The sequence below is a fragment of the Pseudomonas trivialis genome, from assembly GCF_036864995.1.
GTDB classification, from domain to species: domain Bacteria; phylum Pseudomonadota; class Gammaproteobacteria; order Pseudomonadales; family Pseudomonadaceae; genus Aquipseudomonas; species Aquipseudomonas trivialis.
Map to the genome: position 1 here is coordinate 112,663 of NZ_CP142151.1, position 461,373 is coordinate 574,035.

Annotated in this window: 353 protein-coding genes, 7 tRNA genes, 4 rRNA genes, 14 pseudogenes and 1 riboswitch (2 of these 379 cut by a window edge); of the genes and pseudogenes, 210 read left to right on the forward strand and 168 right to left on the reverse strand. The window is 61.2% G+C overall.

Annotation, left to right across the window (positions count from 1 at the left end):
- The 5 genes from VRB54_RS00550 to VRB54_RS00570 all read right to left on the reverse strand — a co-directional run.
- On the reverse strand, nt 1-549 hold the beginning of the coding sequence (locus tag VRB54_RS00550) for an acetyl-CoA hydrolase/transferase family protein (RefSeq protein ID WP_338479121.1). It extends 945 nt beyond the left edge of the window; 549 of the gene's 1,494 nt are visible here — the first part of the coding sequence; the start codon lies at nt 547-549; its stop codon lies beyond the left edge, outside the window.
- A 178-nt stretch (nt 550-727) separates the two neighbouring features.
- Entirely contained in the window at nt 728-2,164 is a 1,437-nt protein-coding gene (locus VRB54_RS00555) for an NAD(P)(+) transhydrogenase (Re/Si-specific) subunit beta (protein ID WP_338479122.1), read from the reverse strand.
- A complete protein-coding gene (locus tag VRB54_RS00560) occupies nt 2,164-2,484 on the reverse strand; it encodes an NAD(P) transhydrogenase subunit alpha (RefSeq protein ID WP_025854291.1) in 321 nt (106 codons plus the stop codon). Before VRB54_RS00560 ends, VRB54_RS00555 begins: the two co-directional genes overlap by 1 nt.
- Before the next feature lie 15 nt (nt 2,485-2,499).
- Nucleotides 2,500-3,621 (reverse strand): Re/Si-specific NAD(P)(+) transhydrogenase subunit alpha, encoded by a 1,122-nt coding sequence (locus VRB54_RS00565; protein ID WP_338479123.1) that lies wholly within the window; start codon nt 3,619-3,621, stop codon nt 2,500-2,502.
- A gap of 450 nt (nt 3,622-4,071) precedes the next feature.
- Nucleotides 4,072-4,971: a LysR family transcriptional regulator gene (locus tag VRB54_RS00570; RefSeq protein WP_338479124.1), complete on the reverse strand. Its 900-nt coding sequence runs from the start codon at nt 4,969-4,971 to the stop codon at nt 4,072-4,074.
- A 157-nt stretch (nt 4,972-5,128) separates the two neighbouring features.
- Between VRB54_RS00570 and VRB54_RS00575 the strand changes: the two genes are divergently transcribed.
- From VRB54_RS00575 to VRB54_RS00615, 9 genes are all read left to right on the forward strand, one after another.
- Nucleotides 5,129-6,310 (forward strand): acyl-CoA dehydrogenase, encoded by a 1,182-nt coding sequence (locus VRB54_RS00575; protein ID WP_003233792.1) that lies wholly within the window; start codon nt 5,129-5,131, stop codon nt 6,308-6,310.
- A gap of 13 nt (nt 6,311-6,323) precedes the next feature.
- Nucleotides 6,324-7,544, forward strand: coding sequence for a CaiB/BaiF CoA-transferase family protein (locus VRB54_RS00580; protein WP_338479125.1), 1,221 nt, complete (start codon nt 6,324-6,326; stop codon nt 7,542-7,544).
- 621 nt (nt 7,545-8,165) lie between these two features.
- Nucleotides 8,166-9,702: ribosomal RNA gene (locus VRB54_RS00585) — 16S ribosomal RNA — on the forward strand.
- Nucleotides 9,703-9,784: 82 nt separating this feature from the next.
- Nucleotides 9,785-9,861: transfer RNA gene (locus tag VRB54_RS00590), tRNA-Ile, on the forward strand.
- A gap of 30 nt (nt 9,862-9,891) precedes the next feature.
- Nucleotides 9,892-9,967: transfer RNA gene (locus VRB54_RS00595), tRNA-Ala, on the forward strand.
- A gap of 247 nt (nt 9,968-10,214) precedes the next feature.
- Nucleotides 10,215-13,106 (forward strand): 23S ribosomal RNA (locus tag VRB54_RS00600).
- Between the two features lie 172 nt (nt 13,107-13,278).
- A 5S ribosomal RNA gene (gene rrf, locus VRB54_RS00605) occupies nt 13,279-13,394 on the forward strand.
- A 108-nt stretch (nt 13,395-13,502) separates the two neighbouring features.
- Nucleotides 13,503-13,618: ribosomal RNA gene (rrf, locus tag VRB54_RS00610) — 5S ribosomal RNA — on the forward strand.
- Together the 16S, 23S and 5S rRNA genes with 2 tRNA genes alongside form the textbook arrangement of a ribosomal RNA operon.
- Before the next feature lie 296 nt (nt 13,619-13,914).
- Nucleotides 13,915-15,795, forward strand: coding sequence for a methyl-accepting chemotaxis protein (locus VRB54_RS00615; protein WP_338479126.1), 1,881 nt, complete (start codon nt 13,915-13,917; stop codon nt 15,793-15,795).
- A 42-nt stretch (nt 15,796-15,837) separates the two neighbouring features.
- Here VRB54_RS00615 and VRB54_RS00620 read toward each other — a convergent pair whose 3' ends face one another.
- The 5 genes and pseudogenes from VRB54_RS00620 to VRB54_RS00640 form a co-directional block, all read right to left on the reverse strand.
- Complete coding sequence (locus tag VRB54_RS00620; RefSeq protein WP_338479128.1) at nt 15,838-16,296, reverse strand: SRPBCC family protein; 459 nt, start codon at nt 16,294-16,296, stop codon at nt 15,838-15,840.
- A 22-nt stretch (nt 16,297-16,318) separates the two neighbouring features.
- Nucleotides 16,319-19,690 carry an amino acid adenylation domain-containing protein gene (locus VRB54_RS00625; RefSeq protein ID WP_338479129.1) on the reverse strand — a complete coding sequence of 1,124 codons (3,372 nt, stop codon included), beginning with the start codon at nt 19,688-19,690 and terminating at the stop codon, nt 16,319-16,321.
- Complete coding sequence (locus VRB54_RS00630) at nt 19,687-20,634, reverse strand: diiron oxygenase (protein WP_338479130.1); 948 nt, start codon at nt 20,632-20,634, stop codon at nt 19,687-19,689. Before VRB54_RS00630 ends, VRB54_RS00625 begins: the two co-directional genes overlap by 4 nt.
- Nucleotides 20,631-21,388, reverse strand: a pseudogene (locus VRB54_RS00635) (DUF3050 domain-containing protein). Before VRB54_RS00635 ends, VRB54_RS00630 begins: the two are co-directional and overlap by 4 nt.
- A 339-nt stretch (nt 21,389-21,727) precedes the next feature.
- Nucleotides 21,728-22,426: a GntR family transcriptional regulator gene (locus tag VRB54_RS00640; protein WP_338479131.1), complete on the reverse strand. Its 699-nt coding sequence runs from the start codon at nt 22,424-22,426 to the stop codon at nt 21,728-21,730.
- A 323-nt stretch (nt 22,427-22,749) separates the two neighbouring features.
- Between VRB54_RS00640 and VRB54_RS00645 the strand changes: the two genes are divergently transcribed.
- The 7 genes from VRB54_RS00645 to VRB54_RS00675 all read left to right on the forward strand — a co-directional run bounded on the left by VRB54_RS00645 (nt 22,750) and on the right by VRB54_RS00675 (nt 30,568).
- Nucleotides 22,750-23,643 (forward strand): TauD/TfdA family dioxygenase, encoded by an 894-nt coding sequence (locus VRB54_RS00645; RefSeq protein ID WP_338479132.1) that lies wholly within the window; start codon nt 22,750-22,752, stop codon nt 23,641-23,643.
- A gap of 22 nt (nt 23,644-23,665) precedes the next feature.
- A complete protein-coding gene (locus VRB54_RS00650; protein ID WP_338479134.1) occupies nt 23,666-24,517 on the forward strand; it encodes an ABC transporter ATP-binding protein in 852 nt (283 codons plus the stop codon).
- 11 nt (nt 24,518-24,528) lie between these two features.
- Nucleotides 24,529-25,377, forward strand: a complete 849-nt coding sequence (locus tag VRB54_RS00655) for an ABC transporter permease (protein ID WP_231423642.1) — start codon at nt 24,529-24,531, stop codon at nt 25,375-25,377.
- Nucleotides 25,378-25,437: 60 nt separating this feature from the next.
- Nucleotides 25,438-26,358: a LysR family transcriptional regulator gene (locus tag VRB54_RS00660; RefSeq protein ID WP_057009934.1), complete on the forward strand. Its 921-nt coding sequence runs from the start codon at nt 25,438-25,440 to the stop codon at nt 26,356-26,358.
- A gap of 158 nt (nt 26,359-26,516) precedes the next feature.
- Nucleotides 26,517-28,052, forward strand: a complete 1,536-nt coding sequence (locus VRB54_RS00665; protein ID WP_338479136.1) for an MFS transporter — start codon at nt 26,517-26,519, stop codon at nt 28,050-28,052.
- Between the two features lie 15 nt (nt 28,053-28,067).
- Nucleotides 28,068-29,126, forward strand: coding sequence for an HlyD family secretion protein (locus VRB54_RS00670; protein WP_338479137.1), 1,059 nt, complete (start codon nt 28,068-28,070; stop codon nt 29,124-29,126).
- Nucleotides 29,123-30,568 carry an efflux transporter outer membrane subunit gene (locus VRB54_RS00675; RefSeq protein ID WP_338479139.1) on the forward strand — a complete coding sequence of 482 codons (1,446 nt, stop codon included), beginning with the start codon at nt 29,123-29,125 and terminating at the stop codon, nt 30,566-30,568. The genes VRB54_RS00670 and VRB54_RS00675 overlap by 4 nt, the downstream gene beginning before the upstream one ends.
- Nucleotides 30,569-30,870: 302 nt before the next feature.
- On the opposite strand, the gene VRB54_RS00680 is transcribed toward VRB54_RS00675, so the two are convergent.
- Together VRB54_RS00680 and VRB54_RS00685 are read right to left on the reverse strand one after the other, a co-directional pair.
- Nucleotides 30,871-31,569 carry a DUF3142 domain-containing protein gene (locus VRB54_RS00680; RefSeq protein WP_338479140.1) on the reverse strand — a complete coding sequence of 233 codons (699 nt, stop codon included), beginning with the start codon at nt 31,567-31,569 and terminating at the stop codon, nt 30,871-30,873.
- Entirely contained in the window at nt 31,566-33,731 is a 2,166-nt protein-coding gene (locus VRB54_RS00685; RefSeq protein ID WP_338479141.1) for an outer membrane assembly lipoprotein YfiO, read from the reverse strand. The genes VRB54_RS00680 and VRB54_RS00685 overlap by 4 nt, the downstream gene beginning before the upstream one ends.
- Before the next feature lie 180 nt (nt 33,732-33,911).
- Here VRB54_RS00685 and VRB54_RS00690 point away from each other — a divergent pair, with 180 nt between their 5' ends.
- The 14 genes from VRB54_RS00690 to VRB54_RS00755 all read left to right on the forward strand — a co-directional run bounded on the left by VRB54_RS00690 (nt 33,912) and on the right by VRB54_RS00755 (nt 60,344).
- Nucleotides 33,912-35,495 (forward strand): glycosyltransferase family 39 protein, encoded by a 1,584-nt coding sequence (locus VRB54_RS00690; RefSeq protein ID WP_338479143.1) that lies wholly within the window; start codon nt 33,912-33,914, stop codon nt 35,493-35,495.
- 291 nt (nt 35,496-35,786) lie between these two features.
- The gene (locus VRB54_RS00695) at nt 35,787-36,188 is read left to right on the forward strand and encodes a MarR family winged helix-turn-helix transcriptional regulator (protein ID WP_338481029.1); all 402 of its coding nucleotides are present in this window, start codon (nt 35,787-35,789) and stop codon (nt 36,186-36,188) included.
- Nucleotides 36,185-38,263, forward strand: a complete 2,079-nt coding sequence (locus VRB54_RS00700; RefSeq protein ID WP_338479144.1) for an FUSC family protein — start codon at nt 36,185-36,187, stop codon at nt 38,261-38,263. Before VRB54_RS00695 ends, VRB54_RS00700 begins: the two co-directional genes overlap by 4 nt.
- Nucleotides 38,260-38,469: a DUF1656 domain-containing protein gene (locus VRB54_RS00705; RefSeq protein WP_003231009.1), complete on the forward strand. Its 210-nt coding sequence runs from the start codon at nt 38,260-38,262 to the stop codon at nt 38,467-38,469. Before VRB54_RS00700 ends, VRB54_RS00705 begins: the two co-directional genes overlap by 4 nt.
- On the forward strand, nt 38,466-39,356 hold the full coding sequence (locus VRB54_RS00710) for an efflux RND transporter periplasmic adaptor subunit (protein ID WP_209987014.1): 891 nt from the start codon (nt 38,466-38,468) through the stop codon (nt 39,354-39,356). The genes VRB54_RS00705 and VRB54_RS00710 overlap by 4 nt, the downstream gene beginning before the upstream one ends.
- A complete protein-coding gene (locus VRB54_RS00715) occupies nt 39,353-40,798 on the forward strand; it encodes an efflux transporter outer membrane subunit (RefSeq protein ID WP_338479146.1) in 1,446 nt (481 codons plus the stop codon). The genes VRB54_RS00710 and VRB54_RS00715 overlap by 4 nt, the downstream gene beginning before the upstream one ends.
- 229 nt (nt 40,799-41,027) lie before the next feature.
- Nucleotides 41,028-42,524 (forward strand): YdgA family protein, encoded by a 1,497-nt coding sequence (locus tag VRB54_RS00720; protein ID WP_338479147.1) that lies wholly within the window; start codon nt 41,028-41,030, stop codon nt 42,522-42,524.
- Nucleotides 42,525-42,948: 424 nt separating this feature from the next.
- Nucleotides 42,949-45,429, forward strand: coding sequence for a poly-beta-1,6 N-acetyl-D-glucosamine export porin PgaA (gene pgaA, locus VRB54_RS00725; RefSeq protein WP_338479148.1), 2,481 nt, complete (start codon nt 42,949-42,951; stop codon nt 45,427-45,429).
- Between the two features lie 12 nt (nt 45,430-45,441).
- Nucleotides 45,442-47,439, forward strand: coding sequence for a poly-beta-1,6-N-acetyl-D-glucosamine N-deacetylase PgaB (gene pgaB, locus VRB54_RS00730; protein ID WP_338479149.1), 1,998 nt, complete (start codon nt 45,442-45,444; stop codon nt 47,437-47,439).
- Between the two features lie 2 nt (nt 47,440-47,441).
- Entirely contained in the window at nt 47,442-48,782 is a 1,341-nt protein-coding gene (pgaC, locus tag VRB54_RS00735) for a poly-beta-1,6-N-acetyl-D-glucosamine synthase (protein ID WP_338479150.1), read from the forward strand.
- Nucleotide 48,783: 1 nt separating this feature from the next.
- Nucleotides 48,784-49,260: a poly-beta-1,6-N-acetyl-D-glucosamine biosynthesis protein PgaD gene (pgaD, locus tag VRB54_RS00740; RefSeq protein ID WP_338479151.1), complete on the forward strand. Its 477-nt coding sequence runs from the start codon at nt 48,784-48,786 to the stop codon at nt 49,258-49,260.
- A gap of 608 nt (nt 49,261-49,868) precedes the next feature.
- Entirely contained in the window at nt 49,869-51,587 is a 1,719-nt protein-coding gene (locus tag VRB54_RS00745) for a ShlB/FhaC/HecB family hemolysin secretion/activation protein (RefSeq protein WP_338479152.1), read from the forward strand.
- A gap of 31 nt (nt 51,588-51,618) precedes the next feature.
- Entirely contained in the window at nt 51,619-59,802 is an 8,184-nt protein-coding gene (locus tag VRB54_RS00750; RefSeq protein ID WP_338479153.1) for a DUF637 domain-containing protein, read from the forward strand.
- 83 nt (nt 59,803-59,885) lie between these two features.
- Nucleotides 59,886-60,344 (forward strand): hypothetical protein, encoded by a 459-nt coding sequence (locus tag VRB54_RS00755; RefSeq protein WP_338479154.1) that lies wholly within the window; start codon nt 59,886-59,888, stop codon nt 60,342-60,344.
- 151 nt (nt 60,345-60,495) lie between these two features.
- On the opposite strand, the gene VRB54_RS00760 is transcribed toward VRB54_RS00755, so the two are convergent.
- Nucleotides 60,496-60,753, reverse strand: coding sequence for a hypothetical protein (locus tag VRB54_RS00760; RefSeq protein WP_338481030.1), 258 nt, complete (start codon nt 60,751-60,753; stop codon nt 60,496-60,498).
- A gap of 642 nt (nt 60,754-61,395) precedes the next feature.
- Between VRB54_RS00760 and VRB54_RS00765 the strand changes: the two genes are divergently transcribed.
- The 14 genes and pseudogenes from VRB54_RS00765 to VRB54_RS00825 all read left to right on the forward strand — a co-directional run bounded on the left by VRB54_RS00765 (nt 61,396) and on the right by VRB54_RS00825 (nt 80,190).
- Nucleotides 61,396-68,589 (forward strand): hemagglutinin repeat-containing protein, encoded by a 7,194-nt coding sequence (locus VRB54_RS00765; RefSeq protein ID WP_422396069.1) that lies wholly within the window; start codon nt 61,396-61,398, stop codon nt 68,587-68,589.
- Nucleotides 68,586-69,416, forward strand: coding sequence for a VENN motif pre-toxin domain-containing protein (locus VRB54_RS24420; protein ID WP_422396070.1), 831 nt, complete (start codon nt 68,586-68,588; stop codon nt 69,414-69,416). Before VRB54_RS00765 ends, VRB54_RS24420 begins: the two co-directional genes overlap by 4 nt.
- Entirely contained in the window at nt 69,413-69,850 is a 438-nt protein-coding gene (locus VRB54_RS00770; protein WP_338479155.1) for a hypothetical protein, read from the forward strand. Before VRB54_RS24420 ends, VRB54_RS00770 begins: the two co-directional genes overlap by 4 nt.
- Nucleotides 69,851-70,124: 274 nt before the next feature.
- Nucleotides 70,125-72,512 carry a VENN motif pre-toxin domain-containing protein gene (locus VRB54_RS00775; RefSeq protein ID WP_338479156.1) on the forward strand — a complete coding sequence of 796 codons (2,388 nt, stop codon included), beginning with the start codon at nt 70,125-70,127 and terminating at the stop codon, nt 72,510-72,512.
- A complete protein-coding gene (locus tag VRB54_RS00780; protein WP_338479157.1) occupies nt 72,502-72,969 on the forward strand; it encodes an Imm6 family immunity protein in 468 nt (155 codons plus the stop codon). The genes VRB54_RS00775 and VRB54_RS00780 overlap by 11 nt, the downstream gene beginning before the upstream one ends.
- 319 nt (nt 72,970-73,288) lie before the next feature.
- Nucleotides 73,289-73,843, forward strand: a complete 555-nt coding sequence (locus VRB54_RS00785) for a hypothetical protein (protein ID WP_338479158.1) — start codon at nt 73,289-73,291, stop codon at nt 73,841-73,843.
- A 271-nt stretch (nt 73,844-74,114) separates the two neighbouring features.
- Complete coding sequence (locus VRB54_RS00790; RefSeq protein ID WP_024673397.1) at nt 74,115-74,639, forward strand: hypothetical protein; 525 nt, start codon at nt 74,115-74,117, stop codon at nt 74,637-74,639.
- Nucleotides 74,640-74,863: 224 nt separating this feature from the next.
- Nucleotides 74,864-75,253 (forward strand): hypothetical protein, encoded by a 390-nt coding sequence (locus VRB54_RS00795; protein WP_338479159.1) that lies wholly within the window; start codon nt 74,864-74,866, stop codon nt 75,251-75,253.
- A gap of 308 nt (nt 75,254-75,561) precedes the next feature.
- A pseudogene (locus VRB54_RS00800) lies at nt 75,562-76,234 on the forward strand (hypothetical protein).
- Between the two features lie 29 nt (nt 76,235-76,263).
- Nucleotides 76,264-76,956 carry a hypothetical protein gene (locus tag VRB54_RS00805; RefSeq protein ID WP_060549824.1) on the forward strand — a complete coding sequence of 231 codons (693 nt, stop codon included), beginning with the start codon at nt 76,264-76,266 and terminating at the stop codon, nt 76,954-76,956.
- A gap of 200 nt (nt 76,957-77,156) precedes the next feature.
- Nucleotides 77,157-77,837, forward strand: a complete 681-nt coding sequence (locus tag VRB54_RS00810) for a CsgG/HfaB family protein (protein WP_057009902.1) — start codon at nt 77,157-77,159, stop codon at nt 77,835-77,837.
- A gap of 29 nt (nt 77,838-77,866) precedes the next feature.
- Nucleotides 77,867-78,229: a DUF4810 domain-containing protein gene (locus tag VRB54_RS00815; protein ID WP_338479160.1), complete on the forward strand. Its 363-nt coding sequence runs from the start codon at nt 77,867-77,869 to the stop codon at nt 78,227-78,229.
- Nucleotides 78,226-78,876 carry a DUF799 domain-containing protein gene (locus VRB54_RS00820; RefSeq protein ID WP_003238713.1) on the forward strand — a complete coding sequence of 217 codons (651 nt, stop codon included), beginning with the start codon at nt 78,226-78,228 and terminating at the stop codon, nt 78,874-78,876. Before VRB54_RS00815 ends, VRB54_RS00820 begins: the two co-directional genes overlap by 4 nt.
- Before the next feature lie 108 nt (nt 78,877-78,984).
- Nucleotides 78,985-80,190 (forward strand): ISL3 family transposase, encoded by a 1,206-nt coding sequence (locus VRB54_RS00825; protein ID WP_338479161.1) that lies wholly within the window; start codon nt 78,985-78,987, stop codon nt 80,188-80,190.
- Nucleotides 80,191-80,243: 53 nt separating this feature from the next.
- Here the strand turns inward: VRB54_RS00825 and VRB54_RS00830 are convergent, their stop codons facing one another.
- Nucleotides 80,244-81,686, reverse strand: coding sequence for a M10 family metallopeptidase C-terminal domain-containing protein (locus VRB54_RS00830; RefSeq protein WP_338479162.1), 1,443 nt, complete (start codon nt 81,684-81,686; stop codon nt 80,244-80,246).
- Between the two features lie 427 nt (nt 81,687-82,113).
- Here VRB54_RS00830 and VRB54_RS00835 point away from each other — a divergent pair.
- Nucleotides 82,114-82,685, forward strand: a pseudogene (locus VRB54_RS00835) (RNA polymerase sigma factor).
- Entirely contained in the window at nt 82,682-83,221 is a 540-nt protein-coding gene (locus VRB54_RS00840) for a hypothetical protein (protein ID WP_338479163.1), read from the forward strand. Before VRB54_RS00835 ends, VRB54_RS00840 begins: the two are co-directional and overlap by 4 nt.
- Nucleotides 83,222-83,269: 48 nt before the next feature.
- On the opposite strand, the gene VRB54_RS00845 is transcribed toward VRB54_RS00840, so the two are convergent.
- Nucleotides 83,270-83,346: transfer RNA gene (locus tag VRB54_RS00845), tRNA-Arg, on the reverse strand.
- Between the two features lie 370 nt (nt 83,347-83,716).
- On the opposite strand from VRB54_RS00845, the gene gabD reads away from it, so the two are divergent.
- Nucleotides 83,717-85,159: an NADP-dependent succinate-semialdehyde dehydrogenase gene (gene gabD / locus VRB54_RS00850; protein ID WP_057009892.1), complete on the forward strand. Its 1,443-nt coding sequence runs from the start codon at nt 83,717-83,719 to the stop codon at nt 85,157-85,159.
- 183 nt (nt 85,160-85,342) lie between these two features.
- Nucleotides 85,343-86,620: a 4-aminobutyrate--2-oxoglutarate transaminase gene (gene gabT / locus VRB54_RS00855; RefSeq protein WP_057009891.1), complete on the forward strand. Its 1,278-nt coding sequence runs from the start codon at nt 85,343-85,345 to the stop codon at nt 86,618-86,620.
- 135 nt (nt 86,621-86,755) lie between these two features.
- Here gabT and VRB54_RS00860 read toward each other — a convergent pair whose 3' ends face one another.
- Complete coding sequence (locus VRB54_RS00860) at nt 86,756-87,757, reverse strand: sensor domain-containing diguanylate cyclase (RefSeq protein ID WP_338479164.1); 1,002 nt, start codon at nt 87,755-87,757, stop codon at nt 86,756-86,758.
- A gap of 188 nt (nt 87,758-87,945) precedes the next feature.
- Nucleotides 87,946-89,130: a delta-9 fatty acid desaturase DesA gene (gene desA, locus VRB54_RS00865; RefSeq protein WP_003238729.1), complete on the reverse strand. Its 1,185-nt coding sequence runs from the start codon at nt 89,128-89,130 to the stop codon at nt 87,946-87,948.
- A gap of 166 nt (nt 89,131-89,296) precedes the next feature.
- On the opposite strand from desA, the gene dibA reads away from it, so the two are divergent.
- The 6 genes from dibA (at nt 89,297) to VRB54_RS00895 (ending at nt 95,520) form a co-directional block, all read left to right on the forward strand.
- A complete protein-coding gene (gene dibA, locus VRB54_RS00870; RefSeq protein WP_338479165.1) occupies nt 89,297-91,210 on the forward strand; it encodes a phosphodiesterase DibA in 1,914 nt (637 codons plus the stop codon).
- Between the two features lie 247 nt (nt 91,211-91,457).
- A complete protein-coding gene (gene oscA, locus VRB54_RS00875) occupies nt 91,458-91,640 on the forward strand; it encodes a sulfur starvation response protein OscA (RefSeq protein ID WP_003170956.1) in 183 nt (60 codons plus the stop codon).
- Between the two features lie 69 nt (nt 91,641-91,709).
- Nucleotides 91,710-92,720, forward strand: a complete 1,011-nt coding sequence (locus VRB54_RS00880) for a sulfate ABC transporter substrate-binding protein (protein WP_338479166.1) — start codon at nt 91,710-91,712, stop codon at nt 92,718-92,720.
- Nucleotides 92,721-92,831: 111 nt separating this feature from the next.
- The gene (cysT, locus tag VRB54_RS00885) at nt 92,832-93,650 is read left to right on the forward strand and encodes a sulfate ABC transporter permease subunit CysT (RefSeq protein WP_159953615.1); all 819 of its coding nucleotides are present in this window, start codon (nt 92,832-92,834) and stop codon (nt 93,648-93,650) included.
- A 13-nt stretch (nt 93,651-93,663) separates the two neighbouring features.
- Entirely contained in the window at nt 93,664-94,536 is an 873-nt protein-coding gene (gene cysW, locus VRB54_RS00890) for a sulfate ABC transporter permease subunit CysW (RefSeq protein ID WP_338479167.1), read from the forward strand.
- A 3-nt stretch (nt 94,537-94,539) separates the two neighbouring features.
- Nucleotides 94,540-95,520: a sulfate ABC transporter ATP-binding protein gene (locus VRB54_RS00895; protein ID WP_338479168.1), complete on the forward strand. Its 981-nt coding sequence runs from the start codon at nt 94,540-94,542 to the stop codon at nt 95,518-95,520.
- A gap of 124 nt (nt 95,521-95,644) precedes the next feature.
- Here VRB54_RS00895 and VRB54_RS00900 read toward each other — a convergent pair whose 3' ends face one another.
- On the reverse strand, nt 95,645-96,172 hold the full coding sequence (locus VRB54_RS00900; RefSeq protein WP_338479169.1) for a DUF962 domain-containing protein: 528 nt from the start codon (nt 96,170-96,172) through the stop codon (nt 95,645-95,647).
- Between the two features lie 83 nt (nt 96,173-96,255).
- Here VRB54_RS00900 and VRB54_RS00905 point away from each other — a divergent pair, with 83 nt between their 5' ends.
- Nucleotides 96,256-96,942: a Crp/Fnr family transcriptional regulator gene (locus tag VRB54_RS00905; RefSeq protein WP_338479170.1), complete on the forward strand. Its 687-nt coding sequence runs from the start codon at nt 96,256-96,258 to the stop codon at nt 96,940-96,942.
- Between the two features lies 1 nt (nt 96,943).
- On the opposite strand, the gene uraH is transcribed toward VRB54_RS00905, so the two are convergent.
- Together uraH and VRB54_RS00915 are read right to left on the reverse strand one after the other, a co-directional pair.
- On the reverse strand, nt 96,944-97,354 hold the full coding sequence (gene uraH / locus VRB54_RS00910) for a hydroxyisourate hydrolase (protein WP_338479171.1): 411 nt from the start codon (nt 97,352-97,354) through the stop codon (nt 96,944-96,946).
- Between the two features lie 27 nt (nt 97,355-97,381).
- Entirely contained in the window at nt 97,382-97,855 is a 474-nt protein-coding gene (locus VRB54_RS00915; protein WP_209987186.1) for a GlcG/HbpS family heme-binding protein, read from the reverse strand.
- Between the two features lie 100 nt (nt 97,856-97,955).
- Between VRB54_RS00915 and VRB54_RS00920 the strand changes: the two genes are divergently transcribed.
- Nucleotides 97,956-98,321: a response regulator gene (locus VRB54_RS00920; RefSeq protein WP_209987189.1), complete on the forward strand. Its 366-nt coding sequence runs from the start codon at nt 97,956-97,958 to the stop codon at nt 98,319-98,321.
- 178 nt (nt 98,322-98,499) lie between these two features.
- Here VRB54_RS00920 and VRB54_RS00925 read toward each other — a convergent pair whose 3' ends face one another.
- Entirely contained in the window at nt 98,500-99,504 is a 1,005-nt protein-coding gene (locus VRB54_RS00925; protein ID WP_338479174.1) for an AraC family transcriptional regulator, read from the reverse strand.
- A gap of 100 nt (nt 99,505-99,604) precedes the next feature.
- On the opposite strand from VRB54_RS00925, the gene VRB54_RS00930 reads away from it, so the two are divergent.
- Nucleotides 99,605-100,648, forward strand: a complete 1,044-nt coding sequence (locus tag VRB54_RS00930; RefSeq protein ID WP_338479175.1) for a fatty acid desaturase — start codon at nt 99,605-99,607, stop codon at nt 100,646-100,648.
- Nucleotides 100,649-100,908: 260 nt separating this feature from the next.
- Here the strand turns inward: VRB54_RS00930 and VRB54_RS00935 are convergent, their stop codons facing one another.
- Nucleotides 100,909-102,111, reverse strand: a complete 1,203-nt coding sequence (locus VRB54_RS00935) for a CynX/NimT family MFS transporter (protein WP_338479176.1) — start codon at nt 102,109-102,111, stop codon at nt 100,909-100,911.
- 183 nt (nt 102,112-102,294) lie between these two features.
- On the opposite strand from VRB54_RS00935, the gene VRB54_RS00940 reads away from it, so the two are divergent.
- The 7 genes from VRB54_RS00940 (at nt 102,295) to VRB54_RS00970 (ending at nt 107,935) form a co-directional block, all read left to right on the forward strand.
- Nucleotides 102,295-102,876: an alpha/beta hydrolase gene (locus tag VRB54_RS00940; RefSeq protein ID WP_338479177.1), complete on the forward strand. Its 582-nt coding sequence runs from the start codon at nt 102,295-102,297 to the stop codon at nt 102,874-102,876.
- A 44-nt stretch (nt 102,877-102,920) separates the two neighbouring features.
- Complete coding sequence (locus tag VRB54_RS00945) at nt 102,921-103,847, forward strand: sigma 54-interacting transcriptional regulator (RefSeq protein ID WP_209987203.1); 927 nt, start codon at nt 102,921-102,923, stop codon at nt 103,845-103,847.
- Nucleotides 103,848-103,974: 127 nt separating this feature from the next.
- Entirely contained in the window at nt 103,975-104,757 is a 783-nt protein-coding gene (locus VRB54_RS00950) for a MetQ/NlpA family ABC transporter substrate-binding protein (protein WP_338479178.1), read from the forward strand.
- A gap of 251 nt (nt 104,758-105,008) precedes the next feature.
- The gene (locus VRB54_RS00955; RefSeq protein ID WP_338479179.1) at nt 105,009-105,674 is read left to right on the forward strand and encodes an amino acid ABC transporter permease; all 666 of its coding nucleotides are present in this window, start codon (nt 105,009-105,011) and stop codon (nt 105,672-105,674) included.
- On the forward strand, nt 105,655-106,314 hold the full coding sequence (locus VRB54_RS00960) for an amino acid ABC transporter permease (RefSeq protein WP_338479180.1): 660 nt from the start codon (nt 105,655-105,657) through the stop codon (nt 106,312-106,314). Before VRB54_RS00955 ends, VRB54_RS00960 begins: the two co-directional genes overlap by 20 nt.
- Nucleotides 106,311-107,087 carry an amino acid ABC transporter ATP-binding protein gene (locus VRB54_RS00965; RefSeq protein ID WP_338479181.1) on the forward strand — a complete coding sequence of 259 codons (777 nt, stop codon included), beginning with the start codon at nt 106,311-106,313 and terminating at the stop codon, nt 107,085-107,087. The genes VRB54_RS00960 and VRB54_RS00965 overlap by 4 nt, the downstream gene beginning before the upstream one ends.
- Nucleotides 107,084-107,935, forward strand: a complete 852-nt coding sequence (locus tag VRB54_RS00970; RefSeq protein ID WP_338479182.1) for a transporter substrate-binding domain-containing protein — start codon at nt 107,084-107,086, stop codon at nt 107,933-107,935. The genes VRB54_RS00965 and VRB54_RS00970 overlap by 4 nt, the downstream gene beginning before the upstream one ends.
- A 117-nt stretch (nt 107,936-108,052) precedes the next feature.
- Here VRB54_RS00970 and VRB54_RS00975 read toward each other — a convergent pair whose 3' ends face one another.
- A complete protein-coding gene (locus VRB54_RS00975) occupies nt 108,053-109,213 on the reverse strand; it encodes an AAA family ATPase (RefSeq protein WP_338479183.1) in 1,161 nt (386 codons plus the stop codon).
- A gap of 121 nt (nt 109,214-109,334) precedes the next feature.
- On the opposite strand from VRB54_RS00975, the gene VRB54_RS00980 reads away from it, so the two are divergent.
- From VRB54_RS00980 to VRB54_RS00990, 3 genes are read left to right on the forward strand one after another with little or no spacing between them, the layout of a single operon-like run.
- Complete coding sequence (locus VRB54_RS00980) at nt 109,335-110,417, forward strand: efflux RND transporter periplasmic adaptor subunit (protein WP_338479184.1); 1,083 nt, start codon at nt 109,335-109,337, stop codon at nt 110,415-110,417.
- Nucleotides 110,414-111,484, forward strand: coding sequence for an efflux RND transporter periplasmic adaptor subunit (locus VRB54_RS00985; RefSeq protein WP_338479185.1), 1,071 nt, complete (start codon nt 110,414-110,416; stop codon nt 111,482-111,484). The genes VRB54_RS00980 and VRB54_RS00985 overlap by 4 nt, the downstream gene beginning before the upstream one ends.
- Entirely contained in the window at nt 111,481-114,546 is a 3,066-nt protein-coding gene (locus VRB54_RS00990) for an efflux RND transporter permease subunit (protein WP_338479186.1), read from the forward strand. Before VRB54_RS00985 ends, VRB54_RS00990 begins: the two co-directional genes overlap by 4 nt.
- Nucleotides 114,547-114,745: 199 nt before the next feature.
- Here the strand turns inward: VRB54_RS00990 and VRB54_RS00995 are convergent, their stop codons facing one another.
- From VRB54_RS00995 to VRB54_RS01060, 14 genes are all read right to left on the reverse strand, one after another.
- The gene (locus VRB54_RS00995; RefSeq protein ID WP_338479187.1) at nt 114,746-115,372 is read right to left on the reverse strand and encodes a class I SAM-dependent methyltransferase; all 627 of its coding nucleotides are present in this window, start codon (nt 115,370-115,372) and stop codon (nt 114,746-114,748) included.
- A gap of 124 nt (nt 115,373-115,496) precedes the next feature.
- Nucleotides 115,497-116,483, reverse strand: a complete 987-nt coding sequence (locus VRB54_RS01000) for a hypothetical protein (RefSeq protein WP_338479188.1) — start codon at nt 116,481-116,483, stop codon at nt 115,497-115,499.
- Between the two features lie 5 nt (nt 116,484-116,488).
- Entirely contained in the window at nt 116,489-117,394 is a 906-nt protein-coding gene (locus tag VRB54_RS01005) for a hypothetical protein (protein WP_338479189.1), read from the reverse strand.
- A 150-nt stretch (nt 117,395-117,544) separates the two neighbouring features.
- A complete protein-coding gene (locus VRB54_RS01010; protein ID WP_209987223.1) occupies nt 117,545-118,189 on the reverse strand; it encodes a methionine ABC transporter permease in 645 nt (214 codons plus the stop codon).
- Nucleotides 118,179-119,294, reverse strand: coding sequence for a methionine ABC transporter ATP-binding protein (locus VRB54_RS01015; protein WP_338479190.1), 1,116 nt, complete (start codon nt 119,292-119,294; stop codon nt 118,179-118,181). The genes VRB54_RS01010 and VRB54_RS01015 overlap by 11 nt, the downstream gene beginning before the upstream one ends.
- A complete protein-coding gene (locus tag VRB54_RS01020) occupies nt 119,291-120,106 on the reverse strand; it encodes a MetQ/NlpA family ABC transporter substrate-binding protein (RefSeq protein ID WP_338479191.1) in 816 nt (271 codons plus the stop codon). The genes VRB54_RS01015 and VRB54_RS01020 overlap by 4 nt, the downstream gene beginning before the upstream one ends.
- A gap of 143 nt (nt 120,107-120,249) precedes the next feature.
- Complete coding sequence (locus VRB54_RS01025; protein ID WP_338479192.1) at nt 120,250-121,599, reverse strand: LLM class flavin-dependent oxidoreductase; 1,350 nt, start codon at nt 121,597-121,599, stop codon at nt 120,250-120,252.
- Nucleotides 121,599-122,792 (reverse strand): SfnB family sulfur acquisition oxidoreductase, encoded by a 1,194-nt coding sequence (locus VRB54_RS01030; protein ID WP_338479193.1) that lies wholly within the window; start codon nt 122,790-122,792, stop codon nt 121,599-121,601. Before VRB54_RS01030 ends, VRB54_RS01025 begins: the two co-directional genes overlap by 1 nt.
- Nucleotides 122,793-122,794: 2 nt before the next feature.
- On the reverse strand, nt 122,795-124,000 hold the full coding sequence (locus tag VRB54_RS01035) for an SfnB family sulfur acquisition oxidoreductase (RefSeq protein WP_338481031.1): 1,206 nt from the start codon (nt 123,998-124,000) through the stop codon (nt 122,795-122,797).
- 240 nt (nt 124,001-124,240) lie between these two features.
- Entirely contained in the window at nt 124,241-124,999 is a 759-nt protein-coding gene (locus tag VRB54_RS01040; RefSeq protein WP_338479194.1) for a hypothetical protein, read from the reverse strand.
- A gap of 563 nt (nt 125,000-125,562) precedes the next feature.
- Nucleotides 125,563-126,309, reverse strand: coding sequence for an L-cystine ABC transporter ATP-binding protein TcyN (tcyN, locus tag VRB54_RS01045; RefSeq protein WP_338479195.1), 747 nt, complete (start codon nt 126,307-126,309; stop codon nt 125,563-125,565).
- A 3-nt stretch (nt 126,310-126,312) separates the two neighbouring features.
- Complete coding sequence (gene tcyL / locus VRB54_RS01050) at nt 126,313-126,978, reverse strand: cystine ABC transporter permease (RefSeq protein WP_003236050.1); 666 nt, start codon at nt 126,976-126,978, stop codon at nt 126,313-126,315.
- Complete coding sequence (gene tcyJ / locus VRB54_RS01055) at nt 126,978-127,772, reverse strand: cystine ABC transporter substrate-binding protein (RefSeq protein ID WP_338479196.1); 795 nt, start codon at nt 127,770-127,772, stop codon at nt 126,978-126,980. Before tcyJ ends, tcyL begins: the two co-directional genes overlap by 1 nt.
- Nucleotides 127,773-127,965: 193 nt before the next feature.
- Nucleotides 127,966-128,961 carry a D-cysteine desulfhydrase gene (locus VRB54_RS01060; protein WP_338479197.1) on the reverse strand — a complete coding sequence of 332 codons (996 nt, stop codon included), beginning with the start codon at nt 128,959-128,961 and terminating at the stop codon, nt 127,966-127,968.
- A 166-nt stretch (nt 128,962-129,127) separates the two neighbouring features.
- Here VRB54_RS01060 and epsC point away from each other — a divergent pair, with 166 nt between their 5' ends.
- The 3 genes from epsC to mgrA all read left to right on the forward strand — a co-directional run bounded on the left by epsC (nt 129,128) and on the right by mgrA (nt 133,482).
- Nucleotides 129,128-130,054: a serine O-acetyltransferase EpsC gene (gene epsC, locus VRB54_RS01065; protein WP_338479198.1), complete on the forward strand. Its 927-nt coding sequence runs from the start codon at nt 129,128-129,130 to the stop codon at nt 130,052-130,054.
- Between the two features lie 347 nt (nt 130,055-130,401).
- Nucleotides 130,402-132,363 (forward strand): choline transporter BetT, encoded by a 1,962-nt coding sequence (betT, locus tag VRB54_RS01070; protein WP_338481032.1) that lies wholly within the window; start codon nt 130,402-130,404, stop codon nt 132,361-132,363.
- An 81-nt stretch (nt 132,364-132,444) separates the two neighbouring features.
- A complete protein-coding gene (mgrA, locus tag VRB54_RS01075; RefSeq protein ID WP_231422665.1) occupies nt 132,445-133,482 on the forward strand; it encodes an L-glyceraldehyde 3-phosphate reductase in 1,038 nt (345 codons plus the stop codon).
- Nucleotides 133,483-133,684: 202 nt separating this feature from the next.
- Here the strand turns inward: mgrA and tauC are convergent, their stop codons facing one another.
- The 5 genes from tauC to VRB54_RS01100 form a co-directional block, all read right to left on the reverse strand.
- Nucleotides 133,685-134,521, reverse strand: a complete 837-nt coding sequence (gene tauC, locus VRB54_RS01080) for a taurine ABC transporter permease TauC (protein WP_338479199.1) — start codon at nt 134,519-134,521, stop codon at nt 133,685-133,687.
- Nucleotides 134,518-135,297: a taurine ABC transporter ATP-binding subunit gene (gene tauB, locus VRB54_RS01085; protein WP_338479200.1), complete on the reverse strand. Its 780-nt coding sequence runs from the start codon at nt 135,295-135,297 to the stop codon at nt 134,518-134,520. The genes tauC and tauB overlap by 4 nt, the downstream gene beginning before the upstream one ends.
- 13 nt (nt 135,298-135,310) lie before the next feature.
- On the reverse strand, nt 135,311-136,288 hold the full coding sequence (gene tauA, locus VRB54_RS01090; RefSeq protein WP_338479201.1) for a taurine ABC transporter substrate-binding protein: 978 nt from the start codon (nt 136,286-136,288) through the stop codon (nt 135,311-135,313).
- 182 nt (nt 136,289-136,470) lie between these two features.
- Nucleotides 136,471-138,054: a glutamate--cysteine ligase gene (gene gshA / locus VRB54_RS01095; RefSeq protein WP_338479202.1), complete on the reverse strand. Its 1,584-nt coding sequence runs from the start codon at nt 138,052-138,054 to the stop codon at nt 136,471-136,473.
- A 291-nt stretch (nt 138,055-138,345) separates the two neighbouring features.
- Nucleotides 138,346-140,682: a Tex family protein gene (locus VRB54_RS01100; protein WP_338479203.1), complete on the reverse strand. Its 2,337-nt coding sequence runs from the start codon at nt 140,680-140,682 to the stop codon at nt 138,346-138,348.
- 355 nt (nt 140,683-141,037) lie between these two features.
- Here VRB54_RS01100 and ompR point away from each other — a divergent pair, with 355 nt between their 5' ends.
- Complete coding sequence (gene ompR, locus VRB54_RS01105) at nt 141,038-141,778, forward strand: two-component system response regulator OmpR (protein ID WP_015373500.1); 741 nt, start codon at nt 141,038-141,040, stop codon at nt 141,776-141,778.
- A 117-nt stretch (nt 141,779-141,895) separates the two neighbouring features.
- Nucleotides 141,896-143,209, forward strand: coding sequence for an ATP-binding protein (locus tag VRB54_RS01110; protein WP_338479204.1), 1,314 nt, complete (start codon nt 141,896-141,898; stop codon nt 143,207-143,209).
- 141 nt (nt 143,210-143,350) lie between these two features.
- On the opposite strand, the gene rimK is transcribed toward VRB54_RS01110, so the two are convergent.
- The 3 genes from rimK to VRB54_RS01125 are packed head-to-tail and all read right to left on the reverse strand — an operon-like array spanning nt 143,351 to nt 145,528.
- Entirely contained in the window at nt 143,351-144,256 is a 906-nt protein-coding gene (gene rimK, locus VRB54_RS01115) for a 30S ribosomal protein S6--L-glutamate ligase (RefSeq protein WP_338479205.1), read from the reverse strand.
- A complete protein-coding gene (locus VRB54_RS01120) occupies nt 144,253-144,702 on the reverse strand; it encodes an ATP-dependent zinc protease (RefSeq protein ID WP_373460634.1) in 450 nt (149 codons plus the stop codon). The genes rimK and VRB54_RS01120 overlap by 4 nt, the downstream gene beginning before the upstream one ends.
- Before the next feature lie 46 nt (nt 144,703-144,748).
- A complete protein-coding gene (locus VRB54_RS01125) occupies nt 144,749-145,528 on the reverse strand; it encodes an EAL domain-containing protein (RefSeq protein WP_338479206.1) in 780 nt (259 codons plus the stop codon).
- Between the two features lie 116 nt (nt 145,529-145,644).
- On the opposite strand from VRB54_RS01125, the gene VRB54_RS01130 reads away from it, so the two are divergent.
- Nucleotides 145,645-146,052 (forward strand): RNA-binding S4 domain-containing protein, encoded by a 408-nt coding sequence (locus VRB54_RS01130; protein WP_003236026.1) that lies wholly within the window; start codon nt 145,645-145,647, stop codon nt 146,050-146,052.
- A gap of 125 nt (nt 146,053-146,177) precedes the next feature.
- Here the strand turns inward: VRB54_RS01130 and VRB54_RS01135 are convergent, their stop codons facing one another.
- Nucleotides 146,178-146,981: a phosphatase PAP2 family protein gene (locus VRB54_RS01135; protein WP_338479207.1), complete on the reverse strand. Its 804-nt coding sequence runs from the start codon at nt 146,979-146,981 to the stop codon at nt 146,178-146,180.
- A 125-nt stretch (nt 146,982-147,106) separates the two neighbouring features.
- Here VRB54_RS01135 and hslO point away from each other — a divergent pair, with 125 nt between their 5' ends.
- Both hslO and VRB54_RS01145 read left to right on the forward strand, forming a co-directional pair.
- Complete coding sequence (gene hslO / locus VRB54_RS01140; protein WP_338479208.1) at nt 147,107-148,009, forward strand: Hsp33 family molecular chaperone HslO; 903 nt, start codon at nt 147,107-147,109, stop codon at nt 148,007-148,009.
- A 179-nt stretch (nt 148,010-148,188) separates the two neighbouring features.
- On the forward strand, nt 148,189-149,730 hold the full coding sequence (locus VRB54_RS01145) for a phosphoenolpyruvate carboxykinase (protein ID WP_338479209.1): 1,542 nt from the start codon (nt 148,189-148,191) through the stop codon (nt 149,728-149,730).
- Nucleotides 149,731-149,829: 99 nt separating this feature from the next.
- Here the strand turns inward: VRB54_RS01145 and VRB54_RS01150 are convergent, their stop codons facing one another.
- The 3 genes from VRB54_RS01150 to VRB54_RS01160 form a co-directional block, all read right to left on the reverse strand.
- Nucleotides 149,830-150,186, reverse strand: coding sequence for a DUF1493 family protein (locus tag VRB54_RS01150; protein WP_338481033.1), 357 nt, complete (start codon nt 150,184-150,186; stop codon nt 149,830-149,832).
- A gap of 406 nt (nt 150,187-150,592) precedes the next feature.
- Nucleotides 150,593-151,192, reverse strand: coding sequence for a putative adenosine monophosphate-protein transferase Fic (locus tag VRB54_RS01155; RefSeq protein ID WP_338479210.1), 600 nt, complete (start codon nt 151,190-151,192; stop codon nt 150,593-150,595).
- The gene (locus VRB54_RS01160) at nt 151,192-151,362 is read right to left on the reverse strand and encodes a YhfG family protein (RefSeq protein WP_003236014.1); all 171 of its coding nucleotides are present in this window, start codon (nt 151,360-151,362) and stop codon (nt 151,192-151,194) included. The genes VRB54_RS01155 and VRB54_RS01160 overlap by 1 nt, the downstream gene beginning before the upstream one ends.
- A gap of 234 nt (nt 151,363-151,596) precedes the next feature.
- Between VRB54_RS01160 and VRB54_RS01165 the strand changes: the two genes are divergently transcribed.
- Together VRB54_RS01165 and VRB54_RS01170 are read left to right on the forward strand one after the other, a co-directional pair.
- Entirely contained in the window at nt 151,597-153,534 is a 1,938-nt protein-coding gene (locus VRB54_RS01165) for an ATP-dependent DNA helicase RecQ (protein WP_338479211.1), read from the forward strand.
- 25 nt (nt 153,535-153,559) lie between these two features.
- Nucleotides 153,560-153,991, forward strand: coding sequence for an acyl-CoA thioesterase (locus tag VRB54_RS01170; RefSeq protein ID WP_209987298.1), 432 nt, complete (start codon nt 153,560-153,562; stop codon nt 153,989-153,991).
- A gap of 73 nt (nt 153,992-154,064) precedes the next feature.
- Here VRB54_RS01170 and VRB54_RS01175 read toward each other — a convergent pair whose 3' ends face one another.
- The 4 genes from VRB54_RS01175 to VRB54_RS01190 all read right to left on the reverse strand — a co-directional run bounded on the left by VRB54_RS01175 (nt 154,065) and on the right by VRB54_RS01190 (nt 158,907).
- Entirely contained in the window at nt 154,065-154,538 is a 474-nt protein-coding gene (locus VRB54_RS01175) for a glycine zipper domain-containing protein (protein ID WP_209987301.1), read from the reverse strand.
- A 199-nt stretch (nt 154,539-154,737) separates the two neighbouring features.
- Complete coding sequence (locus VRB54_RS01180) at nt 154,738-157,086, reverse strand: FdhF/YdeP family oxidoreductase (protein WP_338479212.1); 2,349 nt, start codon at nt 157,084-157,086, stop codon at nt 154,738-154,740.
- Nucleotides 157,083-157,922: a formate dehydrogenase accessory sulfurtransferase FdhD gene (gene fdhD / locus VRB54_RS01185; protein ID WP_209987306.1), complete on the reverse strand. Its 840-nt coding sequence runs from the start codon at nt 157,920-157,922 to the stop codon at nt 157,083-157,085. Before fdhD ends, VRB54_RS01180 begins: the two co-directional genes overlap by 4 nt.
- A 97-nt stretch (nt 157,923-158,019) precedes the next feature.
- A complete protein-coding gene (locus VRB54_RS01190) occupies nt 158,020-158,907 on the reverse strand; it encodes a LysR family transcriptional regulator (protein WP_338479213.1) in 888 nt (295 codons plus the stop codon).
- A 138-nt stretch (nt 158,908-159,045) separates the two neighbouring features.
- Between VRB54_RS01190 and lysM the strand changes: the two genes are divergently transcribed.
- Entirely contained in the window at nt 159,046-159,486 is a 441-nt protein-coding gene (lysM, locus tag VRB54_RS01195; protein WP_057008609.1) for a peptidoglycan-binding protein LysM, read from the forward strand.
- A 106-nt stretch (nt 159,487-159,592) separates the two neighbouring features.
- On the opposite strand, the gene yrfG is transcribed toward lysM, so the two are convergent.
- Nucleotides 159,593-160,255, reverse strand: coding sequence for a GMP/IMP nucleotidase (yrfG, locus tag VRB54_RS01200; RefSeq protein ID WP_338479214.1), 663 nt, complete (start codon nt 160,253-160,255; stop codon nt 159,593-159,595).
- Nucleotides 160,256-160,342: 87 nt separating this feature from the next.
- Here yrfG and nudE point away from each other — a divergent pair, with 87 nt between their 5' ends.
- Both nudE and cysQ read left to right on the forward strand, forming a co-directional pair.
- On the forward strand, nt 160,343-160,909 hold the full coding sequence (nudE, locus tag VRB54_RS01205) for an ADP compounds hydrolase NudE (protein WP_057008607.1): 567 nt from the start codon (nt 160,343-160,345) through the stop codon (nt 160,907-160,909).
- Nucleotides 160,906-161,742 (forward strand): 3'(2'),5'-bisphosphate nucleotidase CysQ, encoded by an 837-nt coding sequence (cysQ, locus tag VRB54_RS01210; RefSeq protein ID WP_338479215.1) that lies wholly within the window; start codon nt 160,906-160,908, stop codon nt 161,740-161,742. The genes nudE and cysQ overlap by 4 nt, the downstream gene beginning before the upstream one ends.
- Nucleotides 161,743-161,809: 67 nt before the next feature.
- Here the strand turns inward: cysQ and VRB54_RS01215 are convergent, their stop codons facing one another.
- The 7 genes from VRB54_RS01215 to rfbB are packed head-to-tail and all read right to left on the reverse strand — an operon-like array spanning nt 161,810 to nt 168,893.
- Nucleotides 161,810-162,265 carry a thioesterase domain-containing protein gene (locus VRB54_RS01215; protein WP_338479216.1) on the reverse strand — a complete coding sequence of 152 codons (456 nt, stop codon included), beginning with the start codon at nt 162,263-162,265 and terminating at the stop codon, nt 161,810-161,812.
- Nucleotides 162,266-162,291: 26 nt separating this feature from the next.
- Nucleotides 162,292-163,677, reverse strand: coding sequence for a sigma-54 dependent transcriptional regulator (locus tag VRB54_RS01220; protein WP_338479217.1), 1,386 nt, complete (start codon nt 163,675-163,677; stop codon nt 162,292-162,294).
- The gene (locus VRB54_RS01225) at nt 163,674-165,482 is read right to left on the reverse strand and encodes a sensor histidine kinase (protein WP_338479218.1); all 1,809 of its coding nucleotides are present in this window, start codon (nt 165,480-165,482) and stop codon (nt 163,674-163,676) included. Before VRB54_RS01225 ends, VRB54_RS01220 begins: the two co-directional genes overlap by 4 nt.
- A gap of 36 nt (nt 165,483-165,518) precedes the next feature.
- Nucleotides 165,519-166,400, reverse strand: coding sequence for a dTDP-4-dehydrorhamnose reductase (gene rfbD, locus VRB54_RS01230; protein ID WP_338479219.1), 882 nt, complete (start codon nt 166,398-166,400; stop codon nt 165,519-165,521).
- Nucleotides 166,397-166,942 (reverse strand): dTDP-4-dehydrorhamnose 3,5-epimerase, encoded by a 546-nt coding sequence (gene rfbC, locus VRB54_RS01235; RefSeq protein ID WP_338479220.1) that lies wholly within the window; start codon nt 166,940-166,942, stop codon nt 166,397-166,399. Before rfbC ends, rfbD begins: the two co-directional genes overlap by 4 nt.
- Nucleotides 166,939-167,814 carry a glucose-1-phosphate thymidylyltransferase RfbA gene (gene rfbA / locus VRB54_RS01240; RefSeq protein WP_338479221.1) on the reverse strand — a complete coding sequence of 292 codons (876 nt, stop codon included), beginning with the start codon at nt 167,812-167,814 and terminating at the stop codon, nt 166,939-166,941. Before rfbA ends, rfbC begins: the two co-directional genes overlap by 4 nt.
- On the reverse strand, nt 167,811-168,893 hold the full coding sequence (gene rfbB / locus VRB54_RS01245) for a dTDP-glucose 4,6-dehydratase (protein ID WP_338479222.1): 1,083 nt from the start codon (nt 168,891-168,893) through the stop codon (nt 167,811-167,813). The genes rfbA and rfbB overlap by 4 nt, the downstream gene beginning before the upstream one ends.
- A 334-nt stretch (nt 168,894-169,227) precedes the next feature.
- On the opposite strand from rfbB, the gene aguA reads away from it, so the two are divergent.
- From aguA to VRB54_RS01260, 3 genes are all read left to right on the forward strand, one after another.
- Nucleotides 169,228-170,334: an agmatine deiminase gene (gene aguA / locus VRB54_RS01250; RefSeq protein WP_338479223.1), complete on the forward strand. Its 1,107-nt coding sequence runs from the start codon at nt 169,228-169,230 to the stop codon at nt 170,332-170,334.
- 234 nt (nt 170,335-170,568) lie between these two features.
- A complete protein-coding gene (locus VRB54_RS01255) occupies nt 170,569-170,772 on the forward strand; it encodes a hypothetical protein (RefSeq protein WP_209987349.1) in 204 nt (67 codons plus the stop codon).
- 384 nt (nt 170,773-171,156) lie between these two features.
- The gene (locus VRB54_RS01260) at nt 171,157-172,458 is read left to right on the forward strand and encodes an OprD family porin (RefSeq protein WP_338479224.1); all 1,302 of its coding nucleotides are present in this window, start codon (nt 171,157-171,159) and stop codon (nt 172,456-172,458) included.
- Between the two features lie 81 nt (nt 172,459-172,539).
- Here VRB54_RS01260 and VRB54_RS01265 read toward each other — a convergent pair whose 3' ends face one another.
- The 3 genes from VRB54_RS01265 to VRB54_RS01275 are packed head-to-tail and all read right to left on the reverse strand — an operon-like array spanning nt 172,540 to nt 175,878.
- Nucleotides 172,540-174,117, reverse strand: coding sequence for a M48 family metallopeptidase (locus tag VRB54_RS01265; protein ID WP_338479225.1), 1,578 nt, complete (start codon nt 174,115-174,117; stop codon nt 172,540-172,542).
- Between the two features lie 15 nt (nt 174,118-174,132).
- Nucleotides 174,133-174,498, reverse strand: a complete 366-nt coding sequence (locus VRB54_RS01270) for a hypothetical protein (protein WP_338479226.1) — start codon at nt 174,496-174,498, stop codon at nt 174,133-174,135.
- Nucleotides 174,499-174,519: 21 nt separating this feature from the next.
- Nucleotides 174,520-175,878 (reverse strand): CHASE2 domain-containing protein, encoded by a 1,359-nt coding sequence (locus tag VRB54_RS01275; protein ID WP_338479227.1) that lies wholly within the window; start codon nt 175,876-175,878, stop codon nt 174,520-174,522.
- 953 nt (nt 175,879-176,831) lie between these two features.
- Between VRB54_RS01275 and VRB54_RS01280 the strand changes: the two genes are divergently transcribed.
- The 4 genes from VRB54_RS01280 to VRB54_RS01295 are packed head-to-tail and all read left to right on the forward strand — an operon-like array spanning nt 176,832 to nt 179,425.
- On the forward strand, nt 176,832-177,353 hold the full coding sequence (locus VRB54_RS01280) for an ATP-binding protein (RefSeq protein ID WP_065892671.1): 522 nt from the start codon (nt 176,832-176,834) through the stop codon (nt 177,351-177,353).
- Between the two features lie 5 nt (nt 177,354-177,358).
- Complete coding sequence (locus VRB54_RS01285) at nt 177,359-178,429, forward strand: acetyltransferase (RefSeq protein WP_065892672.1); 1,071 nt, start codon at nt 177,359-177,361, stop codon at nt 178,427-178,429.
- On the forward strand, nt 178,407-178,814 hold the full coding sequence (locus VRB54_RS01290; protein ID WP_083205618.1) for an ASCH domain-containing protein: 408 nt from the start codon (nt 178,407-178,409) through the stop codon (nt 178,812-178,814). Before VRB54_RS01285 ends, VRB54_RS01290 begins: the two co-directional genes overlap by 23 nt.
- Nucleotides 178,811-179,425, forward strand: coding sequence for a GNAT family N-acetyltransferase (locus tag VRB54_RS01295; protein WP_242522246.1), 615 nt, complete (start codon nt 178,811-178,813; stop codon nt 179,423-179,425). The genes VRB54_RS01290 and VRB54_RS01295 overlap by 4 nt, the downstream gene beginning before the upstream one ends.
- Here the strand turns inward: VRB54_RS01295 and VRB54_RS01300 are convergent.
- From VRB54_RS01300 to VRB54_RS01310, 3 genes are read right to left on the reverse strand one after another with little or no spacing between them, the layout of a single operon-like run.
- Nucleotides 179,422-180,771 carry a hypothetical protein gene (locus VRB54_RS01300; protein WP_338479229.1) on the reverse strand — a complete coding sequence of 450 codons (1,350 nt, stop codon included), beginning with the start codon at nt 180,769-180,771 and terminating at the stop codon, nt 179,422-179,424. The two genes, VRB54_RS01295 and VRB54_RS01300, sit on opposite strands and share 4 nt — an antisense overlap.
- A gap of 53 nt (nt 180,772-180,824) precedes the next feature.
- On the reverse strand, nt 180,825-181,136 hold the full coding sequence (locus tag VRB54_RS01305) for a hypothetical protein (protein ID WP_083205619.1): 312 nt from the start codon (nt 181,134-181,136) through the stop codon (nt 180,825-180,827).
- Complete coding sequence (locus tag VRB54_RS01310) at nt 181,133-182,113, reverse strand: integrase domain-containing protein (protein WP_065892673.1); 981 nt, start codon at nt 182,111-182,113, stop codon at nt 181,133-181,135. Before VRB54_RS01310 ends, VRB54_RS01305 begins: the two co-directional genes overlap by 4 nt.
- 1,109 nt (nt 182,114-183,222) lie before the next feature.
- On the opposite strand from VRB54_RS01310, the gene VRB54_RS01315 reads away from it, so the two are divergent.
- Nucleotides 183,223-183,570, forward strand: coding sequence for a hypothetical protein (locus tag VRB54_RS01315; protein ID WP_041475665.1), 348 nt, complete (start codon nt 183,223-183,225; stop codon nt 183,568-183,570).
- Nucleotides 183,571-183,590: 20 nt separating this feature from the next.
- On the opposite strand, the gene VRB54_RS01320 is transcribed toward VRB54_RS01315, so the two are convergent.
- From VRB54_RS01320 to VRB54_RS01340, 5 genes are all read right to left on the reverse strand, one after another.
- Nucleotides 183,591-184,910, reverse strand: a complete 1,320-nt coding sequence (locus VRB54_RS01320) for a tyrosine-type recombinase/integrase (RefSeq protein ID WP_338479230.1) — start codon at nt 184,908-184,910, stop codon at nt 183,591-183,593.
- A gap of 172 nt (nt 184,911-185,082) precedes the next feature.
- Nucleotides 185,083-185,158: transfer RNA gene (locus VRB54_RS01325), tRNA-Thr, on the reverse strand.
- 119 nt (nt 185,159-185,277) lie between these two features.
- Complete coding sequence (locus VRB54_RS01330) at nt 185,278-186,654, reverse strand: HlyD family type I secretion periplasmic adaptor subunit (RefSeq protein ID WP_231422687.1); 1,377 nt, start codon at nt 186,652-186,654, stop codon at nt 185,278-185,280.
- Nucleotides 186,644-188,797 (reverse strand): type I secretion system permease/ATPase, encoded by a 2,154-nt coding sequence (locus VRB54_RS01335; protein WP_338479231.1) that lies wholly within the window; start codon nt 188,795-188,797, stop codon nt 186,644-186,646. The genes VRB54_RS01330 and VRB54_RS01335 overlap by 11 nt, the downstream gene beginning before the upstream one ends.
- A gap of 45 nt (nt 188,798-188,842) precedes the next feature.
- Complete coding sequence (locus VRB54_RS01340) at nt 188,843-190,195, reverse strand: TolC family outer membrane protein (RefSeq protein WP_338479232.1); 1,353 nt, start codon at nt 190,193-190,195, stop codon at nt 188,843-188,845.
- A gap of 346 nt (nt 190,196-190,541) precedes the next feature.
- Between VRB54_RS01340 and VRB54_RS01345 the strand changes: the two genes are divergently transcribed.
- Together VRB54_RS01345 and VRB54_RS01350 are read left to right on the forward strand one after the other, a co-directional pair.
- Nucleotides 190,542-206,594: an Ig-like domain-containing protein gene (locus VRB54_RS01345; RefSeq protein WP_338479233.1), complete on the forward strand. Its 16,053-nt coding sequence runs from the start codon at nt 190,542-190,544 to the stop codon at nt 206,592-206,594.
- Nucleotides 206,595-206,717: 123 nt separating this feature from the next.
- Nucleotides 206,718-207,056 (forward strand): tryptophan synthase subunit beta, encoded by a 339-nt coding sequence (locus tag VRB54_RS01350; RefSeq protein ID WP_338479234.1) that lies wholly within the window; start codon nt 206,718-206,720, stop codon nt 207,054-207,056.
- Nucleotides 207,057-207,111: 55 nt separating this feature from the next.
- On the opposite strand, the gene lapD is transcribed toward VRB54_RS01350, so the two are convergent.
- Together lapD and lapG are read right to left on the reverse strand one after the other, a co-directional pair.
- Nucleotides 207,112-209,058 (reverse strand): cyclic di-GMP receptor LapD, encoded by a 1,947-nt coding sequence (gene lapD, locus VRB54_RS01355; RefSeq protein WP_338479235.1) that lies wholly within the window; start codon nt 209,056-209,058, stop codon nt 207,112-207,114.
- Between the two features lie 11 nt (nt 209,059-209,069).
- On the reverse strand, nt 209,070-209,762 hold the full coding sequence (gene lapG, locus VRB54_RS01360) for a cysteine protease LapG (protein ID WP_422396087.1): 693 nt from the start codon (nt 209,760-209,762) through the stop codon (nt 209,070-209,072).
- A 290-nt stretch (nt 209,763-210,052) separates the two neighbouring features.
- On the opposite strand from lapG, the gene bcsQ reads away from it, so the two are divergent.
- A complete protein-coding gene (bcsQ, locus tag VRB54_RS01365; protein WP_338479236.1) occupies nt 210,053-210,997 on the forward strand; it encodes a cellulose biosynthesis protein BcsQ in 945 nt (314 codons plus the stop codon).
- Nucleotides 210,998-211,237: 240 nt separating this feature from the next.
- Here bcsQ and VRB54_RS01370 read toward each other — a convergent pair whose 3' ends face one another.
- The 5 genes and pseudogenes from VRB54_RS01370 to VRB54_RS01390 all read right to left on the reverse strand — a co-directional run bounded on the left by VRB54_RS01370 (nt 211,238) and on the right by VRB54_RS01390 (nt 215,443).
- Nucleotides 211,238-212,425: a methyltransferase gene (locus VRB54_RS01370; protein WP_338479237.1), complete on the reverse strand. Its 1,188-nt coding sequence runs from the start codon at nt 212,423-212,425 to the stop codon at nt 211,238-211,240.
- Nucleotides 212,406-213,096, reverse strand: a pseudogene (locus VRB54_RS01375) (ABC transporter permease). The gene VRB54_RS01370 and the pseudogene VRB54_RS01375 overlap by 20 nt, the downstream one beginning before the upstream one ends.
- Nucleotides 213,097-213,134: 38 nt before the next feature.
- A complete protein-coding gene (locus VRB54_RS01380; RefSeq protein WP_338479238.1) occupies nt 213,135-213,830 on the reverse strand; it encodes an ABC transporter permease in 696 nt (231 codons plus the stop codon).
- A gap of 73 nt (nt 213,831-213,903) precedes the next feature.
- On the reverse strand, nt 213,904-214,656 hold the full coding sequence (locus VRB54_RS01385) for an ABC transporter substrate-binding protein (protein ID WP_338479239.1): 753 nt from the start codon (nt 214,654-214,656) through the stop codon (nt 213,904-213,906).
- Between the two features lie 13 nt (nt 214,657-214,669).
- Nucleotides 214,670-215,443 (reverse strand): ABC transporter ATP-binding protein, encoded by a 774-nt coding sequence (locus tag VRB54_RS01390; RefSeq protein ID WP_209987413.1) that lies wholly within the window; start codon nt 215,441-215,443, stop codon nt 214,670-214,672.
- 556 nt (nt 215,444-215,999) lie between these two features.
- On the opposite strand from VRB54_RS01390, the gene gabP reads away from it, so the two are divergent.
- Nucleotides 216,000-217,391 carry a GABA permease gene (gene gabP, locus VRB54_RS01395; protein ID WP_338479240.1) on the forward strand — a complete coding sequence of 464 codons (1,392 nt, stop codon included), beginning with the start codon at nt 216,000-216,002 and terminating at the stop codon, nt 217,389-217,391.
- A gap of 122 nt (nt 217,392-217,513) precedes the next feature.
- Here gabP and VRB54_RS01400 read toward each other — a convergent pair whose 3' ends face one another.
- Nucleotides 217,514-217,927, reverse strand: coding sequence for a hypothetical protein (locus VRB54_RS01400; RefSeq protein ID WP_338479241.1), 414 nt, complete (start codon nt 217,925-217,927; stop codon nt 217,514-217,516).
- A gap of 153 nt (nt 217,928-218,080) precedes the next feature.
- On the opposite strand from VRB54_RS01400, the gene VRB54_RS01405 reads away from it, so the two are divergent.
- Both VRB54_RS01405 and VRB54_RS01410 read left to right on the forward strand, forming a co-directional pair.
- Nucleotides 218,081-219,046: an arsenic resistance protein gene (locus tag VRB54_RS01405; RefSeq protein WP_338479242.1), complete on the forward strand. Its 966-nt coding sequence runs from the start codon at nt 218,081-218,083 to the stop codon at nt 219,044-219,046.
- Nucleotides 219,047-219,132: 86 nt separating this feature from the next.
- Complete coding sequence (locus VRB54_RS01410) at nt 219,133-220,740, forward strand: hypothetical protein (RefSeq protein ID WP_338479243.1); 1,608 nt, start codon at nt 219,133-219,135, stop codon at nt 220,738-220,740.
- 24 nt (nt 220,741-220,764) lie between these two features.
- On the opposite strand, the gene VRB54_RS01415 is transcribed toward VRB54_RS01410, so the two are convergent.
- The 5 genes from VRB54_RS01415 to VRB54_RS01435 all read right to left on the reverse strand — a co-directional run bounded on the left by VRB54_RS01415 (nt 220,765) and on the right by VRB54_RS01435 (nt 225,944).
- Complete coding sequence (locus VRB54_RS01415) at nt 220,765-221,925, reverse strand: Fic family protein (RefSeq protein ID WP_338479244.1); 1,161 nt, start codon at nt 221,923-221,925, stop codon at nt 220,765-220,767.
- A gap of 290 nt (nt 221,926-222,215) precedes the next feature.
- Nucleotides 222,216-222,291: transfer RNA gene (locus VRB54_RS01420), tRNA-Phe, on the reverse strand.
- A gap of 103 nt (nt 222,292-222,394) precedes the next feature.
- Nucleotides 222,395-222,667: an oxidative damage protection protein gene (locus VRB54_RS01425; protein ID WP_057008576.1), complete on the reverse strand. Its 273-nt coding sequence runs from the start codon at nt 222,665-222,667 to the stop codon at nt 222,395-222,397.
- A complete protein-coding gene (gene mutY / locus VRB54_RS01430; protein WP_338479245.1) occupies nt 222,664-223,731 on the reverse strand; it encodes an A/G-specific adenine glycosylase in 1,068 nt (355 codons plus the stop codon). The genes VRB54_RS01425 and mutY overlap by 4 nt, the downstream gene beginning before the upstream one ends.
- Nucleotides 223,728-225,944: an AsmA family protein gene (locus VRB54_RS01435; protein ID WP_338479246.1), complete on the reverse strand. Its 2,217-nt coding sequence runs from the start codon at nt 225,942-225,944 to the stop codon at nt 223,728-223,730. The genes mutY and VRB54_RS01435 overlap by 4 nt, the downstream gene beginning before the upstream one ends.
- 324 nt (nt 225,945-226,268) lie before the next feature.
- Between VRB54_RS01435 and VRB54_RS01440 the strand changes: the two genes are divergently transcribed.
- The 7 genes from VRB54_RS01440 (at nt 226,269) to VRB54_RS01470 (ending at nt 232,044) form a co-directional block, all read left to right on the forward strand.
- On the forward strand, nt 226,269-227,903 hold the full coding sequence (locus VRB54_RS01440; RefSeq protein WP_209987433.1) for an OFA family MFS transporter: 1,635 nt from the start codon (nt 226,269-226,271) through the stop codon (nt 227,901-227,903).
- Nucleotides 227,904-228,099: 196 nt separating this feature from the next.
- Complete coding sequence (gene hisB / locus VRB54_RS01445) at nt 228,100-228,693, forward strand: imidazoleglycerol-phosphate dehydratase HisB (protein ID WP_003237513.1); 594 nt, start codon at nt 228,100-228,102, stop codon at nt 228,691-228,693.
- A complete protein-coding gene (hisH, locus tag VRB54_RS01450; RefSeq protein ID WP_338479247.1) occupies nt 228,693-229,331 on the forward strand; it encodes an imidazole glycerol phosphate synthase subunit HisH in 639 nt (212 codons plus the stop codon). Before hisB ends, hisH begins: the two co-directional genes overlap by 1 nt.
- Nucleotides 229,331-229,588, forward strand: coding sequence for a DUF2164 domain-containing protein (locus tag VRB54_RS01455; RefSeq protein WP_231422697.1), 258 nt, complete (start codon nt 229,331-229,333; stop codon nt 229,586-229,588). Before hisH ends, VRB54_RS01455 begins: the two co-directional genes overlap by 1 nt.
- A 39-nt stretch (nt 229,589-229,627) precedes the next feature.
- A complete protein-coding gene (gene hisA, locus VRB54_RS01460; RefSeq protein WP_338479248.1) occupies nt 229,628-230,377 on the forward strand; it encodes a 1-(5-phosphoribosyl)-5-[(5-phosphoribosylamino)methylideneamino]imidazole-4-carboxamide isomerase in 750 nt (249 codons plus the stop codon).
- Nucleotides 230,378-230,460: 83 nt separating this feature from the next.
- A complete protein-coding gene (gene hisF / locus VRB54_RS01465; protein ID WP_338479249.1) occupies nt 230,461-231,231 on the forward strand; it encodes an imidazole glycerol phosphate synthase subunit HisF in 771 nt (256 codons plus the stop codon).
- A 66-nt stretch (nt 231,232-231,297) separates the two neighbouring features.
- Entirely contained in the window at nt 231,298-232,044 is a 747-nt protein-coding gene (locus VRB54_RS01470; RefSeq protein ID WP_338479250.1) for an ABC transporter substrate-binding protein, read from the forward strand.
- Nucleotides 232,045-232,567: 523 nt separating this feature from the next.
- Here the strand turns inward: VRB54_RS01470 and VRB54_RS01475 are convergent.
- The 4 genes and pseudogenes from VRB54_RS01475 to gpmI all read right to left on the reverse strand — a co-directional run bounded on the left by VRB54_RS01475 (nt 232,568) and on the right by gpmI (nt 237,716).
- On the reverse strand, nt 232,568-233,341 hold the full coding sequence (locus tag VRB54_RS01475) for a divergent polysaccharide deacetylase family protein (protein WP_338479251.1): 774 nt from the start codon (nt 233,339-233,341) through the stop codon (nt 232,568-232,570).
- Between the two features lies 1 nt (nt 233,342).
- Nucleotides 233,343-234,671 (reverse strand): S41 family peptidase, encoded by a 1,329-nt coding sequence (locus tag VRB54_RS01480; RefSeq protein WP_338479252.1) that lies wholly within the window; start codon nt 234,669-234,671, stop codon nt 233,343-233,345.
- Between the two features lie 30 nt (nt 234,672-234,701).
- Nucleotides 234,702-235,993, reverse strand: a pseudogene (locus tag VRB54_RS01485) (murein hydrolase activator EnvC family protein).
- Nucleotides 235,994-236,189: 196 nt separating this feature from the next.
- Nucleotides 236,190-237,716 (reverse strand): 2,3-bisphosphoglycerate-independent phosphoglycerate mutase, encoded by a 1,527-nt coding sequence (gene gpmI / locus VRB54_RS01490; RefSeq protein WP_338479253.1) that lies wholly within the window; start codon nt 237,714-237,716, stop codon nt 236,190-236,192.
- A 150-nt stretch (nt 237,717-237,866) separates the two neighbouring features.
- On the opposite strand from gpmI, the gene VRB54_RS01495 reads away from it, so the two are divergent.
- The 3 genes from VRB54_RS01495 to secB are packed head-to-tail and all read left to right on the forward strand — an operon-like array spanning nt 237,867 to nt 239,052.
- The gene (locus VRB54_RS01495; protein ID WP_003237494.1) at nt 237,867-238,280 is read left to right on the forward strand and encodes a rhodanese-like domain-containing protein; all 414 of its coding nucleotides are present in this window, start codon (nt 237,867-237,869) and stop codon (nt 238,278-238,280) included.
- 1 nt (nt 238,281) lies between these two features.
- A complete protein-coding gene (gene grxC, locus VRB54_RS01500; RefSeq protein ID WP_338479254.1) occupies nt 238,282-238,533 on the forward strand; it encodes a glutaredoxin 3 in 252 nt (83 codons plus the stop codon).
- A gap of 39 nt (nt 238,534-238,572) precedes the next feature.
- Nucleotides 238,573-239,052, forward strand: a complete 480-nt coding sequence (gene secB / locus VRB54_RS01505) for a protein-export chaperone SecB (RefSeq protein ID WP_057008561.1) — start codon at nt 238,573-238,575, stop codon at nt 239,050-239,052.
- 117 nt (nt 239,053-239,169) lie between these two features.
- On the opposite strand, the gene VRB54_RS01510 is transcribed toward secB, so the two are convergent.
- Entirely contained in the window at nt 239,170-239,625 is a 456-nt protein-coding gene (locus tag VRB54_RS01510; protein ID WP_209987451.1) for a tRNA (cytidine(34)-2'-O)-methyltransferase, read from the reverse strand.
- Here VRB54_RS01510 and VRB54_RS01515 point away from each other — a divergent pair.
- The gene (locus VRB54_RS01515) at nt 239,624-240,064 is read left to right on the forward strand and encodes a hypothetical protein (RefSeq protein WP_322212416.1); all 441 of its coding nucleotides are present in this window, start codon (nt 239,624-239,626) and stop codon (nt 240,062-240,064) included. The two genes, VRB54_RS01510 and VRB54_RS01515, sit on opposite strands and share 2 nt — an antisense overlap.
- 383 nt (nt 240,065-240,447) lie before the next feature.
- On the opposite strand, the gene ntrC is transcribed toward VRB54_RS01515, so the two are convergent.
- From ntrC to glnA, 4 genes are all read right to left on the reverse strand, one after another.
- Nucleotides 240,448-241,884 (reverse strand): nitrogen regulation protein NR(I), encoded by a 1,437-nt coding sequence (ntrC, locus tag VRB54_RS01520; RefSeq protein WP_057008558.1) that lies wholly within the window; start codon nt 241,882-241,884, stop codon nt 240,448-240,450.
- Entirely contained in the window at nt 241,881-242,966 is a 1,086-nt protein-coding gene (glnL, locus tag VRB54_RS01525; RefSeq protein ID WP_338479255.1) for a nitrogen regulation protein NR(II), read from the reverse strand. Before glnL ends, ntrC begins: the two co-directional genes overlap by 4 nt.
- Nucleotides 242,967-243,344: 378 nt before the next feature.
- Nucleotides 243,345-243,881 (reverse strand): chorismate mutase, encoded by a 537-nt coding sequence (locus VRB54_RS01530; RefSeq protein ID WP_338479256.1) that lies wholly within the window; start codon nt 243,879-243,881, stop codon nt 243,345-243,347.
- Between the two features lie 179 nt (nt 243,882-244,060).
- Entirely contained in the window at nt 244,061-245,467 is a 1,407-nt protein-coding gene (gene glnA, locus VRB54_RS01535; RefSeq protein ID WP_338479257.1) for a type I glutamate--ammonia ligase, read from the reverse strand.
- Between the two features lie 333 nt (nt 245,468-245,800).
- Between glnA and thiI the strand changes: the two genes are divergently transcribed.
- Together thiI and typA are read left to right on the forward strand one after the other, a co-directional pair.
- Nucleotides 245,801-247,255, forward strand: coding sequence for a tRNA uracil 4-sulfurtransferase ThiI (thiI, locus tag VRB54_RS01540; protein ID WP_338479258.1), 1,455 nt, complete (start codon nt 245,801-245,803; stop codon nt 247,253-247,255).
- A 139-nt stretch (nt 247,256-247,394) separates the two neighbouring features.
- Nucleotides 247,395-249,215, forward strand: coding sequence for a translational GTPase TypA (gene typA / locus VRB54_RS01545; RefSeq protein WP_057008554.1), 1,821 nt, complete (start codon nt 247,395-247,397; stop codon nt 249,213-249,215).
- A 207-nt stretch (nt 249,216-249,422) separates the two neighbouring features.
- On the opposite strand, the gene VRB54_RS01550 is transcribed toward typA, so the two are convergent.
- A complete protein-coding gene (locus VRB54_RS01550; protein WP_024072902.1) occupies nt 249,423-249,857 on the reverse strand; it encodes a YkgJ family cysteine cluster protein in 435 nt (144 codons plus the stop codon).
- 238 nt (nt 249,858-250,095) lie between these two features.
- Here VRB54_RS01550 and VRB54_RS01555 point away from each other — a divergent pair, with 238 nt between their 5' ends.
- From VRB54_RS01555 to VRB54_RS01570, 4 genes are all read left to right on the forward strand, one after another.
- Nucleotides 250,096-252,546: a glycogen/starch/alpha-glucan phosphorylase gene (locus VRB54_RS01555; protein WP_338479259.1), complete on the forward strand. Its 2,451-nt coding sequence runs from the start codon at nt 250,096-250,098 to the stop codon at nt 252,544-252,546.
- 162 nt (nt 252,547-252,708) lie between these two features.
- Nucleotides 252,709-253,719 carry a class 1 fructose-bisphosphatase gene (locus VRB54_RS01560; RefSeq protein WP_003237460.1) on the forward strand — a complete coding sequence of 337 codons (1,011 nt, stop codon included), beginning with the start codon at nt 252,709-252,711 and terminating at the stop codon, nt 253,717-253,719.
- Nucleotides 253,720-253,895: 176 nt separating this feature from the next.
- The gene (locus VRB54_RS01565) at nt 253,896-254,150 is read left to right on the forward strand and encodes a hypothetical protein (protein WP_209987470.1); all 255 of its coding nucleotides are present in this window, start codon (nt 253,896-253,898) and stop codon (nt 254,148-254,150) included.
- A gap of 30 nt (nt 254,151-254,180) precedes the next feature.
- Nucleotides 254,181-254,750, forward strand: coding sequence for a lipocalin family protein (locus VRB54_RS01570; RefSeq protein WP_338479260.1), 570 nt, complete (start codon nt 254,181-254,183; stop codon nt 254,748-254,750).
- Between the two features lie 116 nt (nt 254,751-254,866).
- Here the strand turns inward: VRB54_RS01570 and VRB54_RS01575 are convergent, their stop codons facing one another.
- The gene (locus tag VRB54_RS01575; RefSeq protein ID WP_338479261.1) at nt 254,867-256,231 is read right to left on the reverse strand and encodes a formimidoylglutamate deiminase; all 1,365 of its coding nucleotides are present in this window, start codon (nt 256,229-256,231) and stop codon (nt 254,867-254,869) included.
- A 147-nt stretch (nt 256,232-256,378) separates the two neighbouring features.
- Here VRB54_RS01575 and hutC point away from each other — a divergent pair, with 147 nt between their 5' ends.
- From hutC to VRB54_RS01670, 19 genes and pseudogenes are all read left to right on the forward strand, one after another.
- Nucleotides 256,379-257,089 carry a histidine utilization repressor gene (gene hutC / locus VRB54_RS01580; protein ID WP_422396088.1) on the forward strand — a complete coding sequence of 237 codons (711 nt, stop codon included), beginning with the start codon at nt 256,379-256,381 and terminating at the stop codon, nt 257,087-257,089.
- A complete protein-coding gene (locus VRB54_RS01585) occupies nt 257,086-257,646 on the forward strand; it encodes a HutD family protein (protein WP_338479263.1) in 561 nt (186 codons plus the stop codon). The genes hutC and VRB54_RS01585 overlap by 4 nt, the downstream gene beginning before the upstream one ends.
- A 322-nt stretch (nt 257,647-257,968) precedes the next feature.
- Nucleotides 257,969-259,639 carry a urocanate hydratase gene (hutU, locus tag VRB54_RS01590; RefSeq protein ID WP_338479264.1) on the forward strand — a complete coding sequence of 557 codons (1,671 nt, stop codon included), beginning with the start codon at nt 257,969-257,971 and terminating at the stop codon, nt 259,637-259,639.
- A 167-nt stretch (nt 259,640-259,806) separates the two neighbouring features.
- Nucleotides 259,807-261,252: a cytosine permease gene (locus VRB54_RS01595; protein ID WP_338479265.1), complete on the forward strand. Its 1,446-nt coding sequence runs from the start codon at nt 259,807-259,809 to the stop codon at nt 261,250-261,252.
- Nucleotides 261,253-261,321: 69 nt separating this feature from the next.
- The gene (locus tag VRB54_RS01600) at nt 261,322-262,275 is read left to right on the forward strand and encodes an ABC transporter substrate-binding protein (RefSeq protein ID WP_209987498.1); all 954 of its coding nucleotides are present in this window, start codon (nt 261,322-261,324) and stop codon (nt 262,273-262,275) included.
- 72 nt (nt 262,276-262,347) lie between these two features.
- Nucleotides 262,348-263,199: a proline/glycine betaine ABC transporter permease gene (locus tag VRB54_RS01605; RefSeq protein WP_338479266.1), complete on the forward strand. Its 852-nt coding sequence runs from the start codon at nt 262,348-262,350 to the stop codon at nt 263,197-263,199.
- Nucleotides 263,196-264,020 (forward strand): glycine betaine/L-proline ABC transporter ATP-binding protein, encoded by an 825-nt coding sequence (locus tag VRB54_RS01610; RefSeq protein WP_338479267.1) that lies wholly within the window; start codon nt 263,196-263,198, stop codon nt 264,018-264,020. Before VRB54_RS01605 ends, VRB54_RS01610 begins: the two co-directional genes overlap by 4 nt.
- A 136-nt stretch (nt 264,021-264,156) precedes the next feature.
- Complete coding sequence (locus tag VRB54_RS01615; protein ID WP_338479268.1) at nt 264,157-265,665, forward strand: histidine ammonia-lyase; 1,509 nt, start codon at nt 264,157-264,159, stop codon at nt 265,663-265,665.
- Between the two features lie 25 nt (nt 265,666-265,690).
- The gene (gene hutH, locus VRB54_RS01620) at nt 265,691-267,229 is read left to right on the forward strand and encodes a histidine ammonia-lyase (protein ID WP_338479269.1); all 1,539 of its coding nucleotides are present in this window, start codon (nt 265,691-265,693) and stop codon (nt 267,227-267,229) included.
- Between the two features lie 12 nt (nt 267,230-267,241).
- Nucleotides 267,242-268,447 carry an imidazolonepropionase gene (hutI, locus tag VRB54_RS01625; protein ID WP_338479270.1) on the forward strand — a complete coding sequence of 402 codons (1,206 nt, stop codon included), beginning with the start codon at nt 267,242-267,244 and terminating at the stop codon, nt 268,445-268,447.
- An 11-nt stretch (nt 268,448-268,458) separates the two neighbouring features.
- A complete protein-coding gene (gene hutG, locus VRB54_RS01630; protein ID WP_338479271.1) occupies nt 268,459-269,259 on the forward strand; it encodes an N-formylglutamate deformylase in 801 nt (266 codons plus the stop codon).
- 473 nt (nt 269,260-269,732) lie between these two features.
- Nucleotides 269,733-270,705, forward strand: a pseudogene (pip, locus tag VRB54_RS01635) (prolyl aminopeptidase).
- Complete coding sequence (gene dtd, locus VRB54_RS01640; RefSeq protein ID WP_338479272.1) at nt 270,702-271,139, forward strand: D-aminoacyl-tRNA deacylase; 438 nt, start codon at nt 270,702-270,704, stop codon at nt 271,137-271,139. The pseudogene pip and the gene dtd overlap by 4 nt, the downstream one beginning before the upstream one ends.
- Before the next feature lie 267 nt (nt 271,140-271,406).
- Nucleotides 271,407-273,152 (forward strand): glucan biosynthesis protein G, encoded by a 1,746-nt coding sequence (locus tag VRB54_RS01645; protein WP_338479273.1) that lies wholly within the window; start codon nt 271,407-271,409, stop codon nt 273,150-273,152.
- Complete coding sequence (gene mdoH / locus VRB54_RS01650; protein ID WP_338479274.1) at nt 273,145-275,715, forward strand: glucans biosynthesis glucosyltransferase MdoH; 2,571 nt, start codon at nt 273,145-273,147, stop codon at nt 275,713-275,715. Before VRB54_RS01645 ends, mdoH begins: the two co-directional genes overlap by 8 nt.
- A 185-nt stretch (nt 275,716-275,900) precedes the next feature.
- Nucleotides 275,901-276,701, forward strand: coding sequence for a transporter substrate-binding domain-containing protein (locus VRB54_RS01655; RefSeq protein ID WP_338479275.1), 801 nt, complete (start codon nt 275,901-275,903; stop codon nt 276,699-276,701).
- Between the two features lie 131 nt (nt 276,702-276,832).
- A complete protein-coding gene (locus VRB54_RS01660) occupies nt 276,833-277,630 on the forward strand; it encodes a transporter substrate-binding domain-containing protein (RefSeq protein ID WP_209990623.1) in 798 nt (265 codons plus the stop codon).
- Nucleotides 277,631-277,699: 69 nt separating this feature from the next.
- On the forward strand, nt 277,700-278,659 hold the full coding sequence (locus VRB54_RS01665) for an amino acid ABC transporter permease (RefSeq protein WP_338479276.1): 960 nt from the start codon (nt 277,700-277,702) through the stop codon (nt 278,657-278,659).
- A complete protein-coding gene (locus VRB54_RS01670; RefSeq protein WP_338479277.1) occupies nt 278,652-279,386 on the forward strand; it encodes an amino acid ABC transporter ATP-binding protein in 735 nt (244 codons plus the stop codon). Before VRB54_RS01665 ends, VRB54_RS01670 begins: the two co-directional genes overlap by 8 nt.
- Nucleotides 279,387-279,389: 3 nt before the next feature.
- Here the strand turns inward: VRB54_RS01670 and VRB54_RS01675 are convergent, their stop codons facing one another.
- The 12 genes and pseudogenes from VRB54_RS01675 to ubiE form a co-directional block, all read right to left on the reverse strand.
- Nucleotides 279,390-281,297 (reverse strand): methyl-accepting chemotaxis protein, encoded by a 1,908-nt coding sequence (locus tag VRB54_RS01675; RefSeq protein WP_338479278.1) that lies wholly within the window; start codon nt 281,295-281,297, stop codon nt 279,390-279,392.
- Between the two features lie 138 nt (nt 281,298-281,435).
- On the reverse strand, nt 281,436-282,308 hold the full coding sequence (locus VRB54_RS24425; protein WP_422396089.1) for a methyl-accepting chemotaxis protein: 873 nt from the start codon (nt 282,306-282,308) through the stop codon (nt 281,436-281,438).
- Nucleotides 282,294-283,352 (reverse strand): annotated as a pseudogene (locus VRB54_RS24430) (methyl-accepting chemotaxis protein); the annotation flags it as partial. The gene VRB54_RS24425 and the pseudogene VRB54_RS24430, both read right to left, overlap by 15 nt.
- Nucleotides 283,353-283,451: 99 nt before the next feature.
- On the reverse strand, nt 283,452-284,159 hold the full coding sequence (locus VRB54_RS01685; RefSeq protein ID WP_338479280.1) for a 16S rRNA (uracil(1498)-N(3))-methyltransferase: 708 nt from the start codon (nt 284,157-284,159) through the stop codon (nt 283,452-283,454).
- On the reverse strand, nt 284,156-284,944 hold the full coding sequence (tatC, locus tag VRB54_RS01690) for a twin-arginine translocase subunit TatC (RefSeq protein WP_338479281.1): 789 nt from the start codon (nt 284,942-284,944) through the stop codon (nt 284,156-284,158). Before tatC ends, VRB54_RS01685 begins: the two co-directional genes overlap by 4 nt.
- Complete coding sequence (gene tatB / locus VRB54_RS01695) at nt 284,941-285,342, reverse strand: Sec-independent protein translocase protein TatB (RefSeq protein WP_057008529.1); 402 nt, start codon at nt 285,340-285,342, stop codon at nt 284,941-284,943. Before tatB ends, tatC begins: the two co-directional genes overlap by 4 nt.
- A gap of 10 nt (nt 285,343-285,352) precedes the next feature.
- Nucleotides 285,353-285,631 (reverse strand): twin-arginine translocase TatA/TatE family subunit, encoded by a 279-nt coding sequence (locus tag VRB54_RS01700; RefSeq protein ID WP_003237389.1) that lies wholly within the window; start codon nt 285,629-285,631, stop codon nt 285,353-285,355.
- A gap of 26 nt (nt 285,632-285,657) precedes the next feature.
- Nucleotides 285,658-285,990, reverse strand: coding sequence for a phosphoribosyl-ATP diphosphatase (locus VRB54_RS01705; protein ID WP_209987548.1), 333 nt, complete (start codon nt 285,988-285,990; stop codon nt 285,658-285,660).
- 2 nt (nt 285,991-285,992) lie between these two features.
- Nucleotides 285,993-286,385: a phosphoribosyl-AMP cyclohydrolase gene (gene hisI, locus VRB54_RS01710; RefSeq protein ID WP_057008528.1), complete on the reverse strand. Its 393-nt coding sequence runs from the start codon at nt 286,383-286,385 to the stop codon at nt 285,993-285,995.
- A gap of 41 nt (nt 286,386-286,426) precedes the next feature.
- Nucleotides 286,427-288,031 carry a ubiquinone biosynthesis regulatory protein kinase UbiB gene (gene ubiB / locus VRB54_RS01715; protein WP_338479282.1) on the reverse strand — a complete coding sequence of 535 codons (1,605 nt, stop codon included), beginning with the start codon at nt 288,029-288,031 and terminating at the stop codon, nt 286,427-286,429.
- Nucleotides 288,028-288,651 (reverse strand): ubiquinone biosynthesis accessory factor UbiJ, encoded by a 624-nt coding sequence (locus tag VRB54_RS01720; RefSeq protein ID WP_338479283.1) that lies wholly within the window; start codon nt 288,649-288,651, stop codon nt 288,028-288,030. The genes ubiB and VRB54_RS01720 overlap by 4 nt, the downstream gene beginning before the upstream one ends.
- A complete protein-coding gene (ubiE, locus tag VRB54_RS01725) occupies nt 288,651-289,421 on the reverse strand; it encodes a bifunctional demethylmenaquinone methyltransferase/2-methoxy-6-polyprenyl-1,4-benzoquinol methylase UbiE (protein WP_209987558.1) in 771 nt (256 codons plus the stop codon). The genes VRB54_RS01720 and ubiE overlap by 1 nt, the downstream gene beginning before the upstream one ends.
- A gap of 144 nt (nt 289,422-289,565) precedes the next feature.
- Here ubiE and VRB54_RS01730 point away from each other — a divergent pair, with 144 nt between their 5' ends.
- From VRB54_RS01730 to VRB54_RS01740, 3 genes are all read left to right on the forward strand, one after another.
- Nucleotides 289,566-289,841, forward strand: a complete 276-nt coding sequence (locus tag VRB54_RS01730; RefSeq protein ID WP_338479284.1) for a polyhydroxyalkanoic acid system family protein — start codon at nt 289,566-289,568, stop codon at nt 289,839-289,841.
- A gap of 103 nt (nt 289,842-289,944) precedes the next feature.
- Nucleotides 289,945-290,367: a phasin family protein gene (locus VRB54_RS01735; protein WP_338479285.1), complete on the forward strand. Its 423-nt coding sequence runs from the start codon at nt 289,945-289,947 to the stop codon at nt 290,365-290,367.
- Between the two features lie 12 nt (nt 290,368-290,379).
- The gene (locus VRB54_RS01740) at nt 290,380-291,237 is read left to right on the forward strand and encodes a phasin family protein (protein ID WP_338479286.1); all 858 of its coding nucleotides are present in this window, start codon (nt 290,380-290,382) and stop codon (nt 291,235-291,237) included.
- A gap of 88 nt (nt 291,238-291,325) precedes the next feature.
- Here the strand turns inward: VRB54_RS01740 and VRB54_RS01745 are convergent, their stop codons facing one another.
- The 9 genes from VRB54_RS01745 to VRB54_RS01785 form a co-directional block, all read right to left on the reverse strand.
- Nucleotides 291,326-291,946: a TetR/AcrR family transcriptional regulator gene (locus tag VRB54_RS01745; protein WP_338479287.1), complete on the reverse strand. Its 621-nt coding sequence runs from the start codon at nt 291,944-291,946 to the stop codon at nt 291,326-291,328.
- Nucleotides 291,947-292,010: 64 nt separating this feature from the next.
- A complete protein-coding gene (gene phaZ / locus VRB54_RS01750) occupies nt 292,011-292,856 on the reverse strand; it encodes a poly(3-hydroxyalkanoate) depolymerase (RefSeq protein WP_338479288.1) in 846 nt (281 codons plus the stop codon).
- 161 nt (nt 292,857-293,017) lie between these two features.
- Entirely contained in the window at nt 293,018-294,697 is a 1,680-nt protein-coding gene (gene phaC, locus VRB54_RS01755; RefSeq protein ID WP_338479289.1) for a class II poly(R)-hydroxyalkanoic acid synthase, read from the reverse strand.
- Between the two features lie 249 nt (nt 294,698-294,946).
- On the reverse strand, nt 294,947-295,324 hold the full coding sequence (locus VRB54_RS01760) for a DUF971 domain-containing protein (protein ID WP_338479290.1): 378 nt from the start codon (nt 295,322-295,324) through the stop codon (nt 294,947-294,949).
- Between the two features lie 120 nt (nt 295,325-295,444).
- Entirely contained in the window at nt 295,445-296,782 is a 1,338-nt protein-coding gene (gene hslU / locus VRB54_RS01765) for an ATP-dependent protease ATPase subunit HslU (protein WP_003237340.1), read from the reverse strand.
- 37 nt (nt 296,783-296,819) lie between these two features.
- The gene (gene hslV, locus VRB54_RS01770) at nt 296,820-297,350 is read right to left on the reverse strand and encodes an ATP-dependent protease subunit HslV (RefSeq protein ID WP_003237338.1); all 531 of its coding nucleotides are present in this window, start codon (nt 297,348-297,350) and stop codon (nt 296,820-296,822) included.
- A 255-nt stretch (nt 297,351-297,605) separates the two neighbouring features.
- The gene (locus tag VRB54_RS01775; RefSeq protein ID WP_209987582.1) at nt 297,606-298,307 is read right to left on the reverse strand and encodes an SPOR domain-containing protein; all 702 of its coding nucleotides are present in this window, start codon (nt 298,305-298,307) and stop codon (nt 297,606-297,608) included.
- 1 nt (nt 298,308) lies between these two features.
- Nucleotides 298,309-300,045: an arginine--tRNA ligase gene (gene argS, locus VRB54_RS01780; RefSeq protein ID WP_338479291.1), complete on the reverse strand. Its 1,737-nt coding sequence runs from the start codon at nt 300,043-300,045 to the stop codon at nt 298,309-298,311.
- Between the two features lie 203 nt (nt 300,046-300,248).
- Nucleotides 300,249-302,468 (reverse strand): primosomal protein N', encoded by a 2,220-nt coding sequence (locus VRB54_RS01785; protein WP_338479292.1) that lies wholly within the window; start codon nt 302,466-302,468, stop codon nt 300,249-300,251.
- A gap of 219 nt (nt 302,469-302,687) precedes the next feature.
- Between VRB54_RS01785 and rpmE the strand changes: the two genes are divergently transcribed.
- The 3 genes from rpmE (at nt 302,688) to VRB54_RS01800 (ending at nt 305,195) form a co-directional block, all read left to right on the forward strand.
- Nucleotides 302,688-302,924, forward strand: coding sequence for a 50S ribosomal protein L31 (gene rpmE, locus VRB54_RS01790; RefSeq protein WP_003237330.1), 237 nt, complete (start codon nt 302,688-302,690; stop codon nt 302,922-302,924).
- Between the two features lie 14 nt (nt 302,925-302,938).
- Nucleotides 302,939-303,748: a thermonuclease family protein gene (locus VRB54_RS01795; RefSeq protein ID WP_338479294.1), complete on the forward strand. Its 810-nt coding sequence runs from the start codon at nt 302,939-302,941 to the stop codon at nt 303,746-303,748.
- Nucleotides 303,749-303,926: 178 nt separating this feature from the next.
- On the forward strand, nt 303,927-305,195 hold the full coding sequence (locus tag VRB54_RS01800; RefSeq protein WP_338479295.1) for a malic enzyme-like NAD(P)-binding protein: 1,269 nt from the start codon (nt 303,927-303,929) through the stop codon (nt 305,193-305,195).
- Between the two features lie 1,550 nt (nt 305,196-306,745).
- Here VRB54_RS01800 and VRB54_RS01805 read toward each other — a convergent pair.
- Nucleotides 306,746-309,208, reverse strand: coding sequence for a penicillin-binding protein 1A (locus VRB54_RS01805; protein WP_422396090.1), 2,463 nt, complete (start codon nt 309,206-309,208; stop codon nt 306,746-306,748).
- A gap of 220 nt (nt 309,209-309,428) precedes the next feature.
- Between VRB54_RS01805 and pilM the strand changes: the two genes are divergently transcribed.
- From pilM to hemE, 10 genes and pseudogenes are all read left to right on the forward strand, one after another.
- Entirely contained in the window at nt 309,429-310,085 is a 657-nt protein-coding gene (gene pilM / locus VRB54_RS01810) for a type IV pilus assembly protein PilM (protein WP_338479297.1), read from the forward strand.
- Complete coding sequence (locus VRB54_RS01815) at nt 310,082-310,633, forward strand: PilN domain-containing protein (protein WP_338479298.1); 552 nt, start codon at nt 310,082-310,084, stop codon at nt 310,631-310,633. The genes pilM and VRB54_RS01815 overlap by 4 nt, the downstream gene beginning before the upstream one ends.
- Entirely contained in the window at nt 310,630-311,601 is a 972-nt protein-coding gene (locus VRB54_RS01820) for a pilus assembly protein PilP (protein ID WP_338479299.1), read from the forward strand. The genes VRB54_RS01815 and VRB54_RS01820 overlap by 4 nt, the downstream gene beginning before the upstream one ends.
- 138 nt (nt 311,602-311,739) lie before the next feature.
- Nucleotides 311,740-312,996 (forward strand): annotated as a pseudogene (locus VRB54_RS01825) (type IV pilus secretin PilQ); the annotation flags it as partial.
- A 4-nt stretch (nt 312,997-313,000) separates the two neighbouring features.
- Complete coding sequence (gene aroK / locus VRB54_RS01830) at nt 313,001-313,519, forward strand: shikimate kinase AroK (protein ID WP_338479300.1); 519 nt, start codon at nt 313,001-313,003, stop codon at nt 313,517-313,519.
- Between the two features lie 114 nt (nt 313,520-313,633).
- Nucleotides 313,634-314,734, forward strand: a complete 1,101-nt coding sequence (gene aroB, locus VRB54_RS01835; protein ID WP_338479301.1) for a 3-dehydroquinate synthase — start codon at nt 313,634-313,636, stop codon at nt 314,732-314,734.
- 10 nt (nt 314,735-314,744) lie between these two features.
- Entirely contained in the window at nt 314,745-316,313 is a 1,569-nt protein-coding gene (locus VRB54_RS01840; protein ID WP_057008501.1) for an SPOR domain-containing protein, read from the forward strand.
- Nucleotides 316,314-316,660: 347 nt separating this feature from the next.
- Complete coding sequence (gene gltB / locus VRB54_RS01845) at nt 316,661-321,106, forward strand: glutamate synthase large subunit (RefSeq protein WP_338479302.1); 4,446 nt, start codon at nt 316,661-316,663, stop codon at nt 321,104-321,106.
- A gap of 32 nt (nt 321,107-321,138) precedes the next feature.
- Complete coding sequence (locus tag VRB54_RS01850) at nt 321,139-322,557, forward strand: FAD-dependent oxidoreductase (protein WP_338479303.1); 1,419 nt, start codon at nt 321,139-321,141, stop codon at nt 322,555-322,557.
- Between the two features lie 243 nt (nt 322,558-322,800).
- On the forward strand, nt 322,801-323,868 hold the full coding sequence (gene hemE, locus VRB54_RS01855) for a uroporphyrinogen decarboxylase (protein WP_338479304.1): 1,068 nt from the start codon (nt 322,801-322,803) through the stop codon (nt 323,866-323,868).
- A gap of 60 nt (nt 323,869-323,928) precedes the next feature.
- On the opposite strand, the gene VRB54_RS01860 is transcribed toward hemE, so the two are convergent.
- The gene (locus VRB54_RS01860; RefSeq protein WP_338479305.1) at nt 323,929-325,197 is read right to left on the reverse strand and encodes an MFS transporter; all 1,269 of its coding nucleotides are present in this window, start codon (nt 325,195-325,197) and stop codon (nt 323,929-323,931) included.
- 122 nt (nt 325,198-325,319) lie between these two features.
- On the opposite strand from VRB54_RS01860, the gene VRB54_RS01865 reads away from it, so the two are divergent.
- Nucleotides 325,320-326,228 carry a LysR family transcriptional regulator gene (locus tag VRB54_RS01865; RefSeq protein WP_338479306.1) on the forward strand — a complete coding sequence of 303 codons (909 nt, stop codon included), beginning with the start codon at nt 325,320-325,322 and terminating at the stop codon, nt 326,226-326,228.
- 227 nt (nt 326,229-326,455) lie between these two features.
- On the opposite strand, the gene VRB54_RS01870 is transcribed toward VRB54_RS01865, so the two are convergent.
- The 19 genes from VRB54_RS01870 to VRB54_RS01960 form a co-directional block, all read right to left on the reverse strand.
- On the reverse strand, nt 326,456-327,682 hold the full coding sequence (locus tag VRB54_RS01870) for a beta-ketoacyl-ACP synthase (RefSeq protein ID WP_338479307.1): 1,227 nt from the start codon (nt 327,680-327,682) through the stop codon (nt 326,456-326,458).
- Nucleotides 327,682-328,410: a 3-ketoacyl-ACP reductase FabG2 gene (locus VRB54_RS01875; protein ID WP_338479308.1), complete on the reverse strand. Its 729-nt coding sequence runs from the start codon at nt 328,408-328,410 to the stop codon at nt 327,682-327,684. The genes VRB54_RS01870 and VRB54_RS01875 overlap by 1 nt, the downstream gene beginning before the upstream one ends.
- A complete protein-coding gene (locus VRB54_RS01880; RefSeq protein ID WP_338479309.1) occupies nt 328,407-328,868 on the reverse strand; it encodes a hotdog family protein in 462 nt (153 codons plus the stop codon). The genes VRB54_RS01875 and VRB54_RS01880 overlap by 4 nt, the downstream gene beginning before the upstream one ends.
- Nucleotides 328,865-330,031 carry a beta-ketoacyl-[acyl-carrier-protein] synthase family protein gene (locus VRB54_RS01885; protein WP_338479310.1) on the reverse strand — a complete coding sequence of 389 codons (1,167 nt, stop codon included), beginning with the start codon at nt 330,029-330,031 and terminating at the stop codon, nt 328,865-328,867. Before VRB54_RS01885 ends, VRB54_RS01880 begins: the two co-directional genes overlap by 4 nt.
- On the reverse strand, nt 330,028-330,510 hold the full coding sequence (locus tag VRB54_RS01890) for a DUF3261 domain-containing protein (RefSeq protein ID WP_338479311.1): 483 nt from the start codon (nt 330,508-330,510) through the stop codon (nt 330,028-330,030). The genes VRB54_RS01885 and VRB54_RS01890 overlap by 4 nt, the downstream gene beginning before the upstream one ends.
- The gene (locus VRB54_RS01895) at nt 330,507-331,241 is read right to left on the reverse strand and encodes a class I SAM-dependent methyltransferase (protein WP_338479312.1); all 735 of its coding nucleotides are present in this window, start codon (nt 331,239-331,241) and stop codon (nt 330,507-330,509) included. The genes VRB54_RS01890 and VRB54_RS01895 overlap by 4 nt, the downstream gene beginning before the upstream one ends.
- Nucleotides 331,238-332,485: an NAD(P)/FAD-dependent oxidoreductase gene (locus VRB54_RS01900; protein ID WP_338479313.1), complete on the reverse strand. Its 1,248-nt coding sequence runs from the start codon at nt 332,483-332,485 to the stop codon at nt 331,238-331,240. The genes VRB54_RS01895 and VRB54_RS01900 overlap by 4 nt, the downstream gene beginning before the upstream one ends.
- Nucleotides 332,486-332,518: 33 nt before the next feature.
- Nucleotides 332,519-334,837, reverse strand: coding sequence for an MMPL family transporter (locus VRB54_RS01905; protein WP_338479314.1), 2,319 nt, complete (start codon nt 334,835-334,837; stop codon nt 332,519-332,521).
- Nucleotides 334,821-335,504, reverse strand: coding sequence for an outer membrane lipoprotein carrier protein LolA (locus tag VRB54_RS01910; RefSeq protein WP_338479315.1), 684 nt, complete (start codon nt 335,502-335,504; stop codon nt 334,821-334,823). Before VRB54_RS01910 ends, VRB54_RS01905 begins: the two co-directional genes overlap by 17 nt.
- Nucleotides 335,501-335,926 (reverse strand): acyl-CoA thioesterase, encoded by a 426-nt coding sequence (locus tag VRB54_RS01915; protein WP_338479316.1) that lies wholly within the window; start codon nt 335,924-335,926, stop codon nt 335,501-335,503. The genes VRB54_RS01910 and VRB54_RS01915 overlap by 4 nt, the downstream gene beginning before the upstream one ends.
- On the reverse strand, nt 335,919-337,460 hold the full coding sequence (locus VRB54_RS01920) for an aromatic amino acid ammonia-lyase (protein WP_338479317.1): 1,542 nt from the start codon (nt 337,458-337,460) through the stop codon (nt 335,919-335,921). Before VRB54_RS01920 ends, VRB54_RS01915 begins: the two co-directional genes overlap by 8 nt.
- A complete protein-coding gene (locus tag VRB54_RS01925) occupies nt 337,444-338,379 on the reverse strand; it encodes a glycosyl transferase (RefSeq protein ID WP_209987666.1) in 936 nt (311 codons plus the stop codon). Before VRB54_RS01925 ends, VRB54_RS01920 begins: the two co-directional genes overlap by 17 nt.
- A complete protein-coding gene (locus VRB54_RS01930; RefSeq protein ID WP_338479318.1) occupies nt 338,376-339,110 on the reverse strand; it encodes a glycosyltransferase family 2 protein in 735 nt (244 codons plus the stop codon). Before VRB54_RS01930 ends, VRB54_RS01925 begins: the two co-directional genes overlap by 4 nt.
- Nucleotides 339,111-339,322: 212 nt before the next feature.
- Nucleotides 339,323-340,993: an AMP-binding protein gene (locus VRB54_RS01935; RefSeq protein ID WP_338479320.1), complete on the reverse strand. Its 1,671-nt coding sequence runs from the start codon at nt 340,991-340,993 to the stop codon at nt 339,323-339,325.
- Nucleotides 340,990-341,535, reverse strand: coding sequence for a hypothetical protein (locus tag VRB54_RS01940; protein ID WP_338479321.1), 546 nt, complete (start codon nt 341,533-341,535; stop codon nt 340,990-340,992). The genes VRB54_RS01935 and VRB54_RS01940 overlap by 4 nt, the downstream gene beginning before the upstream one ends.
- Nucleotides 341,532-341,786: an acyl carrier protein gene (locus tag VRB54_RS01945; RefSeq protein WP_003187949.1), complete on the reverse strand. Its 255-nt coding sequence runs from the start codon at nt 341,784-341,786 to the stop codon at nt 341,532-341,534. Before VRB54_RS01945 ends, VRB54_RS01940 begins: the two co-directional genes overlap by 4 nt.
- Before the next feature lie 9 nt (nt 341,787-341,795).
- Entirely contained in the window at nt 341,796-342,065 is a 270-nt protein-coding gene (locus VRB54_RS01950) for a phosphopantetheine-binding protein (protein ID WP_057008480.1), read from the reverse strand.
- The gene (locus VRB54_RS01955; protein ID WP_338479322.1) at nt 342,043-342,855 is read right to left on the reverse strand and encodes a lysophospholipid acyltransferase family protein; all 813 of its coding nucleotides are present in this window, start codon (nt 342,853-342,855) and stop codon (nt 342,043-342,045) included. Before VRB54_RS01955 ends, VRB54_RS01950 begins: the two co-directional genes overlap by 23 nt.
- On the reverse strand, nt 342,831-343,553 hold the full coding sequence (locus tag VRB54_RS01960; RefSeq protein WP_338479323.1) for a beta-ketoacyl synthase chain length factor: 723 nt from the start codon (nt 343,551-343,553) through the stop codon (nt 342,831-342,833). The genes VRB54_RS01955 and VRB54_RS01960 overlap by 25 nt, the downstream gene beginning before the upstream one ends.
- A 317-nt stretch (nt 343,554-343,870) precedes the next feature.
- Between VRB54_RS01960 and VRB54_RS01965 the strand changes: the two genes are divergently transcribed.
- Complete coding sequence (locus tag VRB54_RS01965) at nt 343,871-344,641, forward strand: ParA family protein (RefSeq protein ID WP_338479324.1); 771 nt, start codon at nt 343,871-343,873, stop codon at nt 344,639-344,641.
- 144 nt (nt 344,642-344,785) lie between these two features.
- Here the strand turns inward: VRB54_RS01965 and trxC are convergent, their stop codons facing one another.
- Complete coding sequence (gene trxC / locus VRB54_RS01970; protein WP_338479325.1) at nt 344,786-345,220, reverse strand: thioredoxin TrxC; 435 nt, start codon at nt 345,218-345,220, stop codon at nt 344,786-344,788.
- Nucleotides 345,221-345,454: 234 nt separating this feature from the next.
- Between trxC and VRB54_RS01975 the strand changes: the two genes are divergently transcribed.
- Both VRB54_RS01975 and VRB54_RS01980 read left to right on the forward strand, forming a co-directional pair.
- Nucleotides 345,455-345,751: a type II toxin-antitoxin system HigB family toxin gene (locus tag VRB54_RS01975; protein ID WP_338479326.1), complete on the forward strand. Its 297-nt coding sequence runs from the start codon at nt 345,455-345,457 to the stop codon at nt 345,749-345,751.
- Nucleotides 345,748-346,149, forward strand: a complete 402-nt coding sequence (locus tag VRB54_RS01980; RefSeq protein WP_209987689.1) for a helix-turn-helix domain-containing protein — start codon at nt 345,748-345,750, stop codon at nt 346,147-346,149. The genes VRB54_RS01975 and VRB54_RS01980 overlap by 4 nt, the downstream gene beginning before the upstream one ends.
- Here the strand turns inward: VRB54_RS01980 and VRB54_RS01985 are convergent.
- From VRB54_RS01985 to VRB54_RS24440, 6 genes and pseudogenes are all read right to left on the reverse strand, one after another.
- The gene (locus tag VRB54_RS01985) at nt 346,142-346,624 is read right to left on the reverse strand and encodes a GNAT family N-acetyltransferase (RefSeq protein ID WP_338479327.1); all 483 of its coding nucleotides are present in this window, start codon (nt 346,622-346,624) and stop codon (nt 346,142-346,144) included. The two genes, VRB54_RS01980 and VRB54_RS01985, sit on opposite strands and share 8 nt — an antisense overlap.
- Nucleotides 346,625-346,719: 95 nt before the next feature.
- Nucleotides 346,720-348,183 (reverse strand): protein adenylyltransferase SelO, encoded by a 1,464-nt coding sequence (selO, locus tag VRB54_RS01990; RefSeq protein WP_338479328.1) that lies wholly within the window; start codon nt 348,181-348,183, stop codon nt 346,720-346,722.
- A 48-nt stretch (nt 348,184-348,231) separates the two neighbouring features.
- Nucleotides 348,232-351,615 (reverse strand): mechanosensitive channel MscK, encoded by a 3,384-nt coding sequence (gene mscK, locus VRB54_RS01995; RefSeq protein WP_338479329.1) that lies wholly within the window; start codon nt 351,613-351,615, stop codon nt 348,232-348,234.
- A gap of 51 nt (nt 351,616-351,666) precedes the next feature.
- Nucleotides 351,667-353,409, reverse strand: coding sequence for a potassium/proton antiporter (locus tag VRB54_RS02000; RefSeq protein ID WP_209987700.1), 1,743 nt, complete (start codon nt 353,407-353,409; stop codon nt 351,667-351,669).
- A gap of 383 nt (nt 353,410-353,792) precedes the next feature.
- A complete protein-coding gene (locus tag VRB54_RS24435) occupies nt 353,793-354,665 on the reverse strand; it encodes a methyl-accepting chemotaxis protein (protein WP_422396091.1) in 873 nt (290 codons plus the stop codon).
- Nucleotides 354,648-355,472 (reverse strand): annotated as a pseudogene (locus VRB54_RS24440) (MCP four helix bundle domain-containing protein); the annotation flags it as partial. The gene VRB54_RS24435 and the pseudogene VRB54_RS24440, both read right to left, overlap by 18 nt.
- A 223-nt stretch (nt 355,473-355,695) precedes the next feature.
- On the opposite strand from VRB54_RS24440, the gene VRB54_RS02010 reads away from it, so the two are divergent.
- Together VRB54_RS02010 and VRB54_RS02015 are read left to right on the forward strand one after the other, a co-directional pair.
- Nucleotides 355,696-355,926, forward strand: a complete 231-nt coding sequence (locus tag VRB54_RS02010; RefSeq protein ID WP_338479331.1) for a hypothetical protein — start codon at nt 355,696-355,698, stop codon at nt 355,924-355,926.
- Nucleotides 355,923-356,213 (forward strand): cell division protein ZapA, encoded by a 291-nt coding sequence (locus VRB54_RS02015; RefSeq protein ID WP_057008469.1) that lies wholly within the window; start codon nt 355,923-355,925, stop codon nt 356,211-356,213. Before VRB54_RS02010 ends, VRB54_RS02015 begins: the two co-directional genes overlap by 4 nt.
- Here VRB54_RS02015 and VRB54_RS02020 read toward each other — a convergent pair.
- Together VRB54_RS02020 and putA are read right to left on the reverse strand one after the other, a co-directional pair.
- Nucleotides 356,210-358,012: an acyl-CoA dehydrogenase gene (locus VRB54_RS02020; protein ID WP_338479333.1), complete on the reverse strand. Its 1,803-nt coding sequence runs from the start codon at nt 358,010-358,012 to the stop codon at nt 356,210-356,212. The genes VRB54_RS02015 and VRB54_RS02020 overlap by 4 nt on opposite strands.
- 1,206 nt (nt 358,013-359,218) lie before the next feature.
- The gene (gene putA, locus VRB54_RS02025) at nt 359,219-363,172 is read right to left on the reverse strand and encodes a trifunctional transcriptional regulator/proline dehydrogenase/L-glutamate gamma-semialdehyde dehydrogenase (RefSeq protein WP_338479334.1); all 3,954 of its coding nucleotides are present in this window, start codon (nt 363,170-363,172) and stop codon (nt 359,219-359,221) included.
- 460 nt (nt 363,173-363,632) lie between these two features.
- On the opposite strand from putA, the gene putP reads away from it, so the two are divergent.
- From putP to VRB54_RS02045, 4 genes are all read left to right on the forward strand, one after another.
- A complete protein-coding gene (gene putP, locus VRB54_RS02030) occupies nt 363,633-365,117 on the forward strand; it encodes a sodium/proline symporter PutP (protein WP_338479336.1) in 1,485 nt (494 codons plus the stop codon).
- A 203-nt stretch (nt 365,118-365,320) separates the two neighbouring features.
- On the forward strand, nt 365,321-367,348 hold the full coding sequence (locus VRB54_RS02035) for a type VI secretion system tip protein VgrG (RefSeq protein WP_338479337.1): 2,028 nt from the start codon (nt 365,321-365,323) through the stop codon (nt 367,346-367,348).
- The gene (locus tag VRB54_RS02040; RefSeq protein WP_338479338.1) at nt 367,348-368,076 is read left to right on the forward strand and encodes a DUF4123 domain-containing protein; all 729 of its coding nucleotides are present in this window, start codon (nt 367,348-367,350) and stop codon (nt 368,074-368,076) included. Before VRB54_RS02035 ends, VRB54_RS02040 begins: the two co-directional genes overlap by 1 nt.
- A gap of 73 nt (nt 368,077-368,149) precedes the next feature.
- A complete protein-coding gene (locus VRB54_RS02045) occupies nt 368,150-368,986 on the forward strand; it encodes a 23S rRNA (adenine(2030)-N(6))-methyltransferase RlmJ (protein WP_338479339.1) in 837 nt (278 codons plus the stop codon).
- Nucleotides 368,987-369,367: 381 nt separating this feature from the next.
- Here VRB54_RS02045 and msrA read toward each other — a convergent pair whose 3' ends face one another.
- Nucleotides 369,368-370,015 carry a peptide-methionine (S)-S-oxide reductase MsrA gene (gene msrA / locus VRB54_RS02050; protein ID WP_338479340.1) on the reverse strand — a complete coding sequence of 216 codons (648 nt, stop codon included), beginning with the start codon at nt 370,013-370,015 and terminating at the stop codon, nt 369,368-369,370.
- 72 nt (nt 370,016-370,087) lie between these two features.
- Complete coding sequence (locus VRB54_RS02055) at nt 370,088-372,781, reverse strand: putative bifunctional diguanylate cyclase/phosphodiesterase (RefSeq protein ID WP_338479341.1); 2,694 nt, start codon at nt 372,779-372,781, stop codon at nt 370,088-370,090.
- A gap of 319 nt (nt 372,782-373,100) precedes the next feature.
- Here VRB54_RS02055 and VRB54_RS02060 point away from each other — a divergent pair, with 319 nt between their 5' ends.
- Nucleotides 373,101-374,306 (forward strand): ISL3 family transposase, encoded by a 1,206-nt coding sequence (locus VRB54_RS02060; RefSeq protein ID WP_338479005.1) that lies wholly within the window; start codon nt 373,101-373,103, stop codon nt 374,304-374,306.
- A gap of 105 nt (nt 374,307-374,411) precedes the next feature.
- Here VRB54_RS02060 and aceF read toward each other — a convergent pair whose 3' ends face one another.
- Both aceF and aceE read right to left on the reverse strand, forming a co-directional pair.
- Complete coding sequence (gene aceF / locus VRB54_RS02065) at nt 374,412-376,058, reverse strand: dihydrolipoyllysine-residue acetyltransferase (protein WP_338479342.1); 1,647 nt, start codon at nt 376,056-376,058, stop codon at nt 374,412-374,414.
- A gap of 10 nt (nt 376,059-376,068) precedes the next feature.
- A complete protein-coding gene (aceE, locus tag VRB54_RS02070; protein ID WP_338479343.1) occupies nt 376,069-378,714 on the reverse strand; it encodes a pyruvate dehydrogenase (acetyl-transferring), homodimeric type in 2,646 nt (881 codons plus the stop codon).
- Between the two features lie 383 nt (nt 378,715-379,097).
- Here aceE and glnE point away from each other — a divergent pair, with 383 nt between their 5' ends.
- From glnE to VRB54_RS02160, 18 genes and pseudogenes are all read left to right on the forward strand, one after another.
- Nucleotides 379,098-382,037, forward strand: coding sequence for a bifunctional [glutamate--ammonia ligase]-adenylyl-L-tyrosine phosphorylase/[glutamate--ammonia-ligase] adenylyltransferase (gene glnE, locus VRB54_RS02075; RefSeq protein WP_338479345.1), 2,940 nt, complete (start codon nt 379,098-379,100; stop codon nt 382,035-382,037).
- A gap of 198 nt (nt 382,038-382,235) precedes the next feature.
- Nucleotides 382,236-383,270 (forward strand): lipopolysaccharide heptosyltransferase II, encoded by a 1,035-nt coding sequence (waaF, locus tag VRB54_RS02080; RefSeq protein WP_338479346.1) that lies wholly within the window; start codon nt 382,236-382,238, stop codon nt 383,268-383,270.
- Between the two features lies 1 nt (nt 383,271).
- Complete coding sequence (waaC, locus tag VRB54_RS02085; protein WP_338479347.1) at nt 383,272-384,333, forward strand: lipopolysaccharide heptosyltransferase I; 1,062 nt, start codon at nt 383,272-383,274, stop codon at nt 384,331-384,333.
- Nucleotides 384,333-385,457: a glycosyltransferase family 4 protein gene (locus VRB54_RS02090; RefSeq protein WP_338479348.1), complete on the forward strand. Its 1,125-nt coding sequence runs from the start codon at nt 384,333-384,335 to the stop codon at nt 385,455-385,457. The genes waaC and VRB54_RS02090 overlap by 1 nt, the downstream gene beginning before the upstream one ends.
- Nucleotides 385,454-386,260 carry a lipopolysaccharide core heptose(I) kinase RfaP gene (rfaP, locus tag VRB54_RS02095; RefSeq protein ID WP_057008454.1) on the forward strand — a complete coding sequence of 269 codons (807 nt, stop codon included), beginning with the start codon at nt 385,454-385,456 and terminating at the stop codon, nt 386,258-386,260. Before VRB54_RS02090 ends, rfaP begins: the two co-directional genes overlap by 4 nt.
- The gene (locus VRB54_RS02100) at nt 386,260-386,994 is read left to right on the forward strand and encodes a lipopolysaccharide kinase InaA family protein (protein WP_057008453.1); all 735 of its coding nucleotides are present in this window, start codon (nt 386,260-386,262) and stop codon (nt 386,992-386,994) included. Before rfaP ends, VRB54_RS02100 begins: the two co-directional genes overlap by 1 nt.
- Nucleotides 386,991-387,743, forward strand: a complete 753-nt coding sequence (locus VRB54_RS02105) for a lipopolysaccharide kinase InaA family protein (RefSeq protein WP_338479349.1) — start codon at nt 386,991-386,993, stop codon at nt 387,741-387,743. Before VRB54_RS02100 ends, VRB54_RS02105 begins: the two co-directional genes overlap by 4 nt.
- Entirely contained in the window at nt 387,743-389,188 is a 1,446-nt protein-coding gene (locus tag VRB54_RS02110) for a lipopolysaccharide kinase InaA family protein (protein ID WP_338479350.1), read from the forward strand. The genes VRB54_RS02105 and VRB54_RS02110 overlap by 1 nt, the downstream gene beginning before the upstream one ends.
- A 540-nt stretch (nt 389,189-389,728) precedes the next feature.
- Complete coding sequence (locus tag VRB54_RS02115; protein ID WP_338479351.1) at nt 389,729-390,706, forward strand: sugar ABC transporter substrate-binding protein; 978 nt, start codon at nt 389,729-389,731, stop codon at nt 390,704-390,706.
- A complete protein-coding gene (locus VRB54_RS02120; RefSeq protein WP_338479352.1) occupies nt 390,706-392,229 on the forward strand; it encodes a sugar ABC transporter ATP-binding protein in 1,524 nt (507 codons plus the stop codon). Before VRB54_RS02115 ends, VRB54_RS02120 begins: the two co-directional genes overlap by 1 nt.
- A complete protein-coding gene (locus tag VRB54_RS02125) occupies nt 392,222-393,172 on the forward strand; it encodes an ABC transporter permease (protein ID WP_338479353.1) in 951 nt (316 codons plus the stop codon). Before VRB54_RS02120 ends, VRB54_RS02125 begins: the two co-directional genes overlap by 8 nt.
- Nucleotides 393,169-394,095, forward strand: coding sequence for an ABC transporter permease (locus tag VRB54_RS02130; protein ID WP_338479354.1), 927 nt, complete (start codon nt 393,169-393,171; stop codon nt 394,093-394,095). Before VRB54_RS02125 ends, VRB54_RS02130 begins: the two co-directional genes overlap by 4 nt.
- A 355-nt stretch (nt 394,096-394,450) precedes the next feature.
- Nucleotides 394,451-394,779, forward strand: a pseudogene (locus VRB54_RS02135) (YceK/YidQ family lipoprotein).
- Between the two features lie 133 nt (nt 394,780-394,912).
- On the forward strand, nt 394,913-396,670 hold the full coding sequence (locus VRB54_RS02140) for a carbamoyltransferase family protein (protein ID WP_209987796.1): 1,758 nt from the start codon (nt 394,913-394,915) through the stop codon (nt 396,668-396,670).
- A pseudogene (locus tag VRB54_RS02145) lies at nt 396,671-397,568 on the forward strand (antimicrobial resistance protein Mig-14).
- Nucleotides 397,565-398,965, forward strand: a complete 1,401-nt coding sequence (locus VRB54_RS02150) for a PIG-L deacetylase family protein (protein WP_338479355.1) — start codon at nt 397,565-397,567, stop codon at nt 398,963-398,965. The pseudogene VRB54_RS02145 and the gene VRB54_RS02150 overlap by 4 nt, the downstream one beginning before the upstream one ends.
- A 54-nt stretch (nt 398,966-399,019) precedes the next feature.
- Nucleotides 399,020-400,168 carry a glycosyltransferase gene (locus tag VRB54_RS02155; protein ID WP_338479356.1) on the forward strand — a complete coding sequence of 383 codons (1,149 nt, stop codon included), beginning with the start codon at nt 399,020-399,022 and terminating at the stop codon, nt 400,166-400,168.
- A complete protein-coding gene (locus VRB54_RS02160; RefSeq protein ID WP_338479357.1) occupies nt 400,165-401,046 on the forward strand; it encodes a glycosyltransferase in 882 nt (293 codons plus the stop codon). Before VRB54_RS02155 ends, VRB54_RS02160 begins: the two co-directional genes overlap by 4 nt.
- Here VRB54_RS02160 and VRB54_RS02165 read toward each other — a convergent pair.
- A complete protein-coding gene (locus VRB54_RS02165; RefSeq protein ID WP_338481036.1) occupies nt 401,043-402,893 on the reverse strand; it encodes an O-antigen ligase family protein in 1,851 nt (616 codons plus the stop codon). The two genes, VRB54_RS02160 and VRB54_RS02165, sit on opposite strands and share 4 nt — an antisense overlap.
- Before the next feature lie 157 nt (nt 402,894-403,050).
- Here VRB54_RS02165 and msbA point away from each other — a divergent pair, with 157 nt between their 5' ends.
- The 3 genes and pseudogenes from msbA to VRB54_RS02180 all read left to right on the forward strand — a co-directional run bounded on the left by msbA (nt 403,051) and on the right by VRB54_RS02180 (nt 407,409).
- Nucleotides 403,051-404,856 carry a lipid A export permease/ATP-binding protein MsbA gene (gene msbA, locus VRB54_RS02170; protein WP_209987811.1) on the forward strand — a complete coding sequence of 602 codons (1,806 nt, stop codon included), beginning with the start codon at nt 403,051-403,053 and terminating at the stop codon, nt 404,854-404,856.
- Nucleotides 404,857-405,063: 207 nt separating this feature from the next.
- Nucleotides 405,064-406,488 carry a bifunctional D-glycero-beta-D-manno-heptose-7-phosphate kinase/D-glycero-beta-D-manno-heptose 1-phosphate adenylyltransferase HldE gene (gene hldE / locus VRB54_RS02175; RefSeq protein ID WP_338479358.1) on the forward strand — a complete coding sequence of 475 codons (1,425 nt, stop codon included), beginning with the start codon at nt 405,064-405,066 and terminating at the stop codon, nt 406,486-406,488.
- Nucleotides 406,481-407,409, forward strand: a pseudogene (locus VRB54_RS02180) (NAD-dependent epimerase/dehydratase family protein). Before hldE ends, VRB54_RS02180 begins: the two are co-directional and overlap by 8 nt.
- A gap of 270 nt (nt 407,410-407,679) precedes the next feature.
- Here VRB54_RS02180 and VRB54_RS02185 read toward each other — a convergent pair.
- Genes VRB54_RS02185 through VRB54_RS02200 form a run of 4 tightly spaced genes read right to left on the reverse strand, consistent with a single transcriptional unit; the run spans nt 407,680 to nt 411,047 of the window.
- Nucleotides 407,680-408,630 carry a metal ABC transporter ATPase gene (locus VRB54_RS02185; protein WP_338479359.1) on the reverse strand — a complete coding sequence of 317 codons (951 nt, stop codon included), beginning with the start codon at nt 408,628-408,630 and terminating at the stop codon, nt 407,680-407,682.
- A gap of 41 nt (nt 408,631-408,671) precedes the next feature.
- Complete coding sequence (locus VRB54_RS02190; protein WP_338479360.1) at nt 408,672-409,484, reverse strand: aldo/keto reductase; 813 nt, start codon at nt 409,482-409,484, stop codon at nt 408,672-408,674.
- Complete coding sequence (locus tag VRB54_RS02195) at nt 409,481-410,656, reverse strand: NAD(P)/FAD-dependent oxidoreductase (protein WP_338479361.1); 1,176 nt, start codon at nt 410,654-410,656, stop codon at nt 409,481-409,483. The genes VRB54_RS02190 and VRB54_RS02195 overlap by 4 nt, the downstream gene beginning before the upstream one ends.
- A 55-nt stretch (nt 410,657-410,711) precedes the next feature.
- Nucleotides 410,712-411,047 (reverse strand): DMT family transporter, encoded by a 336-nt coding sequence (locus tag VRB54_RS02200; protein ID WP_003188013.1) that lies wholly within the window; start codon nt 411,045-411,047, stop codon nt 410,712-410,714.
- A gap of 81 nt (nt 411,048-411,128) precedes the next feature.
- Here VRB54_RS02200 and waaA point away from each other — a divergent pair, with 81 nt between their 5' ends.
- Nucleotides 411,129-412,403, forward strand: a complete 1,275-nt coding sequence (gene waaA, locus VRB54_RS02205) for a lipid IV(A) 3-deoxy-D-manno-octulosonic acid transferase (protein WP_338479362.1) — start codon at nt 411,129-411,131, stop codon at nt 412,401-412,403.
- A 124-nt stretch (nt 412,404-412,527) separates the two neighbouring features.
- Here the strand turns inward: waaA and VRB54_RS02210 are convergent, their stop codons facing one another.
- Nucleotides 412,528-413,967, reverse strand: a complete 1,440-nt coding sequence (locus VRB54_RS02210; RefSeq protein WP_338479363.1) for a TolC family outer membrane protein — start codon at nt 413,965-413,967, stop codon at nt 412,528-412,530.
- A gap of 195 nt (nt 413,968-414,162) precedes the next feature.
- A riboswitch (TPP riboswitch) is annotated at nt 414,163-414,268 on the forward strand.
- Between the two features lie 148 nt (nt 414,269-414,416).
- Here VRB54_RS02210 and thiC point away from each other — a divergent pair.
- Together thiC and cytX are read left to right on the forward strand one after the other, a co-directional pair.
- Nucleotides 414,417-416,321, forward strand: a complete 1,905-nt coding sequence (thiC, locus tag VRB54_RS02215; protein WP_338479364.1) for a phosphomethylpyrimidine synthase ThiC — start codon at nt 414,417-414,419, stop codon at nt 416,319-416,321.
- A gap of 139 nt (nt 416,322-416,460) precedes the next feature.
- Complete coding sequence (gene cytX / locus VRB54_RS02220; protein WP_338479365.1) at nt 416,461-417,750, forward strand: putative hydroxymethylpyrimidine transporter CytX; 1,290 nt, start codon at nt 416,461-416,463, stop codon at nt 417,748-417,750.
- Here cytX and VRB54_RS02225 read toward each other — a convergent pair.
- Nucleotides 417,719-418,465 carry an RsiV family protein gene (locus tag VRB54_RS02225; protein ID WP_338479366.1) on the reverse strand — a complete coding sequence of 249 codons (747 nt, stop codon included), beginning with the start codon at nt 418,463-418,465 and terminating at the stop codon, nt 417,719-417,721. The two genes, cytX and VRB54_RS02225, sit on opposite strands and share 32 nt — an antisense overlap.
- Before the next feature lie 193 nt (nt 418,466-418,658).
- On the opposite strand from VRB54_RS02225, the gene VRB54_RS02230 reads away from it, so the two are divergent.
- The 8 genes from VRB54_RS02230 to VRB54_RS02265 all read left to right on the forward strand — a co-directional run bounded on the left by VRB54_RS02230 (nt 418,659) and on the right by VRB54_RS02265 (nt 427,531).
- On the forward strand, nt 418,659-419,276 hold the full coding sequence (locus tag VRB54_RS02230; protein ID WP_003236285.1) for an NUDIX domain-containing protein: 618 nt from the start codon (nt 418,659-418,661) through the stop codon (nt 419,274-419,276).
- Nucleotides 419,267-419,716 (forward strand): DUF1249 domain-containing protein, encoded by a 450-nt coding sequence (locus tag VRB54_RS02235; protein WP_003171323.1) that lies wholly within the window; start codon nt 419,267-419,269, stop codon nt 419,714-419,716. Before VRB54_RS02230 ends, VRB54_RS02235 begins: the two co-directional genes overlap by 10 nt.
- A gap of 60 nt (nt 419,717-419,776) precedes the next feature.
- On the forward strand, nt 419,777-420,589 hold the full coding sequence (cpdA, locus tag VRB54_RS02240) for a 3',5'-cyclic-AMP phosphodiesterase (protein ID WP_338479367.1): 813 nt from the start codon (nt 419,777-419,779) through the stop codon (nt 420,587-420,589).
- A 167-nt stretch (nt 420,590-420,756) separates the two neighbouring features.
- A complete protein-coding gene (locus VRB54_RS02245; RefSeq protein WP_338479368.1) occupies nt 420,757-421,365 on the forward strand; it encodes a YqiA/YcfP family alpha/beta fold hydrolase in 609 nt (202 codons plus the stop codon).
- 44 nt (nt 421,366-421,409) lie between these two features.
- Entirely contained in the window at nt 421,410-423,314 is a 1,905-nt protein-coding gene (parE, locus tag VRB54_RS02250) for a DNA topoisomerase IV subunit B (RefSeq protein WP_338479369.1), read from the forward strand.
- On the forward strand, nt 423,314-424,309 hold the full coding sequence (locus VRB54_RS02255; RefSeq protein ID WP_338479370.1) for an esterase-like activity of phytase family protein: 996 nt from the start codon (nt 423,314-423,316) through the stop codon (nt 424,307-424,309). Before parE ends, VRB54_RS02255 begins: the two co-directional genes overlap by 1 nt.
- A 73-nt stretch (nt 424,310-424,382) precedes the next feature.
- Entirely contained in the window at nt 424,383-426,647 is a 2,265-nt protein-coding gene (gene parC, locus VRB54_RS02260) for a DNA topoisomerase IV subunit A (RefSeq protein WP_338479371.1), read from the forward strand.
- A 173-nt stretch (nt 426,648-426,820) separates the two neighbouring features.
- The gene (locus VRB54_RS02265) at nt 426,821-427,531 is read left to right on the forward strand and encodes a PqiC family protein (RefSeq protein ID WP_057010234.1); all 711 of its coding nucleotides are present in this window, start codon (nt 426,821-426,823) and stop codon (nt 427,529-427,531) included.
- A 192-nt stretch (nt 427,532-427,723) separates the two neighbouring features.
- Here VRB54_RS02265 and VRB54_RS02270 read toward each other — a convergent pair whose 3' ends face one another.
- The gene (locus tag VRB54_RS02270; RefSeq protein ID WP_338479372.1) at nt 427,724-429,256 is read right to left on the reverse strand and encodes an AhpA/YtjB family protein; all 1,533 of its coding nucleotides are present in this window, start codon (nt 429,254-429,256) and stop codon (nt 427,724-427,726) included.
- A gap of 132 nt (nt 429,257-429,388) precedes the next feature.
- Between VRB54_RS02270 and serB the strand changes: the two genes are divergently transcribed.
- Entirely contained in the window at nt 429,389-430,603 is a 1,215-nt protein-coding gene (serB, locus tag VRB54_RS02275; protein ID WP_338479373.1) for a phosphoserine phosphatase SerB, read from the forward strand.
- Nucleotides 430,604-430,734: 131 nt separating this feature from the next.
- On the opposite strand, the gene asd is transcribed toward serB, so the two are convergent.
- The 3 genes from asd to VRB54_RS02290 are packed head-to-tail and all read right to left on the reverse strand — an operon-like array spanning nt 430,735 to nt 434,020.
- Nucleotides 430,735-431,595 carry an archaetidylserine decarboxylase gene (gene asd, locus VRB54_RS02280; protein ID WP_338479374.1) on the reverse strand — a complete coding sequence of 287 codons (861 nt, stop codon included), beginning with the start codon at nt 431,593-431,595 and terminating at the stop codon, nt 430,735-430,737.
- A gap of 16 nt (nt 431,596-431,611) precedes the next feature.
- Nucleotides 431,612-432,427 (reverse strand): rhodanese-like domain-containing protein, encoded by an 816-nt coding sequence (locus VRB54_RS02285; protein ID WP_338479375.1) that lies wholly within the window; start codon nt 432,425-432,427, stop codon nt 431,612-431,614.
- A 57-nt stretch (nt 432,428-432,484) separates the two neighbouring features.
- Nucleotides 432,485-434,020 (reverse strand): HDOD domain-containing protein, encoded by a 1,536-nt coding sequence (locus VRB54_RS02290; protein WP_338481037.1) that lies wholly within the window; start codon nt 434,018-434,020, stop codon nt 432,485-432,487.
- Nucleotides 434,021-434,186: 166 nt separating this feature from the next.
- Here VRB54_RS02290 and motA point away from each other — a divergent pair, with 166 nt between their 5' ends.
- Nucleotides 434,187-435,038, forward strand: coding sequence for a flagellar motor stator protein MotA (gene motA, locus VRB54_RS02295; protein ID WP_003236261.1), 852 nt, complete (start codon nt 434,187-434,189; stop codon nt 435,036-435,038).
- A 3-nt stretch (nt 435,039-435,041) separates the two neighbouring features.
- Nucleotides 435,042-436,058 carry a flagellar motor protein MotB gene (gene motB / locus VRB54_RS02300; RefSeq protein ID WP_338479376.1) on the forward strand — a complete coding sequence of 339 codons (1,017 nt, stop codon included), beginning with the start codon at nt 435,042-435,044 and terminating at the stop codon, nt 436,056-436,058.
- A 156-nt stretch (nt 436,059-436,214) separates the two neighbouring features.
- Here the strand turns inward: motB and rsgA are convergent, their stop codons facing one another.
- The gene (gene rsgA, locus VRB54_RS02305) at nt 436,215-437,246 is read right to left on the reverse strand and encodes a small ribosomal subunit biogenesis GTPase RsgA (protein WP_003236258.1); all 1,032 of its coding nucleotides are present in this window, start codon (nt 437,244-437,246) and stop codon (nt 436,215-436,217) included.
- A 109-nt stretch (nt 437,247-437,355) separates the two neighbouring features.
- Here rsgA and orn point away from each other — a divergent pair, with 109 nt between their 5' ends.
- The gene (gene orn / locus VRB54_RS02310) at nt 437,356-437,898 is read left to right on the forward strand and encodes an oligoribonuclease (protein WP_338479377.1); all 543 of its coding nucleotides are present in this window, start codon (nt 437,356-437,358) and stop codon (nt 437,896-437,898) included.
- A gap of 139 nt (nt 437,899-438,037) precedes the next feature.
- The gene (locus VRB54_RS02315) at nt 438,038-438,652 is read left to right on the forward strand and encodes a trimeric intracellular cation channel family protein (RefSeq protein ID WP_057010242.1); all 615 of its coding nucleotides are present in this window, start codon (nt 438,038-438,040) and stop codon (nt 438,650-438,652) included.
- Here the strand turns inward: VRB54_RS02315 and queG are convergent.
- Nucleotides 438,646-439,713: a tRNA epoxyqueuosine(34) reductase QueG gene (queG, locus tag VRB54_RS02320; RefSeq protein WP_338479378.1), complete on the reverse strand. Its 1,068-nt coding sequence runs from the start codon at nt 439,711-439,713 to the stop codon at nt 438,646-438,648. The two genes, VRB54_RS02315 and queG, sit on opposite strands and share 7 nt — an antisense overlap.
- 63 nt (nt 439,714-439,776) lie before the next feature.
- Here queG and VRB54_RS02325 point away from each other — a divergent pair, with 63 nt between their 5' ends.
- From VRB54_RS02325 to VRB54_RS24450, 13 genes and pseudogenes are all read left to right on the forward strand, one after another.
- On the forward strand, nt 439,777-440,637 hold the full coding sequence (locus tag VRB54_RS02325) for an NAD(P)H-hydrate dehydratase (RefSeq protein WP_338479379.1): 861 nt from the start codon (nt 439,777-439,779) through the stop codon (nt 440,635-440,637).
- Nucleotides 440,625-441,095: a tRNA (adenosine(37)-N6)-threonylcarbamoyltransferase complex ATPase subunit type 1 TsaE gene (gene tsaE, locus VRB54_RS02330; protein WP_338479380.1), complete on the forward strand. Its 471-nt coding sequence runs from the start codon at nt 440,625-440,627 to the stop codon at nt 441,093-441,095. Before VRB54_RS02325 ends, tsaE begins: the two co-directional genes overlap by 13 nt.
- A 15-nt stretch (nt 441,096-441,110) precedes the next feature.
- Entirely contained in the window at nt 441,111-442,532 is a 1,422-nt protein-coding gene (locus tag VRB54_RS02335) for an N-acetylmuramoyl-L-alanine amidase (protein WP_338479381.1), read from the forward strand.
- On the forward strand, nt 442,532-444,448 hold the full coding sequence (mutL, locus tag VRB54_RS02340; RefSeq protein WP_422396071.1) for a DNA mismatch repair endonuclease MutL: 1,917 nt from the start codon (nt 442,532-442,534) through the stop codon (nt 444,446-444,448). The genes VRB54_RS02335 and mutL overlap by 1 nt, the downstream gene beginning before the upstream one ends.
- Nucleotides 444,448-445,419 carry a tRNA (adenosine(37)-N6)-dimethylallyltransferase MiaA gene (gene miaA / locus VRB54_RS02345; protein WP_338479382.1) on the forward strand — a complete coding sequence of 324 codons (972 nt, stop codon included), beginning with the start codon at nt 444,448-444,450 and terminating at the stop codon, nt 445,417-445,419. Before mutL ends, miaA begins: the two co-directional genes overlap by 1 nt.
- 95 nt (nt 445,420-445,514) lie before the next feature.
- Entirely contained in the window at nt 445,515-445,775 is a 261-nt protein-coding gene (gene hfq / locus VRB54_RS02350; RefSeq protein ID WP_003171355.1) for an RNA chaperone Hfq, read from the forward strand.
- Nucleotides 445,776-445,787: 12 nt separating this feature from the next.
- Nucleotides 445,788-447,089: a ribosome rescue GTPase HflX gene (hflX, locus tag VRB54_RS02355; RefSeq protein ID WP_338479383.1), complete on the forward strand. Its 1,302-nt coding sequence runs from the start codon at nt 445,788-445,790 to the stop codon at nt 447,087-447,089.
- Nucleotides 447,090-447,185: 96 nt separating this feature from the next.
- Nucleotides 447,186-448,361, forward strand: a complete 1,176-nt coding sequence (gene hflK, locus VRB54_RS02360) for an FtsH protease activity modulator HflK (protein WP_003236241.1) — start codon at nt 447,186-447,188, stop codon at nt 448,359-448,361.
- Entirely contained in the window at nt 448,361-449,227 is an 867-nt protein-coding gene (hflC, locus tag VRB54_RS02365) for a protease modulator HflC (protein ID WP_209987893.1), read from the forward strand. The genes hflK and hflC overlap by 1 nt, the downstream gene beginning before the upstream one ends.
- A gap of 303 nt (nt 449,228-449,530) precedes the next feature.
- The gene (locus VRB54_RS02370; protein WP_338479384.1) at nt 449,531-450,718 is read left to right on the forward strand and encodes an ATP phosphoribosyltransferase regulatory subunit; all 1,188 of its coding nucleotides are present in this window, start codon (nt 449,531-449,533) and stop codon (nt 450,716-450,718) included.
- 54 nt (nt 450,719-450,772) lie between these two features.
- Nucleotides 450,773-452,062 carry an adenylosuccinate synthase gene (locus tag VRB54_RS02375; protein WP_338479385.1) on the forward strand — a complete coding sequence of 430 codons (1,290 nt, stop codon included), beginning with the start codon at nt 450,773-450,775 and terminating at the stop codon, nt 452,060-452,062.
- Between the two features lie 1,114 nt (nt 452,063-453,176).
- Nucleotides 453,177-453,230 (forward strand): annotated as a pseudogene (locus VRB54_RS24445) (hypothetical protein); the annotation flags it as partial.
- A gap of 201 nt (nt 453,231-453,431) precedes the next feature.
- Nucleotides 453,432-454,136, forward strand: a complete 705-nt coding sequence (locus VRB54_RS24450) for a methyl-accepting chemotaxis protein (RefSeq protein ID WP_416195188.1) — start codon at nt 453,432-453,434, stop codon at nt 454,134-454,136.
- 88 nt (nt 454,137-454,224) lie between these two features.
- Here VRB54_RS24450 and VRB54_RS02385 read toward each other — a convergent pair whose 3' ends face one another.
- The 4 genes and pseudogenes from VRB54_RS02385 to VRB54_RS02400 form a co-directional block, all read right to left on the reverse strand.
- Entirely contained in the window at nt 454,225-455,778 is a 1,554-nt protein-coding gene (locus tag VRB54_RS02385; protein WP_338479387.1) for an iron ABC transporter permease, read from the reverse strand.
- Nucleotides 455,778-456,801, reverse strand: a pseudogene (locus VRB54_RS02390) (extracellular solute-binding protein). The gene VRB54_RS02385 and the pseudogene VRB54_RS02390 overlap by 1 nt, the downstream one beginning before the upstream one ends.
- 143 nt (nt 456,802-456,944) lie before the next feature.
- Nucleotides 456,945-457,031, reverse strand: a tRNA-Leu gene (locus tag VRB54_RS02395).
- 155 nt (nt 457,032-457,186) lie between these two features.
- A tRNA-Leu gene (locus tag VRB54_RS02400) sits at nt 457,187-457,273 on the reverse strand.
- Nucleotides 457,274-457,498: 225 nt separating this feature from the next.
- Here VRB54_RS02400 and rnr point away from each other — a divergent pair.
- The 3 genes from rnr to rpsF form a co-directional block, all read left to right on the forward strand.
- Nucleotides 457,499-460,129, forward strand: a complete 2,631-nt coding sequence (gene rnr, locus VRB54_RS02405; protein WP_338479388.1) for a ribonuclease R — start codon at nt 457,499-457,501, stop codon at nt 460,127-460,129.
- Nucleotides 460,126-460,881, forward strand: coding sequence for a 23S rRNA (guanosine(2251)-2'-O)-methyltransferase RlmB (rlmB, locus tag VRB54_RS02410; protein WP_012721924.1), 756 nt, complete (start codon nt 460,126-460,128; stop codon nt 460,879-460,881). The genes rnr and rlmB overlap by 4 nt, the downstream gene beginning before the upstream one ends.
- A gap of 310 nt (nt 460,882-461,191) precedes the next feature.
- Nucleotides 461,192-461,373, forward strand: the beginning of a protein-coding gene (rpsF, locus tag VRB54_RS02415; RefSeq protein WP_003236224.1) for a 30S ribosomal protein S6. The gene runs 241 nt beyond the window's last position; only the first 182 of its 423 coding nucleotides appear in the window; it begins with the start codon at nt 461,192-461,194; the stop codon falls past the right edge of the window.

The following is a 461,373-nucleotide window of genomic DNA, read 5'->3' on the forward strand; positions in this document are numbered from 1 at the left end:
GTAAGTCGGGATATAAATGTCGTGCAACCCTTCCAGATTCGGGTTGTGCGCCAGGTTGATCTCGACGATCACCTGTTTGGCGAAAATCGCAAAGCTGGCCGAGTTGCCGACCGACGTGGTGGGCACGATATGCCCCTGCTCGGTGATGGCGATCGCTTCGATCACGGCAATGTCCGGCAACTTGAGCTGGTTGTTGCGCAGTTGCTCGACGGTTTCCGACAGGTGCTGATCGATGAACATCACTTGGCCGGCGTTAATCGCCTTGCGCAGGGTGCTGTCGACCTGGAACGGCATGCGGCGGGACAGCACACCGGCTTCGGTCAATTGCTTGTCCAGGTCGTTGCCCAGGCTGGCGCCGGTCATCAGGGTGATTTTCAGCGGTGAAATTCTGGCGCGTTCGGCCAGGGCGTGGGGCACGGCCTTTGCTTCGCCGGCGCGGGTGAAGCCGCTCATGCCGACGGTCATGCCGTCCTCGATCAGTGCGGCGGCGTCGGCCGCGCTCATGACCTTGTTCATCAATGAAGGCAAGCGGATACGATCACGGTACATGGATAGTTATCTCGGGCTACGGAGGCAAGGTGCGCAGTTTAGTCATTTCAAAAAGTTTCGGCGCGCTACCATGGTCGCATGCCAAGCCTTGATTTAGAGCCTTTGGTCGGTTTTATCCGCGCATTAAAAAACCCCAGCCTACGACAGGCCGGGGTTTGGTGTGTTGCGCTGGAGCAGGTTATTCGACGGCCTTCACCATATCTTCAATGACTTTTTTAGCATCACCAAAGACCATCATGGTCTTGTCGAGGTAAAACAGTTCGTTGTCCAGGCCGGCATAGCCGCTGGCCATCGAGCGCTTGTTGACGATGATGGTCTTGGCCTTGAACGCCTCGAGGATTGGCATGCCGGCAATCGGCGAGTTTGGGTCGTTCTTGGCGGCCGGGTTGACCACGTCGTTTGCGCCTAGCACCAGCACCACGTCGGCCTGGCCGAACTCGGAGTTGATGTCCTCCATCTCGAACACCTGGTCGTAAGGCACTTCCGCCTCGGCCAGCAGTACGTTCATGTGCCCTGGCATACGGCCGGCCACGGGGTGGATCGCGTATTTCACGGTGACGCCGCGGTGGGTGAGCTTCTCAGTCAGTTCCTTGAGAGCATGCTGCGCGCGTGCCACGGCCAGGCCGTAGCCTGGGACGATGATCACGGTGTCGGCATTGGTCAGCAGGAAGGTCGCGTCGTCGGCCGAGCCGGATTTCACCGGGCGCGCTTCTTTCGACCCTGCCGCCGCACCGGCATCCGGCGCATTGCCGAAACCTCCGAGCAGCACATTAAAGAAGGAACGGTTCATGGCCTTGCACATGATGTACGACAGGATCGCGCCACTGGAGCCGACCAGCGAGCCGGCGATGATCAGCATCGAGTTGTTCAGCGAAAAGCCGATGCCCGCCGCAGCCCAGCCGGAATAGCTGTTGAGCATCGACACCACCACCGGCATGTCGGCACCGCCGATGGGGATGATGATCAGCACGCCCAGTACAAACGCCAGGGCCAGCATCAGCGCAAAGGCCGTGAGGTTGCCAGTGAACATGAACAGCAGGCCCAAGCCTAGTGTTGTCAGACCGAGCACGAGGTTCAGCTTATGCTGACCCGCGAACTGTACTGGTGCGCCCTGAAACAGGCGGAACTTGTACTTGCCCGACAGCTTGCCGAAAGCGATCACCGAACCGGAAAAGGTGATGGCGCCGATGGCTGCGCCGAGGAACAGTTCCAGGCGGTTACCGGCAGGGATCGCGTCACCCAGCTGTTTGACGATACCCAGCGATTGCGGCTCGACCACGGCGGCAATCGCGATAAATACCGCAGCCAGGCCGATCATGCTGTGCATGAACGCCACCAGCTCCGGCATCTTGGTCATTTCCACGCGCTTGGCCATGATCGAGCCGGCGGTGCCGCCGATCAGCAGGCCGACGATCACGTAGCCGATGCCGGCCGTCGCGAGTTCAGCGCCGAGCTTATAGATGAGGCCCACGGTGGTCAGCACCGCCAGCGCCATGCCCAGCATGCCGAACAGGTTGCCACGTCGCGACGTGGTGGGGTGCGACAGGCCTTTGAGGGCCTGGATGAAACAGATCGACGCGATCAGGTAGAGCGTCGTCACCAGATTCATGCTCATTATTTCTGCACCTCTTCTTTAACCTTGGGCGCTTTCTTCTTGAACATCTCAAGCATCCTGCGGGTGACCAGGAAACCGCCGAACACATTCACCGCTGCGAGGGCAACGGCCAGGGTGCCCATGGTCTTGCCCAGCGGGGTAACCGTAAGTGCGGCGGCAAGCATGGCGCCGACAATCACGATCGCCGAGATCGCGTTGGTCACGGCCATCAACGGCGTGTGCAGCGCGGGGGTGACGTTCCAAACCACGTGATAGCCGACATAAATCGCCAGCACAAAGATGATCAGGTTGTAGATACCCGGGGAGATAAGCTCTTCCATTGTCTGAATCCCTGCTTAGGCGTTTTTGCGGATGACTTGGCCGTCGCGGCACATCAGGCACGCGGCGACGATGTCGTCTTCGAGGTTGATTTCAAACTGCCCTTCCCTGGTGAACACCAGCTTCAGGAAGTCCAGCAGGTTGCGCGCGTACAGGGCCGAGGCGTCGGCGGCCACGGCGCCGGCGAGGTTGGTCGGACCGCAGATGATCACGCCGTTTTCCACGACGACCTGATCAGCGACGGTCAGTGGGCAGTTGCCACCCTGGGCGGCGGCGAGATCGATGACCACCGAGCCAGGCTTCATCTGCGCAACGGTCTCGGCGCTGAGCAGGGTCGGCGCCTTGCGGCCAGGGATCAAAGCGGTGGTGATGACAATATCGGCCTGTTTGGCACGTTCATGCACGGCCAGTGCCTGGCGTTGCATCCAACTGGCTGGCATAGGGCGTGCGTAACCGCCGACACCGACCGCGCATTCGCGTTCTTCATCAGTTTCGTAGGGCACGTCAACAAACTTGGCACCGAGGGACTCGATCTGTTCTTTTACTGCCGGGCGCACGTCGGACGCTTCGATCACCGCACCCAGGCGTTTCGCTGTGGCGATGGCCTGCAGGCCTGCGACGCCGGCGCCAAGAATCAACACGCGCGCCGCTTTCACGGTGCCTGCGGCAGTCATCAGCATCGGCATGAAGCGCGGATAGTGGTGCGCGGCCAGCAACACGGCCTTGTAACCGGCAATGTTGGCCTGGGAGGACAGCACATCGAGGCTTTGGGCGCGTGACGTACGCGGCGCCGCTTCGAGGGCGAAGGCAGTGATGCCATGCCCGGCGAGCCTGGCGATGGTTTCGTTGCTGAACGGGTTGAGCATGCCCACCAGGACGGTGCCACTTTTGATCAGCGCCAGTTCGCTGTCGCTGGGTGCCACGACCTTGAGAATCAACTCAGCGCCAAAGGCATCGTTGGCACTGCCAATGGTTGCGCCGGCCGTTTCATAGGCGCTGTCGACGATGCTGGCCTTGGTGCCTGCTCCGCTTTGTACCGTGACCTTGTGGCCCTGGCCGATCAGCTTCTTGATGGTTTCCGGGGTGGCAGCCACCCGCGTTTCACCGGTCTGGGTTTCGAGAGGAACACCAATGTGCACGTCAAATCTCCTGCATGATCTTTTTGCTTTTGATCTTTTTGTAAAAAGGCCAGTGCACCGCGAGTGGCGCAACTGGGGCGGCCGATCAGCACGACCCCGCAGAAATGACAGCGGGGCGCGGCATTTTGCAGGCGAACTTTACGGCCTTCAAGGGATTATGACGGGTGACGAATAATTAACTACAAGTCACCGTGTGACTGATTGTCGCAACGTTATGAATTAACCTGTTTAACATCAGTTAGTTAGACTGATAACAGTGTTTATAGCGTGTTTTTTCATCGATGCCATGAAACGTCGTGCATTGAACAGTGAGAGTCGCTGAAGCTCTTGGAAACAGTGGCGTTCAGTCTTCTTTGGACAGGCAGATGCAGTCGGTTTAATTGCGACATATAAATATATATGTAGGGCTATAAATTATCTGACTACAGGGTCAACAAATTGCTTTTTCCTTTAAACGCCTGGGCTGTAGCGCCGTGACTGCTCAATCAGCCAGTCTCTGAAAGCGTGTAATGAGGCGGATCCCACCTTTCTCTCGGGAATCATGAGGAAATAAGCTTTAGTGCTGCTCAGCGCTTCAGGATTGGCGATCACCAATCGCTGTTCTTCAAGCTCTCGCTGGATAAGGAAAGGCGGAATCAGGGCGATGCCCATGTCATGCATGGCTGCCTGGGACAGCATCGAGAACAGTTCGTAACGGGGGCCAGTCATGTCGCGAGGTACATTCAGCTGTTGGGCGTTGAACCACTGGCGCCAGGCATAAGGGCGCGTGGTCTGTTGCAGCAGCGGCAGTTCCGCTATTTCCTGCGGACTGAAATGCCTGCGCGTGCCGAGCAGTCCTGGACTACACACAGGCACGGGGTTTTCGCCCATCAACCTGTGGGATTCGGTACCGGACCAGTCGGCGTCGCCAAAGTAGATGGCCGCGTCGAATTCCGTGTCGGCAAAAAGGAAGGGGCGCGTGCGGTTGGTCAGGTTGACGGTGACTTCCGGGTGCCAGTGCTGGAAGTCCTTGAGGCGGGGAATCAGCCATTGCGTACCAAAAGTCGGCACAACGGCCAGCTCGATGACATTGGTGCCCTGCTGGCCCATCACCGACAGGGTATCGCGTTCCACGGCATCCAATTGCGTGGCCACTCGGCGGCTATAGGACAGCCCGGCTTCCGTTAACTTGACGCCGCGTCGCGAGCGACGAAACAGCTCGACACTCAAAAACTCCTCAAGGCTGGCAATCTGTCGACAAATGGCGCCCTGGGTAATGGAAAGCTCAAGGGCCGCCTTGGTAAAGCTCTCGTGACGGGCCGCGGCTTCGAAACTGACGAGGGCGGTGGTGCTGGGGATTTTTCTGCGCATGTACCGTGCTCTCACATCAAAGGCGCGTCTGCGGCGATATCGAGTATTACGAAGTGACAAATTATCACAAGGCTATGCGGAAACCTCGTTTGCCGTCTCCTCTTGGCCGACCTACGCTGCATGCACGACTTCTGAATCTCTCACCGAGGACTTATTCATGGCTGGCAAGGCAAGCTTCAACTGGATCGATCCGCTGCTGCTGGATCAGCAGCTCACCGAAGAGGAGCGCATGGTGCGCGACACTGCCGAGCAATTCGCGCAGGACAAGCTGGCGCCGCGCGTTCTTGAAGCCTTCCGCCATGAAAAGACCGACCCTGCCATCTTCCGTGAAATGGGCGAAACCGGATTGCTCGGTGCAATGATTCCTGAGCAATACGGTGGCAGCGGTTTGAATTACGTCAGCTACGGGTTGATTGCTCGCGAAGTGGAGCGTGTCGATTCGGGTTATCGCTCGATGATGAGTGTGCAATCGTCACTGGTCATGGTGCCGATCAATGAGTTCGGCACGGAGGCGCAGAAACAGAAGTACCTGCCGAAGCTGGCGTCCGGCGAGTGGATCGGCTGTTTTGGCCTGACGGAACCTGACCATGGTTCCGACCCTGGCGCGATGATTACCCGTGCACGCAAAGTGGACGGCGGCTATAGCCTGACCGGCGCCAAGATGTGGATCACCAATAGCCCGATCGCGGATGTGTTCGTAGTGTGGGGCAAGGACGATGCCGGTGATATCCGTGGATTTGTATTGGAGAAAGGCTGGAAGGGCCTGAGTGCTCCGGCGATTCATGGCAAGGTGGGGCTTCGTGCGTCCATCACCGGTGAGATCGTGATGGAAAACGTATTTGTGCCGGAAGAGAACATTTTCCCCGACGTGCGCGGTTTGAAAGGGCCTTTCACGTGCCTCAACTCGGCGCGCTACGGAATTTCGTGGGGCGCGTTGGGTGCTGCGGAATTCTGTTGGCACACCGCTCGCCAATACACCCTTGATCGCCAGCAGTTCGGGCGACCGTTGGCCGCCACCCAGTTGATTCAGAAGAAGCTGGCCGACATGCAGACCGAAATCACCCTGGCCTTGCAAGGCTGCCTGCGTCTGGGGCGGATGAAAGACGAGGGCACGGCTGCGGTCGAGATCACATCGATCATGAAGCGCAACTCGTGCGGCAAGTCCCTGGATATCGCGCGTATGGCGCGGGACATGTTGGGCGGCAACGGGATCTCTGATGAGTTCGGGGTGGCGCGTCACCTGGTCAACCTTGAGGTGGTCAACACCTATGAAGGCACCCACGATGTGCACGCTCTGATTCTTGGGCGTGCGCAAACCGGTCTCCAGGCTTTCTATTAATAGGAGCATGGGCATGGGCGCGCTTTCGCATTTACGGGTACTGGATTTATCGCGAGTGCTTGCAGGCCCTTGGGCTGGGCAGATTCTTGCGGACCTTGGGGCTGAGGTGATCAAGGTTGAGCGGCCGGGTAAGGGTGATGACACCCGCGCATGGGGGCCTCCGTTCCTTAAGGACGCATACGGCGAGAATACGAGTGAGGCGGCGTATTACCTGTCAGCTAACCGCAATAAGGAGTCGGTGACCATCGACTTCACCCGACCGGAGGGGCAGAAGCTGGTGCGTGAGCTGGCGGCCAAGTCCGACATTCTGATCGAGAATTTCAAGGTGGGTGGCCTTGCCGCGTATGGACTGGATTATGAGTCGCTCAGGACGATCAACCCGGAGCTGATCTATTGCTCGATTACGGGGTTTGGTCAGACGGGGCCGTATGCGTCGCGTGCGGGCTATGACTTCATGATCCAGGGGTTGGGTGGACTCATGAGCCTGACCGGCCGGCCCGAGTGTGATGAGGGGGCGGGACCGGTGAAGGTTGGTGTGGCGTTGACGGACATTCTGACGGGGCTTTACTCAAGCGTGGCGATCCTGGCGGCGCTGGCGCACCGCGACCATGACGGTGGCGGGCAGCATATCGATATGGCGTTACTGGATGTGCAGGTGGCTTGCCTGGCCAACCAGGCGATGAATTACCTGACCACAGGTGTTTCGCCCAAACGCTTGGGTAATGCTCATCCGAACATCGTGCCGTATCAGGATTTTCCCACGGCCGACGGCGATTTTATCCTGACGGTGGGTAATGACGGGCAGTTTCGAAAGTTTGCTGAAGCTGCCGGGCAGTCGCAGTGGGCGGATGATGCGCGTTTCGCCACTAACCAGATGCGGGTGGCCAACCGAGCGCAGTTGATCCCGCTGATTCGCCAGGTCACCGTTTTCAAGACGACAGCCGAGTGGGTGTCATTGTTGGAGCGTGTCGGTGTTCCTTGCGGGCCGATCAATGATCTTGCGCAGGTGTTTGCCGATCCGCAGGTCAAGTCGCGTGGTCTGGCGATGGAGTTGCCTCACGTGCTGGCGGGAAGAGTGCCTCAGGTTGCCAGCCCGATGCGGCTGTCCAAGACGCCTGTTGAATATCGTAGCCCCCCACCTCTATTAGGGGAGCATACGGTCCAGGTGCTGCAGGCTCTGTTGGGGCTGAGTCCTGAGAAAGTCGCTGTGCTGAGAGGGGCTGGAGTTATCTGACCTTTATCTTCTATATAGAAGAGTGGGGGGTTGATGATTTTTTAATCAATCTCAACTAATTGATAGGGAATGCAAACTTAGGGGTTGACGGCAGATTCTGGAAGTCTATAATTCGCCCCACTTCCGGCGCAGTCGAAACGGAAAACTCCTTGGTAAACAAGTAGTTATGCAAGTTTCGACAGCGAGTTGCTTCAGTTCATCGAAGTCCAGAAGGAGTTGATAGTGCGGTGTTGTTTGGCGCTATTAACGTTTCGATCTTCTCGGTCGAAAGCGCAGAAAAAGAGGTGTTGACAGCAGCGTGTAACGCTGTAGAATTCGCCTCCCGCTGACGAGAGATCGGAAGCGCAAGTGGTTGAAGTTGTTGAAGAATTCTTCGAAAGCTTCTGAAAATAATCACTTGACAGCAAATGAGGCTGCTGTAGAATGCGCGCCTCGGTTGAGACGAAAGATCTTAACCAACCGCTCTTTAACAACTGAATCAAGCAATTCGTGTGGGTGCTTGTGGAGTCAGACTGATAGTCAACAAGATTATCAGCATCACAAGTTACTCCGCGAGAAATCAAAGAATAACCAACGATTGCTGAGCCAAGTTTAGGGTTTCTTAAAAACCCAAAGATGTTTGAACTGAAGAGTTTGATCATGGCTCAGATTGAACGCTGGCGGCAGGCCTAACACATGCAAGTCGAGCGGTAGAGAGAAGCTTGCTTCTCTTGAGAGCGGCGGACGGGTGAGTAATGCCTAGGAATCTGCCTGGTAGTGGGGGATAACGTTCGGAAACGGACGCTAATACCGCATACGTCCTACGGGAGAAAGCAGGGGACCTTCGGGCCTTGCGCTATCAGATGAGCCTAGGTCGGATTAGCTAGTTGGTGGGGTAATGGCTCACCAAGGCGACGATCCGTAACTGGTCTGAGAGGATGATCAGTCACACTGGAACTGAGACACGGTCCAGACTCCTACGGGAGGCAGCAGTGGGGAATATTGGACAATGGGCGAAAGCCTGATCCAGCCATGCCGCGTGTGTGAAGAAGGTCTTCGGATTGTAAAGCACTTTAAGTTGGGAGGAAGGGCAGTTACCTAATACGTGATTGTTTTGACGTTACCGACAGAATAAGCACCGGCTAACTCTGTGCCAGCAGCCGCGGTAATACAGAGGGTGCAAGCGTTAATCGGAATTACTGGGCGTAAAGCGCGCGTAGGTGGTTTGTTAAGTTGGATGTGAAATCCCCGGGCTCAACCTGGGAACTGCATTCAAAACTGACTGACTAGAGTATGGTAGAGGGTGGTGGAATTTCCTGTGTAGCGGTGAAATGCGTAGATATAGGAAGGAACACCAGTGGCGAAGGCGACCACCTGGACTAATACTGACACTGAGGTGCGAAAGCGTGGGGAGCAAACAGGATTAGATACCCTGGTAGTCCACGCCGTAAACGATGTCAACTAGCCGTTGGAAGCCTTGAGCTTTTAGTGGCGCAGCTAACGCATTAAGTTGACCGCCTGGGGAGTACGGCCGCAAGGTTAAAACTCAAATGAATTGACGGGGGCCCGCACAAGCGGTGGAGCATGTGGTTTAATTCGAAGCAACGCGAAGAACCTTACCAGGCCTTGACATCCAATGAACTTTCTAGAGATAGATTGGTGCCTTCGGGAACATTGAGACAGGTGCTGCATGGCTGTCGTCAGCTCGTGTCGTGAGATGTTGGGTTAAGTCCCGTAACGAGCGCAACCCTTGTCCTTAGTTACCAGCACGTAATGGTGGGCACTCTAAGGAGACTGCCGGTGACAAACCGGAGGAAGGTGGGGATGACGTCAAGTCATCATGGCCCTTACGGCCTGGGCTACACACGTGCTACAATGGTCGGTACAGAGGGTTGCCAAGCCGCGAGGTGGAGCTAATCCCACAAAACCGATCGTAGTCCGGATCGCAGTCTGCAACTCGACTGCGTGAAGTCGGAATCGCTAGTAATCGCGAATCAGAATGTCGCGGTGAATACGTTCCCGGGCCTTGTACACACCGCCCGTCACACCATGGGAGTGGGTTGCACCAGAAGTAGCTAGTCTAACCTTCGGGAGGACGGTTACCACGGTGTGATTCATGACTGGGGTGAAGTCGTAACAAGGTAGCCGTAGGGGAACCTGCGGCTGGATCACCTCCTTAATCGACGACATCAGCTGCTCCATAAGTTCCCACACGAATTGCTTGATTCATTGAAGAAGACGATAAGAAGCAGCCCGAAATTGGGTCTGTAGCTCAGTTGGTTAGAGCGCACCCCTGATAAGGGTGAGGTCGGCAGTTCGAATCTGCCCAGACCCACCAATTTTGTGTGGGAAACGCCTGTAGAAATACGGGGCCATAGCTCAGCTGGGAGAGCGCCTGCCTTGCACGCAGGAGGTCAACGGTTCGATCCCGTTTGGCTCCACCACTACTGCTTCTGTTGTATGAAAGCTTAGAAATGAGCATTCCATTGTGATGATGGTGAATGTTGATTTCTAGTCTTTGATTAGATCGTTCTTTAAAAATTTGGGTATGTGATAGAAAGATAGACTGAACGTTACTTTCACTGGTAACGGATCAGGCTAAGGTAAAATTTGTGAGTTCTCTTAACTGAGAAATTCGAATTTTCGGCGAATGTTGTCTTCACAGTATAACCAGATTGCTTGGGGTTATATGGTCAAGTGAAGAAGCGCATACGGTGGATGCCTTGGCAGTCAGAGGCGATGAAAGACGTGGTAGCCTGCGAAAAGCTTCGGGGAGTCGGCAAACAGACTTTGATCCGGAGATGTCTGAATGGGGGAACCCAGCCATCATAAGATGGTTATCTTACGCTGAATACATAGGCGTAAGAGGCGAACCAGGGGAACTGAAACATCTAAGTACCCTGAGGAAAAGAAATCAACCGAGATTCCCTTAGTAGTGGCGAGCGAACGGGGACTAGCCCTTAAGTGGCTTTGAGATTAGCGGAACGCTCTGGAAAGTGCGGCCATAGTGGGTGATAGCCCTGTACGCGAAAATCTCTTAGTCATGAAATCGAGTAGGACGGAGCACGAGAAACTTTGTCTGAATATGGGGGGACCATCCTCCAAGGCTAAATACTACTGACTGACCGATAGTGAACTAGTACCGTGAGGGAAAGGCGAAAAGAACCCCGGAGAGGGGAGTGAAATAGATCCTGAAACCGTATGCGTACAAGCAGTGGGAGCCCACTTTGTTGGGTGACTGCGTACCTTTTGTATAATGGGTCAGCGACTTATTTTCAGTGGCGAGCTTAACCGAATAGGGGAGGCGTAGCGAAAGCGAGTCTTAATAGGGCGTCTAGTCGCTGGGAATAGACCCGAAACCGGGCGATCTATCCATGGGCAGGTTGAAGGTTGGGTAACACTAACTGGAGGACCGAACCGACTACCGTTGAAAAGTTAGCGGATGACCTGTGGATCGGAGTGAAAGGCTAATCAAGCTCGGAGATAGCTGGTTCTCCTCGAAAGCTATTTAGGTAGCGCCTCATGTATCACTGTAGGGGGTAGAGCACTGTTTCGGCTAGGGGGTCATCCCGACTTACCAAACCGATGCAAACTCCGAATACCTACAAGTGCCGAGCATGGGAGACACACGGCGGGTGCTAACGTCCGTCGTGAAAAGGGAAACAACCCAGACCGTCAGCTAAGGTCCCAAAGTTATGGTTAAGTGGGAAACGATGTGGGAAGGCTTAGACAGCTAGGAGGTTGGCTTAGAAGCAGCCACCCTTTAAAGAAAGCGTAATAGCTCACTAGTCGAGTCGGCCTGCGCGGAAGATGTAACGGGGCTCAAACCATACACCGAAGCTACGGGTATCACGTAAGTGATGCGGTAGAGGAGCGTTCTGTAAGCCTGTGAAGGTGAGTTGAGAAGCTTGCTGGAGGTATCAGAAGTGCGAATGCTGACATGAGTAACGACAATGGGTGTGAAAAACACCCACGCCGAAAGACCAAGGTTTCCTGCGCAACGTTAATCGACGCAGGGTTAGTCGGTCCCTAAGGCGAGGCTGAAAAGCGTAGTCGATGGAAAACAGGTTAATATTCCTGTACTTCTGGTTATTGCGATGGAGGGACGGAGAAGGCTAGGCCAGCTTGGCGTTGGTTGTCCAAGTTTAAGGTGGTAGGCTGAGATCTTAGGTAAATCCGGGATCTTAAGGCCGAGAGCTGATGACGAGTGTTCTTTTAGAACACGAAGTGGTTGATGCCATGCTTCCAAGAAAAGCTTCTAAGCTTCAGGTAACCAGGAACCGTACCCCAAACCGACACAGGTGGTTGGGTAGAGAATACCAAGGCGCTTGAGAGAACTCGGGTGAAGGAACTAGGCAAAATGGCACCGTAACTTCGGGAGAAGGTGCGCCGGTGAGGGTGAAGGACTTGCTCCGTAAGCTCATGCCGGTCGAAGATACCAGGCCGCTGCGACTGTTTATTAAAAACACAGCACTCTGCAAACACGAAAGTGGACGTATAGGGTGTGACGCCTGCCCGGTGCCGGAAGGTTAATTGATGGGGTTAGCTAACGCGAAGCTCTTGATCGAAGCCCCGGTAAACGGCGGCCGTAACTATAACGGTCCTAAGGTAGCGAAATTCCTTGTCGGGTAAGTTCCGACCTGCACGAATGGCGTAACGATGGCGGCGCTGTCTCCACCCGAGACTCAGTGAAATTGAAATCGCTGTGAAGATGCAGTGTATCCGCGGCTAGACGGAAAGACCCCGTGAACCTTTACTATAGCTTTGCACTGGACTTTGAATTTGCTTGTGTAGGATAGGTGGGAGGCTTTGAAGCGTGGACGCCAGTCTGCGTGGAGCCAACCTTGAAATACCACCCTGGCAACTTTGAGGTTCTAACTCAGGTCCGTTATCCGGATCGAGGACAGTGTATGGTGGGTAGTTTGACTGGGGCGGTCTCCTCCTAAAGAGTAACGGAGGAGTACGAAGGTGCGCTCAGACCGGTCGGAAATCGGTCGTAGAGTATAAAGGCAAAAGCGCGCTTGACTGCGAGACAGACACGTCGAGCAGGTACGAAAGTAGGTCTTAGTGATCCGGTGGTTCTGTATGGAAGGGCCATCGCTCAACGGATAAAAGGTACTCCGGGGATAACAGGCTGATACCGCCCAAGAGTTCATATCGACGGCGGTGTTTGGCACCTCGATGTCGGCTCATCACATCCTGGGGCTGAAGCCGGTCCCAAGGGTATGGCTGTTCGCCATTTAAAGTGGTACGCGAGCTGGGTTTAGAACGTCGTGAGACAGTTCGGTCCCTATCTGCCGTGGACGTTTGAGATTTGAGAGGGGCTGCTCCTAGTACGAGAGGACCGGAGTGGACGAACCTCTGGTGTTCCGGTTGTCACGCCAGTGGCATTGCCGGGTAGCTATGTTCGGAATAGATAACCGCTGAAAGCATCTAAGCGGGAAACTAGCCTCAAGATGAGATCTCACTGGAACCTTGAGTTCCCTGAAGGGCCGTCGAAGACTACGACGTTGATAGGTTGGGTGTGTAAGCGCTGTGAGGCGTTGAGCTAACCAATACTAATTGCCCGTGAGGCTTGACCATATAACACCCAAGCAATTTGACTACTCCTGACTTGGAAACAAGTAGAAGCATCAGATTGCGGTGTGTGAAGACGAGATGAACCGAAAGTTCGACGCTCACAAAACACCGAGATCTGTCACATACCCAATTTGCTGAAGCGAGGCCATCTGGTCGCGACTCAGTACCCGAATTTCTTGACGACCATAGAGCATTGGAACCACCTGATCCCATCCCGAACTCAGTAGTGAAACGATGCATCGCCGATGGTAGTGTGGGGTTTCCCCATGTGAGAGTAGGTCATCGTCAAGATTAAATTCCGAAACCCCATTTGCGAAAGCAGATGGGGTTTTGTTTTTGTAGAAGTCCATGAATTTTCACCGGCGTGTTGTTTGTACAACACTCTGGTACACAGAATTTCTTGACGACCATAGAGCATTGGAACCACCTGATCCCATCCCGAACTCAGCAGTGAAACGATGCATCGCCGATGGTAGTGTGGGGTTTCCCCATGTGAGAGTAGGTCATCGTCAAGATTGAATTCCAGAACCCCTGTCTGCTAGCGCAGACAGGGGTTTTGTCGTTTAGAGACTGGACAGCGTGCTCGCCTTACCTGGTCCCATATCACGCTTACATACCAGCACTTGTACGATAACCATTGGTCGGCTGCCCTGTAGGGGATGAGAATACATCTCAAGATTTCCGCACTCTCTGCCGAAAGCCTGACGAGCCACGCGTGCCCCGAGATAGAGCGGCCGGATAGCCTGCCTATAGCGCTACATGGAATGTTCCAGGCGGCACGCTCACCCCCTTTGGCAAAGAAGTCGACGAAATGAATCTGAAGTTCAGTCATAAAATCCTGTTGGCCGCGTCAGGCGTCGTTGTCCTGGCTTTCGCGTTATTTACGCTCTACAACGACTACCTGCAGCGCAGCACGATCAAGCAAAATCTGGAGTCGTCCATCCAGCAGTCTGGCGAACTCACCGCCAGCAGTGTGCAGAACTGGCTAAGTGGCCGCGTACTGGTCCTCGAGAACCTGGCACAGAACATCGCACACCAAGGCGCAACTGCCGACCTTCCGGGTCTGGTTGATCAGCCTGCGCTCACCTCAAATTTTCAATTCACCTACGTTGGCCAAACCAACGGCGTGTTCACGCAGCGCCCCGACGCCAAGATGCCCGACGGCTACGATCCGCGTCAGCGTCCTTGGTACAAACAAGCCGTCGCTGCCGATAAGCCCATGCTTACACCGCCCTACATGGCCGCAGTGGGTGGGCAGATCGTCACCATCGCCATGCCGGTCAAGAAGAACGGTGAGCTCTTGGGGGTCGTCGGTGGAGACCTGAGCCTGCAGACCCTGGTGAAGATCATCAATGCCGTGGACTTCGGCGGCATTGGTCATGGGTTTCTGGTCAGCGGCGATGGCCAGGTCATCGTTAGTCCAGACGAAGACCAGGTGATGAAGAACCTCAAGGATATCTATCCAGGCACCAGCCTGCGTATCGACAAGGTCAACCAGGATGTCGTCCTCAACGGTCAGGAGCGCATCCTGTCGTTCACGCCTATCAGCGGCTTGCCAGGCGCGGATTGGTATATCGGTCTGTCGATCGACAAGGACAAAGCCTACGCACCACTGGGTAAATTCCGCACTTCAGCACTGATAGCCATGCTGATCGCTGTGGTAGCGATTGCCGTGCTCTTGAGCCTGCTGATTCAAGTATTGCTGCGGCCCTTGACCACCATGGGCGCGGCGATGAAGGACATCGCCCAAGGCGAAGGCGACCTTACCCGTCGCCTGAATGTGACCAGCAAGGACGAATTTGGCGAAGTGGGCAGTGCCTTCAACCAATTCGTCGAGCGAATCCACGCGTCCATTTCTGAAGTGTCCTCGGCGACACGCCAGGTACACGACCTGTCCCAGCGGGTGATGGCCTCGTCCAATGCTTCCATCATTGGCTCCGACGAGCAGAGCGCGCGCACCAACAGCGTAGCCGCCGCGATCAACGAGCTGGGCGCCGCTACCCAGGAAATTGCGCGTAACGCGGCCGACGCCTCGCAGCATGCCAGCGGCGCCAGCGAGCAAGCGGATGGCGGGCGCAAAGTGGTTGAGCAAACCATCCTGGCGATGTCGGAGCTGTCGCAAAAAATCAGCTTGTCCTGTACCCAGATCGAAACGCTGAATGCCAGTACCGACAACATCGGCCACATTCTCGATGTGATCAAAGGTATCTCTCAGCAAACCAACCTGCTCGCGCTCAATGCCGCGATCGAAGCGGCACGGGCCGGCGAGGCGGGTCGTGGCTTTGCAGTGGTCGCTGATGAGGTGCGCAACCTCGCTCACCGCACTCAGGAGTCGGCTGAAGAGATCCATAAGATGATCACCTCGCTGCAAGTGGGCTCGCGTGAAGCGGTAACCACCATGAACGCCAGCCAGGCCTCCAGCGAAGAGAGCGTCGAAGTGGCCAACCAGGCTGGCGAGCGCCTGATCAGCGTGACGCAGCGGATTGTCGAGATCGACGGCATGAACCAATCGGTGGCCGCCGCTACCGAGGAGCAGACTGCCGTGGTTGAGAGCCTCAACGTTGATATCAATCAGATCAACCTGCTGAACCAGCAAGGCGTGGTCAACCTCAATGACACGCTGAGAGACTGCGATGCGCTCTCCCAGCAGGCCAGTCGATTGAAGCAACTGGTTGACAGCTTCAAGCTCTGACTTTTGAGTGCAAAGCAGGAGCGAGCAAATTCGCTCCTGCGTTCAGCCAAGCATCCGACGCACATTCTCCAGTGCGCTCTCGGCAAACGCTCGTGCAAACGCATCGAACTCTGCCTGGGTGGCTCCAACCGGTTCGCCGATGATCGTCCAGGTCGCCCTGGCACGGCTGGCGTCAACCGCCTCAACGCTCATCGCCGCCCACAGGCGCGCCACGCCCAAGGTGTTGTAGACCGTAGTCCAGGTCATGCACATGGCGTCTTCATCCCGGCTGTTGAGTTGTTCCACCACGCAGTGACCATCGTGGAAGAACTTGGTACGCAAGGCTCCGACACCCGTGCCGGTCATTTCGATATGTGAAAGGGCCGGAATGAACGCATCAAAGCCTGCAAAGTGGCCGACCACGGCCCATAGGCGAGCTGCTTCGCACTCGACAACGACACAGGCCTGCACTGGTGTGGTACGGGGGTTGCGAATCAGCGTATCGGGTTGCAGTGGTTTCATGAGAAAAGTCCTTAAAAGCAGTTCAAAGAAAGCCCACAGCCTTGAGGTAGTCACAGCCCCGACGCAGCAGCGCTGGACTTTTCTCGGGGTAGTGCGCGCCCATTTGTTTCACGCCACGACGTGCGTTGTCGTGCCGGATCATCGAGGTGTCGCCGATGTCCTCGCCTGGCCCATCCAGGTAAAACCCCAGCACCCCGAATAACGCGTTGTCGCGATCGACTGTGCGCAACGCCTGTTGCCAGCGCACGACACTGACGCGGTCGAAGGCGTGTCCCGCCTGACTGAATGCATTAAGGTAGTCGTCCCAACTCAGCGACTGCGGGTTGTGCAGGTTGAAGACGCTGCGCTCGCAGTCGAACTGGCCACAGTGAAAAGCGAGAAAGCGTGCAAAAAAGTCCACCGGCATCAGGTCGAAGTTCACCTCCTGACGGGGCATCAGACCCAATTGCAGCGATCCCTTGAGCATCAGCATCAGGCGATTTTTCCGGGGTTGGCAAACACCGTTGCGGCTGTTGAAACTGATGTTGCCCGGACGCAGGATATTGACCCACGCGCCTTGCGCCACCGCACGTCCCAACAGCCGCTCGGCCACCCACTTGGAGAGGTTGTAGCCATTCTTGATGTAGATCGGCAGTGTCGCCGCCGCGGGTGACTCCAGAACGTAGCCCCCGGCATCAATGCTGCTGCATGCGGACAGCGTCGAGATGAAGTTCAGAACCTTCTTGCAGTGGGTCTCGCACAGGCGCAAACATTCCCGCACGGGGTCGACGTTGTCCGGTACCAGCGACCCATAGTCCATCACATGATTGACCTGTGCAGCGTTGTGCACCAGCACGCCAAAGTCCCTCGCGAGCGCGTCATACACCTCGCACGCCAGCCCCAGGCGTGGCTGGCTGACATCAGCCGGATACACACGCACCCGACTCAGGTCCAGATGTTCCAGGCGATACTCCTTCAGTGCCTGACTGAATCTGCTGGCTGCCGGTTGACCCGGCAACTCACGCACCAGACACGCTACTGCTGTTGCGCCGCCTGCCAGTAATGCCTCGACGGCATGTACGCCGATAAAACTGTTGGCCCCTGTCACAATCACCTTGCGTCTATCACCAGCCCGAGTCTCGGGCAGCACCGTCAGTGCCTGTTTACGCTGAGCATCGCGCACGGCCTGGCCGTACGCTGCGTCTGGCAGCGCACTGTCCTGCATCAGCAAGGCGAGCGTACTGATCGTCGGCACTTCGAAGAAGCGATTCAACGGCACACTGCGGCCGAATTGCTCACGAATTCTCAGCAACAAAGTCGACAGCAAAATGGAGTGCCCACCGAGGTTGAAGAAGCTGTCATCCAGCCCCAGATCATCCACAGGCACCCGTAGCAATTCACTCCACAGCCGCGCCAGTTTCCGTTGAAGGGACGTATGCGCAGTGCGGCCATCGCCAGCCAATGACCCTTGAACCGGCAACGCCAGCAAGGCCTGACGGTCGATCTTCCCGCTGCCGGAGCAGGGCAAGGCAGGCAGCTCGGCCCACACCTTTGGTTGCAGGTAATCAGGCAACCATTGCCGCGCGTGCTGCTTGAGATCGACCAGCGTAGCACCGGCCTCTGGATGGGCGACCACCCCACGAATCCTGCCGTCACGCTCGATCACCACCGCAACCTGACGAAACAGCCGACTCTCGCGCAGGCAGTGCTCGATCTCCTGCGGCTCGATCCGCATGCCGCGAATCTTCACCTGATCATCACGGCGCCCACCGAGTTCTATACCGTCGTCCGTCCATTTCGCGAGATCGCCACTGCGGTAGGTCCTGACAACCTGACCGTCCGGCAGTGTCAGCTCAACAAAGGGGCTGTCGAGTACCGGCGTGGAGCTCAAGTACCCAAGGCTCACCCCGGGCCCGATGATATACAGCTCGCCCATCACCTGCTCATCCACCGGCTGCATGTCCTCGTCGAGGATCAGCACCTGACTGTTGGCGATTGGCCGGCCCACACTGGTGTTGCCATCTGCGCGCTGCAGCAGGCGATGCGTCACCAGGACCGTGGCTTCGGTGGGGCCATAGAGGTTGTGCAGGTGGCATTGGCCGGCCAGACGTTCGATGACATGGGGTTCGCACGCTTCGCCCCCGGTTAGCAGGTGAGTCAGACCCAGCGGCTCATCCAGCGGCAGGATACCGAGCAGCGCCGGTGGCAGGAACGCGTGGGTGATGTGCTGTTGGCGAATCAACTCCACCAATTGTTGCGGGTCACGCCGCTGCGCCTCGCTGGGAATGATCAACTGCGCGCTGGCAATCAGGCTCGGGAAAATATCCATCAGCGAGGCATCAAAGTTCAACGCGGCGAACTGCAGCACGCGGCTCTGTTCACTCAACGCCATGCAGCGACCGAACCAGGCAGTAAAGTGCGCCAGGTTGCCCTGGCTGAGCCGCACGCCTTTTGGTCTGCCACTGGTGCCGGACGTGAAGAACACGGCGCACGGTGCGCTTGGGTCTGGCCGAGGGTGCGGCAGCGGTTGCGTGGCGTCTTGCCGATCGGCACAGCGCACATCCAGCGCCATGAAGCGTTCACGCAGCGGGTGGCTGCCCTCATCCAGCAACACACGGGCGCCTGCGCTTTCCAGCATGAGCTGCTGGCGCCGAATAGGAAGCTGCGCAGCCAGTGGCAGGTAGACTGCGCCGCAGCCGAGAATCGCAAGGATGCTCGCGTACAACGCGGCAGACTTTTCCAGGCAGACCCCGACGATCGCTGAACCTTCCACACCCTCCAGCAGTGCCGCCAGTCGTTGCTGGATCGCCCAGGCCTGCGTCTGCAGTTGCCGGTAAGTGACAACCTCGCCCGCTACATTCAGCGCCGGCCGCTCAGCGAAGGTGATGAGGCTGGCCTGCAGTCGCTCGATAATCGGCACTTGCGCCGCCCGCAGCAGTTCCGGATCTGCCGTGCAATTGAACCGATGCAGGTAGGCCAGCGCATCCAGGCTCTGCAAGTCCTGGTCAGGCCAGTCGCTGGCGGAGGTGGGCGATGCACGCAGCTGCGGGTCGCGTGCAAAGCGACTCACCTGCAGAGCCATCCACTCCACCAGCACGCGTGTCGCTCGGCGACACAAGTGCTGGCCGTTCCCGCTGGGTTCTTCGGCAATGTCCAGCACGGCCACCAGGCAATGGTCATGGTTATAGCTGCGCAACTGCAGCACAGGCAGTTCGGACACGGTCGGTGAGCCGATCCCCAGTCGCAGACTCAGGCGCGGTGTGCACGCCCAACGTATCGGCAGTGGCTGGCTGCCGTCATCGATCACCAGATCAACGCCCTCGTCTGCGCACCGATGACCATATGCTTCGAGCTCTGCACGCACGGCGCTCAGCGCCTTGCTCGTGCCGACCCATCCCATTGTCAGGCACCTCATGCCGCTCTCCCTGCCGGCGACAGATAGTCATTCATGGCCGCTGCCACGCTTGGCGTTTGAAGCAGACCGCTGTGCTGCAAAAATTTCATGATATTGCCAAGCAGTGGGTGCTGGCGGGTGATGGGAAACGCCAGCGCCTCTACCTCGTCTCTCAAGGCCTCACGGACGCGCGCGCTGACACCCAGGTGTTCGATCAATTGCAGGTCGAAGGTTTTTTGCAGATCGTTGGTCAGGTAGTGCATCAGAAACGTCGGCAGCGCATGAGCAATGCTGTCGCGATCAGCCGGGCTGGCCGCCTGCCAATACAGATGCACCAGATTTGTCCAGAAACGGGCATGGCGGCCTTCGTCAACCAGGTGATCGGCCATCATGCCGCGGATGGACGACTTGACACTGTCGTCCCTGGAAAACGCCGCCACCTCATGGGTCACGGTGTTTTCGGCAATCGCCACGCCAATTAGCTCCACGGCATCGCGCAGATGAGTGGGCGCCTGTGCCTGCGCTGCCGGCAGCGCGCGGCTGAGTTCGATCTGCCCGGGCAGGCCGAGGGGCTGGATGCCAGTCATGCTCACGGTCTGCTGCAGGAAGCCCAACGCCACCAGTGCGTGGTAATCCTCGTCCACCACGACGGACATTGCGTCGTAGCGACAGGCAAGGGGGAAGGGCGGTGTGAAGTGGTTCTTGGCAATGCTGCGGGCGGTCCTGTCGACAATTTCAGTCTCGAAAATCACCACGTCATTGATGTATTTGTAAAAGCTTTGTACCAGCACAAAGTCCCGCCATTGTGCGCAGTGTTCGATGAACGTCGCACTCAATACCAGCGGCTGGCGGCACAGCGGGAAGATCAATTTGTCATCGTCTTCCAGCAGACGGCGCGGGCGGGTGCGGATGGTTGCGCGGCGTTCCCAGTCGTCAGCGATGGAGCAGTAATCCGTGATGCTCATGGGTGCACCTCCTGCAGCGAGGCTCGCAGGTCGTCCCAGAAATGGATACGCTGTTCAACCGCGCTCAAGGCGAACGCGTCAGCCTGTTGCTGGCGATGCAAGTCCCCACCGACCAGGCGCTCAAGCATCGCCCGCGCGCCGGGTTCATGGTCCTCAGCGTCCAATTGAATGTGGCGGTTGAAGTAATGGCGCAGCATCGGCGCCTGGCCGATCCACGCTGCGCTGCCTTGCAACAGGCGTTTAAACATGGCCGGTATGACGCTCTCGCGGCCGTGCAGGAAGGCCGCCGCAACACAGTGGGTAGGTGCGTCGAGTACGGTGTGCAGCGTGCTGCCGACAAACCGTGCCGTGCCGGGCAGACTCTCTAATGTTTGCAACGCCACCTGAGCGTCTACTCCCTGGCGTTGCAGCATGACGAAACGATCGATAGCTACAGTACTGGCACCTGTTTCAAGCATGCCCTCACGGTACAGCTCGAAATGGCTGCAATGGCCACCCCCGGATGTTCATCCGATTCCTCACACAGCACGATCTCATTGATCAGCCGAGCGGCCTGAGGGTCGGTCGGGGGGAGCCAGGGCAACTGTGTGCCAGCCAGGTCCCGTTGCAGGCGTTTGGTGAGACTCATAAAGTCCCACACAGCGAATACATGGCTCTGCATAAAAAGTTGTAACTTGCTGAGTGAAGTTATTTCATTAAATAAAGGATGACTGCACAGCTGCAGCTTTTTCTGCTCAAGTAAAGTTGGATGCATGGTTGATGCCTATAAGTTTGTTGCGACTGCGCTGAAGACAGAAGGACTGTTATTAAACTTGAAATGGACAGTCGGGATTTTTGCCGGCCCGAGCTTTTGGCAGCACCTGGGCAGGGGCTTGCGCGGCCGGTTTAAGTGTCTGGTTTAGTGGTGCAGGATAATAAGCGGATTAAACGTTTGGATGAGCTTGCAAATATATTAAAAGTTTTTCGAGAAAATACGTGTTGTGAGTGAGTTGGTTACTTAAGTGTGAGAAGTTTCTTAAACCTGCGCAGGCTCAATCAAGTTGTGTCGGCGTGGGGCTTCCCCTGATGCAAGGGGGCCCCAAACTGCATGAGGTTACTTGTCGGCTGTTTCAAGGCTATTGAGATAGGCGGATATGACTTCCATTCCTCGCGTCAGGTGATTGCGCAGGGTGAGGATGCTCTCATCGGTCTTCTTCTGTGCCACCAGGCTCAGCAGTGTGCGGTGATCTTCCTGGGACGTCTCGCCAAGCCCCATCGCTTCCAGGTTGAAGCGCAGGAAGCGCTCTTCTTCATTCAGGCCATGTTCGACCAGATTGAGCAGCCGCTGATTGGGCGCCTTGCCATACAGTGCCATGTGGAACAGGCGGTTCAGGCGTCCGATCTCGGTATAGTCTTTTTCCCGCTCTAGGGCATTGATCAATGTCTCGGCCTCGGCGATGTCGGCCTCGGTGAGCAAAGGGATCGACAGACGCAGGGCTTCGGACTCAAGCAATATGCGCAAGGCGTAGGTTTCAGCCGAGTTGTCTTCGATCAGGGGAGCCACCACGGCGCCCTTGTGCGTCACCACATGCAGCAATGACTGCGCTTCCAGCTGGCGCAAGGCCTCACGCACCGGCATCCGGCTGACGCCGAACAGGCTGGCCAGTTCCTGCTGGCGCATGGCGGTGCCGCAGGGCAATCGGCCATCGAGAATGGCGTTGCGCAAGGTTTCTTCAATTACGGAACGAGCAAGATGAGCGGGGATAGGTCCGCTGATCTTAATGCTGTTCAACAGGTTCGACTTCTGCGTCACGGCTACGCTCTCCTCCCTTTTTAAAATAAGTATGGCTAATTGGATCCAAAGCACACTAGAGACAGCTCAAAAGCTTGTCAAACGACCAAGGTTTTCGGCTTGTAAGTGCTTAAACACGGGGCTCTCGAGGCCCACACCATGGTTTTGCGACGTCTTACACGCCAGCAACAACTGAATGATTCGCCACCTTTCCTTACTCCCTCAGCGTAGCCGGCCCAGCCTCTTGATGAACACATTAACGTCTATAGTTATTCACTAATGGTATTTAAACTGACCTTCTTATGTCTATAAAGTCACTCTCCTGTCCGACCGGGAGTCACTTCATGTCCGCCGCCTCTACTGTTCCAACAGCGAACCATACCCCCCAATCGTTCGAGATTAGTCCACTGTCCGGCAGCGTCGGTGCCGAGGTCATTGGCCTGGACTTGTCCCGCCCGGTCAGCGACGAAGAGTTTGCGCGCATTCACCGCGCGCACCTGGACCATCACGTCGTGGTATTCCGCGACCAGCGCATCACCCCCGCACAGCAGATCGCCTTCAGCCGCCGTTTCGGCGTGTTGCAGATTCACGTGCTCAAACAGTTTCTGCTAGCCAATCACCCGGAAATCCTGATCGTCTCCAACATCCTGGAAAACGGCCAATCCATCGGCCTGGGAGATGCGGGTAAATTCTGGCACTCGGACCTCTCCTACAAGGAGCTGCCGAGCCTGGGTTCGATGCTGCACGCCCAGGAGCTGCCCTCCGAAGGCGGCGACACCCTGTTTGCCGACATGCACAAAGCCTGGGACCAGTTGCCCGAGCACCTGCGCAACGCCGTGCAAGGCCGCAGCGCTGCGCACTCCTATACGGCGCGCTACAGCGAAACCAAATTCGAAGGTAACTGGCGCCCAACGCTCACCCCGGAGCAGTTGGCCCAAGTGGCGGAAGTGGTGCACCCCATCGTGCGCACCCACCCGGAAAACGGCCGCAAGGCGCTGTTCGTCAGTGAAGGGTTCACCACCCGCATCGTCGGCCTGCCCGATGACGAAAGCCGCGACCTGCTGGCCCAGCTCTACGCCCACAGTGTGCTGCCGGAAAACATCTACCGCCACCAATGGCAACCCCACGACATGGTGTTCTGGGACAACCGCTCGCTGATTCACCTCGCCGCCGGTTGCCCCAGCCATCTGCGGCGCAAATTGTTCCGCACCACCATCCAGGGCGATGCGCCTTTCTGAACCCTATCGCACGAGAGTTGAAATGAACGCGCCTTTGCCAGGCCACGCGGCCAGCAACCTGAGCACCGCCCAACCGTTGCTGGCGGTGGACAACGTCAGTCTCGAATACCGCACCCCCGAGCGGGTAGTGCGCGCCACGCACCAGGTCAGTTTCGAGATCGACCCGGCTGACCGCTACGTGTTGCTCGGCCCGTCGGGCTGCGGCAAATCCACATTGCTCAAGTCCATCGCCGGGTTTATCAAGCCCAGTGAAGGCGAGATTCGCCTGCTGGGGCAAAAGGTCGAACAACCCGGACCGGATCGCATCGTGGTGTTCCAGGAGTTCGACCAGTTGCCGCCCTGGAAAACCGTCAAGCAGAACGTCATGTTCCCGCTGCTGGCGTCCAAAACCCTCAAGCGCCGCGAAGCCGAAGAACGCGCGCTGCACTACCTCGACAAAGTCGGCCTCAGTGCCTTTGCCGATGCCTACCCGCACACCTTGTCCGGCGGCATGAAAGCTCGCGTGGCCATTGCCCGCGCCCTGGCCATGCAGCCCAAAATTCTGCTGATGGACGAACCCTTCGCCGCCCTGGACGCACTCACCCGCCGCAAGATGCAGGAAGAACTGCTGCTGCTCTGGGCAGAAGTGCGCTTCACCCTGCTGTTCGTCACCCATTCCATCGAAGAGGCGCTGGTGGTCGGCAACCGCATCCTCCTGTTGTCGCCCCACCCGGGGCGCGTGCGCGCAGAAATCCACAGCCACCAATACGACCTGCACAGCCTCGGCAGTGTGGACTTCCAGGCCTCGGCGCGGCGCATTCATCGCCTGCTGTTCGATGAAGCCCCCGAGGCCGAACGTGAGTTGGGATTCGCCGATATCCGCATCGCTTATTAAAGGGTCGCCCCATGCGCCAAGAATACGAAATAACCCTCGAACCGCTGCTCAGCGTGCCGGTGGAACGCGAACTGCCGCTGCGTCAGCGCCTGTGGCAACAAGGTTGGCTGCGCAAGGGCCTGATCCTGATCGTGCTCGCAGTCATTTGGGAGTCGGTGGCGCGCTATCAGAACAACGACCTGCTGCTGCCGAGCTTTTTGCAGACCTTCCACGCGCTCTACGACGGCCTGCTCAGCGGCGAACTGCTGAGCAAGGTCAGCATCTCCCTGGCAGTGCTGATCAAGGGCTACCTGATCGGCATCGTGCTGGCCTTTGCCCTGACCACGCTTGCCGTCTCGACCCAACTGGGCCGCGACTTGTTGAGCACGCTGACCTCGATGTTCAACCCGCTGCCGGCGATTGCGTTGCTGCCGCTGGCGCTGTTGTGGTTCGGTCTGGGCCAGAACAGCCTGATCTTTGTGCTAGTGCATTCGGTGCTGTGGGCGCTGGCGCTCAATACCTATTCGGGGTTCCTTGGCGTGTCCGAAACCCTGCGCATGGCCGGTCGCAACTATGGCCTCAAGGGCATGCGCTTCGTGCTGTTCATTCTGATCCCGGCTGCGCTGCCGTCGATTCTCGCCGGCCTCAAAATCGGCTGGGCCTTTGCCTGGCGCACCTTGATCGCCGCCGAGCTGGTCTTTGGCGCCACCAGCGGCAAGGGCGGGCTGGGTTGGTACATCTTCCAGAATCGCAACGAGCTGTACACCGACAAGGTATTCGCCGGCCTGGCCGTGGTGATTCTGATTGGCCTGCTGGTGGAAAACCTGGTGTTCGACACCTTCGAGCGGCTCACGGTGAAACGCTGGGGCATGCAGCGCTAGGCCGGCCATCCCTGTTAGGATTGCGGCCAATTCACGCTTTTACGACCGCGAGTGCCTGGCATGCAATTACCGGACATGAACCTGCTGGTCGCCCTCGACGCCTTGCTCGATGAAGGCAGCGTGGTCGGCGCCGCACGGCGGATGAACCTCAGCCCGGCGGCCATGAGCCGCACCCTCACGCGTATCCGCGAGGCGGTGGGCGACCCGATTCTGGTGCGCGCCGGACGCGGCCTGGTGCCCACGCCCAAGGCGCTGCAACTGCAAGGCCAGGTGCGTAATGTCGTGGAGCAGGCCGCGCTGCTGTTTCGCTCGGCCGACCAGGTGGACTTGAGCACCTTGCGGCGCCGCTTCAGCGTGCGCGCCAACGACTTCTTCATCGGCGTGTATGGCGGCAGGCTGTTTGACACCATGGAGCGCATGGCGCCACTGTGCGAACTGTACTTCGTGCCCGAAGGCGACACCGACGATGAAGCCCTGCGCGAAGGGCGCCTGGACCTGAGGGTGAGCAACACGCTGCCCGTCACCCCTGAGGTGAAGGTGCAGAACCTGTTCTCCACCACCTTTGTCGGGCTGGCGCGCGAAGGCCACCCGTTGTTCGACGGGGAAATCACCGCTGAACGGTTCGCCGGTTATTCCCATATCAGCATCTCGCGCCGTGGCATCGCGCGCGGGCCCATCGACACCGCTTTGAACGCCCAGGGCCTGGAGCGCCGCGTGGCGATGATCGCCCCGGGGTTTCACGGCGCGATGTTCATGCTGCCCGACTCCGACCTGCTGTTACCGGTACCCAAGGAAGCCCTCCTGAGTGTCAAGCGCCTGAAACTGCCGCTGCGCGCCTTCGCCCTGCCGATCTCGCTGCCGACCCTGATGCTGACCCAATCCTGGCACCCGCGTTTCGACAAGGACCCGGCGCACAAATGGCTGCGCGAAACCTTTCGCGAAAGCTGCCAGGCCACCTGGCTCGAAGCTCAGCCCACCTGACCATTTCAAAGCCGAACACAATCAACTGTGGGAGGGAGCAAGCCCCCTCCCACAGTTGATTGTGTTGCGTGCACTTATACCCTGCCAATAAGTAACTTTTTGTCATGTGTATAGCTGCTTAAACTGCTCGGGTATCTATCATTCCGAGTTACCCGTACATGACCTCCCTCGCTGCTCCCGCCCTGCAGGCCGCAGCCAGACCTGTCGCGCTCAATCCGCCGGTGTTCGGCCTGCGCATCATCATCGGCCTGGTCGGTGTGCTGCTGGCGGTGCTGGTGTCCGGCCTTAACGACATGGTCACCAAGATCGCCCTCGCCGATATCCGCGGCGCGCTGTTCATCGGCTATGACGAAGGCACCTGGCTGGTCGCGGCCTACACCGCCACCTCCGTGGCGGCCATGGCCTTCGCGCCCTGGTGTGCGGTGACTTTCTCCCTGCGCCGTTTCACCCTGTGCGCCATCGGCCTGTTCACCCTGCTGGGCATCCTCTGCCCGTTTGCGCCCAATTATCAAAGCCTGCTGCTGCTGCGAACCGCGCAAGGCCTGGCCGGCGGCGCATTGCCGCCGATGCTGATGTCGGTGGCGCTGCGCTTTCTGCCGGCCAACATCAAGCTGTATGGCCTGGCCGGCTACGCGCTCACCGCCACCTTCGGCCCGAGCCTCGGTACGCCGCTGGCGGCGCTGTGGACCGAGTATGTGGGCTGGCAGTGGGCGTTCTGGCAGATCGTCGCGCCGTGCCTGCTGGCGATGGCGGCGGTGGCCTACGGTTTGCCGCAGGACCCGCTGCGCCTGGAGCGCTTCAGGCAGTTCAACTGGCGCGGCCTGCTGCTGGGCTTTCCGGCGATCTGCATGCTGGTGATCGGCCTGCTGCAAGGCAACCGCCTGGACTGGTTCGAGTCCGGCCTCATCACTTTCCTGCTCAGCGGCGGCACCCTGTTGCTGGTGCTGTTCCTGCTCAATGAGTGGTCGCAGCCGCTGCCGTTTTTCAATGTGCAGATGCTCGGCCTGCGCAACCTGGCGTTTGCCCTGATCGTACTGGCCGGCGTGCTGATGGTGCTGACCTCGGTGATCATCATCCCGTCGAGCTTCCTCGCCCAGGTGCAGGGCTACAGGCCGCTGCAGACCGCGCCGGTGATGTTGCTGATGGCCCTGCCGCAATTGATCGCGCTGCCGCTGGTGGCGGCGCTGTGCAACCTGCGTCGGGTCGATTGCCGTTGGGTGCTGGGGCTCGGCTTGAGCCTGCTGGTGCTCAGTTGCCTGGGCAGTTCGCAGCTGACCTCGGCGTGGATTCGCGACGATTTCTATGGCTGGTACCTGCTGCAAATCATCGGGCAACCGATGGCGGTTCTGCCATTGCTGATGCTGTCCACCGGCAGCATCCAGCCCGTTGACGGGCCGTTCGCTTCGGCCTGGTTCAACACCGTCAAAGGCCTGTCTGCGGTGATCGCCGCCGCAGTGCTCGAAACCCTGACCACCCGCCGCGAACACTTCCACTCCACCACGCTGGTGGATCGCCTGGGCAACTCGCCCCTGGCCGACGGCGATGCGCCGGGCCTGGCTCACCGCCTGCACGAACAGGCCGTGGTGCTCACCTCTTCGGATCTGTATGTCGTCATGGCCGGTGTCGCGGTGGCGTTGATCCTGCTGATTTTCTGGATGCCCACGCGGATCTATCCGCCTCGCGCACCGACATAGCCTCAAGGACTCCCCATGAAACGCAAAGACAAAATTGCCGTCTCCGTTATCGCTGTATTTGCCGTCGGCGTGCTGGTGTATCTGCTCACGCCGGGCCTGTTGGGCAACGCGCGTCAGACCACCAACGATGCCTTCGTCGCCGCCGACTTCACCCTGATCGCCCCACGTGTGGCCGGCTTTATCAAAGAGGTGCTGGTGGAAGACAACCAGCAGGTCAAGGCCGGCCAACTGCTGGCGCTGATCGACGACCGCGATTTTCGCGCCGCCGCCCAGGCCGCCGATGCCGATGCACTGGTTGCCCAAGCCCAGCTTAAAAACGCCGGCGCCACCCTGGAGCGCCAAAGCTCGGTGATCGCCCAGGCCCAGGCCACCGTGGCGGCAGACCGCGCCGAAGTAGCGTTCGCCGAGCACGAGCTGAACCGCTACAACCACCTCGCCGGCGTGGGCGCGGGCACCGTGCAGAACGCCCAGCAAGCCAAAACCCGCATCGACCAGGCCACCGCGCGCCTGGCCAAATCCACCGCGGTGCTGGCGGCCGAACGCAAGCAGGTGGAAATCCTCAGTGCCCAGCGCGATGCGGCGGAAGGCGGGCTCAAGCGCGCCCAGGCAGCGTTGGAAATGGCCAGCTATCAGTTGTCCTACACGCGCATCGTCGCGCCGGTGGACGGCATGGTCGGTGAGCGCGCGGTGCGGGTCGGCGCCTACGTGACGCCGGGCAGCAAGCTGCTCGCCGTGGTGCCGCTGAGCGAGGCCTATGTGGTGGCCAATTTCCAGGAAACCCAGCTGTCGCACATGCACGCCGGCCAACCGGTGCAGGTGCGCGTCGACAGCCTCGACGGCGAGTTGCTCAACGGTCATCTGGAGAGCCTGGCGCCGGCCACCGGTGTGACGTTCGCCTCGATCAAGCCAGACAACGCCACCGGCAACTTCACCAAGGTGGTGCAGCGCATCCCGGTGAAGATCATCCTCGAACCCGGCCAGCCCCTCACCGAGCGTCTGCGGGTGGGCATGTCGGTGGAGGCCAGCGTCGACACCCAACCCGTCGCGCAGCCGCGTCAGGTGGCCCAGCAATGACACGTTTTGCCTGGCTCGCCTTGAGCGTCATCAGCCTGAGTGCCTGCACCGTCGGCCCGGACTTTCACACGCCCCAGGGGCCGCACGTCGAGCGTTGGCGCGAACCTCAGGGCCGTCAGGCCGACAGCCGCGCCGTGGCCGATCCGCTGCAGGAGCGCTGGTGGGACGTGTTCCATGACGCGCAACTGTCTGCCCTCACACGCCGCGCCCTCACCGACAACCTCGACCTGAAACTGGCCGGCAGCCGCTTGCAGCAAAGCCGCGCCGTGCGCCAGGTGACCACGGCCGGGCGTTACCCCAACCTCGCGGCAGGCGGTGGCTACCAGCGCAAGCGCAACAGTGGTGAAGGCTTGAACGACCCTTCCGGAGAAAACGGCCGCTCGGCGTTCAACCAATGGGACACGGGCGTCTCCGCCGCCTGGGAGCTGGACTTCTGGGGCCGCGTCAAGCGCGAGACCGAGGCCGCCGACGCCACCCTGCAAGTCGCCGAAGACGACCGCCGCGCCGTGCTGCTGTCGGTGCTGGCCGAGACCGCCCAGGACTACATCCAACTGCGCGGCGTGCAGAACACCCGTGCCGTCACCGAGCAGAACCTCGACGTCGCCCGGCACAGCTTGAAGCTCTCGCAACTGCGCCTGGCCGATGGCGTCGCCACCGACCTGGACGTGGCCGAAGCCGCCGCCCAGGTCGCCACCATCGAAGCGCGCCTGCCGGAGCTGCAACAACGCCAGGATCAGTTGATTAACGCCCTCAGCCTGATCATGGGCGAGCCGCCCCAGGCCCTGCACGCTCAACTGTCCAAAGATGCCGCCGTGCCGCAAACCCCGCGTCAGGTCGCCATAGGCCTGCCGTCACAGTTGGCCGAACGCCGCCCGGATATCCGCCAGGCCGAGGCGCGCCTGCATGCGGCCACCGCCAACATCGGTGTGGCCAAGGGTGATTTCTACCCGCGTATCACCCTGTCCGGCAGCCTCGGCTCCCAGGCCCTGCAACTGGCGGATTTCGGCTCCTGGGGCTCGCGCGCATTTGCCTTCGGCCCGCAGTTCAGCCTGCCGCTGTTCAACGGCGGACGCCTGCAAGGCATGTTGACGCTGCGCGAAGCCCAGCAGCAGGAGGCAGCGCTGGCCTATCAGCACACCGTGCTGCGTGCCTGGCACGAGATCGACGACCAGTTGACCCGCTACAACGCCAGCCAGCTGCGCCGCGACAGCCTCGCCGAAGCCGTGCGCCAGAACCAGATCGCCCTGAGCACCGCGCAACACCAGTACGTCGAAGGCGTGGCGGATTTCGTCAACGTCCTCACCGTGCAGAGCGCGTTGCTGGCGACCCAGGAGCAATGGGTGCAAAGCTCCACTGACGTGTCGCTGGCCATGGTCGGTTTGTACAAGGCGCTGGGCGGCGGGTGGGAGTCGGTGTATCCGGTGCAAACAGCCGAGCGCTGAGCCTTGGCGCGCTTTGTGACTATTGCGGTGAGCAGGCTTTTTTGTGGTGATCAGACTTGTTGTGGTCACCAGGCTTTCTGTGGTCACCAGGCTTGTTGTGGCGAGCGGGCTTGCCCCGCGTTGGGGTGCGAAGCGCCCCCAAAACCAGGCTCCGCGCTGGTTCAGGTATACCGTGTTTTGCTGGATTGGGGGCGCTTCGCACCCCAACGCGGGGCAAGCCCGCTCGCCACAATAAGCCCGCTCGCCACAACACACTCGCTTGCCACAGGAATGGGGTTGCCTGAAATAGCCCATTTGCTGGGCTAAGGATTGCGCAAAAACACCACATACCCGCCAAACCACTCGCTCTCGCGCAAGTACGCCGGCGCCTGCCACTCGCCACCCTGAATCAAGCCTACCTTGAACGGTACCCCCATCCGACTCAACCTCGGCAGATACGCCGCGTAATCCGGGATGCTGTGCCGTCCCTGGTACGTCTGCACCACCACTTCATCCACCACGCCTTTGAGCTGGGCGATGGCAGCGGGATCGGCGTTGCTGCCCCAGTCCAGCAGGCCGGTGATGCTCAACCGCAGGTCGGCCGGCAGGCGCTGGCGCAGGTCGCGCAGAAACTCCGCGTATTCGTGCAGGTATTGGGTGCGAGCGTCGAAGTCGATCTGTATGCCGACCACCGGATTGCCCGCGTCGCGCCAGCGTTTCACCTGGCCGAGCAATTGGGCGTAGACCCGCTCCGGCCAGTGCAGGGTGTGGGCGCGGTAGACGATCCAGACCTCGCCTTGGGTGATACGCGGCACGCTCATGCCCTGGGCGATCAAACGCACGGCAGGCGTGCGGCGGGTGGAGTTGATCTGGCCCTGAAGGATGTACAGCGTCTTCGCCTGTTTGAGCACCGGCTGCGGCGTGACGCCGCTCCACAGCCAGAAGGCGTCATAGTCGCGGGCGTCGACGGCGCCGAAGGCCGTGCTTGCCAGCAACAGCAGGCCCAGCCACAGGTGTTTCACCAGTAGTACTGCAAGGCGTTGCCCCACTGGGTGTCGCCGAAGCCTGTCTTGAGCTGGCGGAACCAGGCCTTGCGCACGGCCGGCGCGACGTCTTCGCCGCCGCAGCTGTTGTAGCCGGCGGGCGCGTAGCAGTTGATGGCGCGAAACAGCGCGTAGGCCTTGTCGGTTTTCGGCGCCTTGGGGTTGGCGATCACCTGTTTGTAGCCGTCCAGGCGCGAGAAGGTTTCACCGCTGAAGTTCGACGCGCTGCTGCCCAGGCTGCCGGCGGCACGGGCTTGCTCGAGTGGCATGCCGTCCAGGCTGTTGCGCAGGATGAACTCACCGAAGCAATTGAGCGCCTGCGGGTTTTTCGCGTCGTTCTGCAAGGTCGCGGCGGTTTGCGCGATGCTCGGGCAGGTGTAGCCGGACTCGGCTTTGTCGCCGTTCCACTGGAACAGTTTCAAGGTTTGCCCGCCGCCATAGGTGTAGCCGAGGCTGGTGCCAAGTTTGTCTTCAGGCGGCGTGGCCGGTAGTTGCTTGAGGTCGTCGGCGAAGGTGGTGAACTGGCTGCGCAGCAGGTCCTTGTAGAGCAGCACGAATTGCGCGGTGTGGCGTTCCACCGGGTCGCTGGCCTTGGCGATCTGCTGGCGCAGCAGGTCGGGGCCGGCGACGCTGCGCAGCAGCAGGTAGCGCACGTTGTTGGCGCTGATCGGCGAGTCGGCCGCGAACACCTTGGCCAACTCGCCGCTGCGTTCGTAGTTCATCGCCAGGGCCAGCTCCAACTGGTCGCGTTGCAGGGGCTGTTTGGCCAGCGGCAATAGTTGCAGCCAGAGGGCTTGCGCCGCTTTCCAATTCTGCCCGGCTTCAAGGGCCAAGCCGCGCAGGGTCTGCTGGCTGAAGGCGAAGTAATCCAGGCTCGACGGCACATCCTTGGGCAGCAGTTTCAGGGCGGCCTCGGGCTGATGCTCGACGTACAATGCAAACGCCGCTTGCAGGTAGGCGTACAGCGCCGGCTCGTCGGCAAACGTGGCCTTCTGTTTGTCGAGGTCGGCGCGGGTCAGTTTGGGCGGCGTCTCGGCGCGCATCAGCATCAGGTCGTTGACCGCCTGCAGCATCGGGTTCTCAAGGCTGCCGTTGCTGTCGATCAACAGCTTGAGGTCGGCCTCTTGCACCAGTTCATCAAGGGACACATTGCGCTGCTCGGCGGTGGCTTCGGTCATTTGCCAGGCGAAGTCCTCGGCGAGCTTGCCATCGTCATTGGCCAGCCAATGCACACGGCGCAACAGGCCCCGAGCGGAAGTCGCGTACTGGCCCTGTGGATAAGTGTGCAGATAGCCGAGCAAGCCCTTTTCGGCATTGCCCAGCGCGGACTTATCCACATGCTCGCGCTGCGGCATGCCGTATTCGTCGAACGCTTCGGCCTGGGCCTGATTCAGCGCGGTGCGCGCAGTCATGTACAGCGCGGTTTCCTGCAGCCACGGCAGGGTTGAGCCGCTGGCGGCGGCAAAACCGCGTTCGGCCTCACTGAAGCGTCCGCTGTAGAAGTCGGCGGCGGCTTGCAGGTAGGTGCGCAGCAGGCGGCCGTTCGGGGACTCGATTTCGCCGGTGACCACCGCGCCATCCCAACTGCAGGCAGTGAGCAATTGCAGGCGCGCCCTGGCCAGCAGCACGCGTTCGGTATCCGGCATATCGGCCTTGATCACCTGGCTGACAAACGCCGTGGCGCTGTCATCGTCGTTGCTGCGGCAGCGGCTGCCTTCGCCGCTCAAAAACGCTTCGCCGGCGGTTTTGTAGTCCTCGCGCTTGATGCCCAGGGTCTTGAGCAGCGTGTCCAGTTCAGCGGTGCGCGAGTCGTCGGGCTTGTCGTCCGGTTCGTCGTCGCCGGCAGGCACAGGGCTCAGGCGATACACCGCAAACGGCACCTGGCCGAATCCCTCGGCCCGGTCGGTGTCGTCCAGGGCGTTGGGGGCCAGCGGGGCGACCTTTTTGTCGGACAGCAGCAGGCGCAGGTTGACCCGGCTGTCGTTGCCCGGGCTCAGGAAGGGCAGGTTGTTGCACGGGTCCAGGCTGTCACGCGACACCCGCCAGTCCGGGTAGCACGAGTCGTCCGAGCTGGCCAACGCCTGCTGGGAAATACCGGCGAGCAGTGCCAGTGCCAGGGGTGACAGAAAACCGATGCGCATGAGGTGTCCTTGAGCCTGAGTCCTTGGAGGAGGGCAATCATAGCGTGATCCGACCAGCGCTTCGGTGAAGTCCTGCGCAATTGGTCGATTTGTCCGATTGCACAAGCGAATCGGGGGCATTTGTCCTAAAGTGGCGTTGGTTTGCGTGTCGGCAATCAGAGCAGTGGCAGGGGAATCAAGGTGCGTCGGTCTGTGGTAGAGCAAAACGAAAAAATCGCGGCATTGCCCGCGCTCAACCGACTGGGCTTGGAACGTGCCGGCTGGATCAGCCAGCTTTGGTGGGTACCGCTCCTGGCGCTGGCGATGGCCCTGCGGTTCTACAACCTGACGGCGTCGGCCATCTGGGGCGATGAGGGCTCAAGCCTGTTGCTCAGCGAATACGCCGTGGACGACCTGTGGTTTCACGCGGCCCACGATGTACACCCGCCGCTGTACTTCTTCCTGCTGCGCGGCTGGATCGAACTGTTCGGCGACAGCATCGGCTCGATCAGGGCCATGAGCGCCCTCCCGGGCGCGCTCGCCGTGGGCCTGGGCATCTGGCTAACGCGGCAGTTGTCCACTCGGCGCGCGGCGGTACTGGCCGGCATACTGCTGGCGCTGCTGCCGACGGCGGTGCGGTACAGCCAGGAAGTGCGCATGTATTCGCTGTTGGGCGTCTGGCTGCTGGGCGCCACGCTGGCGCTGGTGTACTGGGTGCGCCAACCCGAACGCACGCGCTACCTGGTGGCCTATGGGCTGCTGATGACCGCAGGTTTCTACACCCATTACTTCACCGCACTGTGCGTGCTGGTGCATTGGGCGTATCTGGGGGTGCTGGGCACCTGCGGTCAGCGCCTGATCACGCGCCGGGCATGGTGGGCGACCAACGTCGCGATTGTGCTGGCGTACCTGCCCTGGTTGCCAGGCCTGTTGGACCTGGTGCAGCACGTCGACCAGCTCAAGGTGGGCGGTGACATTGGCTGGGAAGATCCGGTCAATGCGCTGTCTGTGCCATCGATGGTCTGGCAATTCATGTTGCAGGATGAAGGCCTGGCGCTATGGCGACCGCTGTTCTGGGGTTTCCCCCTGCTATTGATTGCGCTGATTGGCGTCAGCGTCTGGCGTGACCGCCAACCTTATCGACCTGCCAGCCTGCTGGCGCTGTTTTTCCTGCTGCCGCTGCTGCTGGTCTACGCCGTGTCGTTTATCTCGCCGGTATTCATTGAGCGCTATCTCACGGTGTATGCCCTGGGCTTGCCGATCCTGCTGGCGCTGCTCATCGACCGCGGGTCGTGGTGGGGCGCAGCGTTGTTCGTGTTGCTGGTGGGGGTGGAACTGGTTGGGCTGAAAAACAACTTCACGGTGGACGAGCAGGACCAGTTCAACGTGCCGGTGGAGTTCGTCAATCGCAACTACCAGGAAGACGATCGCATCGTGCTCAGCGACATGATGTGGTACCTCAGCTACGTCTATTACGACCAGACCGACGCCCAACTGCAGCTCTACACCCCGCCCAAACCCGACGGCACGCCAACGCGACCGAACGCCTACGGCTTCGGCACCCTTGTGGATCAAGACGGCGGGCGCATCTACCTCGACCACCTCTCGTCACTGCCTGCCGGCACCCGGCGAGTATGGCTGATCAGCAGCAACGAAGCGCCGGATGAATTCGCGCCGCTGCCCAAGGGCTGGCACGAACTCAGTCGCCAGGACGGCGGGGGCGCCAGGGCACGCTTGTTTGTGTTGTGCAATGTGCCGTCGATGTTGCCCGAGGGCTGTCCCTAGACTGGGCTTGGGCTTGGGCTTCGACGCGACAGCCCCGGAGCCAAGACTGATCCAAATGTGGGAGGGGCTTGCTCCCGATGGCAGTGTGTCAGTCAGCTCATCCAGCACTGACCCGCCACCATCGGGAGCAAGCCCCCTCCCACATTTTTTGCCACCACCCATCCGCCAAACTGTTTCAAAACTTGACGCTCAAGCCAGCTTCCACCATATTGATAGTTAGCAAACTAACTGTATGCGAACATTCCCGTGTCCCAATCCCTTGAACAACTTCAGACCAACCTCAGCAGCAGCATGGTGGTGGGCGCCCGCAACTGGCGCAAAATCTGCCAGGCCACGTTGGTGAGTTATGGCATCTCCGAAGCCTGCGCCGTGCCGCTGTTGATGATCGGCCGCCTGGGCGACGGTGTGCATCAGGTCAAGGTGGCCCAGGCCTCCGGCATGGAAAGCCCGTCGCTGGTGCGCCTGCTCGACCAGCTGTGCAGCGGCGGCTATGTGTGCCGCACCGAAGACGCCAACGACCGCCGCGCCAAGGCCTTGAGCCTCACCGAGCGCGGCCGTGAGCTGGTGCAGGCGGTGGAGGCGCAACTGGTGCGTCTGCGCCGCGAAGTGCTGGCCGACATTCCCCGCAACGACCTCGAAGCCGCGTTGCGTGTACTGCGCGCCTTCGAAGCGGCGGGGGCGGTGGCGCCTTGAACGGATTTTTTACCGGCATGCCGCCGGCTCGCGACTGGTTCTACGGCGTACGTACCTTTGCGGCGTCGATGATCGCGCTGTATATCGCCATGCTCATGCAAATGCCGCGTCCGTATTGGGCGATGGCCACCGTGTACATCGTCTCCAGCCCGTTTGTCGGACCTACCAGTTCCAAGGCGCTGTACCGCGCCATCGGCACCCTGATGGGCGCGGCGGCGGCGGTGTTGTTCGTGCCGATGTTCGTGCAGTCGCCCTACATCCTGGTGGTGGTGATTGCGCTGTGGACCGGCACCTTGCTGTTCCTCTCCATGCACCTGCGCACCGCCAACAACTATGCCCTGATGCTCGCCGGCTACACCCTGCCGCTGATCGCGCTGCCCGTGGTGGATAACCCCCTGGCAGTGTGGGATGTGGCCGAAGCGCGCACCGAAGAAATTTTCCTCGGCATCGTCGTGGCCGCCGTGGTCGGCGCGATGTTCTGGCCGCGTCGGCTGATGCCGGTGTTCGACGGTTCGGTGGCCAAGTGGTTTGCCGACGCGCAGGTCTACAGCCAGCGCTTCCTCACGCGTAGCGTCGACACCGAGGAGGTCAGCAACCTGCGTGGCGGCATGGTCGCCACCTTCAACACCCTCGAACTGATGATCGGCCAGCTGCCCCATGAAGGCGCGCGGCCGCAGACGGTGCGCAACACCAAGGAATTGCGCGGGCGCATGATTCACCTGCTGCCGGTGATCGACGCGCTGGACGACGCGGTGTACGCCATCGAACATCGCGCCCCCGAGTTTCTCGAGCGCCTCATGCCCTTGCTGCAAGCGGCCGACGCCTGGCTGCAAGTCACCACCGACACCGCGCCCCTTGAACGCTGGCGCTTGATGCGCGACCAGATCGACGCCGCGCAACCCCAGGGCGACGCACTCAACGACCGCCACACGTTGCTGTTCTCCAACGCGCTCTATCGCCTGGCCGAGTGGGTCGACTTGTGGCAGGACTGCCGCAGCCTGCAAGCCGCCATCCAGTGCGAAAGCCAGGACACCTGGCGCGCCGTGTACCGCCACTGGCGCCTGGGCCGACTCACGCCGTTCCTCGACCGTGGCCTGATGTTCTACTCGGCGTTTTCCACCGTCAGCGCAATCATCGTCGCTTCGGTGCTGTGGATCCTGCTGGGCTGGACCGACGGCGGCAGCGCGGTGATCCTCGCCGCCGTCGCATGCAGCTTCTTCGCCACGATGGACGACCCGGCGCCGCAGATTTACCGGTTCTTTTTCTGGACCGCCATGTCGGTGCTGTTCGCCAGCCTGTACCTGTTTCTGGTGCTGCCCAACCTGCATGACTTCCCGATGCTGGTGCTGGCCTTCGCCGTGCCGTTCATCTGCATCGGCACCCTCACGGTCCAGCCGCGCTTCTATCTGGGCATGCTGCTGACGCTGGTCAACACCTCGTCGTTCATCAGCATCCAGGGCGCCTACGACGCCGATTTTCTCAACTTCGCCAACGTCAATCTGGCCGGGCCCGTGGGCCTGCTGTTTGCCTTTGTGTGGACACTGATCGCGCGGCCCTTCGGCGCCGAGCTGGCAGCCAAGCGTCTGACCCGGTTCAGCTGGCGTGACATTGTCAGCCTCACCGAACCCGCCACCCTCGCCGAGCACCGGCACATGGCCGCGCAGATGCTCGACCGCCTGATGCAACACCTGCCGCGCCTGGCCCTCACCGGGCAGGACACCGGCATCGCCCTGCGCGACTTGCGCGTGGCGCTGAACCTGCTCGACCTGCTGGCCTACTCGCCACGCATCCTCGGCGTGCCCCGGGTGCTGCTCAACCAGGTGGTGGAAGGCGTGGGCGGCTACTTCAAGGCCTGCCTCAAGGCGGGTGAACGCTTGCCCGCGCCCAGCGGTCTGCTGATGACACTCGACCGCACCCGTCGCGCCCTCAACGGCCAGGGCCTGCAGGATGCCGACGACACCCGCCTGCACCTGCTGCACGCCCTGGCCGGCCTGCGCCTGGCGCTGCTGCCGGGGGTTGAATTCATTGGTGGCACGGAGCTGGAAGCGCCGCTGCCGGATGGAGCGCCTTTATGATCGGTGATCTGGATATCAGCGGGGTGTTCCTGCCCACGCTGCTGGTGCTGATGGGCATTACGTACCTGTTGTTTCTGGTGGTGCACGGGCTGTTGACGCGCATGCACTTCTATCGCCTGGTCTGGCACCGGGCATTGTTCAATGTGGGGCTCTACGCGCTGATGCTGGGCGCGGTGGACTCACTCAGTCGATACCTGATGACATGAAAAAACCTTTTTTGACCATCGGCCGTGTGGTCCTCACGCTGTTGATCGTGACGTTTGCGGTCGTCGTCGTGTGGCGCATGGTCATGTACTACATGTTTGCCCCCTGGACCCGCGACGGGCACATCCGTGCCGACATCGTGCAGATTGCGCCGGACGTGTCCGGGCTGATCCAGCGCGTGGACGTGCACGACAACCAGCCAGTGACCAAGGGCCAGGTGTTGTTCGCCGTCGACCAGGACCGTTTCAAACTCGCCCTGCGTCAGGCCCGTGCCGCCGTGGCCGACCGCCAGGAAACCCTGGCCCAGGCCCAGCGCGAGTACAAGCGTAACCGTGGCCTGGGAAACCTCGTGCCCAGCGAGCAACTCGAAGAAAGCCAGTCCCGCGTGGCCCGCGCTCAGTCGGCCCTGGCCGAAGCGCAAGTGACGGTGGACGCAGCTCAGTTGAACCTGGATCGCTCGGTGATCCGCAGCCCGGTGGATGGCTACGTCAACGACCGCGCGCCGCGCAGCCAGGAATTCGTCACCGCCGGGCGGCCGGTGCTGTCGGTGGTGGACAGCAACTCTTTCCACATCGACGGTTATTTCGAAGAGACCAAGCTCGACGGCATCCATGTCGGCATGGCCGTGGATATCCGTGTGATCGGCGATAACGCCCGCCTGCGCGGCCATGTGCAGAGCATCGTCGCCGGCATCGAAGACCGCGACCGCAGCAGCGGCTCCAACCTGCTGCCCAACGTCAATCCGGCGTTCAGCTGGGTGCGCCTGGCCCAGCGGATTCCGGTACGCATCGCCTTCGACGACGTGCCGGCCGACTTTCGCATGATCGCCGGGCGCACGGCCACGGTGTCGATCATTGGCGACAAGGTTAAAGACGGAGAGCAACCATGAAACGGCTTCTGGCCACGTCCGCGCTGGGGTTGCTGCTGTCGGCCTGCCAGGTGGTGGGCCCGGATTACTCGCTGCCGGACACGGCCGCCGTCAACCGCAAAGACCTGCAAGGGCCGATGGCGGGCGAGGGCGACAACGTGGTGTCGGCGCCGGTGCCGGCCGACTGGTGGAAGCTGTATAAGGACCCGCGCCTGGATGAACTGGTGCGCCAGGCCATGGCCTCCAACACCGACCTGCGCGTGGCCGCCGCCAACCTGCAGCGCGCGCGTTTCCAGAGCCAGCAGGCCGAGTCCGCCGGCGGCTGGAGTGCCGGCGCCAAGGCCGAAGCCCAGCGCTTGCAGGAGTCTGGCGAGGCGTTCCTGCAGCCCGAGAAGGTCCCGGTGGACAACATCGGCAGCGTGGGCATTACCACCTCCTACCAGTTCGACCTGTTCGGCACCTTGCAACGCGGCATCGAGAGCGCCCAGGCCAATGCCGACGCAGCCCAGGCTGCGGCCGATATCGCCCGCATCACCCTGGTGGCCGATGTGGTGCGCTCATACACGCGGGTATGTGCGGCCAACGAGGAACTGGCGATTGCCCACGAGTCCCTTGACCTGCAAGGCCAAAGCACCCGGCTCACTCAGCGCCTGCGCGATGCCGGTCGCGGTGATGAAACCCAGGTAACCCGCTCGCAGACCCAATACAAATCCTTGCGTGCCGACATGCCGCGCTATGAAGCCGCACGTCAGGCCGGGTTGTTCCGCCTGTCGATGCTGCTGGCCAGGCCGCTGGATCAATTGCCGGCCGGCACTGCCAGTTGCGCCGAGCTGCCACACATCGCCCAGTTGCTGCCGGTGGGTGACGGCGCCGCCTTGCTCAAACGCCGGCCCGACGTACGCCAGGCCGAACGCCAACTGGCCGCCGCCACCGCGCGCATCGGCGTGGCCACCGGCGCGTTGTACCCGGACATCGCCATCGGCGCCTCTGTCGGCACCGTGGGCCTGCTCGATGACCTCGGTACGCCAGCGACCAACCGCTGGGGTTTCGGCCCGATGATCAGTTGGACCGTCCCCACCAACGGCGCCCGCGCGCGCATCCATGAAGCCGAGGCCGCCACCCAGGGCGCCCTGGCCCATTTCGACGGGGTGGTGCTCAATGCCATCCGCGAAACCCAGACCGGCCTTGCGCAATACACCGCCATGTTGCAGCGCCGCGACGCGCTGGCCGAAGCCGGCGAGTCCGCCAGGGAAGCGGCGGGGCAGACCCATCGCTTCTTCCAGGCCGGTCGCGCATCGTTCCTGGCCGACCTGCAAGCCACGCGCACCTACACCGATGTACGCGCGCAACTGGCGGCCGCCAACACCCAGGTTGCCATGAGCCAGATCGACCTGTTCCTGGCGCTGGGCGGCGGCTGGGAAAATGCACGAACCCAAGCATCCCAGGCCCCGGCAACGCCTTGACACACCTTGAGTCCGAGGCGCTGGCGTGCACCTGGACGGCACGTCTGTCGCCCACCGTATGAGATTGATAGGGCGTCCCGTGAACTCCCGCTGGCCAAGCCCCTCTGAAAGGCTGGGCCGTTCGTGGCCGCCAGTGCTAATCTTCCCCCGTTTTCGGCGGGCTTGAGCCAACCCCTACAGGGTTCAAGGAAGACAGCCCACTTCTCACAGGATTTGATCAGGTCACTTCATGAATAAGCCAGCAGTCGTTCTTTTGGGTTTTGTGGTCGCCGTTGGCGTCGTCAGTGCAGGCGGCGCCTGGTACACCGGTAAGCAACTGGAGCCGGTGCTGCAAACCGCAATCCAGAACGCCAACAAGGAACTGCAGACCTCCATGGCCGGCGTCGATGGCAAGGTCTCCCTGGAGCTGGTCTCCCTCGACCGCGGCGTGTTCAGCAGCACCGCCCACTACCGCCTCAAGGCGCAGGGCGCGGTCTTCGGTGAAGACAACCCCAACCCCGAGTTGCTGTTCGTCGACCATATCGAACACGGCCCGTTGCCGTTCTCGCGCCTGGTCACGCTCAAATGGCTGCCGGTGATGGCCACCAGTCACTTTGAGCTGGAAAAGAACCCCACCAGCGAAAAATGGTTCGCCGCCGCCAAGGACGTGTCGCCGCTCAAAGGCGTGACCAATATCGGCTACACCCGCTCGGTCAACGGCAACGTCGAACTGCTGCCCCTGGAGTTCAAGGACGACAAGTCGTCGGCGAGCTTCTCCGGCCTCAACCTCAACTTCGACAGCACCGCCGAAGGCAAGAAGGTCAAGCTCGACGGCTACATGAACAGCCTCAAGGTGGCGGCAGTGGACGCCAACGGCACGCCGCTCGCAGCGGACCTGGCCGGCCTCACTGTGGCCAGCAACCTGGAGAAGTCCACCTTCGACTTCTACACCGGGCAAAACACCGTGGAGCTGACCGACGCCAAGTTCACCTTTGGCCCGCAGCAAAGCGTGCTGACCCTCAAGGGCTTTGAGCAAAAAGACTCCAGCAACATCAAGGACAACAACCTGGCCGGCCGTGTCGACTACAAGATCGACGAGATCGGTTACCAGGGCAAGCCCGTGGGTTCGGCCGCCATGGCCGTGAGCATGAAGGATGTCGACATCCCGTCGATGGTGGTGCTCACCAAGCTCTATCAGGAAAAAATGCAACCCGTGCAAGCTGCCGCCGCTGCGGGCGAGCCGGCGCCGGAACTGCAACTGACTGAAGCCGAACAGACCCTGGCCGAGGCCAACGTCAACCAACTGCTGGCCGCCAAGCCGCAAGTGGCGGTAGAGAACCTGTCGCTGAAAACCACCCACGGCGAAAGCAAGTTCAACCTCGTGCTGGACCTGGCCAAACCCGCCAGCATGGAACTGCCGCCGGTTGAACTGGGCAAGCAGATGGTGTCGCTGCTGGACCTCAATCTCACCCTGTCCAAGCCGATGATCGGTGATGTCGGCGTCGTGATGTCGCAACTCGATGGCGTGACCGATCCTAAAGTCATCGAGCAGCAATCGCAGGATATGGTCCGTACGGTCAGCGGTGTCGCGGTGGGCACTCAACTGGCGACGCTGGTGGGGACTGACGTGGTGACCAAGCTGCATTACGCCAACAACGAGGTGATGTTCAACGGCCAGAAGATGACCGTCGAGCAATTCATCGGCTTCGTGATGGGCAAAGTCGGCGCAGTCAGCCGCGCCCACTAAGGGTCAACGCAGCTAGACATGTGGGAGGGGGCAAGCCCCTCTTAAAGTCTTGGCTGCGCGTGAGCTGTTTCAGGCAATCACATTCCTGTGGCGAGCGGGCTTGCCCCGCGTTGGGCTGCGCAGCAGCCCCAAAACCATCCTCTGCGCAGTATCAGGTAGAACGCGTTTTTCTTGATTGGGGGCGCTTCGCACCCCAACGCGGGGCAAGCCCGCTCGCCACAATAAGCCCGCTCGCCACAGAGGCTCCAGTTTGCGGCCCGACGGAGCCCAATTCTGAACAATTGTTCTGATTTGGCCTCCACCTCGCTTCCCTGAGCGATAGTTCGCCCAGGAAAGCTAGGCCGCGTCAGTGGACGCCGCACCCTGAAGCGCTTCGCTCAGGACACCTATCGTTACGCTTTCCGTGTGTAAGGAAGCTCACGATATGTTGCGAAACCTACCACTCAGTGCCTCAGGCCGGTTGCGTCTGCTGATCGGGGTCGCCTTGTGCAGCCAATTACTGATGCCCGCCTTTGCCTCGGCCGACCCGGCCTATGACGCGCTGATCATCCAGGCGCGCAATGGCAACTTTATCCCCGCCCTGACCCAACTGCGCCAGTTGTCCGCCGAACGCCAGACGCCCGGGCAGGTCAGCGATCACCTGATCATCGCCGGGTGGGCCGGCCAGGATGCCGAAGTGCTCAAGGTGTACGAAGCCCAGGGCAAAAATCGCAACCTCAGTACCCAGGCACTTGCCACGGTGGCGCGTACCTACCGCAACCAGAAGCAGTGGGCCCAGGCCGAGGCGGTGTATCGCCAAGCCTTGCTGCGCGAGCCGAACAACATCGACCTGCAACTGGGCCTGGCCCTCACCCAGGCCGACGGCGGCAAAGCCACCGAAGCCGTGCAACGCACCCGCGCGCTGGTGGCGGCCAAGCCTGAAGATCCGAACCGGCGCATGGCCCTGGGCTACGCGCTGGCCCGCGCCGGTCTGAACTACGACGCCCTGTTCGAATTCGACCAGGCCTTCACCCGCGCCGGCGACAAACCTGAAGTCGCCCGCGAATACCTCATCGCCCTGCAACAGGCGCGCCTGCCAGAGGCTGCGTTGCGCCTGTCGGCCCAGCGTCCTGGCCTGGTTGACGCGGTCACCCAGCGCCGCCTCGAAGGCGACCTCGCCGCCGAGCGCGTGCGCCTGGCCGAGTACGCCACGCGCTCCGAGAAAGAGCGCTACGTGGTGGCCGACCGCGCGCTGCAGGACTACGACCGATTGATCACCCGCTGGGCCCCGGACGCCAGCGCCCACGAAGACGTGGTGCGCTGGCGCATCGACCGCCTGGGTGCGCTCAAGGCCCGCGCACGCACCGCCGAAGTGGTGCGCGAGTACGAAACGCTTACCGCTGAAGGCGTGCAATTGCCCACCTATGCCCTGCGCTGGGTGGCCGGTGCCTATCTCGAACAACGCCAGCCGGAACGCGCCCAGACCCTGTATCGCCAGGTACTGAGTGCGCCGGATGCCGACGCCAGTTACCGCGTCGACGACAGCACCGCGCTGTTCTATGCCTTGCTGGAAAGTGACCAGGTGCAGCAGGCGCGCGACGTCGCCGCGCAATTGGCCAACGAACAGCAACCACGGGTCGAACTCAAGGGCCTGCCCATCGGCAACCCCAACGACAACTGGATGGACGCGCAGCAACTCTCCGCCCAGGCCGGCACGTACGGCGGCGACCTGCCGGGCAGCGAAAGCGGCCTGGAGGCCCTGGTGGCCAAGGCCCCCGGCAACGTCGGCCTGCGCCTTGCCCAGGCCGACATGTACCGTGCCCGTGATTTGCCTCGGCGCGCCGAAAGCGTGCTCAAGGAAACCGAGGCCCAGGCCCCGCGCGACATCGGCCTGGAAGTGTCCCAGGCCTACACCGCGATGGACCTGCAGGAGTGGCGCCAGCTCGATGTGCTCACCGACGATGTGCTCGCGCGCAACCCGGACAACCGTCAGGTGCAGCGCCTCAGTCGCCTGCGGGACGTGCACGACATGGCCGAACTGCGCGTGGAGGCCTACACCGGCAAAAGCTTCGGCGGTGGTCCCAATGAAGAAGCCGGCGCCGCCACCGGCAGCCGCGACTGGGGCATCGAAAGCGTGATCTACACGCCGCCCATCGACGAAGACTGGCGCCTGTTCGCCGGCGCCGGTTATGCCACCGCAGACTTCACCGAAGGCACCGGCCAGCACCGCTGGCAGCGCGTGGGCGTGGAGCGGCGCACCCGCGACATGACCATCGAGGCCGAGGTGTCCAACCATTCCTATGGCGATGGCGCCAAGCAAGGCGCCGCCGTGTCGATTGCGCGCGATATCAACGACAACTGGCAATACGGCGGCAGCCTCGGCTACCTGCTCAGCACCACGCCGCTGCGCGCACTCAACGACGGGGTCACGGCCAACGGCGGCAGTGGTTTTATCCGCTGGCGCGCCAATGAAAGCCGCGAGTGGAAACTGACCCTCAGCCCGTCCCATTTCAGCGATGGCAACGACCGTTTCGAAGCCTTGCTCAGCGGCCGTCAGGGCCTCTACAGCGCGCCGCATGTGCAAGTGGACCTGGGCCTGGAAGTCGGCGCCAGCCGCAACAGCAAGCAGGATGTGGTGTATTTCAACCCCCGGTCCGACCTCACGGTGCTGCCCGTGCTCAACATCAACCATGTGCTCTATCACCGCTACGAGACGCAGTGGAGCCAGCAGTTCCAGATCGGTGCAGGCACCTACAGCCAGCGCGATTACTCCACCGGCGGGGTGGGGCTGGTCGGCTACGGCCAACGCTTTCGCTGGAACGACGTGCTGGACGTCGGCGCCAACCTGAGCCTGATCAGCCGCCCCTACGACGGTGATCGCGAACGCGATCTGCGCCTGCTCGTCGACCTTACCTACCGTTTCTAAAAGAGCCCGACCATGACCGTCCTCAGCCGTTGCTTGTTGGTCCTGGGTGTAGTGCTGGCCAGTGCCTGCGCCCAGCAACCCGCGCCATTCACTCCACCCGCCGAGCGGCCGACACCGGCCAACGAAGCGCCGTGGCCGAAAAACCATTTCCTGGGCATCGCCTACCACGACATCAGTGACCGCGATCCCGACCAGACCGTGGTGGCGGTGCGCACCGAGCGCCTGATCGAGCAACTGGCCTGGCTGCGCGAGAATGGCTACCAGGCCGTCAGCGTCGACCAGATTCTGGCCGCGCGCCGTGGCGGGCCGGCCTTGCCGCCCAAAGCCATCATGCTCAGCTTCGACGATGGTTACGCCAGCTTCTACACCCGGGTGATGCCGATTCTGCGCGCTTACCATTGGCCGGCGTTGCTGGCGCCGGTGGGCTACTGGATCGATACGCCACTCGACAAGCCGGTGGACTTTGCCGGCGCGCCACGACCGCGGGGCGAATTCCTCACCTGGCGGCAGATCCGCGAAGTGTCCCAGTCGGGCCTGGTGGAAATCGCCGCGCACACCGACAACAACCACAAAGGCATCCTGGCCAACCCCCAGGGCAACCTGGAACCGGCGGCGACGTCGATGCGCTACGACCCGGCGACCGGCCGCTACGAAACCGATGCCCAGTTTCAGGCACGGATGCGGGCTGACGTCGCGGCCATTAGCCAGAAAATCCGCAGCGTGACGGGCAAGGCACCACGGGTGTGGGTATGGCCTTATGGCGCGGCCAAGGGCACGTCCCTGGCGGTGGTCGGCGAGCAGGGCTACCAGATGGCCCTGACCCTGGAAGACGGCCTCGACAGCCTGGGCAACCTGATGGACAGCCCGCGTTTTCTGGTGGCCTCCGACCCGGACGGCGAGCACTTCGCCAACAGCATTGTCGCCGTGCAGGCCAAGGCGCCGATGCGCGTGCTGCATGTGGACCTGGACAACGTCTACGACCCGGACCCGGCCCAGCAGGCGCGTAACCTCGACCAGTTGGTGCAGCGCGTGGTGGACATGGGCGCAGGCACCGTGTTCCTGCAAGCCTTCGCCGACCCCAAGGGCGACGGCCTGGTGCACTCGCTGTACTTTCCCAACCGCCACCTGCCGGTGCGCGCCGACCTGTTCAACCGCGTCGCCTGGCAACTGCGCACCCGCGCCCATGCCGCTGTGTATGCGTGGATGCCGGTGCTGAGTTTCGCCCTCGACCCCAAACTGCCGCGCGTTACGCGGTGGGACCCGCACACCGGCCAGGTGGCCACGGACGCCGATCAATACAAACGCCTGTCGCCGTTCGACCCGCAGGTGCGCAGGCTCATCGGTGAAATCTACGAGGACCTGGCGCGCAACAGTGCCATCGACGGCGTGCTCTACCACGACGACGCGGTGCTGACGGATTTCGAAGACGCCAGTCCCGCCGCGCTCAAGGTCTACGCCGCCAACGGCTTGCCCGGCAACATCGCCGCGTTGCGTGCCGACCCGGCCGTGATGCAGCGCTGGACCCGCTTCAAGAGCCGCTACCTGATCGACTTCACCAATGAATTGACCGCCAGGGTGCGCGCCATCGGCGGCCCGCAGGTGCAGACCGCGCGCAATATCTTCGCCGAGCCGATGCTCAACCCCGACAGCGAAGCGTGGTTCGCGCAGAACCTTGACGACTTCCTTCAGGCCTACGACTGGACCGCACCCATGGCCATGCCGTTGATGGAAGGCCAGACGCTGAAGCAATCCAATGCCTGGCTGGAGAAACTGGTGGCCACCGTCAAGGCCCGTCCGGGTGCGCTTGAACGCACCGTGTTCGAGCTGCAGGCCAAAGACTGGCGCACCCAGGTCGCGCCGGATATCGACGGCGCACAGATGGCGCAATGGATGGGCGTGCTCAAGCGCCAGGGCGTCACCAGCTTCGGCTACTACCCGGACAACTTTCTGGAAAATTCCCCGGACCTGAAGACGGTACGTCCGGCCCTTTCCAACCAATGGAACCCTTGACCATGTTCGACAGAATCCTGGCTTTATTCGTGCTGGCGCTGGTGCTGGGCGTGCCCCTGGGCCTGATCTTCCTGGTCACCGGGCAGTTCCTGATGGACTTCGTGTTCTTTTACCCGCTGTTCATGTCGGCGCTGTGGATCGCCGGCGGCCTGTACTTCTGGCTGCACTGGGAGCGCCACTGGCCATGGGAAGAAGACACCCCCGCACCGACCCTGGCCGGTAACCCGCTGATCTCGATCATCATCCCTTGCTACAACGAGGGCGATAACGTCACCGAGACCATTCATGCCGCGCTGGACCAGTTGTACCCGAACGTCGAAGTGATCGCGGTCAACGACGGTTCCAAGGACAACACCGCCGCCTTGCTCGACGCGCTGGCCCTGCAACACCCCCGCTTGCGCGTGCTGCACCTGGCGCAGAACCAGGGCAAAGCTGTGGCCCTGCGCATGGGCGCGGTGGCTGCGCGCAGCGAATACCTGGTGTGCATCGACGGTGATGCGCTGCTTGACAAAAACGCGGCGGCCTACCTGGTCGCGCCGATGCTCGACAACCCGCGCCTGGGCGCCGTCACCGGCAACCCGCGCATCCGCACCCGCTCGACCCTGATCGGCCGCGTGCAGGTGGGCGAGTTCTCGTCGATCATCGGCTTGATCAAGCGCACCCAGCGGGTGTTCGGCCGGATCTTCACGGTGTCGGGGGTGGTGGTAGCGTTTCGCAAGAAGGCGCTGGACCGCATCGATTACTGGAGCACCGACATGATCACCGAGGACATCGACGTCAGCTGGAAGCTGCAACTCGATCACTGGGCGATCTTCTACGAGCCACGCGCACTGTGCTGGATTCTGATGCCCGAGACCGTCGGCGGCCTGTGGAAGCAGCGCCTGCGCTGGGCCCAGGGCGGCGCCGAAGTGCTGTTCAAGAACATTCGTGGCATCTGGCAATGGCGCCATCGCTACCTGTGGCCGCTGCTGTTCGAATACTGCCTGTCCACCGGTTGGGCCTTCACCTTCATGCTCTCGGTGATCTTCTGGGGTGTGGGCAAATTCATCCCGCTGCCCCAGGCCATCGCGGTCGACTCCCTGATGCCGCCGGCGTTTACCGGGCTGGTGCTGGCGATGGTGTGCCTGATGCAGTTCGCCGTGAGCATCCTGATCGACCGGCGTTACGAGAAGGACCTGTGGAAAACCCTGTTCTGGACCGTGTGGTACCCGATGGTGTTCTGGCTGGTCAGCCTGTTTACCACGCTGGTCAGCTTTCCCAAGGTGCTGTTCAACCAGCACCAGAAACGCGCGCGCTGGGTGAGCCCGGACCGTGGCATCAAACCAATCGAAAAGGAGGCGTGACATGAAACTTGTCAGAACTCGCCAACATGCCGTGATGTGGCTCATCGATGTGGCACTGACCCTGCTTGCGTGGGGCGGCCTGGTCTGGCTGCTGGCGCGCGGCATCGGCGCCATGCTGGAAACCCATGGCGGGCCGCGCATCGAAGCGCCGATCTTCGCCGCGCTCAATACCCTGCAGATCTACCTGTGGATCGCCGTGCTCAACGCGTTGATCCTGGTCAGTTGGGCGCGTTACCAGCAACGCAAGGGCCGCAAGTTCGCCCAGCGCCGCGCCCAGGCCAATGCGCTGAGCGACCAGCATTTGAGTGAAAGCTTCAATCTGGCCGAGGGCGACCTCGAGCAACTGCGCAGGCCGGGCGTGCTGGTGATTCACAACGACGAAGAGGGCGGTGTGGGCGAAGTGAAATCCCACGTCTCCCGTGACGTGGAGCGCGCGCCGCTGACGCTGGTGCCGGGGCAGGAAAAATTCCGAACGTAGACGGCGCCCATCCGGCCACGAAGATCCAAATATGGAAGGGACTTGCTCCACAGCCATAGCCGAGCGGGCTGTTGTGGCAAGCCCTAATGCCGTTCAGTTAAGCGCAGATTCCCTGTGGCGAGCAGGCTTGTCCTGCGTTGGGCTGCGCCGCAGCCCCAAAACCAGGCGCCGAGCCGTATCAGGTACACCGCGTTTTGCTGGATTGGCGGCGCTTCGCACCCCAATGCGGGGCAAGCCCGTTCGCCACAAAAAGCCCTCCCACAGTAATCTGCACAGCTGAATTACCTCTGCAATTGCCATTTATGCGATCCAATTCACACTCCCCTCGCGAACTTATCGGCATCCTTCGGTACTAAGCCCTAGCTCGGCAATTTCCTAATGGCTATTTAATAGCATTGATTGGTTATCAGCCGATTCATAATCAAAAGCGTATCCGTCTGTCGGAATAATCGTTTCAGTCACGGCACGATTACGCTTTTTATTGTTTTTTATTTTTATTTATCAAGATGTTGCAACTCTGCCGGTGCCGCGTGCCGTCAAATCCCATTCATTGGATTGACGCGGCTTCGATGGTAGTTTGCCGACCCTTGATTTTCGATGGATCGAACATGTCCTTATCGCCACGGATTCGGTTGTTGCTGTGCACCCTCCTGCTCACTTGTGTGAGCCAGAACAGCGCGTTCGCCGCCCCCACGCCTGGGGATCAGGACCTGATCCGCGATCGTCAGAACCGCCTGCTCGAAGAACAGCAGCGGCGCCTGCAGGAACTCAAGGACCTGCCCGGCAAAGAGGCCAAGCCTGATGCCCCGGCCGCGCCCGCCGACAGCCGCTGCTTTCCAATCCAGGACATCGAACTCAAAGGCGCCGACAGCCTGCCCGCTGGCGATCGCGCCATGCTGCTCAAGCCCTACCTGGGCCAATGCCTGGGCGTGTCGCAGCTTAATGAACTGCTCAAGGTCATCACCGACTACTACATCGCCAAAGGCCGTGTCACCAGCCGCGCCTACCTGCCGCAACAGGATCTCTCCAGCGGCCACCTGCAGGTGCTGGTGGTCGAAGGCAAACTCGAAGCCCTCAAAAGTGCCGAAGGCAGCACGGTGACCGACCGCGAGCTGGCCATGGCCTTTCCCGGCAAAGTCGGCGAGCCGCTGAACCTGCGCGAAGTCGAGCAACTGGTGGACCAGCTCAACCGCCTGCCGTCCAAACAGGCGCAAATGGAACTGACCCCCGGCCAGCAGATCGGCGGCAGCGACGTGGTGGTCAAGAACACCCCGCAAAAGCCCTGGCGCGCCAGCCTGTCGCGTAACAACGACGGCCAGAAGAGCACCGGCGAGCAGCAATGGGGCGCCGGCCTTGAGTGGGACAGCCCGCTGGGCCTGGCCGACCAACTGATTCTGCGCGGCGGCCACGACGCGGTGAGCGACCACCAGAAAACCTCGAAGAACACCATGCTCTACTACAACGTGCCGTGGGGCTGGTGGAATTTCAGCTACACCTACAGCGAGAGCGACTACCGCACCTTCGGCGTCACCAACAACTTCAAGTTCAAGCAGGACGGCGACAACCAGAACCACCAACTGCGCGCCGAGCGAGTGATCCACCGCGATGACGTGAGCAAGACCTCGGTCAACGTCGGCCTGGCGCACCTGCGCACCAACAACTACATCCTCGACGTGCGCACCGCGCCCAGCAGCAACCGCCTCAGCGAACTGCAACTGGGCATCAACCATGGGCGGCGCATCGGCACCGCGTTCGTCAACCTGGACCTGGGCATGCAAAACGGCATCGGCCTGTTCGACGCCCAGTCCCAGGACGAACGCGACCCGCTTGGCCGGCGCCAGCCCAATTCGCGCTACCGCAAATACACCGCCACCGTCAGCTACCTGCAACCGTTCAGCCTGTGGGGCGAGTCGTTCAGCTTCAGCAGCCTGGCCACCGGCCAACGCAGCGAAGACATCCTGTTCTCGCCGCAACGCATGAGCCTCGGCGGCTCGGCCTCGGTGCGCGGCTTCAAGGACCAACTGCTGACCGGCGACAGCGGCGGCTACTGGCGCAACGAAGTGCGCTGGGCGCGCCCCGTGACCCTCGACTGGATGCGCCCGGCTTTTGCCGAATACGGCGCCAGCGTCGGCTACGACCAGGGCGTGATCACCAACGACCGCTACAACGGCGACGTCCACGGCCGGGTGTCCAGCAACTCCCTGGAGCTGTTCGCCCGAGGCAAAAACGTCAGCACCAGCGTGACCTTTGCCCACTCGCTGGAAAGACCCGGAGTAGTCACCGAGCGCGAAGCGCCGATCTACTTCCGCCTGGATTTCTTCCTGTAATTCAACGCCCCGCAGCAACGAGAATTTTGAAATGGATGTTCGCCAATTTGCCTTCCTGACCCGCCAACCTTCTGCTGCCCTGAAGCCGCGAAACGCGTTCTTCGGCCTGCCCAAGCGCGGGCTGGCACTGATCCTGGCCAACGCGCTGTTCTGGCAGCCGCTGCTGGCCCAGGCCGAAGGCATCGTGGTGAGCGCACCCGGCACCACGGTCGGCCAGGCGGGCAATGGCGTGCCCGTGGTGAACATCGCCACGCCCAATGGCGCAGGCTTGTCCCATAACCAGTACAGCGACTACAACGTCGGTCCCAACGGCGTAATCCTCAACAACGCCAATGGCGCGGTGACCAACACCCAATTGGGCGGCTTTATCGTCGGCAACCCGAACCTCAAGAGCGGCGCGGCCAGCGTCATCCTCAACGAAGTCAACGGCGGCAGCCCCAGCCAGTTGCGCGGGTACACCGAAGTGGCGGGGCAATCGGCCAAGGTCATCGTGGCCAACCCTTACGGCGTTACCTGCAGCGGCTGCGGCTTTATCAACACGCCCAACGTGACCCTCACCACCGGCAAGCCGGTGCTCGACGCAAACGGTCAACTGCAGCGCTATCAGGTCGACGGCGGCGCCGTGACCATCGACGGTGAAGGCCTCAACGCGAGCAACGTCGACCGCTTCGAAATCATCACCCGTACGGCAAAAATCAACGCGCAGATCAACGCGCGTGAGCTGAACGTGATTGCCGGGCGCAACGACGTCGACGCCAACACCCTGAACGCCACCCCGCGCGCCGACGACGGCAGCGCCAAGCCCGAGTTGGCCATCGACTCATCGGCCCTGGGCGGCATGTACGCCGGTGCAATCAAACTGGTGGGCACCGAAGCCGGCGTGGGCGTGAAGCTCGACGGCACCCTGGCCGCCAGCGGCGGCGACATCCAATTGGACGCCAACGGCCGACTGAGCATGGCGCAGGCGACCGCCACCGGTAACGTCAAGGTCACCGCGCAGTCGGTCGACCTCACCGACAAGGTCTACGCCACCGGCAACGTGCAGGTGAGCAGCGCCCAGGCCCTGGTCAACCGCAAGAGCATCGCCGCCGGCCAGCGCATCGACCTCACGGCGGCCAACCTCACCAACGCCGGCATCATCGAAGCCGGCGTCGCCCCCGACAACAGCCGCAACAGCAGCGGCGATCTGACGATCAATGCGCAGACCGTCAACACCAGCGGCAACCTCCTGGCCAGCCGTGCACTGGCGATCACCGCCGCGCAGGCGCTGACCAACCAGGGCGCAATCATCCAGGCCAAAACGGTCAACGTCAGCAGCGCCAGCGTCAGCAACCAGGGCGCCACCGCGCGTCTGTTCGGCGAGCAGGCGCTGGTGGTCGACACGCCGGCCATCGTCAACCTTGGCGGTTTGATCCGCTTTGGTGACGGCCAGGCCGCCACGCTCACCAGCGCAAACCTGGACAACCGCCAGGGCCGCATCGAAATGTCCGGCGGCAGCCTGGCGCTCAACAGCACCGAGCTGAACAACAGCGGCGGGCAAATCGTCGCCAGCCAGGTGACGGTGAACGCAGGCAATCTGAACAACCAGAACGGCGTGCTGCTGGGCAACGCGCTGACGGTAAACGCCGGCAACATCGACAACAGCCTCAAGGGCCTGCTGCAAGCCGACAGCGGCGTGCTCAACCTCAACGCCACCAACGCCTTCAACAACAGCCAGGGTTTTGCCCAGGCCGCCACCGACCTCAACCTCACCGCCGGCACGCTCAGCAGCAACGCCGATGGCGTGTTGAGCGCCAACACCGGCACGCTCACCCTCGCCGTCGCGCAACAGCTCAACAACGCCCAGGGCCGCTTGCAGGCCGGGCAGGGCAACGTGCAACTGGGCGCCGCGAACCTGGACAACCAGAGCGGCGTGATCACCGGCAAGCAACTGCTGCTGAATGTGAGTGGCGGGCAGATCGACAACCGTGCCGGCCGCGTGCTGGGTGACCAACTCGACGTGCGCGCCTCGGGCCTCGACAACCGCGCGGCCGGCCTCCTTGCTGGTGGCGCCCAGGGCGTGAGCCTGCTGCTCAAGGGCCCGGGCCAGTTGCTCAACGCCCAGGGCCGCATCCAGAGCGAAGGCCTGCTGCAGCTGCAAGGCGAGCGTCTGGACAACAGCGCCGGCATCCTGCTCGGCAACAGCGTCGAGGTGACCTCTCAAACCTTCAACAACAGCAGCAAGGGCGCGTTGGTCAGCAATGGCGGCGATATCACCTTCAATGTCAGCGACCTGTTGACCAACGTCGACGGCGTCATCGATGCCGGCGAGCGCAGCGTGCTGGTCAAGCAACTCACCACCCTCAACAACAACGCCGGCACCCTGCGCGGCAAGCGCCTGGACATCGCCGCCCAGCACCTGAACAACGACGCCGGCCAACTGCTGGCCGGCAACCAGGGCCTGAGCTACAACGGCCAGGACGTGAGCAACCGCAAAGGCCTGATCCTCAGCGGCGGCGCCCTGACGGAACTGAACACCGCAACCCTCGACAACCAGGGCGGCACGGTGCAAGGCGACACGCTCAACGTGACCGCCGCCAAGGTCGATAACAGCGGCGACGGCCTGATGGCGAGTCTGGTGGGCGACCTGCAATTGACGGTCCAGGCGCTGGTCAACACCGGCGGCAAACTGTTTGGCAAAGAGCAACTGACCGTCAGTGGCGCCACCCTCGACAACAGTGGCAACGGCCAGATCAGCGGCAACCGGATCGCCCTGACCTCACGCGACACCCTGACCAACCGTGGCGGCCTGATCGAAGCCAACCAGGGCCTGACCCTCAGCGGCGGCAACCTCGACAACAGCGCCGGCGGCCAACTGCGCGCACTGGGCGGGGCGAGCAGCAGCCTCAACCTAAGCGGCGCGGTCAACAACCAGAACGGCGTCCTCGAATTCGGCAGCACCGCCTTCAGCCTCGACGCCGCCAGCCTGAACAACCAGTCCGGCCAGGTGCAGCATGCGGGCCTGGGCCTGTTCCACCTCAACACCGCCAGCCTCAGCGGCAGCCTGGGCCGCATCAACGGCATGGGCACCGCCGGTTGGGCCTTCGGCAAGGTCGACGGCCTGGGCAGCGTGCAGCTCAACGAAGCGCTTACCTACAAAAGCGCTCAGGGCCTGGCCCTCAAGGCAGGCGACCGCTTGGCCAGCGGCAAGGGCCTGGTGCTTGACGTAGCCAGCCTGGACAACGGCGGCGAACTGCTCAGCGACGGTGACCTGAGCATCACCACCGGCGGCGACATCACCAACAGCGGCCGCGTCTCGGCCCTGCAAAACCTGACGGTGACGGCCAATAACCTCAGCCAGAACGGCGGGCGTCTGGCGGCCGTCAATACGCGGCTCAACCTGAGCGGCACCCTGGACAACCTCGGCTTCCTCACCGCCCGCCAGCAGCTGGATATCGCCGCTGCACAGATCAACAACCGTGGCTCCCTCGGTGCCCAGGGTGCGCTGAACCTCACTGCCGTCAACGGCATCACCAACGCTGCAGATTCGCTGTTGTTCAGCGGCGGCGACATGACCCTGCGCAGCAATGGTTTCAGCAACCTCTATGGCGATGTCTACAGCAAGGGCAACTTGAGCTTCGCCGCACAGGATGGCGGGCGTGCCGTGCTGTTCAGCAACCGCTCCGGCACCGTGGAAAGCGAAGGCTCGATCGGCATCAATGCAGGCTTTATCGAAAACGCCAAAGATGAGTTCGAACTCGGGCAGACGCTGACCACAGGCAGCTTGAGTTGGGTCTGTGGCCAGCACTGCGGTGAGAAAGACAGCTGGGAAAAAGGCCTGATCACCATCTACGAGACGTACCTTGAGGCGGCGACCAAAGATTCGGTGGCGGCGCGCCTGGTGGCTGGCAAAAACATGCTGCTGCAAGGCGACAATGTGCAGAACCGCTACAGCCTGATGGCTGCCAATGGCGACCTGAGTATCACCGCCGGTGATTTGCTCAACCAGGGCGCCGCCACGCGCACAGGGCAGCGCAAGATCGTCGTCATCACGCCAGGTCGCATTTCCGACGATTTGTTTGAAAGCATGCAACATATCGACGTTCCCGCTTTCAATGCGGCCACGGCGGCTGGGCATTTCGATAAGGCGCGCTTCGAAGAGCTGAAAAACCGCTCACCCAATAGCTATCCTTTCGAGCACATAAGCGACGTCACCACCTGGACCGACAACGGCGGCCCCGGCTACGACGCCACCCTGCAAGCTGGCGGCACCGTCAACCTCAATGTCACCCGCACCCTACAAAACGGCACGCTGCACGACAACACCCTGGCCCAACTCACCGGACGCCTGGGCGATGACCAGACCGGCATCCCGGTCGGTGGCATCAACATCAACCTGAGCAAACACGCCAACGACCCAAGTGCCCAGGCAGCCGGCAGCGTATTGCCAGTGGCTGCCGTCGCCCCCGGCGGCGGCTTCGTGCCCGTGGACTACACCGGCACCGCCTTCGCCCCGGTCGACCCCACCACCGCGCCGAACTTCCAGCTGCCCAAGGGCGAATACGGCCTGTTCGTCAAAAATCCCGACCCGACCAGCCGTTATCTGATCGAGACCAACCCCGAGTTCACCTCGCTGTCGGGCTTCTTCAGCTCCGACTACATGCTCGGCAAACTCGGCTTCACCGGCGACAACGCCTGGCGCCGCCTCGGTGACGGCCAGTACGAAACCCGCCTGATCCGCGACGCCGTGCTCGCGCAAACCGGCCAACGCTTCCTCGCCGGCGGCCTCTACAGCGACGCCGACCAGTTCCGCTACCTGATGGACAACGCGCTGGCCAGCAAGGACGCCCTGCGCCTGAGCCTGGGCGTCACCCTCACCAGCCAGCAAGTCGGTGCCCTGACCCACGACATCGTGTGGATGGAAAACCGCGTGATCGACGGCCAGACCGTCCTCGTGCCCGTGCTTTACCTGGCCCAGGCCGAATCGCGCAATGTGCGCGGCAACAGCCTGATCCAGGGCCGCGACCTCAACCTGGTCACCGGCGGCGACCTCATCAACGTCGGCACCCTGCGCGCCAGCAACAACCTCACCGCCGCCAGCCGTGGCGGCAGCCTTTACACCGGCGGCCTCGTGGAAGCCGGCAACAACCTGAGCCTGCTGGCCGACGACAGCATCCGCAACGCCATGGCCGGCGAAATTCGAGGCAAACAAGTCAGCCTCGCCGCCCTCAAAGGCGACATCACCAACGACACCACCGCCATCCAGGTGCGTGACGGCGCCGGCATGCGCACCCTCACCGACACCAGCGCCGGCACCATCGTCGCCCGCGAAAATCTCGCCATGGACGCCGGCCGCGACCTCACCAACCGAGGCGCACTGGTCGCCGGCAACGACGCCACCCTGCGCGCCGGCCGCGACCTCAACCTGATCGCCGCCAGCGACACCAGCGTCAAACACGAGATTCGTGACGGCGGCGAAAAATCCAGCATCACCACCGACGTCAAAAACCTCGCCGCCAGCGTTACGGCGGGCGGCAATCTGACGATGAAGGCGGGGCAGGACGTCAACGTCATCGGCAGCAGCGCCACCGCCGGCAAAGACCTCACGGTCGAAGCCGGACGCGACTTCAACGTCGCGTCGGTCAGCGACATGCACAACGTCGAAGGCAAGGAGAAACACGGCAAGAAACGCATCAAGACCTCGGACGACCAGACCACCCAAGTGGCAAGCGTACTGACGGCGGGTGGGGATTTTGTCAGCCAGGCCGGGCGTGACACGACGATTGTTGCGAGCAAGATCAGTGCGGGGAATGAGGCTTATCTGTATAGCGGGGATAAGTTGAGTTTGTTGGCGGCGCAGGACAGCACGCATACGTTGTATGACATGAAGGAGAAAGGAAGCTGGGGCGCTAAAAAGGCGCAGATGGATGAAGTTACTCGTACCACTCAGGTAGGTACCGAGATCAAGACGGGTGGCAACCTAGTTCTGAAAAGTGGCGGCGATCAGTTGTACCAAGTCGCCAAGCTCAACAGTGGTAAGGACATCATCCTCGATAGCGGCGGTGCAGTCGTCTTTGAAGGGGTTAAGGACCTGCACGATGAGAGCCACACCAAAAGCAAAAGCGACCTCTCCTGGTTCAGTGCCAAAGGTAAAGGAAACACCGATGAAACCTTGCGTCAGAGCGAGTTGGTTGCCCAAGGACAGCTTGTCATTAAGGCCGCCGAAGGCATTCGTATCGATGTTAAACAGGTCGATCAGCAGACCGTAAGCCAGACCGTTGATGCGATGGTCAAGGCTGATCCTAATTTGGCCTGGCTCAAGCAAGCTGAGGCACGTGGCGACATTGATTGGCGCCAGGTAAAAGAGATTCACGAGAGCTTCAAGTACGACAACTCGGGGCTGGGCGCCGGTGCCAAGATTGCGATTGCGATCATGATGGCGGCGATTATGGGGCCTGTAGGTTTTGGCTTGCAGGGTGCGACGCTTGCTGTGAGCACGAGCCTGAGTACCACGGCCGTCACTAGCACCATTAACAACAAGGGCAACCTGGGCAAAGCCTTGAAGGAAACGGTCAGTTCCAACAGCCTTAAAAGTGCGGCAGTAGCCGGTTTTACTGCTGGCGCACTTTCTTATGCTGACACCAATTGGTTTGCCGGTGCAGATGGTGCAGGTACCGGCGCTGTCAGCGGTGTTAGCCCGAGTGCTGGCTCGACGTTGGCGGTTACTAACTCCCCGAGTGATATTTTTACTTGGACATCGGCTGGGGATATTGCACTGCGCACCGGTGGCCGCGCTGTCATTTCCAGTGGGATATCGACGGCTATCCAAGGGGGAAGCTTTGGCGACAATTTCAATGCTGCGTTGTTGGGAGAAGCTGGCAACGTTGCGATGGCTACTGGCTTTAACTGGGTTGGCGACACCATCAAGTTCCCGGATGGCAGTGTTCAGAAAATCGTTGCGCATGCCTTGATGGGTGGATTGCTAGCTGAGGCGACCGGTAGTGACTTTAAAACAGGCGCGGCGGCGGCGGGGTTGAATGAAGCACTGATTAACCAGCTGGCTTGGGCTGCACAGGGCAACGACGATGTAATGTTGATGCTCTCACAGCTGACAGGTTTGGTAGCCGCCGCCGCAGTCGACGGTGACCTTGAAAAAGGTGCACAGGTCGCACAGAAAGCGACTACCTATAACTGGCTCCTGCACAGTGAAATTGATGAGGCTGATAAAAAACGCGCGGGCTGCAAGTCGCTCGGTGCGGGAGCTGGTGCGTGCGAGAAGAAAATCATCAAGGAAATGGATGATCTCGATAAGTCCAGAAATCTCGAGATGTTTGAATATGATCGCTCTTTGCAGATGGCCGCTTACCGTGAAGGAATGACGCAGGACGAATACCGTGCAGCGTTGCTTGGCCACTTTAATGGCCTTGATCCAAGAGACTTGGTGTTCACGGGTTACGCGCCTGCCAATGAACTAGGTTACCGAGCTGAGGCCTTTGGTAGCAGCGTTGTGGATTACGCATCTAGCTTCCCTGAGCGATTCACGGCGGGACTTGACGGTCTCATACATAATTACGACAAAATTCCTGCAGGTATCGCACAGTCGGCAAGGGATGGCGTCGATTGGTTTACGGGCCCGATTCCGGCGCAGGCCGTTGCCCGGGCGGAGGATAAACTGGTCTTCTCCACACCCGAGCAGTTGGGTGAGATGGCGTTTGATACAACGTTGGGCGCTGTCACAGGTGCTGTTGGCGGGGCGGTTAGTGGGAAGGCGATTGAGTGGTTTGCGGGACGGTGGATCCCCCAAGTTGGAGCCCAAGCTAGTAACTTGAAAGGTACGGGCGCATTTCTTGATGGTGTAGAAGGTGGCGCCGGATTTGGAAAATTGACAGACCGGCAGGTTAAAGTTTCGGGTAAAGGGTTGGAAATTGTCGAAACTCATCTGCAGCAGTTCGGAGATGTACCGGAAAATGATCTTATGATTACAAGACTCCGGAGTGCTCTGGCTGAAGGCAAGCCAATAAGCGGGGCGGACGCAAGCTTTTATATTCACGAGGTTTCTGAGTCTACAATGATGAAAACGGGGCTGGACTACAGTGCGGCCCATCAAGGAGCGCTTTCGAAATATCAAGTGTCCCCGTTTAGTGTTTATCATCCAGATGTAATAAGAGCCGTTAACTCTACTGAGCCCGGATCCTTTAATGCAAGTTGGCTGAAGTTTTGGAGTCAGCAAAAATGATAACTGGCAATATAGGTAAGCACGGTAAGTTTCGCCTCTGGTGTAACCTGGGTGTGACATGTTTTTGCGAAGAGCCTAACAATATGGACGTTTCTGGCTCAGGCGTATTCAGGTCCGCTTCGTCGGATATTGATAACTTGACAATTGAAATTATGATTCCAAGAGGTGCACGTGTTTTGTATGGGGTGCTCGGTATACGGTATCTGATGTCAGAAAGGGGAGACATTCAAGACGCTCGGTTTAAACTTGACCCCGACTTACTTCCGGGATATGAGGGTGGGTTGATTAAAAATTTTGACTCTGTATGTTACGGCTTGCCCGAAAATTATGAAAGCGCTGCAAGGTATGGTTTTAAACGAGCTTCACTTGATAGTGTTAAAATCGATCTTAATCGTATAAATATTTTTTTTGCAGCCTATGGTGAAGTTTCTTCGAGTGAGCGGATTTTTGAAAAAATAGGCTTCGTACTTGCGAATTTGATTGTTGGCAAATATGACGATAGGTTTAAGAGAAAAATAGCGCCACTGTTTGAGATTGATTAGCTAAGGGTATCGAAAGGAGATAGAGCGATCATTTTCACCGGGGAATCGGGGTAACGAGGATAGGGGGCAGACCACGTTTTTCGTTATGGGTTGGGTACCGTTTTACCCTCCACGCATAAAACGGGCGACACGACGGCCGCCCGACTTTCACTCAGGCCGGATCCGCATTAAGCCTGCGACTGATCACATCCAATACATCACACCCATCGCGCAGCGGAATTGTCAGCAACTGCGCAAAATCTTGCAGCACCACCGCATCGCTGCTCAATTGATCGCGAAACGCCAGGTTTTCCAGCAATTGGGTAACAGCGCGGATGCGGTATACGGCGGCGTCGTGGAGTACATCCAGCGGTGCCTGGGTGTCGATAATCAGGGCTGGGATGGTGCAGTCGTGGCCGGTAAGAGGCATGTATCTATTCATGTGAAGTCTCGTTTTGATGGTATGAAGCCATCACCCCATCGTCGCCAAACGAGTCAGGTGGCAGCTGTGCGCAGGTTGGCGAACCGGAAACGAGTAACCGGCAGACCCGAAGGTCTCCCGCGCACAGCCGCCATAACACGACTTTGCGGGTGCAAAAATGCCTGCAAAAAAAACGCAGACCGTTTTTGCACTCGTTTACGGATCGCCAAATCCCATCGCTCTGTTGAGCGACGGCAGGACTATAAGCCGCCCGATCAAACCCGCGCAAGGCATCAAAGGCCGCGTCACGGGACTTCCACTATTTGCGACCCGTTTCACAATCCCCCCAAGAACTTTTCCAACCTTCCCGGTACTAATCTATCTCGACGGCAGTTTGCTGGCTAAATAATGGCAACTAATTATCAGCCCGCAAACAAACTGCCCTCAATACAGCTGCCGCTTGTCGGAATAACGCGTCCAACAACCGGAATTTCACCTTTACGGTGATGTGAAGTTGTTATTAATCAAAAAATTGCGTGCCCAGCCGCTCGACCCTGCACTTAACCCGGCAAGTTCGATGCCTGTGTGCCACCCAATAAGTTTCGACGGATCGAACAGTCTCTATCGCTCCGTCGCCTTGAGATTTTGAATATGGACGCTCGCCCCGCTTTTGCCCTGAAACGCCTGTGCCAACGTGGCTTGGCTTTGATCCTGGCCAACGTGCTGTTCTGGCAGCCGTTGCTGGCCCAGGCCGAGGGGATTGTGGTGAACGGCCCCGGCACTACGGTCGGCCAGGCGGGCAATGGCGTGCCGGTGGTGAATATCGCCACGCCCAATGGCAGCGGCCTGTCCCATAACCAGTTCAGCGACTACAACGTCGGCCCCAATGGGGTGATCCTCAACAATGCCAGCGCGCCGCTGCAGAACACGCAGTTGGGCGGGATCATTGTCGGCAACCCTAACCTCAAGGCCGGCGCGGCCAATGTGATTCTCAACGAGGTCAACGGCGGCAGCCCCAGCCAGTTGCGCGGTTACACCGAGGTGGCGGGGCAGTCGGCCAAGGTGATCGTGGCCAACCCGTATGGCGTTACCTGCAGCGGCTGCGGCTTCATCAACACGCCGAACGTGACGCTGACCACCGGCAAGCCGGTGCTCGATGCCAGCGGCCAGTTGCAGCGCTATCAGGTCGACGGCGGCGCGGTGACCATCGACGGTCAGGGCCTGAACGCGAGCAATGTCGACCGTTTCGAGATCATCACCCGTACCGCCAAAATCAACGCGCAGATCAGTGCACGCGAGCTGAACGTCATTGCCGGGCGCAATGACGTCGACGCCAAAACCTTAAACGCCACCCCGCGCGCCGATGACGGCAGCGCCAAGCCGGAGCTGGCCATCGACTCGTCGGCCCTGGGTGGCATGTATGCCGGCGCGATCAAGCTGGTGGGCACCGAAGCCGGCGTGGGCGTGAAGCTCGACGGCACGCTGGCCGCCAGCGGCGGCGACATCCAGCTGGATGCCAACGGCCACTTGAGCATGGCCCAGGCGGCGGCCAGCGGCGCGGTGAACATCAACGCAGCCAGCCTTGAGACCAAAGGCGCGGTCTACGCCGGTAGCACGCTCAAGGCGCAAACCCGCGGCGAGCTGAAAAACAGCAAAACCCTCGCCGCCCGCGACAGCATCAGCCTGGCCAGCAACGGCCAGTTGACCAACAACGGCATCGTCGAAGCCGGGGTCAACGCCGACAACACCCGCAATGCCAACGGCGACGTCACCCTTAACGCCCAGCGCATCAACAACACCGGCACGCTGATCGCCAACCGCGCGCTCACCGCCGCGGCCGCGCAAACCCTGAATAACCAGGGCGGCACCCTCAGCGCCAAACAGGCGCTGACCGTGAACGCGGCGGCTGTGGATAACCAGAACCAGGGCCGTCTGCTCAGCGATAACGCGCTGGTGGTCAACACGGCCCAGCTCGACAATCGCCACGCCGGCATGATCTCCAGCGACGGCGCGCAAGCCCTCAACGTCAGCGGCTTGCTCGACAACAGCGCCGGCGGCTCGATCGACAGCAGCGGCGCCATCGCGCTGCACGGCCAGGCCCTGGACAACAGCGCCGGCAGCTTCACCAGTGGCGCGGCCATTACCCTCGACCTGCTCGGTGACCTGATCAACCGCAACGGCAAACTGGCCAGCGCCGGGCCGCTGCTGATCCAGCGCGCCGGCCATGTTGACAACCAGGGCGGCAAGCTCGCGAGCCAGGGCCTGCTGAGCCTGTTCGCCAATAGTCTCGACAATCAGAACAACGGCACCCTGGCCGCCAACGACGGCGTGACGGTCACCACCAGCGGCCTGCTGCAGAACGGCAGTAACGGTTTGATCCACAGCGAAAACGCCGGCCTCACCCTCAGCGCCGGCAGCCTGGACAACAACGCTGGTCGACTGTCGTCCAGAGCCGGGGATGTGCTGATCGACGCCGGCCAGTTCAGCAACGGCATCGGCGCGGTGTTCGCCGGCAATCGTGTGTCGTTGCGTGGCGGCGATGTTGACAACGCTGGGCAGATCGCCGGGCAGGCCATCGACGTCAGCCTGCGCGGCGCACTCAACAACCGCAGCCTGATCGAGAGCGCCACCACGCTGGATGTGAGCGCCGCCAGCCTGAGCAACAGCGGCCAGATGCGGGCACTGGGCAGCGCCGGTCGAACGCGTTACGTCATCGGCGGCCTGTTGAGCAACAGCGGCGCTCTGGAAGCGGCCAACAACGAGTTGAGCCTCGCTGCCGGCTCGTTCCAGAACACCGGCGGCAGCGTGCTGCATGTGGGCAGCGGCGTGTTCGACCTCAGCGGCATCAACCTCGATGAGGTCGGCGGCAGCCTGGTCAGCCACGGCGACCTGACCCTCGACAAAGCCCGTTGGACCAACAGCAGCACGATCCAGGCCGAGCGCCTGACCGTCAACGTCGGCACCCTCAACCAGACCGCCAGCGGCAAACTGCTGGCCGGCACCCGGCTGGTGGGCAGCGGCCAGGACTGGACCACCGCCGGCGCCGTGGCCAGTAACGGCACCCTCGACCTCACCCTGGGCGGCACGCTCAACAACAGCGGCCGCATGACCGCCGCCACCGACCTCAGCCTGCGCGCCGCAGCCGTCAACAACCTCGGCACCCTCGGCAGCGGCGGGGCCACGACCGTCACCGCCGCCAGCCTGCTCAATGACAATGGCCTGATCTTCAGCGGCGGTGACATGAGCCTGCGCGTCGAGCGCCTGAAAAACCTTGCCGCCAACATTTACGCCCTGGGCAACCTGCGCATCGACCGCGACGGCCAGGGCGGCCTGGCCGACAGCATCGTCAACAGTTCCTCGACGATCCAGACCGACGCCAACCTGACCCTCGCCGCCAGCACCCTTCAGAACATCCGCACGCTGCTCACCAGTGAATCGGGCATCTACAGCGCTTCCATCACGCCCACCGCGTGCATCTTCAATGTCACGGGCGGCGACTGTGACGGCGGCAAGGAAAACCGCCCGTACCTGATTGCCCAGCGTGAGCACTTGATCGTGACGCAAGCCAGCGCGGCGTCCAGCATCACCTCGGGCGGCAACATGCTGCTGACCGGTGGCGAGCTGCTCAACAGCAGCAGTAGCATCGCCGCCGGCGGCAACCTGACCGCTGTCGTCAACCAGTTGAACAACGTGGGCCTGGTGACCCACGACACCCTCAGCGAACGTATTTTTGCCTCCGAGCGCAGCCGTCACCCGGAAATATGGGCCGAGCCTGCGGCCGCGTTCAACCAGCGTTATTCCATCGGCGGGGCGAATTACGACCCCAACAACATGAGCGGCGTCGAGGCCGCCATGGCTGCCTTTATCGGCACCATGGAGCGCGAGTGGGTGCCCCTCAAAACCACCGAGCTGGCGCCTTCCGACCAGCGTTACGCAGCGGTGATCCAGGCCGGCGGCACCGTCAATGTGAAAGCCCAGGCCGGCATCGACAACAGCGTGGTGCGCGGCGGCTACACCTACGTGGGCAGCGGCGTCAAAACCGACACTCGCGCGCCGGGCTACTCGACCCTGGTCAGCCTCAACCCGCAACTGCCGCCGGACGTCGCCCAGCAACAGGTCAACCCCCTCGGCCTGCCGGGCTTTGGCTTGCCCACCGGGCAGAACGGCCTGTTCCACCTCAACGACGGCACCGGCGCCAGCGGCCTGCCCAGCAGCCAGTTCGCGGCCAACCCGCAAAAGTACTTGATCGAAACCAACCCGGCGCTGACCGACATGCGTCAGTTCCTGGGTTCGGATTACCTGCTGGCCAAGCTGGGCTTCAACCCGGACTTGGCACAAAAGCGCCTGGGTGACGGTTTCTACGAACAACGCTTGATCCAGCAAGCCGTGCTTGCCCGTACCGGCCAGCGGTTCATCGATGGCCTGACCAGCGACGCCGCCCTGTACCAGCGCCTGATGGACAACGCCGTCGCCAGCAAAACCGCGCTCAACCTGGCCGTGGGCGTCAGCCTCACCGCCGAGCAGGTCGCGGCGCTGACCCATGACATCGTCTGGCTGGAAAACGCCACCGTTGCCGGCCAACAAGTGCTGGTGCCCGTGCTGTACCTGGCCCAGGCCAGCAATCGCCTGGCGCCCAACGGCGCACTGATCTCCGGCAACGATCTGAGCCTGATGGCCGGCGCCGACCTCAACAACGTCGGTACCCTGCGCGCCACCAGCAGCCTGCTCGCCAGCGCCGGCGGCAACCTCACCAACAGCGGCCTGATGCAAGCCGGCGGGCGCCTCGACCTGCTCAGCGGCAATACCCTCAGCAACCGTGCCGGCGGTATTCTTGCCGGCCGCGACGTCAACCTCGCCGCCGGCGCCGACCTGCTCAACCAGCGCACCGTCACCACTCACCAAAGCGCCAGCGGCTACCGCACCGAGCGCAGCGACTTCGTCGACAACGCCGCGCGCATTGAGTCGGCCAACGCGCTCACCCTGCAAGCGGGCGGCAACATCAACAACGTCGGCGGCGCACTCAAGAGCGGCGCCGACACCATCGTCCAGGCCAAGGGCGACGTCAACGTCACCGCTTCGCACACCCTGAACAGCGGCAACATCGGTAGCCGCTCGAGCTTCAGCACCCTGGCCCAGCAGGGCTCGGTGGTCGAGGCGGGCCGGGATCTGCATGTGGTGGCGGGGCGCGATATCAGCGCGGTGGGCAGTCAGCTCAATGCCACGCGTGATTTGGCGATGGCGGCGACGGGCAATGTGAACCTTGGCGCGGTCACCAACGAGCAGCATTCGGCATCCAATTCGAAGAAGGTCACCAGCAAAGAGGACCACGTTCAACAGGTGGGCACCTCGCTGGTGGCCGGTGGCGACCTGTCCCTGAGCGCCGGCAACGACCTGACCGCCACGGCCAGCCGCGCGAGTGCCGGCCAGCAAGCGTACCTGTACGCGGGCAATGACTTGGCGTTGAACGCCGCGCAGAACAGCGACTACAGCTATTACCGCAAAACCAAGACCAGCAGCGGGTTGCTCTCCAGCAGCCAGAAGACACGCATCGACAGCAGCAATCAAATCGCCCAGCAAGGCTCTTCCATCAGCGGCGACACGGTGGTGGTGCGTGCCGGTCGAGACATCGGCACCACGGCCAGCGATGTGGTGTCCACCCACGCCACAAGCGTGCAGGCCGGGCGCAACGTATTGATCGACGGCGCCACCGAAAGCTTCGAGCAGAGCCATTCGTCCTCGGTCAAAAAATCGGGCTTGCTGAGCACCGGCGGTATCGGCGTCACGCTAGGCTCCAGCAGCAACAAAAACACCACCACCAGCAGCACCGAAACCACCCGCGCCAGCAATGTTGGCAGCGTGCTGGGCAGCGTGAACATCCAGGCCGGCAAGGACCTGACCGTACGTGGCTCCGACGTGGTGGCCGGCAAGGACATCAGCCTGGCCGGGCAGAATGTCAGCATCCTGGCATCCGAGAACAACAACCGCAGTGAGCAGACCGCCAAGAGCAAATCCAGCGGCTTGACCCTGGCGTTGTCCGGCACCGTGGGCAGCGCGGTGGACAGCGCCTACCAGACCGCCAAACAGGCCAGGAACGAGGACGACACCCGCCTGTCGGCGCTGCAAGGCGTGAAGGCCGGCTTGACCGGTGTGCAGGCGTGGCAGGCGGCGCAGAAGGACGGGGGCATCAACGGCGGAAACGTCGCGCAGTTCGTGGGCATCAGCCTCTCCCTGGGCTCACAAAAGTCCGAGTCCAAACAGACTCAGGAACAAACCCTCAGCCAGGGCAGTAGCCTCACCGCCGGCAACAACCTCACCATCGTGGCCGACGGCAACGGCACGCCCGGGGACGCGGGTGATATTCGTGTGCAAGGCAGCAAGCTGCAGGCCGGCAACCGGATGCAACTGGCCGCCGAGCGCGACATTCGCCTGGAAGCGGCAGCCAACGACCAGAAGCTCGAGGGCAACAACAAGAGCAGCGGTGGGGCGGTGGGCATCAGCCTGGGCGTAGGCTCCGACGGCGGCGGGCTGAGTATCTTCGCCAATGCCAACAAAGGCACAGGCAACGAAAAAGGCAACGGCACCACCTGGACCGAGACCACACTGGACGCCGGCAACCAGATCAACCTGGCCAGCGGGCGCGACACGACCCTCAAAGGCGCGCAAGTCAGCGCAGACAAAATCGCCGCCACCGTCGGCCGCGACCTCACGCTGCAAAGTCTGCAAGACAGCGACAACTACAAGTCCAGGCAGACCGATGCGAGCGCCGGCGTCAGCTACGCCATCATCGGTTCAGGCGGCAGCGCCAACCTCAGCGTCAGCAAAAGCAAGCTCGACTCCAAATACCAAAGCGTGCAGGAGCAAACCGGCCTGTTCGCCGGCAAGGGCGGTTACCAGGTCGACGTGGGCAACCACACCCAACTCGACGGCAGCGTGATCGCCAGCACCGCCACGCCGGACAAAAACCGTTTGAGCACCGGCACCCTCGGCTGGAGCGTGTTGAAGAACAAGGCCGAGTACAGCAGCAAACTGCAAAGCGCCAGCGTCAGCACGGGCAGTGATGGCTCCGGCGCCTTCATCAGCAACATGCCCACCGGCACCCTGATCGCCTTCAACCACGGCGACAGCGATAGCGGCACTACCTCTTCGGCCATCTCCAACGGCACCCTCGACATCCGCGACCCTGCCAAACAACAGCAGGACGTCGCTACGCTCAGCCACGACGTCGAACACGCCAACGGCAGCATCAGCCCGATTTTCGATAAGGAGAAAGAGCAGAAACGCCTGCGGCAGGTGCAGTTAATTGCGGATATTGGTGCTCAAACCGTTGACATTGTGCACACACAAGGCGAACTCAACGCCAAAGAGGCGGGTCGCAAAGAACTGGCCGGGAAAGGCAATGATCAGCCGACGCCGGAACAAATCGCTGCCAGCGATGCGTACAAAAAAGTCATGGCTGACTACGGCGTGGGCGGTGACTACCCACGCGTAGCTCAGGCCGTAACAGCGGCATTGCAAGGGCTGGTTGGGGGCGATATCGGTTCAGCCATTGCGGGTGCATCAGCGCCGTACGTGGCGCAAGTCATCAGGAAAACGACTGGAGATAACACTGCGCTCAATACCATGGTCCATGCCGTATTGGGTGCGGTGGTGGCACAGGTCCAAGGCAACTCGGCGCTGGCAGGCGGTGCCGGGGCAGCGACGGGCGAACTGATCGCCCACCAACTGTACCCAAACACTAAAACGGCGGATCTGACGCAGGAGCAGAGAGAGACGGTGGTTGCGCTGTCCGGCTTGGCCGCAGGGTTGGCTGGGGGGTTGCTGGTGGTGACCTCAGTGGGGCGGTGACCGGGGCGCAAGCGGGAAGCAATGCAGTAGAGAACAACGCGCTCAGTGACCTTGCTGAAGCACTCGCGGCAGGCAAGACACCTCAGCAATTGGCTGGAGATCGTGTCGAAGCACAAAACGAGCAGTATAAAAAAGAAAATTGTGCCGGGATGAGCGCGGAGGCCTGCTCGGTCAAGATGTATGATCAGCGACGTGAGGAACTGAAAGCTACCCTATTGCAGGGAGCTGATTTTGTGCCGGTGGTTGGTACAATCAAAAGTGTTGTAGAAGCAGAAAGTGCGCTTGACTATTTGGAGGCATCAGCGGCTCTTATACCGGGTGAGCGGGTTGCTGCTGCTACCCTGAAAATGGCAAGGAAAGCGCTGAGTAGAGGCGATCTCAGCGAAGCATCGAAGCTGATTAGCAACGCCAGCAATGAGATTCAGAATGTTAAGCCTCTTGATGTCGGATCATATAAGGATCTTAAAAAAGGGGAAGTTGTTGGAGACGGATTAGAGCATGATCACATTCCGTCTTTCTCCGCTTTGAGAAAAGCGAAGGAAAATGAGTTGGGCAGAAAACTGACTCCAGCAGAAGAAAAAATGCTATATCAAAATGCCACCGCTGTGGAAGTTCCGAAAGATGTTCACCAGGCTGGGCCAACCTATGGTGGGAAGAATACAGCAGCTCAGGTTCAGCAAGATTCAATGGATCTTTGTGGTGCAGTATGTCGTGATACAGATGCGTTGAGGATTAACATGCTAGAGCGAGGTTATGATCCCAAGCTAGTTGATGAAGCAATAAAGAAAATTGTTGATAGAAATCGTCAGACGGGGGTGATTAAGTGATGCTGACGTGGGATGGTTTTGTTGAAGTATTAGGGTGCTCGGAGGCGGATAGTAAATTTGTTCGCCTTACTCAAACTCTTAATGAGTTGCCTAATTTTGAAGAAGGTGTTCTAGGCGATAGAAGATATTACTCATTTTTTAGCTCGGGTATTCTTCTCTTGTTAGAAAACAACAGAGTAGATCAGGTCGTTTTTTATACTAGGGCGGATGAAGGGTTTTCAATATTTAAGGGGCAGTTGCCAGTTCCTCCTGATAGTTCAGAATCAAAAGTGATTCATCTATTAGGCACGCCTTCATCTTTGGGTGGGGGTAAGCTGGATATGCTACTTGGTTATATTGATCGCTGGGTGAAATATGAGATGGGCAGCTACACTCTACATTTTCAGTTTGATAAAAAAGATGTTTTGTCTAGACTAACGTTGGGTTTGAAGTAGCCAGCTCCTCTTCTGAGGTAAGGGAGTTAAGGTCAGGTTTTGGGGAGTAGGGGCTGACCCTGAGGAATCCAGATGAACGATGTCGTGAAAACAGCCTGGGCGGATGCAGGAGTCAACAAGGAATTTATTTACGTCAAAACTTACTCTGGCTATCGGAGTGTGGAATAGTGGAATAGGGGTCAGACCACGTTTTTGCGTTTTTTAGAGTTCATCAGAGTTGCTCTTTAAAAATATGATTTATTTTTTGTAGAAGAATAGTGGTCAGCCCCCTATTTTGCTGGACGGCCGCAACCAGGTCAGCCTGATCAGCGGACGAGACACTGTCCTCAAAGGCGCGCAAGTCAGCGCAGACAAAATCGCCGCCACCGTCGGCCGCGACCTCACGCTGCAAAGTCTGCAAGACAGCGACAACTACAAGTCCAGGCAGACCGATGCGAGCGCCGGCGTCAGCTACGCCATCATCGGTTCAGGCGGCAGCGCCAACCTCAGCGTCAGCAAAAGCAAGCTCGACTCCAAATACCAAAGCGTGCAGGAGCAAACCGGCCTGTTCGCCGGCAAGGGCGGTTACCAGGTCGACGTGGGCAACCACACCCAACTCGACGGCAGCGTGATCGCCAGCACCGCCACGCCGGACAAAAACCGTTTGAGCACCGGCACCCTCGGCTGGAGCGTGTTGAAGAACAAGGCCGAGTACAGCAGCAAACTGCAAAGCGCCAGCGTCAGCACGGGCAGTGATGGCTCCGGCGCCTTCATCAGCAACATGCCCACCGGCACCCTGATCGCCTTCAACCACGGCGACAGCGATAGCGGCACTACCTCTTCGGCCATCTCCAACGGCACCCTCGACATCCGCGACCCTGCCAAACAACAGCAGGACGTCGCTACGCTCAGCCACGACGTCGAACACGCCAACGGCAGCATCAGCCCGATTTTCGATAAGGAGAAAGAGCAGAAACGCCTGCGGCAGGTGCAGTTAATTGCGGATATTGGTGCTCAAACCGTTGACATTGTGCACACACAAGGCGAACTCAACGCCAAAGAGGCGGGTCGCAAAGAACTGGCCGGGAAAGGCAATGATCAGCCGACGCCGGAACAAATCGCTGCCAGCGATGCGTACAAAAAAGTCATGGCTGACTACGGCGTGGGCGGTGACTACCCACGCGTAGCTCAGGCCGTAACAGCGGCATTGCAAGGGCTGGTTGGGGGCGATATCGGTTCAGCCATTGCGGGTGCATCAGCGCCGTACGTGGCGCAAGTCATCAAGAAAACGACTGGAGATAACACTGCGCTCAATACCATGGTCCATGCCGTATTGGGTGCGGTGGTGGCACAGGTCCAAGGCAACTCGGCGCTGGCAGGCGGTGCCGGGGCAGCGACGGGCGAACTGATCGCCCACCAACTGTACCCAAACACTAAAACGGCGGATCTGACGCAGGAGCAGAGAGAGACGGTGGTTGCGCTGTCCGGCTTGGCGGCAGGACTGGCTGGGGGGGTTGCGGGCGGTGACCTGAGTGGGGCGGTGACCGGCGCGCAAGCGGGCACTAATGCCGTCCAGAACAACTACCTGAGCAAGGCGCAGAAGGCTCAGAGAGACAAGGAAATGGGGGAGTGTCCGACGTTGGTCTGCAGTACAGGCACAGCAACGAAGTGGACAGCGATCGACATCGCGCAGGATGCGAGTTTTACAGTCGGTGCTGCCGCTGGTGCTGTTCTGGGGCTGAACGACACTGTTGACGGCATCGTGCACACTGCAGGCAGCCTCAAGGAGACCTATGCGGCGCTGAAATCTGTAGTGGAGAGCGGCGGTGTTTGGGACGCGGTCAAGCAGCCGTATATTGATCGCATAAACCGACTGCAAGCGCAGTATGAAGAAGCCGGGGCCAGTGGTTCTTACCAAGCCGGGGTTGAAACTGGGAGGCTGATCAGCGATATGGCTGCGGTCCTTTCAGTTGGCGGTGGGCTTGTGAAGGGTGGCGCCTTGCTGGCGGAGAAGGTCACGGCTAAGGTTGCTGCTCGAGTAGAGTTGGGGGGCGCGAAAGCAACGCCTTCAGGGCTGGTTTCTGGAGAACCTGGCTTTGTAGATGCTGGTAAGGCTGCTGCTAACGATGCGGATTTCGCGGGTGCAAAAGATACAGCGAAGTTTTTTGAACTTGCTACTGCAGATGACTTGGCTTTAACTAGAGCAAAATATAATTTGCCAGATGGGAACACAATAGGTGTCGCTCGAACAGATATTCCTGGGTTTGAATCTGAGGTTGTCGAAGGCCTTTCACCAGTACTGCGTCGCAATTCTGGGCTGCCAAGCCTAGATGAACTATACGGAGAGGCAAGAGCGATCAAGTCACCTTATAATAATCCGTTATTTACTCGGCATGCGGAAGAAGATCTATTTAATAATGTGGCTAATAAAATTGACAGGCAAGGATTAACATCTGTCCAGTTAGATGGTCGCGTTGTGGATGTGAAAGTTTCTAATGCAAGTGGTATCTGCAATAAGTGTAGCGCAGGCTTAACTGGTAATAGTGACCTGAATGGGGTGGTTAAACAATTCAGCGAGCGCTATCCTACCCTCCTGCTAAGAGTTACCGCGGAGGGAGGCGCAGCAATGCCAAATCGTCTAACAGTCCTAGTTAAAGGTGGGAAAATAGTTAATGGACAATAAAGAAGCTCTTAATCTCATTGACAGTATGAGGTGGATAAAGAAAGCCTCAATTTTTCTTTTGTTGCTTGATTATGCGCTACGTAATCTTGACTCGGCGAGTGGTACGCAAGAAAAGTGTCAGGAGGCAGTTGATAGATGTTGGCAATGGTTGTCTGATCGAGGGCTCAGTGCTGATGAGTTAGCATATTACCTAGACTCCGATGAGATGCAGAGCGGACCGTTGGCAGAAGGAAATTTCGCATCTGAAAGTGTAGAGCAAAATAGTTTGATTTTGATTTTGTTGGTGGTCGGTTTTTTTGCTAATAGGGCCTATAAAACTGCAGGACTACAAGAGCAAATGTCTGAGCCGATATGTGAGGCTGACGAGAGCTCTGCTGTATATATTGTTGATTATATTGAGCGGGTAGGCTTGTCTGATGTGTTGAACTCTTATCTGTCGGCTAAAGCTAAGCGTTGATATGGTTCTACTTTTAAGTGTCAGATCACAGAGATAAGGTGCAAAAGCAACATCGATTGAGTTTTTGCCGAAGGTTACGCGGAATAGTGCAGGACAGATAGAGGTCAACATTACTCAGGGCAGCGCCATAAAGACCCTTGAGTCTAATGGCTATAAAAAGACAATTTCTCAGGATGGCTCAGTTACTGTGTTAACTAATGGAGAGAAGACCTATCGACTCTATCCATCTTCAACGTCCACAGGGCAACCTTCCGCGTCGTTGACTACAGACGGGGTGAAAAAAACCAACTGCGAAAATCAGGTTTTCAGGAGAGTAGTCATGGCTGTTTTGAAAGTTGAAGATAAAGATTTAAATTCTTTTCTTGATAAGCTGTCAGGTGTCATAAATTTTAATAAAGACTTGCCGCTAAATTTTTTTGTTGGTGGTGGGTTTTTGTTTTGGTTTTTTGAGAGACCATTGCTCTGCTTTTTTGAAATTTTTTCGGGATTGGTATCGAATAGCGTTTCCAGCTTTAAGTCGGATGTAATTGTAAAGTTTTCAGGAGGTGAACGATTAGGGAACTCTTGTTTTTCTTTCGATGGAAGCGATATAGAGAAAGACGCTCGTTGGTTGAGTAAAAAGTTTGAAGATTTTTTTGATGGAGCGGTTGGTTATCCAATAGTTCTATGCGATAGCGCGTGCAAATGGGTTGCCTTTGAAAGCGCATATGAGGAATTTGGCGTTGTTGCTATGAAAAAATCAGAGGTTCAAGAGGGTTTTTACGAGTATTTAAACGCAAATTTGATCTCGATGGGTGAGTTGGCCGAGCTGGCATCAGGTTGCACCGCGGAATGTGTAATCGCAAAGGCCCTGATGTCTTCCTATTCTAGCTAGTCGGTGCAAAAGCGACAGTGCAGGGGCCTTTGGTTTCTAAAGGGGCAGATGTAACGCCAGAGATCATTCAAAAAGCATTACAAGGTGATCCTGCTATTAGCAGTCAAAATTGTGTTTCATTACCTGCGGTTCAGAGATATGTTGATCGTCTTATTAAGGGGGATGTCGCTCCTCCAATTAAGAGAACATATTTCCCCAAGAAGGGAAGTGATACAAAAGCTTTTGAGGGAAATGTTCCTCAGTCGGTTCTTGATAGCTTAGGGTTGAAATGATGAAAGTTTATCAGGGTAATATTTCTAAAGAGTCGTTGAATCTGTTTGTTTCAGATATTGGCTCCGGGGAGTTTTTTTCATATGTAGGGCACTTGGTTTCATTAGAACAGGCAATTTCTGTTCTAGGTTTGCTCTCTCCTGATTTTATTGAGGTCAGTGGTCACATTTTCTGGCTGCCTAACGCTCAGCAATACGATCCGCAAAAATTTCATTTGAACGGGCTGGTTGAGACCGAATCTAGTATGTTGGAACAAAGTACATCGCGTAGAGACGTTGAACGATACAGAAATATTTTTTCAATAAATCAGTTCTTTTCAAAGTGGGAGGATGCACCGGGCCGACCCGTATTTAAAGTGGGCCTGTCGGAAGAAGATTATCGTCTTTGTCATTTATTTGCTGAACAGATCACTAGATATTGGAAGCGCGCGTTATCCGATGCCTTTCCAGAGAAGGTATTTCAGTTTGAAATTGCTGACGATCTTCTCGATGAATATGGCGTCTGTCTGACATTCTGGCAGTCGTAGTTTAAAGAGCGCACAGGATGTGTCCGCGCCATTAAAACCACTGCCAGAGACTAAACAATAATTATGCGTTTAGAAATGGTGCAAAAGGGACGGGCCAGGTTATCCCTGATGCAATAAGCCCCCCCAAGCTCAGTTCGGTTGAAGACCTCTTTGGGCAGACATTTGAAAGTATCCCGCTGTCGCACCTTCCCAATTGGAAGACCGGTTCGCTTGTAAATGATGGGGTGTTGGGCGAGCAACTGGCCCTGCAAACCCTTAACGAGAAGACCGGCCTCAACTTCAAACCTCTGCAAAACAGTAGCAACCACGGCTGCGATGGCTGCGCGGTGGCGATCAATGGCGATACGATTACCGTGGTGGTGATGGATGCGAAGTTTTCGGTGAATGGTGTGAGTAAGGCCGGTACGCCGCATGGGGGCCCGAGGACGCGGTTGGAGGGGTGGCTTGGTAGTAGATTAGTTGCAGACTCTGATCCTGCTTTACGCGATGCTTTGCAAGCGGCGTTGGATTCAGGAAAAACCAAAGTTCAAGGTGTAACAGTCAAAGTCGGTGTTCCCGCCGCCAGTAAAACAGGTGTAGCAGAATTTAAGGTGGAACCATGGACCAAGAAGTAATTCAGTGCGAGCGCTCGGGCGTAAACCCGAAGTGGCCCTCCTACAAAAGTGTACTGGGGCGCATAGCCAAGGGGCCATATGTCTCAGATGACTACGAGTTTAATGGCATCCGTGAATATGTTGAGCGCGGCGATGCATTTGCGAAGCCATCAATGCCTGTACCGAATAGTGACAACGTTACGCGTAGTAGCTCCGAATGGATGGCCGTCACACGAGCCCACAAGGTAATGGCAACCGCACCAGATAACCCGCAATGGCTTCTAGAATTGGCCCATCGGCTGCGCTATTACCAAGTAGGAATTTGGCAGTTGTTCTTCTGGGCGGGCCAGTTCGACATTTGCCAAAGCGGCAGGCAATGATCGACGCCGCCAAAACTACAGCATCCAAACCGCCACCAATATGATGGCCGCCATGGCGATCCTAGGCTGGAAGGATGCCGTCATCCATCAGGGCTATCTCACCCATGCGGCTCTCAACCGTGGGCATCAATTAGTGATTGAGTACGAAGAGCAACACCGCCGCGCCCAAGCCTTTATGCTGCGTGTGTTTGCCGATTGGGTGGGCGATGTCTCACATCAATGGCCTGCTTATGCTTACGACGAACCCATCTACGAAGCCTTGTTGGCCAAGTGGCGCACTCCCAGCCCCGACGACCTGATGCCCTGCCTGTTGGCCGCGTGTGACCGCCACACTTGGCAAACCGGCAAAGAGAGCCAGAAGAATTCCTACGACTTCAATCAGGACTGGCACTTGGAGCGCGTGCCGGTGGAAATTCTCTATATCCTGCGCCTGCGCCAGTGGGAAGGTTTAGCCAATCCGCAGAAGATTGATCATCCGCTGCTGGCCGCGCCCTTTGACCAATTGCCGTCCGAGCAACCAGTGCCTGAGTTGGACGGGTTGATGCAAGGTGTGCTAAAGCGCGCAAGGGAAGACTGGCCACAGTACGATGAAGTGCTGTCTTTGCCAGCATTGAAGAGTTGAATAAACACCCAAAACACCAAGGGACTGCCGTGAAAAACCTCCTCCTCATTCTCCTCACCACCCTCATCCTCGGCGGCTGCGTCAGCCATCCGCTCACACCGGAAAACCGCGCGCAGGTTAAAACCGTGAAAGTGCTGCCCGTGAAGTGGGGCAAGAATATGGTGTACTTCGGTCGTGAACAAGCCTGGGGCGCGGCGCTGGGGGCCGGGCTGGGTGCCGGTGTGGGCATGGCGAGCGGGGCGTCCAGGGTGGGGACTGCAGCGTTGAGCGGTGCCGGGTTTGCCGCCGGCATGAAGCTTGGGCAGTTGGCTGAAATGTCGACGCCGGCGGCGATATTGACGGTGATGGACGCCGAAAACATCGACGTGGGTGTGTTGCTCAAGCAGGGCTTTGTCGATGCGCTGGGCAAGACGTCAACGCTCAAGGTGGTGGGTGACGATGAGCCCGCCGATGCGCAGATTCAGTTGACGGTGACCGAGTGGGGGTTTCGCCTGACCCAGGGTTTCAGCAGCGTGATCTACCCGACCATTTCGGTGATTGCGCAGATGGACCGTGGCGACCAGATGATCTGGCGCACGTTTGAGACCATCACGCCGTTCAATGGCCAGAATGTGTATGGCTACACGCCGCTGACCTACCGCACCGATCCCGAGGCCTTGCGCCGGGCGCTGACCGGGATCACGCAGATCTCCGGCCAGTATCTGGTGAAGGAGCTCAAGTAAGCCTAATGGAACTTCATGTTCTGCAGGTTGTGCAGGGTTCACATATCCGCGCGAAACAACTTGAGAACCCCCTTAACTCCGTAAAATGCGCCAGCCGTTGCGGCACTACAGATTCAGGGATGAATGCAGACGCACGTGTTACTCCTCCCGGAATCGCCGCAGGCCTCAGCTCTGCCGATTTTCCATTTCAGGAGCAACACGTGAAGACACTCTCCAAAATCCTGCTGTCTGGCCTCACCGCCGCAGCGCTGTTGACCGTGGCCGGTTGCGCCACCGAGAGCAACCGCGCGATGCCGGTGGAGCAGGTCGCCAGCGCCAAGATCGCCTATTCTGGCGTGCGCGTGCCGATTGCCGTGGGCAAGTTCGATAACCGCTCCAGCTACATGCGCGGCATCTTCTCCGATGGCGTCGACCGCCTTGGTGGCCAGGCCAAGACCATCCTCATCACCCACCTGCAACAGACCAACCGCTTCAACGTGCTGGACCGCGACAACATGGGCGAAATCTCCCAGGAAGCCGCGATCAAAGGCACCGTGCAGAAGCTCAAGGGCGCTGACTACGTAGTGACCGGCGATGTAACCGAGTTCGGTCGCAAAGAGACCGGCGACCGCCAGCTGTTCGGCATTCTTGGCCGTGGCAAAACCCAGGTGGCCTACGCCAAAGTCGCACTGAATATCGTCAACATCAGCACGTCCGAAGTGGTGTATTCCACCCAGGGCGCCGGTGAGTACGCGCTGTCCAACCGTGAAGTGATCGGCTTCGGCGGCACTGCCAGCTACGACTCCACCCTCAATGGCAAGGTGCTGGACCTGGCCATGCGCGAAGCGATCAACCGCCTGGTCGACGGCATCAACGCCGGCGCCTGGAACCCGCGCAACTGATCAGCCACACCACAAGGAGCAGTACACGGATGAGCAAGGCAGTGAAGTTGGCGCTGATGCTGACAGCAATCGCAGCGGTCGCCGGGTGCCAGACGGCGCCCCAGCCCCTGTATCAATGGGAAAGCTACCAGCCGCAGGTTTACGAGTACTTCAAGGGCGAGCCCAAGGAGGCGCAAGTCGAGGCACTGGAGCGCGATCTGCAGAAGATCAACGCTAGTGGCCGCAAGGCGCCGCCGGGCTACCACGCCCACTTGGGCATGCTGTACCTGAGCATGGGCAAGGATGACCAGATGGTGCAGGAATTTCGCACCGAGAAGGCCTTGTTCCCTGAGTCCGCCGCTTACATGGACTTTCTGCTGAAAAACGCCAAGGCCGGAGTCGCCCTCAAATGAACCTCTTGAAACTCACCGGCGCCTTGCTGGCCCTGGCTTTGCTCGGCGGTTGCGCGGCGCCCAAAACCATTGATTACACGGCCTACAAACAGGCGCGGCCCAAGTCGATCCTGGTGCTGCCGCCGATCAACGAGTCGCCGGAAGTGCAGGCTTCCTACAGCCTGGTGTCGCAGGTGACGTACCCGTTGGCCGAAGCCGGCTACTACGTGTTGCCGATCGCGCTGGTGGACGAAACCTTCCGCCAGAACGGCCTGACCACCGCCAACGATATCCAGGCCGTGCCGCCCACCAAACTGCATGACATCTTTGGTGCCGACGCAGCGTTGTACATCACGGTCAGCGAGTACGGCACCAAGTACATGCTGATCTCCAGCGACACCTCCGTGACGGCCTCGGCCAAACTGGTCGACCTGCGTACCGGCACCACCCTGTGGACCGGTGCGGCGCGTGCGTCCAGCGAGGAAGGCAACAACAACGGCGGCGGCTTGGTGGGCATGCTGATCACGGCGGCGGTCAAGCAGGTGATCAACAGCTCCACCGATGCGGCGCACCCGATTGCCGGGATTACCAGCGCTCGCCTGCTGTCGGCAGGGCAACGCACCGGCATTCTGTACGGCCCGCGTAATCCGAAATACGGCACCGACTGAGGTGTTTTAAAAGGTTCTTCACGGAATCCCGGGAAAGACAGAAACAAGAACGCCGATTTGATTGATGATGTTCGTGCGAGCAAACACATCTAACAAACCGGCGTTCTTATGCGCGATATTAATACTTTCCTTCCTTTTTGGGAGGGCTTTTCTGTCGTCAACATCAAGCCTGATGGTGACGGTCTCCAGATCGATCTCACACCCCACACCACCCGCTTCCCTTCCTGCGGAGGGTGCCAAAAAACCTGTTCAACCACTCATGAGTATTGCGAGCGAGTGATTCGTGATCTACCCATTCTCGGTCGTGCGGTGCGCCTCAGCGTTTTGCTCAGGCGTGTTGGTTGCCGCGACTGTGGCAAACGCATGGAGGCCGTCAGTTGGCTGGATCGCTATGCCCGCATGACGCGTCGCTTGGCCGATGCGGTCATTCAAGCCTGCGAGCGACTTCCCACCCTGCACGTGGCCCAGATGTTTGGGCTGCATTGGGACACCGTTCGGTTGCTGGAGCGTCGAGCCTTACAGGCGGCGTTGGCCACGCTGCCGAAGGCGCAACCACGACGCCTGGTGATGGATGAATTCGCGCTGTTCAAAGGGCATCGCTACGCCAGTGTGGTGTTGGATGCCGATACACGACGAGTGCTATGGATCGGCGAAGGCCGTAGCCGGGCGGCGGTTCGGCCCTTTTTCGAAGAGCTGGGGCCAGAGGGATGTGCTCGAATCGAAGCGGTTGCGATGGACATGAATACCGCTTTTGACCTGGAGGTCCGTCAACACTGCCCGAGAGCGCGAGTGGTGTACGACCTCTTTCATGTGGTGGCCAAATATGGCCGAGAGGTGATTGATCGGGTCCGCGTCGATGAAGCTAATCGGCTACGCCATGACAAGCCTGCCCGAAAGGTCATCAAGCAAGCGCGATGGCTGTTGCTACGCAACCCGCAGAACCTGAAAACGCCGGAGCAACAGGTACGTTTAAAGGACCTGCTGGCGGCCAACCAAGCATTGATGACAGTCTATCTAATGAAGGCTGAACTCAAAACGCTTTGGGCACCTAGCAGCGCCTGGGGCTGGCGATCAGCCTGGCAGCAATGGCTGCATCATGCTCATGAAAGCGAGATACCACCTCTGATCCAGTTTGCCAAACGGCTAAAGGGTTACTGGCGGGGCATCGTCAGCCGGGTTCGCTGGCCGATGCATACGGGTCAGTTGGAAGGAATAAACAATCGAATAAAGGTCATCAAGCGGATGGCGTACGGTTACCGGGATAGCGAATTCTTTTTCATGAAGATCAAGAGCGTCTTTCCCGGTAATCCGTGAAGAACCTTTTAAAAGCCCTGCCTGGCCGCCTGGTCAGCGCAGGCTTTTACGGTTCATTTCACCAGGATGTCCTTGGGCTTGATCAATTGCAGGCTGTTCACCCGGAACCCTGGCTTGCCTGTGCCGGTCAGGTCGATGGCGACGAAATAGCGATTGATAGCCGGGTCGAAACTGACGATGGTTTCGCCGGCGCGCCCGGTGAAGGCAGTGACGAGGTTGAGGTGTGTATTGGCCTCGTTCTCCAGGCTGCGCAGGTCCATTTTGTCGACGCCGGTAGTGAGGTCCATGATTTCATCCGGTGCCTCAGGCGTGGAATCGCTGGCGCGTTCATAGACGAACGTGTCGGCGCCTCGGCCGCCGCGCAGCCGGTCCGCACCGCTCCGGCCCGTGAGCCGGTTAGCAGCGTCGTTACCGATCAAGGTGTCATGGCCGGAACCGCCGACGGCATTTTCAATGGTGCAGTCGCGCGCGATGGAAACATTGCCTCGCAAGCCCCCCACATCGGAGAACGAACCCGCCCTGAGGTTGATGACCTGGTCGTTGCCGTAACCCGAGACATCCAGCGTGTCGTTGCCCCCGCCATCCCAGATGCAGAATGCGGCGCTGTCCCGGTAATTTCGAAGGGAGTAGTAATCCCTGCCGCTATTGGAATTGAAGCCGTAGGTGTTGTCTTCCCGACGAATGTGATGATTGGCCCCGTACCTTTTTTGCACGGCGCTGATGTCGTCCATCATTGGCGCTTTCGGCCGTTCTACAAGCTGTTTGCCGCAGTGTTCGGCGTCAAAGTAACTCATGACGCTATGCGCTCTGGAGTCCTGTACGTGGCGAGGCGCCTTTGCCCCGCTCCAACCGTCGTAATGGCCCGGATGAGTCAGACCCAGTGTGTGACCAATTTCGTGGGTCAGATCGTGGCGTGTCACTCGGCTTGGGTTGTAAAGCGTATTGCCGCTGTTCCAGAAGTGCCCGGGGAAAAAGCCCACTGCAGTGCCGACGTGTCTGGAAATGCCGAAGCTCAATCGACCTTCTGTCTGGCGATCGCTCTGAGTGAACTCCAGGTTGGCGACATCACTCCAGGATTGCATGGAGCGTCGGGCGTCCTGCTTTTGAGCTTCGTTGAAGTGTCGCGCATGGGTGTTGAAGGTATAGGCAATTTCAGTCTTGCCGTTCCGATCCCGGTCATGCCACTTGTCCGTGTCCCGGGTGAGTTGCTCCACGGCTTGCTGCTTGTCGAGCGAGCGCTTGTGGATCCTAGCCGCGTGCGGGTCGTTCCGGCGCAGGGTCTGGTCGTAGTTGGCGTTGCGAGTACTGCTGGTTGGAGGGTCTGGGTGGTGATTCGGCTGCACATAGGGTAGTAGCGGCTTGCGCACATAGCGGTGTGGAATGAACGGCTGGAGAAATGGCCGAAAGAGCGTCCCAAGCCACCGATTGAAAGGTCGCAGAGCGGGTTGAACGTACGGTTGATAGGCATAAAAGGGCGCGCTGAAATCTATTCTCACGATGGTATTTTCCGCTGGGTACTGTCACCTTTCCTTACTTGAACGACGCCGCAGATTCCCTGTGCAGGGGGTAAAACTGCCAGCCCGGGAAAGAGTTTCCAAAGCTGGTTATGTGTCCGAACAAGACTTTTTTGGACGGTTGGACAGAGGGCAAAGTGTTTATGCAATATTCAAATTCAACCCTCGGCCCCGTCGCTGCTGGCCGTGCCGCCCAGCCCGTGGGATCTATCCAGATTGACCGGCGAATGAACCTACCGGATGAACTGCTGCGTCTCACCCAAGTGAGCGAATCATTCACACACTCGGTTAAGCCAATCCGCCGGCCCTCCACAATCCGGTGTGGGAGGGGGCTTGCTCCCGATAGCGGTATGCCATTCACTGAATTGCCTGACTGACACGCCGCGACCAACAGGAGCCCGCCCCTCACATGCCCACCCCGGCTGTCTCACCCAGCGACGAATCGCTGCTGACCGCTACCGAACCGGTGACGCCGCCGCGTTCGAAGCGCTCTACGCGCGTCATCGCCAAGGCCTATACCGATTTCTCGTGGCCCTGTGCAACAAGGCCGAACTGGCCGAAGAGATCTATCAGGAAACCTGGCTGAGCCTGATCCGCAGCACCACCCAGCCCCAGGGCCGCGCGAGTTTTCGCACCTGGCTGTTCCAGATTGCCCGCAACCGCCTGATCGATCATTGGCGCAAGCACGGCATCCACAGCCCACTGCACGACAGCTACGATGAACAACTGCACGCCCAGCCCGACCACGACGCCGGCCCCGAGCAGCAACTGAGCCTGAGCCGCGACCAGGCCCGTCTCGACGCCGCCCTGCAAGGCCTGCCCGACGACCAGCGCGAAGTCTTCCTGCTGCGCCTGCACGGCGACCTCGACGTACCGCAAATCGCCGCCCTCACCAATGCCCCGCTGGAAACCGTCAAAAGCCGCCTGCGCTACGCCCAGCAGAAACTGCGCCGGCTGCTGGCCGAGGAGATCACCGCATGACCGACAAACGCGCCAAACCGGATCCCGATGACATGCTGCAGCACTATCGCCAACACAGCCCAGGCGAACCGCCTGCAGCCCTCGACGCCTTCATCCTCGATACCGCCCGACGTGAGGCCCCAGCGCCGCAGATGAGCATGTGGCAACGCTGGCGCGACGTCTGTAAACAACCGCGCTGGCAAATGGCATTCGCCACGGTGTCTGGGATGGCGTTGATGGTGGGTGTGGTGATGCGTGAGCCGGTGGCGCATAACGAAATATCTACCGCTACGTTTTCTGTGCAGGCACCGATGGCTCGGATTGCGATGGCGCCCAGGGATGAGAGTGCTGGGGCGATGGTGGGTCAATCTGCAGTCAGAGGGCTTAGCAAACGTGCGCCGGTGGCAGGGCCTACGTTGGAGGAGGGGTTGCGGGAGATTGTCGCGCTACGTGAAGCGGGGGCAAGCAGAGCGGCGGATGAGAAGCTGCTGGAGTTGCATGAGCGGTTTCCGCAGGAGGATTTGCCGGGGCTGTTGGAGGGGTTGCGAGGGCGTTGACGTAAAAAAGCCCCAGACCTTTCGACCTGAGGCTTCTTCATCTATATCTGGTGCACCCGGCGGGATTCGAACCCACGACCCCTGCCTTCGGAGGGCAGTACTCTATCCAGCTGAGCTACGGATGCTTGTGCGGGCGCCATCATACCCATGTCGACCTTGGGCGTCCATGCTGGGTTTGGCCGCTGGATCGTAGGAAACCCTCCCGCCAGGGCTCTGCATCGGGGGCCGGTGGTCGATGGGGTGGAACGCTGTTCTCACACGCTGATCAGACTCACCGGACACGCGGGCGCTTTTCGTTCTTTTTTTCGAACAGACTATTGCCCTGTACCCCCATTGCTCCTAGGATTCGTTTGAGATTTCAAACGCTCTGTCTCCCGTGCGCCGTTTCACTCACGTTGCGCGCTGGGGCTGATTTCCCTGACGGCAGCCCACAAGGCGCCTTTCTACAACTCTAATTCGCTCCGCGTGCGCGCGGTGCTGTTAAGGAAAGCCGACATGCAGCTCAAAGATACCCAGTTGTTCCGCCAGCAAGCCTTTATCGATGGGGCTTGGGTCGACGCGGACAATGGTCAAACCATCAAGGTCAACAACCCGGCCACGGGCGAGATTCTCGGCACCGTGCCGAAGATGGGCGCCGCGGAAACCCGCCGTGCCATCGAGGCCGCCGACAAGGCGCTGCCGGCCTGGCGTGCGCTTACCGCCAAGGAGCGCGCGAACAAGCTGCGCCGTTGGTTCGAGCTGCTGATCGAAAACCAGGACGACCTCGCTCGCCTGATGACCCTGGAGCAGGGCAAGCCGCTGGCCGAGGCCAAGGGCGAGATCGTCTACGCCGCGTCCTTTATCGAGTGGTTTGCCGAAGAGGCCAAACGCATCTACGGCGATGTGATTCCCGGCCACCAGCCCGACAAGCGCCTGATCGTGATCAAGCAGCCTATCGGCGTGACCGCTGCCATCACCCCGTGGAACTTCCCGGCCGCGATGATCACCCGTAAAGCCGGTCCGGCCCTGGCCGCCGGTTGCACCATGGTGATCAAGCCGGCGTCGCAAACGCCGTTTTCGGCCCTGGCACTGGTTGAGCTGGCGCACCGTGCCGGTATCCCGAACGGTGTGCTGAGTGTGGTCACCGGCAGCGCCGGCGACATCGGCGGTGAGCTGACCAGCAACCCGATTGTGCGTAAATTGTCGTTCACTGGCTCCACCGAAATCGGTCGTCAGCTGATGGCCGAATGCGCCAAGGACATCAAGAAAGTGTCCCTGGAGCTGGGCGGCAACGCGCCGTTTATCGTGTTCGATGACGCTGACCTGGATAAGGCCGTCGAAGGCGCGATCATCTCCAAGTACCGCAACAATGGGCAGACCTGCGTCTGCGCCAACCGCCTGTACATTCAGGATTCGGTGTACGACGCGTTCGCCGAAAAACTTAAAGTGGCCGTGGCCAAATTGAAGATCGGCAACGGTCTGGAAGACGGTACTACCACCGGCCCGCTGATCGACGAAAAAGCCGTGGCCAAGGTCAAGGAACATATCGCTGATGCCCTGAGCAAAGGCGCGAAGCTGTTGGCCGGTGGCAAGGCGATGGAGGGCAACTTCTTCGAGCCAACCATTCTGGTCGATGTGCCGAAGAATGCCGCCGTGGCGAAGGAAGAAACCTTCGGCCCGCTGGCGCCGCTGTTCCGTTTCAAAGACGAAGCCGAAGTGATCGCGATGTCCAACGACACCGAGTTCGGCCTGGCGTCCTACTTCTATGCCCGCGACCTGGGCCGTGTGTTCCGCGTGGCTGAGGCGCTGGAATACGGCATGGTCGGCGTCAACACCGGGTTGATCTCCAACGAAGTGGCGCCGTTCGGCGGCATCAAGGCGTCGGGCCTGGGGCGTGAAGGCTCCAAGTATGGGATCGAGGATTACCTGGAAATCAAATACCTCTGCCTGGGCATCTAAGCCCCGGTTTGGCATTGCAGTAAACGCAAAGGGCACGAGAGCGCTGACCCTTTGCGTGTTTCACACTGTTATTCGCAGTGGCCGGGAACGCTGTGGCAGTCGATCATCGCATGCTGCCGCAGTGGCTCCCCGCCACGTATTTCCTTGCACAGCGCCACCCGATGAGTGGCGAATGAGGACTTTATGAGCAAGACCAACGCTTCCCTGATGAAACGCCGCGAAGCCGCTGTACCGCGCGGTGTTGGCCAGATTCACCCGATCTTCGCCGAGTCCGCGAAGAATGCCACCGTGACCGACGTTGAAGGTCGCGAGTTCATCGACTTCGCCGGCGGTATCGCCGTGCTGAACACCGGCCACGTGCACCCGAAAATCATCGCGGCCGTGACCGAGCAACTGAACAAGCTGACGCACACCTGCTTCCAGGTATTGGCGTACGAGCCGTACGTGGAGCTGTGCGAAAAAATCAACGCCAAGGTGCCGGGGGATTTCGCCAAGAAAACTCTGCTGGTCACCACCGGTTCCGAAGCTGTTGAAAACGCCGTGAAGATCGCCCGCGCCGCCACCGGCCGTGCCGGCGTGATCGCCTTCACCGGCGCTTACCACGGCCGCACCATGATGACCCTGGGCCTCACCGGCAAAGTCGTGCCGTACTCGGCCGGCATGGGCCTGATGCCCGGCGGCGTGTTCCGCGCGCTGTTCCCGAACGAACTGCATGGTGTGAGCGACGACGACGCCATCGCCAGCATCGAGCGCATCTTCAAGAACGATGCCGAGCCGCGTGATATCGCTGCCATCATCATCGAGCCGGTGCAGGGCGAGGGCGGTTTCTACGTCGCGCCCAAGTCCTTCATGAAGCGCCTGCGCGAACTGTGCGACAAGCACGGCATCCTGCTGATCGCCGACGAAGTGCAAACCGGTGCTGGCCGTACCGGCACCTTCTTCGCCATGGAACAGATGGGCGTTGCCGCCGACCTGACCACCTTCGCCAAGTCCATCGCCGGCGGTTTCCCGCTGGCCGGTGTGTGCGGCAAGGCTGAATACATGGACGCCATCGCGCCGGGCGGCCTGGGCGGCACCTACGCCGGCAGTCCGATTGCCTGCGCGGCTGCGCTGGCGGTGATGGAGGTGTTCGAGGAAGAGCACCTGCTGGACCGTTGCAAAGCGGTGGGTGAGCGTTTGGTGACCGGCCTCAAGGCGATTCAGGCCAAGTACCCGGTGATCGGTGAAGTGCGCGCCCTGGGCGCGATGATCGCGCTGGAACTGTTCGAAGACGGCGACAGCCACAAGCCGAACGCTGCAGCGGTCGCCGCCGTGGTGGCCAAGGCGCGGGACAAGGGCTTGATCCTGCTGTCCTGCGGCACCTACGGCAACGTGTTGCGCGTGCTGGTACCGCTGACCTCGCCGGACGAGCAACTGGACAAAGGACTGGCGATCATCGAAGAGTGCTTCTCCGAGCTCTAAACATCTGATTACACAGATGAACCCTTGTGGGAGGGGCTTGCTCCCGATAGCGGTCTATCAGCCAACAAATATAGGGCTGACACACCGCTATCGGGAGCAAGCCCCTCCCACATTTATTTTGTGCCCGGCATCACATCAGTCGGCGATCACGCGGTTTTTGCCCAGGCGCTTGGCCTCGTACATGGCGGCGTCGGCGCGGGCGAACAGGCTGTCGAGGGTCGAGTCGCTGTCGCGCAGGTTCGCCAGGCCCTGGCTGACAGTCACGTTGAAGGCGCGGCCGTCATAACTGAAGCTCAGTGCCTGGATCTCTCTGCCCAGGCGCTGCGCCACCTGCAGCGCCATCTCCGGTGCGCAACCGGGCAGCACGGCGGCGAACTCTTCGCCTCCAATGCGTCCGAACAGGTCGCCACGGCGCAATACCCCTCGGCCGCTTTCGGCGATACGCCGCAGCACCTGATCGCCCTCCAGGTGGCCGTACGTGTCGTTGATGTCCTTGAAGTCATCGATGTCCAGCAACAGGAACGCCAGCGGCGCGCCCTGGGCGGAAGCGATATCGAAGGCCTGGTTGGCGCATTCGAAAAAGTGCCGGCGGTTGCTGCTCTGGGTCAGTACATCGGTAGTGGCCAGGCGGTGCAGCTCCAGCTCCAACTGCTTCTTTTCGGTGATGTCCTCGGCGATACCCACTACGATCAGCGGCTTGTCGGGATCGGCCTGCTGATTGATGTAGCACTTGTCGCAAAGCCAGCGAATTTGCCCGTCGGCTGTGATGATGCGGTATTCACGGTCTTCCACGGCGCCGGTGGTCAGCACGCGGGCCAGGCTCTGTTCGGCGTAGTCGAGGTCTTCGGGGTGAATGCTGTTACGCCATTCGCGGTGGTCGGCGAGCAGCAGGCTTGCCGCTCGTCCAAAAACCCGCTCGTAAGCCGGGCTCACGTAGAGCACGCGACGTGTTTCCCAGTCGACAGCCCACAGCACCGCATTCACGCTCACCAGCAGCGAGCTCAGCAACTGCTCGCGCTCACTCAGACGCTCGACTTCACCCTGGGCATGCATCAGCGCAAGCAGGGTGGCAGCCGCCGCCGGGCGGGGCGGTTCAGCGGTTGGAAGGTCAGGCGAAAGGGGCTTTTCGTGAACCATCGGCACAACTCTCTCTGGGCGCGCCGCAAGGTGGAACAGCGGTCACAACAAGGGGCCACCATGATGGCGAAGTGTTCTTTGAGAGAGGGTAAATGCGTCGAAGTTCCATGAACGGCACGGATTGTCGGTGCCCGGAAAATGACGTCAGAAACAGGATAAGTGGGAGGGCGAACCCTCCCACGGCACCGTCAGACCGTCGCGGGACGCAACGAGTAGGTCTTCAATTGGTGGGCAAAATCGCGCAGCGACTGAATACCGCTGGCCTCGGCCTCGTGCACCCATTCCTTGATCGCCGCCAGCATGTCGTGACCGTTCGAGCTGGTCTTGACCCAGATCTGTTGCAGCGCCAGGCGCTTCTCGTAAATCACTTTCAGGGCCTGGCTGTGTTCCAGCAGGCTCTGGATGCGCAGGTGATGGCGATCGTCCAGCAGGCTGGTTTCACGGGACAGCAGGCGCTTGGCGCGATGGAATTGGTGGCGCACCGAATGGTCGACCCTTGCCAGCTCCTGCTTGACCAGCGGCCCGATCACCAGCTTGCGGTACTGGGCCATGATCTGGAAGCGGTTGTTGAGAATCGCCATGGCGGTGTCCATGTCCAGATGGCCCTTGCCTTCGACGCGGTGTGCAATCGGCGCAACCCGCTGCACCTTGGCCAGACGCAGGAAACTGAACACTTTGATCCAGGCCCAGCCCATGTCGAACTCCCACTTTTTCACCGACAGCTTGGCAGAGTTGGGGTAGGTGTGATGGTTGTTATGCAGCTCTTCGCCGCCAACGATGATGCCCCACGGCACCAGGTTAGTGGCGGCGTCGCGGCATTCGAAGTTGCGATAGCCCACGGCGTGCCCCAGGCCATTGATGACGCCGGCGGCCCAGAACGGAATCCACATCATCTGGATCGCCCAGATGGTGATGCCGATGGTGCCGAACAGCAGCAGGTCGATTACGCCCATGATGGCCACGCCCAGCAGCGGATAGGGCGTGTAGAGCTTGCGTTCGATCCAGTCGTCCGGGCAGTTCTTGCCGTAGATGCGAAGGGTCTCCGGGTTTTCCGCTTCGGCGCGGTACAGCTCGGCGCCCTTGCGCATTACGGTGGACAGGCCCTTGATCACCGGGCTGTGCGGGTCATCGACGGTTTCGCACTTGGCGTGGTGCTTGCGGTGGATGGCAGTCCACTCACGGGTGTTCTGCGCCGTGGTCAGCCACAGCCAGAGACGGAAGAAGTGTTTCAGGCCGGCATTGAGCTCCAGGGAGCGATGGGCTGAATAGCGATGCAGATAAACCGTGACCCCGACAATGGTCACGTGGGTCATCAACAGGGTGACTGCCACCAGTTGCCAGGCTGACAGATCAAGAAAACCGTTGTACCACATAGGCTGTATGGCCCTCAGATAAAGAAAAGAACAGCTCACGCATTATCACTAAGCCTACACAGAAAACCAGACACCCTTTCAGATAGGAGTGACTGGATGTTTCTTATTCTATAATCCGTAACCTATGTAGGGCGATGCTGTTTTTTGGGTAAGGATTACTGGGCATATGCTGTTTTCGTACCGAGGTGCCCTGCTGATGGGGCTGGTCTACCTGTTGGTTTCCATCGCGTGGCTGCTGCTCAGCCCCCTTTTATTGATCAACTTTCTCGATGAACCCCAGGCATTGCAGTACGGTTTTCAGGTGAGCGGCTATATATGGATGGCGCTGAGTGCGCTGCTGATCTGTCTGATCTGCGCCCGCGCTGCCAGTGCCAACCGTCTGCTGCGCCCCTTGAAGGAAAACCGCGAGCGTCTGCGCCAGGCTGCCGCTGTGTTCGACTGCACCCGTGAAGGGGTGTTGGTCACCGATAGCGGTGGCCAGATCGTGCATGTCAATCGCGCCTTTATCACCATCACCGGCTACCGCCGCGAAGAGGTGCTGGGGCGGCAACCGAGCCTGTTCAAGTCCGGGCGCCATTCGTCGAATTTTTACCGGCAGATGTTCCAGACCCTCGAATCAGAGGGTGAATGGAGCGGCGAAATCTGGAACCGGCGCAAAAGCGGCGAGATTTATCCACAGTGGCAAACCATCCGGGTCATCCATGACGACGACGGCCATGTCAGCCATTACGTCGCGGTGTTTTCCGATATCAGCGCCATCAAGGACTCCGAGCACGAACTGGCGCACCTGGCCCATCACGACCCGCTGACCGACCTGCCCAACCGCCTGCTGTTCAGCGACCGCGCCGAGCAGGCCCTGGCGTCGGCGCAGGTGCACAAACGTGGCTGTGCGTTGCTGCTGCTGGACCTGGACCATTTCAAGATCATCAACGACAGCCTGGGCCACAACGTCGGTGACCAGTTGCTCAAGCGCGTGGGCGAGCGGCTGGCGGGCCTGTTCGGCCCCGGCGTGACCCTGGCGCGCCTGGGCGGGGACGAGTTCGCCGTGCTGGCGGAAAACTGTCCACAGGTAACCCAGGCGGCAGCCCTGGCGCATCGCATGCTCGCGGCGATGAAGGATCCGTTCGTGTTCGATGGCAACCAGCTGTTTATCAGCGCCAGCATTGGCATCAGCCTGTTCCCCGGCGATGCCTTGAGTGCCGAACAACTGCTGCGCAACGCCGATTCGGCGCTGTTCAAGGCCAAGAGCGCGGGCCGCGAAGGCTTCGCGCTGTACACCGAAGAGCTCACCGCCCACGCGCAAAGCCGGGTGGAAATCGCCGGCGAGTTGCGGCGCGCCCTCGACCGCGACGAACTGCGCGTCTACTACCAGCCGGTGCACAACCTGCAGAACGGTCGCCTGATCGGTGTCGAAGCGCTGGTGCGCTGGCAACACCCGGAGCGCGGCCTGGTACCGCCCGGCGAATTCATCCCCATCGCCGAGCGCACCGGGCTGATTGCCGATATCGACGGGTGGGTGATGCTCCAGGCCTGTCGGCAGATGTGCCGATGGCTGGCCGAGGGCAAGCCGCTGGGGTTCATGGCGGTAAACGTCTCCAGCCGGCTGTTCGCCCGGCGCGAGCTGTACGAACACGTGGCGCGGGTGCTGCACGACACCGGCCTTGACCCGGCTTTCCTGGAGTTGGAGGTCACCGAAAGCGCGGTAATGGACGACCCCGACATGGCCCTGGAACAGCTGCACCGCCTGCGCGAACTGGGCCTGCGCCTGGCCATCGATGACTTCGGCACCGGATATTCTTCGCTGCTACGCCTCAAGCGCCTGCCGGTGCACAAACTCAAGATCGACCAGGGTTTCGTCGCCGGGTTGCCGGAGGATGAAGATGACGTTGCCATCGTACGCGTGGTGATCGCCCTGGCTAAAAGCATGGGCATGCAGGTGCACGCCGAAGGCATCGAGCGAGTGGAGCAGGCGCGGTTCCTGCTGGCGCAGGCGTGCGATATGGGGCAGGGGTACTGGTTTGGAAAGCCCAAGCCGGCCACAGACATTGAATGGTCAAACTCCCGCGCGATTCGAACTTGAAACCCAGTCGACTGTGGGAGGGGGCTTGCTCCCGATTGCGGTTTACCAGTTGGCACATTGATCAGCTGATCCGCCGCCATCGGGAGCAAGCCCCCTCCCACAATTGCATCTTCGTTCGACTTAAATTTTTAGTTATATAAACATTCTTAAATAGTATTTTTAAGAATATCCGCGCTTATCTACTATCGCTCCCACGCCGCAAGCAGTTCCGCCACTGCCAGGCACTATTCATTTCAGGAGCGAGACCATGAGCGCATCTCTTCGTAGCGTCGACGGCCAGGACGAAGCAGCCATTTTGCGTGAGATCCAGAGCGCGCTGCGCGACCTGCGGTTCGGCGCGGTGGAAATCACTGTGCACAACGCACAGGTGGTACAGATCGAGCGTAAAGAGAAATTCCGTTTGCAGAACCCGGGTAACAAACCGAGCTAGGCAGCAACGGCGATTCGCAACACCCGCAACCATAAGAAAAAGCCAATACCCAGAATTCCAGGAGCTTCCATGTCGTCGATTCGCCGTTATGCTCTGGCCGCGCTGGCCAGTGCCGTGTTTGCCGGTTCCGCCGTTGCCAAGGACTACGAGTTGCTCAACGTCTCGTACGACCCTACCCGTGAGCTGTACCAGGACTACAACGCGGAGTTCACCAACTTCTGGAAGCAGTCCCACCCCGGCGACACCGTCAAGATCCAACAATCCCACGGTGGTTCTGGCAAGCAGGGTCGTGCTGTGATCGACGGCCTGCGTGCCGACGTGGTGACCCTGGCCCTGGCCGGCGACATCGACGAAATCGCAAAATTGGGCAAAACCCTGCCGGAAAACTGGCAGACCCGACTGCCGGACGCGAGCACGCCTTACACCTCCACCATCGTGTTCCTGGTGCGCAAGGGCAACCCCAAGGGCATCAAGGACTGGGGCGACCTGGTCAAGAAAGACGTGTCGGTGATCACGCCGAACCCGAAAACCTCCGGCGGTGCGCGCTGGAACTTCCTCGCCGCCTGGGCCTATGGCCTCAAGGCCGGTGGCAGCGAAGCCAAGGCCCAGGAATACGTGAAGGAACTGTTCAAGCATGTGCCGATCCTCGACACCGGCGCGCGCGGTTCGACCATCACCTTCGTCAACAACGGTCAGGGTGACGTGTTGCTGGCCTGGGAAAACGAAGCGTTCCTGGCGCTGAAAGAAGACGGCGGCGCCGACAAGTTCGACATCGTCGTGCCGTCCCTGTCGATCCTCGCCGAACCACCGGTGGCCGTGGTCGACAAGAACGCCGAGAAAAAGGGCAACACCGAGATCGCCACTGAATACCTCAAGCATCTGTACAGCCCGGCTGGCCAGGAGATTGCGGCGAAGAACTTCTACCGCCCACGCGATGAAAAAGTCGCCGCCAAATACGCCCGGCAGTTCCCCAAACTGGACCTTGTGACTATCGACAAAGACTTCGGCGGCTGGAAAACTGCCCAACCGAAATTCTTCAACGACGGTGGCGTGTTCGACCAGATCTACACGGCGCAGTAACCCATGGGAGCGCTCTTCTGTGGGAGCAGGCAAGCCAGCTCCCACAGGAAAACCCGCTCCACAAAGCGCGCTTCTACAGTAGTGGTTTCTACCCTTTAACCAAGGACTCTCATGTCGCGTCGTATCTCCCCCGTCATACCCGGCTTCGGGCTGACGCTGGGCTACACCGTGGTGTACCTCAGCCTGATTGTGCTCATCCCCCTGGCGGCGATGTTCGTCCACGCCGCTCAACTCACCTGGGATCAGTTCTGGGCCATCATCTCCGCCCCGCGCGTGCTGGCGGCGTTGAAACTGAGCTTCAGCACCGCGCTCTACGCCGCGCTGATCAACGGTGTGATCGGCACGTTGCTGGCCTGGGTGCTGGTGCGATACACCTTCCCCGGTCGCAAGATCATCGATGCGATGATCGACCTGCCGTTCGCCCTGCCCACCGCCGTGGCCGGTATCGCGCTCACCGCGCTGTACACGCCGACCGGCCTGGTTGGGCAGTTCGCCGCTGACCTGGGCTTCAAGATCGCCTACACGCCCCTGGGCATCACCCTGGCGCTGACCTTCGTCACCCTGCCCTTCGTGGTGCGCACGGTGCAGCCGGTACTCGCCGACATCCCCCGGGAAATTGAAGAAGCCGCCGCCTGCCTGGGCGCCAAGCCGCTGCAGGTGTTCCGCTACATCCTCGTGCCCGCGCTGCTGCCGGCCTGGCTCACCGGCTTTGCCCTGGCGTTTGCCCGAGGCGTGGGTGAGTACGGTTCGGTGATCTTCATCGCCGGCAACATGCCGATGAAGACCGAAATCCTGCCGCTGCTGATCATGGTCAAGCTCGACCAGTACGACTACCGCGGTGCCACCTCCATCGGTGTGCTGATGCTGGTGGTTTCCTTTGTGTTGCTGCTGCTGATCAACTTGCTGCAGCGGCGCATCGAACGTCCATAAGGAGGCGCGGAACATGTCCCAATCGTCTATTTCCGCCGCGTCCTCGGCCAATGCGGCCCGGCGTGGCAGCGCGGTGTCGCGGCGAATCCTGATCGGCCTTGGCTGGCTGGTATTTGCGCTGTTTTTGCTGCTGCCGCTGTTTATCGTGGTGTCCCAGGGCCTGAAGAATGGCCTCGGCGCGTTCTTCGCGGCCATCCTCGAACCCGACGCGCTGTCAGCGCTGAAACTCACAGTGATTGCCGTGGCGATTTCGGTGCCGCTCAACGTGGTGTTCGGCGTCAGCGCGGCCTGGTGCGTGAGCAAGTACTCGTTCCGTGGCAAGAGCATCCTGGTGACGCTGATCGACTTGCCGTTCTCGGTATCGCCGGTGATCGCGGGCCTGGTCTATGTGCTGATGTTCGGCGCCCAGGGCTTCTTCGGGCCGTGGTTGCAGGAGCACGATATTCAGATCGTGTTCGCTTTGCCCGGCATCGTGCTGGCGACCATCTTTGTCACCGTGCCGTTCGTGGCCCGTGAGCTGATCCCGCTGATGCAGGAACAGGGCACCCAGGAAGAGGAGGCCGCGCGCCTGCTCGGCGCCAATGGCTGGCAGATGTTCTGGCACGTGACCGTGCCGAACATCAAGTGGGGCCTGATTTACGGCGTGGTGTTGTGTACCGCACGGGCCATGGGTGAATTCGGCGCGGTGTCGGTGGTGTCCGGGCACATTCGCGGCGTCACCAACACCCTGCCGCTGCACGTCGAGATTCTCTACAACGAATACAACCACGTTGCCGCGTTTGCGGTGGCCAGCCTGTTGCTGATCCTGGCGCTCTTCATCCTGCTGCTCAAGCAGTGGAGCGAGAACCGTATCAACCGCCTGCGTAAAAGCGCCGGTGAGGAATAAGTCATGTCGATCGAAGTCCGTAATGTCAGCAAGAACTTCAACGCCTTCAAGGCCCTGAACAGCATCAATCTGGACATCCAGAGTGGCGAGCTGGTGGCGTTGCTGGGCCCGTCCGGCTGCGGCAAGACCACCTTGCTGCGCATCATTGCCGGGCTGGAAACCCCGGATGACGGCAGCATCGTGTTCCACGGCGAAGACGTCTCCGGCCACGATGTGCGCGATCGCAACGTCGGCTTTGTGTTCCAGCACTACGCGCTGTTCCGCCACATGACCGTGTTCGACAACGTCGCCTTCGGCCTGCGCATGAAACCGAAAAACCAGCGCCCGAGCGAAACTCAGATCGCCGCCAAGGTTCACGAGCTGCTGAACATGGTGCAGCTTGATTGGCTGTCGGATCGCTACCCGGAACAACTCTCGGGCGGCCAGCGCCAGCGCATCGCCCTGGCGCGCGCCCTGGCGGTCGAGCCCAAGGTGCTGCTGCTGGATGAGCCGTTCGGCGCCCTCGATGCCAAGGTGCGTAAAGAGCTGCGCCGCTGGCTGGCGCGTCTGCACGAAGACATCAACCTGACCTCGGTGTTCGTGACCCACGACCAGGAAGAGGCCATGGAAGTCGCCGACCGCATCGTGGTGATGAACAAAGGCGTGATCGAGCAGATCGGCTCACCGGGTGAAGTCTACGAAAATCCGGCCAGCGATTTTGTGTATCACTTCCTCGGTGACTCCAACCGCCTGCACCTGGGCGAAGACCAGCACGTGCTGTTCCGCCCGCACGAAGTGTCGCTGTCGCGCCATGAGCTGGAGGATCACCATGCGGCCGAGGTGCGCGATATTCGCCCGCTGGGCGCAACCACGCGGGTGACGTTGAAGGTCGAAGGCCAGAGCGAGCTGATCGAAGCCGAAGTGGTGAAAGACCACGACAGCCTGACCGGCCTGGCGCGCGGGGAGACGTTATTCTTCAAACCCAAGGTCTGGCAAAAAGTCTGAAAACGCCGCCATACCCAATGTGAAAATCGGGCCAATGTGGGAGGGGCTTGCTCCCGATAGCGGTGTATCAGCCACCTATTCAGTAGCTGACCCACTGCCATCGGGAGCGATCCCCCTCCCACATTCAGACTTCACTTGGTTTTAGATCACGGCGTGCCATTGGCCCGGAGCGCGCTTCGATCTGCTGTTTCAGCTCGCGTCGCAACCCCAGCAAAAACGCCGCCTCCACCACCACGAACAACGGCCCCACAATCAGCCCCGACACATCATCCACAAACGCGGGCTTGCGGCCTTCGTAGTAGTGCCCGACAAACTGAATCACCCAGCCCACCACGAACAGACCGATGCCGCTGCTCAGCCACACCAGGGTGCTCTGCGCGGCCAGCGCGTGCCCGGCCCACACCGACAAGCCCATCAGCACCGTCATCAGCACGCCCAGGGCCAGTTCCAGGCGCAGGTAAAACCACGCCGAAAACAATGCCACGATCACCGCCGGTGAAATCCACAGACCGCCGACTGTCCATTCGGGGCGCGACAACAGCACGGCCACCGCCACCACAATCAACGGAATACCGATGAAGTGGCTGGCGATATTGCGCGGGTCACGGTGGTAGGCGGCGTACTGGCTGAGGTGGTCGACGAGGCTTTTCATTGTTGTTCCTCCTGTAGGATGTTTGATCATGCCCCGTCAGCCTGCGCCTGACTGTCAGCTGGGCGACAATCTTCGGAGTTCTCATGGACGTAGAGAAATGGCACGCCCGCCTGGCCAGCGGTCACTGGTTCAGCCATTTGCCGGTAGCGCTACAGCGTAGTCTGCTGGCGACAGCGCGGCTGCGCACGCTCACGGCGGGGCAGTGCCTGTTCAAGCGCGGCGACCCGCCCTGCGGCCTGTACGCGGTGCTCGAAGGCGCAGTGCGCATCAGCGCGGTGAATGCTCAAGGCAAGGAGGCGGTGTTGAGCCTGGTGGAAACGCCTTACTGGTTCGGCGAAATCTGCCTGTTCGATAACCTGCCGCGCACCCACGATGCCCTGGCCATGGGGCCATGCACGTTGTTGCAGGTGCCGCAGGCGGCGATGCTCGACCTCCTCGAAGACCATCCGGCGTATTGGCGCGACGTGGCCCTATTGATGAGCCACAAACTGCGCCTGTCGTTGATCAATATCGAACAGATGAGCCTGATGCCCGCGTCTGCGCGCCTGGCCCATCGATTGCTGATGATCGCCGAGGGCTACGGCGAAATAGACCAGGCGCGCCGCACATTGCAACTGCCCCAGGAGGACTTGGCGGCAATGCTGGGCCTGTCGCGCCAGACCACCAACAGCCTGCTCAAGGCGCTGGAGCAACAGGGCATCATCGGCTTGAGTTACGGCGCGATTGAAGTGCTGGACCTGCCAGGTCTGCGGCAGGTCGCCGGGCCATGAACTACGAGCCGCGATAGGTGGAGAACCCGTAAGGGCTCAGCAACAGCGGGATGTGGTAATGCTGGTCGGCCTGCTTGACCTGGAAAATCACCGGGACTTCCGGGAAAAACGTCTCGCGGTTGGCCTTTTTGTAATAGTCGCCAGTCTTGAACACCACGCGGTATTCACCCGGCGTCATGCTGCGGTTGGCGGGGAACAGTTCGGCGATGCGTCCTTGCTGGTTGGTGATGCCTGCGGACAGCGATTGCCATTGCTCGCCCACGTGCTGCTCCAGGGTGACGTTCACGCCGGCACTCGGCAGGCCGTTTTCCAGGTTGAGCACATGTACGCTCAACGGGTTGCCGTCGGCCTGGGCCAGGGTGCACAGGCCGCTGAGGCTGAGGGCGGCGAGGGTCATGCTGAGGGTTTTCATCGAGAAGTCCTTTTGTAGGAGTTGGAATCAGAGGGAAGTTTTCAGGCCCAGTTGCTCGGCGGCCTGAAGTGCGCAGGACTCGTCCTGTGCTGCGCCGCCGGCACCGGCAACGCCCAGCGCGCCGACCAGCTCAGCGTCGGCGAACAGCGGCACGCCGCCACCGAGCAACAGCAACTCGGGCAAGCTGTTAAGGTTGGCGGCTTCGGGGTTGTTGCGCGCCCGTTCGGCAAACAGCCGGGTCGGGGTTTTGGTCGACAGCGCGGTGTACGCCTTGCGCTGGCTGGCGAGGCTGTTGTGCGGCCCGACGCCGTCCGCCCGCAGGCCCAGCAGCAGGTTGCCGCCACGGTCGAGGACGGTCAGCGCGGCGCTGCAATGGGTGAGGCTCGCATCGGCCAGTTGGCGCGCGGTGTGCAAATCCAGCGTGGCGTAGCGGGGCAGTTGCGGCGTCGCCAGGGCTGCGGTGCAGACGGCGAGGCTGAGGAACAGGGCAGTGCGATGCATGGTGATGGCTCCAGAAAGCAGGCCGTCACGGTAGCCAGTGAACGTGGTCAGAAGCCGCACAATTTGATGACAGGTTTGTAATCAAACCCAGAGGTAAGGCATGCAGGTGTTGTTAGTGGAAGACCAGCCCGAGCTGGCGCAGCGTATGGCCCAGGGCTTGAGCGAAGCGGGCTTCGGCGTGGAAGTCGCGGCCAACGGCATGGCGGCGCAGCGGTTTGTGGAAAGCACCGTGTACGACCTGGTGATCCTGGATGTGATGCTGCCCGGGCTGAACGCCTGGAAGCTGCAGCAGGCCATTCGGCAGCGCGGCGACACACCGGTACTGTTCCTGACCACGCCGGGCGGGATCGAAGATCGCCTGCGCGGGTTGGAGTTGCATGAGGATGACTACCTGCTCAAACCGTTCGAGGCCAGGACGTTGGTGGCGCGGGTGAGGAAGCTGTTGCGGCGTGATCGCGGGCGCTGACTGATCCGGCATTTGCAGTGCGTGCACCATTGCTATCGGGGGCAAGCCCCCTCCCACAGTTTGATCTGTGAACACATTCAAGTGGGGAGCAAGTTTTCCCTGTTTAGCTTTGTGAATACAGTCAAATGTGGGAGGGGGCTTGCTCCCGATGAGGCCCCCAAAAACACCCTACATCCCGCTATCGCAACCCATCCCTGAACTGCCCCGGCGTCATCCCCGTCCAGCGCTTGAACGCCCGGCTGAAACTGCTGGTATCGGCAAACCCCAACAGATGACTGATCTCAGCCAATGAGCACTGCGGATCGCGCAAATGCTGCAGCGCCAGATTCTCCCGGCACTCGTTGAGCAGCGCATCAAAGCGACACCCCTCATCCGCCAGATGCCGCTGCAGGCTGCGCAGGCTCAAGTGCAGCGCCTGGGCAATGCGCTCGGCGCCCGGCTCGCCGTCGGGCAACTGCGCCTCGATGGCGGCGCGTACCTTGCGCTCCCAGGTCAGCGGTTGCAGTTGCGCCAGGGTGCGCTTGAGCACGGTTTCGTTGTGTTCGGCCAGTTCCGGGTTGGCGTCGTCCAGGTGGCTGTCGAAATCGTGGGCGGCGAACTCCAGGCGGTCCTCCTCAGCGCCAAAAAACACCGGCGCGCGGAACACCGTGTGCCACGGGCCGGCATCGGCCGGTTCGGCACGGCGCAGGTACACGGCCAACGGCGCATAGTCGCGGCCCAGGCGGTTGCGGCAGGTGCGCACATAGATCGCCGCAAACGCATCGATGGCTTCCGGTGCCGGTGCCGGGCTGCCTTCGGGTTGCAGCAGGCGAAAGCTGTAGTGATCGCCGTGACGGGTCAGCTCCAGGCTCAGCGCATCGCTGACCACCTGGTGATAGCGCACGATGCGCTCGAACACCTCACGCAGACTGCCGCTGGCCACCAGTGCGTAACCCAGCGCGTGAAAGGTGGTGGGGCTGACAAACCGCGACACCCGCAAACCAATTGCCGGGTCACCGCTGGCCTGCACCGCCAGCGCCCACAGGCGCGTGGTGGCCGACAGCGGATAGCGCGCATTGGGGTCGTCCATCTGCTGCGGGTCGAGCCCGGCCTGCACGCACAGCGCGGCGCTGTCCAGGCCCAGGGCATCGAGCTGCTTGCGCAGGGCGCGGGTCCAGCTGGCGAGGGACGTGGGTTCGGTCATGATGATTGGCGCTTGCGGTCAACAGGTTGGCGTGTGGAGCTGATGCCCTGACGTACCGCGTGAGTCAGGATACATCCATCAATAAACAGAGGATGGGAGCATGGACGGTACTTCTGCAAGCCCCCGGCAGATGAACGCGCAACAGCGTGCGGCGCATATCCGTGAAGTGGTGCTGGCCGAAGGCGTGCGCCTGCGCCAGCAGCACCCCTGGCTGTCGCATCAGGACGCCATCGGCGCGGGCATCCTGGCCTTCGCTTTGCTGGGCATGATCGGTTCGGCGGCGCTCTACATCACCGGGTATATGGCCTGGTGGGCTTGCCTGCTGCTCAACGCCTTCCTCGCGTCGCTGACCCACGAGCTGGAACATGACCTGATCCACAGCATGTACTTTCGCAAGCAGCGTGTGCCCCACAACCTGATGATGGGCCTGGTGTGGCTGGCGCGCCCCAGCACCATCAACCCGTGGATACGCCGGCACCTGCACCTCAACCATCACAAGTTCTCCGGCACCGAAGCCGATATGGAAGAGCGCGCCATCACCAATGGCGAGCCTTGGGGCTTTGCGCGTTTGCTGATGGTGGGCGATAACCTGATGTCGGCGTTGATCCGTCTGTTGCGCGCCAACACCTGGGGCCACAAGTTCAAGATCCTCAAGCGTGTCGTGTTGGTCTACGCACCGCTGGCGCTGCTGCATTGGGGCGCGTGGTATGTCTTCCTCGGCTTCCATGCCGCCAACGGCATCGCCAGTCTGCTGGGCGCGCCGATCGAGTGGTCCGTCGGCACCTTGCAGACGATGCAGGTGATCGACATCGCTGCTGTGGTGATCATCGGCCCCAACGTGCTGCGCACCTTTTGCCTGCACTTTGTCAGCTCCAACATGCACTACTACGGCGATGTGGAACTGGGCAATGTGATTCAGCAGACCCAGGTTCTTAACCCCTGGTGGATGTGGCCGTTGCAGGCTTTCTGCTTCAACTTTGGCAGCACCCACGGGATTCACCATTTTGTGGTGAAAGAGCCGTTCTACATCCGCCAGATGACCGCCAAGGTGGGGCATAAGGTCATGGCCGAGATGGGTGTGCGCTTCAATGATTTCGGGACGTTTGCGCGGGCCAATCGGCTGGAGCCGCCTGCGCACGCTTGAAGGTCTTATTGCCCAAATGCATGTGTGGCGAGCGGGCTCGCCCTAATGCCGTTCAGTTAAGGAAAATGTGTGGGCTTATTGTGGCGAGCGGGCTTGCCCCGCGTTGGGGTGCAAGCGCCCCCAATCCAGCGAAACTCGGTGTACCTGATACGGCTCAGCGCCTGGTTTTGGGGCTGCTGCGCAGCCCAACGCAGGACAAGCCTGCTCGCCACAGGGAATTTGCGCTTAAATGAACGGCATTAGCGCTCGCCACTGGAAGATCAGTTGGACGTTAAAGGTCCATCCGCACAGCTCGCCGGGCTGAACAGCCGCGTTACCAGCAGCATCGCCAGCACCGTCACGGTCAGCACGATCCAGGCGCTGACAAAATGCCCGGTGAATTCACGCAGCCAGCCGGTCAGCCACGGCGAAATCGCATTGATCAAAAAGCCCACACCCTGCACGAACGCGGCCAGTTGCCCGGCCCGGCGCGGGTCGCGATGGTGGTCGAGGGTCAGCAGCAGGCTCAGGGCAAAACACGCGCCCAGGCCGAAGCCGCACAGCGCTACCCACAGGTGCGGCAGGGTCTGCGGCGCGAGGATCAATCCCAGATAACCGATGGCCTGCGCTGACAGGCTGATGCCGAGCAGCGGGCGACGGTCGCTGCCACGTTGCGCGAGCACCGGTATCAGCAGCGCGGCGAGTACCTGGAAGATCGTCATGTACGCCAGCAGCGAACCGCTGGGCAGCACGCCCCAGCCCAGTTGCTGATAGTACGCGGGCAGCCAGGCCACCAGGCTCATGTAGCCGCAATTGACCAAGCCGAAATACAGCGCCAGCAGCCAGGCGCGACGATTGCGCAGCCCTTTGAACGCCGGTGCCACTTGCACATTTCTCGCCGCGCCCAGGGGCAACCATGCCCACAACAGCAACGCCCCCAGCGCGGGCAACAGCCATACGCCAAGGCCTGCCTGCCACTGCTGGAAATGCGTGGCCACCACCGGGCTGAGCAACGCTGCCAGCCCGCCGCCGGCCATCAGCGAGGCCGAATACACGCCCATCGCCACCGGCACGCGCTGGTGAAATTCACGTTTGATCATCGCCGGCACCAGCGTCTGGATCAGCGCCACCCCCGCGCCGCCCAGCAGCGCCGTCATCAGCAGCGCCGTCATCAGCAGCGCCGACGCCTGGCCCAGTACCCAGCGCGCCAGGCACGCCAGCAGAATCATTATCAGGCCCAGGGCGATGCCACGGCGCTCACCCAAACGCGCCTCCACACGCACGCCCACCAGCGCCACCAAGCCCATGCACACCACCGGCAAACTGGTGAGCAGGGCGCTGCTCTGAAAACTCAGCCCCGTCGCCTGGCGAATCTCGCCGAGCAATGGGCTGATGGAACTGAGGATCGGCCGCAGATTAAGACCCAGCACCACCAGCAGACCCCAGCCGGCAAGTCGGCCCGCGAGTGAAGAATTAAGCGTCATGCAGATCTGTCCCTGAACATCAAACAACACCCAGTATGAAGAGCCCGGCTCCAACTTGCAGCTTGCCGCTTAAATTTTGAAGCTGCGTTTCAGTTATTAATAAATAGCTTCTTATTCCTTAACGAATATAAACCGCGTCCCTATACTGGCCAGCAACGTTAAACGCTGCAGGAGGGCACACCCATGCACAGCGAGTCGATTCGTTACCTGATCGTGCCGGGCTGGCAAGGATCGCCAGAAGATCATTGGCAAACCCATTGGCAAAACAGCCTGCCCAACAGTTCACGCGTGGAGCAGGCCGACTGGCTCACTCCGCGTCGCGAAGACTGGGTGGCCGCACTGGCCGAAGCCATCGCGGCCGACAGCACGCCGGTGATCCTGATTGCCCACAGCCTGGGCTGCATCACCGTCGCCCACTGGGCGGCCACCGCGCCCGTGCACTTTTTGCGGCAGGTGCGCGGTGCCTTGCTGGTGGCGCCAGCCGATGTGGAGCGCCCGGCTTGCGCCCCGGCCCTGCGCAACTTCGCGCCGATTCCGTCCGATTTGCTGCCGTTTCCCAGTCAGGTGGTCAGCTCCGACAACGACAGTGCCGTCAGCGCCCCGCGCGCCCTGGAACTGGCCCGCAACTGGGGTGCCGAAGCGGGCATCTTGTCCGGTGCCGGGCATATCAATGTGAAGTCTGGTCACCGGCGCTGGGAGCAGGGCTTCGCCTACCTCTATCGCCTGCAAAGTCGCCTCGAACACCACGCCCGGCGCAGTGCATAATTTTTTCAACGTCCCGTCCCGAACGGATGGGACGGGAGCCTGCCATGAGTCTGCATGAAACCTTCGGCCAGCCACTGCTGACCTTCCCCGATGCCGAAAAGAGCCCGCTGAGCATCCGCGCCAAGGCACTGGTGTTTGTCGACCCACGTTCGCGGCAATTGCGCGAAGACCTCGAAAGCCTGGCCCCACGCGCCTTGCCCGTGTTGATTCGCGGCGAGACCGGCAGCGGCAAGGAGCTGCTGGCGCGGCATATCCACCGAGGCAGTGATCGCAGCGGGCTGTTTGTGTCGGTCAACTGCGGCGCGATCAGCCCCACCTACGCCGATGCCGAATTGTTCGGCTATGCGGCAGGCAGCCACAGCGGTGCGGTGAGCAGCCGCGCTGGCTGGTTTGGCTCGGCCAATGGCGGCACCTTGTACCTGGATGAGATCGGTGACCTGCCGCTGCCGATCCAGGTCAAGTTGCTTGCGGCCCTGGAAAACCATGAAGTCACCCGCGTCGGTGCCCAGCAGCCAAGCCCGGTGGACGTGCGCCTGGTGGCGGCTACCAGCATCGACCTGGCCCAGGCGGTGGCGGCCGGCAAATTCAATGAGCGGCTGTTTCATTACCTGAGCGAAGGCAAGCTGGAGTTGCCGGCGCTGCGCGAGCGGGTGGGCGACATCCTGTCCCTGGCCGAATATTTCCTCGGCATCTACAGTCAACGCCTGGAGTTGCCGGTGCCGCTGATCAGCGAGGCGGCCCAGCGCGTGCTGGAACAGCACAGCTGGCCGGGCAATACCCGTGAGCTGGAAAACGTTATTCACTTCGCGTTACTGGTGAGCAGCGGCGATGAGATCCTGCCGGAGCATTTGAACCTGCCGGTGGCGGGTTCTGCGCTGGAACAAGTACGACGGATTTACCAGAGCGCCAGCCCTGCCGAGCAGGAAACCCTGCTGAAATTCCTGCATGAGCAAAATGGAATATCAACGTGAATAAAAGATATTGTTCGGGAATAAAAAATATCGGTATTGTCCGCTTCACGCCGCGATAGCACATCGCTGGCACCTTACATAAAAACGGTCGTCAGAGACGCCCCGCACTTTCGATTAAGGACACTGCATGAAAAAGGTTTTGCTGTTTACCGCATTGGCGGCTGCCCTGACTGCCGGCTTCGCCCAGGCCAACGAGAAACTGGTGGTGGCCGCCACCCCGGTGCCGCACGCCGAGATCCTCGAGCTGGTCAAGCCGACCCTGGCCAAGGAAGGCGTGGACCTGCAGGTCAAGGTCTTCACCGACTACGTACAGCCCAACGTGCAAGTGGCCGAGAAGCGTCTGGACGCCAACTACTTCCAGACCCTGCCGTACCTGGAAAACTTCAACAAGGGCAAGGGCACCAACCTGGTCACCGTGATCGGCGTGCACGTTGAACCCTTCGGCGCTTACTCGAAAAAGATCAAGAAAATCGAAGACCTCAAGGACGGCGCCACCGTTGCCATCCCGAACGAGGGCTCCAACAGCGGCCGTGCCCTGCTGCTGCTGCAAAAGAACGGCGTGATCACCCTGAAAGACCCAACCAATGCGCTGTCCACGCCAAAAGACATCGCCAGCAACCCGAAACACCTGAAGTTCCGCGAGCTGGAATCGGCATTGCTGCCACGCATGCTCGACCAGGTTGACCTGGCGCTGATCAACACCAACTACGCCCTGGAAGCCGGCCTCAATCCGGCCAAGGACGCGCTGATCATCGAAGACGCCAAGTCGCCGTACGTGAACTTCCTGGTGGCCCGCCCGGACAACAAGGACAGCGATGCCATCCAGAAACTGGCCAAGGCGCTGACCAGCCCGGAAGTGAAAGCCTTCATCGAGAAAAAATACGGCGGCGCGGTCGTGCCGGCGTTCTGATGTAACGCAAAACCCCTTCAAGGTTTCAACGCCGACGGCTTCTACAGCGTCGGCGTTTTTTTGTTTAAGACCCAATCAAAACTGTGGGAGGGGTCTTCATCCGGGCCATCAGGACAGTTGCTCCCACCTTTGGGGGGTTCAGTGTTTCGAGAGATATGAATATGCTTTTTAGGTATTTAAATTTTTATTTTTATACCTTTAAAGTTCGCGCTACCCGGCGTCACCCGCGCCGGAATGGACTGCGCTCGCTGATGACCTTCGATTTCACTTTTATTCTCGGCACCCTGCCAACGTTTCTCAAAGCCGTGGGCGTGACGTTGCAAGTGGGCCTGATCGCCATTGCCACTTCCCTGCTGGTAGCGCTGATCAACGCCGCGCTGCTGGTGTTTCGCACGCCGTATCTGGCGCGCCTGGTTGCGTGGTATGTGGAGCTGGCGCGCAACACGCCGCTGCTGATCCAGCTGTTTTTCGTGTACTTCGCGTTGCCGGCCCTGGGTGTGAACATCTCCGGGTTCTGGGCGGCAATCATCACCATGACGTTCCTCGGCGGCGCTTACCTCACCGAAGTGCTGCGCGCCGGTGTGGAGGCGGTGCCGCTGGCGCAGATCGAGTCGGGCAAGTCCATCGGCCTGTCCGACTGGCAACTGCTGCGCCATGTGATCCTGCCTCAGGCGGGGATCCTCAGCCTGCCGGCGCTGTTCGCCAACTTCATCTTCCTGCTCAAGGAGACCACCGTGGTCTCGGCCGTGGCGGTGCCGGAGATTCTCTACACCACCAAGAGCTACATCGCCCTCTACTACAAAACCTACGAAATGCTCGCCGTGCTGACGCTGATTTGTGTGCTGTTGTTCCTGCCGCTGTCGCTGTTGCTCAGCCGCCTGGAAAGGAGGCTCCAGCATGGCCAGTTCGGGTCTTGAATTGTTGTGGGTGTCGTTGCCGCAACTGGGCAAGGGCGCCGCGCAAACCCTGTCGATTTCGTTGTTGAGCATCGCCTTCAGCACTGTCGGGGGCGTGCTCTATGGCGTGCTGCGTACCTTGAACAACACGCTGATCAACGCGGTGCTGCGGGTGTACCTGGAGCTGTTTCGCGCGATCCCGGTGCTGGTGTGGCTGTACCTGCTGTTTTTTGGTTTGCCGATTTTCTTCGGCCTGAGCATTCCAAGCTTCTGGTGTGCGGTGCTGGTGCTGTCGCTATGGGGCGCCAGCGAGGTGGGCGAAGTGGTGCGCGGTGCGTTGCATTCGTTGCCGCGCGGCCAGCGTGAGGCGGGCTTGTCGATTGGCTTGTCCGATACCCAGCTTTACGGCTACGTGCTGCTGCCCCAGGCGCTCAAACGCATGACACCGCCGACCATCAACGTCTACACGCGCCTGATTAAGACCAGTTCCCTGTCCGTACTGATCGGCGTGGTGGACGTGATCAAGGTCGGCCAGCAAATCATCGAGCGCACCTATGAGTCGGTGTTGATCTACGGCGCGCTGTTCCTGTTTTTCTTCCTTATCTGCTACCCGTTGTCGGCCGCCTCCAAGGTGCTGGAACGGCGCTGGGCCCACGCATGAGAGCATTGATCGAGTTCCAGGGTTTCAACAAATTCTTCGGCGAGGCGCAGGTGCTCAAGGGCATCGACCTGCGCGTGCACAGCGGCGAAGTGGTGGTGATCCTCGGCCCCAGTGGCTGCGGCAAAAGCACCTTGCTGCGCTGCCTCAACGGTCTGGAAGTCGCCCACAGCGGCAGCCTGCGTTTTGCAGGAAAAGAACTGCTGGATAAAACCACCGATTGGCGCCAGGTGCGCCAGGACGTCGGCATGGTGTTCCAGAGCTATCACCTGTTCCCGCACATGAGCGTGCTCGACAACATCCTGCTTGGTCCGCTGAAAGTGCAAAAACGCCAGCCCGGCGAGGCCCGTGCCCAGGCCGAGCAACTGCTGGAACGGGTGGGCCTGGCCGACAAGCGCGACGCCTATCCGCGCCAGCTCTCCGGCGGCCAGCAGCAACGCATCGCCATCGTCCGCTCGTTGTGCATGAACCCCCAGGTGATGCTGTTTGACGAAGTCACCGCCGCCCTCGACCCGGAGATGGTCAAGGAGGTGCTGGAAGTAATCCAGGACCTGGCGCGCGATGGCATGACCCTGCTGATTGTCACCCACGAAATGGCCTTCGCCCGCGCCGTCGCCGACCGCGTGGTGTTCATGGAGGCCGGTCGCATCCTCGAACACAACACCCCCGAGGCATTCTTTACGAACCCGCAGACCGCACGCGCGCAGCAGTTCCTGGAGAAGTTCTCCTTTGTTTCAACACTGCCCAAAAAAACCAGGGAACCTGCGCTGCCATGAAAAAATTACTGCTGCCACTGTTTGCCCTCGCACTGCTTGCCGGCTGCGACAAGAAGACCGAAACACCCGACAAACCGGCTGCCGCTGTAAGCGCCATCGACAAGATCAAGGCGCGCGACAAGCTGATCGTCGGCGTCTTCACCGACAAGCCGCCGTTCGGTTTCGTGGATGAAGCCGGCCGCTATGTGGGCTTTGATACCGACATCGGCCGCCAATTCGCCAAGGACCTGCTGGGCGATGAAAACAAAGTCGAGTTCGTTGCCGTCGAGCCCGCCAGCCGGATTCCGTTCCTGCAAAGCGACAAGGTCGACCTGATCCTCGCCAACATGACCGTGACCCCGGAGCGCAAGGAAGCGGTGGACTTCACCAACCCCAACCTCAAAGTGGCGGTGCAGGCCCTGGTGCCCCAGGGCAGCTCGGTGAAAACGCTGGATGACCTAGCCAGCCGCACCACCATCGTCACCACCGGCACCACCGCCGATATCTGGCTGACCAAAAACCACCCGGACTGGAAACTGCTCAAGTTCGAGAAAAACTCCGAGTCGCTGCAAGCGCTGTCGGCCGGGCGTGGCGATGCGTATGCCCAGGACAACCTGGTGCTGTTCAGCTGGGCCAAGCAGAACCCGGGCTATCGCGTCCTGGACGAGAAACTGGGCGATGAAGCGCCGATTGCGCCAGCGGTGAAGAAGGGCAATATCGAACTGCGTGACTGGGTGAATGTGGAGCTGGCCAAGCTGGGCGAGGAGAAGTTTTTGCTCAAGCTGTACGACCAATATGTGCGCAAGGAATTGAGCGATGACACCAAGCCTGAAAGTGTGATTGTCGAAGGCGGCAAGTGGCAGGGCTGATTATTCATTGATGGTCATGGCCTCATCGGGGGCAAGCCCCCTCCCACATTGGGTCGCGTTCAACTCGGTCCAGTGTGGGAGGGGGCTTGCCCCCGATAAGGCCGGTACAGGCCAAGACTACTCCGGCCAATGCCACGCCGGTGCATCCAGCATCCCTTGCCCGACAATTTGCGTCTGCCCCATCACCTTCTCCAGCACAATAGAGTTACACCCCTCATCCTGCTCCAGTGCGGCAATCAACCGGCTGGCATGGGACACCACCCATACCTGGCACTGCTGCGATGCCTGGATGATCAGGCGCGCCAACGCCGGTAGCAAATCCGGGTGCAGGCTGGTCTCCGGCTCGTTCAGCACCATCATGCTGGGCGGCCTGGGTGTCAGCAGCGCGGCGATCAGCAGCAAATAGCGCAAGGTGCCGTCGGACAACTCAGCCGCCGACAATGGCCGCAGCAACCCTTCCTGATAAAACTCGATGGCGAAGCGTCCACCCTGTAACGGCTCGATATTCAGCCGCGCACCGGGAAATGCATCACTGATCGCGTGCTGCAACGCCTCGGGGTCGCCGATCTCGCGAATGGTCTGCAACGCGGCCGCCAGATCGCGCCCGTCGTGATGCAGTACCGGCGTCCGGGTGCCCAGTTGCGGCTGGCGTACCGGTGCATCCACGTCACTGCGAAAGTGATCATAAAAGCGCCAGCCGCGAATACTCTCGCGCAGCAGCAATACCTCCGGCGAGCCGCGCAAATTACCGACCTGATCGAACAGGCTCTGGTAATTTGGCGTGTGCTGGGCCAGCACATCCCAGGCGCGGCCGTCACGGGCGCGCACCATTGGCCCGGAACGCTGCACCAGCAGGCTGGCCGGGCGGTAAATATGCCCAGCCCAGATGCATTCCTTTTTCACTTGCGGATCCAGCGAGAAATACGACGCGCTGGGTTCAGGCAGCCCTAACGAGATGGCATAGCTGAAGTCCTCGGCAGCAAATCCCAGGCGTAGGCGTTTGACGCCCTGGCGCACGCTGGGCTCGACCGCCACCTCGCCATTGCGCATGCGCCGGCTGATAGTCTCCGGCCCGGCCCAGAATGTGGAATCCAGCCCACCCTCGCGGGCCAGTGCATTGATCACCCCGCCCTGAGCGGTTTCGGCCAGCAGGCGCAAGGCTCGATAGAGGTTGGATTTGCCGCTGCCATTGGCCCCGGTGATCAGGTTCAAGCGATCAAGCGGCACCACCAATTTATTGATCGAGCGGTAATTGGCCACCGCGAGGGTCTTGAGCATGGGTATTCATTCGGCGTGGGAACCATCGGAGTATGTAAGCCTCCATGCAGATAAGGAACCCTGAACTACGCTCACAGTCGCATACACACTGGCAAGTCGGCATCACGCAAAAGGAGCCTGCATGGGCGGTCGTATTTCCACCTGTATTTTCGGATTTGGCCTACTGGCGCTATTGAGCGGCTGTAGTGAAGAAAACGCCGAGCCCAAGCAGCACTCCCGGGTCTTTGTGCAAACCGTCGCGCCTGCGGATTTCGCCGCAGCGGTGACCCTCACCGGTGATATCCAGGCTCGTGTACAGACCGACCTGTCCTTTCGCGTCGGCGGCAAGATCATCCAGCGCATGGTCGATGTGGGCGATCGCGTCACGGCTAAACAAGTGCTGGCCCGGCTTGATCCCAAGGATCTGCAGACCAATGTCGATTCGGCCCAGGCTCAGGTGGTCGCCGAGCAGGCGCGGGTCAAGCAGACCGCCGCCGCCTTCGTGCGCCAGGAAAAACTGCTGCCCAAGGGCTACACCAGCCGCAGTGAATACGATTCGGCCCAGGCCGCCTTGCGCAGCAGCCAAAGTGCATTGGCCGCCGCCCAGGCGCAGTTGGCCAACGCCCGCGAACAACTGGGCTACACCGCGCTGATTGCCGACGCTCCCGGTGTGATCACCGCGCGCCAGGTCGAGGTGGGCCAGGTGGTGCAGGCCACCATGCCGATTTTCAGCCTGGCCACCGATGGCGAGCGCGATGCAGTGTTCAACGTCTATGAGTCGCTGCTGGGGCAGCCGGCGCCACAGACGCCGATCACCGTGAGCCTGCTCGACAACCCGAGCATTCAGGCAGTGGGCAAAGTGCGTGAAGTCACCCCGGCAGTTGCTGCCAATACCGGCACGGTGCAGGTCAAGATTGCCTTGCAAAGCCTGCCCAAGGGCATGCAACTGGGTTCGGTGGTGAGCGCGACCGCCAAGGGCAAGGCCGCGCCCAGTGTCGAGCTGCCCTGGTCGGCCCTGACCAAAGACATCAACGACCCCGCCGTATGGCTGGTGGACGGCGACGGCAAGGCGCAGTTGCACAAGGTCAGCGTGGCGCGCTACCTCACCGGTAAAGTGATCATCGGTGACGGCCTCAAGGGCGGCGAAAAAGTCGTGGTGGCGGGCGGGCAGTTGCTGCATCCCGGCATGCTTGTCGAGATCGCCCAGCCAGGAGCGCAGCCATGAAGCGCCTGACCGCTCTGCTGGCCGCCAGCCTGTTGCTGACGGCCTGTTCCAGGGAAGAAGCGCCGCCCGAGCCGGTGCGCCCGGTGCTGTCGATGCAAGTGAAGGCTGAAGACCAGGAAACCTTCGGCCGCTTCGCCGGTACCATCCAGGCCCGCTATGAAAGCAACCTCGGCTTTCGCGTGCCCGGCCGCATTGCGCGGCGTGCCGTGGATGTGGGCGCCGAAGTGGAGAAGGGCGCCCTGCTCGCCGTGCTCGACCCCACCGATCAGCAAAACCAGCTGCGCGCCGCCCAGGGCGATCTCGCCCGCGTGCAGGCGCAATACATCAACGCCCAGGCCAACGCCCGTCGGCAGCAGGAACTGTTCAACCGCGGCGTTGGCGCCCAGGCCCAGTTGGACGTGGCCCAGACCGACCTGAAAACCACCCGCGCCACCCTTGAGCAAGCCCAGGCCTCGGTCAACCAGGCCAGGGACCAGCTCAACTACGCCGAACTGCGCACCGACCACGCCGGTATCGTCACCGCCTGGAACGCCGAGGCTGGCCAGGTGGTGACGGCCGGCCAGCAAGTGGTGACCCTGGCCCGCCCGGACATCAAGGAAGCGGTGATCGACCTGCCGGCGGGCCTCGCCGAGCGTCTGCCGGCGGACGTGGTGTTTGTTGTGGCGGGGCAGCTCGACCCCGGCGTCAACACCACCGCCATCGTGCGCGAGATCGAACCCCAGGCCCAAAGCGCTACGCGCACCCGTCGCGCGCGCCTGACCCTGGCCGAGACACCGCCCGCCTTTCGCCTGGGCACGGCGATCAGCGTCACCTTGAGCAGCGCCATTGCGCCGCGTATCGAGCTGCCCCTGAGCGCCTTGCAGGAGGTCGACGGCACCACCCGCATCTGGCTGCTCGATACCCGGAGCCAGACGGTGCAGCCGCGCGACGTCACGGTGCTCAGCCGTGACAGCGACAGCGTCTTGCTCAAGGGCGGGGTCAAGCCCGGCGAGCGCATCGTCACTGCCGGCGTGAACAGCCTGAAACCCGGGCAGAAAGTCAAAATCGACAAGGACAGCCCGCGATGAAACGCAGCTTCAACTTATCTGACTGGGCCCTCAAGCATCAGTCCTTCGTCTGGTACCTGATGTTCGTCGCGCTGCTGATGGGCGTGTTCTCGTACATGAACCTGGGGCGTGAGGAAGACCCTTCGTTCACCATCAAGACCATGGTGATCCAGACCCGTTGGCCAGGCGCGACCCAGGAAGAAACCCTCAAGCAGGTCACCGACCGCATCGAGAAAAAACTCGAAGAGCTCGATGCCCTCGACTACGTGAAAAGCTACACGCGGCCGGGCGAGTCCACGGTGTTCGTGTTCCTCAAGGACACCACCAGCGCCAAAGACATCCCGGACACCTGGTACCAGGTGCGCAAGAAGATCGACGACATTCGCGGCAGCTTCCCCCAGGGCTTGCAGGGGCCTTCGTTCAACGACGAGTTCGGTGACGTGTTCGGTTCGGTGTATGCCTTTACCGGCGACGGCCTGTCGATGCGCCAGCTGCGCGACTATGTGGAGCAGGTGCGTGCCGAAATCCGTTCGGTGCCGGGGCTGGGCAAGGTCGAGATGATCGGCCAGCAGGACGAAGTGATCTACCTCAATTTTTCCACGCGCAAACTGGCCGCCCTCGGGATTGACCAGCGCCAGGTGGTGCAAAGCCTGCAATCGCAGAACGCGGTGACCCCCGCCGGGGTGATCGAGGCCGGGCCGGAGCGGATTTCCGTGCGCACCTCCGGGCAGTTCGCCTCGGAGAAGGACCTGGCCAACGTCAACCTGCGCCTCAATGACCGCTTCTACCGTTTGGCCGATATCGCCGAGATCAGCCGTGGCTACGTCGACCCCGCGCGGCCGATGTTCCGCTTCAACGGTAAACCGGCAATCGGCCTGGCGATTGCCATGCAGAAAGGCGGCAATATCCAGTCGTTCGGCAAGGCGCTGCACACGCGCATGGACGAGCTGACGGCCGACCTGCCGGTGGGCGTGGGCGTGCACAAGGTGTCCGACCAGGCTGAGGTAGTGGAAGAAGCCGTCGGCGGTTTCACCAGCGCGTTGTTCGAAGCGGTGATCATCGTGCTGGTGGTGAGCTTCATCAGCCTGGGCATGCGCGCGGGCCTGGTGGTGGCGTGTTCGATTCCGCTGGTGCTGGCGCTGGTGTTCGTGTTCATGGAATACAGCGGCATCACCATGCAGCGCGTGTCTCTGGGCGCGCTGATCATCGCCCTTGGCCTGCTGGTGGACGACGCGATGATCACTGTGGAAATGATGATCACGCGCCTGGAAAAAGGCGAAACCAAGGAGCAGGCGGCGACCTACGCCTACACCTCCACCGCCTTCCCGATGCTCACCGGTACGCTGGTGACTGTGGCCGGTTTTGTGCCCATCGGCCTCAACGCGAGTTCGGCGGGGGAGTACACCTTCACGTTGTTCGCGGTGATTGCCGTGGCCATGCTGGTGTCGTGGGTGGTGGCGGTGCTGTTTGCGCCGGTGATCGGCGTGCATATCCTCAGCGCCAATGTGAAACCGCACAACGGTGAGCCGGGGCGCATAGGTCGCGCCTTCAACGGCGGCATGCTGTGGGCGATGCGTAATCGCTGGTGGGCCATCGGCATCACCGTGGGGCTGTTCGTGGCGTCGGTGTTTTCCATGCAGTTCGTGCAGAACCAGTTTTTCCCGTCGTCGGACCGCCCGGAAGTGCTCGTCGACCTGAACCTGCCGCAAAACGCCTCGATCAACGAAACCCGCAAGACCGTCGACCGCCTTGAAGCGATCATCAAGGACGACCCGGATATCGCGCGCTGGAGCACCTACATCGGGCAGGGCGCGATCCGTTTCTACCTGCCCCTCGACCAGCAACTGGAAAATCCGTACTACGCGCAGTTGGTGATTGTCAGCAAAGGCCTGGAAGAACGTGGCGCGTTGATCGCGCGTCTGCAAAAGCGCCTGCGCGATGACTTTGTCGGCATCGGCAGCTATGTGCAGCCGCTGGAAATGGGCCCGCCGGTAGGGCGGCCGGTGCAGTATCGCGTGTCGGGCAACGACACCGACCAGGTGCGCAAGCACGCCATTGAACTGGCAACCCTGCTTGACCAGAACGATCACCTGGGCGAGATCATCTACGACTGGAACGAGCCGGGTAAAGTGCTGCGCGTCGACATTGCCCAGGACAAGGCGCGGCAACTGGGGCTGTCGTCGGAAGACGTGGCGCAGTTGATGAACAGCGTGGTCAGCGGTGCCTCGGTGACCCAGGTACACGACGACATCTACCTGATCAACGTGGTCGGTCGCGCCGAAGACGCCGAACGCGGCACGCCGGAAACCCTGCAGAACCTGCAGATTGTCACGCCTAACGGCACCTCGATTCCGTTGCTGGCGTTCGCCACCGTGCGCTACGAGTTGGAGCAGCCGCTGGTGTGGCGCCGCGACCGCAAGCCGACCATCACGGTCAAGGCGTCGGTTCGCGATGAGATACAGCCGACCGACCTGGTCAAGCAGCTCAAACCCGAGATCGACAAATTCAGCGCCGGTCTGCCGGTGGGCTACAAGGTCGCCACCGGCGGCACCGTGGAAGAAAGCGGCAAGGCCCAGGGCCCGATTGCCCGCGTGGTGCCGCTGATGCTGTTCCTGATGGCGACCTTCCTGATGATTCAGTTGCACAGCGTGCAGAAGATGTTCCTGGTGGCCAGCGTGGCACCTTTGGGGCTGATCGGCGTGGTGCTGGCGTTGATCCCCACCGGCACGCCCATGGGCTTTGTGGCGATCCTCGGCATCCTGGCGCTGATCGGCATTATTATCCGCAACTCGGTGATTCTGGTGACGCAGATTCACGAGTACGAAGTGGCCGGCTACACGCCATGGGATGCAGTGGTGGAAGCCACCGAGCACCGGCGCCGGCCGATCCTGCTCACCGCTGCGGCAGCCAGCCTGGGCATGATCCCGATTGCGCGGGAAGTGTTCTGGGGGCCGATGGCTTACGCGATGATTGGCGGGATTATCATCGCCACGCTGCTGACGCTGCTGTTTCTGCCGGCGCTGTATGTGGCCTGGTACAAGATTCGTGAGCCGAAGCAGGACCAGCAGGAAAAACGCGGTTAAAAATGTGGGAGGGGGCTTGCTCCCGATAGCAGTGGGTCAGCCACCCGACTATTGGCTGATCCACCGCCATCGGGAGCAAGCCCCCTCCCACAGTTTCAATCGGCGGAGAGTTTGCAGCCAGTGTTTATCCTGGATTCCACGACCATGAAGCAACGCTGACCTCAAACCATATGGGCAACCCAATGTGGGAGGGGTGGTCTTAAGGTTTGCGCCAGACGCTCGCCAGCCACGGTTGCTGATCGCGAGGTAGCCCGGCCGGGCGGTAGTAATGTTCCAGCTCCACAAACCCGGCAGTGGTCAGCAACGACTGCCATGCCTCCAGGTCGTGATAGGAACCATAGCGCGGTCCATTCCAGCCTTCACGGTTGTCCCCGCGCGGATTGGAGCTGAACAACACACCGCCCGGTTTCAGCGCGCCATGCAATTGCTTGAGTACGCGTGGCAATTCCTGCTTGGGGATATGAAACAGCACCGCATTGGCGAAGATCCCGTCGAAGCGTGCGGCGGGCAGGTCGAGCTTGAGGAAATCCTGCTGGTAGACCTCGCAGCCACTGTCCTGGCGTGCCATCTGCGCAAAGCGCTCGGAACCGTCCAGGTCGACGGCGACATGGCCCATGTGCGTGAACGTCTGCAGGTCGCGCCCCGGCCCGCAGCCGAAATCCAGCACCGTAAAGGGCGCATCGCCCTGGATATGGCGCAGCAGCGCATCGATATTCTGGCTCACATCGTGGTCGCGGGTGCCTTCGCGAAAATCCTCGGCCACCTGGTTGTAGTGGCCCAGGGTGGTGGAGGTGATCTGGTCGAGGTCGTCGGGGGCAAGTTTCACGGTTGGGGCTTCGGCGTGATGGCTGGAAGCGTGACTATACGCCACGGCGTCGCCATCAATAAAAAACGGAACAGCCTCAGCGGCTGTTCCGCTCAAATGCATCGACGTGTTGTCACGCTGAAAGCTAGGTTCGTTCCACCACAAAGTTGCGCAGGACGTAATCATTGCCGACGCCTGTTGCCTGTTCGCTGACATACATCAGGTCAATTTCGTTACTCTGAGCGACAAAAGACAGGGACAGTGCCTGAAAGTAGGGGTACTGCGTCGTAATCGTCAGTGGAGTGGTCTTCTCGCCCTGGCTCGTTTGCAGAACAGCAATCGGATATGCGAAATCCTGGCTCCACCGACTGACTTGCACACGGAATACATAGGTGTTGCCTGCACGAAGGTTCGTGAAGTGCTTTTTAAGCAAGATACCGGCTGATTGATTATTAAACGTATTGTTGAATAAGATCAGTTTTCCGTTATCGCCTACAAATTTCAGATTTCGTGGATCCACTCCCGCGATGCCCCGCTCCCAGCCGCCATAGGAACCGTCGCCAAACGTACTGGTGTCGTTGACCAGTTCTTTACCTTGAACCTTCAGTTGCTGGCTGTCCGACACCGACGTTTTGGCCGCCACCGTCACCTCGTAAGTCAAATTGACAACCTGGCCCATGCTTTGGGCGATAAGTTGCGGGGTGATCTGGAAGAGGACAGTACCGCTGGCGTTGCCCGACTGCACCGGAACAACGGCGCCGGAGCCATTGGCAAAGGTCCAGTTGAGACGGATGACCTGGTTACTGTTCATGCCCTGGTACTTCACTGCTACAACAGCGCCGTTCGGGTAGATCTCCGGTGCGATCGTCTGAGGCCCGGGTTTGTTTTCGAACGCTGGCGCGGGGAGGATCAGGGCAGCGGTACCCGTTACTCTCACCACCGTACTGCCCGAGCGATTGAGCAGCGTGCCATCAGCGGACTGCGACTCAAAAAACATGCGCAGGGTGCCGTCCGTCACTGAGGCGATGAGGTCGTTGGGGATAGCAAGGGTTTCCTCTCCCAGGTTCGTGTCGGCAACGGCAGGCAAGCGCACGGTTCGGGAGGACTCGCCGGATTGGGTTTTCTGCGTCACCGTCACTACCAGTACGATCTGGTTAGGGGGGTGGGGGCCAGAGGGTCTATAGGCAACGTGGCCCGCGCTTCGTAGCGCTGCGCACCGGGCTGGTTGAGGTCAACCATGGAAGTGTCGACAGCGTTGAGCAGGAAGATCGGCGGCCTGAGCAGCGTAACGTCCAGTTCACTCTCCAGAATGTAAGACTTGGAATACGGGTAGTCGCCCCCGGAGACATTATTCACCACGTCGCGCACCTTAAACTCCACGCCTACAGGACCGAGCTGATTGCCCCGCTGGATTACCTGCGGGCTGATAAAGACGCGAATCGGCCCACGCCCCGCAGCGTCGGCGGGACTGACAATATAGTCGATGGTGGATGCGCCATAGCCGACTGTGATGGTGTCGTTCTTGCGAATGTTTTCGTACGGTTTGATCAGGCACCACAGCCCGGCGCTGGTATTGGCCTGATTAATGACCGAGCCATACGCAACCCCGTCAATCGTCATGTGCAAACCCCTGTGGAATTTCTCCGAAACGTCGTAAGTTTCGCCGCCGGGACGTTGGATCTTGACCAGATAGTTTTCAGGAAATGAAGCCGCCACTTGTCCGCTGGCAGCGCGCGTAACTTCGCCGACGACATCGTATTCGCCCTCGGGAATTTTTGTACCGGGGATCGACAGGTTATAGCGATTGGCAATCGTCGTGACGATGTCCTGAGCCACAGGCAGAGTCGAATTGCCCCAGTAGAGCGCGAAGCTGTCGTTTGGGACGGCCGCCTGCCAACTCTCGAAGGTGAACAGGGCATTGGGGTCCGTCTCGCGTCGGCCCAGGCCCCAATCCGCGTTTTCCGGGTATGGGGTAGCGATTAACGATTTGGCGGGATAGACCGAATAGGGCGGCGTGGGGAGTAGTTGAGTTGGAGTGGTCATAACCATCACCTTGCTGGGTTGAGTCGCGCACTGGCTGCGCAACGGGCAAGGTGAATGAAGCGCTTGTGGGGTTAATTGAATCTACTGTCAGAATTGACAGTGGCGACGAGTGGTTGTATCGCCCAAAAAAGCAATGCAGGCCGTTGCTGCTCAGCGCTTGTTGAGCACCCGCGCCAACCGGTCCCCACCCAACTGAATCACCGCCACCAGCACCACCAGCAGCACAATCACGGTCAGCATGATCTGCGTGTCAAAGCGCTGATACCCGTAGCGGTAGGCAATGTCACCCAGGCCACCGGCGCCAATCGCCCCGGCCATGGCCGATGAGTTGATCATCGTCACCAGGGTAATCGTGAACCCGCCGACGATGCCTGGCAGCGCCTCCGGCAACAGCACATGCCGGATGATATGCCAGCGCCGGCAACCCATGGCCTGTGCGGCTTCGATCAGGCCGTGATCGACCTCACGCAGACTCACTTCAGCGATGCGGGCAAAGAATGGCGTGGCGGCGATGGTCAGCGGCACCACGGCCGCCCAGACGCCGTAGGTGGTGCCCACGATCAGGCGGGTGAAGGGGATCAACGCCACCATCAGGATCAGAAAAGGAATCGAGCGGAACAGATTGACGAACGCGCCCAGCACGCGGTTCAACGCCGGGGCCTGATAGATGCCGCCCTTGTCGCTGGTCACCAGGAATACCGCCAGCGGAATGCCCACCAGTAATGCGATCAGCGACGACACGCCGACCATCAACAAGGTGTCGATGGCACCCTGCACCAAACGATCAAACCACATAGCCCAGCACCTCCACCTGTTGCGCCCAGTTCGCGGCGCGGTTGCGTAGTTCTTCGGCGCTATGGGCCGAGCCATTCACCGCCAGCAGCAATTGCCCCAGGGCATGGCCCTGGATCCGTTCCACGCCGCCCTGAAGCAAGCGCACGCGCCCGCCGAGGGCGCTGAACAGCGCGACCAGGTCCGGTTCGTCGGTGGCGCTGCCGGTGAACTGCAAGCGCAGCACCACGGCCGCGTCAGCCGCTACCCGCGTCGGCTGCAGGCGGCTTTGCAGCTCCGGCGCCAAGTCATGCTGCAAGGGTGCCAGCAGGGTCTGGCTCACCGCATGTTGCGGGTTGCCGAACACTTGCCACACCGGGCCTTGCTCGACGATTTTGCCGTGTTCGAGCACCACCACGCGGTCGCAGATGTCGCGGATCACCGCCATTTCGTGGGTGATCAGCACGATGGTCAGGCCCAGGCGCCGGTTGATCTCACGCAGCAGGGCGAGGATCGACTGGGTGGTTTCCGGGTCGAGGGCCGAGGTGGCCTCGTCGCACAGCAGAATCTGGGGGTCGTGCACCAGCGAACGGGCGATGCCCACGCGCTGCTTTTGCCCGCCGGAGAGTTGCGCCGGGTAGGCCTTGTGCTTGTCCTGCAAACCCACCAGTTCGAGCAGCTCGCGCACCTTTTGCTCGCGCTGCGGCCTGGGGATGCCCGCCACTTTGAGTGGCAATTCGACGTTCTGCCACACGGTCTTGGCCGACATCAGGTTGAAGTGCTGAAAGATCATGCCGATGCGCCTGCGCAGCGCCACCAGGCGGTCTTCGTCGAAGTCGCCGATATCCACCTGGTCGATCAGCACGCGTCCGCTGCTGGGCTGTTCAAGGCGGTTGATGGTGCGAATCAGCGAGGATTTACCGGCGCCGCTGCGACCGATGATGCCGAACACTTCACCGCGCTGGATCGCCAGGTCGATGCCGTGCAGGGCCTGCACCGTGCCGTCGTAGGTCTTGCCCAGGTTGATGAATCGCACATGGGCGCGGTTCAGTTCAGGATGCAGGGGGGTCTGTTCGGCGTCCCTGGGCGGTGTGTCCAGGTCGCGAAGTCGGGCATTGGCGGCGCTCATTTTTTACCTTCCCAGCCTACCTGGTAGAGCGTGCCGAGGGATTTATCCAGGGCGGCGCGCACCACCGGCGAGTGTTGGTAAATGTCGACGAACTTGATCACGCGCGGGTCGGTTTTGCTCTTGGGCTGGATCACGAACTGGATCACATATTCCGGATGGTCCAGGCCGTCGAACAGCAACGCCGACTCGGCATCGAAGGTCTTTGACAGACGGATATATGCCGGGTAGCCCTGCACCAGGTCGGCGTCGTCATAGGCGCGCACCAGTTGCACCGCTTCCACTTGCAGGATCTTCAGCTTTTTCGGGTTGCTGACGATGTCTTCTTCGGTGGCCTTGTAACCTACGCCCGGCTTGAGAGTGATCAGCCCGGCCTTGGCCAGCAGTTGCAGGCCACGTCCGCTGTTGATCGGGTCGTTGGCAATCGCCACGCTGGCACCTTGCGGCAGGTCGTTGATGCTTTTGTATTTCTTTGAATACAGCCCGACGTTGTTGATGATCCCTGGCGCGTACGGCACCAGGTCAAAACCTGCAGCGGCCTTGGCGTTTTCCAGGAAGGGGATGTGCTGGAAGTAGTTCACGTCGATATCGCCGGCGGCCAGGCTGACGTTGGGCGCGATCCAGTCGGTGAATTCCACCAGCTCGACTTTCAGGCCCTGCTTGCCGGCTTCGGCGACGGCGGCTTCCAGTGGAATGGCGAAAGCGGCAGTGGTGCCGACTTTCAGTGGCGCATCGGCAGCGAATATCGCCGAGCTGAACAAACCGAGTGTCAGGGCCAGTGCTTTGACTGGGTGGGAGAGCAGTGTTTTTTTCATGGTCGGTTTCCAGTCATGAGGTGCAGGTGCAAACAATGAAGTTCCACTGTGGGAGGGGCTTGCTCCCGATGGCGGTGGGTCAGTCACAGGATGGGTTCACTGACACTCCGCTATCGGGAGCAAGCCCCTCCCACATTTCCAATTCAATGGCGGTAGGTGGAGCCGGTGTGTTGCGCTGGCAGCAGCGCGGTGCCGAACACTTTTTCGCGCAGCGTTCCCGTCTCGTATTCGGTCTTGTACGAACCGCGCTTTTGCAGTTCCGGTATCACCAGGTCGATAAAGTCCACATAGCTCTCCGGCGTCACAATGCGCGTCAGGTTGAAACCATCCAGCCCGGTTTCGCTGATCCACAATTCCAGCTCATCGGCGACCTGTTCAGGCGAGCCCACCAGGGTGATGTAGCGACCGCCCAGGGCGTGCTGCTCCAGTAACTTGCGCCGGGTCCAGTCGTTGTTCTGCAGGTTTTTGGTGGCCGACTGGATGGCGTTGCTCTTCACGTACTGGATCGGTTCGTCCAGTTCGTAGGCGGCAAAATCGATCGCGGTGGACGCGGCGAAATGCGCCACGCCGGCCTCTGCGCTGGCGTGGCTCAGGTACTCGGCGTGTTTGGCCCAGGCCAGCTCCTCGGTGGCGCCGACGATCACATTGAGGCCCATGAACACCTTGATGTCGTGCGCGTTGCGCCCGGCCTTCACGGCACTGGTGCGCACCTTGTCCACCTGCACTTTGGTCGCGGCCCTGGTCTGGCCGCTGATGAACACGCATTCGGCGTGGCGCCCGGCGAACAGCAGGCCGCGATCCGAACTGCCGGCCTGGAACAGCACCGGCGTGCGCTGCGGCGACGGCTCGCACAGGTGATAGCCCTCCACCTGGTAGAACTCGCCGTGGTGCTCGACCTTGTGCACCTTGCCCGGCTGCGCGTAGATCCGTTGCGCCGGATCGTTGAGCACGGCGTCGTCTTCCCAGCTGCCTTCCCACAGTTTGTAGAGCACCTGCAGGTATTCGTCGGCCTGGTCGTAACGCCGGTCATGCTCGACCTGCTCAGTCAGGCCCATGGCCTTGGCCGCGCTGTCGAGGTAGCCGGTGACGATGTTCCAGCCCACGCGGCCACGGCTCAGGTGATCCAGCGTCGACATGCGCCGGGCGAACAGGTACGGCGGCTCGTAGGTGAGGTTGGCGGTGAGGCCGAAGCCGAGGTTTCGGGTGACCGCCGCCATGGCCGATACCAGCAGCAACGGATCGTTGACCGGAAGCTGGATCGACTCCTTGAGCGGCACGTCGATGGAATTCTGATAGACGTCGTACACGCCGACGATATCGGCGATGAACAAGCCGTCGAACAGACCGCGCTCCAGGGTTTTTGCCAGGTCGGTCCAGTACTCAATGGTTTTGTACTGGGTGGAGGTGTCCCGTGGGTGGGTCCACAGGCCGTGGTTGATATGCCCGATGCAGTTCATGTTGAAGGCATTGAGCAGGATCTTTTTCTTCGCCATCAGAGGGTCCCCCGCAGCGGCGGGTTTTCGTCGTTGAGGTAGTAATTGCCCACTGCGTGATACTTCCAGCGCACCGGGTCATGCAGGGTGTGCACCCGCGCGTTGCGCCAGTGACGGTCCAGGCCATGCTCGGCCAGGGTGGCCTGGCTGCCGGCAAGTTCGAACAGGGTGCTGCCGGCGGCCAGGGAAATCTCCGTGCTCAGGGCACGCGCTTCGGCCACCGCAATCGAGGCGGCGGCAACCGTCTCGGCATTGCTGTCGACCTGGGCGCGGTCGAGGAATTCGCCGGCCCGTTCAAGCAGCGCCTCGGCCGCGTGCAGGCGGATGCTCAGGTGGCCGAAGCTCTTCAAGGTCAGTGGGTCTTCGCTGGCCTTGTCGTTGCCGGCGTCGATCCACGGGCGCGTCCTGGTGCGCACAAAGTGCAGTGCATCTTCAAAGGCGGCGCGGGCGATGCCGGTGTCGATGGCGGCGTGAAGGATCTGCGCCAGCGGGCCGACGGTGGTCGGGCGTTCGAAGGCGCTCTGGAAAGGAATGACGTCACGGGCCGCGACCCACACGTTATCGAACACCACCGAGCCGCTGCCGGTGGTGCGCTGGCCAAAGCCGCTCCAGTCGTCGATCACGCTGAGGCCCTGGCTGTCACGCGGCACAAAGGCCAATTGTTGCACGCCGCGTTCATCCACCACCGAGGTGGGGATGCGCTGGGCGTAAATTGCGCCGGTTGCGTAAAACTTGCGGCCGGTAATACGGAATCCGTCGCCGTCACGGGTGAGCCGGGTGACGCGGTCATGGGCGGTTCTGGTGCCCAGTTCCGCCAGCGCATTGCCAAAGCGCTGGCCGGCCAGCACCTCGGCGTACAGGCGTTGTTGCTGCTCGGGGCTGCCATTTACGCGCAGCACTTGCAGCGCATAGAAGTGGTTTTGCGGAATCTGGCCCAGGGAGGCATCGGCCTGGGCGATCAGCGCGATAACCTTGGCCAGGGTGACGTTGGACACGCCTGCGCCGCCGTATTCGCGGGGCACGCTGATGCCCCACAGGCCCGAGCGCGAGAATGCATCCAGCTCGGGCAGCGGCAAGCGGCGTTCGCGGTCGCGCAGGGCGCTGTCGCGGCGAAAGTCTTCGGCCAGGTCGCTGGCGATAATCAGGGCGTGCTCGTCGCTGGTGATGACCGCGACGTGATGAGAAAGGGTCATGGTCAAATCCAGGAATGGCGAGCCGGCAGGGTGCCGTTCAAGCGATAGGCGCCGACGGCGTGGTACTTCCAGCGCACCGGGTCGTGCAGGGTGTGCACCCGGGCGTTGCGCCAGTGGCGGTCGAGGTTGAATTCGGCCAGCGTCGCGCGGCTACCGGCCAGTTCGAAGAGCTTTTCGCTGACCAGCAACGCCACTTCGGTGGTAATCACCTTGGCCTCGGCCACCGCGATGGACGCGCGTGCCGCGGACTGCGCGGTGATCGGTGCGCCGCTGACGTCATCCAGTACCCGGCCGGCCTTGCGCAGCAGCGCTTCGGCCGCATGCAGCTCGATCTTCAGCTTGCCGATATCGGCGATCACGTACAGGTCGTCACTGGCGCGTTCGACCTTGGCGTCGATCCACGGCCGCGACCGTTCGCGCACGAAGGCGAGGGTGTCGTCGAGCGCACCCCGAGCGATGCCGGCATCGATGGCGGCCTGGATCAGTTGCGAGACCGCGCCCTGGATATTCGGGCTTTCGCCGATGCGCCAGTTGTCGATGACCAGCTCGGCGTCCACTGCCACCTCGTCCAGCAATACGGTGCCGCTGGCGGTGGTACGCTGGCCAAAGCCGGACCAGTCATCGACGATGCGCAGCCCTTCGCTGCCACGGCGCACGAACGCCAGGACCTGTTTGCCGTCATCGTTCAGCGCCTTGATCGCGACCCAGTGCGCAAACAGCGCGCCGGTGGAGTAGAACTTCTGCCCGCTGACTACGTAGCCGTCGCCCCTGGCGGTGATGCGTGCCTTGAGTTCAAGGGTGTTTTTGGTGCCGCGTTCCGGGCCGCCATTACCGATGCGCCAGCCGTCGAGGACGCTCTGGAACAACTGCTTTTTCTGGCGTTCGGTGGCGGTGCCCTGCACCAGGTGCAGGATGCCAAAATGGTTCTGTGGGATCTGCCCGAGGGCCGGGTCCGCCGCGCTGATGATGGCAAACACCTCGGCCAGGGTCACGAAGGACACTTGGGGGCCGCCATATTCGCGGGGGATGGAAATACTGCCCAGACCGCTGCGGGTGAACTGCTCGAGCTGCGCCCAGGGTAACTTGCGTTGCTGGTCACGCTTGGCGGCGTGCAGGCGCGCCGCTTGAGCCAGCGTGTGGGCGGCGCTCAGCGCCTCTGCATCGTTGCGCAGCACGGCGGCCGGCAACAGCAGGGGGGCTTCGTCCAGATCACTTTGGGGGGTGTTGCAGCCAAGTTAGACATCAGCGCCGCTCCTTGGCTGCACGTAATGCCCTGGCGTTATGCACCGGGGTAATTTTGCTCATACCGACCTCGCATTCAATGAAATAAAAACAGAAAAATCAGGAATGTCCGGTGGTCCGGTGCATATACCCTAAGCGTGTTAAATATTTAAATAAACTAACTTTTGGGAATATGCATAGAAGGGCGATCACCCAGGTTTGCAGGGTTAGCCGAGCGGACGGGGTTGGTAGACCGGCGTGGCTGTCGCCGGGCGGGTGGGCAGCAGCGGGGCAATGCGCAGGGTGCGGGTGGGTGCCCAACGCGAATTATTGCCGACGCGGTCCAGCACGCAGTAGGTCACCTCCAGCCGGCAGTCATCGCCGCCTTCAGCAATCACGCCCGACGGCACCCACACCTGTACGGCCAGGCCGACGCCCCTGGCGCTGATTTTTGGCAAGTCCATGCGCACATCACCCCAGCGCAGGGTGATCGCATCGCCGCTGCTCATGTTCGGATAGGGCTCAATGGTCAAGGGAATGCCGCGTTGCACCTGATGGCTGTTGATACCCTGGCGCCGGATCGTCTCGGGCAGGCCGACCGGGGCAAGGTTCTGGTTTTCGTCGCTGTACAGGTTGGGCGGCTGTCCGCCCGGGCAGTCGGTTTTGACGCGTACCTGGGTGGTGACCGAGCGCGCCGGGCCGTGGCCGATCTGCATGACCTGGTAATGCACGCGCGCGGGGCCATCGAGCACGAAACTTTGCGGGATACGCAGGTGGGTCGGCTGGCCGATGCGGCACGCGGTTATCCGTCGTGAGGCAGCGAAGCAGTTGTTCCAGAACAGCTCGATCAGGTCACCTTCCTCCATGCCGGGGTAGGGGGCGATATCGACCTGCAAGTGGGCGGCGGCGTGGGCATTGATGCCGTTTCCAAGGGCCTGGGGCAGGGTTGGGGCGGTCAGCATGGCCGGGGTTGCAGTGCGCGTCATAAGTCATCTCCTTGATGCAGCCAGCAGCGCTCGTTCCGAGCCATTGGCGCGGGTGCGCAAGCGGGCCGAAAGGAACGATTCAGTAAATAGCCGGGATAGGATCCAATCCTCTGGACGTTAGATAAGAGGGTTGGCCAAGGTCAGTCAATGGCGGCAAAAGGCTAAACGGCGGGGCGGTGCAGATTCAGAAGGGTCTGACCGGCAGGGGGATTTTTGCGTGGATGAGGCGGGGTGTTTTACCGAGAGGAATGTAGAAGCGCTGTAGGGTGGGAGGCTGCGCCAATGTGGCGAGCGGGCTTGCCCCAATTAAGGATTGAGCGGCCAAATTGATCGTTCCCTTGCTCTGCGTAGTAACGCCGTGCGCAGATTCCCTGTGGCGAGCAGGCTTGTCCTGCGTTGGGCGGCGCAGCAGCCCAAAACCAGGCGCTGAGCCGTATCAGGTACACCGCGTTTTGCTTGATTGGGGGCGCTTCGCACCCCAACGCGGGCAAGCCCGCTCGCCACAGAAAGCCCGCTTGCCATAACAAACCCGCTTGCCATAGGGAGGGGATTGCCTGAGCGTGTCAGTGGGCGAGGAATTTGCTCAGGAACTGGCGGGTACGTTCTTCCCTGGGGTTGGCAAACAGCGCCCTGGCTTCGCCCTGTTCGACGATGACGCCCTTGTCGAAGAAGATCACCCGGTTGGCTACATCGCGAGCAAAGCTCATTTCGTGGGTGACGATGACCAGGGTGCGGTTTTCTTCGGCGAGGCTGCGAATGGTCGCCAGCACTTCACCCACCAGTTCGGGGTCGAGGGCCGAGGTGGGTTCGTCGAACAGAATCACCTCCGGCTCCATGGCCAGCGCCCGTGCAATTGCCACGCGCTGTTGCTGACCGCCGGACAGGCGCCGTGGGTAGGCGTCTTCCTTGCCCGCCAGGCCGACTTTGGCCAGCAGCTTGCGACCCAGCTCGGTGGCGGCTTCGCGTGGCATCTTCTTGACCACGATGGGGCCTTCGATGACGTTTTCCAGCGCCGTGCGATGGGGGAACAGGTTGAAGTTCTGGAACACGAAACCCACGTGCTGACGCAGACGTCGCACCAGGCCCTGTTGCTGGTTGAGCGGTTTGCTGCCGTCGATCTCGACGTCGCCCACCTTGATGCGGCCGCTGGTGGGTTCTTCGAGGAAATTCAGGCAGCGCAGGAAGGTGGTCTTGCCCGAACCGCTGGGGCCGATGATGGCCACGACTTCGCCGGCCTTGACCTCAAGGTCGATGCCGTTGAGCACCACCTGACCGTTGAATTGTTTGGTCAGCTTTTCAACCACGATCATGCTTCAAGACTCCAGGTCATGCCGGTTGACCCGGTCTTCCAGGCGATTCTGAAAATGCGCCAGGATGCTGGCCAGTATCCAGTAGATCAGCGCAGCGGACAGGTACATGGTGAAGATTTCGAAGGTACGCGCCGACACCAGCTGCGCCTGGCGAAACAGCTCGGGCACCTGGATGGTGGCGGCCAGCGCGGTGTCCTTGACCAGCGAAATGAAGCTGTTGCCCAACGGCGGCAAGGCGGTACGCATCGCCTGCGGCAGAATGGCCCGGCGCAGGGTCTGCGCGCGGGTCATGCCGATGCTGGCAGCGGCTTCCCACTGGCCCCGCTCGATGGACGCAATGGCGGCGCGCAGGATTTCACAGGCGTAGGCGGCCATGTTCAGCGAAAAGCCGATCATGGCTGCCGGAATCGGATCCAGCTCGATGCCCACTTGCGGCAAGCCGTAATAGATCAAAAACAGCTGCACCAGCAAGGGCGTGCCGCGAAAGAACGACACGTAGACGCGGGCGGTCCAACTGAGCAGCTTGAAGCGCGAGAGGCGCATCAAGGCCAGGCCGAAGCCCAGCAGCAAACCGAAGAACATCCCGCCCAGGCTGAGAATGACCGTGTAGTACGCGCCCTTGAGCAGAAAGGGCGCCGAGTCCAGCGCGAGTTGGAAACCTGCTTCCATTATTGAGTGACGTCAGCGTTGAAGTACTTCTCGGACAGCTTTTTCAAGGTGCCATCGGCGCGCAGCTTGTCGAGGGCGGTGTTCACGGCGTCGAGCAGTTCAGGCTCGCCTTTGCGCAGGGCAATGCCTGACTCCTGGCGCGAAAACGCATCGCCGGCAGCGGCAGTGTCCGGGGCTTTCTTGGCGTATTCCAGCGCAGCCAGGCGGTCGATCAGGATTGCGTCGATGCGGCCGATGCGCAGGTCCTGGAACTTGGTCGGGTCATCGTTGTAAGTTTTGATGATGGCTTTGGGTTGGTTGTCCTTGAGCCATTGTTCGTAGTTGGTGCCCAGGCCCACACCGACTTTCTTGCCGGCCAGGTCGTCGGCGGTCTTGATCTCGCCGGCGTTCTTCTTCAGCACCAGCGCCTGGATACCGGAAATGGTGTAGGGCTTGGAGAAATCGTATTTTTTCCTGCGCTCTTCGGAGATGGTCACCTGGTTGACCACGGCGTCCAGGCGTTTGGATTCGAGGGCGGCGAGGATGCCGTCCCAGGGCGTGGCCTGCAGCTTGACCTTCACGCCCAGCTCTTTGGCCAGGGCTTCGGACAGCTCCACCTCGAAACCGGTGAGCTTGCCGCTTTCATCGACAAAACTGAACGGCGGGTAGGTACCTTCCAGGCCGATCTTGATCTCGCCCGCCTTCTTGATGTTGCTCAATTGCTCACCGGCAACGGCCTGGCCGAGCAGACCGGCGCCCAGCGCCAGGCCCAAGGTGCCAACCAGTAATGTGCGACGCAATGCAGAAATAGTCATGAAGAGCCCCTGTGTTTTTATGGTGAGCGAAGCAGGTGACGCAGTGGTCGTATCCTGCCTTAAAGCACGCGACTATAAGGCCGGTTTTTAAGACTTGAAAATAATATAAATTAAGCCTGATATTCTATTTTTGAATATGGCAAATTTTAATGTGGGAGGGGGCTTGCTCCCTCTCACATGGGTCCGTACGGACTCAGTTAAATACGGAGTCATAGGCAAACAGCGCCGGTGCCCCGCCGGTATGCAGGAAGATAATCGGCCCGTCCTCAAACCGCTGGCGTCCGATGCCGTCCAGCAAGCCTGCCATGGCCTTGCCGGTATACACCGGGTCCAGCAACAGACCTTCCTGGCTGGCCAAAAGTTTGATCGCCGACAAAGTGCCCGCATTCGGCTCGCCGTAGCGCGGGCCGAAGTATTCGTCCCACAGGATCACCTTGAACGCGTCCGGCAGGGCCACACCCAGCAACTCTGCGGTGCGTTCGGCCAGGCCCTGCACTTTCGGGCGCTGGGCCTCGTCGGTGCGCGACACGGTCACACCCACCACTGGCAGATGGGGCAACGCTTCGCTCAAGGCCAACGCCAGGCCGCTGTGGGTGCCAGCGCTGCCGGAAGCGAGCACCACGGCGGCGAAGTCGATGCCGCTGGCGTCGATCTGCGCGGCCAGTTCCAGGCCGGCCCGTACATAGCCCAGCGCGCCCAGGGCGTTGGAGCCGCCGATGGGCACCAGGTACGGTTTCTTGCCATTGCTGCGCAGGCGGTCGGCGAGTGCATTGAGCTGGTCGTCGACGTTATCGAGGTTTTCCACCCGCTCCACCTTGGCGTCGAACAGTTCGAGCAGCAGGCGGTTGCCGTTGCCGAGGTAGTTGGGGTCTGCGGTGCCGGTGGGGTTTTCCAACAGCGCGACGCAGCCCAGGCCGAGCCTGGCGGCCAGCGCAGCGGTCTGGCGCACGTGGTTGGACTGGATGGCGCCGGCGGTCACGAGGGTGTCGGCGCCCTGGGCGATGGCATCGGCGGCGAGGTATTCAAGCTTGCGCAGTTTGTTGCCGCCCATGGCCAGCGGCGTGGTGTCGTCGCGCTTGACGTAGACGTCGCGGCCCAGCCATGTCGACAGCCGTTCGAGTTTTTCCAGGGCGGTGGCGCCGCCCAGCAGGTCCAGGCGGTTAAAGCGGTCGAGCTGTTGCTTGATCATGGTTGCGCACGGTTGCTGAGGAATGGGCCGACTATAGGCAGGCCCTTTTGTGCAGGCAACCGCCAATCGCTTATAGCCGATAGTGCTTGGCATCACACCATTGGTTCTTAAGGGCGGCCGGGGTGCATATCGTAAAGTGGCGGCCATTACGTCAGGAGTGAAGACCGTGAGTGAGCGTTCCAGTCATTGGCAATTACAGACCATCGTCAGCCAGCTGCGCAGCGCCCGCGACCAGTGGCGCACGCGCAATGGCCGGTTGAGCGGCGAGCATGGCGGGCGTGAACTGCCGTCGCGTGAGGCGGTGGCGCAGATCCTCGAAGCCTTGTGCGGGGCGCTGTTTCCGATGCGCCTGGGGCCGGCGGACCTGCGTGAGGAAAGTGAAGATTTCTACGTCGGCCACACCCTGGATGTCGCGCTGAACGCCTTGCTTGCCCAGGCGCGCCTGGAGCTTCGTTATGCCGCGCGCCAGGGCGGGCAGGACGACAGCCAGATCGATGCCCACGCCATCCGTCTGATCCAGGGTTTTGCCCTGGCCTTGCCATCCTTGCGCAGCCTGCTCGACACCGATGTGCTGGCCGCCTATCACGGCGACCCGGCCGCGCGCAGCGTCGACGAAGTGCTGCTGTGCTACCCCGGCATTCTGGCGGTGATTCACCATCGCCTGGCCCATCACCTGTACCGCGCCGGCTTGCCGTTGCTGGCAAGGATCAGCGCAGAAATCGCCCACTCCGCCACTGGCATCGACATCCATCCCGGCGCGCAGATTGGCCCGAGCTTCTTTATCGATCACGGCACGGGTGTGGTGATTGGTGAAACCGCGATCATCGGTGAGCGCGTGCGCATCTACCAGGCGGTGACGCTGGGCGCCAAGCGCTTTCCGGCGGACGAAGACGGACAATTGCAGAAGGGTCATCCACGGCATCCGATTGTTGAGGACGATGTGGTGATCTATGCCGGGGCGACCATTCTGGGGCGTATCACCATCGGCAAGGGCTCGACCATTGGCGGCAATGTGTGGCTGACGCGCAGCGTGCCGGCGGGGGTGAACATCACTCAGGCCAATCTGCAGCATGAGGATGGGGCGCAAAAATAGCCCCAGCGCCGAACACCTTTCAATTATGGGAGCCGGCAAGCCAGCTCCCACAGTTTGATCCGCGTCTCACACATGAGCTGTTTATCGCTGAACGTTTTGTGATCCTTATCCGTCATACAAAGCCTTGGCTTGATGTAGGAGTTGTCTACCACTCGGCCCTGCGATTAGTCCCCGAACGCCTATTCATGTTTAAATTGAACGCTCGTTCAAGTTAAACCGGTGGTTCGCTGCCCGCTCACAACAGGAGGCTTACCTTTGTTGAGTCCGTTATTTACAGCCACATACCCAACCCTCGGGGTGCATCGTTCATGAGTGCATCGTCCACCCCTTCCAGCGGCCTGGTGCGCATGAATGCGCCCGTTTTCTACTTTGCCGCAACCTTCATTCTGCTGTTTGGCATCACCGTCATCGCGATCCCGCAACAGGCCGGTGCCTGGCTGCTGGCTGCGCAAAACTGGGCGGCCAATACGGTCGGCTGGTACTACATGCTGGCGATGACCCTGTATCTGGTCTTCGTGGTGGTCACCGCGCTATCGGGCTACGGCAAGATAAAACTCGGTGCCGACCACGACGAGCCCGAATTCAGTTACCTGTCCTGGGCCGGCATGCTGTTCGCCGCCGGCATCAGCATCACGCTGTTCTTCTTTTGCGTGTCCGAGCCGCTGACGCACCTGGTGCAACCGCCCCAGGGCGCGCCGTTGAACGCCGATGCAGCGCGCCAGGCCATGCAGATTCTGTTTCTGCACTGGGGCCTGCATGGTTGGGGCGTGTTCGCTTTTGTCGGCATGGCCCTGGCGTACTTCGCCTACCGGCATAACCTGCCGCTGGCGTTGCGTTCGGCGCTGTACCCGCTGATCGGCAAGCGCATCAACGGCCCCATCGGCTACGCAGTGGACGGCTTCGGCATCATCGCCACGGTGTTCGGCCTGGGAGCCGACATGGGCTTTGGTGTGCTGCACCTCAACTCCGGGCTGGACTACCTGTTCGGCATTGCGCATACGCAGTGGATTCAGGTCGGCCTGATCACCTTGATGATGGGCGCGGCGATTCTTGTGGCCGTGACCGGCGTCGACAAGGGTGTGCGGGTGATGTCCGACATCAACATGCTGCTGGCCTGTGCGCTGCTGCTGTTCGTGTTGTTCGCCGGTCCCACCCAGCATTTGCTCAACACCCTGATCCAGAACATCGGCGACTACCTTGGCGCCTTGCCAACCAAGAGCTTCGATGTGTACGCCTACGACAAACCCAGCGACTGGCTGGGCGGTTGGACGGTGTTCTACTGGGCCTGGTGGATCGCGTGGTCGCCGTTCGTGGGCTTGTTCATCGCACGGATTTCCCGTGGCCGCACCATCCGCGAATTCGTGTTCGGTGTGCTGCTGATCCCGCTGGGCTTTACCCTGGCGTGGATGTCGATCTTCGGCAACAGTGCCATCGATCAGGTGCTCAACCACGGCATGGCCGCACTCGGCCAGTCGGCCATCGATGACCCGTCGATGAGCCTGTACCTGCTGCTGGAAACCTATCCGTGGAGCAAGACGGTGATCGCCGTCACGGTGTTTATCAGCTTCGTGTTCTTCGTCACCTCTGCCGACTCCGGCACTGTGGTGCTATCGACGCTGTCGTCCAAAGGCGGCAACGCCGATGAAGACGGGCCGAAGTGGCTGCGGGTGTTCTGGGGCGCGATGACCGCGCTGGTCACCAGTGCCTTGTTGTTTGCCGGCAGCATCGATTCGCTGAAATCGGCGGTGGTACTCACCTCGTTGCCGTTCTCGATGATCCTGTTGTTGATGATGTGGGGGCTGCACAAGGCGTTCCACCTGGAATCGCAAAAGCAGATCGCGCAGTTGCATTCGCTGGCGCCGGTGTCGGCTTCGCGCAAGGGCAAAGGCGGGTGGCGTCAGCGCTTGAGCCAGGCGGTGCACTTCCCGTCGCGGGACGAGGTATACCGCTTCCTCGAGTCGACGGTGCGCCCGGCGATTGAAGAAGTGACGGCGGTGTTTGTCGAGAAGGGCCTTTCGGTGGTCACCCAGCCGGACCCGGCCAACGACAGCGTCAGCCTCGAGATCGGCCATGGCGAGGAACATCCGTTCATCTATCAGGTGCAGATGCGCGGTTACTTCACGCCGTCGTTCGCCCGTGGCGGCATGGGCTCCAAAGAGATCAACAACCGTCGCTACTACCGGGCGGAAGTGCACTTGAGCGAGGGCAGCCAGGACTACGACCTGGTGGGCTACACCAAGGAGCAGATCATCAACGACATCCTCGATCAGTACGAACGGCATTTGCAGTTCCTGCATCTGGTGCGCTGAGGCTCCACGACATCAGGCGTCCTCTCTGGGCGAAAATTGCTGTAAAAGGGAAGGCACACCCAACAGCCCAGAGAGGATTCGATGACGTACATTGCTGCCGAAAACCGCTATGAATCTATCCCGTATCGCCGCACAGGCCGCAGTGGCCTGGTGCTGCCGGCCCTGTCCCTGGGGCTGTGGCACAACTTTGGCGACAGCACCCCGATCGACACCCAGCGCGCCCTGCTGCGCACCGCGTTCGACCTGGGGATCAACCACTTCGACCTGGCCAACAACTACGGCCCGCCCTATGGCAGTGCCGAGATCAACTTCGGCCGTCTGCTGCGCGAAGACTTCAAGCACTACCGCGACGAGTTGATCATCTCCAGCAAGGCCGGTTGGGACATGTGGCCCGGCCCATACGGCCAGGGCGGTGGCTCGCGCAAATACGTGCTGGCCAGCCTCGATCAGAGCCTGCAGCGCATGGGGCTCGACTACGTGGATATTTTCTACTCCCACCGGTTCGATGCCGACACGCCGCTGGAAGAAACCGCCAGCGCCCTGGCCACTGCTGTGCAGCAGGGCAAGGCGTTGTACATTGGTATTTCGTCGTACTCCGGGGTAAAAACCCGTGAAATGGCAGCGCTGCTCAAAGAATGGAAAGTGCCATTGCTGATTCACCAGCCGGCCTACAACCTGCTCAATCGCTGGGTGGAGAAAGACCTGCTCGACGCCACCGAAGAACTCGGCGTCGGCGTGATTGCATTCACACCACTGGCCCAGGGCCTGCTCACCGACAAGTACCTCAACGGCGTGCCGGCCGACGCACGCGTCAACCGCCCTGGCGGTGGTTCGCTGCAGGCCGGGCACCTGTCCGAAGCCAACCTCGCCCACGTGCGCGCCCTCAACGAAATCGCCCAGCGACGCGGCCAGAGCCTGGCCCAACTGGCATTGGCCTGGACGTTGCGTGACCCACGGGTGACCAGCGCACTGATCGGCGCAAGCCGGCCGGAGCAGATCATTGAGAACGTTGGAGCGTTGAAAAATCTGAGCTTCAGCGCAGAGGAACTGGCGCAGATTGATCGGTTTGCGCAGGAAGGCGGGATCAACCTGTGGGAAAAGCCCTCCAGCGCTGAATAAGTAGCGAGCGCGCTTATTGTGGCAAGCGGGCTTACTGTGGCGAGCGGGCTTGCCCCGCGTTGGGGTGCGAAGCGCCCCCCATCAAGGAAAACGCGGTGTACCTGATACTGCGCGGAGCGTGGTTTTGGGGCTGCTTCGCAGCCCGACGCGGGGCAAGCCCGCTCGCCACAGGGATGTGGTTGCCTGAAAATGGCTCGTGCATTCAGCGTGACTGACCATGCCACGGCACCAGTTTGCGCTGCAGGGCGCGCAGGCCCATTTCCATGGCGAAGGCGATCACGGCGATCACCAGGATGCCCAGCACCACCACGTCGGTGACCAGAAACTGCGCCGCCGACTGCACCATGAAGCCCAGGCCGCTGGTGGCCGCGATCAGTTCGGCGGCCACCAGGGTCGACCAGCCCACGCCCAGGCCGATGCGCACGCCGGTGAGGATATCGGGCAGGGCGCTCGGCAGGACCACATGGCGAATCAGCTGCGCGCGACTGGCGCCCAGCGACTGCGCCGCGCGCAGCCTGGTCGGGTCGACGGTGCGCACGCCGGTCGCGGTGGCGATGGCGATGGGTGCAAAGATTGCGAGGTAAATCAGCAGCACCTTGGATAGCTCGCCAATGCCGCACCAGATCACGATTAGCGGCAGGTAGGCCAGCGGTGGAATCGGTCGGTAGAACTCGATCAGCGGGTCGAGAACGCCCTGGGCGATGCGGTTGGCACCGATGGCAATACCCACCGGCACGGCGGTCAGCACCGCGAAAGCCAGCCCCAGGCCGATCCGGCTGAGGCTCGCGCCCAAGTGCTGCCAGAGGGTTGAATCCATATAGCCAGTGGTCGCCAGCAGCCAGCCTTTTTGCAGCACGGCCGACGGCGGCGGCAGGAACAATGGCTCGATCGAACCGGTGGCGGTCACGGCCCACCATGTCGTCAGCAACACGAACAAGGTCAGCAGGCTGATCCAGCGGGTGCTCAGGCTACGGCGTGTCGCGCCAGCGGCGTGCGCCACCGGCTTGGCGGCGCTGGCGGGAAGTTCATAGCTGCTCATGCGCTCACCTGTCGTTGCGAAAAGACTTTGCCCAGCACGTGTTCGCGGGTTTCGATAAAACGCGGGTCGGACTTGATGGCGCGCGCCGACTCACCGGTGGCGTAGCGCTGGCCGAAATCCAGGTGCAGGTGCTCGACGACCTGGCCGGGGTTCGGCGCCAGCAGGATGAGGTCCGTGGCGAGGAACACGGCTTCTTCGATGTCATGGGTAATCAAGAAAACCGGCTTGGCCGTGCGCTGCCAGACTTGCAGCAACAGCTCTTGCATCTGCTCGCGGGTGAAGGCATCGAGGGCGCCGAATGGCTCATCCATCAGCAGCACGCGTGGGTCGGCGGCCAGGGCGCGGGCCAGGCCGACGCGTTGCTTCTGGCCACCGGAGAGCTGCCAGACACGCCGGTTATCGAAACCAGCCAGGTCCACCAGCGCGAGCATTTCCCGGGCGCGCACTTCACGTTGCGCCTTGGGCTGGCCAGCCAGTTCCAGGCCGAACCCCACATTGGCCAGCACGTCTTGCCAGGGCAGCAGGGCGTCGTCTTGGAACACCACGCCACGCTCGGCACTCGGGCCTTTAACCGGCACGCCATCGAGGGTGATACGCCCGGCGGACGGCTCGACAAAGCCGGCAATCAGGTTCAGCAGCGAGGTCTTGCCACTGCCTGACGGGCCGAGGGCGACCAGCAATTGCCCTGGCCCAAGCGTCAGAGAAATATCCGCCAGCACCGGCTCCGCAGCGCCGGGGTACTGTGCGCTGATGCGCTCCAGCTTGAGCAAGGTCATCGCACTGAATTCCTTATTGAGTGATGAACCTGGCGCTGACATAAGGCGCGTAGTCCGGCAGCACGGCGTCGACCTTGCCCTGTTCCTTGAGGAACGCAGCGGTGTCGGTGATCGCCTGAGTGGTCGGCGCGCCCAACAGGGTCACCTGGTCTGCGGCCAGCGGGTAGACGTTGCCTTGCAGCAGCAATGGAATGTCACTGGCCTTGGCGCCGGAGAGCTTCACCAGCTTCGCGACGTTGCTCGCGTCGGCCAGCCAAGCTTGCGGATCCTTGCGATAGGCGGCATAGGCATCCAGGGTGACCTTGGCGAACGCCGTGACGATGTCCGGATGCTTCTCGGCAAAATCCTTGCGCACGATCCAGGCATCGAAAGTCGGCGCGCCGAACTGGGCCAGTTCGCCGGAGGTGATCAGCACCTTGCCGTTTTCCTTGGCCACGCCCAGTGCCGGGTCCCACACATAGGTGGCGTCGATATCGCCGCGTTTCCAGGCGGCGATGATGGCTGGTGGCGCGAGGTTGAGGATGGTCACGTTGGACGGGTCGATGTTCCAGTGCTTGAGCGCGGCCAGCAGGCTGTAGTGGCCGGTAGAGACGAAGGGCACGGCGATTTTCTTGCCGATCAGGTCCTGCGGGCCGTTGATCCCGGAACCGTCGCGCGCCACCAGGGCTTCGGCGGCGCCGATGCGGGTGGCGACGAGGAACGTTTCCACCGGCACCTTGCGCGTGATCGCAGCGGTCAGCGGGCTGGAACCGAGGTAGCCAATCTGCACGTCACCGGAGGCGATGGCGGCGATGATGTCGGCGCCGTTGTCGAATTTGCGCCAGTCGATGTGGGCGTGGGTGGCTTTTTCATAGGCGCCGTCGGCCTGGGCGACTTTGGCCGGGTCAACGGTGGTCTGGTAGGCGATGGTCACGTCCGCCGCCTGGGCAAACAGGCTGGCACCGGCCAGGGACAATGCGGCCAACAGACGCAGAGGGGTCAGCAGTTTCAAGGGGGAAGCTCCTCAATCAGGCGGCCGAGAGTCGGCGTGTGAGGAGACTAAAGGATCTAAGAATTCGGAAATAAATAACTTTTTCGAATTAGCTTATGAGAGGTTGCGGCCGATTTTGAGGCCTGTGACAGCAAATGTGGGAGCAAGCCCCCTCCCACATTTGGAACGAGGCTAGTCTTCGTTCAGTTGCTGATGGCCAGAATGCTCGCCTGGTACGACCCGACAAACACATCGAAGTCGCCCACTTCGGTTTGTTCCAGCTCCGCCTGTTGCGCCAGCGACTTGCGCGCCAGTTCTTCAAAGCGCGCCTGTTCGTCAGCTGCCAATGGCTCCTTGCGGAAATACTCGGCATGCAACTGGCTCTGGTGCAGGGAGAACTGCGCAAAGCTCTCTTTGCGCTCGGCCATCGCTGCCAGCACCTGAGCCGACGGCGTCAGCGACGGGTCCTGGATTTTCGCCAACTGGGCATCCAGTGCCTGGCTGTGTTCGCTGATGCCGTGGCTCTCGTCGAGCAGGGCGGCCAGCGGCGCGATCTGTTCCAGCAGCTCGGTGGCCCATTGCTTCATGTCCACCGCCGCGCCGTCGCGCTGCAACTCCAGGCCCGGACGACGACCCTCCTTGACCACGCTGAGGAAGTTGGAGGTGGCGTTGCCGCATTCGTTGTTGGCGAACAGCGGGCTGTCGTTGAGTGCGCAATACAGCAGGAACGCGTCGAGAAAGCGCGATTGCGGCAGGTCGATGCCCATCGGCAGGAACGGGTTGATGTCCAGGCAGCGTACTTCGATGTACTGGATGCCACGGGCCACCAGCGCCTGGATCGGCCGCTCGCCGGTGTAGGTCACGCGCTTGGGGCGGATGTTGGAGTAGTACTCGTTTTCGATCTGCAGGATGTTGGTGTTGAGCTGCACCCACTCACCGTCCTTGTGCGTGCCGACTTCGACGTACGGCGGGTAGGGCGTTGCCACCGCTTCGCGCAGGCTGTCGGTGTAGCTGCTCAGGTCGTTGTAGCACGGCGTGAGACCGGCCTGGGCGTTGCTCTGGTAACCCAGGTCGCTCATGCGCAGGCTGGTGGCATAGGGCAGGTACAGCGTGTCGGCGTCCAGCACTTCGAGCTGGTGCGAGCGCCCGCGCAGAAACCCGGCGTCCAGGGCCGGCGAGGCACCGAACAGGTACATCAGCAGCCAGCTGTAGCGGCGGAAATTGCGGATCAGCGCGATGTAGGCTGTGGACTGATAGTCACGCTCGGTGCCGACAAAGCCTTCGGTATCCTTGAGCAGCGGCCACAGCTGTTCCGGCAGGGAAAAGTTGTAGTGGATACCGGCGATGCACTGCATGGTCTTGCCGTAACGCAGGGCCAGGCCCTTGCGGTACACATACTTGAGCTGTCCGATGTTGGAGGTGCCGTAGTAGGCAATCGGGATGTCTTCCTCGGCCGGCAACGGGCAAGGCATCGACGGGCTCCACAGGTATTCACTGCCGAGCTTGGTGTAGGCAAAGCGGTGGATCCTGTCCAGGCTGCTCAGGGTATCGGCCGGGTTGGGCAGGGCCGGGGTGATGAACTCCAGCAGCGATTCCGAGTAGTCGGTGGTGATCAATTCGTTGGTCAGTGCAGCGCCCATGGCTTCGGGGTGCGGCGTTTGCGCCAGGCGACCCTCACCGGTGACGCGCAGGCATTCCCGCTCGATGCCGTGCAAGCATTGCTCCAGCAGGGAGAGGTGTTCGCGCTTGCCGAGCAGGGCCAGGCGGCGGTTGAGAAGTTCGCTCAAGTTGGATTCCTTCACGCGTCAGTCGCCCCAATATGGGGGTGGGCAGGACGGTCTACAAGGGTGAAGTGGAAACTGGCGTTATCGCCTGGTTTTGAGTCGAGATGACCCGCATTGAAAAAGCCTCCCTCACTCCATGAATTGGGCTACAGCGCATCAAGAAAATTCCGACGCTGTGATTGCAGCGCCGAAATTAACTCAAATCGAGGGTGGCGAGCTATAGGGCAGCGAAGGTGCCCTGCGCTTTTACGACACGTCTTGCATGCAGTTACATGCAAGACGTTGATTTGACCCTCAGCGCTTTTTCAACTGCTTGGCGTTGGCGAACAACGAGGCCATGGCGTTGTTGGCTGGCGCTGCCGTCGCGGTTTCCTTGCGCGGTTGGCTGTTTTCCGAGCGGTTCTGCGACTGACGCGGTGCCGAACCCGGGCGTGCGCCACGGGCACCGTCGACTTTCTCGCCGGGGGTATCGCTCATGCGCATCGACAGGCCCACGCGTTTGCGCGGTATATCGACTTCCATGACCTTGACCTTGACCACGTCACCGGCTTTGACCGCTTCACGCGGGTCCTTGATGAATTTCTCCGACAGCGCGGAGATATGCACCAGGCCGTCCTGATGCACGCCAATGTCCACGAACGCGCCGAAGTTGGTCACGTTGGTCACCACGCCTTCGAGGATCATGCCCGGTTGCAGGTCCTTGAGGTCTTCGACGCCGTCCTGGAACTCGGCGGTCTTGAACTCGGGACGCGGGTCGCGGCCCGGTTTTTCCAGCTCTTGCAGGATGTCGGTGATGGTCGGCACGCCGAAGGTTTCGTCGGTGTATTTCTTCGGGTCCAGGCGCTTGAGGAACGCAGCGTCGCCAATCAGCGAGCGAATGTCGCGATCGGTTTCGGCGGCGATGCGTTGCACCAGTGGGTAGGCTTCCGGGTGGACGGCGGACGAATCCAGCGGGTTGTCGCCATTCATGACGCGCAGGAAGCCGGCGGCCTGTTCGAAGGTTTTTTCACCCAGGCGTGCGACTTTTTTCAGCGCGGCGCGGGTCTTGAACGCACCGTTTTCGTCACGGTGAGTCACGATATTTTGTGCCAGGGTGTTGTTCAGGCCGGAGATACGCGCCAACAGTGCGACCGAGGCAGTGTTCACATCCACGCCGACCTTGTTCACGCAGTCTTCGACCACCGCATCCAGGCCACGCGCCAGTTTCAGCTGCGACACGTCGTGCTGGTACTGGCCGACACCGATGGATTTGGGGTCGATTTTTACCAGCTCGGCCAGCGGATCCTGCAGGCGGCGGGCGATAGATACGGCGCCACGGATCGACACGTCGAGGTCAGGGAACTCCCTGGACGCCAGTTCCGACGCCGAGTACACCGAAGCGCCGGCCTCGGAGACCATGACCTTGGTCATCTTCATCGCTGGGTATTTTTTGATCAGTTCGGCGGCCAGCTTGTCGGTCTCACGGCTGGCGGTGCCGTTGCCGATGGCGATCAGGTCCACCGAGTGCTTGGCGCACAGGGCGGCCAGGATTGCGAGGGTCTGGTCCCACTTGTTATGCGGAACGTGGGGGTACACGGTGGCGTGGTCCAGCAGCTTGCCGGTGGCGTCGACCACCGCGACCTTGCAACCGGTGCGCAGGCCGGGGTCCAGGCCCAGGGTGGCGCGCGGGCCGGCGGGGGCGGCCAGCAGCAGGTCGTGCAGGTTGTGGGCGAACACGTTGATCGCTTCGGTTTCGGCGCCGTCACGCAGTTCGCCCAGCAGGTCGGTTTCCAGGTGGGTGTAGAGCTTGACCTTCCAGGTCCAGCGCACCACTTCACCGAGCCACTTGTCCGCAGCACGGTTCTGGTTCTGGATGCCGAATTGTTGCCCGATCATGCCTTCGCACGGGTGCATGGTGCCCGGCAACTCGTCGCCGACTTTGAGCGCCGAGCTGAGAATTCCTTCGTTGCGGCCACGGAAAATCGCCAGCGCACGGTGGGACGGCATGCTCTTGAGCGGTTCGTCGTGCTCGAAGTAATCGCGGAACTTGGCGCCTTCTTCCTCTTTGCCGGCGATGACGCGGGCGCTGAGTACGGCTTCCTGCTTGAGGTAGTAGCGCAGTTTTTCCAGCAGGTTGGCGTTTTCGGCGAAGCGCTCCATGAGGATGTACTTGGCGCCTTCGAGGGCGGACTTGACGTCGGCGACGCCTTTGTCGGCATCGATGAAGCGTGCTGCTTCGGTTTCCGGGCTCAGCGACGGATCGTTGAACAGGCCATCGGCCAGCTCGCCGAGGCCGGCTTCCAGGGCGATCTGGCCCTTGGTGCGGCGCTTTTGCTTGTAAGGCAGGTAGAGGTCTTCGAGGCGGGTCTTGGTGTCGGCGAGCTTGATATCGCGTTCGAGCTGCGGGGTGAGCTTGCCCTGTTCCTCGATGCTGGCGAGGATGCTGATGCGCCGTTCGTCGAGTTCTCGCAGGTAGCGCAGGCGTTCTTCCAGGTGCCTTAGCTGGATATCGTCGAGGCTGCCGGTCACTTCCTTACGGTAGCGGGCGATGAAAGGCACCGTGGAGCCTTCATCCAGTAGAGCGACGGCCGCTTCGACCTGTTGGGGGCGTACGCCGAGTTCTTCGGCGATGCGGCTGTTGATGCTGTCCATAAAACCACCTGAAATTCTGAAAAGCAGCTCGCGGGCCCGCAAAACAAGGCCCGGAAAGACTGGTTGAGCGGCCCGACCGGCACCGCTGCCTGGGTCAAGAGGCAGCCAATTGACCCTCGAAATCGAAAAAGTCGCGTCAAGCGGGTAAAAAAAGCCGGCAGTAAACGGAAACGATCTGACGTTGCCCTGCAAGACGGCGCCGCATTATAACCAGCGTTCTGTCCTTGAGGGGTACTGCGCCCGTGGTTGTAGGACGCGGGTCTGCTGGTGGTCGAGGAAAAATCTGCTAACAATGCACACGGTGCGTATAACGGCAGCTAGGCCATAATGCGCGCCGAGATAAGAGGAGCATCCAATGAGCAGCACTGCACAAACTGCTGAAGGCGAAAAAATTCTCATCGTTGACGACGATCCAGGGCTGAGCAGCCTGCTGGAGCGCTTCTTCAACTCCAAGGGTTACCGTGCCCGCGCGGTGCCGAACACCGAGCAGATGGACCGTCTGCTGGGGCGCGAAGTATTCAACCTGGTCGTACTTGACCTGATGCTGCCCGGCGAAGACGGCCTCACCGCCTGCAAACGCCTGCGTGGCGCGAACAACCAGATTCCAATCATCATGCTCACCGCCAAGGGCGACGAGCTGAGTCGCATCAAGGGCCTGGAACTGGGCGCCGATGATTACCTGGCCAAGCCGTTCAACCCTGACGAACTGATGGCCCGGGTCAAGGCTGTACTGCGGCGTCAGGCCCCGCCGGTGCCGGGCGCTCCGGGCAGCGAAGACGAAAGCGTCACCTTTGGCGACTACGAACTGTCGCTGGCGACCCGTGAGCTCAAGCGAGGCGACGAAGTACACATGCTCACCACCGGTGAGTTCGCGGTACTCAAGGCCCTGGTGATGAACGCGCGCCAGCCGCTGACCCGCGACAAGCTGATGAACCTGGCCCGTGGCCGGGAATGGGACGCGCTGGAGCGCTCCATCGACGTGCAGATATCCCGTCTGCGCCGGATGATCGAGCCGGACCCGTCCAAGCCTCGCTATATCCAGACAGTCTGGGGTGTGGGTTACGTGTTTGTGCCGGATGGCACAGCGACCAAGTGACCGATGATTTGCGGGCATGGGTATCCCGGCGTTTGACCCCTTGAGGGTCGACGGGGTGCTCAGCGTCTGCAATTCTGCGAGCGCTGCTTTTTCCTGCCAGGTGTCCAGCTGTCTCTTATGAAAACCCCATTGTGGTTCCCACAGAGTTTCTTCTCGCGCACCCTTTGGCTGGTGTTGATCGTCGTTCTGTTTTCCAAGGCACTCACACTGGTTTATCTGCTGATGAACGAGGACGTGCTGGTGGACCGGCAATACAGCCACGGCGTCGCGCTGACGCTGCGTGCCTATTGGGCGGCCGACCCCGAAAACCGCGAGAAGATCGCCAAGGCCGCCACGCTGGTGCGTGTTGCCGGTGCGGGCGTGCCGGAGGGCGAGCAGCATTGGCCCTACAGTGAAATCTATCAGCGCCAGATGCAGGCCGAGCTCGGTGAAGACACGGAGGTGCGCTTGCGCATGCATGTGTCGCCTGCCTTGTGGGTGCGTGCGCCGAGTCTGGGTGAAGACTGGCTGAAAGTACCGCTGTATCCGCACCCGTTACGCGGGCAGAAGATCTGGAACGTGCTTGGCTGGTTCCTGGCGATCGGTTTGCTCTCCACCGCCTCCGCATGGATTTTTGTGCGTCAGCTCAACCAGCCGCTCAAGCGCCTGGTATTCGCCGCCCGCCAACTCGGCCAGGGACGCAGCGTGCGACTACCGGTGAGTGACACACCCAGCGAAATGACCGAGGTGTACGGTGCGTTCAACCAGATGGCGGAAGACGTCGAACAGGCCGGGCGCGAGCGCGAGCTGATGCTGGCGGGGGTGTCCCATGACCTGCGCACGCCGCTGACGCGCTTGCGGCTGTCGCTGGAATTGATGGGCAACCACAGCGACCTGACGGACGACATGGTTCGCGACATCGAGGACATGGATGCGATTCTGGATCAGTTTCTGGCGTTTATCCGCGACGGTCGTGATGAGCTGGTTGAAGAAGTCGACCTGACCGACCTGGTGCGTGAAGTGGTCGCGCCCTACAACCAGAACGGCGAACAGGTGCGCATGCGCCTGGAGCCGATCCAACCGTTTGCTTTGCGCAGGGTCTCGATGAAGCGCTTGCTGAACAACCTGATCGGCAACGCCTTGCACCATGCCGGTTCCGATGTGGAAGTGGCGGCCTATGTGTCCGGGGATAGCACGGCACCCTATGTGGTGCTGAGCGTGATGGACCGCGGAGCCGGTATAGATCCCGCCGAATTGGAAGGCATTTTCAACCCGTTCACCCGTGGCGACCGTGCCCGTGGCGGCAAGGGCACGGGCCTCGGACTGGCGATTGTGCGGCGGATTGCGTCGATGCATGGCGGCAATGTTGAACTGCGCAACCGTGCGGACGGTGGGCTGGAAGCGCGGGTGCGCTTGCCGCTTGGTTTGATGCTGCCCCGAGATGCGGTCTAACCAACAACACTGATTGAAAATGTGGGAGGGGCTTGCTCCCGATAGCGATGTCTCAGTCAAAAATGTTTGACTGACACTCTGCTATCGGGAGCAAGCCCCTCCCACATTTGGTTTTATGGTGTGTCAGAGGAGGACCGGGGTTCAGCCCTTGCCCTTGGTCCTGGTCATGTTCGGGCCACCATTCTTTTCCAGGTGCTGAATGATGATCCCCGCCACATCCTTGCCTGTGGTGGTCTCGATCCCCTCCAGGCCTGGCGATGAGTTCACTTCCATCACCAGCGGGCCATGGTTGGAGCGCAGGATATCCACACCCGCCACGGCCAAGCCCATCACCTTGGCTGCGCGCAATGCGGTCATGCGTTCTTCCGGGGTGATCTTGATCAGACTGGCGCTGCCGCCACGGTGCAGATTGGAGCGGAATTCGCCCGGCTTGGCCTGGCGCTTCATCGCGGCAATCACCTTGTCACCCACCACGAAGCAGCGAATATCTGCGCCGCCGGCTTCCTTGATGTACTCCTGCACCATGATGTTCTGCTTGAGGCCCATGAACGCCTCGATCACCGACTCGGCGGCAGTCGCGGTTTCACACAGCACCACGCCGATACCCTGGGTGCCCTCCAGCACCTTGATCACCAGCGGTGCACCGTTGACCATTTCGATCAGGTCCGGGATGTCGTCGGGTGAGTGGGCAAAGCCGGTGACCGGCAGGCCGATGCCACGGCGTGATAGCAGTTGCAGCGAGCGTAACTTGTCTCGCGAGCGGGCAATGGCCACGGACTCATTGAGGGGGAACACCCCCATCATTTCAAACTGGCGCAGCACCGCGCAGCCGTAGAAGGTCACCGATGCGCCGATGCGCGGGATCACTGCGTCAAACCCCTCCAAGGGCTTGCCCCGGTAGTGGATCTGCGGCTTGTGGCTGGCAATGTTCATATAGGCACGCAACGTGTCGATCACCACCATATCGTGGCCACGTTCGGTACCGGCCTCAACCAGGCGGCGGGTGGAATACAGACGCGGGTTTCGCGACAGCACAGCAATCTTCATGCAGCACCTGGGGCAGAAATAGTAGAGACCGGGAACACCGGCTTGTCTTGAACGTACTTGACGCCGGGACTGACCACCAATTGGCCGTCAATCAGCGCCTTGGAGCCCAGCAACAGGCGGTAACGCATGGCCTTGCGGCAAGCCAGGGTGAACTCCACCCGCCATACCCGATCACCCAGCGCCAGCGTGGTGCTGATCACATAGCGCACCTGCGCGTGACCGTTGGAGCTCTTGATGGTCTTCATGGTCACCAGCGGCGCCTCGCAGCGGCGATGACGCAGTTGCACGACGGTGCCCAGGTGCGCGGTAAAGCGTACCCACTGCGCACCGTCGCGCTCAAACGGCTCGATATCGGTGGCGTGCAGGCTCGAGGTACTGGCCCCGGTGTCGATCTTCGCGCGCAGGCCCGCCACCCCCAGATCGGGAAGGGCCACCCATTCACGCAGACCCACAACGGTCAAATGGTCAAATGTCTTCAATATAGGTAACCGGTCAATTCGCCCAGGCGTGAGGAGCAACCTTGGCCAGGGCGTTGAATGCGGGCCTGGCGAACCAGTAACCCTGCATCAGAAATATTCCACAGTCGGACAGGAAATCGCGCTCGCCGGCACTTTCGATGCCCTCGGCGATGACAGTAACCCCCAACTGCTCACAGATTGTGACAATCCCCCGGACGATCACCTGACGGACACGGTCCTTGTCGATATCGCGGATCAGCGCCATGTCGAGTTTGATCAGGTCAGGTTGGAAATCGGCCAGCAGGTTCAGCCCCGAATAGCCCGCGCCGAAATCGTCGATGGCGGTCTTGAAGCCGAATTCGCGGTATTCACGCAGAATATTGGTCAAATGGCGATAGTTATCGACGTACTCGCTTTCCAGCGTCTCGAAAATCAGCCGGTTCAGCGGAAAATTGTGTGCTCGCGCCGCTTCCAGCGTACTGCGGATACACAGCTCCGGCCGATACACCGCGTTGGGCATGAAGTTGATTGAAAGATGGCTCTGCATGTCCAACGCTGCAGCGCGGGCGATGGCCTGGGTGCGGCAGCGCTGGTCGAAGCGGTAGCGGTTGCCGTCATTAACCTGGTTCAGCACCGAGAGGGCGCCTTCACCTTGAGGGCCTCGCACCAACGCTTCGTGGGCAAAAATGGAATGATCGCGCAGGTCTACGATAGGCTGGTAGGCGAAGGCAAAGTCAAAGCTCAGCGGCTCGCTTTGCTGGCAACCCACGCAACGCTGGTTGGGCGAGGTGAGTGAGGTGGGGAAGTCGGTCACAGCGTATCCTCGCGAAAACAGGGTGCTACCCGGCGTATCTTAGGTGAGCCTTGGGGTTTATGCGTCGAAGGGTTTCGACAGTAAGGTTGCGACATTTTTCAGAGCGAGGAATTCAAGTGGCTCAGAAGCAGGAAGAGGAAGAAAAGGTCCGTTTGGACAAGTGGCTGTGGGCGGCGCGGTTCTATAAAACCCGTGCCCTGGCCAAGGCTGCCATCGAGAGCGGCAAGGTGCACCATCGCGGCGAACGCTGCAAGCCGGGCAAGGAACCGCGTGTCGGTGACGAGTTTCAGATTCGTACAGGGTTTGACGAAAAAACCATCGTGGTGCAGGCGCTTTCCATCGTGCGCCGTGGCGCTCCCGAAGCGCAGGCACTGTACGCCGAGACTGAAGCCAGCATTGCCAAGCGTGAAAACGCTGCAGCCATGCGCAAGGCCGGGGCGTCAGGCCTGACCACAGATGGCAAGCCGAGCAAGAAGCAGCGTCGTGATCTGTTCAAGTTTCGCGGCAGCGGCAATGACGACTGATTGCGCGGATCTCGTGGTTCAAATATGGGAGGGGGCTTGCTCCCGATTGCGGTGTATCAGTCACCTTTGTATGCCCTGACAATCTCTCATCGGGAGCAAGCCCCTCCCACATTACAGACTCGGCGTTACGCGGTTTGTCGTATGACACTCAATCGCCCGATCACCGGCAGCTTACCCAGCAACTCGAAGATTGGCGCCGTCACGCGCAGCAACGCCCCCGAAACCTTCGCCGCAAAAGGCGTGTAATACCCCCACCCCAATGCCAGCAACGCCAACAGCACGCCGCCGATATAGTCGTCCTGCCCCCAATGCGCGCCCGCTACCAGGCGCGGCATCATGAACAGCAGCGCCAGGCCCCAGATCACCAGCACCTGGCCGAAGTTGCGGGCAAACACTGTCATGAACATGCCCCAGATCAGCAGCACCGAAGCATGATCCCCCGGAAAACTCTGGCTTGAACGGTCCTTCAGCTCCCAGGTTTTCTCAAGACCGGGGAAGTAGTCGCTCATCTGCACGGCACCGCCGATCACCATTGACGGGCTGCTGTGCTGCCAGCCCATGTGCGCGGCGAGTTTGGAAAACAGCATGCGGATAAACAGCAGCAACAGCAGGATGCCGAGAAAGCCAAAGAACGCCTGGCGTACCTGCACCGCCTTGAACACCCATTCGCCGCGAACCAGCAGCGCCAGCAAAATTACCCCAACCACCGCGTCAAAGGGGCGCAGACTGGCCACGGCCCACACGTGCAGCCAGGTTGCGCTGGTCGCCAGTGGGTCATTGAGCAGGTGAAACAGCCACTCGTCGAAAATCACACACAGCATCTGGCCCGTGGGCCACAGCCAAAAACACAGCAGTCCGATAGCGAGTAGATTGCAAAGAGCCCATCGCCGGAGGTTCCACTTGGCTTGGAACAAACCCGGATTGTTCATAAACTGTCCCTCTTCGCTCTAGTAAGTTCTCTGTTTCCAGGAGAAAACCGCACCAAGATGGTGCTAAAGCGTTTAATTTTATAAACGTTGTAATCATTTTGTCATCAATTCAGATACCCAGACCTATGACTGATCTACCGGATACCGACTTCACCCAACGCTTCATCTTCGATGAGAACGACGCCCGCGGCGAACTGGTCTCGCTGGAGCGCAGCTATGCCGAAGTCCTCGCCAAGCACGCCTATCCGGAGCCGGTCGCGCAACTGCTCGGTGAGTTGATGGCGGCTGCGGCGCTGCTGGTGGGCACCATGAAGTTCGATGGTTTGCTGATTTTGCAGGCCCGCTCCGAAGGCCCGATTCCCTTGCTGATGATCGAGTGTTCCAGCGAGCGCGACATCCGTGGCCTGGCCCGCTACGACGCCGACCTGATCGCCCCTGACGCCACGTTGAGCGACCTGATGCCCAACGGCGTGCTGGCGCTGACGGTCGACCCCACGGTGGGCCAGCGCTATCAAGGCATTGTCGACCTTGACGGCGACACTCTGTCGGACTGCTTCACCAACTATTTCGTGATGTCCCAGCAGGTTGGCACCAAGTTCTGGCTCAACGCCGACGGCAAGCGCGCTCGTGACCTGCTGCTGCAACAACTGCCGGCGGACCGCATCAAGGACGACGATGACCGCGCCGAAAGCTGGCGCAACCTCACCGCCCTGGCCGGCACCCTCACGGCGGAAGAGCTGCTGGGCCTGGATAATCCGACCATCCTGCACCGCCTTTACCACGAAGAGGCTGTGCGCCTGTTCGACCCGCAAACCCTGCGCTTCCATTGCAGCTGCTCGCGCGAGCGTTCCGGCAACGCGCTGGTCAGCCTGGGACTGGAAGATGCACAGAATCTGGTAGTCGAACACGGCGGCCATATCGAGATCGATTGCCAGTTCTGCAACCAGCGCTACCTGTTCGATGCGGCCGATGTTGCTCAATTATTCGCCGGCGCAGGCATCGACACGCCTTCCGACACCCGTCACTAAAACGTTTAAGCACAGGTAAATCACCTGAGAAACGCCGAGATAGCGCTGTTCTGACGGGAGGGCCCTACTCTTTTTGGGCTTTTCTGGCATAATCCGGCCCACTTTTTTCGCGGTAGTAGTGCGCAACTTTCTACTACAAAACGTTTGGAGCACTCGGCCATAGGCCGACGGGGAACCTCATGACGCAAGCCAACAACGCCGTATACACCGATCTGAGTGTTGACGATCTGGTTAAAGAAGCCCTGCAGCGCGGTGAAGGCGTGCTTGCCGATACTGGTGCACTGGTCGTTGAAACCGGTCACCGTACCGGTCGTTCGCCGGTCGATCGTTTCATCGTTGAAGAGCCTTCCACTCAGGACGCCATCGCCTGGGGCCCGATCAACCGCAAGTTCCCGGCCGACAAGTTCGATGCCCTGTGGGCTCGCGTCGAGGCGTTCAACAACGCGCAAGAGCACTTCGTTTCCCATGTTCACGTAGGGGCCGCTGAAGACCACTACCTGGCCGTGAAAATGACCACCCAGACGGCCTGGCAGAACCTGTTCGGCCGTTGCCTGTTCATCAACCCGGCCCAGTACAACCCGGCCGGTCGTGAAGAGTGGCAAGTGCTCAACGTGGCCAACTTCGAGTGCGTGCCTGAGCGTGACGGCACCAACTCCGACGGTTGCGTGATCCTCAATTTCGCACAGAAAAAAGTGCTGATCGCCGGCATGCGCTACGCCGGTGAAATGAAAAAAGCCATGTTCTCGGTGCAGAACTTCCTGCTGCCGGCTTCCGACGTGCTGCCGATGCACTGCGCTGCCAACATTGGCGAAGCAGGCGACGTGACGCTGTTCTTCGGCCTGTCGGGCACCGGTAAAACCACCCTGTCCGCTGACGAAAGCCGTTACCTGATCGGTGACGACGAACACGGCTGGGGCGAAGGCGTGGTGTTCAACATCGAAGGCGGTTGCTATGCCAAGTGCATCGACCTCTCCGAGAAGAACGAGCCGGTGATCTGGAAAGCCATCAAACACGGCGCCGTGCTGGAAAACGTGGTTATCGACGATGCCGGGCACGCCGACTACACCAACGTCAGCCTGACCCAGAACAGCCGCGCCGCCTACCCGCTGGAGCACGTTGCCAAGCGTTCCGAGAAAAACCTGGGCGGCGAGCCAAACGCGGTGATCTTCCTGACCTGCGACCTGACCGGCGTACTGCCGCCCGTGTCGATCCTCAGCGAAGAACAAGCGGCCTATCACTTCCTGTCCGGCTACACCGCTCTGGTGGGCTCGACCGAAATGGGTTCCGGCGGCGGCATCAAGTCGACCTTCTCCACCTGCTTCGGCGCACCGTTCTTCCCGCGCCCGGCCGGCGAATACGCTGAGCTGCTGATCAAGCGCATCCGCGGCTTCGGCTCCAAGGTCTACCTGGTCAACACCGGCTGGACCGGCGGTGGCTACGGCGTTGGCAAGCGTTTCAACATCCCGACTACACGCGGCGTGATCGCAGCCATCCAGAGCGGCGCGTTGATCGGTGCCGAGACCGAGAACCTGGACACCATCAACCTGGACGTGCCGCTGGCGGTGCCGGGTGTCGAGACTGGGCTGCTGAACCCGCGTAATACCTGGGCCGACAAGGCTGCTTATGACGAAGCGGCGAAGGCGCTGGCCGGGTTGTTTGTCGAGAACTTCAAGAAGTTTGAAGTGAGTGATGCGATCAAGGCTGCGGGTCCCAAGTTGTAAGACTCGATCGTTATGAAAAAGCCGCCCTCATTGGGCGGCTTTTTTGTGCCCGCTCGCAGGTCAATATGGATCCAGTGTGGCAGGGGCTCTATGGTGCACTTAACTCAGGTTTTCCAGCGTCTGCGTGTCCCAGCTGTGGGTCTTGATGGCCAGGTAGAGCATGCCGATGGTCAGCGGGATCTTTTCACCACGGCCTTTGGCGCGGTGTTTGAGGAAGACGTCAAAAACCGGCGGCTGGAAGTAACGGTAGGCATCGTAGTCGCCCAGGTCGACGGCGAAATCCTGCTCCAGGGCCTCCATCAGTTGCCTGGCTTCGCCGCCGTCGCAGCCCAGGTCGAGGTTTATCGCGGTTTGCAGTCGAATGGTTTTATGTTGCGGCAGTCCGATTTCTTCGTGCAGCAGTTGCAGGAGTTGCTGCATGTCGGGGTCTTCGGGGAAGTTGGGAGCCAGGTTAATGGTGGGGGTTCGCAGAGGTGGGTGAGCATTACGTCGTCGGCGGTATCTGTTTCGGGCGAGCAAGGCAGACAGAACCAGGAAGAGAGTCAGACTGATCCAGAAGATATATTCAGTCATTAAAGTAACCGCCCTGGCGTTGCCGGATCGTCTTTGAAGGACGAATCGCGGTAAATTTGAAACCGTAACAGCCGTTGTGTTGAGTCCTTTCGTTGTTCACGGGCTTTACCGAGAAAGTTGAGAGGCCGTTAGTTTCGGTCAGAACGTGGAGGGGCCAATAGAGGGGGAGCAGGTGTTTTTTGCAGTTTGGGAAGCGGATTGCGCGGTATTTGGTCTTTTCCTACAGTGACTGCCGGCATCTTCAGCTTGTCGTCGATCTTTCGCCAGAACCGCTCAACTATGGGAACGATCAGGGCCTTGCAGGTGTGCTTATGCAGCGCTTGAAAATCGCTTCCAGCCCCCTGTAATCACACGCCACCGCGTCGATATTGGCAGGTATCCACGCTGCGTCTTTTACCAGCCACCAGTTCACCGAGAACCCCGCATTTATGATGATTTGTTCAAACAGGATCCGTTGAGCCCGGCCATTGCCTTCGCGAAAAGGGTGGATGACATTGAGGTCGCCATAAACTTCAGCGATTTGATTCACCAGCTCAGCCTGCGTGGCGCCGACAAACCAGTTCGCCACTTCCATATGCCGAATAATCTTCGCCGCTTCCGGGGGGATACGTTCGGGCGTGCAGAACAGCGTGTCGCCTTTCTGGATATTGACGCTGCGCAGCTCACCGGCCCAGTCGTAAATATCGTCAAATAAAGTGCGATGGATGTTTTGCAGGCGATCAAGGTCGTAGGGCGGCGGGAAGAGGGGAAGGTTGCCTATGGCGATTTCGGACAGTTCCCGCTCGGCTTCATGCAGGCGTGCTTCATCGAGCAAATCGAGGCGGTTGCGCAGGACGCTGCTACCGGGATAGCAGTAAGGATCCTGGCCCACCCCGTATTTGTCGAGCATCAGCGCGGAGTATTGCGATACTTGGCAAGGACGGCTTCGCGAGTGGGCAGCGGTTTGTCGACGTCGGCCGGCTGGGTATCGAACCCCTCCAGGCGCAGGCTGGCCAAGTAATTGGAACGGCGGATCTTGTGGTAATGATCCTGTTTTTGCTCAAACGTCAGTTCGCTCATTGCAGCGTACTCCTAGGTCGCAAGGCTTGATTGTAGCGCAATGCATCTGCGCGAAGGCAGTCTTTGGATAGGCAAGATATGGTAGTTGTTCCTACAAGCTTGCGCGAATAGTCCTGCTTTCCGCCACGCTGTGTATCATCCTGTCTCTTTTTTTCCATGCGACCTTTCTCGATTCGCTGACCCTGGTGAGCTACGTTTTTAAGCCACCCTCAGCGGTCAATGGAGTGACAGCCTATGCACGACACCCTCCAGCAGGTCTTTGGTTATTCACAGTTTCGTTCGGGCCAGGAAGAAGTGGTCAGCGCCGTGCTGGACGGGCGCTCGGCGGCTGCAATTTTCCCTACCGGGTCTGGTAAATCCCTGTGCTATCAACTGTCGGCGGTTCTGCTCCCGCACCTGACGCTGGTGGTTTCACCACTGCTGGCGTTGATGCAGGATCAGTTGGGCTTTCTGCAGCGCCACGGGATTTCAGCTGGCAGCATTGATTCGGCGCAAAGTCGCGAGGACGCCAATGAGGTGATGGCGCGGGCGCGCTCCGGTGAGCTGAAGATCCTGATGATTTCCGTGGAACGCCTGAAGAACGAGCGCTTTCGTAACTTCCTGCAAAGCGTGCCGATTTCATTGTTGGTAGTGGACGAAGCCCACTGTATTTCCGAATGGGGCCACAACTTTCGTCCAGACTACCTGAAGCTGCCGGACTACCAACGCCAGTTCAATATCCCGCAGGCCCTTCTGCTGACGGCTACAGCAACGCCCAAGGTGATTGTCGACATGCAGGCCAAGTTCGCCATTGCACCGGGCGATGTGATCACCACAGGCTTCTATCGGCCCAACCTCAACCTGCTGGTGGAGCCGGTGAGCGGCGCGAACAAGCGCCGGCGCCTGGTGCAGTGGATGAGCGAGCGGCCCAACCAGCCGAGCATCGTCTACGTCACCCTGCAAAAAACCGCTGAGCAGATCGCCGAGCACTTGAACCGCAACGGCATCCAGGCCGAGGCGTATCACGCCGGGTTGCCGCACGATAAACGCGAAGGCATCCAGCAACGATTCATGGGCGGGCGCTCCAATTGCATCGTCGCGACCATCGCGTTCGGCATGGGTATCGACAAGAGTGATATCCGCAACGTGGTGCACTTTGACCTGCCCAAGTCCATCGAGAACTACAGCCAGGAAATCGGCCGCGCAGGACGTGACGGGCAGCCATCGGACTGCCTGGTGCTGGCCAACCGTGACAGCCTCAATGTGCTGGAAAATTTCGTGTACGGCGACACGCCAGAGCAGGAGGGCATCCGCCGTGTGCTGGACGAGTTGCAGGCGTCACGCAGCGAGGGGCAGTGGGAGTTTTTGCTGCGCTCGCTGTCGGACCACAGCAATATCCGCGAGCTGCCGCTCAAGACCTTGCTGGTACAACTCGAACTCAAGGGCGTGATCGCGCCGCGCTATGCGTTTTATGCCGAGTACCGTTTCAAATACCTGATTGAGCCCGAGGCCTTGCTGGCGCGTTTTTCCGGCGAGCGGCAGCAGTTTGTCGCGGCAATCATCCAAGTGTGCAAGCGCGCCAAAACCTGGGCGACGGTGGATTTCGATGCGCTTTATAACCAGCACGGCGCCGAGCGCAACCGGGTGGTGAAGGCCCTGGATTACTTTCAGGAGCAGGGGCTGATCGAGCTGGAGAGCAAGCAGATGACCGAGGTCTACAGTTTGCTGAATACGGATTTCGACCCGCAGGCATTGAGCACCGAGTTATACACAGGCTTCAAGCACCACGAGGTGACAGAAGTCGCGCGTATTCACGCCATGCTAGATCTGTTCGCCACCGAACACTGCCTGGGGCAGCGTCTGGCACAGTATTTTGGCGATGACCAGGCGCCGCAACGTTGTGGACATTGCTCGGTGTGCCACGGCCATATCGCGCACTTGCCACCTCCGCCTAGCCTGCCGGCACTTGTGGATAAAAACTTCATGGGCCTGTGCGGTGATTTTATCCACAGGCATCATGAACACATCGGCGATTTGCCGGGCCCCGAGCGGCTTACGCGTTTTCTCGGCGGAATCAGCGTGCCGTTGTTCGCCAGGTTGAAGGCGCGCAGCATTCCCGGGTTTGCCGCGCTGGAGGACTATCCCTACGCAGAGGTTCGCGAGTGGGCCGATGCCCATTTGCAGGACCTGTAAACAGACACCTTGAAGAGATTTGCCAATGCCTGACTCAGTGCCGCAACGCGCCGACTACGCTCACTTCCAGCCGATCATCACACGCTGGCACGACAATGATGTGTATGGCCATGTGAACAACGTCACTTACTACAGCTTTTTCGATACGGCGGTGAATACCTACCTGATCGAGCAAGGCGGGTTGGACATTCACGACGGCGAGGTGGTGGGCTTTGTGGTGAGTTCGGCGTGTGATTATTTTGCGTCGATTGCCTTTCCCGAGCGCATCGACGTCGGCCTGCGCGTGGGCAAGTTGGGCAACAGCTCGGTGCAGTATGAGTTGGCGGTGTTCAAGGCCGGCGAGGAAGAGGCCTGTGCGGCGGGGCGATTTGTGCATGTATTCGTGGATCGGGCTTCGAACCGACCTGTGACGATCGCGCAGAAGTTGCGCGATGCGCTGCAGCGATTGGTTATTTAGCCGCAACACCACCGATCCAAATGTGGGAGGGAGCAAGCCCCTCCTACCCTGGATATGCTGTGGTCTTCAGACCTCAGCGGTGACGATGGTGATGCTTGCGATGCCCATAGGCATGGCCACGGCCGCGATGGTCATCACGGTCATAACGGCGGTTATCGCGCCCACGGTAGCGGCGATCATCGTCATCGCTCTTGTTGCCCATGTAGTTGCCCAGCGCGCCGCCAGCACCGCCGCCGGCGGCTGCGCCGACTAGGCTGCCGGTGTTGCCGCCAACGCTGCGACCTACCACGTTGCCACCGGCCGCACCCAACGCACCGCCGATGGCGGCTTCGCCACGGCTGCGTTTGTCGGCACCCACCGCGCTGCCGCCCGCGCCGCCCAGGGCTGCACCGATGGCCGAACCTGTGTTGCCGCCGATCTGCTGGCCTACAACCGAACCCAGAACCCCACCCAATGCGCCGCCCACACCGGCTTCGGTGGTGCCACCCGCCATGGCTGCGCCGCTGGCAAGGCTAAAGGACAGCAAGAGAATCGAGGAGAACTTCATAGGGAGACCTCAAGAGGATGACGCCGCGATCCTGAGGTCGTAGGAGAATGCTGACAATCGAAATCCGACCAGTGGCAATAGTTGTATACAATTCGCTAACTTACTGTTTTTTATAGGGAACTTAAGTCATTTTAGTCAGTCTCTATCTACTTCGGAACGGCCGCTTTTATGCAAAAGCGGCCTTTTTTGTGCCTGTAATTTATGCGGTGCGGGCCATGATCAAGCCATTGTCACTCGCCGCTTCCAGGCGGATCGCCACGAACTTCGAGGTGGGCGTATGGCTGCCATCCCCGGTGCTTTCCAGCGGTACCAGCGGGTTCACTTCCGGGTAGTACGCGGCGGCCTGGCCGGCCGGGATATCAAAGGCCAGCAGAGTGAAGCCCTTCACACGGCGCTCACGGCCGTCTTCCCACAGCGACACGATGTCGGCCTTCTGCCCCGGCTTGAAGCCCAGGCGGATGATGTCCGCTTCATTGACGAACAGCACGTCACGTTGGCCTTTCACTCCGCGATAACGGTCGTCCAGGCCATAAATGGTGGTGTTGTACTGATCGTGGGAGCGCATCGATTGCATGATCAGGTCCGGCACCCGGCCCGTGGCGTGGGTGCGTTCGTGGATCAGGTCCTTGGGCAGGATGTTCGCACGGAAGTTGGCGCGGCCCAGCGGGGTGTTCCAGCGACGCGCGCCGGCCGAGTTGCCGAGGTAGAAACCGCCTGGGTGCTTGATGCGTTCGTTGAAGTCCTTGAAGCCTGGGATGGTGTCGGCGATCAGATCGCGAATGCGCCCGTAGTCTGCCACCAGCCAGTTCCAGTCCACCGGCTTGCTGCCCAGGGTGGCGGCGGCGATGCCGGCGATGATCGCTGGCTCAGATTTCATCAGCTTCGACAGCGGTTGCAGCTGGCCATTGGAGCCGTGAACCATGCTGAACGAGTCTTCTACCGTTACCGCCTGTGGGCCGTCGGCCTGGATGTCGATGTCAGTACGGCCCAGGCACGGCAAAATCAGTGCGTCTTTACCATGCATCAGGTGGCTGCGGTTGAGTTTGGTGCTGATCTGCACGGTCAGGTCGCAATTGCGCAGCGCTTCGAAGGTGCGCGAGCTGTCCGGCGTGGCCTGGGCGAAGTTACCGCCCAGGGCAATGAAGACTTTGGAGCGGCCTTCGAGCATGGCGTGAATCGCTTCCACCACGTTGTGGCCGTTGGTGCGCGGCACCTGGAGCTGAAAACGCCGCTCCAGGGAGTCGAGGAAGGCCACCGGTGGGCGCTCGTTGATGCCCATGGTGCGGTCGCCCTGCACGTTGCTGTGGCCACGCACCGGGCACAAGCCGGCGCCGGGGCGGCCAATATTGCCGCGCAGCAGCATCAGGTTGGCGATTTCCTGGATGGTCGGCACCGAGTGGCGATGCTGGGTGATGCCCATCGCCCAGCACATGATCACGTTCTTGCCCTTGGCGTACATGCGCGCGGCCTGCTCGATCTCGACCAGGGTGAGGCCGGACTGCTCGACGATTTCATCCCACGAGGTGTCGTCGATCTTGCCCAGGTAATCAAGCACGTTAGCGGTGTGTTCGTTGAGGAAGTCGTGGTCGAACACCGCTTCCTTGCCTTCGGCCTGAGCCTGGCGTTCCCACAGCAGCAGGAACTTGGCCATGCCACGCAGGATGGCCATGTCGCCGCCCAGCGCCGGGCGGAAGTAGGCGGTGTTGGTAGGTTTGTCACCGTTGGTGAGCATTTCCAGCGGGTGCTGCGGGTGCTGGAAGCGTTCCAGGCCGCGCTCTTTGAGCGGATTGATGCACACCACCTGGGCGCCGCGTTTAACCGCTTCGCGCAGCGGTTCGAGCATGCGCGGATGGTTGGTGCCGGGGTTCTGGCCCCACACGAAGATCGCATCGGCATGCTCGAAGTCATCAAAGGTCACGGTGCCTTTGCCGACGCCCACGCTTTGCGCCAGGGCTACGCCACTGGCCTCGTGGCACATGTTCGAGCAATCCGGGAAATTATTGGTACCGTAGGCGCGCACGAACAGCTGGTACAGGTACGCCGCTTCGTTGCTGGCGCGGCCCGAGGTGTAGAACTCGGCCATGTCCGGGCTGGGCAAAGCATTGAGGTGCTTGCCGATCAGGTCGAATGCCGCTTCCCAGCTGACCGACTGATAGCGGTCGGTTTCGGCGTTATAACGCATCGGCTCGGTCAGGCGGCCCTGGTATTCGAGCCAGTAGTCGCTCTGCTCCAGCAGCGCGGTGACGCTGTGCTTGGCAAAAAATGCCGCATCGACCCGGCGCTTGGTGGCCTCCCAGTTGACCGCCTTGGCGCCGTTTTCGCAGAACTTGACCATGCCGCTTTCCGGCGAGTCACCCCAGGCGCAGCCCGGGCAGTCGAATCCGCCGTTCTGGTTGGTCTTGAGCATCATGCGCAGGTTTTTCAGCGCATTGTCGCTGGTCAACCACGCCTGGGCCACGCTGATCAGTGCACCCCAGCCGCCGGCCGGGCCCTTGTAGGGCTTGTAGCGCGGGGTCGGGGTTTGGTCGGCTTGATGATGATTGCTCACGGCTGGTTCTCCATCGCAGGGCTGTAGACCCGCGGCGCACTTTTCTGCGGCAGGTGGATGAGATTGAGGTTGTGCCGGCGCGCCCATTGCAGGGCCAGGCCGGTGGGCGACGACAGGCTGACCAGGGTCTGGATGCCTGCGCGCAAAACTTTCTGGATCAATTCGAGGCTGCAACGGCTGGTGACAATCGCCAGGCCGCCGTCGGTAGGGATTTTTTGGCGAATCAATGCACCGATCAACTTGTCGAGGGCGTTATGCCGACCGATATCTTCGCGGCCCAGCAGCAACTCGCCCTGGCCGTTCATGAACACCGCCGCGTGCACGGCGCCGCTGTGCTGGCCCAAGGGCTGAAATGCGCTGATGCGTTGACGCAGGCCGTTTAGCCAGTCAGCCGGCGGCAACGGCGCGCCGGGCAGCACGTTGAGGTCCGGCAAGGCTTGTTCCACGGCTTCGACGCCGCACAACCCACAGCCGCTGGTGCCAGCCAGTTGGCGGCGCTGCTGCTTGAGGTTCCAGAACGCGCGGCTGGAAATCTGCACCTGAGCGTACTGCGCCGAACCCGAGCCACTGAGTTTGAGGTCATAAATGTCGCTGACGTCGGCAATGATGCCGCTGCCCAGGCTGAAGCCGACGATGAAGTCTTCCAGGTCCGTTGGCGTCACCAGCATGACGGCCTGGCTGATGTCGTTGTAGGCAATCGCCAGCGCCACTTCTTCGGCCAGAGCGGTGCTGGCGACTTCAGTGTGTTCAAGATTGCAGAACTGGTAGCTCTGGCTGGCGGCGGGCGCAGGTGTGTCGAGAGCAGGCGCCGCGCAAACCGGGTGCTTGGCGTTCATGGGGCAGTACCATCGGCGGATTGGTCAGTGCTTAGACTAGGCGCGACAAAGCGTCGCGTCTAATCGCCAGTACTGATCTGCCGATAGATGACGTCGATCAAGAAGCTGTCGGCGATTTCTGAAACAGCGCGAAGCAGGCCTCTGCCAGGGCCGAGCGCGGTGCGCTGCGGCGCATGATCAACCCCAGACGCGCGAGGGTGTGGGCATCTTCGATGGGTTGCAGGCGTAGATGCTCGGTGAGCGCATCCAGACCGCCCTCCAGTGGCATTACCGCGCAACACAGTCCGCCGTGCACCGCTTGGAGCAACTGATGAACGGCGTCGGTCTGCAACAACGGCTGTGGGTTGAGGCCACGGCTGTGGAAGTTGTGGTCGATGGACTGGCGAAAGTGCATGCCGCTGGTGAGCATGCCCAAAGGCAGCTCAATCAGCGACTCCCAGCTCAACGGCGTATCGCCGAAGCTGAAGAAGCGTTGATCGTAGAGCAGGCCCATGCGCGTTTCGCCGAGCGCCAGGGAGTCGAAGCGTTCGTTGTCCAGACGCTCCAGGTACGACACGCCAAGATCCAGCCGGTTGCTCGCCAGTTGCTCCAGGATCTGTTCGGAGCTGAGGGCCGACAATTCAAAACGCAGGCTGGGGTGCTCCGTGTGCAGTTGCTGCATCAGCGCCAACGGGTCAAAGCTCGACAGCGGCACCACGCCCAAGCGCAGCGTACCCACCAGATTGCCGCGACAGGCCGCGGCCTCGGCCTGCAAGCCGTCATAGGCTGCCAGCACGGTACGGGCCCAGGCCAGCACGCGTTCGCCGGGGGCGGTGAAACCTTCGAAACGTTGGCCGCGATTGACCAGCGGCAGGTCCAGCTCTTCTTCCAGGCTGCGCAGGCGCATCGACAGGGTCGGCTGGGTGATGTGGCAACGCGCCGCCGCCTGGCCGAAGTGACGGGTTTCGTCGAGGGCGATGAGGAATTTCAACTGTTTGATGTCCATCTTCGCTCCGGGGCTTATTCCAATGGCGGGGGATTCTAGCGCGTTTGGGTCTGTGCTCGGGCTGGAACCGACGTCTGCAGGGCGGGTCTAGTCTTGGGCATCTGGAAATCAAATCCCGAACCCCAAGGAGAGTGCATCATGAGTCTTTTGAGCTTTGTCAAGGAAGCGGGCGAGAAGTTGATCGACCTGCTGACGCCCGGTAATGCCAACGCCAGTGAGCAATTGAAAGAGCATGTGGCCAAGGTCGGCCTGGGCAATCCAAACGTGCAAACCACAGTCGACGGTGACAAGGTTACCGTGACCGGTGAAGTGGCGACCCAGGAAGAGAAAGAAAAGATCCTGCTGGCATTGGGCAACATTGCCGGTGTGGCGAGTGTGGATGATCAGATCACTGTATCCGGCCCGGCTGTGGCTGCCGCCCGTTTCGTTGTGGTGAAAAAAGGCGACACCCTCAGCGCGATTTCCCTCACGGTGTACGGCAACGCCAACCAGTACAACAAGATCTTCGAGGCCAACAAGCCGCTGTTGTCGCATCCGGACAAAATCTATCCGGGCCAGACACTGCGTATTCCTGAGTAATACGCAAATCAAAAATGTGGGAGGGGCTTGCTCCCGATAGCACAGTGTCAGTCACCGAGGTGATTCTGATGCACCGCTATCGGGAGCAAGCCCCTCCCACAGTGGTTTAGAGTCCGGTAATGAGGTCGCGATAGTCGTCGACGGCGGTAAATTCAGCGGTGTCCTTGGGTCCCTTCCTGCTGTCCGGCTCTTTCACCGCCAGCAAATGCCCCACGCCGAAATCTCGCGCGCTGCGCAGAATCGGCAAGGTGTCATCGATAAACAGACTGCGAGCGGGATCGAAGCCTATATCGGCCTGCAAGGCATCCCAGAACTGCGGGTTTTCCTTGGCGAAACCATAGTCGTGGGAACTGATCAATCGCTCGAAATACGGCGCCAGTTCAATGCGCTCCAGCTTCAGCGACAACGAGTCACGATGGGCGTTGGTGATCATGATCACCCGCTTGCCGGCTTGTTTGATTGCCGCCAGAAACGTGTCGGCATCCGGGCGCAGGGCGATCAGGTCGGCGGTTTCCAGCTTGAGTTCGCGCACCGGCAGCTTCAGTTCGGTGCTCCAGAAGTCCAGGCAATACCATTGCAATTGTCCGGCGTTACGCTCGAACAGAGGCTGCAGCTCCATCTCGGCCATGGCCCGACTCACCCCGTGCAGGTCAGCGTAGCGTTGGGGCAGGTGCTCCATCCAGAAATGGTTGTCGTAATGCAGGTCGAGCAGGGTGCCGTCCATGTCCAGCAGGACGGTGTCGATGGCGTGCCAGGGCAAAGCGGGCATGGGGCGGTCTCATGTAAGTAAAGATATCCGACACAGACAATCGGAAAAGCCACGGTATAGTAACCCGATCACGCCAAGGAGCCTCTCATGCGCCAGAAACCCACCGTCCTCGCCCGCGAAATCGTCGCCAGTAGCCGTTTGTTCCGCGTGGAGGAAGTGCAACTGCGCTTTTCCAATGGCGTTGAACGCACCTACGAGCGTCTGGTTGGACGCGGCGCCGGTTATGGCGCGGTGATGATCGTGGCGATGATCGATGCGGACCACGCGCTGCTGATCGAGGAATACTGTGGCGGGACTGACGAATATGAACTGTCCTTGCCGAAAGGACTGATCGAACCTGGTGAGGACGTGCTGGCGGCGGCAAACCGCGAGCTCAAGGAAGAGGCGGGCTTTGGTGCGCATCAGTTGGAACACATCACCGAGTTGTCATTGTCGCCTGGCTACATGAGCCAGAAAATTCAGGTGGTACTGGCCACCGACCTTTATGAAGAACGCCTGGAAGGCGATGAACCCGAGCCGATGCGTGTAGACAGGATCAATCTGCGCGAGCTGTCGCAACTGGCGCAAAACGAGCAGTTCAGCGAAGGCCGTGCATTGGCTGCGCTGTACCTGGTACGAGACCTGTTGACCCAGCGAGGAGCCTTTAGCGCATGAGCGAACTGTTTTTAGGCCACCCGTTGATTGCCCCCGTGATTGAGTTGGCACGCCAGGCCGGTGAAGTGATCCTGCCGTATTGGCGCGCCGATGTGGCGGTCACCGCCAAGGCGGATGACTCGCCGGTGACGGCGGCAGACCTCGCCGCTCACCACCTTATCCTCGCCGGGCTGACTGCGCTGGACCCGAGCATTCCCGTGTTGTCCGAAGAGGACGCCGATATCGACCAGAGCGTGCGTGCTGGCTGGCAGCGCTGGTGGCTGGTGGACCCGCTGGATGGCACCAAGGAGTTCATCAGCGGCAGTGAAGAATTTACCGTCAACGTGGCGTTGATCGAACAGGGCCGCGTGGTGTTTGGCGTGGTGTCGATGCCCACCAGCGGTCGTTGCTACTTCGGTGGTGCAGGCCTGGGCGCGTGGCGTTCGGATGTAAACGAAGCGCCCCGGCAGATCCAGGTACGCAAGACCCCAGCTGCAGGCGAAGCGTTTACCGTCGTTGCCAGCCGCCGCCACAGCAGTCCCGAGCAGGAGCGCTTGCTGGACGGTTTGAGCCAGGGCCTGGGTGAGTTGAAGCTGGCGAATATCGGCAGCTCACTGAAGTTCTGCCTGTTGGCTGAAGGCAGCGCCGATTGTTACCCACGGCTGGCGCCCACGTCGCAATGGGACACTGCGGCGGCCCAGGGCGTGCTGGAAGGCGCGGGCGGTGAGGTGTTGGAGTTGAGCGGCGAGCGGTTCAGCTATCCGGCGCGGGAATCGCTGTTGAATCCATTCTTTTTGGCATTGCCGGCGCAGGCGGCGTGGCGCGATCGCCTGTTGCGCCTGGCCAGGTCCTAAGACCTGCGCAAATTAAAAATGTGGGAGGGGGCAAGCCCCCTCCCACATTTGCTTTGTGTAATAGCGGCTAGCGGTGCAGGACGTATTGGCCGGTAAAAGTCACTGCGCGGTCTTCGCTGCCCTCATTCACAATCCATGTGTCCAGCGTCAACCGCGCCCGGCCATGGCGTTTGTAGGTCGCCACGAAACGCTTCCACACCTTCTCCTCCGGCGCCGCGCAAATCACCGTGGCATCCTGCGTCACCGGCAACGGATAACTGATCTGTCCTTCCTGAATCACAATGTGCCCGTCTTCAATGCCGTGTTCGCGCAGTCTCAGGTGCAACCAACCCCAGCCCGCCAGCACCGCGCCGCAGTATAGGCTGCCGCCAAACATGGTGCTTTTGTGGTTGATATTGGCCTGCAACGGCATGTGCAGCCGCAGTTGGTCCTGTTGCCAGTCGACCACCTTTAGGCCCATTTTCCGGGTGAGCGGGATGTCGTGGTGCAGGACGGATTCCAAATAACTGATATCGCTAGGCATGTCAGCCTCCTGGCGGATGGGGCGGGTCATTCGTCGTCGCTACTGTGGCTGGCGCTGTCGGCGAAGTTCAGGCCGTGCTTGCGCAGTTTGTCGTGCAGGGTCTTGCGCGGTACGCCCAGGGCTTCGGCAAGGCTTCGCAGGGAGCTGTGGGGGCGGGTGAGTTCGGCGGCGATCAGGCTCTTTTCGAACTGCTCGACCTGTTCGCTCAAGCCGCCCGATGTGGACGTCAGCACACTGGCGCCAGGATTGTCCGGCGTGCTGTCCAGCGCCAGTTCCAGGCCCAGGGCGAAGCGCTCGGCGGCGTTCTGCAGTTCGCGCACGTTGCCCGGCCAGCTATGGCGCAACAGCAACGCGCGTTGGCCCGGTTGTAGTTCGTGCAGAGGCAGGCCATGGCGGCTGCTGGCCTCGTCGGCAAAGTGCTGGAACAGCATCAACGCATCCTCACCGCGCTCGCGCAGTGGCGGAATGCGCAGCGGCGCGACGTTGAGGCGGTAATACAAGTCGGCCCGAAAGCGCCCCTGGTCGGCGGCCTGGCGCAGGTCTTCCTTGGTGGCCGCGATGATGCGGATGTCCAGCGGGATCAACTGGTTGCCGCCCAGGCGCTCGACCACGCGCTCCTGCAACAGGCGCAGCAGCTTGACCTGCACATCCAGGCTCATGCTTTCGATTTCATCCAGAAACAGCGTGCCGCCGTTGGCGAATTCGAACTTGCCGATCCGACGTTTTTGCGCGCCGGTGAACGCGCCCGGTTCGTGGCCGAACAGTTCGCTTTCGACCACCGATTCGGCCAGGGCCCCGGCGTTGATCGCCACGAACGGCCCGCTGCGCCGGCTCGACAGGTCGTGCAGCGCACGCGCCACGACCTCCTTGCCGGCGCCGGTTTCGCCAAGAATCAGCACGTCGGCACGGGTCGCGGCCAGGGCGCCGATCTGTTCGCGCAGGCGCAGCATTTGCGGCGAATGGCCGACCAGGCGCGTGCTCAACTGCTGACGGTCACTGAGGGCCAGGCGCAGGCTGCGGTTGTCCAGCACCAGCCGGCGCAGGGCCAGGGCGCGGCGCACGCTGTCGAGCAGGGCGTCGCTGGCGAAGGGTTTTTCGAGGAAGTCATAGGCGCCCGCGCGCATGGCCTGCACGGCCAGCGGCACGTCGCCGTGGCCGGTGATTAGCAGCACCGGCAGGTCCGGGTCCTGGCCGTGTAGTTCGGCGAGCAGCTCCAGGCCGTCCATGCCGGGCATGCGGATATCGCTGACTACCACGCCAGGCCAATCGCGGGACAGGCGCGCGGTGAGGCCATTGGCTTCGCCCAGGGGCAGGACGTTCAGCCCGGCCAGGTCCAGGGTCTGGCACAGGGCCTGACGCAAGTGAGGATCGTCGTCGATCAACACCACCTGGATCTGGTTATCGATACTCATACACTGCGGTCCTCGGACGGTTGCAGACTCACGCCCGGCGAGCCGGCGCGCAATTTCAAGGTTAACAGCGCGCCACCTTCCCTGTGGTTGGCAAACAGCAGTTCGCCGCCAAAGGCACGCATCAGGGTTTCACAGATCGCCAGGCCCAGGCCGAGCCCTTGAGTACGCGTCTTGGTGGTATAGAACGGCTCACTGGCGCGGCCCAGGGCTTCCATGCAAAAGCCCGGGCCGTTGTCGCGGATGTACAGGTTGACGCCTTGCGCAGTGGTTTGGGCACTCAGCCACAGTTTGCGCGGCGGGCCTTTTTCGGTGAGGGCGTCCAGAGCGTTGGCCAGCAGGTTGCCCAGCACCTGGCGCAAGCGGGTTTCGCCGGCCTGCACCCACAAGGTCGCTTCCGGCAGGTCGCGGATCAGCTCCACCTCCATTGACCGACGCCGCTTGGCCAGCAGCGCCAACGCGTCGTCGAGCGCCGGCTGCAGCGCCACGCTCTCCGGCGCGTGGCGGTCGCGGCGGGCGAACGCGCGCAAGTGGGCGATGATCGACGCCATGCGTCCGGTCAGTTCGCTGATCAGCTTGAGGTTGCCACGGGCATCGCTGGTGCGTTCATGATCAAGCAGGATTTCGGCGTTTTCCGCGTAGCTGCGAATCGCCGCCAGCGGCTGGTTGAGTTCATGGCTGATACTCGCCGACATGGTGCCCAGTGCCGAGAGCTTGCCGGCCTGCACCAGGTCATCCTGGGCGCGCACCAGTTCCTGCTGGGCGTGTTCGCGTTCCAGCACCTCCTGTTTGAGGCGCCGGTTGAGACCTTCAAGGTCGCTGGTACGCTCGACCACGCGCATTTCAAGCTCGCGGCGCGCCTTCGCTTCGAAGGCGATGCGCTCCAGGTAATGGCGGCGTCGCTGCATCAGCAGCCCAAGCAGCAGCATCAGCACCAGCAGCGTGGCGCCGCCGACTGCCACTACAGTGCGTACCGGGCGGTTGATCAAGGACTGCGGTGCGAGGATTTCCACGTTCCAGCCGGTCTCGGCGATGGCCGTGGACTGACGCAGCCAGGCCGTATTGCTGAGGCTCAGCGGTTGCGGGTCGCGAGTGGGGTAGGGCTGAATGGCGCTGATGGCCTGGCGCTCTTCGGCGCTCAGGGGCCGCGTGGCGCGAAAACGCCATTGCGGGCGCGACGTGAGAATCACCACGCCATTGTGGTCGGTGACCAGCAGTTGTTCCGGGGTGTTGCCCCACAGGCTTTCGGTGTGGTCCAGGTCAACCTTGACCACTAGCACGCCGATGATTTTTTCATCGTCGCGCACGGCGGCGGCGAAAAAGTAGCCGCGCTTGGCCGAGGTGGTGCCCAGGCCAAAGAAGCGTCCCAGGCGCCCGGCCATGGCTTCACTGAAATACGGGCGGAACGAGAAGTTGCGTCCGACGAAGCTGTCCTGTTTGTCCCAGTTGGACGCGGCGAGAGTCTTGCCGGACGTGTCCATCAGGTACATCACTTCCGCCCCGGCCTGGGCGGCGACGTCCTTGAGCAGCAGGTTGGCGCCGACCAGGTTGGTGCTGACCTGCGGCGCCTCCAGCGCGGTACGCAAGGCCGGCAAGTCACCGAGTATCTGCGGCAGCACCTCGTAGCGATGCAGCGTACCGAGCAGGTTGGCGACGTAGAGGTCGAGGGTCTGACGGTTCTGCCCGGCCAGTTCGTTGCGGTAATAGCGCTCGGCAAGGTGCTCCAGCGGCCACAACAGCGGTGCCAGGCACAACGCCAGCAGCGCCAGGCTGCGCCAGCGGGGTCTTCGTGGAAGGGGTGGAGTCATGGGAACCGTGCGCCTGTGGGGACAGGCGCATTATGCCTAGTGCTGGCCGGCAAGACACTCGCGCAGTGCATCCTGCCACTGCGGTTGGCTGACCTGCCACTGCTGCTGCAGACGGCTGCAATCGAGGCGCGAGTTCAACGGGCGCCTGGCGGGTGTCGGGTAGGCGCTGGAGGGGATTGCTTCCAGTTCTGCGCAGGCTTTGCTGGCGGCCTGCAAATGCTCGGCAATGGCCTGGGCAAAGCCGAACCACGATGTTTCGCCCTGGGCCGTCAGGTGATACACGCCCCAGTCGCCCGCCTGGCCCGCCTGCCAGCGCTCGACTAGCGCGCGGGTGCTGTTGGCGATGGTCCCGGCCCAGGTCGGCGCGCCGATCTGGTCGGCGACGATGCGCATGTGCGGCTTCTCTTGCAACAGCCGCTGCATGGTCAGCAGGAAGTTTTTACCGGTGGTGGAATAAACCCAGCTGGTACGCAGCACCAGGTACTTGCCGCCTACCGCAGCAATTGCCTGCTCCCCGGCCAACTTGCTCTGGCCGTAGACACCCAGCGGGTTGGTCGCGTCGGTCTCGGTGTAGGGCGCAGGCTTGCTGCCGTCGAACACGTAGTCGGTGGAGTAGTGAATCAGCGGGATGTCCAGCGCCTTGGCTTCTTCGGCAAGCACGCCGGGCGCTATGGCATTGATGGCAAAGGCTGCATCCGGCTCGCTTTCAGCCTGATCGACGGCCGTGTGTGCGGCTGCGTTGATGATCAGGTTGGGAAGGTGGGCGCGCACTTGCTGGCGGATCTGGTCAACGTTGGCCAGGTCCAGTTGGTCTCGGCCCAGCACGATGAGTTCGCCCAGGTCCTGGAGCTGCTGCTGCAGGGCCTGGGAAACCTGGCCGTGCTGGCCGGTGATCAAGATCTTGAGAGCGCCGTTCATGGGAACACGTCAGCGTCTTTCAGGCTTTTGCCGTTCTGGTCCTTGGCGGACAAGGTCGGTGCACCAGTCAATTGCCAGTCAATGCCCAGCTCGGCGTCGTCCCAGCGAATACAGCGTTCAGCCGACGGGGTGTAGTAGTCCGTCGTCTTGTAGAGGAACTCCGCGTAGTCGCTGAGGACCACAAAGCCATGGGCGAACCCCGGTGGAATCCACAGTTGTCGGCTGTTGTCGGCCGATAACCGCACACTGGCCCACTTGCCGAAATTGGGCGAGCTGCGACGGATATCCACTGCCACATCCAGCACCTCACCCGCAGTCACACGCACCAGTTTTCCCTGTGCATGTTCAATCTGATAGTGCAGACCACGCAACACGCCTTTTTGTGAGCGCGAGTGGTTGTCTTGTACAAACTGTTGTTCAAGCCCTGCGATTTGGGCGAAGTCACGAGCGTTGAAGCTCTCATAGAAAAATCCGCGTTCATCGCCAAAAACCTTGGGTTCGATGATTAAAACACCCGGCAACTCAGTGGTTGTTACATTCATTCATTGTCCCCGGCGAGTTTGTACAAGTATTGACCATAGCCGGTTTTGCCAAAATATTTTGCGCGCTCAAGCAAATAGTCACGATTGATCCAGCCATTTTCGTAGGCGATCTCCTCGAGGCAAGCCACTTTGAGGCCCTGGCGATGTTCGATGGTCTGCACGTACGTCGAGGCTTCAAGCAGGCTGTCGTGGGTGCCGGTGTCCAGCCAGGCAAAGCCACGGCCAAAGCGCTCAACATGCAGATCGCCGCGCTTGAGGTAAGCGTTGTTGACGTCGGTAATTTCCAGCTCTCCACGCGGAGAAAGCTCGACAGCCTTGGCGATCTCGATCACGTCGTTGTCATAGAAATACAGGCCAGTCACCGCGTAAGACGACTTGGGTTTGGCCGGTTTTTCTTCGATGGACAGGGCGCGGCCTTCCTTGTCGAAGTCAATCACGCCGAAACGCTCCGGGTCCTTGACCCAATAGCCAAATACCGTAGCGCCGGACGGACGCTCGGCAGCCTTGCGCAGTTGCTCACCAAAATGCTGGCCATGGAAGATGTTGTCGCCCAGGATCAGGCACACGGGGTCATTGCCGATGAATTCTTCGCCGATAACGAACGCCTGGGCCAAACCGTCCGGCCTGGGCTGCTCGGCGTAGGTGAAGCGCACGCCAAACTGGCTGCCATCGCCCAGCAGGTTGCGGTACTGCGGCAAGTCAACCGGCGTGGAGATGACCAGAATGTCCTTGATCCCGGCCAGCATCAGCACCGAGATCGGGTAGTAGATCATCGGTTTGTCATACACCGGCAGCAGTTGCTTGGACACGCCCAGGGTGATGGGGTGCAAACGGGTGCCGGAGCCGCCGGCCAATACGATTCCCTTCATCATGCGATCAAATCCTTCACGTCAGTGTTGCCCAATCGTTCACCCTGATAACTGCCGTCCTGGACCCTGCGGCACCATTCCAGATTATCGAGGTACCACTGCACGGTTTTGCGCAGCCCTGTTTCAAAGGTTTCTTCCGGAGTCCAGCCCAGTTCACGTTCGATCTTGCCGGCGTCAATCGCGTAGCGCTGGTCATGGCCGGGGCGATCCTTGACGAAGGTGATCAGGTCGGTGAATTGCTCTACGCCGGCCGGGCGCTGTGGCGCCAGTTCTTCGAGCAGGCCGCAGATACCGCGAACCACGTCGATGTTCTTTTGCTCGTTGTGTCCGCCGATGTTGTAGGTCTCGCCTACCACGCCTTCGGTCACCACTTTGAGCAGCGCGCGGGCGTGGTCTTCGACGAACAGCCAGTCGCGTACCTGCAAGCCGTCGCCATACACTGGCAGCGGCTTGCCTGCGAGGGCGTTGAGAATCACCAGCGGGATCAGCTTCTCGGGGAAATGGAACGGCCCGTAGTTGTTCGAACAGTTGGTCAGCAGCACCGGCAGGCCGTAGGTGCGCTGCCAGGCGCGAACCAGGTGATCGGACGCGGCCTTGCTGGCCGAATAGGGCGAGCTTGGGGCGTAGGGCGTGGTTTCAGTGAACAGGTCGTCCACGCCATGCAGGTCGCCATACACTTCATCGGTGGAAATGTGATGGAAACGGAATGCGCTTTTGGCAGGCTCCGCCAGCTTTTGCCAGTAGGCACGGGTGGCCTCCAACAGGCTGTAGGTGCCGACGATGTTGGTCTGGATGAAATCCGACGGGCCGTCGATCGAGCGGTCGACATGGGACTCGGCCGCCAGGTGCATGATGGCCTGCGGCTCGAAACGCGCCAATAAGGCGCTGACGGCGTTCTGATCGATGATATCGGCCTGCGCGAACTCATAGCGGCTGTTGGAGGCGATGCTGGTCAGCGACTCCAGGTTGCCGGCGTAGGTGAGTTTGTCCAGGTTGAGCACTTCGTGCTCGGTGTTTTGAATCAGGTGGCGAATGAGGGCGGAGCCAATAAAACCGGCGCCGCCGGTAACGAGAATGCGCATGTCGGGGGCCTTTTCCTTAGACGGACATTAAGCGGATGAAGCATAGCTTGAGTGGTGGCGTCAGGCGGCGCAAGCGCGATGTGTGCACAGGGGTTGTCTGACTCTCCTGCACAATGGCGATAGGCATGCCCGAAAAAGCTGAGGTCGTCACAATGCTGCTTGCCGCGTTGAGCCACCGACACGCTGTCGAAGGTGCCGGATGAGCAGTTGTCATTAATCGATTGTTATCGGTTATCTGCTGTCATATTTTTCGTCTACCTTTTTTGATCCCTGTTAAAGCCGATTTTTATCCGTTATAAAGTCGGCCTTCACCCCATTCGGAGCCATGATCGCCATGACCACCCTGCACAGCACACCTCGCGCCGATGGCTTCCATATGCCCGCCGAATGGGCGCCACAGACCCAGACCTGGATGATCTGGCCCGAACGCCCGGACAACTGGCGCCTGGGCGGCAAGCCGGCGCAGGCGGCTCACGTGGCTGTGGCCAAGGCCATCGCACGGTTTGAACCGGTGACGGTGGCCGTGTCTGCCGGCCAGTACGAAAACGCCCGCGCCCGCCTGGATGTGCCGAATATCCGTGTGGTGGAAATGTCCAGCGACGACGCCTGGGTTCGCGACACCGGCCCTACGTTTGTCATTAATGACAGCGGCGAAGTGCGCGGCGTGAACTGGGATTTCAATGCCTGGGGCGGGTTTGACGGCGGTCTGTATGCACCGTGGAACCGCGACGCGCAGGTGGGCGGCAAGATCCTCGAGATCGAACGCACGCCCCGTTACCGCACCGAAGGTTTCGTGCTGGAAGGCGGCTCCATCCACGTCGACGGCGAAGGCACGCTGGTTACCACCGAAGAATGCCTGCTCAACCGCAATCGCAACCCGCACCTCGACCGCGCGGCGATTGAAGCGGTGCTCAGCGATAACCTGGCTGTGGACAAGATCATCTGGCTGCCGGACGGCCTGTTCAACGATGAAACCGACGGCCATGTGGATAACTTCTGCTGCTACGTACGCCCAGGTGAAGTGTTGCTGGCCTGGACCGACGACCCGCAAGACCCCAACTACGCACGCTGCCATGCCGCCATGGATGTGCTGCAAAGCAGCACCGACGCCAAGGGCCGCGCGTTTATCGTGCACAAAATGCCGATTCCGGGGCCGCTGTATGCCACCGAAGACGAGTGCGCCGGCGTGGATCCGGTTGATGGCAGCCAGGAACGCAACCCGAGCGTGCGGTTGACCGGCTCCTACGTGAACTTCCTGATCGTCAACGGCGGCATCATCGCCCCCAGCTTTGACGACCCGCTGGACAGCCAGGCTAGGGACATCCTCCAGGGCTTGTTCCCCCAGCACGAAGTGGTGATGGTGCCGGGGCGCGAACTGTTACTGGGCGGCGGTAATATCCACTGTCTGACCCAACAGCAGCCCGCTCCGCACAAAAACTGAGTGCAGTTGTAACAGCGGTGCGAGTAGTGGCTTGAAGCCATGTTTTTGCAGCGCTTCAGTAAGCCCGCGACCTGGCAAGGTCGCGGGCTTTTTTGTGTCCGGATGCTTGTGTGCCGCAGACATTGGCATAGCTCTTGTATCGCGGTTGTAACGGTGACTCAAGGTGGATGACGGTGCCGTTCTGTCATAAACCTTGAGTAAGTTAGCCGCTCACGCAGTAGGGAGAGCGTAGAAATGAATGCCGAGAGCAATTCGATCAAGACGTTTACGCATCACCCGGCGCGGGTGAATAGCGATGCAATTCATGCGCTGGCACAGTGGTTGAAGGCAAACGATTCGCGCCAGCCCGACCTGCGCAGCCTGATGAATGACCGCTACCCGGCGGGGCTATTCAGCGAGGACGAGATGAAGGCGCTGTGTGAGCTGGCACGTAACTGAAGAAAACACCAGGATCAAAAAATGTGGGAGGGGGCTTGCTCCCGATTGCGGTGGTTCAGTTGGCTTGTTTTAACTGACGCCCCGCTATCGGGCGCAAGCCCCCTTCCACATTTGAATTTTGGTTGGCTCAAAGAGCGCGGTCCGCGGCTTAGAATCTTTTCGTCTGAACTCAGAACATTCACGAAATTGACACAAAGTTCAACGCGCGACTAGGATTGCGCCCAACGCCTGTGGCTAACCGCCATGACTCATCCAATAAAAAAAGGCCCGCGGCAGTTCAGTCGTCCGCGGGCCTTCTTTTTTTGGAAAACGTCGACACCAGAAAAAGCGATACGGGGCCTGGTGTCACAGCGCGTACTCAAACAGTAATAAGGAATATAAAAAATGTTGAAGCAACGGATGAGTCTGATCGCTCTGGGGATTTTGAGCGCATCGGCAGCCATGGCAAACGACCAGGAGCAATCCAAGGGTTTTGTCGAAGACAGCCACCTGAATATCGCCGCACGTAACGCCTACATCAGCCGTGACTATAAAAACGGCAAGCAGGACAAAGCCGAATGGGGCCAGGGCTTTATCGGCAAGCTGGAATCGGGCTTCACCCAAGGCACCGTGGGTGTGGGTGTGGACGTGATCGGCCAGTACGCCATTCGTCTGGATGGCGGTAAAGGTCGCGCCGGCGCCGGCGGCATCGACTTCTTCAAACAGGGGAACGGCACCACCGATAACCCGGGCTCCGCACCCCATGACCTGGCCAAGGGCGGCGCTGCCGTGAAGTTCCGTGTGTCCAACACCGTGCTGAAGTACGGGGACCAGTTCCCGGCCGTGCCGGTATTGCAGTACGACAATTCGCGCCTGCTGTCGGAAACCTACACCGGTACTTCCATCGTTTCCAAAGAGATCGCCGGCCTGCAACTGGACGCCGGTCACTTCACCAAGGAAGCGCGCAAGAGCGCCGAAGGCACCGACAGCGGCCGCCTCAAGAGCATCGATTACATCGGTGGCAGCTACAAATTCACCGAAAGCCTGTCGGCCGCGCTGTATGCGTCCCACATGCAGGACGTGCTGAAGAAGCAATACGTCAACGTCAACTACGTGCTGGCCCTGCCAGAGAAGCAGTCGCTGACCTTTGACTTCAACGGCTACAAAACCAAGCTGGACCGCAGCTTCGCCCTGGAAAACCAGAAAGACGCTGACGCCCGCGACAACAAGATCTGGAGCCTGGGCGCGACCTGGGCCGTTGGCGCGCACAGCTTCACCGTTGCTCACCAACGCAGCACCGGCGACACTGGCTACCTGTACGGCGGCTACCGCAACGCCGGCGGCATCGGCGATGGCGGCAACACCATCCTGCTGGCCAACTCCTACTGGTCCGACTTCAACGGCAAGGACGAGCGCTCGTGGCAAGTTGGCTACGGTATCGACTTCACCACCTTTGGTGTACCGGGCCTGACCTACAACGTTGCCTACGTGCGCGGCACCAACATTGACGACGGCACCGGCCGTGGCGATGGCACCGAGCGTGAGATCTGGAACCAGTTCAAGTACGTGGTCCAGAGCGGCCCGGCCAAAGACCTCAGCCTGCGTGCGCGTGCGTCCTGGTTGCGAGTGTCGAACAACGCCGACCAGTACAACGTGGGCGGCAACGAAATCCGCCTGTTCGCCGACTACCCGATCAACGTGTTCTAAAGTGATTGGGCGTCTCGCCTGATTCAAGGCGATAAAAAACCCCGACTGGTTCGGGGTTTTTTTATGCCTGCCTGTTCAGCGTCAGGCTTTTTGCGGGGCGAGCTTCTTGCAGTTTTCCTTGCGCGTGGGGTACTGCTCGCACTTGCGCAGCACGGTTTGCACCTGCTGCGTGTCCTTGAGCTGCTGGTTGGCCAACAGCTTCTCGGTGATGAACAGTTCCTCCGAACCCAGGTTGCGCTCGGCCTTGTCGATCATCGCCAGCGCCGCCTGGCCGTCGCCACGCTTGAGGTGGTAGCTGATGATCAAGTCGTAGGTGGAAGGGCCGACCAGGGACCAGTCCTTGATCGCCTGCAACTCTTTCACCGCCTCGCTGCCTTTGCCCTGGGCCAGGCGCACGGTGTACGCGGTGCGTCGAATACCCGGCTGATCCTTGACCGGCGACGCCAGTGCCTTGCGGATAAACGCATCGGCATCGGGCACCTTGTTTTTTTCCAGGGCGTCATTGGCAAAGTACGCGTCCTTGTAGCCCTGCATCGCCTTCGCCACCTGCGGCGTGTTCTTCATCATCGCCCAGCTTTTGGGGTTGACCCGTGCGCGGCGTTCCTGGCGATATTCGCGTTGCAGGTACTGGCGCAGCTCGGTGTCGCGGTCCATCGCCGCCATGTGTGAGCGGTTGAAGTACTGCGTGGTGGCGGTGATGCTGGTGGCCAGGCCGTCCTTGATCAGCACGTCCAGCTCCTTTTGAAACTGGCTGAGATTGAACTGCTGCAACGAGTCCTGCATGGCGTTTTTGCGCGCGGTGAGAAAGCCCGCGAGCAACGGTTTTTGCTTGCCCTGGAAATCGTTGAGGCGCTCCAGGCTGTGGGTGGCGGCGCGCGGCGCATAGCCTGCGCGAATCATCAGATCGGTGCCGAGCAGATCGGCCTGGTCTTCCTGGCTGCGGCCCCAGGCGGTGCTCCACACGTGATCGGAAAAGGTATTGGCCAACGCGGTGTAGAGCACGGTGTTGCCGATGGTCTTCTGGGTGCCGGCCGGGTCCTTGCTGAACACCTTCATGGTGCCGGAGCTGCGGTCCACGCGGGTGTCGGCGGCCATGGTAGCCAGGGCGACGGTGGACGCCACGGTGGTGAACATCTCTTTCTGCTGCTGGAACGCGGCCATGCGGTCGTGGTGATGCAGCAAAATGTGGCTCATCTCGTGGCCCAGCATCGCGGCGATTTCATCTTCGCTGGCGACGTTGTCCAGCATGCCCAGCGGCACGAACAGGTTGCCGTACGGGTCGGCCGCAGGCCCGAAGCTGTAGCTGTCGGTGATCTTCACCTGCAAGGTCGGCAGCTCGCCCGGCCAGCCCTTGGACAGGCGCGTGACGATGTCCTGCAAATACACCTGCAGCATCGGGATATCCACCAGGTTCTGCTGGCGCGCTTCCGCTGCCGGCACCGCGCGCCCGTCGTAGCTCAGGCGCTGCTTGCTCTGGCGCTGGGGGTCGAGCTTGTAGTACTGGCGCACGTCGGTGTTGTCCACGTAGTGGCCCTGGACCCTGGATTGGGTCGACGGCCCCACCAGGTTGAGGAACGCCTGATCGGCGCCCTTCAAGGTTGCGCAACCACTGAGCAGCACGCTTGCCAGCAGGCTGGTTGCCACGAGAAATCCCTTCACCCTGACGCTCCTTTGTTATTGATTGCAGCCGGCACCGAAACCGATGGTGGAATGATTGCGGCTGCTTTTTGCCTGGCTCTTGGTCAGGCCTTCGCAGGGCAGGTCCACCACTTTGAGCGGCGGCTCGATGCGCAGGTCCATGGTGTCCAGCCAGACTTTCTGGCCGGCCAGTTCCACCTGCACGATTTCCAGTGCTGAGTTGTACTGCAACACCGTCAGCGGTTGGGTGGGGGTGTCTTTTTTCGCCAGGTCGCGCTGAGGTGCGCCTTGTTCATCCAGCACAGTCACCGGGTCGGCGAGGAACGCTGTGATGGTGTGGGTTTGTGCCCACGCGCCCTGAGTGAAGAGGGCGGCGAGCAATACGATGAGGCTTCTGTTCATCCTTGGGTTCCTTGAGTCAAATCACACAGCGGTCTGTTCAGTATCGCGGTCGAAGAAGGCTTCGATCCGCTCGCTGAACAACACCAACGACAGCAAAATAATGCCCATCACGTTGACCGGGGCGATGTTGTTGACGCTCAACACAACGCTGGCAGCAATGAGCATCGCCATCACCAACAGCCACGACGGGTAGGGCGAGGTAAACAGCGTTTTTTCCAGGCGCCGCAAAGGGCTCCATGGGCCATGGCCTGCAACCTGGCGCGCATGCAGCGCCTTGAGCACGGCGATCAACGTCAGCAGCGTGAGTTCCAGCACGTCCAGCCAGTTAAGGGGCAGGTAGGGAAAGTCGGCGAACTCATGGGTGTAGTCCATGCCCTTGGTGATCAGGTTATCCAGCGCCATGGCATGCAGGTATACACCGGGAAGTTGACCGTGCACGGGTGAGTCCACCAGGTCGCCGGTGGACTCAATACGGGCACCGACCAGCACCAGGCGACCGCGCAGCAGTTCAGCGATCAGCGCCTGATCGTCAGGGTTGGTGACTTCCAGGTCGCTGGCAGTCAGCGTTAACGTGTAGGGGTAGATTTGCTGAGCCGGGTCATTCAGCTTCCAGAACACCGCCTGGAAAAACTGCATAACGGCGTCCAGCAGAAAATGTCGCGGCGGCTTGGCGTCGGCTATGTCAGCGATACGCGCCTGGTCTGGCGACAGCTTCAGCCCCCATTGCACCGCAATCGGCTGACGCTGCGCGGCGGCTTCGGCGTCCACCGGCGGCGCGTCGCAGTGCTGCGTTGCGCAGAACACGCGGTACAGCGCCAGCGCGGGTGTTTCCATCAGGCCCACCTGCGTGTGCACCGCCAGCGGGTACTGGTCGTCCACACCTTCCCACTTCACCAGCGCCGGGCGACTGACCTGCGTAAAAGGGGTCAGCGTATTGGCCTGGCCTTCTTCGCCACGCGTCTGCCCGGTATTGACCAGCCACAACGGAATGCCCTGGCGCTGATAGCGCTCAAACACATTGGCCAGCAACTGACTGCCGCGCGTGGGATCGCCCAACGAGTGATCATGGCTGTAGAGCAGATCCGCAAACACCGCCTGGGGCTTGTAGGCCAGCAAACGCTTGAACAGCTTGCTCTGCTCGCCATAGGGCATCGGCCACGAAGTGCCGTTGCGCATCAGGTACTTATCATCGATCAACACCACCGCCACATGCTGCTGCCCAACGCCGGGGTAACTGCTGGAGAGCATGCGGTTGAGCCACTGCGCCGACGCCTTGTCGCTGGAACTGGCCAGGCCGAAAGGGTCGAGAATCGCGAGCACCACGATGAAGACCGCCAGTAGATAGCGACGTTTATTGAACAGCCGGGGAGTCGAAAACATCCGTGTCTCGATAGGAAAGCAAAAGCAAGGCGGGGGTTTTAACGGAGTGGGGCGGAGGTGTCAATTGGAAAAGTGGCGAAGTGCCACGCTTTGGGTTGCAACGCATCGCTTATGTGGGATTTTCCGCCAAACCTTCGACTTAGCGCTGTCGCGCAGCAAACCGGAGCCTCTGTGGCGAGAGCGGGCATGTTGTGGCGAGCGGGCTTGCCCCGCGTTGGGGTGCGAAGCGCCCCCATTAAGGAGCACGCGCTGTACCTGACCCTGCGCAGAACCTGGTTTTGGAGGCCGCTGCGCAGCCCAGCGCGGGGCAAGCCCGCTCGCCACGGAGATGTGTTTATCTGAAAGTTATTTTTTATAAGAGGGGCTCAGCGCATGTTTGCTTAATGTTCGATATGGCTGCGTGACTGCAACGCCTTCGTCACACCATCAGTCACCGCCTTGCTCATCTGCGCTGACGTGGATCAGGTTGGAGTGAAAGGAGAAGGGTTGTTGGCGCCGAGGGCAGCTACTTGATTTTTGAATGTGGACGGGTTTTGGACGTTTTGACGAAAGCGGGATATCAACGGTTGAGGAATTCCCAAGCCGCAGAAACCACAAAGCCCCGCATTGCGGGGCTTTGAGATATGGTGCGGCACCAGGAGTCGAATAAAAACGTAATAAATTGATATTAAAAGGATTTAATTTCGATAAATTAAACTCTACCTCTTACCTTATCTTTAAAAAGGCATCTCCAGAGAGAGCCTATTCTGCAAAATTTCCGTCTGGTTCAAGAGCGCCGGTTCAATGAGCTTTATGAGCTGGGATCTGGTTTCATCATCGTCGCGATTTTGACTGTCAGATGCAGCTTATGGCAGCCAGAATGTTTGTATCTGGGTTTTGTGCTCTAGACATGGTGATGGCGAATTAGTACTGTGGACGTAGCTAGGAAAGCAGACTCTACGGGAGTGACCTAATTGGTTATTTTTGTTGGCGGTATTCACGGATCGGGTAAAACGACGTTTTGCCGCGAGCTAGCGAAACGCACGGGGCTGAGTCATCGAACCGTTAGTGAAATAATAAAAGAAGAAATCATCGATCTTCAATTGGATATGACCAAGCGTACTTCTAACTTGGCACGAAATCAAAGAGCTCTAATTGCTTGGATAGATAGAAATCGGGACTCTAAAAACTTAATTTTAGATGGCCATTTCGCGCTGTTAGATGAGTCGCAAGACGTATACCGTGTTGACTTGGACGTTTTTAGGGCAATAGCGCCTATCGGGGTAATCTATTTAGATGTCCCAATTGAGGTGGCCGTTCAACGGCTTGAAACTAGAGATGGGAAAATCTGGTCGGCAGAAGTTTTAAAGCAGTTGGCTGATGCTGAAGCGCAGTGGGCCGAAAATGTAGCCAAAAAACTTAATATACCTATTTGCTCTGCCACGAATGACGACATTGTACTGGCTGGGCGTTTTGTACATGGACTTATGGAATAGCGTAGATGGCCAGTAGTTTTGTTAAAAGTCTGAGTTATGGTGCGTTTTCCAGCGATGTGCTGGCAGAGGAGTTTTTCGATTCCCTAAAACAAGACTACTCAGGATTTACTGATTGGTACTCAAGAAAGGTCGATGCAGGTGATAATGCATATACCTTTAGGGGTCCTAAAAAAAGACTTGATGGTTTTTTGTACTTGAAGATTGAGGACGACTCTGAAGGTATTGTTCCCCCTTTGCCTGTAGGTAGACGACTGAAAGTAGGAACCCTAAAAATCAACGCCCATGGAACGAGGCTGGGTGAAAGGTTTATAAAAAAAGTTTTTGATAACGCCATTGATCAAAAAGTTGATTATATATACGTAACGGTTTTTGCGAAGCATGAATCCTTAGTCGAGCTTTTTCTACGTTATGGGTTTCTACGATATGGAACCAAAGAGACAGTCGATGGCATAGAGGATGTCTTTGTTAAAGATCTCACCTCATTAGTAGGTGACCCAGTGAAGGATTTTCCTAGGTTTGACCTACGCGGGCGTAAGCATTTTCTACTAGCTATTTATCCTGAGTATCACTCGTCATTTTTGCCGGAGTCGATACTTAAGAATGAAAGTTACGATATCTTGGAAGATGTTTCACATACTAACAGTATACACAAAATATATATATCAGGCATTGCACGTGCAAAACAGATGCGTGCCGGGGATATTATTGTTATTTATCGAACAACGGATCGCCCCGGACACGCTAGGTTTCGTTCGGTTGCCTCTTCAATTGTAGTGGTCGAGGAGGTAAGGCAAATAAAGAGTTTTGCCACTGAATCTGAATTCGTGAAGTACACCAAACCGTATAGCGTATTTACTAAGGAACAACTAAAAGACTATTTTACTAATAAAGGAAAATACTATATAATAAAATTCACCTATAATGCGGCGCTGACGAGGCGCATAATTAGAGGTAGGCTCATTGATGAGTGCGGAATTAGTACGCGGACTCGGTGGGATTTAATTGGTCTGTCAGAAGACCATGTGCGTTGGATAGCAGATTTTGGGGGCGTTAATGAAGGTCTTATTGTCAATTAAGCCCGAGTATGCTTCTAAAATTCTTAGCGGTGAAAAGCGCTTCGAATTTAGGAAGGTCGGTTTTTCGAATCCGGCCGTTCATACAGTAGTAATTTATGCCACCAGGCCGGTAGGGAAGATTGTGGGTGAGTTTGAGGTGACTCGGATTTATCAAGACTCTCCGAGCCGGATTTGGGAAAAGACAAAAGCATACGCCGGGGTAAATAAGAAGTTTTTTGATGCTTATTACGAAGGAAGGAATAGTGCCGTAGCTATCGCGGTGGGGCGAGTTATAACGTATGAAAGGCCGTTTGATTTGAAAGAGTTAGGTGGGCCTAAGGCGCCTCCGCAGTCGTTTTGCTACATTGGTTCACCTGAACGTCAAGTGGCTTTAGAATTGTCATGAATATCGAAATACTCAGAGATAGGCCTTTTTCGGAGGGTAGTGGAGTGATCGGATATCCCGAACTTCCGCGGTTAATTGATAGAAAGTATCTTGGCTCAAATCCTGATGCATTTCAGAATTTGTTGCCGAGGATATTTGATCATCTCTCTGAGTTGTCTGGCTATTATCCAGGTTTTGATGAGTGGCTTGACAAAAAAGTCCTCCCGGGATTGATGTCCGGCGAGCGAAGCATTCTTTTAGAATATCGTCGCGGTGATCTATCGGGGTTGGCGATAGTGAAGGATGATGAGTCTGAACAGAAATTGTGTTGTTTGAGAGTTTTACCTCCCTATCAAGGTACAGGCGTTGGGTTGAAGCTTTTTGAGCGTTCATTTGAAGTGCTCAATAATGACTCTCCGCTATTGTCTATTGCTGAAGAGCAGTTGGTCGTGTTTCGTAAAATTTTTCAGTACTATGGTTTTGAGTTCGCTAAGATTTATCCTGATTATTATCGGCCTTTCAAAGCCGAACTAAGTTTTAATGGTCTAATAGAAAGTGATTCAAACTTCTCTCTTCTTAAGCCATTCACCGGATTTCAGCTTCCTAAATTCCGTAAGTCAACTCATGGCTAACTTCTATATGGCAGTAGGGATTTAATCTTTCTGTGGAGGCGGGATGCTAATTTCTTAGCCATATCTATGGCTGGTTCTATAAGCATTAATAATACACCTATTATAACAAACGCTGCCATTTTAGATGCGGACGTTACGCAATCGGCGCTCGAATAGTCACTCATGCATGTTGGGAAGTATTCCCATAATCCGTTACCCGTTGCGCCAAATAGTATGCCGAGTAACACAAATCGCATCATCAAAAGCAAGCCGGATTTGTTTTTTGAGAAACGACCTAATACGATTAGGTCTTTAACGCCACGATCATTACTAGCTGTCCATTGGTGGCCTAAATAGTTACTTACGCTATTTTCCTCTGATATCCGTTCTCTATGGTCCAGTCTGATGTATTCATTCCAAACATCTTCGTCCATTAGCGAACGGTAGCCATTATATGTTTTTCCTTGGGATGAACAGTCCTCACTTCGGTCTGTCGTTAAAAAACAATGTATTCTTTCAAATTGGGGGAAGTCGACGGTCTCGCTACCGCTTAAGAGTTCCTCCGGCACGCCTCGTCGAACATTGATTCTAAAATCTACTATTCGCATTACAGTTCTTGAGCTTATAAGGGTGCGGTCCTTCTGAGCAAAAGTACTCGTGTATACTTCTTTAGGTATATTCCTTATTCTGAATCTAACATATGCTGAGATTCTTCTGTCTGAACTTAGTGTGCTCGGGTGAGGGCGCGGGATCTCGACTAACAGGCGAGATGAAGTAGTTCCATTGCTTAGGTTTACGTATTCAATTTTAAAAAGCTCGGAGTTGAGCCTGAGCAGTGAAAATGGCTTTTCATCTTTGCCATCTTTTCTAAAGCTAATGTTTGCAAAATTTCCTTCGGCGAATCCATCATAGTGCACTACTTCGTTGAAGATGGCGGCTACGCTTTTCTCCCCATTTAATTTTGCGCCAAGATCACTTATATCTTTTTTGCTAACCTCCCATGGTAAGTCTACTTGGATAAATCCGGTGTTCTGACGGTCAGAAATCATGACCCCAATATCCATAAATGGGCCAGCGGGTTTCTTCCCAACTTCCCAAATGTTGATATGTAGTTCATCCCTTAGTCGCCTTTCGTGAAGCGGTTTTTCCTCGACGTTGGCTTTTTCTGCTAGTTCCTCAGAACACACGGAACAGAGTGTTATTTCTGCCTGGTCAGTTGTTGCTGATTCAGCAGTACCAGAGGCATCGTTGCTTGGGCTGTTGGCACCGGATTGCTGAATGCGAGGAATCTCTCCGTCGGGAAACTGACAGACTCCTTGTTGGGGCTTTCGGTAACGTACAATTATTCCCGAGAATGGGTATCGCATTAGGCGCTCCTTATCCAGCTGCTGCGTCAGTTTGTAGAGCAACCGATGCTATGTCAATCGGCCATCATGCTAGGTCCGCTGATAGATTTCGACGTTAGTGAAAATCGCCATTTTTTGTTCATTCGCTTTGCGATTAGTGCAGCTGTCAAAAGATAGTAGTAGCGCGTCGGTTCTTTTTTCTCGATTTTCTCTTTGAAGAAACACTTCAGATGTTTTTCTTGCCAGGTCCAAGGGTTGTCCCTACCCCAGCGGTTCCAAATCGCTGCTTGGATGGTCCTTGCTTGGCGAATGTGGCGCTGACGAGTGGTCGCTGAGCCGGACAAAATTCCCAACAGAAAAAGAGGCATATCAAATGCTTTTTTCATGTTCGCCCACCAATATAAGCGGATACCACGTCGATACGACCGTGCCCCAGCTCATAGCTGATCTGTGCTCGGGCCTCCTGATCGAGTTGTCGGTCGAGCTGATAACCATTGCCACCGTTAATGGGCGCGAGATGGTTAGTAATGTGCTCGTAGCGTTCGCACGCATAGGCCGCCCGCAATTCGTGGAAACCTTTGAGGTTGAGCGTATGGAGGATGTCCCGGGCGGGGCGGACGATTCGCTGTTGGAAATCGAGGAAGCTTTCGTTCGGTGCAAGCAGGTTGTGGCTACCGTCGGGCGAGACCTGTATGGCAAACCTCAGCGCATCACGAACTTGATTATCTACCGTAATCCAGCGAGGTGCCGATGCACCTGAGCGTCCACCTTTGGTGCCATCCTGGATGTTTATCTTGCCGAGTTGTTCGGCCTCACGTTTTAAGCGCGGAAGGTCGGCCAAAATGGCCTCACGTAAGCGCATGCCGGTGGCTCGCGCTAATTGAGCGATGGCCGCGGCGCGCGGCTGCTGGTATGCGCAAAGCACCTCTACGACCCTCTTCACATGTTCGCGGTCTTGGCCTTGCGGCACCGAACGACGAACACAGGTGCGCCGCGTTCCTAGCGCCGTGCTCGGACTCGGTACTTTCACATACTGATCACCGCGAAGCGCTGCCAGGGTCCGGTTCACGCTGGACAACCGGTTTTGCGCTGTGGCGATGGCGAGCTCGCCCTGTTTAACTTGCTGACGCAGATGCTCGGCGTAATCCAGCAAGGTCTGCCGATCAATCTGCCGCGCATCGTTAAACCCCGGGCCATCCTCCGACCGACACCACCGAACAAACGCCTTCCAGCGATCACTGTGCGCTTTGACCGTCCCGTAATGCCCACCGCCAAACAGATCTTTCAGCGCTTGCGGCCCCGCATAACTCAGTTGCCGTCCATAGCCAAAATTGCGCCCATCCCGTCTACCGACCAATGCCATGATCGAACTCCTCTCGAAGCCAAAACGTTTAAAACCTTCCCCACGTCATCCCGCCAAGAATGTTGAGTGTTATCAGGGATCAAGGCCCCTGCGACCTGTGAGGGTTGTCCACTAACGCGGGACTGACGGCTCCTTACGACCGGGAGCTTGGGCATCTCATGATCTGGCCTCCTGGACACTTCCGAAGAAGTGGGCGGGTGGAGGCTGCACTGGCTGACGAGACCAATGCCGCGAGATCCTGAATCGGGTGAAGGCAGCGAAGCGATGACCGGGGCATGCCTGACTGTCAGTCAGGTGCAGTCCATTCCTTGGGCTGCGGCACCATCATCTGCATCGCTGTTGCTGGTGACTTCGGTGTTTGTCACGCCGATTGTCACGAGGGGGAATGCCGCAAAGCCTTGTACGAGTTGGGCTGCAGCAACGGTAGGAGCGCCCGTCTCTTTCCGGAAGAAAGAGACGGGCGCAGGTTGGCACAAGGAAATGGCCAAGCGGATAGGTTGCTGCAGGGCAGCTATGAAAGGGAATGAGTTGCCGCAGTGGGCACACTGATAAAAGTAGGCATCCATCACATCGCAGTGACCGTGCGAGCCGCCGGACGCTAATCGCACTTTGGGAGAACCACCACGGTGTGGCGTAGCCTTAAAGGTTCTGGCTACCTGGGTTGCTGTCAACGACAGCGCTTGCCCGATCCTTTCTACGCCTGTGGATAATTTGGGTCAAGGCTCGAGTTTTCGGGAATTCTGCGGCTGTGGATGAAATTATCCACCGGTGGAAATCATTGGTTTTCCACAGACAGTTGCGTGGGCTTTAAATTTTTTAAGTGAGGTCCATCCAAGCAGGGCGGCTTTGCAGCCCTGCTTGGATGGACCCGCGTGGACAAGCGGATCGCTGAGATATGAAGACCGAGCGCTTACTCAGTTGCGCCACGTTTTGCTTTTAGGCGAGTGACGTTCGCTCCGGTCTGATTTGCGAATTCGTGTGGAGTGACATGCTCCTGTCAATTTGCGGGGGTAATGCGCCTGCTTTGGGTGGAAACGGTCAGAGAGAGTTCTTAATCTGTGACTGGATGACATGGTGATCGGCACTGTGATCTCAAAAGGAGCATATCAATGAGACCGAATTTCTTTCTGGACGATGAAGATGAAGCCATCGCCAAGAGCTATTTCAAGAAGGTTAATAGCATTGGTTTTGTTTGTGTCGGTTTGGCGTTGACGATAATCACAATGCCTCATCCCGAGCGCGCTGCATGGTTTGTCTTCGCGGTAGCGATCATCTATGCGTTTAGCCACGGCGATGGTTACAGGAAGATTGTTGCCAGTTATTTGTTGCGTCATAAAGGATTCGGCGGTGGTATTCGTTTGGTGTTGAAAGTAGCTCTCTTCGTGTTGGGCACAAGTCTGTTGTCTGGGATTGGGCTTCAGATCTTGACGCCTGAGGTTTTAGGCATCCTCCCATAGCAGTGACCTGGGTGGCGGATTCAATCATTGATCCGCTTCACCTTCATCCGGGTAACATTCGCCCCAATCTGATTAGCGAACTCATGCGGAGTGACATGCTCTTCACGGTTGGCTTCCAGGTACCGGCTCCACCAGTTCATTATCAGCCTACGCTCCTCTATGAACTCAGCCTTGTGAATATAGGCGGCGCGGACGTTGTTGCGCTCCTTGTGGCTCATTTGCCGTTCAATGGCTGTCTCCGACCATAATCCTGACTCGATCAGTGCGCTGCAGGCCATTGAACGAAACCCATGCCCGCAGATATCGGTTTTTGTGTCGTATCCCATCGTCCGTAGCGCGTTGTTCACGGTATTTTCGGACATGGGTTTCCAGGGTTTGGCATCACCTGCGAAGACCAATGCGAATTTGCCTGTGAGTGCATGGATTTTTTCGAGTAGCGCCACTGCTTGCGGCGATAAGGGTACTAAATGGATATCCCCTGCCATCTTCGTACCCCTTGTGGAAAAGGGTACTCCCTCCAACGCGGGTCGAGTGTCCGGTATCTCCCAGGTGCCGCGCTTGAGGTCGAACTCGCTCCAGCGTGCGAAACGCAGCTCGCTGGATCGTACAAACACATGCAGCGACAGCATCACCGTCAGACGGGTAAGTGCTCGGCCTTTATAGGTGTCGATCCGCTCCTGCAGTTCCGGCAGTCGCGATAAGGGTAGAGCGGGGCGATGTACCACCCGCGGGGCTTTGATCGAGCCTTCTAGATCGTAAGCAGGGTTTATGGTGATAAGCCGGAGGCGCTTTGCCTCGCGCATGATGCTCTGCAGGTAGTTTTGTACCCTTAAAGCAACGTCGATCGTTCCGCGCTTCTTGATCGCTTCCAAGGGCTGCATGAGGTCATGGGTGTCGAGGTCGACAATGGCGCGAGCGCCGATCAGCGGGAACACGTGGGTTTTGAGGCGGCTCATCACAGTCTTGGAGTGGCCTGGTGCCCACTTAGCCGACATTTCCGTATGCCAGTCGAGCGCAACGCTTTCAAAGGTTCTGCCTTTGATTACGGCTTCCGCCTTGGCTTGGTGCTTGGTCTCTATGGGATCAATGCCATCCGCCAGCATTCGCTTGACCTCCAAGCGCTTGCGGCGCGCATCGGCGAGGCCAATGACGGGGTAGTTGCCGAACGAGGTCAGTCCTTCCCGTCCGTCGGGTTTGACGTAACGGAACCGCCAGCCTTTGCGGCCATTGGGTTGGACTAGGAGGTAGAGGCCATCGCCGTCGAAAAGCTTGTAGGCGCGGTCTATAGGTTTTGCCAAGCGGCAAGCTACGTCGGAGAGCGGAGCTGTGGTGCGCGACATAAGGGTACTCCCTTTTATCGAAGTGACCTGTATCCCAAACTCTACCCTTAAAACGGTTGGAATCCACCAGTTTCCGACGGAAACCGATGGAACGCCAAAACGAAAAAACCCGCCAGAAGGCGGGTTTTTCGGGGGTTCCAGAGATTTTGAAAGCTTTCTATGGAACCTTGTATGGTGCCGGCACCAGGAGTCGAACCCGGGACCTACTGATTACAAGTCAGTTGCTCTACCAACTGAGCTATACCGGCGTGTTAGGGCGACGATTATAGCGATTGGCGAGATCCTGTAAACCCCTGAAAACTGACTATTTTTGCGAAATCCTCAGTTTTCTCCAATTCCCTACGCACACCGCGTAAATCCAAAGCCATCAACGCTCGTGCAACGCCTCGGCCCGCGACTTGATGATCGGCTTGAGCAGGTAGCTCAGCACGCTTTTCTTGCCGGTAATGATGTCCACCGACGCCACCATGCCCGGGATGATCAGCAGCGGTTTCTCATCGGTGCCCAGGTGGCTGCGTTCGGTGCGCAGTTTGATGACGTAGAAGGTGTTTTTCTTCTCTTCGTCTTGCACAGTGTCGGCACCGATCTGTTCGAGTTTGCCTTTGAGGCCGCCGTAGATGGTGTAGTCGTAGGCGGTGAATTTGATCATGGCTTCCTGGCCCGGGTGCAGGAAGGCGATGTCCTGCGGGCGGATGCGTGCTTCCACCAGCAGGGTGTCGTCCAGTGGCACCACTTCGGCAATGTCGCTGCCGGGCTGGATCACGCCGCCCACTGTGTTCACCAGCATCTGTTTGACGATGCCGCGCACCGGCGAGGTGACCATGGTGCGGCTCACGCGGTCTTCCAGGCCTTTGGAGGTGGCCTGGGCCTTGCTCAGGTTGGTGCGTGCTTCGTTGAGCTGGGCCAAGGCTTCGCTGCGGAATTTGCCGCGGGTTTCGTTGATCTTTTGTTGCACTTCGTTGATGGCGGCCTGGGCGCGCGGGATGGCCAGGGTGGTGCCGTCGAGCATGCCGCGGGTTTCAACTTCCGAACGCTTTAAGCGCAACACTTCCACTGGCGAAATAGCACCCTGCTGCACCAGCGGTTCGGACATGCCGATCTCCTGGCGCAGCAGGCTCAGGCTGTTGCGGTACTGCTCCTGCTTGGAGCTGAATTCACGCAGCTCCTGCTGACGCTGCAGCAATTGCTGTTGCAGCCCGCCGATCTCGTCGGCCAGTTGCTGGCGCCGGCTGAGGTACAGCGATTCTTCGTTCGAGGCCTGGTTGGGCACGGCCTTGCGGGCATCCTCGGTGATGTTCAGCGGGCGGTTTTCAACTTCCGCGCTCAGGCGCTCCACGCGCAGTTCCATGGCTACGCGGTCGGCTTCGGTTTCGCCGACGTTGGAGGCAAAACGCGTGTCGTCCAGACGCACCAGCGGCGCGCCGGGTTCGACGATCTGGCCTTCGTGCACGTAAATCTGCGCGACGATACCGCCTTCCAGGTTCTGGATTTTCTGGATGCGCGACGACGGGATGGCCTTGCCTTCGCCCTTGGTCACTTCATCGATGATCGCGAAGTGCGCCCACAGCACGAGGAACACGAAGAAGCCGATCACGCCCCAGATGGTCAGGCGCACGATGCGCGGTGCGTCGTCGACCAGGGCTTTTTCCACTTCGGGCAAGGGCTGGTCGTCGAGGGAGTCGGTGCCTCTGAAATAACCGACGATGACGTCTTTGAGGCGACGTGGTCCGGATTTAAGCGACACTGATCTGCCCCTTTTTCAGCGCTTCCATAACGGCCGCTTTCGGGCCGTCCGCGAGGATCTGGCCGCGGTCGATTACCAGCAGGCGGTCGACCAGGCTCAGCAGCGAAGCACGGTGGGTGACGAGAATCACCGTCTTGTTTTCGATTACCGACTGCAGGCGCTGCTTGAGGCGCTCTTCGCCGGTGTTGTCCATGGCGCTGGTCGGCTCGTCCAGCAACAAAATCGGCGGGTTGAGCAGCAGCGCACGGGCCAGGGCGACGTTCTGGCGCTGGCCGCCGGACAGGTTTTGCCCGCGCTCGCCCACTTGCAGCTCGTAACCTTGCGGATGCAGCCTGGCAAACTCATGCACGCCGGCCAGCTCGGCTGCCTGCAAGACCATTTCATCGTCGACGTAGCGCGCGCCCGACACCAGGTTGTCGCGCAGGGTGCCGGCCAGCAATTGAATGTCCTGGGCCACGTAGCCGATGTTGTGGCGCAGTTCGCTGACGTCGATCTGGCGGATGTCCACGCCGTCCACCAGCAAGGAGCCGGCGTCCGGCTGATACAGGCCGACCAGCAGTTTGGCCAGCGAGCTTTTGCCCGAGCCGCTGCGGCCGATGATGCCGATCTTCTCGCCGGGGCGGATGTTCAAGTTGATACCGCGCAGCGCCAGGGTCTGCTGGTTCGGGTAGGTAAAGTCGACCTCACGGAATGCCATCGCGCCTTGCAGCGCTTTACGGCTGAGCGGGCGCTCGTCGTAATTGCGCTCCTGCGGCAGCTCCATCATCTCGTCCACCGACACCATCGTCACCTTGGCCTGCTGGTAACGGGTCAACAGCCCGGACAGTTGGGCCAACGGCCCCAGCGCGCGGCCGCTGAGCATGTAGCACGCCACCAGGCCGCCCATGCTGAGGTTGCCGTCGATGATCTGGTACACGCCGAAAATGATCATCGCCACGCCCGCCACTTGCTGGATCAGCAAGGTGATGTTCATGGCCAGGCCCGACAGCACCTTGACCCGCAGTTCGAGCCGGCTAAGGGTGCCGATGGTCTGTTCCCACTGGTACTGGCGCTCGCTCTCGGCGTTATTGACCTTCACCGCATCGAGCCCGGCGAGGGTTTCGATCAGGCTCGACTGACGCTCGGCGCCCAGCGCCATGGTGCGTTGCAGGGTCGCCGTCAGCGGCTTTTGCAGCATATGGCCGATGCCCAGCGCCAATGGGAAGGCGATGATCGGGATCCACACCAGGTGGCCGCCGAGCAGGGCGATCACCAACAGGATGATCAGCGTAAACGGCAGGTCGATCAGGCTGGTGAGGGTCAGGGACGTGAGGAAGTCGCGCATCCCCTGGAACTCATGGATATTTTGCGCGTAGCTGCCCACCCGTGCCGGACGCACTTTCATCGCCATGCCCACGATGCGCTCGAACAGCGTCGCGGAAATGATCAGGTCGGTTTTCTTGCCCGCCAGGTCCAGGCACAAACTGCGCAGGCTCTTGAGCAACAGGTCGAACAGGTAGGCGCCACAGATACCGATGGCCAGCACCCACAGGGTGGCGGTGGCCTGGTTCGGCACCACGCGGTCGTACACGTTCATCACGAACAGCGGCGCGGCCAGGGCGATCAGGTTGATCACCAGACTTGCGGCGATGGCGTCGGCGTACAGCCAGCGTGAGCGTTTGAGGGTGTCGCGAAACCACGAGCGCGCACGCGGGATCAGCGTGCCGTTGGTGACGTCGAACTTGTGCTGCGGCTGAGCGAAGAACACCCGGCCACTGTAGTCCTGGCTCAACAGCTCACGGCTGACATGAACCTCACCGCCGTCGCTTTCGCTCAGCAGCAGGCGCGCCGTGTCCCTGTCCCAGCCCAACAGCACCGCACTGCGCCCTTCCTTGAGCAACAGCATGGCGGGCAGGGCAATCGTCGGGATCTGTTCCAGCTTGCGCTGCAGCAACCGCCCCTGCAAACCTGCGCGGGCGGCTGCGCGTGGCAGCAGCTCGGCGCTCAGGCGTTGCGCGGTCAGGGGCAGGCCGGTGGTCAGCATTGCGCGGCTGGCGGGTTTGTAATGCAGGGAACAGAGGGTCAGCAGACCATCCAGCAAAGGATCGTCGTGCTGACTGCGCGGGTCATGGTTGAGCTGCGCCACATCGATATCAGAATTCAAGCTGACTCTCTCTTAATGCGTTGAGTGCTCCAACTCCGTAAAAAATCAGTTCATCCCTGGCAGGTTCACTTTCGTTTTGACTTCGTTTTGCACGACCGAGGCCAGCGGGGCGACGATGCCCTGGCTTCTCAGCAGTTGGCCCATGTCGGCCTTGATGCGGTATTGCGTGTACAGCTGCAGGTTTTTGATCTGCGCCAGACGCTGCGATGCGGTGAACAGTTCGTTCTCGCTGTCGAGCAGGTCGAGCAGTGTACGCTCACCGAGGCTGAACTGCTGCTGGTAAGAGGTGCGCACGCGGGTGCTGCGGTCCACGTACTCCTGGGCGATCGGCACCTGCGCCGTGGCATTGTTGTAGGCGTTCCACGCCAGGCTCAATTCCTGGTTCAACTCGCGCAGGGCGTTGTTGCGGATATCCAGCGCCTGGGACGCCTGGGAGGCCTTGGACTGCAGGTCGGCCTTGTTGCTGCCGCCGGAGTACAGGTTGAACTGCATGCGCAGCATGGCAGAGTAGCCATTGTCATGGCCTTCTTCGCCGCCGACATTGTTGTTGGCCGAGCGCTGCAGTTCGGCATCAAAGCGCGGGTAGAAGGTCGACTTGGCGGCTTCGTACTGCTTTTCGGCGGCGGCGATGTCCGATTCGGCCGAGCGCAATACCGGGCTGCTCTCCACCATCTGGCGGCGCGCTTCTTCAAGGTTGGCCGGCATCAGGGCGACAAAGCCTTGCGGCCGTTCCAGTTGATCGGGCTCCTGGCCGACGGCGCTGATGTAGTTGGCCTTGGCGTCTTCCAGGTTGGTCTGCTCGGTGAGCAGGTTGTTACGCGCTTGAGCCAGTCGTGCTTCGGCCTGGTCCATGTCCGCCATTCTTCCGACGCCACGGCTGGTGCGCAGTTTGATCTGGTCAAAGATGCGTTCGTGGCTTTTCAGGTTGTCTTCTGCCAGTTGCACCATCTCGCGGCGGGTCAGCACATCCAGATAAACCTGAGCGACTGTCAGGGCGGTGCGCTCGGTGGTGTTGAGCAGCGCATAGCCACGGGAGTTGGCGGTGGCTTGCTGGCGGCTGACTTCATTTTGCGTGCCGAAGCCCTGGAACAGGTTCTGTTGCAGGCGAATGCTCGACTCGCCGCGGTTCAGGGTTTTCCAGTCATGGCTGTTGCTGGCGGCGCGGGTGGTGGTGTTGTCGGAGCTTTCACGGCCATAACCGCCCAGCAAGTCCACTTTAGGCAGGTAGCCGCCCTGGGCCGCTCGCACTTGATAGTCGGCAGCGATACGCGCATTCACGCCAGCCTGGATCTCCGGGTGCACGTCCACTGCCTTTTGCATGGCCTCAGGGAGGGTTTGGGCCTGCACGAAACTGGCGGCGAGAGCGAACGGCACGGCGATGAAAAAGTGCAAACGCATTCTGATGTTTCCCCGGAGATCTGGTTGCCTGCAAAGCTGCAACAAAATTGGAATATTGCATGGGAGTGGCAACTCGAAATGCCCGTTTTTATTGGGCGCCGGAGGGCGCAAACAGAAAGTCGCGAGGCCGCTTAAATATCAATGTGACATTACGGGGCGGATTGTTTAGGATGGCGCCCAATAGGTCAATACCTTGACGGAAAAGTAATTTTTCCGAAAAAACATCAAAATATTGACGCCAAAATTTTTACGCAGAAATTCAAGTACTCCAGCTATTGAATCGGCACCAGCGGTAGGGCCGGTCTCCTTGATGGATGCCCCCTGAACGGTATTTCGGAGATTTTTTATGAGCAGCGTTGCGGTCGTCAAAAGCATTGTCGGTCAAGTGTTTGCGGTATCCCCAGAAGGGATTCGTCGCCTGCTTGTAGAAGGTGATCGCCTGTTCGCCGGGGAGCAGGTCGACACCGGCCCCGCTGGCTCCGTGTCGCTGGAGCTTGCCGATGGCCGCGTGATCGACCTGGGCCGCGACAGCCAGTGGAGCGCTGACGCGCCTGACTCGTCCACCGACCTGAGCGCCGCCACTGCCCAAGCCGCACCGTCCGTTGCCGAGTTGCAGCAAGCCATCGCCGCCGGCGCCGACCCGACCCAGGACCTTGAAGCCACCGCCGCCGGCCCGAGCGCTGCTGGTGCAGACGGTGCCGTCGGGGGCGGGCACAGCTTCGTGGTGCTGGACGCGACCGCAGGCGTGGTCGACCCCACCATCGGCTATCCGACCAACGGCCTCAACGCTGCGGATGCCGGCGCTGCGCCGCTCACCGCCGGCAACAATAACAACGGCGCCACTGCGCAAAACGTCACCGTCACCCTGACCGCCACGCCGACCATCACTGAAGCCGGTGGCGTGGTGGTTTACACCGCATTCGCCACCCAGGCTCCGACCAGCGACCTCACCGTTACCTTGTCCAACGGCCTGGCCGTAGTGATCGCGGCCGGTCAGACCTCCGGCGCGCTGAACGTCACCTTCGCCGGCAATGACACGCCGTACCTGGATGCCTCGTCGATCTCCGCCACCATCGCCGGCACTTCCGGCGGCGGCAACGTGGTCGTCACCACGGACCCGACGCCTGCGGTGACGCAAGTCAACGACACCATCGACACCACCACCGTGACACTCACCGCCGCTGCCTCGGTGGATGAGGGTGGCAAGATCGTCTACACCGCCACGGTGACCAACGCCGCGCAGACCGACGTCACCGTCACGCTGTCCAACAACACCACCATCACCATTGAAGCCGGCAAAACCACCGGCACCGTCAGCGTCGACACGCCGGCGAACCTGGCCGATGGCAAGGACCTGACCGTCAGCGCGAGCATCACCGCCGCTAGCGGTGGCAACTACGAGAACCTCGCGATCAACCCGCAAGCGGCGACCACCACGGTGATCGCTGTCGATAACCCGAGCGTGCTGGTGGCCGACACCGCCACCCTCGCCGAAGATGGCGTTGCCTCCGGCAACGTGCTGAGCAATGACAGCGATATTGACAATGTGCTGTCGGTTGCCACCTTCAATGTGGGCGGCACCACCTTCAACGCCGGCCAGACCGCGACCATTGCCGGCGTGGGCAGCATCACCATCGGCGCCGATGGCGCGTACACCTTCACCCCGGTCAAGGATTTCAACGGTGATGTGCCGCAAATCGGCTACACCACCAACACCGGCTCGAGCAGCACGCTGAATGTGAACGTGGTGGCGGTTGATGACGCGAGCGTGTTGAAAGCGGACACCAGCACGGTGCAGGAAGATAACGTTGCCACTGGCAATGTGCTTTCGAATGATGTCGACGTCGACAACGTACTGACTGTTGCCACCTTCAATGTAGGCGGCACCACCTATAACGCTGGCCAGACCGCAACTATTGTTGGCGTTGGCTCAATTACTATCGGTGCCGACGGCGCGTACACCTTCACCCCGGTCAAAGACTTCAACGGTGACGTGCCACAAATTGGCTACACCACCAACACCGGTTCGAGCAGCACGCTGGATGTGAAGATCGACGCGGTTGATGACGCGAGCGTCCTCAAGGCGGACACCGGCAGTGCGCTTGAAGACAACGTTGCCAGCGGCAACGTGTTGAGCAACGACGTTGACGTCGACAACGTGTTGAGCGTTGCGACCTTCAATGTCGGCGGCACTACGTATAACGCTGGTCAGACTGCCGTGATCGCGGGCGTTGGCTCAATCACCATCGGTGCAGACGGCGCGTACAGCTTCACCCCCGTCAAAGACTTCAACGGCGACGTGCCACAAATTGGCTACACCACCAACACGGGCTCCAGTAGCACGCTGGATTTGAAGATCGATGCTGTTGATGACGCAAGCGTCCTCAAGGCTGATACCGGCAGTGCGCTTGAAGACAGCGTTGCCACCGGCAACGTGCTGAGCAACGACGTCGATATAGACAACACCCTGACTGTTGCCACGTTCAATGTGGGCGGCACCACCTATACCGCTGGCCAGACCGCAACCATCGCAGGTGTGGGAGCTATCACTATCGGCGCTGATGGCGCCTATACCTTCACACCTGTTAAAGACTTCAACGGTGACGTGCCGCAAATCGGCTACACCACCAACACCGGCTCAAGCAGCACGCTGGACGTAAAAATCGACGCAGTTGATGACGCGAGCGTCCTTAAAGCAGATACCGGCAGCGCCCTGGAAGACAATGTCGCCACCGGCAACGTATTGAGCAACGACGTTGATGTGGACAATGTGTTGACCGTTGCGACCTTCAGCGTCAACGGCACCAGTTATAACGCAGGCCAAACCGCGATCATCGCGGGCGTCGGCTCAATCACCATCGGTGCCGACGGCGCCTACGCCTTCACGCCAGTCAAAGACTTCAACGGTGACGTGCCACAAATTGGCTACACCACCAACACGGGCTCCAGCAGTACGCTGGACGTGAAGATCGACGCAGTTGATGACGCGAGCGTCCTTAAAGCAGATACCGTCAGCGCCCTGGAAGACAACGTCGCTACCGGCAATGTGCTGAGCAACGACGTCGATGTGGACAACGTGTTGAGCGTTGCGACCTTCAGCGTCAACGGCACCAGCTACAACGCAGGCCAGACCGCGATCATCGCGGGCGTCGGCTCAATCACCATCGGTGCCGACGGCGCCTACGCCTTCACGCCAGTCAAAGACTTCAACGGTGACGTGCCACAAATTGGCTACACCACCAACACGGGCTCCAGCAGTACGCTGGACGTGAAGATCGACGCAGTTGATGACGCGAGCGTCCTTAAAGCAGATACCGTCAGCGCCCTGGAAGACAACGTCGCTACCGGCAATGTGCTGAGCAACGACGTCGATGTGGACAACGTGTTGAGCGTTGCGACCTTCAGCGTCAACGGCACCAGCTACAACGCAGGCCAGGCCGCGATCATCGCGGGCGTCGGCTCAATCACCATCGGTGCCGACGGCGCCTATGCTTTCACGCCGGTAAAAGACTTCAACGGCGACGTGCCGCAAATTGGTTACACCACCAACACGGGCTCCAGCAGCACGCTGGACGTGAAGATCGACGCAGTTGATGACGCGAGCGTCCTTAAAGCAGATACCGGCAGCGCCCTGGAAGACAACGTTGCTACCGGCAATGTGTTGAGCAACGACGTGGACGTCGACAACGTACTGACTGTTGCCACCTTCAATGTGGGCGGCACCACCTATAACGCTGGCCAGACCGCAACCATTACAGGCGTTGGCTCAATCACCATCGGTGCCGACGGCGCCTACGCCTTCACGCCAGTCAAAGACTTCAACGGTGATGTGCCACAAATCGGCTACACCACCAACACGGGTTCGAGCAGCACGCTGGATGTGAAGATCGACGCGGTTGATGACGCGAGCGTCCTTAAAGCAGATACCGGCAGCGCCCTGGAAGACAACGTTGCTACCGGCAATGTGTTGAGCAACGACGTGGACGTCGACAACGTACTGACTGTTGCCACGTTCAATGTCGGTGGCACCAATTACGCCGCCGGCCAAACAGCTGTGATCGTGGGCGTGGGTAGCATCACTATCGGCGCTGACGGCGCCTATGCCTTCACCCCCGTTAAAGACTTCAACGGTGACGTGCCACAAATCGGCTACACCACCAACACCGGTTCGAGCAGCACGTTGGATGTGAAGATCGACGCCGTAGATGACGCCAGCGTCCTCAAAGCGGACACCGGTAGCGCCCTGGAAGACAATGTCGCCACCGGCAACGTATTGAGCAACGACGTTGATGTGGACAATGTGTTGACCGTTGCGACCTTCAGCGTCAACGGCACCAGTTATAACGCAGGCCAAACCGCGATCATCGCGGGCGTCGGCTCAATCACCATCGGTGCAGACGGCGCGTACGCCTTCACTCCGGTTAAAGACTTCAACGGTGACGTGCCACAAATTGGCTACACCACCAACACGGGCTCCAGCAGTACGCTGGACGTGAAGATCGACGCAGTTGATGACGCGAGCGTCCTTAAAGCAGATACCGTCAGCGCGTTGGAAGACAACGTTGCTACCGGCAATGTGCTGAGCAACGACGTTGACGTCGACAACGTACTGAGCGTTGCGACCTTCAATGTCGGCGGCACTACGTATACCGCAGGCCAGACCGCAACCATCGCGGGCGTCGGCTCAATCACCATCGGTGCTGACGGCGCGTACACCTTCACCCCGGTCAAAGACTTCAACGGCGACGTGCCGCAAATCAGCTACACCACCAACACCGGTTCGAGCAGCACGCTGGACGTGAAAATCGATGCGGTTGATGACGCGAGCGTCCTCAAGGCCGATACCGGCAGCGCGTTGGAAGACAATGTTGCCATCGGCAATGTGCTCTCGAATGATGTCGACGTTGATAACGTACTCACTGTCGCCACGTTCAGTGTGGGTGGTACGAGCTATAACGCCGGCCAGACCGCAATCATCGCAGGCGTTGGCTCGATCACCATCGGTGCCGACGGCGCCTATGCTTTCACGCCAGCAAAAGATTTCAACGGTGACGTGCCGCAAATCGGCTACACCACCAACACGGGCTCCAGCAGCACCCTGGACGTGAAGATTGACGCTGTAGATGACGCGAGCGTCCTCAAAGCCGATACCGGTAGCGCCCTGGAAGATAACGTTGTCACTGGCAACGTCCTTTCGAATGACATCGACGTCGACAACGTATTGAGCGTTGCGACCTTCAGCGTCAACGGCACCAGCTACAACGCAGGCCAGACCGCGATCATCGCGGGCGTCGGTTCAATCACTATCGGTGCCGACGGCGCCTATGCCTTTACCCCCGTTAAAGACTTCAACGGCGACGTGCCGCAAATTGGTTACACCACCAACACCGGCTCCAGCAGCACGCTGGATGTGAAGATCGACGCTGTTGATGACGCGAGCGTCCTCAAGGCAGACACCGGTAGCGCCCTGGAAGATAACGTTGCCACCGGCAACGTCCTTTCGAATGACGTCGATGTAGACAACACACTGACTGTTGCCACCTTCAATGTGGGCGGTACCACCTATAACGCTGGCCAAACTGCAACCATTGCAGGTGTCGGCGCTATCACTATTGGTGCAGACGGCGCGTACGCCTTCACTCCGGTTAAAGACTTCAACGGTGACGTACCGCAAATCGGCTACACCACCAACACGGGTTCGAGCAGCACGCTGGACGTGAAGATCGATGCTGTTGATGACGCGAGCGTCCTCAAAGCCGACACCGGTAGTGCGCTGGAAGACAACGTTGCTACCGGCAATGTGTTGAGCAACGACGTGGACGTCGACAACGTACTGACTGTTGCCACCTTCAATGTAGGCGGCACCACCTATAACGCTGGCCAGACCGCAACCATTGCAGGCGTTGGCTCAATCACCATCGGTGCCGACGGCGCCTACGCTTTCACGCCGGTCAAAGACTTCAACGGCGACGTGCCGCAAATTGGCTACACCACCAACACGGGCTCCAGCAGCACGCTGGACGTGAAGATTGACGCTGTAGATGACGCGAGCGTCCTCAAAGCCGATACCGGTAGCGCCCTGGAAGATAACGTTGCTACCGGCAATGTGCTGAGCAACGACGTCGATGTGGATAGCACGCTGACTGTTGCCACCTTCAATGTGGGCGGCACCAACTATAACGCTGGCCAGACCGCAACCATTGCAGGCGTTGGCTCAATCACCATCGGTGCCGACGGCGCCTACGCCTTCACGCCAGTCAAAGACTTCAACGGTGACGTACCGCAGATTGGTTACACCACCAACACCGGTTCGAGCAGCACGCTGGACGTGAAGATCGACGCCGTAGATGACGCAAGCGTCCTCAAAGCAGATACCGGCAGTGCGCTGGAAGACAACGTTGCTAGCGGCAACGTGCTGAGCAACGACGTGGACGTCGACAACGTACTGACTGTTGCCACGTTCAACGTCGGTGGCACCAGTTACGCCGCCGACCAGACGGCCGTGATTGCGGGCGTGGGCAGCATCGCCATTGGGGCTGATGGCGCGTATGCATTCACCCCGGTTAAAGACTTCAACGGTGACGTACCGCAGATTGGTTACACCACCAACACCGGTTCGAGCAGCACGCTGGACGTGAAAATTGACGCGGTCGATGACGCAAGCGTCCTCAAGGCTGATACCGGCAGTGCGCTTGAAGATAACGTTGCCACCGGCAATGTGCTGAGCAACGACGTTGACGTCGACAACGTGTTGAGCGTTGCGACCTTCAGCGTCAACGGCACCAGCTACAACGCAGGCCAGACCGCGATCATCGCGGGCGTTGGCTCAATCACCATCGGTGCAGACGGCGCCTATGCTTTCACGCCAGTAAAAGACTTCAACGGTGACGTGCCGCAAATCGGCTACACCACCAACACGGGCTCCAGCAGCACCCTGGACGTGAAAATTGACGCGGTTGATGACGCGAGCGTGTTGAAAGCAGATACCGGCAGCGCCCTGGAAGACAACGTTGCCACCGGCAACGTGCTCTCAAATGACGTCGATGTGGATAACGTCTTAAGCGTTGCGACCTTCAACGTCGGCGGCACCACGTATACCGCAGGTCAAACCGCGACCGTCGCGGGCGTTGGTTCAATCACCATCGGCGCCGACGGCGCCTACGCGTTCACGCCTGTTAAAGACTTTAATGGTGACGTGCCTCAAATCGGCTACACAACCAACACCGGTTCGAGCAGCACGTTGGATGTGAAAATCGACGCGGTTGATGACGCGAGCGTCCTTAAAGCAGATACCGGCAGCGCCTTGGAAGACAGCGTTGCTACCGGCAATGTGCTGAGCAACGACGTTGACGTCGACAACGTACTGAGCGTTGCGACCTTCAACGTAGGTGGCACCAGTTACGCCGCCGGTCAGACAGCCGTGATCGTGGGCGTGGGTAGCATCACTATCGGCGCTGACGGCGCCTATGCCTTTACCCCCGTTAAAGACTTCAACGGTGACGTACCGCAGATTGGTTACACCACCAACACCGGTTCGAGCAGCACGCTAGACGTGAAGATCGACGCGGTTGATGACGCGAGCGTCCTCAAAGCCGATACCGGTAGCGCCCTGGAAGATAACGTTGCCACTGGCAACGTTCTTTCGAATGACATCGACGTCGACAACGTGTTGAGCGTTGCGACCTTCAGCGTCAACGGCACCAGCTACAACGCAGGCCAGACCGCGATCATCGCGGGCGTCGGTTCAATCACCATTGGGGCTGATGGCGCGTATGCATTCACCCCCGTCAAAGACTTCAACGGTGATGTGCCGCAAATCGGTTACACCACCAACACCGGCTCGAGCAGCACCCTGGATGTGAAGATCGACGCGGTTGATGACGCAAGCATCCTCAAGGCCGATACCGGCAGCGCCTTGGAAGATAACGTTGCCACCGGCAATGTCCTTTCGAATGACGTGGACGTCGACAACGTACTGACCGTTGCGACCTTCAGCGTAGGTGGGGCCACTTACAACGCCGGCCAGACTGCTGTTATCGCGAACGTTGGCTCAATCACCATCGGCACCGACGGCGTCTACGCCTTCACTCCGGTAAAAGACTTCAACGGCGACGTGCCGCAAATTGGTTACACCACCAACACGGGCTCCAGTAGCACGCTGGATGTGAAGATCGACGCCGTAGATGACGTAAGCGTCCTCAAAGCGGACACCGGTAGTGCGCTTGAAGATAACGTCGCCACTGGCAATGTGCTGAGCAACGACGTTGACGTCGACAACGTGTTGAGCGTCGCGACCTTCAACGTAGGTGGAACCACTTACAACGCCGGCCAGACTGCTGTCATCGCGAACGTTGGCTCAATCACCATCGGCACCGACGGCGCCTACGCCTTCACTCCGGTAAAAGACTTCAACGGCGACGTGCCGCAAATCGGCTACACCACCAACACCGGTTCGAGCAGCACGCTGGACGTGAAGATCGACGCGGTTGATGACGCGAGCGTCCTCAAGGCCGATACCGGCAGTGCGCTTGAAGATAACGTAGCCACCGGCAACGTGCTGAGCAACGACGTCGACGTAGACAACACCCTGACTGTTGCCACGTTCAATGTCGGTGGAACCACTTACAACGCCGGCCAGACCGCTGTTATTGCAGGCGTTGGCTCTATCACCATCGGTGCAGACGGCGCCTATGCCTTCACGCCGGTCAAAGACTTCAACGGCGACGTGCCGCAAATCGGCTACACCACCAACACGGGCTCCAGCAGCACGCTGGACGTGAAGATTGACGCTGTAGATGACGCGAGCGTCCTCAAAGCGGACACCGGTAGCGCGCTGGAAGACAACGTTGCTACCGGCAATGTGCTGAGCAACGACGTCGACGTCGACAACACCCTGACTGTTGCCACGTTCAATGTCGGTGGAACCACTTACAACGCCGGCCAGACCGCTGTTATTGCAGGCGTTGGCTCTATCACCATCGGTGCAGACGGCGCCTATGCCTTCACGCCGGTCAAAGACTTCAACGGCGACGTGCCGCAAATCGGCTACACCACCAACACGGGCTCCAGCAGCACGCTGGACGTGAAGATTGACGCTGTAGATGACGCGAGCGTCCTCAAAGCGGACACCGGTAGCGCGCTGGAAGACAACGTTGCTACCGGCAATGTGCTGAGCAACGATGTTGATGTGGACAATGTGTTGACCGTTGCGACGTTCAGCGTCAACGGCACCACCTATAACGCTGGCCAGACCGCAACCATTGCAGGCGTTGGCTCAATCACCATCGGTGCCGACGGCGCGTACGCCTTCACCCCGGTCAAAGACTTCAACGGTGACGTGCCGCAAATCGGCTACACCACCAACACCGGTTCGAGCAGCACGCTGGATGTGAAGATCGATGCTGTAGATGACGCAAGCGTCCTCAAGGCCGATACCGGCAGTGCGCTGGAAGACAGCGTTGCCACCGGCAACGTGCTGAGCAACGATGTCGATGTGGATAATGTGTTGAACGTTGCGACCTTCAACGTCGGCGGCACCACGTATACTGCAGGTCAAACCGCGACCATCGCTGGTGTTGGCTCAATCACCATCGGTGCCGACGGCGCCTATGCTTTCACGCCAGTAAAAGATTTCAACGGTGACGTGCCGCAAATCGGCTACACCACCAACACGGGCTCCAGCAGCACCCTGGACGTGAAGATTGACGCTGTAGATGACGCGAGCGTCCTCAAAGCCGATACCGGTAGCGCCCTGGAAGATAACGTTGCCACTGGCAACGTCCTTTCGAATGACGTGGACGTCGACAACGTACTGACCGTTGCGACCTTCAGCGTAGGTGGGGCCACTTACAACGCCGGCCAGACTGCTGTTATCGCGAACGTTGGCTCAATCACCATCGGTACCGACGGCGCCTACGCCTTCACGCCGGTCAAAGACTTCAACGGTGACGTGCCGCAAATCGGCTACACCACCAACACGGGCTCCAGTAGCACGCTGGATGTGAAGATTGACGCGGTTGATGACGCAAGCGTTCTCAAAGCGGATACCGGCAGCGCTCTGGAAGATAACGTCGCCACCGGCAATGTGTTGAGCAACGACGTTGACGTCGACAACGTGTTGAGCGTTGCGACCTTCAATGTCGGCGGCACTACGTATACCGCAGGCCAGACCGCAACCATCGTGGGCGTCGGCTCAATCACCATCGGTGCTGACGGCGCGTACAGCTTCACCCCGGTCAAAGACTTCAACGGTGACGTGCCGCAAATCGGCTACACCACCAACACCGGTTCGAGCAGCACGCTGGACGTGAAGATCGATGCTGTTGATGACGCGAGTGTGTTGAAAGCCGACACTGGTAGCGCGCTGGAAGATAACGTTGCCACTGGCAATGTGCTTTCGAATGATGTCGATGTGGATAACGTACTGACAGTCGCCACGTTCAACGTGGGTGGCACCAGTTACGCCTCCGACCAGACGGCCGTGATTGCGGGTGTGGGCAGCATCACTATCGGCGCTGACGGCGCCTATGCCTTCACCCCAGTAAAAGACTTCAACGGTGACGTGCCGCAAATCGGCTACACCACCAACACCGGTTCGAGCAGCACGCTGGACGTGAAGATCGACGCGGTTGATGACGCAAGCGTCCTCAAAGCGGACACCGGTAGCGCAATGGAAGACAACGTCGCTTCCGGCAATGTGCTGAGCAACGACGTCGATGTGGATAACGTGTTGAGCGTTGCGACCTTCAACGTCGGCGGCACCACATACACCGCAGGTCAAACCGCGACCATTGTAGGCGTTGGTTCAATCACCATCGGCGCCGACGGCGCGTACGCCTTCACCCCAGTCAAAGACTTCAACGGCGATGTTCCGCAAATCGGCTACACCACCAACACCGGTTCCAGTAGCACCCTGGATGTGAAGATCGACGCGGTTGATGACGCAAGCGTCCTCAAAGCCGACACCGGTAGCGCATTGGAAGATCATGTTGCGAAAGGCAACGTGCTATCGAATGACGTCGACGTGGATAACGTACTGACAGTCGCTACGTTCAACGTAGGTGGCACCAGTTACGCCGCCGGCCAAACAGCTGTGATTGCAGGCGTTGGCTCTATCACCATCGGTACCGACGGCGCCTACGCCTTCACGCCGGTCAAAGACTTCAACGGTGACGTGCCGCAAATCGGCTACACCACCAACACGGGCTCCAGCAGCACGCTGGACGTGAAGATCGACGCCGTAGATGACGCCAGCGTCCTCAAAGCCGACACCGGCAGCGCCCTGGAAGACAAAGTCGCCACCGGCAATGTGCTGAGCAACGACGTCGATGTCGATAACGTCCTGAGCGTAGCCACCTTCAACGTCGGAACCGCTAGCTACACTGCCGGCCAAACCGCCGTCATCACCGGCGTGGGCTCTATTACCATCAGCGCCAACGGCGCCTACACCTTCACCCCGGTCAAAGACTTCAACGGCGATGTGCCGCAAATCGGCTACACCACCAACACCGGCTCCAGCAGCACGCTGAACGTGAATATCGTGGCAGTCAATGACGCACCGGTCGCCATTGCTACCAACGCAACCGGTGCCGAAGACCCAACCAGCGGCATCGCGGTCAAGCTGAGCGCGACCGATGTAGACGGCCTGGCGAACGTTAAATCGTTCAGCGTGGGTACACCGAGCAACGGCACGTTCTACACCGACGCGGCGATGACCACCAAGGTGACCGGCCCGATCACCGCGAGCAATGGCGAGGCGACCGTTTACTTCAAGCCAGCCACCGACTTCAACGGCACGGTGAACTTCACCTACACCGCCACCGACAGCGGTAACGCTGACGGCAGCAACGTGCTGACCTCACCAGCGGTCAACGGCACCATCACCGTGACCCCGGTCAACGACGCACCGGTCGCCATTGCAACCACCGCAACCGGTGCCGAAGACCCAACCAGCGGCATCGCGGTCAAGCTGAGCGCGACCGATGTAGACGGCCTGGCGAACGTTAAATCGTTCAGCGTGGGTACACCGAGCAACGGCACGTTCTACACCGACGCGGCGATGACCACCAAGGTGACCGGCCCGATCACCGCCAGCAATGGCGAGGCCACCGTTTACTTCAAGCTAGCCACCGACTTCAACGGCACGGTGAACTTCACCTACACCGCCACCGACAGTGGCAACGCTGACGGCAGCAACGTGCTGACCTCGCCAGCCGTCAACGGCACCATCACCGTGACCCCGGTCAACGACGCGCCGGTTGCCATCGCAACCACCGCAACCGGTGCCGAAGACCCAACCAGCGGCATCGCGGTCAAGCTGAGCGCGACCGATGTAGACGGCCTGGCGAACGTTAAATCGTTCAGCGTGGGTACACCGAGCAACGGCACGTTCTACACCGACGCAGCCATGACCACCAAAGTGACCGGCCCGATCACCGCCAGCAATGGCGAGGCGACCGTCTACTTCAAGCCAGCCACCGACTTCAACGGCACGGTGAAATTCACCTACACCGCCACCGACAGCGGTAACGCTGACGGCAGCAACGTGCTGACCTCACCAGCCGTCAACGGCACCATCACCGTGACCCCGGTCAACGACGCGCCGGTTGCCATCGCAACCACCGCAACCGGTGCCGAAGACCCAACCAGCGGCATCGCGGTCAAGCTGAGCGCGACCGATGTAGATGGCCTGGCGAACGTAAAATCCTTCAGCGTGGGCACGCCGAGCAACGGCACCTTCTACACCGACGCGGCGATGACCACCAAAGTGACCGGCCCGATCACCGCGAGCAATGGCGAGGCGACCGTTTACTTCAAGCCAGCCACCGACTTCAACGGCACGGTGAACTTCACCTACACCGCCACCGACAGCGGTAACGCTGACGGCAGCAACGTGCTGACCTCACCAGCGGTCAACGGCACCATCACCATTACGCCGGTCAACGACGCGCCCACGGCCACCAACGGCAACATCGCCAGCAACGAAGACACCCCGGTCGAACTGAGCTGGGCCACCTTTGGCGTCAACGATGTGGACTCCGCCAACCCGAAAGTGGTGTTCACCAGCCTGCCTGCCGGCGCCATTGAGTACAAAGTCAACGGCGTGTGGACGCAACTGACCACCGCTGACCTGAAAACCGATACCTCGGCCGGCAAGGCGTTCAGCCAGGCTGACTTCGACAGCCACAACGTGCGCTACACCCCGGCCGCCAACGAGTCGGGCGATAACAGCTTCGGCGGCACCGGTGTGGGCAACAAGCAAAGCGACTACACCCAGCTCAAGTTCCAGGCCTACGACGGCAGCGCCTACAGCGACACCAAAATCATCACCGTGGATATTCACCCGGTGACGGACGTGCCGGTGGTAAGCCTCAGCCAATATGGCGCGGTGCCAACCGGTTTGACCCTGCAGACCTGGACCGGCGGCACGCTGGCCAAGGACCTGGGCAACAGCGGCAACGGCGTTGCGCTGTCCAGCGACCTGATCCGCGTGATCGACGCCAAGACCGCTGCCACCGCAATCTCCACGGGAGTGGTCAGCAGCGTCAGCAACAGTAATGTGGCGGAGGGGACGGCGACCAAAGTCTCCGGCCTGATCTACCTGGAAGCCGGCAAGAGCTACAGCTTCACCGGCACTGCCGATGACAGCCTGGCAATCACCGTGGGCGGCAAGCTGGTGGCCAGCGAGACCTGGAGCAAACAGGGCGGCACGATTACCGGCACGGCGTACACGCCGACCGAGTCGGGTTACTACACCCTCGACATCTACCACTACAACCAGGCCGCCGCAGGCAACTACGACATCAATGTGTCGATCAACAACGGCCCGTCGATGTCGCTGGGCAACAGCGGCGTGCAGACCTACACCGGCGTGGACGCCTTGAAGGCCGCAGGTGCGGTGCTGGGCGACAGCCATGTGGTCAATGGCGAAGGCTACTACACCGGCTACGTCTACAACCGTGGGCTGGAAGACACCACCATCAAGGTCGCGCCGATCACCACCACGTTCGTCGATAACGACGGCTCGGAATCCCACAAGGTGGAAATCAGCGGCTTGCCGGTCGGCACCGTAATCACCGACGGCACCAGCGGTCACAGCTTCACCTCGACCGGCGCTACCGCGTTCTACGATGTGAGCACCTGGAACCTGAAAACCCTGACGGTCACCCCGTTCAAGGACTCGACGGCCAGCTTCGACCTGACCGTGAAAGCCACGGCCACCGAACTGAGTACCAGCGTTGCGCAAGTCACCACCGGCAAAGTGAGCATCGTGGTCACTGCGGTCAACGACGCCCCGACCCTGGACCTGAGCACGGCCGACGGCGCGGTCGCCACCGGCTTCGCCGCCACTTATAACGAACGCAGCACCAGCGGCGTGGCGATTACCGGCAGCGTGGCCATCGGCGACGTCGACAGCAGCCAGATGCAGAGCGCGAGCATCACCCTCAAAAACGCCAGTGCCGGGGATCAACTGACCTCCAGCCTGGTGACAGTGGGCGGCACCTACAAAGGCATCACCCTGACCAGCGTCGGCACCGACGTCAGCGGCAAGATCATGCTGAGCCTGTCGGGCGCGGCGGATGCGGCGACCTACAAGGCGCTGCTTGAATCGTTCCAATACTCCAGCACCAGCAAGTACCCGGCTACGGGCGACCGCACCATCGAGGTCTCGGTGATGGACAACGAAGGCGGCAACAGCCTGAGTTCCAGCATCGCCACCAGCACCATCACGGTAACGCCGCAGGCCTACCTGGTGACTGAAGGCACTGGCGTGGCCGATGTCATCAACTTGAGCAGCTCGTCGGTCAACAACGTGGTGGTCGGCGACAAGGCCGGCGTGGTCACCCAGGGCAGCAACTACAACATTGCCTTCCTGGTCGACACCTCGGGCAGCATCGGCAGCAGTGCGATGAACTCGATCAAGAGCCAACTGGCGAGCGTGTTCAATACCTTGATTGCCAATGCCGGCAATAAAGACTCGGGTGTGGTGAAAGTGCTGCTGGTCGATTTCGACACGCAGGTGCAGGCGCAGGTCTCGGTCAACCTGGCCGACAAGGACGCTGCCAAAGCGGCCTTGCAGGCGGTCTTGACCCAGATGACCTCCAACTCCAGCGACCTGACCAACTACCAGGATGCGTTCGACGCGGCCACCAACTGGTTCAAGAGCAGCGACGCCACCAGTAACAAGGGCGCGACCAACCTCACCTACTTCATTACCGACGGCTCGCCGAACGTATTTACCGAAGTGCACGGCAACCCTTACCTGGGCACGACCAGCACGTTCTGGGGCTCGAACGTTTACTTCGACAGCGTGGTCAACAGCTCCAACTACGTGTTGGGCCAGGGCAGCGCGGTCTACACCACCATCAACGGCTGGTCGCGGATGATTGTCGACGGCGATGGCAAGGTTTACTCCTACAACGGCTGGGGCCAGGCGATCTATGAAGGCACCGTGGTCGCCAACGCCAAGGGCGGCTTTGACGTGGCGGCGGTCTATCAGGACTCCGACACCGCGCTGGCCAGCGCCAAGGCGGCCTATGCCAACCTGGTCAACGCGGTGGACAGCAAAGTCGTGGTCGAGGCCATCGGCCTGGGGTCGAGCATCGATACCACGGTGCTCAAGCAGTTCGACACCGACAAGGTGGTTGCCACCATCGACACGGCGAAGCTGGCCGATGCCATCACCGGCCACACCGCCGATGCGGGCGCCGACAACCTCACCGGCGGTTCGGCCAACGACATCCTGTTCGGCGACCTGATCACCTACAAAGGCCAGGAAGGCAGCGCCGCGCTCAAGGCCTTTGCCGCCGAGAAACTGGCCACCACCGTCGACCACATCGACGACCGCACCTTGCACCAGTACATCACCGAGCACGTGCAGGACATCGGCGCACTGGCCAACGCGTCGAACATCTACGGCACCAAGGATGGCAACGACACGCTGATCGGCAACGCCGGCAACGACATTCTGTTCGGCCAGGGCGGCAACGACAGCCTCTCCGGCGGCGCCGGCAATGACGTCCTGGTGGGCGGCAAGGGCGATGACGTGCTCAGCGGCGGTGCGGGTGCCGATACCTTCGTGTGGCTCAAAGGTGACACCAACACCAGCGGCGGCTTCGATCGCATCACCGACTTCAAGCACGGCGAAGGCGACAAGCTGGACCTGTCCGACTTGCTGCAAGGCAATAACGACAACAACCTGTCCAACTACCTGAAGCTGACCACCGATGCGTCGGGCACCTCGACGCTGAGCGTCAGCAGCGCGGGCACGTTCACCGCCTCGGGCGGCGGCACGGCCGATGTCACGATCAAGGTCGACGGCGCCAGCTGGGGCAGTGGCAGCGCCGCGATCAATAACCTGATCGCCGGTGGCGACCTGACCGTCAAGCATCACGACTGATCACCCGGGCGGCACCCATCCATAAGGATTGGCGCCGCCGGGCATCAGCTTCGGGAAAATCTGTGTAATCTCTGTGGGCGCCGTGCGCGATGCCTGCAGGGATTTTTTATTGGGAGAACGGTGATGTTCTACGTGCAACGCGATCAATACAACGCGCTGGTTCGCGTCGAGGCGCAGGCTTTTAGCGAGGCCACCGAGACACTGCCGGCCGACCACCATGAGATCCAGGCGTGGTTCGCCGATGATGCAGTGGACAACAGCCTCAAGCAGCTCAAGCAAAGTGACCTTGAGATGATTCGAGTGCTGGATGACTTGATTCAGGTGCTGATCACCAAGAACGTGATGAGCATCACCGACCTGCCGCCGGCGGCGCAGGTCAAGTTTCTTGAACGCACCCAGGCGCGGGCCGCGCTGGGCGGCTTGAGTGAACTGATCAACGACGATGAAACCGGCTTGATCTGACCCCGGCCCCCTCCTTTACGGCGTGACCGTCAAGGAGGCTCGAGGTGTCAGCGCTTCACTTCCAGGGCGCGGGTTCACCGACCAGTCGGCCTTGCACCCCTTCGATGCCCATCTCGCGGATCACCCGCAACTCACCTTCGGTTTCCACGCGCTCGGCAATCAACGGTAGGTCGATGCTGTGGGCGGCGCGCTGGATTGCTTCGATAAAAAAGCGCTTGTGGCTTTCGTGGTCAATGGCGCGGATGTAGCTGCCGTCGATTTTCAGGTAGGCCAGCCCCAGGTTCGCCAGGTTGCCGATCATGCTGAAGCGCCCGCCGAAACGCTGCAGGCCGAGGCTGAAGCCCAGGTTGCGCATGCGCCGGGTCAGGCGCTCCAGTTCGGTCTGCTCGGGCACTTGCTCCTCGCCGATCTCCAGCGTCAGCTGTGCGCCCAGCGTTGGGTGCTGGGCCAGGCGTTCGAATACCCGCTCCAGGGCTTGAGAGTCCTGCAGGGTCGCGGCCGACAGGTTCAAGGCCGCCGAGACAGGGTGCTGGCTCAGGTGTTTGATCACCAGGTCCAGCATCAGGTGGTCGAGCCGCGCGGTCCAGCCGAAGCGTTCCAGCCAGGGCAGGAAGTGGCCAGCCGCAATGGTCTGGTTCTGGTTGTCGAGCAGGCGCGACAGCACCTTGTAATGCAGCACCTGTTGGGTATCGCCGCTGCTGACCACCGGCTGGAAAAACAACTGGAAGCGGCCTTGCTTCAGGGCGTCATCGAGCAAGGTGTGCCAGCTGTGCGGATCATCGCTGACGGTACCGGTGACCTGATGTTCCAGGCACACCCAGCTCTGGCCGCCGCTGGCTTCGGCCTGGGTCAGCGCCTGGTCGGCCAGCATCAGCAGGTCGGCGGAGGCGTCGCCCGGGTTGTACGGCGCCAGGCCGATGAAGGCCACGGTCGGCATGTCGGTGGCGCCGGTTTCGTGCAGGCTTTGCAGGGTCGCGTCCAGCGCCTGGGCCAACTGCAGGGCTTCGTCGCGCACCAGCCCCGGGGCCAGCACCGCGAATTCGCCGCCACGGCTGCGGGTGATGAGGTTGTGGGTTTCCGGGTACTTGGCACAGGTGCGCACCAGTTGCTGGCTGACCGCCTGCAGCAACTGGTCGGTACGTTGCCCGCCCAGGCGCTGGTTGAGGCCGCTCAGGTCGTTGACGCGCAGCATCAGCAGGTAGCCGGAACTGGACTCCTCCAGGTTGCTGACCCGCGATTGCAGCTGCATCTCGAAATAGCGACGGTTTGCCAGGCCCGTGAGGCTGTCCTGGTAGGACTCCACGCGCAGCTTCTCGCTACGCTCGGTCTGCTCATGGAACAGGGCCTTGAGCTTCTCCACCATCTGGTTCATCGCCTGCACGACGCGGCGCAGCTCCGGGGTGCGCGGCAGGTCGGGCAGGCTCAGGAATTCGCGACGGGCAATCGCATGTGACTGCTCGACCATGTAGTCCAGCGGCTTCAACTGCCGGCGCAGCAGCAGGGCGCCGAGTATCGCGCTCACCGCGCCGCACACCAGCAACCAGCCGAGGCTGCCCAGGGCGCTCTGCCAGAGTTTGGCCAGGGCGAACATCGGGTGGCTGACCACCTCGACCCGTGCCGCCTGCTGCCAGCCACGGCTGACGATGGCATCACCGCCGGCCGGTTCCAGGCCGATCATCTTCACGAACCAGGCCGGTACATTGCTGGCATCCGGCTCGGCGGCGCGCTCCACCAGCACCTGGTTATTGCTCAGGTCCACCACGCGGATGCTGGCGTAGTAGCCGCTGTCGAAGATCGAGCTGACCATCAGCTCGGTCATCGCCGGGTCATCGATGTTCGGGGTCAGCGACAGGGCCAGCGCGGTGGCCGCGTCCTGAGCGTGGGAGCGCAACTGGTTGACGTACTGGGTACGCGAGCTCTCCAGGCTGACCATGAAGCTACCGCTGAACGCGACTATCAGGAACACGCAGATAGCGATCAGCAATTGTTTGAACAGTGACATCGTAGCTCCTGTTAATTGTCCGAACTGGCCGGAAACCCTTCAGCGGTCATTTTTTTCAATACATCCTGCCAGCGTGACAGGCGTTTGGTGTCACCGACTTTCTTGTTGCCCGCCGCGCCGGTCAGCCACAGGCCTTCGCCGTTGAAGGCATACACGGGGAGCAAATCCTGGCGTTGGCTGGCAGGCAGAATCGGGTCCATCAGGCTGTCGAGCACCAGGGGCATGGCCTCGGGGCTCGCATAATACGTCAGCACCATGTGCGCCCGGTTCTGGCGCAGCGCCTTGACGTAGGTGATGCGCAATTTCTCGGCCGGCACGCCGAGGTGGCGCAGGCTGAAGTACTTGGCGATGGCGTAGTCTTCACAGTCGCCCGCGCCTTTCCACAGCGACTGAATGGGGGTGGCCCAGTAATCGACCTCGTGCCACAGGTCGATGTCTTCCTCGTAGTGCAACTGCCGATTGAAGAAGAGGTTAACCACCTTGAGCTGCTCGGCCTCGCTCACCTGTTTCTGGGTGGACAGCAACTGTTGCCACGCATCGATGCGCTGGCGTCCGGCGCCTAACGGCCCGTACAGCGTTTCGGCGCGTCGGCTGATCTGGCTGAAATCCCAATCGGCCAGCAAATCGCCCAGCAGCCCACCCGCCAACAGCAGCGTTACGGCGAAACCGTAGAGGATCCGAGGGAGTTTGAAGCGTAACGCCACTGCGATTACCCAGGCATGCAGCATGGAAGGTGCGGCAATGGTGAGGCGATACCCGGCAAAAGACAATGGCACAGTGAAATCACTTTTGATGAATTACAGAAAGTGATCGTCATTTAATTGGCCATTTTCCGCTCGTCCGAAAGGCTGCTGGCGATTTGATCAAAATAATGACACTTGCGCGGTGCTGTCGGAGAATGAGCCGTCAAAATGCCTACAAGAAGACCTGCGGTGAAGCCAGTATCCTGCCGGCCTTTCACGTCTTTACAGGGCGCTGTTAAGGAGCTCCGGCCATGAGTCGCACCGATTATCTATTTGCCCTGTTTGGCAAGAGCGTTTCCCGCGACCCTGAGGGAAGAAATGCTCGGCTGCACTTCTTCGGCACCGTGCCCTTTGACGATGGCACGCGGGTGAACCAGAGAGATGGCTCGCATTACCGCAGTCATCCCCAGGAGCGGTCCCAGGCCCAGGAGCAGACGGTTGCGCGCCCGACGGTGGTGGCGGTGGTGTCGATCAACGGCGGCGTGGGTCGCAGCACCCTGGTCACGGCGTTGAGCAGCGGCCTGCAACGACTCGGCGAGTCGGTGGTAGCCCTGGATCTGGACCCGCAGAACGCGCTGCGCCACCACTTCGGCGTAGAGGCCGAGCAGCCCGGCCTCGGCCGTGCCAGCCTGCTCAATGCACCGTGGACGAGCGTCGTGCAATCCGGGTTTGCCGGGTGCCAGGTCATCCCGTTTGGCGATACCGACAGCCATCAGAAGGAAAGCCTGCAGCGCTGGCTCACGCGTGAGCCCAAGTGGCTGACGCAGCGCTTGTCGGCAATGGCATTGGATGAGCGCGGCCTGGTGATCATCGATACGCCGGCGGGCAATAACGTCTATTTGCAGCAGGCATTGAGCGTGGCCGATATCCTGCTGGTGGTCACTCAGCCGAATGCCGCTTGCCTCGGGACACTGGATCAGGTGGATGCATTGCTGGCGCCGTGTCTTGAGCGTGCGCCGCGTTGCCACATTGTGATCAATCAGATGGATGATAAGTCGGCGTTCAGCCTTGAGATGTTCGAGGCCTTCAAGCAACGTCTGGGTGACAGACCCGTTCATGTCATCCACCACGATTCATCCATCAGCGAAGCCTTGGCTTTCGCCGCCGACCCGCTGGATAACATACGCGTTAGCCTGACCGGCGACGATATCAACGGCCTGTGCCGGCTGTTGATTGCCCGTAAAAAACGTCCATAAGTCGCGGTTTATACGCGTAACGCCAGATGCTTATGCACAATCGCTCGGTGCCACCTGACACGAAACAGCCATGGTGCAGCGTTGTTCGCATTATGTTGCAACTGCCTGTTTTGCGTGCGTTTTATTATGTGAACAAAAAATGACCAGGGCGGCTTGCGGGCTGTAGCGTAGGTGGCTACAGCATCTGTAAAGATTTCATCAACAGAGTTATCCACAGGACGCGCGCGTGAATGCCGCCCCTTAATCGCGCTCGGCCAGCAGCATCAGGTTGCGCGGCGTCAACGAGGGTTCGCAGAAGGTGCCCAGTTCAACGGCGTAGCCTTGTTCCTGCAAAAACAGCGCGCGATCCAGCACCAGCCATACTTCCAGTGGCCGTCGAAACAGCCCGCGCAGCAACTCCAGGTTTCTGACTTCGGCCAGACGACACCACCCATGCGCCTCCAGCGTTTGCCAAGGTTGCTCTCCTGTGGATAAACCCTTGAGGCGTGCCAGCTCCTTGCAGTAGTCGGCGTAGGGTTTGTCCAGCCAACTGGCGGGCAGCGAGGGGGTGGCGAGGTAGTCGTCGACGCCGCGCAGTTGCCGTTGCAGATGGTCGAAGCCCAGGCGCCAGGCCATGGAGCGGTCGAGTTGCTGGCGTACGCGCTTGCCGGCGGTCACGGTTTCGGTGAGGGGCAAGCCGAGGTCATCGACCGAAAGATGCAGAGCCGAGGCACGACCTGCGCCGGAGAGTGGCTGATAGCGATCGGCATTGATGCGGTTATAGCAGCAGGGCGACAGCGCCAATTGCCTGCAGCCGGCAGCGCTGGCCACTTTTAGCAAGCGCACATGCAGGTCGCCGCAGGCGTGCAGGGCGACGGGCGTGTGCTCGGGGCCGATTGCCACGTCTGCCATCACGTCCTGCAAGCGATGGGTGGCGGGTAGCCGGTGGTGATCGCTCAAGGCTTGCCCGGCGGTGACCAGGGCCGGGTCGTATTCGAGGCACGTCAGCGTTTGCCCGATGTGCAGCAGGCGGCGGCCGAGGTGACCTTTGCCGGCGCACCAGTCCAGCCAATGCCTGGGCGTGTCGGCAAAGTGCAGGGCTGCGCCGAAGGCCTCGATCTGTTGCCATTTGCGGCCCGGTACGTCGACGTTCAAACGAGGGCGGGCAGGTGCGAGGGGATGGGTCGGTAACTTATCCACAGCGCTCAGTTGCAACGCTTGTCGCGCGAGCTGTGGAAACGGCGCCGGCGCGGGCAAATCGTGGAGTTGGTTGTGGCTGTCTTGCGCCTCGCCCAGGGTGCGTTGGCGCAGCCAGGCGGCGAGTTGCGGGTGCTCGGTTTCCCAGGGCAACTGGCGATGAACAAAGGGCCGTGGTCGCCACAGCCCCTGGTGCTCGATCAGGAACGCATCCAGCGCGTGGAAGCGCGCCTCAACGTCCCTGGCAGGCATCGACGCGTAGCCAGCGTTCCAGCAGTTTGAAGCCGCGTACCAGGATGTAGGCCATCAGCAGGTAGAACAGCCCGGCAGCGAAAAAGATCTCCACCGGCAAATAGGTGCGCGCGATGATGGTACGGGCCATGCCGGTCAGTTCCAGCAGGGTCACCGTGCTGGCCAGGGCGCTGGCCTTGAGCATCAGGATCACCTCGTTGCTGTACGCCGGCAGGCCGATGCGCGAGGCGCGCGGCAGGATGATGTAGAACAGCGTCTTCGGCCTGGACATGCCCAGGGCACGCGCCGCTTCGATCTCGCCGGGCGGGATGGCCTGGATCGCGCCGCGCAGGATCTCGGCGATATACGCGGCGGTGTGCAGGGTCATGGTGGCGGTGGCGCACCAGAACGGATCGCGCAGGTAAGGCCACATGAAACTGTGGCGCACCGAATCGAACTGCGCCAGGCCGTAGTACACCAGAAACAACTGCACCAGCAGCGGCGTGCCACGGAAGAAAAAGATGTAGCCGTAGGGCAGGGCGCGCACGTACCACAGGCGCGATGAGCGGGCGATACCGAGCGGGATCGCCAGCAGCAGAGCCGGCGATGACCGCAATGGCCACCAGCTCCAGGGTCAGGGTGGCGCCCTGTGCCAGTTTGGGCAGCCACTTGATGATTACCGCCCAGTTCAGGCCCAGGTCGAAATGCGCCAGCCAGCTGTAGTCGCCGCTCATTGGGTGCTCCTTGCAAAGCCGCGGGCGGCGCGTTTTTCCAGGAAGTACATGCCGCTCATGGCCAGCACCGTGAGGCCCAGGTACATGAATGCCGCGACCATGAAGAAGGTGAACGGTTGTTTGGTGACGGTCACGCCGATCTGCGCGTGGCGCATGATTTCTTCAAGGCCGATTACCGACACCAGCGCGGTGTCCTTCATCAGGATCATGAACAGGTTGCCCAGGCCCGGCAGGGCGATGCGCCACATCTGCGGCATGATCAACCGGGTAAAAATCCTGAATCGGGACAGCCCCAACGCCACACCGGCTTCGCGATGGCCCTTGGGAATGGCGAGTATCGCGCCACGGAACACTTCCGTGGCGTAGGCGCCAAAGCACAGGCCCAGGGCGATGACGCCAGCGGCGAACGCGCTGAGTGACAGGTCGGGGATACCGAAGGTCTCGCCCAGGCTGCGCATCAGGTTCACCGTGCCGAAATAAATCAGCAGCACCCACAGCAGTTCGGGAATACCGCGCACGAGGGTCGAGTAGGCTCCGCCCAGCCATTGCAATGGCTTGTAGGGGGACGTCTTACCCAGGGCGCCGGCAAGGCCCAGCAGCAGCCCCAGACACAGGGCGGTGAGCGCCAGTTTGACGGTCATCAGCGCACCGGCGGCAAGCGCGGGGCCGAATCCGTAGAGATCGAAATTCATGGTGTTTTCATATCGCGGCAGGCAGTGCAAAAGCCGGCGCGCTCAGGTGAGCGCGCCGGGCAGGCCGTTCAGGTCATTCGATGCTGAACGGGAAGTACTTGTCGTTGATTTTCTTGTAGGTGCCGTCAGCCTTGATCTCTGCCAGGGCTTTGTTCAGGCGCTCGCGCAGCGGGTCGCCCTTGCGTACGGCGATACCGATCTTGTCGCTTTCCACCACCGGGTCGCCCTTGAACTCGTAGGCCGAGCCGTCTTTGCTCTTGAGCCATTCGTATTGCACGTACTTGTCGGCAAGAATGCCGTCCAGGCGACCGGATGTCAGGTCGAGGTAGGCGTTTTCCTGGGTGTCGTACAGCTTGGCTTCGGTGTCTGGCAGTTTGTCTTCAAGGTAGGTGCCGGCCAGCGTCGCGCGCTGTGCACCGATGATCTTGCCCTTGAGGTAGTCGGCGTCGGGCTTGAAGTCGGTAGTGGCTTTCGGTGCGATGAACTGCAGCTTGTTGGAGTAGTACGGGTCGGTGAAGTCGACGGCCTGCTTGCGCTCATCGGTGATCGACAGCGAAGACACCAGGAAGTCGAACTTCTTGGCGTTCAGGGCCGGGATGATGCCGTCCCAGTCGGACACGTACACTTCGCACTTCTCGACTTTCATCTTGGCGCACAGGGCGTCGCCGATGTCCTTGTCAAAGCCCACCACGTTGCCGCTGGCGTCTTTGTTGTTGAACGGCGGGTAGGCCGCTTCGATCCCCATTGTCAGGGTTTCTGCCATGGCCGTGGCGCTGAACGCCATCGAGACGGCCGCGGCCAGAAGGAATTTTTTATAGTTCTGCATGCATGTTGCTCCGTTAGCGGTTGCTGGACATGAATTGTTTGCAGCGCGCCGAAAGCGGGTTTTCAAACACCTGCTGTGGCGATCCTTGCTCTTCGACCAGGCCCTGGTGCAGAAACACCACTTCGCTGGACACCTGACGGGCGAAGCCCATTTCATGGGTGACCAGCAGCATGGTGCGGCCTTCTTCGGCCAGTGCGCGGATCACATTAAGTACTTCTTGGACCATTTCCGGGTCAAGCGCGGAAGTGGGCTCGTCAAACAGAATGACTTTGGGCTGCATCGCCAGGGTGCGCGCGATGGCCGCGCGTTGTTGCTGGCCACCGGACAATTGCGCAGGGTAGGCGTGGCGCTTGTCGGCGATGCCGACCTTGGCCAGCAGGGCTTCGGCCACTTCGATCGCTTCGGCCTTGCTCTGGCCGCGCACGCGGCGTGGCGCCTCGATGATGTTGTCGAGGATGCTCATGTGCGGCCACAGGTTAAAGTTTTGAAACACAAAACCGATTTCGCTGCGCAGTCGGTTGATCTGCTTGCCGTCGGCGGCCTGCAGCTCGCCGTTTTTTGCGGCCTTGAGCTTGAGCTCTTCGCCAGCCACCAGGATCTGGCCCTGGTGCGGGTTTTCCAGCAGGTTGATGCAGCGCAGAAGCGTGGATTTGCCGGAACCGGAAGAGCCCAGGATCGAGATCACGTCGCCGTCGCGGGCGGTCAGCGAGATACCCTTGAGCACCTCCAGCTCGCCATAGCGTTTATGCAGGTTGCGGATTTCAAGCGCGGGCGTGGCCTCGGCCATGTGGGGTCCTCATTGTGTTCGTTGCATGCGGCGCTGCGGGGGCGCCTTCCTGGCGAGGCGCCAAGCTAGCATAGCGTCTGGATGACAGCCAACAGCGCCGCGGGCGGTTAAACGGTGGTCTGCGGCAGGGTGTCGCATCGGCACAGCGGCGTGTCGCGCCATCAACAACCGAACAACCATTTGCCCCGGAATATGCGCAGGCTTTGCGTAAAAAAGGGCGCGATGGTGCCAGCTTTGGCCAAGTGTTGGAAGGGTAAAACCGGCAAACGGTGCATATCAGCCCTTTAATAGGGCGTCACGCACTTTTTGTGTGTGTTTTTGGTGCGCTCAAACGTCTTGAATGTGGGGTGCACGGTAACGCTATAGCGAAATGCCATTGTTCTCAATGACTTGCGATTTATGAGGAAGCGTCCTACAGCCCGCGTCGACTGTGGATTCGTAACATTTTGGCGCAAATCTTGCGTAAAAAATAAAGAACGCCCCTGTTGGTTTCTTTTCACGAGAAAGCATCCAGGCCGGGCGGACCGTTTTCGCAATTCCTCGCAAAGGTGTGTCAATGAGTAGTACGCAAAGCTCCAATGACCTCGAACAGGGGCTCAAACCGCGTCACGTCACCATGCTGTCGATTGCCGGCGTCATCGGTGCCGGGTTGTTCGTCGGCTCCGGCCACGCGATTGCTGCCGCTGGCCCTGCCGTACTGCTGGCGTATGCCGCCGCGGGCACGCTGGTGGTATTGGTGATGCGCATGCTCGCCGAAATGGCCGTGGCGTCGCCGGACACGGGTTCGTTTTCCACCTACGCCGACCGTGCAATCGGGCACTGGGCCGGCTTTACCATCGGCTGGTTGTACTGGTGGTTCTGGGTGCTGGTGATTCCACTGGAGGCCAACGCGGCGGCGACCATCCTGCATGCGTGGTTCCCCGACGTGGCCATCTGGGCCTTCACCCTGATCATCACCTTGTTGCTGACGGCGACCAACCTGTTCAGCGTGAAGAACTACGGCGAGTTCGAGTTCTGGTTTGCGTTGATCAAGGTTGTGGCGATCGTGGCCTTCGTCATCCTCGGCCTGGCGGCGATTTTCGGCGTGTTGCCCACCAGCCAGGTCAGCGGGGTGTCGCACCTGTTCGACACCCAAGGCTTCATGCCCAACGGCATGGGCGCGGTGCTGGCGGCCATCCTCACCACCATGTTCTCGTTCATGGGCACCGAGATTGTCACCATTGCGGCGGCTGAATCGAAGAACCCCGGCCAGCAAATCACCAAGGCCACCAACTCGGTGATCTGGCGGATCGGTTTGTTCTACCTGTTGTCGATTTTCATCGTGGTGTCCCTGGTGCCGTGGAATGACCCGACCCTGGCGGCGGTAGGCTCCTACCAGACCGTGCTGGAACGCATGGGCATCCCGAATGCCAAGCTGATCGTCGATCTGGTGGTGCTGGTGGCCGTGACCAGTTGCCTGAACTCGGCGCTGTACACCGCATCGCGCATGCTGTTCTCTCTGGGCCGTCGCGGTGACGCTCCGGCTGTGGCCAAGCGCACCAACAAGAGCGGCACGCCTTATTGGGCCGTGCTGCTGTCGACGGGGGCTGCGTTCCTGGCGGTGTTCGCCAACTATGTGGCACCGGCGGCGGTGTTTGAATTCCTGCTGACCAGCTCCGGCGCTATCGCGTTGCTGGTGTATCTGGTGATCGCGGTGTCGCAACTGCGCATGCGTCAGAAGCGTGTGGCGGCGGGGGAGAAGCTCGAATTCAAGATGTGGCTGTTCCCTGGCCTCACTTATGCAGTGATGGTATTTATCGTGGGCACCTTGACCATCATGCTGTTCCAGGAAGCGCACCGGGTCGAGATTATCGCGACTGGGGTGTTGAGCTTGCTGGTGGTGGCTGCGGGGCTCGTTGTTGCGAGCCGGCGCAAGGCTCAGCGGGCGAGTGCTGCAGTGCTTAACTGATGGTTGAGTGGAGGTAGTTCAGGTGTGGGAGGGGGCTTGCTCCCGATAGCGGTGTGTCAGTGTCAGGTGTGCTGACTGACAGGCTGCTATCGGGAGCGAGCCCCTCCCACATTTGTTTTGCGTCAGTCCTGGGAGTTCACCAGTGACTGTGACGCCGCCACGTAATCGGCCTGGAACTCTGCAGATTCAATCCACGCCAGCGCCGCCGCTTCATCGTCACTGTCCGTGGTCCATTGCCGATACTCGATCAGCGCGGCCAGGATAAAGTCAGTGGCTTCTTCTTCGCCTTCCTGTTCCAGCACCAGCGCCAGCAACGGGTGCGCCAGGAACGCTGCACACATCGCCTGTTGGCTGGTTTCGCTGGCAACGCGCATCTCCAGGAACAATTCGGTCAAATCCACCGACTCAAGGTCGATACGGTCGTCGTCACCGGCAAACGCATCCGGCTTGGCCGCCACGGCGCGCTGGGTGCGGTTCTGCTTGGCTTTGGCCTTGGCCCGATGGGCACGTTTCTGCTGCTTGTTCGGCGAGGCCATGGGGTCGGCTTCCTTGGGTTTGGGGGGTATTGAAGCGCAGGTTGGGGCAAATCCCAAGGGGGTTGTGTGGAAGGGGCGATTCGCGGTGCTGCTATTGCTCCTTGTTTGTGCTGCTAATACGCTCGCGTCTTTGCATCGGCCCAGAGCTTCTTCATGACCCGCGAAACCCTCGAGCACAACCAGATCCACCTCTACTTCGTCGCAGTCCTACTTGCCGTCACCCTGGGCCTGTTCGCGCCTTCGCTGGGGCATGGCCTCGTCGCTCTGGTCACGCCTGCTATCGCCGTGCTGATGTATGCGATGTTCCTGCAAATCCCGTTTCTGAACCTGCGTCAGGGGATGGGCAGCAAGCGTTTCATGGCGGCGCTGCTGCTGGCCAATTTCATTTTTGTGCCGTTGCTGGTCTGGGCACTGACCCGTGGCCTTGTGGAGCGCCCGGCACTGCTGGTGGGGGCGCTGCTCGTGTTGCTGACGCCGTGCATCGATTACGTGGTGGTATTCACCCACATCGGCAAGGGCGATTCGCGGTTGATGCTGGCGGCGACGCCGGTGTTGCTGCTGTTGCAGCTGGCGCTGTTGCCGGTGTACCTGGGGTTGATGTTGGGCACTCAGTCTGAGGTGGTGGTTGAGGTCGGGCCATTTGTCGCGGCGTTTGTGTGGTTGATTGTGGTGCCGATGCTGCTGGCGGTACTGACGACGTCCCTGGCGCGACGATCTGCTGTCATCAGTGCGTGGAACAGCGCCTGGGCCTGGTTACCGGTGCCGGCGATGGCGCTGGTGCTGTTTGTGGTGATCGGTTCGCAGATCACCTCGGTGGTGCGCGATCTCAACCTGCTGCTGCCGGTGATTCCGGTTTACCTGGGTTTTGTGTTGCTGGCGCCATTGCCGGGGATGCTGGCCGCGCGATTGTTCGCGTTGCCGGCAGGGGCGGCGCGTGCGGTGACCTTCAGTGCCGCCACGCGTAACTCGCTGGTGGTGCTGCCGTTGGCACTGGCGCTGCCGGAAGACGTGCGCGGGTTGGCGGCGACGGCGGTAATCCTGCAGACCCTGGTCGAGTTGGTCGCCCAATTGTTCTACGTGCGCCTTATCCCCGCAGTGGTGTGGCGCAAAAATCGGTAAACGCGTGAAGTTTCAGGTCTGTTCAGGCGCTATTCAGGGGTGCGTTGTGCACCATGGGCGGCGCCTTACACCTGACAGGTCAACCGATGGATCACCGCAACCGTTTTCGTCTGGAATCCCTGGGCCTGTTTCTGATCGCCCTGTTGTTGTTCACCTTGGGTATCTGGGACCAGCAGCCCCAGGGCTTTGACGGTCGCTGGGCGCTGTTCCTGCAGGAAATGTTTCGCCATGGCGCGAGTCTTTTCCCCACTACTTACGGGCAGCCCTACGCGGACTACCCCGGCACAGCGACGTTCTTAAGCTTTGTGTTTGCCCGAGTGTTCGGTGCACCCAATCACTTGGCGAATATCTTGCCCACCGCACTGGCATCTGCCGGGGTGATTGCCGTGATCTACCGGCTGTTGGCCCCTCACGGTCGGCAATGGGCGCTGCTCACCGTACTGCTGACCTTGCTCACCACGCAGTTGCTCGAAAAGTCCCGCTCGGTCTGCCTCGATCAGATGGTCGCGCTGCTCTGCGTGGGCAGCTTCTATCTGCTGCACAGTGGTGAGCGCCTGGGTTCGCGCTGGCGGCAACTGGCGGTGTTTCCGTTGTTCATTCTGGCGTTTGCGATTCGTGGCCCGTTGGGGCTGATCGAAGTTTGCGGCGTGGCGTGCGTTTACTGGGCGCTCGGCCGTCCCGGCGAACGGGTCAGGCAGGTGTTGATTCACGGCGTGGTCGGCCTGGTGCTGTTGGCGGCTTGCTGGTGGCTGCTGATGAAGCTGGCGCGGATGAGCGGAGGCGATGCGTTTGCCGACGAGGTATTCAAGATGCAGGTGGGCGGGCGCCTCGATGAAAACGGTGAGCCGTTCTATTTCTACTTCCAGTTGAGTTTGTACCGTTACTTTCCCGTGGTGCCGCTGGCCCTGGCGACTTTGTTTGCGCTGCGCCACCGATGGGCGCTGCGACGGACCGATGAAGACGTGCACATGGTGGTGCGTCTCGGCGCGTGCGGCTTGATGATTCTGCTTGGCCTGTCGGTGCCGCACTTCAAACGCGCCTATTACATCCTGCCGATGGTGCCGATGTTTGCCGCTGTCGCCGCCTATGGGCTGCTGCAGGCGCAGGGCTGGCTCGCTGGCGTGCGCCGATGCTACGAATGCCTTGTCGCGGCGCTGCCAACGCTGTGCGTGATTGCCGTGCTGGTGTGTCGGCACGCGTGGCAGAAACATGGCTACTGGCCGGACGTATCGTTGCCGCTATTGTTCAGCGTATTGGTGTTGCTGCAGGTGGCGGCGCTGGTCGCCTGGCATCGGGCTGCGCGCCTGGTGTGGCTCAGCCTGATCGCACTGGCGGCGCAGTGGTTACTGCTGGTGGCGGTGGTAGAGCCTTCCAAGGACCTGCAATTCGACACCCGCACGTTTGTCGGTCAGGTCGAATCGCTTCGCGCTATAACCCCTGGACCGTTGGTGTTCGTCGATCTTGGCCAGGACACCTGGGGCGTGCGCTACATGATGAACCTGGATCACGACGAGCGACCGTTGTTCGTAGGGCGCCATGACCTGGAGAAATTGAACGCGCTGCCAAGGCCGTCCTGGGTGATTGTGGAGCGCACGGAAACGGCCTTGCTGAAGGGCTCGCCGGTGGAGCATCTGGCTCCGGCGTTCAACGGGCGATTGAATGACAATCCGTTGATGGTGTTTTTGTTGAAGTGAGTGCGACCTTGTCTGGATAAGTCTTCATGCATAAGGCCTGTCCAACTGCTCAGGGATGAATCCTTCCTCGCGTAGTGACTTGATAACGCCTCTGATCAGGTAGTTGTTGGAGAACCCGATGGTGTAATGCCGTGCACCTGGGTTAACGGGAAGAAGCATGCCCTGATCGACCAGTTTTTTTATCTGGTAGGTTCTTTGTGCTGCAGACAGGCTTGGCAGTACATCGGCAATGTCGCTTGATTTGACGACCTTCAGTTGAACCGCCGTGGTCAGAATTTTTTCCTCAATTGGCGTGATCCATTCTCGCTCTTTTGCCATGGCTATGGTGGGCGCCAGGACGTGCCTGGTCAGATAGCCATAGTCAGTCAGTCTGCTTACTTTCTCCAGTTCGTCTTTGATCCCCGCGAGAACGTAGATGCACCATGCTTCGAGTCCCTCCTTGGTGCCTGTATCGGCACTGGAGAGCATTGAATAGTACTTTTCCCGATCAATGCAGAACACAGCCGTAGGGTTCAGGACTCGACCGCCCGCGCTGACGTTGAAACCGTACTTCATTAACATTGCGCAGGTGAGAAGACGTACGACACGGCCATTGCCGTTGCCGAAGGGATGAATCCAGCCGAATCGGTGGTGGGCCAGGGCGACCTTCATCAGGTCATATTTGGGCGCATCCGGTTTATTCACGAAAGCAATCAGTTCTTGCATATACCCCTGTACCAGCACGGCATCGGGAGGCAAGTGGTCTGATTGGGCTATACGTACTCCAGCTTCACGGTATGCGCCTGGCGTGCGATCACCTTCGCGCTTCAGTCCTTGAACCGTGATCGAATGAAGTTCCCGGATTGCAAACTCGGAGAGGTCTACTCCAGGCTTCACGATGCTTTCAACGTAGTACATGGCTTTTTCGATATTTGCGATCTCTCGCAATTGATCTGAGTCTTCTGCTTTTCCATCGACTTTACTTTCGATGTAGTCCGCGAGGGTCGTATGGTTGCCCTCAATACGAGCGGAACCGAGGCTCTCCAGCGTGTGAAACAGGTCCTTAAGCTGGAAAAAAACGGCAGGTGGCGTATCGCCCCCCAGTTCCAGGCGGCGCAGATGTTCCAGTTCACTCAGAACGTCAACCAGACCTGAGTCGAATGAAGGGTTCAGAAGCTCAAGATCGTGGTGAAAAAACTCTGCCATGTCGAAAAATATCTCTAATCGATTTTTTATTATCTCAAAAAAGGAGCGCTCTGATGCCCGTAAAACGCGGGTTCAGGGTCTCAATAGGGACTACGTTATCTCAAAAAAACAATTCAGATAAGTGAAAAGCTTGAGGGGCGCAAGTGGGTTTGGCCAGGTGATCCTTCGTCAGCGGGCCTGCGCCTGAGGGGCGGTATATGGCCTGCTCAAATCGCAGGCAACAAAAAACCCGCACAAGGCGGGTTTTTTGTGTGTTTCGGATGATAGTTGCACCACCTGAAACTGATTAGTGGTGCCCAGAGACGGAATCGAACCGCCGACACGGGGATTTTCAATCCCCTGCTCTACCGACTGAGCTATCTGGGCAACGGGGCGCATTAAACGGGTTTTTCAGGGGGTCGTCAAGCAAGTTTTAGAAAAATATTTAATTATTACCGTCGCTTACGTGCTGACCCCGATTTTTGCTCAATTATTGAGCAGGTGGTACGTAGCCTTCGGCCTGGGCGTATTCCTCGCCGGAAAAGAACTTGTCCATTTCGCCCGCCAGGTATTTGCGGTCTTCGGCGTTCATCATGTTCAGGCGTTTTTCGTTGATCAGCAGGGTCTGATGTTTGAGCCAGTCGCCCCAGGCTTTGGCGGAGACATTGTCGTAAATGTCCTGGCCCTTGGCGCCCGGGTACGGAGGGCGGTCCAGGGCTGGCAGTTCTTCTTTGTACTTGCGGCACATTACGGTGCGGGTCATGACGACACTCCTGCATTCAATACGTCGGCCGCGCGCTTCAGCAGTTTTTTTACCGGGGCGGCAAGGCCCAGGCGCGGCGGGGTGGCGAGGTTATACCAGAGCCAGTCGGCCTCGGCCACGTGATGGGCCGATTCCTCGACCTGTACCAGCCAGGGTTCGATGGCCAGCTGGAAATGGCTGAAGGTGTGGATCAGCCCCGGCAGTTCCTGATGCTTGCCCAGTTCGAGCGCGTGTTGCTCGGCCAGGTGTTCGAGGTCGCCAAGGTCATCCAGCTCCGGCAGGCTCCACAACCCGCCCCACAGCCCGGTGGAGGGGCGGCGATAAAGCAGAATCGCGCCTTCGGTGTTGGCCAGCATTGGCATCAGTGTGCGTTTCTGCGGGATGGTCTTGCGTGGCTTGGGGATCGGGTAGCGCGTCTCCAGGCCGAGCATGTGGGCCTCGCAGCCTTTTTCCAGCGGGCACAGCAGGCAACTGGGTTTGCTGCGGGTGCAAAGGGTCGCGCCCATGTCCATCATCGCCTGGGTATAGGCGTTGACACGTTGATGGGGCGTGAAGCGCTCTGCGGTGGCCCATAGCTGCTTGGCTACCTTGGGTTCGCCGGGGTAGCCCTCCTGCGCGGTAAAGCGCGCCAGCACGCGTTTGACGTTGCCGTCGAGGATCGGCGCTCGCAGGCCCATGCTGAGGCTGGCAATGGCGCCGGCGGTGGACAGGCCGATGCCGGGCAGTTCGGTAAGTTTCTCGACGTCCCTGGGAAACTCGCCACCGTACTCGGCCACCACGATCTTCGCGGTCTTTTGCAGGTTGCGCGCCCGGGTGTAGTAGCCCAGGCCGGTCCACAGGTGCAGCACTTCGTCTTCCGGCGCGGCGGCCAGGGCTTCGACCGTCGGCAGCGAGGCCATGAACCGGTCGAAGTAATTGAGCACGGTGCTCACCTGGGTCTGTTGCAGCATGATCTCCGAAACCCACACCCGGTAAGGCGTGATGCCCTGTTGCCAGGGCAGGTCGTGGCGACCGTGGCGGTCGTACCAGTCGAGTACGGCCTCTGAAAACTGCTCGTTTCTCATCGTTTGAACAGGCCTTTCAAAGCATCTTTGAGCTGCGGGTTGACCTTGTCGAGCTTCTCTTCCAGTTTCTCATTGAGGCGATTGCCGGCGGCCTTGATAGCGACCTGGCCGAGGCCGTCCTTATCCAGGCGGCAGGCCTTGGCACCCAGCTCCAGCGGGCCGCGGCAGCGCAGCGGCACTTCGATGTTCTGGAAGTTGTCGCCGACCTGGCACGCCGGGTCCGGCACTTCGCGCTGGTCGCCTTCAACGATAATGCCGACGCGGTAGTCCATGCCCAGCACGCGCAGGTCGACGTCACCGTTGCCGTTGACGGTCAGGCCCGGGATACGCACTTTCAGGTCGGGGTTGCTGGCAACGCCATTGCGAAACGTGAGGTTGCCGCGCAGTTCTTCGAACGGCGTGTCCTTGCCCGGTGGCGTGCTGTTCAGGGTCTTGCGGTTGAGCAGGGCGATGCCGGTGCACACTTGCTGCTCAATGTTGGCATTGAGCAGCACGCCGTTGTTGATCACGAAGCTGGCGGTGCCGTTGAGGCTGTCGATCAGCGCTTTCTGGCTGTTGCCGCGGCCGCTGAGGTTGCTGTCGAGGGTGACCTGGCCTTTCACCGGCGGGGTTTGCCCCTGGGCTTGCAGGATGCGTTCGACCGGCACTTGCCTGATATGGCTTTGCAACGCGAGCAGCGGAATATCCTGGCGCACATCGAGCGTGCCGTTGGCCTGGAAGGTGCCGTTGTAGAGACCGCCGCTGAGGGCGTCGAGCTTGAGCTGGCCGTCGATGCCGGAGGCTTTCAGCACGGCGTTCTGGATCGGCAGTTTGCTCAAGGTCAATTGACCAAAGGCAAGGTCGGCATTCACGTCGAGGGTGCGCAGGCGGGTGAGCGGCAGCAGCTTGTCGGTGCTCCAGGCGCTTTTGGTCGGCGCGTCGGGCAGCGGCGTGGTGCCACCGGCAGCCATGGCCCCGGCTTCGCTGTTCTGCACTTCGGCCTGGCGGGCGGCGGTGGCGCCTTTGGCAGACTCGGACTTGGCCGGCAAATAGTTGTCGGCGTTGAAGGTGTCGCCCTTGAGCTGTACGCGCAGCGACTGTTTGGCGAAGTCTTCCACGGCGATGCGGCCGGTGAAGGTGCTGCCGTCGAGCTTCAGGTTCAGGTCTTCGAGCGCAACGCTGGTGGGCGTGCCCTTGAGGCGGCTGACCAGCTCGACCTTGCTCAGGCTGCCGTCGGCCATCGGCGGCAGCGTGTGGCCGACGCTGTCGAGGAATTTGGCAAGGTCGAATTGGGCGATGGACAGGGCGCCACTGAGCTGCGGGGTCTTGTCCAAATCGTTGACTTTCAGTTCGCCCAGCGCGCGCAGTTGGTTGACCGACAGTTTCAGGTTGGTCCATTCGGCGATGTTCGCCGCCTGGTCCACCAGCAACTGGCCCTGGGTGGAGAAGGTCACGGTCTTGCCCTGCAGCGGCTCGCCGGTGGCTTCACCGGTGATCTTCATGTCTTCGAACTGGTAGCGCTTGAGGGCGCGCTGGATGCGCAGGTTGCCGTTGAGCTCGGTCTTGACGCGCATCACCGGCTGGTTGCTGCCGAAGAACGCGGTGAGCTTCACCGGAATGCTTGCGCCTTCATGCACGGCGCCGGCGCTCAGCTGGATGCTCTCGGCGCTGAACTGCTTGCCGGTCTGCTCATCGTTGTATTCGACGCGGGCGTTGTTGATCGTCAGGCTGTCGATGTCCAGGCGGATTGGTTGCGGCGGCTTCTCCGGTTTGGTCTCGGCCACGGGTTCCGTTGGGGCAGGAGCAGGGGTGTCGGCCGTCGCATCGGGGGCATTCTTGCCGATATCTTCCCAGTTGCCATGGCCCTGCCTGTCGCGGTTCAGACGCAGGTTCAGGCCTTCGACCCGCACATCGCTCATCTGCACTTCGCGGCGCAGCAGGGGCAGCACGCGCACCGACAGGCCGAGCATTTGCAGATCAGCGAATGGCTGGGTCGGGGTAGTCAGAGTGGCCACGCTGGCGTCATGCAGTTCAAGACCGAGCCAGGGGAACAGGCTCCAGCCGATATCGCCATTAAGCGTCAGCTCGATGTGGGCCTTGTCGCGGGCAATCTGGCGAATCTCTTCCTTGTAGTCGTTGGGATCGAAGAGGTGGGTCAGGGCAAAGCCGAGAGCCACAATGATCAGCAACAGCCCGAGGAGTACCAGACCCAGGATTTTGCCGAACGCTTTCATGGGCGAGTCCTTGTATGTCGATTTCAAAATTTAGCCGCAGAGTATAACGCCCGGCGGCCTGAGTCAGTTCAGCGATCGTTACATTGTATCCAGATCGAGCGGAACAGGAATTTGGCGTCAGAAAAAACGAATTTCCTGAAAAAGTGATATCAGTTTGGTTTTTCTTGCCTCTACAGGTGCTAATCTCTGCGCGTTCGTCCGCCTTCTGCGACCTATCGTCGCGCCAAAATGGAGCTTTACTCGACCACCACGGCCACGCTTTGCGTGCAACGCCGAGGGGGAGAGCGCCTGACGGACACATACTAACAACTGGGGGAAACACCAATGAGCACAAAGCCTGCGTTCCTGTCCAAGGAGCGCATTATCGCCAAGCCGGGGTTCAACCGCTGGCTGGTTCCACCGGCCGCCCTGGCCATCCACCTGTGCATCGGCATGGCCTACGGCTTCTCGGTGTTCTGGCTGCCGCTGTCCAAAGCGCTGGGTATTACTGCGCCGGTCGCGTGTGCACCGGACATGAGCTTTATCACGCAGGTCTTTTCGTCCCAGTGTGACTGGCCCATCTCCATGCTGGGCTGGATCTACACCCTGTTTTTCATTTTCCTGGGCTGCTCGGCAGCGATCTGGGGCGGCTGGCTGGAACACGCCGGGCCGCGCAAGGCTGGCGTTGTATCGGCCCTGTGCTGGTGCGGCGGCCTGTTGATCTCGGCGCTGGGTATCTATACCCACCAGATCTGGCTGATGTGGATCGGTTCCGGCGTGATTGGCGGTATCGGCCTGGGCCTGGGTTATATCTCGCCCGTTTCGACCCTGATCAAGTGGTTCCCGGACAAGCGCGGCATGGCCACCGGCATGGCGATCATGGGCTTCGGCGGCGGTGCGATGGTGGGTGCACCCCTGGCCGCAGCGCTGATGGGTCACTTCGCTTCGCCAACCAGCGTGGGCGTGTGGCAGAGCTTCCTGGTGATGGCTGCGATCTACTTCGTGTTCATGATCGGCGGCGCACTGTCCTACCGCGTACCGCCGACCGGCTGGAAGCCTGAGGGCTGGACGGCACCGGCGAAAAAAGCCAGCAATGCGATGATCACCCACCGTCACGTGCACGTAAACGTGGCCTGGAAAACCCCGCAATTCCGTCTGGTGTGGCTGGTGCTGTGCCTGAACGTTTCCGCCGGTATCGGCATCCTGGGCATGGCTTCGCCGCTGCTGCAGGAAGTGTTCGGCGGCAAGTTGCTGGGCGTGAATGTGCCGTTTGGCCAGTTGGATGCCGGGCAACTGGCGTCGATTGCTGCGATTGCGGCGGGCTTTACCGGTCTGTTGAGCCTGTTCAACATCGGCGGCCGGTTCTTCTGGGCGTCGTTCTCTGACTACCTGGGCCGCAAAAACACCTACTTCGTGTTCTTCGCCCTGGGCTTTGCTCTGTACGCGCTGATTCCGAACCTGGGGCACCTGGGCAACGTGGCGCTGTTCGTGGCGGCGTTCTGCGTGATCCTGTCGATGTACGGCGGCGGTTTCGCCACCGTGCCGGCTTACCTGGCCGACCTGTTCGGTACGCAAATGGTCGGTGCGATCCACGGTCGCTTGCTGACCGCCTGGGCTGCGGCCGGCGTGCTGGGCCCGGTGCTGGTGAACTACCTGCGTGAATATCAATTGAGCATTGGCGTTGAACGCGCTGCGGCCTATGACATCACCTTGTACATCCTCGCCGGTCTTTTAGTGCTGGGCTTCATCTGCAACCTGCTGGTGCGTCCGGTGGCCGACAAGTACTTCATGAGCGACGCCGAACTGGCTGCCGAACAGGCGCTGGGCCATGACAAGGGCGCTGATGCCTCCACCGTGCTGGAGTGGAAAGCCTCCCCAGGCAGCAAGCCGCTGGCGATTGCCGCCTGGCTGGTGGTGGGTATTCCGTTGGCGTGGGGTGTGTGGGTGACCCTGCAGAAGACGGCGGTACTGTTCCACTGATAACACCGCAATACCTTGTGGGAGGGAGCAAGCCCCCTCCCACATTGGGGGTGCCGAGTTCGCATCAGTGGGTTCCAGTTGTATGCACATGTCTATCCCCGACACTCCATCAGTCTTATCCCCTCCGATGTTTCTGTTTGCCGCCCGCACCCCTATAATGGCCACCTTTTTCGCCCAATGATTTGCGGAGCTGGTGATGGTCGAACGTATGGCGTCCGTCGAGCGCGACACTCTGGAAACCCAGATCAAAGCCTCGATCAACCTGGATGGCACCGGAAAGGCCCGATTTGATATCGGTGTCCCCTTCCTTGAGCACATGCTGGACCAGATCGCCCGTCACGGGCTGATCGACCTGGATATCGTCAGCAAGGGCGACCTGCACATCGACGACCACCACACGGTGGAAGACGTGGGCATCACCCTCGGCCAGGCCTTTGCCAAGGCCATCGGCGACAAAAAAGGCATCCGTCGCTACGGCCACGCCTATGTCCCGCTGGATGAAGCGCTGTCGCGCGTGGTTATCGACTTTTCCGGTCGCCCGGGCCTGCAGATGCACGTGCCTTACACCCGCGCCACCGTAGGCGGCTTCGACGTCGACCTGTTCCAGGAATTCTTCCAGGGGTTCGTCAACCACGCACTCGTCAGCCTGCACATCGACAACCTGCGCGGCACCAACACCCACCACCAGATCGAAACCGTGTTCAAGGCCTTCGGCCGCGCGCTGCGCATGGCCGTGGAGCTGGACGATCGCATGGCCGGGCAAATGCCGTCGACCAAGGGCGTCCTGTAATGCAGACGGTCGCGGTTATCGATTACGGCATGGGCAACCTGCACTCGGTGGCCAAGGCCCTCGAGCACGTGGGTGCCGGCAAGGTGCTGATCACCAGCGATGCCGATGTGATTCGCGAAGCCGACCGCGTGGTGTTCCCCGGTGTGGGCGCGATTCGCGACTGCATGGCCGAGATTCGCCGCCTGGGCTTTGACAGCCTGGTGCGTGAAGTCAGCCAGGACCGTCCGTTCCTCGGTATCTGCGTGGGCATGCAAGCCCTGCTGGATCGCAGTGAAGAGAACAATGGCGTCGATTGCATCGGCCTGTTCCCCGGTGAGGTGAAGTTCTTCGGCAAAGACCTGCACGAAGACGGCGCCCACTTGAAAGTCCCGCACATGGGCTGGAACGAAGTGCGCCAGACGCTGGATCACCCGTTGTGGCATGAGGTGCCGGACATGGCGCGCTTCTACTTCGTGCACAGCTACTACATCGCCGCCGGTAAAGCGGGCCAGGTGGCGGGCGGCGGGCATTACGGCGTCGACTTCGCCGCAGCGCTGGCCGAAGGTTCGCGTTTTGCCGTGCAGTTCCATCCGGAAAAAAGCCATACCCATGGCCTGCAATTGCTGCAGAACTTCGCCGCGTGGGATGGCCGCTGGTAATGGCCAGGAAGGCCAAAGCACCGATCTTGACCCTCACGCCCGAGCAGGAGCGTGAGGCCACCGACAAGATCAAGCGCTTCATGCAGGACCGTTTCGAGCTCACGCTGGGCTCGTTCGAAGTGGCCGAGATTCTTGAGCTGTTCACCCTTGAGGTGGCGCCGCACTATTACAACAGGGCGATTTTCGACACGCAGACGCTCCTTAAAGAAAGGTTCGAAAGCCTCGAAAGCGACCTGTGGTCGCTTGAGAAACCCTGATTTCCCAAGCATTGCTGAATATCGAATAAGGTTTGCCAGATGCTGATTATCCCCGCTATCGATCTCAAGGACGGCGCTTGCGTACGTCTGCGCCAGGGCCGCATGGAAGACTCCACGGTATTCTCCGATGACCCGGTGAGCATGGCCGCCAAGTGGGTGGAAGGGGGCTGCCGTCGCCTGCATCTGGTGGACCTGAACGGCGCGTTCGAAGGCCAGCCGGTCAATGGTGAGGTAGTCACCGCCATCGCCAAACGCTACCCCAACCTGCCGATCCAGATCGGTGGCGGTATCCGCTCCCTGGAAACCATCGAACACTACGTCAAGGCGGGCGTGAGCTACGTGATCATCGGCACCAAGGCCGTGAAAGACCCGGCCTTCGTCGCCGAGGCCTGCCGCGCGTTCCCGGGCAAGGTGATCGTGGGCCTGGATGCCAAGGACGGTTTCGTCGCCACCGACGGCTGGGCTGAAATCAGCACCGTGCAGGTGATCGACCTGGCCAAACAGTTCGAAGCCGACGGCGTCTGCGCCATCGTTTATACCGACATCGCCAAAGACGGCATGATGCAGGGCTGCAACGTGCCGTTTACCGCTGCGCTGGCCGCCGCGACGAAGATTCCGGTGATTGCTTCCGGCGGCATCCATAACCTGGGCGATATCAAGTCGCTGCTGGACGCCAAGGCGCCTGGCATCATCGGCGCCATCACCGGCCGTGCGATTTATGAGGGCACCCTGGATGTGTCCGAAGCTCAGGCCCTGTGTGATGGCTATGAGGCCAGCTTCAAGTTGTAAGCTGCAAGCTGCAAGTAAAAGCAGACCCGCTTCTACTTGCAGCTTGCAGCTCAAAGCTTGCAACTCTTATCGGAGATAAGCCCATGGCGCTGGCCAAACGCATCATCCCTTGCCTGGACGTCGACAACGGTCGCGTGGTCAAGGGCGTCAAGTTCGAGAACATCCGGGATGCCGGCGACCCGGTGGAAATCGCCCGTCGCTACGATGAGCAGGGTGCCGACGAGATTACCTTTCTCGACATCACCGCCAGCGTCGACGGCCGTGACACCACGCTGCATACCGTCGAGCGCATGGCCAGCCAGGTGTTCATCCCGCTGACAGTGGGCGGTGGCGTGCGTACCGTGCAGGATATTCGCAACCTGCTCAATGCCGGTGCCGACAAGGTCTCGATCAACACTGCCGCGGTGTTCAACCCTGAGTTCGTCGGCGAGGCTGCGCAGCACTTCGGTTCGCAATGCATCGTAGTCGCTATCGACGCCAAGAAAGTCTCGGGCCCCGGCGAAACCCTGCGCTGGGAGATCTTCACCCACGGCGGGCGCAGGCCTACCGGCCTGGACGCGGTGGAGTGGGCGATGAAGATGGAAGGCCTGGGCGCCGGTGAAATCCTGCTGACCAGCATGGACCAGGACGGCATGAAAAACGGCTTTGACCTGGGCGTGACCCGCGCCATCAGCGACGCGCTCGGCATCCCGGTGATCGCCTCCGGCGGCGTCGGCAACCTGCAGCACCTGGCCGATGGCGTGATCGAAGGCCACGCCAGCGCAGTGCTGGCGGCGAGCATTTTCCACTTCGGCGAATACACCGTTCCCGAGGCCAAGGCCTACATGGCCGCGCGCGGTATCGTGGTGCGCTAAACGTTGCTGGACAGCATGGCAGGCGCGCGGCACTCTCTGCGCTTGCCATGGATTCCGGTAGCCTACATGTTCAAACAACTCCTGCTTGCCACGTCCCTGCTGTTGGCAGGTGCGGCCCACGCCGACGAACCCTCTGACGCCGCGATGGTGTTGCTGACGGAAAATTTTCCGCCCTACAACATGGCAAAAAACGGCAAGAATTTCGCCAGGGACGAGAACATCGAAGGCATCGCCGCAGATATCGTGCGCGAGACCTTCAAGCGCGCCGGCATTGCCTACAACCTCACCCTGCGTTTCCCATGGGAGCGCATCTATAAACTCACCCTGGAAAAGCCCGGCTACGGCGTCTTCGTGATGGCGCGCCTGCCCGAGCGTGAAGCGCTGTTCAAATGGGTCGGCCCCATCGGCCCGGACGATTGGGTGCTGCTGGCCAAGGCCGACAGCAGGATTGAGCTCAACAGCCTCGAGCAGGCGCGCCGCTATAAAATCGGTGCCTACAAGGGCGATGCCATTGCCCAGACTCTGGACAGGCAAGGCCTGAAGCCGCTGGTTGTGCTGCGCGATCAGGACAATGCGCAACGACTCATGGACGGCCAGATCGATCTCTGGGCCACCGGCGATCCCGCCGGGCGCTACCTTGCGCGCCAGGTCGGCGTGACCGGGCTCAAGACCGTGTTGCGCTTCAACAGCGCGCAACTCTACCTCGCGCTGAACAAGAACGTGTCGGATGAGCTGGTGGCCAAGCTTCAGGCCACGCTGGATCAATTGCGTAAAGACGGCGTGGTCGAAGAGATCATGGCGCGCTACCTTTAACCTGCAGTCACCAGCTCCCACGACTGCAGCACGGCAATCAGCGGGACAAGCACGGTCAAAAATGTGGGAGGCTCCGCCAAGTCTTCGACTTAGCGCTGTCGCGCAGCAAACTGGGGCCTCTGTGGCGAGCGGGCTTGCCCCGCGTTGGGGTGCGAAGCGCCCCCAATCCAGCAAAACGCGGTGTACCTGATACGGCTCAGCGCCTGGTTTTGGGGCTGCTGCGCAGCCCAACGCAGGACAAGCCTGCTCGCCACAGGGAATCTGCGCTTGACTGAACGGCATTGGGGCAAGCCCGCTCGCCACAGGAATGTGGCTGACTGAAACTTCAGGTTTTAAAATCAATACGTTATTTTGTGTTTGATAAGAGCTGGCTTGCCTGCGAAGGCGTCGGCCCGGTAAACATGGATGCTGACTGACGCACCGCTTTCGCAGGCCAGGCACACCGCCGCTCACATAGGGGTCTGCTCTTAACTGAATAGCATTAGGGCAATCCTGCTCCCACAGTGGTATGTCGCCATCTTGTCTAACGGTACTGGCCGTTCTTGCCATGGCCGCCCATGGCCTGATTGCTGCGCAGGCTGATCATCGATTTGATATCGATCCATTCGACGCCTTGTGCCTTGAGCCGGGGCAGTTCGCGCTCCAGCACCGCCAGGGTTTGTGGATAAGGGTGGCCGATCATCACCACCGATCCCTGCTTGTGCGCCAGCTTGATCGCGGTTTGCAGTTGGGTGGTGATGGCCGCTTCAGTGCGTTCGTCATCCAGAAACACATCCCGCGAGACACTGGCCAGGCCAATCTTCTGCGCCTCGGCGGCGGCGACGGTCTGCGCGCTGGTACGGCTGTCGACAAAGAACTTGTGACGACGCTGCAGCTCGCCCATCAGCCAGGCCATCGCCTGCGGCTGGGCGGTCATGCGGCTGCCCATGTGATTGTTGATGCCAGCGGTGAAAGGCACGGCTTCGAAGGCGGCGTCCAGGCGCTTGCCGAGTTCTTCGATGGGCAATTCAGGGTGCCAGGCGAACGGGCCGGTGGCCGGGTCCATGGGCATGTGCAGGATCACGATCTTGCCGGCCTTGTGGGCCTCGCGGGCGAATTCGGCGGCGTGGGGGGTGTCGGGCATGATAGCGGTGGTGACCGGCCCAGGCAGGGCCAGCACGCGCCGATCCCGGGGCAAATTTTGCCCCAGGTCGTCGATGATCAGGGTCAGGTAGGCCTTTTGGGATTCGCCGGCAGGCGTCGCGTGGGCGACACCTGCCAGGCTGCACAGCACGGCGACGATCAGGGCAAGGCGCATATCAACGGTTGCGTGTGATGCTCAGGCCCTTGAGCAGGCTCAACGCCTGGGCCAGCTGATAGTCGTCGTCCTGCGGCATCGGCTTGGCTTTGGCGCCGCTGCCGGTAGGCTGGTCGGCGCCGCCGTTGCCATTGCCCAGGTGACCTTGCAGGTCGGCCTCCTTGTAGTACTCGCTGTCGATCTCGTTGGTGATCTTGGCCTTGCGCACCTCAATGTCCGGCACGATGCCCTGGGCCTGGATTGAGCGGCCGTTGGGCGTGTAATACAGCGCGGTGGTGATTTTCAGGGCGCGTTCGTTGTTCAGCGGCAACACGGTTTGCACCGAACCCTTGCCGAAACTGGTGGTGCCCATCAGCACGCCGCGCTTCTGGTCCTGCAGGGCACCGGCGACAATTTCCGAGGCCGAGGCGCTGCCGCCGTTGATCAGCACGGCCAGTGGCACGTTTTCGCTGAGGTCGTTGCCGGTGGCCGAGAAACGCAGCTCGGAATTGGCGATGCGACCCTTGGTGTAGACGATCAGGCCCTTGGTGATGAAGTGGTCGACCACTTCCACCGCCGATTGCAGCACGCCGCCCGGGTTGTTGCGCAGGTCGAGCACGATGCCGTTGAGTTTCTTGCCGTTGTCCTTGCGCAGCTTGGCCAGGGCCTTGGCCACTTCGTCGCCGGTCTTGACCTGGAACTGAGTGATGCGGATGTAGCCGTAGCCCGACTCCAGCAACTGGCTCTTCACACTCTTGACCGTGATGGTCGCGCGGGCCAGGGTCACGTCAAACGGGTTGCCGCCGTCGCGCACCAGGGTCAGGGTGATTTTCTGGCCGAGCTTGCCGCGCATCTTGTCGACGGCTTCGGTCATGGTCTGGCCACGGGTAGGCTGGCCGTTGATCTTGACGATCAAGTCGCCGGCCTGGATGCCGGCCTTGGACGCCGGCGTGTCGTCGATTGGCGAGACCACTTTGATCTGGCCGTCTTCGGCGCCAACTTCAATGCCCAGGCCACCGAACTCACCGCTGGTGCTTTCCTGCAGCTCGGCGAAATCTTCCGGGCCAAGGTAAGCAGAATGCGGGTCGAGGTTGCTGAGCATGCCCTTGATGGCATTTTCCAGCAGGGTCTTGTCGTCTACCGGTTCGACATAGGCTGCCTTGATGCGGTCCATGACCTCGGCAAAGGTGCGCAGCTCGTCCAGCGGCAACGGCGCCTTGGTGGTCGCGGCAGAGCTCGCGGCTGTGGCGGCCGGTGCGGCCGCAGCGGCCTGATCGGCGAAAGCCAGCGGCGCGCCGGTCACCAGGGCGATCGTCAGGGCCAGCGAAGTGAGGCGGGACAAATGCAGCATGTCGAACGAACTCCTAATGTAGGTACGGCCCTATCCTTGGGAACGGCACCATTGTGCAGGGTCGCTCGGGCGGCCCTGCTGACGAATAGCGAAGTACAGCGCCGGGGTTTCCTGGCCACCACTGTTACCCACAGTGGAGATGGATTCACCGGCTTTTACAACATCACCTGCCGACTTGAGTAATGTCTGATTGTGGCCGTAAAGGCTCAAATAGCCATTGCCGTGGTCAAGAATCACCAGCAGGCCAGCGCCGCGCAGCCAATCGGCGAACACCACGCGCCCACCGTGAACGGCGTGGACCTGGCTGCCGGCAGCGGCGCTGATCATCACGCCATCCCACTTGGCGCGGGTGTCATCGCCACGGGTTTCACCAAAGCGTGCCAGTAATCGACCATCAACCGGCCATGGAAGTTTGCCGCGTGCTGAAGCAAAAGGGCCGCCGAACGACTCGCCGGTGCTGGAAACCATCGGGCCGGGCGCTGCACGCGCCGGTTTACGCGGCGCTGGCGCGTCGGTGGTGGCCGCCTGTTCGGCCTCACGCTGGCGCTTTTTTCGGCTTCCTGCTGGGCGATCAGCGCTTTTTGCCGCGCCTCTTCAGCCTCGCGAGCCTGGCGGGCCAGGGTTTCCTCGATGGTCTTGAGCACCTTGGCCAGGTCGGCCTGGTCCTGCACGCGGGCCTGCAACTTGGCGTCGCGGGCCTTGACGTCGTCGTTGAGCTTGGCAAGGGCCAGTTGGCGCTCCTTGCGTACCTTGTCGAGCTGATCACGCTGGGTATCGAGGACGGTTTTCTGGTCGAGCAGCTGCGATTGCTGGTCGGCGATTTCCTGTTCGACATTGGCCAGCTGGCGCAGGGTTTCGTTGAACCCCTTCAGTTGCTCCAGTCGGGCTTTGCTCAGGTAATCGTAATAGGTCAGGGTACGTGCGAATTTCTCGGGGTTCTGCTGATTGAGCAGCAGCTTGAGGTATTCCTGGCGGCCGCTCTGGTAAGCGGCGCGGGCCTGGATCGCAATCAGGCGTTGCTGTTCAACGCGTGCGCTCTGGAGTTTTTTCTCAGCGTCGAGTCGCTCCAGTTCCGACTCGCTCTTCTTTAGTTCTTTTTGCAGCTCCTGGACTTGCTTCTCCAGCTTGCCCATCTCGGTTTCCGTACCGCGCAGGTCTTTCTGCACCCCGGATTTTTCTTCCTGAAGCTTGCCGAGCAGTTTTTTCAGCTCGGTAATGTCCTGACGCGTAGCGTCCAACTGTTGTTGGGTTTGTGCGCGCTCATCGGCAAACGCCGGTTGGAGCAGGCAGACAAGAGCAAGGGTAATCAAGGCGCGAAGCATAGAGGCGGGCGACACCAGGGAAATGGACGGCCTAGTATGCCCGCCAAGCGCGGCAAAAAAAACGCCCAATTGGGACTCGCGAGCAAGTTAGGCGCCGAGTGGCGCGAGTGTGGCGAAAAGATATCGACCAAACACTGAAAGTACAGGTGGGAGGGAGCAGGCCCCCTCCCACACTGTCCTTTGGTGTTTTATAGACTTAGACCAGGATCGAGGTCCCGGTCATCTCTTTGGGCTTCTCCATCCCCATCAGCATCAGCATGGTCGGCGCCACATCCGCCAGCACGCCGCCGTGACGCACCTTGAAGTCGCGCTTGCCGACATAGATGAACGGCACCGGCTCGGTGGTGTGGGCGGTGTGGGCTTGGCCGGTGGATTCGTCGGACATCTGCTCGCAATTGCCGTGGTCGGCGGTGATCAGGGCTTCGCCGCCGACCTTTTCCAGCGCATCCACAATGCGACCCACGCACAGGTCCAGGCATTCCACGGCCTTGGTCGCCGCTTGCAGGTTGCCGCTGTGGCCGACCATGTCGCCGTTGGCGTAGTTGACCACGATCACGTCATAACGCTGGTGCTCGATGGCATCGACGATTTTGTCGGTCACCTCCGGCGCGCTCATTTCCGGCTGCAGGTCGTAGGTGGCCACTTTTGGCGATGGGATCAGGATGCGCTCTTCACCCGGGAACGGTTCTTCGCGCCCGCCGGAGAAGAAGAACGTCACGTGGGCGTACTTCTCGGTCTCGGCGATGCGCAATTGGGTTTTGCCGTTTTTGGCCAGGTAATCGCCCAGCACGTTGTCCAGGCTGCTCGCGGCAAAGGCGGCGGGGGCCGGTATGCTGGCCGCGTATTGGGTCAGGCCCACGTACTGGACTTTGGGCTGGCGCGCGCGCTCGAACTCCTTGAAGCTATCTTCGACAAACACGCGGCTCAGCTCGCGGGCGCGGTCGGCGCGGAAGTTCATGAACACCACGGCGTCGCCGTCTTCGACCTTCACCGGCTCGCCGATGGTGGTGGCCTTGACGAACTCGTCGCTCTCGCCACGCGCATAGGCGGCTTCAAGGCCTTGCTGGGCGGTGGCGGCATTGAAGTCGGCCTGGCCGTCAACGATCAGGTTGTAGGCCTGGGCGACGCGGTCCCAGCGGTTGTCGCGGTCCATGGCGAAGTAACGCCCGACCAGGCTGGCAATGCGGCCCTTGCCCAGCGCGGCGAAGGTGGCGTCCAGCAGTTCGATGGACGACTGCGCGCTTTTTGGCGGAGTGTCGCGGCCATCCAGGAAGGCGTGCAGGTAGATCTTCTCGGCGCCGCGCTTGAAGGCAAGCTCGGCCATCGCGACCAAGTGGTCCTGATGGCTGTGTACGCCGCCGTCGGACAACAGGCCCATGAAGTGCACGGCCTTGCCGGCGGCCACTGCTTTATCGACCGCTGCGCAGATGGTCGGGTTCTCGAAGAACTCGCCGTCGCGGATCGCTTTGGTGACGCGGGTGAAGTCCTGGTATACCACTCGTCCGGCGCCGAGGTTCATGTGGCCGACTTCCGAGTTGCCCATCTGGCCGTCCGGCAGACCCACGTCCATGCCTGATCCGGAGATCAGGCCGTTGGGCACGGTGGCGGTGAGGCGGTCCAGCACCGGCTTGCGCGCCGCGTATACCGCGTTGTCGTGGTGGCTTTCACTGTGTCCGAAGCCATCGAGAATTATCAGGACCAAAGGTTTAGGCGTGGTAGTCATAGATCCTCTCGCGGCGGTAATAAAGGAAGGCGTTTGAAAAGTGAGTGGCAGTTTAAAGCGAAGTTCAGACTGAGTCACCGCTTTACAGGGGTTGGCCCCCCTGACGGCTGTGTATACTTACCGCCATTTTAACGCCCTGGAACCTCCTTGATGGTTGATCACCTGATTGCATTTGCCACTGCCCACTATCTGCTCGTGGGTGCCTTCGTCATCCTGCTGGCGCTGCTGATCGCTCACGAGATGAGCCGTGGTGGCCGCAGCCTGAGCACGTCGGAGCTGACCTCGCTGGTCAACAAGGACGAGGCCGTCGTGGTGGACATTCGCCCGGCCAAGGATTTCGCCGCCGGTCACATCGTCGGTGCCCTGAACATTCCCCAGGACAAGCTGATTGCGCGCCTGCCGGAGCTTGAAAAGCACAAGGCCAAGACCATCATCCTGGTCGATGCCCAGGGCCAGCACGCCGGCACCCACGCTCGCGAAATGCTCAAGCTCGGTTTCACCGCTGCCAAGCTGTCTGGCGGTATCGGCAGCTGGAAGGCCGATAACCTGCCGCTGGTGAAGTGATATGAGCCAGGTTGTCGTGTATTCCAGCGATTATTGCCCTTTTTGTATTCGAGCCAAGCAATTGCTTCAGAGCAAGAAGGTGGCCTTCGACGAGATCAAGGTCGATGGCAAGCCGCAAGTGCGCGCCGAAATGGCCAGGAAGGCTGGCCGCACGTCGGTCCCGCAGATCTGGATCGGCGACAGACACATCGGTGGTTGCGACGACCTGTTTGCCCTTGAGCGCGGCGGCAAGCTCGATGCGCTGCTCGCCTGACTCCCAACCCCTAACAGCCCCCAAGATCAAGGACCTGCGATGACTGACCAACAGAACACCGAAGCAGCAGAAGCCCAAGGCCCACAATTTTCGCTGCAGCGCATCTACGTGCGTGACCTGTCGTTCGAAGCACCGAAAAGCCCGGCCATCTTCCGTCAGGAATGGACCCCAAGCGTTGCGCTGGACCTGAACACCCGTCAAAAGGCGCTGGAAGGTGACTTCCATGAAGTCGTGCTGACCCTGTCGGTTACCGTCAAGAACGGTGAAGAAGTGGCCTTCATCGCTGAAGTGCAACAGGCCGGTATCTTCCTGATCCAGGGCCTGGACGAAGCGTCCATGAGCCACACCCTGGGCGCGTTCTGCCCGAACATCCTGTTCCCGTATGCCCGTGAGACCCTGGACAGCCTCGTTACCCGTGGCTCGTTCCCGGCGCTGATGCTGGCTCCGGTGAACTTCGATGCGCTGTACGCGCAAGAGCTGCAACGCATGCAACAGGAAGGCACGTCGACCGTTCAATAAGTCGATGCTGTAAAAATGTGGGAGGGGGCTTGCCCCGATTGCAGTGGGTCAGCTACAGATAAGCTGGCTGATCCACCGCTATCGGGGGCAAGCCCCCTCCCACATTTGTTATGTGTGTTATTTGAAACCGAGTTGGCGCCAGCCTTCGTACACGGCGACGGCTACGGTGTTGGACAGGTTCAGGCTGCGGCAGCCCTCGCGCATCGGCAGACGCAGGCGATGACCCTCGGGCAGCGCGTCGAGCACCTCGGCCGGCAGGCCGCGGCTTTCCGGGCCGAACAGGAACGCGTCGCCGTCGGCAAAGCTCGCATCATGGAAGGGCCGCGAACCCTTGGTGGTGAACGCGAACAGCCGGGGGTGGCCCAGGCTTTCCAGGCAACTGGCAAGGTCGGCATGGCGCTTGAGCGTGGCGTATTCGTGGTAGTCCAGCCCGGCGCGGCGCAGGCGCTTGTCGTCCATGTCAAAGCCCAGAGGCTCGATCAAATGCAGGTGGCAGCCACTGTTGGCGCACAGCCTGATAACGTTGCCGGTATTCGGCGGAATTTCTGGTTGAAAAAGGATGACGTGAAACATGCACGGCTCCGAAGGCAAAGATGCGCTGCATTCTACCCCTGAAGACGATCCGAGGCCGAAGCTATTGCCGCGTGTGATGGGCTCTTTGGCAATTGTCGGCCTGATGGTGGGGTTGATGATTGGTCGCCTGACCATTCCGGACCCGGTGGAGTTGCTGCGGGTGGAGACTGTCGCTGACGGCGTCGTGGTGTGGTTCAACCGCGAACCCAAGCTGCATGGCGAACACATCGACGGCACCGTGGCACTGCTGTTCGGCGCGCAGGGCAAGTCTGCCGGAGGGCAGTTGCAGGTCAATGAAAGTCTGGTGAACTGGCGCGTGCGCAAGACCGATGGTGGCTTGCTGCTGAACCTGGTGTCGGCTCGGCCGTTGCGCGGGGAGTGGAAGGGCGAGTCGTTCGACGACCGCTGGCGGTTGGAGGTCCATCTCCAGGAGCAATAAAAGAGGGAGTTCCCGGCCTGCCTGTACCAGGGCTCCCAAAACGGGGTGAAGCCAGAGGCTTCGGTGTTAAAGAGGGGATTCTCGGCCTGCCTGTACCAAGGTCCCCGAAACTGGGTTGTACAAGGGTTATTGCAGGGCGCGTGCCAGAGTTTGCATGTTTTGCTAAAAACGTTTGCCAAAAAGCGCAAAGCCCCGGGATACGGGGCTTTGGTGTTTTCAGCTTTGAACTGTTTTTCAATGGGCCTGGTTTTTGGGCGCGGTGTTCATGCCCGATGCCGGTTCATGGTGCATTGAAGCGGTGCACGTTCCGAATGTGTATGCAGATCCAAATGTGGGAGGGGGTTTGCTCCCCACATTTGAACGGTGATGGATGCTGACAAGTATCAGGCGTCATCGCCCTCATCGTCGTCTCCACCGTCCACCTTCATGCCCAGTTCCTTGATCTTGCGCGTCAGGGTATTGCGTCCCCAACCCAGCAACACCGCCGCGTCGCGACGACGCCCGGCGGTATGCTTGAGCGCGGTTTCGATCATGATCCGCTCGAACGCCGGCACTGCGCTGTCCAACAGGTTCGACTGGCCGCGTGCCAGCGCCTGGTCGGCCCATTGGCGCAGGGCCTGTTCCCAGTTGGTCACCGGGGCTGAATCCTGCGGCAGGCTCAGCAGTTCCGGCGGCAGGTCGCTGATATGCACTTCGCGCCCGGACGCCATTACCGTGATCCAGCGGCAGGTATTCTCCAACTGACGCACGTTGCCCGGCCACGGCAGGTTCTTGAGGTATTCCTCGGTCTCGGTTTTCAGCAGCTTCGGCTCAACGGCCAGCTCAAGGGCGGCGCGGCTGAGGAAGTGGCGCGCGAGGGTGGGGATGTCTTCGCGACGATCGGACATGCGCGGAATATGGATGCGGATAACGTTGAGGCGGTGGAACAAGTCCTCACGGAATTTGCCCGCATGCACCAGGGTTTCCAGGTTCTGGTGGGTCGCAGCGATGATGCGCACATCCACCTTGACCGGCGTGTGTCCGCCAACCCGGTAGAACTCGCCGTCCGCCAGTACGCGCAGCAGGCGGGTCTGGGTATCGGCCGGCATGTCGCCGATCTCATCGAGAAACAGCGTACCGCCGTCAGCCTGCTCAAAACGTCCGCGACGCAAGTTGGCCGCGCCGGTGAAGGCGCCTTTCTCGTGGCCGAACAGTTCGGATTCCATCAGGTCCTTGGGGATGGCGGCCATGTTCAATGCAATGAACGGCGACGCTGCCCGTGGGCTGTGACGGTGCAGGGCGTGGGCCACCAGTTCCTTGCCGGTGCCCGATTCGCCGTTGATCAGCACGGTGATGTTGGAATGGCTCAAGCGGCCGATGGCGCGAAACACTTCCTGCATCGCCGGCGCTTCGCCGATGATTTCCGGGGTGCGGGTCAGAGCCGGTGGCGCTTCCTGATTCTGCTGCTCCTGGGCGTGCTGATTGGCGCGCTTGACCAGCGCCACTGCTTCGTCCACGTCGAACGGCTTGGGCAGGTATTCAAACGCGCCGCCCTGATAGGAGGCGACAGCGCTGTCCAGGTCCGAATGCGCGGTCATGATGATCACCGGCAGGCGCGGATGCTGCTCGCGAATCCGCGCCAGCAGGTCCAGGCCACTGGCGCCGGGCATGCGGATGTCGGAGATGATCACGTCGGGCTGCTGACGCGCCAGGCGGCTCATAACGCCGTCGGCGCTGTCGAAGCTCTGGGTGGTCATGCCTTCCTGTTGCAAGGCTTTCTCCAGGACCCAGCGGATGGAACGGTCGTCATCGACGATCCAGACAGTTTCACTACGGCTCATGTCGATGGGGCTCCTTGTTCCAGTGGCAGAAAGATCGAGAACGTGGTGTGGCCGGGATGGCTCTCACATTCGATCAGGCCCTGATGCTGGCTGATGATGTTCTGGGTAATGGCCAGGCCCAGCCCGGTACCGTCCGGGCGGCCGCTGACCATGGGAAAGAAAATGGTGTCCTGCAGGTCCGCAGGAATGCCCGGGCCGTTGTCGATGATCTCGACCTTGGTGACCAGGCGATGGCGTATGTGGCCAATGGTGAACTGACGCAGGGCGCGGGTGCGCAGGCTGATGCGGCCCAGGCGCAACTCGTTCTGGCTGCTGATGGCCTGCATGGCGTTGCGCACGATATTGAGTACCGCCTGGATCATCTGTTCGCGGTCGATCAATACGTCAGGAATGCTCGGGTCGTAGTCGCGCACCAGCGTGATGCAGCCCTGGCTTTCGGCCTCGACCAACTGGCAGACGCGTTCGAGCACTTCGTGCACGTTGGTCATCGCCAGGGACGGCAGCTTGTTGGAGCCGAGCATGCGGTCCACCAGGTTACGCAGGCGGTCGGCCTCTTCAATGATGACGTTGGTGTAGTCCTTGAGATGCTCCTCGGGCAGCTCGCGCGCCAGCAACTGCGCCGCGCCGCGAATGCCGCCGAGGGGGTTCTTGATCTCATGGGCCAGGCCGCGCACCAGCATCTTGCTGGTTTCCTGCTTGGACAGTTGGGCTTCTTCCTTGGTGATGCGCAGCAAGCGATCACGCGGATGCACTTCCAGCAGCAGCAGCGTGGCGCCGTTGCTGAGGATGGGGGTTACGGCGTAGTCGACGGTCAGCGTCTGGCCGGTGAGGGCGGTGAGCATCGCTTCGCGCTTGGTAAACGGGTGTGCCTGCTCGACCGCCTGGCGCAACGAGCTCAGGGCTTCAGCGGACTCGGTGAACAATTCGCTGATGAACTGCCCATGGCTGCGCTGGCCGCTGATGACCAGGAGCATCTCCGCCGCCGGGTTCATGTACTCAAGGCGCAGGTCGGCATTGAGCAGAATGGTCGCGGTGGTCAGGTTATCGAGTAACAAACGGTGCAGTGCATCGCTGATGGTCATCAGGACCTCTTTTGGAGCAAGGCGCAGGCTTGAGGCACACGCTGATACGAGGAAAATGCAAAAACCAAACCAAGGCTCCGAAAAGAAGCGCGCAGGCCCTGAAATAGGGGGTTCAGGCGCGAAACTGTGGCGTTCTGCCAGCTTGAGCGGGAAGTTTCGAACCAAAATGGGGTCGGCGGATGGGTAGGGTGCAGACTGTCGCACTAATATAGTGCGATTTCTTGAAGTTTGTTCAGGAAGCCTTCGCGCGAGGATGCTGAATGCGTGATGGCTAAATGTGGGAGCGGACCTGCTCGCGAATGCAGTGTGTCAGTCACCCGATGCATCGACAGAAAGATCGCATTCGCGAGCAAGCCTGCTCCCACACTGTTGATCAGTTTAGCTCTTATAGACACACAGCTCGGCCGTGGCGCGGATCATCGCCAACTGGCGCAGCGGGTCGTTGAGCGGTTCATGCACGGCTTCGGCCAGCCATTGCGGGCACTGCGGATCCGTGCGCTGAGGGGTGAAATCAGCCAGTTGCTTGAGCAGGCTCTTTTGCAGCTCATCCAATTGCGGGCGGATTTGCTTGACCAGGTCAGGGCGCGGATCGTCGGGCGCCTTGCCCTGGAACTGCCAGTCGGACAAGTGGGTGTACTGCACCAGTTTGTTCGCTTCGATTTGTGCCGAGAAGAATTGCTCGGCGGTGGCAGGGTCGAGCTTGTAGCTCGGTGCCTGGGCGACAACGCTGGCGATCACTTCCTGTTCGCGCTTCCTGTCTTCCACAGGCTTGTGGCTGTCCCACTTGCTCAGGGCCACCTGGTCGGCGATCTCCAGACGCTCGGCGATGCTGTTGAGCAGCGGCTCAAGGGTGGGCGGCGCGGCACTGGCGGTGGCGCTGGCAAACATCAAGGCAAACAAAAATCGTACTTTCAAAGGTGATCTCCTTGTGGGAGGGGCTTGCTCCCGATGGCGGTGGGTCAGGTTATACAGGTATTGCCTGACGCTCTGCCATCGGGGGTAGGCCCCCTCCCGTATTCTTCATGCTCAGGCAAAAAAAAGACCTCCCGAAGGAGGTCTTTTTTCATCACGCCGCCTCAAGCGGCGCTACCGGATCAGCAGCTGTAGTACAGCTCGTATTCCAGTGGGTGTACGAAGGTGCGAACCTTGATTTCTTCAGCGCTCTTGAGCTCGATGTAGGCATCGATGAAGTCGTCGCTGAACACGCCGCCTTTGGTCAGGAACGAACGGCCCTTGTCCAGCTCTTCCAGGGCCTCTTTCAAGCTGCCGCACACCTGTGGAATTTCCTTGGCCTCTTCAGGCGGCAGGTCGTACAGGTTTTTGTCAGCGGCGTCGCCAGGGTGGATCTTGTTCTGGATGCCGTCCAGGCCAGCCATGACCAGCGCAGCGAAGGCCAGGTACGGGTTGGCTGCTGGATCCGGGAAGCGGGCTTCGATGCGGCGAGCGCGCGGGCTGGACACGTAAGGAATACGGATCGAGGCCGAACGGTTACGTGCCGAGTAGGTCAGCATGACCGGCGCTTCGAAACCTGGGACCAGACGCTTGTAGGAGTTGGTCGACGGGTTGGTGAAGCCGTTCAGGGCCTTGCCGTGCTTGATGATGCCGCCGATGAAGTACAGGGCGGTGTCGGACAGGCCGGCATAGCCTTCGCCAGCGAAGGTGTTCTTGCCATCTTTGGCGATGGACAGGTGAACGTGCATGCCCGAACCGTTATCGCCGTACAGAGGCTTTGGCATGAAGGTCGCGGTACGGCCATAGGCAACGGCGGTGTTGTGTACGCAGTACTTCAGGGTCTGAACTTCGTCAGCCTTGGCTACCAGGGTGTTGAACTTCACACCGATTTCGTTCTGGCCGGCAGTGGCCACTTCGTGGTGATGCACTTCGATGACCAGGCCCATGTCTTCCATGGCGTTGCACATGGACGTACGGATTTCGTGGTCGTGGTCGAATGGTGGCACCGGGAAGTAGCCGCCTTTGATGCCTGGACGGTGGCCATGGTTGCCGCCTTCCACGTCCTGGTCGGACATCCAGGAGCCTTGCTCGGAGTAGATCTTGAACATGGAACCGGAGATGTCGGACTTGAACTTCACTTGGTCGAAGATGAAGAACTCTGGCTCCGGGCCCACGAATACGGTGTCACCGATACCGGTCGACTTCAGGTATTCCTCGGCACGCTTGGCGATCGCACGTGGGTCGCGGTCGTAGCCTTGCATGGTCGAAGGCTCGATCACGTCGCATACCAGGATCAGGGTAGGCTCTTCGGTGAACGGGTCGAGGACGGCAGTGCTGTCGTCCGGCATCAGGATCATGTCGGAAGCTTCGATGCCTTTCCAGCCAGCAATGGAGGAACCGTCGAACATTTTGCCTTCTTCGAAGAAAGCGTCATCCAGCGCATCGCGAGCCGGCATGGTCACGTGGTGCTGAGTGCCTTTTGTGTCCGTGAAGCGCAGATCAATCCATTTAACGTCATGATCTTTGATGAGTTGAACCGACTTCGACATGGTGTCCTCCGGGTGGCTTCGGGCTGGGGTAGTGGAGTTAGCCCTTGGAATGTGGGTGATGCCGGCGCGGATAGTCCGCCATGGCAACCTGCCTCACAAGAGAGCAAATTGCATGCCAGTGCGCCAACATGGGTTTTGTGCTCCAAATGCGACCCTATAAAGGTGCATAGCGACAAATGCCAAAACGATGCGCACTGCAATGTGGCGCTTTTAGATGAAGGCGCACGAATTTGGTGCGCGCAAAGTGGGGTGCATATTAACTGGTTAAACCTTGAGCGATTTCCGCTATAATCCGCGCCCCCTTTTTCAGCAGGCCCGGCACGCGCTGTTTCCATGAAATTAATCGTAAAAGTCTTCCCTGAAATCACTATCAAGAGCCGACCGGTACGGATGCGTTTCATCCGTCAGTTGGCCAAGAACATCCGTGCCGTGCTCCGCGATCTGGACCCGGCTGTGGTGGTCAATGGTGTGTGGGACAACCTCGAGCTGGAAACCCGCCTGACCGACGCCAAAGCCCTGAAGGACATGACCGAGCGCCTGAGCTGCATGCCGGGCATCGCGCATTTCCTGCAGGTGGACGAGTACCCGCTGGGCGACTTCGATGACATCACCGAGAAGTGCAAGCTGCACTTTGGCGGTGAGCTTGAAGGCAAGATTTTTTCGGTACGCTGCAAGCGCGCCGGCAAGCACCCGTTCAGCTCCATGGATGTGGAGAAATACGTCGGCAGCAAGCTGCGTCGCGAGTGCGGCGCAGCCGGAATTTCCCTGAAAGCGCCGCAAATTGAAGTGCGCATGGAAATTCGCGACCAACGGTTGTTTGTGATCCACAGCCAGCACAACAGCATCGGCGGCTACCCGCTGGGCGCCCTGGAGCAGACCCTGGTCCTCATGTCCGGCGGTTTCGACTCTACGGTGGCGGCCTATCAGATCATGCGCCGCGGCCTGATGAGCCACTTCTGCTTCTTTAACCTGGGCGGGCGTGCACACGAATTGGGCGTGATGGAAGTCGCGCACTTTATCTGGAAGAAGTACGGCAGCTCCCAGCGCGTGCTGTTTGTGAGCGTGCCGTTTGAGGAAGTGCTGGGCGAAATTCTCGCTAAAGTCGATAACAGTCATATGGGCGTGGTTTTGAAGCGTATGATGTTGCGCGCTGCGTCCCGCATTGCCGATCAGTTGCAGATCGACGCGCTGGTGACCGGCGAAGCGATCTCCCAGGTGGCCAGCCAGACGCTGCCCAACCTGTCGCTGATCGACTGTGTGACCGAGAAGCTGGTGTTGCGCCCGCTGATCGCCAGCCACAAGCAGGACATCATCGACCTGGCCGAAGAAATCGGCACCGCCGATTTCGCCAAGCACATGCCCGAATACTGCGGGGTCATCTCGGTGAACCCCAAGACCCACGCCAAGCGCAACCGCGTGGAGTATGAAGAACAACAGTTTGATATGGCGGTTCTGGAGCGTGCGCTCGAGAACGCCAAACTGGTCCCGATCGATCGCGTGATCGACGAGTTGGGCCAGGATGTGCAGATCGAAGAAGTCAGCGAAGCCCTGGCCGGTCAGATCGTCGTCGATATCCGTCACCCGGATGCCGCCGAGGATGAGCCGCTGGAAATCGCCGGCATCGACGTACAAACGCTGCCGTTCTATGCATTGAACGCGCGTTTCAAGGAACTGGATAACAGCCGTCAGTACCTGCTGTATTGCGACAAAGGCGTGATGAGTCGCCTGCATGCCCACCATTTGCTCAGTGAGGGGCATGCCAATGTGCGCGTTTATCGACCGAGCTAAGAGCCCGGGGCTGTTTGCCTGTGGCCTGCGTCACCGGCCCCCCGACTCTGCCGTCAAGCTGTAACGGCAAGGCCTGACTCTACTGTTAATCGCTGCCACGACCTGTCAGCACACCGAATCCTCTGATCGAGATACACAAGTGATCGAAAATCTACGTAACATCGCCATCATTGCTCACGTTGACCACGGTAAAACCACCCTGGTAGACAAACTCCTGCGTCAATCCGGCACCCTGGAGCGCAACGAGCTCAACGACGAGCGCGTGATGGACTCCAACGACCAGGAAAAAGAGCGCGGTATTACCATCCTGGCGAAAAACACCGCCATCAACTGGAACGGCTACCACATCAACATCGTGGACACCCCGGGCCACGCCGACTTCGGCGGCGAAGTGGAACGCGTAATGTCGATGGTCGACTCCGTGCTGCTGCTGGTTGACGCTCAAGACGGCCCTATGCCGCAAACCCGTTTCGTGACCAAGAAGGCGTTCGAAGCCGGCCTGCGTCCGATCGTGTGCATCAACAAGGTTGACCGTCCAGGCGCGCGTCCGGACTGGGTTCTGGACCAGATCTTCGACCTGTTCGACAACCTGGGCGCCACCGAAGAACAGCTCGATTTCCAGGTGATCTACGCCTCGGCCCTGAACGGTATTGCTGGTCTTGACCACACCGACATGGCTGAAGACATGACCCCGCTGTACCAGTCGATCGTCGACAACGTACCGCCGCCGAAAGTTGACCGTGAAGGCCCGTTCCAGATGCAAATCTCGGCACTGGACTACAACAGCTTCCTGGGTGTTATCGGCGTTGGCCGTATTGCCCGTGGCAGCGTCAAGCCGAACACCCCGGTTGTGGCAATCGGCGCGGACGGCAAGAAGCGTAACGGTCGTATCCTGAAGCTGATGGGTCACCACGGTCTGCACCGCATCGACGTTGAAGAAGCGTTTGCTGGCGACATCGTCTGCGTGAGCGGCATGGACTCGCTGTTCATCTCCGACACCCTGTGCCAGCCGGACACCGTCGAGGCGATGAAGCCTCTGACCGTTGACGAGCCAACCGTTTCGATGACCTTCCAGGTGAACGACTCGCCGTTCTGCGGTAAGGAAGGCAAGTTCGTGACCTCCCGTAACATCAAGGAGCGTCTGGACAAAGAGCTGCTGTACAACGTTGCACTGCGCGTTGAAGAAGGCGACTCGGCTGACAAGTTCAAAGTCTCCGGCCGTGGTGAGCTGCACCTCTCGGTACTGATCGAAACCATGCGTCGCGAAGGCTTCGAAATGGGTGTTGGTCGTCCGGAAGTGATCATCCGTCAGGTTGACGGCGTGAAGCAGGAACCGTTCGAAAACGTCACCATCGACACCCCTGAAGAATCCCAGGGCAAGGTCATGGAAGAGATGGGCCTGCGTAAGGGCGACCTGACCAACATGGTGCCGGATGGCAAAGGCCGTGTACGTCTGGAATACAACATCCCTGCTCGTGGTCTGATCGGTTTCCGTAACCAGTTCCTGACCCTGACCAACGGTGCTGGCATCCTGACCTCGATCTTCGATCGCTACGACACCATGAAGTCCGGCGACATGTCCGGCCGTCAGAACGGTGTACTGGTATCGGTAGAAACCGGCAAGGCGCTGACCTACTCCCTGGAAACCCTCCAGGCGCGTGGCAAGCTGTTCGTTGAACACGGTCAAGAGATCTACAACGGTCAGATCGTTGGTCTGAACAGCCGTGACAACGACATGGGCGTCAACCCAACCAAAGGCAAGAAGCTCGACAACATGCGTGCTTCGGGCAAAGACGAAACCATCGCTCTGGTCCCACCTGTTCGCTTCACCCTGGAACAGGCTCTGGAATTCATCCAGGACGACGAGCTGTGCGAAGTTACGCCTAAGTCGATCCGCCTGCGTAAAAAGATCCTGGACGAAGGCGAGCGTACCCGCGCTGCCAAGAAATCCAAGAACTGAGTTAACTCAGGCTGAATAAAAACGCCCCCGGTCGAAAGGCCGGGGGCGTTTTTTTGTGCCTGCAGTTTTGGTGGTGGCTGTACTGGGCTCATCGGGGGCAAGTCGAATCGTCGCACCGCCCCTCCCACTTTTGAATGTATTCACAGATCAAAATGTGGGAGGGGGCTTGCCCCCGATGGGGCCCTTGAGAGCCCCACAAAACCCGAATCAGAACTTATCGAGCGTCTTGAACTTGGTCTCGCGCACCACTTCCTTGGGCTTGTACGCGCAGTACCCCGGCCGCGGGCCGATTTTCGGGTGGTTGCGGCAGGTATCCGGGCGCTTGTCATAAATAGTGCAGAAGCGCGTCTTACGATCCAGGTACAGGCAATCGTTGTTGCTCATGCGCTGCAGGGTAAAGATCTCGGATTTGTTGTTGTAGCGCTCCACGATGCCTTCCTTCTGCAACCGCTTGGCGATGTTCTTCGGCGGGTCACCGCGCTCGAATTCGTCGACGATGCCAATGCGGATCAGGTCCTTGATTTTCACCTCTACCGGCAGCGTGCAGCAGCTGGACACGCAGCCGCCGCACATGTGGGCGGAATATTTCTGCCAGGTTTCCAGGCGGTCGAGTTCCGCGGCGGCGATCAGTTGAGGCTTCATCAGGGTTCCAGGGTGGGGCGGTAGCAGGGCGCGCGATGATACCGGGATTGGTGGTTTTTTGAACAATATTTTGCGGGTTTCGGCCAAAAGGCACGTTTGAGCCAAAAGCGGGCACGGCGCCTGCATCAAATTCACCAAACCGTTAATGAGTTAAAAAACTGACGAACCGCAGCCGCTACCGTCTGTCAGACGGTCTAGGCTCTAGCAACTCCTTCTATCTCGCCCGAGGTCGCAATTGATGTCTCAGGAACCACTTGCACGAGAAGCAGAGGTAGCCGCATTTCGCGATGCCGTCTTGACCAAACTCACTTACGCGGTGGGCAAGGACCCGGATCACGCCTTCGACCATGACTGGTTCGAAGCCATTGCCCTGGCCGCCCGCGACCAGATGGTCGACCACTGGATGGACCACACGCGGCGTATCTACCGAAAAGGCCAGAAGCGGGTGTATTACCTCTCGCTGGAATTTCTTATCGGCCGCTTGCTCTACGACAGCCTGAGCAATCTGGGCGTGCTGGAGATCGCGCGCGACGCACTGGCTGAGCTGGGCGTCGACCTTGAGCGCATTCGTCTGCTGGAGCCCGATGCGGCGCTCGGCAACGGTGGCCTGGGGCGTCTGGCCGCGTGCTTCATGGAAAGCATGTCCACCCTCGGCATCGCCGGGCACGGTTACGGCATCCGCTACGAGCACGGCTTGTTCCGCCAGGCGATTGTCGATGGCTGGCAACAGGAACAGACCGAACGCTGGCTGGATTTCGGCAACCCATGGGAATTCGAACGCGCCGAAGTGATTTACCCGATTGGTTTTGGCGGCAGCGTCGAAACCCTGCCGGATGCGTCCGGCAAGATGATCCAGGTGTGGACGCCCGGCGAAACCGTGCGCGCGGTTGCCTACGACACGCCGGTGGTCGGCTGGCGCGGTGCCAGCGTCAACACCCTGCGCTTGTGGCGTGCGCGCGCCGTGGAGGACTTGCACCTGGAGCGCTTCAACGCCGGTGACCACTTGGGCGCCGTCGCCGAAGTGGCCCGCGCCGAAAGTATTTCCCGCGTGCTTTACCCGGCCGACAGCACCGAAGCCGGGCAGGAACTGCGCCTGCGCCAGGAGTACTTCTTCGTCTCCGCCTCGTTGCAGGATCTGCTGCGCCGCCACAAGAACATGCACGGCTCGGTACTGAGCCTGGGCGAACACGCCGCGATCCAGCTCAACGACACTCACCCGTCCATCGCCGTGGCCGAACTGATGCGTCAACTGGTGGACCTGCACGACATTCCCTGGGAAGCCGCGTGGGACGTGACCGTCGAAACGCTGTCCTACACCAACCACACCCTGCTGCCTGAAGCCCTGGAAACCTGGCCGGTCGGATTGATGGAGCGCATGTTGCCCCGGCACATGCAGATCATCTACCTGATCAACGCCCAGCACATCGACTCGCTGCGCGCTAAAGGCATCCACGATTTCGACGTGCTGCGTGCCGTTTCGCTGATCGAAGAAGACAACGGCCGTCGCGTGCGCATGGGTAACCTGGCGTTCCTCGGTTCCCACAGCGTCAACGGCGTGTCCGGCCTGCACACCCAGTTGATGCGCAGCACCGTGTTCTCCGAACTGCACAAGCTGTACCCGGAGCGCATCAACAACAAAACCAACGGCATTACCTTCCGCCGCTGGCTGTACCAGGCCAACCCCAAGCTCACGCAGATGCTGGTGGACGCGCTGGGGCCGGACATTCTCGATACCATGGAAACCCGCCTGACGGAGCTTGAAACCTTCGCCGAGAAACAGGCTTTCCGTAAAGCCTTCGCCGACCAGCGCCTGCACAGCAAGCGTGCCCTGGCCGAGATCATCCATGAGCGCCTGGGCATTTCGGTCAACCCGGCGGCGATGTTCGACGTACAGGTCAAGCGTATCCACGAGTACAAGCGCCAACTGCTGAACCTGCTGCACACCGTGGCGCTGTACCAGGCGATCCGTGCCGAGCCGGGCACCGACTGGGTGCCGCGGGTGAAGATCTTCGCGGGCAAGGCGGCGGCGAGCTATCACCAGGTCAAGCTGATCATCAAGCTGACCAACGACATCGCGCGCACCGTGAACAACGACCCGACCGTACGCGGTCTGCTCAAGGTGGTGTTCCTGCCCAACTACAACGTGAGCCTGGCAGAAAGCATCATCCCGGCGGCGGACTTGTCGGAGCAGATTTCCACCGCAGGCTTCGAGGCGTCGGGCACCAGCAACATGAAGTTCGGCCTCAACGGTGCGCTCACCATCGGCACCATGGATGGCGCGAATGTGGAGATGCACGAGCAGGTCGGCGCCGAGCACATGTTCATCTTCGGCCTCAGCGCGCAGCAGGTGGAAGCCCGCAAGCACGCCGGTGAATTCAGCGCCGGGCCGGACATCGCTGCGTCCCATCGTCTTAACGACGTGCTGCAGGCGATTCGTGGCGGCGTGTTCTCGCCGGATGATCCGGGCCGCTACGTGGGCTTGATCGACGGGCTGATCGACTACGACCGTTTCCTGGTGTGCGCCGACTTCGATTCCTACTGGGACGCCCAGGCACGGGTCGAAGCGCATTGGCACGACTCCAAGGCGTGGTGGCGTTCGGCGGTGCTCAATACTGCGCGCATGGGCTGGTTCAGTTCCGACCGCACGATCCGCGAGTACGCTACCGAGATCTGGAAAGCGCTCGACTAAACGCTGCAATGCAAAGTGTGGGAGGGGGCTTGCTCCCTCCCGCATTGGATCTGTTGCCAGACCATGAACTCTATTGCGCTTAAATCCTCTGATGAGAGGATTTAAGCCCCGACTCGCGCTAAACTGCGCGGGTTTTCAGCCCCCCATTGTCCGGAGCCTTACATGTCCCGCGTTACCTTGAGTCGCTATTTGATCGAGCAGACCCGCAGCAATAACACGCCTGCTGATCTGCGCTTCCTTATCGAAGTGGTGGCGCGTGCCTGCAAGGAAATCAGCCACGCCGTGTCCAAAGGCGCATTGGGTGGTGTCCTGGGCAGCATGGGCACTGAAAACGTGCAGGGCGAAGTGCAGAAGAAGCTCGACGTGATCTCCAACGAGATCCTGCTCGAAGCCAACGAATGGGGCGGTCACCTGGCTGGCATGGCGTCCGAGGAAATGGACAATGCCTACCAGATCCCGGGCAAATACCCGAAGGGCGCCTACCTGCTGGTATTCGACCCACTGGACGGCTCGTCCAACATCGACATCAACGCACCGGTCGGCACCATCTTCTCGGTACTACGTTGCCCCAACGAATACCTGAGCCAGAACGAAGCGCTGAACGAAAAGGCCTTTCTGCAGCCCGGCACCGAACAGGTTGCTGCCGGGTACGCGATCTACGGCCCGCAGACCATGCTGGTGCTGACTCTGGGCGACGGCGTAAAAGGCTTCACCCTGGACCGCGAAATGGGCAGCTTCGTACTCACCCACGAAGACATCACCATTCCTGCGTCCACCCAGGAATTTGCGATCAACATGTCCAACCAGCGTCACTGGGAAGAGCCGGTGACCCGCTATGTTGGCGAGCTGATGGCCGGCGAAGAAGGCCCGCTGAAGAAAAACTTCAACATGCGCTGGGTGGCTGCGATGGTCGCCGACGTGCACCGTATCCTCACCCGTGGTGGCTTGTTCATGTACCCACGCGACAGCCGCGAGCCGTCCAAGCCGGGCAAGCTGCGCCTGATGTACGAAGCCAACCCGATGTCGTTCCTGGTTGAGCAGGCGGGCGGTGCGTCCACCGACGGTCACCAGCGCATCCTCGACATCCAGCCTGAAGGCCTGCACCAGCGTGTGGCGGTGTTCCTGGGTTCGAAGGAAGAAGTTGAGCGTGTGACGGCCTATCACAAGAAGTAAGCGCGTGCGATAAACAATCCGCCGCGTTGTGAGGCGGATCACCCTTGAAGAAGCCCCGAAACGTTTCAGCGTTTTCGGGGCTTTTTTTGTTTTTGCGTGTCGGGAACCAGACCCCCTTTTCCCTTCTAAGGTTCTGGCAGATACCCACGCTGCTTCGCCCTTCCAGGAGTTTATCCATGTCGTTACGTCGTCTCGCCTTGCTGACTTTTTGCGTGCTGCTGGCCGCTTGCAGCAAGGTCAATCAAGAGAATTACGCAAAGTTGTCGGCCGGGATGCCCAAGGCTGAGGTGGAGTCGTTGCTGGGCACTCCGACTGACTGTTCCGGCGCACTGGGCATGTCCAGCTGCACCTGGGGCGATAAAAACAGTTTTATCAGCGTTCAATATGCCGGTGACAAGGTTGTGTTGTTTTCCGGGCAAGGCCTGAAGTAAACCGGGGCGCAAGCCTGCGGGAGAAGAAGAATGATGCGTTTTGTTTTGTTCCTTTGCGCCAGCCTGTTTTTGGCGGGCTGCGCCAGCCATTCTGGCGATGATCTGCAACCCAAGACCGCGAGCAACGTCAACCTCAAGCGTTACCAGGGCACCTGGTACGAGTTGGCTCGATTGCCGATGTACTTCCAGCGCAACTGCGCGCAGTCGGAAGCTCGCTACAGCCTGCTGCCGGATGGCGACATGTCGGTATTCAACCGCTGCCTGACCACCGAGTGGAAGTGGGAAGAAGCCAAGGGCACCGCCACACCGCAAGTGCCGGGCAAGACCGACAAGCTCTGGGTGGAATTCAATAACTGGTTTACCGCGCTGCTGCCTGGCGTAGCCAAGGGCGACTACTGGGTGTTGTACGTCAGCGATGACTACAAGACCGCCATCGTTGGCAGCCCGAGCCGTCGCTACATGTGGATCCTGTCGCGTACACCAACGGTGAGCGCTGAAACTCGTGAAGACCTGCTCAGCAGGGCGCGGCAACAGGGCTATGACACCACACGCCTGATCTTCCGCACCTCGGACAAGCAGATGGCCAAGACCTCGCAATAACCTCGACAACACCCTGAACCCAATGTGGGAGGGGGCTTGCTCCCGATAGCAGTGCATCAGTCGCCATATTCATGACTGACATGCCGCAATCGGGAGCAAGCCTCCTCCCACATTTTTTATCCGAGTAGAGTCCTCAACACCTGCGTGAAGGCCCTCGCGCTTTCATCTTCGTCGGCATGATGCCCATCGCGCACCACCCATTTGCCGTTCACCAGCACATCGCGCACCTGCCGATCTCCTCCGGCGAACAGCCAGCGATTGAGAATCCCATCCCCGCTTGCCGTGGCCAGGTACGGATCATCACCGTCAAGCACGATCCAGTCCGCCCGCTTGCCCACTTCCAATCGACCAACCGGTTGCCCCAGCGCCTGGGCCCCACCGTCCAGCGCGGCATCAAACAGCGTACGGCCGACCATCGGCTGATCGGAGCGATACAGACGATTGCGCCGCTGATCCCGCAACCGCTGGCCATATTCCAGCCAGCGCAATTCCTCCACCACGCTCAGCGACACATGGCTGTCGGAGCCGATGCCCATGCGCCCACCCTGGGCGAGAAAATCCACCGCCGGAAAAATCCCGTCACCCAGATTCGCCTCAGTGGTCAGACACAGCCCTGCAATCGCACGGCTTCTGGCCATGCGCGCGACTTCGTCCGCGTCGGCGTGGGTGGCGTGCACCAGGCACCAGCGCTCATCGACTTCAACGTTGTCATACAGCCATTGCAGCGGACGCTTGCCGCTCCAGGCCAGGCAATCGTCGACTTCTTTCTGCTGCTCGGCGATGTGGATATGCACGGGGCACGCCTTGTCACCGGCTGCCAGCACGTCGTGGATCTGCTGCGGGGTGACCGCCCGCAGCGAGTGGAAACACAGCCCCAGCTGCTGCGCCGGTTGTGCCGCCAGCATCGGTCGCAAGCGGGCCTGCAGGTCCAGGTAACTGTCGGTGCTGTTGATAAAACGCCGCTGGCCCTCGTTCGGCGCCTGGCCACCAAACCCCGAGTGGGTGTAGAGCACCGGTACCAGCGTCAGGCCGATACCGCTGTGGGCGGCCGCCTGGCTGATCTGCCGCGACAGCTCGGCGCGGTCGGCGTAAGGCTGGCCGCTGACATCGTGATGCACGTAATGAAACTCGGCCACCGAGGTGTAGCCGGCCTTGAGCATTTCGATGTACAGCTGGCGCGCGATCACCTGCAACTGGTCCGGGCTGATCTTGCCGACCATGCGGTACATCAGCTCGCGCCAGGTCCAGAAACTGTCATTCGGGTTGCCCGCCACTTCCGCCAGGCCGGCCATGGCGCGCTGGAAGGCATGGGAATGCAGGTTCGGCATGCCGGCCAACAGCGGGCCCCTGAGCCGCTCGGCACCCTGTGCATCGGCATTGGCCTCGACCCGAGTCAACAGGCCGTCGGTGCCCACCTCAAGGCGTACATCGTTGGCCCATCCATCAGGCAGCAGCGCGCGTTCGGCAAAGAATGCGGACATGATCAGAAGACTCCGGTCGTGTGTTTATTTGTATATACATATACAGACGTTTGCCTGCTCGGTAAACTCCGGCAATCTATGCTTCTTTTTCCCCTGCAAGGATTCCCTGTGCCGACTCCGCCTGCCAAGTCTTCGCTGGCTGCCCACATGGACGAAAGTCCGGCGCCCTTGTATGCCCGCGTCAAACAGATGATCAGCCAGCAGATTCTCAACGGCAACTGGCCGCCCCATTACCGCGTGCCGTCGGAAAGCGAACTGGTCAGCCAGTTGGGCTTCAGCCGCATGACCATCAACCGCGCCCTGCGCGAACTCACCGCCGAAGGGTTGCTGGTGCGCATGCAGGGCGTGGGCACATTCGTCGCTGAACCCAAGAGCCAGTCGGCACTGTTCGAAGTACACAACATTGCCGATGAGATTGCCTCGCGCGGCCATCGTCATACCTGCCAGGTCATCCACCTGTGCGAAGAGGCTGCCGGTTCCGAGCGCGCCGTTGCGCTGGAAATGCGTGAAGGCGGACGGGTGTTCCACTCGCTGATCGTGCACTACGAAAACGATATCCCCGTGCAGATCGAAGACCGCTTCGTCAACGCCGCGGTCGCGCCCGACTACCTGCAGCAGGACTTCACCCGGCAAACCCCCTACGCATACCTCAACCAGGTGGCGCCGCTCACCGAAGGCGAGCATGTGGTCGAAGCGATTCTTGCTGACGCCGCCGAATGCAAACTGCTGCAGATCGAGCCGAGCGAACCTTGCCTGTTGATTCGCCGGCGCACCTGGTCGGGCCGTCAGCCGGTAACCGCCGCGCGCTTGATCCACCCCGGTTCCCGGCACAGCCTCGAAGGGCGTTTCAGCAAATGAGTGAAGTCAGCGTGTGGCGCGCCACCGACTATGTGCGCATGCCCTGGAAAAATGGCGGCGGCAGCACCGAAGAAATCACCCGTGATGCAGGAGAAGGCCTGGATGGGTTTGGCTGGCGTCTGTCGATTGCCGATATTGCCGAATCGGGCGGGTTCTCCACCTTCGCCGGCTACCAGCGCGTGATCACCGTGATCAAGGGCGCAGGCATGGTGCTCACCGTGGACGGCGAGGAGCAGCGCGGCCTCTTGCCGCTGCAACCCTTCGCCTTCAGTGGCGACAGTCAGGTGTCCTGCCGCCTGATCACCGGGCCGATTCGCGATTTCAACCTGATCTATTCGCCCCAGCGTTACCACGCGCGTTTGCAATGGGTGGACGGCGTGCAGCGCTTTTTCAGCACCGCGCAGACGGTGCTGGTGTTCAGCGTGGCGGATGAAGTGAGGGTGCTGGACCAGAAACTGGGTCATCACGATTGCCTGCAAGTGGCGGGTAATACCGGCTTGCTGGATATTTCCGTGGCAGGCCGTAGCTGCATTATCGAATTGACCGCGCGCGGTTAAAAAATGTGGTGGGGAGGCTTGCTCCCTCCCACATTTACTCTGTGGTGTTTACAAATCGGTGCACCAATTTGTTACCGAATGCCCCAGCGTGATGCAGCTCCAGTATTCGCCCTCGTTGAAAACACCCATCCGGGAAATTTCACAAAAGCTCACAAAGCCTTAATTCTCAAGGCTCCCGTGTACTCGATAAAAAATTCTTCCTGACGGACTCAGCAAGTTGGCCGCTCGATTGCATATGCTTGTACATACAAGTAAAGGTGTGTGCGTAAGACTCTTCTTCTCACGCACCTGTTCGCGCATCGATCGCCCAGGAGTCAGAGTTGTGACCAAGCCTACCCAGTTCCGTGATGTCGAAATCCGTGCCGCCCGCGGTAACAAGCTCACCGCTAAAAGCTGGCTGACCGAAGCGCCGCTGCGCATGTTGATGAACAACCTCGACCCGCAAGTGGCCGAGAACCCGAAAGAACTGGTGGTGTACGGCGGCATCGGCCGTGCGGCGCGCAACTGGGAGTGCTACGACCAGATCGTCGAGAGCCTCACCCATCTGAACGACGACGAAACCCTGCTGGTGCAATCGGGCAAGCCGGTCGGCGTGTTCAAAACCCACAGCAACGCGCCACGCGTGCTCATCGCCAACTCCAACCTGGTGCCGCACTGGGCCAGTTGGGAACACTTCAACGAACTGGACGCCAAGGGCCTGGCCATGTACGGCCAGATGACCGCCGGCAGCTGGATCTACATCGGCAGCCAGGGCATCGTCCAGGGCACTTACGAAACCTTCGTCGAAGCCGGTCGCCAACATTACGACAGCAACCTCAAGGGCCGCTGGGTGCTCACCGCCGGCCTCGGCGGCATGGGCGGCGCGCAGCCACTCGCGGCCACGCTGGCCGGTGCGTGCTCGCTGAACATCGAATGCCAGCAGGTCAGCATCGATTTCCGTCTGGCCAGCCGCTATGTCGACGAGCAGGCCACCGACCTCGACGACGCCCTGGCCCGCATCGCCAAATACACCCAGGAAGGCAAGGCCATTTCCATCGCTCTGCTGGGTAACGCTGCCGAAATCCTGCCGGAACTGGTCAAGCGCCGCGTGCGTCCAGACATGGTCACCGACCAGACCAGCGCCCACGACCCACTCAACGGCTACCTGCCGGCCGGCTGGACCTGGGACGAATACCGCGCCCGCGCCAAAACCGAGCCGGCCGTCGTGATCCAGGCCGCGAAGCAGTCGATGGCCGTGCATGTAAAAGCCATGCTCGAATTCCAGAAGCAGGGCATCCCGACCTTCGACTACGGCAACAACATCCGCCAGATGGCCCAGGAAGTAGGCGTGGAAAACGCCTTCGATTTTCCGGGCTTCGTGCCGGCCTATATCCGCCCGCTGTTCTGCCGTGGCATCGGCCCGTTCCGCTGGGCCGCGCTGTCGGGCGACCCGCAGGACATCTACAACACCGACGCCAAAGTCAAAGAGCTGATCCCGGACGACGCCCACCTTCACAACTGGCTGGACATGGCGCGTGAACGCATCAGCTTCCAGGGCCTGCCGGCGCGTATCTGCTGGGTCGGCCTGGGCCAGCGCGCCAAGCTGGGCCTGGCCTTCAACGAAATGGTGCGCAGCGGCGAACTGTCGGCCCCGGTGGTAATCGGCCGCGATCACCTGGACTCCGGCTCGGTGGCCAGCCCCAACCGCGAAACCGAATCCATGCAGGATGGCTCCGATGCCGTGTCCGACTGGCCGCTGCTCAACGCCTTGCTCAACACTGCGAGCGGCGCGACCTGGGTCTCGCTGCACCACGGCGGCGGCGTGGGCATGGGCTTCTCCCAGCATTCGGGCATGGTCATCGTCTGCGACGGCACCGATGAAGCGGCCGAACGCATCGCGCGGGTATTGCACAACGACCCGGCCACCGGGGTGATGCGGCATGCGGACGCCGGCTACCAGATCGCGATCGACTGCGCCAAAGAGCAGGGCCTCAATCTCCCGATGATCAAATAGGCAATGTGGAAGAGCTTTTGTGGGAGCTGGCTTGCCTGCGATGCAGGCGACTCGGTCTTTCAGGAACACCCAAGTGATGCCATCGCAGGCAAGCCAGCTCCCACAAAGGCCAGCTCCCAAAGATGAGCGGTTTTCGTACCCCACACTCCATCAGAGGTTGAACACCCATGGCGGCAAACGACAGCACCCCGCTGATCGAAAAACGTTCGATCGACTACATCCCGGAAGCGGAAAGACACGGTCGTCTCCTGAGCCAGTTCACCCTGTGGCTCGGCGCCAACCTGCAGATCACCGCCATCGTCACCGGGGCCCTGGCGGTGGTGCTGGGCGGTGACGTGTTCTGGTCGTTGATCGGTCTGTTGATCGGCCAACTGATCGGCGGCGGCGTCATGGCCCTGCATGCGGCGCAAGGGCCCAAGCTCGGCCTGCCGCAGATGATCTCCAGTCGTGTGCAGTTCGGGGTGTACGGCGCGGCCATTCCGATTGTGCTGGTGTGCCTGATGTACCTGGGCTTCACCGCCACCGGCACCGTGCTGTCCGGCCAGGCGCTGGGCCAGTTGTTCGGCGTCAGTGACAGCACCGGTATCCTGATGTTCGCCAGTGTCATCGTGCTGGTCACGGTGCTTGGCTATCGGGTGATCCATTTCATCGGCCGCGTCGCCAGCGTCATTGGGGTGGTGGCGTTTGTCTATCTGTTCAGCCGTCTGATGAGCCAGGCCGACGTTGGCGCGCTCCTGCAAATCCGTCACTTCAGCTGGAGCAGTTTCCTGCTGGCGGTGTCGCTCGCGGCCTCCTGGCAGATCGCATTCGGCCCGTACGTGGCGGACTACTCACGCTACCTGCCGAGCCGCACGTCCTCACTGAAAACCTTCCTCGCCGCCGGTGCCGGTTCGGTGATCGGCGCGCAGGTGGCGATGATCCTCGGTGTGTTCGCCGCCGCGTTGTCCAACGGGCAATTCGCCGGTCACGAAGTGGCCTACATCGTCGGCCTGGGCGGCACGGGGGCCACCGCTGCGTTGCTGTATTTCAGCATCGCGTTCGGCAAGGTCACGATTTCCACCCTGAACTCCTACGGCAGCTTCATGTGCATCGCGACCATCATCAGCGGCTTTCGCGGTCGCCTCGAAGTCACGCGCTGGCAGCGTCTGGGGTTTGTGCTGGCCATCGTCGGCGCGGCAACCCTGATCGCGCTGCTCGGCCAGCACTCGTTCCTCGGTGCGTTCAAGTCGTTCATCCTGTTTCTGCTGGCGTTCTTCACACCGTGGAGCGCGATCAATCTGGTCGACTATTACTGCATCACCCGCGAGCGCTATGACGTGCCGGCCCTGGCCGATCCGAACGGACGCTACGGGCGTTGGAACCTGCTGGGCATCAGCGTCTATGCGTTTGGCGTGCTGGTGCAGTTGCCGTTCATCTCCACCAAGTTCTACACCGGCCCGCTGGTGGCCGCCCTCGGTGACGTGGATATCTCCTGGATCATCGGCCTGGTGCTGCCCGCCGGCCTGTATTACCTGTGCGCAAAAAAATGGCACAGCGCGGTACCTGACCACCTGATCCTGCCGCCAGAGCAGGGCGCTGCGCCAATAAAAACCAGGCCGGTTGCACAGGCCTGATGGGACGTGGACAGGGCAGGACGCCTACTGACTGCCGTAATCCATTTCAAGATTGGGAGCGTCACCACAATGAAAATACATAAGACCCTGCTGGCCACTCTGTTTCTGGCAAGCGCCGGCGCCCAGGCGGCCGGTTGGTGTGAATCCGGCAAGCCGGTGAAGTTTGCAGGCCTCAACTGGGAAAGCGGCATGCTGCTGACCGATATCCTGCAAACCGTGCTGGAAAAAGGCTACGACTGCAAAACCGACAGCCTGCCGGGCAACTCCATCACCATGGAAAACGCCCTGGGCAGTAACGACATTCAGGTGTTCGCCGAAGAGTGGGTGGGCCGTAGCGAAGTCTGGAACAAGGCCGAGAAGGCCGGCAAGGTCGTGGGCGTCGGCGCGCCTATCGTCGGTGCGATCGAGGGCTGGTACGTGCCGCGTTACGTGATCGAAGGCGACGCCAAGCGCAAGCTTGCCGCCAAGGCGCCGGACCTGAAGAACATCGCGGATCTGGCCAAATACGCCCAGGTGTTCAAGGACCCGGAAGAACCGTCCAAGGGCCGCTTCTACAACTGCCCGGCCGGCTGGACCTGTGAGCTGGACAACAGCGAAATGCTGAAAAGCTACGGCCTGGAGAACACCTACACCAACTTCCGCCCGGGCACCGGCCCGGCGCTGGATGCGGCGGTGCTGTCGAGCTACAAGCGTGGCGAGCCGATCCTGTTCTACTACTGGTCGCCGACGCCGCTGATGGGTCAGGTCGACCTGGTCAAACTGCAGGAAAAACCCGGCGTGGATAAAAGCGTGAGCATCAAGGTCGGCCTGTCCAAGGCATTCCATGAACAGGCACCGGAACTGGTGGCCGTGCTGGAAAAGGTCAACCTGCCCATCGACCTGCTCAACCAGAACCTGGGCCGTATGGCCAAGGAGCGTATCGAATCGCCGAAACTGGCGAAAATATTCCTCAAGGAACATCCTGAGGTCTGGCACGCCTGGGTCAGCGACGAGGCCGCCAAAAAAATCGACGCGGCCTTGTAGGTCAAGCGCGTCCGGCTACCCTGAAGGGCTGGCCGGGCGCCCGGCCACACCCCATTGGATCGAGAGCACGCTATGTTTCCTGAGAGTTTTACGTTTTCCATCGCCGACTGGGTCAACGAGTGGGTGGACGCACTGGTCACCAACTACGGCGATGTGTTCCGGCACATCTCCGACACCCTGTTGTGGGCCATCGTCAACCTGGAAGGCCTGCTGCGCGCCGCGCCCTGGTGGCTGATGCTGGCGATTGTCGGCGCCATTGCCTGGCACGCCACGCGCAAGGTGGTGACCACCGCTGTGATCGTCGGTTTGCTATTTCTGGTGGGCGCCGTGGGCCTGTGGGACAAGCTGATGCAGACCCTGGCGCTGATGATGGTCGCCACGGTGATCTCGGTGTTGATCGGCATTCCGCTGGGCATCCTGTCGGCGCGCAGCAATCGCTTGCGTGCGGTGCTGATGCCGCTGCTCGACATCATGCAGACCATGCCCAGCTTCGTGTACCTGATCCCGGTGCTGATGCTGTTCGGCCTGGGCAAGGTGCCGGCGATCTTCGCCACGGTGATCTACGCCGCGCCACCGCTGATTCGCCTCACTGACCTGGGTATTCGCCAGGTTGACGGCGAAGTCATGGAAGCCATCAACGCCTTCGGCGCCAACCGTTGGCAGCAACTGTTCGGCGTGCAATTGCCACTGGCCCTGCCGAGCATCATGGCCGGCATCAACCAGACCACCATGATGGCATTGTCGATGGTGGTGATCGCCTCGATGATCGGCGCCCGTGGCCTGGGTGAAGACGTACTGGTCGGCATCCAGACCCTCAACGTTGGCCGTGGCCTTGAGGCCGGCCTTGCGATTGTGATTCTCGCGGTGGTCATCGACCGCATCACCCAGGCCTATGGTCGTCCACGGCATGAGGCGAGCAAATGAGTACCGTCAGCAAAATTGAAGTCAGGAACGTATTCAAGATTTTCGGCAATCGATCCAAAGACGCGCTGGCGCTGATCGGCCAGGGCAAGACCAAGGACCAGGTGCTGGCCGAGACCGGCTGCGTGGTCGGGGTCAATGACCTGTCCCTGAGCATCGCCACCGGCGAGATCTTCGTGATCATGGGCCTGTCGGGTTCCGGCAAGTCGACCCTGGTGCGCCATTTCAACCGCCTGATCGACCCCACCAGCGGCGCGATCCTGGTGGACGGTGAAGACATCCTGCAACTGAACATGGAAGCGCTGCGCCAATTCCGTCGGCACAAAATCAGCATGGTGTTCCAGAGCTTCGGCCTGCTGCCGCACAAGAGCGTGCTCGACAACGTTGCCTATGGCCTCAAGGTGCGCGGCGAGAGCAAGCAGGTGTGCGCCGAACGTGCAGCGCACTGGGTCGACACCGTAGGCCTCAAGGGCTACGAAAACAAATACCCGCACCAGCTTTCCGGCGGCATGCGCCAGCGCGTCGGCCTGGCCCGCGCGCTGGCGGCCGACACCGACATCATCCTGATGGACGAAGCCTTCAGCGCCCTCGACCCGCTGATCCGCGCCGAGATGCAGGACCAGTTGCTCGAACTGCAAAAGACGCTGCACAAGACCATCGTGTTCATCACCCACGATCTGGACGAGGCCGTGCGCATCGGCAACCGCATTGCGATCCTCAAGGACGGCAAGCTGATCCAGGTCGGTACGCCGCGCGAGATTCTGCACTCGCCGGCAGATGAGTATGTGGACCGGTTTGTTCAGCGGCGGGCGGCGGTGGTCTGATCAGGGGTTTGTGGTGAGCCGGCCGGCCCCATTGCAGGCAAGCCAGCTCCCACAGGGGAATGCATTCCAAATGTGGGAGCTGGCTTGCCTGCGATGAGGCTAGTGAAGCTGCAAAGCAATTGAAGAAGGTACAAAGATGCCCCAGCCAGCAACAATCCTCATCGCCGACGCCCCCCTGCGCTGGCAGGACGTGGTCGCCGTCGCCCGCCACGGCGCCGTGCTCGAACTCTCGGGCCAGGCCTGGGCACGCATCGACAATGCCCAGGCCATCGTGCAGCGCATCGTCACCAGCGGCGAGCGCGCCTATGGCGTCAACACCGGGCTGGGGGCGCTGTGCAATGTGTCACTTGAGGGCGAACAGCTCAGCCAGTTGTCGCGCAACACCCTGCTGAGCCACGCCTGCGGCGTCGGCCCGGCGCTGAGTGACGAGCAGACCCGCGCGATCATCTGCGCCGCCATCATCAACTACAGCCACGGCCACTCAGGCCTGCATCGGCAGGTGGTGCAAGCGCTGCTGGCGTTGCTCAACCACGGCATCACCCCGCAAGTGCCGTCCCAGGGATCGGTGGGTTACCTGACCCATATGGCCCATGTCGGCGTAGCCTTGCTGGGAATTGGCGACGTGAGCTATCGCGGGCAGATCGTCCCGGCGCAGGACGCATTGAAGGCAGAAGGGTTGCAGCCCGTGACGCTCGGCGCCAAGGACGGTTTGTGCCTGGTCAACGGCACGCCGTGCATGACCGGCCTGAGCTGCCTGGCCCTGGCTGACGCGCATCACCTGCTGCAATGGGCCGACGTGATCGGCGCCATGAGCTTCGAGGCCCAGCGCGGCCAGCTCGATGCGTTTGACGAAGAGATCCTCGCCCTCAAGCGCCACCCCGGTATGCAGCACGTCGGCAGCAACCTGCGCGCGCTGCTCGCCGGCAGTGAAGTGATCGCCGGCAGCAGGGGCATCCGCACCCAGGACGCCCTGAGCCTGCGCTCGATCCCGCAGATCCACGGCGCCTCGCGCGATCAGGTGGAGCACGCGACCCGCCAGATCGAAACCGAGCTCAACGGCGCCACCGACAACCCGCTGCTGCTTGGCACGCCGGACCATTACCGCGTGGTGTCCCAGGCCAACCCCCACGGTCAGTCCGTGGCCATGGCCGCCGACCTGCTCGCCATCGCGATGGCCGAAATCGGCGCGGTGGCCGAGCGGCGCCTGGACCGCCTGATCAACCCGCACGTCAGCGGCCTGCCGGCCTTTCTGGTGAGCAACCCCGGGGTGAACTCCGGAATGATGATCGTGCAATACGTCGCCGCGTCGCTGTGCGGCCAGAACCGCCAGCTGGCGCAACCGGCGGTGCTCGACAACTTCGTCACCTCGGGCCTGCAGGAAGACCACCTGAGCATGGGCACCAACGCCGCGCTCAAGCTGCACCAGCTGCTGGCCAACGTGACGCGGATTCTGGCCATCGAATACCTGCTGGCCGCCCAGGCGTTCGAGTTTCTCAAGGACCAGCGCTTCGGCGCAGGCACCGATCGCGCCTGGCGTCTGCTGCGCGAGGTGGTCCCCGCGTATGAGCAGGACCGCTGGCTGGCGCCGGACATTGAAGCCGCCGCCAGGGTGCTCACCGACACTGCATTACCGAATTTGCATTGAAATCAAAAAATAATTCACAAGGAGCATGAACGTGACTGCACTCAACCTGATTCCAGGCCAACTGAGCCTCGCCCAACTGCGCACCGTCTACCAGCAGTCGGTCACCCTCAGCCTGGATGACAGTGCATCGAACCAGATCGAAGCCAGCGTCGCCTGCGTGGAACAGATTCTCGCCGAGAACCGCACTGCCTACGGCATCAACACCGGGTTCGGCCTGCTGGCCTCGACCCGCATCGCCAGCGAAGACCTGGAAAACCTGCAGCGCTCGCTGGTGCTGTCCCACGCCGCCGGCGTCGGCGAACCCATCAGCGACGCGCTGGTGCGGCTGGTCATGGTGCTCAAGGTCAACAGCCTGAGCCGCGGGTTTTCCGGGATCCGTCGTCAGGTGATCGACGCACTGATTGCGTTGATCAACGCCGAGGTCTACCCGCACATTCCGCTCAAGGGGTCGGTAGGTGCCTCCGGCGACCTCGCGCCCCTGGCGCACATGTCCCTGGTGCTGCTGGGCGAGGGCAAGGCGCGCTACAAAGGCGAATGGCTGACGGCCGTGGACGCGCTGAAAATCGCCGGCCTCACGCAGCTGACCCTCGCCGCCAAGGAAGGCCTGGCGCTGCTCAACGGCACCCAGGTGTCCACCGCCTATGCCTTGCGCGGGCTGTTCGAAGGCGAAGACCTGTTTGCCGGCGCGCTTGTTTGCGGCGGCCTCACGGTTGAAGCGGTACTGGGCTCACGCTCACCGTTCGACGCGCGAATCCACGCCGCGCGCGGCCAGCGTGGGCAGATCGATGCGGCGGCGGCCTACCGATCGCTGCTCGGTGACAGCAGCCAGGTGTCGCAGTCGCACCAGAACTGCGACAAGGTGCAGGACCCTTATTCCCTGCGCTGCCAGCCGCAAGTGATGGGCGCCTGCCTGACCCAGTTGCGCCAGGCGGCCGAGGTGCTGGTGGTCGAAGCCAACGCGGTGTCGGACAACCCGCTGGTGTTCGCCGCCGAAGGTGATGTGATCTCCGGTGGCAACTTCCACGCCGAGCCGGTCGCGATGGCCGCCGACAACATGGCGCTGGCGCTGGCTGAGATCGGCGCGCTGAGCGAGCGGCGCATCTCGCTGATGATGGACAAGCACATGTCGCAATTGCCGCCGTTTCTGGTGGGCAATGGCGGGGTCAACTCAGGCTTCATGATCGCTCAGGTCACAGCCGCTGCGCTGGCCAGCGAGAACAAAGCCCTCGCTCATCCCCACAGTGTCGACAGCCTGCCCACCTCCGCCAACCAGGAAGATCACGTATCGATGGCCCCGGCCGCCGGCAAGCGTCTGTGGGAAATGGCCGAGAACACCCGAGGCATCCTTGCCGTGGAATGGCTGGCAGCCTGCCAGGGCCTGGACCTGCGCGACGGCCTCAAAACCTCGCCGGTACTTGAACAGGCCCGAGGCTTGCTGCGCAATAAAGTGGCGTTCTACGACAAGGACCGCTTCTTCGCCCCGGACATCATCGCCGCCAGCGAACTGCTTGCCGGTCGCTGCCTGAACGAGCTGGTGCCGGCGCAGTTGCTGCCGAGCCTGTAACGAGGAGGTTGGATGAAAACCCTTTGGCAACACTGTCACGTCGCAACCATGACTGACGGCACCTACTCGATCATCGAGGACGCCGCCCTGGTCACCGCCGATTCGCTGATCGAATGGATCGGCCCGCGCAGCCAGTTGCCGGCGGCGGACTGCGCTCAGGTGCATGACCTGCAAGGCGCCTGGGTCACCCCCGGGCTGATCGACTGCCATACCCACACCGTGTTCGGCGGCAACCGCAGCGGCGAATTCGAGCAGCGCCTTCAGGGCGTGAGTTATGCCGAGATCGCCGCTCAGGGCGGCGGCATTGCCAGTACCGTGCGCGCCACGCGTGCCGCCAGCGAAGACGAGCTGTTCGCCAGCGCCCACAAGCGCCTGCGCAGCCTGTTGAGAGACGGCGTGACCACGGTGGAGATCAAGTCCGGCTACGGCCTGGACCTGGCCAACGAACGCAAGATGCTGCGCGTGGCCCGTCGCCTCGGTGACGCGCTGCCGGTGAGCGTGCGCGCCACCTGCCTGGCCGCACACGCACTGCCACCGGAATACAAGGACCGTGCCGACGACTACATCGAGCACATCTGCAACGAGATGCTGCCGGCCCTGGCGGCAGAGGGGCTGGTGGATGCGGTCGACGCGTTCTGCGAGTACCTGGCGTTTTCCACCGAGCAGGTGGAGCGTGTGTTCAAGGTTGCCCAGCAGCTCGGCTTACCGGTGAAGCTGCACGCCGAGCAATTGTCGTCGCTGCACGGCTCCAGCCTGGCGGCACGCTACCACGCGCTGTCGGCCGATCATCTGGAGTTCATGACCGAGGAAGACGCCATCGCCATGGCGGCCTCTGGCACTGTCGCGGTATTGCTGCCGGGCGCGTTCTACTTCCTGCGCGAAACCCAGTTGCCGCCGATGGACGCCCTGCGCAAACACGGCGTGAAAATCGCCATCGCCAGCGACCTCAACCCCGGCACCTCGCCGGCACTGTCGGTGCGCCTGATGCTGAATATGGCGTGCACCCTGTTTCGCATGACGCCGGAAGAAGCCCTGGCCGGCGCCACGCGGCATGCGGCCACCGCGCTGGGCATGGGTGACACCCATGGTTCGCTGGAAGTGGGCAAGGTCGCCGATTTTGTCGCCTGGCAGATTGATCGCCCCGCCGACCTGGCCTACTGGCTGGGCGGCGAACTGGACAAACGCGTGGTGCGCCACGGCGTCGACGTCACTGTGTAAGGAGCATTGCTGTGGATAAGGTTCTGAACTTCAAACAAGGCCGCACGCCGCTGCTGATCAGCATGCCCCACGCCGGCTTGCGCCTCACGCCTGCGGTCGAGGCCGGGTTGATCCCCGAGGCGCAAAGCCTGCCGGACACCGACTGGCACATCCCCACGCTGTACGACTTTGCCGAGGAGTTGGGCGCCAGCACCCTATCGGCGCAGTACTCGCGGTTTGTCATCGATCTGAACCGGCCGTCGGACGATAAACCGCTGTACGCCGGCGCCACCACCGGCCTGTATCCGGCCACATTGTTCGATGGCGTGCCGTTGTTCCTGGAAGGGCAGGTGCCGTCCGACGAGGAGCGCGTGACCTACCTGCAAAAGATCTGGGGCCCTTACCACCGTCAACTGCAGGAAGAGCTGGCCCGTCTCAAGGCCGAGTTCGGCTATGCGTTGCTGTTCGACGCACATTCGATCCGCTCGGTGATCCCGCACCTGTTCGACGGCAAACTCCCGGACTTCAACCTCGGCACCTTCAACGGCGCCGCCTGCGACCCGGCGTTGGCCGGCCGGCTGGAAGCCGTTTGCGCCGGTCACCCGCAGTACACCCATGTGCTCAACGGACGCTTCAAGGGCGGTCATATCACCCGGCATTACGGCAACCCGGCGCAGGATATCCACGCGGTGCAACTGGAGCTGTGCCAGAGCGCCTACATGGAAGAGGTTGAGCCGTTCCGCTATCGCCCTGACCTGGCCGAGCCAACACGGGTGGTGCTCAGGCAGTTGCTTGAACAGATGCTGGCCTGGGGCCGGGCGCGCTATTCCTAGACACAACACAGAACGCCTGTGGAAGGGAGTAAGCCCGCTAACGTTGACTTTCAGGTAACCACATCCCTGTGGCGAGCGGGCAAGCCCTAATGCCGTTCAGTTAAGGAAAATTTGTGGGCTTATGTGGCGAGCGGGCTTGCCCCGCGTTGGGGTGCGAAGCTCCCCCAATCCAGCAAAACTCGGTGTACCTGATACGGCTCAGCGCCTGGTTCTGGGGCTGCTGTGCAGCCCAACGCAGGACAAGCCTGCTCGCCACAGGGAATCTGCGCTTAACTGAACGGCATTAGGGCACGCCCGCTCGCCACAGAGGCTCCAGTTTGCGCCGTGGCAGCGCTAAGTGCCCCACATTGGAGGGTATTCACAGCGTTGCCTGCTCAAGGACATGCTCATTGCACAATTCGGGTTTATGATGCCGGACGGCAGAATAATAGAAGTCCCCCCAGGGATGAACCCGACCCCCTACGGAGCGCGCAATGCAGACTTGGTACCCGCAGATCAAACCCTACGCCCGGCACGATCTGGCCGTCGATGACACCCATACCCTGTATGTCGATGAAAGTGGCTCCCCCGAAGGCTTGCCTGTCGTCTTCATCCACGGTGGTCCTGGTTCCGGTTGCGATGCGCAGAGCCGCTGCTATTTCGATCCGAACCTGTACCGCATCGTCACTTTCGACCAGCGCGGCTGCGGGCGCTCCACCCCCCGCGCGAGCCTGGAAAACAACACCACCTGGGACCTGGTCGCCGACCTTGAGCGCATCCGTGAGCACCTGGGCATCGACAAATGGGTGCTGTTCGGCGGTTCCTGGGGCTCGACGTTGTCCCTGGCTCTATGCCCAGACCCACCCCGAGCGAGTGCATGGGCTGATCGTTCGCGGCATTTTCCTGGCGCGCCCGCAGGACATTCACTGGTTTTACCAGGAAGGCGCCAGCCGTCTGTTCCCCGACTACTGGCAGGACTACCTCGCGCCGATCCCGGCGGACGAGCGCCACGACATGATTGCGGCCTACCACAAGCGCCTTACCGGCAACGACCAGATCGCCCAGATGCACGCGGCCAAGGCCTGGTCCGGCTGGGAAGGGCGCATGCTCGGCCTGTGCCCGAGCCCGCAGCATGTGGAGCGGTTCTCCGAGCCGCAGCGTGCGCTGTCCATCGCGCGTATCGAGTGCCACTACTTCACCAACAACTCGTTCCTGGAACCCAACCAGCTGATTCGCGACATGCACAAGATCGCCCATCTGCCTGGCGTCATCATCCACGGTCGCTACGACATGATCTGCCCGCTGGATAACGCCTGGGAGCTGCATCAGGCCTGGCCCAACAGCGAGCTGCAAGTGATCCGCGAAGCCGGGCATGCGGCGTCCGAGCCCGGCATCACCGATGCCCTGGTGCGCGCGACCGGCGAGATGGCACGGCGCCTGCTTGATCTGCCGCCAGAAGAAGCATGAAGGGGCTGCTGCAACGGGTGCGTGGCGCCCGGGTCGAAGTGGCCGGTGAGGTCGTAGGGGCCATTGACCAGGGTTTGCTGGTGCTGGTGGCGGTCGAGCCTTCAGATACGCCGCAGAGCGCCGACAAATTGCTGCACAAGCTGCTTAACTACAGAGTGTTCAGCGACGACGAGGGCAAGATGAACCTGTCGTTGAAGGACGTTGACGGCGGCTTGCTGCTGGTATCGCAGTTCACCCTGGCGGCGGATACCAAAAGCGGGTTGCGCCCAAGCTTCACCACGGCGGCACCGCCGGCCCTGGGCGCGGCGCTTTTTGATCACTTGTTGTTACAAGCGCAACAATTGCATGGCAAGGTGGCTTCAGGGCGCTTCGGCGCCGATATGCAGGTGCATCTGGTCAATGATGGCCCTGTGACCTTCCTGTTACAGACGTGAATGTACTAAAAACGACTTCAAGGCTTAAAAAACGTGGGGTTTCGCTATAAATACTTCGTTGTCCCTGATGCGTTGTCTCGCGGGCTACTAGATAATCGCGCGCTACGGGGATCAGCTTGGTTTGGTCCAATTTTGACTTAGGTAGAGACTTGTCTGACGACCAGCGGGGAATCATTTTGCCCCATGGGAGTCGGAACAATGCTCGCCAACCTGGCATTTAGATAGCTGGCCGTTGGTTTTTTGATCTGTTTTCGGCGAGGGTTGCTCGTGATTGTTAGTCCCTGTAATGCACCAAAATTGTCTGCCAAACGGTTACGAAACGCACTGGTAACGGGCTCTGCCCTGTTTTGCCTGTTCGGCGCGGGTCAACTGTGGGCATTCAGTCTGGACGATGTGTCGGCCAAGGCTAAAGAGCTGGCTGGGCAGAAATACGAAGCTCCGCGCAGCAATCTGCCGAACGAATTCCGTGAAATGAAATTTGCGGACTACCAGAAAATTCGTTTCCGCAACGAAAAAGCCGAATGGGCCGATCAGAACACTCCGTTCAAGCTGTCCTTCTATCACCAGGGTATGCACTTCGATACGCCGGTGAAAATCAATGAAGTGACCGCCGACAGCGTTCAGGAAATCAAATACGACCCGACGCGCTTCGATTTCGGCGACGTCAAGTTTGATCCCAAGGCCACCGAACAACTGGGTTACGCCGGTTTCCGTGTGCTGTACCCGATCAACCAGAACGACAAGCAAGACGAAATCATGACCATGCTCGGCGCGAGCTATTTCCGCGTCGTCGGCAAGGGCCAGACCTACGGCCTGTCCGCGCGTGGCATGGCGATCGACACTGCCCTGCCGTCCGGCGAAGAGTTCCCGCGCTTCACCGAATTCTGGGTCGAACGCCCCAAGCCCGGTGAAAAACAACTGGTCATCTATGCGCTGCTCGACTCGCCACGCGCCACCGGCGCCTACCGCCTGACTCTGCGCCCTGGCAGCGACACCATCGTCGACGTCAAATCGCAGATGTTCCTGCGTGACAAGGTCAGCAAGCTCGGCGTTGCGCCGTTGACCAGCATGTTCCTGTTCGGCGCCAATCAGCCGTCCAAGGTGCTCAACTACCGTCGCGAGCTGCATGATTCCAGCGGCCTGTCGATCCATGCCGGCAACGGCGAGTGGATCTGGCGCCCGCTGAACAATCCAAAACACTTGTCGGTCAGCAACTTCGGCGTCGAGAACCCGCGTGGTTTCGGCCTGCTGCAACGTGGCCGCGACTTCAGCCACTATGAAGACCTCGACGACAACTACGACAAGCGCCCAAGCGCCTGGATCGAGCCTGAAGGCGACTGGGGCAAAGGCACCGTCGACCTGGTAGAGATCCCGACCGCCGACGAAACCAACGACAACATCGTTGCGTTCTGGAGCCCGGCCGAGCTGCCGAAAGTCGGCGAGCCGCTGGACGTTTCCTATCGCCTGCACTGGACCATGGACGAAAAAGCCCTGCACCCGACCGACAGCGCCTGGGTCAAGCAGACCCTGCGTTCGACCGGCGACGTCAAGCAGTCCAACCTGATCCGTCAGCCGGATGGCACCGTGGCCTACCTGGTGGACTTCGAGGGTCCGTCCCTGAAAAACCTGCCGCCCGATGCTCCAGTGCGCAGCCAGGTGAGCGTTGGCGACAACGCTGAACTGGTTGAAAACAGCGTGCGCTACAACGAGCACACCAAAGGCTGGCGTTTGACCCTGCGCATGAAGATCAAGGACGCAGGCAAGCCGACCGAAATGCGTGCCGCGCTGGTGCAGGATGTTGCCCCGCCTGCGCCCGAGCAGGACACCAGTCACGTGCTAAAGGCTGACAAAGTGCTGGCCAAGCAACACGAGAAACAGGCTAAAAAGGACGCCAAGGAAGCGAAAGACAAGGAAGCCAAGCAGCCGGACGCCGCCCCAGCCACACCAGAGCCGATCAAGACCGAACAAGTCCTGAGCGAGACCTGGAGCTACCAGTTGCCAGCCGATGAGTAATTCTCAAGCCAAGCCAGAGACGTTGTCCGAGTACCTGGCGCATCTGCCGATGACCGCTGAGCAACGTGCCGAACTGGCCGGTTGCTCATCCTTCAGCGAGTTGCACGAACGCTTGTCGTCCGCCACCTTCGACGCACCGGTCGACGCCGCTCAGGCGTCGGTTGGCCGGCGCCTGACGCTCAACAGCGCCGAAGAACTTCAGGACGCGGAAATGCTCGCGCTCGATGCCAGCGGTCGCGTGTGCCTCAAGGCCACGCCGCCGATCCGGCGCACCAAGGTCGTGCCGGAGCCATGGCGCACCAATATCCTGGTGCGCGGCTGGCGCCGTATCACCGGGCGCTCCAACCCGCCAGCGCCACCCAAGGACGAGCGCGTATTGCCGGCCGCGCGCTGGCGTACCGTGGGTTCGATCCGCCGCTATATCCTGCTGGTGCTGATGCTCGGCCAGACCATCGTGGCCGGCTGGTACATGAAAGGCATCATGCCGTACCAGGGCTGGTCGCTGGTCGACTTCGACGAGATCCGCAACCAGACCCTGCTGCAAACCGCCACTCAGGTCCTGCCTTACGCCCTGCAAACCAGCATCCTGATCATGTTCGGGATTCTGTTCTGCTGGGTGTCGGCGGGTTTCTGGACCGCGCTGATGGGCTTCCTCGAATTGCTGACCGGTCACGACAAATACCGGATCTCCGGTAAAAGCGCTGGCGACGAGCCCATTCCAAAAGACGCGCGCACCGCGCTGGTAATGCCGATCTGCAACGAAGACGTGCCGCGTGTATTCGCGGGTTTGCGCGCCACGTTCGAATCGGTGGCCGCCACCGGTGACTTGGATCGCTTCGACTTCTTCGTGCTCAGCGACAGTAACGAAGCCGACATCTGCATCGCCGAACAGCAAGCCTGGCTCGACGTGTGCCGCGAAGCCGGCGGTTTCGGCAAGATTTTCTATCGTCGTCGTCGTCGTCGCGTCAAGCGCAAGAGCGGCAACCTCGACGACTTCTGCCGTCGCTGGGGCGGTGAATACAAGTACATGGTGGTGCTCGACGCCGACAGCGTGATGAGCGGCGAATGCCTGACCAGCCTGGTGCGCCTGATGGAAGCTACGCCGGATGCCGGGATTATCCAGACCGCGCCGCGTGCGTCGGGCATGGATACCCTGTATGCGCGCATGCAGCAGTTCGCCACTCGCGTGTACGGCCCGCTGTTCACCGCCGGCCTGCACTTCTGGCAGTTGGGTGAATCCCACTACTGGGGTCACAACGCGATCATCCGCATGAAGCCGTTTATCGAGCATTGCGCCCTGGCGCCATTGCCAGGCAAAGGCGCGTTCGCCGGTTCCATTCTGTCCCACGACTTCGTTGAAGCCGCGCTGATGCGCCGTGCCGGCTGGGGCGTGTGGATTGCCTACGACCTGCCGGGCAGCTACGAAGAACTGCCGCCGAACCTGCTCGACGAACTCAAGCGTGACCGCCGCTGGTGTCACGGCAACCTGATGAACTTCCGCCTGTTTCTGGTCAAGGGCATGCACCCGGTGCACCGTGCGGTGTTCCTGACCGGTGTTATGTCCTACCTGTCGGCGCCGTTGTGGTTCCTGTTTCTGGTGCTGTCCACCGCGTTGCTGGCGGTGAACACGCTGATGGAGCCGCAGTACTTCATGGCGCCGCGCCAGTTGTATCCGTTGTGGCCGCAATGGCATCCAGACAAGGCGGTGGCGCTGTTCTCCACCACCATTGTGCTGCTGTTCCTGCCTAAACTGCTGAGCATCATCCTGATCTGGGTCAAGGGCGCGAAAGAGTTCGGCGGCAAGTTCAAGGTGACCCTGTCGATGCTGCTGGAGATGCTGTTCTCCATGCTGCTGGCGCCGGTGCGGATGATCTTCCACACCCGCTTCGTTCTCGCCGCGTTCCTCGGCTGGGCTGCGACCTGGAATTCACCGCAGCGTGACGACGACTCCACACCTTGGAGCGAAGCGGTCAAGCGCCACGGTCCGCAAACGGTGTTGGGCTTCCTGTGGGCGCTGCTGGTGGTGTGGTTGAACCCAAGTTTCCTGTGGTGGCTGGTGCCGATTGTCGGTTCGCTGATGCTGTCGATTCCGGTGTCGGTGATTTCCAGCCGGGTCAACCTGGGGCTCAAGTCCCGCGACGAGAGCCTGTTCCTCATCCCTGAGGAATACAACCCGCCGCAGGCGCTGCTGTCGACCGAGAAGTACACCCACGAAAACCGCTGGCACGCCCTCAATGACGGGTTCGTGCGTTCGGTGGTCGACCCGCAGCAGAACGCCCTGGCCTGTGCTCTGGCGACCTCGCGGCACCGTGAAGCGGAGCCGATCGAGTACCTGCGCGTCGAGCGTGTGCGCCATGCGTTGAAGGTCGGCCCTGCCGGCCTGACCAACGCCGAGCGTGTGGCCTTGCTCAGCGACCCGGTCGCCCTGGCTCGCCTGCATGAGCAGGTCTGGAACGAAGGACATGCCGAGTGGCTTGACGCCTGGCGTGCCTCGATCAAGGCTGATCCCCACGCGCCATTGCTGCCACTGCAGCCGCAAGCGTCGCGGGCCCAACCGGCCTGATTCAGACGCCCCCGAGGGTTCTCCTCGGGGGCGTTTCCAGCGCTGGTCCTACAGCGTTTCCGGCTTCTTCCTTTAAGCGTTAACCCCTTGTTATTTCGAAACAAAAGACCTTTGTTCGAGACGTATTGCCGCGCCTGTGGCTCGGGTAGCATCGCCCCCCAATTCAATGCGCCACGGGGGCACTCATGATCAAAAGGTTCTGTTCGGCATGGCTGATCGGCGTTGTCGCATTGATGCACGCCGGAGTGTCGGCGGCCGGTGCGCTGGACGACGCCGTGCGCCGTGGCGTGCTCAAAGTAGGCACCACGCCCACTTACACCCCTTTCGAAATGAAGGACAAGCAGGGACGCATTGTCGGTTTCGAGATCGACCTGCTGCGCACCATGAGCCGCGCCCTGGGTGTCGAGCTGGAGCTGGTCGTGGTGCCGTATACAGAGCTGATGCCGGGGCTGATGGCGAAGAAGTTCGACTTGATCGGCAGCGGCATGACCGTCACCCAGGAGCGCAACCTCACGCTCAACTTCAGCGACTCCTTTATCGTAGTGGGCCAGACCGTGTTGCTGCATCCGCGGCTGGCCGGCAAGGTGTCCAGCATCGAAGACCTCGACGAGGCGGGCTATCACATCGCTGTCAAGCAGGGCACCACTGGCGAGGCTGCCGCGCGACGCTTTCTGCGCTCGCCCCGGTTCAGCAGTTTCGAGACCCCCGAAGAAGGCGTGCGGCAGGTGGTGGAGGGCAAGGTCGATGCGTTCATTCACGACGCGCCCTACAACCTGATCGCCATGACGCGTCCGGAAAACGCCACCTTGCTGACCCTGGAGCAGCCCTTCACCTTTGAACCGCTGGCGTTCGGCCTTAAAAAGGGTGATTACGACAGCGTCAACTGGATCAACCACTTTCTCAACCAGGTAGCTCAGGACGGTACCTACGATCACCTGCACGACAAGTGGTTCAAGGACACTGACTGGATGGCGGACGTGGAGTGAAGGTCATGACGGCGACAAGATTTACCCGTGAAACCTTTGTGACAGGCAGCGAGTGAGTTAGGATCGCACCCCGAAATGGTGCAGCCCTTTTTGCGCGCCGACCTTACAAGAATGGTTCAGGGGACTTGATGATGAAAAAGTATCTGTCGATGCTGATGCTCGGCGTCACCGCGCTGGTAGCCGCCACTGCGGCTCAGGCCGGCGCCATCGATGATGCGGTCAAGCGCGGCACGCTCAAGGTCGGCATGGACCCGACCTACATGCCGTTCGAGATGACCGACAAGCGCGGTGAAATCATCGGTTTCGAAGTCGATATCCTCAAGGCCATGGCCAAGTCCATGGGCGTCAAGCTGGAGCTGGTGTCCACCGGCTACGACGGCATCATCCCGGCCTTCCTCACCGGCAAGTTCGACATGATCGGCAGCGGCATGACCCTGACCCAGGAGCGCAACCTGCGCTTGAACTTCAGCGAACCCTTCATCGTGGTCGGCCAGACCCTGCTGATCCGCAAGGAGCTGGAAGGCACCATCAAGTCCTATAAAGACCTCAACGACGAGAAGTACCGCCTGACCTCCAAGCTCGGCACCACCGGTGAGATGGTCGCCAAAAAGCTGATCGCCAAAGCCAAGTACCACGGCTACGACAACGAACAGGAAGGCGTGCTGGACGTTGTCAATGGCAAGGCCGACGCGTTTGTCTACGACGCACCGTATAACGTGGTCGCCGAGAAAAAGGTAGGCAATGGCAAGCTGGTGTTCCTCGACGAACCCTTCACCTTTGAACCCCTGGCGTTCGGGCTGAAGAAGGGCGATTACGACAGTCTCAACTACATCAACAATTTTCTGCACCAGATCCGCAACGACGGCACCTACGATCGCATCCATGACAAGTGGTTCAAGAGCGCCGAGTGGCTCAAGGACATGGAATAAGCCTTAAGACCGGGTTGCCTGTATCGCAGGCAAGCCCTGCCAGGCGACACCCCTCCCGCGGAAAGTGAAATGAAACAGAAAAAAGCCCAATGGCCCTGGCATCTGCTGACCGTGGTCGTGCTGGTCGGCCTGGCCGGCGCGTTGTATTACGCCACTTCGCTGATGGCCTACGAGTGGCGCTGGAACCGCGTGCCGCAGTACTTCGCCTATCAGGCCGAAGACGCCCAGCGCGCCGCCGACATCTCCACGGTCATCGAACTGGTGCGCAAGGGCGACATCGCTGAAGTGACCCTGCGCAATGACGCCGGCGCCGAACAACGTGTGAGCGTGGCTGACAACAGCCTGCAAGTGGCGCGCGGCGATGATGTGGCCGAAGGCGACGTGATCGGGGTGAACCGCCATTGGGCACTCGGCCCACTGATGTGGGGTTTGTGGACAACCTTGTGGCTGTCGGTGGTCTCCGGGATCCTCGGGTTGGCGATTGGCCTGGCCACCGGCCTGTGCCGACTGTCCAGCAACCCCACCTTGCGCGACCTGTCGACGCTCTACGTCGAGTTGGTGCGTGGCACGCCGCTGCTGGTGCAGATTTTCATCTTCTATTTCTTCATCGGCACGGTGCTCAACCTGTCCCGGGAGTTCGCCGGGATCGCCGCACTGTCGTTGTTCACCGGCGCCTATGTAGCGGAAATCGTGCGGGCCGGTGTGCAGTCCATCACTCGTGGTCAGGACGAGGCCGCGCGTTCCCTGGGCCTGAGTGCCAGCCAGTCGATGCGTCACGTGGTACTGCCGCAGGCCTTCAAGCGCGTACTGCCGCCTCTGGCCGGGCAATTTATCAGCCTGGTGAAAGACACGTCGCTGGTCTCGGTCATCGCCATCACCGAACTGCTCAAAAGCGGCCGCGAGGTGATCACCACCTCGTTCTCGCCGTTTGAAATCCTGTTCTGCGTCGCAGGCCTGTACCTGCTGATCAACCTGCCGCTGTCGAAAATGGCCAGCCGGCTTGAGCGGAGGCTCGCGCAAAGTGATTGAAGTCAGCGATCTGGTAAAAGTCTTTGATACCCGTGGGCAGGTGGTGCGCGCGGTCGATCACGTCACCACCCAGGTGGCCAGGGGCGAGGTGCTGGTGGTGATCGGTCCGTCCGGTTCCGGCAAGTCCACCTTCCTGCGCTGCCTTAACGGCCTGGAAGCCTTCGACTCGGGCTCGGTGAGCATCGACGGCCTGCAACTGGCCGATCCCAAGACCGACGTGAACGCCTACCGCCGCGAGGTCGGCATGGTGTTCCAGCACTTCAACCTGTTCCCCCACATGACCGTGCTGGAAAACCTCTGCCTGGCGCAAAAAGTGGTGCGCAAGCGCGGTAAAAAGGAGCGCGAAGCCAAGGCCCTGGCGCTGCTGGAAAAGGTCGGCATTGCGCAGAAAGCCAATGAGTTTCCCTCACGCCTCTCCGGCGGGCAGCAACAGCGGGTGGCGATTGCCCGCGCCCTGGCCATGGAGCCCAAGGTGATGCTGTTCGACGAGCCCACCTCGGCGCTGGACCCGGAAATGGTCGGCGAAGTGCTGGACGTGATGAAGACCCTGGCCCTGGAAGGCATGACCATGGTCTGCGTCACCCACGAAATGGGTTTTGCCCGTGAAGTGGCGGACCGGGTGCTGTTCTTCGACCACGGCAAGTTGCTCGAAGACGCGGCCCCGGCCGAGTTTTTCGCCGCGCCCAGGGACCCGCGCGCCCAGGCGTTTCTGCGTCAGGTCCTGTAGCGGTCAGACCTTGAACCGCTCGACGCACTGCTGCAGGCTCACGCCCAGCCGTGCCAGCTCAACACTCGCCGCTGCCGTCTGTTCGCTGGCCGTGGCGGTCTGCTCCGAGGCGTCGCGCACTTTCAATACGCTGCGATTGATCTCTTCGGCCACCGCGCTCTGCTGTTCGGCCGCTGCCGCAATCTGCGGATTCATGTCCTGGATAACCGCGACGGTGCGGGCGATCTCCATCAGCGCATCGCCAGCGTTGCGCGCCAGGCCGACGCTGCTGTCGGTAAGGGTGCGGCTGTGGTCCATGATGTCGGCCACTTGTTGCGTGCCACTGTGCAGGCCGCTGATCAGCCCTTCGATTTCCTCGGCGGACTGCTGGGTGCGCTGGGCCAGTGTGCGGACTTCGTCGGCGACCACCGCAAACCCCTGACCGGCTTCGCCGGCGCGCGCCGCTTCGATGGCGGCGTTGAGCGCCAGCAGGTTGGTCTGCTGCGAGACGGACTTGATCACGTCCAGCACGCTGCCGATCTTCTGGCTTTCCCGTTGCAGCGCGATCATGGCCTGGCTTGAACGCGCCATTTCATGGGCCAGGTGTTCGATTTGCGCCACGGCATCGGTCACTACCTGATCGCCGATTTCGGTCTGTTGATTGGCTGCAACGGCAGCAATTGAAGCCTGTTCGGCATGCCGCGCGACCTCCTGGGCGGTCGCCAGCATCTGGTTCATGGCGGTTGCCACCTGCTCGGTTTCCGCGCGCTGATGATTCACCCCGGCGCGCGTTTGCTCGGTGACCGTGGACAACTCCTCGGCCGCGCTGGCGACTTGCCTTGCGTTGTCGCTGATGTTGCCGATCAGCCCGCGCAGGTTTGCCGTCATCTGGCTCATGCTGCGTTGCAACTGGCCCAGCTCATCCTTGCGTCGGGTCTGCAGGTCGTCGCTGAGGTCGCCCTGGGCAATGCGGTTGGCCACCGACAGCGCCTGGCGCAAGGGCTTGACGATTTGCCCGGCAATCAGCCACGCCGCCAGCGCGCCGAACAGCAAGGCGGCAGCGGTGATGAGCAAGGTATGGGTGCGCGCCTGCTCGGCCTCGCCGTCGCGGCGCTGGGTCTGGTCCTGGCTTAGCAGATCACTTTGCGCGAGCAATTGGTCCAGCAGTTGCTCCAGCTGGTTTTGCCCGGCCTCGGTGCTCAGTTGAGTGTCCTTGAGGCGTGTGAGGTGGGTGCGGATGCCAAGCACGGTGGTGTTCAACAGGTTGCTGTTGACCGGCAACTTCGCCACGGCGGCCTGAGCCAGTTCCAGATCGCGCTCGGCATCGCTGACCGATTGCGCGTAGGCCTCCAGTGAGCTGGCGGCCCAGGCCGGGCTTTGCGCACGGTCGTCGGCCTGTTCGATGGCCTGACGCAGGTCTTCCACGGCATCCAGGGCTTTTTGATCGTCCTGATCGGGCAGGTCGCTGGCCAGTTGCGTCAGCACGTCGCCGGTCTGCGCGGCATTTTCCTTGAGCTTCGCGCGGGCGGTCTCGCGCTGCTCAACCAGTGCCGGTACCTCCTTGAGTCGGGTTTTGAAGGTGCCGGAAAGACGAGTCATCTCCTGCTGGTGCTCGGCCGCCTTGGGCGCCTGTAGTCGGCTGGGAAGCTGCGTCAGCAGGTCATCGATTTTCTGCATGCCGGTGCCCAGCTTGTTGAGGCTGTCGGCATTGTTCAGGGTTCGGTAAACAATGCGGTCCGCGCGCAATTCTTCACCGGCCACCGCCAGTTGCGACAGCAGCGTGAGCGTTTGCGAGCGGTAAAGAGACGCCTCCAGGGCCTGCCAGCCCGTCGTGGCAATCACAAGGCTCAGGGCGAGTACCAGGGAAAACCCCAGGATCAGTTTGAGGGTGACACTCAGGTCACCCAGCAGATGAGTCATTCGACGAAGCATGATCGACCTCCAACGGGCACGTAACCGGCGTGGTTAAACGCTAGCCCCATCGATGGTCAGTCGGGCCTGATAAACGCGTAGGAAATTTCAGAGGTGGCCGGCGGCGACCGCGAACCGGTCGCCGCACAGGCAAGTGCGTCAGACCCGGAAGCGGCTGACCAACGCTTGCAGATGGGTGCCCAGGCGCGCCAGTTCGGTACTCGATGCGGCGGTCTCTTCGCTGGCTGCGGCGGTCTGCTCCGAGATGTCGCGCACATTCAGCACGCTGCGGTTGATCTCTTCAGCCACGGCGCTTTGCTGCTCGGCGGCGGTGGCGATCTGCGAGTTCATCGCCTGGATGGTCGACACCGTCAGGGTGATGCTCGACAGCGCAGTGCCGGCGCGACGGGTCAGCTCGACGCTGCTGTCGGTGAGGCCGCGGCTGTTGTCCATGATGGTTGCGACCTGCTGGGTGCCGCTCTGCAGACCGACGATCAGATCGGCGATCTCCTCGGTGGACTTCTGGGTACGCTGGGCCAGGCTGCGCACTTCGTCGGCGACCACGGCAAAACCGCGTCCGGCTTCACCCGCGCGCGCGGCCTCGATGGCGGCGTTGAGCGCGAGCAGGTTGGTCTGCTGGGCCACGGATTTGATTACGTCAAGGACGCTGCCGATCTTGTCGCTTTCGCGCTGCAGATGGCCCATGGCCTCGGTGGAACTGCCCACCTCGGCGGCCAGGCGTTCGATCTGGGCGATGGCTTGCGCCACCACCTTGTCGCCTTCACGGGCCTGCTGGTCGGCGGCCACGGCCGCCTCTGAAGCCTCTTCGGCGTTGCGCGCCACTTCCTGCACGGTGGCGGCCATTTCGTTCATGGCGGTGGCCACCTGGTCGGTCTCGACTTTCTGGCTGTTGACGCCGGCACTGGTCTGTTCGGTGACCGCCGACAATTGCTCGGCCGCGCTGGCGATCTGGGTCACGCCGTCGCTGATGCCACCGATCAACTCACGCAGGCCCAGGGTCATGCTTTGCATGGCCCGTTGCAGTTGGCCCAGTTCGTCCTTGCGGACGGACTCCAGGTTGTGGCTCAAATCGCCGGAGGCCACGCGCTCGGCGACCTGCAGGGTCTGGTTGAGCGGGATGATGATCTGGCGCGTGATAGCCCAGGCGGCGAACAGGCCCACGACCAATGCCAGCGCGGCGGCCAGCAGCAGCAGGTATTTGGCTTGCGCGGCATCGCGATCGCGCACGGCGGTCTGCGAAACCGTGAGTTTTTCGCTGTGCCCCATCAGGATCTCGCCCTGGGCGTTGATGGTCTTCAGCGCAGCGGCGGCGGCCGTCTGGGAGTCACGGTACTGGCTGACGGCGGCACGGTAGGCCTGCAGCGACACGCCGGCCTGTTGCAGGTTGGTCAGGTACTGGGCCGGCAGTTGGCCTTCGAGTTCGCTGGCTTTCTTGAGGGCGTTGTCGATGGCGTCCAGCGCCGGCTGTTCGGCCTCGACCTTGCCGCTGTAGGTGTAACCGCGCACCTGGAAGCGTGCCTGCTGGATCAGTTTGCTCAGGCTCACCACGCTGTTGAACTGGGTAACGCTGTCGCCTTGCAGCAGCGCGGCTTCGATCTCGTTGATCTTGGCCACGGCGTTGTCGGCAGTATCGCCCAGCTTGCTGCGCGCGCCTTCACGCTTGAGCCCGGCCTGGACCATGGCGGCGAAGGCTTTTTTGTACTGGCTCAAGGCTTCCTGCTGCTGTTCGACCAGGGCCTTGTCGTCGGGTTGCTCGATCAACTGCGCGGCTTTTTTCAGGCCGTCGTCCAATTGTGCGATCAGGCTGTCGACCGCGCCGGTGCCTTGCTCGCCGCGGCGCATCTCGAAGTCCAGGCGCGCCAGACGCAGGTCTTTGGTCACGCCGTTGAGGCTGGAGATGTAACCCAGCTTGTCACCCCGACCAATCACATCGCCCAGGCTGGTCCAGCCGGTGAAGGTGATCATTAATGTCAGCACCAATACCAGGCCAAAACCCACGGCCAGCTTGGTTTTGACGCTGACATTACCCAGCTTTTCGGCTAACTGACGATACATGTTGCAAACTCCCCTGGAGCAAGGCTTGGACTTATTCAGGAGCTATCGGCAGGGACTCGGGATTCTGTAGCAGTACATAACCGCTGTCGCAGGGTTTTTTCAGAAAAGGCGGGCGAGCAGGGCGGTGACGGCGGTTTCGACGCGCAGGATGCGCGCGCCCAGTTGCACCGGTTGCAGGCCAGCCCTGGTCAGCAGGTCCACCTCGTAGGGGATCCAACCGCCTTCGGGGCCGATGGCCAGCGTGACGGGCTCGTCGAGGCCGCGTGGGCAGGGCGGGTAGTCGCCGGGGTGACCGATCAGGCCGAGGGTGCCTTGGGTCATGGTCGGCAGGCGATCTTCGACGAACGGCTTGAAGCGCTTCTCGATGATAATCTGCGGCAGCACCGTATCGCGGGCCTGTTCCAGGCCGAGAATCAGTTGCTCGCGTACCGCCCCTGGTTCCAGGAACGGCGTCTGCCAAAAGCTTTTTTCCACCCGATAGCTGTTGAGCAGCACCACCCTCGGCACACCCATGGCCGCCACGGTTTGCAGCACGCGGCGCAGCATCTTCGGGCGGGGCAGGGCCAGCAGCAGGGTCAGCGGCAGTTTGGCCGGCGGCGGCTGGTCGAAGCTGACGTGCAGTTCGACCTCGCCCGCTTCCAGGCGCAGCAATTGCGCGTTGCCCATCAGCCCACCGAGGCGGCCAACGCGCAAGTTGTCGCCAACGGCGGCGCGGTGGACGTCCTGCATGTGCACCAGGCGCCGGTCGCGCAGCACCACACGGTCGGCCGCGATAAAGTCGGCCTCCTCAAGCAGCAGCAGATTCACGGCTGGGTCGCTGGCGGCTGGTCGTCGTCGGGCTGGTCTTCGGAGTGCTCGCCCCGCTTGCTGATCAAACCGCTGAACAGAATGCCGATCTCGAACAGCATCCACATCGGCACGGCCAGCAGGGTCTGGGAGAAAATGTCCGGCGGCGTGAGGATCATGCCCACCACAAAGCAGCCGATGATCACGTACGGGCGGATTTTCTTCAGGTACTTCACGTCGACCACGCCGATCCACACCAGCAGCACCACGGCCACCGGGATCTCGAAAGCCACGCCGAAGGCGAAGAACAGCGTCATCACAAAATCAAGGTAGCTGGTGATGTCGGTCATCATTTCCACCCCGGCCGGAGTGGCGGCGGCGAAGAACTTGAAGATCAGCGGAAACACCAGAAAGTAGGCGAAGGCCATGCCGGTGTAGAACAGCAGGATGCTCGACACCAGCAACGGCACCGCAATGCGCTTCTCGTGCTTGTACAGGCCCGGCGCGATAAAGCCCCAGATCTGATGCAGGATCACCGGGATCGCCAGGAACAGCGAGACCATCATGGTCAGCTTCAACGGCGTGAGGAACGGCGACGACACATCGGTGGCGATCATCGTCGCGCCCACCGGCAGGTACTGGCGCAGGGGCGTGGAGACGAAGGTGTAGATCTGCTGGGTGAAGGCGAACAGCCCGGCAAAGATGATGAAGATCGCCGCCACGCAACGCAGCAGGCGGGTACGCAGCTCGGTGAGGTGCGAGACCAGCGGCATGTGCTGGTCGGTTTCCGGTTTATCAGCGCTCATGGGGCTCGCGGCGGCAATGTAGGGTCATGGGGAGCGGGCGCTGCAACAGGCGCCGGCGCGGGTTCTGTGGGAACGGTCGGCGGCGCGGGCGGGGTTTCAACCACCGGTGCGATGCTGTTGGCCGCAGGCTCCGCCGGTTTGGCGGGCTCCTGCACCGGCGTCAGGATCTTGCGCGCCTCCTGCTCCAGCGACAGGATGTGTTCGTTGTGCAACTGGCGGCGGATTTCGTCAGCGCCGATTTCCCGTTCAACTTCCTGTTTGATCGCATTGAAACTGCGTTTCAGGCGACCGATCCACAGGCCCGCCGTGCGTGCTGCACCGGGCAACCGTTCCGGCCCCAGCACCAGCAGGGCAACTAGGCCGACGAGGAGCAGTTCAGAGAAGCTGATACCAAACATTAGTCAGTACTCACAGGTCTTTGCGGGTCGGCTCTTCGACTTTTTCAGCCTGCACGTCGAAGGTACGGCGCTCAGTGATCGGCTGGGTGGCCTGCGGGTGCACGGGTTGGGCCGGCGGCACAGGGTTGACTACAGGGTCGGCGGGTTTTTCATCATCGTTCATGGCCTTGCGAAAGCCCTTGATCGACTCGCCGACATCGGTGCCGAGGTTTTTGAGTTTTTTGGTACCGAATACCAACACCACCACCACAAGAATGACGATCCAGTGTTTCCAGTCAAAAATGCCCATGCTGCAAATCCTCCAGTCTTAGTTATTCAAGCGGACGGGCGCGACGCCTTTTCGGCGTGCCCGGACAAGCCGAAGCGACGGTCAAGTTCATCCAGCACGGCCTGTGGATGCTGCCCCAATTGGGCGAGCATCACCAGGCTATGGAACCACAGGTCGGCGGTTTCATAGATGACATCGCTGCAATCACCGCTGATCTGCGCATCCTTGGCGGCAATGATCGTCTCGACGGACTCTTCGCCGAGCTTCTCCAGAATCTTGTTGAGGCCCTTGTGGTAGAGGCTGGCGACATAGGAACTGTCGGCGTCCGCGCCTTTGCGCGCTTCCAGCACCTGGGCCACACGGTTGAGGGTATCGCTCATGTTCAGTGTCCTGCCGAGTAGATGGCGTGCGGGTCTTTGAGTACCGGCTCTACCACTTTCCACTCGCCGTTCTCGAACACGCGGTAGAAGCAGCTGTGGCGCCCGGTGTGGCAGGCGATGCCGCCGATCTGCTCGACCTTTAGGATCACCACGTCGCCGTCGCAGTCCAGGCGTAGCTCATGCAAGGTTTGCACATGCCCGGACTCTTCGCCCTTGCGCCACAGTTTGCCACGCGAGCGTGACCAGTAAATGGCGCGCTGCTCGGCGGCAGTCAGGCTCAGGGCCTCGCGGTTCATCCAGGCCATCATCAATACGCGCCCGGTCTTGTAGTCCTGGGCAATGGCCGGCACCAGGCCGTCACTGTCCCACTTGATCTCGTCCAGCCAGTCTTTCATGTTCGGCTCCGGCAATTTGCGACAGTGTATAACCGGATTGGCTATCGACGCACGATCAGATAAATACCCACGGCCACCATGACCCCGGCCGGCCAGAAACCCAACTCGTTCAACGGCCCGCCGATGGCGAGCATCACGCCCCCCACCAGGTGTGCGGCGCCGAGCAGGCGCAGGAACCAATCGTCCTTGCGCTTGCGCCATGGCGGCTCCCGGTCCTTGGCATGAGGCTGGGACATGCGCTCCAGCAGGTCACGGGTCATGTTGGCCAGATGGGGCAGTTGCTCCATCTGGCTGTACATGTTGCCGATCATGGTTTTCGGGCTCATGCGCTCGCGCATCCAGCGTTCCAGGAACGGTTGGGCGGTGTTCCACAGGTCCAGGTCCGGGTACAGCTGGCGGCCCAGGCCTTCGATGTTGAGCAGGGTTTTTTGCAGCAACACCAACTGCGGCTGCACTTCCATATTGAAGCGCCGCGCGGTCTGGAACAGGCGCATCAGCACCTGACCGAAGGAGATATCCTTTAACGGTTTTTCAAAGATCGGCTCACACACCGTGCGGATCGCTGCTTCGAATTCGTTGAGCTTGGTTTCCGCCGGCACCCAGCCCGAGTCGATGTGCAACTGCGCCACACGGCGGTAGTCACGCTTGAAGAAGGCAAACAGGTTGCGCGCCAGGTAGTCCTGGTCTTCCGGGGTGAGGCTGCCGACGATGCCGCAGTCGATGGCGATGTATTGCGGGCTCCACGGGGTGACGGTGCTGACAAAGATATTGCCGGGGTGCATGTCGGCGTGGAAGAAACTGTCGCGAAATACCTGGGTGAAGAAGATCTCCACGCCGCGCTCGGCGAGCATTTTCATGTCGGTGCGCTGGTCAGCCAGGGCGGCGAGGTCAGTGACCTGCAGGCCGTAGATGCGCTCCATCACCAGCACCTTGGGGCGGCACCAGTCCCAATACACTTGCGGCACATACAGCAACTGCGAGCCTTCGAAGTTGCGTCGCAGCTGGCTGGCGTTGGCCGCTTCGCGCAGCAGGTCGAGCTCGTCGTAGATGGTTTTTTCGTAGTCGGCGACCACGTCCACCGGGTGCAGCAGGCGCGCATCGGCAGAGAAGCGTTCAGCGGCGCGTGCGAGGACGAACAGCCACGCCAGGTCCTGGCCGATGATCGGCTTGAGGCCCGGGCGAATCACTTTCACCACCACTTCTTCGCCGGTCTTGAGCTGCGCGGCGTGCACTTGCGCGACCGAGGCCGAGGCCAGCGGCTCGACGTCGAAGCGCCGGAACACGTCGCTGATCTTCTTGCCCAACTGGGCTTCGATCAGCGCCATCGACTGCTGTGAGTCGAACGGCGGCACGCGATCCTGCAGCAGCATCAGTTCGTCGGCGATATCTTCGGGCAGCAGGTCACGGCGGGTAGAGAGGATCTGCCCGAACTTGATGAAGATCGGTCCCAGGTCCTGCAATGCCAGACGCAGGCGCGCGCCACGGCTCAGCTCGAGCTTTTTGCGCGGCAGCCAGCGCCACGGCAGCACATAGCGCACCGCCAGCAAAAACCATGGCAGCGGCAGGGCGAACAGCAGGTCATCGAGGCGGTAGCGCATGACCACGCGCTGGATACGAAACAAACGGCGGACGGCGAGCAGCTTCATGCGTTATCGCTTGGATCAAGGGAACGGTTCAGGCGCTCGAAGCGGGCCTCAAGGCGTTCCAGGTCAATTTTGGCCTTGTCGAGTTCACGAAAGCGCGCTTGCGCTTCTCGCTCCCCGACCAGGGTGCGCGCTTCTTCGCTCAGGTATTCGGCGAGGTTCTGGTTAAGGCTGGCAAACCCCTGTTGATACCACTGCGCGCGGCTGCGCAGGTGCCCGCTGATCAATGGGGTGGCCACTGGACCGAGCCAGCGCGACAGCTCGTATTCCCAGTCCAGCTCCAGATCCTGCAACACGGCGGCCAGGTCCATCAGCACCGCGCTTTCGCCTTCCAGGTGTACCTGCGGGCTGTGCAGGATGGCGGTCTTGTTGCGGCTCAGCGCCAGGTGCAACAGGCTGGAGGCCGGCGCGCGCAGGGTGCAATCGGCTTCGGCCGCCCATTGTGTGGCGAGCAGCAGGCCTTCGTCGCTGGGCAGGATGAACAGCTGCAGGGCGGGGCGTGTGCAATCGACGGCAATCACCTTGCCGTTCAAATGCGCCAGCCGCGCCAGTGCGGTGCTGTCCAGGCGCAGTACACGGTTGAGCCCGTGTTCGACGCCGGCAAGAAGGCCCGCGAGCAGCATCAGGGTTTGATGCCGCGGTGCAGGGCGACAATGCCTGAGGTCATGTTGTGGTAGGTCACGCGGTCGAAACCGGCTTCCACCATCATCGACTTGAGGGTTTCCTGATCGGGGTGCATGCGGATCGATTCGGCCAGGTAGCGATAGCTCTCGGCATCGTTGGTGATCAGCTTGCCCATCAGCGGCATGAAGGCGAACGAGTAGGTGTCGTAGACCTTGGACATCAGCGCATTGGTCGGCTTGGAGAACTCCAGCACCAGCAGGCGACCGCCGGGTTTGAGCACGCGCAGCATCGAGCGGATCGCGTCTTCCTTGCGGGTCACGTTGCGCAGGCCGAAGGCGATGGTCACGCAGTCGAAATGGTTGTCCGGGAACGGTAGTTTTTCCGCGTCGGCCTGGACGAACTTGATGTTGTCGGCCACGCCCTTGTCCAGCAGACGATCGCGGCCGACCTTGAGCATCGAGCCGTTGATATCCGCCAGCACTACCTGACCGGTGGGGCCGACCAGCCTGGAGAACTTGGCCGCCAGATCGCCGGTGCCGCCGGCAATGTCCAGCACGCGGTTACCGGTGCGTACGCCCGACAACTCGATGGTGAAGCGCTTCCACAGGCGGTGCATGCCGCCCGACAGCACGTCGTTCATCAGGTCGTACTTGGCCGCCACGGAGTGGAACACCTCAGCGACCTTTTCCGCTTTCTGGCTTTGCGGGACGTTCTTGAAGCCGAAGTGAGTGGTGGGTTCGGCATCGCTGCCTTTGCGCTGATCAGTCATATCGCTGTCACCAAAAGAGAATGCGGCACATGATAATCCCCAAGGCCTGCTTTGTCTTGGCAAGGCTGCAGGTAAGATAGGTGCTTATCGAGACCTTTCGCCGCATTGAAGGTTTCTCAGCCCCTCTTGAAAGGAGTCATTGGCATGGCCCGTATAACCGTTGAGCGTGAGCATTCCCTGGGTAAGGAAGGGGCGCGGGCAAAGGCCGACACGCTGGCGCAGAAACTCCAGGATAAGTATGGGGTGGAGTCAGCCTGGTCTGGCGATACCTTGAACCTCAAACGGTCGGGAGTTAAGGGCACGGTTCGGGTGGATGAAGACTCGCTGCGTATTGACGTGGAACTGGGATTGTTGATGTCGGCCATGAGTGGCACGCTCAAAACCGAGATCGAGAAGGCACTGGACAAGGCGTTGGCCTGATCGATTGTACTTAGGGTGCCGATTCTAATTTTCCAGCCTACTTTGTGCTCAAGCCCTCAACTCCTGCGGGCCGATTTCCGCCCTGATTGATGTGAGGTGCACCATGGCCAAAGTTATGCTGCGAAAAAAAATCGATGTTCAGCCGCCTGTCTTAAGTGACGTTAAACGCTACGCCCGCACGATCTGGCTGGCGGGCCTTGGTGTCTATGCCAAGGTCGGCAGCGAGGGCAGCGCGTACTTCAACGAACTCGTCAAGAGCGGTCAACATGTTGAAAGTAAAAGCAAAAAAGTTGCAGTTGAACAAGTGGCTGCGGCTAACAGTCAGATTGATCAAGTAAAGAGTCATCTCTCAAGCGTCAAAGGCCTGGTTGAAGTTCAACTGGATAAAGTTGAACAAGCTTTTGACTCGCGTGTTGCAAGTGCCTTGAATCGAATCGGCATTGCGTCTAAACATGACGTTGAGACACTCTCTGCTAAGCTCGAAGAGCTGACGGCATTGCTCGAACGTGTCGCGCGTAAACACTAAGGAGACACCGGAATGGCTGTTAAAAAGACTACTCAGAAAGAAGGCAGCTCGTGGGTCGGGGAAGTTGAAAAATATTCCCGCAAAATCTGGCTTGCTGGTTTAGGCGTGTACTCGAAGGTTAGCAGTGATGGCGGCAAATACTTCGAGACTCTGGTCAAGGACGGCGAGAAAGCCGAGAAGTTGACCAAGACCACGGTGGGTAAAAAAGTCGACGCGGCCAAGGCCAGTGCCGGCTCCGCCAAGTCGAGCATTTCCGACACGTGGAGCAAGTTGGAAGAGACTTTCGACAAGCGCCTCAACAGTGCCATTTCGCGTCTGGGCGTGCCGAGCAAGGCAGAACTCAAGACCCTGCACAGCAAGGTCGATACCTTGACCCGGCAGATTGAAAAACTCACTGGCGCCAAGGCGGCTCCAGTGAAAACAGCGGCGGCCAAACCTGCTGCCAAGCCTGCGGTCGCTAAAACGGCAGCCGCCAAGCCTGCTGCGAAAAGCGCGGCCAAGCCTGCCGCCAAGGCCCCGGCCAAGGTGGCTGCCAAGCCTGCTGCAAAAACCGCAGCAGCCAAGCCAGTAGCCAAGCCGGCGGCCAAACCGGTGGCGGCTAAAGCAGCGGCCAAGCCAGCAGCGAAGACCGCAGCCAAACCAGCGACGAAAGCCGCTGCAAAACCTGCAGCAAAAACCGCTGCTGCAAAACCTGCTGCCGCCAAGCCTGCTGCGAAACCTGCCGCCAGAAAACCTGCCGCTGCGAAGAAACCCGCCGCTGCCAAGCCGGCAACCTCGGCCTCAACCGCCTCCGCAGCCAACTCGGTCTCTGCACCGGCGGCAACCTCGACGGCGACGCCGGTCACCCCGACGCCAACCAGTCAGTCCTGATTTTTTTCGGGGTACGCAAAAACGCCCGGCCTGCGAAGGCCGGGCGTTTTTTTGTGTTCGAAAGACAGCACTTGAATAAGTGTGCCCGTTAAACCGGGTCTTGCAGGTAACGCAGCGCCAGCCGTTCGGTGGCCTGGCGTGCCGGCGGCAACAGGTGCGGCGCCACCAGCATCATGATCTGGTAGACCACCACCTGCACCTCACCGACGCGGCCGAGAACGCGCTGATAGTCCAGGGAAAACAGCAGGGTCAGGGTGATCTGCTCCACCAGTTGCCCCAGCGCCTGGGTATCGCTTACCAGTTGCCCGGCGGCCTTGAGCCGCGCCAGCAGCGAGGCGAGGGTGCGCTTGAGGGCGGTGAGCAGGTGGCGAATGCCCTTGGCCAGCTTGGGCAGGCGTCCGGCCAGGTTGGACAGGTCCTGGAACAGAAACCGGTAATGCGCCATGCGCTCGACGATCAGGTGCAGGAACAGCCAGTAATCCTGGGGCTCCAGGTGCGCGTCGGCGGGCGGGTCGAGCAGCGGCGCCAGCTCGGCCTGAAAGCGCTCGAACAGCCCGAGCACCAGCGGCTCCTTGCCATGGAAGTGGTAGTAGAGGTTGCCGGGGCTGATCCCCATTTCGTTGGCCACCTCCATGGTCGACACATTGGGTTCGCCTTTGTGGTTGAACAACTGCAGGGCACATTCAAGGATACGGTCGCGGGTCTTCATCCGGTCTTCTTGGGTTGATCGTTGAGTAGAGCGCAGGCGCACACAGGTGGCCGGCAGTGCGTTCTTACACGGCAGGTCGCGGGTGAATCACGGCGCGCAGGCGCTCCTCCTGAAGAAACTTCATGATGATCGGCGCCACGGCTTCGGCCCGGGTGATCAGGAACAGATGGCCGTCATCGATGATGTGCAACTGCGCATTGGGGATGCGCCAGGCCAGCAGGCGCATGTTGATCAGCGGGATCAGCGGGTCGTCGTCGCCGGCCAGCACCAGGGTCGGCTGGCGGATCTTGTGCAACCAATGGATGCTGGTCCAGCCCAGCCCCGCGAACAGCTGCCAGTAGTAACCCAGCTTGCCCGCCGAGCGCACTTTGCTGGCGTGCTCGGCAGCCAGTCTGGCATCGCGGCGGAACGAGCCGCCGTAGATCATCGGCGCAATACGCACTACGTGGGACGGCTGGATATAGCGGCGCGGGCTTGCCATCAGCCACAGCACCCTGGGTTTGCCCGGCACCATCACCGCACCCGCCGCCGTGGCCGCCAGGATCAGTTTCTTGCAGCGTTCCGGGTAGTCATGGGCGAACTGCTGCGCCAGCGCGCCGCCCCAGGACACGCCCACCACGTTGACCTGGCCGTAGTCCAGATAATCGAGCATGCGCGCGGTGAGCCTGGCCAGGCCCGGGAAGCGGTAGGGTCGATTGGGCGTCGAAGAACCGCCGACGCCGGGCACATCGAAGGCAATTACTTCCAGGTCCGGGTCCAGGGCCTGCACGAACGGAAACACCAGCTCCAGGTTGGCGCCGATGCCATTGAAGATCAGCAGCGGTGTCATGTGCGGCTTGCCCGGGCGCACCGCCGTGCGCAGGGTCTGGCCGCCCAGGTCGATGGTGCGGAAGATGAACGGTTGCGACATGCTCAAGCCCTGTGCAGTGTTACAGCTGGAATGGGATCGAACTGTGGGAGGGGGCTTGCTCCCGATGACGGCATATCAGTGATGCAGATGTTGACTGACACATCGCTATCGGGAGCAAGTCCCCTTCCACAACTGATCTCATCCCATCATAAAAGTGTGTTCTAGCGTTCATGCACATAGGTGCCCGGCGCCGCTTCGGCTGCGGCGTAGGCTTTATTGCCCAGTTTCGCGGGGGCTTTCTTCAATTTTCCGGCGCGTTCTGCCTGCCACGCCTGCCAGTGCAGCCACCACGAATCGGTGTGCTTGGTCGCATTCTCCTGCCACTCCAGCGGCTTGCCCGCCAGGCCGTCGCTGGTCTGATAGCGCGCCTTGGGGTTGCCCGGCGGGTTGAGGATGCTCTGGATATGTCCGCTGCTCGACAGCACGAACTCCACCTTGCCGCCAAACAACTGCGCCGACTTGTAGCAGGACTGCCACGGCGTAATGTGGTCGTTGGTGCCGGCCAGGGAGTAGATATCGGCGGTGATCTGCTTGAGATCGATGGGCGTGCCGCACACTTCCAGGGCATTGGCGCGCACCAGGGGGTTGTTCTTGAACAGTTCGATCAGGTCGCCGTGGAACGCAGCCGGCAGGCGCGTGGTGTCGTTGTTCCAGAACAGGATGTCGAACACTGGCGGCTCATTACCCAGCAGGTAGTTGTTGACCCAGTAGTTCCAGATCAGGTCGTTGGGGCGCATCCACGCGAATACCTTGGCCATGTCGCGGCCTTCGAGTACCCCGGCCTGATAGGAATGGCGCTTGGCCGCTTCCAGGGTCTGTTCGTCGACGAACAGCGCCACCTGAGTGTCCAGCGTAGTATCCAGCACGCTCACCAGCAGGGTCAGCGCGTTGACCTTGCTCTCGCCCAGCGCCGCGTAGTGGCCCAGCAGCGCAGTGCAGGTGATGCCGCCGGAGCAGGCGCCGAGCATGTTGATGTCCTTGCTGCCGGTGATCGCGCTGACCACGTCCACCGCTTCCTTGAGCGCTTCGATGTAGGTCGACAGGCCCCACTCGCGCTGGGCCTTGGTCGGGTTGCGCCAGCTGACGATAAAAGTCTGCTGGTTATTGCGCAGGCAGAAGCGCGCCAGGCTTTTTTCCGGGCTCAGGTCGAATACGTAGAATTTGTTGATCTGCGGCGGCACCACCAGCAGTGGGCGCTCGTGCACCTGTTCGGTGATCGGCTTGTACTGGATCAGCTCCAGCACGTCATTGCGAAACACCACCGCGCCTTCGGTGGTGCCCAAGGTCTTGCCCACTTCGAAGGCGCCCATGTTGACCTGGCTGGGCATGCCGCCGTTGTGCACCATGTCCTTGGCCAGGTGGGACAGGCCGTCGAGCAGGCTTTTGCCGCCAGTCTCGAAGAAGCGTTTGACCGCCGCCGGGTTGGCCACGCTGTTGGTGGGGGCCATGGCTTCGGTCATCAGGTTGATCACGAAGTGACCGCGGCTGATGTCCTGGGGCGACAGGCTGCTGTCGTCGATCCAGTCGTGCAGTTCCTTGCGCCACGCCAGATAGGTTTGAAGATAGCGTTTGTAGAGCGGGTTCTGGCTCCAGGTCGGGTCGCTGAAGCGACGGTCGTCGTGCTCCGGCACCAGCGCAGATTGGCCGAACATCACGTTCTTCAACTCGAGCCCAAGGTGGGCGGCATGTTTGACGCTGTGCAGCGGTTGCCTGATGGCCTGGGTCAGCACCATCTTCGCCGAGGCGAGTAAGTCCTTTTTGCGTAACGCGATGATCGGGTTCAGCCCCAGGGTGTTTTCCGAGGCCTGGCGTTTCAAGTCATCGTTGTTCTTGTCACTCATCTACGACGCTCCATTGTCCGAAAGACGAGTACCAGTCATGCCCGAGCGTCCAGTTTCGATACACGGCACAAACCAGGTACTGCAACTTGGGTGACCGTTGATACCGCATCGTCAAATGCAGGGAACTTGCCAGTTCCATTGGTTACCCGAGTTTAATTTTTTCCGCAAGCGGGCCAATCATTGACCACGGGACAGAGCATTCAAGCAGATGAAATTAGAAAATGCTCTCTAAAGCTCAGGAAGCCTGAGCTAGAGCATCAGCCGCACGACCGATTCGCTTGGGTCGCGGGTTTTGCCGGCGGCCTTGAGTTCGGCCAGGTAGTCGGCCCACAGGTTTTCCTGACGCACGGCCAGTTGGTAGAGGTAATCCCAGGTGAACAGTCCGCTGTCGTGGCCGTCGTCAAAGGTCAATTTCAGTGCGTACTGGCCGGCCGGTTCCACCTTGATCAACTTAACGTGGAGCTTGCCGAATTGCAGGATGGGTTTGCCGTGGCCCTGGACCTCGGCGGAAGGCGAGTGAGTACGCAGCAGCTCGGCGGGGAGTTGGTACACTTCGTCAGGCCCGTAGGTGAGGCCGAGGGTGTTGGAGGTTTTGTGCAGGTTTACAGCGGTAGGGAATTTAGACATTGGCGATATTCCAAAATGTGGGAGGGGCTTGCTCCCGATAGCGGTGTGTCCGTCAGCTTATCGGATACTGACACACTGCTATCGGGAGCAAGCCCCCTCCCACACTTTAGAGCAGGGCGGTCACAGGATGTAGCGCGACAAATCTTCGTTCTGCGCCAATTCGCCCAAGTGGCTGTTGACGTAATCCGCGTCGATTTTGATCACTTCGCCATTTTGCGCACCGGCCAGGTCGCCGGCACTGAAGGACACTTCCTCCAGCAAACGCTCAAGCAGCGTGTGCAGGCGACGGGCCCCGATGTTCTCGGTCTTCTCGTTGACCTGCCAGGCAATCTCGGCCAGGCGCTTGATGCCGTCCGGCTGAAACTCGATACCCAGGCCCTCGGTTTTCAGCAATTCACGGTACTGCTCGGTGAGCGAAGCATGCGGTTCGCTGAGGATGCGCTCGAAGTCACCCGGCGTCAGCGCTTTGAGCTCCACGCGAATCGGCAGGCGGCCTTGCAGCTCCGGCACCAGGTCGCTCGGTTTGCTCAGGTGGAACGCGCCGGAGGCGATAAACAGGATATGGTCGGTCTTGACCATGCCCAGCTTGGTGTTCACGGTGCAGCCTTCGATCAGCGGCAGCAGGTCGCGCTGCACGCCTTCGCGGGATACATCGACACCACCGGAGTTGCCGCGTTTGGCAACCTTGTCGATCTCGTCGATGAATACAATGCCGTGCTGCTCGACCGCTTCCAAGGCCTTGGCCTTGAGTTCTTCCTCATTGACCAGGCGCCCGGCTTCTTCGTCGCGCACCAGTTTGAGCGCGTCCTTGACCTTGAGCTTGCGGCTTTTCTTCTTGCCCTTGCCCATGTTGGCGAACAGGTTCTGCAACTGGCTGGTCATTTCTTCCATGCCAGGCGGTGCGGAGATGTCGACGCCAGAGACTTCGGCGACTTCGATCTCGATTTCCTTGTCGTCCAGTTGCCCTTCACGCAGACGCTTGCGGAACAGCTGGCGCGTATTGGAATCGGTGGACTGCGCCGAGTCTTCGTTGAAACCCATGCGTGCCGGAGGCAGCAGGGCGTCGAGGATACGTTCTTCGGCGGCGTCTTCAGCACGATGGCTGACCTTGGTCACTTCCTGTTCGCGCAGCATCTTCAGGGCAGCGTCGGCCAGGTCACGGATGATCGACTCGACATCACGGCCCACGTAGCCCACTTCGGTGAACTTGGTCGCTTCGACTTTGATGAACGGTGCGTTGGCCAGTTTGGCCAGGCGCCGGGCGATCTCGGTTTTACCCACGCCGGTAGGCCCGATCATCAGGATGTTCTTGGGTGTTACTTCAACGCGCAGCTCTTCGGGCAGTTGCATCCGGCGCCAGCGGTTACGCAGGGCGATGGCGACGGCGCGCTTGGCATCGTCTTGGCCGATGATATGGCGGTTGAGTTCATGGACGATTTCGCGGGGAGTCATGGACATAGTGTTTGGCGGCCTCAAGCGCAAATAAGCCTACGGCTTACTCGGCGAGGTCCTGCTCCTCAATGGTGAAGTTGTGGTTGGTGAACACGCAGATATCGCCGGCGATACCCAGCGCGGTCTCGACGACTTCGCGGGCCGACAGGTCGGTCTTCTTCAGCAGTGCACTGGCCGCCGCCTGGGCGTAGCCACCGCCGGAACCCATGGCGATCAGGCCATGTTCAGGCTCAACCACATCGCCGTTGCCGGTGATGATCAGGGACGCGTCCTTGTTGGCGACCGCCAGCATGGCTTCGAGGCGGCTGAGGGAGCGGTCGGTGCGCCATTCTTTGGCAAGCTCGACCGCAGCGCGTACGAGGTGGCCCTGGTGTTTTTCCAACTGGCCTTCGAAACGCTCGAAGAGGGTGAAGGCGTCGGCGGTAGCGCCGGCGAAACCGGCAAGCACCTGGCCGTGGTACAGGCGACGCACTTTCTTGGCGTTGCCTTTCATCACGGTGTTGCCCAGGGAAACCTGGCCGTCGCCGCCCATGACGACTTTGCCGTGGCGACGTACTGAAACGATGGTGGTCAAGGGGAGAGTCTCCACGCAGCGGGGCGAAAATGCCCTGATGGAAACTGATATGGGGGTGGTGGGGGGATTTCAACTATAAGGGCTTTGTGCGGACAAGCGGCGCGGCAGTGTCGGACTCATTCTGAAGATCAATGAAAGTCCAATGTGGGAGGGGGCTTGCTCCCGATGGCGGTGCGTCAGTCACTGAATGCGTGACTGAAACACTGCTATCGGGAGCAAGCCCCCTCCCACATTTTGACCAGCGTTACGCCTGGATCAGCGGCTCTGGCGTTGTTGTAACAACAGGTTGCTAAAGCCCGCGCCGGCCAGTTGCTTCTGCGCCACGGTCAATTGCTCACGGTTGCTGAACGGGCCCACCAGCACGCGGTACCAGGTCGCTTCCTTCACCGTGCCGGACTCCACCGAAACGGTCTGGCCCAGCAGGATGATCTGCGCGCGAACGCGCTCCGCATCCGCCTGTTTCGGGAACGAGCCCGCCTGCAGGAAGAACTTGGTCACCGGCGCCGCCTTGGTTTCGGCAACTGGCGGTGCCGGCGGCGGAGTGATCCCGGCCAGCGCCGCCTGGGCGCGGGCGGTGTCGATTTTTGCAGCTTCCGCCGGGGTCACCGGGGTGGTCGGCACCTGCGGCGTCGGCAGGGTTTTTTCCGGCACGGCATCAGGCGGCACGATCACTTCCGACTCGGGCAGCAGCGTGTAGAAGTCGTATTTCGGCTTCACTGGTGCGGTCGGGCTGGGCGCGGTCTTGTTGGCCTCGGCCATTTTGCTGGCCTTCTGCTGTTCCTGCTTGACCCGTTTGACGTCGTCGCCCTGGCCCGGGTCCAGCTTCATCAGGAACACGACAAACGCGCCGACCGTAAGGCCGATCGCCATCCACAGCCAGCCCGGAATCGGCTTCTTTGCCGGGGCCTGATAGCGGCTCGCGCCGCGCTTGGGTGCTGGTTTCTTCTTGGCAGCCAACTTACATACGCTCCAGGGTTTCCAGGCCTAACAGTTCCAGGCCTTGCTTGAGGGTCCGTCCAGCCAGTGCGGCGAGGCGCAGGCGACTGTGCTTCTGGGCTTCGTCGTCGGCGGTGAGGATCGGGCAGTTCTCGTAGAAGCTGGAGAACAACCCGGCCACTTCGTACAGATAGGTGCAAAGGATGTGCGGCGTGCCCTTTTCGCCGACGCTGTTCAGCACTTCGCCGAACTGCGCGAGTTTGGCCGCCAGCTCGTGTTCCTGGGGGGCCTGAAGATTGATCTGGCCCTGGACTTCGCTGAAATCCTTGCCCAGTTTGCGGAAGACACCGGCCACGCGGGTGTAGGCGTAGAGAAGGTAAGGCGCGGTGTTGCCTTCGAAGTTCAGCATCAGCTCGAAGTTGAAGCTGTAATCGCTGGTGCGGTGCTTGGACAGGTCGGCGTACTTCACCGCGCCAATGCCCACCACGCGGGCGATGTTGCGCAGGTCGGCCTCGGCCAGCTCCGGGTTCTTTTCCTTCACCAGGGTGTAGGCACGTTCCTGGGCTTCGGTCAGCAGATCGATCAGCTTCACGGTGCCGCCGTCGCGGGTCTTGAACGGGCGGCCATCGGCGCCGTTCATGGTGCCGAAGCCCATGTGCTCCATGTGCATCGGGTGGGTGACGAAACCTGCACGGCGGGCCACTTCGAACACCTGCTGGAAATGCAGGGCCTGGCGCTGGTCGACGAAGTACAAGGCGCGGTCGGCCTTGAGTACGCCGCTGCGGTAGCGCACGGCGGCGAGGTCGGTGGTGGCGTAGAGGTAGCCGCCATCGGCCTTGACGATGATCACCGGCAGCGGCTCGCCGTCGGCGGTCTTGAATTCTTCGAGGAACACGCACTGCGCGCCGTTGCTCTCGACCAGCAGGCCTGCGGCCTTGAGGTCGTTGACCACGTTGATCAGGTCGTCGTTGTAGGCGCTTTCGCCCATTACGTCGGCCATGGTCAGTTTGACGTTGAGCAGCTCGTAGATGTCCTGGCAGTGGGACAGGGAAATCTCACGGAAACGGTTCCACAGTGCCAGGCATTCGGCGTCACCGGCTTGCAGCTTGACCACCAGGCCACGTGCGCGGTCGGCAAACGCCTCGGACTCGTCGAAGCGTTTTTTGGCCGCGCGGTAGAAGTTCTCGAGGTCGGCCAGCTCGTTGCTGGTGATCGGGTTCTCCTGCAGGTAGGCCATCAGCATGCCGAACTGGGTGCCCCAGTCGCCTACGTGGTTCTGCCGGATCACGGTGTCGCCGAGAAACTCCAGCACCCGCGCCACGCCGTCGCCGATGATGGTCGAGCGCAGATGGCCGACGTGCATCTCCTTGGCCAGGTTGGGCGCCGACAGGTCGACGACCACGCGCTGGCTGTCGTCCGCTTTGCGTGCCCCGATGCGGGCGTCGGCCAGGGCTGCATCCAGGCGCGAGGCCAGGGCCTGGGTGTTCTGGAAGAAGTTGATAAAGCCCGGGCCGGCGATTTCGGCCTTGGTGACGCTGGCGTCGGCGGGCAGCGCGGCGATGATTTTTTCTGCCAGGTCGCGGGGCTTCATGCCGGCCGGCTTGGACAACATCATCGCGATGTTGCTGGCGAAGTCGCCGTGGGTCTTGTCGCGGGTGTTTTCCACCTGGATCGCCGGCGACAGGCCTTCAGGCAACACACCTTCGTTGACGAGTTGGGTGAGGGCTTGCTGGATCAGCTGGCGAATGGTGTCTTTCATGGTGTTCTCTTTCAACCGCAAGCGGCGGCGCGCGATGCGCAGGTGGAAAAACTGGGCATTATCCGTGGCGAGGGCGAGCTTGCCAACCGTTCAGACCGTATGGCGGACCTGCGGGCTTCATCGCGGGCGAGCCCGCTCCTGTATTTAAAGGTATTCACATTTCAACTGTGGGCGCTGGCGTGCCTGCGATAGCGATCTGGCTATCAATACAAATCCACCGGATCCACATCCAGCGACCAGCGCACCTGCCGGCCGCCGGGCATTTGCTCCAGGGCCAGCAACCAGCTGCTCAACAGCCGGTGCAACGGTGCGCGGGAGGTCGCCTGCAACAGCAATTGGGCGCGATAACGCCCGGCGCGGCGCTCCATGGGGGCGGGCACCGGGCCAAGCAGCTCGATGCCGCTCAGACCCAGCTCTGCCAGCAAACGTTCAGCGGCGCTGCACGCCTCATCGAGGAAGCTTTCGGCCTGCCCCGGTTTATGGGCTTCGGCGCGCAGCAGGGCGAGGTGGGCAAACGGCGGCAGGCCGGCGGAGCGGCGTTCGCTCAGTGCCTGTTCGGCGAAGGCGAAGTAGCCCTGTTCGGTCAGCTGGATCAGCAGCGGGTGGTCGGCCAGGTGTGTCTGGATAATCACCCGGCCCGGCTCTTCGGCGCGGCCGGCGCGGCCGGCAACCTGCACGATCAACTGCGCCATGCGCTCGCTGGCGCGAAAATCCCCGGAGAACAGGCCGCCGTCCGCATCGAGGATCGACACCAGGGTGACCCGTGGGAAGTGATGCCCTTTGGCGAGCATCTGTGTGCCCACCAGAATGCACGGCTGGCCTTTCTGGATGGTGGCAAACAGCTGATTCATGGCGTCTTTGCGCGAGGTGCTGTCACGGTCGACCCGCAGCACCGGGTAATCCGGAAACAGGATGCCCAGGCGCTCTTCGGCGCGCTCGGTGCCCGCGCCGACGGGGCGCAGGTCGACCTTGCCGCACTGCGGGCAGTGGCGCGGCACCCGCTCCACATGGCCGCAATGATGGCAGCGCAGCTCGCCGTGGCGCTGGTGCACGGTCATGCGCGCATCGCAACGCTCACATTCGGACATCCAGCCACAGTCGTGGCACAACAGCGTTGGTGCGAAACCGCGTCGATTGAGAAACACCAGCACCTGCTGGTCGGCGGCGAGGGTCTGGCCGATGGCTTGTTGCATCGGCCCGGAAATGCCGCTGTCCAGCGGACGGCTTTTTACGTCCAGACGCAGGAAACGTGGCTGTTTGGCGCCGCCGGCGCGCTCGTTCAGGCGCAGCAGGCCATAGCGGCCGGTGTAGGCGTTGTGCAGGCTCTCCAGGGACGGCGTGGCCGAACCCAGCACAATCGGAATGTCCTCCTGGCGCGCGCGCACCAGCGCGAGGTCGCGGGCGTGATAACGCAGGCCTTCCTGCTGTTTATAGGAGCCGTCGTGCTCCTCGTCGATGATGATCAGCCCGGGATTTTTCATCGGCGTAAACAGCGCCGAACGGGTGCCGATGATGATGTCGGCCTCGCCGTCCCGCGCCGCCAGCCACGACTCCAGGCGCTCACGGTCGTTGACCGCCGAGTGCACCAGGGCAATGCGCGCATTGAAGCGTTGCTCGAAACGCGCCAGGGTCTGCGGGCCCAGGTTGATCTCGGGGATCAGCACCAGCGCCTGTTTGCCGGCCTGCAGGGTCTCGCGGATCAACTGCAAATAGACTTCGGTCTTGCCGCTGCCGGTGACGCCGGCCAGCAGGAACGCGTGAAAGCTGTCGAAGCCCGCGCGGATCGCTTCATAGGCGGCGCGTTGCTCGGCGTTCAGCGGCAGCTCCGGCTGGGCCAGCCAGTGTTCATGGCGCGGGTCGGGCGCATGTTTGCGGATTTCGACCTGCACCAGCCCTTTGGCCAGCAGCAGGTCGAGGCTGTCCTTGCTCAGCATCAGCTTGCTTAACAGTTGATGCGCCACGCCATGGGGGTGCTGCGCCAGGGTGGCAAGAGCCTCACGCTGGCGCGGGGCGCGGGCGATGCGCGGGTCGTCGAGGCGCGCGCCGGGCACCGTGGACCAGAAGCGTTCCTGGCGCGCTTCGGCCAGTTCGCCCTGGCGCAGCAGCACCGGCAGCGCCCAGCTCAAGGTGTCGCCAAGGCTGTGCTGATAATACTGGGCGGTCCACAGGCACAGCTTGAACAGCGCCGGTGGCAGTGGCGCGGTGGCGTCGATGATCGCCAGTGCGGGCTTGAGCTTTTCGGCTGGGACTTCACTGTGGTCGGCAATTTCCACCAGTATGCCGATCATTTCCCGGCGGCCGAACGGCACGCGCACGCGCATGCCCGGCTGCAACTGCGCTCGCAGCACACCGGCCGGCGCGCGGTAATCGAACAGGCGGCGCAGGGGCGAGGGCAGGGCTAGGCGCAAAATGGCGTCGGGCACGCGAGAGGTCTCATCTATAAATGCAGGCGGTGGTGCAGGGGCGCGAGCCTAGCAGACAGGGGGAGGCTTGGGGTAGCCGACAGTTTTCTGATGAAAGGAAGGGTTTGGGCTGTGAGCGCCGCTTGCGTGATTTGAAAGGTCTGTTAGAATCCGCGGCCTAATTACGTGCGGTATTCGACAATAGTGTCGAGTGGCGGCACGCTAGCCCGAGGAAGTGCCATGAAAGCCGATATCCATCCAGCGTACGAAACCATCGAAGTCACCTGCAGCTGCGGCAACAAGTTCGAAACCCGTTCGAACCTGTGCAAGCCACTGGGTACTGACGTATGCAACGAGTGCCACCCGTTCTACACCGGTAAGCAGAAAACTCTGGACACCGGCGGCCGTGTACAGCGCTTCGCAGATCGCTTTGGTGCTTTCGGCAAGAAACCTGCTGCTGCCACTCCGGCAGAGTAAGGTTCAAAAGCCTTATGGGCTTTTGCCAGCTGTTGAAAAAGGCGTCCCTTGTGGGCGCCTTTTTTGTGCCCGGAATTTGGCTGTCCGCCGCCCAGGCCGAGGTGTTCTGCCCGGCGCCGGCCTCCGTGGCCCAGGTGCAGGTCAAGCGCGTGGTGGATGGCGACACGGTGCGCCTTACGGATGGCCGCAGCGTGCGAATGATCGGGCTCAATGCACCGGAAACCGCTAAAAAAGGTCGCCCCGACGAACCCTATGCCGTCGCCGCCCGTCAACGTTTACAGGCCTTGGTGCGCGCCAGTGGCGGTCGCGTGGGGCTGGTGCCGGGGCGCGAGCGCAAGGATCATTACGGCCGGACGCTGGGCCATCTATACGGCGCCAATGGCAACAACCTTGAGGCGCAGTTGCTCAGCGAGGGCCTGGGGTTTCAGGTAGGCATTGCACCCAATGTCGATCTCATTGCATGCCAGCAGGCGGCTGAAAACGTCGCGCGCCAGCGTCGGCTTGGGCTGTGGCGCACATCGCCCGTGCGCAGCGTGGCGCAGGTCAGGCGTGCAGGGTTTGCCCTGATCAGCGGCCGGGTGAAAAAGGTCGAACGCAATCGCGGTGGCATCTGGATTCAACTGCCGGGTTCGCTGGTATTGCGCGTTGCGCCGAATGTGGCCGGGAAGTTCGACGCAGCCATGCTCAATGGTCTGCAAGGCCAGACTATCGAAGCGCGTGGCTGGGTGCAGGATCGTGCTCGACGTGGTCGTCTTGAGAGCGGCCAGGCGCGCTGGTTGCTGCCGTTGAGCGATCCGGCCATGCTCAAGTCGTCTCGCCAATAAAAATTGTAGACATTTAAATGCTGTGATTGTGAACAGTTGCGCCCTTGTATCCCGTGGCCTGCGCCTAAAGTGCTTGGTTGCGGGGACTTGAGGCCCGTGACTGCCCAGTCTTGTAGGGAAATTGCTTCGCGCGTATCCTCGGCGGTCCGTCGACCAACAGTAAAAGCGGAATGCCGATATGTCTGATTTGAAAACTGCCGCTCTCGAATATCATGCCCATCCTCGTCCAGGAAAGCTGAGTGTAGAGCTCACCAAAGCCACTGCCACTGCTCGCGACCTGTCGCTGGCTTACAGCCCTGGTGTTGCCGAGCCCGTACGTGAAATCGCCCGCGACCCTGAACTGGCGTACAAGTACACCGGCAAAGGCAACCTGGTTGCAGTGATTTCCGATGGCACCGCGATTCTTGGCCTGGGTAACCTCGGCCCGCTGGCGTCCAAGCCTGTCATGGAAGGCAAGGGCGTGCTGTTCAAGCGCTTTGCCGGCATCGACGTGTTCGACATCGAAGTCGACTCCGAGAGCCCGCAGGCGTTCATCGACACGGTCAAGCGCATTTCCATCACCTTCGGTGGCATCAACCTGGAAGACATCAAGGCACCTGAGTGCTTCGAGATCGAAAAAGCGTTGATCGAACAGTGCGACATTCCGGTATTCCACGATGACCAGCACGGCACTGCGATTGTTACCGCAGCCGGCATGATCAACGCTCTGGAAATCGCGGGCAAAACCCTGGCTGAGGCGAAAATCGTCTGCCTGGGTGCCGGTGCCGCCGCTATTTCCTGCATGAAGCTGATCATCAGCATGGGCGCCAGGCTCGAAAACATTTACATGGTCGACAGCAAGGGCGTGATCCAGTCCGAGCGTACCGACCTGAACCAGTACAAGGCGATGTTTGCCCACCCGTCCTCCAAGCGCACCCTGGCTGACGCGCTCAACGGTGCCGACGTGTTCGTTGGTCTGTCCGGGCCGAACCTGCTGAGCGCCGAAGGCCTCAAATCCATGGCGCCGAACCCGATTGTGTTCGCCTGCTCCAACCCGGACCCCGAGATCTCGCCTGAGCTGGCCCACGCCACCCGCAGCGACGTGATCATGGCCACCGGTCGTTCGGACTACCCGAACCAGGTCAACAACGTACTGGGCTTCCCGTTCATCTTCCGTGGCGCCCTGGACGTTCGCGCCAAGCGCATCAACGAAGAAATGAAAGTCGCTGCCGCCAATGCCCTGCGCGAACTGGCCAAGCTTCCGGTGCCACAGGACGTCTGCGACGCCTACGGTGGTGCTCCGCTGGCGTTCGGTCGTGAGTACATCATTCCGAAACCGATGGACAAGCGTCTGATCACCCTGATCTCCGACGCCGTGGTCAAGGCCGCCATCGAGACCGGTGTGGCCACCCTGCCGTATCCGAAGCACTACCCGCTGCAAAGCGTGGATGATGTGTTCAACGGCTAAGCCGTTGTAGCGCACCAACAAAAAGCCCCGGCTCGGATGAGTCGGGGCTTTTTTGTGACTTGGCGATTAACTTGAGGCCTGTGGAGATCCAAATGTGGGAGGGGCTTGCTCCCGATAGCGGTGCACCAGTCAATACATCCAGTGACTGTCACACCGCCATCGGGAGCAAGCCCCCTCCCACATTGGATCTGTATCAGGCCGCAGATCGGGTTAGAACAAGTCGCTCGGCGCTGCCTCATCGGCCTGCAGCCTGGCGATCAACTTGAGGCTTGTGGAGATCCAAATGTGGGAGGGGGCTTGCTCCCGATAGCGGTGCACCAGTCAATACATCCAGTGACTGCCACACTGCCATCGGGAGCAAGCCCCCTCCCACATTGGATCTGTATCCGGCCGCAGATCGGGTTAGAACAAGTCGATCGGCGCTGCCTCATCCGCCTGCAGCCTGGCGATCAACTTGAGGCTTGTGGAGACCCAAATGTGGGAGGGGGCTTGCTCCCGATAGCGGTGTATCAGGCACTGCATCAAGTGACTGTCACACTGCCATCGGGAGCAGGCCCCTTCCCACATTGGATCTGTATCAGGCCGCAGATCGGGTTAGAACAAATCGATCGGCGCTGCCTCATCCGCCTGCAGCCTGGCGATCAACTTGAGGCTTGTGGAGACCCAAATGTGGGAGGGGGCTTGCTCCCGATAGCGGTGTATCAGGCACTGCATCAAGTGACTGTCACACTGCCATCGGGAGCAGGCCCCTTCCCACATTGGATCTGTATCAGGCCGCAGATCGGGTTAGAACAAATCGATCGGCGCTGCTTCATCAGCCGGCAGCCTGGCGATCAACTTGAGGCTTGTGGAGATCCAAATGTGGGAGGGGCTTGCTCCCGATAGCGGTGCACCAGTCAATACATCCAGTGACTGTCACACCGCCATCGGGAGCAAGCCCCCTCCCACATTGGATCTGTATCAGGCCGCAGATCGGGTTAGAACAAGTCGCTCGGCGCTGCCTCATCGGCCTGCAGCCTGGCGATCAACTTGAGGCTTGTGGAGATCCAAATGTGGGAGGGGCTTGCTCCCGATAGCGGTGCACCAGTCAATACATCCAGTGACTGCCACACTGCCATCGGGAGCAAGCCCCCTCCCACATTGGATCTGTATCCGGCCGCAGATCGGGTTAGAACAAGTCGATCGGCGCTGCCTCATCCGCCTGCAGCCTGGCGATCAACTTGAGGCTTGTGGAGACCCAAATGTGGGAGGGGCTTGCTCCCGATAGCGGTGCACCAGTCAATACATCCAGTGACTGTCACACTGCCATCGGGAGCAAGCCCCCTCCCACATTGGATCTGTATCAGGCCGCAGATCGGGTTAGAACAAGTCGCTCGGCGCTGCCTCATCTGCCTGCAGCCTGGCGATCAACTTGAGGTCTGTGGAGATCCAAATGTGGGAGGGGCTTGCTCCCGATAGCGGTGCACCAGTCAATACATCCAGTGACTGCCACACTGCCATCGGGAGCAAGCCCCCTTCCACATTGGATCTGTATCAGGCCGCAGATCGGGTTAGAACAAATCGATCGGCGCGGCCTCATCCGCCGGCAGCGGGCTGCCCGGTGCGACGCCGTTACCCAGTTCGTTGACCGACGGCGGCGTGTCTTCGCTCTTGAACAGTTCAAAGTACGCATTCGGCGTGCTCGGGGATGCGGCGCGGCCACTCACCGGGTCGATCCGCAGGCTGAGGATGCCTTCCGGCTCTGGCTGAGTATGCAGTGGCTTGTCCTTCAACGCGGCGCCCATGTAACTCATCCAGATCGGCAGCGCGACGGTGCCGCCGAACTCGCGGCGGCCCAGGCTTTCCGGCTGGTCGTAGCCGGTCCACACGGTGGTCACGTAGTCGCCGTTATAGCCGGAGAACCAGGCGTCCTTGGATTCGTTGGTGGTACCGGTCTTGCCCGCGATATCCGCGCGGCCCAGGGCCAGGGCGCGGCGGCCGGTGCCTTTCTTGATCACGTCTTCCAGGATGCTGTTGAGGATATAGGTGGTACGGCCATCGACAATGCGCTCGGCCACCGCAGGTGCCTGGGGTTCGGCCGGGTTGCCGGCATTCGTGGCCGGTGCTGCGCCCGGCGTCGGCTCAATGGTGATGCCGCCGTTGCTCGGCGCGGCCAGGCCATCGGTGGCAGCCACGCCATTGACCACGTCACCCGGCACACGTGGCGGGTTGGCGGTGAACAGCGTGTCGCCATTGCGGCTCTCGATCTTGTCGATCAGGTACGGCGCGATCTTGTAACCGCCGTTGGCAAAGGTGCTCCAGCCGGTGGCGATTTCCATCGGCGTGAGGGTCGCGGTGCCCAGGGCCAGGGACAGGTTGGGCGGCAGGTCCGACTTGGCAAAGCCGAAGCGCGTCATGTAATCGATGGTCTTGCCCACGCCCATTGCCTGCAGCAGGCGGATCGACACCAGGTTACGCGACTTGTACAGCGCCTCGCGGATGCGGATCGGGCCGAGGAAGGTGTTGGTGTCGTTCTTCGGGCGCCAGACCTTGTCCAGGTACTCGTCGACAAACACGATCGGTGCATCGTTGACCAGGCTGGCGGCGGTGTAGCCGTTATCCAGCGCGGCGCTGTAGATGAACGGCTTGAAGCTCGAGCCGGGCTGACGCTTGGCCTGGGTGGCGCGGTTGTAGTTGCTCTGCTCGAAGGCAAAGCCGCCGACCAGCGCGCGAATTGCGCCGTTCTGCGGGTCCAGCGACACCAGAGCGCCCTGAGCGACCGGCACTTGGCTGAATTTGAGGCTGTCGTCCTTCTGGCGTTGCACGCGGATCAAGTCACCCACCTGCGCCACGTCCGACGGCTGCCTGGGCAGCGCGCCCATGCTGTTGGTGTTCAGGAACGGTCGCGCCCACTTCATGCTGTCCCAGGCCACGTGTGCTTCACCGGTGCGGGTCAGCACCTGCACGCCGTCTTTCTTCACCTGGGTGACAATGGCGGGCTCCAGGCCGCTGATCGTGCGCTGCTTGCCAAGCTCGGTGGTCCAGGCGCTGAGCGTCTTGCCCGGCAGGCGCGATTCGGGGCCGCGGTAGCCATGGCGCTGGTCGTAGGCGATCAGGCCGGAGTGCACCGCGTCATTGGCGATGTCCTGCAGGTCGCTCGGCACGGTAGTGGTCACGCGAAAGCCTTCGGTGTAGGCCTCGCTGCCATAACGGCCGACCATTTCGGCGCGTGCCATTTCGGCGATATACGGCGCGTTCACTTCCGGCGTTGGCACGTGGTAGCTCGCGTTCAGCGGCTCGGCCACCGCGCTTTCATAAGCAGCCTGGTCGATCTTGCCCAGTTTGTACATGCGCCCCAGGATCCAGTCGCGGCGCTCTTTGCTGCGCGCCGGGTTGGCCAGGGGATTGAAGCGCGAAGGGGCCTTGGGCAGGCCGGCAATCATCGCCATCTGCGCCAGGCTGGCGTCACGAATCGACTTGCCGTAGTACACCTGCGACGCGGCTTCGATGCCGTAGGCGCGGTTGCCCAGGTAGATCTTGTTGACGTACAGCTCAAGGATCTCGTCCTTGGTCAGCTGACGCTCGATCTGCAAGGCCAGCAGGATCTCGGTGGCCTTGCGCGAAAAACTGCGTTCGCTGGTGAGGAAGAAGTTCTTCGCCACCTGCATGGTGATGGTGCTGCCACCGGATTGAATGTGTCCGCTTTTTACCAGCTGCGTGGCAGCGCGCACCAGGCTGCTGGGGTCCACGCCGTAGTGATTGGCGAAGTTATCGTCTTCTGCCGACAACAGCGCGCTAATGAAATTGGGCGGAATGTCGGCGAAACGGATCGGTGTGCGGCGCATTTCGCCGAACTCCGCGATCAGTTTTTCATCGCTGCTGTAGACCCGCAAAGGAATCTGCAACTGGATACTTCTGAGTGCCTCTACGGAGGGCAAACCCGGACTAAGGTAGAGATAGGCCCCGCTGAGGACGAGCAGGAGCCCGCAAACGATGGCGACAATGGAGTACCCGAAAAACTTCAGCAGACGAATCAAGGCTTTTGGATTTCCAGAGAAAAGAATGAGTTAGGCGCCGGGGCATGCATGACAAACGATGGATCGACCCGGGCAGCAGATAAAAGCGGAAAAAAACGCTGGGCATTAAAGCATTTTTCGACTTGGGGCGTCATTCGTGCCGGTTCAACAAGTCGACCGAATGCACGGTGCCCGGCGCCAATCAGGCGGTAAGACAGGCAAAGGTTTAGGGAGTTTTATGGGAAAGGGATTTTTCAGGCGAAAAGTCGACACCGTGCTCGGCGTCGACATCAATGACAGCGGGATCAAACTGATTGAACTGAGCCGGTCGGCCAGCGGCTACAGCGTCGAGGGCTATGCCACGCAATCGTTGCCGTGTCGGGCGGTGGTCGATGGCAGCTTGCTCGACCTTGAGCTGATCGGCCGGGCCCTGCACCATGCCCTGCCGCGTCTGCGCACCTCGGCCCGGCAGGCGGCGGTGGCGGTAGCCGGCTCCTCGGTGATAACGCGGGTGATCGACCTGCAGGCGGGGCTCAGCGACCAGGAGATGGCCCGGCAGATCCAGTTGGAAGCCGACCAGTACATTCCTTACCCGCTGGACGACGTCGCCATCGACTTTCAAGTGCGCGGCCCTTGTGTCGACAATCCTGAGCGGGTGCAGGTATTGCTGGCGGCCTGCCTGAAGGAACAGGTCGAAACCCGCGAGGCAGTTTTGGCCCTGGCGGGGCTGGTGCCGAGGGTGATGGATGTCGAAGGGTTTGCATTGGAGCGCGCATGCAGTCAGGATTTCGCCAGCTTCACGCCGGGCCGTCGTGTCGATGGCGCACAATGGGCCGCGGATGCCCACGGGATGGGAGTGGCTTGCGGATTGGCCCTGAGGAGTTTCGCTGGATGACACGAATCAATCTTTTGCCCTGGCGCCAGGCGCTGGCACAGCGTCGGCGCAAATACTTCCTGGTATTTTTGCTGGCGTTCGCCTGTGTGGCGCTGGCGGCAGTGTGGCTGGCGGATCAGGTCATCGACCAGGCCATCGACCGCCAGGTAACGCGCAACAGCCATGTGGGCAAGGACGTGGCCGCCCAGGATGCACGGATCAAGACCATCGACGACCTGCAGGAGCAAAGCCAGCAACTGGCCGAGCGCATGAAGGTCGTGCAGGACCTGCACCAATCCCGTTCCGCCGGCACGCAGTTGCTGGACCAGTTGGCCCGCGCCGTGCCCGAGGGCGTGCATCTGCACGAGGTGGTAGCCCGGGGTGACAGCGTGAGCATCAGCGGCAGCGCCGAGTCCAGCCAGGATATCGCCCAGTTGATGCGCAGCCTGGAGGCCTCCCAGGGCGCTCACGCCACCCGGCTGCAGCATGTGCGGGCGGAGGGCGCGGATGGCCGCAATGAATTTCAACTGATGGTGCGCCAGGGGGAATCCACTGGGGCCCAGCCATGAGCCTGCCCAGGCTCGATCTTTCTGCACTCACTCACCACGCTGCCAAATGGCCCTTGCCCGGCAAGGTTTTGCTTGGCTGCGCGCTGGCCGGGCTGGTGCTGGCGGTGGGCAACAGTGTGGTCCTGGCGCCGTCCCGCGAGCGGCTGCAGGTGCTGCAGACGCAGGAAGTGGCCTTGCAACAGGCGCTCGCGCAAAAGACCGATCTTGCCGCAAACCTTGAGCGTCGCAGCGATGAGGCCCAGGCGATGCAGGCGCGGGTTGGCGGGCTGTTCCGGCAATTATCCGCTGAGTCCGATATGCCCGGCCTGCTCGAAGACATCGCCCGGCTGGCCGCCGGTAATGGCCTGCTGGTCGAAGGTGTAAAGGTGTTGGACGAGCAGCCTCGGCCGTTTTATATCGAAGCGCCGGTGCAGGTTGGCGTGCTTGGCACCTACCATGACCTGGCGACCTTTGTGAGCGGCCTGGGCGGGTTGGCGCGGATCGTCACCGTGCATGATCTTGCGCTTGCGTCCGACGGGGCCTTGCTGCGTCTGGAGCTGTTGGCCAAGACCTACCGCAGTCTGTCGCCCCACGGCGAGCCTGGGCCGGTCACGCAGTGGGGGCCGCGCTTTGCCTACAGCGCTGCTGCCCTGCGTGACCCGTTCCAGTCCTCGGCTATGCAGGTCGAGCATGCGCCCGGCAAACCTGCGTCCGCGCCGGACCTTTCACGGCCGCGCGGCGTGCTGGAAAGCCTGGCTGTCGACCAGTTCGAAATGGTCGGCACCCTGTCCAGTGGTGTTCAACGTTTCGTCCTGCTGCGCGCGGCCTCCAGCGTGCACCGCCTGGCGGTCGGCGACTACCTGGGGCCGAACCACGGCCGCGTCACGGCCATTCATGACGGCCACGTCGAGCTGGCCGAGCTGTTTCCCGATGAACAGGGCGCCTGGTTGCAGCGCTCACGAACCCTTGTGTTGAACGTCAACTCATAACGGAATCGAACAATGAAAAGGACTTTCTCGTCCTTCGGTGTGGCGCTATGGATAGCGTTTACGGCACCGATGGCTGCTGCTGTGCCCAATCGTGTAGACCTGATCCAGTTGCCGCCACCCGGCGGCGCAGCGTCGGGCGCCTATACCGGCGACACACTGAACCTCAATTTCCAGAACATCGACCTGCGCGCCGCGTTGCAGCAGATCGCCGACGTGGCGGGTCTCAATCTGGTTGCCAGCGACGAGGTGCAAGGCTCGGTCACCCTGCGCTTGAAGAATGTGCCCTGGGACCAGGCGCTGGACCTGGTGCTGCAAAGCAAGGGCCTGGACAAGCGGGTGAAAGCCGGCGTGTTGCTGGTGGCGCCCGCCGACGAGCTGGCCGCGCGCGAACTGCTGACCCTGGAGGCGCGAAGGCAGATGGCCGACCTGGCGCCGTTGCGCCGCGAGCTGTTGCAGGTCAACTACGCCAAGGCGGCCGACCTGGCCAAGCTGTTCCAGTCGGTGAACGGCCTCGAGGGCACCACCGACGAACGCGGTTCGGTGGCGGTGGATGATCGCACCAACAACATCATTGCCTACCAGACCGGTGAACGGCTCGAAGAGCTGCGGCGCATCGTGGCGCAGCTGGACATTCCGGTGCGCCAGGTGATGATCGAGGCGCGGATTGTCGAGGCCAATGTCGACTATGACAAAAGCCTGGGCGTGCGTTGGGGCGGGCGGCTCAGTCGCGGCAACTGGGGCGCCGGGGGTATCCCGAAATCCTTGGCCGAAGGCGCGAAGCCGCCGGAAAACCCACCCGCCTCACCCTTCGTCGACCTTGGCTCGCTCGCCGGCGCGTCCGGGCTGGGCATCGCCTTCATCACCGATAACTTCCTGCTCGATCTGGAACTGAGCGCCATGGAAAAAACCGGCAATGGCGAAATCGTTTCACAGCCCAAGGTGGTCACCTCCGACAAGGAAACCGCGCGCATTCTCAAGGGCACCGAAATTCCCTATCAGGAGTCCAGCTCCAGCGGTGCCACCTCGGTGTCGTTCAAGGAGGCTTCGCTGTCGCTGGAAGTCACCCCGCAGATCACCCCCGACGACCGTGTGATCATGGAGGTGAAAGTCACCAAGGATGAGCCCGACTATTTGAACAAACTCAATGACGTACCGCCGATCAAGAAAAACGAGGTCAACGCCAAGGTGCTGGTTCGGGACGGCGAGACCATCGTCATCGGTGGGGTTTTCTCCAATACCCAGAGCAAAGTGGTAGATAAAGTGCCATTTTTGGGCGATGTGCCGTATCTTGGCCGCCTTTTCCGGCGTGATGTGCTGGCGGAGAAAAAATCCGAGCTGCTGGTATTCCTGACTCCGCGTATCATGAATAACCAGGCGATTGCTGTGAGTCGTTGATTCTGTGCGAAATTTGATTCTTGTAGGGCCGATGGGCGCTGGAAAAAGCACCATCGGCCGTTTGCTGGCCAAAGAGCTGCGCCTGCCGTTCAAAGATTCCGACAAGGAAATTGAATTGCGCACGGGCGCCAATATCCCATGGATCTTCGACAAGGAAGGCGAACTGGGCTTTCGCGACCGCGAGCAGGCGATGATTGCCGAGCTGTGCGATTGCGACGGCGTGGTATTGGCAACCGGTGGTGGCGCGGTGATGCGTGATGAGAATCGTCGAGCACTGCATGCCGGTGGTCGGGTTGTGTATCTGCATGCGTCGGTCGAGCAGCAGGTGGGCCGCACCGCCCGCGACCGCAATCGCCCGTTGTTGCGCACGGCCAACCCGGAAAAAACCCTGCGGGACCTGCTCACCCTGCGCGATCCGCTGTACCGGGAAATTGCCGATCTGGTAGTGCAAACCGATGAACGGCCGCCGCGGATGGTGGTGGTCGAGATTCTTGAGCGCCTGCATCGGCTGCCACCCCGTTAAAGCCTGGCCCGAAATGCGCTATTCTCGGCGGCGCGTCATCACCTTGGGGTGTGGCGTAGAGCCATCAGGCAGCGAACGTTGCCGGTCGTCAATCCATCTCTAACGCGGGGACACATGCAGACACTTAAGGTCGATTTAGGCGAGCGCAGCTACCCGATCCATATTGGTGAAGGTCTGCTGGACCAGCCTGACTTGCTCACGCCGCACATTGCCGGGCGGCAGGTGGCGATCATCTCCAATGAAACGGTCGCGCCGCTGTACCTTGAGCGTCTGAGCCGCAGCCTTTCGGCGTATTCGGTGATTTCCGTGGTGCTGCCCGACGGCGAAGCCCACAAGAACTGGGAAACCCTGCAACTGATCTTTGATGGCCTGCTGTCTGCGCGGCATGACCGCCGTACCACTGTGGTTGCTTTGGGCGGCGGCGTGATCGGCGACATGGCCGGCTTCGCGGCCGCCTGCTACCAGCGCGGTGTGGATTTCATCCAGGTGCCGACCACCTTGCTGTCCCAGGTCGATTCGTCGGTGGGCGGCAAGACGGGCATCAACCACCCGCTGGGCAAGAATATGGTCGGTGCGTTCTACCAGCCGCAGGCCGTGGTGATCGACACCACGACGCTCAACACCTTGCCGCCGCGCGAGCTGTCGGCGGGGCTGGCGGAAGTCATCAAGTACGGGCTGATCTGCGACGAACCGTTCCTCACCTGGCTGGAAGAACATGTGGATGCCCTGCGCGCCCTCGATCAGGTGGCGCTCACCGAAGCCATTTCGCGCTCCTGCGCGGCCAAGGCGCTGGTGGTCAATGCCGATGAACGAGAGTCCGGCGTGCGCGCCACCCTCAATCTGGGCCACACATTCGGCCATGCGATCGAAACGCACATGGGCTATGGTGTGTGGTTGCATGGAGAGGCTGTCGCGGCTGGCACCGTAATGGCACTGGAGATGTCCCAGCGCCTGGGCTGGATCAGCGCCCAGGAGCGTGATCGCGGTATCCGTCTGTTGCAGCGTGCCGGTTTGCCGGTGATTCCACCCGCGCAGATGACCGAGGCGGACTTCCTCGAACATATGGCGGTAGACAAGAAAGTGATCGACGGTCGACTTCGACTGGTGCTGCTGCGCCGCATGGGCGAAGCAGTGGTGACCGACGATTATCCGAAAGAGATTTTACAGGCCACGCTGGGAGCGGATTACCGCGCCCTGGCCCAGCTTAAAGGTTAATAAGATCGCGATGACTAGTTTGCATGCCGACGAGGCGTTCCTCGGCCACTACCAGTTGAGCCACGACCCCTTCGCTCCACGGGTGCCTGGTTTCAAATTCTTCCCGGCCCAGCGCAAGCCGGTGCTGGGTCAGTTGCATCACCTTGCGCGCTACAGCCAGCTGCTGCTGGTGGTGACGGGACCGCTGGGCAGCGGCAAGACCTTGCTGCGCCAGGCGCTGGTTGCCAGCACCAACAAGCAGTCGGTGCAGAGCGTGGTGGTATCGGCCCGTGGTGCCGGCGATGCGGCGGGTGTGTTGCGTCAGGTCGCCCAGGCGCTGGACGTGGCCAACGCCGAGCCCAATGCCATTCTCAAGCAGGTAGTGCAGTTGGGCCTGACCGGTCAGGAAGTCTACCTGCTGGTGGACGACGCCGAGCAGCTCGACGAATCCGCCCTTGAGGCGCTTCTGGCGCTGGCCGCTGGTACGCCGGAAGGCCGCCCGCATGTGTTCCTGTTTGGTGAGTCGTCGTTGATCGCCGATCTGGAGCAGATCAGCGGCGAACAGGAGCTGTTCCACGTTATCGAGTTGCAGCCCTACGAAGAAGAAGAAACCCGCGAATACCTGGCCCAGCGCCTCGAAGGCGCCGGGGCGGGTATCGAACTTTTCACGGCAAATCAGATCTCTGATATTCACGAAAGCTCCGATGGCTGGCCTGGAAACATCAATCAGGTTGCCCGCGATGCCATGATCGAAGCCATGATTGCCAGCCGCTCCGCGGTCAAGCGTCCAAAGATGGGGTTCACTATGCCTAAGAAGCACGTATTGGCCATTTCCGCTGTTGTCGTGGTCGCCGTTGCCGCCGCCTGGTTGATCCCGGGCCGCAGCAAGGCGCCGACCACGGCCGGCGCGCCAACGGAACAGGCGCAGTTGCCACTGGGCAAGCCCACACCGAACGTCGAGTTCGCCAACTCCGGTCAGCCGACCAACCTGCCGATGGTCGGCCAGCCGGTGATGCGCGGTCCGCTCGCCGAAGAAGCCGGTGGCATCTCCGAAGGTGACGACGGCGTGCCGGTGGAAGGCTCCAGCGCCACTCCGCCGACCGTAACCACCACCGCACCGCCAGCCGGCGTACCGGCGGGCAAGCCTGCACCGGCACCTGCCGCAACCCCGACTCCGGCACCGACGGTCGCCACCGCCAAGCCTGCGCCGGTGACCAAGCCGGTCACGCCTGCACCTGCCGCCAAGCCTGCGCCGACCACCGCCGCCAAACCGGCCGAGAAGCCAGCCACTGTCGCCAAGGCCGGCGCCGCCGGCAGCGGCTGGTACGCCAGCCAGCCTACTGGCAACTTCGTGGTGCAGATCCTGGGTACCAGCTCCGAAGCCAACGCCCAGGCGTTCGTGAAAGAGCAGGGCGGCGAGTACCGTTATTTCAAGAAAGTGCTCAACGGCAAGCCTCTCTACGTGATCACTTACGGCAACTTCACCAGCCGTGCCGCGGCTGATTCCGCGATCAAAACCTTGCCAGCGAAGGTTCAGGCTGGTAAACCTTGGCCTCGCACCGTTGCCAGCGTTCAACAAGAACTGGCAACTGCTCGCTGAAGATCCGGCGGCCTTACCCAGGCCGCCCTCCCGGCACCTCAAAAACTACAAAGCGTGCAGCCCTGAAGGCCGCGCGCTTTGTGGTGTCTGCGTCACGGTAGCTTTTGAGTCGTGGCAGTCAAAATTAAAAAAGTTTTGACTAGCACAGCATATCGCTTTAAACCTTTCATAAATGCGACATAGATTTGCGACATTTCGTCGCTAAATTTGTGAGCCTCTGTGTCGGTGTGTACAATGACCTCCCTTTTGCCCCCGCTAAGCCGGCGTACGTTCGGCGTGGAAGGTAACCGGTTGAATTGAAAAGAAATTTGCCTCGATATAAGAGGCAGCCTGGTGAGAAAGTGTCTATGAAAGCAGGTCTGTACCAACCCGATGAATTCAAGGATAACTGTGGTTTCGGCCTGATAGCCCACATGCAGGGCGAGCCCAGTCATACCCTTTTACAAACGGCCATCGAAGCCCTGACCTGCATGACCCACCGCGGTGGGATCAACGCCGACGGCAAGACCGGTGACGGTTGCGGCTTGCTGATTCAAAAGCCCGACCTGTTCCTGCGCGCTGTGGCCAAACAGCATTTTTCGGTCGACCTGCCCAAGCAGTACGCCGTGGGCATGGTGTTTTTCAACCAGGACCCGGTCAAAGCCGAAGCCGCTCGCGAAAACATGAACCGCGAGATCCTCGCTGCCGGCCTGCAACTCGTTGGCTGGCGCAAAGTGCCCATCGACACCAGCGTGCTCGGCCGTCTGGCCCATGAGCGCCTGCCGCAGATCGAACAAGTGTTCATCGCCGGTGATGGCCTGAGCGACCAGGACATGGCGATCAAGCTGTTCACCTCGCGTCGTCGCTCCTCGGTGCTCAACGCCGCCGACGCCGACCACTACATCTGCAGCTTTTCCCACAAGACCATCATTTATAAAGGCCTGATGATGCCGGCGGACCTCACCGCCTTCTATCCGGACCTGAGCGATGAGCGCCTGCAAACCGCAATCTGCGTGTTCCACCAGCGCTTCTCCACCAACACCCTGCCGAAATGGCCGCTGGCTCAGCCATTCCGCTTCCTCGCCCACAACGGCGAGATCAATACCATCACCGGCAACCGCAACTGGGCCGTGGCCCGTCGCACCAAGTTCGCCAACGATCTGATGGACCTCGAAGAGCTCGGCCCGCTGGTCAACCGCGTGGGTTCCGACTCTTCCAGCATGGACAACATGCTCGAACTGATGGTCACCGGCGGCATCGACCTGTTCCGTGGCGTGCGCATGATCATTCCGCCTGCGTGGCAGAACGTCGAAACCATGGACCCGGACCTGCGTGCATTCTACGAGTACAACTCGATGCACATGGAGCCGTGGGACGGCCCGGCCGGCGTGGTGATGACCGACGGCCGCTACGCGGTGTGCCTGCTCGACCGTAACGGTCTGCGCCCGGCGCGTTGGGTCACCACCACCAACGGCTTCATCACCCTGGCGTCGGAAATCGGCGTGTGGGACTACAAGCCTGAAGACGTCATCGCCAAAGGCCGCGTAGGCCCTGGCCAGATCCTGGCCGTGGACACCGAAACCGGGCAGATCCTCGACACCGACGCCATCGACAACCGCTTGAAGTCGCGTCACCCCTACAAGCAATGGCTGCGCAAGAACGCCCTGCGCATCCAGGCGACCATGGAAGACAACGACCACGGCTCGGCTTTCTACGACGTAGACCAACTCAAGCAGTACATGAAGATGTACCAGGTCACGTTCGAAGAGCGCGACCAGGTGCTGCGTCCGCTTGGCGAGCAAGGCTACGAGGCGGTCGGCTCCATGGGCGATGACACGCCGATGGCCGTGCTGTCCCAGCGTGTGCGCACGCCGTATGACTATTTCCGCCAGCAGTTCGCCCAGGTGACCAACCCGCCGATCGACCCGCTGCGCGAAGCCATCGTGATGTCCCTGGAAGTGTGCCTCGGTGCCGAGCGCAACATCTTCCAGGAATCGCCTGAGCACGCCTCCCGCGTGATCCTCAGCTCGCCGGTCATTTCCCCGGCCAAGTGGCGCTCGCTGATGACCCTGGAGCGTCCGGGCTTCGACCGCCAGATCATCGACCTGAACTACGACGAGAGCGTTGGCCTGGAAGCCGCCGTGCGCAACGTCGCCGATCAGGCCGAAGAAGCCGTGCGTGCCGGGCGTACCCAGATCGTGTTGACCGACCGTCATATCGCGCCGGGCAAGCTGCCGATCCACGCCTCGCTCGCCACCGGTGCGGTGCACCACCGCCTGACCGAAAAAGGCCTGCGTTGCGACTCCAACATCCTCGTCGAAACCGCCACCGCCCGCGACCCGCATCACTTTGCGGTGCTGATCGGCTTCGGCGCTTCGGCGGTGTACCCGTTCCTGGCCTACGAAGTGCTGGGCGACCTGATCCGTACCGGTGAAGTGTTGGGCGACCTTTATGAGGTGTTCAAAAACTACCGTAAAGGCATCACCAAAGGCCTGCTGAAGATCCTGTCGAAGATGGGCATTTCCACCGTCACGTCCTATCGCGGCGCGCAGTTGTTCGAAGCCATCGGCCTGTCCGAAGAAGTCTGCGAGTTGAGCTTCCGTGGTGTGCCGAGCCGCATCAAGGGTGCACGCTTCGTCGATATCGAAGCTGAACAGAAAGCGCTGGCAGCCGAAGCCTGGAGCGCGCGCAAGCCGATCCAGCAAGGCGGCCTGCTCAAGTTCGTGCACGGTGGCGAATACCACGCCTACAACCCGGACGTGGTCAGCACCCTGCAAGCCGCCGTGCAGCAGGGCGACTACGCCAAGTTCAAGGCCTACACCGCGCTGGTGGATAACCGCCCGGTGTCGATGATTCGCGATCTGTTCAAGGTGAAGACCCTGGACACACCGATGGACATCAGCGAAGTCGAACCGCTGGAGTCGATCCTCAAGCGCTTCGACTCCGCCGGTATTTCCCTGGGCGCCCTGTCGCCCGAGGCCCACGAAGCCCTGGCCGAAGCCATGAACCGCCTGGGTGCGCGTTCCAACTCCGGCGAAGGCGGCGAAGACCCGGCGCGCTACGGCACGCTCAAAAGCTCGAAGATCAAGCAGGTGGCGACCGGCCGTTTCGGCGTGACCCCGGAATACCTGGTCAACGCCGAGGTGCTGCAGATCAAGGTGGCCCAGGGCGCCAAGCCGGGTGAGGGCGGGCAACTGCCGGGCGGCAAGGTCAATGGCCTGATCGCCAAGCTGCGCTACGCAGTGCCCGGCGTGACCCTGATTTCGCCGCCGCCGCACCACGACATCTATTCGATCGAAGACTTGTCGCAGCTGATTTTCGACCTCAAGCAAGTCAACCCGCAGGCGCTGGTCTCGGTGAAGCTGGTGGCGGAAGCGGGCGTGGGTACCATTGCCGCCGGCGTGGCCAAGGCCTATGCCGACCTGATCACCATCTCCGGCTACGACGGCGGCACTGGCGCATCGCCGCTGACCTCCATCAAGTACGCCGGTGCACCGTGGGAACTGGGCCTGGCTGAAACCCACCAGACCCTGCGCGGCAACGACCTGCGCGGCAAGGTACGGGTACAGACCGACGGCGGCCTGAAAACCGGCCTCGACGTGATCAAGGCCGCGATCCTCGGCGCCGAGAGCTTCGGCTTCGGTACCGCGCCGATGATCGCCCTGGGCTGCAAATACCTGCGCATCTGCCACCTGAACAACTGCGCCACCGGCGTCGCCACGCAGAACGAAAAACTGCGCAAGGATCACTACATCGGCACCGTCGACATGGTGGTGAATTTCTTCACCTACGTCGCCGAAGAGACCCGTGAGTGGCTGGCCAAGCTGGGCGTGCGCTCGCTGGAAGAACTGATCGGACGCACCGACCTGCTGGAAATCCTTCAGGGCCAGACCGCCAAGCAACAGCACCTGGACCTCACGCCGCTGTTGGGCAGCGATCACATCCCGGCCGACAAACCGCAGTTCTGCGGCGTGGAGCGTAACCCGCCGTTCGACAAGGGCCTGTTGGCCGAGAAGATGGTCGATATGGCCGGCTCCTCGATCAATGACGCCAGCGGTGGCGAATTCGCTCTGGACATCTGCAACTGCGACCGTTCCATCGGCGCCCGCGTCTCCGGCGAAATCGCGCGCAGGCACGGCAACCAGGGGATGGCGAAAGCGCCGATCACCTTCCGCTTCAAGGGCACCGCAGGCCAGAGCTTCGGCGTGTGGAACGCCGGCGGTCTGCACATGTACCTCGAAGGCGACGCCAACGATTACGTGGGCAAGGGCATGACCGGCGGCAAGCTGGTGATCGTTCCGCCTGCGGGCAGCGTGTACAAGAGCCAGGACAGTGCAATCATCGGCAACACCTGCCTGTACGGCGCTACCGGTGGCAAGCTGTTCGCCGCCGGTACTGCGGGTGAGCGTTTCGCCGTGCGTAACTCCGGTGCCCACACCGTGGTGGAAGGCACTGGCGATCACTGCTGCGAATACATGACCGGGGGCTTTGTCGCGGTACTGGGCAAGACCGGTTACAACTTCGGTTCGGGCATGACCGGCGGTTTCGCCTACGTGCTCGACCAGGACAACACCTTCGTCGACAAGGTCAACCACGAGTTGGTCGAGATCCAGCGCATCAGCGGCGAAGCCATGGAGTCCTACCGTAACCACTTGCAGCATGTGCTGGACGAGTACGTCGAAGAGACCGGCAGCGAATGGGGGCGTAACCTCGCCGAAAACCTCGATGATTACCTGCGTCGTTTCTGGCTGGTCAAGCCCAAGGCTGCCAACCTGAAATCGTTGCTTTCCAGCATCCGTGCCAACCCGCAGTGATATGCGCCTGAAGAGTTTGATGAGGTTTTAACATGGCTGAACGTCTGAATAACGACTTCCAGTTCATCGATGTCGGGCGCAAGGATCCGAAGAAGAAACTGTTGCGTCAACGCAAGAAAGAGTTCGTGGAAATCTACGAACCCTTCAAGCCCCAGCACTCGGTCGACCAGGCCCACCGCTGCCTGGGCTGCGGTAACCCGTATTGCGAATGGAAGTGCCCGGTGCACAACTTCATTCCCAACTGGCTGAAATTGGTGGCCGAGGGCAACATCCTCGCCGCCGCCGAACTGTCGCACCAGACCAACACCCTGCCGGAAGTGTGCGGCCGGGTGTGCCCGCAGGACCGTCTGTGCGAGGGTGCCTGCACCCTCAACGACGGCTTCGGCGCGGTGACCATCGGTTCGGTCGAGAAGTACATCACCGACACCGCGTTCGCCATGGGCTGGCGCCCGGACATGTCCAAGGTGAAGCCGACCGGCAAGCGCGTCGCGATCATCGGCGCCGGTCCGGCGGGCCTGGGTTGTGCCGACGTGCTGGTACGTGGCGGCGTGACGCCGGTGGTGTTCGACAAGAACCCGGAAATCGGCGGCCTGCTGACCTTCGGCATTCCCGAGTTCAAGCTGGAAAAGACCGTACTGAGCCACCGTCGTGAAGTGTTCACCGGCATGGGGATCGAGTTCCGTCTCAATACCGAGATCGGCAAGGACATCACCATGGAGCAGTTGCTCGCCGAATACGACGCCGTGTTCATGGGCATGGGCACCTACACCTACATGAAGGGCGGTTTTGCCGGTGAGGACTTGCCGGGCGTGTATGACGCGCTCGACTTCCTGATCGCCAACGTCAACCGCAACCTGGGCTTTGAAAAGGCGCCGGAAGATTTCGTCGACATGAAGGGCAAGAAGGTCGTGGTACTCGGCGGTGGCGACACCGCGATGGACTGCAACCGCACGTCGATCCGTCAGGGCGCCAAGTCGGTGACCTGTGCGTACCGTCGTGACGAAGCCAACATGCCGGGCTCGCGCAAAGAGGTGAAGAACGCCAAGGAAGAAGGCGTGAAATTCCTCTACAACCGCCAGCCGATTGCCATCGTCGGTGAAGACCGTGTCGAAGGCGTGAAGGTGGTCGAGACCCGTCTCGGCGAACCGGACGCCCGTGGTCGTCGCAGCCCTGAGCCGATCCCGGGTTCCGAAGAGATCATCCCGGCCGACGCCGTGGTCATTGCCTTCGGTTTCCGCCCAAGCCCGGCGCCGTGGTTCGAGCAGTTCACCATCCAGACCGACAGCCAGGGCCGCGTGGTGGCCCCGGAACAAGGCCAGTACAAGCACCAGACCAGCAACCCGAAGATCTTCGCCGGTGGCGACATGGTGCGCGGCTCTGACCTGGTGGTGACGGCGATCTTCGAAGGCCGCAACGCCGCCGAAGGGATCCTGGACTACCTGCAGGTCTGACTCCGATCCCGAGTTGAAATGGGATCAAAAATGTGGGAGGGGCTTGCTCCCGATGGCAGTGTGTCAGCCAATGAATTTGGTGACTGATGCACCGCCATCGGGAGCAAGCCCCTCCCACATTTGTCTTGCGGTGTATTCAAGCTACCGCGACAAATTGACCCGATAGACAAAAGGCACGGTGCATTCCGTGCCTTTTGCGTCGTGCTCTGAGAAAATGCCCGCACTTTTTTTGCGGATGCCGACATGACTGCCCTCAAGAACGACCGTTTCCTCCGTGCCCTGCTCAAGCAGCCCGTAGACGTCACGCCCGTGTGGATGATGCGTCAAGCCGGTCGTTACCTGCCGGAATACCGGGCCAGTCGCGCCCATGCCGGCGACTTCATGAGCCTGTGCATGAACCCGCAATTCGCCTGCGAAGTCACGATGCAGCCGCTGGACCGCTACCCGCAACTGGACGCGGCCATCCTTTTCTCCGACATCCTCACCATCCCCGACGCCATGGGCCAGGGCCTGTATTTCGAGACCGGCGAAGGCCCGCGCTTCAGGAAAGTCGTCAGCACCCTGGCCGACATCGAAGCCCTGCCGATTCCCGATCCGCACAAGGACCTCGGTTACGTGATGGATGCCGTCAGCACCATCCGCCGCGAACTCAATGGTCGCGTGCCGCTGATCGGCTTCTCCGGCAGCCCCTGGACCCTGGCTACCTATATGGTCGAAGGCGGTTCGTCGAAAGACTTCCGCAAGACCAAGGCCATGCTCTACGACAATCCGCAGGCCATGCACCTGCTGCTGGACAAGCTGGCGCAGTCGGTGACGGCGTACCTCAACGGCCAGATCATGGCCGGTGCCCAGGCCGTGCAGATTTTCGACACCTGGGGCGGCAACCTGTCGGCGGCGGCGTACCAGGAATTCTCCCTGGCCTACATGCGCAAGATCGTCAGCGGCCTGATTCGCGAGCACGAAGGCCGCAAAGTGCCGGTCATCCTGTTCACCAAGGGCGGCGGCCTGTGGCTGGAAAGCATCGCCGACGCGGGTGCCGACGCCCTGGGCCTGGACTGGACCTGCGATATCGGCGAAGCGCGCCAGCGTGTGGGTAACCGCGTGGCGCTGCAAGGCAACATGGACCCCACCGTGCTGTACGCCAACCCCGAAGCGATCCGCAGTGAAGTCGGCCGCATCCTGGCCAGCTACGGCAAGGGCACCGGGCATGTGTTCAACCTCGGCCATGGCATTACGCCGGAAGTGAACCCGGAGCACGCCGGCGCGTTCCTGCGGGCGGTGCACGAACTCTCGGCGCAGTACCACGAATAAAACACAGAGCAAAAATGTGGGAGGGGGCAAGCCCCCTCCCACATTAAAAGCCAGAAACCTTCAGACCTTTCTCAGCGGCGCCAGCTTGGCCAGCCTCAGCGCCACCAGCAGCGCGCCGATCAACAAGGCCACGATAAACCCGCCAATTCCGTTCCAGCCGCCCAGGTGCCAGAAGAACCCACCTGCCGTCCCGGCAATGCTCGATCCCGCGTAATAGCTGAACAGATACAGCGACGAGGCCTGCCCCTTGGCCTTGACGGCGCGGCGACCGATCCAACTGCTGGCGACCGAGTGGGCGGCGAAGAAGCCGAAAGTGAAGATCAGCATGCCAGGCACGATCAGCCACAGCGGGCTGAACAGGGTCAGGACGAAGCCGGCCAGCATCAATACGATGGTGGCCCACAGCACGCGGCGGCGGCCGAGGCGGTCGGCCAGGGAGCCGATTTTCGCCGAGCTGTAGATGCCCGAGAGGTACACCAGCGACAGCAGGCCGACCACCGCCTGGCTCAAGTCATAGGGATCGGCCAGCAGCCGGTAGCCGATGTAGTTGAACAGCGTCACGAAGGCGCCCATCAGCAGAAAGGCCTCAAGGAACAGCCACGGCAGGCCGGCGTCCCTGAAGTGCATGACAAAGCCGTTCATCAGGCTGCGCGGCTTGAGGCTGCTGGCGCGGAAGTTGCGCGATTCGGGGAGGATCTTCCAGAACACGGTTGCCGCGATCAGTGCAAGGGCGCCGATGATCAGCATCGCGGTGTGCCAACTGACGAAGTCGATCAACACGCCGATGATCAAACGCCCGCTCATGCCGCCAATCGCGTTGCCGGCGATGTACAGGCCCATCGCCAGGCCGATGTGCTGCGGGTGAATCTCTTCACTGAGGTAAGTCATCGCCACGGCGGCCAGGCCGCTGAGGGACAGACCCACCAGCGCACGCATCAGCAGGATGCCCTCCCAGCTCGGCATCAGGCCGCTGGCAAACGTCGCCAGGGCCGCGCAAAACAACGCCGCCACCATCACCGGCTTGCGCCCCAGCCGGTCGGATATCGGTCCGGTGATCAGCAGGCCGAACGCGAGCATTCCCGTGGACACCGACAGGATCAGGCTGCTCTGCGCGGCATTGATGGCGAACTCATGGGACAGCGCCGGCATCATCGGCTGCACGCAATACAACAAGGCAAACGTGGCAAAGCCACCGCAGAACAGCGCCAGCACCGTGCGCATGAACATCGGCGTGCCTTTTTCGATGAACGCCTCAGTGAGTTCGGCGGCCACCTCATCCAAAGCGGTGGTCGGGACTTCCTGGGCGAACGGAGCGACAGCAGATTTCACAGGGACCTCGGTGGACAAGACTGCCATGGCCGGCAATGCAAAAAAGAATATAGCTGGCTAATGATTCTTTCCAATATATTATTCGACCTGTTTGATAGCTTCTGCGACTTAATGGTGAAGGTATGGAATTACGTCATTTACGCTACTTCATTGCCGTCGCCGAGGAGCTGCACTTCGGTCGCGCCGCGCAGGTACTGGGCATCTCGCAACCGCCGCTGAGCCAGCAGATTCAGGCGCTGGAACAGCAAGTGGGTGCGCGCTTGTTCGAGCGCACCAACCGGCGCGTTGAGCTGAGCGAAGCGGGGCGGCTGTTCCTGCACGAGGCGCGCCTGGTGCTGGCGCAGGTCGACAAGGCGGCGGATGTAGCGCGGCGTGCGCACATGGGGGAGCTGGGTGAGCTGAAGATCGGCTTCACCTCCTCGGCGCCGATCAACGCCAGCATTCCCCAGGCGATCTATGGCTTTCGCCAGGCGTTCCCGGCGGTTCACCTGACGCTGAGGGAAATGAGCAGTACCCAGGTGGCCGAGGCCTTGGTGGACGAATCGATCCAGGTCGGCTTGATGCGGCCGTTGCCGTTGCCCGATTCCCTGAGTGCTGTCGAGCTGATGCGTGAGCCGCTCGTGGCCGTATTGAACACCGGCCATCCGTTGACGGCAGGCAGTGAACACGGCTTGCACCTGGCGCAACTGGCCGAGGAACCCTTCGTGTTCTTCCCGCGCAGCTACGGCAGCGGTCTGTACGCCCAACTGCTCGACCTGGCCCGCGACGCCGGCTTCAGCCCGCGCTTTGCCCAGGAGGCTGGCGAAGCGATGACCATCATCGGCCTGGTGGCGGCGGGGCTGGGGGTGTCGGTATTGCCAGCGTCGTACCAGCGCATCCGCATCGATGGCGTGGTGTATCGCACCTTGCTGGACCCTGCCGCGGTGTCAGCGGTATGGCTGGTGCAACGCAAGGGTGTGCAGTCGCCGATGGCGAAGGCGTTTGTGGCGTTGTTGGTGGCGAGCGGGATTGCCCCAAGGTCGACCAGTTGAGCGAAGACTCCCTATGGCGAGCAGGCTTGTTGTGGCGAGCGGGCTTGCCCCGCGTTGGGCTGCGAAGCAGCCCCAAAACCAGGCTCCGAGCATTATCAGATACACCGCGTTTTAATTAATTGGGGGCGCTTCGCACCCCAACGCGGGGCAAGCCCGCTCGCCACATTTACGGCGTTTTGCCACCGATTGGGGATACTGCACACGCTCACTCGTTTGCGGGTGAATCGTCAGCTCCAGCGCCGAAAGATCAGTGAGGTGTTCACCCCGCCGAAGGCAAAGTTGTTGTTCATCACGTAGTCGTGGTGCATCTCGCGAAAGCCTCCTTGCAGGTAATCCAGCTCGCCGCATTGCGGGTCGACGGTGTCCAGGTTGAAGGTGTGCACGTATTGGTCGCGGTTCATCATCTCGATGCTGAACCATGATTCCAGCGCGCCGCACGCGCCCAGGGTGTGGCCGAGGAAACTCTTCTGCGAGCTGATGGGCATGCGGCTGCCGAACAGGCTGCTGGTGGCCAGGGTCTCGGCGATGTCGCCCTGGTCGGTGGCGGTGCCATGACCATTCACGTAGCCGATGGCGGACGGCGCAAGCCCTGCGTCTTCCAGGGCCAGTTCCATGGCGCGGCGCATGGTTTTCTGTTCCGGGCGGGTGGTGTGCTGACCGTCGGCATTGCTGCCGAAGCCGACCAGTTCGGCGTGGATATGCGCACCGCGCGCCAGGGCGTGTTCCAGCTCCTCCAGCACCAGCATGCCGCCGCCTTCGCCGATCACCAGGCCGTCACGGCCGCTGTCGTAGGGGCGTGGGCTGGTCTGCGGGGCGTCATTCTTCAAGCTGGTGGCGTAGAGAGCGTCGAACACCATGGCCTCGGTGGGGCACAGCTCTTCGGCGCCGCCGGCGAGCATCAACGGCAGGCGGCCGAACTTGATCGCCTCGTAGGCATACCCGATGCCCTGGCTGCCGCTGGTGCAGGCGCTGGAAGTGGGGATCAGCCGCCCGGTGAGGCCAAAGAAGATGCTGATATTCGCCGCTGTGGTGTGCGGCATCATGCGCACGTAGGAGTTGGCGTTGAGCCCCTCGGCCACCGAGTTCAGCAGCATGTTGCCGAACGCCTTGATCTCATCGGTGCTGCCGGTGGACGAACCGCAGGCCACGCCCATGCGCCCGTCCTTGATCGACTCGTCGCCGAGCAAGCCGGCGTCCTGCAGCGCCTGCTCCGCCGCCCACACCGCCAGGCGCGAGACGCGGCCCATGCTGCGCAATTGCTTGCGCGTCCAGTGCGCGGGCACCACGAAATCATCGATCGGCCCGGCCAGGCGCGTGTTCAGCTCTATAAAACGGTCCCACTCATCCATCCGCCGGATGCCGCTGCGGTTGGCGCGAAAGTTGGCGGCGATGGTGTCCCAATCGCTGCCCAGGGAGGTCATGCCGGCCATGCCGGTGACGACGACGCGTTTCATCAGCACAGGCCTCCGTTCACTGCCAATACCTGGCGCGTGATGTAGCCGGCTTCGGCCGACATCAGGAAGTTCACGGCGCCGGCAACTTCCTCCGGGGTGCCCATGCGCTGCGCCGGGATCATCTTCATCAGTTCTTCCACCGGCACGTTTTCATCGAGCATGGCGGTGTCGATCAAACCGGGAGCGACGCAGTTGACGGTGATCTTGCGCTTGCCCAGCTCGACGGCCAGCGCCTTGGCCGCACCGATCAGCCCGGCCTTGGACGCGCTGTAATTGACCTGCCCACGGTTGCCGATCAGCCCTGAAACGGAAGTGATGCAGACGATACGCCCGGGCGCGCGACGCCGAATCATCGGCATCATCACCGGGTGCAGCACGTTGTAGAAACCGTCGAGGTTGGTACGCAACACCACGTCCCAATCGTCTTCCGAGAGGGCCGGGAACGCACCGTCGCGGGTCAGTCCGGCGTTGAGCACCACGCCGTAATAGGCGCCGTGTTGCTCCACGTCGGCTTCGAGTATTTCGCGGCACGCGGCGCGGTCGGCGACGTCGAATTGCAGCACGCGGGCGTTGCGTCCCAACGACTGGATCTGGACCTGCACCGCATCGGCTTCGGCGCGCCCGCTGCGGCAGTGCAGCACGATGTCATGCCCGGCCTGGGCCAGGCGCAGGGCGATGGCGCGGCCGATGCCTCGGCTGGAGCCGGTGACCAGTACGGATTGAGTCATGACGTTGCGTCCTTCGATTCAGCTAAATAATTGGCCGCCTGGGGCGGTCGAAATACGTTCAGGCGTGCGCTGGCCTGGATGCCGTCGCCGGTCAGGTGGCATTCGAACACCCCCATGCCGTTATCGTCTTCCAGCGAGCGCAGGCCGTGGATGGTCAGCTCGGCGCCGGCCGGGAAGCCATCCACGTTGCACTCGAACTTGCGTGTGCCGAGCAGGAAGCCCAGTTCCACCGCTTCGCCGTTCTTGCGTGCGCGGCAACCGGCATAGGCGGCGACGCTCTGCGCCATCAGTTCGATGCCGACCCACGCCGGCAGGCTGCCGTCCGCGCGGTTGAAGAGGCCGCCGGGCTTTACGGTGAGACAGGTACGAATCTGCTCTTCATCGAACGACAGCACCTGGTCGATCAGGATCATGTCGCCCGCGTGGGGCAGCAGTTCGGCGAGTGGCCAATCGATCATGGGGCCTCTCCGATAATCAGGCTGACATTGTTGCCGCCGAAGGCGAACGAGTTGCTCATCAGGCGGGGTTGTTGCAGGGCGTCACCGCCGCGTGCCCACTGCAACGCGGGCAGTGCCGGGTCGGCCTGGCCGTCCCACACGTGCGGCGGCACCACGCCGTGAGCCAGGCTCAGCCAGCAGAACGCTGCCTCCAACGCCCCGGCCGCACCGAGGGTGTGACCGCTCATGGGCTTGGTCGACGAACACGCCACGCCATACGGGAACAGCTGAGCGACGGCCAGGCTTTCCATGGCGTCGTTATGCTGGGTGGCGGTGCCGTGCAGGTTCAGGTAGCCGATCTGCTCGGGGTTCAATGCGGCACTGCTCAAGGCCTTGCGCATGGCTTGCAGCGCGCCTTTGCCCGTGGGTTCCGGCGCGGAAATATGGTGCGCGTCGCTGCTCGCACCGCTGCCAAGCAGGGCAATGGGCCCCCGCTCGCGTGTCATCAGGAACAGCACCGCCGCTTCGCCGATATTGATGCCGTTGCGGTTCACCGAAAACGGATTGCAGCGCTCGCCCGACACCGCTTCCAGCGAGGTAAAGCCATTGAGCGTCAGCTTGCACAGGCTGTCGACGCCACCGCAGATCACCGCATCGCACACGCCCAGGTCCAGCAGGCGCCGGGCGCTCATCAGCGCCCGGGCACTCGAGGTGCACGCGGTGGAAATCACATAGGCGGGGCCGCTCAGGTGCAGCCAGTCGGCGAGAAAGTTGGCCGGTGCGCTGAGTTCCTGTTGCTGGTAGTCGTAATTGCCGGGGAACTGCCGGTCGCGCAGGTACTGGGCAATACCACGGCTGGCTTCGTCGATGCCCGAGGTGCTGGTGCCCAGCACAACCCCCACCCTCGAGGCGCCATAGGTCTGGATCGCCTGGCGCATCTCGCCCTCTATCTGCAGCGCCGCTTCCAGCAGCAACTGGTTGTTACGGCTGCTTTGCTGGCCCAGTTGCAGCGGGATCGGCGCCAGCTCACCGTGCACAGCGCCCACCGGCAGTGCACGCTCTGGCACCCAGCCGCTCTCGGCGCGCATGCCGGCGCAGTCGCCGGCAAACAGGCTGCGGGCGACCTCGGCCTGCCCACGGCCGAGCGCACAGATCACGCCCAGGGCATTGAGATAAGCCGTCATCGTTCAACCCCAAGCGGCGTGATGCGATAGCTCAGCGGCTGGCCCGTCATGTTCACGCTGAACACCTCGGAGGACTGATAAACGATTTGCCAATGGCCCGGCAGGGTGCGCGTCAGGTCCCTGGCCTGGGCGCCCGGGTACAGGGCGCGAAGGTCGTCCGCCGAGGCCAGCGCAAACAGCAGGGCGGCGAACAGCTCACGTGCCTGCGGATTGGGCGGCAGCAAACCGTCGGCCTGCCACGCGCCATCGAGCAACTTTTGCCGCGCCAGGGGAATGCCCAGCGGGTCCATCATCGACCAACGAATGGCGGCGCCCTCGCGCTGAATCACCAGCAGCCAGTCCTGGCGCTGCTTGCCTTCCATGCGCTGCACGTGCAATTGCAGCGGCAAACTCAGGGTCGGGATTTTTTCCGGCAACGGTGCCTGGCTGGCGCACGCGCTCAGCAGCAACAGGCAGCCGATCAGCAGCAGGCGCATCATGGCGCACTGCTCGCCAGCGGCTTGCGCGCCACGCAGTTGACCAGGGTTTCTTCACGCTGGCCCACCGGCGGCGCCTTGCGCAGGCCCAGGCGCTCCAGCAGGCCGAAATCCGTGGCGCGGCTCCACCACAGATAGGGGTAGGAAACGTTCTGCGGGCCAAATTCAAAGCCCTGCTCGCGGATCATCGCCAGGTACGCCTGGGCGCTTTTTTGCACCTGCATGGGGTGGCGGAACAGCCAGCGAATCACCCAGGTGTCGATATAGGCTTCTGTGGACTCGGCAAACAGCAGATAGCCGCCGGGCTTGAGCACGCGATAGAACTCTGCAAGGGCGCGATCCTGCTCCACCAAGTGGTGGAACGTCTGATGGCAGAACAGGATATCCACACTGGCGTCCGGCACTTGCAGGGTGGCGCAGTCGCTGCCGATCAGCTCGATGGCCAGGCCCTGGCGCGCCGCTTCGGCCTGGCTCTGGTGGAGGCTGTGGGGGTCGGCATCCAGGCCGATCAGCCGTTCCGGGGCGAACACCTGTTGCAGGTACGCAAAGGATTTGCCCTGGCCGCAGCCGGCGTCCAGCAACACCGGGGCCTGCGGCACAGGCTCGGTGAACAGGCTGCGCTGGTCGTCGATGGCCACGCGCAACACATAGTGTTGCCAGGTGCGGCTGCGCAGAAACCAAAGGCCGAAGCGGGTTTCTTCGACGTAATGTTTACTCAGGTACTGGCTGCTCATACCGGATCACTCGCACAAATTTCCGACAACATCCGCAAGCGTCGCTTGGGCTCGCTGACAAACGGGTTGCGCTCGTCCCAGGCATAACCGGCGAGGATCGCGCTGATCATGCGGCGAATCTCCGGCGAACTGCCCGGGTGGAAGATCACATCCTGGAAGGTCCCGGCGTACCAGCCCTCCACGTAGCAGCGAAAGGTGTCGACGCCGCGCTTGAGCGGTTCGGCGAATTCGGTTTGCCAGTCGACGGTTTCGCCCGTGAGCTGACGATGCAGCACCCCGGCGGCCATGCTTGCCGAACGCATGGCGATGGTCACGCCGGACGAAAACACTGGGTCGAGAAATTCCGCCGCATTGCCCAGCAATGCAAAACCAGGGCCGTGCAGGGTTTTGACGTTGGCCGAGTAGCCGCCGATGCTGCGCGCCGGGGTATCCCACACCGCGTTTTGCAGCACGCCGGACAGGCTTTGGGTTTCAGCGATAAAACCGCGCAGGCACGCATCGAGGTCGCTGTCGCGGCCGTCGAAATGCGTCTGCGCCGCCACCACGCCCACCGAACAGCGGCCGTTGCTGAACGGGATGGTCCAGAACCAGATATCGCGCTTCACCGGGTGGGTGGTAATGAGGATTTTGCTACGGTCGAAGCCTGGGTGTTCGATGCGGTCTTCAACATGGGTGAATACCGCCCGGCGCAGCGGGAAATTCGACGGCGCCTCAAGGTCGAGCAGGCGCGACAGCACCCGGCCGTAACCGCTGGCGTCGAGCACGAATCTGGCCTTGAGGTGATACTCGCTGCCGTTTTGCCGACGCACATGCAGGTAACGGCATTCGCCGCTGAAATCCGCGCCGACGATGGTTTGGCCATAGCGAATGTCCACGCCCTGCAGCGCCGCCTGATCGGCCAGCAGCTTGTCGAACTCGCCGCGCTGCACCTGATAGGTGGTCGGCTTGCCGTTGCTGAACGTGTCGCCAAAATCGAACGCACTGTAGCGCTCGCCCCAGGCGAACGCGGCGCCGGTTTTCACCTGGAACCCGGCTGCCTGCACTGCCTCGAGCATACCTGCCTCTTCGATAAAGTCGATGCAGTGCGACAGCAGGCTTTCGCCAATCGAGAAGCGCGGGAAATGCTCGCGCTCGATGATCACGACGTCATGGCCCTTGCGCTTGAGCAGCGCGGCGGCGATGGCTCCGGACGGGCCGGCACCGATCACCACTACCTGGCGACGTTCCATTTCAACTGTGGGCACTGAGGCTCCTTGCCGCATGGGCGATAATCACATTCATAAGGCGGGTTTGCGCGGCCCGGCCCAGGGCGCCAGCATAAAGCTGAATGCCAGGCCGAGGCTGACCGACAGGCCGAAATTACTCACCGCTGGCGTACTCGATACCGCCAGCAGGCCGAACGACAACCAGGTCGTCAACGCCGCCAGCAACGTGCCCAGCAGGCTGACCGCCGGGCCGCCGATCTGCTCGCGCATCAGGATCGCATAGTCGACGCTGATGGCCGTGACCAGCAGCAGGCCGAACAGGCTGAACAGAGTCAGCGGCTGGCCCAGCCAGCCCAGGCTGGCCAGGCTGCACAGCGCGGCCAGCAACGGCAGGGCGACGATGCGCAAGGCGCCGCCGAAGCCGAACGGCACCATCAGCAGCAACACGATCAGCACACACGAGAGTAACTTGAGTTCGGCGGCGCTGATCTGTGTGGCGGCGAACACGCGGTTCAGGTCGCCCAGGCGATCCACCAGTTGCACACCAGGCAAGTCCACGGCCTGCACCCGCAGCAGCGCCGGATTGTTCAGGCCCTGCAGGCTGACCATTGCCGCCACGCCGCCGTTGACCGGGCCCAGCCACAGCGTGCGCCAGGGTTCGGCCAGCGGACCTTTGAGGGCGGCGTCGATATCTTCGGTGGGCAGCGCCTGCAACTGCGCCACTTCGGCTTGCAGGGCGCTGGCCGGCACACCGAGGTCCACCAGCGGCTGCCAGTGTTGTGCCAGGTTGCCCAGCGCATCGCGCAGTCGCTGTTGCTCGGCCGGCAAGCTGACCAGTTGGTTGAGCGCCAGGTAACCCTGGAGCTTGTCCATATTCACCAGTTGCTCCAGGCGCTGGCCCAGCGCGGCCTGACGCTCCAGCAACTGTTGCTGGTTGTCTGCGCGCACCAGGAAGAACTGGCTGGTGGGCTGAAAGCCGGTAATCCGTGCCACGGCCTGGGCTTCCTGCAGCAAGTGGGGCGGTGCGCCGATCCACTGGCGAATGTCGTTTTTGCTGTTCAGGTGCCATACACCACCGGCGCAGAACAGCAGCACCAGCGCCAGCAACAGCGGGCTCGGCACGCGCTGCAGCAACGACTCGCGCAGCCGCCACAGGCCCTCGGCAATCCGCAGCGGCCACTGCGCCGGGCGCAATTCAATGCCCTTGAGCAGCGCCGGCAGCAGGCACACGGCGCACAGGTAGGCGCCCACCAGCCCTGCGGCGGAAAACACGGCAATCTGCGTCAGCGCCGGAAACGGTGTCCAGGCCAGCGCCAGATAACCGATGCAACTGGTCGCCAGGCTCAGGCTGAGCCCCGGCAAGGTCAGGCGCAACGCCGGCCAGCTTTGCCACGGCTTCAGGCTCCAGCTTTTGGACAGGTAATGCAGCGGGTAATCCACCGCCACGCCGATCAGGCTGGAGCCCAGCACCAAGGTCATCACATGCACATGGCCGAACAGCGCCACACAGGCCACCGCACCGAACAGCATGCCTGTGATCACCGGCACGAAGGCCAGCAAAACGCGCCAGCGGCGGAAGGCCAGAAGCAGCAACAGCAGAATGCCGACGGTCGCGCCGCCGCCGACCCAGGTGATTTCCCGCGTGGCTTGCTGCTGCCCATTGGCCGCGTAGAGCAGGCCGCTGGCCGCGAGCAGTTGTGCGCCGTGTTCGGCGGCCTCTGCGCGGCTGGCCTGGAGCAGGTCCGCCACGTGCAGCGGCAGTTGCATATCGAAGGCATTGCCGGTGGTGCGCGCGCGCAGCAGCACCCAGCTTTTGCCGTCGGCATCGGCGATCAGCGCGCCGCTGCCGATATCCAGTTGCACCGAGCCATGCTGTGGCTGGCTGTTCTGAATGCGCCCGGTGAGGCCGAGCCAGTCGTCCTGGCTCGGCACCAGGCTGAAGCCGGTGAAGGGGTCGAACAGCGATTGCACGCGCTGCTGGATAAACGCCTCGGGATGCTCGATGAGTTGCTCGCGGTCCTTGGCCGCGAGCATCGCCAGTCGCCCGCGCAGCAGTTGTTCGCGCAGTGCCGGCAGGTCGGCCTGCAGGTTCCACTGCACCTTTTCAAACAGCCCGCTGGCCTGCCAGCGCTCGCCTAGCTGTTGCGCCACGGCCACGGCCTGCTGGCGGTCGGCATGCCCCACCAGCACCAGCATCTCGCGGTTGAGCGGCTCCTGCATGCGTTGTTCGGCTTGCTGTTCCAGGGCATCCGGCGCACTGCCCGGCACCAGTTCCATCAGGTTGGCCGACAGCGGCGCACCCTGGCGCCACTGCCAGCCGGCCAGCGCCAGCACGGCCACCAGCAGGATCAGGAACAGGCGCGGCAGCAGGCGCTCACTGGGCAAAGTCATGTTGCTCCGCGTCGGTCAGGGGCAGGCTCGCGGTGCTGTCCTGCATACGCAGCACGGTGCTGTCGCCCTGGGTCTCCTGCAGTTCGATGGTGTGCACCAACGCGCCGCCGTCGATGTTGATTTGGTTGAACACCTGCTTGAGCAGCAGCGAACGCGGAATCAGGGTCAGCTTCCACTGTGTGGACTCACCTTGCAGGTGCAGTTCGAAATCACGCTGCAAGCCGCTGCTGTCGCCCTGCAGCACGGCGAGAAACAGACGGTTCTGCTCAGCCCCGGCACTCTTGTTCGGCAACAATTGCCAGCCGTTGCCTTCACGCCGGGCGATGCCCTGGGCGCTGATGCGGTAGTCCTGCTGCAGCGGGGTTTTCAGCAGCCAGAGCAGGCCGTGGTCCTTGGCAAGCACGAAGGTGCCCTTGCTGACCAAGGGCTGGGGCAGGGCGCGCAGGTGCTTTTCCTGGGTGAAGCTGCCGTGGATCACGGAGGGTTTGGCCAGTTGATCGCTGAGTTGTTGCAGGTCGAAAGCGTGGGCGCTGAAACTCAGCAACAGCCCGATCAATGTGGGAGCGGGCTTGCCCACGAAAAACCTGAGGACGCTGCGCAGTGCATGGCGGATCGCATTATCGTTGACGATTTTCGCGGGCAGGCCCGCTCCCACAGGAGATCTCATTTCAAGGCCCTCTCGACGGCGTCGGTGAAGATTGTGGGGGAGGCCAGTTGCATCTCGCGGCTGGCGATTTCCACCGCCACCTGCACGGTGCTGGCGCGGGTCAGGCGCTCGCCGCTGGCGAGGTCGGTGATCAGGTAGTTGATCTTCAAGCGGTTCTCCCACTCCACCAGGCTGGCGCGCACGTTGATCGTCTGGCCGAACACCGCGCCGCGCACGTAGCGCAATTGCATGTCGATCACCGGCCAGGCGTAGCCCGCCTCGCGCATGGCGCTGTAGTTGTGGCCGATCCTGTCGAGCAAGGCGCAGCGTGCGACTTCCAGGTATTTGACGTAATGGCCGTGCCACACCACATGCATAGTGTCGACGTCGAAAAACGGCACGAGGATTTCAGTGTCGCAGTGCAACACGCCGGGGCTACGCATGCAGCCTCCAGTGTTGCGCGGCGATGCGTTGCAGGCACAGGCGCAATTCGCCTTCCAGGGCACGGTCTTCGATCACGGGCGGAAAGTCTTTGCCCAGCTCGACGTGCATGGCGGCCAGGGCCGGTGGCAGCGGGCGCGCATCCTCGGCCCGGGCGCGCAGCCACACCCCTTGATTGGCGGCCAGCAGGGCGGCGGCCGCCACTTGTTCGGTCAGTTCCAGCACGCGGATCGCATCGCGGGCGGCGATGGTGCCCATGCTCACCTTGTCCTGGTTATGGCACTCGGTGGAGCGCGAGAACACGCTGGCCGGCATGGTGTTTTTCAGTGCTTCGGCGGTCCAGGCACTGGTGCCGATCTGCACGGCCTTGAAGCCATGGTTGATCATCGCGCGGTCGGCCGGTGCGCCGGACAGGTTGCTCGGCAGGCCGTGGTTGTAACGCACGTCCACCAACAACGCGAGCTGCCGGTCAAGCAGGTCGGCGACGTTGGCCACCAGGGTCTTGAGGCTGTCCATGGCGAAGGCGATGTGCCCGCCGTAGAAGTGCCCGCCGTGCAGCACGCGCTCCTGCTCGGCGTCGATGATCGGGTTGTCGTTGGCGCTGTTCAGCTCGATCTCGATGAATGAGCGCAGCCAGTTCAGGCTGTCGGCCAATACGCCGAGAACGTGTGGCGCGCAGCGCAGCGAGTAGCGGTCCTGCAGGCGGTGCAGCGGCGCGGTCGGCGCGTCGATCGCCAAATCCTTGCGCAGCCACGCGGCGACCTGCATCTGCCCCGGGTGTGGCTTGGCGGCGAACAGGCGTTCGTCGAAGTGTTCCGGGTTGCCTTGCAGGGCCACCACATTGAGTGCGGTGATGCGCGTGGCCAGTTGCAGCAGGTAATCGGCGCGGGCGAAGGCCAGGCAGGCGAGGCCGGTCATCACCGCAGTGCCGTTCATCAAGGCCAGGGCTTCCTTGGGACGCAACACCAGTGGTGCCCAACCCAGCTCGCGGTGCACGTCGGCGGCCGGGCGCTGTTCGCCCTTGAACAACACCTCGCGCTCACCGGACAAGGTGGCCGCCACATAGGACAGCGGCGTCAGGTCACCGCTGGCGCCCACCGAGCCTTCCTCGGGGATCAGCGGCAGCACATCGTGTTCGAGGAAGGCATGCAGGCGCTCGAGCAACTCCACGCGTACCCCGGACACGCCGTGACACAACGATTGCAACCTGGCCGCCAGCACCGCGCGGGTGGCCTGGGCGTCGAGTAGCTTGCCCAGGCCGCAACCGTGGAAGGTGTACAGGTGACGCGGCAGCGCTTCGACGTGCTGCAACGGCACCGCCACCACGCAGGAGTCGCCGTAGCCGGTGGTCACGCCGTAGATCACGCCTTCCTTGTCCAGCAGCGAGTCGAGGAACTGCGCGCCCTTGGCAATGCGCTGGCGATAGGCTGCATCGTCCTGCAACCTTGTGGGCGCCTGACGGTTGGCCAGGGCCAGCACGTCTTCGATGCGCAGGGGGCGTTCGCCAAAGGTGACCGGCTCAGGATGCGGGATCATGGGTCTTCCAGAAGGGGTAAAAGTTGAACCATTGTTGGGGCGCCTGCAGGCAGAACTCGCCCAGGCGTGCGGCGTAACGCGCGGTCCACAGGGCGATTACCTGTTCGCGGGTGCTGCGCTTCCATTCGATCAGTTGCGCGAAGGGCTCGATGGTCAGGCGGTAGCGGCCCTGGTGCTTGAGGCACATCAGCAGGTTGACCCGGCATTGGAGCAAGCCGGCCAGCAGCCACGGGCCTTGGGGGAATGCGGCGGCATGCCCGAGAAAGTCCACGCGCACCGTGCGCCCGCCATGCAGCGGTACACGGTCGCCGGCAATCGCCAGCCATTCGCCGTCGTCCAGGCGCTGGCTGAGCAGCAGCATGGTGGCCGGGTCCAGCTCGCTGACCTGGATCAGGCGCAAGTGGGTGGCGCCGGCCTCGCCCAGCAGGCGGTTGAAGCGTTCGGCGTGCTTGGTGTGCACCAGCACGTTCATGGTCACCTGTTCGCCGATCTCCGCCAGCGCGCGGCACACCTCGAGGTTGCCCAGGTGTGCGCCCACCAGCATCTGCCCGCGCTCGCCGCGCAATTGCCCGCGCAGTTGCGCCGGGTCGTTGATTTCGATCTGTTCCAGACGCAGTTTGCCGTTCCACACGTCGAGCTTGTCGAGCAGGGAGTCGGCGAAGGCCATGAACTGGCCGAATACCTTGCGCCGTGTGGGGCGCAATTCATCGCGCCCGCTCCACTGCGCCAGGCGCTGCTGGTATTGCCAGGCGCTCTGGCGCGCGGTGCGGCCGAACAGAAAAAAGTAGAACACGATGCTGTACAGCAACGGGCTCAGCAGGCGCCGGCCGAGCACCCGGGCGGCGACGGCGGTGAATTTCATCAGCCAGAAGCTGCCGCGTTCTTCGCGGTCGGCCCAGTGTTTGGTGTTGTCGGTCATGCCTGCCACCGTCGCCACAGGATCATCGGCGCGCGCACCAGCATGCCGAAGAACAGCCGGGTGTGCATGGCGCTGATGCGCAGGTTGTCGTGGAACAGGCGAAAGTGCGACAGGCCGTCGGCGGGGTAATGCACCTGGGTCGGTAGCCAGCGCATCGGCTGGTTGCGCCAGGTCAGGCGTACGAGGATGTCCGAATCGAAATCCATGCGCGTGCCGATGTAGGCCGAGTCCATCAGCGCCAGCACCGGTGCCAGCGGGTACACGCGAAAACCGCACATCGAATCGCGGATCTGCAGCGAGAGGGTGTTGATCCACACCCATACATGGGTGAGATAGCGCGCGTAGAGGCGGCCCTTGGGCACGCTGTCGTCGTATTCGGGGTAGCCGCAGATGATTGCGTCGGGGTGCCGACGCGAGGTGTCGATAAAGGTTTCGACTTCACGCAGATCATGCTGGCCGTCGGCGTCGACTTGCAGCGCATGGCTGTAGCCCAGGCGTGCGGCCTCGCGGAAGCCCGCCATGACGGCGCCGCCCTTGCCGAGGTTGTGGGGCAGGGTGATCAGGGTGACGTGTTCCAGGTTCGCCAATTGCACCAGCACCGCCGCGCAGGCCGGGCTGCTGCCGTCGTCTACCAGCAGGCAGGGCAGGCCGCTGGCGAGCAGGCTGCGCACCACGGCGGGCACGGCGGCTTCGTGGTTGTAGACGGGGATCAAGGCGCAGGGGTTATGCATGGGGCTCCCACCGTGCGGGCAAATGCCCTGTGGCGAGCGGGCTTGTTGTGGCGAGCGGGCTTGCCCCGCGTTGGGCTGCGTAGCAGCCCCAAAACAAGCGACGCAGCTCTGCCTGATACACCTCGGCGGCCTTATGGGGGCTGCTGCGCAGCCCAACGCGGGGCAAGCCCGCTCGCCACAACAAGCCCATTAGCCATAACAGCTGCGACAGGTTAATCATTCGCCATCTCCAACTGAATCCTGCCGCTGGAGCAGGCGGTGTCGGCATTGCGGTAGGCGAAATACAGCTTGCTGCGTTGCGCGTCAAAGCGCAGGTGCAGTTCGATGGTATCGCCAGGACGCACCAGTTGCTGGAACTTGAGCACTTCCATGCCGGCAAACCGGGTCGGCACGTCCATCAGTTGTTGGCTCAGGTTGAATGCCCACTCTACCTGCACCACGCCTGGCAATACCGGTGTGACCGGGAAGTGACCGCTGAAATACGCGAGGTCCGGCGGGATGCTCAGTTGCAGGGTCCATTCGCCGTCGGCTTCGACCTGCTCCAGTACGTCGGGCGCTTTGGGCCGGGGCGCCAGTAACAGCGCGTCTATCTCGGCCTGGGGCAGCTTGCCCTGGCTGTTGAGTGGCAGCTGACGCAGCAGGCGCCAACGGCGTGGCAAGGCGAGGGCTTCGCAATGCAGGCTTAAATGCTGGCGCAGAGTTTGAGTCACCGCGCGTCGGCCCTGATTGCGCAGGGCATGCAGGCCCTCGGCGCTCAGTACCACCAGGGCGCCCAGGGAAGCACGGTTTTCCTGGACCACGCCCAAGCGGTTTTCGGTGACCCAGGGGTGAGTCATCAGGGCCTGTTCGAGCATCGGCAGGGAGATGCGTTTTTCTTCCAGCTTGACGATGCGGTCCAGTCGCCCCAGCAGTTCGAAACGGCCATCGGCATGGATGCGTGCGGCGTCGGCGGTGTGTTCGATATGCCCGGCAGGCAAATAAGGCGAGGCGATACGCAGCGCGCCGTCGGCATCCTGGCTCAGCTCAACGCCTGCAAAGGGCTGCCAGGGTTGCGCGCCCTGGCGCCAGGCGATGCCGCCGGTTTCCGAACTGCCGAGGATTTCCGTCGGCCATTGCCCCAGGCGATCATACAGGTTGCCGGCGGCCTCGACAGGCAATGCGCCGCCGGAGGAAAACACCCGCGACACCTGGCTCAGCGCCGGCCAGTCGAGGTTGTCGCCCATGCGCTTGAGCAGTGCGGGGCTGGCGACCCAGGCGAACCGGGGATGTTCGCGGCTGGCGCGCTGCAGGTCTTCGGAAAACGCCAGTTGGGTGCGACCAAAGCTGCGCCCGGCGCACAGCGGCCACAGCACGCGGAACAGCAAGCCGTAAATATGTTGAGTGGCAACGCTGCCGATGATGCAGGCGTCCTTGAGGTCGGCGCCCCACAGGGTTTCCAGCGCGTCGACTTCGTTGGCCAACTGGCGCAGGGTCTTGTCGATGCGCTTGGGTTCACCGCTGGAGCCGGAGGTGCACAGGCTCAGTTGGCAGGCGTCGAGGTCGAGGGCGGCGCCGGGCAGGGGCGCCTGGTACAACGCGTCGAGGTCCGAAGCCTGGGTCAGCCAGGCATCAACGGATGCGTCCCAGCGTTGGCGCGTGTGCGGTTGCAGGTCGGCGGGCAGCAGCACGCTCACGCCGGCGCGCCAGGCGCCCAGCAGGGCAATCGCCAGTACGCCGGCGTCTTCCAGGTGCACCGCCAGGCGGCGGATACCGCGCGCCTGCAGGCCCGCCGCCAGGCTCAGGGCGTGCGTCCACAGTTGGGCATGGTGCATCGCAGGCTCGGTGGTGACCAGGCGCTGCTCCAGCGGCTCAAGCAGCAGGTGCTCAAGTTTCAAACCTTTCATACGCGGCCTCGAACCCTTTGTCGTATCAGCCATTCCACGGCAAACAACAGCCCCATCAGCCCGTAGGCGATGAGGCCGTTGTACAACGTCCACCAGCTCAGCGGCGCCCACAGTGTGAGGGCAGCGGCGAGCAGGCCATTACACAGAAAAAACACGCTCCACACCACGGTGACCTGGCGCGTGTACGCAACCACTTTGGGCGCCAGCACAGGCTCGGTGATGCGCGCTATGCGCTCGACCATCGGCGGGCCGTATTTAAGGCTCAGGCCGAACAGCGCCAGCATGAACGCGCTGACCAGGCTTGGGTACCAACGTAGCAGGTAGGGATTGTCGAACCACGCCAGCAACAGGCAGAACAGGATCACCGCCACCGCCATCCAGCGGCTGCCGGGACGTGGCGCACCGGTAAAGGCGCGCAACAGCCACAGGCTGCCCAGCAGCAGGCCGAACTGCCACTGGGCAAAGTGCTCGGTGCCGTAGTACACCGCAAACGGGTACAGCAGCCCCGCCAGCAACAGGCCAAGGCCGATCAACCGGCTCATGCGGCGGGCTGGACCAGGCGGTATACCGCCTCAACCACGTCGTTGACGGTGCGCACCGCCTTGAATTCCTCGGCGGCGATCTTCTTGCCGGTCTGGCGCTTGATATGGTCGATCAGGTCCACGGCATCGATGCTGTCGATTTCCAGGTCCTGATACAGGTTGGCGTCGAGGGTGACGCGCTCCGGCGGCAGTTCAAACAGTTCCACCAGGGCATCGCGCAGGGTGTTGAAAATATCGTCACGAGTTTGCATGGTCCGGTCTCAAGCTGCCTGTCTGGCTGTGACGAACGCCGCAAGGCAGGCCACATTGGTGAAGTGGTTACGGGTGTCCTTGGCGTCGGCATCGATCTTGATGCCGTACTTTTTCTGGATTGCCAGGCCCAGTTCCAGGGCGTCGACCGAATCCAGGCCCAGGCCTTCGCCGAACAGGGTCTGTTCGCTGCCAATGTCGTCGACGCTGATGTCTTCCAGGCCCAGGGCCTCGATGATCAGCATCTTTATGTCGCGCTCAAGGCGTTGTTGGTCGCTCATCTTCGGCGAGCTCCTTAATGAAATAGTGGTGCAGGTAATCGTTGAGCTTGCGCGAGGCCTGAGGCGCGGGCCCCAGTGAGGCGAACGCCTGTGGTTCTATATCGGCACCCACGCGCAAACTGAAGTGAAATCGACGTTTGGGAATGCGATACCAGGGTTCGGCCTTGGTCAGGGTGGTGGGGCTGACCTTGATCACCACGGGCGTGATGACCGATGCGCCCCGCAGCGCGATGGCGGCGGCGCCGCGATGAAAGGCCGGCGCAGCGCCGGGCGTGGTGCGGGTGCCTTCGGGGAAAATGATCAGGGTTTGCCCGGCGCGCAGGGCGTCGGCGGCGGCATCGAGCATGTCGGCGCTGCCGTCGTTGCTGAGGTAGCCGGCATCGCGCACCGGGCTGCGGGTGAACGGGTTTTGAAACAGGCTGCGTTTGATCACGCAGTTGGTCTGGCGCATCAGGCCGATCAGGAACACCACATCGATCAGCGAAGGGTGGTTGGCGACGATCATCTGGCCGGGGCGTCCGAGTTTTTCCGCGCCTTCGACGCTGTAGGTCAGCACACCGGCGCGCTGCATCAGGCGAATGAAAAACCAGAACAGCCGGCTGATGGTGTGGCGGGCGCGGCGCTGGTGCTTTGCCGCGCCGCCGGGCAGGCAACTGAGCAGCGGAAATACCAGCAGGCGCAGGCACAGGCCGCCCAGGCCGAACAGGAAAAAGCTCGCGGCGGTGGCGAACAGGCGCCAGTAGTAGGCGTCTCGGGGTTTGTCGGTCACAGCTTGCGTTGCCAATTCCATACTCGGTTCTTCCAGGCATGTTGGCAGGCGCCCTGTTCGGTGAGCAGGGTGCGCAGCAGGTTCAGCGCGTGGGGCCACTGGGCGGCGGTCGAGGGTTGGACAGTGCTGCCGGTGAGTTCCAGCTGCCACTCGTCGCCCGGGGTCAGCAGCAGGCCGAGGGCATAGGGGAACGGTACGTCGTGGATCCAGCCGGTGTAGGCGGCGGGCGGCTGTTCTTCGGTGATCACCAGCAACACCGCCGGCGCGCCTTCGTTGAGCAGTGCGGCGGCTTCGAGCACGCCGTGTTCCAGACCGTCGCCGGCGGCGGCCAGGGCGGTCATTTCGCTGGTCTCATTGCGCAGGATCGACCACAGCCCCACCACCGCGTTGTGCACCGACAGGCTGAACTGGGTGGGTGACAGGGGTTCGTCATTGGCCAGGTCGCTGAGGATGTCGAGGGTGCGCGGGGTTTCGCCATGCCGGGAAATAAACACCAGCGGCAGGTCCTGCAGGCCCTCTGCCAGCGGCCAACCCACGCTGAATGCCATGCGCGCCAGGCGGCTGAGGCGCCGGCGCTGCATGGCCGGTAAAAATGACACGTCAGGGCAAGCTTCGCTGGTGGGCAGCAACACCGGGGCCCGGCACCAGGCGTGCCAGTCGTCCGCGCTGTCGAGGCCGGGAGCCCAGGCGCGCCATTGGGCGATGCTGAAGTTGATCACTGAGAAGTTATCCCGCCCCTGCGGGCTTCCATGTGCCACCGATGCCCCGGTTTTCCGGGACAGCGCAGGGCCGAATGGCGCGCATTATCCCGGTGCTGCGGGGTTCTAGCAAACATTGGTAAATAATTGTTCACGGTTGATTGAATTTTGCCTGAGAAGGGTTACGGATTGTGCTTGACCGCCGACTGAATGGGATCGTCGGACCTTTCCTAATTTGGGCGTATGGAGCTGGCTTGCACTGCATTGATCAGCGAGGTAGCTAACAGGCGCTTTTGCCCTCTACACTCGGGCATTCATTGATACCCGGAGGTTTCCCCATGCGGCGTGTGGTGTTCAATCAAAAAGGCGGGGTCGGCAAGTCCAGCATCGCCTGCAACCTGGCGGCGGTCAGCGCCAGCGAAGGCTATCGAACCCTGTTGGTGGACCTCGATGCACAAGCCAACTCCACCCAGTACCTCACCGGGCTGACCGGCAACGATATCCCCATGGGAATCGCCGATTTTTTCAAGCAAACGCTGTCTTCCGGGCCGTTTTCCAAGAAGAATAAGGTGGATATCTACGAAACGCCGTTCGACAACCTGCATGTGATTACCGCAACGCCGGAGCTGGCCGACCTGCAACCCAAGCTCGAGGCCAAGCACAAGATCAACAAACTGCGAAAGTTGCTGGACGAACTGAGTGAAGATTACGACCGGATCTACCTCGACACGCCGCCGGCCCTGAACTTTTATGCGGTATCGGCGCTGATTGCCGCCGATCGTGTGCTGATCCCCTTCGACTGTGACAATTTTTCGCGTCAGGCCCTCTACGGCCTGCTGGCGGAAATCGAAGAATTGAAGGAAGACCACAACGAAAGCCTCGAAGTGGAAGGCATCGTGGTCAACCAGTTCCAGGCCCGGGCGAGCCTGCCGCAGCAAATGCTGGACGAGTTGATCGCCGAAGGGCTGCCGGTGTTGCCCGTGTACTTGGCCAGCTCGGTGCGCATGCGCGAGTCGCACCAGGAGAGCAAACCGCTGATTCACCTGGACCCACGGCACAAGCTGACGCAGCAGTTTGTGCAGTTGCATAACTTGCTCGAGAGCACTTGAGGCAAGGTTCAGACACAACGCAAAAAACTGTGGGAGGGGGCTTGCTCCCGATGACGGTGGGTCAGTAACAGACGTGTTGACTGACCCGCCGCCATCGGGAGCAAGCCCCTCCCACATTGGCCTGCGCCGGTTTCAAGGGCGGGTTTACACCCCTTGGCTTCGCAACCAGCTCATCAAATGCGGCAATGGAAACGCTCCACTCTGGCGCGCCACTTCCCGGCCATTCCTGAACAGGATCAAACTCGGAATCGACCGAATCCCCAACTGCGCCGACAACTGCTGGTTTGCTTCACTGTCCAGCTTGGTCAGCCGGCATTTGCCCTCGAGCTGCCCGGCAGCCTGCTCGAACACCGGCGCAAACGATTTGCACGGCCCACACCAGTCGGCCCACACATCCACCAGCAAAGGCAAGTCGCCCTTGATCTGGCTGGCGTAATCGCCCTGTTTCAGCTCAAACGGCTTTTTCAGCAACACCGGCTGTTTGCAGCGCCCGCATTTTGGGGCATCGCTCAGGCGTTCACCGGGGATGCGGTTGAGGCTATTGCAATGAGGGCAGGGGATTACAAGCGGTTCGGACATGGTGGGCTCCTTGAGTGTGGCCAATCCTTCTATTTGGCGTCAGGCGTGGACTTTATCAAGCTCGGCTGCGGTGAAGCATATGCTCACAGAATCGTCCGTGTTGATCCTCGCTGGCCTATCTAGGCTAGGAATGCTTGTTCGAAACAGCACCATTGGTCCGTTTGACGTTATCGCAAATTGCGATAGTTTGCGTTCGGGCTTAGTCTCCATAGCAAGATGCGATAGGGATGTTGCATGCGAGTGATCAGCGAGAAAAGGATCTGGGAAGCAAAGGAACAGTGGCCACGTTCAGCAACAGCTTTGGATCAGTGGTATCGGGTTATGAAGCGAAACCACCCCAAGGACTTTGCAGCAATGAAGACCATGTTTCCCGCCACTGACAAGGTCGGCGATTTTCATGTGTTTGATATTGGGGGCAACAAGCTGAGATTGATTGCTTGTGTGGACTATCGGGTGCAACGCGTTTACATCAAGCACCTGCTTGATCATCGCGATTATGAGAAAGATAAATGGAAGGAAAAAATCAGATGAGTGCGCTTATGCGGGTCGCTGCCGACCACTGGCAATTTGTCTCACCCGTGCTGCGAAAGCCGGAAAACGAGGCGGACTACGACGCTCTGGTGTGCGGATTGGACGAGTTATTGAGTCTGATCGGCGAGGATGGGGACAGTCCTCTGATGAGCCTGGTGGACATCCTCAGCGATTGGATCGAGGCCTACGATCAAGAGCATCGTCCTATGCCTGTGGCCAGTGGCGTCGATGTTCTGCGCTACATGATGCGCGAGCACAACCTCACCCAGAGCGACTTGCCGGGTGTTGGCGCCCAATCAGTGGTCTCTGAAGTACTGAGCGGCAAACGCCAGCTCAACCTGCGGCAGATCCGCTGGCTGGCGGATCGTTTTGGCGTGTCGGTGGAAACTTTTATCTAGACGCGCCTTTGAACACATACACGCAGGTGTCGTCCACCACCCCTGCGTTATCGACCCGCGCATTGGACAGCACCGCCTCGCATTCGAACCCGCATCGCTCTGCCACCTTGATGCTGCGGGTATTGCGGCGGGCGGTGGTGAGGTCGATTCGTTTGGCGTTGAAGAACTCAACGGCAAGGTCGCGCACCAGGGCGCACGCTTCGCTGGCGTAGCCTTTGCCCATGCTGTCGGTGCCGATCCAGTAGCCGATTTCCAGGTGCGGAATGCGCAGGTCGCGGATAAACAGGCTGATGCAGCCGACCAGCGCGTCGCAGCTGTTGTCGATAATCAGGAACTTGTATTCGTTCTGATCGGCGCTGAAGTTATCCACAGCCGTTTGCAGGTTGGCGCGGGCATCTTCCAGGCTGTTGCGGCCTTTTGCCCACACCAGAAAGTCGGTGTGGGGTTGGGTGAAGTCCTGGATCAGCCGGTGCATCTGTTCTGCTTTGTCGATTGTCGGCGCGGCAAGCTGTAAATGGGGGCTGCGTAACAGTGCTGCTGGTATGTCGGAAAACCTCACGATCCGTCTCCTTACGACGAACAACTAATCTCCAAATGCTTGCCCCAATCGGGCGGGCGCTGTGCGTACTGCTCCATCCCCGCCTGTTCTTCAAAAGGTTTGGTCAGCACCTCATGCAATCGCTGAACCTCGCTGTAATCCCCTGCCTCGGCAGCGGCGATGGCGTTTTGTGCCAAATAGTTGCGAAGGATATACAGCGGGTTGACCGCGTGCATCCGCGCGCGGCGCTGTTCTTCGCTGTATGCCCCGTCCCGCGCAACGCGGGCCTTGTACAGGTCGGCCCAGGTATCAAAGCCGGCCATATCGACAAAATCATCGCGCAACCGCGCCACGGCCAGTGCTGCGGACTCATCGCCCAAACGGCGGAAGAACAACGTGTAGTCCACGCCACTGTTCTGCATCAGCGCGAGCAGCCGCTCCACCAGTTTATGGTCATCTTCTTCGGCGGTGGTCAGTCCCAGTCGGCGGCGCATCAGGTCCAGGTAGTGGGTCTGGTACAGCGGCAGGTACAGGCCCAGCGCCTCTTTCAAGGCATCCACGCTGATAAATGGCGTGAGTGCCTGGGCCAGTGCGCTGAGGTTCCATTGGCCGATGGGCACCTGATTGCTGAAGGAGTAGCGCCCTTCGTGATCGGAGTGGTTGCAGATGAAGTGCGCATCAAAGTCATCGAGGAACGCGAACGGGCCAAAGTCGAAGGTGATGCCGAGGATCGACATGTTGTCGGTGTTCATCACGCCATGGCAGAAGCCGTAGGCCTGCCACTTGGCGATCATCTCGGCGTTGCGTTCGACGATTTCGCGGAACATGGCCAGGTACGGCTCGGGCTGCTCGCGGCATTCGGGGTAGTGCAGGTTGAGCACATGTTCGGCCAGTTCGGCCTGTTGCTCGTGCTTTTTGGTGTAGTAGAAGTATTCGAAATGGCCGAAGCGGATATGGCTCGGTGCCAGGCGCAGGACCATCGCGCCGCGTTCCTGTTTTTCGCGCCAGACCGGCGTGCTGGAGCCGATCACGCACAGCGCGCGGCTGCTGGGGATGCCCAGGGCATGCAGGGCTTCGGAGGCGAGGAACTCGCGAATCGAGGAGCGCAGCACGGCGCGACCATCGCCCATGCGCGAGTAAGGCGTCATGCCGGCGCCCTTCAGGTGCAGGTCCCAGTGTTCGCCCGCCGCGTTATATACCTCGCCCAGCAGCAAACCGCGCCCATCACCCAATTGCGGGCTGTAGCCGCCGAACTGATGCCCGGAATAGACCATCGCCCGCGGCTCTGCTGCTTCCCACAATTTATGGCCGCTGAACAGTTCGGCGAATACCGGCGTTTGGGCCACGGCCGGGTCGAGGTCGAGCAATGCCATGGCGGCATCGCTCGCCACCACAAGGCGCGGTTCGTCGAGGGGGTCTGGCAGCACGTGGGTTGAGAATGCATCGCCCAGGCGTGCGAAGCGGTTGTCGAAGGTCAGTTCGTCGAGGGCTTTCACCGGCCATCTCCAGCAGAATGTCCGAGCATTCTGCTGGGGAAGGGCGGTTTAGTCGAGTTTGCTCGGCGGCGGTTCCGGTGCGTCCACCACGTTGGCGGCAGGCGGCTCGGGTACTTCAGGCTCTGGAACCGGGCACACGAGAGTCTTTCGCTCGTCTTCGGCCGGCACCAGTTTGTATTCCTGACCGTGCATGTTTTTCAGGTACACCTCCATCTGGCGGAACGAGATGTTGATGTGCTGCTTTTTGAATTCGCTGTTGATGTAGCGGTTGACCTCGTCCAGCACCGGGTTGCGGTCGCCCAGGTCGCGCACGCGCATGCGCAGCTCGTGGTCGAGGGTGCTTTCGCCGAAGTTGAGGAAGTACACATGGGGTTCCGGGTCTTTCAACACCCGTGGGTTTTCCCGCGCGGCCTTGAGCAGCAATTCCTTCACCAGGTCCAGATCGGAGCCGTAGTCCACGCCCAGCTTCAAGGTGACGCGGGTGATGGTGTCGGTCAGCGACCAGTTGATCAGTTGCCCGGTGATGAAGGTTTTGTTCGGGACGATGATGTCCTTGCGGTCGAAGTCGGTGATGGTGGTGGCGCGGATGCGGATCTTGCTCACCGTGCCCGACAGGTTGCCGATGGTGATGGTGTCGCCAATGCGCACCGGACGCTCGAACAGGATCATGATGCCGGAGATGAAGTTGGCGAAGATTTCCTGCATCCCGAAACCGATACCCAGTGACAGCGCCGCGACCAGCCACTGCAACTTGTCCCAGCTCACGCCGAGGGTGGCGAGGGTGGACACAATACCGAAGCCGGCAATCACGTAGGACAGCAAGGTGGTGATGGCGTAGGCGCTGCCCTGGGCCAGCTCCAGCTTGGACAGCACCAGCACTTCCAGCAGACCTGGCAGGTTGCGCGCCAGGGCGAAGGTGATGCCGACGATGATCAGCGCGCCGAGCAGGTCGCCGATGCTGATGGGCACCATGCTGATGTTGGCGCCGGTGCCGCTGGTGTATTCGTAGAGCGTGACGTTGTCGAGGTAGGAAAATACCGAGATCAGGTCCGACCACACCCAGTACAGCGCGGCGATAAAGCCACCCAGTAGGGCCAGGCGGATCAGTCGCAAGGACTGTTCGTTGACCTTCTCGATGTCCAGGGTCGGCTCTTCAACCACCGCTTCGCCTTCACCGGCTTCCTTGGCGGCCTGGCGTTTGGCCAGGGCCCGCGCGTAGGCCAGGCGCCGCGCGGCAACGCTGAGCCAGCGCACGAACGTGGCTTCGATCACCAGCCACAGCATCAGCAGGTACAGGGTGTTGATCAGGCGGTCGCTGAGCTTGAGCGCGGTGTAGTAGTAACCGAAGCACACCGCGACAAACAGCGCGACGGGCAGGGCGGTAAACAGAATGCCCGCGACCTTGCGAAACAGAGAGGCTTTTTCGTGGGTCGGGCTATTGAGCAATAGACGGCTCAGCAGCCAGGCCATCAAGGCGTAGCAGGTGAGCACCACGCCGATGCCCAGCACGTCGTCGGCCAGCGCCGCCGGTTGGTGTTCGGCAATCGCCACCACCGCCACCAGCGCCAGCACCACCAGCCCGAGCTTGCGTACCCAGCCTTGCAGGAATTGAACCTGGGGTTTCTCCCAGCGAAAGTGCAGTTCGGCCACGCCGCCCGGCGCGAGGATGCGATAGGCGGTGTAGAACACCAGCCACGCCTGGGCGAGTTGCAGCAGGGCCGAGCCGAGGTTGGCGTTTTGCCCGCGGGCGTCGATCTGCAGCGCATAGCCGCACAGCGCCAGGCCCAGGGACACCGGCATCGCCAGCAGGATATTGATCAGGATGGCCTGCGGCGTGTGCCACTGGCTGTCGCGCTTGAAGTGGCCGATGTCCAGGTGGACCCGGTTCAAGCGGTGGTACAGCGCCTTGCGCCGCCACAACAGCGCGCCGATCAACAGCAGCAAGGGCAGAAACAGCAGCGGGCGTTGGGTCAGGCCATCGTACAGTTCGCTGACGCTGGAGGCCCACGGCAGCGTGGTGACCTGCTTGCTCAGGTGCGCCGGCACGGTTTCCAGCCACTCGGCGTCCAGCGGCTTGTTGCTGGGGATCCAGAACATCTGCTCATCGAGGGTGGCGCGCAGAGTGGTGGCGGTACTCAGCAGTTGTTTCTGGTTCAGCTGCAGGGTGATGGATTCGTTGAGCAGGGCGCTCAGCTCGCGGCTCAGGCGTTCGAGCAGGTCGCTGCGGGTGACCGCCAGTTCCAGCAGGGTGCGCCGCAGTTGCGGGGTGACATCGTCCGGCGGCTGGTTGGCCAGCAGGTTATCCACATAGGCAGTGGGCGAACTGATCAGCTCGCGCTGCTGGTTGACCTCGAACTGGTACAGACGAATGTTGGCGATGTCGTCGGCCAGGTCGCGGTCCACGGTGAGGTGGGGCAGGGCCTGCTTCTGTTTATAGAGGATCTTGGAGAGCAGCAGGCTGCCCTTGAGCACATTGATCTGCTCGTCCAGCGCCGAATCGCTTTGGGTGACGGTGTCCAGTTGCTGCTTGGTCTGCAGGTTTTTCTGGGTCAGGTCGTTGAGGCGGTCGGTACTTTTGAGCAGGTAGTCGGAGAGCTTCAGGTTCTCGGCGCTTTCGGTCGCGAGGATGCTGCTGCCACCGGCTTTCTGCGCTTCGATGGACTGTTGGGTCACCGTCTGCTGCGACTGGGCCAGGCGTTTCTGGTTGATCAGGGTTTGCAGGTCCTGGATTTCCTGCTCCAGGCGTGCGGTTTTTTCCTGGATCAGGTCGTGCTGGCTGTTGCCCAGGTCCTGCAGTTGGCTGTTGCCGGCCAGTTCCTGGCGGCGCAGGGGAATCAGCGCATTCAGCGCGGCGAGTTCGGCGTTCAGTTGGTTGCGCTGGTCGGCGTTGATCGCCTTGCCGTTATCCTTGCCGGTTTTGAGGATCGAGTTGATCTGCAGGATGCGCGTCTGGCTGCTGCTGATTTCGGTCTGGGCGCGTTCCGGGCGGGTCTGGGCGGCGATGGTCAGGCTGTTGGCGTCGGCCAGCGCCTTTTGCAGATCGCCTTGCTGCGTGGTGCGTTGCACCAGCAGTTGCTCCAGCTGCGACACGGGCTGGTTGGCGTAGCGTTGGGCCACGGGGATCGGTTTGGTGGCCTTGAGGCGCGCCAGCTCGCGCTGGTTGTCGATGGTCTCGCGTGGCGCTTCGGCCAGCTGGCGCTTGAGGTCGGCGAGGCGTTGCTCGTAATCCTGCTGGTTGCCCAGGTAGGTCAGGGTCTGTTGCAGGATGCCCTGCAACGCCTTCATGTCGGCGTCGGGCAGCTTGCGGTCGGGCAGCTTGTCCAGGGTTTGCTGGATGGCGTCGGCGCTGGGCGGTTCGGCAGCGTTGACGGTGCCGACACAAAGGGTCAGGCCCAGCAGGGCGGAGGCGAGAAAAGTGCGCAGGGTTGGCATAGAGACCGGTCGTGCTAGGTGAAGAATCGGGGGGCGTCGTGGCCCCGCAGTTTAGAGGAAGAGTCCGGGACCCGGGCGACTTCCTTCGGGGAATTTGACGCCGACTTTTCCGATTCTGTTCCCGTCCATGGCCGCGACTGTCCACAGGGTGTTGTTCCACTCCACCTGGTCGCCCACCACCGGCGCGCCGCCGACCTTTTGCGTGATGAAGCGGCTGAGCGGCATGTCCGGGTCGATGCCGTCGAGCTTGAGCCCGTACAGCGCCGAGACCGCGCCCAGCTGGGCGTCGCCTTCGAGGACGAAGTCGCCGAAGAAGCGCAGGTCGAGACCTCGTTGCGGTGCCTGGCTGAACAGCTTGCCGAGGGCCGGCAGGTTGTGCTCATGGCCGATCACGCAGAGCAGATCACCGACTTCCAGCACCGTACTACCCGACGGATGGAGCAGTTGCTGGCCTCGGAACAGCGCGGCAATCCGCGTGCCCTCGGGCATTTTCAGCTCGCGCAGGGCCGCGCCGATGCACCATTTTTCCGCGCCCAGGCGGTAGACGAACAGCTCCCACTCGCTGGTGACGTGTACTTCCAGGGCGGCACGGGAGATAGGCGCAGGGTCTGGCGGAACGGTGACTTTGAGCAGCTTGGCCACCCACGGCAGGCTGGTGCCCTGCACCAGCAGCGACACCAGCACGATAAAGAACGCCAGGTTGAAATACAGCTGCGCATGGGGCAGGCCGGCCATCAGCGGGAACACCGCGAGGATGATCGGCACCGCGCCACGCAGGCCGACCCAGGCGATAAAGGCTTTTTCGCGGCCGTGGAAGGCCTTGAACGGCAGCAGGCCGACCATCACTGACAGCGGCCGCGCAAACAGGATCATCCACAGTGCCAGGCCGAGGGCGGGCAGGGCGATCGGCAGCAGGTCGTGGGGGGTGACCAGCAGGCCCAGCACCAGGAACATGCCGATCTGCGCCAGCCAGGCCATGCCGTCGAGCATATGCAAAATGCCATGACGGCTGCGCACCGGCCGGTTGCCGATCACCAGGCCGCACAGGTAGACGGCGAGGAAGCCGCTGCCGTGCAGGGCGTTGGTCAGGGCGAACACGAACAGGCCGCCGGCGATTACCAGGATCGGGTACAGGGCCGCCGCCAGGTTGATGCGGTTGACCATCTGCAGCATCAGCCAGCCGCCGCCCAGGCCGATGATGCCGCCGATGCCGAACTCGCGCACCAAGTGTGTCAGCAGGCTCCAGTGCAGGCCGGTCTGGCCGCTGGCGAGCATGTCGATCAGGGTGACGGTGAGAAACACCGCCATTGGGTCGTTGCTGCCGGATTCGATTTCCAGGCTGGCGGTGACCCGCTCGTTCAGGCCCTTGCCGCCCAGCAGCGAAAACACCGCGGCGGCGTCAGTGGAGCCGACAATCGCGCCGATCAACAGGCCTTGAATGATATTGAGGTCGAACAGCCAGGCCGCCGCCATGCCGGTAAGGCCCGTGGTGATCAGCACCCCCACCGTGGCCAGCGACAATGCCGGCCACAGCGCCACGCGAAAACTCGCCACCCGCGTGCGCAGGCCACCGTCGAGCAGGATCACGGCGAGGGCGAGGTTGCCCACCAGGTAGGCGGTCGGGTAGTTATCGAAGATGATGCCGCCGCCGTCGACGCCGGCGACCATGCCCACGGCCAGGATGATCACCAGGATCGGGATGCCCAGGCGGGACGAAAGAGAACTCACCAGAATGCTCGCACTCACCAGCAACGCGCCGATCAAGAACAGGCTGTTGATGGTTGTCGCATTCAAAGGCAGTTACTCCGTGAGCAAAAAGGACAAGGCGCAAACTGACCATGCAGTCTGCGTGCCAGGGATTCTAACCTGTTGAATTGCTGCGCTGTCAAAAAGCTTTTTCTGATTCGCACCGATCAAATGTAGTAGGGACTTGCGCTCGATAGCGGTGTGTCGGTATCAAATCTACCGACTAACTATTTCAGGAAACCCATATCCCTGTGGCGAGCAGGCTTGCCCTGCGTTGGGGTGCGAAGCGCCCCCAATTAAGGAAAGCACGGTGTACCTGATATTGCTCATAGTCTGGGTTTGGGGCTGCTGCGCAGCCCAACGCGGGGCAAGCCCGCTCGCCACCGTTCGAAGACCATGAGGGTCCCACATTTTTGAGCCGGTGCAGTGAGTCAGAGGCGGAAGCGGCCGACCATGCCGTTCAAATCCACCGCCAGGCGCGACAGCTCGCTGCTTGCCGCGCTGGTCTGGCTGGCGCCGGTCGCCGATTGCACCGACAGGTCACGGATATTCACCAGGTTGCGGTCCACTTCCCGCGCCACCTGCGCCTGTTCTTCGGCGGCGCTGGCGATCACCAGGTTGCGCTCGTTGATTTCCACAATCGCCGTGTTGATGGTATCGAGCGACAGCCCTGCTCCCTTGGCGATGCTCAAGGTCGATTCGGCGCGTTCGGTGCTGTTGCGCATCGAATCCACCGCGTGCTCGGTGCCGGACTGAATACTGCCGATCATGCGTTCGATTTCGCTGGTCGATTGCTGGGTGCGGTGGGCCAGCGCCCGCACTTCGTCGGCCACCACGGCAAAGCCACGCCCGGCTTCGCCGGCACGCGCCGCTTCAATCGCCGCGTTCAGCGCCAGCAGGTTGGTCTGGTCGGCCAGGCCACGGATCACGTCGAGCACCTTGCCGATATCGCGCGATTCATTGGCCAGCTCGCCGATCAATGTGGCGGTGGCTTGCACATCACCGCTCATGCGCTCGATGGCGCTGACGGTTTCCTGTACCAGATCACGGCCGTCACCGGCGGAGGCCGTGGCGTTGCGCGACGCTTCGGAGGTGCTGACGGCATTGCGCGCGACTTCCTCCACGGCGCTGGTCATCTCGTTGACGGCGGTGGCGGCCTGTTCGATTTCGTTGTTCTGCCGGGTCAGGCCACGGGCGCTTTCGTCGGTCACGACATTCAGCTCCTCGGCTGCCGACGCAAGCTGGGTGGCGGAGCCGGAAATGCGTTGCAGCGTGTCGCGCAGTTTTTCCTGCATCTTGGCCATGGCCGCCAGCAGGCGACCGGCTTCGTCGTTGCCGTCGACCTTGATTGGACGTGTGAGGTTGCCCTCGGCGATTTCTTCGGCGGCATCCAGGGCCTGGGAGATCGGCGAGGTGATGCTGCGGGTCAGCAGCCAGGCGAACAACACGGTCATCAGGGTGGTGATCGCCAGCAGGCCCACCACCAGATTGAAGGCCGAGCTGTACTGGTCCGTGGCCTCCTGATTGGTGGCCAGGGCCATCTTGTTGTTGAGGTCGAGCAAGCGCGCCAATACCGCGTTGACCTGCTCGGAGTTGCTCAGCAGCTCGGTGTTGAGCAGCACGCGCAGCTCATCGGTCTGGTTGGCCCGGGACAGGCTCTTCATGCGTTCTTCGATCTGGCGGTATTGGCCTAGCAAGCGCACGTATTCGTCGTAGGCGGCGCGTTCTTCCTGGCCTTCGATCAGCTTTTCGTAAATGCCCTGGGCCGAGCGGATCTGCTGGTTACGCAGTTCGAAGGCTTCCAGGGTTTTCTGCTGCACGTCGGGCTCGCGGTTGGTCAGCAGGCGGTATGACAGCACCCGCAGGCGCAGGGTCAATTGGGTGAAATCATCCAGGGCGCGAATGCTGGGCACGCTGGCCAGGGTGATGTCTTCGGTGGCCGCGCGGATCTTGCTCATCTGGTTCAGGGCGAACACGCCGAGAAACAACATGAGTGCACCAATCAGCGCAAAGCCCAAAAAGGCGCGCGGCGCGATATTCATATTACGAAGAGACATGCTGGAGTCCTGGGGTGAAGCGCGATCCATGCGGCCATGAGACGGGGTGTGCATGCGCTATCGGCTCAGTGGCCGAAGTCTGAAGCGGGCGTGCGCTTTTGTCGCAGTTGGTCAGGGCGTTGACCGATTCAGGAACCAGATGGGGTAATTGCAGTCACTAAGGCTCGAAAGCGTGGCCCGGCCCCGGAATATCGGGCTGCGCGCCGGGGGATAACCCTGGCATCCGAGGTGAATTTTCTTTATCGTCACCGCCCTTTTAAAAGCTCGAGAAATCAAAATGTTAGAAGCGTCCCTCAGCCAACTGGAACAACTGGTCAGCGACCTGGTACAGCACAATCAAGACCTGCTGAGCAGCAACGAATCCCTCAAGGCTGAACTTGCCAGCGCCAGGGATGAAAACGACAGCCTGCAACTGAGCCTGATGGAGCAGGAAGAAAAGCACGGCGCGACCGCCGCGCGCATCCAGGCACTCGTTGAGCGTGTAAGCGCAGGGCCTGTCAGCGCATGAACGATGGGATAAAGGTCGTTTCGATTCTCGGTGAGGATTACTCGATCAAGGCGCCGGCCGGGGAAGACCAGACCCTGTTGCACGCCGTGACGATGCTCAAGGCATCCCTGGCCACCACCAAGAAAAAGTACCCGACCCTGATCGGTGACAAATTATTGGTACTGGCCGCGCTCAATCTGTGCGCCGAGCAGATCGAGATGCAGCAGCGTCACCAGCAGGAACTCGACCGTTACCAAGAGCAAGTCAGCGCCACGGTCGAGGTGATTTCCAAGGCGATCCAGTCCTAGAACCACTCATCCTGCATCCCCAGGCACGTGTCGTCGCGCGCCTCCAGAATGTCCAGTTCGTGATGGCAGCCCGGTACTTCCCAGGTCAGGAAATACCGGGCGGCCTGGAGCTTGCCTTTATAGAAGGCGGCGTCCGCGGCATTGCCTTTGGCCAGCCCTTCCTCGGCGCGAATCGCCTGTTCCAGCCAGCGCCAGCCGATCACCGTGTGTCCGAACACTTTCAGGTACAGCGCCGAGTTCGCCAGGCTGCTGTTGACCTTGCCCTGAGCGAGGTCGGTGAGCAGGCCGAGCGTTACACCTTGCAGACGGGTGACCAACTGTTCCAGCGGTTCACGCAGCGCGGTCAGTGACGGGTGTTCCTGGGCCTGTGCGCCCGTCTGGGCGATCAATCGAATCAGCTGCTTGAGGCCTGCGCCGCCATTCTGCGCGAGCTTGCGCCCCAGCAAGTCCAGCGACTGAATGCCGTGGGTGCCCTCGTGGATCGGGTTCAGGCGGTTGTCGCGGTAGTACTGCTCCACCGGGTATTCGCGGGTATAACCGTGGCCGCCGAGGATCTGGATCGCCAGTTCGTTGGCCTTGAGGCAGAACTCCGACGGCCAGGATTTGACGATGGGGGTGAGCAGGTCCAGCAGTTCATGGGCCTGCTTGCGCTCGGTGTCGGTGGCCAGCGTGGTGGTGTCATCGAACAGCCGCGCAGCGTACAGGCCCAGGTCGAAGGCGCCTTCGACGTAGGCTTTCTGGGTGAGCAGCATGCGCTTGATATCGGCGTGCTGGATGATCGACACCGGCGCGGTGCCCGGGTCCTTGCTGTCCGGCAGACGACCTTGCGGGCGTTCGCGCGCGTAGTTCAGGGAATACAGATAACCGGCGTAACCGAGCATCACGGCGCCCATGCCCACGCCAATCCGCGCTTCGTTCATCATCTGAAACATACAGCTGAGGCCCTGGTGCGGTTTGCCCACCAGATAACCGACGCAGTTACCGTTATCGCCGAAGTTGAGCGCGGTTGATGTAGTGCCGCGCCAGCCCATCTTGTGAAACAGCCCGGCCAGCAGCACATCGTTGCGCTCGCCCAGGCTGCCGTCGTCGTTGACCAGGAATTTGGGCACGATAAACAGCGAAATGCCCTTCACCCCGGCCGGCGCATCCGGCAGCTTGGCCAGCACCATGTGCACGATGTTTTCCGACAGCGGGTGGTCGCCGCCGGAGATGAAGATCTTGTTGCCCTTGAGGCGGTAGCTGCCGTCAGCCGCAGGCTCGGCGCGCGTACGAATATCCGACAGGGACGAACCGGCGTGGGGTTCGGTGAGGGCCATGGTGCCGAAGAAACGCCCGTCGATCATTGGCTGCAGGAAGCGCTGCTTCTGCTCCTCAGTGCCGAAACTCTCAATCAGGTTGGCGGCGCCCATGGTCAGGAACGGGTAGGACGTGGACGCAGCGTTGGCCGACTGGAAATGCGCGAAACACGCTTGCGACAGCAGGGTGGGCAGTTGCATGCCGCCCGCTTCGAAACTGCGTGCTGCGTTGAGAAAGCCGGCTTCGAGGAACGCATCCACTGCCGGTTTCACTTCCGGAATCAGGATGGCTTTGCCGTCTTCGTAGCGCGGTTCGTTTTCATCGTTTTTGCGGTTGTGCGGCGCGAAGTACTTTTCGGCGATGGAGCGCGCGGTGCTGATGGCCGCGTCGAAGGTTTCGCGGTTGTGCTCGGCAAACCGCTCGCGCTGGGTCAGGCCCTCGGCATCGAGGACTTCATACAGCTCGAAAGCCAGATTGCGGGAACTGAGCAGCGTCTCGGACATGGCGGCTTACCTATGTGGGAATAGGCCGAGTCTAAGTGCGTAAATAGAGACTGGATAGCAAGATTGATTTGGGTGATAGAGGGGCAGAACGCCACAGGGTAGTTGAGATCACTCCAGCTCTCGTCAATTATCGAAACAACTTCTGATTTTTGAGGATTAACATTTCACGTTCAGGTATTGAGCGTCAATGAGCTTTCGAGGCGAGCGAATTTTGTGGCGAGCAGGCTTATACCGTATTGGCTGTGTAACCCGCACTTGAATTGGCTCGCCAACAAACCGGCATTTTCCTGCGGTGATAGTTCCCTGCCCCCTGCAACTGTAGGGTGTCAGCGGTGCATGCAGAACTTTATTCTTTGCTATCGTGCGACGGTAAATACTAACGATCTTTGCACGCTAAATCAGACGATAGTGGCAGATAACTCAAGCCATTGCGTGCGGTCGGTCTCACTCAGGCCGAGCCAGCATGAGGCTTCTAATTTTTATGGGGTAAGCGAATGCGTAAATTGACATCTGATGAAATTGAAAAAGTCACAGGAGCGGTTGGGCCGTGGGGGGCCGCTGCAGGAGCTGTAGCGGGAGGGCTGGCATATGTAGGAAGCCAGGCTGGTGCCGGCCAGTCTGCGAATTTGAGTGGTGCTATTGCGGCAATGACAACGGGTGCAGTCGCAGGTTTTTATACGCCGACCACGACAGCCCAGTCTTTAGGCGTTGCTATGAGCAGCCTTTACGCAGGGCTAGCTGGAGGGTATGTCACTAGATTTACTGGTCCAAACAGCGCCGCCTGATATTGGCAGGTGAGTGACCCTTCGCGGTCATGGCGCGAGCTGAAACTTTTATTAATTACCTGATGTTTCGTATTGGCTTGAGAGGCTTTATGGATGGTTTTTCATTTGAAGAGTTCTTTAATGTTTTTTGTTGGGGCCTAGTTGTAGTGGGAGCCGCACGGTTGCTGATTATAGGTTTTGAGAAAATCAAGCGGCACACAATTCCTCAGGCAATAAGGGCAGTCATTCTAATTCCCGTTGCACTGTCCATAGCATTTTATTGTGCAGCTAATTTTCCTTTGCCAATTTAGATTTAAATATGAAGCGAGACCCAATGTGGGAGGGGGCTTGCTCCCGATGGCGGCGTGTCAGTCTCATAAGGGTGACTGACACGCTGCCATCGGGAGCAAGCCCCTCGCACATTTTTACCGCATTTCGTCAGTTAGCCGATGGTCATCAGGCTGGCGTTGCCGCCTGCCGCGGCGGTGTTCACGCTCAACGCGCGCTCGATGACCAGGCGTTCCAGGGCAATCGACGTTTCGCCCTGTGACAAACCATGCACTCCGACAATCGCCCCGCCACGCTGCGCCACTTGCTGGCAGACCGCGCGCAGTTGGTCGGAGTCGCCATGGTGCAGGACCGCGTCGAACACCACCTCGTCTTTGGTCCAGTCGGCCACGCGCTTGATCTTGGCCTGAACCTCCTTCGGCAGGCGTGGGAACAAGGCCTTGGTCAGGTCGGTTTCCGGCCATACCGCCGAGCCGCCTACTGCCAATACCGCCGCCAGTTGGGTCAACAGGTCGCCTTCTATTTGCGCCAGGCACAACACGTGCTCGCGGGGCAGGATGGCGTAGCTGTTGCGTTCGCCGGTCGGGCCGGCCAGTTGGCGGGTGATACCGCTTTGCGATTGCGCGGCGAACTGGGTGCACAGGGCGCTCAGTTCGTTGAAGGTGTGGCTGTCGGCCCAGGTTTTCAGGGCGTTCAGTGGCTGGCTCATGGCATCGCGCAGGCGTACGTCCGGGGCGACCAGATTGTCGCAACGTACGAAGGACTGCTCGATGGCATCCGTAGGACGGGTCGACAGCAGGCGGTACAGGTACAGCGGTCCACCGGCTTTCGGACCAGTGCCCGACAAGCCTTCGCCGCCGAACGGCTGCACGCCGACCACGGCACCCACAATGTTGCGGTTGACGTAGACGTTACCGGCATTGACGTTGTCGATCACCTTGGCGATGGTCTCGTCGATGCGGGTGTGCACGCCCAGGGTCAGGCCATAGCCGGACGCATTGATCTGGCCGATGAGTTGGTCGATCTCCTTGCGTTTGTAGCGCACCACGTGCAGCACCGGGCCGAAGATCTCCCGTTGCAGCTCGTCGAAGCTTTCCAGCTCGATCAGGGTAGGCATCACGAAGGTGCCGCGCTTGATCTCTTCGCCGTCGGCAATCGCCACCTGATACACGTTGCGGCCTTTGTCGCGCATGGCCTGGATGTGTTTCTCGATGCCGGCCTTGGCTTCGGCGTCGATCACCGGGCCGATGTCCACCGACAGGCGTTCCGGGTTGCCCAGGCGGCATTCAGCCATGGCGCCCTTGAGCATTTCGATGACACGGTCTGCCGAATCTTCCTGCAGGCAAAGCACACGCAGGGCCGAGCAACGCTGGCCGGCGCTGTCGAAGGCCGAGGACACCACGTCGATCACCACTTGTTCGGTGAGCGCCGAAGAGTCAACGATCATCGCGTTCTGGCCGCCGGTTTCGGCGATCAGCGGGATCGGGCGGCCCTGGGCATCGAGGCGACCGGCGACATTGCGTTGCAGCAGACGCGCGACCTCGGTGGAACCGGTGAACATCACGCCTTTGACGCGCTCATCGCCCACCAGACGGGCACCCACGCTTTCACCCTGGCCCGGCAGCAGTTGCAGCACGCCTTCGGGTATGCCGGCTTCGAGCAGGATGCGCACAGCTTGGGCGGCGACCAGCGGCGTCTGCTCGGCTGGCTTGGCCAATACCGGGTTGCCGGCGGCCAGTGCGGCAGCGACTTGACCGCTGAAGATCGCCAGCGGGAAGTTCCACGGGCTGATGCACACCACCGGGCCGAGGGGGCGATGGGCGTCGTTGGTAAAATCGTTGCGCGCCTGCACCGCGTAATAACGCAGGAAGTCCACGGCTTCGCGCACTTCGGCGATGGCATTGGCGAAGGTCTTGCCGGCTTCGCGGGCCAGCAGCCCCATCAGCGGCTGGATTTCGCCTTCCATCAGGTCGGCGGCGCGTTCCAGGATGGCGGCACGTTCGGCGGGCGGGGTGGCCTGCCAGATCGGGCCGGCGCTGATGGCGCACTGGATTGCATTGTCGACGTCTTCGACCGTGGCTTCCTGCACATGGCCGACGATGTCACGCAGGTCGGACGGGTTGAGAACCGGCGCCGCCGCCTGATCGCTGGAGGCGCAACCGAGCATCGGTGCGGCTTTCCAGTCGTTGTGGGCGGTGGCGAGCAGGGCGCAGGACAGCGACGCCAACCGGTGTTCGTTGGCCAGGTCGATACCGGCCGAGTTGGCGCGATCGCTGCCGTACAGGTCGCGCGGCAACGGGATACGCGGGTGCGGCAGGCCGAAGCCGCCTTCCAGCGTGGCCATTTGCTCGATGCTGGCCACTGGGTCGGCCACCAGCTCCTGAATGGAGATGGACTGGTCGGCAATCCGGTTGACGAATGAGGTGTTGGCGCCGTTTTCCAGCAGGCGGCGCACCAGGTAGGCCAGCAACGTTTCGTGGGTGCCGACCGGGGCGTACACGCGGCACGGACGGTTCAGCTTGCCCTCGGATACCTTGCCCACCACTTGCTCGTACAAAGGCTCGCCCATGCCGTGCAGGCACTGGAACTCGTACTGGCCGGGGTAATAGTTCTGACCGGCGATATGGTAGATGGCCGACAGGGTGTGGGCGTTGTGCGTGGCGAACTGCGGGTAGATGGCTTCCGGCACCGACAGCAGTTTGCGGGCGCAGGCAATGTAGGACACGTCGGTGTACACCTTGCGGGTATATACCGGGTAGCCTTCGAGGCCTTCGACCTGGGCGCGCTTGATCTCGCTGTCCCAGTACGCACCTTTGACCAGGCGGATCATCAGGCGATGGCGGCTGCGGCGCGCCAGGTCGATGACGTAGTCGATCACGTACGGGCAACGCTTCTGATAGGCCTGGATCACAAAGCCGATGCCGTTCCAGCCGGTCAGTTGCGGCTCGAAGCACAGGCGTTCGAGCAGGTCCAGGGACAGCTCCAGGCGGTCGGCTTCTTCGGCGTCGATGTTCAGGCCGATGTCGTAGTGCTTGGCCAGCAGCGTCAGCGAGAGCAGGCGCGGGTACAACTCGTCCATCACGCGCTCGTACTGCGCACGGCTGTAGCGCGGGTGCAGGGCGGAGAGCTTGATGGAGATGCCCGGGCCTTCATAAATCCCACGGCCGTGGGACGCTTTGCCGATGGAGTGAATGGCCTGTTCGTACGACGCGAGGTACTTCTGCGCATCGTGTTCGGTGAGTGCGGCTTCACCGAGCATGTCGTAGGAATAGCGGAAGCCCTTGGCTTCGAACTTGCTGGCATTGGCCAGTGCTTCGGCGATGGTTTCGCCGGTGACGAACTGTTCGCCCATCAGGCGCATGGCCATGTCGACGCCCTTACGGATCATCGGCTCACCGCTCTTGCCGATGATACGGCTCAGGGACGAGGTCAAGCCTGCCTCGTTATGGGTGGCGACCAGCTTGCCGGTCAGCAGCAAACCCCAGGTGGCGGCATTGACGAACAGCGACGGGCTGTTGCCCAGGTGCGGGTGCCAGTTGCCGGTGCTGATCTTGTCGCGGATCAGCGCGTCGCGGGTGCCCTTGTCCGGGATGCGCAACAGCGCTTCGGCCAGGCACATCAGCGCCACGCCTTCCTGGGACGACAGGGAAAACTCCTGCAGCAGTCCCTGAACAATCCCGGCACGGCCGCCGGCGCTTTTCTGATTGCGCAGCTTCTCGGCAATCGAAGCAGCCAGCTTGTTGGTGGCTTCGGCCATCGATGCCGGCAGGCGTGCCTGTTCGATCAGCATCGGCACCACTTCCGGCTCCGGGCGGCGGTAAGCGGCGGTGATCGAGGCGCGCAGCACGGACTGTGGCAGGATGCTTTCGGCGAACTCGAGGAAGCACTGGTGCGCGTGGTCGGCCTGGACCTCGCCCGCTTCATCGGCTTCCTTACTGCTCAAACCGTTGAGTTCGGTCAGGGTTGCACCACCCTCCAGTTTCTCCAGGTAATTGAAAATCGCCTGCTTGATCAGCCAGTGCGGCGTGCGATCAATGGAGGTCGCGGCGGCCTTGAGGCGTTCGCGGGTCGGGTCGTCGAGTTTGACCCCAAGGGTGGTCGTAGCCATTTTCTTATCCTCATGGGTGCCACTAACCGAGTGGCATCTGCTGGCGGCAAGATTAGCGCTAGCACAGGCGAAGGTGCAACCGGGTGCAACCCTTTTTCTCCATGAAACATTTGACGTTTCATCTGAAATAGTCAGGGCATGGTCGCGCGTGTTTCGTGCTGGTGCATTTTGCTTCTGAGATGTGCATTGTTTGCTCCGAAAAGGAGCAAAAAACCGGTTTTAAAGCTCAAACACACCAAGGTGCAACTTATTCTCAAGAAACTGGTTGCACCTTATTTGCTTTGTTGAATAGCATTCGCGGCCAAGGTGCAACCACCTTAGAGGTTCGGTTCATCGGCTGGCGGCTTTCCTGGGGAAACGCCAGTCATAAATGCGCGGCACGCAGGTTCGTCTATCCGCTACACAGCGGGTAGCGTGCGGGACCGTCGCTACATAAAAACAATGCCAGGGCGTCACTCTTATGAGCGTTAGCAATCCTACCCTGATCACGTTCGTGATCTACATCGCAGCAATGGTGCTGATCGGCTTGATGGCCTATCGCTCCACCAACAACCTTTCCGATTACATCCTTGGCGGTCGCAGCCTCGGTAGCGTGGTTACCGCCTTGTCAGCTGGTGCTTCCGATATGAGCGGCTGGTTGTTGATGGGCCTGCCGGGCGCGATCTACATGTCTGGCCTGTCGGAAAGCTGGATCGCCATCGGCCTGATCGTCGGTGCATACCTCAACTGGCTGTTCGTGGCCGGTCGCCTGCGGGTTCAGACCGAGCACAACGGCGATGCCCTGACCCTGCCGGACTACTTCTCCAGCCGTTTCGAAGACAACAGCGGCCTGCTGCGCATCATCTCTGCGGTGGTGATCCTGGTGTTCTTCACCATTTACTGCGCCTCCGGGATCGTGGCCGGTGCCCGCCTGTTTGAAAGCACCTTCGGCATGTCCTACGAGACGGCGTTGTGGGCCGGTGCGGCGGCGACGATTGCCTACACCTTTATCGGTGGTTTCCTGGCGGTGAGCTGGACCGATACCGTGCAGGCCACCCTGATGATCTTCGCGTTGATCCTCACGCCGATCATCGTGCTGCTGACCACGGGCGGTGTCGACACTACATTCCTGGCCATTGAAGCCCAGGACCCGACCAACTTCGACATGCTCAAAAACACCACCTTCATCGGCATCATCTCGCTGATGGGCTGGGGCCTGGGTTACTTCGGCCAACCGCATATCCTGGCGCGCTTCATGGCGGCGGATTCGGTGAAGTCGATCGCCAAAGCGCGTCGCATCTCCATGACCTGGATGATCCTGTGCCTGGGCGGCACCGTGGCGGTGGGCTTCTTCGGCATTGCCTATTTCTCGGCGCACCCGGAAGTGGCCGGTCCCGTGACCGAAAACCCTGAGCGTGTGTTTATCGAGCTGGCCAAGCTGCTGTTCAACCCCTGGATCGCCGGTGTACTGCTGTCGGCCATCCTCGCGGCCGTGATGAGTACCCTGAGCTGCCAGCTGCTGGTGTGTTCCAGCGCTCTGACCGAAGACTTCTACAAAGCATTCCTGCGCAAGGGCGCTTCCCAGCTTGAGCTGGTGTGGGTCGGCCGGATCATGGTGCTGGTGGTGGCGTTGATCGCCATCGCCATGGCCGCCAACCCCGAAAACCGTGTACTCGGGCTGGTGAGCTATGCCTGGGCCGGTTTCGGTGCTGCGTTCGGCCCTGTGGTGCTGATCTCCGTGATCTGGAAGCACATGACCCGCAACGGCGCACTGGCCGGCATCCTGGTCGGTGCAATCACCGTGATCGTGTGGAAGCACTTCGAGGTGCTGGGGCTTTACGAAATCATTCCCGGCTTTATTTTCGCCAGCCTGGCGATCTACTTCGTGAGCAAGATGGGCGCGCCGACCGCTGCGATGGTCGAGCGTTTTGACGCTGCGGAAAAAGACTACAACCTCAACAAGTAATTCGTCGGGCGTTAAGCGCCCGCTGAGTTAGCACAAAGGCCCGCGTCCTCTGGATGGCGGGCTTTTTTTGTGTTCGGTTTACCTGGGGTTGGCGAAAATTCATACGAGCTTATGTAGGCTTTTACTGATTTGCCTGGCACCTGTTCGGTGGAGCGGGGCAGTGGTGCAGAATCGCTCGCCTACCCCTCGCAGAGAAACACCGGATGTTCGCTCTCGCCAATCAAAGTGCGTTTACCCTGACCCTCGACGGAGAGCCCAGTGAACTCAAGGTTCAGGGGTTTTCGGGGGATGAATTTATCAGTCTGCCTTTTCGCTTCGACCTCGAACTGGTCAGCGAACAACCTGATCTGGACATTGAAAGCCTGCTGCATCGACAGGCCTTCCTGGCGTTTGACGCCCAGGGCCGAGGCGTTCACGGTCAGGTCTATCGAGTGGCGCAAGGTGATTCGGGCCGGCGCATGACCCGCTATCAGATAGCCCTCGTGCCGCAGTTGGCTTATCTGGAGCACAGCACCCACCAGCGTATGTTCCAGAAAAAAACCGTTCCGCAGATCATTGCGCTAGTGCTGGAGGCCCAGGCCATCCAGGCTGATAACTTCGCATTCAAGCTGAGCGGGAAGTATCCCGAGCGTGAATACTGTGTTCAGTTCGATGAAACCGACCTGCAGTTCATCCAGCGCTTGTGCGTCGAGTCGGGTATTCACTACCACTTTCAGCACAGCCCCGAGCGCCATCTGTTGGTGTTTGGCGATGATCAAAGCGTGTTTGCCCAGCCTGATCAAACCACTCCGTACTCGCCGGGTTCCGGAATGGTGGCCGACACGCCTGCGATCAAACGTTTCATCCTGCACATGGAGACGCGCACCACGGGTGTGAACCTGCGGGACTACGATTTCAGGAAGCCGAGTCTGGTACTGGAAAGCACAGCTTCGGGAGAGCAGCGCCCCGATCTGAACGCGCAGGCCTATCCTGGGCATTTTATGGATCGCGATCATGGCAACTACCTGGCGCGGCGCCTGTTGGAGCGTCATCGCAGCGATTATCGCCAGGCCAGAGGGTTGAGCGACCAGCCGGCGTTGGTCTGCGGGCAGTTCCTGAAGATGGCCGGGCATCCGCGTCAGGAATGGAATGATCTGTGGCTGATCACCCAGTTGCACCATGAAGGGCATCAGCCGCAGGTGCTGGAGGAGGCTGCGCCTGATGACCATGGCGACGAATCTTCCCCGGGTTACCGTAATGACTTTGTGGTAACACCTTGGGAAGTGATGTTTCGCACACCGCTGATCATGTCGCGCCCGCACATATCCGGCTTCCAGAATGCAGTGGTCACCGGGCCCGTCGACAGCGAGATTCATTGCGATGAATACGGCCGGGTCAAGGTGCAGATGGCCTGGGATCGCGATGGCCAGCATAACGAGCATTCCAGTTGCTGGCTGAGAGTTGCCAGCGGCTGGGCCCATGATCGTTATGGGGCGGTGCTGATTCCTCGGGTGGGCATGGAAGTGCTGGTGGGCTTCGTCAATGGCGATATAGATATGCCGGTCGTCATGGGTTGCCTGCCCAATGCCGCTACACCCGTGCCCCTCGACCTGCCGGCGGACAAGACCCGCAGCATTTTCCGCAGCCAGAGCAGCCCCGGCGGCGGGGGTTACAACGAACTGCGCATCGAGGACCGCAAGGGCGCCGAGGAAATCTACCTGCGCGCCCAGCGGGACTGGACCCAGCATGTGCTCAATGACCAGCAGGTGCAGGTCGACAATCATCGGCGGGTGAAGGTGGGCGGCGAGTCGCACCACGAGTTGCAGGGCGAAGAACAACGCATCATCCATGGCAACCGGCTCACCGAACTCAAGCAGGATGATCATTTGATGGTCGGCGGTTCGCAGCAGATGCAGACCGGGGGCACCATCCGCATTGGCGCAGGGCAAAGCGTGGTCATTGATGCCGGGGCCACGGTCACGATCCAGGCCGCAGGGCAGTCGATCACGCTGTCGGCCGCCGGGATTTTCAGCAGTGTGCCGATTCAGATCGGTGGTGGACCTGCGCCAGCTGCGGCACCGTTGCTGCCTGGTCTAAAGGAAAAACTGCAGGCAGTCATGCCCTTGCTGCTAAGCCCTGCGCAAGTGGCGAGCCTGAAGCGCAGCGCGCCGTTTTGTGAAGAGTGCGAGCGCTGCAAAAACGGGCAGTGTGACATCGCCGAACATGCCTTTTTCGACAGGAAACTCCCCTGATGCCTATCCCTTTGACGCCCAGTGCCTGGCTGGCGAAGTGGCCTTTGCAGGCTGGTGAAACCCTTTACGCGGTGCTGGGCAATGCCAGCGAGGCCAGGCCGCTTGCCGTCTGGCAAGCCAGGGCTGCCGGGCCTGCGCCTCATGCGGTATGGGCAGGGACGGCCTACGCGCAGTGGGGTGAGGTCATGCCTTACGTGGCTATTGTCGAACCGGGCAGCGCCTTTCTCGATTGGATCGCCGCCAGCGAATCGACGGATTGGGGATGGCTGGCGGTGTCGTCCAGCCCGCTGGAAGCCGTGATCGCCCATTTGCAGGGCCTGACCAAGGTGTTGCTGCCCGAGGGGCAGGCTGTGTTTCTGCGCTACTGGGACGGCGCTCGGTTTCTGCCGCTGCTGCAACACCTGGGCGATGGCGCCGGGAAGGTATTGCCGGTGTTTCAGCGTTACCTGATCAATGGCTGCCCACTAACGGTGACGACGGGTGCGGTGACCGTTGCCAAAGCCAGTCCCTGGTGGCCGGTACCGCCGACGCTGCTTGAGCATCTGGCCGCGCAATCACCCCAGCCCCTGATCGACAACCTGCTGCAATGGCTGGAAGAACACCGGCCGGACCTGTACGGCGCTTTCAGCCCGGCGACCCTGCAACACAAGCTGTCGTACTTCGTGCGCGGGCCGCAGCTGGACGTTGCGGCACTGATCGACTACCTCAGTACGGAACTGACGCCCTGAGCACCGCCCGGCACACGGCCCTGCACCTTTGCCCGCGCAGAAGGTAAACTTCGCCCCCTGCGCAGGAGCAACCATGAATTATCGTCACGCCTTTCACGCCGGCAACCACGCCGATGTCTTCAAACACCTGACCCTGACCCGCTTCATCGCCCTGATGTCGCGCAAGGAGCAGCCGTTCGCCTACCTCGACACCCATGCCGGCATCGGCCTGTACGACCTGCAAGGTGATCAGGCCAACCGCACGGGTGAGTACCTCGAAGGCGTCGCCCGCTTGTGGGGCGCCAGCGACCTGCCGCCACTGACCGCCGACTATATGCGCGTGCTGCATGAGATGAACCCCGATGGCCAGTTGCGCTACTACCCGGGCTCTCCCGAGCTGGCTCGCCGCCTCACACGCCCGCAGGACCGCGTATTGCTCAACGAAAAACACCCGGAAGACGGCGTGATGCTCAAGGACAACATGAAGGGCGATCGCCGGGTCAAAGTGCACCTGGGCGAAGGCTGGCATGTGCCGCGTGCCCTGCTGCCGGTACCGGAAAAACGTGCGTTGATGCTGATCGATCCGCCGTTTGAACAGCTCGATGAAATGCAGCGTTGCGCCGCATCCCTCAAGGAAGCAATCGGTCGCATGCGCCAGACGGTCGCGGCGATCTGGTACCCGGTGAAGGATCAGCGCATGTTGCGCCGCTTCTATCAGGACCTGGCCGGCACTGGCGCGCCGAAGTTGCTGCGGGTGGAGTTGCTGGTGCATCCGCTGGACACGCCCAACACCCTGACTGGCTCGGGCCTGGCGATTGCCAACCCGCCGTGGGGTTTGGAAGAGGAATTGCGTGAGCTGCTGCCGTGGCTGTCCAAAAAGCTCGGCCAGACCCAAGGTGGCTGGCAGATGGATTGGCTCATCGCTGAATAATTGGCGCTCAAGCCAGGCACTAAACCAAATTTGCGGCTCTTCCCAGTCTTCGACTTGGCGCTGTCGGGCGGCAAACTGGAGGCTCTGTGGCGAGCGGGCTTGCCCCGCGTTGGGGTGCGCAGCGCCCCCCATCAAGGGAAGCGCGGTGTACCTGACACTGCCCGGAGCATGGTTTTGGGGCTGCTGCGCAGCCCAACGCAGGACAAGCCTGCTCGCCACAGGAATATGGCTTCCTGAAGTTTCAGTTTTTAAATCAAAAAGTTATTTTGTGTTTGATAAGAGCGGGCTTGCTCGCGAAAGCAGGGTGTCAGTTAACGGATAGGTCGACTGATACACCGCATTCGCGGGCAAGCCCGCTCCCACATTTGAGTTGCGTACGTCTTAGATCGGGCAGGTCACGCCTGTGCCGCCGATGCCGCAATAGCCCTGCGGATTCTTCGCCAGGTACTGCTGGTGATACGCCTCGGCGAAATACACCGTCGGCGCCTCTGCAATTTCCGTGGTGATCTCGCCCAGCCCGGCCTTGGTCAGTTCCTGCTGATACGCCTGCGCACTGGCGTGCGCCGCCGTCAGTTGTTCCGGTGTGGTGGCGTAGATGACCGAGCGGTACTGGGTGCCGATGTCGTTGCCCTGGCGCATGCCCTGGGTTGGGTTGTGCAGTTCCCAGAACATCTTCAGCAAATCTTCGTAGGTCACTTTGGCCTGGTCGTACACCACCAGTACCACTTCGCTGTGGCCGGTGAGGCCCGAGCACACTTCTTCGTAGGTCGGGTTGGGCGTGTAGCCGCCGGCGTAACCCACCACGGTGCTGACCACGCCGTCGCGCTCCCAGAACTTGCGCTCGGCGCCCCAGAAACAACCGAGGCCGAAGATCGCAAAGCCAACGTCGTCGACGAACGGGCCCAGCAGCGGGTTGCCGTTGACGAAGTGCGTTTCTGGCAGGGTCATTGGCGTTTCACGGCCAGGCAATGCTTGTTCTTGAGTCGGCAGCACGTTTTTGTTCACCAGAATTTCCGAGCGCAAGACCATGATCAGTCCTCTCAGTCAGATTGAATTGGGTAAGAATCGGACACGCCAGTGTGCCCGAGTGTTACAGCGCTGTCAGGCGATTGGCCCGCGTGGGTAGCGCTTGAGCTTTTCGAGCAGCTCGGAGCCCGGGATCGGCCGGTCGAACAGGTAGCCCTGCCCCACATCGCAACGATGCCGGCGCAGGAACGCCAGTTGCTCGGCGGTCTCGATGCCTTCGGCCACCACCTTGAGTTTCAGGTTGTGGGCCATGGCGATCACGGCCGAGGTGATTTCCATGTCGTCCTGGTTGTCCGGGATTTCGTGGATAAAGCTGCGGTCGATCTTGATGATGTCGATGGGGAATTTTTTCAGGTAGCTCAGCGACGAATAACCGGTGCCGAAGTCGTCCATGGCCAGGGTCAAGCCGAAGCTTTTCAACTGGTCCAGTTGCTGGCGCGTGTCTTCGGTGGCCTCCAGCAGCAGGCCTTCGGTGAGTTCCAGCTCCAGCAGGTTGGCCGGCAGTTCTTCTTCCTTGAGGATGCTGGCGATGGAGGCCACCAGGTCCGGGTCGGAGAACTGTTTGGGCGACAGGTTGATCGCCACCTGCAGGTTGCCCATGCCGGCGGCGCTCAGTCGCTTGCTCATGCGGCAGGCCTGGCGCGCGATCCATTTGCCGATAGGGATGATCAAACCGGTTTCTTCGGCCACGCTGATGAACTGGTCGGGGCGGATCATGCCCTTTTCCGGGTGGTTCCAGCGCAGCAGCGCTTCCATCCCCAACAGGCGGCCGCTGCGCAGGCACAGCTTGGGCTGATAGAACACGTCCAGCTCGTTTTGCGTCAGCGCGCGGCGCAGGTTGTTTTCCACGAACAGCTTGTAGCTGGCCTCGGCATTCAGTGCTTCGGTGAACACCTGTACCTGATGTTTGCCGTTGGCCTTGGCTTTGTGCAGGGCCAGGCCGGCGTTGCGCATCAGCGTCTGCGGGTCGCGGCCATGCAACGGCGCGCAGGCCAGGCCCACGGAGCCGGTGACGCTGATCAACTGGTTGTCGACGAACATCGGCTTGTCGAGCGTGGCCAGCAGTTGGCTGGCGACCTGCTGGCCGCTCTCGAGGTCGGTGTCGTCGAGCAGCACCGCAAATTCGTTACTGGCAAAGCGCGCCAGGCTGCCGCTGGTGCTCAGGCTGTTGCGCAGGCGCCGGGCGAGGCTGATCAGCAGCTTGTCGCCGGTCTGGTGGCCGAGGCTGTCGTTGATGCGTTTGAAGTTGTCGATGTCCACCAGCAGCAGGCTGATCGGACTGTCGCTGTCGCGGGCAAAGCGCTCATCGAGGTTGCGGATGAACGCCGGACGGTTGCCCAGGTTGGTCAGGTTGTCGGTGTACGCCAGGCGCTCGATACGCTGCTGGGCCAGCTTGGTCTGGGTGATGTCTTCGTAGATGCCGATGTAATGGGTCAGCTCACGGTTGTCGCCGTACACCTTGGAAATCGACAGCTGGCCCCAGTAGGGTTCCAGGTTCTTGCGCCGGCTCTTGAACTCACCCTGCCAGCTGTTGCTCTTGGCCAGGGCCGAGGGCGCGTCGAACAGCAGCTCACTGAGGTTTTCCAGGGCCGGCAACTGCGCCAGGCGGTGGCCGTGGACCTCTTCGGTGCTGTACTGGGTAATCGCGGTAAAACTGGGGTTAACGTACTCCACCACGCCGTCGCAATTGACCAGCAGAAAGGCATTCGCGCTTTGCTCCACCGCACGCTGGAACAGGTGCAGTGCGCTGGTGGCGGTGCGCCGGTTGTGGTTGTTGATGACCTGGGCGAACTGGTCTGCCAGCTCGCCGGCAAACGCAATTTCATCGGACTGCCAGGCGCGCGGGCTGCCGCCCTGTTCCAGGCACAGCACGCCGACCACCTGGCCGTCCACGCGAATGCTCGCGTCGAGCATGGCGTAGGTGTCATTGGCGCGCAGGGTCTCGGCCATTTCCCGGGTGCGCGGGTCGCGCATGGCGTTGTTGGCGTCGATGGCGCGACTGGTATGCAGGGCCTCCAGATAGTCGGGGAAGCCGCTGGCATCAATCGGATCGGGCAGGTGGTGGCGCCCGTCGGCATGGTTGTACGCCGAGATCGGCACCAGGCGCTGGCCTTCGAGGTTCCAGATGCTGGCGAAATCGATCTGGTAGATATCGCAGGCGCTGCGGGTGATCAGCTCGGCGGCTTCCTGCAGCGAATTGGGGGTGGTGTAGCGCTGACGGGCCAGCAGCAGGATCAGATCCTGCTGGGCGCGCACCCGCTCAAGGTGTTGCAGTTGTTCCTGTTGCGCGCGCTGGTTGAGTTCCAGGGCGATCTGCAGGCGGCTGTTCTGGCTTTCCAGGTCGACAGTCGGGGCGGTGGAGGGCAGCTCGTTGAACAGGCCGTCCACGACCATCAGGTAGCCGCGCAGCAGGTGACGATTGTGCTGTTTGTAGGCCTCGCCCATTTCCAGCAGGTTCAGCGGGCCGTCGTTGGTGTGCAGGGTATAGCGCACCAGGTAGTGAGGGCTCTGGCTCAGCTGTTGCTGGATGGCATCGTGCAGTTGATAGCGCGCCTGTGGCTCCATCAGGCTGGCGTAGGGAGTGCCGAGCAGGGCACACAGTTCCACCGCCGACAGGCCGAATTGGCGTTCGCAATTGGGGTCCAGGTACAGCAGGGCCCAGCTTGCCTCATTCAGCCGCTCGAAACGCAGCATACCCAGGCGCGAAGGCACGGGTAATTGCGTCACTACCTCGGCCGCCATACGGGCGGCATCGGGCTGGCTTTTCATGGGGAAGCTCACTTGAAATAACGCACTTGGCGCCGGGCTCACGCCCTCTTGACTGTTGCTTGTGGCAAGGTTGCATCATGCAGCACAGGCTGACAAGAGAGGATGAAGGCTAAGTGCTATAAGGCTGTTATCGGCCGGCTGGGGGATTTCTGCAGTCGGGTTGATCAAAGGTGTACAAACCTGTTCGCAAAGCCATGGCCTGTGCGGCGTACACGCAAAAAAAGGTTCTTCACGGAATCCCGGGAAAGACAGAAACAAGAACGCCGATTTGGTTGATGATGTTCGTGCGAGCAAACACATCTAACAAACCGGCGTTCTTATGCGCGATATTAATACTTTCCTTCCTTTTTGGGAGGGCTTTTCTGTCGTCACGATCAAGACTGATGGTGACACCCTACAGATCGATCTGGCTCCCCACGCCACTCGATTTCCTTCCTGCGGTGGCTGCCAAAAACCTTGTTCAACCACTCATGAGTATTGCGAGCGAACCGTTCGTGATCTTCCCATTCTCGGTCGCGCGGTACGCCTCAGCGTTTTGCTCAGGCGGGTTGGCTGCCGCGACTGTGGCAAACGCATGGAGGCCGTCAGTTGGCTGGATCGCTATGCCCGGATGACGCGCCGCTTGGCGGATGCGGTCATTCAAGCCTGCGAGCGCCTTCCAACCCTGCACGTGGCACAGATGTTTGGCCTGCATTGGGACACCGTTCGGTTGCTGGAGCGTCGAGCCTTACAGGCGGCGTTGAGCACGCTGCCAAAGGCGCAGCCACGACGCCTAGTGATGGATGAATTCGCGCTGTTCAAAGGGCATCGCTACGCCAGTGTGGTGTTGGATGCCGATACGCGAAGAGTGCTATGGATTGGCGAAGGCCGTAGCAGGGCGGCGGTTCGGCCCTTTTTCGAAGAGCTGGGGCCAGAGGGATGTGCTCGAATCGAAGCGGTTGCGATGGACATGAATACCGCTTTTGACCTGGAGGTCCGTCAGCACTGCCCGAAAGCGCGAGTGGTCTACGACCTCTTTCATGTGGTGGCCAAATATGGCCGAGAGGTGATAGATCGGGTCCGCGTCGACGAGGCCAATCGACTGCGTCATGACAAGCCGGCTCGCAAGGTCATCAAGCAGGCGCGATGGCTGTTGCTGCGCAATCCGCAGAATCTGAAAACGCCGGAACAACAGGTTCGTTTGCAGGATTTGTTGGCGGCCAACCAATCGCTGATGACGGTTTATTTGATGAAGGCTGAGCTCAAAACGCTCTGGACAGCAAGCGCTGCCTGGGCTTGGCGAGCGGCTTGGAAACAATGGCTGCGCCATGCTCATGAAAGCGAAATACCGGCTCTGGTGCAGTTTGCCAAACGGCTAAAGGGTTACTGGCGAGGCATCGTAAGCCGGGTTCGCTGGCCGATGCATACGGGTCAGTTGGAAGGAATAAACAATCGAATAAAGGTCATCAAGCGGATGGCGTACGGTTACCGGGATAGCGAGTTCTTTTTCATGAAGATCAAGAGCGTCTTTCCCGGTAATCCGTGAAGAACCAAAAAAAAGCCCCGCCATGTGGCGGGGTTGAGGTACGAGCGTGGCGCTCGAAAATCGGTGCAACCCGGCCTTCCCGATGAAGGAGAGGCCGGGTGATGCTTACAGCAGGATGGTGCGGATGTCGTTCAGCAACTGGCTCAGACGCTGAGTGAAGCGTGCAGCCGCGGCACCATTGATCACGCGGTGATCGTAGGACAGCGACAGCGGCAGCATCAGTTTCGGCTGGAACGCTTTACCGTCCCACACTGGCTGGATAGTCGCCTTGGATACACCCAGGATCGCCACTTCCGGTGCGTTGACGATTGGCGTGAAGCCAGTGCCGCCAATGTGACCGAGGCTGGAAATGGTGAAGCAGGCGCCTTGCATGTCGTCGGCGGTGAGCTTCTTGTCACGGGCCTTGGCAGCCAGTGCAGCCGCTTCGGCAGCCAGTTGCAGCAGGCTCTTCTGGTCAACGTTCTTGATCACAGGCACCAGCAGGCCGTCCGGGGTATCAACCGCAAAACCGACGTTCACGTACTTCTTGCGAATGATCGCCTTGCCGCTTGGCGCCAGCGAACTGTTGAAGTCCGGCAGTTCCTTGAGCAGGTGTGCGCAGGCCTTGAGCAACAGTGGCAGCACGGTCAGCTTGACGCCGGCCTTCTCGGCCACGGCTTTCTGCGCAACGCGGAAGGCTTCGAGGTCGGTGATGTCGGCCTGGTCAAACTGGGTCACGTGCGGGATGTTCAGCCAGCTGCGGTGCAGGCTCGACGCGCCGATTTGCATCAGGCGAGTCATCGGCACTTCTTCGGTCTCGCCGAAGCGGCTGAAGTCCACGACCGGGATCGGCGGAATGCCCGAACCACCGGTGGCAGCGCCTGCAGCCGGAGCTTCCTTGGCCTTCTGCATCATGGATTTGACGTAAACCTGCACGTCTTCCTTCAGCACACGACCATGCGGGCCGGTGGCCGACACAGCGTTCAGCTCGACACCGAATTCACGGGCCAGTTGGCGAACCGCAGGGCCGGCGTGAACCTTGGCACCGCTTGGCGCAGGTGCAGCAGCAGGGGCCGGTGCGGCCTCGGCTTTTGCAGCAGGTGCCGGGGCGGCAGCGGCCGGAGCAGCTTCAGCCTTTGCAGCAGCCGGAGCGGCGGCGGGTGCTGGAGCGGCAGCCGGTGCAGCGCCTTGTACTTTCAGCTTGAGGATGAAGTCGCCAGTGCCGACTTCGTCTTCCAGCTTGACCGCGATGCTTTCCACTACGCCGGCAGCCGGCGACGGGATTTCCATGGAGGCCTTGTCGGACTCCAGGGTGATCAGCGACTGGTCGGCTTCGACGGTGTCGCCCACCTTGACCAGCAGCTCGATGATCTTGGCCTTGCCCGACGAACCGATGTCCGGGACGTGAATGTCCTGGACCGCGGCTTCTGCCGGTGCAGCAGCCGGGACCGCAGGGGCCTCGGCAGCGGCAGGTTTTTCAGCGGCCGGCGCGGGGGCGGCAGCAGGTTCAGCCTTGGCGGCAGGGGCTGCATCGGCAGCACCTTCGATTTCCAGCTCCAGCAGTTCGTCGCCTTCTTTCAGGCGATCGCCCAGCTTCACTTTCAGGCTCTTGACCACACCGGCCTTGGGAGCAGGGATTTCCATGCTCGCCTTGTCCGACTCGAGGGTAAGGATGCTCTGGTCGGCTTCGACGGTGTCGCCGACCTTCACAAACAGCTCGATTACTTCACCTTCACCGCTGCCGATGTCAGGTACGCGAATGAGTTCGCTCACAAAAGTCTCCTCAGCAGTCCAGTGGGTTGCGTTTTTCCGGGTTGATCCCGAACTTGACGATGGCGTCAGCCACCACCTTGGGTTCGATCTCACCACGGTCAGCCAAGGCTTCCAGGGCTGCCAACACCACGAAGTGACGGTCGACTTCGAAGAAGTGACGCAGCTTCTTGCGGCTGTCACTGCGGCCGAAACCGTCGGTGCCCAGGACTTTGAATTCCTTGGACGGGACCCACTGGCGAATCTGTTCAGCAAACAGCTTCATGTAGTCGGTAGAGGCAATCACTGGACCCTTGCGGCCGGCCAGGCATTCTTCGACGTAGCTCAGTGCAGGCTTCTGACCTGGGTGCAGGCGGTTGTTACGCTCCACTGCCAGGCCGTCGCGACGCAGTTCGTTGAAGCTGGTAACGCTCCACACATCGGCGCCGACGTTGAATTCGTCACGCAGGATCTTCGCCGCTTCGCGCACTTCACGCAGGATGGTGCCGGAGCCCATCAGCTGCACGTGGTGCGCCGCTTCCTTGGTGTCTTCTTCGAGCAGGTACATGCCCTTGATGATGCCTTCCTCAACACCGGCCGGCATGGCAGGTTGTTGGTAGGACTCGTTCATCACGGTGATGTAGTAGAAAACGTCCTGCTGCTGCTCGGTCATCTTCTTCATGCCGTCCTGGATGATCACCGCCAGCTCGTAGCCGTAGGTTGGATCAAAGGTGCGGCAGTTCGGGATGGTGGCCGCCAGGATGTGGCTGTGACCGTCTTCGTGTTGCAGGCCTTCGCCGTTCAGCGTGGTGCGGCCGGCGGTGCCGCCGATCAGGAAGCCACGGGTACGGCTGTCGCCCGCTGCCCACGCCAGGTCGCCGATACGCTGGAAGCCGAACATCGAGTAGAAGATGTAGAACGGCAGCATTGGCTGGTTGTGGCTAGAGTACGAGGTACCGGCAGCGATGAAGGAGCTCATGGCGCCCGCTTCGTTGATGCCTTCTTCGAGGATCTGGCCCTTCTTGTCTTCCTTGTAGAACATCACCTGGTCTTTATCGACTGGCTCGTAGAGCTGGCCGACCGAGGAGTAGATGCCCAACTGACGGAACATGCCTTCCATACCGAAGGTACGGGCTTCGTCCGGGATGATCGGCACGATGCGCGAACCGATTTCCTTGTCCTTGACCAGTTGCGCGAGGATGCGCACGAAGGCCATGGTGGTGGAAATTTCACGGTCGCCCGAACCGTCCAGGATCGCCTTGAGGGTATCGAGTGGCGGCGTAGGAATATCGAACGACTTGGCGCGGCGCTGCGGTACGAAACCGCCCAGTGCGGTGCGACGCTCGCTGAGATAGCGGGCTTCGGCGCTGTTTGGCTCGGGCTTGAAGAACGGCAGGTTCTCCAGCTCTTCGTCCTTGACCGGAATGTCGAAACGGTCGCGGAACAGCTTCAGGCTGTCGACGTCGACTTTCTTGGTGTTGTGCGCGGTGTTCTTCGCTTCGCCGGCACCGGTGCCATAACCCTTGATGGTCTTGGCCAGGATGACGGTCGGCTGCTCTTTGTGGTTGACCGCCTGGTGGTATGCCGCGTAGACCTTGTACGGGTCGTGGCCGCCACGGTTGAGTTTCCAGATCTCGTCGTCGGACAGGTCTGCAACCATTGCCTTGAGTTCAGGCGTGTTGAAGAAGTGTTCACGCACGAACGCGCCGTCTTTGGCCTTGTAGTTCTGGTACTCGCCGTCGATGACTTCGTCCATGCGACGTTGCAGGATACCGTCGACGTCCTTGGCCAGCAGTGGGTCCCAGAAACGGCCCCAGATGACTTTGGTGACGTTCCAGTGAGCGCCACGGAACACGCCTTCGAGTTCCTGGATGATCTTGGCGTTGCCGCGAACCGGGCCGTCGAGGCGCTGCAGGTTGCAGTTGATGACGAAGATCAGGTTGTCCAGCTTCTCGCGGCCGACCAGGGAGATGGCGCCCAGGGATTCCGGCTCGTCGCACTCGCCGTCGCCCAGGAAGCACCAGACTTTCTGCTTGCCTTCCGGGATGAAACCACGGGCTTCCAGGTACTTCATGAAGCGTGCCTGGTAGATCGCTTGAATTGGACCCAGACCCATGGAAACGGTCGGGAACTGCCAGAAATCGGGCATCAGCCAAGGGTGCGGGTAGGACGACAGGCCCTGACCGTCGACTTCCTGGCGGAAGTTGTTCATTTGTTCTTCGCTGATGCGGCCTTCCATGAACGCACGGGCGTAAACGCCTGGGGAGGTGTGGCCCTGGAAGTAGATCAGGTCGCCGCCGTGTTCGTCGGTCGGGGCCTGGAAGAAGTAGTTGAAGCCGATGTCATAGAGGGTTGCGCTGGAGGCGAAACTGGAGATGTGACCGCCCAGGTCCGAATCTTTCAAGTTCGTGCGCATTACCATCGCCATGGCGTTCCAGCGTACCAGCGAGCGAATGCGGCGTTCCATGAACAGGTCGCCAGGCATGCGTGCTTCGTGGGTAACGGGGATGGTGTTGCGGTATGGCGTGGTGATGGCGTAAGGCAACTGCGAGCCGCTGCGGGTCGCGAGTTCGCCCATACGGGTCATCAGGTAATGAGCACGGTCTTCGCCTTCTTTGTCGAGAACCGATTCCAGGGCGTCCAGCCATTCCTGGGTTTCGACGGGATCGAGGTCTTGCATGGCTTGCTCCAGGGCGGAAAGGCTACCAGAATCGGTTGCCTGAAGTTTGCGACTGGCCTTGTGGGCAGACGACATAAATTCTTGGATGGCCGAAGGTTGCTTCGGCGTCCTGTAGTTTTACTACAAATCGTCGGCCATTTCAGCCTTTCGAATGTATATACGAGTAGTAAAACTACACAAGATCGAGCGTATGGCTCGGTCTGGCTGGTGAGCATAATCGTTAATGTTGATCTTTTGCGAACAAGAAAAGGTTAAAGTTTGATGTTACCTGCCAAAATTAATTTAATTTCAGCTATTTATAACTTTTGTTCGACAGTTCTTCACCGAGCGCGGTTCTCGCGTTCACCTCTACAGGCCATTTACACGCCGATCAAGGATAGACCATGAGCCTTCCAACGCTGGCCGAACTGCCTGCCATTCTCTTGCCATTTGCCCAGCGGGCCGAGCAGTCATTTCGTGACGCCGTGGCCGCGCTGGACGACGATAATGGACTGTGTGCGTGGACGCCGCAACGGTGGGCAGAGTTTACCCGTGTATGCGCCGCCAGTGATTTTGTCATTGAACAAAGCGTTCGTGACCCTTTGATGTTGCTGGAGCTGGTGGCCTGGGGCGAGCTGGATCGCGGTTTTGCACCGGGCGAGCTGTGCAGCCAGATCTCCGGTGCCGTGCAACAGGCGCAAACGGAAGACGAACTGGGTCGTCTCCTGCGGCGCCAGCGCACGCGCCAGCAAGTGCGCATCATCTGGCGCGACCTGACCCGCCAGGCCGACCTGGTGCAAACCTGCCGCGACCTCTCCGACATGGCTGATGCCTGCATCGATCAGGCCTATCAATGGCTGTACCAGCGCCACTGCGTGCAGTTCGGCACGCCTACCGGTCGGCGCAGCGGCGAAGCCCAGCACATGGTCATCCTCGGCATGGGCAAGCTCGGCGCGGTGGAGCTCAACCTGTCGTCGGATATCGACCTGATCTTCGCTTACCCCGAAGGCGGCGAGACGGTGGGGGTGAAGCGCTCCCTGGACAATCAGGAGTTTTTCATCCGCCTGGGTCAAAAATTGATCAAGGCGCTGGACCCGATGACCGTCGATGGTTTTGTCTTTCGCGTCGACATGCGCCTGCGCCCCTATGGTTCTGCCGGCGCGCTGGTGCTGAGCTTCAACGCGCTGGAGCAGTATTACCAGGATCAGGGCCGCGACTGGGAGCGCTACGCGATGATCAAGGCGCGGGTGGTGGCGGGCGATCAAGTGGCCGGCTCAGTGCTGCTGGATATGCTGCGACCGTTCGTCTACCGCCGTTACCTGGACTTTTCGGCCATCGAAGCGCTGCGCACCATGAAGCAGTTGATCCAGCAAGAAGTGCGGCGCAAGGGCATGGCCGAAAACATCAAACTGGGTTCGGGCGGCATTCGCGAAGTGGAGTTTATCGCCCAGGCGTTCCAGCTCATTCACGGCGGCCGCGACCTGAGCCTGCAACAACGGCCTCTGCTCAATGTGCTGGGCACCCTCGAAGGCCAGGGCTACCTGCCGCCGGCGGTGATTGCCGAATTACGCAATGGCTACGAATTCCTGCGCTACACCGAACACGCGATCCAGGCGATTGCCGACCGTCAGACGCAGATGCTCCCCGACAGCCCGGAAGACCAGGCGCGCATTGCCTTTATGCTCGGGTTTGCCGACTGGACGGCGTTCCACGAGCGCCTGATGCACTGGCGTGGCCGCGTGGACTGGCACTTCCGCCAGGTGATTGCCGATCCGGATGAGGAGGAGGGTGAAGAAAGCGAGTTGGTCGTGGGCGGTGAGTGGCTGCCATTGTGGGAAGAGTCCCAGGATGACGACGCGGCCTGCCGCCAGCTAGCCGAAGGCGGTTTCACCGATGCGCCCAAGGCGCTCAAGGCCCTGGCCGGCCTGCGCAGCAGCCCGCAATTGCGGGCCATGCAGCGTCTGGGGCGTGAGCGCCTGGACGCGTTTATTCCGCGCCTGCTGGCGCAGGCCGTGGAGCACGCCAATCCGGACCTGGTGATGGAGCGGGTATTGCCGCTGGTGGAAGCCGTCGCCCGACGTTCGGCCTACCTGGTGCTGCTCACCGAAAACCCCGACGCCCTGCGCCGCCTGCTGACTCTGTGTGCCGCCAGCCCGTGGATCGCCGAGCAAATCACGCGCTTCCCGCTGCTGCTGGATGAATTGCTTAACGAAGGCCGCCTGTTCAAGCCGCCGCTGGCGCCGGAATTGGCCGCCGAGCTGCGCGAGCGCCTCACGCGTATCCCCGAGGACGACCTCGAGCAGCAGATGGAAGCGCTGCGCCACTTCAAACTGGCTCACCGCCTGCGTGTGGCTGCCTCGGAAATCGTCGGCAGCCTGCCGTTGATGAAAGTCAGCGACTACCTCACCTGGCTCGCCGAAGCCATTCTCGAACAAGTGCTGGCCCTGGCCTGGCGCCAGACCGTCGCGCGCCACGGCTCGCCGCAGTGGCTGGACGGCAGCCTGTGCAATCCGGGGTTTATCATCGTCGGGTACGGCAAGGTCGGCGGCATCGAACTGGGCCATGGCTCGGACCTGGACCTGGTGTTTATCCACGATGGCGACCCCCATGCCGAAACCGATGGCGCCAAGCCGATCGACGGCGCGCAGTTCTTTACCCGCCTGGGCCAGCGCATCATTCACCTGCTGACCACCCAGACCAACTCCGGCCAACTGTACGAAGTGGACATGCGCCTGCGACCTTCCGGCGCGTCCGGGCTGCTGGTCAGTTCGCTGGGGGCATTCGACCGCTATCAACAAAATGAAGCATGGACCTGGGAGCATCAGGCCCTGATCCGCGCGCGCGTGCTGGTGGGTAGCCAGGATGTGGGGCAGGCATTCGAGCAGGTCCGGGCCAAGGTGCTGGGGCGTGAGCGCGACCTGGCGAAACTGCGCCAGGAGGTCAGTGAGATGCGCGCCAGGATGCGTGACAACCTGGGCACCAGGGCCACGACAGCCGGGACCGGTGCCAATGCCTTCGAGGCCACGGCCGTGTTCGACCTCAAGCAGGACGCCGGAGGTATCGTCGATATTGAATTTATGGTGCAATACGCGGCTTTGGCGTGGTCTGCGCAACATCCTGCGTTGCTGCGCTTTACCGACAATATCCGCATTCTGGAGGGCCTGGAGCAGGTCGGGCTGATGCCCGCCGCCGATGCCCATTTGCTGCGTGAGGTGTACAAGGCCTACCGTTCCGCTGCACATCGCCAGGCCTTGCAGAACGAGGCCGGCACCGTGAGCGGGGAGCAGTTTGCCGACGAGCGGCGGCAGGTGATGCGAATCTGGCGTGAGCTGGGTTTAAGCTGATTAATTGAGTGGCGCCAATTTAATGTGGAAATCGGCCTTATGTGGGAGCCGGGCTTGCCCGCGATGCAGGCGCCTCGGTACTTCAGCCATACCGAAGCGATGCCATCGCAGGCAAGCCAGCTCCCACAAAAAGCGCGATCTACAATCATTGTCGAGGCGGGGAGGCATAAGCCTCCCCGCATCGTTTGTGGAAACTACATGAATATTCTGATCGTTGGGCCCAGTTGGGTCGGTGACATGGTGATGGCACAGACACTGTTCCAGTGCCTGCGCCAGCGCCATCCAGACTGCCAGATCGACGTGCTCGCCCCCGAGTGGAGCCGGCCGATCCTTGAACGTATGCCCGAAGTGCGCCAGGCCTTGAGCTTCCCGCTTGGCCATGGCGCGCTTGAGCTTGCGACGCGCCGGCGCATCGGCAAGTCCCTGGCCGGCCAGTACGACCAGGCGATCCTGCTGCCCAACTCGCTCAAGTCGGCGCTGGTGCCGTATTTTGCCGGCATCCCCAAGCGCACCGGCTGGCGCGGCGAGTTTCGCTACGTGCTGCTCAACGACGTGCGCACCCTCGACAAGGCGCGCTACCCGCTGATGATCGAGCGCTTCATGGCCCTGGCCTATGCGCCGGGTGCCGAGTTGCCCACGCCGTATCCACGGCCGAGCCTGCAAATCGACCCGTTGACCCGCGATGCCGCGCTGACCAAGTTTGGCCTGCAGTTGGATCGCCCGGTGCTGGCGCTGTGCCCAGGCGCGGAGTTTGGCGAGTCCAAGCGCTGGCCGTCGGAGCATTACGCCAAGGTCGCCGAAACGAAGATCCGCGAAGGCTGGCAGGTGTGGCTGTTCGGTTCGAAAAACGATCACTCGGTGGGCGAAGACATTCGCCAGCGCCTGATCCCCGGCCTGCGTGAAGAAGCGGTGAACCTGAGTGGCGAGACCTCGCTGGCCGAGGCGATCGACCTGCTCTCCTGCGCCGATTCGGTGGTGTCCAACGATTCCGGCCTGATGCACGTGGCCGCCGCGCTGAACCGTCCGCTGGTGGCGGTGTACGGCTCTACCTCGCCGGGTTTTACGCCGCCGTTGGCCGACCAGGTCGAAGTGGTGCGCCTGGGGCTGGAGTGCAGCCCGTGTTTTGAGCGCACCTGCCGGTTCGGCCACTACAATTGCCTGCGCCAATTGCTGCCGCAGCCGGTGACCGATGCGTTGCAGCGGTTGCAGGGCGACGCGGTCGAGGTTCACTGAGTTGCGGGTACTGGTGATCAAGACCTCATCCCTGGGCGACGTGATCCATGCGTTGCCGGCACTCACCGATGCGGCGCGGGCCATCCCCGGCATCCGGTTCGACTGGGTGGTGGAAGAAGGCTTTGCCGAAATCCCCACCTGGCACCCTGCGGTCGACAAGGTGATTGCGGTGGCTATTCGCCGCTGGCGCAAGAATATCTGGCAAACCCTCAAGAGTGGCGAGTGGCGGCGCTTCAAGCAGAGCATCCAGTCGACTAAATACGATCTGGTGATCGACGCCCAGGGCCTGCTCAAAAGCGCCTGGCTGACCCGCTACGTGCGTGCGCCCGTTGCCGGGTTCGATAAAAGCTCGGCCCGCGAACCCATGGCGGCGCGTTTCTATTCGCGGCGCCTGGCCGTGGCCCGTGGGCAGCATGCAGTGGAGCGGCTGCGCCAGCTGTTTGCCGTGGCCCTGGGCTACGACCTGCCCAAAGGCCTGGGCGATTACGGCCTGAGTGTGGAAAAACTGCTCGGCCTGCCGCCGGAAAAGCCCTTTGTGCTGTTGCTGCATGGCACCACCTGGGACACCAAGCACTGGCCCGAGGCCTATTGGCGCGAGCTGGCCGAGCGCATGGGTCGCCTCGGCGTCGACGTGAAGCTGCCGTGGGGCAATGCCGACGAAAAGGCCCGCGCCGAACGCCTGGCCCAAGGCTTGAGCAACGCCCAGGTGCTGCCCAAACTCAACCTGGCCGGCGTCGCCCGCGTATTGGCCGGCGCCCGCGCGTGCGTGGCGGTCGACACCGGCCTCGGTCACCTCGCCGCCGCGCTGGATGTGCCGACCATTTCCCTGTTCGGGCCCACCAACCCAGGCCTGACCGGCGCCTACGGCAAGGGCCAGATTCATCTGGCCAGCGACTGGCCGTGCGCACCCTGCCTGCAAAAACACTGTACCTATCAACCGACGGCCGACGACCTGCGTCGGTTCGACCTCCAGCGCGAGTCGCCCCTGTGCTTCACGCGCCTGAACCCTGAGCGTGTGGCAAACCGACTGAGCACGTTGTTACTGGCTGAGGAGCTGCACTGATGCAACTGGCATTTGTTCTGTACAAATATTTCCCCTTCGGTGGCCTGCAGCGCGACTTCATGCGCATCGCCCTGGAGTGCCAGCAGCGCGGCCATCGGATTCGGGTCTACACGCTGATCTGGGAGGGCGATATCCCGCCGGGCTTCGAAGTGCTAGTGGCGCCGGTCAAGGCGTTCCTCAACCATCGGCGCAATGAAAAGCTCAGCGCCTGGATGGAAGCCGACCTGGCCAAACGTCCGGTGGACCGTTTGATCGGCTTCAACAAGATGCCCGGCCTGGACGTGTACTACGCCGCCGACGGCTGCTTTGAAGACAAGGCGCAAAACCTGCGTCATTCGCTGTACCGCTATTTCGGGCGCTACAAACACTTTGCCGACTATGAGCGCGCCGTGTTCGCCAGGGACGCCAGGACCGAAGTGCTGATGATCTCCGAAGTTCAGCAGCCGCTGTTCATCAAGCACTACGACACCCCGCTTGAGCGTTTCCACCTGCTGCCGCCGGGCATTGCCCAGGACCGTCGGGCGCCGCCGAACGCGGCCGAGATTCGCGAAGGCTTTCGCCAGGAATTCAACCTTGGCGATGACGACCTGTTGCTGGTGCAGATTGGCTCGGGCTTCAAGACCAAGGGCGTCGACCGCAGCCTCAAAGCTGTGGCCGCATTGCCCGCCGAACTGAAAAAACGCACGCGCCTGTTTGTAATCGGCCAGGACGACCCCAAAGTATTCCAATTGCAGAGCGCCACCCTGGGCCTGGGCGACAATGTGCAGTTTCTCAAGGGGCGCAGCGATATCCCGCGTTTCCTGCTGGGCGCCGACCTTTTGATCCACCCGGCGTACAACGAAAACACCGGTACCGTATTGCTCGAGGCACTGGTGGCCGGTCTGCCGGTGCTGGTGTCGGCGGTGTGTGGCTACGCCCATTACATCGCCGAGGTCGACAGCGGCCTGGTGCTCGATGAACCGTTTGAACAAACCCAGCTCAACGCGTACCTGGCCCGCATGTTGACCGACTCTGCACAGCGCGCGGCCTGGGGCCGCAATGGGCTGGCCTATGCCGAGACGGCCGACCTCTACAGCATGCCGCAGCACGCGGCGGATCTGATTCTGGCGGAGCCAAAACCATGAAGTTGATGCTTGCCGAACCGTTCAAGACCCTCTGGGCCGGGCGCGATGCGTTCGCCGAAGTGGAGCGTCTGGAGGGCGAGGTGTACCGCGAACTCGAAGCCCGTCGCACGCTGCGCACCGAGGTCGAGGGGCGTGGTTATTTCGTGAAGATCCACCGGGGCATCGGCTGGGGCGAGATCGTCAAGAACCTTGTCACCGTCAAGCTGCCGGTGCTCGGCGCTGGCCAGGAGTGGCTGGCGATCCAGCGCCTGCAGGAAGTCGGCGTGCCGACCATGACCGCCGTCGCCTACGGCGAGCGCGGCAGCAACCCGGCCGACCAGCACTCGTTCATCATCACCGAGGAACTGGCGCCGACCATCAGCCTTGAAGATTTCAGCATTGACTGGGTCAGGCAGCCGCCCGAGCCGCGTCTGAAGCGCGCGCTGATCGCCGAAGTGGCACGCATGACCGGCATGATGCATCGCGGCGGCGTGAATCATCGCGATTGTTACATCTGCCACTTCCTGCTGCACACCGACACGCCGGTGACCGCCGAGCACTTCAAACTGTCGGTGATCGACCTGCACCGCGCGCAGACCCGCGCCAGAATCAGCCATCGCTGGCGCAACAAAGACCTGGCCGCGCTGTACTTCTCGGCGCTGGACATTGGCCTTACCCGCCGCGACAAATTGCGCTTCCTCAAGGGTTACTTCCAGCAGCCGCTGCGCCGCATCCTGGCTGAAGAAAGCGCCCTGCTGCAGTGGCTGCAAGGCAAGGCCGACAAGCTCTATGCCCGCAAGCAGCGCTACGGGGATGCGCTCTGATGGCGGGTTGGAACCTGGAGCCTGCGTACGCCAACCTCGCGGAGGACTTCGGCAGCCTGGAGGCGGTGTTCGCCTTGCAGGGCGAGCGGCTGACCCGCGACCCGCTGTCGGAAGTGATCCGTGTAGAGCGCGGTGGGGTCAATTACTACGTCAAGCGCTATGTGGGTGCCGGCAAAGGCCTGCGCCGCTACCTGGGCAAGCCCCGGGTGAAGTCCGAGTGGCAGAATCTCAAGCGCTTCGCCAAGTGGGGCATCCCGACTGCCGACGTGGTTGCCTGGGGCCTGGAGCGCAACGGCCTGGCCTATGACCGTGGGGCGATGATTACCCGTGAGCTGCCCAGGACCGAAGACCTGTCGGCGCTGGCCGAGCACAAGGACGCGCGCCTCAAGGATCCCCGCTGGGTCAATGCGGTTAGCCGCCAACTGGCCGAATACACGCGGACCATGCACGAACACCGCTTTACCCATAACGATTTGAAGTGGCGCAACCTGCTGGTGGACGACCAGGCCACGCTGTACCTGATCGACTGTCCCAATGGTGATTTCTGGCGTGGCTTCTGGCTCAAGTACCGCATCACCAAGGACCTGGCGTGCCTGGACAAAGTAGCCAAGTATCACCTGTCGGCCACCCAGCGGCTGCGCTTTTACATGCAATATCGCCAACGCACGCACCTGACGGTGTCGGACAAACTGCGGATTCGCCACGTGGTGAAGTTTTTCGAGGGACGCGAATGAGTGACTTCCTGGCGGCCGAGGACCGCGCTCTGCTCGAGCGCAATGGCCTGGCCACTTTCGAGGCCCTGTGGGCCAAGCAACTGGATGCTGTGGATGAGCCGAACACCAGCCGTGGCGGCTGGAGCAGCGTGTTTCGTCTTGAGCTCGACGGCCATGGTTATTACCTCAAACGCCAGAGCAACTACCTGACGCGCACCCTGCACAGTCCGCTGGGCGAGCCGAGCTTCGCCCGCGAATTTCGCAATATCAGCCGCTATCGGGCGCTGGGCATCCCGGCACTGCAGGCGGCGTTTTTTGGTGAACGCAAGGTTGCGGGCGAACGCCGTGCGATGCTGCTGACGCGCGCGCTGGACGGCTGGAACGACCTGGATTCGTTGCTGGAGCAATGGTTGTCACTGAGCGACGCCCAGCACCACGCGATCCTGCTGGCCTGCGGTCGGCTGGCGCGGCAGCTGCACAGCGTGGGCCAGGTACACGGCTGCTTCTACCCCAAGCATATTTTTTTGCAGGCGACCGGCGACGGCTACGCCGCGCAGTTGATCGACCTGGAGAAAACCCGCCCGTTGCTGTTCGGCTGGCGTGACCGGGTCAAGGATCTGGAACCGCTGTTGCGCCGCGCGCCGCAGTGGTCGCAGGCCCAGGTGCGGCAACTGCTGGCGGCGTATCTTGAGCAGCCGCAGGACAGCGCGCTGGTCGACACCTGGTTCCAGCGCCTCACTGCACGGCGCAGCCACAAGGAGAACCGCTGATGCGTTTGTCCGAACTCAAACAGGCCGGGCGCCGCCCGAGCCTGCCGCTGACCATCGAGCTGGCGGATGCGGCCGGCACTGGCCAGTTGCAACTGCTGAGCCTGTTGCGCGTGTTGCCGGGCGAGCGCTACGTGGGCGCGGCGGTCTGGCGCGGGCGTCCGGTGCTGGCCAAGTTGCTGGTAGGCAGCAAGGCGGCGCGGCACTTTCAGCGTGAGTTGAGCGGTGTGCGTCTGCTGGCCGAGCAAGGGTTGACCACGCCGCTGCTGCTCGCCGATGGCTTGCAGGAAGGCGAGGGTGGCTGGCTGTTGTTCGAATTTATCGAGGGCGCTCAAAGCCTGGCCGACGCCTGGCGCGCGGTCGAAGGGTTGCCGCCGTTGGCCGACGAGCAGACGGCGGTGCTGGCCGAGGCCTTGGGTGCGATTGCGCAGATGCACGCCAAAGGCGTATGGCAGCAAGACCTGCATCTGGATAATCTGCTGCGCCAGGGTGACACGCTGTACCTGATCGACGGTGCCGGTGTGCGGGTTGAAGAGGCGGGCAAGCCGCTGTCGCGCAACCGCGTGCTGGAGAACCTCGGGGTGTTTTTTGCGCAGTTGCCCAGGAACCTCGAGCCGTTTACCGAAGAATTGCTGGTGTATTACCTGCTGAGCAACGGTGAGCATGCATTGCCGCTGCAGGCGCTGGAAAAACAGGTGCGCAAGGTCAGTGCCTGGCGCCTGAAGGACTTCCTCGGCAAAGTGGGCCGCGAGTGCACGCTGTTCAGCGTGCAACGCGGCGCCTTTGGCTTGCGCGCGATTCGCCGCGAAGAAGAAGCGTCGATGTTGCCGGTGCTGGAACAGGCCGATGCACTGCTGGACGGGGGCCACCTGTACAAGACCGGCGGCGCGGCCAGCGTGGCCAGGGTCGAAGTGGCCGGCCGGCCGCTGGTGATCAAGCGCTACAACATCAAGGGCTTCGCCCATTGGCTCAAGCGCTTCTGGCGCCCGAGCCGCGCCTGGCATTCCTGGCGCGAGGGCAACCGCCTGGCGTTCCTCGGCATCGCCACGCCCACACCGCTGGCGGTATTGGAAAAACGCTTTTTCTGGCTGCGCAGCCGAGCGTACCTGGTGACGCAATACCTGCCAGGCCCGGACATCATCGAGCGCTTTGCGCCTTACGTGGAAAACGGCGACGCCCCCGAAGCCGAGTTGCAGGCGCTGGACCAACTGTTTGCCGAACTGATCCGCGAGCGCATCAGTCATGGGGATTTCAAAGGCCATAACCTGTTCTGGGCCGGGGATCGGTGGTCGCTGATCGACCTGGATGCGATGTGCCAACACACCTCCGATGCCAGCTTTGCGCCGGCGTTTGCCAGGGACCGCGCGCGGTTCATGCGCAACTGGCCTGAAAGCAGCGCGTTGTATCAGCTGATTGATCAGCGCCTGCCCACTCGCACGAGCGCATAAGACCCAGGGTGGGAGGTGGCTTGCTCCCGATGAGGATGTGTCAGTCGGTACCTGAGTTGACTGCCCGCCGCTATCGGGAGCGAGGCCCTTTTTATTAAGTACAAAGACAATTTGTAATTTAAAGCCTGAAATTTCAGGCAAGCACATTCCTGTGGCGAGCGGGCTTGCCCCGCGTTGGGCCGCGTAGCTGCCCTGAAACCATGTTCTGCGCTGGGGCAGGGACACCGCATTTTTCTTGATTGGGGGCGCTTCGCCCCCCAACGCGGTGCAAGCCCTGCTCGCCACAGAGGCTGCGGTTTGCTGCGCGGCAGCACCAAGTCGAAGATTTGTCGGAGGCTCCTTGACTGGAATGATTCATGTCAGATGGATCCAGGTATATGTTGCCTGGGCAACAGCAATGGGGCAGTTGTTGTTGCGCAAGAACAGTCCGCGTTTGCTTTTTTCCTTTATTTCATTGATTTAAATAGATAAAAATCCTGGCACACACTCTGCAATGCCAATCGGTGAACCCATTCACCGGTCGCCTCAGCGGAGCCCCGTATGCCCAACAGCCTTTCCTCGCTTTCCCGTTTGATCTGCCTTGGCGCTGCGCTGTTGCTGGGCCAGGTGTGCACGGCTAACGCCGATGATGAGGTGCCGTCGCTTGCCGGCAAGCGCATCGCCGTGAGCATGACCGGCACCAGTCACTATTTCGATATCAAGGCATTCCAGGCGCAGGTCGATGAGATCAAGCGCCTGGGCGGTACGCCGATCACCCTGGATGCCGGGCGCAATGACAAGAACCTGGTGACCCAACTGCAAACCGTGGTCACCCAGAAGCCCGATGCGGTGATCCAGACCCTGGGCACCCTCAGCGTGATCGACCCCTGGCTCAAGCGCATCAGCAAGGCCGGCATCCCGCTGTTCACCATTGACGCGCCGTCGCAGTACAGCCTCAACAACACCACCTCCGATAACGTCGCCACCGGCAAGGCCCTGGCCGATCAGTTGATCAAGGACGCCGGCGGCAAGGGCAAAATTCTGGTGTTCAACGGCTTCTACGGCGTGCCGGTGTGTGCGATTCGTTATGACCAGTTGAAGCTGGCGCTCAAGGATTATCCACAGCTGGAAATCATCCAGCCCGAGTTGCGCGATGTGATTCCCAACACCGTGCAGGACGCCTATTCCCAAGTGTCTGCGCTGCTCAACAAATACCCCAGGGGCAGCATCTCGGCGATCTGGTCGGCGTGGGATATTCCGCAGTTGGGCGCGAGCAAGGCATTGATCGACGCCGGGCGCACCGAGATCAAGACCTACGGCGTCGACGGGACGCCGGAAGTGCTGGCGCTGCTCGGCCAGGACCATTCGCCAGTGGGCGCGGTGGTGGCGCAGCAGCCGGCGCTGATCGGCAAGACCGCCGTGCAGAACGTCGCGCGCTACCTCGCCGGGCAGCGTGACTTGCCCAGGGAAACTCATGTGGCGACGCTGTTGACCACCGCCGCAAACCTGCCGCAGGTCCAACAATTGCGAGGTGACTGATGCCGGCTTTACACCTGCAGCATGTGCACAAACGCTTTGGCGCCACCCTGGCGCTGGATGGCGCGAGCCTCAAGGTCGAGCGCGGCACCGTCCACGGGCTGGTGGGCGAGAACGGCGCGGGCAAGTCGACCCTGATCAAGATCCTGGCCGGTATCCACACCGCCGACGCAGGGCAGGTGAGCATCGACGGGCAGTCGTACGACAGGCTGTCGCCGCGTCAGGTGGACGCGCTCGGCGTGCAGTTCATCCATCAGGAGCGGCTCTTGCCGGCCAGTTTCACTGTGGGCGAGGCGCTGTTTTTCGGACATGAGCTGCGCCGTGGGCCGTTTGTGGATCGGCGCCGCCAGCAACGTGAGGCGCAGCGTTTGCTGGCGGACTATTTCGACCTGCAATTGCCGGCCGGCGCCTTGGTGAGCGAGCTGAACAGCGCCGAGCGCCAGGTGTTGCAGATCACCCGTGCGCTGATTCGCCAGCCGAAGATTCTGGTGTTCGACGAGCCCAGTGTGGCGCTGGTCAAGCGCGAGGTTGACCAGTTGCTGCGCATCGTCAGGCGCTTGCGCGATCAGGGGCTGTCGATTCTGTACATCTCCCATTACCTGCAGGAAATCGACAGCCTGTGCGATGAGGTCACGGTGCTGCGCAATGGGCGCGATGTGGCGGTGGTCGAGCCTCGGCATACCTCGAGTGCCGAGATCGCGCGGCTGATGGTCAATCGGGAGGTGCGGGAGATGTATCCCAAGGCCCGTGTGGCAGTGGGCGAGCCGTTGCTGCAGGTGAAGTCGCTGAGCCTGGCGCGGCGTTATCGGCACATCGACCTGCAGGTGCGGCGCGGAGAAATCGTTGGCCTCACCGGGTTGGTGGGGTCCGGGGCCAAGGAATTGTTCAAGACGCTGTTTGGAATCGAACGGGCCGACAGCGGCAGTATTCATCTGCAAGGTCGCCTGCTGCGCCTGCGTTCACCGGGCCAGGCGATTGCCGCCGGGATCGCGCTGGTGCCGGAAGAGCGGCGCAGCCAGGGCATTGCGCCGGTATTGTCGGTGCTGGAAAACCTGACGCTGGCCGGGCTGGGCAGGTTCAGTCGCTGGGGTCTGTTGAGCCGCTTCAGGGAGCAGGCGGAAACGGCGCGGCTGATCGATGAGCTGGCGATCAAGGCGCCGGGGCCTCACGCGGCGGTCAGCCAGCTCAGTGGTGGCAACCAGCAGAAGGTTGCACTGGGCAAATGGCTGAGCCGCCGTTCGGCCGTGTACCTGCTCGACGAGCCGTGCGTGGGGGTGGACGTGGGCGCCAAAGTCGAGATCTATCGCTTGATCGGGCGCCTGGTGCAGGAGGGCGCGGCTGTGCTGGTGCTGTCATCGGATTTACCCGAACTGCTGGGGATCAGCGACCGCATTCTGGTGCTGCATCGCGGTGAAATCGCTGGCGAGTTTCGTGCCGGCGAGGCCGACAGCGACCGGTTGCTGGCGTGTGCCACCGGGGCGGTGCCCGCCGCAGCGTTGCGGACGCGGGAGGTCGAGCATGCTTGAGGCGCTGCTGCGACGCGGTTCGGTCGGCGTGTTCCTGGCGATCCTGCTGGGGTTTGCCGTGGCCGCGCCGAATTTTCTCTCGGTGGGCAATCTGGCCAATGTGTTCAGCCAGTCGGCGATCCTCGGCGTGCTGGCGTTCGGGCTGACCTGCGTGATCATCGGCGGTGGCTCGAATGTGGTCGCCGGTGGGCTGGACCTGTCGTTGGCGGCCAACCTGGGGCTGTGTGCGGCGGTGTTCAGCCGCCTCAACAATGCCGGGCTGGAGCTTTGGCTGACGGTGTCGCTGACCTTGGCGTGCGGCGTTGTGGTCGGCCTGATCAATGGGCTGGCGGTGGTGCTATTGCGCCTGCCGCCGCTGCTGGCGACCCTGGCGAGCATGAATGTGCTGGCCGGACTCGAGCTGGTGTTGACCGAAAATACCGTGGTGTCCACCGACTCGCCGCTGCTGGACCTGCTCAGCGGCGGCGCCTGGCTGGGGGTGCCGGCGCTGGCCTGGGTATTGCTGGTGACAGCGGGGTTGCTGACCTTGCTGATCCAGCATTCGCCCTACGGGCTGCGTTTGCATGCAGTGGGCGAATACCCGCAGGCCGCCGAGGCAGCCGGGCTGCGCAATGCGCGCTATGTGTTGTCGAGTTATCTGCTGGCGGGGCTGTGCGCCGCTGTTGCTGCGTTGTGTTCGGCGGCGTTTTTCAGCGGCAGCACCACCGGGTCCGGCGACATGCTGCTGTCGGTGGTGGCGATTGCGTTTCTGGGCGTAGTGTTTTCGCGGCGGCTGGTGGCGAGTATCCCCGGTACGTTGTTCGCGGCGTTGTTGATCGGCTTTCTGATCAATGGCTTTCAACTGCTCAACGTATCGAGTTTCTGGGTCAACGGCGTGCAGGGTGTGTTGATCCTGCTGGTGGTGGCCGCGTCCAGCGCGTTGAGTCGAGGGAGCCGCCCATGAAGCTGCGTGCCTTGTTGCCACTGACCTTGCCGCTGGTATTCGTGGTGATTGTGGTGGTGTTTGCCATGCAGGCGCCGGGGTTTCTCAGCGCCGGCAACCTCAAAAGCCTGGTGCTGAACAATTTTGTGCTGCTGGCGATTGTGTCCATCGGCATGACCTACGCAGTGGCGGCGGGCGGCATCGACCTGTCGGTGGGGACGGCGCTGGACTTCGCCAGTTTCAGCGTTGTGGTGCTGCTCAACGGCGGGCATGGCTGGGCGGTGGCGACTGCGGGTGCATTGGTCGCGGCATTACTGGTGGGGCTGGTGAATGCTGTGCTGATTGGCGGGCTGCGCATCAGCCCTTTCCTGGCCACCCTCGGCACCTTGTTTATCGGCACCAGTGCGCAGCAACTGCTCTCGGACGGAGGGCAGCCGATCTACATGGCCCAGGGATTGAAACCGGGGGTGGCGGGGCTCACGCCGTTGCTGATCGTGCTGGGACTGGCGTTGTTTTACGGCCTTTTACTGGCGCGAGGGCGCCTGGGGCGGGAATTGCTGGCGCAGGGCACGCAGCCGTTGCTGGCGTATTACTCGGGGTTGTCGGTGCGGCGGATCGTGACCGTGGTGGCGCTGGCCACGGCCTTGGCGTGCGGGGTAGCCGGGGTGCTACTCGCGGCGACAGTGAGCGCGTATGTGCCGTTGTCGGGGAATGCGTTTTTGCTGAATGCGATTGGGGCGGTGTTTATTGGCACGACGTTGAGTCGGCAGGGTCGGGCGAATGTTTTTGGGACGTTGCTGGGGGTGCTGTTTATCAACGTGATTGCCAATGGATTGTTGTTGATTGGCTGGAATTTTTATTGGCAGCAGGTGGCGACGGGGGTGTTGATTTTTGTGGTGTTGACGTTCAGTTTTGCCAGCCGGCGGCTGGTGGATCGAGCCTGATGCCCATTTTTCTGTAGACCTGGTCCAAATGTGGGAGGGGCTTCCTCCCGATAGCATTGGGTCAGATACAAATAAGTTGCATGACCCACCGCCATCGGGAGCAAGCCCCCTCCCACATTTGGATATCCATTTTTCTGATAGGTATCACACTGCTTTGCTTTTGGGCCTTTCCAAAAGTGAGCCGCTGTAAGAGCGGAACCCTAAGCAGCCGTTACCGAAGCAATGGATATGTACACAACCAAACAAGCCCACCACCGCATCGGCATCGGAAAACTCCCACACTCGCATGCCCTTATTCCGTCTATATCGCACAGGGCCGTAATGCTAGCGTGCGTGACCTACCGGAGGTCACCGAATGAACACTGCACTCAAAATCCTGTTGGCGGCATCAGCACTGAGCCTGTTCGGCTGCGGCACCGTCAATACAGTCATGCGCGAAGACCATGTCGCCGTGCAGGCGCTCAAAAAACAGAAAACCTACTGCCAGTCCATCACCCGCGTCTACAGCGGGGTCGCGTATGACCTGTGTCAACTGCACGCTCCCCCTCCGCCACCACCGGTGTGTGGGTAAATTTCGTGCCGCTGATCGTCATCGATGTGGCGGCCTCCGGCGTATTGGACACCCTCGTCCTGCCTTACACGGTCTATCGGCAAAGCACCGACGGCAGCCTCGAGCTGCGCTAGCGCCTTGCCGCTTACAGTTTCCTGCCTCTTTTAAGCTATAATCCCGCCCTTTAGCTGTTTCCTGCCCAGGCGGGAGGCACACTTTTTTCAGGCGCGATGCGCCTGCATGCAGACTAAAAGAGGCTAGACCCCTGTGGCATTGACGATTCTTGGCCTGTCCGGCGCCCTTAGCCATGATCCTTCCGCAGCCCTGTATATCGACGGCAAGCTGATCGCGGCCGCCGAAGAAGAGCGCTTCGTACGCGACAAACATGCAAAGAACCGCATGCCCTACGAATCGGCGAAGTTCTGCCTGGAACAGGCCGGTATCAAGCCTTGCGACGTTGATGTGGTGGCGATTCCGTTCGCGCCGATCAGCCTGTTCGGCGAGGCGCGCTGGCACTATGCCAAGCGTTACTGGTACGCCCCGGACCGCGCGCTCGATGCGATTCTGATGGGTAACCGTCGCTACAAGCGCTATCGCAACAAGATCGTCTGGTGCCTGGAGCAACTGGGCTTCGATCCGAAGAAAATCAGGATCGAGCCGGTTGAGCACCACCTGGCCCACGCTTCCAGCGCCTATCACTGCTCGGGCTTCCAGGAAAAAACCGCGATTCTGGGCATCGACGGCAAGGGCGAGTACGCCACCACGTTCTTCGGCTATGGCGAGAACGGCAAGATCCACAAGATCAAGGAATTCTACGACCCTGACTCCCTCGGCGGCCTGTATGGCGCGATCACCGAGTTCCTCGGTTTCGAGATGCTCGACGGTGAGTTCAAGGTCATGGGCATGGCGCCGTACGGCGATGCCAGCAAGTACGATTTTTCGCGCCTGGCCTCCTTTGAAAACGGCGAGCTGGTGATCAACACCGACTACGCCAACGTCATCGGCCTGCGCCGCTACAAGGAGAAGGGCAAAGGCTTCTACTTCTCGCCAAAACTGATCGAGTGGCTGGGGCCAAAGCGTGAAGGCGATATTGCCGACGAGCCTTACATCCACTACGCGGCCAGCATGCAGGCGTTGTTCGAGAAGCTGGCTTTGCAGATGATCGACCATTACCTGGGCGACATCCTCAAGGACACTGGCAAGCTGGCTTTCGCCGGCGGTTGCGCGCTGAACGTCAAGCTGAACCAGAAGATCATCGCCCGTGACGACGTGAAAGAGCTGTTCGTGCAGCCGGCTTCCGGTGATGCCGGCACTGCCGTTGGCGCTGCTGCTTACGTGTCCCACGCCCGTGGCGTACCGGTGGAGAAGATGGAACACGTCTACCTCGGCCCGTCCTACAGCAACGAAGATGTGATCGCCGCCTGCGCCAAACACGAGAGCAAGCCGGTGTGGCGCAAGATCGAAAACATGCCCAAGCGCATCGCCAAAATCATGGTCGACGGCAACCCGGTGGCCTGGTTCCAGGGCCGTATGGAGTTTGGCCCGCGTGCGTTGGGCGGTCGTTCGATTATCGGTTGCCCAAGTGCAACCGGCGTGGCCGACCGCATCAACCACCAGATCAAGTTCCGCGAGCGCTGGAGGCCTTTCTGCCCGTCGATGCTCGACACCGTGGCCCCGCAGATGATCAAGGTCGACCACCCGGCGCCGTTCATGACCTTCACCTTTGAAGTGTCGGAAGAATGGAAAACCCGCGTGCCGGAGGTGGTGCACGAAGACGGCACCTCCCGTGCCCAGGTGCTCAAGCGCGAGTACAACCCGCGCTACTACGACATGATGAAAGAGCTGGAAGTGCTGACCGGCAATGGCGTGTCCCTGAACACCTCGCTCAACCGCCGTGGCGAAGCGATGATCTGCTCGCCCAAGGACGCGCTGGACATGTTCTTCGGCTCCGACCTGCAGTATCTGATCATGGAAGACATCCTCGTGGTCAAGGACGGTGTGGACCCTTATGACGCCGTGGTCTAAATGCTGAACCGCTTCCAGGGTTGGCGTGAGCGAGGCTGGGTGCCTGTCGAGGCCGAGGCTTACGCTCAAGCCTGGCAGCGATTTGGTGGCAGCGTGGCGACCCATCCACGGGTCGTCGAGCGTTTGGCCGGCTCTGGCGCAGATTCCGGTGCGTTACCTGGGCTGGGAGCAGGACGGCGAACTCAAGGGCGCAATTGCCACCTGGGGGCGCGACCTGGCGCTGTCCAAGGACGTGCTCAAGCGCCACGGCAAGAAGGGCCTGTTTGACCTGGGTAATGCCGAGATCATCCTGCCGATTGCCGCCGATGCGCAGTTACCGGTACGCCATCGCGGGCGCTACCTGTCGGCCTTGAACGAAGGGCGCGTCAGTACCCTCAAGCCCCAGGCCGAGCAATTGGCCATGGCGCGCACCCCCGAAGACCTGTCGAAGAAGTTTCGCTACAACCAGCGCCGCGAACTGCGCCTGCTGGAAGAGGCGGGCGGCGTGGTGCGGGCGGTGAGTGAGTTTTCCAGTGCGGAGCTGGCGGCGGTTTATCGCGACCTGTTCCAGCGCCGCTGGGGCTTTGCCGCCACCGGCGCCGAGCGTCTGGCCGAAGTGTTGGCATTGCTCCAGGAGTTTCTGGTGGGTTCGGTGCTGTTCCTCAACGATGCGCCGATTGCCGTGCAGTTGGTGTATCGCGTCGAGGCGCCCGAATGGATCAGCATCGAATACGTCAACGGCGGCGTCGACCCCGAAACCCGTGCGTTCAGCCCAGGCAGCGTGTTGAGTTTTCTCAATACCCAAAGTGCCTGGGAGCAGGCTCGCACGCTCAACAAGCCGCTGCGTTTTTCTTTCGGGCGCGCCGACCGCGAATATAAAGAGCGCTGGTGCAACCCGGTGCCGGTGTTCAGCCTATGAGCCGCAAACAGCAACTGCTCAAGCGCCATCGCCGCAACAAACGCATCGCCTTGCTGGTGGGCTTGTTGGTGTTGATCGCAGTGGGTGTGCTGGTGGCCTGGTGGCTGCCGCTGATCCTCGCAGTGCTGCTGTGGGTGGCCCACGAAGCCTGGTTTGCCGACCATCTGTTCTACTCGCCCAAGGATGACTACCAGTACCGCTTTGCGCCGCACAGTCGTCACGGCGACCTGCATCTGGAGGCCGGGCGTTTGCAATCGGACACGCCGCTGACGCTTGCAGGCGATGAAACCCTGATCGTCCAGGTGCAGCTTGAAAGCAGCTGGCTCGGACGTTTTCTCGATCCTGCGGTAGATGTGTCGGGCGATCGCCAAGCCTTCGAGCGCGGTGTTGCCGGTACGCGTTACCTCAACCTCACCGGTGCAGCGGCGGCCCTGGCTGCGGGTGAAGTGCGCGTGCGTGGGCGATTCTGCCGCATTGTCGGCCAGCCGACGCTTTGGGTGTTCCGCCAGCCGGACCCGGCGCGCCAACGCGTGATGGTGATCGCGCCCCATGCCGACGATGCCGAGCTGGCTGCGTTCGGCCTGTATGCCCAGGCGGATGAAAGCTGGATCGTGACCCTCACCGCCGGTGAAATCGAAGCCGAACATTATCAACAGATGGGCCTGCCGCAGGTCGACGCTGCACGTTTGAAGGGGCGTCTGCGCGCCTGGGACAGCATCGCCGTGCCGCGCTGGGCCGGGGTGCCCGAGGCGCAGTGCGTGCAACTGGGCTATTTCTGCCTGCAACTGCCGGCCATGCAGGCCGCGCCGGATCAGCCCCAGGCTTCACGTGAGGCGCAATGCGCCGATACGCGGCTGTTTCGCCAGTTCAACAGGCTTGCGTTGCCCAGCGATGCGGACGGTTTGCCGACCTGGCACAACCTGATCGCCGACCTGCGCGCGCTGCTGCTCAAGGCGCGTCCCGAGGTGATCGTGTTGCCGACGCCGCTGCTCGATCCGCACCCTGATCACATCTGCGCCCACAACGCCGTCATCGAAGCCTTGCAGGGACTTGAGTGGCAGCCCGGCACACTGCTGGGCTACGCCAACCATTTGCACGATAACGACCGCTGGCCCATGGGCGACTCGGGCGCTGGCGTGGCGTTGCCGCCGCAGTTCGATGCCGACCGGGTACTGCAGCCGTATTGCCGTGTACTCAGCCACAGCCTGCAAGTGGACAAGGCCATGGCGCTGGGCATGATGCATGACCTGCAACCGCGCGCGCCGTTCAAGCGCCGTGTCCGTCGCCTGTTGCAACAACTGCTGGCGGGTCGTGGTCCATCGCCCTACGGCGAGAACGAGTTTTTCCGCAAGGCCGTGCGCCGTCACGAACTGCTTTGGGTGCTGAAGCAGGACTGAAATTGACTTTATCGTCGGGCGGCTTGCCGCGGCCCGATTGCCCCATGGAGTGTTATGAAGCCTCGTTTCAAGGTTTTGCAATTACAGCCGGATTACAACGTCAAGCTCAACGATTTTGCCGACCTCGGTGAGCAGATCGTCAAGTCGTTGCCGCCTGAGCGTTTCGAGGTCACCTCGGCATTCCTCAGCGGGCACCCACAGCCGGGCCAGCCGTTGAGCGTGGCCGATCATTCCAAGTATTTCCAATTTCCCGAGAAAGCCCTGAAGGGCATTCGCCTGGGCGCCATGTGGGAAATCTACAAGTATTGCCGTGAGCAGCAGTTCGACGTGGTCATCTGCAATCGCTTCAAGTCGGTGAACATGATGCTGTCGCTCAATCGCTGGCTGAAGATTCCATTGTGCATCGGCATTTCCCATGGCTTTGGCGAGTATGAGCGTGCTTATCGCCGGCGCCAGACGCGCCGGCTGGTCAGCCCGGCGTGGCGGTTCGTCGGGGTTTCGGCGGCCGTGCGTGATTATCTGGTGGGCCTGGGCTGCGGCTTTACCCGCGAGAACACCACCTTCGTCACCAATGCCATCGACATTCCCCAGGCCGAAGCCCTGCAGTTGCCGCGCGAGCAGGCGCGCCAGGCGCTCGGGCTGGCGCCCGATGCGCGGATCGTCGGCGCGTTGGGGCGACTGGTGCCAATCAAGGGCCACACGCACCTGTTGCAGGCGTTCGCACGGCTCAAGGACAAGTACCCCAACGCGCAACTGGGCATCATTGGCTCCGGTCGCGCGGAAGCCGACCTGCGCGCCGACATCGAGCGCCTTGGGCTCACCGGCCGCGCGCACCTGCTGGGCTTTCGCGAGGACGGTCTCCAGTACGTGCGTGCCTTCGATATCTGGACCATGCCGTCGCTGCAGGAAGGCCTCGGCCTGGCGTTGCTCGAAGGCATGAGCGGGCACCTGCCGGTGATCGCCTCCAACGTCCCGGCCATGCTGCCGCTGGTGGAAGGAGCGGGTGGTCTGTCCCACGAGCCGGGCAATGTCGAGCAACTCAGCGCGGCCCTGGACACTTACCTGGCCATGAGTGACGAGCAGCTGCGCGCCAAGGGCGAGCAGGTATTTCGCTATCTCGAAGAGCATCACGCCCTGGCAGAATTCCAGCAGAAGTACCTGGACCTTATCGACACCGGTTTGAAACAAGTAGGTAGAGCATGACAACGCAACAACCCCTGGTCTCGGTGATTATCGCGTCCTACAACCACGGCCGGTACATCGAGCAGAGCATCCTCAGCGTGCTCGGTCAGACGTACCCGAATATCGAACTGCTGGTGGTGGACGACGGCTCCAGGGATGACAGCGTCGAGCGCATCCGACGTCTGCAGGCCGAGCATGGCTTTGACTTCCAGGTGCAGCAGAATCAGGGTCTCACCGCCACCCTCAACGGCGCGATTGCGCGGGCCAAGGGCAGCCTGATCGCACCGTTCGGCTCCGACGACATCATGCTGGCGGACCGTATTGCCACCCAGGTGGCGTATATGGAAGACAAGCCGAAGGTGGGCATCTGCGCCGGCAATATCGAGCTGATCGATGGCGACGGCAACCTGCACCCGGAGAAAAAACAGCGCCGCGACGTACCGTTTCGCAGCCTGGATTTCGATGACATGTTCATGGATCGCAAGCCGTTCCCGCCGGCGCCGACCATGCTGATTCGCCGGCATGTGCTGGAGGAGGTCGGTGGCTTCGACCCGCTGATCCCCCTGGAAGACTTGCTCATTCAGTTGAAGGTCACGGCAGCGGGCTACACCATCGACGCCCTTGGCGTGGTGATGGCGCAGTACCGCCAGCATGCGAGCAACACCTACAAGAACCATCGCTACATGATCGAGAACATCCTCAAGACCTATGCCCACTTCAGCCATCACCCGGCCTATGACGCGGTGCGCTACAACTTCCTGAACTCGATGTTCCTCAAGACCGCCGATCGTGACCGACCGCTGGCACGGGAGATTCTCAAGCAGATCCCGCTCAAATTCTGGGGGCGCAAGACCTTGCGTGGCCTGGTGCGGCTCTACCTGACGCCGCTGCGCTCCTAAGCGCTGGGCGCGGCCAGTACGTGCGCGCGGATCTTCGCCGTGGCGCCCGCGCTGGCAACGGTCGCGTAACCCTTGGTCAACTGTTCGAAGTGGGTATCGAACAGCCAGCTGCGATCCTGCGGATAGCGTTGCATATGGCGCAGGTTGCGCTGGCGCAGGGCGTTGCGCAGGGGCGACGGGAAGATGCGCAGGTCGGCAATGTCGATCAGGCCGAACTCGCCGTCATCCATCAGCAAGACGTTACCCAGGTGCAGCGAGCGGAAGTACACGCCGCGCTCATGCAACTGCGCCATGAACTGGCCAAAGCGTTCGATCAATGACTCGCGCAGGCTGCTGTCCAGGCTTTGCAGGGCCTGGCGCAGGGTCAGGCCGGGCAGTGGCGAGTAGGTGACGGCACTGCTGCCATCGGCGAGGGCGTAGATCGCCAGTATCTGCGGCGTAGGGATGCCAAGACTGCGCAGCTGTTCGGCGTTGCTGGCGAACCGCTCCGAGTAGGGGTTGAAGCTGCCCGAGGTGTACCAGCGGCGGGCGCGGAACACCTTGAGGAAGCGACCGTCGACCAGGCGCAGTACTTTCGGGCCCAGGCCATCGGCTTCGATCACCTGGGCATCGCTGCACAGCGCTTCAAAAGCGGCAGGCTTGAGGCTTTGTACAGGCAGGCGCAGCAAGCTGTGACGGCGCTGGGCAATGCTCAAGCCGGCGATAAACGCCAGCGGAATCCACAACAGGAACCAGTGCTCCTTGGGCCGCGACAGGATGCCGCCGCCTTCGGTCAGGCCCGCGCCGATGCCGTAGACCAGCAGGGCTGAGGCGAGGATGAACAGCGGCTGCGCACGCTCCTTGAAGCTTTTGTAGAGGCCCCAGCCAAGCATGAATATCCACGGGATGAGGCCGATGATGCCGACGTAATACAGCACGCCGAGGGCGAAACTGTGGGGCTCGCGCAGCACATAGCCAGGCGAAACGGTCAGGTACAACTCGGAATCGTAGCTGTGGCCGATCCACGGGTGCTCCGCAATCCGTTCCAGCGACATGCTCCACAGTTGGAGCCGCAGGGAGTTGCCGCGCTGGGTGAGCAAGTCCGGGTAAAACAGCAGCAGCGCGGCGGCACCCACGGCCACGCCTGCGATCATCAGTACCGAACGGCGGTTGCGGCTGACAAAACTCATCCACAGGATGGTCAGAGTCATGGCGACCAGGGGCGTACGCGAACCGGTCGCCAGCACGGCCACCGTCATGACTGCCAGGGCTGGTATGCTGACCCACAGCACGTGCGGGCGCCGGGTGGTCATGCACACGTACAGCCAGTACACGCAAAAAAAGCCGAACAGGTGGGAGCTGAGCAGTGGGTTATCCAGGGCGCCACGGCCGCCGATCATGCGCATGCCGGGCTGGAAACCCTTGACGAACGCCACGATGTTGAACACGCACACCACCATCGCGATCACCGCGGCGGCGAAGAAGATCGGTTTGAACAGGTCGTTGCGATAATGCAGCAGCAGCCCGCAGCCGCCGAACAGCATGAAGGTGTTCAGCGGGCGTTTGAACAGGTCGGTGTCGATGCTCGGTTCGGGGCTCCACAGCAGGCTGGTCAGGGCCCAGGCGGCAAACACCAGAAAGGCGATCGCCAGCGGTTCGCGCAGCAGTTCCCGGAACTCTCTGGGGCGCTGGAACAGCATGAACAAAGTCGGCACGGTAAACAGGAGGTAGACGATTCGATGCAGCACATTACGATTGGAGACAAGGAACAGCGCACTCAGCAGCAGCAATAAGCCAATGGGTAAAATCCACATGACCATAAAGTCGAAAACGCGATTTGAGCCATAGTTGAGACGCTTGGAGTGCATACGCAAAAGCCATTCCAGAGAAAGAAAGCCGACCATCGTAAAGCAGGCGTTATTGGTTGTCGTCGGCAGCAAGCGCGGGCGCGCGAGCCATGCCGGGTGCAAGTACAACAGAGAAGCTGTGCTAAAGTCAGCCTCCTTTTTCAAAACGCCGCGTGTTATGACCGATTCCAGTCCGAGCGCAAGCCCTTCGAGCTTGAAAATATACTTCCGTCTACTCAGCTACGTCAGGCCCTACGCGGGGCTGTTTGCACTGAGTATTCTCGGATTTCTGATTTTCGCGTCGACCCAGCCGATGCTGGGGTACATCCTCAAGTACTTCGTCGACGGCCTGTCCAACCCCGAAGCGGTGCTGTTCCCCAGCGTACCGTTCCTGCGCGACCTGCAGTTGCTGCAGGCCGTGCCGCTGCTGATCATCCTGATCGCGGCGTGGCAGGGCCTGGGTTCGTTCCTGGGTAACTACCTGCTGGCCAAGGTGTCCCTGGGCCTGGTCCACGACCTGCGGGTGCAACTGTTCAACAACCTGCTGACCCTGCCCAACCGTTATTTCGACAACCACAACTCGGGGCACCTGATTTCCCGCATCACCTTCAACGTGACCATGGTCACGGGGGCTGCCACCGATGCGATCAAGGTGGTGATCCGCGAAGGCATGACGGTGATTTTCCTGTTCGCCTCGCTGCTGTACATGAACTGGCGCCTGACGCTGGTGATGATCGCCATCCTGCCGCTGATCGCGGTGATGGTCAGCACGGCCAGCAAGAAATTTCGCAAGCAGAGCAAGAAAATCCAGGTGGCCATGGGCGACGTCACCCATGTGGCCTCGGAAACCATTCAGGGCTACCGCGTGGTGCGCAGCTTCGGCGGCGAGGTTTACGAGGAGAAGCGTTTCCTCAAGGCAAGCCAGAGCAACACCGACAAGCAGTTGCGCATGACCCGCACCGGCGCCATCTACACCCCGGCCCTGCAACTGGTGATCTACACCGCCATGGCCGTGCTGATGTTTCTGGTGCTGTACCTGCGTGGCGATGCATCGGCGGGTGACATGGTGGCCTACATCACCCTGGCCGGCCTGTTGCCCAAGCCGATTCGCCAACTGTCGGAAGTCAGCTCCACCATCCAGAAGGGTGTGGCGGGTGCCGAGAGCATTTTCGAGCAACTGGACGAAGACGTCGAAATCGACCACGGCACCATCGAGCGTGACAAGGTCAGCGGTCGTCTGGAAGTGCGCAACCTGAACTTCACCTACCCCGGCACCGAGCGCCATGTGCTCAAGGACATCAGCTTTACCGCCGAGCCTGGGCAGATGATCGCCCTGGTGGGCCGTTCGGGCAGCGGCAAGTCGACCCTGGCCAGCCTGATCCCGCGTTTCTATCACCACGAAAGCGGCGAGATCCTGCTCGACGGCGTGGAGATCGAGGACTACAAGCTGCTCAACCTGCGCAAGCACATCGCGCAGGTCACCCAGCATGTGACCCTGTTCAGCGACACCGTGACCAACAACATTGCCTATGGCGACCTGGCCGGCGCGCCGAGGGCCGATGTCGAAGCGGCGGCGACCGATGCCAATGCCAAGGACTTCATCGACCAGTTGCCCAAAGGCTTCGACACCCAGGTCGGCGAAAACGGCGTGCTGCTGTCAGGCGGCCAACGCCAACGCCTGGCGATTGCCCGGGCGCTGCTGAAGAATTCGCCGCTGCTGATTCTCGACGAGGCCACCTCGGCCCTCGACACCGAGTCCGAGCGCCACATTCAGGCGGCGCTGGACAAGGTCATGCAAGGTCGCACTACCCTGGTGATCGCGCACCGCCTGTCCACCATCGAGAAGGCCGACCTGATCCTGGTGATGGACGATGGCCGTATTGTCGAGCGTGGCACCCACGGCGAACTGCTGGCGCAGAACGGCTACTACGCCCGCCTGCATGCCATGGGCCTGGATGCCCCGGTGTCGGCCGACATCACCTGATTCGATGGGGGCACACAGGGCTTCTGTGTGAGGCTTGTTGTGGGAGGGGGCTTGCTCCCGACAGCGGTGGATCAGCCAGCATTTATGCAAGCTGACAGACCGTTGTCGGGAGCAGGCCCCCTCCCACATTTGCTTGCGGTGCTCCACAAGCCGTCTATAACCCTGTGCTAATATCGCGCCCCTGTTCATTTTGTAGTGGGTTGCTCCATGAAGTTGTCCATGCCGCGATTCGATCAAGCCCCAGTCTTGGTAGTCGGCGATGTCATGCTCGACCGTTACTGGCATGGCGGAACCTCACGGATTTCCCCTGAGGCGCCGGTGCCGGTCGTCAAGGTCGAGCAAATCGAAGACCGTCCGGGTGGCGCTGCCAACGTTGCCCTCAATATTGCCGCCCTCGGCGCCCCGGCCTCCCTTGTGGGCGTGACTGGCGACGATGAAGCCGCCGACAGCCTGGCCAACAGCCTGCGCGGTGCCGGGGTGCGTGCGCTGTTCCAGCGGATTGCCCATCAGCCGACCACCGTCAAGCTGCGCGTGATGAGCCGTCACCAGCAATTGCTGCGTATCGATTTCGAAGAACCCTTCGCCACCGACGCCCTGGCCCTCAGCGGTCAGGTCGAGGCGCTGCTCGAAGGCATCAAGGTTTTGGTGCTCTCCGACTACGGCAAAGGCGCGCTGCAGAACCACCAGATGCTGATCCAGGCCGCCAAGGCCAGGGGGATCCCGGTATTGGCCGATCCCAAGGGCAAGGACTTCTCGATCTATCGAGGCGCCAGCCTGATCACGCCGAACCTCAGCGAGTTCGAAGCCATCGTTGGCGGATGCGTCGACGAACACGACCTGGTGACCAAAGGCGCAGCGCTGATGGCCGACCTCGACCTGGGTGCCTTGCTGGTGACCCGTGGCGAGCACGGCATGACCCTGCTGCGCCCTCACCATCCGGCCATGCACTTGCCGGCGCGGGCCCGTGAGGTCTTCGACGTCACCGGCGCTGGCGACACTGTGATTTCCACCCTGGCGGCGTCGATTGCCGCCGGCGAAGAACTGCCCCACGCTGTGGCCCTGGCCAATCTGGCGGCCGGCATCGTAGTCGGCAAACTGGGCACGGCTGCGATCAGTGCACCTGAGCTGCGCCGCGCGATCCAGCGCTCCGAAGGCTCCGAGCGCGGCGTGCTGACCATCGAACAATTGCTGCTGGCCATCGACGATGCCCGCGCGCACAACGAAAGCATTGTGTTCACCAACGGCTGCTTCGACATTTTGCATGCCGGTCACGTGACCTACCTCGAGCAGGCGCGCGCCCAGGGCGATCGTCTGATCGTCGCGGTGAACGACGATGCCTCGGTCAGCCGTCTCAAAGGGCCGGGCCGACCGATCAATAGCGTCGACCGGCGCATGGCCGTACTGGCCGGGCTGGGCGCAGTGGACTGGGTGATCAGCTTCTCCGAAGGCACGCCGGAAAAACTGCTGGCGCAGGTCAAGCCGGACGTGCTGGTCAAGGGCGGCGACTATTCGGTCGATCAGGTCGTGGGCGCCGATATCGTCAGTGCCTATGGTGGCAAGGTCAAAGTGCTGGAGTTGGTCGAGAACAGCTCGACCACCGCCATTGTCGAGAAGATCCGCAGTCATGAGTGAAGCGTGCGTACTGATTACCGGGGGCGCGGGTTTTATTGGCTCGCACCTGGTCGATGCGTTGCTCGCCAAGGGTTATTCGGTGCGGGTGCTGGATAACCTGTCCACCGGCAAGCGCCGCAACCTGCCGCTGGACAACCCACGGGTGCAACTGCTGGAAGGCAATGTGGCCGATGCCGAACAGGTGGCCCAGGCCGCCGTTGGCGTGAGCGCCGTGGTGCACCTGGCCGCGGTGGCCTCGGTGCAGGCTTCGGTGGACGACCCGGTGGGCACGCACCAGAGCAATTTCGTCGGCACGCTGAATGTCTGCGAAGCCATGCGCAAGGCCGGGGTGAAGCGTGTGGTGTTTGCCTCCAGCGCGGCGGTGTACGGCAATAACGGCGAGGGCGCTTCGATTGACGAAGAGACCACCAAGGCGCCGCTGACGCCCTATGCCTCGGACAAACTGGCCGGTGAACATTACTTTGACTTCTACCGCCGCCAGCATGGCCTGGAGCCGGTGATCTTCCGCTTTTTCAATGTCTTTGGGCCGCGCCAGGATCCGTCATCGCCGTACTCCGGGGTGATCAGCATCTTCAGCGAGCGCGTGCAAACGGGCGCACCGATTGCCGTGTTTGGCGATGGCGAGCAAACCCGCGACTTCATGTACGTGGAAGATCTGGTGGATGTGCTGGTGCAGGCCATCGAAGCGCCGCAAGCGCCGTTGGGTGCGATCAATGTGGGTTGGAACCGCACCACCACGCTCAAGCAGGTGTTGCAGGCGCTTGAACAGGTGGTGGGTACGTTGCCGACAGTCACCTATGGCCCGGCGCGGTCTGGGGACATTCGCCATTCGCGAGCGAATAACCAGCGGTTGCTGACCAGCTTCAAACTGCCCGAACCGACCCCGCTCAAGGTGGTCTGGAGCGCCTGCTCAACGCCTGACCGCAATCCCTGTGACCAGCGGGCTTGGTGTGGCGAGCGGGCTTGCCCCGCGTTGGGGTGCGAAGCGCCCCCAATCCAGCAAAACGCGGAGTACCTGATACGGCTCAGCGCCTGGTTTTGGGGCTGCTGCGCAGCCCAACGCAGGACAAGCCTGCTCGCCACAGGAAATCTGCGCTTAACTGAACGGCATTGGGGCAAGCCCGCTCGCCACAGAGGCTTCAGTTTGCTGGGCGAGAGTGCCAAGTCGAAGAACTGGCGGGGGGTCTCACATTATTTTTTCTTCGGCACCATCTTGCGCAGCACGCGCTTGGCCAGGCGTTTGAGTTTGGATTCCTTTTCCGGCTCTGCCAGGCCTTGCTGGCGCAGCCAGTCCTTCCAGCGAATCCGCTCGTCGCGTACCAGCCAGCCATCCTGCTGGGCGAAGCTTTCCGCCAGGTACAGGCCCCGCGTGCTGGCCGGGTACAACTGGTCTTTCTTCAAGGTATAGAGCTCGGCCAATGGCTGGCCGTCCTTGAGCGGCATCAGGTACAGGTCCGGGCGCTGGCGGTCCAGGCGCGCGACCAGTTGATCGCCTTCCAGCCGCTCATCCACATGGAACAGGCTCAGGGATTTGGCCTCTTTGGGCACTTCCAGGCGCAGGTCGTAGATCAATTGCAGCGAGGCCGTGGGCAAGTGCACATAGGCGCGGGGGCGTTCGATCAACTGCATGGTCGCGCAGCGCACCGGGCGGGCCGCGCCGGACAGTGGGCTCAAGCGAAACGGCAGCGCTTCGCGGTAGTGCAGGGCGGCGGAGTAGGGCGCCGGCAGCCAGGTGTCGTTGAAGCGTCCGCCGAGCCAGCCTTCCGGGGTTTCCAGCAGGCATTCCTCGGCGATTTCCTGAATGGCGGTGTGCAGCGGCAGGTTCAGTTCGTGGGCGGGCACGTAGCCGGAGATCAGCTTGAGCACTACATCCCCACGGTCCTGGCGACGCTGGCGCACGAGCACCCAATAGTCTCTGTTTTGCCAGTGCAGCGTGAGGCGCACCGATACGCCCAGATTCGCCAGCTCCAGGGCAAAACGCTCGGGGTCGGCCACCTCCACCGGCTTGCGCCGTTGCAGGGTCTGCGCAAAGTTGAGCGGCATGCCGACGCTCTGGTAGCTCAGGCCTTCGGGGCTGGCTTCGACGTGCAGGGGCAGGGTCTTGAAGTTACTCGGGTTTTTTCTTATGAGCGTTCGCGGCATGTCGGCTCCTTCTTGCGACGGGGTCGGCCGCGTCGGCGGCATCAGAGTTGACGAATGACCTGGGCAGCGGTCGCCACGTTATGGGCCAGGTGCAGCGGATTAATGGTCCCGACAATAGCACTGGCGACGCCCGTTTGCGCAAACAACAACATGAAACTGGCACGAATTGGATCCATTCCAGGTTCAAGGCACACATGGCCGCTGGCCAGGGCTTTTTTCACCAGAATGCCCTTGCCGTGGGCCGCTGCATAATCAATGACGGCTTTCTCGGATTGTTCGTTCAGATTGTAAGTGACCATCGCGCAGTCGCCCTGTTCCAGGGCCTTGATGCCACCTTCGACGGTTTTGCCGGAGAAGCCGAAACCGCGAATCTTGCCCTCTTTTTTCAGCGCGGTCAGGGTCTCATACACTTCGCAGTCGTTGAGGATGTGCAGGTCATTGCCATCGGAATGCACCAGTACCAGGTCGATAAAATCCGTTTCAAGGCGTTTCAAGCTGCGTTCGATGGACAGCCGTGTGTGGGCGGCGCTGAAATCGTGGCGGGAGACGCCGTTCTCGAACTCTTCACCGACCTTGCTCACGATCACCCAGTCCTTGCGTTGATCACGCAGCAGCGGCCCCAGGCGCTCCTCGCTCAAGCCATAGGCAGGCGCGGTGTCGATCAGGTTGATGCCCAACTGGCGCGCCTGGCGCAACAACATGCGCGCCTCCTCGTCATTGGGAATCTGGAAGCCGTTGGGGTACTTCACGCCCTGGTCGCGGCCGAGTTTGACGGTGCCCAGGCCCAGCGGCGAGACCATCAGGCCGGTGCTGCCGAGGGGGCGGTGCAGGTCGTGCAGGGTTGGCAGGCTCATGGCAACAGTTGCTCCCAGGCGGGTACGCCGATGGCAGGTTTTGGCAGGGCGGGCAGCGGCTCGCCGCCGGCGGGGCGGATGCCGTCACGTTCGAGGCTGCTGATTACGCGATCGGCAAAGTCCGGTGCCAGCGCCAGTTTGGTCGGCCAGCCCACCAGCAGGCGACCCTCTTCGGCGAGGAAGGCATTGTCTGGGCGCACCAGGCCTGACTGCAGCGGCTCGGCGCGGTCGACGCGCAGGGTGGCCCACTGGGTTTGGCTCATGTCGATCCACGGCAGCAGTTGCGAAAGCTCTTTTTGCGCGGTGGCGATCTGTTCCTGTGGGGTGCGCGTCACGCCGTCGGCCTCGGCGATGTCGCCGCCCATGTACCACACCCAATTGCCGTCGGCGGCCGGGTGAGTGGTGATGGTGATGCGCGGCTTGGTGCCGCCGCCCAGGCAGTGGGCGTACAGCGGCTTGAGGCCGGGGCCCTTGGCGATGATCATGTGCAGCGGGCGTTTTTGCATGGCAGGAGTGCTCAGGCCCAGGGCCTTCAGCAGCTCGGCGGTACCGCCGCCGGCGCTCAACACGATGCGCTGGGCGCGGATCTCACGGCCATCCACCGTCAGACCCACCAGCGTATTGCCCTCGAGCAGCGGCTCGATACGTTGCCCGGCGAGCAGCCCGTCACCGGCCAGTTGCGCCAGGCGTTCGATCAGGCTCGGCACGTCGACGACCAGTTCCGCCAGGCGATAGACCTTGCCCTTGAAACGGCGGTCCTGCAGGGCTGGTGGCAGCTCGTCGCCCTTGACCTGATCGACCCGGCCGCGCACGGCCTTGCTGGCGAAAAAGCTGGTGAGGTTGCCGGCCAGGGTGCCGGGAGACCACAGATAGTGGGCCTCGGAGAGCAGACGCACGCCGGACAAATCCAGCTCGCCGCTGCCGGCCAGGGCTTCGCGCCAGCGGCGTGGCATGTCGGCGATCGCCTCGGAAGCGCCGGTCAGCGCGCCGTGCAGCGCATATTTCGCACCGCCGTGAATGATCCCCTGGGATTTCACACTCTGCCCGCCGCCCAGGGTGGCGCTTTCCACCACCACCGTGGAAAAGCCCTGGCGGCGCAGGCGCGCATTCAGCCAGAGGCCGGCAACCCCGGCGCCGACAATCAGGACGTCGGTGGAAATATCGGATGGCATGGGCGACCTCAGTGTTCAAGACAAGGGGCGCAGTATACAGGCTGTAGCGTGGCGGTCAGTGCCCGGCGGTTTTTGAGAACAGCTGGATCACCACCACGCCCAGCACAATCAAACCCATTCCCAGCATCGCCGGCACATCGAGTTTCTGCCCGTAGATGAACAACGCCGCGATGCTCACCATCACAATGCCCATCCCGGCCCACACGGCATACGCCACGCCCACCGGCACCGTGCGCACCACCAGGGTCAGCATCCAGAACGCCACGCCATACCCCACGATCACCAGCAGCAGGGGGATCGGCGTACTCCAGCCCTTGATGGCTTTCATGGACACGGTGGCGATCACTTCCGAGCAAATGGCAATGGCCAGGTAGTAATAGGCGGCATTCATGGGGCAGTCCTCGGCGTGCGGCGTTATCAGGATGGGCATTCTATAGGCTCACTATTGAAAAAGCCGATAAACTCCGCCGCCATGAATAGAACTCTCTACAGCTGTCTGTTTTACCTGGCGCTGCCGTTGGTGGCTTTACGTTTGTGGCTGCGTGCACGCAAGGCGCCGGCCTATGCAAAGCGCGTGGGCGAGCGGTTTTCCCTTGGCTTGCCGGCGATGCAGCGCGGCGGGATCTGGGTGCATGCTGTGTCGGTAGGCGAAAGCATTGCCGCAGCGCCCATGGTCCGTGGGCTGCTGGAGCGTTATCCGCAGTTGCCGATCACGGTCACCTGCATGACCCCGACCGGCTCCGAGCGTATCCAGGCACTGTTTGCCAATGAGCCGCGCATCCAGCATTGCTACCTGCCCTATGACGTGCCGTGCGCGGCAAAGCGCTTTCTTGATCGCGTGCAGCCCAGGCTTGCGGTCATCATGGAAACCGAATTGTGGCCCAACCATATCCACGCTTGCGCCCAGCGCGGCATTCCGGTGGCGTTGGCCAATGCGCGATTGTCGGCGCGCTCGGCCAAGGGCTACGCGCGGTTTGCCAAGCTCACCGCACCGATGCTGTCAGAGATGAGCCTGTTGGCCGTGCAGACGCAAACCGAAGCCGAGCGCTTCCGAAGCCTGGGCGCGCGAGCGGACACGGTGGAGGTGACCGGCTCGATCAAGTTCGACCTGACCATCGACCCGCAATTACCGGTACGCGCCGCCGCCCTGCGTGAGCAATGGGGCGCCACGCAGCGCCCGGTATGGATCGCCGCCAGTACCCACGAAGGCGAAGATGCGGTGGTACTCGCGGCTCATCGTCAACTGCTCGACAGCTATCCCAATGCGTTGCTGATTCTGGTGCCGCGCCATCAGGAGCGCTTCGGCCCGATGTTCGAGCTGTGCGAGCAACAGGGCTTTGCCACGGTGCGCCGTTCCAGTGGCGAGCCCGTCACGGCGCAAACGGCCGTGTTGCTTGGCGATACCATGGGCGAGTTGCTGTTTCTGTATGCATTGGCCGACAGCGCCTTTGTTGGCGGCAGTCTGGTAGCGACCGGTGGGCATAATCCGCTTGAGCCGGCGGCGCTGGGGTTGCCGGTGATCATGGGGCCGCACCTGTTCAACTTTCTGGAGATCACCGCGATGATGCGCGAGGCCGGGGCGTTGCGTGAGGTGGATGATGCTGACGGTTTGGCTGAGGCGGTACGTCAACTGTTCGAACTGCCGCAGGATGCCCGCCGCATGGCGCAGGCGGGGCTCGAGGTGATGCAGGCCAACCAGGGCGCGTTGCAGCGGTTGCTGGATGGCCTTGGCCGACTGATCAACTGACACAGCACCGATAAAAATGTGGGAGGGGGCTCGCTCCCGATAGCAGTGGGTCAGTCAATGCATAAGCTGACTGACCTGCCGCTATCGGGAGCAAGCCCCCTCCCACATTGGTTATGTAGGGTTGTCAGGACCCGGGCCGGGCCTTGAGCTGTTCGGCGGCGGCTTTGGCGAGGTCCGGTGGCAGGAAATCGCGGTCCGGGTTGTAGTCGGCCTTGAGGTAGCGCGTCAGCTCCTGCAGGTCACCCGGGTTCAAGGTGCCCGCTGCCTGCTTCAAGCGCAGGTTGTCGAGAATGTAGTCATAGCGGCTGTTGTTGTAGTTGCGCACCGACGCGTAGAGCTGGCGCTGCGAGTCCAGCACGTCGACGATATTGCGCGTCCCCACCTGGTAACCGATTTCCGTGGCTTCCACCGCGCTCTGGTTGGAGATGATCGACTGGCGGCGCGCTTGCACCTGTTCCACATCGGTGTTCACCGCGCGGTGCAGGTTGCGCGTGTTTTCCACCACCTGGCGGCGCAGGCCCTCGCGCTGTTGCTCGGACTGGTCCAGGCGCGAATAGGATTCGCGCACCTGCGAGCTGGTAAGGCCGCCGCTGTAAAGCGGGATATTCAGGCGCAGGCCGACGGTGCGTTGGGACACATCGCCGCCGTAAGGAATCGGCAATTGGTTCGGATTGCCGAAGCCCAGCGCGTCGTTGTCACCCTTTTCGTACTGCGCCACCGCGTCGAGCGTGGGCAAGTGGCCGGCCTTGCGCTGGCGCAGGGTTTCTTCGGCGGCAGTGACGGCGTAGTTGCTGGCCAGCAGGTTGAGGTTCTGACGGCCGGCAGTTTCGACCCAGGCCTTGGCGTCGTTCGGCATCGGCGGCAGCACCGGCAGGCTGTGGACGATGCCCTGGATTGCGTTGTACTGGCGGTTGGTCAGGGTGATCAGCGCTTCGAAGGCGTCGTCGACCTGGCGCTGGGCGAGGATGCGGTTGGCGCGGGCCGTGTCGTAGCTGGCCTGGGATTGCAGCACGTCGGTCTTGTCCGACAGGCCCACGTCGAAGCGCTCGTTGGACTGGTCCAGCTGACGCTTGAAGGCATTTTCTTCGGCCTTGGTCGAGGCCAGGTTGTCCTGGGCGCGCAGCACCGCGAAGTAGCTTTCGGCGCTTTGCAGGATCAGGTTCTGCTCGGTCGCGGAGAGTTGCAGCGAGGCCTGTTCGTTGACCGCATGGGCGGCCTGCAATTGGAACCAGCGGTCGGCGCGAAACAGTGGCTGGCTCAGGGTTGCGCGCCAGGAGTGGGCGTCGCGGTTGACGGTGGCCGCCGGCTGGTCGAGCTGGGTGCGCACATTATTGCTGTCGGCACCGGCCGATAGGTTGGGCAGCAAGCCGGCGCGGGCCTGGGGCACCACTTCCTTTTGCGCGCCATATTGGGCGCGGGCGGCGGCCAGGTCGGCGTTGTTGTTCACCGCCTCCTGGTAGACGCTGACCAGATCGGTGTTGACGGACAAGGGCGCTTCAGCTGCCCAGACCCATCCATTGGTCGCACAAGACACGGCAAGGGCCAGTGAGAGTTTGCGCAGCATGAGGCGATCCCTGAATAAATATTACGCTGATAATTAATCGCCCAAGGCTACGGTGGCGCCTTTAGAGCGTCAAGCCTTGAGGCCGCTCTGGAGTGTAGTGGCGCGACCTCGGCACAACAATCCTGCAATCACGCCATTCATCACGCTTGATCCACCGTTATTGGCAATTTGCCCACGCCATGGTCTAGACTGGCCGCGTTCTTGTCGGGGTGCCTTGTTGGAAGGCTGAGATCGGTAAATACCGGATCCCGTTGAACCTGATCAGGTTAACGCCTGCGTAGGGAACAAGATTTCTCGTCACCCGGCGAGTCCTCTTGTGCTTCGTCCGGGATGCTGTTCGACCATCGAACGCCCTCGTGCACAAAGCACAGCACTGCTATCAGTGCGTCCATCCGTCCCAGGTTCGCTCCGACAACAATCCACCGCCTGGATAAGTTGGAGAGCCTGTGATGAGCACTGAACTGAAAAGCCAAAAATCAAAAAATACTGTGCACCTGAGTGAATCGGCCAAGGTCGACTCCGGCTCCGTGCAGCCGTTTACCCGCTCGCAGAAGATCTACGTGCAGGGCTCGCGCCCCGATATCCGCGTGCCCATGCGCCAGATCAGCCTGGACGTGACGCCCACCGAATTCGGCGGCGAAATCAACGCGCCGGTGGTGGTCTACGACACGTCCGGCCCTTACACCGACCCCAATGTCATCATCGACGTGCGCAAAGGCCTGGCCGACGTGCGCTCGCCGTGGATTGAAGAGCGTGGCGACACCGAGCGTCTGAGCTGCCTGAGTTCACGCTACGGCCAGGAGCGCCTGGATAACCCGGAGCTCGCCTACCTGCGCTTTGCCCACCTGCAGAACCCGCGCCGCGCCAAGGCAGGTGCCAACGTCAGCCAGATGCACTACGCGCGCAAGGGCATCATCACGCCGGAGATGGAATACGTCGCCATCCGCGAAAACATGAAGCTCGAAGAAGCCCGCGCCGCCGACCTGCTCAAGCAACAGCATGCCGGGCACAGCTTTGGCGCGAGCATTCCGAAGATCATTACCCCTGAGTTCGTGCGCGAGGAAATCGCCCGGGGCCGCGCGATCATCCCGGCCAACATCAACCACACCGAGCTGGAACCGATGATCATCGGCCGTAACTTCCTGGTGAAGATCAACGGCAATATCGGCAACAGCGCCCTCGGCTCGTCCATCGAGGAAGAAGTGGCGAAGATGACCTGGGGCATTCGCTGGGGCTCGGACAACATCATGGACTTGTCCACTGGCAAGCATATTCACGAAACCCGCGAGTGGATCATCCGCAACTCGCCGGTGCCGATTGGCACTGTGCCGATCTACCAGGCCTTGGAAAAAGTCGACGGCATGGCCGAGGAGCTCACCTGGGAGCTGTTCCGCGACACCCTGATCGAACAGGCCGAGCAGGGCGTCGACTACTTCACCATCCACGCCGGCGTGCTGCTGCGCTACGTGCCGCTGACTGCCAACCGGGTCACCGGCATCGTCAGCCGGGGCGGGGCGATCATGGCCAAGTGGTGCCTGGCGCACCACAAGGAAAACTTCGCCTACACACACTTCGAAGAAATCTGCGAAATCATGAAGGCCTACGACGTCAGCTTCTCCCTGGGGGACGGCCTGCGCCCGGGTTCGGTGGCCGACGCCAACGACGCCGCGCAATTCGGCGAGCTGGAAACTCTCGGCGAGCTGACCAAGATCGCCTGGAAGCACGACGTGCAAACCATGATCGAAGGCCCCGGTCACGTGCCGATGCAACTGATCAAGGAGAACATGGACAAACAGCTCGAATGCTGCGACGAGGCGCCGTTCTACACCCTCGGCCCGCTGACCACCGACATTGCGCCGGGCTACGACCACATCACCTCCGGCATCGGCGCGGCGATGATCGGCTGGTTCGGCTGCGCCATGCTCTGCTACGTCACGCCCAAGGAACACCTGGGCTTGCCGAACAAGGATGACGTGAAAACCGGGATCATTACCTACAAGATCGCGGCGCATGCGGCGGATTTGGCCAAGGGCCATCCGGGCGCGCAGATTCGCGACAACGCCTTGAGCAAGGCGCGCTTCGAGTTCCGCTGGGAAGACCAGTTCAACCTCGGCCTGGACCCGGACACCGCGCGAGCCTTCCATGACGAGACCTTGCCCAAGGAGTCGGCCAAGGTCGCGCACTTCTGCTCGATGTGCGGGCCGAAGTTCTGCTCGATGAAGGTAACCCACGAAGTGCGTGAGTACGCGGCCAACCAGCGCATTGAAGCGGTGGATGTGGACGTGGCCAGAGGCTTGGCGGAGCAGGCGGAGCGGTTCAAGCAGGAAGGCAGTCAGCTGTATAAAAAGGTCTGATTCGGGATATTAGTGGTCTGTACCGGCCTCATCGGGAGCAAGCCCCCTCCCACAGTTGGAATGCATTTCAACTGTGGGAGGGGGCTTGCTCCCGATGACCCTCTTGAAAACAACAAGTGCCTCTCAGAGACAATCTCCCTTGAACATTCAACCCAGCACCTATTCCCCCGACATCGCCGTGCCCGCCGACAAACGCGTCTTCGGCGCCCGCGACCTGTTCTCCCTGTGGTTCTCTCTCGGCATCGGTCTGATGGTGCTGCAGACCGGCGCGTTATTGGCGCCTGGCCTCGGTCTGTCGGGATCACTGCTGGCGATCTTCCTCGGCACCCTGGTCGGCGTGTTGCTGCTGGCTGCCGTCGGCGTGATCGGCAGCGACACCGGCCTGTCCGCCATGGCCGCGCTCAAGCTCAGCCTCGGCAGCCGGGGCGCGAGCCTGCCGGCGCTGCTCAACCTGTTGCAGTTGATCGGCTGGGGCTCCTTCGAAATCATCGTGATGCGCGACGCCGCCAGCCTGCTGGGCACGCGGGCGTTCAGCGACGGCAGTGTGTTCGCCAGCCCGCTGCTGTGGACCCTGTTCTTCGGCGGCCTGGCGACGCTGCTGGCGGTGAGCGGCCCGCTGACCTTCGTGCGGCAGGTGCTGCGCAAGTGGGGCATCTGGCTGTTGCTCGCCGCCTGCCTGTGGCTGACCTGGAACCTGTTCGCCAGGGCCGACCTTGCCGCGCTCTGGGCTCGGCCCGGTGATGGCTCGCTGCCGTTCGCGGTGGGCTTTGATATCGCCATTGCCATGCCGTTGTCGTGGCTGCCGTTGATTGCCGATTACTCACGCTTTGGCAAACGCGCAAAAAGCGTGTTCGGTGGCACGGCACTGGGGTTCTTTATCGGGAATGTCTGGTTGATGAGTCTGGGCGTGGCCTACACCCTGGCGTTCGCGCCAAGCGGTGAGGTCAATGCATTGCTGTTGGCGTTGGCCGGAGCGGGCCTTGGCATTCCGCTGCTGCTGATCCTGTTGGACGAGTCGGAAAACGCGTTCGCCGATATTCACTCGGCGGCGGTGTCCAGCGCGATGCTGGTGCGCTTGAAGGTCGAGCACCTGGCGCTGGTCATCGGGGTGGTCTGCACCTTGATCGCTTGCGTTGCGCCGCTAGCCCAGTACCAGAACTTCCTGCTGCTGATCGGTTCGGTGTTTGCGCCGCTGTTTGGCGTGGTGCTGGTGGATCACTTCATCCTGCGCCGTCGCGGCGAGGGGGCGGTGGTCGGTCTGCGTTGGTCGGCATTGGTGGCATGGCTGGGGGGCATTGCCACTTACCACCTGCTGGTCAACCTGTACCCGGACATCGGCGCAACCCTGCCGGCGTTGGTGCTGGCAGGGGTGTTGCAGTTTGTCCTGGCTCGAGCCTTCAGCGGCGTGCGGGCACCAGCTCAGGCTTGAGGATGCCTTCCAGGCGCGAGTAGGGGATCTGCAACTCGACGTGGCCCAGGGCGTACGGCGCGATGGTGCTGGTGGGGTACTTGAGGATCACACCGCTGTAGGTCAGCGCCACGTTCGGGGTCTTCTGGAAAGGGTATTTCTTCACGAACTCCGGCTCCAGGCTCAGGCGCGTGCTGATCAGCCAGCTGTTGTGCGCCACCTGGGCGGCTTTCCAGAAGGCCTCTTCCTTGCCGGGCAACAGCATATCGGTGAGCGAGAGGGCCTTTTGCTGCTGGCGCGAATAGTTGATGAAGGCACGGCCGGGTTCGCCGTGGGTGGCGCCCTGGTCCAGGTAGCTGGACAGTTCGATGATCACCAAGCCGTCATGCTGCTCGCGTACCTTGGCCTGCAAGTACATGCTGTTGCGCGGGGCGGCGGTCTTCAGGAATTGTTCGCGATAGGTGTCCAGGCTGGTCGGCAGCGGGTCGCTGGCGTTGGTTTGAGTCATTTCCAGCAGGCGCTGTTCGATCAGGGAGTCCAACTTGGGCTCCTTGGCAAAATGCACGGTGTCGATGTTCACCAGCGGGCAATCGGCGCTGGTGCAACCCGGCTTGCTTTGCTCGCTGGTGTCGCGGGTGGCTTCCAGAGGTGTGTGCCACGCGGGTTGGAACAGGCTCTGGCAGGCGCCGAGGGTCAATGCGATACACGCCACGGAGGCGATTTTCAAGAGCGACATGTATGGTCTTCTTCCGTCGATAAGAGCGAAATTCGTGGAGCTTCGACTACCGGCAAGGAAGTCAGTTCGCCACTAAGCTGATTAGAGTGAGTTTGACGCCAGCCGTCTATCCCGGCAACTGGAAAGGGGCTGCATCCGAGGGCAGGAGCGCGTTAGGATGGCGCCCATTGCGCAGGCTTATCGAGGATGGGACATGACGGACATTGCGAAATCGACGCCGAGCACAATCGAAATTGTTCAGCGCGACAATGCCTATAAAGGCTTCTACAAGCTCGACCGCGTGCAACTGCGCCACGAAAAATTCGATGGCGGCATGAGCCGAGTGATCAACCGCGAAGTGTTCGTGCGTCACGATGCTGTCTGCGTGCTGCCCTACGACCCGCAACGCGATGAAGTGGTGCTGATCGAGCAGTTTCGCGTCGGCGCCATGGGGCGTACCGATAACCCGTGGCTGGTGGAAATGGTTGCCGGGCTGATCGACAAGGACGAAGAACCGGAGGAGGTTGCACACCGCGAAGCCGAGGAGGAAGCTGGGCTGACGTTCTCCGCGCTGTGGCCGATCACCAAGTATTTCCCGTCGCCCGGTGGCAGTACCGAATTTGTGCACTTGTTCCTGGGCCGTTGCGACAGCGCGGGAGCCGGCGGCGTCCATGGACTGGAAGAAGAGGCAGAAGATATCCGCGTCACGGTCTGGGCGTTTGAAGACGCCCTGCAAGCCGTGCGCGACGGCAGAATTTCCAACGCAGCCAGCATTATCGCCCTGCAGTGGCTCGCGCTGAACCGCGCGGAAGTGAGGGGGTTATGGCAGTAAAGGCACGGGAACGCTATCGCGTTGACCTGATCGGGTTGCAAGCGGCCTGCGAGGCCAACTATGCGCGGCTGATGCGCCTGCTTCCCGATATGCGCCACGCTCCCGAGGCACGGCGCATCGGGGTGACCCACGGCGATCAGATGCTCGGCGTGCTGGCCCTTGAAGTTATCGTCAACTGCCCTTACACCACCACCCTGCGTGTACGCCAGGAACACAGCCTGCCGTGGCTGCCGGTGCCGCAGTTGGAAGTGCAGGTGTACCACGATGCGCGCATGGCCGAGGTGATCAGCGCCGAACATGCGCGGCGTTTTCGCAGCATCTATCCCTACCCGAATGTGTTCATGCACCAGCCCGATGAGAAAGCACAGCTCAATGTGTTCCTCGGCGAATGGCTGAGCCATTGCCTGGCCCTGGGCCATGAGTTCGAAGTGGTGCGCTAGACCCCGCTTCAGCATAATCGCCACACATATCCATTGACTGTGATCGCCAGGGAGAGCGCCTTGCCCCGCGTACCCACTGTGAACCCTGACGCTGCCTTGCTGGTGCAGCTGTCCGACAGCCATCTGTTTGCCGAGAGCGATGGCACGCTGCTGGGCTTGAATACCCGTGACAGCCTGCATCGGGTGATCGCGCTTGCGCGCGAGCGGCAGCCCTGTGTCGATCTGGTGTTGGCCACGGGAGATTTGTCCCAGGACGGCACGCTGGCGTCGTATCAGCAATTTCGCGCTATGACCGCGCCGCTTGGCGCACCGACGCGCTGGATTCCAGGGAACCACGACGAACCTCAGCTCATGACCCAGGCCGCCGTGAACAGCGACCTGCTGGAACCCGTGGTCGATGTCGGCAACTGGCGCATCACCCTGCTCGATTCCGCCGTGCCCGGCTCGGTGCCGGGCTACCTGGAGGACCAGCAACTGCAACTGCTGGCCCAGGCCTTGAGCGAAGCGCCTGATCAACATCACCTGGTGTGTTTTCACCATCATCCGGTGCCCATTGGCTGCGCGTGGATGGAGCCCATTGGTTTGCGCAACCCGGAAGCGCTGTTTGCCGTGCTCGACCGCTTCCCCCAGGTGAGGGCGGTGCTGTGGGGGCATGTTCATCAGGAGATCGATCAAGTGCGCAACGGCGTGCGGCTACTGGCATCGCCGTCCACCTGCATCCAGTTCGCGCCGGGCAGCGAGGACTTTGCGGTCAGCGAGCAAGCGCCCGGCTACCGTTGGCTGCGCCTGCATGCCGACGGACGGTTGGAGACCGGGGTGGAGCGAGTCACAGACTTTGCGTTTACTGTCGATTACGGCAGTAACGGTTATTAAAAGCTGCAAACACCCAATAAATGTGGGAGGGGCTTGCTCCCGATAGCGGTGGATCAGTCGGCACCTGTACGCCCTGACACACCGCTATCGGGAGCAAGCCCCTCCCACATTCTGCCCATATTCCCTGTAAACTGCGCCTCTTTGGCTGAGTCACGGAGAGCCCCGGCATGTCCGCTTCGATCTTGTATATCCACGGTTTCAACAGCGCGCCGGTGTCCAACAAGGCCAGCCAGCTGAGAACCGTGATGGACAGCCTCGGCCTGGCCGATCAGTTGCGGGTGCCGGCCCTGCATCACCACCCGCGCAAGGCGATTCCTCAATTGGAGGAGGCCATTGCCCAACTGGGGCGGCCACTGCTGGTCGGCAGCTCACTCGGCGGCTACTATGCAACCCATCTTGCCGAACGCCATGGCCTCAAGGCGCTGCTGGTCAACCCGGCGGTCAGCCCCCATCGGATGTTCGACGGTTACCTGGGCACCCAGAAGAACCTCTATACCGATGAAACCTGGGAACTGACCCATGACCACGTCACGGCGCTGGCCGAACTGGAAGTGCCGGCGCCCCAGGGTGCCGCGCGTTATCAGGTGTGGTTGCAGACCGGGGATGAAACCCTGGATTATCGCCTCGCCCAGCAGTACTACCGGGCCTGCGCCCTGCGCATCCAGGCCGGCGGCGACCATGGTTACCAGGGCTTTGCCCGACAATTGCCGGCGTTGCTCAGCTTCGCCGGCATCGGTGCAGATCAGTATCAATCCTTCGATTTCAGCGCATTGTGAAATCCCAGGGTACTTTTTAATCGCAAGACTCTAGACGAGACCCCATGGCCACTCCCAGCGCTAGCTCTTATAACGCAGACGCCATCGAAGTCCTCTCGGGCCTCGACCCGGTGCGCAAACGCCCCGGCATGTACACCGACACCAGTCGGCCGAACCACCTCGCCCAGGAAGTCATCGACAACAGCGTCGACGAAGCCTTGGCCGGGCACGCCAAGTCGGTGCACGTGATTCTCCACGCCGACCATTCCCTGGAAGTGTCCGACGACGGTCGTGGCATGCCGGTGGACATTCACCCCGAAGAGGGCGTGTCGGGCGTCGAGCTGATCCTCACCAAGCTGCACGCCGGTGGCAAGTTCTCCAACAAGAACTACCAGTTCTCCGGTGGCCTGCATGGCGTGGGCATTTCGGTGGTCAACGCCCTGTCCACGCAGGTCAGGGTCAAGGTCAAGCGCGATGGCAACGAGTACGAAATGACCTTTGCCGATGGCTACAAAGCCACCGAGCTGCAAGTGGTCGGCACCGTCGGCAAGCGCAACACCGGCACCAGCGTGTACTTCGCGCCGGACCCTAAATACTTCGATTCGCCGAAATTCTCCATCAGCCGCCTCAAACACGTGCTCAAGGCCAAGGCCGTGCTGTGCCCGGGCCTGGTGGTCATTTTTGAAGACAAAGGCACCGGCGAGAAGGTCGAATGGCATTACGAAGACGGCCTGCGTTCCTACCTCGAAGATTCCGTCAGCGACTTCGAACGCCTGCCCAACGAACCGTTCTGCGGCAGCCTGGCGGGTAATAAAGAAGCGGTCGACTGGGCGCTGCTGTGGCTGCCCGAAGGCGGCGACAGTGTGCAGGAAAGCTACGTCAACCTGATCCCCACGGCCCAGGGCGGCACCCACGTCAACGGGTTGCGCCAGGGCCTGCTCGATGCCATGCGCGAATTCTGCGAATACCGCAGCCTGCTGCCGCGCGGTGTGAAGCTGGCGCCGGAAGACGTGTGGGAGCGCATCGCGTTCGTGCTGTCGATGAAAATGCAGGAACCGCAGTTTTCCGGGCAGACCAAGGAGCGCCTGTCTTCCCGTGAAGCGGCGGCGTTTGTTTCCGGTGTGGTCAAGGACGCCTTCAGCCTGTGGCTCAACGCACACCCGGAGCTGGGCCTGGCCCTGGCGGAACTGGCGATCAACAACGCCGGCCGTCGCCTCAAGGCCAGCAAGAAAGTCGAGCGCAAGCGCATTACCCAGGGCCCGGCACTGCCCGGCAAGCTGGCCGACTGCGCCGGGCAGGACCCGATGCGCTCCGAGCTGTTCCTGGTGGAGGGTGACTCCGCCGGCGGTTCGGCCAAGCAGGCGCGAGACAAGGAATTCCAGGCAATCCTGCCGTTGCGCGGCAAGATCCTCAACACCTGGGAAGTCGATGGCAGCGAAGTGCTCGCGAGCCAGGAAGTGCACAACATCGCCGTGGCCATCGGCGTTGACCCCGGCGCGGCGGACATGAGCCAGCTGCGCTACGGCAAGATCTGCATCCTCGCCGACGCCGACTCCGATGGCCTGCACATCGCCACCCTGCTATGTGCGCTGTTCGTGCAGCACTTCCGCCCGCTGGTGGATGCCGGTCACGTGTACGTCGCCATGCCGCCGCTGTACCGCATCGACCTGGGCAAGGAGATTTTCTACGCACTGGACGAAGCCGAGCGCGACGGTATCCTCGACCGCCTGGTGGCCGAGAAGAAACGCGGCAAGCCACAGGTCACGCGATTCAAGGGCCTGGGCGAAATGAACCCGCCGCAACTGCGCGAAACCACCATGGACCCCAACACCAGGCGTCTGGTGCAGTTGACCCTGGAAGACTTCGCCGGCACGTCGGAAATGATGGACATGTTGCTGGCGAAAAAACGGGCTCCGGATCGCAAAGCCTGGCTGGAATCCAAAGGCAACCTGGCCGAGGTGCTGGGCTGATGCGCACAGGCATCGCCCTGGCGATCCTGATGATGAGCGGGCTGGCGGCCAGCGACGCGCTGGCCGCCCCCGTGGCTGAGCTCAAACTGGTATCCGAGCATGCCGTGGACGGCATGCGCGGCGGTAACCTGTCGGGCCTGGCGTTGTGCGGCAAGGATTTATGGACGGTGTCCGACCGCGACGATGAGCAGATCTATCGCCTGGATATCAGCGCGCCCGTGTGGCAGGCCGAAACGGTAAAGATCGAGGTGCCACCGGTGCCCGAGTCCGGTTTGCCCTGGGGCTTGCGCTCGCGCACCACGGCGGCGTCGTTCATTCGCGGCGGCGACCTGGATTTTGAAGGCATCAGCTGCGATGCCGCAGGTAACCGCTACATCGTCAGCGAAGCCCATGCGGCGGTGCTGCAGGTACCGGTGGAAGGTGCGCCGCAATGGCTGCAGATCGCCCCGCGCATGGTGCGCGAAGCGCGGGCCAGCGGCATGTTGCTGCACTTCAACGCGCTGTTTGAAGGCCTGGCCGTGAACCCCGAGGGCAACCAGATCTGGCTCGCCGCTGAGCGTGAGCGGCGCGGGCTGATGTCCATCAAGCGCCCGCAGAGCCTGTGGGACTGTGACGGCGCCTGCGTGTTGCTCAGCGAAGCCGGCCAGGAAGTGCAGCCGGCCCAGTTCACCAACGCGAAGGCGGTGTCCAGGGATTTTGCCGACCTGGCGCTGTTCAAGGGCAAGCTGTTCACCCTTGAACGCAATGCGTTCCAGATCTGCCGGCGTGACGCGGTTACGGCCAAGGTCGAGCTGTGCTGGTCGTTTGCCGACGAAACCCTCAAGCCCGAGCGGCGCTACGCCCAGCCCTATGGCCTGGCCGAAGCCCTGGTAATTGATGAAGACGGTGCCTGGTTGGGCATCGACAACAACTTCGGCCCGCGCGCCGATGGTGAAAAACGCCCGGTGGTCTACCGTTTTGCCGCCCCGGCCGGTGGCTGGAGTGCCCAGCCATGAACCACCAAACACTTGAATTGACCCGGCGCAGTGGCCTTGCCACCGCGCCTTACCAGACCATGATGAGGCCCGCATGAGTGACATCCTCGCAGACAGCTTAGACGGCGTAGAACGCCGATCGCTGGCTGACTTCACCGAAAATGCCTACCTCAACTACTCCATGTACGTGATCATGGACCGGGCCCTGCCGCATATCGGCGACGGCCTCAAGCCCGTGCAGCGGCGCATCATCTACGCCATGAGTGAGTTGGGCCTGGACGCCGATTCCAAGCACAAAAAGTCGGCGCGTACCGTCGGTGACGTGCTCGGCAAGTTCCACCCCCACGGCGACTCGGCGTGCTATGAAGCGATGGTGCTGATGGCCCAACCGTTCAGCTACCGCTACACGTTGGTGGACGGCCAGGGCAACTGGGGGGCGCCGGATGATCCCAAGTCCTTCGCGGCCATGCGTTACACCGAAGCGCGCCTGTCGCGCTATTCCGAAGTGCTGCTCAGCGAGCTGGGCCAGGGCACGGCGAACTGGGGGCCGAACTTCGACGGCACCCTCGACGAACCGCTGGTGTTGCCGGCACGTTTGCCGAATATCCTGCTTAATGGCACCACCGGCATCGCGGTCGGCATGGCCACTGACGTGCCACCGCACAACCTGCGCGAAGTCGCCACCGCCTGCGTGCGTCTGCTCGATGAGCCCAAGGCCACGGTCGAACAGCTGTGCGAGCATATTCAGGGCCCGGACTACCCGACCGAAGCGGAAATCATCACGCCGCGCGCCGACCTGCTGAAGATGTATGAGACCGGCAAGGGCTCGGTGCGCATGCGCGCCGTGTACCACGTCGAAGATGGCGACATTATCGTCACCGCGCTGCCGCATCAGGTCTCCGGGGCCAAGGTGCTGGAGCAGATTGCCGCGCTGATGCAGGCCAAACCGTCGAAACTGCCGCAGGTTGCCGACCTGCGTGACGAGTCCGACCACGAAAACCCGTGCCGCATCGTGATCATCCCGACCAACAGCCGGGTCGATCATGAAGTGCTGATGCAGCATCTGTTCGCCAGCACCGACTTGGAGTCCAGCTACCGGGTCAACGTCAACATCATCGGCCTGGACGGCAAGCCGCAGCTGAAAAACCTGCGCAACCTGCTGGTGGAATGGCTGGAGTTCCGCGTGCAGACCGTGCGTCGCCGCCTGCAATTCCGCCTGGACAAGGTCGAGCGCCGCCTGCACCTGTTGGACGGTTTGCTGATCGCCTACCTCAACCTGGATGAAGTGATCCATATCATCCGTACCGCCGAGCACCCGAAAGCCGAGCTGATCGCGCGTTTCGAACTGAGCGAGATCCAGGCCGACTACATCCTCGACACCCGCTTGCGCCAGCTGGCGCGACTGGAAGAAATGAAGCTGCGCGACGAGCAGGATGCGCTGCTCAAGGAACAGGCCAAGTTGCAAGCGCTGCTGGGCAGCGAAGCCAAGCTCAAGAAGCTGGTGCGCAGCGAGCTGATCAAGGACGCTGAAACCTACGGCGACGACCGCCGCTCGCCGATTGTCGAGCGCGCCGAGGCCAAAGCCCTGACAGAAACCGAGCTGTTGCCGAACGAGAAAATTACCGTCGTTTTGTCGGAAAAGGGTTGGGTTCGTTCCGCCAAGGGTCATGATATCGACGCCACCGGCCTGTCCTACAAGGCCGGCGATGGCTTCAAGACCGCTGCGGCCGGGCGTTCGAACCAGTTTGCGGTGTTTATCGACTCAACGGGGCGCAGCTATTCGGTGCCGGCCCACACCTTGCCGTCTGCACGCGGGCAAGGCGAGCCGCTGACCGGGCGCCTGACGCCGCCGCCGGGGGCGAATTTCGAGTGTGTGCTGCTGCCCGATGACGACTCGCTGTATGTGATCGCGTCCGACGCCGGCTACGGTTTCGTGGTCAAGGGGGAGGACCTGCAGGCCAAGAACAAGGCGGGCAAGGCGCTGCTGAGCTTGCCGAACAACGCCAAGGTGATTCTGCCGCGTCCGGTGGACAATCGCGAAAGCAACTGGTTGGCGTCGGTGACCACCGAAGGGCGTCTGCTGGTGTTCAAGATCAGCGATTTGCCGCAGTTGGGCAAAGGCAAGGGCAACAAGATCATTGGTATTCCAGGGGAGCGGGTGGCCAGTCGCGAAGAGTACGTGACCGACATCGCGGTGATCCCTGAAGGGTCTACCCTGGTGCTGCAGGCCGGCAAGCGCACGTTGTCGCTGCGCCCTGACGACCTGGAACATTACAAGGGGGAGCGGGGTCGCCGTGGTAACAAATTGCCACGTGGCTTCCAGCGTGTGGATGCTTTGCTCGTGGAAACGCCCGTTTAACGCGGTTTAGAGCCCTTGATCTACGATTTAACCGGTAGATCGGTGCTTTGGCGCTGGAGTCATGGCGCATATTCACGGATGATATGGCCTTTCCAGCGCCGGCGTGGCCGAGCGTGTTTAGGTTATTTTTAGTATTACATTGTGGTTCGCCTTGTGGCAGCCACCTGGATGGGATGATGACTGCTCCACGCCTTCCTCTATTTTTGATGCTCGCTGGCCTGTTGGGGCTGGCGGGTTGCAGCACGCACCAACCGGTTTCGCTGTACCAGCTGGACAGCGGAAGTCCGGCTCAGCCGGCACAAACTGCTGGCATGGCTGTATTACTGGGTCCGGTGGTGGTTGCCGACTACCTGCAACGCGAAACCCTGCTGCAACGTCAGAACGACGGTAGCCTGCAAGGTTCCCTGGATGGTCGTTGGGCGGGCAGCCTGTCGTCCGACATCAACCAGTTGATGCTGCGCCAGGTGGCCGGTCAGCTCGACAGCCAGCGTGTGGTGCTGGCGCCTGCGCCCACCGGCTTCACCCCGGATGTGCAAGTGCTGTTGACCATCACCCGGCTTGACTCCGGCAAATCGCAGCCGGCGATCCTCGATGCGCAGTGGCGTTTGATCGACCGCCGTGGTCAGGTGCGCGATAACCGCATCGTGCATCTGCAGGAAGAACATGCCGGCACCACGGCGTCCCAGGTCCAGGCCCAGGGCGTGTTGTTGCAGCAGTTGGCGCAGCAGTTGTCGGTGGCTCTCAAGCCATTGGCCAACCAGCCGCCAATTGCCGAAGCCACGCGCAGGCAGGCACCCGCACAGGCCAAGCCGGCCGCGCCGGAAAAGCCGAAGATGCCGATGGCCACGCCGATTCGTACGGATATGGAAGTGTTCAGGTTCTAAGCCAAAACCGCTCCAACAAAAAGGCCCGCTGAGTAAGCGGGCCTTTTGTTTGGCCAGGATTCAAGCCCTTGCCCCTGGCCAAATGTGGGAGGGGGCTTGCTCCCGATAGCAGTCACTCAGTCAACTCATCGGTGACTGATACACCGTTATCGGGAGCAAGCCCCCTCCCACATGTTGGTTTTACCGTGTTGTTCAGGGCTTGCTGCGGGTCTCATGCATCCGCGCCAGCTGCCGCTCCAGCATCGATGGGTACGGCTCCATCAACCGCTCCACGCAGCTCGCTCCCTCTGGGCTGGCAATCGGGCGGATGCGCGCGCGCTGGCGGATCAGCCCGTCTTCACTGATCTTGCGTTCCACCAGCAGCAGGTTGCGGCTGTGTTGAGACAGTGCCAGCGCATCCTGAGCGATTTCGGTCAGCAGCAAGTCGATCTGGCTCATGCCGAACAGATCGTCGCCGACCGTCAGGCCCAGCTGCAATTGCAGGGTGATGCCGCTGTCAGCCACTTCGATCTGCAGTTCATGCCCCAGGGCGCGCAGCAGCTCACCGCAGCAGATGGCATTGGTCAGGTAGTCCTCACCGCTGTCTTCGCTGTGGAACAGCATCAGCGTGCTGCCGTCGTTCAGGGTGTGCAGTTCGCTCTGGTACAACGAGGCAGCCTGATCGAGGCAATCGCGGTAGCGTTCCAGCAGTTCGGTCAGGCGTGCGCGGGGCAGGCGGCGCAGTTGCTCCTGGGAGCCCAGTTGCACGGCCAGTACGGCGCTGTGCTGCGGTTCGGTGTTTTTCACCACCGCCGCTTTTGGCGCCACGGCAGGGCTGTCAGCCGAAGTATCGCGCAGGTCGGCGAACGGGTCTTCGTCGTCCAGTTCGTCTTCCTGGGCCCTGATCACCTGGCGCGGTGCTGGCTTGGCGCTCGCGACCGGGGCGCTTTCGTCGAAGCCTGGGTCGCGCAGGTCGCGTACTTCAAACTCGGGTTCGTCGTCGTAATCGGTGTCGTCGTATTCGGGCTCGGGTTCAACCTCGGGCACCACGGGTTCGGGCGCAAAGCTTGCGTGGAGCTGGCGCGCGAGGTCGCCGATTTCATCCTGGCGGTCGGTGGCCGGGGTGTGCTCGTCGATATCGCGCAGCCAGATGCGCAGTTGCATCAACGGCGTGGAGATATGCCGCCCCAGGCGCAGGCTCAAGGCCAGCGCCAGCGCCAGCAGAATCGCGCTGAGGATGCCCATGCTTTGCAGGCTGATGGTCATCGGCTGCTGGAATTGCTGCATGTCCAGGCTGATGCGCAACTGGCCGGCCTTCACATCCTGAAACGTGATATTGCTCTGGTACAGACCTTCGGCTTCGCCCAGCAGGCCGTTCTTCGGGCGTTGCCCGGCTTCGGCCATGATCCGGTTGTCCACGCTGTAGATGGCGGCATGGGCCACCAGCGGGTTCTTGGTCAGGTTGTTGAGCAGCACGTTGAGGCTGAGGATGTCGTTGGACACCAGCAGCTCGGTCGCCGAGGTGGCGGTCTGGGTTGTCAGGCTCTCGCCCAGGGCGTCAGCCTGCTCGTGCATGGCCTGCTTGAACTGCAAGCCCATCACGCAGGCGTAGATCACCAGGGCCAGAGCGACCAGGATCACGTTATGGCTGGCGATGCGTAATGCTATCGGCACACGGCGATGGCGCAGTGCCCGGAAGATCAGCAGGAAGAAGTTATCGGTTTTTACTGGCGTGGGCCGGTTCACTTGCGCTCGGCTCTTGGTCCGTGAAGTTGACGCGCAGTATAGCGACAGGCCCTGTACCGGCAAAGCGCTCGCTGTGCCCGATGGTCACTGAAAGTGGGTAGAATGCGGTTTTTTCCAGCCTGGGGGTGCGCCTTGCGCGAAATTGTCCTGATAAACATCACCGGCGTTGACCGCCCGGGTCTTACCGCGGCCATTACCGGCGTTCTGGCCCAGGGTGGTGTGAACATTCTCGACATCGGCCAGGCCGTGATTCACGACACCCTGTCGTTCGGCATCCTGGTGGAAGTCCCGAGCGAAGAACAGGCCGCAGCCCTGCGTACGGAAATCCTGTCTACCGCACAAACACTGGATCAACAGGTGCGTTTCACCTGGCTGTCCGAAGCGGACTACCAGCACTGGGTGGACGGCCAGCGTGATAAGCGCCACATCGTTACGCTGCTGAGCCGCAAGGTCACGGCCGAGCAGTTGCAGCGCGTCAGCGCGATCACCGCCCATCACGCCTTGAATATCGACCATATCGACCGCCTGTCGCAGCGCATGCCCCTGGACACGTCGACCGACCTGGGCAAGGGCTGCATCGAGTTCTCCGTGCGCGGCGAACCGGCCGACCCGCAGGCCCTGCGTGCTGAGTTCCTCAGTGCGGCGCAGGAATTGAATATCGATATCGCCTTCCAGGAAGACTCGCTGTACCGGCGCAACCGCCGTCTGGCGGTGTTCGACATGGACTCCACGCTGATCGAGGCGGAAGTCATCGACGAACTGGCCAAGGCCGCCGGCGTGGGTGAACAGGTCTCGGCCATCACCGAGCGTGCCATGGCCGGCGAGCTGGATTTTCGCGCCAGCTTCAAGGAACGCCTGGCGTTGCTCAAAGGGCTGGATGTCAGCGTGCTGGACTCCATCGGCGCTTCGCTGCGCCTGACCGAAGGCGCCGAAATCCTGTTCACCGAGCTCAAGCGGCTGGGCTACAAGACCGCGATCCTGTCCGGCGGCTTCACCTACTTTGCCAGGCAATTGCAGGTCAAGCTGGGCATCGACTATGTGTTTGCCAACGAGCTGGAAGTGGTGGACGGCAAGGTGACCGGCGTGGCGGTCGAGCCGATTGTCGATGCGCAGCGCAAGGCGGATTTGCTCAGGGAGCTGGCGCACAAGGAAGGTTTGCGACTGGAACAGACCATTGCGGTGGGCGACGGCGCGAATGACTTGCCGATGCTGGCGATTGCTGGCCTGGGTGTGGCGTTCCGCGCCAAGCCGTTGGTGAAGCAGTCGGCCAAACAGGCGATTTCGACGCTGGGGCTGGATGGGGTGTTGTATCTGCTGGGCTTTCGCGAACGCGACGGGCAGGTTTAAGCGGTTTCCAACTGCAGACATGCAGTAAAAGTGTGGGAGGGGGCTTGCTCCCGATAGCGATGGTTCAGCCAGCACATCGGTTACTGACCCACCGCTATCGGGAGCAAGCCCCTCCCACATTCAGAGCGGTGTCAGGCTTTGGGTGAGCCGATACCCTGGCCCATCTGCACCGGCGAGCCGGCCACCAGTCCCTGCGCCCACTTCACCTGGTCTGGCCCAAACAGCACAATCGCCGTCGAACCCAGCTTGAAGCGGCCCAATTCAGCGCCTTTCTCCAAATGAATCGGCGCCCGTGCGGCTTCGTCATAACGGAAGGTTTTCAGCTCGCGCTTGGGCGGTGTAACCAGCCCGGCCCACACGGTCTCAATCGACGCCACAATCATCGCGCCGACCAGCACCACCGCCATCGGGCCGCGCTCTGTGTCGAAAATGCAGGCAACACGTTCGTTACGCGCAAACAGCTCGGGCACGTTTTCGGCGGTGGTCTGGTTCACCGAGAAGATGCGCCCCGGAATGTAGACCATCTCGCGCAGGGTGCCAGCCAGTGGCATGTGCACCCGGTGGTAGTCCTTCGGCGACAGGTAAACGGTGGCGAAGTCACCGCCCATGAACGGCGCAGCCGCGGCCGCGTCACCGCCCAGCAGCTCCAGCACGCTGAAGCTGTGGCCCTTGGCCTGGAAGACCCGGCCGTGTTCGATCGGGCCAAGCTGGCTGACCGCGCCGTCGGCGGGGCTCAGCACCGCGCCCGGCGTCTGGTCCAGTGGGCGCGCGCCGTCTTTCAACGCACGGGTGAAGAAGGCGTTGAAGTGCTCGTAAGCCGTCACGTCTTCCACCAGGGCCTGGGACATGTCCACCTGATAGCGCTTGGCGAACCAGGTGGTGAAGGCATTCTTGAACCAGCGCACACGGCACTCGGCAATGCAGCCGGCCAGGCGCGACAGCAAGTGGTGCGGCAGCAAGTACTGGCTGAGGATAAACAACTGCTTTTTCATTAACTGTCCTTAAACCTTAAATCTCAACGGGGGTGTCGGGGTGGTTGCCCCATTCGCCCCAGGAACCGGCATAACCTTTGACTCGCGGATAACCGAGCGCCTTGGCCACCAGGTAGGTGAAGCCAGAGCGGTGGTGAGTCTGGCAGTGGGTGATGATTTCCTTGTCGCGGGTAAGCCCCAGGTCTTCGAGGATCTGCGGCATGTCGCGGCGAATGCGCAGGTTGCGCGCCTTGTCCATGCCGGCGGTCCATTCGAAGTTGACGGCGCCGGGGATGTGCCCGCCCTTGGCTGCCAGCACCTTTTCGCCGGAATACTCAAGCGGGCCGCGTGCGTCCCAGATGCCCAGATCGGCAGCGCCGAGACGGCTTTGCAGGTATTCGCGGGTGGCGGTGGGGCCGTCGTGCAGTGTAAGGCTGACCGGGCCGCCGGCCGGGGCGGGCACCTCGGTGGACAGCGGGTAGTGTTCTTCCAGCCAGGCCAACAGGCCGCCATCGAGGTAGTGGTACTTCTGGTGGCCGATCACGTCGAGCAGCCAGATGAAGCGCCCGGCCCAGCCGCCGCCTTCGTCGTCGTACACCACGTAGGTGGCGTCCGGGGTGTGGCCCAGTTCGCCGAACAGTTTTTCCAGTTCGGCCTTGTCCGGCAGCAGGCCCGGTGCCGGTGGCTGACCCAGTTGGGTGCGCTTGGGGTCAACGAAATGCGCGCCGGGGATATGCCCTTCGGCGTAGCGGGCGGCACTGGTGAGGTCCACCACAATCAGGTGCTCGGCATCCAGTTGACCAAGCAGGTCGCTGGACTCGATCACCAGCGGCAAGCCAGAGAAGTCAGGCATGTGAGGTCTCCTGGGCACAAAAGTGGGTGATAAAGGAGGGCGATTGTAGCGCAAGCATCAGGCGCTGCGGTTGGTAAAGCAGTGCAGGGCTTTCTCGACGCATTGGGCGGTTTTGCCGAAGGCCTGCACGGTGGTTTCCGAAAACGGCCCGCCGCCCTGGTCGGCGATCATCAGCATCACCACCTTGCCATTGCAGCTCAGCGAGCGCAGCAGCAGGTGTTCGCCAGCGAACAGGCGGCGCAGGATCGGCGGCAGCAGGGCCGAGAATTGCGCATGGTTGTCGGGCGTAAGGCGCACCTGGGCGGACTTCTCCAGCAAGCGCTGCAGCAGCGTGCTGTTGACCACGTCCAGGCTCAGGTTGGCCGCGTCCCGGGGCAGGCCGTCAACCTGATGCACGCGCAAGGTGCTCTGGGCGCGATCCGTCATCATCAGCATCACCCGCTGCATGCCGCTGGCCACCAGCGCGTCCCGGGCGCAGGTGGTCAGGTGCATGGCGTTGGCGAAGCGGCTCGGCTCCAACAGCAGCTCGGTGCAGTGCCTGCGCCACACGGCGAGGGCTTCGGCGGTGGGCGGTGGCGCCGGCAGCAGGCCGCGATGGACCTTCTGCACATGCCACGGCCAGATCAGCGACAGCGCCGGGTGCCAGAGGTCGGGCATCAAGGTGGTACGGGCGCTGGTGACGGCCTGCTGGTGAGCCTGTTGCTGCACATCGGCCAGCGGCTGTTGCAGGTACAGCGCGGTGAGGTATTGCCAGCGCTCGGCGTGCGGGCAGGTCCAGGACTCCTGGGCCGACATCGCCAGGCCGTTGGCCAGCAGCACGGTATTGGCCGGCTGGTTGAGCCAGCGGCGCAGGTTGGGCTCGGCGTCGAGCAATTGCTGGTGGCGCAGTGCGTCATCCTCGCGGGCGATGCGCAAGGCTTTGACCAGCAGGCGTTTCTCGTTGCGCAGCAACGTATAACCCTGGGACACCCAGACCGGCAGGTGCCAGGCTTCGGTCAGGCCCAGGCACAGGTCCAGAAGGCGCACGCCGAACACCTGTTGTTCCACCGCGCGGGCGCTCTCGCCTTTATGGATGACCCGCAGCTCCCATTCTTCCAGCAGCTTGGGATAGGCCACGGCCATCGGCCACAGCGGTGACAGAAACAGCAGGCTGCCCCAATGAATGTCCTGCCACAGGCGCGCCAGGCGGCTGGCGAACAAGCCGCTGGCCTGTTGGGACGCGTGCTGGCTCACCAGCAGCAATTGGCGCAAGGCCAGCGGGATGTCCTGAGCGGGCACCGAGGGCAGCCGCGCGAGCAGTTCTTCGGCGCGCTTGAGGCCCAGGCGGTTGAGCGCCACTTCGAGGTTTTCCGCCGGTTCCGTCATGCTGCCCTGGGTGTGGCTGTTGGCTTCGCGCATCACGCTGAGCACCAGCGCCGGGCTGTTCTGCATCAGCTCGGCAATATCTCGCAACGAACTGCGGCTGTCGCGAATGGCCTTGCACACGCGCTCATGGGCGGCCTGCGGCACGGGCAGCAGCACATCGTCCAGGCGCTTGATCCAGGCGGCGAGGGTGGTGGGTTTGGCACTTGGGACGCTGGTTTCATTAGCCATCATTGGGGCGCGATCATCACTTGCGTTCAAGGTGCCCGGAACGGGCTGAGTTGGCTTTTCGCCTTAACGGGCTATAGTCTGGCGCAGTTTTGCCGATAAGTAGAACAAGAGTTTTCAGCTGCACCCACTATGTCCATGAACCCGACGGCGCAAGTACAGATCCCCTATGGCTAAAATTATCGGCATCATTGTCGTCATCGCAAGTGTGCTCGGTGGGTACGTCTTGTCCCACGGTAAAATTGCCGCGTTGATCCAGCCTTTCGAAGTGCTGATTATCGGCGGTGCCGCGTTTGGCGCATTCCTGCAGGCCAACCCCGGCTACATGACCATGCACGTGATCAAGAAATCGGTGGGCATGTTCGGCTCGCGCTTTTCTCACACCTTCTATCTGGACGTGCTGGGGCTGGTCTACGAGATCCTCAACAAGAGTCGTCGCGAGGGCATGATGGCCATTGAAGGCGATATCGAAGACGCCGCGGCCAGCCCGATTTTCGCTAAGTACCCGACGGTGCTCAAGGACGAGCGCCTGACCGCCTATATCTGTGATTACCTGCGCATCATGTCCTCCGGCAACATGGCTCCCCATGAGCTGGAAGGCCTGTTCGACATGGAGCTGTTCAGCCTCAAGGAAGAGCTGGAGCATCCATCCCATGCCGTGACCGGCGTCGCCGACGGCATGCCCGGTTTCGGTATCGTTGCGGCAGTGCTCGGCATCGTGGTGACCATGGCTTCCCTCGGCGAAGGTGATCAGGCGGCGATTGGCATGCACGTGGGTGCGGCGCTGGTGGGCACCTTCTTCGGTATCCTGGCGGCCTACGGCTTCTTCGGTCCGCTCGCTACCTGCCTGGCCCACGACGCCAAGGAAGAAGTGAATCTGTACGAAGCGATCAAGGCCAGCCTGGTGGCGTCGGCGTCCGGCATGCCGCCGTCGCTGGCCGTGGAATTCGGGCGCAAGGTGCTCTACCCCAAACATCGCCCGAGTTTCTCCGAGCTGGAGCAAGCGGTTCGCGGTCGCTAAGCCATGGAAAACAACCAGCCGATAATCATCAAGCGCGTCAAGCGCTTCGCTGCGGGGCACCATGGTGGCGCCTGGAAGATCGCCTTCGCCGACTTTGCCACGGCGATGATGGCGTTCTTCCTGGTGCTGTGGCTGATGTCCACCGCCACGCCGGAACAGAAGATCGCCATTGCCGGTTACTTCAAGGACCCGATCGGCTTCTCGGAAAGCGGCACGCCCTTTGTGATCGACCTGGGCGGCTCACCGCAGTTGGCGCCGGAGCGCACCATCAACCCGGAGGTGCAGACCGAATCGCCGCAGGACAAGATTCCCGTGGAGCGCGACACCGTCGAGAGCATGGCCGAACAGGTTGAGCAGGAACGCCTCGAACTGTTGCTGCAGGAGTTGCAGAACAAGGTCGAAGAAAACCCGCAGTTGCTCAAGTTCAAGGATCAGATTTCGTTCGAGATCACCCCGGAAGGCCTGCGCATCCAGATCACCGACGCCGCCAACCGGCCTATGTTCGACTCCGGCAGCGCGCGCCTCAAACCGTACTTTGAAGACATCCTGCTGGCCATGGCCGACACCATCAAGGCGGTGCCGAACAAGATCAGCATCAGCGGCCATACCGACGCCAAGCCCTACGCGGGCCAGGGCGACTTCGGCAACTGGGAGCTGTCGGCCAACCGCGCCAACGCCGCCCGGCGTGCGCTGGTCGCCGGCAGTTACCCGGACCCGCAAGTGGCGCGCGTGGTGGGGTTTGCCTCCTCGCAGCTGTTTGATCACAAGGACCCCTTCAATCCGGTCAACCGTCGCATCGATATCGTCGTACTGACCAAAAAGGCCCAGCGCGCGATTGAAGGCGACCAGCCGCCACCGGCACCCGTCCAGGGTGAAGGCGCACCGGGTGAAGTGCCCACCGACCCGAATGCGATTGCGCCGGGGCAGGAGCCGTTACCGGCCCATGAACTGCGCCAGAAGCTGAATTTGTTCGATGATGGTGGGGTGAAGGATCCGACGGTGCCTGGGACGGGGTCGTAGCTACATAGGCTTTGGCTTATTGTGGCGAGCAGGCTTGTCCTGCGTTTGGCTGCACAGTAGCCCCAAAGCCTGATGAATCATTTCTGGAATAAATAAGCCGTTTGGATGAGGGCTGCTGCGCAGCCCGGCGCGGGGCAAGCCCGCTCGCCAATACGTTCAGTAACTGCTCTCAGGCAAGCTCGCAATAATCGACCGATAGCTGTTCATCCGCTGCTGCTGCACACGTCCGTCTTCCAGTGCCTTGAGCAACGCACACCCAGGTTCGCGGTCGTGTTTGCAGTCGCGGAAGCGGCAGGTGCCTATCAGGTCGTTGAACTCGATGAAGCCCGCTTCCACATCGCTGCGGCTGACGTGGCCCAAACCGAATTCACGAATGCCAGGGGAGTCGATCAGTTCGCCGCCACCCGGGAAGTGGAACAAGCGTGCGGTGGTGGTGGTGTGCGTGCCCTGACCGGACAGCTCCGACAGCGGGCCGACGCGGGTGTCGACTTCCGGCAGCAGGCTGTTGACCAGCGACGACTTGCCCACGCCCGATTGGCCGACGAACACGCTGATACGCCCGTCCAGCTGCTGTTGCAGCTGTTCCATGCCGTCGCCGTGATGGGCCGACACTTCCAGCACCGGGTAACCCAGGGTGCGGTACACCGCCAGCAGTGCGTTGAGCGCGGGGGCGTTCTGGTCGTCGATCAAGTCGAATTTGTTCAGCAGCAGCAGCGGGCGAATGCCGGCATGCTCGGCTGCGACCAGGTAGCGGTCGATCAGGTTGGCATGGGGCTCGGGCAGCGGGGCGAACACGATCACGATCATGTCAACGTTGGCCGCTACCGGCTTGAGCTGACCACGGCTGTCGGGACGACGCAGCTCGGTGGTGCGCGGCAGTTGCGCGACGATGACGCCGATGCCCTGGTTGCCGGCACGCCACACGACCTTGTCGCCGGTGACCAGCGCCGGCAGGTTGGCGCGCAAGTGGCAGCGTGACACTGAGCCGGCGAGTTCGCCTTCCAGCGCCTCCACTTCGACCTGCACACCAAAGTGCGCGATCACCAGGCCCGTCTGTTCCGGGCCGAGGTCGCCGCCCTCGAGCGCTTCCACGGCGGAGGATTCACGTTTGGCGGCGCGCGCGGCGCGTTCGCCTTGAATCTTTTCGATGCGCCAGTTTTGGCGACGATTGAGCTGGCGTTTGGCCATTGGTGTTCCGTGTCGATAATGCAAAGATAGGGTAAAACGGTCGCGAGTCTAGCACGCCGCCGCCTGCTAAACTGCGCGGCCTACGCCAAGGTGCCAAGAGAATCAAGCCATGCTGAACCCACAGAACCTGATTTGGATCGATCTGGAAATGACCGGTCTGGACCCCGACACCGACGTCATCATCGAGATGGCGACGATTGTCACCGACAGCAACCTCAACACCTTGGCCGAAGGTCCGGTGATCGCCATCCACCACAGCGACGCGGTGCTGGCCACCATGGACGAGTGGAACACCCGCACCCACGGCAACTCCGGGCTGACCCAGCGCGTGCGCGACAGCCGCATCAGCATGGCCGAAGCCGAAGCCGAAACCATCGCGTTTCTGGAAAAGTGGGTGCCCAAGGGCAAGTCGCCGATCTGCGGCAACAGCATCTGCCAGGATCGTCGCTTCCTCTATACCCACATGAAGGGGCTGGAGAGTTACTTCCACTATCGCAACCTGGATGTGTCCACCTTGAAGGAGCTGACCGCGCGCTGGGCGCCCGAGGTTAAAGACAGCTTCCATAAAGGCAGCACGCATCTGGCGCTGGATGATATTCGCGAGTCGATTGCCGAGTTGCTGCATTACCGCAAGCATTTCATCAAGGCTTGAAGATGTATTGACTGGCCTGGCGCTATCGGGAGCAAGCCCCCTCCCACATTGATGTGCGAACGCAGTCAAATGTGGGAGGGGGCTTGCTCCCGATGGACGCGACTCGGTCACCTTTGATGCCCATGCAAGGACCGCCCGCATGCTGCTGATGCTCTACCTCATCGCCATTACCGCCGAAGCCATGACCGGCGCCCTGTCCGCCGGTCGGCGCGGCATGGACTGGTTTGGCGTGGTGCTGATCGCCTGTGTCACGGCGCTGGGGGGTGGTTCGGTGCGCGATGTGTTGCTCGGCCACTACCCGCTGACCTGGGTCAAACACCCGGAATACCTGATACTGACTTCGATCGCCGCGCTGGTGACGATCTTTGCCGCACCGCTGATGCGCCGCCTGCGCTCGCTGTTTCTCGCGCTGGACGCCGTGGGGCTGGTGGCTTTTACCCTGATCGGCTGCATGACCGCCCTGGAAATGGGCCACGGCATGCTGGTAGCTTCGGTCAGTGGCGTGATCACTGGGGTGTTCGGTGGCATCCTGCGGGACATCTTCTGCAACGACATCCCGCTGGTGTTCCGCCGTGAGCTGTACGCCAGCGTGTCATTTCTTGCCGCCTGGTTCTACCTGCTGTGCCTTTACCTCGAGTTACCCAGCGAACAGGCCATTCTGCTGACGCTGTTCAGCGGTTTTCTGTTGCGCCTGCTGGCGATCCGCTTTCATTGGGAAATGCCCAAGTTCGTCTATAACGACGACGTTCACTGACGTCCGGCGTGCTGCTTGAGCGCCCATTCCACATGTTCGCGCACCAGCTCTGAAGGGTAATCGCGCCGTGCCTTCAACGCCTCCACTACCGGAATGCTCGACGGCGCATTGCCCAGGCCCACTGCCAGGTTGCGCAGCCAGCGCTCATAACCGGCGCGCCGCAGCGGTGAGCCTTCGGTGCTGCTGAGGAATCTGTCCTCGTCCCACAGAAACAGTTCGGCCAGTTCTGCGTTATCCAGATTGTGCCGTGGCTTGAAATCGCTTTCGGCGGTGGGCCGGGCGAAACGATTCCAGGGGCAAACGATCTGACAGTCATCGCAGCCAAACACGCGGTTGCCGATCAGCGGGCGCAGGTCCTCGGGAATCGCGCTCTTGAGTTCGATGGTGAGGTAGGAAATGCAGCGCCGGGCGTCCAGTACGTAGGGGCCGACGAAGGCATTGGTCGGGCAGATATCCAGGCACGCTGTGCAGCGGCCGCAATGTTCGGTGCTGTGGGGCGCATCCACCGGCAGCGGCAGGTCCACGAACAGCTCGCTGAGGAAAAAGTAGCTGCCGGCCTTGCGGTTGAGCACCAGGGTGTTTTTACCGATCCAGCCGAGGCCGGCCTGTTCGGCGATGGCTTTTTCCAGCACCGGCGCGCTGTCGACAAAGGCGCGAAAGCCGAACGGGCCGATCTGCGCCTGGATGCGGTCGGCCAGTTGCTGCACACGCTTGCGAATCAGCTTGTGGTAGTCGCGGCCCAGGGCGTAACGCGAGATGTAGGCTTTTTCCGGCTGTGCCAGCAAGTGAGCCATCTGGGTGTCGCCGGGCAGATAATCCATGCGCAGCGACACCACGCGCAGGGTGCCCGGCACCAGCTCATCGGGATGGGAGCGTTTGCTGCCATGGGCGCCCATGTAGTCCATCTCGCCGTGATAGCCCGCGTCGAGCCAGCGTTGCAGGTGCTGCTCATGCTCGGCGAGGTCCAGGCCGCTGATGCCCACTTGTTGGAAGCCCAGTTCGCGGCCCCAGTCTTTGATCGATTGGGCGAGTGCGGGCAGATCGGAGGTAATGGCGGGCATGAGACACGGGAAACCACGGGTTAGATGGGTATAATTCTGCCAGACATCGGAGCTTGAAGACGCATGCCTCAGACAAAAGACGAAATAACCGACGTTCAGCCACTGTTGCCCGGCAATTTGCCGCAACTGCCTGCACGTTCCCCGGATGCCCATAAAGGCCAGTTTGGCCATCTGCTGGTGATTGGCGGCGACCATGGCTTTGGCGGCGCCGCGCTGCTGAGCACCGAAAGCGCCCTGCGCAGCGGCGCCGGCATGGTTTCCCTGGCGACCCGGCCTGAGCATGTGCCGGCCGCGCTGGCACGACTGCCGGAGGTCATGACGCTGGGCGTGAGCTCGGCCAACCAGTTGATGGGCCTGTTGGAAAAAACCTCGGTCATCGTCATGGGTCCTGGCCTGGGCGAATCAGCCTGGGGCAGAAGCCTGTTGTCGGTGGCGGCCAACGCCAAACTGCCGCAGGTGTGGGACGCGGATGCACTGAACCTGCTCGCTGCAGGCCATGTCGACTTGCCGGCCAATTGCGTGATCACCCCCCATCCGGGCGAGGTCGCGCGTTTGCTGGGCATTACCACCGCCGAGGTTCAAGCTGATCGCCTCAATGCGGCACTCGCGCTGAGCCGCACATTAAATACCGTGGTTATTCTCAAAGGAGCTGGCAGTCTGATTGCAACCCCCGATGGGGACGTTGCTCGCTGTGACCAGGGCCATCCCGCCATGGCTGCGCCCGGTCTGGGTGATGTATTGGCCGGCTTGGTGGGTGCATTGCTGGCCCAGGGCATGCCGGCTTATGACGCCAGCTGCCTGGCGGTGTGGCTGCACGCTACGGCAGGTGATCGCCAAGGCACCTTCGGTCGCGGGCTGGCGGCCAGCGACCTGATCCCCGCCATTCGTCAATTGCTGGAGGAGCAGTCGCCGTGTCTGACGTAACCCTGTTCCTGGCCGATGAAGATGCCATGGTGGCGCTTGGGAATCGTATCGCCGCCGTCACGGCAGGCGCCGGGCTGATCTTCCTCGAAGGCGACCTCGGCGCGGGCAAGACCACGCTGTCACGGGGGATTATTCGTGGGCTGGGGCACGTTGGCGCGGTGAAAAGTCCCACCTTTACGCTGGTCGAACCCTACGAGATCGGCGACGTGCGCGCCTTTCACTTCGATCTGTATCGCCTGGTCGACCCCGAAGAGCTGGAATACATGGGCATTCGTGATTACTTCGACGAAGATGCGCTGTGCCTGATCGAGTGGCCAGATAAAGGTGCAGGCTTTTTGCCAAAGCCGGACATGACCATTACCATTACGCCGCATGAAACAGGACGTCAGCTGAAGTTGTTGCCCCAGAGCGCGCGTGGCCAGTCGTGGTGCGCCGCTTTGGCTTTGGAATTCAAATAATTGGTGGGGTTAGGTATGCGCTTTCGCGCGTTGGTTGCTGTCGTGGGAGTGTTGCTTGCGGCAATGACTGTCAATGCTCTGGCTGCTTCACAGGTGAAAAGTGTTCGCCTGTGGCGAGCACCGGATAACACGCGACTGGTGTTCGACCTGTCTGGCCCTGTCCAGCACAGCGTCTTTACCCTGGCGGCGCCTGATCGCCTGGTGATCGACATCAACGGCGCGACCCTGGCCGCACCGCTCAAGGTGTCCACCGCCAATACGCCGATCACTGCCATGCGCTCGGCCCAGCGCACGCCCACCGACTTGCGCGTGGTCATCGACCTGAAAAAGGCCGTGACCCCGAAAAGTTTTTCCCTGGCGCCCAACGCCCAGTACGGCAACCGGCTGGTGGTCGACCTGTTCGACAATGCCGCCGACGCCAACCCGACGCCTGCGCCGACGCCGAGCGTGGCGACGGTGCCTGCGGTGCCGGTCAACCCGTCGCAACCGCAGGTTAAATTGCCGCCGCCGCCGCCCGCGCCGCCGGGCAAGCGCGACATTATTGTGGTGATCGACGCCGGCCACGGCGGTGAAGACCCGGGGGCCTCCGGCTCGCGCGGCCAGCATGAAAAAGACGTGGTATTGGCCATCGCCCGCGAGCTGCAGCGCCAGGTCAACGGCATGAAAGGCTATCGCGCCGAGCTGACCCGCACCGGCGACTACTTCATTCCGCTGCGCGGCCGTACGGAAATCGCGCGCAAGAAGGGCGCCGACCTGTTCGTTTCGATCCATGCTGACGCTGCGCCGTCCAGCGCCGCCTTTGGCGCCTCTGTGTTTGCCCTGTCCGATCGCGGCGCCACGTCCGAAACGGCGCGCTGGCTGGCCGACAGTGAAAACCGTTCCGACCTGATCGGCGGGGCCGGCAACGTGTCTCTCGACGACAAGGACAAGATGCTCGCCGGCGTACTGCTCGACCTGTCGATGACCGCCTCGCTGACCTCCAGCCTCAACGTCGGCCAGAAAGTCCTGAGCAACATCGGCCGGGTCACCTCGCTGCATAAACAGCGTGTGGAGCAGGCCGGGTTCATGGTGTTGAAATCACCGGATATCCCTTCGATCCTGGTGGAAACCGGCTTTATCTCCAACGCCAACGAAGCCTCCAAGCTGGCCAGTGCCAGCCATCAGCAGGCCCTGGCGCGTTCCATCAGCGCCGGCGTGCGGCAGTTCTTCCAGCAGAATCCGCCGCCGGGCACCTATATTGCCTGGCTGCGTGATTCCGGCAAAATCGCCCAGGGGCCGCGCGACCATCGCGTGCAGCCCGGCGACACCCTGGCCATGCTGGCGGTGCGCTTCCAGGTGTCGCCTGCCACGTTGCGCAGTGCCAACAACCTGAAGAGCGACGAACTGAAAGTCGGCCAGGTGCTGACCATCCCCGGCACTGAATTGGCGGCACAGTAATGAGCGAGTCCTTGTTGAACAGTGGCTCGCGCATTGAATTGCTCAGCCCGCGCCTGGCCAACCAGATTGCCGCCGGTGAGGTGGTTGAACGCCCGGCGTCGGTGATCAAGGAGCTGCTGGAAAACAGCATCGACTCCGGCGCCAAGCGCATCGACGTCGACGTGGAGCAGGGCGGCGTCAAGCTGCTGCGCGTACGCGACGATGGCAGTGGTATCTCCTCGGATGACCTGCCACTGGCCCTGGCCCGTCACGCCACCAGCAAGATCCGCGACCTCGAAGACCTGGAGCGGGTGATGAGCCTGGGTTTTCGCGGTGAGGCCCTGGCGTCGATCAGCTCCGTGGCGCGCTTGACCCTGACCTCGCGCACCCGCGACGCCGAACAGGCCTGGCAAGTGGAAACCGAAGGTCGCGACATGGCTCCGCGCGTTCAGCCGGCGGCGCATCCGGTGGGTACGTCGGTGGAAGTGCGCGACCTGTTTTTCAACACCCCGGCCCGGCGCAAATTCCTCAAGGCCGAGAAAACCGAATTCGATCACCTGCAGGAAGTCATCAAGCGCCTGGCCCTGGCACGTTTTGACGTGGCGTTTCACCTGCGTCACAACGGCAAGACCATCCTCAGCCTGCACGAAGCCCATGACGATGCCGCGCGTGCCCGGCGGGTCTCGGCGATCTGCGGCGCGGGTTTCCTGGAGCAGGCGCTGCCGATCGAAATCGAGCGCAACGGCCTGCGCCTCTGGGGTTGGGTGGGCCTGCCGACGTTCTCGCGCAGCCAGGCGGACTTGCAGTATTTCTTCGTGAATGGCCGTGCGGTGCGCGACAAGCTGGTGGCGCATGCGGTGCGTCAGGCGTATCGCGACGTGTTGTTCAACGGTCGGCATCCGACCTTTGTGTTGTTCTTTGAGGTCGACCCGTCGGTGGTCGACGTCAATGTGCACCCGACCAAGCATGAAGTGCGCTTCCGTGATGGGCGCATGGTGCATGACTTCCTGTATGGCACCTTGCATCGTGCCCTGGGCGATGTGCGCCCGGACGATCAGCTGTCGGCGCCGATCGTGACGGCGGTGGTGCGGCCGACCGGCCCCGAGGCCGGCGAGTTCGGCCCGCAAGGCGAAATGAGTCTGGCGGCCAACCTGTTGCAATCGCCACAGCCACAGCCCTCTTACACCGCGCCGGGCTCGGGTGCTGGCGCAGGCTATCAGTATCAATACACGCCGCGCCCGCAATCGACCGTGCCGGTGGCCGAGGCTCAGGCGGCCTATCGCGAATTTTTCGCGCCGCTGCCGGGTGCCGAGCCGGGCGCCGCCGTTGCGTTGCCCGAAGGTGGCGGTGATATTCCGCCGCTGGGTTATGCGCTGGCTCAGCTCAAGGGGATCTACATCCTCGCGGAAAACGTCCACGGCCTGGTGCTGGTGGACATGCACGCCGCCCACGAGCGAATCATGTACGAGCGCCTCAAGATCGCCATGGCCAGCGAAGGCCTGAGCGGCCAGCCGCTGCTGGTCCCCGAATCCCTGGCCGTGAGCCAGCGGGAAGCCGACTGCGCCGAAGAGCACCATGGCGTGTTCCAGAAACTCGGTTTTGAACTGCAACGCCTGGGCCCGGAAACCCTGGCGATCCGCCAGATTCCTGCGCTGCTCAAACAGGCCGAGGCCAACCGCCTGGTGGCCGACGTGCTGGCCGACCTCATGGAATATGGCACCAGTGACCGTATCCAGGCGCACATCAATGAATTGCTCGGCACCATGGCCTGCCACGGCGCGATCCGCGCCAATCGCCGTCTGGCCCTGCCGGAAATGAACGGCCTGCTGCGCGACATGGAAAACACCGAGCGCAGCGGCCAGTGCAACCACGGCCGGCCGACCTGGACCCAGATGGGCCTGGACGATCTGGACAAACTGTTCCTGCGCGGCCGCTGATGAGTGCCTTGCCCCCCGCGATCTTTCTGATGGGCCCCACGGCCGCCGGCAAGACCGACCTGGCCATCGAGCTGAGCAAGGTGCTGCCGTGCGAGCTGATCAGCGTTGATTCTGCCCTGGTTTACCGGGACATGGATATCGGCACCGCCAAGCCTTCTAAAGCAGTGCTGGCCGAGCATCCCCACCGCCTGATCGACATCCTCGACCCGTCGATGAGCTATTCGGCTGCGGATTTTCGCACTGACGCCCTGGCAGCCATGGCCGACATCACCGCGCGGGGCAATATCCCGCTGCTGGTGGGCGGCACAATGCTCTACTACAAGGCTTTGCAGGAAGGGCTCGCCGACATGCCGCCCGCCGACGCCCAGGTGCGCGCCGAACTTGAGAACGACGCTGCCCGCCTTGGCTGGCAAGCCCTGCACGACCAACTGGCGGCCGTGGACCCGGTGTCTGCCGCGCGCATTCACCCCAACGATCCGCAGCGCCTCACGCGCGCGCTGGAAGTCTGGCGTGTGAGCGGCCAGACCATGACTGAACACAGGCTGAAACAAACTGCGCAAAGTGCTGATGCAGACGCGTCGGGTCAATCACAATTGCCCTATACTGTCGCGAATCTGGCCATTGCCCCGGCAGATCGCCAGGTGCTGCATGAACGAATTGCGCAAAGATTCACGATTATGTTGGAACAGGGGTTTGTGGACGAGGTCGTAGCTTTGCGTTCCCGAGGTGACCTGCATGCCGGGCTGCCTTCGATACGCGCTGTCGGCTATCGCCAGGTCTGGGATTATCTGGATGGCAAGCTGACGTCAGCCGACATGCAGGAGCGCGGCATCATCGCCACGCGCCAATTGGCGAAGCGCCAGTTCACCTGGCTGCGCAGCTGGAGCGATTTGCACTGGCTGGACAGCCTGGACAGCGACAATCTGTCACGCGCCTTGAAATACCTGGGGTCGGTCTCCATATTGAGCTGAGTCCTTGCAATTGCCGTCTATCCTTGGGGGTGTGACGGCCATAAGCTACCCATTTTCCGATTTTTTAATTATTGATCCTTAAAGGAGTGCGACACATGTCAAAAGGGCATTCGCTACAAGACCCTTACTTGAACACTTTACGTAAAGAGAAAGTGGGGGTTTCCATCTACCTGGTTAACGGTATCAAGCTGCAAGGCACGATCGAGTCGTTCGACCAGTTCGTGATCCTGCTGAAAAACACCGTCAGCCAGATGGTCTACAAGCACGCTATCTCGACAGTCGTTCCAGTCCGTCCAATCCGTCTGCCTAGCGCAGCAGGTGATGATGCAGCTGACGCTGAGCCAGGTAACGCCTGATAGGAGTCTCCTTTGTTCTTTGAGCGCCACGGTGGTGGTGAGCGAGTAATCCTCGTTCACTTGGATGGACAGGACCCTGAGGCGCGCGAAGATCCGCAGGAGTTTCAGGAGTTGGCAAATTCGGCCGGCGCCGAGACCGTTGCGTTTTTTAACGTGCCGCGTCATCGGCCAACCGCCAAATACCTGATCGGCAGCGGCAAGGTCGAAGAACTGCGCGACCTGGTCCACGCTGAAGAAGCCGATCTGGTGATCTTCAATCACACCCTTACGCCCAGTCAGGAACGCAACCTCGAACGTGTTTTCGAGTGTCGCGTGATCGACCGTACCGGTCTGATTCTCGATATTTTTGCCCAGCGCGCCCGCACCCATGAAGGCAAGCTTCAGGTCGAACTGGCCCAGCTTGACCACATGAGTACGCGTCTGGTGCGCGGCTGGACTCACCTTGAGCGTCAGGGTGGCGGTATCGGCATGCGCGGTCCGGGTGAAACCCAGCTCGAAACCGACCGACGCCTGCTGCGGGTGCGCTTGCGCCAGATCAAGGGGCGCCTGGAGAAGGTACGCAGCCAGCGCGAGCAATCGCGTCGGGGCCGTTCGCGTGCGGATATTCCTACCGTATCGCTGGTGGGCTATACCAACGCTGGCAAATCCACGCTCTTCAACAATGTGACGAAGTCGGACGTGTATGCCGCCGACCAACTGTTCGCCACTCTCGACCCGACCTTGCGCCGCCTTGATATAGGCGACCTGGGGCCGATTGTCCTGGCAGACACGGTAGGTTTCATTCGTCACTTGCCCCACAAGCTGGTCGAGGCCTTTCGGTCTACGCTCGAAGAGTCGAGCAATTCCGACCTGCTGCTGCATGTGATCGATGCGGCCGAACCGGACCGCATGCTGCAGATTGAACAGGTGATGGTGGTACTGGGCGAGATTGGTGCCCAGGACTTGCCGATCCTCGAGGTCTATAACAAACTCGATTTGCTTGAAGGCGTTGAGCCACAAATCCAGCGCGACGAGAATGGCGTACCCCAGCGGGTGTGGCTGTCGGCGCGTGATGGCAGTGGTCTGGAGCTGCTTGAACAAGCGATTGCCGAACTGCTCGGCAGTGATTTGTTCGTCGGCACCTTGCGCTTGCCGCAGCGTTTTGCTCGACTGCGTGCACAGTTTTTCGAACTGGGCGCCGTACAGAAAGAAGAACACGACGAAGAAGGTGTCAGCTTGCTGGCCGTTCGGTTGCCGCGCTCGGAGCTCAATCGGCTGGTCAGCCGCGAGGGTGAGGTACCAGAGGAGTTCATCGAACAACACACTTTGCAATAAAAGCCTCCTAAAGCGGTTGTGCCGCAATGGCAGGCATTCTGTAGCATTGGTCGGCGCGCCGTGGGCGCGTCTTTGCTTTATCAGATGGAGAGCGCTATGGCTTGGAATGAGCCGGGTGGCAACTCGAATAATCAGGATCCTTGGGGTGGTAAGCGCCGCAATAATGGCGACCGCAAGGGGCCACCAGATCTCGACGAGGCCTTCCGAAAGCTGCAGGAAAGCCTGAATGGGTTGTTCGGTGGTGGGAAAAAACGGGGTGGTGACGACGGCGGTCGCACAAGCAAGGGCGGTGGCTATGGCCTGCTGGGCCTGGGTCTTGTCGTGCTGGCGGCCGTATGGCTGTACAGCGCCGTTTACGTGGTGGACGAGCAGGAGCAAGCCGTGGTGCTGCGCTTCGGCAAGTACTACGAGACGGTCGGGCCGGGCCTGAACATCTACTTCCCGCCGATCGACAAGAAGTACATGGAGAACGTTACACGTGAGCGTTCCTATACCAAGCAGGGCCAGATGCTGACCGAAGACGAAAACATCGTCGAAGTGCCGCTGACCGTGCAGTACAAGATCACCAACCTGCAGGACTTCGTGCTGAACGTCGACCAGCCGGAAATCAGCCTGCAACACGCAACCGAAAGTGCCTTGCGCCATGTGGTGGGCTCCACCGCCATGGATCAGGTGCTGACCGAAGGTCGTGAATTGATGGCCAGCGAAATCAAGGAGCGCCTGCAACGGTTCCTCGATACGTATCGCACCGGTATCACCGTCACCCAGGTGAACGTGCAGAGCGCAGCGGCACCGCGTGAAGTGCAGGAAGCCTTCGACGACGTGATCCGCGCCCGTGAAGACGAGCAGCGTTCGCGCAACCAGGCTGAAACCTACGCCAACGGCGTCGTGCCGGAAGCCCGTGGTCAGGCCCAGCGCATCCTTGAAGATGCCAACGGCTACCGTGACGAAGTGGTCTCGCGCGCCAAGGGTGAGGCGGATCGCTTTACCAAGCTGGTTGCCGAGTATCGCAAGGCACCCGAGGTCACCCGTGAGCGTCTGTATCTGGATACCATGCAGGAAGTCTTCAGCAACACCAGCAAGGTTCTCGTGACCGGCAGCAAGGGCGGGCAGAACAACCTGCTGTACCTGCCGCTGGACAAGATGATCGAAGGTGGTCGTAGTGGCGCCAGCGCGCCGTCGACCGGTTCGAACGCCGCTGCCAACGAAGCCAGCGCCCGTGCGGCCGCGGATCTGCTGCAACAGCAAACACGTACCAGGGAGAGTCGTTGATGAGCAATAAATCGCTGACCGCCCTGATTGTGGGCGTCGTCGTGGTCATCGCTGCCTGGAACTGCTTCTACATCGTCGCTCAGACCGAGCGCGCGGTGCTGCTGCAATTCGGTCGCGTGGTCCAGGCGGATGTCCAGCCCGGACTGCATGTGAAGGTTCCTTACGTCAATCAGGTGCGCAAGTTCGACGGTCGCCTGATGACCCTGGATGCACCAACGCAGCGCTTCCTGACCCTGGAAAAGAAAGCCGTGATGGTTGACGCCTACGCCAAGTGGCGCGTCAAGGATGCCGAGCGGTACTACACCGCGACCTCCGGCCAGAAGCAGCTTGCCGATGATCGTTTGTCGCGGCGTCTCGAGTCGGGCCTGCGCGACCAGTTCGGTAAGCGCACTCTGCACGAGGTGGTATCCGGCGAGCGTGATGCGCTGATGGCGGATATCACCCGCTCGCTGAACACCATGGCGGAAAAGGAACTGGGTATTGAAGTGGTCGATGTGCGCGTCAAGGCCATTGATCTGCCCAAGGAAGTGAACCGCAGCGTGTTCGAACGTATGAGCACCGAGCGTGAGCGTGAGGCACGTGAGCACCGCGCAAAGGGTAACGAACTGGCTGAGGGGATCCGTGCGGATGCCGACCGTCAGCGTCGTGTCCTGCTGGCGGAAGCCTATCGCGAGTCTGAAGAGGCCCGTGGTGATGGCGATGCGCAAGCGGCGGCGATCTACTCCAAGGCCTATGGCCAGGACCAGGAGTTCTACGCGTTCTATCGTAGCCTGCGTGCCTACCGCGAAAGCTTCGCGAACAAAACTGACGTCATGGTGCTGGACCCAAGCAGCGATTTCTTCCGCTACCTGGAAAAAGCCAAGTAATCAGCTCGTCACTGTGCAGGAACCACTCCGTCGGGCGGCTAAAATGCCGGGCGGGGTGATCCTTTCAGAAAACGGGTGTATGATGCGGCAGCCGGGAAATTCCCGGCTTTTTTGCGTCTGCATGTTTGATTGTTGATGGTCGCGCAGGCGCCACAGGTTTTTCGAGGAAAGTGCCCGACGAGGCCATTTACAGGCCGTTCGTCACGTCGCTCTTGCGCGTGGTTTATGCAAGGGGCGGGTGTTTTCTGCTTCACTCAAGGCTCGGCCGAGGGCTGGCCGCCCGGATCAAAGGGGAATGGCGTAATGGCAACGGTAGACCGCTGGCTGCTGCCAGATGGCATCGAAGAAGTACTGCCACCAGAGGCTGCGCGCATTGAAGTCGCGCGTCGCCAGGTGTTGGATCTGTTCCAGAGCTGGGGTTACGAGTTTGTCGTGACTCCCCATATCGAGTACCTGGAATCCCTGCTGACCGGCGCGGGCCAGGACCTGGATCTGCGCACCTTCAAGGTCATCGACCCGCAATCGGGCCGGCAGATGGGCTTTCGTGCCGACATCACGCCACAGGTTGCGCGCATCGACGCGCACACGCTGCGCCGCGAAGGCCCGAGCCGTCTGTGCTACGCCGGCAGCGTGCTGCATGCGCAGCCGCGTGCCCTGTCGTCTTCGCGCAGCCCGATCCAGTTGGGTGCCGAGCTGTATGGCGACGCCAGCCCGAGCAGCGACGTTGAAGTGATCAGCCTGATGCTGGCCATGCTGCAACTGGCTGACGTGCCGGATGTGCACATGGACCTGGGCCACGTGGGTATCTACCGTGGTCTGGCCCGTGCGGCCGGGTTGTCCGGCGAAGTGGAGCAGCAGTTGTTCGATGCCCTGCAACGCAAGGCCATCGATGAAGTCATTGCCCTCACCGAAGGCGTGTCTGCAGACCTGGCCGGCATGCTGCGTGCGCTGGTCAACCTGTGCGGTGGCCGTGAAGTGCTGGTGGCCGCGCGTGAGCGCCTGGCCAATGCGCCGGCATCGGTATTGGCCGCGCTGGACGACGTGCAGGCCATCGCCGAGCAGTTGTCGGCGCGTTTCCCGCAGTTGCCGCTGTACTTTGATCTGGGCGAGTTGCGCGGCTACCACTACCACACGGGTGTGGTGTTCGCCGTATTTGTGCCGGGTGTTGGCCAGGCCATCGCCCAGGGCGGTCGTTATGACGATATCGGCGCTGACTTCGGTCGCGCGCGTCCGGCAACCGGCTTTTCCACCGATTTGAAAACCCTGGTGACCCTGGGGCGTGCTGAGGTCGAGCTGCCGTCTGGTGGCATCTGGATGCCCGACAGTACGGACACAGCACTCTGGCAGCAGGTTTGCCAGTTGCGCAGTGAGGGTCAGCGTGTGGTCCAGGCTTTGCCTGGGCAGCCATTGGCCGCCGCCCGTGAAGCGGACTGCGACCGGCAATTGATTCAGCAGAACGGGCTTTGGCAAGTATCGCCACTGGCTTCTTGAGTTTTCCTGCCGGCCATCGCCGGCACCAAGTTTGCGCGAATGAGGACAAGTGTTATGGGTAAGAATGTCGTAGTCCTGGGCACCCAATGGGGTGATGAGGGCAAAGGCAAGATCGTTGATCTGCTGACCGAACATGCTGCCGCCGTAGTGCGCTACCAGGGCGGCCACAACGCTGGCCACACCCTGGTCATCGATGGCGAAAAAACCGTCTTGCACCTGATCCCGTCGGGCGTGCTGCGCGAAGGCGTGCAGTGCCTGATCGGCAACGGCGTGGTGGTAGCCCCCGACGCCCTGCTGCGCGAGATCACCAAGCTGGAAGAAAAAGGCGTGCCGGTGCGCGAGCGCCTGCGTATCAGCCCGTCCTGCCCGCTGATCCTGTCCTTCCACGTTGCCCTGGACCAGGCCCGTGAAAAGGCGCGTGGCGAGCTGAAGATCGGCACCACCGGTCGCGGCATCGGCCCGGCGTACGAAGACAAGGTTGCCCGTCGTGGCCTGCGTGTGGGCGACCTGCTCAATATGCCGCGCTTTGAAGACAAGCTGCGTGAACTGGTGGATTACCACAACTTCATGCTGGTCGGTTACTACAAAGAGCCGGCCATCGAGTTCGACAAGACCCTGGCCGAGTGCAAGGAATACGCCGAGCTGCTCAAGCCGCTGATGCTGGACGTGACCGCCGAGCTGCACGACCTGCGTCGCGCCGGCAAGGACATCATGTTCGAAGGCGCCCAGGGCTCGCTGCTGGACATCGACCACGGTACCTACCCGTATGTGACCAGCTCCAACACCACTGCTGGCGGCGTGGCCACCGGTTCGGGCGTTGGGCCGATGTTCCTCGACTACATCCTGGGCATCACCAAGGCCTACACCACCCGCGTGGGCTCGGGTCCTTTCCCGACTGAGCTGTTCGACGCCGTGGGCGCGCATCTTGCCAAGCAGGGTCACGAGTTCGGCGCCACCACCGGCCGTGCCCGTCGTTGTGGCTGGTTCGACGCCGTTATCCTGCGTCGCGCCATCGATGTGAACAGCATCTCCGGCATCTGCCTGACCAAGCTGGACGTACTCGACGGTCTGGAAGCCATCAACATCTGCATCGGCTACAAGGATGCGCAAGGTAATGATGTGGCACCGACCGACGCTGACAGCTACGTAGGCCTGCAGCCGGTGTACGAAGAAGTGCCGGGCTGGACCGAATCGACCGTGGGCGCCAAGACCCTGGAAGAGCTGCCGGTTAACGCCCGTGCCTACATCAAACGCGTTGAAGAGTTGATCGGGGCGCCGATCGACATTATTTCGACGGGGCCGGACCGCAACGAAACCATCGTTCTGCGCCATCCGTTCGCTTGATAAGCGATTGATGTAAAAAGCAAAGGGCTCCTTCGGGAGCCCTTTTTCATGGGCGTCTGCCAGACGGCACGACACTTGCTGTTATTCTCTCTTTCGCGGTGCTATCAAATTAGTGGCACCCGTGGTCGAGGGATTACCGATGTCTGCCGTTCTCTCAGTGTTACAAAGTCGTCTGTTGCGTCCGGTGTTCGTTACTCTGGGTATCGCCCTTTTGGTGCAAGTGCTGGTCGCCGTCGCGCTGACGCGGAGCACGGTCACAGCGTTGGAGGCGGATTTGGCCGCGCGTCTGGGCGTCGACAGCGAAAAGCTGTCAGGCGAACTGGCCCAGGCCGGCAAGGAAGTCACGTCGAGTCTGGAGAGCTTGTCGACCAGCACGCGCCAGCGTCTGACCGCAGGGCTTTCAACACGCCTGCAGGAAGAGCAGAAGCAACTGCGTGCGACTCTGGAAAAAGACCTGCAAGACTCCGCCAACGACATGGCGCAGTTGCTGGCCTCGGTGGCGCCGCGCGCCATGTGGGACAGCGATGTGCCGACGTTGTCCGAGTTCGCCCGGCGCGCCCAGCGCAATCCCAACGTGTTGTTCGTGGTCTACGACGACGCTACGGGTGAGCATCTGACTCGCTACCTCAATCGTGAAAACCCGATCAACCAGGCGCTGCTGGCCAAGGGCGCCGGTGAGCGCGCCCTCGACAAAGTGCTGGATGCGGCCAGGTCCGATCCTGCCGTGTACTACGTCGAAGCATCCATCAGCCCCAATGGGGTCGAGATTGGCAAGGTGCGCATGGGCGTTTCGACCGCCTCGGTGGAGGCGAATCTGCAAGCCCTCGACAAACGCTTCGCCGCGTTGATCGCCAGCGGCGATCAACTGGTGGGCGACAGCCTCAAGGGCGCAGCCGCTGACAGCGCGTCCGCCATGGGCGCGCGTCTGCAATCAGCCCAGGTCACCGCCAACCAGATGACCGCCAACACCACCGATGCCGTGCAGGATGCGGCGGGCACGCTGCGCTGGCGCATCGGTATGGGGCTCGCCATCGTGGGCTTGGCGGTGCTGCTGCTGATCGCCATCGTGCTGGGACGGCGCGTGGTCAATCGCCTGAAACTGTTGATTGCCGCCATGGATGACCTGGCTGCGGGCGACGGCGACCTGACCCGGCGCGTGCAAATTAACAGTAAGGACGAAATCGGCGCCATGGCTTCGGCGGTCAATCGCTTTGTGGATAAGTTGCAGCCGATCGTGCGCGAGGCGGGCGATGTGGCCCAGCGCACCGGGGTGGAAATCGGCGCCATGACCCTGCGCAATGCCGGCGCCGATGCTGCGGCCGGCTTGCAGCGCGATGAGGTGGCCGAGAGCCTGCGCGAGCTTTCGCAGATGGCTGATGAAGCCCAGGCCGAAAGCCAGGCGATGCAGGCGGCGTTGCAGCAGGTGGTGGATATTCGCCAGGCCACCGATGAAAACGCGCGCACTTCGGCCGAAGTCGGCAGTTTGATCGAGGCGCTGGCGGGGCAGGTGCAGGCGGGCTCTCAGGTCATCGAGCGGCTGGCGCAGCAAAGCGAGCAGATCGAAGTGGTGCTGACCGTGATCCATGGCATCGCCGAACAGACCAACCTGCTGGCGCTCAACGCGGCCATCGAAGCGGCGCGTGCCGGTGAGACCGGACGCGGCTTTGCGGTAGTGGCGGACGAGGTGCGTGCGCTGGCCAGCAAGACCCAAAGCTCAACCGGTGACATCCAGGCGCATATCGTCGCGTTGCAGCAGGGCGCGCGCGAGGCGGTGGAAACCATCGGCAAGGCCGGTCGCCAGGCCAGTGAAGGTTTGCTGGTGTTGCGTGACAGTGTGCGCTTGCAGCAGACGGTGCAGGCCTCGGTGGAGCAAGTGCACGCGGCCATCGGCCTGGCGACGCGCGCGGCCGAGCATCAGGCCCAGGGGGCGCATGCGGTGCGTGGGCGGGTGGAGGTGATCCATGCCCAGGCCGAGCGCGCGGCGCAGGCGGTGGTGGAGACCACGGCCAGTGGCAAGGTGCTGGATGGGTTGGCGGCGCAGCTTAAGGCCAGTCTGGGACAGTTTCGGGCCTAGTGCTGGCCCTATCGGGAGCAAGCCCCTCCCACATTTTGATGTGTGAATACCTTCAAATGTGAGAGGGGGCTTGCTCCCGATAGCGATTTCAGCGGCTCAGATACATCCGAGTCGTCAGCAAATACACCGGCAACCCCGACACCAGAATCAACAACGCCGCATAAGGCGCCGCCGCGGCAAATTCTATATTCGAGGTATGCGCCCACACCGCAGTCGCCAGGGTATTCAGCCCGGTCGGACTGAGCAGCAACGTCGCCGTCAATTCCTTCATCGCATCCAGAAACACCAGCGCAAATGCCGCACCCAATGCCGGGAAAATAATCGGCAGGGTTACCCGGCAGAACGCACTGAACGACGACGCGCCCAGGGTGCGCGCCGCCTCTTCCAGTTGCGGCGCAGCCTTGTTCAGGGCTGTACGAATCGGCGCCTGGGCCAGCGGTAAAAACAGCAGCGCATAAGCGATCAGCAACAGCGCCGAGGTTTGATACAGCACGGGCACATAGTGCAGCGCGAAATACACCAGCGTCAGGGCGATGACCAATCCTGGCAGAGCGTGCAGCAGATAGGGCAGACGCTCGGCCCAGATCGCCAGTCGGCCTTTGTAGCGCACCACCAGCAGCCCAACCGGCACCGCCAGCACCAGGCACAGCGCCGCGCCGCCCAGCGAGAGCGCCAGGGACGACAGCAGCGCCTCGCCAATCTCGGCCAGCGGGAATGCGGCCGACGAACCCACCGCCAGCCAATACCCGAGCATGCCCAGCGGAATGCCGCTGCCGATTACCGCCAACGCCAGGCAATACAGCTGGCCCAACGGCGCCCACTGGCCCAGCTTCACCTGCCCGGCATGCCGCGCCGCGCCCTGGCCGATGCGCACGTGTCGGCCCTTGCCGCGCACACGCAGCTCCAGCCACAGCAGGGTCAGGCACATCACCAGCAGCACCGCCGACAGCATTGCGGCGTTGGCGTTGCTGAACTCCAGTTCGAATTGCTGGTAGATCGCCGTGGTGAAGGTCTGCAGGCCGATGATCGACAGGGCGCCGAACTCCACCAGCATATGCAGCGCGATCAGTAATGCACCGGCCAGCAGGGACGGCCACAGCAAGGGCAGGGTGACGCGCACGAACACGCCCCAGCGATTGTGTCCCAGCGTGCGCGCCGACTCTTCAAGAGACGGATCCAAGTTGCGCAGGGTTGCCGCCACTGGCAGAAACACCAGCGGGTATTTCGACAGCGTCATCACCAGGATCGCCCCGCCGAGCCCTTCGAAATTGGCGCTCAGCGACACCCAGGTAAAGCTGCTGACAAATGCGGGCACCGCAAACGGCAGGCACAGGATCACGCCCCAGATACGCCGTCCCGGCAGGTTGCTGCGTTCGAGCAGCCAGGCCAGGGACAGGCCGATCACGCCGCACGCCACGGTAACGCCGACCATCAGCGCCAAAGTATTGCGCAGCAGGCCGAACACGTAAGGCCGCCACAGCAGGTGCAGCGCCTGCGACCAGCCCGCCTGCCAGGCTTTGAGCCCAACGTAGACCAGCGGCAGCAGGCTCAGGCCAACCAGCAACAGCACGGGCAACAGCAGCCAGATCGACGGACGTTTGCGCCGGGGCATGAACCCCGGCGCCGATAGCGATGGGCTCATCAGTTCAAGCCAACCTCGCGTTCCAGCTCCAGGGCTTCCTCGGCGTTGCCAAGGTCGGCAGGCGTGACTTTCGGCGGTTGCAGCTCAGAGAATGGCTTGAGGCCACGGCTCGATTGCATGCCCTTGCGCAGCGGGTATTCGGCTGAGGTGTTGGTGATCACACGCTGGCCGTCTTCGCTGGCCATGAACGCCAGCAACTGCTGGGCTTCTTTCGGGTGTTTGCTGGATTTGAGTGCGGCTGCCGAGGATACCGTGATCAGGCCGCCCGCATCGCCATCGGTGAAGTAATGCAGCTGCGAGTCCAGGTTGTTTTTCTTTCTTCAAGGCAAACCAGTAGTAGTTGTTCACCAGTACGGTGGCGACTTCGCCATTTTCCACCGCTTTGAGCGCAACCATATTGTTGCTGTACACCTTGCCGAAGGCGCGCAGGCCAGTCAGCCATTCTTCAGCCGCTTCGCGCCCGTGCAGCTTGAGGATTGCCACGGCCTGTTCCTGGAATGCGCCGCTGGTAGGCACGAAGCCGACTTTGCCTTGCCACTCGGGGCCGGCGAAATCCAGCACCGATTTGGGCAGGTCTTTTTCCGCAATCAGTTTCGGATTGAAAGCCACCACACGGGTTCGGGCGGTCACGCCCATCCAGTTGCCCTTGCTGCCCACGTAGTCCTTGGGCAACACGTCGAGGGTGCTGGCGTCGATGTTGGCCAGCAGGCCTTGCTCGCCCAGTTTATTGAGCGGGGGGGATTCTTCGGTGTAGATCACGTCGGCCGGGGAGCGCTCACCTTCTTCGACAATCTGGCTGGCCAGCTGGTTGCTGCTGCCTTTGCGCACGTTGACGTGAATGCCGGTTTTGGCTTCGAAGGCCTTGGCGAGTTCATCGCCGACTTCTTTGTGTTGGCCGTTGTAGAGGGTCAGTGAGACCTTGTCGGCGCTGTGAGCCGAAGGGGAGAGCAGGGTCAGACTGAGTAGAGTGAGAGTCAGGCCACGCAGAAGGGATGTCTTGAGATGGGTAGAGCGGATAGTCATCCGACGGTTTCCTCGCTTGAAAGCAACAAATCTTTGCAAGGATAAACGATAAAACTTCTCAAGTACGGGCGAAGGGTTAATCGCCGGGAAGTTTTCAAACCCCGGAAACGAAAAAACCCGCTTTCGCGGGTTTGATCTGAATTTGGTGCCCAGGAGAAGACTCGAACTTCCACGACCTTGCGATCACCAGCACCTGAAGCTGGCGTGTCTACCAATTTCACCACCTGGGCATTATCAAGCAACGTTGCCGCTGTTGATGGGGCGAACTATACGGCGGGCTTTTTAATCTGTAAACCCCTGGCTCGAAAAATATAAATCAATTTTTCCGTTAAAAATCAAAGGGCTGAAACGAAAAAACCCGCTTTCGCGGGTTTAATCTGAATTTTGGTGCCCAGGAGAAGACTCGAACTTCCACGACCTTGCGATCACCAGCACCTGAAGCTGGCGTGTCTACCAATTTCACCACCTGGGCAGCATCAACCACGTTGCCGTCGTCGATGGCGCGCACTATACGGAGCCGACTTTAAGCTGTAAACCCCAGCCATCAAAAAACTCTGGAAAACTTCGCCAATGGTCGTGCAAGGTGTGCAACCGATGGGACAAAAGGCCTTTTAAGGGCTTGTTGATGCCTGAAATTTCCCGTTTCAATACGCGTATGCCAAACTAACCCCTATATAGACAAGGTGAAAACTCTCTAATGGCCGATTGGCAGTCCCTCGATCCCGAGGCCGCTCGTGAAGCGGAAAAATATGAAAACCCTATTCCTAGCCGCGAACTGATCCTGGCGCACCTCGCCGATCGGGGTTCGCCTGCTAGCCGCGAGCAACTGGTTGAAGAGTTCGGTCTGACCACCGAAGACCAGCTCGAAGCCCTGCGCCGCCGTCTGCGTGCCATGGAGCGCGACGCTCAGTTGATCTACACCCGCCGTGGCACCTACGCGCCCGTGGACAAGCTCGACCTGATCCTGGGCCGCATTGCCGGTCACCGTGACGGCTTCGGCTTCCTGATCCCGGATGACGGCAGCGATGACCTGTTCATGAGCCCTGCGCAAATGCGCCTGGTGTTCGATGGCGACCGTGCCCTGGCACGTGTTTCCGGGCTGGACCGTCGCGGTCGCCGCGAAGGTGTGATTGTCGAAGTGGTGTCCCGCGCCCACGAGTCCATCGTCGGCCGTTACTTCGAAGAAGGCGGCATCGGCTTTGTTGTCCCGGATAACCCCAAGGTCCAGCAGGAAGTGCTGATCACCCCGGGCCGCAATGGCGCCGCCAAGGTCGGCCAGTTTGTCGAGGTGAAAATCACCCACTGGCCAACGGCGCGCTTCCAGCCTCAGGGCGATATCGTTGAAGTGGTCGGCAACTACATGGCGCCGGGCATGGAGATCGACGTTGCGCTGCGCACCTACGATATTCCTCACGTATGGCCCGAAGCGGTCATCAAGGAAGCGCGCAAGCTCAAGCCGGAAGTGGAAGACAAGGACAAAGAGAAGCGCATCGACCTGCGCCATCTGCCGTTCGTCACCATCGATGGCGAAGACGCTCGCGACTTCGACGATGCGGTCTACTGCGAAGCCAAACCCGGCAAACTGCGCCTGTTCTCCGGCGGCTGGAAGCTGTATGTCGCGATTGCCGACGTGTCCAGCTACGTGAAAATCGGCTCTGCGCTGGATAACGAAGCCCAGGTGCGCGGCAACTCCGTGTATTTCCCTGAGCGCGTGATCCCGATGCTGCCCGAGCAGCTGTCCAACGGCCTGTGCTCGCTGAATCCGAAAGTCGACCGTTTGGCCATGGTGTGCGAGATGACCATCTCGAAAACCGGCGAAATGACCGACTACCAGTTCTATGAAGCGGTGATTCACTCCCAGGCGCGCCTGACCTACAACAAGGTCAGCACCATCCTGGAAACACCGAAAACCAGCGAAGCCAAGGCCCTGCGTACCGAGTACGCTGGCGTGGTACCGCACCTCAAGCAGCTCTACGCGCTGTACAAGGTGTTGCTGGGCGCTCGTCATGTGCGTGGCGCGATCGATTTTGAAACCCAGGAAACCCGAATTGTCTTCGGTTCCGAGCGCAAGATCGCCGCAATCACCCCGACCACCCGCAACGATGCGCACAAGCTCATCGAGGAATGCATGCTGGCGGCCAACGTGGCCACTGCTGAATTCCTGAAAAAACACGAAATCCCTGCGCTGTACCGAGTGCATGATGGCCCGCCGCCGGAACGTCTGGAAAAACTGCGCGCGTTCCTCGGTGAGCTTGGTCTGTCTCTGCACAAAGGCAAGGACGGCCCGACGCCGAAGGACTACCAGGCACTGCTGGCCAGCATCAAGGACCGTCCGGATTACCACGTGATCCAGACCGTGATGCTGCGTTCCCTGAGCCAGGCGGTGTACAGCGCCGATAACCAGGGTCACTTCGGCCTCAATTACGAAGCGTACACCCACTTCACGTCGCCGATTCGCCGTTACCCGGACCTGCTCACGCACCGGGCGATCCGCAGCGTGATCCACTCCAGGCAAGACACCCCGCACGTCAAGCGCGCCGGTGCCATGAGCATTCCGAAAGCGCGGATTTATCCGTACGACGAAGCCGCTCTGGAGCAGCTCGGCGAGCAATGCTCCATGAGCGAGCGCCGCGCCGATGAAGCCACACGCGATGTGGTGAACTGGCTCAAGTGCGAGTTCATGAAGGACCGCGTGGGCGAGTCGTTCCCGGGTGTGATCACCGCCGTGACTGGCTTTGGCCTGTTTGTCGAGCTGACCGACATCTACGTCGAGGGCCTGGTGCACGTCACCGCCTTGCCGGGCGACTATTACCACTTCGATCCTGTGCATCACCGCCTGGCGGGCGAGCGCAGCGGTCGCAGCTTCCGTTTGGGCGACACGGTAGAAGTGCAGGTCATGCGCGTCGACCTCGACGAGCGCAAGATCGACTTCGGCATGCCTGACAAGCCGACCGAGCCGGCCGGCCGTAAAAAACGCGGCAGCGACACCACGGCGCCGACCTCGAAAGGCAAAGCGGCTGCCGCAACAGCAGCGACAGAGTCTGCGCCTGCCAAGTCGGGCCGTCGTTCCTCTGCCAAGGACAAGGCCCCGGAAGCCTATCGCCCTAGCGATGCTGCGGCGAAAAACGCTGAGCTGCGCAAGAGCCGCGAGTTGAAGCAGCAGTTGCTCAACGAAGCCAAAAGCGGTGGTAAAGCGGCGTCTGGGGGAAAGTCCCAAACAGCGGAAAAAACCTCGAGCAAGACCAGTAAACACCGTAAAGGCCCGTCCAAGACGGGTTCGGCCCCTGCCAAAAGTAGCGGGTCGCGCAAACCTAAGGCCAAGTCATGAGTCTGGAAAAAATCTACGGCGTCCACGCCGTAGAAGCACTGCTGCGTCACCATCCCAAGCGCGTCAAACAGGTATGGCTGGCCGAAGGGCGCAGCGAGCCACGCGTGCAGGCGCTGGTCGAGCTGGCGACCCAGAATAAAGTCGCCATCGGCCAGGCCGAGCGCCGTGAAATGGATGTGTGGGTCGAAGGTGTGCACCAGGGCGTGGTTGCTGACGTCAGCCCGAGCCAGGTGTGGGGCGAGGCCATGCTCGACGAGTTGCTCGACCGCACCGAAGGTGCGCCGCTGCTGCTGGTGCTGGACGGCGTGACCGACCCGCACAACCTTGGCGCCTGCCTGCGCTCGGCGGATGCCGCCGGCGCCCTGGCGGTGATTGTGCCCAAGGACAAGTCGGCCACCCTGACGCCTGTGGTGCGCAAGGTTGCCTGCGGCGCGGCGGAAGTGATTCCGCTGGTGGCCGTGACCAACCTGGCGCGCACCCTGGAAAAACTCCAGCAGCGCGGCCTGTGGGTTGTGGGCACGGCGGGGGAGGCTGAGGTCAGTATTTATGACCAGGACCTCACTGGCCCGACCATCCTGATCATGGGCGCTGAAGGCAAAGGCATGCGTCGCTTGACTCGTGAGCATTGCGATTACCTGGTGCACCTGCCGATGGCGGGTAGCGTCAGCAGTCTCAACGTGTCGGTTGCGACGGGTGTTTGCCTGTTCGAAGCCCGGCGTCAGCGTGGCGCCAAGGCCAAGACCAAAAAGTAATTTTTGGCCTGGCATGGATGCAAAATGTGGGAGGCGGCTTGCTCCCGATAGCAGTAGGTCAGTGACAGATGATGTTGCTGACCCACCGCAATCGGGAGGCAGCCCCCTCCCACAGTTGTTTTGCGGTGTTTGGAACATTGTTCAAATAATCACCAATCACCTTGCGCCTGTTCCTCCCCTTCTCTACAATTGCGCCCCTTGCCCACCCGGCAGGCACGCATGTGTCTCCCCTGCGGCAAGATCCATAAGTGTCATTCACTCCTTGTCTGACCGTTTTTGAGCGGCAGGCTACAACCCGTAAGGAGCATTCATGCGTCATTACGAAATCATCTTTTTGGTCCACCCGGATCAAAGCGAGCAAGTCGGCGGCATGGTTGAGCGTTACACCAAGCTGATCGAAGAAGACGGCGGCAAAATCCACCGTCTGGAAGATTGGGGCCGTCGTCAACTGGCCTATGCAATCAACAATGTTCACAAGGCTCACTACGTGAT

What these genes read in the sequence shown, in the direction of transcription:
- VRB54_RS00555 (WP_338479122.1), bottom strand. Translation starts at nt 2,164, where the DNA reads ATGAGCATGAATCTGGTGACGACGCTCTACCTGATCGCGTCGATCTGT.
- VRB54_RS00560 (WP_025854291.1), bottom strand. Translation starts at nt 2,484, where the DNA reads ATGGAAGAGCTTATCTCCCCGGGTATCTACAACCTGATCATCTTTGTG.
- VRB54_RS00570 (WP_338479124.1), bottom strand. Translation starts at nt 4,971, where the DNA reads ATGCGCAGAAAAATCCCCAGCACCACCGCCCTCGTCAGTTTCGAAGCC.
- VRB54_RS00575 (WP_003233792.1), top strand. Translation starts at nt 5,129, where the DNA reads ATGGCTGGCAAGGCAAGCTTCAACTGGATCGATCCGCTGCTGCTGGAT.
- VRB54_RS00580 (WP_338479125.1), top strand. Translation starts at nt 6,324, where the DNA reads ATGGGCGCGCTTTCGCATTTACGGGTACTGGATTTATCGCGAGTGCTT.
- VRB54_RS00615 (WP_338479126.1), top strand. Translation starts at nt 13,915, where the DNA reads ATGAATCTGAAGTTCAGTCATAAAATCCTGTTGGCCGCGTCAGGCGTC.
- VRB54_RS00620 (WP_338479128.1), bottom strand. Translation starts at nt 16,296, where the DNA reads ATGAAACCACTGCAACCCGATACGCTGATTCGCAACCCCCGTACCACA.
- VRB54_RS00625 (WP_338479129.1), bottom strand. Translation starts at nt 19,690, where the DNA reads ATGAGGTGCCTGACAATGGGATGGGTCGGCACGAGCAAGGCGCTGAGC.
- VRB54_RS00630 (WP_338479130.1), bottom strand. Translation starts at nt 20,634, where the DNA reads ATGAGCATCACGGATTACTGCTCCATCGCTGACGACTGGGAACGCCGC.
- VRB54_RS00645 (WP_338479132.1), top strand. Translation starts at nt 22,750, where the DNA reads ATGTCCGCCGCCTCTACTGTTCCAACAGCGAACCATACCCCCCAATCG.
- VRB54_RS00650 (WP_338479134.1), top strand. Translation starts at nt 23,666, where the DNA reads ATGAACGCGCCTTTGCCAGGCCACGCGGCCAGCAACCTGAGCACCGCC.
- VRB54_RS00655 (WP_231423642.1), top strand. Translation starts at nt 24,529, where the DNA reads ATGCGCCAAGAATACGAAATAACCCTCGAACCGCTGCTCAGCGTGCCG.
- VRB54_RS00660 (WP_057009934.1), top strand. Translation starts at nt 25,438, where the DNA reads ATGCAATTACCGGACATGAACCTGCTGGTCGCCCTCGACGCCTTGCTC.
- VRB54_RS00665 (WP_338479136.1), top strand. Translation starts at nt 26,517, where the DNA reads ATGACCTCCCTCGCTGCTCCCGCCCTGCAGGCCGCAGCCAGACCTGTC.
- VRB54_RS00670 (WP_338479137.1), top strand. Translation starts at nt 28,068, where the DNA reads ATGAAACGCAAAGACAAAATTGCCGTCTCCGTTATCGCTGTATTTGCC.
- VRB54_RS00675 (WP_338479139.1), top strand. Translation starts at nt 29,123, where the DNA reads ATGACACGTTTTGCCTGGCTCGCCTTGAGCGTCATCAGCCTGAGTGCC.
- VRB54_RS00685 (WP_338479141.1), bottom strand. Translation starts at nt 33,731, where the DNA reads ATGCGCATCGGTTTTCTGTCACCCCTGGCACTGGCACTGCTCGCCGGT.
- VRB54_RS00695 (WP_338481029.1), top strand. Translation starts at nt 35,787, where the DNA reads ATGGTGGTGGGCGCCCGCAACTGGCGCAAAATCTGCCAGGCCACGTTG.
- VRB54_RS00705 (WP_003231009.1), top strand. Translation starts at nt 38,260, where the DNA reads ATGATCGGTGATCTGGATATCAGCGGGGTGTTCCTGCCCACGCTGCTG.
- VRB54_RS00710 (WP_209987014.1), top strand. Translation starts at nt 38,466, where the DNA reads ATGAAAAAACCTTTTTTGACCATCGGCCGTGTGGTCCTCACGCTGTTG.
- VRB54_RS00715 (WP_338479146.1), top strand. Translation starts at nt 39,353, where the DNA reads ATGAAACGGCTTCTGGCCACGTCCGCGCTGGGGTTGCTGCTGTCGGCC.
- VRB54_RS00720 (WP_338479147.1), top strand. Translation starts at nt 41,028, where the DNA reads ATGAATAAGCCAGCAGTCGTTCTTTTGGGTTTTGTGGTCGCCGTTGGC.
- pgaA (WP_338479148.1), top strand. Translation starts at nt 42,949, where the DNA reads ATGTTGCGAAACCTACCACTCAGTGCCTCAGGCCGGTTGCGTCTGCTG.
- pgaB (WP_338479149.1), top strand. Translation starts at nt 45,442, where the DNA reads ATGACCGTCCTCAGCCGTTGCTTGTTGGTCCTGGGTGTAGTGCTGGCC.
- pgaC (WP_338479150.1), top strand. Translation starts at nt 47,442, where the DNA reads ATGTTCGACAGAATCCTGGCTTTATTCGTGCTGGCGCTGGTGCTGGGC.
- pgaD (WP_338479151.1), top strand. Translation starts at nt 48,784, where the DNA reads ATGAAACTTGTCAGAACTCGCCAACATGCCGTGATGTGGCTCATCGAT.
- VRB54_RS00745 (WP_338479152.1), top strand. Translation starts at nt 49,869, where the DNA reads ATGTCCTTATCGCCACGGATTCGGTTGTTGCTGTGCACCCTCCTGCTC.
- VRB54_RS00750 (WP_338479153.1), top strand. Translation starts at nt 51,619, where the DNA reads ATGGATGTTCGCCAATTTGCCTTCCTGACCCGCCAACCTTCTGCTGCC.
- VRB54_RS00755 (WP_338479154.1), top strand. Translation starts at nt 59,886, where the DNA reads ATGGACGTTTCTGGCTCAGGCGTATTCAGGTCCGCTTCGTCGGATATT.
- VRB54_RS00760 (WP_338481030.1), bottom strand. Translation starts at nt 60,753, where the DNA reads ATGCCTCTTACCGGCCACGACTGCACCATCCCAGCCCTGATTATCGAC.
- VRB54_RS00765 (WP_422396069.1), top strand. Translation starts at nt 61,396, where the DNA reads ATGGACGCTCGCCCCGCTTTTGCCCTGAAACGCCTGTGCCAACGTGGC.
- VRB54_RS00780 (WP_338479157.1), top strand. Translation starts at nt 72,502, where the DNA reads ATGGACAATAAAGAAGCTCTTAATCTCATTGACAGTATGAGGTGGATA.
- VRB54_RS00785 (WP_338479158.1), top strand. Translation starts at nt 73,289, where the DNA reads ATGGCTGTTTTGAAAGTTGAAGATAAAGATTTAAATTCTTTTCTTGAT.
- VRB54_RS00790 (WP_024673397.1), top strand. Translation starts at nt 74,115, where the DNA reads ATGAAAGTTTATCAGGGTAATATTTCTAAAGAGTCGTTGAATCTGTTT.
- VRB54_RS00815 (WP_338479160.1), top strand. Translation starts at nt 77,867, where the DNA reads ATGAGCAAGGCAGTGAAGTTGGCGCTGATGCTGACAGCAATCGCAGCG.
- VRB54_RS00820 (WP_003238713.1), top strand. Translation starts at nt 78,226, where the DNA reads ATGAACCTCTTGAAACTCACCGGCGCCTTGCTGGCCCTGGCTTTGCTC.
- VRB54_RS00825 (WP_338479161.1), top strand. Translation starts at nt 78,985, where the DNA reads ATGCGCGATATTAATACTTTCCTTCCTTTTTGGGAGGGCTTTTCTGTC.
- VRB54_RS00840 (WP_338479163.1), top strand. Translation starts at nt 82,682, where the DNA reads ATGACCGACAAACGCGCCAAACCGGATCCCGATGACATGCTGCAGCAC.
- gabD (WP_057009892.1), top strand. Translation starts at nt 83,717, where the DNA reads ATGCAGCTCAAAGATACCCAGTTGTTCCGCCAGCAAGCCTTTATCGAT.
- gabT (WP_057009891.1), top strand. Translation starts at nt 85,343, where the DNA reads ATGAGCAAGACCAACGCTTCCCTGATGAAACGCCGCGAAGCCGCTGTA.
- VRB54_RS00860 (WP_338479164.1), bottom strand. Translation starts at nt 87,757, where the DNA reads ATGGTTCACGAAAAGCCCCTTTCGCCTGACCTTCCAACCGCTGAACCG.
- desA (WP_003238729.1), bottom strand. Translation starts at nt 89,130, where the DNA reads ATGTGGTACAACGGTTTTCTTGATCTGTCAGCCTGGCAACTGGTGGCA.
- dibA (WP_338479165.1), top strand. Translation starts at nt 89,297, where the DNA reads ATGCTGTTTTCGTACCGAGGTGCCCTGCTGATGGGGCTGGTCTACCTG.
- oscA (WP_003170956.1), top strand. Translation starts at nt 91,458, where the DNA reads ATGAGCGCATCTCTTCGTAGCGTCGACGGCCAGGACGAAGCAGCCATT.
- VRB54_RS00880 (WP_338479166.1), top strand. Translation starts at nt 91,710, where the DNA reads ATGTCGTCGATTCGCCGTTATGCTCTGGCCGCGCTGGCCAGTGCCGTG.
- cysT (WP_159953615.1), top strand. Translation starts at nt 92,832, where the DNA reads ATGTCGCGTCGTATCTCCCCCGTCATACCCGGCTTCGGGCTGACGCTG.
- cysW (WP_338479167.1), top strand. Translation starts at nt 93,664, where the DNA reads ATGTCCCAATCGTCTATTTCCGCCGCGTCCTCGGCCAATGCGGCCCGG.
- VRB54_RS00895 (WP_338479168.1), top strand. Translation starts at nt 94,540, where the DNA reads ATGTCGATCGAAGTCCGTAATGTCAGCAAGAACTTCAACGCCTTCAAG.
- VRB54_RS00900 (WP_338479169.1), bottom strand. Translation starts at nt 96,172, where the DNA reads ATGAAAAGCCTCGTCGACCACCTCAGCCAGTACGCCGCCTACCACCGT.
- VRB54_RS00905 (WP_338479170.1), top strand. Translation starts at nt 96,256, where the DNA reads ATGGACGTAGAGAAATGGCACGCCCGCCTGGCCAGCGGTCACTGGTTC.
- uraH (WP_338479171.1), bottom strand. Translation starts at nt 97,354, where the DNA reads ATGAAAACCCTCAGCATGACCCTCGCCGCCCTCAGCCTCAGCGGCCTG.
- VRB54_RS00915 (WP_209987186.1), bottom strand. Translation starts at nt 97,855, where the DNA reads ATGCATCGCACTGCCCTGTTCCTCAGCCTCGCCGTCTGCACCGCAGCC.
- VRB54_RS00920 (WP_209987189.1), top strand. Translation starts at nt 97,956, where the DNA reads ATGCAGGTGTTGTTAGTGGAAGACCAGCCCGAGCTGGCGCAGCGTATG.
- VRB54_RS00925 (WP_338479174.1), bottom strand. Translation starts at nt 99,504, where the DNA reads ATGACCGAACCCACGTCCCTCGCCAGCTGGACCCGCGCCCTGCGCAAG.
- VRB54_RS00930 (WP_338479175.1), top strand. Translation starts at nt 99,605, where the DNA reads ATGGACGGTACTTCTGCAAGCCCCCGGCAGATGAACGCGCAACAGCGT.
- VRB54_RS00935 (WP_338479176.1), bottom strand. Translation starts at nt 102,111, where the DNA reads ATGACGCTTAATTCTTCACTCGCGGGCCGACTTGCCGGCTGGGGTCTG.
- VRB54_RS00940 (WP_338479177.1), top strand. Translation starts at nt 102,295, where the DNA reads ATGCACAGCGAGTCGATTCGTTACCTGATCGTGCCGGGCTGGCAAGGA.
- VRB54_RS00945 (WP_209987203.1), top strand. Translation starts at nt 102,921, where the DNA reads ATGAGTCTGCATGAAACCTTCGGCCAGCCACTGCTGACCTTCCCCGAT.
- VRB54_RS00950 (WP_338479178.1), top strand. Translation starts at nt 103,975, where the DNA reads ATGAAAAAGGTTTTGCTGTTTACCGCATTGGCGGCTGCCCTGACTGCC.
- VRB54_RS00955 (WP_338479179.1), top strand. Translation starts at nt 105,009, where the DNA reads ATGACCTTCGATTTCACTTTTATTCTCGGCACCCTGCCAACGTTTCTC.
- VRB54_RS00960 (WP_338479180.1), top strand. Translation starts at nt 105,655, where the DNA reads ATGGCCAGTTCGGGTCTTGAATTGTTGTGGGTGTCGTTGCCGCAACTG.
- VRB54_RS00965 (WP_338479181.1), top strand. Translation starts at nt 106,311, where the DNA reads ATGAGAGCATTGATCGAGTTCCAGGGTTTCAACAAATTCTTCGGCGAG.
- VRB54_RS00970 (WP_338479182.1), top strand. Translation starts at nt 107,084, where the DNA reads ATGAAAAAATTACTGCTGCCACTGTTTGCCCTCGCACTGCTTGCCGGC.
- VRB54_RS00975 (WP_338479183.1), bottom strand. Translation starts at nt 109,213, where the DNA reads ATGCTCAAGACCCTCGCGGTGGCCAATTACCGCTCGATCAATAAATTG.
- VRB54_RS00980 (WP_338479184.1), top strand. Translation starts at nt 109,335, where the DNA reads ATGGGCGGTCGTATTTCCACCTGTATTTTCGGATTTGGCCTACTGGCG.
- VRB54_RS00985 (WP_338479185.1), top strand. Translation starts at nt 110,414, where the DNA reads ATGAAGCGCCTGACCGCTCTGCTGGCCGCCAGCCTGTTGCTGACGGCC.
- VRB54_RS00990 (WP_338479186.1), top strand. Translation starts at nt 111,481, where the DNA reads ATGAAACGCAGCTTCAACTTATCTGACTGGGCCCTCAAGCATCAGTCC.
- VRB54_RS01005 (WP_338479189.1), bottom strand. Translation starts at nt 117,394, where the DNA reads ATGACCACTCCAACTCAACTACTCCCCACGCCGCCCTATTCGGTCTAT.
- VRB54_RS01010 (WP_209987223.1), bottom strand. Translation starts at nt 118,189, where the DNA reads ATGTGGTTTGATCGTTTGGTGCAGGGTGCCATCGACACCTTGTTGATG.
- VRB54_RS01015 (WP_338479190.1), bottom strand. Translation starts at nt 119,294, where the DNA reads ATGAGCGCCGCCAATGCCCGACTTCGCGACCTGGACACACCGCCCAGG.
- VRB54_RS01020 (WP_338479191.1), bottom strand. Translation starts at nt 120,106, where the DNA reads ATGAAAAAAACACTGCTCTCCCACCCAGTCAAAGCACTGGCCCTGACA.
- VRB54_RS01025 (WP_338479192.1), bottom strand. Translation starts at nt 121,599, where the DNA reads ATGGCGAAGAAAAAGATCCTGCTCAATGCCTTCAACATGAACTGCATC.
- VRB54_RS01030 (WP_338479193.1), bottom strand. Translation starts at nt 122,792, where the DNA reads ATGACCCTTTCTCATCACGTCGCGGTCATCACCAGCGACGAGCACGCC.
- VRB54_RS01040 (WP_338479194.1), bottom strand. Translation starts at nt 124,999, where the DNA reads ATGACGCGCACTGCAACCCCGGCCATGCTGACCGCCCCAACCCTGCCC.
- tcyN (WP_338479195.1), bottom strand. Translation starts at nt 126,309, where the DNA reads ATGATCGTGGTTGAAAAGCTGACCAAACAATTCAACGGTCAGGTGGTG.
- tcyL (WP_003236050.1), bottom strand. Translation starts at nt 126,978, where the DNA reads ATGGAAGCAGGTTTCCAACTCGCGCTGGACTCGGCGCCCTTTCTGCTC.
- tcyJ (WP_338479196.1), bottom strand. Translation starts at nt 127,772, where the DNA reads ATGACTATTTCTGCATTGCGTCGCACATTACTGGTTGGCACCTTGGGC.
- VRB54_RS01060 (WP_338479197.1), bottom strand. Translation starts at nt 128,961, where the DNA reads ATGATCAAGCAACAGCTCGACCGCTTTAACCGCCTGGACCTGCTGGGC.
- betT (WP_338481032.1), top strand. Translation starts at nt 130,402, where the DNA reads ATGAATGCGCCCGTTTTCTACTTTGCCGCAACCTTCATTCTGCTGTTT.
- mgrA (WP_231422665.1), top strand. Translation starts at nt 132,445, where the DNA reads ATGACGTACATTGCTGCCGAAAACCGCTATGAATCTATCCCGTATCGC.
- tauC (WP_338479199.1), bottom strand. Translation starts at nt 134,521, where the DNA reads ATGAGCAGCTATGAACTTCCCGCCAGCGCCGCCAAGCCGGTGGCGCAC.
- tauB (WP_338479200.1), bottom strand. Translation starts at nt 135,297, where the DNA reads ATGACCTTGCTCAAGCTGGAGCGCATCAGCGCACAGTACCCCGGCGCT.
- VRB54_RS01100 (WP_338479203.1), bottom strand. Translation starts at nt 140,682, where the DNA reads ATGGACAGCATCAACAGCCGCATCGCCGAAGAACTCGGCGTACGCCCC.
- ompR (WP_015373500.1), top strand. Translation starts at nt 141,038, where the DNA reads ATGAGCAGCACTGCACAAACTGCTGAAGGCGAAAAAATTCTCATCGTT.
- VRB54_RS01110 (WP_338479204.1), top strand. Translation starts at nt 141,896, where the DNA reads ATGAAAACCCCATTGTGGTTCCCACAGAGTTTCTTCTCGCGCACCCTT.
- rimK (WP_338479205.1), bottom strand. Translation starts at nt 144,256, where the DNA reads ATGAAGATTGCTGTGCTGTCGCGAAACCCGCGTCTGTATTCCACCCGC.
- VRB54_RS01135 (WP_338479207.1), bottom strand. Translation starts at nt 146,981, where the DNA reads ATGAACAATCCGGGTTTGTTCCAAGCCAAGTGGAACCTCCGGCGATGG.
- hslO (WP_338479208.1), top strand. Translation starts at nt 147,107, where the DNA reads ATGACTGATCTACCGGATACCGACTTCACCCAACGCTTCATCTTCGAT.
- VRB54_RS01145 (WP_338479209.1), top strand. Translation starts at nt 148,189, where the DNA reads ATGACGCAAGCCAACAACGCCGTATACACCGATCTGAGTGTTGACGAT.
- VRB54_RS01155 (WP_338479210.1), bottom strand. Translation starts at nt 151,192, where the DNA reads ATGCTCGACAAATACGGGGTGGGCCAGGATCCTTACTGCTATCCCGGT.
- VRB54_RS01160 (WP_003236014.1), bottom strand. Translation starts at nt 151,362, where the DNA reads ATGAGCGAACTGACGTTTGAGCAAAAACAGGATCATTACCACAAGATC.
- VRB54_RS01165 (WP_338479211.1), top strand. Translation starts at nt 151,597, where the DNA reads ATGCACGACACCCTCCAGCAGGTCTTTGGTTATTCACAGTTTCGTTCG.
- VRB54_RS01170 (WP_209987298.1), top strand. Translation starts at nt 153,560, where the DNA reads ATGCCTGACTCAGTGCCGCAACGCGCCGACTACGCTCACTTCCAGCCG.
- VRB54_RS01175 (WP_209987301.1), bottom strand. Translation starts at nt 154,538, where the DNA reads ATGAAGTTCTCCTCGATTCTCTTGCTGTCCTTTAGCCTTGCCAGCGGC.
- fdhD (WP_209987306.1), bottom strand. Translation starts at nt 157,922, where the DNA reads ATGAACGCCAAGCACCCGGTTTGCGCGGCGCCTGCTCTCGACACACCT.
- VRB54_RS01190 (WP_338479213.1), bottom strand. Translation starts at nt 158,907, where the DNA reads ATGGACATCAAACAGTTGAAATTCCTCATCGCCCTCGACGAAACCCGT.
- lysM (WP_057008609.1), top strand. Translation starts at nt 159,046, where the DNA reads ATGAGTCTTTTGAGCTTTGTCAAGGAAGCGGGCGAGAAGTTGATCGAC.
- yrfG (WP_338479214.1), bottom strand. Translation starts at nt 160,255, where the DNA reads ATGCCCGCTTTGCCCTGGCACGCCATCGACACCGTCCTGCTGGACATG.
- nudE (WP_057008607.1), top strand. Translation starts at nt 160,343, where the DNA reads ATGCGCCAGAAACCCACCGTCCTCGCCCGCGAAATCGTCGCCAGTAGC.
- cysQ (WP_338479215.1), top strand. Translation starts at nt 160,906, where the DNA reads ATGAGCGAACTGTTTTTAGGCCACCCGTTGATTGCCCCCGTGATTGAG.
- VRB54_RS01215 (WP_338479216.1), bottom strand. Translation starts at nt 162,265, where the DNA reads ATGCCTAGCGATATCAGTTATTTGGAATCCGTCCTGCACCACGACATC.
- VRB54_RS01220 (WP_338479217.1), bottom strand. Translation starts at nt 163,677, where the DNA reads ATGAGTATCGATAACCAGATCCAGGTGGTGTTGATCGACGACGATCCT.
- VRB54_RS01225 (WP_338479218.1), bottom strand. Translation starts at nt 165,482, where the DNA reads ATGACTCCACCCCTTCCACGAAGACCCCGCTGGCGCAGCCTGGCGCTG.
- rfbD (WP_338479219.1), bottom strand. Translation starts at nt 166,400, where the DNA reads ATGAACGGCGCTCTCAAGATCTTGATCACCGGCCAGCACGGCCAGGTT.
- rfbC (WP_338479220.1), bottom strand. Translation starts at nt 166,942, where the DNA reads ATGAATGTAACAACCACTGAGTTGCCGGGTGTTTTAATCATCGAACCC.
- rfbA (WP_338479221.1), bottom strand. Translation starts at nt 167,814, where the DNA reads ATGATGAAGGGAATCGTATTGGCCGGCGGCTCCGGCACCCGTTTGCAC.
- rfbB (WP_338479222.1), bottom strand. Translation starts at nt 168,893, where the DNA reads ATGCGCATTCTCGTTACCGGCGGCGCCGGTTTTATTGGCTCCGCCCTC.
- aguA (WP_338479223.1), top strand. Translation starts at nt 169,228, where the DNA reads ATGACCACCCTGCACAGCACACCTCGCGCCGATGGCTTCCATATGCCC.
- VRB54_RS01255 (WP_209987349.1), top strand. Translation starts at nt 170,569, where the DNA reads ATGAATGCCGAGAGCAATTCGATCAAGACGTTTACGCATCACCCGGCG.
- VRB54_RS01260 (WP_338479224.1), top strand. Translation starts at nt 171,157, where the DNA reads ATGTTGAAGCAACGGATGAGTCTGATCGCTCTGGGGATTTTGAGCGCA.
- VRB54_RS01270 (WP_338479226.1), bottom strand. Translation starts at nt 174,498, where the DNA reads ATGAACAGAAGCCTCATCGTATTGCTCGCCGCCCTCTTCACTCAGGGC.
- VRB54_RS01275 (WP_338479227.1), bottom strand. Translation starts at nt 175,878, where the DNA reads ATGTTTTCGACTCCCCGGCTGTTCAATAAACGTCGCTATCTACTGGCG.
- VRB54_RS01285 (WP_065892672.1), top strand. Translation starts at nt 177,359, where the DNA reads ATGGCCAGTAGTTTTGTTAAAAGTCTGAGTTATGGTGCGTTTTCCAGC.
- VRB54_RS01290 (WP_083205618.1), top strand. Translation starts at nt 178,407, where the DNA reads ATGAAGGTCTTATTGTCAATTAAGCCCGAGTATGCTTCTAAAATTCTT.
- VRB54_RS01295 (WP_242522246.1), top strand. Translation starts at nt 178,811, where the DNA reads ATGAATATCGAAATACTCAGAGATAGGCCTTTTTCGGAGGGTAGTGGA.
- VRB54_RS01300 (WP_338479229.1), bottom strand. Translation starts at nt 180,771, where the DNA reads ATGCGATACCCATTCTCGGGAATAATTGTACGTTACCGAAAGCCCCAA.
- VRB54_RS01305 (WP_083205619.1), bottom strand. Translation starts at nt 181,136, where the DNA reads ATGAAAAAAGCATTTGATATGCCTCTTTTTCTGTTGGGAATTTTGTCC.
- VRB54_RS01310 (WP_065892673.1), bottom strand. Translation starts at nt 182,113, where the DNA reads ATGGCATTGGTCGGTAGACGGGATGGGCGCAATTTTGGCTATGGACGG.
- VRB54_RS01315 (WP_041475665.1), top strand. Translation starts at nt 183,223, where the DNA reads ATGAGACCGAATTTCTTTCTGGACGATGAAGATGAAGCCATCGCCAAG.
- VRB54_RS01320 (WP_338479230.1), bottom strand. Translation starts at nt 184,910, where the DNA reads ATGTCGCGCACCACAGCTCCGCTCTCCGACGTAGCTTGCCGCTTGGCA.
- VRB54_RS01340 (WP_338479232.1), bottom strand. Translation starts at nt 190,195, where the DNA reads ATGCGTTTGCACTTTTTCATCGCCGTGCCGTTCGCTCTCGCCGCCAGT.
- VRB54_RS01345 (WP_338479233.1), top strand. Translation starts at nt 190,542, where the DNA reads ATGAGCAGCGTTGCGGTCGTCAAAAGCATTGTCGGTCAAGTGTTTGCG.
- VRB54_RS01350 (WP_338479234.1), top strand. Translation starts at nt 206,718, where the DNA reads ATGTTCTACGTGCAACGCGATCAATACAACGCGCTGGTTCGCGTCGAG.
- lapD (WP_338479235.1), bottom strand. Translation starts at nt 209,058, where the DNA reads ATGTCACTGTTCAAACAATTGCTGATCGCTATCTGCGTGTTCCTGATA.
- bcsQ (WP_338479236.1), top strand. Translation starts at nt 210,053, where the DNA reads ATGAGTCGCACCGATTATCTATTTGCCCTGTTTGGCAAGAGCGTTTCC.
- VRB54_RS01370 (WP_338479237.1), bottom strand. Translation starts at nt 212,425, where the DNA reads ATGCCTGCCAGGGACGTTGAGGCGCGCTTCCACGCGCTGGATGCGTTC.
- VRB54_RS01380 (WP_338479238.1), bottom strand. Translation starts at nt 213,830, where the DNA reads ATGAATTTCGATCTCTACGGATTCGGCCCCGCGCTTGCCGCCGGTGCG.
- VRB54_RS01385 (WP_338479239.1), bottom strand. Translation starts at nt 214,656, where the DNA reads ATGCAGAACTATAAAAAATTCCTTCTGGCCGCGGCCGTCTCGATGGCG.
- VRB54_RS01390 (WP_209987413.1), bottom strand. Translation starts at nt 215,443, where the DNA reads ATGGCCGAGGCCACGCCCGCGCTTGAAATCCGCAACCTGCATAAACGC.
- gabP (WP_338479240.1), top strand. Translation starts at nt 216,000, where the DNA reads ATGAGTAGTACGCAAAGCTCCAATGACCTCGAACAGGGGCTCAAACCG.
- VRB54_RS01400 (WP_338479241.1), bottom strand. Translation starts at nt 217,927, where the DNA reads ATGGCCTCGCCGAACAAGCAGCAGAAACGTGCCCATCGGGCCAAGGCC.
- VRB54_RS01405 (WP_338479242.1), top strand. Translation starts at nt 218,081, where the DNA reads ATGACCCGCGAAACCCTCGAGCACAACCAGATCCACCTCTACTTCGTC.
- VRB54_RS01410 (WP_338479243.1), top strand. Translation starts at nt 219,133, where the DNA reads ATGGATCACCGCAACCGTTTTCGTCTGGAATCCCTGGGCCTGTTTCTG.
- VRB54_RS01415 (WP_338479244.1), bottom strand. Translation starts at nt 221,925, where the DNA reads ATGGCAGAGTTTTTTCACCACGATCTTGAGCTTCTGAACCCTTCATTC.
- VRB54_RS01425 (WP_057008576.1), bottom strand. Translation starts at nt 222,667, where the DNA reads ATGACCCGCACCGTAATGTGCCGCAAGTACAAAGAAGAACTGCCAGCC.
- mutY (WP_338479245.1), bottom strand. Translation starts at nt 223,731, where the DNA reads ATGAGAAACGAGCAGTTTTCAGAGGCCGTACTCGACTGGTACGACCGC.
- VRB54_RS01435 (WP_338479246.1), bottom strand. Translation starts at nt 225,944, where the DNA reads ATGAAAGCGTTCGGCAAAATCCTGGGTCTGGTACTCCTCGGGCTGTTG.
- VRB54_RS01440 (WP_209987433.1), top strand. Translation starts at nt 226,269, where the DNA reads ATGAGCACAAAGCCTGCGTTCCTGTCCAAGGAGCGCATTATCGCCAAG.
- hisB (WP_003237513.1), top strand. Translation starts at nt 228,100, where the DNA reads ATGGTCGAACGTATGGCGTCCGTCGAGCGCGACACTCTGGAAACCCAG.
- hisH (WP_338479247.1), top strand. Translation starts at nt 228,693, where the DNA reads ATGCAGACGGTCGCGGTTATCGATTACGGCATGGGCAACCTGCACTCG.
- VRB54_RS01455 (WP_231422697.1), top strand. Translation starts at nt 229,331, where the DNA reads ATGGCCAGGAAGGCCAAAGCACCGATCTTGACCCTCACGCCCGAGCAG.
- hisA (WP_338479248.1), top strand. Translation starts at nt 229,628, where the DNA reads ATGCTGATTATCCCCGCTATCGATCTCAAGGACGGCGCTTGCGTACGT.
- hisF (WP_338479249.1), top strand. Translation starts at nt 230,461, where the DNA reads ATGGCGCTGGCCAAACGCATCATCCCTTGCCTGGACGTCGACAACGGT.
- VRB54_RS01470 (WP_338479250.1), top strand. Translation starts at nt 231,298, where the DNA reads ATGTTCAAACAACTCCTGCTTGCCACGTCCCTGCTGTTGGCAGGTGCG.
- VRB54_RS01475 (WP_338479251.1), bottom strand. Translation starts at nt 233,341, where the DNA reads ATGCGCCTTGCCCTGATCGTCGCCGTGCTGTGCAGCCTGGCAGGTGTC.
- VRB54_RS01480 (WP_338479252.1), bottom strand. Translation starts at nt 234,671, where the DNA reads ATGCTGCATTTGTCCCGCCTCACTTCGCTGGCCCTGACGATCGCCCTG.
- gpmI (WP_338479253.1), bottom strand. Translation starts at nt 237,716, where the DNA reads ATGACTACCACGCCTAAACCTTTGGTCCTGATAATTCTCGATGGCTTC.
- VRB54_RS01495 (WP_003237494.1), top strand. Translation starts at nt 237,867, where the DNA reads ATGGTTGATCACCTGATTGCATTTGCCACTGCCCACTATCTGCTCGTG.
- grxC (WP_338479254.1), top strand. Translation starts at nt 238,282, where the DNA reads ATGAGCCAGGTTGTCGTGTATTCCAGCGATTATTGCCCTTTTTGTATT.
- secB (WP_057008561.1), top strand. Translation starts at nt 238,573, where the DNA reads ATGACTGACCAACAGAACACCGAAGCAGCAGAAGCCCAAGGCCCACAA.
- VRB54_RS01515 (WP_322212416.1), top strand. Translation starts at nt 239,624, where the DNA reads ATGCACGGCTCCGAAGGCAAAGATGCGCTGCATTCTACCCCTGAAGAC.
- VRB54_RS01510 (WP_209987451.1), bottom strand. Translation starts at nt 239,625, where the DNA reads ATGTTTCACGTCATCCTTTTTCAACCAGAAATTCCGCCGAATACCGGC.
- ntrC (WP_057008558.1), bottom strand. Translation starts at nt 241,884, where the DNA reads ATGAGCCGTAGTGAAACTGTCTGGATCGTCGATGACGACCGTTCCATC.
- glnL (WP_338479255.1), bottom strand. Translation starts at nt 242,966, where the DNA reads ATGACCATCAGCGATGCACTGCACCGTTTGTTACTCGATAACCTGACC.
- glnA (WP_338479257.1), bottom strand. Translation starts at nt 245,467, where the DNA reads ATGTCGAAGTCGGTTCAACTCATCAAAGATCATGACGTTAAATGGATT.
- thiI (WP_338479258.1), top strand. Translation starts at nt 245,801, where the DNA reads ATGAAATTAATCGTAAAAGTCTTCCCTGAAATCACTATCAAGAGCCGA.
- VRB54_RS01550 (WP_024072902.1), bottom strand. Translation starts at nt 249,857, where the DNA reads ATGAAGCCTCAACTGATCGCCGCCGCGGAACTCGACCGCCTGGAAACC.
- VRB54_RS01555 (WP_338479259.1), top strand. Translation starts at nt 250,096, where the DNA reads ATGTCTCAGGAACCACTTGCACGAGAAGCAGAGGTAGCCGCATTTCGC.
- VRB54_RS01560 (WP_003237460.1), top strand. Translation starts at nt 252,709, where the DNA reads ATGTCCCGCGTTACCTTGAGTCGCTATTTGATCGAGCAGACCCGCAGC.
- VRB54_RS01565 (WP_209987470.1), top strand. Translation starts at nt 253,896, where the DNA reads ATGTCGTTACGTCGTCTCGCCTTGCTGACTTTTTGCGTGCTGCTGGCC.
- VRB54_RS01570 (WP_338479260.1), top strand. Translation starts at nt 254,181, where the DNA reads ATGATGCGTTTTGTTTTGTTCCTTTGCGCCAGCCTGTTTTTGGCGGGC.
- VRB54_RS01575 (WP_338479261.1), bottom strand. Translation starts at nt 256,231, where the DNA reads ATGTCCGCATTCTTTGCCGAACGCGCGCTGCTGCCTGATGGATGGGCC.
- hutC (WP_422396088.1), top strand. Translation starts at nt 256,379, where the DNA reads ATGGACGAAAGTCCGGCGCCCTTGTATGCCCGCGTCAAACAGATGATC.
- VRB54_RS01585 (WP_338479263.1), top strand. Translation starts at nt 257,086, where the DNA reads ATGAGTGAAGTCAGCGTGTGGCGCGCCACCGACTATGTGCGCATGCCC.
- VRB54_RS01595 (WP_338479265.1), top strand. Translation starts at nt 259,807, where the DNA reads ATGGCGGCAAACGACAGCACCCCGCTGATCGAAAAACGTTCGATCGAC.
- VRB54_RS01600 (WP_209987498.1), top strand. Translation starts at nt 261,322, where the DNA reads ATGAAAATACATAAGACCCTGCTGGCCACTCTGTTTCTGGCAAGCGCC.
- VRB54_RS01605 (WP_338479266.1), top strand. Translation starts at nt 262,348, where the DNA reads ATGTTTCCTGAGAGTTTTACGTTTTCCATCGCCGACTGGGTCAACGAG.
- VRB54_RS01610 (WP_338479267.1), top strand. Translation starts at nt 263,196, where the DNA reads ATGAGTACCGTCAGCAAAATTGAAGTCAGGAACGTATTCAAGATTTTC.
- VRB54_RS01615 (WP_338479268.1), top strand. Translation starts at nt 264,157, where the DNA reads ATGCCCCAGCCAGCAACAATCCTCATCGCCGACGCCCCCCTGCGCTGG.
- hutH (WP_338479269.1), top strand. Translation starts at nt 265,691, where the DNA reads ATGAACGTGACTGCACTCAACCTGATTCCAGGCCAACTGAGCCTCGCC.
- hutI (WP_338479270.1), top strand. Translation starts at nt 267,242, where the DNA reads ATGAAAACCCTTTGGCAACACTGTCACGTCGCAACCATGACTGACGGC.
- dtd (WP_338479272.1), top strand. Translation starts at nt 270,702, where the DNA reads ATGAAGGGGCTGCTGCAACGGGTGCGTGGCGCCCGGGTCGAAGTGGCC.
- mdoH (WP_338479274.1), top strand. Translation starts at nt 273,145, where the DNA reads ATGAGTAATTCTCAAGCCAAGCCAGAGACGTTGTCCGAGTACCTGGCG.
- VRB54_RS01655 (WP_338479275.1), top strand. Translation starts at nt 275,901, where the DNA reads ATGATCAAAAGGTTCTGTTCGGCATGGCTGATCGGCGTTGTCGCATTG.
- VRB54_RS01660 (WP_209990623.1), top strand. Translation starts at nt 276,833, where the DNA reads ATGAAAAAGTATCTGTCGATGCTGATGCTCGGCGTCACCGCGCTGGTA.
- VRB54_RS01665 (WP_338479276.1), top strand. Translation starts at nt 277,700, where the DNA reads ATGAAACAGAAAAAAGCCCAATGGCCCTGGCATCTGCTGACCGTGGTC.
- VRB54_RS01675 (WP_338479278.1), bottom strand. Translation starts at nt 281,297, where the DNA reads ATGCTTCGTCGAATGACTCATCTGCTGGGTGACCTGAGTGTCACCCTC.
- VRB54_RS24425 (WP_422396089.1), bottom strand. Translation starts at nt 282,308, where the DNA reads ATGCAAAGCATGACCCTGGGCCTGCGTGAGTTGATCGGTGGCATCAGC.
- tatC (WP_338479281.1), bottom strand. Translation starts at nt 284,944, where the DNA reads ATGAGCGCTGATAAACCGGAAACCGACCAGCACATGCCGCTGGTCTCG.
- tatB (WP_057008529.1), bottom strand. Translation starts at nt 285,342, where the DNA reads ATGTTTGGTATCAGCTTCTCTGAACTGCTCCTCGTCGGCCTAGTTGCC.
- VRB54_RS01700 (WP_003237389.1), bottom strand. Translation starts at nt 285,631, where the DNA reads ATGGGCATTTTTGACTGGAAACACTGGATCGTCATTCTTGTGGTGGTG.
- VRB54_RS01705 (WP_209987548.1), bottom strand. Translation starts at nt 285,990, where the DNA reads ATGAGCGATACCCTCAACCGTGTGGCCCAGGTGCTGGAAGCGCGCAAA.
- hisI (WP_057008528.1), bottom strand. Translation starts at nt 286,385, where the DNA reads ATGAAAGACTGGCTGGACGAGATCAAGTGGGACAGTGACGGCCTGGTG.
- ubiB (WP_338479282.1), bottom strand. Translation starts at nt 288,031, where the DNA reads ATGAAGCTGCTCGCCGTCCGCCGTTTGTTTCGTATCCAGCGCGTGGTC.
- VRB54_RS01720 (WP_338479283.1), bottom strand. Translation starts at nt 288,651, where the DNA reads ATGCTGCTCGCGGGCCTTCTTGCCGGCGTCGAACACGGGCTCAACCGT.
- ubiE (WP_209987558.1), bottom strand. Translation starts at nt 289,421, where the DNA reads ATGACTGATCAGCGCAAAGGCAGCGATGCCGAACCCACCACTCACTTC.
- VRB54_RS01730 (WP_338479284.1), top strand. Translation starts at nt 289,566, where the DNA reads ATGGCCCGTATAACCGTTGAGCGTGAGCATTCCCTGGGTAAGGAAGGG.
- VRB54_RS01735 (WP_338479285.1), top strand. Translation starts at nt 289,945, where the DNA reads ATGGCCAAAGTTATGCTGCGAAAAAAAATCGATGTTCAGCCGCCTGTC.
- VRB54_RS01740 (WP_338479286.1), top strand. Translation starts at nt 290,380, where the DNA reads ATGGCTGTTAAAAAGACTACTCAGAAAGAAGGCAGCTCGTGGGTCGGG.
- VRB54_RS01745 (WP_338479287.1), bottom strand. Translation starts at nt 291,946, where the DNA reads ATGAAGACCCGCGACCGTATCCTTGAATGTGCCCTGCAGTTGTTCAAC.
- phaZ (WP_338479288.1), bottom strand. Translation starts at nt 292,856, where the DNA reads ATGTCGCAACCGTTCATCTTCCGCACCATCGACCTGGGCGGCCAGACC.
- phaC (WP_338479289.1), bottom strand. Translation starts at nt 294,697, where the DNA reads ATGAGTGACAAGAACAACGATGACTTGAAACGCCAGGCCTCGGAAAAC.
- VRB54_RS01760 (WP_338479290.1), bottom strand. Translation starts at nt 295,324, where the DNA reads ATGTCTAAATTCCCTACCGCTGTAAACCTGCACAAAACCTCCAACACC.
- hslU (WP_003237340.1), bottom strand. Translation starts at nt 296,782, where the DNA reads ATGTCCATGACTCCCCGCGAAATCGTCCATGAACTCAACCGCCATATC.
- argS (WP_338479291.1), bottom strand. Translation starts at nt 300,045, where the DNA reads ATGAAAGACACCATTCGCCAGCTGATCCAGCAAGCCCTCACCCAACTC.
- rpmE (WP_003237330.1), top strand. Translation starts at nt 302,688, where the DNA reads ATGAAAGCCGATATCCATCCAGCGTACGAAACCATCGAAGTCACCTGC.
- VRB54_RS01795 (WP_338479294.1), top strand. Translation starts at nt 302,939, where the DNA reads ATGGGCTTTTGCCAGCTGTTGAAAAAGGCGTCCCTTGTGGGCGCCTTT.
- VRB54_RS01800 (WP_338479295.1), top strand. Translation starts at nt 303,927, where the DNA reads ATGTCTGATTTGAAAACTGCCGCTCTCGAATATCATGCCCATCCTCGT.
- pilM (WP_338479297.1), top strand. Translation starts at nt 309,429, where the DNA reads ATGGGAAAGGGATTTTTCAGGCGAAAAGTCGACACCGTGCTCGGCGTC.
- VRB54_RS01815 (WP_338479298.1), top strand. Translation starts at nt 310,082, where the DNA reads ATGACACGAATCAATCTTTTGCCCTGGCGCCAGGCGCTGGCACAGCGT.
- VRB54_RS01820 (WP_338479299.1), top strand. Translation starts at nt 310,630, where the DNA reads ATGAGCCTGCCCAGGCTCGATCTTTCTGCACTCACTCACCACGCTGCC.
- aroB (WP_338479301.1), top strand. Translation starts at nt 313,634, where the DNA reads ATGCAGACACTTAAGGTCGATTTAGGCGAGCGCAGCTACCCGATCCAT.
- VRB54_RS01840 (WP_057008501.1), top strand. Translation starts at nt 314,745, where the DNA reads ATGACTAGTTTGCATGCCGACGAGGCGTTCCTCGGCCACTACCAGTTG.
- gltB (WP_338479302.1), top strand. Translation starts at nt 316,661, where the DNA reads ATGAAAGCAGGTCTGTACCAACCCGATGAATTCAAGGATAACTGTGGT.
- VRB54_RS01850 (WP_338479303.1), top strand. Translation starts at nt 321,139, where the DNA reads ATGGCTGAACGTCTGAATAACGACTTCCAGTTCATCGATGTCGGGCGC.
- hemE (WP_338479304.1), top strand. Translation starts at nt 322,801, where the DNA reads ATGACTGCCCTCAAGAACGACCGTTTCCTCCGTGCCCTGCTCAAGCAG.
- VRB54_RS01865 (WP_338479306.1), top strand. Translation starts at nt 325,320, where the DNA reads ATGGAATTACGTCATTTACGCTACTTCATTGCCGTCGCCGAGGAGCTG.
- VRB54_RS01870 (WP_338479307.1), bottom strand. Translation starts at nt 327,682, where the DNA reads ATGAAACGCGTCGTCGTCACCGGCATGGCCGGCATGACCTCCCTGGGC.
- VRB54_RS01875 (WP_338479308.1), bottom strand. Translation starts at nt 328,410, where the DNA reads ATGACTCAATCCGTACTGGTCACCGGCTCCAGCCGAGGCATCGGCCGC.
- VRB54_RS01880 (WP_338479309.1), bottom strand. Translation starts at nt 328,868, where the DNA reads ATGATCGATTGGCCACTCGCCGAACTGCTGCCCCACGCGGGCGACATG.
- VRB54_RS01885 (WP_338479310.1), bottom strand. Translation starts at nt 330,031, where the DNA reads ATGACGGCTTATCTCAATGCCCTGGGCGTGATCTGTGCGCTCGGCCGT.
- VRB54_RS01890 (WP_338479311.1), bottom strand. Translation starts at nt 330,510, where the DNA reads ATGATGCGCCTGCTGCTGATCGGCTGCCTGTTGCTGCTGAGCGCGTGC.
- VRB54_RS01895 (WP_338479312.1), bottom strand. Translation starts at nt 331,241, where the DNA reads ATGAGCAGCCAGTACCTGAGTAAACATTACGTCGAAGAAACCCGCTTC.
- VRB54_RS01905 (WP_338479314.1), bottom strand. Translation starts at nt 334,837, where the DNA reads ATGACTTTGCCCAGTGAGCGCCTGCTGCCGCGCCTGTTCCTGATCCTG.
- VRB54_RS01910 (WP_338479315.1), bottom strand. Translation starts at nt 335,504, where the DNA reads ATGAGATCTCCTGTGGGAGCGGGCCTGCCCGCGAAAATCGTCAACGAT.
- VRB54_RS01915 (WP_338479316.1), bottom strand. Translation starts at nt 335,926, where the DNA reads ATGCGTAGCCCCGGCGTGTTGCACTGCGACACTGAAATCCTCGTGCCG.
- VRB54_RS01920 (WP_338479317.1), bottom strand. Translation starts at nt 337,460, where the DNA reads ATGATCCCGCATCCTGAGCCGGTCACCTTTGGCGAACGCCCCCTGCGC.
- VRB54_RS01925 (WP_209987666.1), bottom strand. Translation starts at nt 338,379, where the DNA reads ATGACCGACAACACCAAACACTGGGCCGACCGCGAAGAACGCGGCAGC.
- VRB54_RS01930 (WP_338479318.1), bottom strand. Translation starts at nt 339,110, where the DNA reads ATGCATAACCCCTGCGCCTTGATCCCCGTCTACAACCACGAAGCCGCC.
- VRB54_RS01935 (WP_338479320.1), bottom strand. Translation starts at nt 340,993, where the DNA reads ATGAAAGGTTTGAAACTTGAGCACCTGCTGCTTGAGCCGCTGGAGCAG.
- VRB54_RS01940 (WP_338479321.1), bottom strand. Translation starts at nt 341,535, where the DNA reads ATGAGCCGGTTGATCGGCCTTGGCCTGTTGCTGGCGGGGCTGCTGTAC.
- VRB54_RS01945 (WP_003187949.1), bottom strand. Translation starts at nt 341,786, where the DNA reads ATGCAAACTCGTGACGATATTTTCAACACCCTGCGCGATGCCCTGGTG.
- VRB54_RS01950 (WP_057008480.1), bottom strand. Translation starts at nt 342,065, where the DNA reads ATGAGCGACCAACAACGCCTTGAGCGCGACATAAAGATGCTGATCATC.
- VRB54_RS01955 (WP_338479322.1), bottom strand. Translation starts at nt 342,855, where the DNA reads ATGGAATTGGCAACGCAAGCTGTGACCGACAAACCCCGAGACGCCTAC.
- VRB54_RS01965 (WP_338479324.1), top strand. Translation starts at nt 343,871, where the DNA reads ATGCGGCGTGTGGTGTTCAATCAAAAAGGCGGGGTCGGCAAGTCCAGC.
- trxC (WP_338479325.1), bottom strand. Translation starts at nt 345,220, where the DNA reads ATGTCCGAACCGCTTGTAATCCCCTGCCCTCATTGCAATAGCCTCAAC.
- VRB54_RS01975 (WP_338479326.1), top strand. Translation starts at nt 345,455, where the DNA reads ATGCGAGTGATCAGCGAGAAAAGGATCTGGGAAGCAAAGGAACAGTGG.
- VRB54_RS01980 (WP_209987689.1), top strand. Translation starts at nt 345,748, where the DNA reads ATGAGTGCGCTTATGCGGGTCGCTGCCGACCACTGGCAATTTGTCTCA.
- VRB54_RS01985 (WP_338479327.1), bottom strand. Translation starts at nt 346,624, where the DNA reads ATGCACCGGCTGATCCAGGACTTCACCCAACCCCACACCGACTTTCTG.
- mscK (WP_338479329.1), bottom strand. Translation starts at nt 351,615, where the DNA reads ATGCCAACCCTGCGCACTTTTCTCGCCTCCGCCCTGCTGGGCCTGACC.
- VRB54_RS24435 (WP_422396091.1), bottom strand. Translation starts at nt 354,665, where the DNA reads ATGGCCAAGATGCAGGAAAAACTGCGCGACACGCTGCAACGCATTTCC.
- VRB54_RS02010 (WP_338479331.1), top strand. Translation starts at nt 355,696, where the DNA reads ATGTTAGAAGCGTCCCTCAGCCAACTGGAACAACTGGTCAGCGACCTG.
- VRB54_RS02015 (WP_057008469.1), top strand. Translation starts at nt 355,923, where the DNA reads ATGAACGATGGGATAAAGGTCGTTTCGATTCTCGGTGAGGATTACTCG.
- VRB54_RS02020 (WP_338479333.1), bottom strand. Translation starts at nt 358,012, where the DNA reads ATGTCCGAGACGCTGCTCAGTTCCCGCAATCTGGCTTTCGAGCTGTAT.
- putA (WP_338479334.1), bottom strand. Translation starts at nt 363,172, where the DNA reads ATGGCTACGACCACCCTTGGGGTCAAACTCGACGACCCGACCCGCGAA.
- putP (WP_338479336.1), top strand. Translation starts at nt 363,633, where the DNA reads ATGAGCGTTAGCAATCCTACCCTGATCACGTTCGTGATCTACATCGCA.
- VRB54_RS02035 (WP_338479337.1), top strand. Translation starts at nt 365,321, where the DNA reads ATGTTCGCTCTCGCCAATCAAAGTGCGTTTACCCTGACCCTCGACGGA.
- VRB54_RS02040 (WP_338479338.1), top strand. Translation starts at nt 367,348, where the DNA reads ATGCCTATCCCTTTGACGCCCAGTGCCTGGCTGGCGAAGTGGCCTTTG.
- VRB54_RS02045 (WP_338479339.1), top strand. Translation starts at nt 368,150, where the DNA reads ATGAATTATCGTCACGCCTTTCACGCCGGCAACCACGCCGATGTCTTC.
- msrA (WP_338479340.1), bottom strand. Translation starts at nt 370,015, where the DNA reads ATGGTCTTGCGCTCGGAAATTCTGGTGAACAAAAACGTGCTGCCGACT.
- VRB54_RS02055 (WP_338479341.1), bottom strand. Translation starts at nt 372,781, where the DNA reads ATGAAAAGCCAGCCCGATGCCGCCCGTATGGCGGCCGAGGTAGTGACG.
- VRB54_RS02060 (WP_338479005.1), top strand. Translation starts at nt 373,101, where the DNA reads ATGCGCGATATTAATACTTTCCTTCCTTTTTGGGAGGGCTTTTCTGTC.
- aceE (WP_338479343.1), bottom strand. Translation starts at nt 378,714, where the DNA reads ATGCAAGACCTCGATCCCGTCGAAACCCAGGAATGGCTGGACGCCCTG.
- glnE (WP_338479345.1), top strand. Translation starts at nt 379,098, where the DNA reads ATGAGCCTTCCAACGCTGGCCGAACTGCCTGCCATTCTCTTGCCATTT.
- waaF (WP_338479346.1), top strand. Translation starts at nt 382,236, where the DNA reads ATGAATATTCTGATCGTTGGGCCCAGTTGGGTCGGTGACATGGTGATG.
- VRB54_RS02090 (WP_338479348.1), top strand. Translation starts at nt 384,333, where the DNA reads ATGCAACTGGCATTTGTTCTGTACAAATATTTCCCCTTCGGTGGCCTG.
- rfaP (WP_057008454.1), top strand. Translation starts at nt 385,454, where the DNA reads ATGAAGTTGATGCTTGCCGAACCGTTCAAGACCCTCTGGGCCGGGCGC.
- VRB54_RS02100 (WP_057008453.1), top strand. Translation starts at nt 386,260, where the DNA reads ATGGCGGGTTGGAACCTGGAGCCTGCGTACGCCAACCTCGCGGAGGAC.
- VRB54_RS02105 (WP_338479349.1), top strand. Translation starts at nt 386,991, where the DNA reads ATGAGTGACTTCCTGGCGGCCGAGGACCGCGCTCTGCTCGAGCGCAAT.
- VRB54_RS02110 (WP_338479350.1), top strand. Translation starts at nt 387,743, where the DNA reads ATGCGTTTGTCCGAACTCAAACAGGCCGGGCGCCGCCCGAGCCTGCCG.
- VRB54_RS02115 (WP_338479351.1), top strand. Translation starts at nt 389,729, where the DNA reads ATGCCCAACAGCCTTTCCTCGCTTTCCCGTTTGATCTGCCTTGGCGCT.
- VRB54_RS02120 (WP_338479352.1), top strand. Translation starts at nt 390,706, where the DNA reads ATGCCGGCTTTACACCTGCAGCATGTGCACAAACGCTTTGGCGCCACC.
- VRB54_RS02125 (WP_338479353.1), top strand. Translation starts at nt 392,222, where the DNA reads ATGCTTGAGGCGCTGCTGCGACGCGGTTCGGTCGGCGTGTTCCTGGCG.
- VRB54_RS02130 (WP_338479354.1), top strand. Translation starts at nt 393,169, where the DNA reads ATGAAGCTGCGTGCCTTGTTGCCACTGACCTTGCCGCTGGTATTCGTG.
- VRB54_RS02150 (WP_338479355.1), top strand. Translation starts at nt 397,565, where the DNA reads ATGAGCCGCAAACAGCAACTGCTCAAGCGCCATCGCCGCAACAAACGC.
- VRB54_RS02155 (WP_338479356.1), top strand. Translation starts at nt 399,020, where the DNA reads ATGAAGCCTCGTTTCAAGGTTTTGCAATTACAGCCGGATTACAACGTC.
- VRB54_RS02160 (WP_338479357.1), top strand. Translation starts at nt 400,165, where the DNA reads ATGACAACGCAACAACCCCTGGTCTCGGTGATTATCGCGTCCTACAAC.
- VRB54_RS02165 (WP_338481036.1), bottom strand. Translation starts at nt 402,893, where the DNA reads ATGCACTCCAAGCGTCTCAACTATGGCTCAAATCGCGTTTTCGACTTT.
- msbA (WP_209987811.1), top strand. Translation starts at nt 403,051, where the DNA reads ATGACCGATTCCAGTCCGAGCGCAAGCCCTTCGAGCTTGAAAATATAC.
- hldE (WP_338479358.1), top strand. Translation starts at nt 405,064, where the DNA reads ATGAAGTTGTCCATGCCGCGATTCGATCAAGCCCCAGTCTTGGTAGTC.
- VRB54_RS02185 (WP_338479359.1), bottom strand. Translation starts at nt 408,630, where the DNA reads ATGCCGCGAACGCTCATAAGAAAAAACCCGAGTAACTTCAAGACCCTG.
- VRB54_RS02190 (WP_338479360.1), bottom strand. Translation starts at nt 409,484, where the DNA reads ATGAGCCTGCCAACCCTGCACGACCTGCACCGCCCCCTCGGCAGCACC.
- VRB54_RS02195 (WP_338479361.1), bottom strand. Translation starts at nt 410,656, where the DNA reads ATGCCATCCGATATTTCCACCGACGTCCTGATTGTCGGCGCCGGGGTT.
- VRB54_RS02200 (WP_003188013.1), bottom strand. Translation starts at nt 411,047, where the DNA reads ATGAATGCCGCCTATTACTACCTGGCCATTGCCATTTGCTCGGAAGTG.
- waaA (WP_338479362.1), top strand. Translation starts at nt 411,129, where the DNA reads ATGAATAGAACTCTCTACAGCTGTCTGTTTTACCTGGCGCTGCCGTTG.
- VRB54_RS02210 (WP_338479363.1), bottom strand. Translation starts at nt 413,967, where the DNA reads ATGCTGCGCAAACTCTCACTGGCCCTTGCCGTGTCTTGTGCGACCAAT.
- thiC (WP_338479364.1), top strand. Translation starts at nt 414,417, where the DNA reads ATGAGCACTGAACTGAAAAGCCAAAAATCAAAAAATACTGTGCACCTG.
- VRB54_RS02225 (WP_338479366.1), bottom strand. Translation starts at nt 418,465, where the DNA reads ATGTCGCTCTTGAAAATCGCCTCCGTGGCGTGTATCGCATTGACCCTC.
- VRB54_RS02230 (WP_003236285.1), top strand. Translation starts at nt 418,659, where the DNA reads ATGACGGACATTGCGAAATCGACGCCGAGCACAATCGAAATTGTTCAG.
- VRB54_RS02235 (WP_003171323.1), top strand. Translation starts at nt 419,267, where the DNA reads ATGGCAGTAAAGGCACGGGAACGCTATCGCGTTGACCTGATCGGGTTG.
- VRB54_RS02245 (WP_338479368.1), top strand. Translation starts at nt 420,757, where the DNA reads ATGTCCGCTTCGATCTTGTATATCCACGGTTTCAACAGCGCGCCGGTG.
- parE (WP_338479369.1), top strand. Translation starts at nt 421,410, where the DNA reads ATGGCCACTCCCAGCGCTAGCTCTTATAACGCAGACGCCATCGAAGTC.
- VRB54_RS02255 (WP_338479370.1), top strand. Translation starts at nt 423,314, where the DNA reads ATGCGCACAGGCATCGCCCTGGCGATCCTGATGATGAGCGGGCTGGCG.
- parC (WP_338479371.1), top strand. Translation starts at nt 424,383, where the DNA reads ATGAGTGACATCCTCGCAGACAGCTTAGACGGCGTAGAACGCCGATCG.
- VRB54_RS02265 (WP_057010234.1), top strand. Translation starts at nt 426,821, where the DNA reads ATGATGACTGCTCCACGCCTTCCTCTATTTTTGATGCTCGCTGGCCTG.
- asd (WP_338479374.1), bottom strand. Translation starts at nt 431,595, where the DNA reads ATGAAAAAGCAGTTGTTTATCCTCAGCCAGTACTTGCTGCCGCACCAC.
- VRB54_RS02285 (WP_338479375.1), bottom strand. Translation starts at nt 432,427, where the DNA reads ATGCCTGACTTCTCTGGCTTGCCGCTGGTGATCGAGTCCAGCGACCTG.
- VRB54_RS02290 (WP_338481037.1), bottom strand. Translation starts at nt 434,020, where the DNA reads ATGGCTAATGAAACCAGCGTCCCAAGTGCCAAACCCACCACCCTCGCC.
- motA (WP_003236261.1), top strand. Translation starts at nt 434,187, where the DNA reads ATGGCTAAAATTATCGGCATCATTGTCGTCATCGCAAGTGTGCTCGGT.
- motB (WP_338479376.1), top strand. Translation starts at nt 435,042, where the DNA reads ATGGAAAACAACCAGCCGATAATCATCAAGCGCGTCAAGCGCTTCGCT.
- rsgA (WP_003236258.1), bottom strand. Translation starts at nt 437,246, where the DNA reads ATGGCCAAACGCCAGCTCAATCGTCGCCAAAACTGGCGCATCGAAAAG.
- orn (WP_338479377.1), top strand. Translation starts at nt 437,356, where the DNA reads ATGCTGAACCCACAGAACCTGATTTGGATCGATCTGGAAATGACCGGT.
- VRB54_RS02315 (WP_057010242.1), top strand. Translation starts at nt 438,038, where the DNA reads ATGCTGCTGATGCTCTACCTCATCGCCATTACCGCCGAAGCCATGACC.
- queG (WP_338479378.1), bottom strand. Translation starts at nt 439,713, where the DNA reads ATGCCCGCCATTACCTCCGATCTGCCCGCACTCGCCCAATCGATCAAA.
- VRB54_RS02325 (WP_338479379.1), top strand. Translation starts at nt 439,777, where the DNA reads ATGCCTCAGACAAAAGACGAAATAACCGACGTTCAGCCACTGTTGCCC.
- VRB54_RS02335 (WP_338479381.1), top strand. Translation starts at nt 441,111, where the DNA reads ATGCGCTTTCGCGCGTTGGTTGCTGTCGTGGGAGTGTTGCTTGCGGCA.
- mutL (WP_422396071.1), top strand. Translation starts at nt 442,532, where the DNA reads ATGAGCGAGTCCTTGTTGAACAGTGGCTCGCGCATTGAATTGCTCAGC.
- miaA (WP_338479382.1), top strand. Translation starts at nt 444,448, where the DNA reads ATGAGTGCCTTGCCCCCCGCGATCTTTCTGATGGGCCCCACGGCCGCC.
- hfq (WP_003171355.1), top strand. Translation starts at nt 445,515, where the DNA reads ATGTCAAAAGGGCATTCGCTACAAGACCCTTACTTGAACACTTTACGT.
- hflK (WP_003236241.1), top strand. Translation starts at nt 447,186, where the DNA reads ATGGCTTGGAATGAGCCGGGTGGCAACTCGAATAATCAGGATCCTTGG.
- hflC (WP_209987893.1), top strand. Translation starts at nt 448,361, where the DNA reads ATGAGCAATAAATCGCTGACCGCCCTGATTGTGGGCGTCGTCGTGGTC.
- VRB54_RS02370 (WP_338479384.1), top strand. Translation starts at nt 449,531, where the DNA reads ATGGCAACGGTAGACCGCTGGCTGCTGCCAGATGGCATCGAAGAAGTA.
- VRB54_RS02375 (WP_338479385.1), top strand. Translation starts at nt 450,773, where the DNA reads ATGGGTAAGAATGTCGTAGTCCTGGGCACCCAATGGGGTGATGAGGGC.
- VRB54_RS24450 (WP_416195188.1), top strand. Translation starts at nt 453,432, where the DNA reads ATGGCTGATGAAGCCCAGGCCGAAAGCCAGGCGATGCAGGCGGCGTTG.
- VRB54_RS02385 (WP_338479387.1), bottom strand. Translation starts at nt 455,778, where the DNA reads ATGAGCCCATCGCTATCGGCGCCGGGGTTCATGCCCCGGCGCAAACGT.
- rnr (WP_338479388.1), top strand. Translation starts at nt 457,499, where the DNA reads ATGGCCGATTGGCAGTCCCTCGATCCCGAGGCCGCTCGTGAAGCGGAA.
- rlmB (WP_012721924.1), top strand. Translation starts at nt 460,126, where the DNA reads ATGAGTCTGGAAAAAATCTACGGCGTCCACGCCGTAGAAGCACTGCTG.